At 53.9% G+C, this 461,373-nt stretch carries 418 protein-coding genes, 1 tRNA gene and 7 pseudogenes (2 of these 426 only partly in view); 209 read left to right on the top strand and 217 right to left on the bottom strand.

Annotation, left to right across the window (positions count from 1 at the left end):
* The 5 genes and pseudogenes from V6575_RS02625 to V6575_RS02605 all read right to left on the bottom strand — a co-directional run.
* Window positions 1-105, bottom strand: a pseudogene (locus tag V6575_RS02625) (transposase); its annotated part reaches 120 nt to the left of the window's first position; the annotation flags it as partial.
* Window positions 106-821: 716 nt separating this feature from the next.
* Window positions 822-1,997: an alpha-D-ribose 1-methylphosphonate 5-triphosphate diphosphatase gene (locus V6575_RS02620; RefSeq protein ID WP_340272471.1), complete on the bottom strand. Its 1,176-nt coding sequence runs from the start codon at window positions 1,995-1,997 to the stop codon at window positions 822-824.
* Window positions 1,998-2,133: 136 nt separating this feature from the next.
* Window positions 2,134-2,952, bottom strand: a complete 819-nt coding sequence (locus tag V6575_RS02615) for a sugar phosphate isomerase/epimerase family protein (RefSeq protein ID WP_340272469.1) — start codon at window positions 2,950-2,952, stop codon at window positions 2,134-2,136.
* A gap of 101 nt (window positions 2,953-3,053) precedes the next feature.
* Complete coding sequence (locus tag V6575_RS02610) at window positions 3,054-4,022, bottom strand: 2-hydroxyacid dehydrogenase (RefSeq protein ID WP_340272468.1); 969 nt, start codon at window positions 4,020-4,022, stop codon at window positions 3,054-3,056.
* Window positions 4,019-4,432: a VOC family protein gene (locus tag V6575_RS02605; RefSeq protein ID WP_340272467.1), complete on the bottom strand. Its 414-nt coding sequence runs from the start codon at window positions 4,430-4,432 to the stop codon at window positions 4,019-4,021. The genes V6575_RS02610 and V6575_RS02605 overlap by 4 nt, the downstream gene beginning before the upstream one ends.
* Before the next feature lie 555 nt (window positions 4,433-4,987).
* Here V6575_RS02605 and V6575_RS02600 point away from each other — a divergent pair.
* The 12 genes and pseudogenes from V6575_RS02600 to V6575_RS02545 all read left to right on the top strand — a co-directional run bounded on the left by V6575_RS02600 (window position 4,988) and on the right by V6575_RS02545 (window position 17,340).
* Window positions 4,988-5,983: an ABC transporter substrate-binding protein gene (locus tag V6575_RS02600; RefSeq protein ID WP_340272466.1), complete on the top strand. Its 996-nt coding sequence runs from the start codon at window positions 4,988-4,990 to the stop codon at window positions 5,981-5,983.
* 84 nt (window positions 5,984-6,067) lie between these two features.
* Window positions 6,068-6,952, top strand: coding sequence for an ABC transporter permease (locus V6575_RS02595; RefSeq protein WP_340272465.1), 885 nt, complete (start codon window positions 6,068-6,070; stop codon window positions 6,950-6,952).
* Window positions 6,945-7,976 (top strand): quaternary amine ABC transporter ATP-binding protein, encoded by a 1,032-nt coding sequence (locus V6575_RS02590; protein WP_340272464.1) that lies wholly within the window; start codon window positions 6,945-6,947, stop codon window positions 7,974-7,976. Before V6575_RS02595 ends, V6575_RS02590 begins: the two co-directional genes overlap by 8 nt.
* Before the next feature lie 482 nt (window positions 7,977-8,458).
* A complete protein-coding gene (locus tag V6575_RS02585) occupies window positions 8,459-9,130 on the top strand; it encodes a GntR family transcriptional regulator (protein WP_340272463.1) in 672 nt (223 codons plus the stop codon).
* Window positions 9,131-9,493: 363 nt separating this feature from the next.
* A pseudogene (locus V6575_RS02580) lies at window positions 9,494-9,794 on the top strand (VOC family protein); the annotation flags it as partial.
* A gap of 2 nt (window positions 9,795-9,796) precedes the next feature.
* Window positions 9,797-10,528 carry a PIG-L deacetylase family protein gene (locus tag V6575_RS02575; protein ID WP_340272462.1) on the top strand — a complete coding sequence of 244 codons (732 nt, stop codon included), beginning with the start codon at window positions 9,797-9,799 and terminating at the stop codon, window positions 10,526-10,528.
* Complete coding sequence (locus tag V6575_RS02570; protein WP_340272461.1) at window positions 10,528-11,202, top strand: 4-carboxy-4-hydroxy-2-oxoadipate aldolase/oxaloacetate decarboxylase; 675 nt, start codon at window positions 10,528-10,530, stop codon at window positions 11,200-11,202. Before V6575_RS02575 ends, V6575_RS02570 begins: the two co-directional genes overlap by 1 nt.
* Entirely contained in the window at window positions 11,195-12,262 is a 1,068-nt protein-coding gene (locus V6575_RS02565; protein WP_340272460.1) for a 4-oxalomesaconate tautomerase, read from the top strand. The genes V6575_RS02570 and V6575_RS02565 overlap by 8 nt, the downstream gene beginning before the upstream one ends.
* Before the next feature lie 35 nt (window positions 12,263-12,297).
* Window positions 12,298-13,221, top strand: a complete 924-nt coding sequence (locus V6575_RS02560) for a TAXI family TRAP transporter solute-binding subunit (RefSeq protein ID WP_340272459.1) — start codon at window positions 12,298-12,300, stop codon at window positions 13,219-13,221.
* 60 nt (window positions 13,222-13,281) lie between these two features.
* Window positions 13,282-15,210, top strand: coding sequence for a TRAP transporter permease (locus V6575_RS02555; RefSeq protein ID WP_340272458.1), 1,929 nt, complete (start codon window positions 13,282-13,284; stop codon window positions 15,208-15,210).
* Entirely contained in the window at window positions 15,179-16,048 is an 870-nt protein-coding gene (locus tag V6575_RS02550) for an amidohydrolase family protein (RefSeq protein ID WP_340272457.1), read from the top strand. The genes V6575_RS02555 and V6575_RS02550 overlap by 32 nt, the downstream gene beginning before the upstream one ends.
* A gap of 38 nt (window positions 16,049-16,086) precedes the next feature.
* Complete coding sequence (locus tag V6575_RS02545) at window positions 16,087-17,340, top strand: LysR family transcriptional regulator (protein WP_340272456.1); 1,254 nt, start codon at window positions 16,087-16,089, stop codon at window positions 17,338-17,340.
* A gap of 46 nt (window positions 17,341-17,386) precedes the next feature.
* Here V6575_RS02545 and V6575_RS02540 read toward each other — a convergent pair whose 3' ends face one another.
* Window positions 17,387-18,412, bottom strand: coding sequence for a LacI family DNA-binding transcriptional regulator (locus tag V6575_RS02540; RefSeq protein WP_340272455.1), 1,026 nt, complete (start codon window positions 18,410-18,412; stop codon window positions 17,387-17,389).
* A gap of 235 nt (window positions 18,413-18,647) precedes the next feature.
* Between V6575_RS02540 and V6575_RS02535 the strand changes: the two genes are divergently transcribed.
* From V6575_RS02535 to V6575_RS02495, 9 genes are all read left to right on the top strand, one after another.
* Window positions 18,648-20,006, top strand: coding sequence for an ABC transporter substrate-binding protein (locus V6575_RS02535; protein ID WP_340272715.1), 1,359 nt, complete (start codon window positions 18,648-18,650; stop codon window positions 20,004-20,006).
* A 79-nt stretch (window positions 20,007-20,085) separates the two neighbouring features.
* Entirely contained in the window at window positions 20,086-21,075 is a 990-nt protein-coding gene (locus V6575_RS02530; RefSeq protein ID WP_340272454.1) for a carbohydrate ABC transporter permease, read from the top strand.
* A 10-nt stretch (window positions 21,076-21,085) separates the two neighbouring features.
* A complete protein-coding gene (locus tag V6575_RS02525) occupies window positions 21,086-22,219 on the top strand; it encodes a carbohydrate ABC transporter permease (protein ID WP_340272453.1) in 1,134 nt (377 codons plus the stop codon).
* A gap of 33 nt (window positions 22,220-22,252) precedes the next feature.
* A complete protein-coding gene (locus V6575_RS02520; RefSeq protein ID WP_340272452.1) occupies window positions 22,253-23,344 on the top strand; it encodes an ABC transporter ATP-binding protein in 1,092 nt (363 codons plus the stop codon).
* Between the two features lie 395 nt (window positions 23,345-23,739).
* The gene (locus tag V6575_RS02515; RefSeq protein ID WP_340272451.1) at window positions 23,740-24,528 is read left to right on the top strand and encodes a DeoR/GlpR family DNA-binding transcription regulator; all 789 of its coding nucleotides are present in this window, start codon (window positions 23,740-23,742) and stop codon (window positions 24,526-24,528) included.
* On the top strand, window positions 24,528-25,607 hold the full coding sequence (locus V6575_RS02510; RefSeq protein WP_340272450.1) for an ABC transporter ATP-binding protein: 1,080 nt from the start codon (window positions 24,528-24,530) through the stop codon (window positions 25,605-25,607). Before V6575_RS02515 ends, V6575_RS02510 begins: the two co-directional genes overlap by 1 nt.
* 64 nt (window positions 25,608-25,671) lie before the next feature.
* A complete protein-coding gene (locus tag V6575_RS02505; protein WP_340272449.1) occupies window positions 25,672-26,955 on the top strand; it encodes an ABC transporter substrate-binding protein in 1,284 nt (427 codons plus the stop codon).
* A gap of 153 nt (window positions 26,956-27,108) precedes the next feature.
* Window positions 27,109-27,993 (top strand): carbohydrate ABC transporter permease, encoded by an 885-nt coding sequence (locus V6575_RS02500; RefSeq protein ID WP_422785502.1) that lies wholly within the window; start codon window positions 27,109-27,111, stop codon window positions 27,991-27,993.
* Window positions 27,990-28,811: a carbohydrate ABC transporter permease gene (locus V6575_RS02495; protein WP_340272446.1), complete on the top strand. Its 822-nt coding sequence runs from the start codon at window positions 27,990-27,992 to the stop codon at window positions 28,809-28,811. Before V6575_RS02500 ends, V6575_RS02495 begins: the two co-directional genes overlap by 4 nt.
* A 17-nt stretch (window positions 28,812-28,828) precedes the next feature.
* On the opposite strand, the gene fhuF is transcribed toward V6575_RS02495, so the two are convergent.
* Window positions 28,829-29,662 carry a siderophore-iron reductase FhuF gene (gene fhuF / locus V6575_RS02490; protein WP_340272443.1) on the bottom strand — a complete coding sequence of 278 codons (834 nt, stop codon included), beginning with the start codon at window positions 29,660-29,662 and terminating at the stop codon, window positions 28,829-28,831.
* 514 nt (window positions 29,663-30,176) lie between these two features.
* Here fhuF and V6575_RS02485 point away from each other — a divergent pair.
* The 6 genes from V6575_RS02485 (at window position 30,177) to V6575_RS02460 (ending at window position 36,145) form a co-directional block, all read left to right on the top strand.
* On the top strand, window positions 30,177-31,913 hold the full coding sequence (locus tag V6575_RS02485) for an ABC transporter substrate-binding protein (protein ID WP_340272442.1): 1,737 nt from the start codon (window positions 30,177-30,179) through the stop codon (window positions 31,911-31,913).
* A gap of 104 nt (window positions 31,914-32,017) precedes the next feature.
* The gene (locus tag V6575_RS02480; protein WP_340272441.1) at window positions 32,018-33,085 is read left to right on the top strand and encodes an ABC transporter ATP-binding protein; all 1,068 of its coding nucleotides are present in this window, start codon (window positions 32,018-32,020) and stop codon (window positions 33,083-33,085) included.
* Between the two features lie 26 nt (window positions 33,086-33,111).
* Window positions 33,112-34,176: an ABC transporter ATP-binding protein gene (locus V6575_RS02475; RefSeq protein ID WP_340272440.1), complete on the top strand. Its 1,065-nt coding sequence runs from the start codon at window positions 33,112-33,114 to the stop codon at window positions 34,174-34,176.
* 10 nt (window positions 34,177-34,186) lie between these two features.
* Window positions 34,187-35,050, top strand: a complete 864-nt coding sequence (locus V6575_RS02470; RefSeq protein ID WP_340272438.1) for a carbohydrate ABC transporter permease — start codon at window positions 34,187-34,189, stop codon at window positions 35,048-35,050.
* Entirely contained in the window at window positions 35,050-35,850 is an 801-nt protein-coding gene (locus V6575_RS02465) for a carbohydrate ABC transporter permease (protein WP_340272437.1), read from the top strand. Before V6575_RS02470 ends, V6575_RS02465 begins: the two co-directional genes overlap by 1 nt.
* Window positions 35,851-35,863: 13 nt before the next feature.
* Window positions 35,864-36,145 carry a DUF2160 domain-containing protein gene (locus tag V6575_RS02460; RefSeq protein WP_340272436.1) on the top strand — a complete coding sequence of 94 codons (282 nt, stop codon included), beginning with the start codon at window positions 35,864-35,866 and terminating at the stop codon, window positions 36,143-36,145.
* Between the two features lie 18 nt (window positions 36,146-36,163).
* Here V6575_RS02460 and V6575_RS02455 read toward each other — a convergent pair whose 3' ends face one another.
* Entirely contained in the window at window positions 36,164-37,273 is a 1,110-nt protein-coding gene (locus V6575_RS02455; protein WP_340272435.1) for a DUF2218 domain-containing protein, read from the bottom strand.
* 348 nt (window positions 37,274-37,621) lie between these two features.
* On the opposite strand from V6575_RS02455, the gene bcmE reads away from it, so the two are divergent.
* Window positions 37,622-39,130 (top strand): thiamine pyridinylase, encoded by a 1,509-nt coding sequence (gene bcmE, locus V6575_RS02450; RefSeq protein WP_340272434.1) that lies wholly within the window; start codon window positions 37,622-37,624, stop codon window positions 39,128-39,130.
* Window positions 39,131-39,217: 87 nt separating this feature from the next.
* Here the strand turns inward: bcmE and V6575_RS02445 are convergent, their stop codons facing one another.
* The 15 genes from V6575_RS02445 to uxaC all read right to left on the bottom strand — a co-directional run bounded on the left by V6575_RS02445 (window position 39,218) and on the right by uxaC (window position 55,914).
* Window positions 39,218-40,519 (bottom strand): amidohydrolase family protein, encoded by a 1,302-nt coding sequence (locus V6575_RS02445; protein WP_340272433.1) that lies wholly within the window; start codon window positions 40,517-40,519, stop codon window positions 39,218-39,220.
* A gap of 21 nt (window positions 40,520-40,540) precedes the next feature.
* Complete coding sequence (locus tag V6575_RS02440; protein WP_340272432.1) at window positions 40,541-41,485, bottom strand: ABC transporter permease; 945 nt, start codon at window positions 41,483-41,485, stop codon at window positions 40,541-40,543.
* Window positions 41,482-42,564: an ABC transporter permease gene (locus V6575_RS02435; RefSeq protein WP_340272430.1), complete on the bottom strand. Its 1,083-nt coding sequence runs from the start codon at window positions 42,562-42,564 to the stop codon at window positions 41,482-41,484. Before V6575_RS02435 ends, V6575_RS02440 begins: the two co-directional genes overlap by 4 nt.
* Window positions 42,561-44,108: an ABC transporter ATP-binding protein gene (locus tag V6575_RS02430; protein WP_340272429.1), complete on the bottom strand. Its 1,548-nt coding sequence runs from the start codon at window positions 44,106-44,108 to the stop codon at window positions 42,561-42,563. Before V6575_RS02430 ends, V6575_RS02435 begins: the two co-directional genes overlap by 4 nt.
* Before the next feature lie 135 nt (window positions 44,109-44,243).
* On the bottom strand, window positions 44,244-45,254 hold the full coding sequence (locus V6575_RS02425; RefSeq protein WP_422785501.1) for a BMP family protein: 1,011 nt from the start codon (window positions 45,252-45,254) through the stop codon (window positions 44,244-44,246).
* Between the two features lie 187 nt (window positions 45,255-45,441).
* Window positions 45,442-46,965: a UxaA family hydrolase gene (locus tag V6575_RS02420; protein WP_340272428.1), complete on the bottom strand. Its 1,524-nt coding sequence runs from the start codon at window positions 46,963-46,965 to the stop codon at window positions 45,442-45,444.
* A 2-nt stretch (window positions 46,966-46,967) separates the two neighbouring features.
* Window positions 46,968-48,152: a mannonate dehydratase gene (uxuA, locus tag V6575_RS02415; protein WP_340272427.1), complete on the bottom strand. Its 1,185-nt coding sequence runs from the start codon at window positions 48,150-48,152 to the stop codon at window positions 46,968-46,970.
* Window positions 48,149-49,603 carry a mannitol dehydrogenase family protein gene (locus V6575_RS02410; RefSeq protein ID WP_340272426.1) on the bottom strand — a complete coding sequence of 485 codons (1,455 nt, stop codon included), beginning with the start codon at window positions 49,601-49,603 and terminating at the stop codon, window positions 48,149-48,151. The genes uxuA and V6575_RS02410 overlap by 4 nt, the downstream gene beginning before the upstream one ends.
* Window positions 49,593-50,321, bottom strand: a complete 729-nt coding sequence (gene kduD, locus V6575_RS02405) for a 2-dehydro-3-deoxy-D-gluconate 5-dehydrogenase KduD (protein ID WP_340272424.1) — start codon at window positions 50,319-50,321, stop codon at window positions 49,593-49,595. The genes V6575_RS02410 and kduD overlap by 11 nt, the downstream gene beginning before the upstream one ends.
* Window positions 50,318-51,142 carry a 5-dehydro-4-deoxy-D-glucuronate isomerase gene (kduI, locus tag V6575_RS02400; RefSeq protein WP_340272423.1) on the bottom strand — a complete coding sequence of 275 codons (825 nt, stop codon included), beginning with the start codon at window positions 51,140-51,142 and terminating at the stop codon, window positions 50,318-50,320. Before kduI ends, kduD begins: the two co-directional genes overlap by 4 nt.
* A 26-nt stretch (window positions 51,143-51,168) precedes the next feature.
* Window positions 51,169-51,486 carry a cupin domain-containing protein gene (locus V6575_RS02395; protein ID WP_340272422.1) on the bottom strand — a complete coding sequence of 106 codons (318 nt, stop codon included), beginning with the start codon at window positions 51,484-51,486 and terminating at the stop codon, window positions 51,169-51,171.
* Between the two features lie 9 nt (window positions 51,487-51,495).
* A complete protein-coding gene (locus V6575_RS02390; RefSeq protein ID WP_340272420.1) occupies window positions 51,496-52,776 on the bottom strand; it encodes a TRAP transporter large permease in 1,281 nt (426 codons plus the stop codon).
* Window positions 52,777-52,778: 2 nt separating this feature from the next.
* Window positions 52,779-53,303, bottom strand: a complete 525-nt coding sequence (locus V6575_RS02385) for a TRAP transporter small permease (RefSeq protein ID WP_340272418.1) — start codon at window positions 53,301-53,303, stop codon at window positions 52,779-52,781.
* 194 nt (window positions 53,304-53,497) lie between these two features.
* On the bottom strand, window positions 53,498-54,478 hold the full coding sequence (locus V6575_RS02380; protein WP_340272417.1) for a TRAP transporter substrate-binding protein: 981 nt from the start codon (window positions 54,476-54,478) through the stop codon (window positions 53,498-53,500).
* 26 nt (window positions 54,479-54,504) lie between these two features.
* Entirely contained in the window at window positions 54,505-55,914 is a 1,410-nt protein-coding gene (gene uxaC, locus V6575_RS02375) for a glucuronate isomerase (RefSeq protein WP_340272416.1), read from the bottom strand.
* A 94-nt stretch (window positions 55,915-56,008) separates the two neighbouring features.
* Here uxaC and V6575_RS02370 point away from each other — a divergent pair, with 94 nt between their 5' ends.
* From V6575_RS02370 to V6575_RS02360, 3 genes are all read left to right on the top strand, one after another.
* Complete coding sequence (locus tag V6575_RS02370) at window positions 56,009-56,719, top strand: GntR family transcriptional regulator (RefSeq protein ID WP_340272415.1); 711 nt, start codon at window positions 56,009-56,011, stop codon at window positions 56,717-56,719.
* Window positions 56,709-57,617 carry a sugar kinase gene (locus V6575_RS02365; protein WP_340272414.1) on the top strand — a complete coding sequence of 303 codons (909 nt, stop codon included), beginning with the start codon at window positions 56,709-56,711 and terminating at the stop codon, window positions 57,615-57,617. The genes V6575_RS02370 and V6575_RS02365 overlap by 11 nt, the downstream gene beginning before the upstream one ends.
* A gap of 121 nt (window positions 57,618-57,738) precedes the next feature.
* Complete coding sequence (locus V6575_RS02360; protein ID WP_340272413.1) at window positions 57,739-58,749, top strand: NAD-dependent epimerase/dehydratase family protein; 1,011 nt, start codon at window positions 57,739-57,741, stop codon at window positions 58,747-58,749.
* 48 nt (window positions 58,750-58,797) lie between these two features.
* Here V6575_RS02360 and V6575_RS02355 read toward each other — a convergent pair whose 3' ends face one another.
* The 5 genes from V6575_RS02355 to V6575_RS02335 all read right to left on the bottom strand — a co-directional run bounded on the left by V6575_RS02355 (window position 58,798) and on the right by V6575_RS02335 (window position 64,300).
* Window positions 58,798-59,790 carry an ABC transporter ATP-binding protein gene (locus V6575_RS02355; RefSeq protein ID WP_340272412.1) on the bottom strand — a complete coding sequence of 331 codons (993 nt, stop codon included), beginning with the start codon at window positions 59,788-59,790 and terminating at the stop codon, window positions 58,798-58,800.
* Window positions 59,787-60,779, bottom strand: coding sequence for an ABC transporter ATP-binding protein (locus V6575_RS02350; RefSeq protein WP_340272411.1), 993 nt, complete (start codon window positions 60,777-60,779; stop codon window positions 59,787-59,789). Before V6575_RS02350 ends, V6575_RS02355 begins: the two co-directional genes overlap by 4 nt.
* Complete coding sequence (locus tag V6575_RS02345) at window positions 60,776-61,681, bottom strand: ABC transporter permease (protein ID WP_340272410.1); 906 nt, start codon at window positions 61,679-61,681, stop codon at window positions 60,776-60,778. The genes V6575_RS02350 and V6575_RS02345 overlap by 4 nt, the downstream gene beginning before the upstream one ends.
* On the bottom strand, window positions 61,678-62,655 hold the full coding sequence (locus V6575_RS02340) for an ABC transporter permease (RefSeq protein WP_340272409.1): 978 nt from the start codon (window positions 62,653-62,655) through the stop codon (window positions 61,678-61,680). Before V6575_RS02340 ends, V6575_RS02345 begins: the two co-directional genes overlap by 4 nt.
* A gap of 67 nt (window positions 62,656-62,722) precedes the next feature.
* Window positions 62,723-64,300 (bottom strand): ABC transporter substrate-binding protein, encoded by a 1,578-nt coding sequence (locus V6575_RS02335; RefSeq protein ID WP_340272408.1) that lies wholly within the window; start codon window positions 64,298-64,300, stop codon window positions 62,723-62,725.
* Between the two features lie 162 nt (window positions 64,301-64,462).
* Between V6575_RS02335 and V6575_RS02330 the strand changes: the two genes are divergently transcribed.
* The 8 genes from V6575_RS02330 (at window position 64,463) to V6575_RS02295 (ending at window position 73,859) form a co-directional block, all read left to right on the top strand.
* The gene (locus V6575_RS02330; RefSeq protein WP_340272407.1) at window positions 64,463-65,377 is read left to right on the top strand and encodes a LysR family transcriptional regulator; all 915 of its coding nucleotides are present in this window, start codon (window positions 64,463-64,465) and stop codon (window positions 65,375-65,377) included.
* Window positions 65,374-66,546: an acetylornithine deacetylase gene (gene argE, locus V6575_RS02325; protein ID WP_340272406.1), complete on the top strand. Its 1,173-nt coding sequence runs from the start codon at window positions 65,374-65,376 to the stop codon at window positions 66,544-66,546. Before V6575_RS02330 ends, argE begins: the two co-directional genes overlap by 4 nt.
* Window positions 66,547-66,676: 130 nt before the next feature.
* Entirely contained in the window at window positions 66,677-68,104 is a 1,428-nt protein-coding gene (locus V6575_RS02320) for an amidohydrolase (RefSeq protein ID WP_340272405.1), read from the top strand.
* 455 nt (window positions 68,105-68,559) lie between these two features.
* On the top strand, window positions 68,560-70,170 hold the full coding sequence (locus V6575_RS02315; protein ID WP_340272404.1) for an ABC transporter substrate-binding protein: 1,611 nt from the start codon (window positions 68,560-68,562) through the stop codon (window positions 70,168-70,170).
* A gap of 16 nt (window positions 70,171-70,186) precedes the next feature.
* Window positions 70,187-71,254, top strand: coding sequence for an ABC transporter permease (locus V6575_RS02310; RefSeq protein WP_340272403.1), 1,068 nt, complete (start codon window positions 70,187-70,189; stop codon window positions 71,252-71,254).
* Between the two features lies 1 nt (window position 71,255).
* Window positions 71,256-72,179 carry a nickel transporter permease gene (nikC, locus tag V6575_RS02305; protein WP_340272402.1) on the top strand — a complete coding sequence of 308 codons (924 nt, stop codon included), beginning with the start codon at window positions 71,256-71,258 and terminating at the stop codon, window positions 72,177-72,179.
* An 11-nt stretch (window positions 72,180-72,190) separates the two neighbouring features.
* Window positions 72,191-73,057 carry an ABC transporter ATP-binding protein gene (locus V6575_RS02300; RefSeq protein ID WP_340272401.1) on the top strand — a complete coding sequence of 289 codons (867 nt, stop codon included), beginning with the start codon at window positions 72,191-72,193 and terminating at the stop codon, window positions 73,055-73,057.
* The gene (locus tag V6575_RS02295; protein WP_340272400.1) at window positions 73,050-73,859 is read left to right on the top strand and encodes an ABC transporter ATP-binding protein; all 810 of its coding nucleotides are present in this window, start codon (window positions 73,050-73,052) and stop codon (window positions 73,857-73,859) included. The genes V6575_RS02300 and V6575_RS02295 overlap by 8 nt, the downstream gene beginning before the upstream one ends.
* Window positions 73,860-73,904: 45 nt before the next feature.
* On the opposite strand, the gene V6575_RS02290 is transcribed toward V6575_RS02295, so the two are convergent.
* The 9 genes from V6575_RS02290 to V6575_RS02250 all read right to left on the bottom strand — a co-directional run bounded on the left by V6575_RS02290 (window position 73,905) and on the right by V6575_RS02250 (window position 84,123).
* Window positions 73,905-75,824, bottom strand: a complete 1,920-nt coding sequence (locus V6575_RS02290; RefSeq protein ID WP_340272399.1) for a beta-galactosidase — start codon at window positions 75,822-75,824, stop codon at window positions 73,905-73,907.
* An 11-nt stretch (window positions 75,825-75,835) separates the two neighbouring features.
* The gene (locus tag V6575_RS02285) at window positions 75,836-76,675 is read right to left on the bottom strand and encodes an SMP-30/gluconolactonase/LRE family protein (RefSeq protein WP_340272398.1); all 840 of its coding nucleotides are present in this window, start codon (window positions 76,673-76,675) and stop codon (window positions 75,836-75,838) included.
* An 8-nt stretch (window positions 76,676-76,683) separates the two neighbouring features.
* Entirely contained in the window at window positions 76,684-77,286 is a 603-nt protein-coding gene (locus V6575_RS02280; protein WP_340272397.1) for a 2-dehydro-3-deoxy-6-phosphogalactonate aldolase, read from the bottom strand.
* Window positions 77,283-78,203, bottom strand: a complete 921-nt coding sequence (locus V6575_RS02275) for a 2-dehydro-3-deoxygalactonokinase (RefSeq protein WP_340272396.1) — start codon at window positions 78,201-78,203, stop codon at window positions 77,283-77,285. The genes V6575_RS02280 and V6575_RS02275 overlap by 4 nt, the downstream gene beginning before the upstream one ends.
* The gene (locus V6575_RS02270; RefSeq protein ID WP_340272395.1) at window positions 78,203-78,967 is read right to left on the bottom strand and encodes an SDR family NAD(P)-dependent oxidoreductase; all 765 of its coding nucleotides are present in this window, start codon (window positions 78,965-78,967) and stop codon (window positions 78,203-78,205) included. The genes V6575_RS02275 and V6575_RS02270 overlap by 1 nt, the downstream gene beginning before the upstream one ends.
* A 27-nt stretch (window positions 78,968-78,994) precedes the next feature.
* Window positions 78,995-81,073: an alpha-galactosidase gene (locus tag V6575_RS02265; RefSeq protein ID WP_340272393.1), complete on the bottom strand. Its 2,079-nt coding sequence runs from the start codon at window positions 81,071-81,073 to the stop codon at window positions 78,995-78,997.
* Window positions 81,070-81,918: a carbohydrate ABC transporter permease gene (locus tag V6575_RS02260; RefSeq protein ID WP_340272392.1), complete on the bottom strand. Its 849-nt coding sequence runs from the start codon at window positions 81,916-81,918 to the stop codon at window positions 81,070-81,072. Before V6575_RS02260 ends, V6575_RS02265 begins: the two co-directional genes overlap by 4 nt.
* Before the next feature lie 3 nt (window positions 81,919-81,921).
* The gene (locus V6575_RS02255; protein ID WP_340272390.1) at window positions 81,922-82,809 is read right to left on the bottom strand and encodes a carbohydrate ABC transporter permease; all 888 of its coding nucleotides are present in this window, start codon (window positions 82,807-82,809) and stop codon (window positions 81,922-81,924) included.
* An 81-nt stretch (window positions 82,810-82,890) separates the two neighbouring features.
* Window positions 82,891-84,123 carry an ABC transporter substrate-binding protein gene (locus V6575_RS02250; RefSeq protein WP_422785513.1) on the bottom strand — a complete coding sequence of 411 codons (1,233 nt, stop codon included), beginning with the start codon at window positions 84,121-84,123 and terminating at the stop codon, window positions 82,891-82,893.
* A 173-nt stretch (window positions 84,124-84,296) separates the two neighbouring features.
* Here V6575_RS02250 and V6575_RS02245 point away from each other — a divergent pair, with 173 nt between their 5' ends.
* Complete coding sequence (locus V6575_RS02245) at window positions 84,297-85,076, top strand: IclR family transcriptional regulator (RefSeq protein ID WP_340272388.1); 780 nt, start codon at window positions 84,297-84,299, stop codon at window positions 85,074-85,076.
* 23 nt (window positions 85,077-85,099) lie between these two features.
* Complete coding sequence (locus V6575_RS02240; protein WP_340272387.1) at window positions 85,100-86,161, top strand: ABC transporter ATP-binding protein; 1,062 nt, start codon at window positions 85,100-85,102, stop codon at window positions 86,159-86,161.
* Window positions 86,162-86,256: 95 nt separating this feature from the next.
* Here the strand turns inward: V6575_RS02240 and V6575_RS02235 are convergent, their stop codons facing one another.
* The 3 genes from V6575_RS02235 to V6575_RS02225 form a co-directional block, all read right to left on the bottom strand.
* Complete coding sequence (locus V6575_RS02235; RefSeq protein WP_340272386.1) at window positions 86,257-87,792, bottom strand: tripartite tricarboxylate transporter permease; 1,536 nt, start codon at window positions 87,790-87,792, stop codon at window positions 86,257-86,259.
* A 15-nt stretch (window positions 87,793-87,807) separates the two neighbouring features.
* Window positions 87,808-88,239 carry a tripartite tricarboxylate transporter TctB family protein gene (locus V6575_RS02230; protein WP_340272385.1) on the bottom strand — a complete coding sequence of 144 codons (432 nt, stop codon included), beginning with the start codon at window positions 88,237-88,239 and terminating at the stop codon, window positions 87,808-87,810.
* A 102-nt stretch (window positions 88,240-88,341) separates the two neighbouring features.
* A complete protein-coding gene (locus V6575_RS02225; protein ID WP_340272384.1) occupies window positions 88,342-89,331 on the bottom strand; it encodes a Bug family tripartite tricarboxylate transporter substrate binding protein in 990 nt (329 codons plus the stop codon).
* A gap of 197 nt (window positions 89,332-89,528) precedes the next feature.
* On the opposite strand from V6575_RS02225, the gene V6575_RS02220 reads away from it, so the two are divergent.
* The 4 genes from V6575_RS02220 to V6575_RS02205 all read left to right on the top strand — a co-directional run bounded on the left by V6575_RS02220 (window position 89,529) and on the right by V6575_RS02205 (window position 93,758).
* Window positions 89,529-90,200 (top strand): response regulator, encoded by a 672-nt coding sequence (locus tag V6575_RS02220; protein WP_340272383.1) that lies wholly within the window; start codon window positions 89,529-89,531, stop codon window positions 90,198-90,200.
* Between the two features lie 5 nt (window positions 90,201-90,205).
* Window positions 90,206-91,600, top strand: a complete 1,395-nt coding sequence (locus V6575_RS02215; protein WP_340272382.1) for a sensor histidine kinase — start codon at window positions 90,206-90,208, stop codon at window positions 91,598-91,600.
* Entirely contained in the window at window positions 91,597-92,643 is a 1,047-nt protein-coding gene (locus V6575_RS02210; RefSeq protein WP_340272381.1) for an ABC transporter substrate-binding protein, read from the top strand. The genes V6575_RS02215 and V6575_RS02210 overlap by 4 nt, the downstream gene beginning before the upstream one ends.
* Before the next feature lie 182 nt (window positions 92,644-92,825).
* Window positions 92,826-93,758, top strand: a complete 933-nt coding sequence (locus tag V6575_RS02205) for a carbohydrate kinase family protein (protein ID WP_340272712.1) — start codon at window positions 92,826-92,828, stop codon at window positions 93,756-93,758.
* 3 nt (window positions 93,759-93,761) lie between these two features.
* Here the strand turns inward: V6575_RS02205 and V6575_RS02200 are convergent, their stop codons facing one another.
* From V6575_RS02200 to V6575_RS02165, 8 genes are all read right to left on the bottom strand, one after another.
* Window positions 93,762-94,808 carry a histone deacetylase family protein gene (locus V6575_RS02200; protein WP_340272380.1) on the bottom strand — a complete coding sequence of 349 codons (1,047 nt, stop codon included), beginning with the start codon at window positions 94,806-94,808 and terminating at the stop codon, window positions 93,762-93,764.
* Window positions 94,809-94,818: 10 nt separating this feature from the next.
* Window positions 94,819-95,787 carry an NAD(P)-dependent oxidoreductase gene (locus V6575_RS02195; RefSeq protein WP_340272379.1) on the bottom strand — a complete coding sequence of 323 codons (969 nt, stop codon included), beginning with the start codon at window positions 95,785-95,787 and terminating at the stop codon, window positions 94,819-94,821.
* Window positions 95,784-97,085, bottom strand: a complete 1,302-nt coding sequence (locus tag V6575_RS02190) for an ArgE/DapE family deacylase (protein ID WP_340272378.1) — start codon at window positions 97,083-97,085, stop codon at window positions 95,784-95,786. Before V6575_RS02190 ends, V6575_RS02195 begins: the two co-directional genes overlap by 4 nt.
* Window positions 97,086-97,153: 68 nt before the next feature.
* Window positions 97,154-98,785, bottom strand: coding sequence for an ABC transporter ATP-binding protein (locus V6575_RS02185; RefSeq protein ID WP_340272377.1), 1,632 nt, complete (start codon window positions 98,783-98,785; stop codon window positions 97,154-97,156).
* Entirely contained in the window at window positions 98,785-99,624 is an 840-nt protein-coding gene (locus V6575_RS02180; RefSeq protein WP_340272376.1) for an ABC transporter permease, read from the bottom strand. Before V6575_RS02180 ends, V6575_RS02185 begins: the two co-directional genes overlap by 1 nt.
* Window positions 99,624-100,592: an ABC transporter permease gene (locus V6575_RS02175; RefSeq protein ID WP_340272375.1), complete on the bottom strand. Its 969-nt coding sequence runs from the start codon at window positions 100,590-100,592 to the stop codon at window positions 99,624-99,626. The genes V6575_RS02180 and V6575_RS02175 overlap by 1 nt, the downstream gene beginning before the upstream one ends.
* Before the next feature lie 97 nt (window positions 100,593-100,689).
* Complete coding sequence (locus V6575_RS02170) at window positions 100,690-102,240, bottom strand: ABC transporter substrate-binding protein (RefSeq protein WP_340272374.1); 1,551 nt, start codon at window positions 102,238-102,240, stop codon at window positions 100,690-100,692.
* Between the two features lie 99 nt (window positions 102,241-102,339).
* Window positions 102,340-103,089 (bottom strand): class II aldolase/adducin family protein, encoded by a 750-nt coding sequence (locus V6575_RS02165; RefSeq protein ID WP_340272372.1) that lies wholly within the window; start codon window positions 103,087-103,089, stop codon window positions 102,340-102,342.
* 348 nt (window positions 103,090-103,437) lie between these two features.
* On the opposite strand from V6575_RS02165, the gene V6575_RS02160 reads away from it, so the two are divergent.
* The gene (locus V6575_RS02160; protein WP_340272371.1) at window positions 103,438-104,106 is read left to right on the top strand and encodes a GntR family transcriptional regulator; all 669 of its coding nucleotides are present in this window, start codon (window positions 103,438-103,440) and stop codon (window positions 104,104-104,106) included.
* Between the two features lie 85 nt (window positions 104,107-104,191).
* Here V6575_RS02160 and V6575_RS02155 read toward each other — a convergent pair whose 3' ends face one another.
* The 4 genes from V6575_RS02155 to V6575_RS02140 all read right to left on the bottom strand — a co-directional run bounded on the left by V6575_RS02155 (window position 104,192) and on the right by V6575_RS02140 (window position 109,681).
* Window positions 104,192-105,577 (bottom strand): mannose-1-phosphate guanylyltransferase/mannose-6-phosphate isomerase, encoded by a 1,386-nt coding sequence (locus tag V6575_RS02155; RefSeq protein ID WP_340272370.1) that lies wholly within the window; start codon window positions 105,575-105,577, stop codon window positions 104,192-104,194.
* Between the two features lie 117 nt (window positions 105,578-105,694).
* Window positions 105,695-107,248: a recombinase family protein gene (locus V6575_RS02150; RefSeq protein WP_340272369.1), complete on the bottom strand. Its 1,554-nt coding sequence runs from the start codon at window positions 107,246-107,248 to the stop codon at window positions 105,695-105,697.
* 24 nt (window positions 107,249-107,272) lie between these two features.
* The gene (locus tag V6575_RS02145) at window positions 107,273-107,584 is read right to left on the bottom strand and encodes a hypothetical protein (protein ID WP_340272368.1); all 312 of its coding nucleotides are present in this window, start codon (window positions 107,582-107,584) and stop codon (window positions 107,273-107,275) included.
* A gap of 270 nt (window positions 107,585-107,854) precedes the next feature.
* A complete protein-coding gene (locus V6575_RS02140) occupies window positions 107,855-109,681 on the bottom strand; it encodes a hypothetical protein (RefSeq protein ID WP_340272367.1) in 1,827 nt (608 codons plus the stop codon).
* A gap of 239 nt (window positions 109,682-109,920) precedes the next feature.
* Between V6575_RS02140 and V6575_RS02135 the strand changes: the two genes are divergently transcribed.
* Window positions 109,921-111,003 carry a coiled-coil domain-containing protein gene (locus V6575_RS02135; RefSeq protein WP_340272366.1) on the top strand — a complete coding sequence of 361 codons (1,083 nt, stop codon included), beginning with the start codon at window positions 109,921-109,923 and terminating at the stop codon, window positions 111,001-111,003.
* Window positions 111,004-111,011: 8 nt separating this feature from the next.
* Here V6575_RS02135 and V6575_RS02130 read toward each other — a convergent pair whose 3' ends face one another.
* On the bottom strand, window positions 111,012-111,710 hold the full coding sequence (locus V6575_RS02130; protein WP_340272365.1) for a hypothetical protein: 699 nt from the start codon (window positions 111,708-111,710) through the stop codon (window positions 111,012-111,014).
* A gap of 230 nt (window positions 111,711-111,940) precedes the next feature.
* Here V6575_RS02130 and V6575_RS02125 point away from each other — a divergent pair, with 230 nt between their 5' ends.
* Both V6575_RS02125 and V6575_RS02120 read left to right on the top strand, forming a co-directional pair.
* Window positions 111,941-112,564 (top strand): tyrosine-type recombinase/integrase, encoded by a 624-nt coding sequence (locus V6575_RS02125; protein ID WP_340272364.1) that lies wholly within the window; start codon window positions 111,941-111,943, stop codon window positions 112,562-112,564.
* Complete coding sequence (locus tag V6575_RS02120; RefSeq protein WP_340272363.1) at window positions 112,564-112,815, top strand: helix-turn-helix domain-containing protein; 252 nt, start codon at window positions 112,564-112,566, stop codon at window positions 112,813-112,815. The genes V6575_RS02125 and V6575_RS02120 overlap by 1 nt, the downstream gene beginning before the upstream one ends.
* Before the next feature lie 308 nt (window positions 112,816-113,123).
* Here the strand turns inward: V6575_RS02120 and V6575_RS02115 are convergent, their stop codons facing one another.
* Window positions 113,124-113,987 carry an SDR family oxidoreductase gene (locus V6575_RS02115; protein ID WP_340272362.1) on the bottom strand — a complete coding sequence of 288 codons (864 nt, stop codon included), beginning with the start codon at window positions 113,985-113,987 and terminating at the stop codon, window positions 113,124-113,126.
* Between the two features lie 116 nt (window positions 113,988-114,103).
* Between V6575_RS02115 and V6575_RS02110 the strand changes: the two genes are divergently transcribed.
* A complete protein-coding gene (locus V6575_RS02110) occupies window positions 114,104-115,012 on the top strand; it encodes a LysR family transcriptional regulator (RefSeq protein WP_340272361.1) in 909 nt (302 codons plus the stop codon).
* Between the two features lie 68 nt (window positions 115,013-115,080).
* Here V6575_RS02110 and V6575_RS02105 read toward each other — a convergent pair whose 3' ends face one another.
* Window positions 115,081-115,968 carry a LysR family transcriptional regulator gene (locus tag V6575_RS02105; RefSeq protein ID WP_340272360.1) on the bottom strand — a complete coding sequence of 296 codons (888 nt, stop codon included), beginning with the start codon at window positions 115,966-115,968 and terminating at the stop codon, window positions 115,081-115,083.
* A gap of 115 nt (window positions 115,969-116,083) precedes the next feature.
* On the opposite strand from V6575_RS02105, the gene V6575_RS02100 reads away from it, so the two are divergent.
* Window positions 116,084-116,824: an SDR family oxidoreductase gene (locus V6575_RS02100; RefSeq protein ID WP_340272359.1), complete on the top strand. Its 741-nt coding sequence runs from the start codon at window positions 116,084-116,086 to the stop codon at window positions 116,822-116,824.
* 277 nt (window positions 116,825-117,101) lie between these two features.
* On the opposite strand, the gene V6575_RS02095 is transcribed toward V6575_RS02100, so the two are convergent.
* The 8 genes from V6575_RS02095 to V6575_RS02060 all read right to left on the bottom strand — a co-directional run bounded on the left by V6575_RS02095 (window position 117,102) and on the right by V6575_RS02060 (window position 123,596).
* A complete protein-coding gene (locus V6575_RS02095; protein WP_340272357.1) occupies window positions 117,102-117,461 on the bottom strand; it encodes a hypothetical protein in 360 nt (119 codons plus the stop codon).
* 47 nt (window positions 117,462-117,508) lie between these two features.
* The gene (locus V6575_RS02090) at window positions 117,509-117,769 is read right to left on the bottom strand and encodes a hypothetical protein (protein WP_340272356.1); all 261 of its coding nucleotides are present in this window, start codon (window positions 117,767-117,769) and stop codon (window positions 117,509-117,511) included.
* Between the two features lie 44 nt (window positions 117,770-117,813).
* The gene (locus V6575_RS02085; RefSeq protein WP_340272354.1) at window positions 117,814-118,161 is read right to left on the bottom strand and encodes a hypothetical protein; all 348 of its coding nucleotides are present in this window, start codon (window positions 118,159-118,161) and stop codon (window positions 117,814-117,816) included.
* Between the two features lie 45 nt (window positions 118,162-118,206).
* Window positions 118,207-118,425 (bottom strand): hypothetical protein, encoded by a 219-nt coding sequence (locus tag V6575_RS02080; RefSeq protein WP_340272353.1) that lies wholly within the window; start codon window positions 118,423-118,425, stop codon window positions 118,207-118,209.
* A gap of 125 nt (window positions 118,426-118,550) precedes the next feature.
* Entirely contained in the window at window positions 118,551-120,518 is a 1,968-nt protein-coding gene (locus tag V6575_RS02075; protein ID WP_340272352.1) for a type IV secretory system conjugative DNA transfer family protein, read from the bottom strand.
* A gap of 125 nt (window positions 120,519-120,643) precedes the next feature.
* Window positions 120,644-121,564, bottom strand: a complete 921-nt coding sequence (locus V6575_RS02070; protein ID WP_340272350.1) for a hypothetical protein — start codon at window positions 121,562-121,564, stop codon at window positions 120,644-120,646.
* 11 nt (window positions 121,565-121,575) lie between these two features.
* A complete protein-coding gene (locus tag V6575_RS02065) occupies window positions 121,576-122,856 on the bottom strand; it encodes a hypothetical protein (protein ID WP_340272349.1) in 1,281 nt (426 codons plus the stop codon).
* Window positions 122,857-123,026: 170 nt separating this feature from the next.
* A complete protein-coding gene (locus V6575_RS02060; protein ID WP_340272348.1) occupies window positions 123,027-123,596 on the bottom strand; it encodes a hypothetical protein in 570 nt (189 codons plus the stop codon).
* A 22-nt stretch (window positions 123,597-123,618) separates the two neighbouring features.
* Between V6575_RS02060 and V6575_RS02055 the strand changes: the two genes are divergently transcribed.
* The 11 genes from V6575_RS02055 (at window position 123,619) to V6575_RS02005 (ending at window position 140,712) form a co-directional block, all read left to right on the top strand.
* Window positions 123,619-124,206, top strand: a complete 588-nt coding sequence (locus V6575_RS02055; protein WP_340272347.1) for a hypothetical protein — start codon at window positions 123,619-123,621, stop codon at window positions 124,204-124,206.
* A gap of 57 nt (window positions 124,207-124,263) precedes the next feature.
* The gene (locus V6575_RS02050; protein ID WP_340272345.1) at window positions 124,264-127,509 is read left to right on the top strand and encodes a tetratricopeptide repeat protein; all 3,246 of its coding nucleotides are present in this window, start codon (window positions 124,264-124,266) and stop codon (window positions 127,507-127,509) included.
* A 540-nt stretch (window positions 127,510-128,049) separates the two neighbouring features.
* Window positions 128,050-128,271, top strand: a complete 222-nt coding sequence (locus tag V6575_RS02045) for a hypothetical protein (RefSeq protein WP_340272344.1) — start codon at window positions 128,050-128,052, stop codon at window positions 128,269-128,271.
* Window positions 128,258-131,035: a class I SAM-dependent DNA methyltransferase gene (locus tag V6575_RS02040; RefSeq protein ID WP_340272343.1), complete on the top strand. Its 2,778-nt coding sequence runs from the start codon at window positions 128,258-128,260 to the stop codon at window positions 131,033-131,035. The genes V6575_RS02045 and V6575_RS02040 overlap by 14 nt, the downstream gene beginning before the upstream one ends.
* On the top strand, window positions 131,032-131,901 hold the full coding sequence (locus tag V6575_RS02035; RefSeq protein WP_340272342.1) for a hypothetical protein: 870 nt from the start codon (window positions 131,032-131,034) through the stop codon (window positions 131,899-131,901). The genes V6575_RS02040 and V6575_RS02035 overlap by 4 nt, the downstream gene beginning before the upstream one ends.
* The gene (locus V6575_RS02030) at window positions 131,898-132,317 is read left to right on the top strand and encodes a hypothetical protein (RefSeq protein WP_340272340.1); all 420 of its coding nucleotides are present in this window, start codon (window positions 131,898-131,900) and stop codon (window positions 132,315-132,317) included. Before V6575_RS02035 ends, V6575_RS02030 begins: the two co-directional genes overlap by 4 nt.
* A gap of 10 nt (window positions 132,318-132,327) precedes the next feature.
* The gene (locus tag V6575_RS02025) at window positions 132,328-133,389 is read left to right on the top strand and encodes a PDDEXK family nuclease (RefSeq protein WP_340272339.1); all 1,062 of its coding nucleotides are present in this window, start codon (window positions 132,328-132,330) and stop codon (window positions 133,387-133,389) included.
* On the top strand, window positions 133,386-135,431 hold the full coding sequence (locus V6575_RS02020; RefSeq protein WP_340272338.1) for a DEAD/DEAH box helicase: 2,046 nt from the start codon (window positions 133,386-133,388) through the stop codon (window positions 135,429-135,431). The genes V6575_RS02025 and V6575_RS02020 overlap by 4 nt, the downstream gene beginning before the upstream one ends.
* Window positions 135,424-136,629, top strand: coding sequence for a GIY-YIG nuclease family protein (locus V6575_RS02015; protein WP_340272337.1), 1,206 nt, complete (start codon window positions 135,424-135,426; stop codon window positions 136,627-136,629). The genes V6575_RS02020 and V6575_RS02015 overlap by 8 nt, the downstream gene beginning before the upstream one ends.
* The gene (locus tag V6575_RS02010; RefSeq protein WP_340272336.1) at window positions 136,626-139,445 is read left to right on the top strand and encodes a TrlF family AAA-like ATPase; all 2,820 of its coding nucleotides are present in this window, start codon (window positions 136,626-136,628) and stop codon (window positions 139,443-139,445) included. Before V6575_RS02015 ends, V6575_RS02010 begins: the two co-directional genes overlap by 4 nt.
* A 367-nt stretch (window positions 139,446-139,812) precedes the next feature.
* The gene (locus V6575_RS02005) at window positions 139,813-140,712 is read left to right on the top strand and encodes an ArdC family protein (RefSeq protein ID WP_340272335.1); all 900 of its coding nucleotides are present in this window, start codon (window positions 139,813-139,815) and stop codon (window positions 140,710-140,712) included.
* Window positions 140,713-140,749: 37 nt separating this feature from the next.
* Here V6575_RS02005 and V6575_RS02000 read toward each other — a convergent pair whose 3' ends face one another.
* Window positions 140,750-140,932 (bottom strand): hypothetical protein, encoded by a 183-nt coding sequence (locus V6575_RS02000; RefSeq protein WP_340272334.1) that lies wholly within the window; start codon window positions 140,930-140,932, stop codon window positions 140,750-140,752.
* Between the two features lie 243 nt (window positions 140,933-141,175).
* Between V6575_RS02000 and V6575_RS01995 the strand changes: the two genes are divergently transcribed.
* The 3 genes from V6575_RS01995 (at window position 141,176) to V6575_RS01985 (ending at window position 142,704) form a co-directional block, all read left to right on the top strand.
* The gene (locus tag V6575_RS01995) at window positions 141,176-141,343 is read left to right on the top strand and encodes a hypothetical protein (RefSeq protein ID WP_340272333.1); all 168 of its coding nucleotides are present in this window, start codon (window positions 141,176-141,178) and stop codon (window positions 141,341-141,343) included.
* A gap of 285 nt (window positions 141,344-141,628) precedes the next feature.
* Entirely contained in the window at window positions 141,629-142,105 is a 477-nt protein-coding gene (locus V6575_RS01990) for a mobile mystery protein A (protein WP_340272332.1), read from the top strand.
* On the top strand, window positions 142,102-142,704 hold the full coding sequence (locus tag V6575_RS01985) for a mobile mystery protein B (protein ID WP_340272330.1): 603 nt from the start codon (window positions 142,102-142,104) through the stop codon (window positions 142,702-142,704). The genes V6575_RS01990 and V6575_RS01985 overlap by 4 nt, the downstream gene beginning before the upstream one ends.
* 49 nt (window positions 142,705-142,753) lie before the next feature.
* Here V6575_RS01985 and V6575_RS01980 read toward each other — a convergent pair whose 3' ends face one another.
* The 5 genes from V6575_RS01980 to V6575_RS01960 form a co-directional block, all read right to left on the bottom strand.
* A complete protein-coding gene (locus V6575_RS01980; protein ID WP_340272328.1) occupies window positions 142,754-144,040 on the bottom strand; it encodes a relaxase/mobilization nuclease domain-containing protein in 1,287 nt (428 codons plus the stop codon).
* Window positions 144,037-144,459, bottom strand: a complete 423-nt coding sequence (locus tag V6575_RS01975) for a hypothetical protein (protein ID WP_340272326.1) — start codon at window positions 144,457-144,459, stop codon at window positions 144,037-144,039. The genes V6575_RS01980 and V6575_RS01975 overlap by 4 nt, the downstream gene beginning before the upstream one ends.
* Window positions 144,460-144,482: 23 nt before the next feature.
* Window positions 144,483-146,282: an ABC transporter ATP-binding protein gene (locus tag V6575_RS01970; protein WP_340272325.1), complete on the bottom strand. Its 1,800-nt coding sequence runs from the start codon at window positions 146,280-146,282 to the stop codon at window positions 144,483-144,485.
* Between the two features lie 200 nt (window positions 146,283-146,482).
* Complete coding sequence (gene rhaI / locus V6575_RS01965; RefSeq protein ID WP_340272324.1) at window positions 146,483-147,769, bottom strand: L-rhamnose catabolism isomerase; 1,287 nt, start codon at window positions 147,767-147,769, stop codon at window positions 146,483-146,485.
* 11 nt (window positions 147,770-147,780) lie between these two features.
* Window positions 147,781-149,883 (bottom strand): bifunctional rhamnulose-1-phosphate aldolase/short-chain dehydrogenase, encoded by a 2,103-nt coding sequence (locus V6575_RS01960; protein ID WP_340272323.1) that lies wholly within the window; start codon window positions 149,881-149,883, stop codon window positions 147,781-147,783.
* 185 nt (window positions 149,884-150,068) lie between these two features.
* On the opposite strand from V6575_RS01960, the gene V6575_RS01955 reads away from it, so the two are divergent.
* The 7 genes from V6575_RS01955 (at window position 150,069) to V6575_RS01925 (ending at window position 157,293) form a co-directional block, all read left to right on the top strand.
* The gene (locus V6575_RS01955) at window positions 150,069-150,875 is read left to right on the top strand and encodes a DeoR/GlpR family DNA-binding transcription regulator (RefSeq protein ID WP_340272322.1); all 807 of its coding nucleotides are present in this window, start codon (window positions 150,069-150,071) and stop codon (window positions 150,873-150,875) included.
* A 55-nt stretch (window positions 150,876-150,930) separates the two neighbouring features.
* Window positions 150,931-151,923 carry a rhamnose ABC transporter substrate-binding protein gene (gene rhaS / locus V6575_RS01950; RefSeq protein ID WP_340272320.1) on the top strand — a complete coding sequence of 331 codons (993 nt, stop codon included), beginning with the start codon at window positions 150,931-150,933 and terminating at the stop codon, window positions 151,921-151,923.
* A gap of 92 nt (window positions 151,924-152,015) precedes the next feature.
* Complete coding sequence (locus tag V6575_RS01945) at window positions 152,016-153,566, top strand: sugar ABC transporter ATP-binding protein (protein WP_340272319.1); 1,551 nt, start codon at window positions 152,016-152,018, stop codon at window positions 153,564-153,566.
* Between the two features lie 2 nt (window positions 153,567-153,568).
* Complete coding sequence (locus tag V6575_RS01940; RefSeq protein ID WP_340272711.1) at window positions 153,569-154,558, top strand: ABC transporter permease; 990 nt, start codon at window positions 153,569-153,571, stop codon at window positions 154,556-154,558.
* Entirely contained in the window at window positions 154,555-155,583 is a 1,029-nt protein-coding gene (locus tag V6575_RS01935) for an ABC transporter permease (RefSeq protein ID WP_340272318.1), read from the top strand. Before V6575_RS01940 ends, V6575_RS01935 begins: the two co-directional genes overlap by 4 nt.
* Window positions 155,584-155,586: 3 nt before the next feature.
* Window positions 155,587-155,901 carry an L-rhamnose mutarotase gene (gene rhaM, locus V6575_RS01930; RefSeq protein WP_340272316.1) on the top strand — a complete coding sequence of 105 codons (315 nt, stop codon included), beginning with the start codon at window positions 155,587-155,589 and terminating at the stop codon, window positions 155,899-155,901.
* A 6-nt stretch (window positions 155,902-155,907) separates the two neighbouring features.
* Window positions 155,908-157,293 (top strand): FGGY-family carbohydrate kinase, encoded by a 1,386-nt coding sequence (locus V6575_RS01925; protein WP_340272314.1) that lies wholly within the window; start codon window positions 155,908-155,910, stop codon window positions 157,291-157,293.
* Here V6575_RS01925 and V6575_RS01920 read toward each other — a convergent pair whose 3' ends face one another.
* The 9 genes from V6575_RS01920 to cofD form a co-directional block, all read right to left on the bottom strand.
* Window positions 157,294-158,115, bottom strand: a complete 822-nt coding sequence (locus V6575_RS01920; protein WP_340272313.1) for a heme ABC transporter ATP-binding protein — start codon at window positions 158,113-158,115, stop codon at window positions 157,294-157,296.
* A 12-nt stretch (window positions 158,116-158,127) separates the two neighbouring features.
* Window positions 158,128-159,261: a FecCD family ABC transporter permease gene (locus V6575_RS01915; protein ID WP_340272311.1), complete on the bottom strand. Its 1,134-nt coding sequence runs from the start codon at window positions 159,259-159,261 to the stop codon at window positions 158,128-158,130.
* A gap of 7 nt (window positions 159,262-159,268) precedes the next feature.
* Entirely contained in the window at window positions 159,269-160,138 is an 870-nt protein-coding gene (locus V6575_RS01910) for a heme/hemin ABC transporter substrate-binding protein (protein WP_340272309.1), read from the bottom strand.
* Window positions 160,135-161,223, bottom strand: a complete 1,089-nt coding sequence (locus tag V6575_RS01905; RefSeq protein ID WP_340272307.1) for a hemin-degrading factor — start codon at window positions 161,221-161,223, stop codon at window positions 160,135-160,137. The genes V6575_RS01910 and V6575_RS01905 overlap by 4 nt, the downstream gene beginning before the upstream one ends.
* A 342-nt stretch (window positions 161,224-161,565) precedes the next feature.
* Window positions 161,566-162,324 (bottom strand): coenzyme F420-0:L-glutamate ligase, encoded by a 759-nt coding sequence (gene cofE, locus V6575_RS01900; protein WP_340272306.1) that lies wholly within the window; start codon window positions 162,322-162,324, stop codon window positions 161,566-161,568.
* Window positions 162,325-162,332: 8 nt separating this feature from the next.
* A complete protein-coding gene (gene fgd / locus V6575_RS01895; protein ID WP_340272305.1) occupies window positions 162,333-163,337 on the bottom strand; it encodes a glucose-6-phosphate dehydrogenase (coenzyme-F420) in 1,005 nt (334 codons plus the stop codon).
* A gap of 36 nt (window positions 163,338-163,373) precedes the next feature.
* The gene (gene cofH, locus V6575_RS01890) at window positions 163,374-165,782 is read right to left on the bottom strand and encodes a 5-amino-6-(D-ribitylamino)uracil--L-tyrosine 4-hydroxyphenyl transferase CofH (protein ID WP_340272303.1); all 2,409 of its coding nucleotides are present in this window, start codon (window positions 165,780-165,782) and stop codon (window positions 163,374-163,376) included.
* The gene (cofC, locus tag V6575_RS01885; RefSeq protein WP_340272302.1) at window positions 165,779-166,447 is read right to left on the bottom strand and encodes a 2-phospho-L-lactate guanylyltransferase; all 669 of its coding nucleotides are present in this window, start codon (window positions 166,445-166,447) and stop codon (window positions 165,779-165,781) included. Before cofC ends, cofH begins: the two co-directional genes overlap by 4 nt.
* The gene (gene cofD, locus V6575_RS01880) at window positions 166,444-167,400 is read right to left on the bottom strand and encodes a 2-phospho-L-lactate transferase (RefSeq protein WP_340272301.1); all 957 of its coding nucleotides are present in this window, start codon (window positions 167,398-167,400) and stop codon (window positions 166,444-166,446) included. Before cofD ends, cofC begins: the two co-directional genes overlap by 4 nt.
* Window positions 167,401-167,678: 278 nt before the next feature.
* On the opposite strand from cofD, the gene V6575_RS01875 reads away from it, so the two are divergent.
* The 6 genes from V6575_RS01875 to V6575_RS01850 all read left to right on the top strand — a co-directional run bounded on the left by V6575_RS01875 (window position 167,679) and on the right by V6575_RS01850 (window position 174,250).
* Window positions 167,679-168,689 carry a TIGR03842 family LLM class F420-dependent oxidoreductase gene (locus V6575_RS01875; RefSeq protein WP_340272299.1) on the top strand — a complete coding sequence of 337 codons (1,011 nt, stop codon included), beginning with the start codon at window positions 167,679-167,681 and terminating at the stop codon, window positions 168,687-168,689.
* Window positions 168,690-168,940: 251 nt separating this feature from the next.
* On the top strand, window positions 168,941-169,894 hold the full coding sequence (ytfQ, locus tag V6575_RS01870; protein WP_340272298.1) for a galactofuranose ABC transporter, galactofuranose-binding protein YtfQ: 954 nt from the start codon (window positions 168,941-168,943) through the stop codon (window positions 169,892-169,894).
* A 93-nt stretch (window positions 169,895-169,987) separates the two neighbouring features.
* Window positions 169,988-171,502: a sugar ABC transporter ATP-binding protein gene (locus V6575_RS01865; protein WP_340272297.1), complete on the top strand. Its 1,515-nt coding sequence runs from the start codon at window positions 169,988-169,990 to the stop codon at window positions 171,500-171,502.
* Window positions 171,502-172,542 carry an ABC transporter permease gene (locus tag V6575_RS01860; RefSeq protein ID WP_340272296.1) on the top strand — a complete coding sequence of 347 codons (1,041 nt, stop codon included), beginning with the start codon at window positions 171,502-171,504 and terminating at the stop codon, window positions 172,540-172,542. The genes V6575_RS01865 and V6575_RS01860 overlap by 1 nt, the downstream gene beginning before the upstream one ends.
* Window positions 172,542-173,531 carry a galactofuranose ABC transporter, permease protein YjfF gene (yjfF, locus tag V6575_RS01855; protein WP_340272709.1) on the top strand — a complete coding sequence of 330 codons (990 nt, stop codon included), beginning with the start codon at window positions 172,542-172,544 and terminating at the stop codon, window positions 173,529-173,531. Before V6575_RS01860 ends, yjfF begins: the two co-directional genes overlap by 1 nt.
* Window positions 173,528-174,250, top strand: a complete 723-nt coding sequence (locus tag V6575_RS01850) for a FadR/GntR family transcriptional regulator (protein ID WP_340272295.1) — start codon at window positions 173,528-173,530, stop codon at window positions 174,248-174,250. The genes yjfF and V6575_RS01850 overlap by 4 nt, the downstream gene beginning before the upstream one ends.
* Before the next feature lie 25 nt (window positions 174,251-174,275).
* On the opposite strand, the gene V6575_RS01845 is transcribed toward V6575_RS01850, so the two are convergent.
* The 6 genes from V6575_RS01845 to V6575_RS01820 all read right to left on the bottom strand — a co-directional run bounded on the left by V6575_RS01845 (window position 174,276) and on the right by V6575_RS01820 (window position 181,408).
* A complete protein-coding gene (locus tag V6575_RS01845) occupies window positions 174,276-175,280 on the bottom strand; it encodes a LacI family DNA-binding transcriptional regulator (RefSeq protein ID WP_340272294.1) in 1,005 nt (334 codons plus the stop codon).
* A 19-nt stretch (window positions 175,281-175,299) separates the two neighbouring features.
* The gene (locus tag V6575_RS01840) at window positions 175,300-176,781 is read right to left on the bottom strand and encodes a glycerophosphodiester phosphodiesterase (RefSeq protein ID WP_340272293.1); all 1,482 of its coding nucleotides are present in this window, start codon (window positions 176,779-176,781) and stop codon (window positions 175,300-175,302) included.
* Window positions 176,778-177,836, bottom strand: a complete 1,059-nt coding sequence (locus V6575_RS01835; RefSeq protein WP_340272292.1) for an ABC transporter ATP-binding protein — start codon at window positions 177,834-177,836, stop codon at window positions 176,778-176,780. Before V6575_RS01835 ends, V6575_RS01840 begins: the two co-directional genes overlap by 4 nt.
* Entirely contained in the window at window positions 177,836-178,663 is an 828-nt protein-coding gene (locus V6575_RS01830; RefSeq protein WP_340272291.1) for a carbohydrate ABC transporter permease, read from the bottom strand. Before V6575_RS01830 ends, V6575_RS01835 begins: the two co-directional genes overlap by 1 nt.
* A gap of 10 nt (window positions 178,664-178,673) precedes the next feature.
* Window positions 178,674-179,945 carry a carbohydrate ABC transporter permease gene (locus V6575_RS01825; RefSeq protein WP_340272290.1) on the bottom strand — a complete coding sequence of 424 codons (1,272 nt, stop codon included), beginning with the start codon at window positions 179,943-179,945 and terminating at the stop codon, window positions 178,674-178,676.
* Window positions 179,946-180,037: 92 nt separating this feature from the next.
* Complete coding sequence (locus tag V6575_RS01820; RefSeq protein ID WP_340272289.1) at window positions 180,038-181,408, bottom strand: ABC transporter substrate-binding protein; 1,371 nt, start codon at window positions 181,406-181,408, stop codon at window positions 180,038-180,040.
* A gap of 570 nt (window positions 181,409-181,978) precedes the next feature.
* On the opposite strand from V6575_RS01820, the gene V6575_RS01815 reads away from it, so the two are divergent.
* Window positions 181,979-182,055 (top strand) — tRNA-Met (locus tag V6575_RS01815).
* Between the two features lie 217 nt (window positions 182,056-182,272).
* Here the strand turns inward: V6575_RS01815 and V6575_RS01810 are convergent.
* The 15 genes and pseudogenes from V6575_RS01810 to urtA all read right to left on the bottom strand — a co-directional run bounded on the left by V6575_RS01810 (window position 182,273) and on the right by urtA (window position 196,596).
* Window positions 182,273-184,039, bottom strand: coding sequence for an adenine deaminase (locus V6575_RS01810; protein ID WP_340272288.1), 1,767 nt, complete (start codon window positions 184,037-184,039; stop codon window positions 182,273-182,275).
* The gene (locus V6575_RS01805) at window positions 184,029-184,937 is read right to left on the bottom strand and encodes a nucleoside hydrolase (protein ID WP_340272287.1); all 909 of its coding nucleotides are present in this window, start codon (window positions 184,935-184,937) and stop codon (window positions 184,029-184,031) included. Before V6575_RS01805 ends, V6575_RS01810 begins: the two co-directional genes overlap by 11 nt.
* Window positions 184,934-185,947 carry an ABC transporter ATP-binding protein gene (locus V6575_RS01800; RefSeq protein WP_340272286.1) on the bottom strand — a complete coding sequence of 338 codons (1,014 nt, stop codon included), beginning with the start codon at window positions 185,945-185,947 and terminating at the stop codon, window positions 184,934-184,936. Before V6575_RS01800 ends, V6575_RS01805 begins: the two co-directional genes overlap by 4 nt.
* Window positions 185,940-186,716, bottom strand: coding sequence for an ABC transporter permease (locus tag V6575_RS01795; protein ID WP_340272285.1), 777 nt, complete (start codon window positions 186,714-186,716; stop codon window positions 185,940-185,942). The genes V6575_RS01800 and V6575_RS01795 overlap by 8 nt, the downstream gene beginning before the upstream one ends.
* 4 nt (window positions 186,717-186,720) lie before the next feature.
* The gene (locus V6575_RS01790; protein WP_340272284.1) at window positions 186,721-187,542 is read right to left on the bottom strand and encodes an ABC transporter permease; all 822 of its coding nucleotides are present in this window, start codon (window positions 187,540-187,542) and stop codon (window positions 186,721-186,723) included.
* A 61-nt stretch (window positions 187,543-187,603) separates the two neighbouring features.
* Window positions 187,604-188,623: an extracellular solute-binding protein gene (locus V6575_RS01785; protein ID WP_422785500.1), complete on the bottom strand. Its 1,020-nt coding sequence runs from the start codon at window positions 188,621-188,623 to the stop codon at window positions 187,604-187,606.
* Complete coding sequence (locus V6575_RS01780; protein ID WP_340272283.1) at window positions 188,620-189,591, bottom strand: LacI family DNA-binding transcriptional regulator; 972 nt, start codon at window positions 189,589-189,591, stop codon at window positions 188,620-188,622. Before V6575_RS01780 ends, V6575_RS01785 begins: the two co-directional genes overlap by 4 nt.
* A 202-nt stretch (window positions 189,592-189,793) precedes the next feature.
* On the bottom strand, window positions 189,794-190,036 hold the full coding sequence (locus tag V6575_RS01775; protein WP_340272730.1) for a hypothetical protein: 243 nt from the start codon (window positions 190,034-190,036) through the stop codon (window positions 189,794-189,796).
* 9 nt (window positions 190,037-190,045) lie between these two features.
* Window positions 190,046-190,171 (bottom strand): annotated as a pseudogene (locus V6575_RS01770) (zinc ribbon domain-containing protein); the annotation flags it as partial.
* A 133-nt stretch (window positions 190,172-190,304) separates the two neighbouring features.
* Window positions 190,305-191,534 (bottom strand): formamidase, encoded by a 1,230-nt coding sequence (gene fmdA / locus V6575_RS01765; RefSeq protein WP_340272282.1) that lies wholly within the window; start codon window positions 191,532-191,534, stop codon window positions 190,305-190,307.
* Between the two features lie 90 nt (window positions 191,535-191,624).
* Window positions 191,625-192,314, bottom strand: a complete 690-nt coding sequence (urtE, locus tag V6575_RS01760) for an urea ABC transporter ATP-binding subunit UrtE (protein ID WP_340272281.1) — start codon at window positions 192,312-192,314, stop codon at window positions 191,625-191,627.
* A gap of 9 nt (window positions 192,315-192,323) precedes the next feature.
* A complete protein-coding gene (gene urtD / locus V6575_RS01755) occupies window positions 192,324-193,079 on the bottom strand; it encodes an urea ABC transporter ATP-binding protein UrtD (protein ID WP_340272280.1) in 756 nt (251 codons plus the stop codon).
* Between the two features lie 24 nt (window positions 193,080-193,103).
* Window positions 193,104-194,237, bottom strand: a complete 1,134-nt coding sequence (urtC, locus tag V6575_RS01750) for an urea ABC transporter permease subunit UrtC (protein ID WP_340272279.1) — start codon at window positions 194,235-194,237, stop codon at window positions 193,104-193,106.
* A gap of 11 nt (window positions 194,238-194,248) precedes the next feature.
* The gene (gene urtB, locus V6575_RS01745; protein WP_340272278.1) at window positions 194,249-195,175 is read right to left on the bottom strand and encodes an urea ABC transporter permease subunit UrtB; all 927 of its coding nucleotides are present in this window, start codon (window positions 195,173-195,175) and stop codon (window positions 194,249-194,251) included.
* A gap of 158 nt (window positions 195,176-195,333) precedes the next feature.
* Window positions 195,334-196,596 carry an urea ABC transporter substrate-binding protein gene (gene urtA / locus V6575_RS01740; RefSeq protein WP_340272277.1) on the bottom strand — a complete coding sequence of 421 codons (1,263 nt, stop codon included), beginning with the start codon at window positions 196,594-196,596 and terminating at the stop codon, window positions 195,334-195,336.
* Between the two features lie 434 nt (window positions 196,597-197,030).
* On the opposite strand from urtA, the gene V6575_RS01735 reads away from it, so the two are divergent.
* Together V6575_RS01735 and V6575_RS01730 are read left to right on the top strand one after the other, a co-directional pair.
* Complete coding sequence (locus V6575_RS01735) at window positions 197,031-200,462, top strand: hybrid sensor histidine kinase/response regulator (protein ID WP_340272276.1); 3,432 nt, start codon at window positions 197,031-197,033, stop codon at window positions 200,460-200,462.
* Complete coding sequence (locus V6575_RS01730; protein ID WP_340272275.1) at window positions 200,416-201,405, top strand: response regulator; 990 nt, start codon at window positions 200,416-200,418, stop codon at window positions 201,403-201,405. Before V6575_RS01735 ends, V6575_RS01730 begins: the two co-directional genes overlap by 47 nt.
* A 273-nt stretch (window positions 201,406-201,678) precedes the next feature.
* Here V6575_RS01730 and V6575_RS01725 read toward each other — a convergent pair whose 3' ends face one another.
* Window positions 201,679-202,422: an SDR family NAD(P)-dependent oxidoreductase gene (locus tag V6575_RS01725; protein WP_340272274.1), complete on the bottom strand. Its 744-nt coding sequence runs from the start codon at window positions 202,420-202,422 to the stop codon at window positions 201,679-201,681.
* Window positions 202,423-202,605: 183 nt separating this feature from the next.
* Here V6575_RS01725 and aptA point away from each other — a divergent pair, with 183 nt between their 5' ends.
* Entirely contained in the window at window positions 202,606-203,922 is a 1,317-nt protein-coding gene (gene aptA / locus V6575_RS01720) for an omega-aminotransferase AptA (protein ID WP_340272273.1), read from the top strand.
* A 16-nt stretch (window positions 203,923-203,938) separates the two neighbouring features.
* Here the strand turns inward: aptA and V6575_RS01715 are convergent, their stop codons facing one another.
* Complete coding sequence (locus V6575_RS01715) at window positions 203,939-205,420, bottom strand: aminotransferase-like domain-containing protein (RefSeq protein ID WP_340272272.1); 1,482 nt, start codon at window positions 205,418-205,420, stop codon at window positions 203,939-203,941.
* Window positions 205,421-205,689: 269 nt separating this feature from the next.
* Here V6575_RS01715 and V6575_RS01710 point away from each other — a divergent pair, with 269 nt between their 5' ends.
* The 4 genes from V6575_RS01710 (at window position 205,690) to V6575_RS01695 (ending at window position 210,174) form a co-directional block, all read left to right on the top strand.
* The gene (locus V6575_RS01710; protein WP_340272271.1) at window positions 205,690-206,829 is read left to right on the top strand and encodes a substrate-binding domain-containing protein; all 1,140 of its coding nucleotides are present in this window, start codon (window positions 205,690-205,692) and stop codon (window positions 206,827-206,829) included.
* A 99-nt stretch (window positions 206,830-206,928) separates the two neighbouring features.
* Entirely contained in the window at window positions 206,929-208,017 is a 1,089-nt protein-coding gene (locus V6575_RS01705) for an ABC transporter ATP-binding protein (protein ID WP_340272270.1), read from the top strand.
* 4 nt (window positions 208,018-208,021) lie between these two features.
* Window positions 208,022-208,945, top strand: a complete 924-nt coding sequence (locus V6575_RS01700; RefSeq protein WP_340272269.1) for an ABC transporter permease — start codon at window positions 208,022-208,024, stop codon at window positions 208,943-208,945.
* The gene (locus tag V6575_RS01695) at window positions 208,942-210,174 is read left to right on the top strand and encodes an ABC transporter permease (RefSeq protein WP_340272268.1); all 1,233 of its coding nucleotides are present in this window, start codon (window positions 208,942-208,944) and stop codon (window positions 210,172-210,174) included. The genes V6575_RS01700 and V6575_RS01695 overlap by 4 nt, the downstream gene beginning before the upstream one ends.
* Window positions 210,175-210,423: 249 nt before the next feature.
* On the opposite strand, the pseudogene V6575_RS01690 reads toward V6575_RS01695, so the two are convergent.
* From V6575_RS01690 to V6575_RS01645, 10 genes and pseudogenes are all read right to left on the bottom strand, one after another.
* A pseudogene (locus V6575_RS01690) lies at window positions 210,424-211,256 on the bottom strand (3-oxoadipate:acetyl-CoA acetyltransferase).
* A 2-nt stretch (window positions 211,257-211,258) separates the two neighbouring features.
* Complete coding sequence (locus V6575_RS01685) at window positions 211,259-212,146, bottom strand: intradiol ring-cleavage dioxygenase (protein WP_340272267.1); 888 nt, start codon at window positions 212,144-212,146, stop codon at window positions 211,259-211,261.
* A gap of 10 nt (window positions 212,147-212,156) precedes the next feature.
* The gene (locus V6575_RS01680; RefSeq protein WP_340272266.1) at window positions 212,157-213,914 is read right to left on the bottom strand and encodes an FAD-dependent oxidoreductase; all 1,758 of its coding nucleotides are present in this window, start codon (window positions 213,912-213,914) and stop codon (window positions 212,157-212,159) included.
* Complete coding sequence (locus V6575_RS01675) at window positions 213,907-214,995, bottom strand: branched-chain amino acid ABC transporter permease (protein WP_340272265.1); 1,089 nt, start codon at window positions 214,993-214,995, stop codon at window positions 213,907-213,909. The genes V6575_RS01680 and V6575_RS01675 overlap by 8 nt, the downstream gene beginning before the upstream one ends.
* Window positions 214,996-215,005: 10 nt before the next feature.
* Window positions 215,006-215,869 (bottom strand): branched-chain amino acid ABC transporter permease, encoded by an 864-nt coding sequence (locus V6575_RS01670; protein WP_340272264.1) that lies wholly within the window; start codon window positions 215,867-215,869, stop codon window positions 215,006-215,008.
* Window positions 215,866-216,573, bottom strand: coding sequence for an ABC transporter ATP-binding protein (locus V6575_RS01665; RefSeq protein WP_340272263.1), 708 nt, complete (start codon window positions 216,571-216,573; stop codon window positions 215,866-215,868). The genes V6575_RS01670 and V6575_RS01665 overlap by 4 nt, the downstream gene beginning before the upstream one ends.
* Window positions 216,573-217,292 (bottom strand): ABC transporter ATP-binding protein, encoded by a 720-nt coding sequence (locus V6575_RS01660; RefSeq protein WP_340272261.1) that lies wholly within the window; start codon window positions 217,290-217,292, stop codon window positions 216,573-216,575. The genes V6575_RS01665 and V6575_RS01660 overlap by 1 nt, the downstream gene beginning before the upstream one ends.
* A 64-nt stretch (window positions 217,293-217,356) precedes the next feature.
* Window positions 217,357-218,637, bottom strand: coding sequence for an ABC transporter substrate-binding protein (locus tag V6575_RS01655; RefSeq protein WP_340272260.1), 1,281 nt, complete (start codon window positions 218,635-218,637; stop codon window positions 217,357-217,359).
* Window positions 218,638-218,662: 25 nt separating this feature from the next.
* Window positions 218,663-219,724: a maleylacetate reductase gene (locus V6575_RS01650; RefSeq protein WP_340272259.1), complete on the bottom strand. Its 1,062-nt coding sequence runs from the start codon at window positions 219,722-219,724 to the stop codon at window positions 218,663-218,665.
* Window positions 219,724-220,596: a dioxygenase family protein gene (locus tag V6575_RS01645; protein WP_340272258.1), complete on the bottom strand. Its 873-nt coding sequence runs from the start codon at window positions 220,594-220,596 to the stop codon at window positions 219,724-219,726. Before V6575_RS01645 ends, V6575_RS01650 begins: the two co-directional genes overlap by 1 nt.
* Before the next feature lie 97 nt (window positions 220,597-220,693).
* Here V6575_RS01645 and V6575_RS01640 point away from each other — a divergent pair, with 97 nt between their 5' ends.
* The 14 genes from V6575_RS01640 to V6575_RS01575 all read left to right on the top strand — a co-directional run bounded on the left by V6575_RS01640 (window position 220,694) and on the right by V6575_RS01575 (window position 234,569).
* Complete coding sequence (locus V6575_RS01640; RefSeq protein ID WP_340272257.1) at window positions 220,694-221,644, top strand: LysR family transcriptional regulator; 951 nt, start codon at window positions 220,694-220,696, stop codon at window positions 221,642-221,644.
* A gap of 86 nt (window positions 221,645-221,730) precedes the next feature.
* Window positions 221,731-222,708, top strand: coding sequence for an NAD(P)H-dependent flavin oxidoreductase (locus V6575_RS01635; protein WP_340272256.1), 978 nt, complete (start codon window positions 221,731-221,733; stop codon window positions 222,706-222,708).
* Between the two features lie 102 nt (window positions 222,709-222,810).
* Window positions 222,811-223,476 carry a GntR family transcriptional regulator gene (locus V6575_RS01630; protein WP_340272255.1) on the top strand — a complete coding sequence of 222 codons (666 nt, stop codon included), beginning with the start codon at window positions 222,811-222,813 and terminating at the stop codon, window positions 223,474-223,476.
* A 34-nt stretch (window positions 223,477-223,510) separates the two neighbouring features.
* Complete coding sequence (locus V6575_RS01625) at window positions 223,511-224,530, top strand: ABC transporter substrate-binding protein (protein ID WP_340272254.1); 1,020 nt, start codon at window positions 223,511-223,513, stop codon at window positions 224,528-224,530.
* 77 nt (window positions 224,531-224,607) lie between these two features.
* Window positions 224,608-225,375, top strand: coding sequence for an ABC transporter ATP-binding protein (locus V6575_RS01620; protein ID WP_340272253.1), 768 nt, complete (start codon window positions 224,608-224,610; stop codon window positions 225,373-225,375).
* A 127-nt stretch (window positions 225,376-225,502) separates the two neighbouring features.
* Window positions 225,503-226,222 (top strand): ABC transporter permease, encoded by a 720-nt coding sequence (locus tag V6575_RS01615; protein WP_422785512.1) that lies wholly within the window; start codon window positions 225,503-225,505, stop codon window positions 226,220-226,222.
* Between the two features lie 156 nt (window positions 226,223-226,378).
* Window positions 226,379-227,065: an HAD family hydrolase gene (locus tag V6575_RS01610; protein WP_340272250.1), complete on the top strand. Its 687-nt coding sequence runs from the start codon at window positions 226,379-226,381 to the stop codon at window positions 227,063-227,065.
* A gap of 6 nt (window positions 227,066-227,071) precedes the next feature.
* Complete coding sequence (locus tag V6575_RS01605) at window positions 227,072-228,028, top strand: sugar-binding transcriptional regulator (RefSeq protein WP_340272249.1); 957 nt, start codon at window positions 227,072-227,074, stop codon at window positions 228,026-228,028.
* Between the two features lie 162 nt (window positions 228,029-228,190).
* Window positions 228,191-229,492 (top strand): ABC transporter substrate-binding protein, encoded by a 1,302-nt coding sequence (locus V6575_RS01600; protein ID WP_340272248.1) that lies wholly within the window; start codon window positions 228,191-228,193, stop codon window positions 229,490-229,492.
* Between the two features lie 113 nt (window positions 229,493-229,605).
* The gene (locus V6575_RS01595) at window positions 229,606-230,472 is read left to right on the top strand and encodes a carbohydrate ABC transporter permease (RefSeq protein WP_340272247.1); all 867 of its coding nucleotides are present in this window, start codon (window positions 229,606-229,608) and stop codon (window positions 230,470-230,472) included.
* Window positions 230,473-230,484: 12 nt separating this feature from the next.
* A complete protein-coding gene (locus V6575_RS01590; protein ID WP_340272246.1) occupies window positions 230,485-231,315 on the top strand; it encodes a carbohydrate ABC transporter permease in 831 nt (276 codons plus the stop codon).
* A 10-nt stretch (window positions 231,316-231,325) separates the two neighbouring features.
* Window positions 231,326-232,330, top strand: coding sequence for an ABC transporter ATP-binding protein (locus V6575_RS01585; protein WP_340272245.1), 1,005 nt, complete (start codon window positions 231,326-231,328; stop codon window positions 232,328-232,330).
* The gene (locus tag V6575_RS01580; protein ID WP_340272244.1) at window positions 232,327-233,100 is read left to right on the top strand and encodes an L-iditol 2-dehydrogenase; all 774 of its coding nucleotides are present in this window, start codon (window positions 232,327-232,329) and stop codon (window positions 233,098-233,100) included. The genes V6575_RS01585 and V6575_RS01580 overlap by 4 nt, the downstream gene beginning before the upstream one ends.
* A complete protein-coding gene (locus V6575_RS01575; RefSeq protein WP_340272243.1) occupies window positions 233,100-234,569 on the top strand; it encodes a mannitol dehydrogenase family protein in 1,470 nt (489 codons plus the stop codon). The genes V6575_RS01580 and V6575_RS01575 overlap by 1 nt, the downstream gene beginning before the upstream one ends.
* A gap of 118 nt (window positions 234,570-234,687) precedes the next feature.
* Here V6575_RS01575 and V6575_RS01570 read toward each other — a convergent pair whose 3' ends face one another.
* Complete coding sequence (locus V6575_RS01570) at window positions 234,688-235,488, bottom strand: helix-turn-helix domain-containing protein (RefSeq protein ID WP_340272242.1); 801 nt, start codon at window positions 235,486-235,488, stop codon at window positions 234,688-234,690.
* A 333-nt stretch (window positions 235,489-235,821) separates the two neighbouring features.
* Here V6575_RS01570 and V6575_RS01565 point away from each other — a divergent pair, with 333 nt between their 5' ends.
* From V6575_RS01565 to V6575_RS01545, 5 genes are all read left to right on the top strand, one after another.
* Window positions 235,822-237,321: an ABC transporter substrate-binding protein gene (locus V6575_RS01565; RefSeq protein ID WP_422785511.1), complete on the top strand. Its 1,500-nt coding sequence runs from the start codon at window positions 235,822-235,824 to the stop codon at window positions 237,319-237,321.
* 123 nt (window positions 237,322-237,444) lie between these two features.
* Window positions 237,445-238,452, top strand: coding sequence for an ABC transporter permease (locus V6575_RS01560; protein ID WP_340272240.1), 1,008 nt, complete (start codon window positions 237,445-237,447; stop codon window positions 238,450-238,452).
* Window positions 238,449-239,276 (top strand): ABC transporter permease, encoded by an 828-nt coding sequence (locus tag V6575_RS01555; RefSeq protein WP_340272238.1) that lies wholly within the window; start codon window positions 238,449-238,451, stop codon window positions 239,274-239,276. The genes V6575_RS01560 and V6575_RS01555 overlap by 4 nt, the downstream gene beginning before the upstream one ends.
* The gene (locus tag V6575_RS01550) at window positions 239,269-240,930 is read left to right on the top strand and encodes an ABC transporter ATP-binding protein (protein ID WP_340272237.1); all 1,662 of its coding nucleotides are present in this window, start codon (window positions 239,269-239,271) and stop codon (window positions 240,928-240,930) included. Before V6575_RS01555 ends, V6575_RS01550 begins: the two co-directional genes overlap by 8 nt.
* A gap of 52 nt (window positions 240,931-240,982) precedes the next feature.
* Entirely contained in the window at window positions 240,983-242,977 is a 1,995-nt protein-coding gene (locus tag V6575_RS01545; RefSeq protein ID WP_340272236.1) for a CocE/NonD family hydrolase, read from the top strand.
* A gap of 143 nt (window positions 242,978-243,120) precedes the next feature.
* Here the strand turns inward: V6575_RS01545 and V6575_RS01540 are convergent, their stop codons facing one another.
* Window positions 243,121-244,155, bottom strand: a complete 1,035-nt coding sequence (locus V6575_RS01540; RefSeq protein ID WP_340272235.1) for a LacI family DNA-binding transcriptional regulator — start codon at window positions 244,153-244,155, stop codon at window positions 243,121-243,123.
* Between the two features lie 59 nt (window positions 244,156-244,214).
* Here V6575_RS01540 and V6575_RS01535 point away from each other — a divergent pair, with 59 nt between their 5' ends.
* The 10 genes from V6575_RS01535 to V6575_RS01490 all read left to right on the top strand — a co-directional run bounded on the left by V6575_RS01535 (window position 244,215) and on the right by V6575_RS01490 (window position 253,565).
* Window positions 244,215-244,526: a hypothetical protein gene (locus V6575_RS01535; protein WP_340272234.1), complete on the top strand. Its 312-nt coding sequence runs from the start codon at window positions 244,215-244,217 to the stop codon at window positions 244,524-244,526.
* 41 nt (window positions 244,527-244,567) lie between these two features.
* Window positions 244,568-245,713 carry a TRAP transporter substrate-binding protein gene (locus V6575_RS01530; protein WP_340272233.1) on the top strand — a complete coding sequence of 382 codons (1,146 nt, stop codon included), beginning with the start codon at window positions 244,568-244,570 and terminating at the stop codon, window positions 245,711-245,713.
* Window positions 245,714-245,833: 120 nt separating this feature from the next.
* Window positions 245,834-246,349 (top strand): TRAP transporter small permease, encoded by a 516-nt coding sequence (locus V6575_RS01525; protein ID WP_340272232.1) that lies wholly within the window; start codon window positions 245,834-245,836, stop codon window positions 246,347-246,349.
* A gap of 11 nt (window positions 246,350-246,360) precedes the next feature.
* Window positions 246,361-247,692: a TRAP transporter large permease gene (locus V6575_RS01520; RefSeq protein WP_340272231.1), complete on the top strand. Its 1,332-nt coding sequence runs from the start codon at window positions 246,361-246,363 to the stop codon at window positions 247,690-247,692.
* A gap of 9 nt (window positions 247,693-247,701) precedes the next feature.
* Window positions 247,702-249,009: a histidinol dehydrogenase gene (gene hisD / locus V6575_RS01515; RefSeq protein WP_340272230.1), complete on the top strand. Its 1,308-nt coding sequence runs from the start codon at window positions 247,702-247,704 to the stop codon at window positions 249,007-249,009.
* Window positions 249,010-249,019: 10 nt separating this feature from the next.
* Window positions 249,020-249,772, top strand: a complete 753-nt coding sequence (locus V6575_RS01510) for an SDR family NAD(P)-dependent oxidoreductase (RefSeq protein WP_340272229.1) — start codon at window positions 249,020-249,022, stop codon at window positions 249,770-249,772.
* Window positions 249,769-250,782 carry a zinc-dependent alcohol dehydrogenase gene (locus tag V6575_RS01505; protein WP_340272228.1) on the top strand — a complete coding sequence of 338 codons (1,014 nt, stop codon included), beginning with the start codon at window positions 249,769-249,771 and terminating at the stop codon, window positions 250,780-250,782. Before V6575_RS01510 ends, V6575_RS01505 begins: the two co-directional genes overlap by 4 nt.
* Complete coding sequence (locus V6575_RS01500) at window positions 250,775-251,065, top strand: UxaA family hydrolase (protein ID WP_340272227.1); 291 nt, start codon at window positions 250,775-250,777, stop codon at window positions 251,063-251,065. Before V6575_RS01505 ends, V6575_RS01500 begins: the two co-directional genes overlap by 8 nt.
* A gap of 11 nt (window positions 251,066-251,076) precedes the next feature.
* The gene (locus V6575_RS01495) at window positions 251,077-252,258 is read left to right on the top strand and encodes a UxaA family hydrolase (protein WP_340272226.1); all 1,182 of its coding nucleotides are present in this window, start codon (window positions 251,077-251,079) and stop codon (window positions 252,256-252,258) included.
* Between the two features lie 266 nt (window positions 252,259-252,524).
* Window positions 252,525-253,565 (top strand): YeiH family protein, encoded by a 1,041-nt coding sequence (locus V6575_RS01490; protein WP_340272225.1) that lies wholly within the window; start codon window positions 252,525-252,527, stop codon window positions 253,563-253,565.
* Window positions 253,566-253,661: 96 nt separating this feature from the next.
* On the opposite strand, the gene V6575_RS01485 is transcribed toward V6575_RS01490, so the two are convergent.
* From V6575_RS01485 to V6575_RS01465, 5 genes are read right to left on the bottom strand one after another with little or no spacing between them, the layout of a single operon-like run.
* Window positions 253,662-254,414 (bottom strand): SDR family NAD(P)-dependent oxidoreductase, encoded by a 753-nt coding sequence (locus V6575_RS01485; protein ID WP_340272224.1) that lies wholly within the window; start codon window positions 254,412-254,414, stop codon window positions 253,662-253,664.
* Window positions 254,415-254,438: 24 nt separating this feature from the next.
* Window positions 254,439-255,257, bottom strand: coding sequence for an SDR family NAD(P)-dependent oxidoreductase (locus V6575_RS01480; protein ID WP_340272223.1), 819 nt, complete (start codon window positions 255,255-255,257; stop codon window positions 254,439-254,441).
* On the bottom strand, window positions 255,257-256,621 hold the full coding sequence (locus V6575_RS01475) for a TRAP transporter large permease (RefSeq protein ID WP_340272222.1): 1,365 nt from the start codon (window positions 256,619-256,621) through the stop codon (window positions 255,257-255,259). The genes V6575_RS01480 and V6575_RS01475 overlap by 1 nt, the downstream gene beginning before the upstream one ends.
* 3 nt (window positions 256,622-256,624) lie before the next feature.
* Window positions 256,625-257,158: a TRAP transporter small permease subunit gene (locus V6575_RS01470; RefSeq protein ID WP_340272221.1), complete on the bottom strand. Its 534-nt coding sequence runs from the start codon at window positions 257,156-257,158 to the stop codon at window positions 256,625-256,627.
* Between the two features lie 60 nt (window positions 257,159-257,218).
* On the bottom strand, window positions 257,219-258,241 hold the full coding sequence (locus tag V6575_RS01465) for a TRAP transporter substrate-binding protein (RefSeq protein ID WP_340272220.1): 1,023 nt from the start codon (window positions 258,239-258,241) through the stop codon (window positions 257,219-257,221).
* 199 nt (window positions 258,242-258,440) lie between these two features.
* Between V6575_RS01465 and V6575_RS01460 the strand changes: the two genes are divergently transcribed.
* Genes V6575_RS01460 through V6575_RS01445 form a run of 4 tightly spaced genes read left to right on the top strand, consistent with a single transcriptional unit; the run spans window position 258,441 to window position 262,938 of the window.
* Window positions 258,441-259,262, top strand: coding sequence for an IclR family transcriptional regulator (locus tag V6575_RS01460; protein WP_340272219.1), 822 nt, complete (start codon window positions 258,441-258,443; stop codon window positions 259,260-259,262).
* Window positions 259,263-259,295: 33 nt separating this feature from the next.
* Window positions 259,296-260,465 (top strand): acetyl-CoA acetyltransferase, encoded by a 1,170-nt coding sequence (locus V6575_RS01455; protein ID WP_340272218.1) that lies wholly within the window; start codon window positions 259,296-259,298, stop codon window positions 260,463-260,465.
* Window positions 260,462-262,090, top strand: coding sequence for an acyl-CoA synthetase (locus V6575_RS01450; RefSeq protein WP_340272217.1), 1,629 nt, complete (start codon window positions 260,462-260,464; stop codon window positions 262,088-262,090). The genes V6575_RS01455 and V6575_RS01450 overlap by 4 nt, the downstream gene beginning before the upstream one ends.
* Entirely contained in the window at window positions 262,087-262,938 is an 852-nt protein-coding gene (locus V6575_RS01445; RefSeq protein WP_340272216.1) for a PPC domain-containing DNA-binding protein, read from the top strand. The genes V6575_RS01450 and V6575_RS01445 overlap by 4 nt, the downstream gene beginning before the upstream one ends.
* Before the next feature lie 90 nt (window positions 262,939-263,028).
* Here the strand turns inward: V6575_RS01445 and V6575_RS01440 are convergent, their stop codons facing one another.
* Window positions 263,029-263,529, bottom strand: a complete 501-nt coding sequence (locus tag V6575_RS01440) for an invasion associated locus B family protein (RefSeq protein WP_340272215.1) — start codon at window positions 263,527-263,529, stop codon at window positions 263,029-263,031.
* A gap of 116 nt (window positions 263,530-263,645) precedes the next feature.
* Window positions 263,646-263,957, bottom strand: coding sequence for an autotransporter domain-containing protein (locus V6575_RS01435; RefSeq protein WP_340272214.1), 312 nt, complete (start codon window positions 263,955-263,957; stop codon window positions 263,646-263,648).
* Window positions 263,958-264,056: 99 nt separating this feature from the next.
* On the opposite strand from V6575_RS01435, the pseudogene V6575_RS01430 reads away from it, so the two are divergent.
* Window positions 264,057-265,210: pseudogene (locus V6575_RS01430) on the top strand (IS4 family transposase).
* Here the strand turns inward: V6575_RS01430 and V6575_RS01425 are convergent.
* Window positions 265,207-265,389: a hypothetical protein gene (locus V6575_RS01425; protein ID WP_340272213.1), complete on the bottom strand. Its 183-nt coding sequence runs from the start codon at window positions 265,387-265,389 to the stop codon at window positions 265,207-265,209. The pseudogene V6575_RS01430 and the gene V6575_RS01425 overlap by 4 nt on opposite strands.
* Before the next feature lie 174 nt (window positions 265,390-265,563).
* Window positions 265,564-266,736 carry a tRNA 2-thiouridine(34) synthase MnmA gene (gene mnmA, locus V6575_RS01420; RefSeq protein WP_340272212.1) on the bottom strand — a complete coding sequence of 391 codons (1,173 nt, stop codon included), beginning with the start codon at window positions 266,734-266,736 and terminating at the stop codon, window positions 265,564-265,566.
* Window positions 266,737-266,819: 83 nt separating this feature from the next.
* Here mnmA and V6575_RS01415 point away from each other — a divergent pair, with 83 nt between their 5' ends.
* The 10 genes from V6575_RS01415 to flhA all read left to right on the top strand — a co-directional run bounded on the left by V6575_RS01415 (window position 266,820) and on the right by flhA (window position 278,626).
* Window positions 266,820-266,987, top strand: a complete 168-nt coding sequence (locus tag V6575_RS01415) for a hypothetical protein (protein WP_340272211.1) — start codon at window positions 266,820-266,822, stop codon at window positions 266,985-266,987.
* Between the two features lie 113 nt (window positions 266,988-267,100).
* Window positions 267,101-269,314 (top strand): flagellar hook-length control protein FliK, encoded by a 2,214-nt coding sequence (locus V6575_RS01410; protein WP_340272209.1) that lies wholly within the window; start codon window positions 267,101-267,103, stop codon window positions 269,312-269,314.
* Between the two features lie 48 nt (window positions 269,315-269,362).
* Window positions 269,363-270,028, top strand: coding sequence for a flagellar hook assembly protein FlgD (locus V6575_RS01405; RefSeq protein ID WP_340272208.1), 666 nt, complete (start codon window positions 269,363-269,365; stop codon window positions 270,026-270,028).
* 619 nt (window positions 270,029-270,647) lie between these two features.
* Complete coding sequence (sciP, locus tag V6575_RS01400) at window positions 270,648-270,923, top strand: CtrA inhibitor SciP (protein ID WP_340272207.1); 276 nt, start codon at window positions 270,648-270,650, stop codon at window positions 270,921-270,923.
* A gap of 366 nt (window positions 270,924-271,289) precedes the next feature.
* Complete coding sequence (gene fliF, locus V6575_RS01395; protein ID WP_340272205.1) at window positions 271,290-272,906, top strand: flagellar basal-body MS-ring/collar protein FliF; 1,617 nt, start codon at window positions 271,290-271,292, stop codon at window positions 272,904-272,906.
* A complete protein-coding gene (gene fliG / locus V6575_RS01390) occupies window positions 272,907-273,956 on the top strand; it encodes a flagellar motor switch protein FliG (protein WP_340272203.1) in 1,050 nt (349 codons plus the stop codon).
* Between the two features lie 35 nt (window positions 273,957-273,991).
* Entirely contained in the window at window positions 273,992-274,690 is a 699-nt protein-coding gene (locus tag V6575_RS01385; RefSeq protein WP_340272202.1) for a FliH/SctL family protein, read from the top strand.
* Window positions 274,687-275,025 carry a flagellar motor switch protein FliN gene (gene fliN, locus V6575_RS01380; RefSeq protein ID WP_340272201.1) on the top strand — a complete coding sequence of 113 codons (339 nt, stop codon included), beginning with the start codon at window positions 274,687-274,689 and terminating at the stop codon, window positions 275,023-275,025. Before V6575_RS01385 ends, fliN begins: the two co-directional genes overlap by 4 nt.
* A 16-nt stretch (window positions 275,026-275,041) precedes the next feature.
* Window positions 275,042-276,400, top strand: coding sequence for a sigma-54-dependent transcriptional regulator FlbD (gene flbD, locus V6575_RS01375; RefSeq protein ID WP_340272200.1), 1,359 nt, complete (start codon window positions 275,042-275,044; stop codon window positions 276,398-276,400).
* Between the two features lie 57 nt (window positions 276,401-276,457).
* Window positions 276,458-278,626, top strand: a complete 2,169-nt coding sequence (gene flhA / locus V6575_RS01370) for a flagellar biosynthesis protein FlhA (protein ID WP_340272199.1) — start codon at window positions 276,458-276,460, stop codon at window positions 278,624-278,626.
* Window positions 278,627-278,666: 40 nt separating this feature from the next.
* Here the strand turns inward: flhA and V6575_RS01365 are convergent, their stop codons facing one another.
* Window positions 278,667-278,909 carry a hypothetical protein gene (locus V6575_RS01365; RefSeq protein WP_340272198.1) on the bottom strand — a complete coding sequence of 81 codons (243 nt, stop codon included), beginning with the start codon at window positions 278,907-278,909 and terminating at the stop codon, window positions 278,667-278,669.
* A 132-nt stretch (window positions 278,910-279,041) separates the two neighbouring features.
* On the opposite strand from V6575_RS01365, the gene V6575_RS01360 reads away from it, so the two are divergent.
* Window positions 279,042-279,650, top strand: coding sequence for a GNAT family N-acetyltransferase (locus V6575_RS01360; protein WP_340272197.1), 609 nt, complete (start codon window positions 279,042-279,044; stop codon window positions 279,648-279,650).
* 16 nt (window positions 279,651-279,666) lie between these two features.
* Here V6575_RS01360 and mtnA read toward each other — a convergent pair whose 3' ends face one another.
* The gene (gene mtnA, locus V6575_RS01355) at window positions 279,667-280,773 is read right to left on the bottom strand and encodes an S-methyl-5-thioribose-1-phosphate isomerase (protein ID WP_340272196.1); all 1,107 of its coding nucleotides are present in this window, start codon (window positions 280,771-280,773) and stop codon (window positions 279,667-279,669) included.
* A 236-nt stretch (window positions 280,774-281,009) separates the two neighbouring features.
* Between mtnA and V6575_RS01350 the strand changes: the two genes are divergently transcribed.
* Window positions 281,010-281,594 carry a hypothetical protein gene (locus V6575_RS01350; protein ID WP_340272195.1) on the top strand — a complete coding sequence of 195 codons (585 nt, stop codon included), beginning with the start codon at window positions 281,010-281,012 and terminating at the stop codon, window positions 281,592-281,594.
* Between the two features lie 30 nt (window positions 281,595-281,624).
* On the opposite strand, the gene V6575_RS01345 is transcribed toward V6575_RS01350, so the two are convergent.
* Together V6575_RS01345 and V6575_RS01340 are read right to left on the bottom strand one after the other, a co-directional pair.
* Window positions 281,625-282,545, bottom strand: coding sequence for a metallophosphoesterase family protein (locus tag V6575_RS01345; protein WP_340272194.1), 921 nt, complete (start codon window positions 282,543-282,545; stop codon window positions 281,625-281,627).
* 490 nt (window positions 282,546-283,035) lie between these two features.
* Window positions 283,036-283,998, bottom strand: a complete 963-nt coding sequence (locus V6575_RS01340) for a glutathione S-transferase family protein (RefSeq protein WP_340272193.1) — start codon at window positions 283,996-283,998, stop codon at window positions 283,036-283,038.
* A 359-nt stretch (window positions 283,999-284,357) separates the two neighbouring features.
* On the opposite strand from V6575_RS01340, the gene V6575_RS01335 reads away from it, so the two are divergent.
* Window positions 284,358-284,855 (top strand): GNAT family N-acetyltransferase, encoded by a 498-nt coding sequence (locus V6575_RS01335; protein WP_340272192.1) that lies wholly within the window; start codon window positions 284,358-284,360, stop codon window positions 284,853-284,855.
* A 2-nt stretch (window positions 284,856-284,857) separates the two neighbouring features.
* On the opposite strand, the gene V6575_RS01330 is transcribed toward V6575_RS01335, so the two are convergent.
* Genes V6575_RS01330 through V6575_RS01315 form a run of 4 tightly spaced genes read right to left on the bottom strand, consistent with a single transcriptional unit; the run spans window position 284,858 to window position 291,759 of the window.
* Window positions 284,858-286,933, bottom strand: a complete 2,076-nt coding sequence (locus V6575_RS01330; protein ID WP_340272191.1) for a hypothetical protein — start codon at window positions 286,931-286,933, stop codon at window positions 284,858-284,860.
* 16 nt (window positions 286,934-286,949) lie between these two features.
* Window positions 286,950-289,772 (bottom strand): DUF4159 domain-containing protein, encoded by a 2,823-nt coding sequence (locus tag V6575_RS01325; protein ID WP_340272190.1) that lies wholly within the window; start codon window positions 289,770-289,772, stop codon window positions 286,950-286,952.
* Window positions 289,773-289,774: 2 nt separating this feature from the next.
* Window positions 289,775-290,710, bottom strand: a complete 936-nt coding sequence (locus tag V6575_RS01320; protein WP_340272189.1) for a DUF58 domain-containing protein — start codon at window positions 290,708-290,710, stop codon at window positions 289,775-289,777.
* Window positions 290,711-290,733: 23 nt separating this feature from the next.
* Window positions 290,734-291,759 (bottom strand): AAA family ATPase, encoded by a 1,026-nt coding sequence (locus V6575_RS01315; RefSeq protein WP_340272188.1) that lies wholly within the window; start codon window positions 291,757-291,759, stop codon window positions 290,734-290,736.
* Between the two features lie 285 nt (window positions 291,760-292,044).
* Between V6575_RS01315 and V6575_RS01310 the strand changes: the two genes are divergently transcribed.
* The 5 genes from V6575_RS01310 to V6575_RS01290 all read left to right on the top strand — a co-directional run bounded on the left by V6575_RS01310 (window position 292,045) and on the right by V6575_RS01290 (window position 296,043).
* Complete coding sequence (locus tag V6575_RS01310) at window positions 292,045-292,614, top strand: DUF1285 domain-containing protein (RefSeq protein WP_340272707.1); 570 nt, start codon at window positions 292,045-292,047, stop codon at window positions 292,612-292,614.
* 37 nt (window positions 292,615-292,651) lie between these two features.
* Entirely contained in the window at window positions 292,652-293,308 is a 657-nt protein-coding gene (locus tag V6575_RS01305; protein ID WP_340272187.1) for a CoA pyrophosphatase, read from the top strand.
* On the top strand, window positions 293,308-293,568 hold the full coding sequence (locus tag V6575_RS01300; protein ID WP_340272186.1) for a DUF6111 family protein: 261 nt from the start codon (window positions 293,308-293,310) through the stop codon (window positions 293,566-293,568). The genes V6575_RS01305 and V6575_RS01300 overlap by 1 nt, the downstream gene beginning before the upstream one ends.
* Before the next feature lies 1 nt (window position 293,569).
* Entirely contained in the window at window positions 293,570-294,799 is a 1,230-nt protein-coding gene (locus V6575_RS01295) for a CCA tRNA nucleotidyltransferase (protein ID WP_340272185.1), read from the top strand.
* A gap of 143 nt (window positions 294,800-294,942) precedes the next feature.
* Window positions 294,943-296,043, top strand: a complete 1,101-nt coding sequence (locus tag V6575_RS01290) for an HD-GYP domain-containing protein (protein WP_340272184.1) — start codon at window positions 294,943-294,945, stop codon at window positions 296,041-296,043.
* 51 nt (window positions 296,044-296,094) lie between these two features.
* On the opposite strand, the gene hemF is transcribed toward V6575_RS01290, so the two are convergent.
* Entirely contained in the window at window positions 296,095-297,021 is a 927-nt protein-coding gene (hemF, locus tag V6575_RS01285) for an oxygen-dependent coproporphyrinogen oxidase (protein WP_340272183.1), read from the bottom strand.
* 45 nt (window positions 297,022-297,066) lie between these two features.
* Window positions 297,067-297,537, bottom strand: a complete 471-nt coding sequence (locus tag V6575_RS01280) for a tRNA (cytidine(34)-2'-O)-methyltransferase (protein ID WP_340272182.1) — start codon at window positions 297,535-297,537, stop codon at window positions 297,067-297,069.
* Window positions 297,538-297,786: 249 nt separating this feature from the next.
* Between V6575_RS01280 and V6575_RS01275 the strand changes: the two genes are divergently transcribed.
* From V6575_RS01275 to V6575_RS01225, 11 genes are all read left to right on the top strand, one after another.
* Window positions 297,787-299,604, top strand: a complete 1,818-nt coding sequence (locus V6575_RS01275; protein WP_340272706.1) for an ABC transporter ATP-binding protein — start codon at window positions 297,787-297,789, stop codon at window positions 299,602-299,604.
* Between the two features lie 74 nt (window positions 299,605-299,678).
* Complete coding sequence (locus V6575_RS01270) at window positions 299,679-300,083, top strand: DUF2177 family protein (protein ID WP_340272181.1); 405 nt, start codon at window positions 299,679-299,681, stop codon at window positions 300,081-300,083.
* Window positions 300,084-300,474: 391 nt separating this feature from the next.
* Complete coding sequence (locus V6575_RS01265; protein WP_340272180.1) at window positions 300,475-300,915, top strand: hypothetical protein; 441 nt, start codon at window positions 300,475-300,477, stop codon at window positions 300,913-300,915.
* Window positions 300,899-302,731, top strand: a complete 1,833-nt coding sequence (locus tag V6575_RS01260; RefSeq protein ID WP_340272179.1) for an ABC transporter ATP-binding protein — start codon at window positions 300,899-300,901, stop codon at window positions 302,729-302,731. The genes V6575_RS01265 and V6575_RS01260 overlap by 17 nt, the downstream gene beginning before the upstream one ends.
* 322 nt (window positions 302,732-303,053) lie before the next feature.
* Complete coding sequence (petA, locus tag V6575_RS01255) at window positions 303,054-303,614, top strand: ubiquinol-cytochrome c reductase iron-sulfur subunit (RefSeq protein WP_340272178.1); 561 nt, start codon at window positions 303,054-303,056, stop codon at window positions 303,612-303,614.
* Window positions 303,615-303,638: 24 nt separating this feature from the next.
* Entirely contained in the window at window positions 303,639-304,904 is a 1,266-nt protein-coding gene (locus V6575_RS01250) for a cytochrome b (protein ID WP_340272177.1), read from the top strand.
* Between the two features lie 29 nt (window positions 304,905-304,933).
* Window positions 304,934-305,818, top strand: coding sequence for a cytochrome c1 (locus V6575_RS01245; protein WP_340272175.1), 885 nt, complete (start codon window positions 304,934-304,936; stop codon window positions 305,816-305,818).
* A 144-nt stretch (window positions 305,819-305,962) separates the two neighbouring features.
* A complete protein-coding gene (locus tag V6575_RS01240; RefSeq protein ID WP_340272174.1) occupies window positions 305,963-306,838 on the top strand; it encodes an S-methyl-5'-thioadenosine phosphorylase in 876 nt (291 codons plus the stop codon).
* 50 nt (window positions 306,839-306,888) lie between these two features.
* Entirely contained in the window at window positions 306,889-307,437 is a 549-nt protein-coding gene (locus V6575_RS01235; protein ID WP_340272173.1) for an adenine phosphoribosyltransferase, read from the top strand.
* A 3-nt stretch (window positions 307,438-307,440) separates the two neighbouring features.
* Complete coding sequence (bluB, locus tag V6575_RS01230) at window positions 307,441-308,097, top strand: 5,6-dimethylbenzimidazole synthase (protein ID WP_340272172.1); 657 nt, start codon at window positions 307,441-307,443, stop codon at window positions 308,095-308,097.
* Window positions 308,098-308,252: 155 nt separating this feature from the next.
* Window positions 308,253-308,732 carry a GNAT family N-acetyltransferase gene (locus V6575_RS01225; protein ID WP_340272171.1) on the top strand — a complete coding sequence of 160 codons (480 nt, stop codon included), beginning with the start codon at window positions 308,253-308,255 and terminating at the stop codon, window positions 308,730-308,732.
* Window positions 308,733-308,800: 68 nt separating this feature from the next.
* On the opposite strand, the gene V6575_RS01220 is transcribed toward V6575_RS01225, so the two are convergent.
* Both V6575_RS01220 and V6575_RS01215 read right to left on the bottom strand, forming a co-directional pair.
* Complete coding sequence (locus tag V6575_RS01220) at window positions 308,801-309,280, bottom strand: MaoC family dehydratase (RefSeq protein WP_340272170.1); 480 nt, start codon at window positions 309,278-309,280, stop codon at window positions 308,801-308,803.
* A complete protein-coding gene (locus tag V6575_RS01215) occupies window positions 309,277-309,732 on the bottom strand; it encodes a MaoC family dehydratase (protein ID WP_422785510.1) in 456 nt (151 codons plus the stop codon). Before V6575_RS01215 ends, V6575_RS01220 begins: the two co-directional genes overlap by 4 nt.
* A gap of 213 nt (window positions 309,733-309,945) precedes the next feature.
* On the opposite strand from V6575_RS01215, the gene V6575_RS01210 reads away from it, so the two are divergent.
* Window positions 309,946-310,968: a methyltransferase gene (locus V6575_RS01210; RefSeq protein ID WP_340272168.1), complete on the top strand. Its 1,023-nt coding sequence runs from the start codon at window positions 309,946-309,948 to the stop codon at window positions 310,966-310,968.
* A 98-nt stretch (window positions 310,969-311,066) separates the two neighbouring features.
* Here V6575_RS01210 and V6575_RS01205 read toward each other — a convergent pair whose 3' ends face one another.
* The 3 genes from V6575_RS01205 to V6575_RS01195 form a co-directional block, all read right to left on the bottom strand.
* Window positions 311,067-311,984: an NAD-dependent epimerase/dehydratase family protein gene (locus V6575_RS01205; protein WP_340272167.1), complete on the bottom strand. Its 918-nt coding sequence runs from the start codon at window positions 311,982-311,984 to the stop codon at window positions 311,067-311,069.
* Window positions 311,985-312,137: 153 nt separating this feature from the next.
* The gene (locus tag V6575_RS01200; protein ID WP_340272166.1) at window positions 312,138-313,913 is read right to left on the bottom strand and encodes an SLC13 family permease; all 1,776 of its coding nucleotides are present in this window, start codon (window positions 313,911-313,913) and stop codon (window positions 312,138-312,140) included.
* A 124-nt stretch (window positions 313,914-314,037) separates the two neighbouring features.
* Window positions 314,038-314,721, bottom strand: a complete 684-nt coding sequence (locus V6575_RS01195; RefSeq protein ID WP_340272165.1) for a fumarylacetoacetate hydrolase family protein — start codon at window positions 314,719-314,721, stop codon at window positions 314,038-314,040.
* A 201-nt stretch (window positions 314,722-314,922) separates the two neighbouring features.
* Between V6575_RS01195 and V6575_RS01190 the strand changes: the two genes are divergently transcribed.
* Window positions 314,923-315,468: a PilZ domain-containing protein gene (locus tag V6575_RS01190; RefSeq protein WP_340272164.1), complete on the top strand. Its 546-nt coding sequence runs from the start codon at window positions 314,923-314,925 to the stop codon at window positions 315,466-315,468.
* Window positions 315,469-315,648: 180 nt separating this feature from the next.
* Here V6575_RS01190 and V6575_RS01185 read toward each other — a convergent pair whose 3' ends face one another.
* The 5 genes from V6575_RS01185 to V6575_RS01165 all read right to left on the bottom strand — a co-directional run bounded on the left by V6575_RS01185 (window position 315,649) and on the right by V6575_RS01165 (window position 320,846).
* A complete protein-coding gene (locus V6575_RS01185; RefSeq protein WP_340272163.1) occupies window positions 315,649-316,917 on the bottom strand; it encodes an MFS transporter in 1,269 nt (422 codons plus the stop codon).
* A gap of 105 nt (window positions 316,918-317,022) precedes the next feature.
* On the bottom strand, window positions 317,023-318,123 hold the full coding sequence (ychF, locus tag V6575_RS01180) for a redox-regulated ATPase YchF (RefSeq protein WP_340272162.1): 1,101 nt from the start codon (window positions 318,121-318,123) through the stop codon (window positions 317,023-317,025).
* 143 nt (window positions 318,124-318,266) lie between these two features.
* The gene (locus tag V6575_RS01175) at window positions 318,267-319,076 is read right to left on the bottom strand and encodes a mechanosensitive ion channel family protein (RefSeq protein ID WP_340272161.1); all 810 of its coding nucleotides are present in this window, start codon (window positions 319,074-319,076) and stop codon (window positions 318,267-318,269) included.
* Between the two features lie 207 nt (window positions 319,077-319,283).
* Window positions 319,284-320,057, bottom strand: coding sequence for an aminoacyl-tRNA hydrolase (pth, locus tag V6575_RS01170; RefSeq protein ID WP_340272160.1), 774 nt, complete (start codon window positions 320,055-320,057; stop codon window positions 319,284-319,286).
* A 159-nt stretch (window positions 320,058-320,216) separates the two neighbouring features.
* A complete protein-coding gene (locus V6575_RS01165) occupies window positions 320,217-320,846 on the bottom strand; it encodes a 50S ribosomal protein L25/general stress protein Ctc (protein ID WP_340272159.1) in 630 nt (209 codons plus the stop codon).
* 408 nt (window positions 320,847-321,254) lie between these two features.
* Between V6575_RS01165 and V6575_RS01160 the strand changes: the two genes are divergently transcribed.
* Window positions 321,255-321,824 (top strand): hypothetical protein, encoded by a 570-nt coding sequence (locus V6575_RS01160; RefSeq protein ID WP_340272158.1) that lies wholly within the window; start codon window positions 321,255-321,257, stop codon window positions 321,822-321,824.
* A gap of 141 nt (window positions 321,825-321,965) precedes the next feature.
* Window positions 321,966-324,092 (top strand): methyl-accepting chemotaxis protein, encoded by a 2,127-nt coding sequence (locus V6575_RS01155; RefSeq protein ID WP_340272157.1) that lies wholly within the window; start codon window positions 321,966-321,968, stop codon window positions 324,090-324,092.
* An 80-nt stretch (window positions 324,093-324,172) separates the two neighbouring features.
* Here the strand turns inward: V6575_RS01155 and V6575_RS01150 are convergent, their stop codons facing one another.
* The 6 genes from V6575_RS01150 to lgt form a co-directional block, all read right to left on the bottom strand.
* Window positions 324,173-325,105: a ribose-phosphate pyrophosphokinase gene (locus tag V6575_RS01150; RefSeq protein WP_340272156.1), complete on the bottom strand. Its 933-nt coding sequence runs from the start codon at window positions 325,103-325,105 to the stop codon at window positions 324,173-324,175.
* Between the two features lie 234 nt (window positions 325,106-325,339).
* On the bottom strand, window positions 325,340-325,852 hold the full coding sequence (locus V6575_RS01145) for a hypothetical protein (protein ID WP_340272155.1): 513 nt from the start codon (window positions 325,850-325,852) through the stop codon (window positions 325,340-325,342).
* Window positions 325,853-325,950: 98 nt separating this feature from the next.
* Entirely contained in the window at window positions 325,951-327,108 is a 1,158-nt protein-coding gene (locus V6575_RS01140; protein WP_340272154.1) for a M24 family metallopeptidase, read from the bottom strand.
* A gap of 2 nt (window positions 327,109-327,110) precedes the next feature.
* Entirely contained in the window at window positions 327,111-327,878 is a 768-nt protein-coding gene (pgeF, locus tag V6575_RS01135) for a peptidoglycan editing factor PgeF (protein ID WP_340272152.1), read from the bottom strand.
* Window positions 327,878-328,984, bottom strand: coding sequence for a class I SAM-dependent methyltransferase (locus tag V6575_RS01130; protein WP_340272151.1), 1,107 nt, complete (start codon window positions 328,982-328,984; stop codon window positions 327,878-327,880). Before V6575_RS01130 ends, pgeF begins: the two co-directional genes overlap by 1 nt.
* Entirely contained in the window at window positions 328,981-329,805 is an 825-nt protein-coding gene (lgt, locus tag V6575_RS01125; protein WP_340272150.1) for a prolipoprotein diacylglyceryl transferase, read from the bottom strand. Before lgt ends, V6575_RS01130 begins: the two co-directional genes overlap by 4 nt.
* Window positions 329,806-330,038: 233 nt before the next feature.
* On the opposite strand from lgt, the gene V6575_RS01120 reads away from it, so the two are divergent.
* The 5 genes from V6575_RS01120 (at window position 330,039) to V6575_RS01100 (ending at window position 333,129) form a co-directional block, all read left to right on the top strand.
* Window positions 330,039-330,323: an accessory factor UbiK family protein gene (locus tag V6575_RS01120; protein WP_340272149.1), complete on the top strand. Its 285-nt coding sequence runs from the start codon at window positions 330,039-330,041 to the stop codon at window positions 330,321-330,323.
* Window positions 330,324-330,597: 274 nt separating this feature from the next.
* Entirely contained in the window at window positions 330,598-331,098 is a 501-nt protein-coding gene (locus V6575_RS01115) for a type III secretion system chaperone family protein (protein WP_340272148.1), read from the top strand.
* Window positions 331,095-331,913, top strand: a complete 819-nt coding sequence (gene proC, locus V6575_RS01110) for a pyrroline-5-carboxylate reductase (protein WP_340272146.1) — start codon at window positions 331,095-331,097, stop codon at window positions 331,911-331,913. The genes V6575_RS01115 and proC overlap by 4 nt, the downstream gene beginning before the upstream one ends.
* Window positions 331,914-332,027: 114 nt before the next feature.
* A complete protein-coding gene (locus V6575_RS01105; protein WP_340272145.1) occupies window positions 332,028-332,714 on the top strand; it encodes a TetR/AcrR family transcriptional regulator in 687 nt (228 codons plus the stop codon).
* A 73-nt stretch (window positions 332,715-332,787) separates the two neighbouring features.
* A complete protein-coding gene (locus V6575_RS01100) occupies window positions 332,788-333,129 on the top strand; it encodes a tRNA-binding protein (protein WP_340272144.1) in 342 nt (113 codons plus the stop codon).
* Between the two features lie 19 nt (window positions 333,130-333,148).
* On the opposite strand, the gene V6575_RS01095 is transcribed toward V6575_RS01100, so the two are convergent.
* The 3 genes from V6575_RS01095 to V6575_RS01085 are packed head-to-tail and all read right to left on the bottom strand — an operon-like array spanning window position 333,149 to window position 335,882.
* Complete coding sequence (locus V6575_RS01095) at window positions 333,149-334,543, bottom strand: ATP-binding protein (RefSeq protein WP_422785499.1); 1,395 nt, start codon at window positions 334,541-334,543, stop codon at window positions 333,149-333,151.
* 42 nt (window positions 334,544-334,585) lie between these two features.
* Entirely contained in the window at window positions 334,586-335,284 is a 699-nt protein-coding gene (locus V6575_RS01090) for a response regulator (protein WP_340272143.1), read from the bottom strand.
* 1 nt (window position 335,285) lies between these two features.
* Window positions 335,286-335,882, bottom strand: a complete 597-nt coding sequence (locus V6575_RS01085; protein ID WP_422785498.1) for a MarR family winged helix-turn-helix transcriptional regulator — start codon at window positions 335,880-335,882, stop codon at window positions 335,286-335,288.
* 256 nt (window positions 335,883-336,138) lie between these two features.
* Between V6575_RS01085 and V6575_RS01080 the strand changes: the two genes are divergently transcribed.
* The gene (locus V6575_RS01080; protein ID WP_340272142.1) at window positions 336,139-337,041 is read left to right on the top strand and encodes a branched-chain amino acid aminotransferase; all 903 of its coding nucleotides are present in this window, start codon (window positions 336,139-336,141) and stop codon (window positions 337,039-337,041) included.
* 132 nt (window positions 337,042-337,173) lie between these two features.
* Here the strand turns inward: V6575_RS01080 and V6575_RS01075 are convergent, their stop codons facing one another.
* From V6575_RS01075 to V6575_RS01025, 11 genes are all read right to left on the bottom strand, one after another.
* Window positions 337,174-338,370 carry a multidrug effflux MFS transporter gene (locus tag V6575_RS01075; RefSeq protein WP_340272703.1) on the bottom strand — a complete coding sequence of 399 codons (1,197 nt, stop codon included), beginning with the start codon at window positions 338,368-338,370 and terminating at the stop codon, window positions 337,174-337,176.
* A 213-nt stretch (window positions 338,371-338,583) separates the two neighbouring features.
* Window positions 338,584-339,057 (bottom strand): molybdenum cofactor biosynthesis protein MoaE, encoded by a 474-nt coding sequence (locus V6575_RS01070; protein WP_340272140.1) that lies wholly within the window; start codon window positions 339,055-339,057, stop codon window positions 338,584-338,586.
* Window positions 339,058-339,059: 2 nt separating this feature from the next.
* On the bottom strand, window positions 339,060-339,311 hold the full coding sequence (gene moaD / locus V6575_RS01065; protein WP_340272139.1) for a molybdopterin converting factor subunit 1: 252 nt from the start codon (window positions 339,309-339,311) through the stop codon (window positions 339,060-339,062).
* A 43-nt stretch (window positions 339,312-339,354) separates the two neighbouring features.
* Entirely contained in the window at window positions 339,355-339,927 is a 573-nt protein-coding gene (gene pgsA, locus V6575_RS01060; RefSeq protein WP_340272137.1) for a CDP-diacylglycerol--glycerol-3-phosphate 3-phosphatidyltransferase, read from the bottom strand.
* 119 nt (window positions 339,928-340,046) lie between these two features.
* Window positions 340,047-340,334: an HlyU family transcriptional regulator gene (locus V6575_RS01055; protein ID WP_340272136.1), complete on the bottom strand. Its 288-nt coding sequence runs from the start codon at window positions 340,332-340,334 to the stop codon at window positions 340,047-340,049.
* A gap of 89 nt (window positions 340,335-340,423) precedes the next feature.
* The gene (locus V6575_RS01050; protein WP_340272135.1) at window positions 340,424-342,085 is read right to left on the bottom strand and encodes a tetratricopeptide repeat-containing sulfotransferase family protein; all 1,662 of its coding nucleotides are present in this window, start codon (window positions 342,083-342,085) and stop codon (window positions 340,424-340,426) included.
* Window positions 342,086-342,366: 281 nt separating this feature from the next.
* A complete protein-coding gene (locus V6575_RS01045; protein WP_340272134.1) occupies window positions 342,367-342,951 on the bottom strand; it encodes a thymidine kinase in 585 nt (194 codons plus the stop codon).
* A gap of 98 nt (window positions 342,952-343,049) precedes the next feature.
* On the bottom strand, window positions 343,050-344,255 hold the full coding sequence (locus V6575_RS01040) for an endonuclease/exonuclease/phosphatase family protein (protein ID WP_340272133.1): 1,206 nt from the start codon (window positions 344,253-344,255) through the stop codon (window positions 343,050-343,052).
* A gap of 77 nt (window positions 344,256-344,332) precedes the next feature.
* Window positions 344,333-346,330, bottom strand: coding sequence for an excinuclease ABC subunit UvrC (uvrC, locus tag V6575_RS01035; RefSeq protein ID WP_340272702.1), 1,998 nt, complete (start codon window positions 346,328-346,330; stop codon window positions 344,333-344,335).
* A gap of 112 nt (window positions 346,331-346,442) precedes the next feature.
* On the bottom strand, window positions 346,443-347,198 hold the full coding sequence (locus V6575_RS01030) for an SDR family oxidoreductase (protein WP_340272132.1): 756 nt from the start codon (window positions 347,196-347,198) through the stop codon (window positions 346,443-346,445).
* 53 nt (window positions 347,199-347,251) lie between these two features.
* Window positions 347,252-348,253: a calcium/sodium antiporter gene (locus V6575_RS01025; RefSeq protein ID WP_340272130.1), complete on the bottom strand. Its 1,002-nt coding sequence runs from the start codon at window positions 348,251-348,253 to the stop codon at window positions 347,252-347,254.
* A gap of 324 nt (window positions 348,254-348,577) precedes the next feature.
* Between V6575_RS01025 and V6575_RS01020 the strand changes: the two genes are divergently transcribed.
* The 3 genes from V6575_RS01020 (at window position 348,578) to V6575_RS01010 (ending at window position 354,101) form a co-directional block, all read left to right on the top strand.
* A complete protein-coding gene (locus tag V6575_RS01020; RefSeq protein WP_340272128.1) occupies window positions 348,578-349,243 on the top strand; it encodes an outer membrane protein in 666 nt (221 codons plus the stop codon).
* A 173-nt stretch (window positions 349,244-349,416) separates the two neighbouring features.
* A complete protein-coding gene (locus V6575_RS01015) occupies window positions 349,417-350,916 on the top strand; it encodes an efflux RND transporter periplasmic adaptor subunit (protein WP_340272127.1) in 1,500 nt (499 codons plus the stop codon).
* A 2-nt stretch (window positions 350,917-350,918) separates the two neighbouring features.
* Complete coding sequence (locus V6575_RS01010; RefSeq protein WP_340272126.1) at window positions 350,919-354,101, top strand: efflux RND transporter permease subunit; 3,183 nt, start codon at window positions 350,919-350,921, stop codon at window positions 354,099-354,101.
* Between the two features lie 84 nt (window positions 354,102-354,185).
* Here V6575_RS01010 and V6575_RS01005 read toward each other — a convergent pair whose 3' ends face one another.
* From V6575_RS01005 to V6575_RS00975, 7 genes are all read right to left on the bottom strand, one after another.
* The gene (locus tag V6575_RS01005; protein WP_340272125.1) at window positions 354,186-354,833 is read right to left on the bottom strand and encodes a glutathione S-transferase family protein; all 648 of its coding nucleotides are present in this window, start codon (window positions 354,831-354,833) and stop codon (window positions 354,186-354,188) included.
* Between the two features lie 115 nt (window positions 354,834-354,948).
* Entirely contained in the window at window positions 354,949-355,641 is a 693-nt protein-coding gene (locus V6575_RS01000) for a ribonuclease T2 family protein (RefSeq protein ID WP_340272124.1), read from the bottom strand.
* A gap of 24 nt (window positions 355,642-355,665) precedes the next feature.
* Window positions 355,666-356,094 carry a cytoplasmic protein gene (locus V6575_RS00995; protein WP_340272123.1) on the bottom strand — a complete coding sequence of 143 codons (429 nt, stop codon included), beginning with the start codon at window positions 356,092-356,094 and terminating at the stop codon, window positions 355,666-355,668.
* A gap of 97 nt (window positions 356,095-356,191) precedes the next feature.
* Window positions 356,192-357,040, bottom strand: coding sequence for a 23S rRNA (adenine(2030)-N(6))-methyltransferase RlmJ (locus tag V6575_RS00990; protein ID WP_340272122.1), 849 nt, complete (start codon window positions 357,038-357,040; stop codon window positions 356,192-356,194).
* On the bottom strand, window positions 357,037-357,801 hold the full coding sequence (locus V6575_RS00985) for a GNAT family N-acetyltransferase (protein ID WP_340272121.1): 765 nt from the start codon (window positions 357,799-357,801) through the stop codon (window positions 357,037-357,039). Before V6575_RS00985 ends, V6575_RS00990 begins: the two co-directional genes overlap by 4 nt.
* A gap of 28 nt (window positions 357,802-357,829) precedes the next feature.
* Window positions 357,830-358,498, bottom strand: coding sequence for a cold-shock protein (locus tag V6575_RS00980; RefSeq protein WP_340272120.1), 669 nt, complete (start codon window positions 358,496-358,498; stop codon window positions 357,830-357,832).
* A gap of 221 nt (window positions 358,499-358,719) precedes the next feature.
* Entirely contained in the window at window positions 358,720-359,811 is a 1,092-nt protein-coding gene (locus tag V6575_RS00975) for a DUF1176 domain-containing protein (RefSeq protein WP_340272119.1), read from the bottom strand.
* Window positions 359,812-359,979: 168 nt separating this feature from the next.
* Between V6575_RS00975 and V6575_RS00970 the strand changes: the two genes are divergently transcribed.
* A complete protein-coding gene (locus tag V6575_RS00970; protein ID WP_340272117.1) occupies window positions 359,980-360,654 on the top strand; it encodes an MBL fold metallo-hydrolase in 675 nt (224 codons plus the stop codon).
* An 85-nt stretch (window positions 360,655-360,739) separates the two neighbouring features.
* Here the strand turns inward: V6575_RS00970 and V6575_RS00965 are convergent, their stop codons facing one another.
* From V6575_RS00965 to V6575_RS00955, 3 genes are all read right to left on the bottom strand, one after another.
* Entirely contained in the window at window positions 360,740-361,705 is a 966-nt protein-coding gene (locus tag V6575_RS00965; RefSeq protein WP_422785509.1) for a DUF1402 family protein, read from the bottom strand.
* A gap of 468 nt (window positions 361,706-362,173) precedes the next feature.
* Complete coding sequence (locus V6575_RS00960; RefSeq protein WP_340272116.1) at window positions 362,174-363,439, bottom strand: MFS transporter; 1,266 nt, start codon at window positions 363,437-363,439, stop codon at window positions 362,174-362,176.
* A 56-nt stretch (window positions 363,440-363,495) separates the two neighbouring features.
* Window positions 363,496-364,116, bottom strand: coding sequence for a chalcone isomerase family protein (locus V6575_RS00955; RefSeq protein WP_340272115.1), 621 nt, complete (start codon window positions 364,114-364,116; stop codon window positions 363,496-363,498).
* Between V6575_RS00955 and V6575_RS00950 the strand changes: the two genes are divergently transcribed.
* A complete protein-coding gene (locus V6575_RS00950) occupies window positions 364,115-364,429 on the top strand; it encodes a hypothetical protein (RefSeq protein ID WP_340272114.1) in 315 nt (104 codons plus the stop codon). The two genes, V6575_RS00955 and V6575_RS00950, sit on opposite strands and share 2 nt — an antisense overlap.
* Here V6575_RS00950 and V6575_RS00945 read toward each other — a convergent pair.
* The 5 genes from V6575_RS00945 to V6575_RS00925 all read right to left on the bottom strand — a co-directional run bounded on the left by V6575_RS00945 (window position 364,426) and on the right by V6575_RS00925 (window position 375,274).
* Window positions 364,426-364,740 carry a hypothetical protein gene (locus V6575_RS00945; protein ID WP_340272113.1) on the bottom strand — a complete coding sequence of 105 codons (315 nt, stop codon included), beginning with the start codon at window positions 364,738-364,740 and terminating at the stop codon, window positions 364,426-364,428. The two genes, V6575_RS00950 and V6575_RS00945, sit on opposite strands and share 4 nt — an antisense overlap.
* A gap of 279 nt (window positions 364,741-365,019) precedes the next feature.
* Window positions 365,020-366,486, bottom strand: a complete 1,467-nt coding sequence (locus V6575_RS00940) for a coiled-coil domain-containing protein (RefSeq protein WP_340272112.1) — start codon at window positions 366,484-366,486, stop codon at window positions 365,020-365,022.
* A gap of 1,148 nt (window positions 366,487-367,634) precedes the next feature.
* Complete coding sequence (uvrB, locus tag V6575_RS00935; protein ID WP_340272111.1) at window positions 367,635-370,703, bottom strand: excinuclease ABC subunit UvrB; 3,069 nt, start codon at window positions 370,701-370,703, stop codon at window positions 367,635-367,637.
* A gap of 357 nt (window positions 370,704-371,060) precedes the next feature.
* The gene (gene clcA, locus V6575_RS00930) at window positions 371,061-372,386 is read right to left on the bottom strand and encodes a H(+)/Cl(-) exchange transporter ClcA (protein ID WP_340272110.1); all 1,326 of its coding nucleotides are present in this window, start codon (window positions 372,384-372,386) and stop codon (window positions 371,061-371,063) included.
* A gap of 401 nt (window positions 372,387-372,787) precedes the next feature.
* Window positions 372,788-375,274 (bottom strand): methyl-accepting chemotaxis protein, encoded by a 2,487-nt coding sequence (locus V6575_RS00925; RefSeq protein ID WP_340272109.1) that lies wholly within the window; start codon window positions 375,272-375,274, stop codon window positions 372,788-372,790.
* Between the two features lie 320 nt (window positions 375,275-375,594).
* Between V6575_RS00925 and V6575_RS00920 the strand changes: the two genes are divergently transcribed.
* Window positions 375,595-376,005, top strand: coding sequence for a MerR family transcriptional regulator (locus V6575_RS00920; RefSeq protein ID WP_340272108.1), 411 nt, complete (start codon window positions 375,595-375,597; stop codon window positions 376,003-376,005).
* A gap of 18 nt (window positions 376,006-376,023) precedes the next feature.
* On the top strand, window positions 376,024-376,407 hold the full coding sequence (locus V6575_RS00915) for a carboxymuconolactone decarboxylase family protein (protein WP_340272107.1): 384 nt from the start codon (window positions 376,024-376,026) through the stop codon (window positions 376,405-376,407).
* Window positions 376,408-376,478: 71 nt separating this feature from the next.
* Here V6575_RS00915 and V6575_RS00910 read toward each other — a convergent pair whose 3' ends face one another.
* Window positions 376,479-376,763, bottom strand: a complete 285-nt coding sequence (locus V6575_RS00910; protein WP_340272106.1) for an Rdx family protein — start codon at window positions 376,761-376,763, stop codon at window positions 376,479-376,481.
* Between the two features lie 58 nt (window positions 376,764-376,821).
* Here V6575_RS00910 and V6575_RS00905 point away from each other — a divergent pair, with 58 nt between their 5' ends.
* On the top strand, window positions 376,822-377,757 hold the full coding sequence (locus V6575_RS00905) for a phosphotransferase (RefSeq protein WP_340272105.1): 936 nt from the start codon (window positions 376,822-376,824) through the stop codon (window positions 377,755-377,757).
* Here V6575_RS00905 and V6575_RS00900 read toward each other — a convergent pair.
* The 4 genes from V6575_RS00900 to V6575_RS00885 all read right to left on the bottom strand — a co-directional run bounded on the left by V6575_RS00900 (window position 377,747) and on the right by V6575_RS00885 (window position 380,132).
* Window positions 377,747-378,724, bottom strand: coding sequence for a heparan-alpha-glucosaminide N-acetyltransferase (locus tag V6575_RS00900; protein ID WP_340272104.1), 978 nt, complete (start codon window positions 378,722-378,724; stop codon window positions 377,747-377,749). The two genes, V6575_RS00905 and V6575_RS00900, sit on opposite strands and share 11 nt — an antisense overlap.
* A 39-nt stretch (window positions 378,725-378,763) precedes the next feature.
* On the bottom strand, window positions 378,764-378,889 hold the full coding sequence (locus V6575_RS00895; protein WP_340272103.1) for a hypothetical protein: 126 nt from the start codon (window positions 378,887-378,889) through the stop codon (window positions 378,764-378,766).
* A 207-nt stretch (window positions 378,890-379,096) separates the two neighbouring features.
* Window positions 379,097-379,507, bottom strand: coding sequence for a DUF3775 domain-containing protein (locus tag V6575_RS00890; protein ID WP_340272102.1), 411 nt, complete (start codon window positions 379,505-379,507; stop codon window positions 379,097-379,099).
* A 340-nt stretch (window positions 379,508-379,847) separates the two neighbouring features.
* Complete coding sequence (locus V6575_RS00885; protein ID WP_340272101.1) at window positions 379,848-380,132, bottom strand: hypothetical protein; 285 nt, start codon at window positions 380,130-380,132, stop codon at window positions 379,848-379,850.
* A gap of 571 nt (window positions 380,133-380,703) precedes the next feature.
* On the opposite strand from V6575_RS00885, the gene V6575_RS00880 reads away from it, so the two are divergent.
* From V6575_RS00880 to msrP, 5 genes are all read left to right on the top strand, one after another.
* Window positions 380,704-381,792: a hypothetical protein gene (locus tag V6575_RS00880; RefSeq protein WP_340272099.1), complete on the top strand. Its 1,089-nt coding sequence runs from the start codon at window positions 380,704-380,706 to the stop codon at window positions 381,790-381,792.
* Between the two features lie 189 nt (window positions 381,793-381,981).
* On the top strand, window positions 381,982-383,181 hold the full coding sequence (locus V6575_RS00875; protein ID WP_340272098.1) for a pyridoxal phosphate-dependent aminotransferase: 1,200 nt from the start codon (window positions 381,982-381,984) through the stop codon (window positions 383,179-383,181).
* Window positions 383,182-383,371: 190 nt separating this feature from the next.
* The gene (locus V6575_RS00870; RefSeq protein WP_340272097.1) at window positions 383,372-383,857 is read left to right on the top strand and encodes a DUF992 domain-containing protein; all 486 of its coding nucleotides are present in this window, start codon (window positions 383,372-383,374) and stop codon (window positions 383,855-383,857) included.
* Between the two features lie 300 nt (window positions 383,858-384,157).
* Window positions 384,158-386,248, top strand: a complete 2,091-nt coding sequence (locus V6575_RS00865) for an elongation factor G (RefSeq protein ID WP_340272096.1) — start codon at window positions 384,158-384,160, stop codon at window positions 386,246-386,248.
* A gap of 180 nt (window positions 386,249-386,428) precedes the next feature.
* Window positions 386,429-387,394 (top strand): protein-methionine-sulfoxide reductase catalytic subunit MsrP, encoded by a 966-nt coding sequence (msrP, locus tag V6575_RS00860; RefSeq protein ID WP_340272095.1) that lies wholly within the window; start codon window positions 386,429-386,431, stop codon window positions 387,392-387,394.
* A gap of 793 nt (window positions 387,395-388,187) precedes the next feature.
* On the opposite strand, the gene V6575_RS00855 is transcribed toward msrP, so the two are convergent.
* From V6575_RS00855 to V6575_RS00845, 3 genes are read right to left on the bottom strand one after another with little or no spacing between them, the layout of a single operon-like run.
* Window positions 388,188-389,084, bottom strand: a complete 897-nt coding sequence (locus V6575_RS00855) for a LysR family transcriptional regulator (protein ID WP_340272094.1) — start codon at window positions 389,082-389,084, stop codon at window positions 388,188-388,190.
* Between the two features lie 39 nt (window positions 389,085-389,123).
* Window positions 389,124-390,089: a thioredoxin-disulfide reductase gene (gene trxB / locus V6575_RS00850; protein ID WP_340272093.1), complete on the bottom strand. Its 966-nt coding sequence runs from the start codon at window positions 390,087-390,089 to the stop codon at window positions 389,124-389,126.
* A gap of 19 nt (window positions 390,090-390,108) precedes the next feature.
* Window positions 390,109-391,068, bottom strand: a complete 960-nt coding sequence (locus tag V6575_RS00845; RefSeq protein ID WP_340272092.1) for a mitochondrial fission ELM1 family protein — start codon at window positions 391,066-391,068, stop codon at window positions 390,109-390,111.
* 245 nt (window positions 391,069-391,313) lie between these two features.
* Here V6575_RS00845 and V6575_RS00840 point away from each other — a divergent pair, with 245 nt between their 5' ends.
* The gene (locus V6575_RS00840) at window positions 391,314-391,787 is read left to right on the top strand and encodes an Lrp/AsnC family transcriptional regulator (protein WP_340272091.1); all 474 of its coding nucleotides are present in this window, start codon (window positions 391,314-391,316) and stop codon (window positions 391,785-391,787) included.
* Window positions 391,788-391,906: 119 nt separating this feature from the next.
* Here the strand turns inward: V6575_RS00840 and V6575_RS00835 are convergent, their stop codons facing one another.
* The 4 genes from V6575_RS00835 to V6575_RS00820 all read right to left on the bottom strand — a co-directional run bounded on the left by V6575_RS00835 (window position 391,907) and on the right by V6575_RS00820 (window position 396,854).
* Complete coding sequence (locus V6575_RS00835; RefSeq protein ID WP_340272090.1) at window positions 391,907-392,389, bottom strand: hypothetical protein; 483 nt, start codon at window positions 392,387-392,389, stop codon at window positions 391,907-391,909.
* A 90-nt stretch (window positions 392,390-392,479) separates the two neighbouring features.
* Window positions 392,480-392,953 carry a transcription elongation factor GreA gene (gene greA / locus V6575_RS00830; RefSeq protein WP_340272089.1) on the bottom strand — a complete coding sequence of 158 codons (474 nt, stop codon included), beginning with the start codon at window positions 392,951-392,953 and terminating at the stop codon, window positions 392,480-392,482.
* 109 nt (window positions 392,954-393,062) lie between these two features.
* A complete protein-coding gene (gene carB, locus V6575_RS00825; protein ID WP_340272087.1) occupies window positions 393,063-396,425 on the bottom strand; it encodes a carbamoyl-phosphate synthase large subunit in 3,363 nt (1,120 codons plus the stop codon).
* A gap of 189 nt (window positions 396,426-396,614) precedes the next feature.
* Window positions 396,615-396,854 (bottom strand): helix-turn-helix domain-containing protein, encoded by a 240-nt coding sequence (locus V6575_RS00820; RefSeq protein WP_340272086.1) that lies wholly within the window; start codon window positions 396,852-396,854, stop codon window positions 396,615-396,617.
* Window positions 396,855-397,880: 1,026 nt separating this feature from the next.
* On the opposite strand from V6575_RS00820, the gene V6575_RS00815 reads away from it, so the two are divergent.
* Window positions 397,881-398,324 (top strand): MerR family transcriptional regulator, encoded by a 444-nt coding sequence (locus V6575_RS00815; RefSeq protein ID WP_340272085.1) that lies wholly within the window; start codon window positions 397,881-397,883, stop codon window positions 398,322-398,324.
* 384 nt (window positions 398,325-398,708) lie between these two features.
* On the opposite strand, the gene carA is transcribed toward V6575_RS00815, so the two are convergent.
* The gene (gene carA, locus V6575_RS00810; RefSeq protein WP_340272084.1) at window positions 398,709-399,890 is read right to left on the bottom strand and encodes a glutamine-hydrolyzing carbamoyl-phosphate synthase small subunit; all 1,182 of its coding nucleotides are present in this window, start codon (window positions 399,888-399,890) and stop codon (window positions 398,709-398,711) included.
* 241 nt (window positions 399,891-400,131) lie between these two features.
* Between carA and V6575_RS00805 the strand changes: the two genes are divergently transcribed.
* From V6575_RS00805 to V6575_RS00780, 6 genes are all read left to right on the top strand, one after another.
* Entirely contained in the window at window positions 400,132-400,596 is a 465-nt protein-coding gene (locus tag V6575_RS00805; RefSeq protein ID WP_340272083.1) for a GatB/YqeY domain-containing protein, read from the top strand.
* Between the two features lie 190 nt (window positions 400,597-400,786).
* Window positions 400,787-402,811, top strand: a complete 2,025-nt coding sequence (dnaG, locus tag V6575_RS00800; RefSeq protein WP_340272082.1) for a DNA primase — start codon at window positions 400,787-400,789, stop codon at window positions 402,809-402,811.
* A gap of 435 nt (window positions 402,812-403,246) precedes the next feature.
* The gene (gene rpoD / locus V6575_RS00795; protein ID WP_340272081.1) at window positions 403,247-405,235 is read left to right on the top strand and encodes an RNA polymerase sigma factor RpoD; all 1,989 of its coding nucleotides are present in this window, start codon (window positions 403,247-403,249) and stop codon (window positions 405,233-405,235) included.
* A gap of 161 nt (window positions 405,236-405,396) precedes the next feature.
* Window positions 405,397-405,603: a hypothetical protein gene (locus tag V6575_RS00790; RefSeq protein ID WP_340272080.1), complete on the top strand. Its 207-nt coding sequence runs from the start codon at window positions 405,397-405,399 to the stop codon at window positions 405,601-405,603.
* Window positions 405,604-405,788: 185 nt separating this feature from the next.
* Entirely contained in the window at window positions 405,789-407,174 is a 1,386-nt protein-coding gene (locus V6575_RS00785) for a DUF930 domain-containing protein (RefSeq protein ID WP_340272079.1), read from the top strand.
* Between the two features lie 222 nt (window positions 407,175-407,396).
* Complete coding sequence (locus V6575_RS00780; RefSeq protein WP_340272078.1) at window positions 407,397-407,786, top strand: DoxX family protein; 390 nt, start codon at window positions 407,397-407,399, stop codon at window positions 407,784-407,786.
* A 96-nt stretch (window positions 407,787-407,882) separates the two neighbouring features.
* Here the strand turns inward: V6575_RS00780 and V6575_RS00775 are convergent, their stop codons facing one another.
* The gene (locus V6575_RS00775) at window positions 407,883-408,242 is read right to left on the bottom strand and encodes a hypothetical protein (protein ID WP_340272077.1); all 360 of its coding nucleotides are present in this window, start codon (window positions 408,240-408,242) and stop codon (window positions 407,883-407,885) included.
* 182 nt (window positions 408,243-408,424) lie between these two features.
* On the opposite strand from V6575_RS00775, the gene V6575_RS00770 reads away from it, so the two are divergent.
* Genes V6575_RS00770 through V6575_RS00760 form a run of 3 tightly spaced genes read left to right on the top strand, consistent with a single transcriptional unit; the run spans window position 408,425 to window position 410,836 of the window.
* Window positions 408,425-408,877, top strand: a complete 453-nt coding sequence (locus V6575_RS00770; RefSeq protein ID WP_340272076.1) for an ArsR/SmtB family transcription factor — start codon at window positions 408,425-408,427, stop codon at window positions 408,875-408,877.
* Window positions 408,874-409,977: a permease gene (locus V6575_RS00765; protein ID WP_340272075.1), complete on the top strand. Its 1,104-nt coding sequence runs from the start codon at window positions 408,874-408,876 to the stop codon at window positions 409,975-409,977. The genes V6575_RS00770 and V6575_RS00765 overlap by 4 nt, the downstream gene beginning before the upstream one ends.
* Window positions 409,978-409,990: 13 nt before the next feature.
* Entirely contained in the window at window positions 409,991-410,836 is an 846-nt protein-coding gene (locus tag V6575_RS00760; RefSeq protein WP_340272074.1) for a transglutaminase-like domain-containing protein, read from the top strand.
* Window positions 410,837-410,847: 11 nt separating this feature from the next.
* Here the strand turns inward: V6575_RS00760 and V6575_RS00755 are convergent, their stop codons facing one another.
* The gene (locus tag V6575_RS00755; protein WP_340272073.1) at window positions 410,848-411,468 is read right to left on the bottom strand and encodes a LysE/ArgO family amino acid transporter; all 621 of its coding nucleotides are present in this window, start codon (window positions 411,466-411,468) and stop codon (window positions 410,848-410,850) included.
* 91 nt (window positions 411,469-411,559) lie between these two features.
* On the opposite strand from V6575_RS00755, the gene V6575_RS00750 reads away from it, so the two are divergent.
* The 4 genes from V6575_RS00750 (at window position 411,560) to V6575_RS00735 (ending at window position 415,013) form a co-directional block, all read left to right on the top strand.
* Window positions 411,560-412,453 carry a LysR family transcriptional regulator ArgP gene (locus V6575_RS00750; protein ID WP_340272072.1) on the top strand — a complete coding sequence of 298 codons (894 nt, stop codon included), beginning with the start codon at window positions 411,560-411,562 and terminating at the stop codon, window positions 412,451-412,453.
* A gap of 124 nt (window positions 412,454-412,577) precedes the next feature.
* A complete protein-coding gene (locus tag V6575_RS00745; RefSeq protein WP_340272071.1) occupies window positions 412,578-412,988 on the top strand; it encodes a ketosteroid isomerase-related protein in 411 nt (136 codons plus the stop codon).
* 185 nt (window positions 412,989-413,173) lie between these two features.
* Window positions 413,174-414,271: an NAD(P)/FAD-dependent oxidoreductase gene (locus tag V6575_RS00740; protein ID WP_340272069.1), complete on the top strand. Its 1,098-nt coding sequence runs from the start codon at window positions 413,174-413,176 to the stop codon at window positions 414,269-414,271.
* Between the two features lie 154 nt (window positions 414,272-414,425).
* The gene (locus V6575_RS00735) at window positions 414,426-415,013 is read left to right on the top strand and encodes a GNAT family N-acetyltransferase (RefSeq protein WP_340272068.1); all 588 of its coding nucleotides are present in this window, start codon (window positions 414,426-414,428) and stop codon (window positions 415,011-415,013) included.
* A 237-nt stretch (window positions 415,014-415,250) separates the two neighbouring features.
* Here V6575_RS00735 and V6575_RS00730 read toward each other — a convergent pair whose 3' ends face one another.
* Complete coding sequence (locus V6575_RS00730) at window positions 415,251-416,018, bottom strand: SIMPL domain-containing protein (protein ID WP_340272067.1); 768 nt, start codon at window positions 416,016-416,018, stop codon at window positions 415,251-415,253.
* Window positions 416,019-416,189: 171 nt separating this feature from the next.
* Entirely contained in the window at window positions 416,190-417,242 is a 1,053-nt protein-coding gene (locus V6575_RS00725) for an AI-2E family transporter (protein ID WP_340272066.1), read from the bottom strand.
* A 555-nt stretch (window positions 417,243-417,797) separates the two neighbouring features.
* On the opposite strand from V6575_RS00725, the gene V6575_RS00720 reads away from it, so the two are divergent.
* The 3 genes from V6575_RS00720 (at window position 417,798) to V6575_RS00710 (ending at window position 420,809) form a co-directional block, all read left to right on the top strand.
* On the top strand, window positions 417,798-418,094 hold the full coding sequence (locus V6575_RS00720) for a hypothetical protein (RefSeq protein ID WP_340272065.1): 297 nt from the start codon (window positions 417,798-417,800) through the stop codon (window positions 418,092-418,094).
* Window positions 418,095-418,497: 403 nt separating this feature from the next.
* Window positions 418,498-419,697, top strand: coding sequence for an N-acetyltransferase DgcN family protein (locus tag V6575_RS00715; RefSeq protein ID WP_340272064.1), 1,200 nt, complete (start codon window positions 418,498-418,500; stop codon window positions 419,695-419,697).
* Entirely contained in the window at window positions 419,694-420,809 is a 1,116-nt protein-coding gene (locus tag V6575_RS00710) for an alanine/ornithine racemase family PLP-dependent enzyme (protein ID WP_340272063.1), read from the top strand. Before V6575_RS00715 ends, V6575_RS00710 begins: the two co-directional genes overlap by 4 nt.
* Window positions 420,810-420,896: 87 nt before the next feature.
* Here V6575_RS00710 and V6575_RS00705 read toward each other — a convergent pair whose 3' ends face one another.
* The 13 genes and pseudogenes from V6575_RS00705 to V6575_RS00645 form a co-directional block, all read right to left on the bottom strand.
* Entirely contained in the window at window positions 420,897-421,793 is an 897-nt protein-coding gene (locus tag V6575_RS00705) for a flagellin (protein ID WP_340272062.1), read from the bottom strand.
* Window positions 421,794-421,804: 11 nt separating this feature from the next.
* On the bottom strand, window positions 421,805-423,190 hold the full coding sequence (gene flgK, locus V6575_RS00700) for a flagellar hook-associated protein FlgK (protein ID WP_340272061.1): 1,386 nt from the start codon (window positions 423,188-423,190) through the stop codon (window positions 421,805-421,807).
* A 25-nt stretch (window positions 423,191-423,215) separates the two neighbouring features.
* Entirely contained in the window at window positions 423,216-423,677 is a 462-nt protein-coding gene (locus tag V6575_RS00695) for a hypothetical protein (RefSeq protein WP_340272060.1), read from the bottom strand.
* Between the two features lie 27 nt (window positions 423,678-423,704).
* Complete coding sequence (locus V6575_RS00690) at window positions 423,705-423,968, bottom strand: hypothetical protein (protein ID WP_340272059.1); 264 nt, start codon at window positions 423,966-423,968, stop codon at window positions 423,705-423,707.
* Complete coding sequence (locus V6575_RS00685; RefSeq protein WP_340272058.1) at window positions 423,968-425,617, bottom strand: flagellar hook-basal body complex protein; 1,650 nt, start codon at window positions 425,615-425,617, stop codon at window positions 423,968-423,970. The genes V6575_RS00690 and V6575_RS00685 overlap by 1 nt, the downstream gene beginning before the upstream one ends.
* A 10-nt stretch (window positions 425,618-425,627) precedes the next feature.
* Window positions 425,628-426,293: a flagellar hook assembly protein FlgD gene (locus V6575_RS00680; RefSeq protein ID WP_340272056.1), complete on the bottom strand. Its 666-nt coding sequence runs from the start codon at window positions 426,291-426,293 to the stop codon at window positions 425,628-425,630.
* Between the two features lie 578 nt (window positions 426,294-426,871).
* The gene (locus V6575_RS00675; protein WP_340272055.1) at window positions 426,872-427,222 is read right to left on the bottom strand and encodes a hypothetical protein; all 351 of its coding nucleotides are present in this window, start codon (window positions 427,220-427,222) and stop codon (window positions 426,872-426,874) included.
* Between the two features lie 64 nt (window positions 427,223-427,286).
* Window positions 427,287-427,730, bottom strand: coding sequence for a flagellar protein FliS (locus V6575_RS00670; protein ID WP_340272054.1), 444 nt, complete (start codon window positions 427,728-427,730; stop codon window positions 427,287-427,289).
* 2 nt (window positions 427,731-427,732) lie between these two features.
* The gene (gene fliD, locus V6575_RS00665; RefSeq protein WP_340272053.1) at window positions 427,733-429,439 is read right to left on the bottom strand and encodes a flagellar filament capping protein FliD; all 1,707 of its coding nucleotides are present in this window, start codon (window positions 429,437-429,439) and stop codon (window positions 427,733-427,735) included.
* A gap of 123 nt (window positions 429,440-429,562) precedes the next feature.
* Window positions 429,563-430,360 (bottom strand): flagellin, encoded by a 798-nt coding sequence (locus V6575_RS00660; RefSeq protein WP_340272700.1) that lies wholly within the window; start codon window positions 430,358-430,360, stop codon window positions 429,563-429,565.
* A gap of 306 nt (window positions 430,361-430,666) precedes the next feature.
* Window positions 430,667-431,098, bottom strand: a pseudogene (locus tag V6575_RS00655) (flagellin); the annotation flags it as partial.
* A gap of 136 nt (window positions 431,099-431,234) precedes the next feature.
* Window positions 431,235-431,903 (bottom strand): RNA polymerase sigma factor, encoded by a 669-nt coding sequence (locus V6575_RS00650; RefSeq protein WP_340272052.1) that lies wholly within the window; start codon window positions 431,901-431,903, stop codon window positions 431,235-431,237.
* 642 nt (window positions 431,904-432,545) lie between these two features.
* Window positions 432,546-432,749 carry a hypothetical protein gene (locus V6575_RS00645; RefSeq protein ID WP_340272051.1) on the bottom strand — a complete coding sequence of 68 codons (204 nt, stop codon included), beginning with the start codon at window positions 432,747-432,749 and terminating at the stop codon, window positions 432,546-432,548.
* A 130-nt stretch (window positions 432,750-432,879) separates the two neighbouring features.
* On the opposite strand from V6575_RS00645, the gene V6575_RS00640 reads away from it, so the two are divergent.
* The 4 genes from V6575_RS00640 (at window position 432,880) to V6575_RS00625 (ending at window position 435,984) form a co-directional block, all read left to right on the top strand.
* Window positions 432,880-433,143 (top strand): hypothetical protein, encoded by a 264-nt coding sequence (locus V6575_RS00640; RefSeq protein WP_340272050.1) that lies wholly within the window; start codon window positions 432,880-432,882, stop codon window positions 433,141-433,143.
* Between the two features lie 259 nt (window positions 433,144-433,402).
* Window positions 433,403-433,768, top strand: coding sequence for a DoxX family protein (locus V6575_RS00635; RefSeq protein ID WP_340272049.1), 366 nt, complete (start codon window positions 433,403-433,405; stop codon window positions 433,766-433,768).
* Between the two features lie 24 nt (window positions 433,769-433,792).
* Entirely contained in the window at window positions 433,793-434,827 is a 1,035-nt protein-coding gene (locus V6575_RS00630; protein WP_340272047.1) for an Atu2307/SP_0267 family LLM class monooxygenase, read from the top strand.
* A 110-nt stretch (window positions 434,828-434,937) separates the two neighbouring features.
* Complete coding sequence (locus V6575_RS00625; protein WP_340272046.1) at window positions 434,938-435,984, top strand: NAD(P)/FAD-dependent oxidoreductase; 1,047 nt, start codon at window positions 434,938-434,940, stop codon at window positions 435,982-435,984.
* A gap of 135 nt (window positions 435,985-436,119) precedes the next feature.
* Here the strand turns inward: V6575_RS00625 and V6575_RS00620 are convergent, their stop codons facing one another.
* From V6575_RS00620 to V6575_RS00610, 3 genes are read right to left on the bottom strand one after another with little or no spacing between them, the layout of a single operon-like run.
* Complete coding sequence (locus tag V6575_RS00620) at window positions 436,120-436,917, bottom strand: ABC transporter ATP-binding protein (protein WP_340272045.1); 798 nt, start codon at window positions 436,915-436,917, stop codon at window positions 436,120-436,122.
* Window positions 436,910-437,932 carry a FecCD family ABC transporter permease gene (locus tag V6575_RS00615; RefSeq protein ID WP_340272044.1) on the bottom strand — a complete coding sequence of 341 codons (1,023 nt, stop codon included), beginning with the start codon at window positions 437,930-437,932 and terminating at the stop codon, window positions 436,910-436,912. Before V6575_RS00615 ends, V6575_RS00620 begins: the two co-directional genes overlap by 8 nt.
* Before the next feature lie 10 nt (window positions 437,933-437,942).
* The gene (locus V6575_RS00610) at window positions 437,943-438,932 is read right to left on the bottom strand and encodes a FecCD family ABC transporter permease (protein ID WP_340272043.1); all 990 of its coding nucleotides are present in this window, start codon (window positions 438,930-438,932) and stop codon (window positions 437,943-437,945) included.
* A 91-nt stretch (window positions 438,933-439,023) separates the two neighbouring features.
* Between V6575_RS00610 and V6575_RS00605 the strand changes: the two genes are divergently transcribed.
* The 6 genes from V6575_RS00605 to V6575_RS00580 all read left to right on the top strand — a co-directional run bounded on the left by V6575_RS00605 (window position 439,024) and on the right by V6575_RS00580 (window position 445,666).
* Window positions 439,024-439,932 carry an ABC transporter substrate-binding protein gene (locus V6575_RS00605; RefSeq protein WP_340272042.1) on the top strand — a complete coding sequence of 303 codons (909 nt, stop codon included), beginning with the start codon at window positions 439,024-439,026 and terminating at the stop codon, window positions 439,930-439,932.
* Window positions 439,933-440,172: 240 nt separating this feature from the next.
* Window positions 440,173-441,159: a LysR substrate-binding domain-containing protein gene (locus V6575_RS00600; RefSeq protein ID WP_340272041.1), complete on the top strand. Its 987-nt coding sequence runs from the start codon at window positions 440,173-440,175 to the stop codon at window positions 441,157-441,159.
* A gap of 117 nt (window positions 441,160-441,276) precedes the next feature.
* Window positions 441,277-442,806 (top strand): amidase, encoded by a 1,530-nt coding sequence (locus V6575_RS00595; RefSeq protein WP_340272040.1) that lies wholly within the window; start codon window positions 441,277-441,279, stop codon window positions 442,804-442,806.
* Window position 442,807: 1 nt separating this feature from the next.
* Entirely contained in the window at window positions 442,808-444,091 is a 1,284-nt protein-coding gene (locus tag V6575_RS00590; protein ID WP_340272039.1) for a TRAP transporter large permease, read from the top strand.
* 18 nt (window positions 444,092-444,109) lie between these two features.
* Window positions 444,110-445,084 (top strand): TRAP transporter substrate-binding protein, encoded by a 975-nt coding sequence (locus tag V6575_RS00585; protein ID WP_340272038.1) that lies wholly within the window; start codon window positions 444,110-444,112, stop codon window positions 445,082-445,084.
* A 54-nt stretch (window positions 445,085-445,138) separates the two neighbouring features.
* On the top strand, window positions 445,139-445,666 hold the full coding sequence (locus V6575_RS00580) for a TRAP transporter small permease (RefSeq protein ID WP_340272037.1): 528 nt from the start codon (window positions 445,139-445,141) through the stop codon (window positions 445,664-445,666).
* 163 nt (window positions 445,667-445,829) lie between these two features.
* On the opposite strand, the gene V6575_RS00575 is transcribed toward V6575_RS00580, so the two are convergent.
* On the bottom strand, window positions 445,830-446,831 hold the full coding sequence (locus V6575_RS00575) for an alpha/beta hydrolase family protein (RefSeq protein ID WP_340272036.1): 1,002 nt from the start codon (window positions 446,829-446,831) through the stop codon (window positions 445,830-445,832).
* A gap of 576 nt (window positions 446,832-447,407) precedes the next feature.
* Window positions 447,408-448,442 (bottom strand): LacI family DNA-binding transcriptional regulator, encoded by a 1,035-nt coding sequence (locus V6575_RS00570; RefSeq protein ID WP_340272035.1) that lies wholly within the window; start codon window positions 448,440-448,442, stop codon window positions 447,408-447,410.
* 180 nt (window positions 448,443-448,622) lie between these two features.
* Between V6575_RS00570 and V6575_RS00565 the strand changes: the two genes are divergently transcribed.
* From V6575_RS00565 to V6575_RS00530, 8 genes are all read left to right on the top strand, one after another.
* On the top strand, window positions 448,623-449,108 hold the full coding sequence (locus V6575_RS00565) for a TRAP transporter small permease (RefSeq protein ID WP_340272034.1): 486 nt from the start codon (window positions 448,623-448,625) through the stop codon (window positions 449,106-449,108).
* Window positions 449,105-450,385, top strand: coding sequence for a TRAP transporter large permease subunit (locus V6575_RS00560; protein ID WP_340272033.1), 1,281 nt, complete (start codon window positions 449,105-449,107; stop codon window positions 450,383-450,385). Before V6575_RS00565 ends, V6575_RS00560 begins: the two co-directional genes overlap by 4 nt.
* 21 nt (window positions 450,386-450,406) lie before the next feature.
* Entirely contained in the window at window positions 450,407-451,384 is a 978-nt protein-coding gene (locus V6575_RS00555; RefSeq protein WP_340272032.1) for a TRAP transporter substrate-binding protein, read from the top strand.
* 184 nt (window positions 451,385-451,568) lie between these two features.
* Entirely contained in the window at window positions 451,569-452,198 is a 630-nt protein-coding gene (locus tag V6575_RS00550; RefSeq protein WP_340272031.1) for a TetR family transcriptional regulator, read from the top strand.
* Window positions 452,199-452,288: 90 nt separating this feature from the next.
* On the top strand, window positions 452,289-453,197 hold the full coding sequence (locus V6575_RS00545; protein ID WP_340272030.1) for a siderophore ABC transporter substrate-binding protein: 909 nt from the start codon (window positions 452,289-452,291) through the stop codon (window positions 453,195-453,197).
* Between the two features lie 78 nt (window positions 453,198-453,275).
* Window positions 453,276-454,214, top strand: a complete 939-nt coding sequence (locus V6575_RS00540; protein ID WP_340272029.1) for an ABC transporter permease — start codon at window positions 453,276-453,278, stop codon at window positions 454,212-454,214.
* Complete coding sequence (locus V6575_RS00535; protein ID WP_340272028.1) at window positions 454,207-455,148, top strand: iron chelate uptake ABC transporter family permease subunit; 942 nt, start codon at window positions 454,207-454,209, stop codon at window positions 455,146-455,148. The genes V6575_RS00540 and V6575_RS00535 overlap by 8 nt, the downstream gene beginning before the upstream one ends.
* Window positions 455,145-455,903, top strand: coding sequence for an iron ABC transporter ATP-binding protein (locus V6575_RS00530; RefSeq protein WP_340272027.1), 759 nt, complete (start codon window positions 455,145-455,147; stop codon window positions 455,901-455,903). The genes V6575_RS00535 and V6575_RS00530 overlap by 4 nt, the downstream gene beginning before the upstream one ends.
* A 76-nt stretch (window positions 455,904-455,979) precedes the next feature.
* Here the strand turns inward: V6575_RS00530 and V6575_RS00525 are convergent, their stop codons facing one another.
* The gene (locus tag V6575_RS00525) at window positions 455,980-457,953 is read right to left on the bottom strand and encodes a TonB-dependent receptor domain-containing protein (RefSeq protein ID WP_340272026.1); all 1,974 of its coding nucleotides are present in this window, start codon (window positions 457,951-457,953) and stop codon (window positions 455,980-455,982) included.
* Window positions 457,954-458,389: 436 nt separating this feature from the next.
* Between V6575_RS00525 and V6575_RS00520 the strand changes: the two are divergent.
* Window positions 458,390-458,973: pseudogene (locus tag V6575_RS00520) on the top strand (helix-turn-helix domain-containing protein); the annotation flags it as partial.
* Window positions 458,974-459,123: 150 nt separating this feature from the next.
* On the opposite strand, the gene V6575_RS00515 reads toward V6575_RS00520, so the two are convergent.
* The 4 genes in view from V6575_RS00515 to V6575_RS00500 are tightly spaced (at most 29 nt apart) and all read right to left on the bottom strand, a layout consistent with a single transcriptional unit that may run on beyond the window.
* Entirely contained in the window at window positions 459,124-459,471 is a 348-nt protein-coding gene (locus V6575_RS00515; RefSeq protein ID WP_340272728.1) for a hypothetical protein, read from the bottom strand.
* Between the two features lie 4 nt (window positions 459,472-459,475).
* Window positions 459,476-460,186 carry an orotate phosphoribosyltransferase gene (locus tag V6575_RS00510; RefSeq protein WP_340272025.1) on the bottom strand — a complete coding sequence of 237 codons (711 nt, stop codon included), beginning with the start codon at window positions 460,184-460,186 and terminating at the stop codon, window positions 459,476-459,478.
* A gap of 29 nt (window positions 460,187-460,215) precedes the next feature.
* The gene (gene pyrC, locus V6575_RS00505) at window positions 460,216-461,280 is read right to left on the bottom strand and encodes a dihydroorotase (RefSeq protein ID WP_340272023.1); all 1,065 of its coding nucleotides are present in this window, start codon (window positions 461,278-461,280) and stop codon (window positions 460,216-460,218) included.
* A protein-coding gene (locus V6575_RS00500; RefSeq protein WP_340272022.1) for a Zn-dependent hydrolase crosses the window boundary here: on the bottom strand, window positions 461,277-461,373 show its final stretch. The gene runs 1,175 nt beyond the window's last position; 97 of the gene's 1,272 nt are visible here — the last part of the coding sequence; its start codon lies beyond the right edge, outside the window; it ends in the stop codon at window positions 461,277-461,279. Before V6575_RS00500 ends, pyrC begins: the two co-directional genes overlap by 4 nt.

Genomic DNA, 461,373 nt, shown 5'->3' with positions numbered 1-461,373 from the left:
TGCGGCATGGCCTGCATACTGATGCAGATAGCGAGCACTAACGTGGTGATGCTGTCACCGTACCATGCGGCGCAGGCGGGAGAAGAAGCTTTCGGCTTGGTTCGTTGACACGTGGTCGATTGCGTAGGCTTCGGGTGCCAATGGATCCCCGATCAAGTCGTCGGGGATGACGGCTGAGGGGATAGCGTGGAGGAAGGCGTTCGTGGTGTGGCGTCTGGCATGATGGCTGAGGCGGTGCGGTCTTGGCCCCGACTTAAGGCCCCCCGCAAAAAACTTATCCCCGCTGTCAAATGCTGTCGTAGTCTTGGGGTGTCCCCCTCTCACGGGCCTTTGCCGGACCGACCGGCAAGGAGGAGCGGGATGGGTGTGGGCTGGCAGGGCGTGTAACGAACGTGTTGTCGGGTCCGGTGGACGTAAACCCGGGCACTACCGTACGAGCCTGGGGGGACTGGTCGTCCCGTTCGGGTGTATGGCGGTGGCGGTCTTCACGGACTGCCAGACGCCTGATCGGGAGGGGTACGCGTCCATGATAAACAACCGAGGCAGGGCGTGACAGCCGGAGCCGAAGAAACATTATACCACTACAGCGCTGGCGCCAGCCGCCGCGCTCTGCCGACCCCCGGCCAGCCGCCAGCATTATGGCGATGATCTGGCCAGACAGGGACGCTGAAACGAAGGGCCAGCCAAAACGCCGGGGAGAGATCCTGCGGCGGATTTCGTGCTGCCTCTCAAGATTTCCCTCTCCCGATCAGCTCTTCCAAAAACAATTTCCGAGTTTGACCACAAGTTGTCTGCGATTGGCAGCGGCTGCCGGATGCGGATCAGGCGACCCGCTTGCCCTGCCGCCAGACGGTTTTCAGGACCGGATAGCTGTCATGCACGGCGACCCTGAGCAGATCAGCGCGCAGGCCGATGGCAATCTCGCCGCGATCCGTCAGTCCGGCGGCCCAGGCCGGGGCTTTGGTCACCATGCGGACCGCAGCGGGCAGGTCCTCGGCGAACTGCGGATCAGCTGCAATCATGAAGGCGGCGTCGAACATGGACCGGGGCACATAGTCGGAGGCGAGGATGTCGATCAGGCCTTCGTGCATCAGGTCGCCAACGGCGACATTGCCGGACTGGGAACCGCCGCGCAGCACGTTGGGCGCACCGCCAACGGTCAACATGCCGTGTTGCTTGGCCAGGCGCGCGGCTTCCATCGTGCAGGGAAATTCAGAGATGGTGATGCCATCTGCCATGGCTTCAGGGATATGCTCGGGTTCTGTGTCATCATGGCTGAGCAGGGGCAGGCCATGCTGTTTGGCCATCGCAACGACCTTGGGCCGGACGGCCTTGATGATGTGGTCGAAGTCGGCTGTCAGGGTGATCAGTTCGGCTTCGGCCTGCTTGTGCGAAATATCCGCATCCAGCATCCGCCGGTGGATCCAGCTTTCGATGTCGCGGCTTTGACGGCGACCGGGCAGATGCTCCATGACCGACATGATCCGGACGATGTCCTTGCCCAGGTGGGTCTCGATCAGGTCCGGCGTATCCTCACCGGTGAGCTCGCAGCGTAGGTGAATGAAATGCTCGGCTTTCAGCATGTCAGCCCGGGTCGCTGTTTCCAGAGCCTCGATCATCGGCGTGAGTATTTCCCGCCGCTCGGCGTTTTTGGTGACGGAGCCAACGGCGAGGCTGTCGAACACGGTTGTTGTGCCGCTGCCGATGATCTGGGCGTCATGGGACAGGGCCGCGCGCATGGCATCCCAGCGTACATGAGGACGGGGCAGGACATGCTTTTCGAAATGGTCCGTGTGAATGTCGACCAGACCGGGCAGCAGATAGTCTCCGCCAAAATCGATACCCGGCGCGGAAGATGGCCCTTCCGAGATATCGGTGATTGTTTCGCCGTTCAACCTGACGCTGCCATGGATGATTTCGCCTGCCAGGACAATGCGTGCGTTGCGCAGCACCAGCTCGTCGCCGGAAAGAGTGAGGGAGGAATCGATCTGGTTCATGACGGCTCGTGCGGTTTCATCTGGGCGGAGGGAAGCAGGGCGTGTGGAGAAGTGAGCTTCAGGACGAGCGGGAGACTGACCCTTTGTGACAAAGGCAGGCCGCCCGCCTACGGGACCCAGTAAGCAGCGGAAACGCTTATTGGGCAAGTCCCAGGTCTGCAAGATACTTGATGGATGCGGGCACATCGGCGTGATCACGTAGCTCAATGATCAGGCGCGGTTCGCTATTCAGCTTGCCAAGGGCTGCGAAAACCGAGTGCCAGAGAATGTTGCCCTGGCCGAGGGACCAGTGGCGATCCGCATGGCCGTCGGCGTCCTGCAGGTGGATGTGGCGCAGGCGGTTGCTTGCGGCCTTGACGAAATAATCAACGGGCGGCGCACCGTTTGAGCCGTGGGCATAATGGGCATGGCCGGTGTCTATGGAAACGGCGACGGCGTGTGATCCAAAGCTGTCAGCGAGTTTGATCCGGGCGTGAGGATCAATGTCCTCGATGTTTTCAATGACCAGCTCGCAGCCGATGTCTTCGGCGCGCTTGACGGCGTCTGACATGGTCAGGTGGCAGAGCTCAATCAGTTGGTCTCGGCCATTGTCGCTGTTGTCGAGATTGTTGTGATCCCAAGTGGTGAACGGGCTGTGCACGACCATATGGGTCGCACCGAGCGCTTCGCAGACGTTCAGGCCCTGAGCCAGACGCTGCTTGACGATTTCGCGGACATCCGGGTCCATAGTGTCGATGGTGAAGCCCCAGAATGGCCCGTGAATACCAACGCGGCCTTTGTGACCATCCAGAACTTTCCTGGCGCGCTCGACGACGGAGGCCCAGTCGCCCTTGAGGACGCTGGCGTCAACGAAGTCCTGTAGTTCCAGATCTCGTGGCTTTTCCAGCATCAAGTTGCGATGGGTTTCGAAGGTGTTCAGATTCAATGCAGCGCCAAGAGTTGGGAGATCGGTCATGATGTCAGCCTGTGATCGTGAGCAGTCAGAATGCAAAATTCTCGACATGACATAAACCAGCTGTTTGACAGGGCCGCGACACTCGGAGCCCTGCCTGAATCCTAGTACCCCCGCTGACGGTCGACGCTTTCAGGGACTTTGCCGGTCTGTGCGAAAGCTGCAACATTTTCAGCAACGATTTTGGCCGCGGTGGAATGGATTGTCGGTGCGGAGATATGCGGCAGGACTGTCACCGATGGATGGGACCAATAGGGGTTACTTTCAGACAGAGGTTCGCTGGCAAAGACATCCAGCACGGCGTGATTGATTTGTCCGCTGTCGAGTGCAGCGATCAGAGCAGTGTCGTCAATAATTGGTCCTCTTGCGAAGTTGATCAGGCTCGCGCCCTTGGGCATATGCGCCAAGGCCTGTTCATTGATGAGCCCGCGAGTGTCATCTGTAAGGGGCATCAAGAGCACGGCAATGTCTGTCTTGGAGAGAACTTTGGCCAAGCCATCCGCGCCAGAATGGGTTTCCACTCCTTCAATGGTCTTGGCGCTTCGGCTCCAGCCACAGACAGTAAATCCGTTTGCCTTCAGGCGAAGTGCCGACCTTTTGCCGAGATTGCCAAGTCCCAAAACAGTGACTGTGCGATCTGATGGCAATTCCAGAGCATGTTCGCGCCAGATTTTGGTGCTTTGCTGTTTTGCATAGCGGGGCATGTCCCGGTGTAGATAGAGTGTCCAGGCAAGCACGGCCTCAGACATGGTGTTCGCCATTTGCGGATCGATCATACGGACAATGGCCGGGCCATCCTGGGGCAGTTCAGCGGCCATGTGCTCGACGCCAGCCCAAAGGCTTTGAACCCATTTAAGGTTGGGAAGGGACTGCAGGTCTTTTGGATCCGGGTTGGCGACAATGGCAACCTCAGCTGCTTGGCATTCATCAACGGACAGCTCTGCGAGCAGCTTGACTGTATGAGTGGGCGCGAGCGCTTGGCTCAAATGCTCGCACCAGAGCGATAGTTCGTCCGGCTCGGCCCGCGCGACAAGAGGCAAGACTTTCTGTGTGATTGGGGAGTTGATACTCATGCAGCGAAAATTCCGCTGGTGTCTGCAAAACCCTTGATCTCGATTGGGTTTCCAGATGGGTCGCGGAAGAACATGGTGCTCTGTTCGCCGGGCTCTCCCTTGAAGCGAATAGTTGGCGTCAAGACAAAGTCGAGCCCGGCTGCGCTTAGCTTGTCAGCAAGCTTTTGCCAGGTTGGCATGTCTAAAACGACGCCCAGATGAGGCATGGGAACCATATGCTCGCCAACTTTGCCGGTGTTCTCTGTCTTGAACGGGGTGCCAAGATGCAGAGATATTTGGTGCCCGAAGAAATTGAAGTCGACCCAGGTTTCGGTACTGCGTCCCTCCTTGCACCCTAATAGGTCGCCATAGAAGGCGCGTGCCTCATCGAGATCCGTTACGTGATACGCGAGATGAAAACAGGACTGCATGGATGTCTCTTTTATTATGTAGGTGGCTAAGATGTTGAATCAGCAGTCTATCATGAGTGCCTGGAATGGGCAGTATGTGGCTGGCGTTAGGTGCCGATTTTTTGGAGCGTCATTGCGCAGTGGTGAAATGGATGTGGTTGCGCTTCGCTTATTAATGAAAAGAAATATGACGTAAATTGCATAAATCTAAGTGCCTGGTGCCCTTATTTATCCTGATTGTTGTGCAACGCAGGGAAATTGGCGTCTTGCTGTTGTGTCCGCTGCCTCATAGTGTAAAGTGAGCTCCTATCAGATCCTGTTGAAGCCAAGATACTATATCTTCGTTCCGGCGCTCGTAGCAATGGAATGTCGCAGGATCATCTTTAGATCAAAGTGGATTAATGAGTTCCAAGAAAGCCAAAGCTGAATATCGAAAACAGTGTGGGTTTTCTCGTGAGACTGGCCGCTTTTCTTCCAAATCTGTGAAGTTTGGTTTTCGCGCCGATGAATACTCTATGAGTATTGACGAGCTGCGTTCGTTTTCTAATCGCATATAGACTATAGTGGAGTAATCACATGAAGAAGTTTTTTGTATCGGCCGCTGCGGCCGCGCTTTGCCTTGGGGCGTCTTCTGCCATGGCTGCAGAAGATTGCGGCGATGTTTCCATCGCTGAAATGAACTGGGCTTCTGCGGGCGCTATTGCGCAGATCGACAAGATCATTCTCGAAGAAGGTTATGGCTGTAAAGTGGAGCTGGTGACCGGCGACACTATGCCAACGTTCACCTCGATGAATGAAAAAGGCGATCCGGACATGGCTCCTGAGCTATGGATCAATGCCGTTCGCGAGCCTCTTGATAAAGCTGTTGCAGCCGGTGAACTGATCATTGGTGGCGAGATCCTCAATGAAGGCGGCCTCGAAGGCTGGTGGATTCCGACTTACATTGCCAAAGAGCACAACATCAAAACGGTTGCAGAAGCGCTTGCGCATCCTGAGCTGTTCCCGGGTGCTGAAGACGAATCTAAGGGCGCTCTCTTCAATTGTCCGTCGGGATGGAACTGTCAGATCCTGACTGCAAATCTGTTCCGTGCGAACAAAGGCGAAGAAGCTGGTTTTGAACTTGTTGATTCCGGTTCTGCAGCTGGCCTCGACGGCTCTATTGCACGTGCCTTCGAGCGCAAGGTCGGTTGGTTCGGCTACTACTGGGCGCCAACAGCGATCCTCGGTAAATATGATATGACGATGCTTGATTTTGAAGTGCCGCATGACAAGGCTGAATGGGATAAATGTACAGCTATTGCCGATTGCGCAGACCCTAAGAAAAACGCTTGGGCAAAATCTGAAGTCTACACAGTCGTAACGGATGAGTTCGCTGCTAAAGCTGGCGTTGCTATGGATTATGTAAAGGCTCGTACTTGGGATAACGCAACAGCAGGTCAGGTTCTTGCGTGGATGTCAGACAATCAGGCAACCAATGAAGATGGTGCTTACTACTTCCTTGAAAACCATGAAGATGTTTGGTCCAAGTGGGTGTCACCTGAGGTCGCTGCGAAGGTTAAAAAGTCTCTTTGATGAGATTTTGCAGACATAACGAAAGCCCGCGTACTTGGTGCGCGGGCTTTTATTTTGGTCCTATGAACCATAGGGGGAAATGAGATGGACTGGATAGAATTTCCATCACTCGGTAGACGCGACTTGCGTGATCTGCGACTGGCTGTTGATGGCAGCTTTAAAGACTTCACACGGGCTTATGGTGAAGGTCTTGAAAGTTTCTTTGCACCGCTCAAGACTTTTCTTGTGGCGTTGGAGAGCTTGTTGCTTACATCGCCGTGGCCATTGGTGCTGCTGGTGCTGATCGGCATCGTGTTCCTGATGAGCCGTAGTTTCAAGATTTCCATTGGATCTCTGATTGCCCTGTGCCTGATCGGGTATTTCGGCATGTGGGACGACACCATGCGAACCATTGCGATGGTTGCGGTGTGTACGTTGGTTGCCATTTTGTGCGGCATTCCTGTCGGGATTATGATGGCGCGCTCGGACCGGGTTCAGGCCTTCGTCAATCCGGTGCTCGATCTGATGCAGACGATGCCAAGCTTTGTCTATCTGATCCCGGTGGTGATGATTTTCGGCCTCGGCAAGGTGCCGGGTGTGATTGCGGTTGTGATCTATGCCATTCCGCCGATGATCCGATTGACCAATCTTGGTATTCGCCTGGTTGATACAGATGTTCTGGAAGCTGCTGACGCATTTGGGTCTTCTGCTTGGCAGAAATTGACCAATGTGCAGTTGCCTCTGGCCCTGCCGACGATCATGGCCGGGATTAATCAGTGCATCATGATGTCACTTGCAATGGTTGTTGTTGCTTCGATGATTGGCGTCAAGGGACTTGGGCAACCGGTTCTGCAGGCCATCAATAATCAGTATTTCACTATGGGTGTCATGAACGGTCTGGCCATTGTGGCCATTGCCATCATTTTTGACCGCGCCACTCAAGCCTATGGCAAGCGCCTGCAGAAACACTCGGAGGTGGTCCATGGTTGAGGCAACTGGAATCGAAATTCGCAATCTCTACAAGATCTTTGGTCCTGATGGAGCGTCGATGGTCGACAAGGTCAAGAATGGCATGTCGAAGACGGAACTGAACGAGAAACACAATCACGTCCTGGGTCTGAATGACATCAACATCTCCATGCCCGGTGGGAAGATCCAGGTAGTGATGGGTTTGTCAGGGTCGGGTAAATCGACCTTGATCCGCCACGTGAACCGCCTGATCGATCCGACCGCTGGCGAAGTTCTTTATGGTGATGAAGACGTCTGTAAAATGTCTTCCGGGGAACTTCGGCAGTTTCGCCGCCACAAGACAGCTATGGTGTTCCAGAAGTTCGCTCTTCTGCCGCACCGGACTGTTATGAAGAACACGGTTTATGGTCTGGAAGTTCAGGGTGTAAAAGGCAAGGAAGCTGAGGAACGGGCGCAGCGCTGGATCGCACGCGTTGGTCTGGAAGGCTTTGAAGACTATTATCCAAACCAGCTTTCCGGCGGGATGCAGCAACGTGTCGGTCTGGCCCGTGCGTTGACCAATGATGCTGATATTCTGCTGATGGATGAAGCATTTTCCGCACTTGATCCCCTGATCCGCATGGACATGCAATCCGTCCTTCTGGATCTTCAGGAAGAGCTCCAAAAGACGATCATCTTCATTACGCATGATCTTGATGAAGCTCTTCGGCTTGGGGACAGGATCGCCATCTTGCGTGACGGTGCCGTCATTCAGCAAGGCACAGGACAGGATATCGTTCTAAGTCCGGCGGATGAGTATATTTCCAGCTTTGTTCAGGAAGTGAATCGTGGCCGGGTTATCCTGGTTGATACGGTCATGGACAAAGACAAGAAGCAGGAAAGCGGTCTTACCATCCCGAAAGGGGTCTTGCTTGAGGAGGCTGCGCGTGCCTTCGCCGATTCAGGCGAAAGCTCGGCAAATGTTGTCGATGCAGCTGGTGATACCGTTGGTCTCCTGACGGTGCAGGATACAATTACAGCAATGGTCACGCCTGCAAGTCACTAAGCTGACTTTCTGCTGGTTTGATATGGCTCCGGGCGCAATGCTCGGGGCCATTTTTATATAATTTGAATGGTTTACTGTGTATTACTAGTTGGAGTTGTTTTTTCAGAGATTTAAATATTGAGCTCTTATTTGATAAATTTGCTAAACTTGTTTTTTAATTTATTTCGAATGAAGACAATTATTTAATTTTAGAATCTTGGTAGCATAATTATATTTTATGACTTGATGGATTCATTTACTCGTTCTTTTTGTTGATGATGCGTGCATTGTCAAATTTATACACTTTTATGTGGTTTTCACTGGCAATTGAGCTGATGAATAAAATCCAATTGATATTTTTAACAATGACTAACCAATTTCCGTTCAGAACTGTCACCCAAACGGCATGAGCGAAAAAGGATCGCCGGTGAGCGATTCAACTTACCATTGTGCCTTGCAAAGTTGAGCTGTTTTACTTCAGGGGACTGGGACTTCACTTTAATATGCAAAGAAAAACAAAATTAACCCGTGTAGATAACGCCTATGATCGCCTGAAAGATGAAATTCTTCAGAGTAAGTTGCCTCCTGGGTTTCAGGCTCCAGAGCCCGATATCGCCGAACGGCTAGGTATGAGCCGCACCCCTGTGCGAGAGGCGTTAATCAGGCTTGAATCTGATGGGCTCGTCGAGTTGGTGCCAAGGCGAGGTGCCAAAGTACTCGCGCTGTCTTTGAGTGACCTGTTGGAGATTTACGATCTTCTGATCGCGCTGGAGCCGGCCGCGCTGTCTAAACTTGCTGGTAATCAAGTCGCTGCTGAGGACCTCGAGGCGTTGGAGGCCCTGATTTACAATCTTGAGAAGGCACACGGCGATGGTGATCTTGACGCTTGGGGCGAGGCTGATGATCAGTTTCATCGCAAGTTGTTGAGTTTGAGCAGCAACCGACGCCTTGCGGGTTATGCTGGTTGTCTTCTTGATCAGGTCTATCGAGGGCGAATGGTTCTGCTGCGCATGCGGAACAAGCCGGTCAGCGCAGTTCAGGATCATCGAGACCTGTTGGCTGCTGTCCTGTCTGGAGACTCGGACATGGCCTTCTCGCTTTGTGTTTGCCATCTGGAAGTTGTCAAGCAGGCGCTGCAGGAGGTTTTTACAACGTGCCGATTGGTGCAGGTGTAGGAGGTCGATTGGCTTCGACGCTCATGTGGAAAAATGCCTTTCTACTGAAGTCGATGGCGGTCGCGTTTGCTCAGCGGCTTATCCACGGACTTGTGGAAATCAGGCAGTCTGACTTTTTCTGGAGATCAGTTCTTTTCAGAGCTTTACCAAACTTGCTTCCAGAACTGTTTGCAGCGCAGCCTCGACGGGCAGGCGCTCGCCGTCGTTGATAGGTTGAAGTTATATCTGTAGTTAAAAGTTATGACTTATGGCTTGGCTTGGATTTGTGTGCCGATCGCTGCGCCTGTAACTTTGAGCCAGACGATTGGAAATTATGCTTGGCTATGTATCAGGCTGGTTCCTTGAGGAAACGCTAGTCGATCTGCTGTCGACCAGCGCGAGGACGTCCTGCGGGAGGCGGATATCTTTCTGGATAATGGCACCTTTATCGAGACTGGGCCCCACAAACATGCGGTTCAGGGGAGCGTTCTTTCTCTACGTGTATGAGCCAGCCGGGAATCGGATTGAGGTTGCCAATGCGGGCACGCGCCTGATCCTCCAGCCTGACTGGGAGGTGGTCGTGTGGAGCTAGGAAGATCGCAAGAACGGTCAGGCCTGTGGCCTGCAGACAATCAAGAATTTTCACACCCACGGCACGCCGCCGGTGGGTGAGACTAGGGGATGAAAATGGCGAACAAAACGGCACTGGTTGTGAGTGCTCACTCGGCTGACTTTGTCTGGCGCTGCGGCGGTGCGATCGCTTTGCATGAGGCCAAGGGATATGACGTGACCGTTGTTTGCCTGTCTTATGGCGAGCGCGGTGAGAGCGCCAAACTTTGGAAGCGCGAAGGCATGACCCTGGAGACCGTTAAAACCGAACGGCGTAAGGAAGCTGAAAACGCTGCGACGGCTTTGGATGTCAGTGATATTCAGTTCTTTGACCTTGGCGACTATCCGCTTCAGCTGGACACAGATGCAAAGTTTCGTCTGGTTGATGTCATTCGCAAGGTTCAGCCAGATTTCATGCTGAGTCACTCCCAGTACGACCCTTATAATACGGACCACATGTATGCCACCAATGTGGCACTGGAATGCCGCATGATTGCTCAGGCTTGGGGCCACAATCCGGATGAAAAGGTTCTTGGCGCACCGCAGCTTTATCTCTTCGAGCCTCACCAGACAGAGCAAATGGGCTGGAAACCGGATACGTTCCTGGACATCACTGATGTCTGGGACAAGAAGCGGGCGGCCATCGAGTGCATGCAAGGCCAGGAGCATTTGTGGGATTACTACACGAATGTCGCTGAAAATCGTGCCAATCACTTTCGCCGTAATTCGGGTGGTCAGGCTGGCGGTCGGGCGGCGAAATACGCAGAAGGTTTTCAGTCGGTCTTCCCCCGCACCGTGGATGAACTGTGATGGGTGGCGTTGTGGTTCAAAACATTGAACGGGCCGACCCGCAGGTCATCAAGGCGCTTGGAGAATGCGGTGTAGCCACGGTTCATGAGGCGCAGGGTCGCAAGGGGCTTCTGGCATCCTACATGACCCCGATTTTTTCGGGTGCGCAACTCGCTGCTTCTGCTGTGACCATACTGGCGCCTCCTGGCGACAATTGGATGCTGCATGTTGCGATTGAACAGGTGAAGGACGGCGATATCCTTGTTCTTGCGCCGACATCTCCCTGCGAAGATGGCTACTTTGGCGATCTGCTGGCGACTTCGCTGTTGGCTCATGGTGGTCGCGGGCTGATCATTGATGCGGGCGTTCGCGATGTGAAGGACCTGACCGAGATGGGCTTTCCCGTTTGGTCAAAGGCGGTCTTTGCGCAAGGTACAGTCAAGGAGACTGTCGGCTCGGTCAATGTTCCTATCGTTTGTGCTGGCGCTGCTGTCCATCCAGGCGACATCATCGTGGCTGACGATGACGGCGTTTGTGTCGTTCGCCGCGAGGAGGCTGCTGCGGTTCTGGACAAGGCAAAGGCGCGGCTTGATGCGGAAGAAGGCAAGCGGCAGCGTTTGGCTTCTGGTGAGCTTGGCCTCGACATTTACAATATGCGCGAGCGCCTTGCGGACAAGGGCTTGAAGTATGTCTGACAACAGCAGCTTTGATGGAATCCGGGCAATGTGGATGCGGGGAGGAACGTCGAAGGGCGGCTATTTCCTCGCTGATGACCTGCCAGCAGATCCGTCAGAGCGAGATGCTGTTTTGCTCAACATCATGGGATCGCCGGACCCGCGTCAGATCGATGGCTTGGGGGGCGGGGATCCGTTGACCTCAAAGGTCGCTGTTGTTCAAAAATCTGAGCGTCCGGGTGTTGATGTCGATTACCTTTTTCTTCAGGTCTTCGTCGATCAGGCGATCGTCACTGACACGCAGAACTGCGGGAATATCCTTGCCGGAGTGGCTCCTTTCGCCATTGAACGCGGTCTCTTGTCTGCGAATGATGGAGAAACGTCGGTGCGGATCTTCATGGAGAACACCCAGCAGTTCGCGACGGCTGTGGTGCAAACGCCTGAAGGCTGCATCAACTATTCTGGCGATGCCAAAATAGACGGCGTGCCAGGCACGGCTGCGCCAGTGTCCATTGTGTTCGAAGACACCGCAGGCTCTACATGCGGCGCTTTATTGCCAAGCGGGAATATGGTGGACGAGATCGATGGCGTTCGCGTTACGTTGATCGACAACGGCATGCCCTGCGTCATTCTGCAAGCGTCTGACCTGGGTGTGAGCGGTGGTGAAGCTCCGGAAGAACTTGAAGCCAACGGGGCGTTGAGAAGCCAACTTGAAGAGATCCGCCTTCAGGCTGGCCCCGTCATGAACCTGGGCGATGTCACAGAAAAATCGATCCCGAAAATGACGCTTGTCAGTGCTCCGCAGGCTGGCTGCATTTCAACTCGTACATTCATACCTCATCGCTGTCATGCCGCCATCGGCGTTCTCGGTGCTGTCAGCGTGGGCACAGCCTGCCTGTTGCCTCAGGGGCCTGCATCCGAGCTAGCAAATATACCAAACGGAAATCCGAAGGTTCTGTCTGTTGAACATCCCACAGGCGAATTTTCTGTTGTGACCACTTTGGATGAGGTTGGAAATCCGACGTCATCCGGTGTGCTGCGAACTTCACGTAAGCTCTTCGACGGAATGGTTTTTCCATGATGTTGATTGTCTAAATTCCTATAGGGAGGACTAACATGATCAAGAAATTACTTACTGCCTCGACCGTAGTGGCTTTGCTGACAAGCCCGGCTCTGGCTGAAGACAGGGTATCAATAGGAACCGGTGGCACAGGCGGCGCATTTTATGCAGTCGGTGCTGGTATGGCGGATCTTCTGACCAAGAAATTGGACGGCGTAACCGCGAATGCGGAAGTCACCGGTGCTTCAATTGAGAACGTGCGCCGTGTTTCTGCCGGTGAGATGACCATTGGGTTCTCCAGTGCATCCACGTTGTTTGCCGGGAAAAATGCACAGGCTCCATTTGACGAGTCCCAGAATGTTGCTGCGATTGCCATGCTCTATCCCGCCGTTCTTCAGGTGGCTGCGACCAAGGCAAGCGGTGCGACCAGCATTGCTGATTTGGCGGATCTGAAAATCAGTGTTGGACCTCCAGGTTCCAACTCTTCAGTTTTGTCGACGCGACTGTTGCAGGCTCATGATGCCTTCAACATGGATAACATCTCTTTCCTCTCCTATGGCGAGGCAACAGGTGCCATCAAGAATGGTAATCTCGACGGATCCTTGATCCTGTCGGGCACACCTGCATCAGCCTTCATCGAGCTGTCGACAACCACGGATGTGACCATTCTGCCCGTTGATCCGGTTGCCGTCGAAGGTTTGCTGAAGGAATTTCCGTTCTATCAGCTGACAGAGATTCCAGCTGGTCTCTATAAAGGCACGGATGTGGCTGTTTCAGCCATTGGCGATCCTGCGATCCTCTTTGCATCTGAGGACGCTGATCCTGAGTTGATCTATCAGATCACCAAAACCCTGTTCGACAATCTGGATACTCTTGGTCAGGTGCATCCGGCTGCGAAAAAAATCAGCATGGACTGGGCGTTTAATACACCAATTGAGCTGCACGAAGGCGCAAGACGCTACTTCGACGAACATCAATAATCCCTATCTCTGGCGGGACCGTTGCGGTTCCGCCAGACTTCTCAATTAAGGAACGCCGTTTTGGCTAGCATATGGAAAACTCTGCCTGAGGGAACGCTCGGCAGATACGAGCATCGCGCTGTCTGCGTGATCCTGGCGGTCCTTGCCTGCGCCGCTACGGTTCTGGTGATCCACTCTGCCTGGACAGGCAGTCTCACGGCTTTGTTGCTGCGGTCCTTGTTCTTTTCGCTGATGACATCGGCTGGACTGTTCATCGTCAGTGCCGGTCGAACCAAGCTCACCTATCGCGTTCCAATCTATCTTCTGGCTGCGGTCGTCCTCATTCCTGGGCCGTATCTGTATATCAACTACATGGCGATTATTTTCTCCGGCGGCATCGCGAGTACAACGCATATGGCGCTATTCGTCGTCTCGGTAGTGGCTGTGCTGACACTGGCGCGCTTCACTGTTGGCTGGGTTATGGTGGGCCTTGGGGTCGCAGCTCTTGCCTACGCGTTCTTGGGAGATCTGATCCCTGGTGTCTACGGGCACGGCGGATATAGCCTGGGAAGGATCACCTCCAACCTTTTCCTACGCACAGAAGGTATCTTCGGATTGCCCATGGGCGTTGCCGCGCAATACATCCTGCTCTTCTCCCTTTTGGGAACGCTGCTGTTGCGCACGGGCCTTGGGCAGGTTTTCGTCGATCTGGCGCATGCGTTGACGGGGCGTATTCAAGGCGGTCCAGCGCTGACGGCCGTCGTGTCCTCGACCATGTTTTCTTCCATCAATGGATCTGCTGTTGCTGGTGTGGTGACGACGGGGACGTTTACGATCCCACTCATGAAACGGACCGGCTATCGGCCTAAAGTGGCAGCTGCGATTGAGGCTGCTGCCTCCTCTGCCGGGCAGATCATGCCGCCGGTCATGGGGGCTGCTGCATTCCTCATGGCAGAGCTGACCCAGACGCCCTATGCGACAATCGCTGCTGCGGCTTTGATCCCGGCACTGCTCTACGTCTTTGCCCTGCTTGTGTCGGTACGCCTTGAAGCCGGGAAGTTCAACCTGGCCCGTTCAGACGGGTCCGATGTTCCTTCACTCATGTCTGTGCTGGCAGGACGTGGCTACATGCTCTTGCCTCTTGTCGCTCTGGTCGGGTTCCTGGTCTACGGCTATACGCCGGCAAAGGCAGCGGTCCTGTGTATTGCAGCGACGCTGATCATTTCCTTGATTTCAGACAAGACGCGCCTTGGCCCCAGCGCCTTGGTTGAGGTGTTGGTGGACACCGTACGCAATGTGTTGCCGGTGGTTGCTGCGGTTGCCATTGCTGGCATGCTGATCGGCGTGTTGACGCTGACAGGCATGGCGCTCAAAATCTCCGGTATGATCCTGGATTTCGGCGGTGATAACCTATTTCTGGTTCTGTGCCTGACGATGGTTGCCTCCTTTATTCTCGGCCTCGGAATGCCGACATCGGCAGCCTATTTGCTGCTGGCGATCCTGATCGCTCCGGCACTCGAGAATTTCGGCTTGCCGATTATCGCAGCCCATATGTTCATCTTCTACTATGGCCTGCTGTCCGCCATTACTCCGCCTGTCGCACTTGCTGCGTATGCCGGAGCCTCGATTGCGGGGGCCTCGCCAAATGAAACTGCGATTGAGGCCATGCGGCTGGGGTTTGTGAAGGTTGTTGCCCCCTTCTTGTTTGTCTATGCGCCGGAGTTGCTGCTTATTGGCTCGCCGCTTGAGGTTTGTTTGGCAACCTATGCCGCTTTCGCAGGTGTGTTCGCTGCGGGCACGGCGATGACTGGTTGGTGTATTCAGCCCCTTGGCCACATTGAACGCGTCGCGTTCTGGCTGTCAGCTGCATGCTTTACCTATTCACTGATCTTGGCCCAACTCGCGCCTTTGGGGCTTGCGGCAAAGGTCCTTGGTACTGTCTTCCTTGTCTTCTCACTTTGGCGTCTCTGGAGTTCACATGACCGTCGATCCGCAAACCTGGCATCCTGATCCGTCCAAGCCGGCATTTAAGGCACCCGCCGGGTCGGTTGATGCGCACTGTCATGTGTTCGGTCCAGGCAGCAGTTTTCCTTATGCTTCTCAGCGGAAATATACGCCGACGGACGCGCCAAAGGAGATGTTGTTTGCGCTCAGAGATCATCTCGGATTGTCACGAAATGTGATTGTGCAGGCGAGCTGCCACGGCACGGACAATGCTGCGCTGATTGATGCACTGCGGGCAGCGCCTGATCTGACCCGTGGCATTGCTGTCGTAGATCCCGCCATCAGCGATGCTGAGCTTCAGGATATGGACGAAGCGGGTGTGCGTGGCATCCGGTTTAATTTCGTCCGTCGTCTTGTCGATCCAGGTCCGAAGGATGTCTATATGCGTTTGGCCGAGCGGGTTAAAGAGCTTGGCTGGCATGTTGTTGTCTATTTCGAGGCCCCAGATCTTGATGAGTTGGCACCCTTCCTGAAAAGTTTGCCGGTGACCGTTGTGATCGATCACATGGGGCGCCCCGATACGGCATCTGGTGTTGAGGGAGAAGGATTTCAGAATTTCATAGCTCTTATGGAAAACGAGAAATTCTGGGTGAAGGTTGGCTGTCCTGAGCGGTTGACCATAGACGGGCCTCCCTATGATGATGTAGCGCCTTTTGCCCGCACGCTTGTCAAACGATTTTCCGACCGTGTTTTATGGGGGACGGATTGGCCGCATCCAAACATGAAGAGCCATCTTCCAGATGATGGTCTGCTGGTTGATCGGATTCCAATCATCGCGCCGACTGAAATCCTTCAGAAAAAATTACTGGTTGAGAATCCAATGCGCCTATACTGGGATCGCTGACCAATTTCGGGCAGTCTTATTTCGGCATGAGTTAGACTATGGAATTGCAGTCAGGCGTTTCTGAGGTCGCGGATAGTCCCGCTGCGTTGGAAAAGGCTTATCCGAACCTACGTCATCTTCGGCTGCTTGAAGCAGCCCAACGGTGTGGAGCTCTGACAACTGCTGCGGAAGGCGTGCATATTTCACAGCCTGCGGCTTCGCAGGCGATGATCCGCTTGAGTAACCAGTTTGGCGGTAAGCTTCTCGAACGTCATGGCAACGGTGTTTTCGCGACGGATCGCGGCATGATCGTGATCAGTCGAACCCGGAGAATTCTCGATCTGGTCCGGAGTTTTAGTCAGGGTGTTTCCCGGCGCTTACGGTCAGATCGCCCGAAACGCGGCGGATCTCTGGAAAGCCACCTGACAGTCTCTCACTTGAAGGCTATGTGCTTTGTTGGGCGCGCTGGCAGTTTTTCTTCTGCAGCGCGCGCGCTCGGTCAATCTGAACCCTCGGTGCAGCGTGCTGCGCGTGAAATTGAGGGTATCATTGGGTTGCAGTTATTCTCAGGCGGCTTGCGCCGGGTGCAGCTGACTCAGTCGGGGCTCGATTTTTCCAAGCTGGCGAGTCTGGTTCTTAAAGAGCTGGACAGTGCTTATGAGGAAGTCCGGGAGTTCGACGGGGCCTATGACGGCCGTCTGATCATCGGCACATTGCCACTCGCGCGCACCAGAATTGTTCCCGATGCTGTGGTCGCTTTGTCGCAAAAATATCCTGAGGCGACGATAGGTGTGTTGGACGGAACCTATGAAGGTTTGTTGCAAAGCCTGGAGACAGGCAACATAGATGTGTTGGTCGGGGCATTGCGCGGCAAGATCATGCACAGCGGTTTGAAGCAGAAGCGTTTGTTTGAAGACCGTTTGGTGATTGTATCCGGTAAGGGGCATCCCTTGGCGGGCAGGCATGAGCTGACTCGTGAGGACCTGGCCAATAGCCGATGGGTTTTGCCGCGGCGCGGAACTCCAACTCGTCATTTATTTGAAACGCTTGTGGGCGACGGAAATCTGAAGGGTGTCATCGAGACGGGGTCATTGGTGGCTTTGCGCGGAATTCTGACCCAATCGAATTTCCTGACAATCATATCCCAACGTCAGATCTATTATGAACTCCAAGCCGGACTGCTCGAAGTCCTGCCATTTTCGCTGGAAGGCAGTGAAAGGCCGATCGGCCTGACCACTCGCGCCGATTGGCAACCGACTGCCTTGCAGGCTGACTTCTTGAGCGCACTGGAAACGGCGATCATGCCTGTTTAGGTCGGACTTGAACGGTTTGGCAGCATGGCGCGTGTGCGTGTTCGGATCAGTTGGCCTGATGAGGGCCTGTCGACTGGCCGATGATGAGTTCTGATTCAAGATACTCACTCACCAGGGTCGTTGGGTCTGGAAGGATCTTTTCGATCAGCAGATGAGCTGCCCGGCTACCCGCGTGGCGGACAGATGATCGGGTGCAGGTGAAAATGGGAACCTCACCACTGTTGGGCAGGAAGGAGAGCGCGTCATCATGTGTGATGACTGAAATATCCCTCCCGATTTTGAGCCCGCAGAGGCCAATGGCACGGGCAACGCCGATGGCTGTGATCATACTGGAAACCAGAAAAGCAGTTGGCGGGGCTTTTTGACGGAGCATCGAAAGAGCGCTATCTGCTCCATAGGGTTCGGTCATGTCTGCAGCACGTAGCAACTTTGGGTCGACTGGCAGATCCCGGTCAGCGTGGGCTTTTTCGAACCCTGCACGCCTGCGCGCCGCAAAATCCATGTCTTCCAGACCGTTTAACAATGCGATTCGACGATGGCCGAGATCCAGAAGCAGATTTGTTGCGCGTTCGAACGCCTGACCATTGTTGACGTCGATCCAGGAAGTGGTCTTCTCCAGTCCGGGTATACGGCCATGTATCAGGAACGGGAGGCCAAGTTCCGCCAAAAGGGCGGGGCGATTATCACCAATGCGTGGGCCATGAACCATCACCGCATCCACTTTTTTCCTGGATGCAATTTCACGGTAGGCGTCTTCCACGTCTTGATCGCCAACCACTGAAATAATCATGTCATATCCGTGCTGGGAATAGGCCTCTCCAGCCCCGGCTATGAATTCCATGAAAACGGGGTTCATCATCTCATGAAGAGAGCGTGGTACTACATGGCCGATCGACATGGCGCGGCCAGTTGCCAGTCGCCTGGCTTGCTGGTTTGGCGCATAGCCAAGCTTGGCTGCCATCTCCTCAACGCGCTGTCTTGTTTCCGCATTGACTTCCGGATAGCCATTCAGCGCCCGGCTGACCGTGGTCTGAGACAGCTCCAGAGCCCTGGATAATTCCTTCAGATTCAATATGCGCGCTCCAAATTCAAATCGCTTTGAGACGTCATTGCATGAAGACAGGCAAAACGAAATGTTAGGTTAGTGTGACAAAGGCTTTCTTGACAATATGGTGACATCGGGACATGTTAACTTTCTATTCAAAGCGGTTTGGATGGGTGTGCAAGATATTTTTTGCAACTCTGATAAGGTGCCCAAATGATAGGCCTTAGGGTCAAGTGTTTTATTTGGATCTGGGAGGATCATGATGAAGTCACGGTTTTTGACGTGCTCGGCGATTGCCGCGCTGGCAGTGGGAGTGAGCGCCGCGGCAGCTCAGGCTGATCTTCTGTTCAAGCCAGGTGAGGATGCCCGGTTCAATTGGGAAAGCTATGAGGCTCTGAAGGCCAACGACCTTTCCGGCAAGACGCTGACCGTGTTCGGTCCATGGCTGGGGGCTGACAAAGAGCTGGTCGAAAACACCCTGGCCTATTTCGAAGAAGCAACCGGTATTGACGTTCAGTACTCCGGTTCAGACAGCTTCGAGCAGCAGATCGTGATTGATACTCAGGCAGGATCGGCGCCGAATATCTCGATTTTCCCGCAGCCTGGTTTGGCATCGGACCTCGCTGCCAAGGGCTTCCTGGTGCCGCTCGGGTCTGAAACCGGCGACTGGGTGCGCGATAATTACGCGGCCGGGCAATCTTGGGTCGATTTGGGGACATTTGCCGGCAAAGACGGATCCGAACATCTTTACGGGTTTTTCTACAAGGCCGATGTGAAGTCGTTGGTTTGGTTCAGCCCTGATAACTTCGAGGATGCTGGCTATGAAATTCCAGAGACCATGGAAGACCTGAAGGCTCTTACCGAACAGATTGTCGCTGACGGCGGAACCCCTTGGTGCATCGGTCTGGGATCTGGCGGCGCGACCGGCTGGCCGGGAACCGACTGGGTTGAGGACATGATGCTGCGCACCCAGCCGCCTGAAGTCTATGACGCCTGGGTTGCGAACGAGATCCCGTTTAATGATCCGCGTGTCGTTGGAGCCATCGAAGAGTTCGGTTGGTTCGCCAACAACGAGAAATTTGTTGATACGCCTGGGGCTGTTGCAGCCTCTGATTTTCGCGACAGCCCGAAGGGTCTGTTTACCTCGCCGCCTGCTTGCTACATGCACCGCCAGGCATCGTTTATTCCGTCTTTCTTTCCTGAAGGTACGGAAATGGGCGTGGACGCAGACTTCTTCTATTTTCCAGCCTATGAAAGCAAGGACCTGGGGTCGCCGGTGCTCGGTGCAGGCACCGTCTTTGCGATTACCAATGAAACCCCTGAAGCACATGCCTTCATTGATTTTCTGAAATCGCCGATTGCCCATGAAGTCTGGATGGCGCAGTCCGGGTTTTTGACACCTCATAAAGGGGTCAATGTGGATGCTTATGCGAATGACACATTGAAGGGCCTTGGCGAAATTCTGCTTGGTGCCACCACGTTCCGCTTTGATGGATCAGACTTGATGCCTGGTGCAATTGGTGCCGGAGCTTTCTGGACCGGAATGGTCAATTATGTCGGCGGGGAGCCTGCAGACCAAGTTGCGACCGACATCCAGAAAAGCTGGGATGCCATCAAGTAACGCTGCCACAAGGGTGGTCGACGCGTGAGTTTTTCTCAGCGTCGACCTCGGCCTCAAGAGGCCGTAAGGGAAGGAACCCATGGAACAGCTGATTTTTGCGTTTTCATCTATGGCAGCGGGAGTCGGTGCCTGCGTCTTGTATTTTTGGGGAACGAATAAAATCCTCGATGGGATATATCCGGCGAGCGGGTCAAAAGCTGGGCAAAATATCCTCAGAGCCAACAGTATAAGACCCTGGCTTTTTCTTGGGCCCGCCATCGTGCTGTTGACGCTTTATCTCATCTATCCAGTCGTGAATTCGGTGATGTTGTCCTTCTACGGACCGTCCGGTGAGGTTTTCGTTGGAACTGCGAACTACAGTTGGCTGTTTGCCGATCAGGGTTTTCGCGAAAGCCTGTTTAACAATCTTCTCTGGCTGATTGTGGTGCCTGCGGCGGCAACGTTCTTCGGGTTGATTGCAGCCGCCCTCACCGACCGGATTGGCTGGGGGAACATTGCCAAGTCGATGATCTTCATGCCGATGGCGATTTCCTTCATTGGTGCGTCGGTGATCTGGAAGTTTGTCTATGACATCCGAGGGGAGAACATTGAGCAAATTGGTTTGCTGAATGCGATTGTGGTCGGCCTTGGCGGTGAGCCTCAGGCCTGGATCACATTGCCGTTCTGGAACAGCTTCTTTCTGATGGTGATCCTGATCTGGATCCAGACAGGATTTGCCATGGTGATCCTGTCGGCAGCGCTGCGCGGGATTTCGGAAGAAACGATTGAAGCTGCCGTTTTGGATGGTGCCAATCCCTTCCAGATTTTCCTGAAGATCAAGGTTCCGCAAATCTGGGGCACCATTGCAGTCGTCTGGACGACCATCACAATTCTTGTCCTGAAGGTGTTCGATATCGTTCTTGCCATGACCAACGGTCAATGGGGGACGCAGGTGCTGGCGAACTACATGTTCGACTGGATGTTCCGGGGGCTGGACTTTGGCCGCTCGGCAACCATCGCACTTGTCATCATGGTTATGGTCATTCCGATCATGATCTGGAATATCCGCGAAGCGCGGAAAGAGGGCTGAGGAACGTCTTATGGATGGTATCGCAGGACGACGCCCGCTTCTGATCTGGGCCGTACATCTTTCTGTCGCGGCTTTGGTGCTGCTCTGGACAATTCCAACTTTTGGTCTGCTCGTGTCTTCTTTTCGGGATGGTGATCAGCTGTCTGTCTCCGGTTGGTGGACCGCCCTAACGCCAACTGAGCGCAACATTGTCTATCGGGCGCCGGCAGCAGAAGCTCAGGTCGAACAAGCAGGTCAATGGGTCATCTCCGGAAATGTATTTGAAGGGCAGGCCGCTGGAGAAATTACCAAATTTGGCTTTTCCAGCAAGGCTCCAACCGCATTTGACGCTGGCCAAAGCGCGGAGCTGACCAAGGGGCGGACCTTGAGCGTTATGGCCAATGGTGACTACCGGATCGCCTCGTCTGAGGAGATGAAGGGTAAGCGCGGAGCGCGTATCTTTTTCACGTCGATTGATCCTCCGAGGTTTACCCTTGAGAATTATCGAAACGTGATGTTTTCAGAAGGCATCGGGCGGTCCTTTATCAATACGCTGACGGTCACGATCCCGGCCACCATCATTCCGATCCTGATTGCGGCGTTTGCGGCTTATGCGCTGGCATGGATGAAGTTTCCGGGTCGCTCTTTGCTGCTGGCTGTGGTGGTTGGCCTGTTGGTCGTGCCCTTGCAGATGTCGCTGATCCCCTTGTTGCGTCTTTATACCGATGTTGGCATCGGCAAGAGTTATGTCGGTGTCTGGTTGGCCCATACGGGCTTTGGACTGCCGTTGGCGATCTATCTTTTGCGGAATTACATCAAGGGCCTGCCGAAAGAAATTATCGAAAGCGCCAAAGTGGATGGAGCGTCTGATTTTGACATCTTTCGCAAGATCGTTCTGCCGCTGTCATTTCCGGCGCTGGCGTCCTTTGCCATTTTCCAGTTCCTCTGGGTCTGGAATGATCTGCTGATTGCCACGGTGTTCCTCGGAAACAATGAAGAGCAGCTTGTGATGACGGCGCGTTTGAGAGAACTCCTGGGCTCCAGAGGCGGAAACTGGGAAATCCTGACAGCCTCTGCATTTGTCTCAATCGCAGTTCCGCTTCTCGTCTTCTTTTCCTTGCAGCGTTATCTGGTGCGTGGGCTTCTGGCTGGGTCGGTGAAATAGAATGTTCAAGATAACAACACTGGAGACGCTGACATGACCTCTGTTTCCCTGAAAAACGTCAGCAAGTCCTATGGCGCTGTCGAAGTTCTGCGCAACATCGATCTGGAAATTGATAAAGGCGAGCTTGTTGTGTTCGTTGGGCCGTCCGGCTGCGGAAAGTCCACGCTTCTCAGGATGATTGCGGGACTGGAAACCATCACCGGCGGCGAACTGCAAATTGACGGCGAGCTGATGAACCAGACGCCGCCTGCCCAACGTGGGATCGCAATGGTATTTCAAACCTATGCGCTTTATCCGCATATGACCGTGCGCGACAACATGGCGTTCGGCATGAAAATCGCCAAGAAGCCCAAGGCCGAAATTGACGCGGTGGTTGGTAATGCAGCACGGATTTTGCAATTGGAGCCGTATCTGGACCGTTTGCCCAAAGCATTGTCCGGCGGGCAGCGTCAGCGCGTTGCAATTGGTCGTGCTATCGTGCGTGACCCCAAGGTTTTCCTCTTTGATGAGCCTCTTTCAAATCTGGATGCCGCCCTTCGTGTTGCAACACGTATCGAGATTGCGCAGCTCAAGGAGAGCATGCCCGAGAGCACGATGATCTATGTGACCCATGATCAGGTCGAAGCAATGACACTCGCCAGTCGGATCGTTGTTCTGCATGGCGGTGATATCGAGCAAGTCGGTGCACCATTGGAGCTTTATGAGCGGCCGGCGAACACATTTGTTGCGCAGTTCATTGGTTCACCAGCCATGAACATGCTTCCGGCAGAGTTGACGGGGACCGGCGCTGAGACGGCTGTGCAAATTGTGAATGGCGGGGCCGCCACAGTGCAAGTACCGTCCGAAGCTGGCGATCAGGGAACAGCGGTCAAATTCGGTGTGCGCCCGGAAGATCTGACGATCACTGATGGCGCGGACTTTCTGTTCGAGGGCAACGTGAAAATCGTCGAAGCTCTTGGGGAAACCACGGTGCTTTATTTCGAGGCCGAGGGAGAGGACGCCAGTTTTGTTGTAAAATTGCCCGGTATCCAGTCGATCCGGAAAGGCGCCAAAGTGCGCCTGACCGCTGCTTCAGAGAAGCTCCATCTGTTCGACGCTTCGGGGATTTCATTCCTTTATCGGTAGTGTCAGGCTCACAAATGAGTTTGAAAAAGAAGGGCGGATGTCACCATGAAAGCCATGGCGCTGACATGGTGTAATCCATCTGAGTTTAATCATATCCCATAAGGCCCACGAGCTGCTTGGAGCGCCGTGTGGTCGTTCTATGGGCCTGATTTTTTCAGCATTATTTATCTGACAGCCATTTGCGGACTTCATTTTTCCAGCGAATGGGATTGGGCTGTGCGTGGCCGTTGGGTTCTGTCACGTCATGTTCATGTGAACGTCTAATTAGGTTCATATGAACATTCTAAACACCTCATCAATCGCTCGAAAAACAGGGCATTCGAGATGCGTCGATACATCGTCGCGCAATGGCTCCGCATTGACAAGTGCGGAAACGGGAAGGACGTGCTCGCATCATGTTGGGGCAGATCGATATCACGGGACGGCAGGCCGAAATCGCGGATCTTGTGCAAAAGACAGGTTTTGCATCGGTCGATGAGTTGGCGGACCGTTTCGAGGTAACGACACAAACCATCCGACGTGATGTGAACGGATTGTGTGAGCTGGGTGTTTTACGCCGAACACATGGCGGTGTTGAGCCGCCAGCCCCCGCTGGAAACATCCACTACAGCACACGGCAAATACTTAATCTGGCGCGCAAGAAGCGCATTGCGGATGTGGTGGCTGGCTCGATCCAGAATGCCAGCTCTCTGGCGTTCTCGATTGGCACGACGCCGGAGATCGTCATGCAGGCCCTGATTGGGCATGAAGGCCTTTGCATCTTCACCAACAATCTGAACGTGGCTTTTACTGCGTCAATCAATTCAAGTTTTCAGGTGACCATCGCTGGTGGACGGCTTCGTCATGGTGACAGGGATATCCTGGGCACGGCGGCGCAGGATTTCTTTGCAAATTACAAGGTCGACATCGGTATCTTCGGCGTTGCAGGCGTTGATGAAGACGGAACTCTTCTGGACTTTCATGAAGAAGAAGTCGCAGCGAGGCAGTCGATCCTCGCCAATTGCCGCCAATCATTCCTGGTGCTGGATCATACGAAATTCAGCCGAACAGCTCATGTGCGCGGCGGCCATATTTCCGATGTCTCTCATGTGTGCACAGACCGGCCAATGCCTGCTGCCATAGAGGCACTTTTGGTCGGCGCAAAAACCAATGTCATCGTGGCAAATGATGAGGAGTTCGGGTGATGTCTGGAAACGGGCCTTCCTCTAGTGCTGGTAAACCAATCCGGTTGGAAAGTGTCGGTAAGCTTTTCGGCAATAGCCGAGCTGTTGACGACGTGTCCATCGATATTCCCGCTGGATCATTTACCGTTCTGCTTGGGCCGTCCGGTTGCGGCAAGTCGACAACATTGCGCATGATTGCGGGCCTTGAAGGAACGGATGAAGGTCAGATCCTGATCGGCGATCAGGATGTTACGGACAAGGCGTCTTCCAAGCGAGACATCTCGATGGTGTTTCAGTCCTACGCCCTGTTCCCTCATTTGAGCGTCGCAGAAAACATCATTTTCGGACTGAAGGTGCGCAAAGTACCTGCTGCTGAACGGCATGCGAAGCTGATTCAGGTGGCCGATCTGCTCGGCCTAAGCGAATTGCTGGAACGCAAGCCCGGTCAGTTGTCGGGTGGGCAGCAACAGCGCGTGGCGCTGGGGCGGGCGATCGTCGGCGAAAAGCCGGTCTGCCTGATGGATGAACCGCTTTCCAATCTGGATGCCAAGTTGCGTCACGAAATGCGCGTCGAGCTTCGGGCCCTGCAACAGCGCCTCGGCTTTACGATGGTCTATGTGACGCATGATCAGGTTGAGGCCATCACCATGGCGGATCAGGTTGTCTTGCTCAATGGCGGGCGACTTGAACAGGCAGCTGCTCCGCGTGAGCTTTATGAGCGCCCTGCAACGACCTTTGCTGCAAAATTTATCGGTACGCCGCCAATGAACCTGGTGCCGGTCTCAGCCGTGGCATCCGCAGATGGCTTGTTCGCAGATCTGTTGTTCGGTGTGCGTCCGGAGGCACTGTTCCTCGCCGATGACGGGGTGCTTTGCGGCCCGGTTCTGGCGGTTGAATACCTTGGCTCAGATACGCTGGTTGATTGCGATCTGGCTGGTTCCGTCCTTCAGGCAAGACTTCCCGGATCTAAAGCCATTGCCATTGGCGAAGTCCTGAGGTTCGGGGTTTCCCCTGACGATCTTCACGTTTTTGACACGTCAACCGGTTCGCGCCGGGACGACCTGATCCCAGAAATCGGATCGCGGTTGCGATCCCAATAGCTGTGCTGTCGTGCGCAGGCGAAATGCGTTTCGGCGCTCCTGCTCAAACCAAGGAAGTTTTGAGATGATGAAGTCCACACTTTTGAAGGCCGTTGCTGTAACGGCTCTTTCTTTCAGCACCTGGGCCTCGGCTCATGCGGTTGATCTGCAATTCTACTTTCCAGTCTCTGTTGGTGGCAAAGCTGCCGAGACCATTCAGTCTCTGACCGACGCTTATGTTGCGGCCAATCCGGGCGTGAAAATCGATGCTGTCTATGCGGGGTCTTACCAGGACACGGTTGCCAAGGCGATCACGGCATCACGTGGTGGCAACCCGCCACAGCTCTCCGTGATCCTGTCTGCCGACATGTACACTCTGATCGATGAAGATCTGATCGTACCTTTCGATCAGTATCTGACCACCGAAACGGAAAAGAAGTGGCTGTCCGGCTTCTACCCGGCCTTCATGGAAAACAGCCAGACCGGCGGCAAGACTTACGGCATTCCGTTCCAGCGTTCGACGCCTGTTCTCTATTGGAACAAGGAAGCTTTCAAGGAAGCCGGTCTTGATCCTGATGTTGCACCTGCGACCTGGGCCGAAATGGTCGAGTTCGGTAAAAAGCTGACCAAAAAAGACGCTGACGGCAAAGTCACTCAGTGGGGCGTCCGCATTCCGTCTTCCGGGTTCCCTTATTGGCTTTTCCAGGGCCTTGCCATCGAGAACGGTGCGATCCTGGCCAATGCTGAAGGCAACAAGACCAACTTCGATGATCCTAAAGTGATCGAAGCCCTTGAATATATGGTTGATCTGAGCACCAAAGACGGCGTGATGGCTCCGGGCATCATCGAATGGGGCGCAACGCCAAAGGCTTTCTTTGAAGGCCAGACAGCGATGATGTGGACGTCTACTGGCAACCTGACCAACGTGCGTGACAATGCACCTTTCGATTTTGGTGTCGCCATGTTGCCGGAGAAAGCCCAACGCGGTGCGCCAACTGGCGGCGGTAACTTCTACCTGTTCAAAGGCGCTTCAGACGAGCAACTTGATGCGGCTGTTGATTTCGTTCAGTGGATTACAGCTCCCGATCAGTCCGCAAAGTGGACCATTGCAACGGGTTACGTTGCACCACGTGCCGAAACTTGGGAAACAGAGGCTATGAAGGCCTATGTGGCTGACTTTGCTCCGGCTTTGGTTGCTCGCAATCAGCTTGAGTTCGCCAAGGCTGAGCTGTCCACCTACCAGAACCAGCGCGTCACAGGCATTTTCAACGATGCTCTTGCTTCGGCCATCACTGGTCAGAAAGACGCTGCGACTGCTCTGAAAGAAGCTCAGGCTAAGGCCGACGCGATCCTGGCAGAATACCGCTAAAGACCTGGAGATCGGGCGGCCGGATCTGGCCGCCCGGCCTTTTCTTCGAAACGCGACGTTATTCCAGACGAGTGTGCCAAGGCCAATGTGCCTCCAGATGTCATCTGTCAAAGCTGCACTTGTCCGGAATGAAGTGAAAAAACGGGAATGATCATGCGGGTAACGATCAAGAGGGACTGGATCCACGGCTGGCTGCTTTTGGCACCTGCGATGGTGTTTTTGTTCGCCTTTACCCACATTCCAGCGATCACGACCTTCATCAACAGCTTCTATTCGACACCGCGCGGACAACGATCTGCCAAGTTCATTGGACTTGCCAATTATGAGCGGCTTTTGGGCGATGAAGTGTTCTGGAAAGTGCTGGTGAACAATCTCTGGTTTGCACTCGGTACGATCCCGATTTCAGTAGGCTTGGCCATCGTCATGGCCCTTTGGGTCAATGGTAAGCTTGCCGGCCGTAGCTTTGTCCGCATGGCCTATTTCACGCCGACTGTTCTGCCGCTGATTGCAGTGGCAAATATCTGGCTGTTTTTCTACACGCCGGGATTTGGCCTTTTTGATCAGATTGTCGGTGGGCTGTTCGGCTGGACCAGTACCAACTGGCTGGGAGATCCGGCCACGGCTCTTAACGCGGTGATCGTTGTGACGATCTGGAAGGAAGCTGGCTTCTTTATGATCTTTTATTTGGCAGCTTTGCAGACGATCCCTGTGACCTTGATCGAGGCTGCCCAGATCGAAGGGGCAAGCCGCTGGACCGTTTTCCGAAGGATCACATTTCCCTTGCTGATGCCAACGACTTTGTTTGTGTCCGTGAATGCGGTGATCAATTCATTCCGTCTTGTCGATCACATTTTCATTCTGACGGACGGGGGACCGGATAACGCGTCTTCCTTGCTGCTGTTTTATGTCTATGAGACGGCGTTCCGATACTGGGAGACTGGTTATGCGGCAACATTGACTGTTGTTCTGCTGGTGTTGCTGTCGGCTTTGGCAATTGGGCAATTCTTCTTTTTCGATCGCAAGGTGCATTACAAATGAACCGGTCCAAGCTTTCGTTCGATCAATGCCTGAACACGGCCGCAGCCTGGTTTTTGGCACTCTTGTGGGTCCTGCCACTTGCCTATGCTATTTGGACGGCAATCCATCCTTCAGCCTATGAAGCGCGGTTTGTACTGACGGCCCCTTTGACGTTTGAGAATTTCGAAAAGGCCTGGGCCGCAGCTCCCTTTGCACGGTATTTCCTGAACACATTCATGTTGGTCAGCCTGATCCTGGCTGGACAGTTTCTGTTGTGCACATTAGCGGCCTATGCCTTTGCCCGGTTCGATTTTCCGGGCCGTTCACTGCTTTTTACATTGGTCCTGCTGCAGCTTCTGGTGATGCCGGATATTCTGATTGTCGAGAACTACAAGACAATGAGGCTGCTTGATCTGGTGGACACGATCCCGGCGATTGCGCTGCCCTATATGGCGAGTGGCTTTGGCATCTTCCTGTTGCGTCAGACGTTCATGACCATCCCGAAAGAGCTGGATGAGGCGGCCCGGATCGAAGGTTCTTCATTCCTCGGTGTGTTGTGGCGCGTTTATATTCCTTTGGCGAAGCCTACCTATCTTGCCTATGGGCTCGTGTCCGTCAGCCATCACTGGAACAATTTCCTATGGCCGTTGATCGTAACCAACTCGGAAGATACGCGGCCTGTTACTGTCGGCTTGAGCATCTTTTCTGCAATTGACAGCGGTGTGGAGTGGTCTGTGATCAATGCGGCCACCTTGATGACCAGCGGGCCTCTTTTGATTGCTTTTCTGCTGTTCCAAAGACAATTCGTGCAAAGCTTCATGCGTGCCGGAATTAAATAGGCGCGTTGCGGCCAGATCTAATTGCTTGCGCTGGCCCCCAGAACAATTGGACGTTGTTCCTGGCCAGTCGTTGGTTTCAAGGAACAGTCGGTGCATCTGGCAACACCTTCAAGTGCGTATCGCAGGCAGCAAACCCGGCGTGTTCGTGTCGCCTCTGATCCGGATGGGCGGTACGGGCTGAACAAGGGATTGCGCTGGCCGTTCGGCCTCGTCGGGCTGCCGGTGACCTGTTTCAGATCAATGCCCTTTCGGTCGAGCAGCACATCATAGGTGTAGTCGATCACGACGGCTGCATTCATCCAGAACACTTTTGCAGACACGCCAGAGCGGGCCGAGAGCGAAAACACCAGAGGCGACAGGTGATTGTCGATCAGCGGTGTCAGGCGTTCAAAAGCATCTCGGTCTTTACCGGATGACATCACAACAGGATTAGACAAATTGAACCGCTGTGGCTGTCCGTTTTGATCCAGGGACAGGTAGAGGTCGAACAGACTTGAAGGGGCATCGCTTTGAGCGGCATTCGTCAAAAGCAGAAGGGGGGGAAGTAGAAAACCGAAATACCATTGCGACCAGAACGACACCACTGAGCGAACATCGTCACCTGGAAATTGCATCTTGGCATAGGCATCAAGAAGTCTCTTGAGGCCTGTCGGGTCTGTGAGTTCGGAACATTGGATTGGGTTGCCATTTCCGGTATTCACGCCGGGCGTTTCGGGGATGCTCTCGTTTGTACTCTGAATGGGCTGTATCGAAAATCGATCTGCCAAATGCGCTGCCGGGCCATGAAACAGATCCTCCAGATAATCGCTCAGGTCGATTTTTTCATCGAGGCAGAGGTCTGCGCCGGTCATTAACGAATTTCCATGACTGTTTTATACGAATGCAAATTTACACCAATGCCAGCGACATAATCTGTTTTGGCGTTTGAGCGGTCTTCGTGTTTGTTGCAGACTGTCTGGATGCAGACCCTTGATTAAACCAACTATGATGAAACTACCCTTTTGAGTTTCCTAAGGGCAAGGAAACTTGAGTTTTATCCTCGCTATTTCTAGAAGAAATACAAATTTTCAGTTGGTTGGGCTGCATTGCCATAAAATAAGCCGACTAATGAAATTTGGCGGGTCAGGTAACTTTCGCTCCGGTTGATCACTTGATTGTGTTTTGAAGGAATTAATTGCGAATATTGTCTCTCTGCCGTTCTCCTATAAGCTTATTGATTTTACTCGCATTTAATTGGAAGCTGGCATGGGTTGCGGGAAGGATCGCAACAAATTGCAATTGCATTTTTTATTTTCCATTGACCTTCATTTCCTTTCGATTGATATTCGCTTTGCCTGCGCATGCGGGCCGTTTTGGGAGGAACACATGAAACAGAGATTTATGTCCGCGGTGGCAGCCGCGGCAATACTATCGTGCGCCGGTCAGGCTTTCGCCGGAATGGATGAAGCCAAGACCTGGATCGATACCGAATTCCAGCCGTCTGTCTTGTCGAAAGACGAGCAGATGAGCGAAATGGAATGGTTCATTAAAGCTGCCGAGCCATTCAGTGGCATGGAAGTCAACGTGTTGTCGGAAGGGATTCCGACCCATGACTATGAATCCAAGACCCTGACCAAAGCATTTGAAGAGATCACCGGCATCAAGGTGAACCATCAGATTCTTGGTGAAGGTGAAGTGGTTCAGGCTGTTCAGACGCAAATGCAGACGAACCGGAATCTCTATGATGCATACGTCAATGATTCCGATCTGATCGGTACGCATTCCCGCCTGCAGCTTGCAGTGAACCTGACCGACTGGATGGCCGGTGAAGCCAAGGACGTGACGTCCCCGACGCTCGACCTTGAAGATTTCATGGGCATCAGTTTCACCACTGGCCCAGATGGCGATCTTTATCAGCTTCCTGATCAGCAGTTCGCGAACCTTTACTGGTTCCGCAAGGACTGGTTTGACCGCGAAGACCTGCAGAAGGCGTTCAAGGCCAAATACGGTTATGATCTGGGTGTGCCGGTCAACTGGTCTGCCTATGAAGATATCGCGGAGTTCTTTTCCGAAGACGTCAAGGAAATTGACGGCGTCAAAATCTATGGTCACATGGATTATGGCAAGCGTGCTCCGGATCTCGGATGGCGCATGACTGATGCTTGGCTGTCGATGGCTGGTGCGGGGTCGCCTGGCGAACCGAACGGCGTACCGATTGATGAATGGGGCATCCGCATGGAAGCCGGTTCATGTAATCCGGCTGGCGCAAGCGTGTCGCGCGGTGGTGCAACCAATGGCCCAGCTGCTGTTTATGCGATCCGCAAGTGGGATGAATGGCTTCGCAAATATGCACCTCCTGGTGCTGCGGATTATGATTTCTATCAGTCACTCCCGGCTCTGAGCCAGGGCAATGTTGCGCAGCAGATCTTCTGGTACACCGCGTTCACTGCGTCGATGGTAGCTCCCAAGAGCGAAGGCAACAATACGGTTGATGATGCAGGCATGCCGCTTTGGCGCATGGCTCCATCACCGCATGGTCCCTATTGGCAGGAAGGCCAGAAGGTTGGTTATCAGGACGTTGGATCCTGGACGATCCTGAAGTCCACACCGACTGATCGTGCGAAGGCTGCATGGCTTTATGCCCAGTTCGTCACATCCAAGACCGTTGATGTGAAAAAGTCCCAGGTGGGTCTCACGTTTGCCCGTGACAGCACAGTGCGCCATGAGAGCTTTACAGAGCGTGCTCCACAGCTCGGTGGTCTGGTTGAGTTCTACCGGTCTCCTGACCGTGTTCGCTGGTCCCCAACAGGGATCAACGTGCCGGATTATCCAAAGCTGGCGCAGCTTTGGTGGCAGCAGATTGGTGATGTGAACTCCGGTGCGTTCACGCCACAGCAGGCCATGGATCGTCTCGCAAGCGAGATGGACCAAGTGATGGCGCGTATGGAACGTGCGGACAAAGCCAACAGCACTTATGGCGGATGTGGTCCACGCCTCAATGAGGAAAAAGACCCGTCTGAATGGCTCGGCAAAGGCGGCGCCAAGGCGAAGCTGGACAATGAAAAGCCTCAGGGCGAAACCATTGGCTATGACGAGTTGATTGCCCAGTGGAACGCTAACTAAGCGTTGACACTGCGATGAGCTAAATTCCGGGGCAAGTTTTGCCCCGGGATCTTTCGGTTCGTGACGTGGCCCGCGAAGCGCGGACAAAAGAATGCGATTTCCTTATGTCTCTTGAACTTATCGATGTCTCGAAGCGCGTCGGGGTGGACCAGCACATTCATCCGACAAACCTGACACTTGAAGCTGGCGGGATGAATGTCCTTCTGGGTACCACCTTGTCTGGCAAGACAACTCTGATGCAAATGATGGCAGGTCTGGACAAGCTGACGACAGGCTCGCTCCGTTTCAAGGGCGAGGATGTGACCAAGACAGCTGTGCAAAAGCGCAATGTGTCGATGGTGTATCAGCAGTTCATCAACTACCCGAATTTCAACGTTTTTGAGAACATTGCATCCCCCTTGCGGGTCGGGCGCGTGCCAGAAAACGAGATCAAGCGCAGGGTTGGCGAGATGGCTGAAATGCTGAAGCTGTCGCCGATGCTGGACCGTAGCCCTTCTGAACTGTCAGGTGGACAGCAGCAGCGTACTGCGATGGCCAGAGCGCTGGTCAAGGATGCGGATCTTGTGTTGCTCGACGAGCCGCTCGCAAATCTAGATTTCAAATTGCGCGAAGAACTGCGCGATGAGCTGCCACGACTGTTTGCAAACCGGGATTGTGTCGTTGTCTATGCGACCACGGAACCGGTTGAGGCGCTGTTGTTCGGTGGCCATACGGCAACCATGCATCAGGGGCGTATTACACAATTTGGCCCGACTGGTGACGTTTATCGGCAGCCGCTGGACCTGATCAGCGCGGAGGTGTTCTCCGAGCCGCCTATCAACCAGGCGCAGGTCGAGAAGAAGGGCGCTTTGATGTCCTTTGCTGGCGGCGCCAGTTGGGCAGCCATTGGTCAGATCGCAGCGTTGCCCGATGGTGCCTATACGCTGGGCCTGCGCCCGTATCACGTCACAACGATGGAAGCTGGCGAGATGCCGGTCAAGATTGAGGGAAATGTCGTGGTCACCGAAATTAGCGGGTCGGAAAGTGTTGTTCACTTTCGGGTCGCCGATCGGACATGGGTCTCCCAATCACACGGGATCCATCAGTTCGAAGTCGGAGCTGCCGCAACACTTTATGCTGATGTCTCCAGGGCATTTTATTTCGACCAGTCGGGCAAGTTGGTTGCGAGCTAAGCGGCAGGAATTGGGAGACGGCCATTATGGCAAAAATTACGCTCAAGGAATTGCGTCACAGCTATATGCCCGATCCGAAGGTCGATGCAGATTATGCGTTGCAGCAGCTCGACGTCGATTGGGATGATGGCGGCGCTTATGCGTTGCTGGGGCCTTCCGGTTGCGGCAAGACAACGCTGCTCAATATTATCTCCGGCTTGCTGACACCGAGCCACGGCCAGGTGATCTTTGACGGTCAGGATGTGACGAAGCTGCCGCCGGATCAGCGCCATATCGCGCAGGTTTTTCAGTTCCCGGTCGTCTACGACACGATGACGGTGTACGACAATCTGGCGTTTCCACTGCGTAATCGCGGCGTGGCAGAAGCTGAAGTTGAGCGCCGTGTTCGCGACATCGCAGAGATGATTGATCTCAAGGATACCTTGCAAAATAGAGCATCCGGACTGACGGCAGACGGCAAGCAGAAGATCTCGCTTGGGCGCGGTCTGGTGCGCACGGACGTTAATGTCATCATGTTCGACGAGCCTTTGACGGTGATCGACCCGCATTTGAAATGGCAGCTTCGATCGAAACTGAAAGAACTGCACCAGCGGGTGCGAACCACCATGATCTATGTCACCCACGACCAGACGGAAGCGCTGACATTTGCCGACAAGGTTGTGGTGATGAAGGACGGCCAGGTGGTGCAGATCGGCACGCCGGTTGAGCTTTTTGAGCGGCCACAGCATACGTTTGTCGGTCACTTTATCGGATCGCCGGGCATGAATGTCATTCCGTGTGAAGTGCGCGGCGGCAGGGCGTTTTATCAGGATGCGGAAATTCCGACCTGGAATGCAGGCTCTTGCGGCGATGCCTGGGACTTGGAGCTTGGCGTTCGGCCTGAGTTCACTTCGTTTAGTGACAGCGGCATCCAGGTGGATGTTGCCAAGGTGTCGGATGCGGGCCGGTTCCGGATCGTGGATACGCGGCGTGGTGATCAGAGCATAAAGCTGCTGGTCCCCGAAGGCGGCTATATTCCTGAAGGCAATGCATATCTTCAATTCGCGCAGGACCACACTCAGGTCTATCGCGGCGGTTGGCTGGTGAACTGAGGATCGAGTGATGAACAAGTTGGAAAATCAGAAAGCCTGGCTCTTCGTCCTTCCCGTGGTGTTATTGGTCGCGTTCAATGCGGTCATCCCGCTGATGACGGTTGTGAACTATTCCGTCCAGGAGACGTTTGGTGACAACACCTTCTTCTGGGCCGGTGTGATGTGGTTCGAGGACGTGCTCAATTCAGAGCGGTTTCATGCCTCTTTGGGCCGTCAAATGATCTTCACCTTCTCGATCCTGGCAATTGAAATCCCGCTTGGTGTGCTGATCGCGTTGACGCTGCCGCGCAAAGGCCCCTGGGTACCGGTGTGTCTGGTGCTGATGGCCCTGCCGCTGCTCATTCCCTACAATGTCGTCGGGGCGATGTGGAACATCTTCGCGCTGCCTGACATTGGCCTGCTGGGGCGCAGTCTAAACGGGCTCGGCTTTGACTATAATTTCACGCGCCAGCCGGGGGATGCCTGGTTCACGCTGATCCTGATGGACGTCTGGCACTGGACGTCGCTGGTGGTCTTGCTGGCCTATGCCGGCCTTGTGTCGATCCCGGATGCCTATTATCAGGCGGCCAAGATTGATGGGGCGAAGTCCTTCGCGATTTTCCGCTACATCCAGCTGCCTAAGATGAAGCGGGTGCTGACCATTGCGGTGCTCTTGCGGTTCATGGACAGCTTTATGATCTACACTGAGCCTTTCGTCCTGACGGGCGGGGGACCGGGCAACTCCACCACGCTTTTGTCGATTGATCTGGTGAAGATCGCACTTGGCCAGTTTGACCTTGGTCCGGCCGCGGCGATGTCCCTGATCTACTTCCTGATCATTCTCCTGATGAGCTGGGTTTTCTACACGCTCATGATGCGCAACGAGGCAAACTGATGAGAAACGCAAGCCGCTTCGTTCCGGCCCTTTACATCCTGTTCCTGATGTTGCCGATTTATTGGCTCATCAACATGTCGTTCAAGACGACCAACGAGATCCTGGGCTCCTTCACCCTGTGGCCAAGGGAGTTCACGATTGAGAACTATGTGACGATCTTCACCGATCCCACATGGTACATGGGCTACGTGAATTCGCTGGCCTATGTCTCGATCAACACGGTGCTGTCGGTGTCCGTCGCGCTTCCGGCGGCCTACGCGTTCTCACGCTACCGGTTCCTGGGCGACAAGCATCTGTTCTTCTGGCTTTTGACCAACCGGATGGCACCGCCTGCAGTTTTCGCATTGCCGTTCTTCCAGCTTTATTCTGCGGTTGGGCTGTTTGACACCTATTGGGCGGTCGCGCTGGCGCATACGCTGTTCAATATTCCGTTGGCTGTGTGGATCCTGGAAGGCTTCATGTCAGGAGTGCCGAAGGAACTTGACGAGACAGCCTATGTGGATGGCTATTCGTTCCCGCGGTTTTTCGTCAAGATCTTCATTCCGACGATTGCCGCCGGCATCGGCGTTGCAGCCTTCTTCTGTTTCATGTTCTCCTGGGTCGAATTGCTTCTCGCCAAAACGCTGACGTCGGTTGCGGCCAAGCCGATTGCGGCGGTCATGACCCGAACGGCGAGTACGTCCGGATATGAACTCGGACTGCTGGCTGCAGCTGGAACCTTGACGATTATTCCAGGTGCTTTCGTGATCTATTTCGTACGTAACTACATCGCCCGGGGCTTTGCCCTCGGCCGGGTCTGAGGAGGAAATCGCTATGGGTCTTTCCTGGATGGCCTGGACCTGGCCAACAGCCGCCTTTTTTTGTTTCGTGGCGCTCTGCATTTTGACGATGGGCGTTTGGGAGTATTTCTCACCGGGTGGCGGGCCGCGAGACGGTGTGCTCGGGCTTCACACGACGCGCGGCGACCGGTTGTTCATTTCCCTGCTCGGCAGCGCCTTTATTTGTCTGGCATGGCTTGGGCTGATGGGCATGCCGCTCATCGCTCCAATCGGCCTATCCATCGTCTACGCCATTGTGGTGTTTCGTTGGGTCTGAGGTGAGAACCGGCTAAGGTTACCCGGTGCCTTTCGCATCGCCTGTGCGACCCTCTTTCCAGTAGGAAATCGCAAGTTGACGGCCTTTCTTCAGGCCAAGCGTCTGCTTGAACATTTGGCGAAGGGATTGCGCATTGTTGTATTCGCCAGCAAACCAGCAGAAGTCGGGTGCTTGCTCTGGCGCCGGTGCTGCGGCGAGTGACGCAAGCGTTTCATCAATGCGGGCTGCAAATGTCTCTGATGGCAGGCAAGTGATCTGCAAAGGCGTTTCCGGCAGATAGCTGGTGGCTTCCTTTGGCAAGGCGGCGACCACATGTCCTGTGCAATTGGGCGGCAGATGGGCAAGCATATGGGCCAGCGCAGGCAGAGCTGTCTCGTCGGCCGCAAGCAGAACCCTGCTGCAGTCTTCAGGCACTTTGTCTCCGCCACCTGGACCCATCAGGCCGATCTGATCCCCAGATGCAGCGGTTGCGGCCCAATCCGCAATCTTGCCGCCTGAATGCGCAACGATATCGATGTCGACTTCGTTCTGGTCCACACGGATTTCTTTTAAAGTGTAATAGCGGACGTGGAGTTCGTCTTTGCCTTGCGGCCAGACTGTCGTGCCATTGGCTGCGACGTGTGGCCAGATTGGCTGACGTCCTGCATGGGATGGCAACATCAGCTTGACGTGAATACCGTCTTCCAGGAGGGCGGTGATATCTCTCTTGCTGGCATCTGTTTCGCTGGTAAATGTCAGACGCATCATGCCGGGGAAGGGCGCCGATTTGCGCACGAATTGCAGCAACTGAAAGTTTATCGGAAACGCCGGACTGTCACCGGACGAGCGGTTGGTGTTGTCGCTCCAGCGAACGGCCTGGGCTGCCTCTGCTGAAATTTCCTCAAGATGGCGGACCACGCTTTCCTTGAAGAAATACAGCGTGTTCTGACTCGGGGCTTTGACGTGAAACGTCAGCGTTTCATCATCAGGGGCCACCCGGATCTGGCTGGTCTGGTCAATCTCGATGAAAACGCTGCCGTCTGGTTGCGTCACCGGGGTGAGCTCATGTTCGCGCAGGTGCTCCAGTATGTGTCCCAATGCTTCAGCAGGCTTGTCGAGCGCGACCGTCGTTTGTGCGGAAAAACTCATGAGAGACCTTTGTTTCTGGATGACGAAAGACCATGGAACAGCATCTGCGCCCAATTGGTTTCAGGCGATGCGGGAGGTCGTCCACATCGCTTACAAGTCGTAATAATCATACATGAAATTCAAGTTCAAGTTTTCAAAGTCATGATGACGTTTTGCTAATTTTCGGGATCTTTATTTCACGGGAGGCTAAGAGCGACGGTTCATAAATTCGCTTAGGTGATTTCTCGAGTGTGAGCTAGGCAAATAACTCAAAAGTTGATAAAATAAATTTTACATGCATATGGTGTTTTGTACGTTATTCCTGCATTCCTTTAGGGTAATTGCGCCCTTGATCTGAAAGGGTCAAAGATGACCATGTGTTTTCCTAAAATATTTTTGTTGAAGAGCGTCTTTCTGTTCGGCTCTATCACTGCGACGGGTGCTCATGCTCAGAACTGTGATGCCATTTGTGTGGATGGCGAAAGTTGTATTTCGGCAGCTGTTTATCCTTATGTTCCAGATATGAACGCCTTCACATCTGCCATCTGCACAGCTTGGCAAGGTGCTGGAAAAACCGAAAAACTCTATCTGATTGCAGACGAAAGCACTTGGGATGGCGGGTATTCGTCCAATCCGGTCTACACTAATGGCAGCGGCACCTCAGTGCCGATTGATGTCTTCGTTTTTGATGCGATGTACCTGGAATATTGGAAAACGCAGACTACCCAGGTGCCGTCAAATCAGATCACGGATGCCGCTGATTTTGTATCCTATGCAGACACTGCGCTTAAATTGCCCAATGGCGATATGTCTGCTCTTCCGATGCTTGGCTGCACCAACCTGATGTTTTACCGTGATGGTGATGCAGGTATGGCGGGTGTCTCGACGCTGTCTGAGTTTCAGTCGGTTAATCCCGCCGGTATCTACATCAGCCCGGTACCGTTTGGAATGTCAGGCGTGATGATGAACATGGCGGGAAAGACAACCATCGGCGTCAATTATATGATCAAGGGATTGCTGGATAACGGTGCCTGGCCATCCATGACAGCCCTTGACCCAGCTATTGTGCAATCCTTAACCGACATATCTGAAACGTCGAGTTATTATAATGCTTTGACGGGAGCTGTACCGCCGCTGGCTGGGGTGGAAGATCAATATGTACGCGCGGGATATTTTAGCGAAGGCTATGGCCGCACTTCTATTGGCTTTTCCGAGAGCATGTCGCAGATGTCCGACGCAACACGAAGCCAATTGCAGCTCAGGGCTTTCCCATGGACTGATGATACATCAGCGCCAAATCAGTTCTATGCAGACGTTGTGGGTGTCAACAGTGCCTCACCCTTCCTTGCCAACAGCGGTACGCTGCCGTTTGAACTTGCCAACATCATGACAGAGCAGGCGACTGTGCAAAATGCAATCGCTCCGGCTGACGGGAAGCTGTCCTACCTCTTCCCTGCTCGCACCAGTATCTTGACTGCGCTGAGTGCTGTTGATCCGCTTTATACGCAGATGACGGCCGTTCTGAATGCGAAGACAACGAACCTCGTCAGTATGCCCACCATTGACCGGGATGCCTTCCACAGCTTCGGCGGCAACGTGCAGAGCGCGGTGCTCGGCGCTTTCAGCGGTCATTGCGATCTGGAAAGCACTGATTATCCAGGCTCCAACTCTGCTGCCTCGCAGATTTGTACGCCGCTCTGCCAAAGCGCGGGGGGGTGGATTGGATCTTGGACCAACCAGGCGCCGCCTGCATGGCCGGGATATTCTGCTTGCGGCTGTTCCCAGTGTGTTGCGTCTTCTCCTTTGCCGGCGAACGTTACAGAAACCACTACAATGGTTCAATCCGGACCAGCCTTGCGCCGTTACAATCGAAACTAGAGCGCTATCACCAGTCCTTGTTGAGCCAAACTGTTTTCAACATGGGCTGGTGAATCTGCAGATGCCAACATTGAAGGCAATATCAGTTTATCCGGCTGGCTTCTTTTTGGGCGCATAGGTCGCCGGGTCAACCGTGTCCGGTCGTCCCGCGAGCGACAGATTGGCGATGCGCGGGGCAGTTTCGCTGATGACTTTGCCGGATTTGACCACAGCAAGGCGGGTTGCCTTGAGGCGAATGGCCTCGATGGTGTCTTTGGCTTGCAGCAGCAGGAAGTCTGCCTTGCAGCCAACGTCAAGGCCATAGCCATTCAGACCTAGCACCTTGGCCGGATGGGTTGTGACGCAGTCATAGCAATAGCGAATGGCTTCGCGGCTTGTCATCTGTGCCACATGCAGACCCATGCTGGCAACTTCCAGCATGTCGCCGGAGCCCATGGAGTACCAAGGGTCCATCACGCAGTCGTGGCCAAAGGCAACGTTGATACCATAGCTGCGCATTTCCGGCACGCGCGTTTGACCGCGGCGTTTGGGATATGTGTCGTGACGTCCCTGCAAGGTGATGTTGATCAGCGGGTTGGCGATGGCGTGGACTTCAGCTTCCGCGATCAGGGGCAGGAGCTTTGAGACGTAGTAGTTGTCCATGGAATGCATGGATGTGAGGTGGGACCCGGCAACCCGGCCCTGAAGTCCGAGACGCTGGGTTTCATAGGCCAGCGTTTCGATGTGGCGTGATAATGGGTCATCCGTCTCGTCGCAGTGAAGATCGACCATGAGGCCGCGCTCTGCTGCGATCTCGCACAAGCGCCTGACAGATGCTGCGCCGTCTTCCATGGACCGCTCGAAATGAGGAATACCACCAACGATATCGACGCCCATGTCGAGGGCTTTTAGAAGGTTCTTCTCAGCGTTCGGCGACCGATAGAGGCCATCTTGCGGGAAAGCGACGAGCTGTAGATCGATATAGGGCGCGATCAGGCGTTTGACTTCAAGCAGACCTTCCACGCCGGTAAGCTTGTCGTCACACACATCAACATGGGTGCGGATCGCAAGCAGGCCCTGGGATACGGCCAGATCGCAATATCGCAGAGCACGCTCCACAACAGCATCCACCGTCAGGATCTCTTTCAGCTCTCCCCAAAGGGCGATGCCTTCAAGCAGAGTACCACTTTCATTCATACGTGGCAGGCCGAGGGACAGCGTCGCGTCCATGTGGAAATGGCTGTCGACGAAAGGCGGCGAAATCAGTTGGCCATTGGCGTCGATTGTCTCTGCGGCTTCGCCGGTGATGCCTGCCTCAACGGCGGTGATACGACCAGCGGCGCAAGCGATGTCCATGCCAGTGCGACCATCGGGAAGCGTGGCGTTTTTGACCAGAAGATCGAAGCTCATCGGGACGTCTTTCGTTTCAGGCTAGCGTTGGCCGCGGAAGTAAGGAACCAGTAGGGCGCGGGGGTAGTCGGCCTTTCTAGCTACCAGTACAAGCGCCGCGATGGACAGGACATAGGGCATCATCAGGAAGATCTGGCCTGGAATGAAACTGCCGATTTCTGTTTGCAGGCGGACCTGAAAAGCATCAAAGGCCCCGAACAGAAGCGCGCCGATGAGCGCTTTGCCGGGACGCCAGGAGGCAAAGACTGTCAGGGCAATGCAGATCCAGCCACGCCCGTTGACCATGCCAAAGAAGAAAGCGTCAAAGGCCGACATGGTAAGGAATGCACCGCCGAGCGCCATCATTGCCGACCCGAAAACCACGGTTCCAATGCGCAAGCCGTAGACCGAAAGGCCCTGGGATTCGACAGCTGAAGGATTGTCGCCGACGGCCCGAATCGCCAGCCCGAGCGGTGTTCGATAGAGCACGAAGGCTGTCACGGCGACCAGCGCCAGTGCCAGAAATGTCAGAGCGGTTTGTTGGAACAGGGCAGGCCCAATGAAGGGGAGATCCGACAGGCCGGGAATGTTCAGCGGCGGGAACGCTTCGATGCGCGGCGGTGAGGAGACGTCCGGCAAAGCTGTTCGGTAAGTGAAGTAACTCAGCGCTGTGGCAAACAAAGTGACCCCGATGCCGGAGACATGCTGTGACAGGCCGAGTGGAACCGTCAGGATTGCGTGGATGAGACCGAAGAAGCCACCCGCAATGGCAGCAACCAAGACGCCTCCCCAAAGACCCGCGCCTAGCCAAACGGCCATCCAGCCTGCCATTGCACCGGCCGTGAAAATACCTTCAATACCGAGGTTCAGGACGCCGGCGCGCTCGCAAATGAGCGCTCCGAGGACGCCAAAGATCAACGGCGTGGCAATTCGAAGGGCTGCTGCCCAGAAATTCGCTGTCAGGAGAATGTCGAGAATATCGCTCATTTCGCGGCTCCTTCGACGGTCTTGTTGTTGGTGAAGCGAATTTTAAACCTCAGGAACAGGCCGGAAATGAGGACGCATATCAGCGCCATGGCGACGATCAGGTCAGCAAGGTAATTTGATACGCCTGTTGCCCGTGACATGCTGTCAGCGCCAACAAAAATGCTGGCGATAAACAGGGCCGCGATTACAACGCCAATGGGGGAAAGGCCCGCCAGCATGGCAACCACAATGCCGGAATAGCCGAAGCCGGGTGAGATATCTGCGGTCAGGTATCCCTTGAGGCCCGCGACTTCGCCAACACCGGCAAGACCCGCGAGTGCGCCGGAAAGAAGACCGACACGTATGAAGGTTGCGGTGACCGGGATGCCTGCGTGGCGGGCCGCGTTGGCGTTCTCGCCGACGGCGCGAATTTCAAAGCCCCAGACTGTCTTCTTTAGAAGGATGTAGATCCCGATGGCGGAGGCAAAGGCGATGATCAGGCCACCATGGATTCGCATGCGCGCCATCAGTTTGGGCAACATAGCGTTGTCCAGCATTGGCTCAGATTGCGGCCATCCCATACCCATAGGGTCTTTCATCGGACCTTCCAGCATCATCTGGACGAACAGGATAATGATGAAGTTCAGCAGCAAGGTCGTGACAACCTCATCGACGCCGAGGCGGGTTTTTAGCAGAGTTGGCCCCAGCATGACGAGGCCGCCTGCCATCGCGCCACAAAAGACAACCAGCGGTAGGAGAACGACAGCGGGGGCGTCGATCCAGCCTGACCCAACAGCGACGGCCGCCAATGCCCCGGCATAGAGCTGACCTTCTGCACCGATGTTCCAAAGCTTGGCCCTAAAGGCGAGGGCTGCTGCAAGCCCGGTCAGGATCAAGGGGGCTGCTCTGGTCAGCATTTCGGTGAAGGCAAAGGGAGAGCCGAAGGCTCCGGTCAGCATCAGTCCATAAGCTTCAAACACAGATAGTCCTGCAGACATCATCGGGATTGCTGCAAGGGCCAGCGCGATCACAGCGGCGGCAACCGGTATCAGTATCAGGCGGGGGAGGGACGCGGGCTCGCGTGGCTCGAAGCGGATCATGCCGCGTGCTCCTTTGACTGGCCAGCCATGCGCAGGCCGAGAGTGCCACGGTCCAGTATTTCGGTTGGGTCGGGGGCGGAAAGATGACCACGATGGATCACGGCGATACGGTCGGACAGGCGCATGAGTTCGTCGAGGTCCTCGGAGATCAGGATAACGCCAGCACCCCTTGCGCGTGCTTCCAGCAGGCGGCGGTGCACGTCGGCGGTGGCGCCAACATCGAGTCCGCGTGAAGGTTGGGCGGCGAGTACAACACAGGGGTTGGCATCGAGTGTGCGCGCCAGAACGATCTTCTGGATGTTGCCGCCAGACAGCAGGCGGGCAGGGGCTTTCTCGCTCTGACAGCGAATGTCATAGGCCGCGATCGCCTCGCGGGCCCGTGCTGCGATGGTGTCGAACCGCAGGAAACCGAAGCGCTGGTTCTCCGGCTTGCGAATGTGTTCTATGGCGAGGTTCTCGGCGACGGACATCGGGCCGACAATTCCGTCTCTGTGCCGGTCTTCGGGAATGCGGGCAATACCGGTGTCGATCATTTCGCGGGCGGAAGCTGCTGTGAGGTTGTCGCCGTTCAAGGAAATACTACCGTCTGCAGGCGCTTGAAGGCCTGATATCACCTTGGCAAGTGTTCCCTGACCATTGCCAGATACGCCGGCGATGCCAAGAATCTCTCCGGAAAGAAGCTCCAGATTGACCCCATGCAGGGCATCGCGCCCGCTGCCAGTTGTAACGCCTGAGAGCGTGAGCAATGTGTCGCCGGGAGCTTGGGGATCGCGCGCGTTTTCCGCAATATGTTTGCCAACCATGAGTTCGGCCAAATGTCGTTTGTCGCAGTCCACTGTCGCAAGATCTGCGACTTTCCGGCCGCCGCGAAGCACCGCGACCCGGTCCGAGGCGGCAATCACTTCGTCGAGCTTGTGGGAGATAAAGATGATGGCGAGGCCATCTGTTGCCAGTTTCTTCAAGGTCGCGAACAATGTGTCGGATTCTTGTGGCGTCAGCACGGCGGTCGGCTCATCCAGAACCAGAACCCTGGCATCACGATAGAGTGCCTTTAGGATTTCGACACGCTGTTTCTCGCCAACCGAAAGGCTGGAAATTCGGGCGTTCAGATCAACGGCAAGGCCGGATCGGGCCATCAGGTCATCGAGATGCTTTTTTGCCTTGCTACGGGAAGACCTGAAAGCGGAAAGAGGTTCTGTGCCCAGTAGTATGTTTTCGAGTGCGGACAGGTTTTCAGCCAGCGTGAAGTGCTGGTGAACCATGCCAATTCCGGCTTCAAGCGCAGCACTGGGCGAGCCGGGTTCGAGTTCAACAAGTGTGCCATCTTTGGTGCCGACTTCGACGGTTCCGTTGTCGGCGACATAGTGACCGAACAGAATGTTCATCAAGGTCGTTTTGCCCGCGCCATTTTCCCCAAGTAGGGCGAGAATTTCACCCCTGCGCAGGGATAGGGAGACGTCGCCATTGGCTGTGAGCGCGCCGAATGTCTTGGTGATATCATCCAGTTTGAGCACGGTTGGCATGTCGCCCGGCAAATCGGTCATAGTGCCTCTCCTGGCATAATTGTGTATCCGCATCCGGACGAACGTCGCCGCCAATGGGCAATGATTGGTGAGCTTCTTGCAGCATGGAAGGGAGAATGCGGGAAGGGATTGCCCCACCCGCATTCAAGTCAGGTTTTACATGGTCGACTTTGGTTCGCTGTCGTTGACATTGACGCGGAACAGACCGTCGAGGATTTCCTGTTCTTTCTCTTTTGCTGTCGCGACCGATTCAGCTGGCGCAAGAGCTTCGTCAACAACGAAGCTGCCGCCCCCATAAGACATGAAGCTGTAAGGACCATAGTCTGCTGGCTCGAAGTCATCTGCCAGAACGGCTGCAATGGCTTTGTCGATGGTCGGTTCCATATGCCACAGAGCGGAAGACAGGATCGTTCCAGGATAGTCCCCTGCCGTATCGATCACGTTGCCGATGGCAAGAATACCCTTTTCCTTGGCCGCATCGGAAACGCCGAAACGTTCTGCGTAGAGCACGTCAGCGCCCTTTTCGATCATGGCAAAGGCGGATTCTTTGGCCTTGGGCGGATCGTACCAGGAGTTGATGAAGGTCACGAGGAACTTGACGTCAGGGTTGACGGACAATGCGCCTTCCATGAAGGCATTCATCAGGCGGTTCACTTCTGGAATCGCATAGCCACCGACCATGCCGATTACATTCGACTTGGTTGTAGCGCCTGCGATGATTCCGGTCAGATAGGATGGTTCGTGGATCCAGTTGTCAAAGACCGAAAAATTTGGCTTGGCAGCGCCAAATGACGATCCCATCAGGAAGGCTGTGTCAGGATATTCAGCGGCGACCTTGCGCGCTGCGCGCTCGACGGCGAAGGCTTCGCCAACGACCAGATCCATGCCCTGTTCGGCGTATTCGCGCATGACGCGCTCATAGTCGGTGTTGGCGACGTTCTCTGAGAATGTGTAGGCGATGTCGCCGCGCGCTTCTGCTGCTTTCAACGCCTTGTTGATGCGGCTGACCCATTGCTGTTCCACCGGAACGGTATAGATCGCTGCGACCTTGATTGGCTTGTCCTTGGCAAAGGCTGCCGGGATGCCGATAGAGAGAGTCGTGGTCATAGCCACAGCGGCGGAGAGCAAGGCCCGCCGGGACCATGAAAACGGTTTCGATTGAGCCATATTGAACCCCTGAATTTATTGTTATCAACCCGGTGAGTTGACCATAAAAGCAGCAGTGTCACAATGTTGCCGAGAAGGTAGGCGTGCTGTTTTTTTGAACATTCGGACAAAAATAGCACGCAAAAACCGCAGCTTCAATTTCAGGTGGAGATCTGAGGGGGGCTTCCCTCACTCTCAGACAGCCTGGTCACATCACCGCGCCGACCTGCCAGGGGACAAATTCATTGTCTCCGAGTCCAAGCGTTTCGGACTTGCTGGGTTGGCCCGATGCGACGTGCAGGATCAGATCGAGGATCTGGGCGCCCTTTTCGGGAATGGTCGCATCACCGGTAATGATGTCGCCGCAGTTCATGTCCATGTCGTCAGGCATGGCCTTGAATAGCACGTCATTTGTTGCAAGCTTGATGGTGGGAGCAGGCTTTGAGCCGAACGCAGATCCACGGCCGGTGGTGAAGACCAGAATTTGCGCGCCGCCTGCAATTTGCCCGGTGGCAGAGACGGGATCGTAGCCAGGCGTATCCATGAAGACAAAGCCGGGTTCGGTCACAGTTTCTGCGTAGTCATAGACTGCTGTCAGGGGTGTTGCCCCGCCTTTGGCCGAAGCCCCGAGTGACTTTTCCAGAATAGTGGTCAAGCCGCCTGCCTTGTTGCCTGGGCTTGGATTGTTGTCCATGCTGCCGCCGTTCATGTCCGTATATCGTTCCCACCAACGGATTTGGGCGATCAGCTTTTCAGCAACCTCATGATTGACGGCGCGGCGCAAAAGCAGTTGTTCTGCACCATAGATTTCCGGCGTTTCAGACAGAATAGCCGTTCCGCCGAGGCCAACGAGAAGATCTGATGTTACTCCGAGCGCAGGGTTTGCCGTCATGCCGGAGTACCCATCAGAGCCGCCACATTGAAGCGCAAGTTTTAATGCGGAAGCAGGACATGTGCTGCGCTCAATCGAGTTCACTTCTGGCAGCAGTTCGAGCACCTTGGTCTTGATGGCTTCGATGGTGGCGCGGGTGCCGCCGGTTTCCTGAATGGTCAGGCCGTGGAACCGGTCTGCCATGGTGTCGCCGAAAACGGATTTCATACGGGCGACCTGCATGACTTCACAGCCGAGGCCGACGAAGATCGTTGCACCGACATTCGGGTGTGTGGCATGTCCCCAAAGAACCCGCTGCAGGAGTTTGAATCCAGTGCCGGCGCTGTCCATTCCGCAGCCTGTGCCATGGGCAAACGCGGTGATGCCGTCCACATTCGGGTAGTTGGCAAGGACACCGGAAACCTCCAGTTCAAACGCAGCCTTGCGAATGACCGTTGCGGAGCAATTGACCGTTGCACAAAGAGCTATGTAGTTCCGCGTGCCGATTTGTCCGTTGCTTCTCCGGTAGCCCTGGAACGTCCGTGGCTCGATCTTTGGAATGGCTGCCTGTGCCTGTGCCAGATCCGTCCCGACTTCATAGTCCTGATCGTGATCAGAGAAGTTGCAGTTGTGGGTGTGGATGTGATCTCCAGGTGCAATCGGAGTTGTTGCGTTGCCAATGATCTGGCCGAACTTGATAATCCTGTCACCCGGATTGTGGGAAGTTCGCGCGATCTTGTGACCACCGGATACTGCCGTTGGCAAAGCGTTGCCAATGGTGAGAGGGTCGGCTCCCTTTACAGCGCGTTCGGATAGGATTGCTACTGTATCAGACGGATGAAGAATGATCGGTGCGCGCATGGTCAAGCTGCCGGAAGTTGGGCGGAAAGGCCTGCGATGACGCCTCGGATTTCAGCCAGTCCGCGCATGCGCCCAAGCAATGGGTAGCCTGGATGCGCTTCGCGTTCTGCATCATTGAAAAGATCATGGCCATGATCCGGGCGAAAGGTGATGTCTGCGTCCTTGCGGCCATCGGTGCGTCTTTTGCGTTGTTCGGTCAAAAGCGCTGAGACCAAGTCAACCATGTCCGTGTCTCCGCCAAGGTGGGCTGCTTCTTCGAAGGAGCCGTCCGGGTCCTTTGCCACATTGCGCAAATGGGCGAAGTGGATCTTGTCGGCGAATTTACGGGCAATGTCGGGAACGTTGTTCCTGGGATTGGCTCCGAGTGATCCAGCGCAAAGCGTCAGCCCATTGGATGGGCTTTCGTGAGCGTTCAGGATCCAGTCTATGTCTGCCTCGTTGGAAACAATACGCGGGAGCCCTAGAATGTCGCGTGGAGGGTCATCCGGATGGACGGCAAAGCGCAGCCCGAGGTCTTCGGCGGTCGGGATTACTTCATCCAGAAACCGCTTGTAGTTGGCGCGCAATTGGTCTCGGCTGATGCCATCATAGGCCTTGAGCGCTTCCTTGAGGCCAGCTGTATCGAAGCGGTCGTAGGCACCGGGCAGTCCTGCCATGACAGCGTGGATCAGTTGATCCCGCTCCGCTTGGGTTGAGGCCTCGAACCAGGCCTTGGCCTGCCTGATAACTTCGGCAGAATAGTCATTCTCGGCTTCCGGACGCTCAACCATGAAGAGTTCCAGCGCTGCCATTTTTGCAGAGGAAAACCGCAGACAGGTTCCGCCACGGGCGACCGGTGCCGCAAGGTCGGTTCTGGTCCAGTCAAGCAAGGGCATGAAGTTGTAGCAGATGACTTCAATGCCTTCGGCTGCAAGATTGGCCATGGACTGACGGTAGTTGGCAAAGAGGCCGGAGAGGTCGCCGTCGTTGCGTTTGATCTTTTCGTGTATCGGCAGGCTCTCAACTATGGTCCAGTTGAACCCGGCCGCATTCAGCTTTTGTCGTGTTGCCTGGACCGTTTCGCTTGCCCAAATCTCGCCATAGGGGATTTCGTGCTGGGCCGTGACGATTTCACTTGCACCCGTCTGAGCGATCTCAGAGAGGGAAATCTTGTCGAATTTGCCGTACCAGCGCCAACCTTCCTTCATGCCAAGTCCTCCAGAACTGTCCGAACTCCGTCGGCGCTGAGCAGGATATAAGCGGCGACCAAATCGAGACCAATTTCCTCTGCAAGGTCCTGATTGAAAATTTGGTCGACGCCCAGAAGTGCTGCTACTTTTTCGCCAGGGGCACTTGCAGCAGCAGATAGTGCTGCCAGCTTTTCTGAAAGCGGGTCGCGCACATCAATTGGTGCGCCATTGAGATCCGTGCCGCCGACATAGATCATCCAGGCCGCGATTGCGGTTCCAAGGCCCGGTGACTGGTGTCCTGCATCAAGGTTGTCCCGGAGGGTGCCCAATATGCGCTGCGGCAATTTTTGGCTGCCGTCCATGGCAATCTGCCATGTCCGGTGCCGGATCGACGGATTGGCGTAGCGTTTGAACAGCGCACTTGCATAGGCGGACAGATCAACTTCGGGAGGCGGCGTAAAGGACGGTATGATCTCACGGCGCCAGAGGGATTTGACGTAAGTGGCCATCACTGGATCGGCGACGGTCTCAGCAATGGTTTCATAGCCTGCCAGATATCCCAAATAGGCCAGGGCGGAATGGGTGCCATTCAGCATCCGCAGCTTCATATGCTCATAGGGCGTGACATCTTGGACAAGTTCGACGCCAACTGCGGCAAGGTCTGGCCGGGCCTCCGCGCCATAGGCTTCGACGAAATCATCCTCTACGGCCCATTGACGGAATGGCTCGTGCAACACAGGCGCTGCATCAAAAAATTCGGTCTTTTCAGCCAACGCTACAATGTCTTCGGGCTTTGTGGCCGGGACAATGCGATCAACCATGGTTGATGGAAAGCGACCATCGGACTCGATCCATTTAGCAAGATCAGTGTCGATCAGGTTGGCAAATTCGATGACGATGTTGCGGACAAGCTTGCCGTTTTCTGGAAGGTTGTCACAGGTTAGAACCGTGAATGGCGGCAGACCTGTATCTCTGCGCAGCTGTAATGCGCGCACGAGGAAACCGGGAGAGGATACAGGAATTTCGCTGTCCAGATCGTGTATGATATCTGGATGATCCTTGTTCAGCTGACCACTTGCCGGGTCATGGCAATAGCCTTTTTCGGTCACGGTCAGGCTGACAATGCGGATCTCGGGGCTGGCCATGGCGTCCAGCACGGCCTGTGGGTCTTCTCGTGCGACCAAGACGTCTGTTATGGCCTCAACCTGTCGCAAGGTTTCTCCGTTCGGGCCGAGTTCCTGAGCCGTGTAGACAAAATCCTGCGGTGCCAGTTGATCGCGCATGCGCGGGCTTTGCAGGCTGACACCGATGATGCCCCAGTCGCCACCCGAAGCTGCCATTGCTTCTTCGATATAGATGGCCCCATGGGCCCGAAAAAAGGCACCGAGACCGAGATGCACAATCCCTGATCTAGGGGCAACTCCGGTTCGTGATACACGCGGCAACTTAGTCGGCAATTCAGCGGGCAAGCCAGCCTCCATCTACATTCAGAACTGCGCCATGAATATACTTGGCAGCGGGAGATGCAAGGAATACGGCGGCTTCACCTATGTCACTTGCCTCGCCCCATCGCTCTGCCGGGATCCGTTCCAAGATCTGGCGGTTGCGGTCCGGATCATTGCGCAGGGCTTCCGTGTTGTTGGTTGCAATATAGCCCGGAGCAATGGCATTTACATTGATGCCCTTTGCTGCCCATTCGTTGGCTAACAATTTTGTGATGCCCGCAACGCCGTGTTTTGACGCTGTGTAAGACGGTACACGAATGCCGCCCTGAAACGACAGCAGTGAGGCAATGTTGACGATTTGACCAGATCCACCCCGAGCAAGCACGGCTTTGCCAAATGACTGGCAGGTGAAGAAAACAGCCTTCAGATTGACGTCCATGACATCATCCCAGTCTGCTTCGGTAAAATCGACTGAATCGCTGCGACGTATGATGCCAGCGTTGTTGACGAGGACATCAACATGCTCGGCTTCGAACAGATCTCGCGCAGCCAGGGGATCGGAGAAGTCCAGGTTGATGAATTTGCCGTTGTTGATCTGTGTCAACGTTTGTGAGCAGTCGCGGCGAGCGGCGCAGAGAACCTCTGCGCCAGCCGCACCCATTGCGATTGCGATAGCCTGACCGATGCCGGTGTTGGCACCAGTGACCAGAGCGCGTTTGCCTTGCAGAGAGAATGGGTTCACCGGAGATCCCCCATCGCAATCATGTCCATGTCTGTGAAGTCGACATTGTCTCCGGCCATGGCCCAGCAGAATGTGTAGGCACCTGTCCCTGCGCCGCAATGGATCGACCAAGGCGGTGAGATGACGACATCCTCATTGGCCATGACGAGATGGCGGGTTTCTTCAGGCTTGCCCATGAAGTGGAAGACGCGCTGGTCTTCATCCAGTTCAAAGTAGAGATAGGCTTCCATGCGGCGGTCATGGGTGTGCGCTGGCATTGTGTTCCAGACTGAGCCGGGGGCGAACTGTGTGTAACCCATCAACAGCTGGCAGCTTTCGGCGACTTCTGGGTGCAGGAACTGCAAGATGACGCGTTCATTACAGGTTTCTGCTGAGCCCATTTCGACGCGGCGTGCATCTTCAATCCGGATGAGCTTGGTCGGGCAGGTGCGGTGGGCCGGTGCCGAAAGAATGTAAAAGCGGGCGTTGCCTGACAAGGAAACCGGGCCGGACCCCATGCCGATGTACAGCACATCGCCTTTGTTGACGGTGTAGTCGGTTCCGCCAACAGAGACGGTACCAGCATCCCCTATGTTCAAGATGCCCATCTCGCGGCGATCCAAAATGGAGGGCGTTCCGCAAGCTGGAACATGATCCAGAGTGAGCGTTCCCTTGCCGGGAACTGCGCCGCCCATAACCAGACGGTCATAGTGAGAATAAACGAGGCGAATTTCGCCTTCTGCAAACAGGCCGCCAGCATGGAAATGCGAACGAAGTCCGTCTGTATCCAGTGTTTTGGCTGTGGCAGGGTCAATCGCGTGGCGGGTTTCAACGGTGAGCATGGGTTTGGTCCTGATCTTGGGAGTGTTCAGAGAAAGTCGTCGCGGCGCGGGGTGAAAGTGTCCACCAGCGTTCCCGGTTCGAGGCACTTGCAGCCATGGAGCGCGTTGGATGGAATGACAAAACTGTCACCCGGACCGACTTCGATATCTTCGCCATCAACGGTGAAGGTAAAACGTCCGGATTCTACATATGTCGATTGGATGTGTGGGTGATTGTGCAGTTTGCCTTCCGCGCCTTTTTTCTGAAAGCGGAACGCAACCACCATCAGTTCGGCACTGTCAGACAGAACTTGCCGGGTCACGCCGGGATCGGCCTGAACTTCTGGAAATGATTTAACGAGCACAGGGTTCTCCTAGTGAAAGAGCGATGGAAGCCAGAGGGAGAGGAACGGAATATACGTGACCAGCATCAAGGTCGCGAAGGCCGCGCCATAGAATGGCCAGATGGTTCGGATGGCCTGCCAGACGGAGATTTGGCCCACAGCACAGCCGACGAACAAGATGGTTCCCACCGGTGGTGTGCATAGGCCGATACCAAGGTTCAATATCAGAATGACGCCAAAGTGAATCGGGTCGATACCGAAGGCTGTTGCGACTGGCAGGAAGATCGGTGTGGTGATTACGATCAGCGGAGACATGTCCATAAAAGTGCCAAGCAGCAGCAGGATCAGGTTGATCATCAGCAGAATGACGATTGGGTTGTCGGACAGGTCCTTCATCATCGTGACCAGCTCGGCTGGAATGCGCAGGAAGGCAAGCAGCCAACCGAAAGACGCCGCACAGCCGATCACCAGAAGCACCATGGCTGTCGTTCGCACTGCGGCTTTTGTTGCTGCGACGAAGTCGTTCCAGTTCATGGTTCTATAGGCGAGGGTCGTCACCAGTAGGGCGTAGACGGCAGCGATACAGGAGCTTTCGGACGCCGTGAAGATGCCGGAGCGGACACCGCCGAAGATGATTGCGATCAGCAAAAGCCCAGGGATCGCGTTGAAGAACAGCAGACCGAATGCCGCCCAACCGGGAAATTTCTCGGTTGGGTAGCCTCTCTTCTTGGCGACGAACCAGGCCGTCACCATCAAGGATATCGCAAGCAGCAGGCCGGGAATAATACCTGCGGTGAAGAGATCTGCAATCGATAGCCTACCGCCAGCGGAGATCGAATAGATGATCATGTTGTGCGAGGGCGGCAGCATCAGGGCGATGATTGAAGAGACGACCGTGACATTGACGCCATAATCGACGTCATAGCCTTTTTTCTTCATCTGCGGGATCATCAGGCCGCCGATGGCGGTGGCGTCAGCGGCAGCTGACCCGGAAATTCCGCCAAACAGAACAGAGGCTGCGATGTTGACTTGGCCAAGGCCGCCACGCAAGTGGCCTACAAGCGCACCGGCAAGGGCAACCAGTCGCCTTGCGATGTCACCTCTCACCATTAATTCTCCAGCAAATATGAAGAACGGGATGGCCATGAGAGCGAAGACCGAGACGCCCGAGTTCAGGCGCTGGAATACGATGACGGGCGGCATGCCGAGATAGAGGACGGTCGCAAGTGATGCTGCGCCCAGGCAAAATGCGACTGGTGTGCCGATTATCAGAAGGAATACAAACGTTCCAAAGAGGACCCAAACTTCCATTTTCAGTCCTCCACGAGGTCAGTTTCGCCGAAGCGTGCGGTGGGCATGCCTGCGGCGCGGCGCGCCAGGCGTTCAGCCGAGAACAGGACGATGAGAACACCGCCTGCGACAAGTGGCAGAAAATCAAAGGCACCAGAGATACCGAGGGATGGAAGGACGACATCCCATGAAGAGAACATGAGCTCTGCCCCGTAATAGAACATGCCAAACCCAAAGCCCCCGACGATCAGGTCGGATACGCTGTAGAGCCAGTGCTTGGCAGTGTCAGATATGAAATAGAGCAAGACATCAAAACTGAGGTGATAACCTTCCCGAATGCCGACCGCGGCTCCAAGGAAGATGAACCAGCCCATCAGGATGACTGCTGCGGGTTCGCTCCAGACAATGGAATCGTTCATGACGTAGCGCATGAACACCTGGGCAGAAATGAAAACTGTCATCAGTATGAGACCGGCACTGGCCAGCCAGAGCGCGAGACGCGCGACGTGGGACAATGCCCGCGCAACGGTTTTGATATGGTCCTGCACGTTAAGGAATCCCTGTCACGCCTAGACCATTTTCTGTTTGGTCTGGATCATCCTTTGATCCGTGCGACTGCTGAAAATGGCCTGTCTAACAAAATGGCGAGAAATTTCATCCGCCATTGTTGAAGAGAAGTGAAACAACAATGGCGGATTATTAAGGCCCATGACGACGCGCGCCATGGGCCTTTTCGTTCAGATCAATCGGTAGCGCGGATGCGGGCTACGAGGTCCTTGAGCTTGTCGGATGTGACATGTTTTTCATAGACGCTGTCCATGGCTGCCATGAACGGAGCTTTGTCGATGTCGGTGATGACTTCAACACCGGCAGCGCGTACTTTTTCCTCAGATGCCTTTTCACGGGCAACCCAGAGATCACGCATAACCTGGACAGAATCCTTGGCAGCCTGACGAACTGCTGCCTGATCGTCAGCAGACAGTTTGTCCCAGCTGATTTTGGACATGACGAGGACTTCTGGAACAATCAGATGCTGGTCGAGTGTGTAGTAACCAGCAACTTCATAGTGACCTGAAGATTCAAAAGACGGCCAGTTGTTTTCAGCACCATCGATAACGCCAGTCTGAATGGCGGAGTAGACTTCGCCGTAAGGCATTGGCGTCGCGTTGGCACCCAGAGCCGTCATCATGTCGACAAAGATGTCGGACTGCATGACACGAACCTTCATGCCAGCAAGATCGTCGATTGATTTGATCGGCTTGACCTTGTTGTAGAAGCTGCGTGAGCCGCCGTCATAGAATGCCAAGCCGACATAGCCGTGGGGAACAAATGCTTCCAGGATTTCTTCACCGATTGGGCCATCCATGACAGTGTGCATGTGGTCAACGGATTTGAAAACGTACGGCAGGGAAATAACCTTGGTTTCTTCAACCAGGTTGTTGAACGGACCGGTGGACACACGGTTCAGGTCGATCACACCAAATTTGGTCTGTTCGATGGTGTCTTTTTCCTGGCCGAGCTGTGCGGAATGGAACACTTCAATGCAAAGACGTCCGTCTGTGCGTTCTTCCAGAAGCTTGCCCATGTGCTGGACAGCGGTAACGGTTGGATAGCCGTCTGGATGCGTGTCAGATGATTTGAGCGTGATTTCACACGCCATCGAAGTGGTCGCTAGCGCGACGCTAGCCAGCAGTGCTGATGCCAGTGTTTTTACAATTTTCATGATTTTCCTCCCATCATGATGACTCGTCAGAGCCGGTAGGCTTGCTTTGCAAGCCGGTAGCTGAGGTCATGTGCGACCTCATGTGCCTCGTCCTCTGCCAACCTCCCGGTGGCAATGAGCGTGGCGAGATAAGCGCAGTCCACCCGGCGGGCCACATCGTGACGGGCCGGAATGGAACAGAATGCGCGCGTGTCGTCGTTGAAACCGACAGTGTTGTAGAAGCCTGCAGTTTCCGTGGTCATTTCACGGAACCGGCGCATGCCTTCCGGGCTGTCATAGAACCACCAGGCCGGGCCAAGCTTCAAAGCTGGGTATACTCCTGCCAGTGGTGCCAGTTCACGGGCATAGGCTGTCTCATCCAGGGTGAACAGTATGATCGACAGTTTCGGATCCATGCCGACAACGTCCAGCATTGGCTTGAGGGCGCGCACGTAGTCGGTTCTGGTTGGGATGTCGAAGCCCTTGTCACGGCCAAATGCTGTCATGACTGGGCCCGAATGATTGCGATAGCTGCCAGGATGAATTTGTAGGACGAGGCCGTCCTCTAGGCTCATTTTGGCCATTTCAGTCAACATGTGACCGCGAAACGCGTCGGCTTCTTCAGGTGTGCAGCTGCCTTTCAGGGCTTTCTGGAACAGGTCGTCGGCCGTCTTGTCGGAGAGATTTTCAGTCCGCGCGGTTGGGTGGCCGTGATCTGACGATGTGGCACCAAAGTCCTTGAAGTAGGCGCGGCGATTGCGATGAGCTTCCAGGTAACCCCTCCAGCTGGTCGCATTCTCGCCAGCCATGTGGCCTAACTTTTCGATGTTCTCCGCGAAGCCATCGAATTCTGGGTCTACAACTGCGTCTGGACGATAGGCTGTGACGACCTTCCCGTTCCAATCACTCTCGCGGATCATCCGATGCCATTTCAAGTCATCAAGTGGAGATTCCGTTGTCGCGATTGCCTCGATATTGAAACGGTCAAATAGAGCGCGCGGACGAAAGTCTGGTTGTGTAAGGCACTCGGCTATATGGTCGTAAGATGCATCAGCATTTTTCGTGTTTACCAACTCTGTCCAGCCGAAGATTTCCTCAAATGCGTGGTCCAGCCACATTCTTGAGGGGGTGGCCCTGAACAGATGGGAATTTTCAGCAAATATCCGCCAGATTTTACGTCCGTCGGTTTCGGTCTGACCACCATCTGCGCGCGGTACGCCCAGGCTCTCAAGGGAATGGCCCTGGGAGCAAAGCATGCGGAATACATAATGATCTGGTGTGATGAACAGCTGAGCGGGGTCGGGGAACGCCTCGTTTTCGGCATACCAGCGCGGATCGGTGTGTCCGTGCGGGCTGATGATTGGCAGATCCTTGACGGTTTCGTAGAGCGCACGCGCCGTTGCACGTGTTTTCTCATCTGTTGGAAACAGTCTGTCCGGATCCAATCGTCCCACCATGTTCATCCCTGCTTATGGCCTTTTGAAACTAAGGCTTTTCATCATGCTAGTTTTCTAATATGCTAGTATACGCAGCGAGTCAACGGAGAGAAATATGTCGGGACCGAGCCTGTTGAAAGTACTGGAACCGCTGAGCAGGCCGTCTGTTGCCGACGCTGTGTTCGAGGAATTGCACCGGCAGATATTGTCGCTGGAGTTGCCGCCGGGCACGAAAATGTCGGAAGCAGAAGTTGCCAAGGCCTTTGATGTGTCGAGGCAGCCTGTGCGCGATGCATTTTATCGTCTGTCGAAACTCGGCTTCCTCTCGATCCGGCCGCAACGTGCAACGACTGTGTCTTTCATTTCAGAAAAAGCGGTGTTTCAAGCTCGTTTTGTCCGTAGTGCCATTGAAGCTGATGTGGTTCGGATAGCTTGCCAGAAGTTGACCTCTGATGACTTGGGTCGGCTTCAAAGCGTTCTTGACGAGCAGCGTATGGCTGTGGAAGCCAAGGAGCCCGTCTTGTTTCATGCGTTGGACGACAAGTTTCATCGGGAGATCTGTGAGCGCTCCGGATTAAGCTTCGCGTGGGATATCATTCGTGAAAACAAGGCCCATATGGATCGGGTACGGTTTTTATCGCTTTCTTTTGCTTCTGAGGATGCCTTTGGCGATCATGTTCGCGTTTTGGAAGCTATTCGCGCACGTGATGTGGATAATGCAGCGAACCTTATGACTGAGCATCTGGGGCGCATAAAAGGGCAAATCGGCCGCATACGCGCCGATCATGAGGACTTTTTCGCTAAAGAGGTTGATAGTGAAATATAAATTTGTCGCCATGGGTGAATGCATGGTGGAGATGGCGCCAACTGCCGACGGCACCTATGTCATGGGCTTTGCAGGCGACACGCTTAATACGGCCTGGTATGCGCGCAAGCTTTTTCCTGAGAGCTGGACTGTCTCTTACTTGACGACTGTCGGCACTGATGGCGTTTCCAATAGTATGGTTCAGTTCATTGAGGCTGCAGGTCTTGATACTGGCATTATTGGTCGGCGCGATGACAAGACAGTCGGGCTTTATGTGATCCAGCTCAGCAATGGTGAACGCAGCTTTGCCTATTGGCGTTCAGATTCGGCGGCCAAAACACTGGCCTCGGATGCGGATGACTTCCAGGCAAAATTAGATGGCGCGAAGGTGGTCTATTTTTCGGGAATTACACTTGCCATTTTGGCTGAACCAGATCGGGTGACCTTTCTGGAGGGAATCGCCAAGGCGCGGGCTGCTGGTTCCACCATTGTGTTGGATCCCAACTTGCGTCTGCGCTTGTGGTCGAATGTTGATGAGATGCGGGAGGTGATCACCAAAGCATCGCAGCATAGCGATATTATTCTGCCGTCCTATGAGGATGAAGTCACGTTTTTCAATGATGGTTCTCAAGAGGAAACAGCACGTCGTTACGGAGGGGCTGGGGCCGGGCTTGTTGTGGTCAAGAACGGACCTGGCGACGTTGTTTGCCTACGTGATGGTGTGCTTTCTAGCTATTCCTCAATTCCGGTTGAGAATGTTCTGGATACGACTGCGGCGGGGGACAGCTTCAATGCTGGGTTCCTGGCAGCTTATCTGGACGATGGTGATCTGAAAAAGGCTGTTGATGCGGGCAATCGTCTTGCCTGCCGGGTGATTGGCCAGCGCGGTGCCTTGGTTGATGTGTTGGAACCTGCGTAATTTTGATTGTGATTTAGAGCAGGCAGCTCACGTGCATGCCTTTGTGATGGCAAGGGTAATTGTAATGCGCGTGCTACCGAGGTAAGCATCGCTTGAGTGTTCCTCTTTGGTATTGGGCGATATGCGCACAGCTTTGGTCACAGGGTCTGCCGGCTTCATCGGCTATTTTCTTTGCACGCAATTGCTTGAAAACGGGTTTCGCGTCATCGGCCTGGACGCAATGACGGATTATTATGACGTCAAGCTCAAGCAACGGCGGCAGCAAATGCTGTTGCAAAACGAGTATTTTACGGCAGTGAATGACCGAATTGAAACGCCGGGTTTGCTGATGCAGCTGTTCGCCCGCGAAACGCCGGACGTTGTGATTCATTTGGCGGCTCAGGCAGGCGTGCGGTACTCCATCGAGAATCCCCGTTCTTATCTGGAAAGTAATATCTGCGGCACATTTGAGCTTTTGGAAGCTGCGCGTGCCCATCCGCCACAACATATATTGCTGGCGTCGACCTCTTCTGCCTACGGTGCGAACACTGAAATGCCGTATACGGAGACAGATAAGGCCGACCATCAGATGTCGTTTTATGCTGCGACAAAAAAAGCGACCGAGAACATGGCGCATTCCTATGCGCACTTGTTTGATTTACCCGTGACGATGTTCCGGTTCTTTACGGTCTATGGTCCTTGGGGACGTCCGGACATGGCGCTGTTCAAGTTCACAAAGGCGATCCTAGAAGGCCAGGCAATCGACGTTTACAATCACGGCGACATGAAGCGGGACTTCACTTATGTGGAGGATCTGGTGGAGGGCATCCGGCTCTTGATCGATGCGGTGCCGGTTCGGCCTGACGATGGTGCCGTTACTGAAGGTGACAGCCTGTCTCCGGTCGCGCCCTGGCGGGTGGTCAATATCGGCAATTCGAATTCAGTGCAGCTGAATGACTTCATTGCAGCCATAGAAAGAGCCACAGGGCGCATCGCAGAACGGAACTTCATGCCGATGCAGGCCGGTGATGTACCGGCCACCTGGGCCAATGCGGATTTGCTGCAGTCACTGACCGGTTACCGCCCGAAGACGGATGTCGAAACGGGAGTAACCCGTTTCGTTCAATGGTATCGCGAGTATTACGGCGCCTGATCCTTAAGCTTCCCCGAGAATTGTTCGCGCTATCTGCGAGCTTAAACCCTATGCTGCATTCAAATGGCAGGCGGAATAACGTCCCGGCGCGATTTCCTTGAGTTCCGGTTTGTCCGTTTTGCACCGTGCGGTCGTATGCGGGCAACGCGGGTGGAAGTGACATCCCGATGGCGGGTTGATGGCCGAGGGAACTTCGCCCTTGATCGGATGGAAAGTGCGATGACCCTCCGTGATCTGAGGCGCTTCCGCAAGAAGCGCTTGCGAATACGGGTGATTTGCGTCGGCGAATATGTCCTTGGCAGATGCCAACTCGACCACACGTCCAAGATACATGATTGCCACGCGGTCAGAGATATGGCGCACAACGGACAGATCATGGCTGATGAACATATAGGTCAGATCGAGTTCTTCCCGCAGGTCGAGAAAGAGATTGATGATCTGCGCCTGGATCGACACATCCAGAGCTGCGATGGATTCATCGCATACCAGAAACTCAGGATTGACGGCCAGGGCCCGGGCAATGCCGATGCGCTGGCGCTGCCCGCCTGAAAACTGGTGCGGATAGCGGTTCCTCAGGGATGGGTCGAGGCCAACCCTTTCCAGGGTCTTGACTGTAAACTCATCGCGCTCGCTGGACTGAACAAGGCCATGGGCAATCGGAGCTTCGCTGATTGCCTGTATGACTTTTTTGCGTGGGTTCAGCGACGAGTAGGGATCTTGGAAGATCATCTGAACCGCCAGAATATAGGCTTTTTTCTCGCTCCCGTTCATCTGGGAGTATGTTTTTCCTTTCCAGATGATGTCGCCGCCGGAAGGACTGTGGATACCTGCGACCATGCGGCCCAGTGTTGACTTTCCGCATCCGGATTCGCCAACAACACCGAGAACTTCGCCCTTTCGGATCGAGAGGTTGACGTGGTCAACGGCCTCTACCCGAACTTCGCGGTTCTTTGCTCCCAACAGATTGGCTGTTTTGGCTGCCAGATCGAGCGGCTGGGTGAAGGCCTTTGAGACACCGTCAATTTGAAGAATGTCGGTCATGCACCGAGCTCCTCGGAAATATTAAGACCGGTAATGGGATTATGACAACGGTATAAGCGCGCGCCGTCCTCCGTCATCGCGGGGCCCGTTTTACATTGGTCTTTTTTGTGCGGGCAGCGGGCCTGGAAGGCGCATTCGTCGCCCAAGGTCAGCAGGGATGGGGTCATGCCCGGGATCTGGTAGAGGCGATGCCCAACCATGTGTTTTCCGGGAACAGACTTGATCAGGCCTGCGGTGTAGGGATGACGCGGTTGATTGAGAACCAGGGCCGAAGGACCTTGCTCCACAATTCGGCCAGCATACATAACTGCGATTTCATCAGCCAGGCCAGAGACTACGGACAGATCGTGGGTGATCCATATCATGGCGGTTTTATACTGCGAGCAGAGCTTTTGGGCCTGCGCCAGGATTTGGCCCTGGATCGTTACGTCGAGCGCCGTTGTGGGCTCATCAGCAATGATGAATTCCGGGCGGTTCAAAAACGCAATTGCGATGGCAACTCGTTGGCGCATGCCGCCGGAAAGTTGATGCGGATAGGCTTCCAGGCGTTCTTCAGGAGAGGGGATGCCGACTTCGGCAAGACCATCGCGCGCGCGCTGCCAGGCGTCCCGTTTCGACACTTTCTCGTGTGCTGTGATTGCCTCAGTCATCTGTGCGCCGATCTTGAGCACGGGATTGAGGGTCATCATTGGATCCTGGAAAATCATCGAGATCCGTTTGCCGCGAACATCACGCATCTGGCGTTCGGAGAGCGAAACGAGTTCCTCTCCCTTCAGTTTGATCGATCCGCCGACAATCCGTCCGGGTTCATCAATCAATTGCATGATGGAGAAGCCGGTGATCGATTTTCCTGAGCCGGATTCTCCCACGAGACCGAGAATCTTGCCTTCATTGATGTCGAGGGAAACCTTGTTGACCGCTTTAACCACACCGCCCCGGGTGAAGAAATGCGTCTCCAGGTCACGAATGGAGAGGATGGGGCTGGTCATTTGTTAAGCCTTGGATTGAGTACGTCACGCAGTTGGTCGCCAACGAGATTGATACTGAAAACGGTTATGAGAAGCGCGAGCCCGGGATACACACTGATCCAGTATTTACCTGACATCATGTATTCAAACCCGTTGGAAATCAGGATGCCAAGAGAAGGTTCTGTCTGGGGCAAGCCGATGCCAAGAAACGAGAGGGTAGCCTCAAGCGCAATGGCATGGGCGGTCTGGATTGTTGCAACCACGATGAGTGGTGACAGGCAATTCGGCATGATGTGCCCAAACAGGATACGGCTTGAGGACAGGCCAAGATTTTTTGCAGCCTCGACATATTCTTTCTTGCGCTCACTCAGGGCGTTTCCACGAACTGTACGGGCGTAGTAAGCCCATTGGACAGTGACGAGTGCTATAATGATCTTGTCGACGCCTTTGCCCATAGCAGCGACCAACATCAGAGCAACAAGAACGGCAGGAAACGACAGCTGGAGATCGACCAGTCGCATGATCAGTGTTTCTGTCCGTCCACCAGCATATGCCGCAATCAGACCGACGGCCGTACCGATCACGAGAGCGATCAATCCGCTGAACACACCGACCATCAGTGAAATCCGCAGACCGTAGAGGATGGCGCTGTAAAGATCTCGGCCGGCACCGTCCGAGCCCAGCCAGAATGTATAGCCTGCAAAGGCTTCCTCACCTGGCTTCATCCGGCCATCCATGATGTCCACTTGTCCCAGATCATAAGGATTTTGTGGTGTGATCCAGGGGGCGAGAACGGCAAGTAGAATGATGGAGATCAGAACGACAAGTGCACCTGCTGCAATCTTGTTTTCGAAAAACCGTGCAGCAAACACCGCAAAGCGGTTCTCTTTTTGCGCAACGGGGGTGATTGGGGCTGCGCTCATGAGTTCTTTTCCGAAAGGGCAACCCGGGGATCCAGGGCTGAATAGAGGATGTCTACGATGAGATTGATGGTGACGAAGAGCACCACGATGATCATGAGGTAAGCCACGATGATCGGTCGATCGAGCTGCAGGATGGCGTCGATCAGCAGTTTGCCCATTCCCGGCCAGGCGAAAATGGATTCGGTTACAACCGAAAAGGCAATCAGGGAGCCGAACTCAAGTCCAAGAACTGTCACCACCGGGATCATGATGTTCTTCATGAGATGCACTCGCACGATATGACCGAAAGACAGTCCTTTGGCCTTGGCGAACTTGATGTAGTCCTGTTGCATGACCTCTCGGGTGCCTGCGCGACTCAACCGGATAACGAGGGACATTTTCAGGAGAGCGAGGTTGAATGCAGGTAAGGCCAGATGGGACAGACCGTCGAGGGTGAAAATGCTGCTTTGAATGCCAAGAAAACTGGCCGTATCTCCACGGCCCGTGGCAGGAAGCCAGCCAAGCTGTACGGCAAACAACATGATGAGCATGATGCCGACCCAGAAGGTTGGCAGAGAAAAGCCGAATATGGACATGGCCATGATGGCACGTGATCCCATAGAATTCGGTTTAATGCCAGCATAGACACCGAGTGGAATTCCGAAGATCAGCGCAATCAAGAGAGCAACAATGGCCAGTTCCATCGTCGCGGGAAGGCGTTCAAGGATCAGTTTGGTGGCAGGCTCGCCGAAAATGAAGGATTTCCCCAGATCGCCTTGCAATGCGCCTTTCACGAAGTAGCCGAACTGCTCGATGACCGGCTTGTCGAGGCCGAAGTCGGCAATAACACGGGCGCGTTCTGCCTGATCTGCATCAGGTGCGACAAGCATGTCGACGGGATCGCCAACAACGTTGACGCCGAAGAAAACAATAGTGGCCATGAGAGCGACAACAAGAGCACTTTGGCCGAGACGACGTATAAGGAAGGCAAGCATATGATGATTGTCTTGTCTTGGTTTCCCGGGCCAACATGTGACCCGGGAAACAGGAGTGTTGTTAGGATTATTCTTTGCTGACGCCCATCGCCAGTGTGAATTCATCCGTGCGTGGCAGGTATTTCAGCCCCTTCTTGGACGCCCAAGTGTTGACCTGGAAGTGAAGGGGGATAATCGCGAGATCTTCGATCGCCATTTCCGTTGCTTTGGCCAGAAGCTCCTGACGTTTTGTATCGTCAACGGTGCTGAGAGCCTCTTCAATCATGGCATCAATCTCAGGATTGGAATAACGTCCACGGTTGGAGCTTCCGAAGCCATGAGCCTTGTCATAGGTGTGAATGAGAGACTTCAGCGGAGAAGAAGCTTCACCGGAGCCTGCTCCCCATCCAACAAGAATAAGCGAGAACTCCGGGAGACCTTCCGCACCCGCAGAGGCGCGTTTGAAGTAGACCGACCGTGGCATTGTTTCGACACTGGTCTTGATGCCAAGGCGGGTGAACATTTGTCCAAGCGCTTCAGCAATCTTGGCGTCATTGATATAACGGTCGTTCGGGCCGTGAACGGTGAGCTGGAAGCCATCACCATATCCGGCTTCATCAAGAAGAGCCTTCGCACCATCAAGGTCGTATGGTTCGACCTTCAGTTTGTCGGAGACGCCAAAGAACCCATCGGGAAGAAGCTGACCGGCGGGAATGGCAACGCCTTCCATAACCCGCTGGACGATTGCTTCGCGGCGGATCGACTTGGAGAGAGCTTTCCGCACACGTTGATCCATCAGCGGGTTCTTGATGTCTGAACCGTCGTTGGCTTTTACGAAGGGCGAATTTTCACGGAATTGATCAAGGTGCAGATAGATAACGCGATTGGAGCTTCCCTGCCAGACGCCGAAACGGTCGCCAGCAGTACGCTTGATGTTCTCAATGTCGCTGGTTGGAACGCCGCTGATGAGATCAACGTCGCCTGCAAAGAGGGCTGCGATACGCGAGGGGCCGGAGGAAATCGGCTTGAAGGTCACATTGTCCCAAGTTGCCTTGTCACCCCAATAGTCTGGGTTGGCGGTAATTTCGATGTGGTCGCCAGGTACATATTCTTTGTACTTGTAAGGACCTGTGCCGATGGCGGCTTTGCCGGAGTTAAAGTCGGCCGTTGTTGCAGTGTCTTTGATGCTGTCTGAAACAATCGAGATCTGCGAGATTTCATTCGGTACTAGCGGCGATGGGCCAGGTGTTTCGATGTGGATCGTATAGTCGTCAATTTTCTTGAAGACTTTGCCCTTGGCGTAGGCACCGAAGCTGGACGGTGAGTTCGGCACATTTGGTGCGCGCTCAAAGCTGAATAGAACGTCATCTGCGTTGAAGTCGGTGCCGTCGTGGAACTTTACGCCCTCGCGGAGTTTCAATTCCCAGGTGGTGTCGTTCAGAGGCTTCCAGGACGTGGCAAGTCCGGGAACAAGTGCCTGAACTTCATTCTGGCCGATCAAGGTGTCGAAGATGTGTCTGGAGAATGAGCTGTTCGGTGTCAGGTTATGATAATGCGGATCAATTGACGTTGGTTCAGTTGAGAGGCCTATGGTGAGGTCATCAGCAAAGGCTGCACCGGTGAGCAAGGTGCTCATGACGGCTGCGGCTACAATTTGTCTTTTCATCTTATCCCCTTTGGCATGCCTGTTTTTTAAACGCAGGACTAAACTTAGGCAGAGTATTCGAATAGCTATCCAGCTTATATGGGAAAATCTATGCGTTTAGCTCATAATAATAGAACTGTGTTGCGCCTTGGCGGCGCTCTGTAAATAACGAAAGATTATAAGGTGAGACAAAATTGGCATTCCATTCGAGAATATGAGTCACTGCGTGCAATGATCATCGCGGGAACAACAACGGCTGCCGCAAAGCAACTGGGAATTTCTCAGTCAGCTGTGAGCCGTTCAATCGCGAACCTGGAGGCGCGCGTCGGCAATGCATTGTTCATTCGCAGTGGCGGCCGACTGGAACCAACCGCCGAGGCGCTTGGTTTAAACGATGCTCTTGACCCAATTTTTACAGCCTTGGCGTCGATTGATCAAAGAGAGCCTCTTGGATCTGCCAAACCATTGTTGCGGGTCGGGGCACCGCCAACCATCGCACATCGCTTTCTGCACCTTCGCATGAGTTCTTTCATGAAACTGCAACCGGATTACGACGTGTTTTTCGATGTTTGCGATTCAGACAGGCTTATCCGAAATGTGGCTGACGAACTTTATGATGTCGCGGTTGCGGATTTTACAACACGCCAGCCGGGCGTGATGCAAATCCCGTTCCGGCGCTCGAAGTTGGTGTGTTTGGTTCCTGCGAATTCTCCGCTCAGCGAAAAGGACGTAATTTCGCCAGCAGACTTAGAAGGATATCCGATTGTGTCCTCGGTGAAACGGCATCCTTTGCGATCCACAGTTGATCAGATGTTCGCACGGGCGAAAGTGGAACCCAATGTCGTGGCCGAAACAGCGACGACGGTTGCCAATCTTGAATTCGTCAGGGCTGGTGTGGGGGTTGGTTTTGTAAACCCTTTCCCGATTGCAGAATCAATTGGCGAAGGAGTTCTTATCAAGCCGATTGACGATGATGTCGAATTTCGAACCTGCTTTCTATTGCCGGCAAGCCAGGCCCAAAGTGCAGGGGCTCGTGCCTTGATGCGCCATATCCGCATATCCACCAGAAACGACCAGTGGTCGGAAGCTATAACATGACACTTGATACAGCATTGCCCGTTAGATCAGCACCGCAAATCCTTGCCGATCTGGTGGGATTTGATACGTCGACGGGCAACTCCAATCTGCCCGCCATTGATTATATTGAGGCTTATCTGAACAGCTATGGAGTTCAGGGTCGGCGGTTTTATGATGAGACCGGCGCCAAAGCCAATCTTCTGGCGAGGGTTGGGCCTGCCGAAAAACCTGGCTATGTCCTGTCCGGTCACACCGATGTTGTGCCGGTTGAAGGGCAGGCTTGGTCGAGCGATCCTTTTGTGTTGCGCGAAGATGAGGGAAGGCTTTACGGACGAGGCTCCTCGGATATGAAGGGTTTCGTGGCATGCTGTCTTGCCAAGCTTCCGGCTATGGTCTCAGCAGATCTGCAAACTCCACTGTATTTGGCCTTCTCCTATGATGAGGAGATTGGTTGTATCGGTGTTCGCAGCATGGTGGCAGATATGGCCGGCTGGCCGACCGCGCCCCTCGGGTGTTTTGTCGGCGAACCGACTGCCATGGAAGTGGTCATCGGGCACAAGTCCAAACGCAGCTTGCGCGTAACGGTTTCTGGTAAATCCGGACATTCTTCCCTGGCGCCGAATTTCGTCAATGCCATTGAATATGCGGCAGCGCTGATCATGAAAATTCGGGAGATCGGTGAGCGCCTGGCACAAGGGCTGAACGATAGCCTTTACGACATGCCGGTTACAACAAGCCACGTCGGCAAGATCTCTGGCGGGACGCAACTCAATATTGTTCCCGAGGAATGCGTGTTTGATTTTGAATTCCGGGCTTTGCCGGAAGAGGACATTGATGCGCTGGTTGATGAAGTGAAAAGCTATGCGCGTGATGTTCTTGAACCGCGCATGAAGACGGTCGATCCGGAGTGCGGCATATCATTCGCGGCGATTTCCGGCATTCCCGGGCTGGCAACGAATGTTGATGAGGAGATCGTCGGCTTTACAAAATATCTTGCCGGAAAGAACGGTCATTCCAAGGTTGCCTATGGCACGGAAGCGGGACTGTTCCGGGAGAACGCTGGCATACCTACGACCGTGTGTGGCCCCGGCTCTATCGCACGGGCTCACAAGGCGGATGAATTTATAACAATCAAGGAACTGGAAGCCTGTGAAGTGTTTCTGGATCGCTTGATTTCGCACTGTTCCTGATCCGAAGGAGTGCTCATCTGGCAGAGGTTTTCTGACTGTCTGAGCGCTTCCGATGGACTTCGTCATATTAGTCTGCACCGACCGTTCCGTCTGGCGGGGCGATGGTGCTTGTTCGGAGAGATGTATACTCATGAAGAATACCCAGCCGATTTGGGAGAATGTTGAAACCCACAAGGATGATCTGATCGGAATGGCCGATAGGGTCTGGGAAACGCCTGAACTGCTCTACGGCGAGTATAAATCTTGTGCTGAACATACCGCTATGTTGAAGCAAAAGGGTTTCCGGGTCACGGAAGGTGTTGCTGGAATTCCGACAGCTGTGTCAGGCGAGGCTGGTGAAGGCGGTCCGGTGATCGCGATACTTGGTGAGTACGACGCATTGCCTGGGCTGTCCCAGGTTGCGGGTATTGCCGAGCAAAAAGAGATTGTGCCCGGTGGCAATGGTCATGGGTGCGGTCACAATCTTCTTGGCTCAGCTGCTCTATTGGCTGCGACCGGTCTTAAGGACTGGTTGGTGGAAACCGGAACTCCAGGACGGGTTCGCTATATGGGGTGCCCTGCGGAAGAAGGGGGCGCGGCCAAGGCATTCATGGTGCGGGAAGGCGTGTTCGACGACGTGGATATCGCAATCACCTGGCACCCTGCTTCGATGACACGCGTTGACGAGATGATCAGCCTTGCAAACACTCGGATTGATTTCGAGTTCACTGGAAAATCCAGCCATGCGGCGGCATCACCACATCTGGGCCGTTCCGCGTTGGATGCAGTGCAGCTCATGTGCGTGGGTGTTAACTACTTGCGTGAGCATATGCCGGACACTGACAGGGTGCATTATTCAATCCTGGATGCTGGTGGTACGGCCCCGAACGTGGTTCAGGGATATGCCAAGGCGCGGTTCGTTGTTCGCTCGCGAACTCTGTCCGGCATGCGTAGCCTAATCGAACGGGTACGCAAGGTGGCCGAGGGTGCTGCTATCATGACAGAGACAACAGTCAGCACCAGTGTGATGAGTGCCGTGGCCAACATGCTTCCGAACCAACCTTTGGCGGAAGCAATGGAAACGGCGTTGCAAAGCCTTGGTGGTGTTCCGTTCGACGACCAGGATCGTGCATATGGTGCGCAGATTCAGGCAACGTTGACGGATGAGGACATTCAGGCGGCCTATCGTCTTGTTGGTGTTCCGCGCCGGGATAATTATCCGCTTTGTGATTATGTTGTTCCGCTAGAAGCTCAGGGCGAAGTGCTGGTTGGCTCAACCGATGTTGCAGATGTGTCCTGGAAAGTGCCAACGATCCAGGCTCGAGTTGCAACCCATGCCATTGGTACTCAGCTGCACACTTGGCAGGTTACCGCACAGGGGCAGTCCGCCTTGGCTCACAAGGGAATGGTACACGCCGCAAAGGCGATGGCTCAGACGGCTGTCATGGCATTTACTGATCCGGATTTGCGCGAAGCGGCTCAAAGGGCCCATCAGGCTCTGTTGGCAGAAGAGCCATATGTTTCGCCGCTCCCTGAGGATGTGCGTCCCCCCCTTCAACCGCGTCCAGCTGCTGAGTGACGTTCCTTCAGTGCCAGGCGCGAGCTTCGTTTGCGCCTGGCATCTGTTCGTTTATGTTTCGGGTGCGATTAAAATAAAGGCAGTTATTGCTTCAGAAATACCCCGCTTTTTTAGGTTGACATTTTAGCGGCGATTCCGGACGTGAAATCGGAGAATTTGAAGAACTACTTTGTGTTCTCTCAAAGCGATTTCGTCATATAGTTGCCGGTGTATCCGGTTTTTCGGATTATTATTTCAAAATTTGAGCAGGATTCGTAGGTTTTAAGTGCATCGGCAATTTTACTGCTGAGGCAGGTCGGATCATGTTGGGTAAGTAAAATGGTTTCGTCTGTTTTTTTGAGTATTTGCTCAATTTCTAGCCCTTGCAACTTTCGTAGTGTCGTGGGCAGACTGTCACCGCTCGTGAGGCCTCAACTTTCCAGCCATGCGAAAATTCACAATAAGGGGAGCATAAGATGCTTTTTAAGAAATCCATTGCAGCGTTGTCTCTAACGACAGCACTTGTTCTGCCGATGATTGGCGCCATTCCGGCTGCCCATGCAGAAACACCACCGAATATGCTTGTTGTGGCGCACCGGATTGATGATCTGATTTCTCTTGATCCGCAGGAGATGTTTGAGTTCTCAGGCACGGACTATGCCAACAGTGTCTACCAGACACTGGTCGATTATGATGACCGTGATTTCTCCAAGGGCTTCGGTCCTTCGATTGCTGAAAGCTGGGACATCTCCGAGGACGGCAAAACCTACACCTTCAAGATTGCTGACGGCATGAAGTTCGCTTCGGGCAATCCGATCACGGCGAAGGATGTTGAATTCTCGCTGCGTCGCGCAATTCTCTTGAAGAAGACGCCATCGTTCATTCTGACCCAGTTTGGTTTCACGGAAGATAATCTGGGCGAGACCCTGGTCGCAAAAGACGACAGCACGTTCGTTCTGGTGACCGACAAAAAATATGCACCATCCTTCGTTCTGAACTGCATGACATCTGCTATCGCGAGCATCGTAGACAGCAAGGTTGTTCAGGAACATGAAGTTGATGGCGATCTGGGCAATGCCTGGTTGAAGGTCAATTCTGCAGGTTCAGGTGCTTTCAACCTGACCAGCTGGAAACCAAATGAATCGCTGACGATCTCGTCCAACCCGAATTTCTCTGGGGGCGAACCTGCGATGAAGCGGGTCATTATCCGCCATATCCCTGAATCTGCCACACAGCGTCTTTTGCTGGAAAAGGGTGATGTTGATATCGCCCGTAACCTGACGCCAGAAGATGTGGCTGGTTTGGCTGACGACAAACATTTGAAAGTCCAGCAGGATCTTCGTGGTCGCGTCATGTACCTCTCGATGAACCAGGGAGATGAAACGCTTTCCAACCCTAAGGTCATCGAGGCCATTAAATACCTGATCGATTATGACGGGATGGCTGACTCCTTCCTGAAGGGCCAGTATATTGTCCATCAGGCGTTCCTGCCGCTTTCCTACCTTGGAGAGCTAAAGGACAAGCCGTTCAAGCTGGACATTGAAAAGGCAAAGGCCCTGCTTGCTGAAGCTGGCTATGAAGATGGCTTTGAAGTTGAGTTCATCGTGCGGACTGAACAGGACCGCCTTGATATTGCACAGGCCCTGCAGAACAATTTTGCTCAGGCTGGCATCAAGGTTTCTATCATTCAGGGAACCGGAAAAGAGATTCTTGGCAAATATCGCGCCCGTGATTTCCAGATCTACGTTGGCGTTTGGGGCCCAGATTATCCAGATCCACAGACCAATGCTGATACATTTGCATCCAACCCGGACAACAGCCTTGAAGCCAAGCTGACTGGCAAACTGGCCTGGAGAAATGCTTGGCCGGCAACAGGTTTCACTGAACGCACGGAAGCTGCTGTTCAGGAAAGCGATACGGCCAAGCGGGCTCAGATGTATGTGGACATGCAGAAAGACTTCCAAAAGGAAGCACCTTTCGCAATCATGTTCCAGAAAACGGAGCAGAATGGTCTTGGTGCTGATGTGGAAGGTTATTCCATGGGTGCTGCGATCACCGGGTCTTACTACGGCAACGTAACCAAGTAAGAGCGGCGAAAACCAAATGACGAGTGTGGATACCACTCAAGGGGTGAGGCGGCGGAAGGCCGCCTCACCCTTCCTTCGCGTGGCCAAGCGCATTGGCGCGAGCCTGTTTTCTGTAATAGCAACGCTGTTCGGCTTGTTGTTCGTCACGTTCCTGATCGCACGTGTGATGCCGATTGATCCCGTGCTTGCTGTTGTTGGCGAGCGGGCGTCCAATGAAATATATGAAGCGGCGTATAAGCAGCTCGGTCTTGATCAGCCGTTTATCGTTCAGTTCTTCTATTATGTTCGCGATGTGGTGACTGGCAACTTCGGCATGTCGAATTTGACTGCCAGGCCTGTGCTTGACGACATTGCCCGTGTTTTCCCTGCAACGCTGGAACTGGCGACATTGGCCACGATCATCGGTGTTCTGTTCGGAATCCCAGCGGGGGTTGTATCTGCCGTTTATGAAGGCCGTTGGCCGGATCAGGTGATCCGTTTTATTGGCCTGTTTGGCTATTCCATGCCGATCTTCTGGATCGGTCTTATTGGCCTTATGGTGTTCTACGGCAAGCTTGGCTGGGTTGGCGGGCCTGGGCGTCTCGATATCTTTTATGAAGATATTATCCCGTCCGTAACCGGCATGATCCTGGTCGACAGTTTGATCGCTCGTGATTGGACCATCTTCTGGAACGCGGTGAGCCATATCATCCTGCCAGCCTCGATTCTTGGCTATTACTCTCTGGCCTACATCAGCCGCATGACACGTTCATTCATGCTGGAGCAGCTTGGTCAGGAATATATCACCACAGCACGGGTCAAGGGTCTGTCGGAAACGAAAGTGATTTGGCGTCACGCCCTTGGCAACGTCATGATTCCGCTCATAACGGTCATTGTGCTGAGCTATGCAAGCCTGCTCGAAGGATCGGTCTTGACTGAGGTCATCTTCGCCTGGCCCGGACTTGGCAATTACATCACCAATGCGCTCTTGTCTGCAGACATGAATGCAGTGCTTGGCGGCACTGTCATCGTTGGTCTCGTCTTTGTCGGTCTCAATCTCTTGTCCGATTTCCTCTACAAGATCGTCGATCCAAGGTCCCGCTGAGATGACTGAAAAAACTGAAACCGGCGGGCTGAAGGCTTGGCTCAATGCCGATGTCCCAACTTCGCCGTCTCATGCGAAAGCAATCCAGGCCTATCTCGGCTGGCTCAAGCTTGTTGCCAATCCCTTGGCTTTTCTGGGATTCTTGATTCTTGTGGCGCTCGTGCTTTGCGCTGCTTTCGCGCCGTATATTGCTCCGGCTGATCCGCTGGCCCAGAATCTTGCTGAGCGGTTGAGCCCTCCAGGATCTGGCGGATATCTGCTGGGCTCTGATGAGCTGGGCCGGGATATCTTCAGCCGGATTGTCTATGGATCTCGCATCACCCTCATGATCGTGACTTTGGTGGCCCTAACAGCTCCGGTCTTTGGCCTGCTTGTAGGAACCTTCGCTGGCTATATGGGGGGATGGATTGATGAAGCCCTGATGCGAATTACAGACATTTTCCTGGCGTTCCCGAAGCTGGTTCTGGCACTGGCCTTTGTGGCCGCACTGGGGGCGGGTATTGAAAATGCGATCCTTGCCATCGCCATCACCTCTTGGCCTGCCTATGCCCGTATCGCACGGGCCGAAACGCTGACGATCCGCAACTCGGATTTCATCTCTGCTGTTCGATTGCAGGGCGCTGGAACGTTGCATATCATTGTTAGACACATCTGGCCTTTGTGCTTGTCTTCCATCGTTGTACGCATGACTTTGGATATGGCCGGGATCATTTTGACGGCCGCCGGGCTTGGCTTTTTAGGCCTTGGAGCCCAGCCGCCGATGCCTGAATGGGGTGCCATGATTTCCGCTGGCCGCAAGTTCATTCTGGATCAGTGGTGGGTTGCGACCATGCCAGGGCTGGCGATTTTCATCGTTTCGCTCGGCTTCAATCTACTTGGGGATGGTTTGCGCGATATTCTCGATCCGAAGAAATCCAAATCGTGAGGGCAGAGGACATGATTGAGAAAGAAACTCTGCTGAGCGTTGAGGATCTTTGGGTTCGGTTTCCGACCCGTAATGGTGTCGTGGAAGCCGTTCGCGGCATTTCATTCGCTGTTGGACGAGAACGGGTCGGCATCGTTGGGGAAAGCGGCTCAGGAAAATCCATGACAGGTCGCTCAATCTTGCGATTGATCAGGCCGCCTGGAGAAATGACTGCCAAGGAAATTACGTTCAAGGGTGAGAACCTGCTGGACTATTCCGAAAAGCAAATGCGCAGTGTTCGTGGGCACAAGATTTCGATGGTCATGCAAGACCCGAAGTTTTCCCTGAACCCGGTGATGAAGGTTGGGAAGCAGATCTCGGAGGCCTACCGGCTACACAGTGGTGCATCGCGTGGGCAAGCCAAACGCAAGGCCATCGAGATGCTGGAGGCTGTTCAGATCCGTGATGCGGAGCGTGTATATAACAGCTATCCTCATGAAGTTTCCGGCGGTATGGGACAACGCATCATGATTGCCATGATGTTGATCCCCGATCCGGACTTGCTGATTGCAGATGAACCGACCTCTGCGCTGGATGTGACTGTCCAGATGCGGGTTCTGGCGATCATGGACAAACTGGTCAAAGATCGTGGCATGGGCTTGATCTTCATCAGCCATGACCTGCATCTGGTGTCGTCCTTTTGTGACCGTGTGATCATCATGTATGGCGGTAAGATCGTGGAAACCTGCAAGGCGAGCGAGCTTCACAACGCAAAGCATCCCTATACACGCGGGCTTCTTGCAGCTCTGCCGCAGATCGACGAGCCAAAGAAATCACTGGCGGTTTTAGATCGGGATCAGGCTTGGCGGGATCAGGAAAGCGTGGTGGCCTATGACTGAGGCTGCAGGAGACAAGCAGATGCAGCGCCGGGCGCTCGAAATCGCAAACCTTAATGTTTATTTCGGTGAAGGCGAGGAAACTTTCCAGGCTGTCAACGATGTGTCGTTTTCGGTTGAGAAGGGTGGAAGCTACGGACTTGTTGGTGAAAGCGGATCAGGCAAGTCGACCGTTCTGAGGGCGATCAGTGGTTTGATCGATGATTGGGACGGACAAATCAGCGTCGACGGGACGCCTTTGCAAACCAAGCGAGACAAGGCTTTCTATCGGAAGATCCAGATGGTGTTTCAGGATCCCTATGCGTCGTTGCATCCACGTCATACGGTGGATCGGATCTTGTCGGAGCCGCTCAAGCTTCATGGCATCAAGGATATCGAAAACCGTGTCTTGACAGTGCTTGACGACGTTGGCCTTGGGAAGTCATTTCGGTTTCGCTATCCGCATCAGCTTTCCGGTGGTCAGAGGCAGCGCGTCGCAGTGGCGCGCAGCTTGATGCTGGAACCGGATATCCTGTTGCTGGATGAACCGACGTCGGCGCTGGATGTCTCCGTGCAAGCGGAGATCCTCAATTTGTTGTCGGATTTGCGTAAAGAGCGTAATCTCACTTATCTCATGGTGACCCATGATCTGGCTGTTGTTGCGCACATGTGCGACGAGATTGCCGTGATGAGCCACGGCAAGGTGGTGGAGGTGATGAGCGTCGAACAGATGCGGAACTCAGAGCCGAAAGAGGCCTACACTCGCGAGCTGTTGATGGCCAGCAAGGGGTATGATCCGGAATTCTTTGCTGCAGAAGATGCCTGAACAATTGGGCGGGCCGCAAAGGCGGCCCGTTTTGGCATTTCAGCGTTAGTCGGCCCGTTCGTCAGTAAGCGCCTCACGAAGAACGCCTGCTGCTGGGATGTTTCTTTGGGCGAAGTGAGCCGGTTCTGCTCCATAGTTGAACCAGAAACGTTCGGTTTCGGTTTCCCTTATTCTGATGCCGTCCGGAAGTTCCACGGTTCCAATGCCGATCTTGGTGCACACACTGGTCAGAAGTCGTGCGAGAGTAGATTGATCGCCCCAACCTCCCATGTAGATGAGATTGTCGCCTTCTACGGCCAGAGGGGATCCGTCTTCCAACTGCAACAGAATGTTTGAGGCCGTCTCCAACTCTTCTCGGTAATTGATGATTGAACCGCCGCCCTGGACTGCCATAGGCATGTCGGGGCGTATGCTTTCCACTCGGGAAACGGCCAGTTCGAGGCCTGGAATGTCAGGTGCCAAAGGCACGGGCATATCCAAGTCCACACCGCGCGCTCCGGCACGGGGCCCAAGCAGCACTGTAGCGGATGTCTCTATGAAGGCGCGCTTCAGACTTTCAGGAATATGCATCAAGCCGGGTGCCAGGATCAGCTTGTGGTTTGAGAAATCGCGGCTGCTTGCAGGCAGAATATCGATGGAGAGACCAAGCTTGCGAAGGGCGCGATAGGTGTCGAAGACAAGTTGAAAGTAACTGGACCCCTTGCCGTGTGGCTGGGTGGTCCATGCAAAATCTGAATCGTAGTCGAAGATGATCGCAACCGGGGCTGGAGCGATCGAGACATCCGGGGCGTCTGCTATTTCATCTGCAACATCTTGAGCTTCTGCCAAGGCGGGCGCTGCGGCGCTGTCAGGACGCAGCATGCCTGCATGCATTTGTTCCTGCGCAAAAGGCACCTGCCGCCAGCGGAAATAGCAAACGGCTTCTGCACCGTGGGCAAAGGCTTCCCACGTCCAAAGGCGGACCATGCCAGGCAATGGCGCAGGATTGTAGGGTGCCCAGTTGACCGGTCCGGGCTGCTGTTCCATGATCCACCAACGCCCCTTGCCGACGGCCCGGTAGAGATCATGATGAAAGGCTTGGAAGTCCGGATCTCCCTGGCGGGCAAAACGGCGTTTGTGCTCATCTGAGGCCTCGACACGATCCTCCAGGAAGCCGAGTGGATAGCTGTCCCAAGTCGCAATTTCCAGATCGTCGCCCACTTTGAAGTGATCGAAATCTGTGGTGCGTCCCATGAAGTTATGGCTGATCGGGGCATCGCTGTGCTGCCGGATAATGTCGACTTGCCGGCGATTGAAGCGCACGACCTGATCTGAACTGAACCGGCGAAAGGCCAGCATATGGGCCGGGTTCGGATCGGTCACCGTCAGGTTCGGCAGGGCAATGTCATCAAAACTGGCATAATCCATCGACCAAAAGACATTGCCCCACGCACTGTTGAGCGCCTCTATCGAACCGTACCGGGCTTTCAGCCACGGTCTGAAGGCTTCCTGTGCCGCATCTGAATAGGACAGGGTGGTGTCATGGCAGCTGTATTCATTGTCCGTCTGCCAGGCTGCTAAATGCGGGTTGCGGCCATAGCGCTCGGCCATAAGCCTGACGATCCGATCCGATTCCTGAGCAAACCCTTCGTGAGAGAAGCAGTAATGGCGGCGAGATCCAAATTTGCGTTCACGGCCTTCGGCATCGACAGCCAGCATGTCCGGGTGTCGGTGTAGCATCCAGCGAGGTGGGGTCGCTGTCGGAGTGCCCAAAACCACCTTGAGGCCTTCCCGGCCAAGGGTCTCAATCGCCCTGTCCAGCCAATCCCACTGAAGGTCACCTGCTTTAGGCTCAATGCGGACCCAGGAAAACTCTCCGATACGGACCCAGGTCAGACCTGTGTCAGCCATGCGGCGGGCATCGGCTGCCCAGATTTCCTCTGGCCAATGCTCGGGATAATAACAAGTGCCAAGTGTGCGTTTCATGATTTGGTGACCTAGAGAATGACAGGATGTTCGCGTTGCCCACGGGCTGATGTGTTCGCGGAATATGTCAGCCCATTTTCATCGCCGCTGATGCCAATTGCGGCTGAGGTCGCAAAAAGGGTGCTCATGTCTTGGCCGCCAAAAGCCGGGCAGGAGATCTGCGCTGCCGGGAACTCTATGGTGTCGATAAGCTGGCCATCTGGCGAATAGCAGGCGACACGATGTGCGCCCCATTGAGCATTCCACAGGTTGCCATTGGCATCGACAACTGCACCGTCCGGAAACAGTTTGTCTGCGGCCAGATCTACGAACACATCCGGAGTTCCCATAGGCCACCCCTGTTTGTCGAGAGACAAGCGCCAGATCTTTTGAAGGTCTGTGTCTGCATAGTAAGCGGTCTTGCCACTTGGCGCGAAACAGATGGCGTTTGAGATCGTCACATCTGGAACGAGCTTCCGAAGCTCGCCCCGATAGTAACGGTAGATGGCTCCAGCACCAGGCTCGGCATTCATGCCCATGGTGCCGATCCAGAAGCCGCCTTGAGGGTCCGCGCGGCCATCGTTCGAGCGGGTGACCGAATTGTCTGCCTCCAGCGGGCAGATGTCGCGGCAGGTTCCGGTTGCGATGTTGAACTCGAACAGTTTTGTGTTGCTGGCGATCAGCAGCCTGTCACGGTCGATCCAGCCTGCTGCAGAGACATGCTCATCGAACTGCCAAGTCTGCTGGTCTGTATTGATTTGCGTGTGCAGGCGTTTTTCCAGAATATCAAACCAGAATAACTGTTGCCGTTCGGGATGCCAGAGCGGCCCTTCGCCAAGAGTGCAGCGCCTCGTATCAAATACTTCGCTCATCGGGCGTCCTATCGGCATTTATCATAAGCTGAGACAATGGATTTTGCACGCTCAAGGACCTCGTCAACGGAGAGGCCTGGCTGATAGAGCGCTGTGCCTATGCCAAAGCCGGTGATGCCTACCGCAAGCCAGTCTATGAAGTTGTCTGGCCCCGCACCACCGACGGCATAGGTTTCTGTTCCCTTTGGTAGAACAGCAAGAATGGCTTTCAAACCGGACGGCCCAATCAGGGACGCGGGAAAGAGCTTCAAACCGTCCGCCCCATTGCGCAGCGCTGTAAAGCATTCGCTCGGTGTCATCACGCCTGGAAAAGATGACATGCCTGCCGCCTTGGTTGCTCTGATCACTTCAGGATTGCAGTCTGGCGATACAATGAGCGTTCCACCGGCGTTCTTCACGTCCTCAACGCTTGATGGATCCAGAACGGTCCCGGCTCCGATTTCGGCCACACTGTTAAAAGCCTTGGCCATCTGGCCTATACTGTTGAGAGGATCCGGAGAATTCAGCGGCACTTCGATGCGGGTGATGCCTGCAGAGATCAGTACTTCAGCCACGGGAATGGCTTCGTCCGGAGTGATGCCGCGCAAGATAGCAATCAGGGGACGGGTCATGTTTCCGTTTCTTTCAATTGAGAATGAGCCAGGATCAGCCCGTGGAGGGTTGCCGTTTCGACGGACGTCTTGCGGCTGGATAAGCCAAGGGCTTGCAGACCTGTCGCATAAGCATCGGCGAGACGATCAGCACCAAGGATAATAACATTGCCATCTGGTGCGGCCGTTAGGTCAAGAGCGGACAGTTCCGCGCCAATCACAAGACCGGACAAGCGGCTGAAAGCTGCAGACGGGGTCAGACCAGCGATCAGTCCTTTGGCTCGGATTCCAAAGAGTTCTGCAGCGAAATTTTGCGGGGCCTTCTTGATGTCCATGATGGCAGACGAAAAGGCTTCCGTATTAATCTCACTTTGTTGGACACCGTGCCGCAAAACCGATTGCCGGGACAGCAGATCGAAGAGTTCTCCGCTCATAAAGGTTGAGAACGATGCAATTGTGCCATTGCTCACATGCACCCATTTTGTATGGGTTCCGGGCAGGCATATGATTCCGGTAAAAGATGGTTCACTGGCTAAAAAACCGGCGATTTGGGTTTCTTCCCCGCGCATGACATCTGCAGGATCGATTTGTTTGACGCCTGGAAGGATCGATACGGTGATGCGTCTGTCAGTGCCGGTGACATGGGTCGCATCGGCCAACCCGGGCGGGGTACAGGGCGTGGTTATATAGGGCGCTTCGACCCAGCCTTGGCGGGACCCCGCCATGCCGCAGATCACCACCGGGGTTTCAGCGTCTGGGGTGAGGCAATCGTCCAAAAGGTCGAGCAAGGCCGCTTCGAATTCCGCAGGCTTCAGCTTGCCCATGCCTTTGTCGGACTGACGATGCGCCATAATGTCGTTGGATGCACTCATCAGCCAGATGCGCAGATTGGTCGTACCCCAGTCTGCGGCAATCCAGGAAATTTGGTTCGTTGCCATTAGCCGGTCACCACAACGCCGCCGTCTACAACGAGTGCTTGCCCGGTCATCATGCGGCTGGAATTCGAGGCGAGAAACAGAACCGGGTCAACGATATCCTCTGGTGCGATTTCATCTTTGAGGCATTGCCGATCAATGTGCGCACCGAGAGCTTCCGGTGTCACCCAAAGATCCTTTTGCTTTTGCGTCAACACCCAGCCAGGTGCAAGAGTATTGACCCGAATGCGGTCAGGCCCGAACTCTCTCGCAAGGCCCCGGGTCATGCCATTAATGCCGGAATTCGCCGTCGTGTACCCTGGATAACCGCCGTTCCCCATCATGTAGGAAATGGACGAGAAATTGATGATTGAGCCGCCGCCAGCTGCCTTCATACCTGCGAGCACATGCTGACAGGCGAAGAAGTAAGGCTTCAGATTGATCGACTGGCACCAGTCCCAATACTCTTCAGTGACGTCTTCTGTGCGATGGCGCTCGTCGTTTGCGGCATTGTTGACCAACACTGTGACCTGCCCATGTGCCTTTGAGGCGCTGTCGATGGCCGACTTGAGTGCTGAAATATCGGTGATGTCACACGGCAGGAACAAGGGGCGATTGCCGTGAGCCTTTTCCATTTCGTCGCAGAATTCACTCGCATCCGAGCGTTGCACGAAAGCCACCTTGGCTCCTTGCGCCAGAAAGCCGCTGGTGAGAGCTGCTCCGATGCCCGAGCCACCTCCTGTTATGAATACAGATGCGTCTTTGAGATCAGGAAATTGGGCAGTCATAAACTACGTTCCTTGAAAAGCGTTTTGTCATAGGCGGGTAACTTCAACGACCCAAATGCTTTCGGGAAAGCGCCAGGGAAGATGAAGGCCGTGGTGCATGAGGACCTGTCCGGGAAGCGTTATATCTTCGTGAAGAAGAGAGCAGTTGCCTCGTGACAGGGATGGCGCGTCCAGGCGGTTAAGCAAGGATATCCGATAGTTTGCATCCGGGTCCAGACCTGTCAGCCGCAAAGCCTTGGGAAGGATTTGGTCCGAGGGTGTGAGAAGCGCTGAGAAGATAACACAGCGGTCTCCGTTTTCGGATCTGTGAAGCTCGGCGATTTCAGCCTCATCATTCGTGTCAAGGCGCAGAATATCTGCGTGCATCATCCAGTTGCGGTTGTCCTTCCACCATGTGGTGACAGACTTGAGAACGGCGGCTTCTTCGTTTGTCAGCTCTCTGGGGTCCATCTCGAAACCCATATGGCGCTGGGCTGCGGTCCAGGCTCTCATACGGATGTCGAGAACACGGCCAGAGGTGTGGCATTCGCGCGGCCCCACGTGGCTTCCGGTCACACGCGATGGCAGGAAGAGAGCCGCATTGTGCTGGATTTTTTGCCGCTCCAGTGCGTCGTTGCTGTCGGACAGCCAAACGCGCTGTGTTCGCTGCAAGATGCCATAGTCAATGCGACCGCCGCCGGACGCGCAGCTTTCAAATTCGACTTTTGGGAAGGCGTGGCGCAATCGGTTCAGTAAGTCGTAAAGTGCGTCGGTCTGGCTGGCATCGGAGACCGGCAGGACCCGGTTGTGATCCCATTTGACGTAGCCAATGTCATTTGCGCCAAGGACATCTGCGATACATGTGTAGAGATAGTCCTGCACTAATTTTTGACGCAAGTCGAGAACCAGCTGTTGGCGGCCGCGTGGCTGGTTCCGGGTGCCAAGCACCCAATCGGGATGAGCTCGGAAGAGGTTGCTGTCTTCGTTGACCATCTCCGGTTCAAACCAGATCCCGAACTCCATACCGAGGGACTTGATATGTTCGATCAGTGGGGAGAGACCGTCCGGGTATTTGCGCGGATCAATCTGCCAATCGCCAAGAGAACTGGTATCATCGTCCCGCTGACCAAACCAGCCATCGTCCAGGACAAAACGCTCTGCGCCAAGTTCTGCTGCGCGGGTGGCAATGTCTTTCAGCTCAGCCAGATCATGATCGAAATAGACAGCTTCCCAGCAATTGTAGTGAACGGGTCGAGGCGTGCGGATGTCGGTTGAGATCCGGTCCCTGACGTGCCGTTGAAACGCTGTGCCGATGCCGTTGAGGCCTGTGCAGGAGTATGTTGCATACAGCGGGGCAGAAGCGAAGCTCTTGCCTTTGGTCTGTGTGCCTTTGGCGTGGCCAAACTGGACCTGCCGCCTGCCGTCTGCCAGCTCCTCAGCGATCATGCTGTGGCCGCCGGACCAGCCATAGTGGGACCCGTAAGCATCGCCTGCCGTGTTCGTTGTGCTATCCGCCAGAGTAATCAGTCCGGGGAAGTGCGCGTGATCTGTTCGGCCTGTGCGGTTTGTTCGTTCCCGTGCTCCGGGCGAAAAGCGCGTCTTGTTGTTTTGGAACTCAGAGCACCAGCGGCCTGAAAACTCAAGCATATGGTTCGTGTGCGCTGGGCACGGGAACGCAGGTGCTGCAAGCCAGCACAGGGCAATGTCCTCGTCGGCATTCAGCTCGCTCTGGGCAGTCAGGACGGATGTGGTTTCGTCCAATGTAAAGGTGAAAGCCAGTTGCAGACCGGCTTCCTCATCCTGGTAGATGAGCTTCAGGCCAGTTTGAGCATCTTTTTGCTCTGAGCTGAACTTGAAGCGCGGCGCAATTGCTCTGCCATCAAGACGTCTTGCTTCTATTCCGGGCTGCCCGTGAAATCCGGTGGCGGTTTCCGGGGAGATGCTGAGGGCAGGCAGTTCGTCCAGCATGCCGCCGGTGATGCCATAGCCATGAGCTTTTGCGATGGCATCAGGGTCTGCATGAGGCCCAAGAGCTGGCCCCCAATAGACAATTTCCGGGAGCGCTCCTGCAGTTGCCGCCAGAACCAGGCTCTGCTGTTTGTCGCATAAATGCCAGGTTCTGATCACTTCACAGCCCCCAGGGTGAGCCCCGCAATGAAGTGGCGCTGCATCAGGAAGAACATCAGAACCGGTGGCATGGCGGCGACGATGGCGCCGGCAGAGACCAGGTGCCATGCAGCGACCCATTGGCCGTTCAGCGAATAGAGACCTGCCGTGATCGGCTGGCTTTCAGCGCCCTGCGTCAACACGGTGGCCCAGAAATAGTCATTCCAGATGAACGTGAAGATCAATACGGACAAGGCTGCAATCGCTGGCTTCATAAGCGGTAGCACCACGTACCAGAAGATCCGGATTTCGCTGACGCCTTCCACTCTTGCCGCTTCAATCAGCTCAAATGGCATGGCCTTGATGAAGTTGCGCATGAACAGGGTGCAGAAGCCGGTCTGGAAGGCGATGTGGAACAAGGCGAGGCCAGTGATTGAGTTATAAAGCCCAAGCTGCAGGGTGAAATCGCGTACTGGGACCATCAGGATCTGAAAAGGAACGAAGTTGCCCGCAATGAACATGAAAAAGATAAAAAGGTTCGCCTTGAAACGATAAACCGCCAGAGCAAACCCGGTCATACAAGACAAGGCGACAGCACCAATCACGGTCGGGATCGTCACCTTGAAAGAATTCAGAATGTATTGGCCGATCGGTGTGTTTTCAAAAATCGCGGTGTAGTTTTCGATCATGTTGAAAGACGTTGGCCAGCCCCAGTAATTGCCGGCGGTAATGTCTCCGGCGGACCGGACGGATGTCAGCGCGACGGCCAACAAGGGCAGCAGCCAAAAAATCAGCGAGATCGGCAGAGCGACTTTGTAGAGAACCTGAGTGCGGCGAGAGGTGCGTTCTATGGGTGTTGGAAACATAGCTTAGCGCCCCCGCTCGTCGCGTTGCATCTTCCAGAGGAAGCCGCTGATGTAGATCATCATGATTGCAAACAGCACCACAGCAATGGCAGCGCCGTAACCCATTCGGAAGCCGTATTCGGAGAAGGCTTGCTCGTACATGAAGAAAGCGAGCACGCGGCTGGAGCCCCAGGGGCCGCCGTCGGTCATGATCGAGACCAGATCAAAGCTTCTGAGTGCGCCAATTGTCGTTACCACCATGGCAATGAACGTGGCGGGCTTGAGTTGTGGCAAGATGATGTACCAGAGCATTCGGAAGCCCTTGGCATTGTCGAGGCGGGCGGCTTCGATCTGCTCAGGATCCACCGCGTTCAGGCCGGTAAGATAAAGGATCATGCAATAGGCTGTTTGCGGCCACAGACCCGCGACAATGATGCCGTAGGTGACGTATCGCTCGTCTGCGAGCACAGCAATGGGCTCCGCGCCGAACAGACCCAGCACCACATTCAGCAGTCCGTAATTTGGATCATAGAACCAGGCGAACACCAGGCCGACAACGACCTGAGAGATCACAAAAGGGAAGAAGAACAGGGATTTGTAAATCCGAATCCCTGTGATTGTCTGGTTCAAAAACAAGGCGGCAGCGAGGCCCGCCGGAATGGCCAGCATATAAAGAACAAGCCAGATAATGTTGTTTTTCAAAGATGTATAAAATGCGTCATCGTCCATCAGCTCGACATAGTTATTGATGCCGATGTATTCCGCCTTGCCCAGTCCATCCCATTCATAAAGGCTTATGCTCATGGATTGGAAGATCGGCAAAATCACATAGACCAGGAACATGAGAATGCCCGGCGCAAGGAACAGCCAGGGCGCGAGGCGTTGCTGGTTCTTTTTCCAGGACAAGGTCATGGCAAAACTCTTCGATGAAAATGGGCTTGGCGTAAAATGTCGGCATGGTGTTTGAAAACACCATGCCGACCTGTTGAGGTCTTATTTGTAGGTGCGCTTGCGGACCTTTTCCAAACGCTGCAGGATCGCATCCATACGCTCAGGCTTGACCATGAATTCCTGGAAACCTTCCATGCCAGCCTTTGCCATTTCGGCAGGTGCATCGCGGTCAAAGAATTGCGCAATGCCGCCAGTCGTTGAGTTCAACATGGCATAGCCAGCCTGTAGGAACTTGTCGTCTGAGACTTCGCTGTTTTTGTTGATCGGAAGCTGGCCGAGGGTCATGTTGATCTCGGTCTGCACGTCTGCACGGGCGAGGTAGGCCAAGAATTTCTTCGCGTCTTCCTTGTTCTTGGCATTGGCCGGAATGTGGATTGTGTCTGTTGGAGCTTCTTCAGCAACAGGAAGGTCCGGATCGATGATCGGGAACTGGAAGAAGCCTATCTGGTCGTCTGTCAGACCGGATTCTCGCAAAGGAGCGACTGCAAAATTGCCCATGACATACATGGCTGCATCGCCCTGGACCATCGGCGCAAGTGCCTCCTGCCAGCTGTAGGCTGCGTGGTTTTCAATAAAGAAATTCGCGTCGAGCAGTTCTTTCCAGTTGTTCATCGTGGCGATGACACGTTCGTCTGTCCAGGGAATTTCGCCCTTGGTCAAAGCCATGTGGAAGTCATAGCCATTGGTGCGCAGGTTGAGATAATCGAACACTCCGCCAGCGGTCCAAAGGTATTTGGTGCCGATTGTAACCGGCGTGATGCCAGCTTCGGTCAACGTTGCGCCAGCTGCCTTGAACTCATCCCAGGTTTTTGGAACTTCAATGCCGTTTTGTTCGAACAGATCTTTGCGGTAGTAAACGCCCCACTGGTAGTAGGTGTAAGGCACACCCCAGAGTTTGCCGTCGATTGTCATCGAGCCTTTGGCCGATGCCAAGGAGTCGTTGAGGCCATTTTCTTCCCAGACATCATCAACCGGCTCAAACAAGCCAGCGTTGACGTATGGCAGCATCCGGTTGCCAGCGTACCAGTTTGCCAAGTCGGGCGCGTCTGCTGTCAGGAAGTTCCGGATCGAGGTTTTGTAACCTTCATGATCGAACAGGTTCCAGGTGACTTTGATGTCTGGATTTTCGGCTTCAAATCCTTTGATCAAAGCTTCGAACGCAGCCTTTGGCGCTGGATCGGATGTGTCTGTGTTGATCACAAGCTCGCCCGCCATTGCGGTGCTTATCATCATTGTTGACGCCGCGAGTCCGGCGAGCGCTGTCGTGAATTTCATAGGCATTTCGTTTCCTCCCAGATCTGAACCCTCTCAAGCTCAGTTGTGTACTTTCACCGAAGTGAATTATGTTCCAAATAATGGAACTTAAGTCCAACTATTGAAACTATGTTGGATTGGTCCTATGGTGTCAACCGCTCGTTGCAAAAAGGCAGGGCGTTGGGAGGTGTCGAATGAACAAACAGACCGGCGGGGACGGAACTGTCGGAAAGGCACTGGATGTCCTCGACAAGGTGGCTGAAAAGGCGCGGCCGGTTCGGTTTCATGAGCTGCTTGCTGAAAGTTCTCATCCCAAAGCGACGCTTTATCGGCTCTTGCAGACCTTGGTCCGTCAGGGAATGCTGTCCTACAGCGATGAACAGCAAACATATTCCCTCGGCCTTCGGCTTATGCATCTGGCTCATGCCGCCTGGCAGCAGAGCTCTTTGGCCCCCATAGCGCGTCCCTTTATCGACCATCTCGCACAAGCGGTAGGGGAGACTGTTCACCTTGCCCAACTCGACAATGGCCAAGTGCTGTATGTCGACAAGAGGAAAGCTGCATCGCCGATAGAAATGTTCTCTCAGGCGGGCAAAATCGGTCCGGGTTATTGCACAGGCGTGGGCAAGGCAATCATGGCGTTCCTGGATGAGCCGCAGCTGTCGCAGGTGATCCAGAAACAGTCATTTTATCATTATACCCCGAACACCCTGACGACATCCGAGCGCCTTCGAAGCGAATTGATGTCTATTCGTTCGGACGGCGTTTCATTCGACAGGGAAGAGCATGAGCCGGGCATTATCTGCATTGCGGCGCCGATACTCAGCCTTTCCGAGCGCCCGCTAGGTGCGCTTTCCGTGACCACTTCCACACAGCGCAAGTCCGTTGAGGACCTTGAGCGTTTTCGCCCTGATCTTCTGGAAACGGCGGCCAAGATCTCGGCTGCTGCAGAAGACTGGCAATTTCCCGGTTAGATTATTCAAGGAGCCTCAAATCAATGTCAGGCGTTACGCTGACCCAGGCGGTCAAGAAATACGGTGATCTAGAAGTCATCCATGGGGTAGACCTTGTCGTTGAACATGGGGAGTTTTGCGTTTTTGTTGGCCCCTCCGGCTGCGGGAAATCGACGCTTTTGCGAATGATTGCAGGACTTGAGGAGACCACTGGCGGTCAGATTTCTATTGGTGCACGCGACGTGACAGATGCTGACCCGTCCGATCGTGGTGTTGCCATGGTGTTTCAAACCTACGCGCTCTATCCGCACATGACAGTGGAAGAGAATATGGGGTTTGGCCTGAAAATGAACGGCCACCCGAAAGACGAGATCACCGAGAAAGTTGGCGAAGCCAGTCGCATTTTGAAACTGGACGAGTATCTGAAACGCAAGCCGAAGGCCTTGTCCGGAGGGCAGCGTCAGCGTGTTGCAATTGGCCGTGCAATCGTTCGCGGCCCCGAGGTCTTTCTGTTCGATGAACCGTTGTCGAACCTGGATGCAGAACTGCGTGTCGATATGCGTGTCGAGATCGCGCGGCTGCACAAGGACATCGGCGCAACGATGATCTATGTGACACATGATCAGGTCGAGGCCATGACACTGGCCGACAAGATCGTTGTTCTGCGGGATGGTTACATTGAGCAGGTCGGCTCACCGATGGCGCTCTATTCCGATCCGGACAACAAGTTCGTGGCTGGCTTCATCGGCTCGCCCAGCATGAATTTTGTCGAGGGTATCGCTGCTGCCGGTGCGGTGACAGTGCCGGCGTTCGGTGGCGTGAGTGTTCCGACATCGGTCCGGTTGCCCAATGTGGGCCAGCGCGTAATCGTCGGCATTCGGCCCCAACATATTCAGATCGAACCGGCGCACGATGGCGCTGAGGCAGACTTGACCGAGCAGCTCGGCGGCGTTGCCTATACGTACTTTGTCTGTCCAACCGGAGAACGACTTGTGGTCGAAACCAAAGGCGAAGATGCCCCTGTGTCTGGCGTTCGGGCTTTGTTGAGGCCTGAGGATGGAACGGTGTTTTTCTTTGATGCGGAGACTGAAAAGCGTCTGCGCTGACGGGCGTTTTAGGTTTGGTGCTTTAAATAAGAAGGGCGCGGAGATGATCCCGCGCCCTTTTTCATGTCTTACCAGCAGTCGTGTAATTCTGGCTGTCAGTCGACAGTCGAACTTTCGTCAGCCTTTTTCATTTTCATGCGTGACTTCAGAACTTTGCCAAAGACGATTGGCAGAATGAAACCAACGATGGCAACGGTCCATAGCGTGATGGCAAGCGGACTGTCGATCAGCGTGAACCAATCCCCGTTCGATATCGTCACCGCGCGCCGCAGGTTGGCCTCCATGGCATTCCCGAGCAACGTCCCAAGGATCACAGGAACCAGAGGCACGTCGAGCTTGCGCAGGACCCACCCCAGAAGCCCGAAAGCTATCATGACCATCAGATCAAACGTTGATCCTGAGATGCCGTAGATACCAACAAAGGAAATCATCGCGACAATGGGCATCAGAATGCGGGACGGGATCAAAAGCAGGCGCGTAAACATGCCCACCATCGGAATGTTCATAGCCAGCAACATGAAGTTGGCAATGAACAGCGCTGCGATCAGGCCCCAGACAACGTCCGGGTTCTGGCTGAACAGCAGGGGGCCGGGCGTGATGTTCAGCGACAGCAGAACCGCCAGGAGAACGGCTGTGGTTCCTGACCCCGGAACACCAAGGGCCAGCATCGGAACAAGAGCCCCGCCAGCCGCAGCATTGTTGCCAGCTTCAGGCGCTGCCACACCGCGTGGGTCGCCCTTGCCGAAGGTGCCTTCCTTGTCGACCAGACGCTTTTCCATCGAATAGGAAATGAAGGATCCGAGCGACGCACCGGCACCCGGCAGAACGCCTGCGATGAAGCCCAGAACACTGGTTCGAAGCATGGTCGGCGTGCAGTATTTGATCAGGCTCCATGGTGGAATGATCCGGCCAACCTTGACCTTGGAATCGTCCACTGTGTCCTTGTTGCGGTGCTCCAGGAAGATGAAAACTTCTGACAGAGCGAACAATCCGACAATAGCGACCAGGAAATCAATGCCGTCATAAAGGTGGACTTCGCCGAAGGTGAAGCGAGGCACGCCGGTTTGGCCATCAATCCCAATCGTCGCCAGACCGAGGCCCAATGCTGCTGCGAAGGCAGACTTTGCCTGGTTGGTGGACGAGATGCCGCCGAGTGTTGCGAAGGCCAATGTGAACAGAGCGAAATATTCAGCCGGGCCGAACAGCAGGGCGATCTTGACCAGCTGGGGCGCAAGAAACACGAGGCCCCATGTGGCGAAGAATGCACCAACGAAAGAGGCAATGCCGGAAAGCGCGAGGGCTTCGCCAGCACGGCCTTGCTGAGCCATCGGATAGCCATCAAGGGTCGTCATGAGGGCGGGTTCATCACCTGGAATATTCAGCAGGATTGATGATATCCGGCCGCCATACATAGCTCCGTAATAGACCGAGGTTAGGAGAATGAGGGCAGGTGTTGCATCCAGGCCAAGTGAAAAAGCCAATGGGATCAGGATGGCGACGCCGTTGCTTGGGCCCAGTCCTGGCAAGGCACCCATGATGGTTCCGAGAAGGCAACCAACAAGTGCCAGAAGAATATTTTGCCAGGTGAGCGCGACAACGAAGCCATCGGCGAGAGAACTGAGGGTGTCCATCTGCAAATGCTCCCGTTAAAAGCCGAAGGGGCCGCGGGCAAGCGACAGCCCGAGGATGAGACGGAAGACGATGTAGATACCGCCTGAGGTGAGGACGCCTGCAACAATCGATTGCAGAGGTGCTGTTCCCAAACGCCAGGTCAGATAGGCAGATGCGACTGCGGTCGCGATCAGGAAGCCAACCTCTGGAAGGGCAAGGGCGTAAGCCACCATTGAAAGTGCGGCAAAGGCGATTTCTGCGAACCGGCCAATGCGCGGCCAATGTGGCTCCGGATCAGGCTTCACAAGGAAGTAGATCGACGACAGGGCCATGATAATGCCAATGATGATCGGAAAGGCCTTGGGGCCTACTTCATCCGACATGAAGCTCTCTTGAACCAGAGTAGCTTGCCAGATGAAAATCAATGCGAGACTGAGACCAATCCCGCCGAAAATACGGTCACTCACAAGTGCCTCCCCCAGATTTATTATTTTTGATATGCGCGTTCAAGATGTGCGCTTGAGTGTAAAAAGCCGACACGCGTTTCCCCGTGTCGGCTTCAAATCAGCTTACTGCAAAATGCCGATTTCTTTTGAGATGCCAGTGATCGAATCCACGGAATCGCTCACAAATGCTTCAAACTCTGGGCCCTGAAGGTCGAGGGGAGCCAGACCGTTTTGAGCCATAGTGGCCTTCCACTCGTCTGATGCATAAAGCTTGGCAATCGCGTCCACCCAATAGGCATAAGCTTCATCGCTCATGTTGCCTGGTCCGTAGAACCCGCGCCAGTTGGCACCAACGGCATCAATGCCCTGTTCCTTGGCCGTCGGGAATTTCGCGAACTCACCTGGAAGGCGTTCAGGAGACAGAACTGCGAGGACCTTTATGTCCCCGCTGTCAACAAAGCCCTTGGCTTCGGAAATATCGCCCGTGAAGGCCTGAACAGAGCCGGCCAGCAGCTGGGTGACAGCTTCGCCACCACCATCAAACGCGATGTACTTGATCTTGCGAACGTCTTCGACGCCATTGGCCTTGGCCGCGATGAGGACCTTCAAATGATCCCAGCCACCAACTGCAGAACCACCGGCAACCGCGATTGAGCGCGGGTCAGCCTTGATCTGGTCCAGCAGCTCAGGAAGCGTGTTGATCTTGCTGTCAGCAGCAACCGCGATCACGCCGTAATCAGCGCCAACGGACGAGATCCAGCGAACCTGATCACGTGTGTTGCCTGGGTAAGCGCCCTGGGCCAACCGTGTTGCTGTTGCGGAAGATGCGGCCACGATCAGGTCGTTGTCGTCAGCGCGCTTGCTTGTGACATAAGCAAAGGCAACACCGCCGCCACCGCCGGCCATGTTTACGACCTGCATGGTTGACGGAATCAGTTTCTGATCCTGAAGGGATTTACCAACCTGACGACAGGTGAAATCCCAACCGCCGCCTGGATTGGCAGGTGCGATGCATTCTGGATTTTCAGGGCTGAAATCTGCAGCCTGTACGCTGAATGCGGACACGCTGACGAAAGCTGCCGCCAGGAAGTGGCGGGTGAATTTGAATGTCATGATAAGTTTCCTCCAAAATCATGCTGCCTGTTGTTTCAGGCTTGCGGCGTTCCACTGCCCCATGGTGTATGGGCTCCTCGCAGGGATCGGTACCGGGATGTTAATCCTTGAAACTGTCACCAACCTGTCAAATCTTGATGCTGCGGTTGCATGTTCACGCGCTGGTGGTGCAGAACACTTGGAAGGAGAAGTGTGGGGTGCGCCTGTTACTTGTCGAAGATACGATTGATATGGCCGAAGCCATCATGATCAGGCTGGGGAGGTCCGGTATCGCTTGCGACCTGGCCAAGACGCTTGCGGACGCAGAAGGCTTTCTTGACGTACAATCTTACGATGTCATCGTGCTGGACATCAATCTGCCCGATGGTGTCGGCACGGACCTCCTTCAGCAGTTGCGGTCAGCGGGTGATCGAACGCCTGTGTTGATGTTGACGGCGCAGTTCTCTGTCGACGACCGGGTATCTTCGTTGAACCTTGGGGCAGATGACTATCTGGTCAAACCCTTTGACCAGAGGGAACTGGAGGCCCGGATCCAGGCACTTTATCGGCGTGAACAAGGCGAAAAGGGGCAGGAGATCACCCTTGGTAGCCTGAGTTTCAATCCGACAGCGAGGGTGTTGCGCAAGGAGGGTGTGCCGATGACACTGACCAGGCGGGAGCTGTCCCTTTTGGAGCTGTTCATTCGCAACCGGGGCAAGGTTATGAGCAAGGAACGGTTGTTTGAGGGTCTGTTTTCCTTTGATGACGCTGATGTTGGATTGAACGCGATTGAACTCTACGTTGGGCGTTTGCGCAAGAAGCTGGCTGGTACAGGCGTTCACGTCGAAACCCAGCGTGGTCTTGGCTACAAACTCGACCTGGATACATAGGCCTCATGCTCAGTTGGCACATCACCTTGGCGACTATGTCCTTGACGGCTCGCGTGTCTTTGGCGGTTGCAACCTTGCTGCTGATTGGCGGCGTGTTTGTGTCTTTCGCCGCTTTCACATATGGCCGGGACGCTGCTCGTGAAGCTTATGATCGTCTTTTGCTTGGAGCTGCAAACGATGTTGCTGCGTCCATTTCGGTGCAGGATGGGAAGCCTCTGGTGGACTTGCCGACATCCGCTTTTGAGCTTCTTGCTTTGGCACCTGATGATCGTATCGCTTATCGCGTGATCGGAACTGATGGGGAGACGCTGACTGGTTATGACGCGATTGCTGTTCCTTCCAAACGGTCAAAGAGCAATGTTCAGTTTTATGACGGGGACTTTATTGGCGAAGCAGCCCGTTTTGTGTCGGTGTCCCGGCGGTTTTCCGAACGAGATCTCAATGGAACAGTTTTGATCGTTGTTGGTCAAACCTTGTTGGCTCGTAATGCGTTGGCACTGGATATCACCCGCAATGCGCTTGCAGCGTTGACGGTGTCCGGTGCAGCAATGTTGCTTTTGGCCGGGCTTGTTGTGCGCTCCGCCTTGAAGCCGCTTGATCGCATTGGTGAGGTCTTTGCCCGACGTGATCCCCATGACCTCACCCCAATGGACCCTGCCGTGCCACGAGAAGCAGCGGTTATGGTCAGCGCGCTCAATGATTTCATGGCGCGACTGGATCGCCAGATGGGATCCATGCGCAACTTGATTTCAGATACAGCACATCAATTGCGCACTCCTGTTGCCGCACTGCGGGCGCAGGCGGATCTGGCTGCTGATGAAACCGATGAGGCGGATCGGCGGGTGATTGTCGAGCGGATTCATCAGCGGTCTGTCAGCCTCGGCCGACTGCTCGATCAGATGCTGAGCCGGGCGTTGGTGGTTCACCGCAGTGACAGTGTACGGCGGGAAATTGTCGATTTGAGGGATGTCGCACTTGAGGTTTTTGAGAGCGAAGATCACCATCTTCTGGCACCGTGGAGGGACGTGAACCTTGTCATTGGCGATGTACAGATACTGGTTCTTGCGGATGAGCATTCACTTGGCGAAGCGACCAAGAACCTTCTCCACAATGCGTTGAAACACGGTAAGGGCACTGTTCAGATCGGGGTCGATGTTCAGGGCGATAAAGGCTGCCTTTGGGTGCAAGATGAAGGTGTTGGACCATCCGAATCGATACGTAATGCCCTTGGCGACCGGTTCACCCGGTCCGCGGCCTCGAAAGGCGACAGTGCAGGATTAGGCCTTTCCATTGCAAAATCTGTAGCAGAAGCCTTTAGTGGAAAATTGCACCTTAGCGAGAGTGATGACAGCAAGTTTCGAACGACGCTGGCATTACCCATTGCAGGAGGTAAGGCATGAGACTTTCAAACCTGCTGGCTCTCTCAGTGATGTTGTTTGGCTATATGTTTATGCCAGTTTTGGCCCAGGAAATGACGCGTCAGTTTGGTTCTGTTGAACCTACGCGTTCCCTGATTATCCGCTCAACGACAGATATTTCTGTTTTTGGCTCTGTTGTCGAAGCCTTCTTGGACACGCAGCCGGGATTGGCCATCACATATGAGCAATGGGGATCGAATGATTTGTTCGAGCTGAGCTTGAGTGAGTGCCGTGAAGATGTTCCTGGTGCTGATCTGATTATCAGTTCGGGTGTCCACCAGATGGTCAAACTCGTCAATGAAGCTTGTGCTTTGACGCATCGATCTGTTCAAACGAGCGGTATGCAGAGTGTGCTCCGATGGCGTGATCAGTTGTGGGGGATAACACGGGAACCAGCAGTGATGGTCTATAACCGCGCTCTGGTGCCGAGTTTTGAGGTGCCGCAATCCCGCTTCGACCTTCTGGATTTGCTCCGCCCATCCTTGTCACGCTACGCGGGGCGTGTTGCGACCTATGATATTGAACGCTCGGGGCTCGGCTATCTTTTTGCATTTTCTGATTCCAGAGAGGCAACGACATTTGGTGCGCTTCTGGAATCATTTGGACGGACGGGTGTTGTTGCGACCTGTTGTTCAGCGGAAATTATCGAAGGCGTCGCTGAGGGCACTTACCTGATTGCCTATAATGTTCTTGGATCCTACGCCCGCAGCCTTTCCAGGAATGATGATCGGATTGGCATTGTCCTGCCACAGGATTATACGCTTGTTTTGTCACGCGCCTTGATGGTTCCAAAACAGGCCCGCAACAGCGCAGATGCGACCCGGTTCCTGGACTTCCTGCTTTCCCCTTTAGGGCAGGCGGAGTTGCGCCGTGTTCTGTTGTGGTCTCCATTGCTAGATGATGAAGGTGAAAGCGTCAGCGAGACCTCTCTGCGTCCGATTGGATTGTCTCCGTCGCTATTGGTGTCTTTGGACAAGCAAAAACGCGAGCAATTCATCAAGCGATGGCGCAGCAGTTTTCCTTAAGGTCGAGAAGAAGTCTGTTTGGTTCTTGAAGATGAACGTGCCTATCCTCTACAAACCAGTGCCGGTTGATGTGAGATATGCGTTGGCATTTGCAATTTTGCGGCGCGCTTTATGTGAGAGCCGACGTTGTGTGCTTTGGTCCGAGCCCCAGGCGGCATAAGTGAAAAAAGGTGTCTGAGAATATGATCCTGTGCTGTGGCGAAGCCCTCATTGATATGATTCCGGGTGAGATGAATTCTGGCCAGGCAGGCTTTGTGCCGCATGCCGGTGGAGCCGTCTTCAACACGTCGATTGCGCTGGGCCGTTTGGGCATCAAGACGGGGCTTTTGACAGGCCTGTCGACGGACTTGTTTGGCCAGGTGCTTGAAGACGCACTGATGGCCAGTCATGTGAATACGGCGCTTTCCGTTCGCAGTGATCGTCCGACGACGCTTGCCTTTGTCCGCCTTGTGAATGGCCATGCAAGTTATACGTTTTATGATGAGAACTCAGCCGGACGCGTGTTGGATCGATCGCAGGCACCGAGTATTGGTGATGAAGTCAATGCGATGTTCTTCGGCGGTATCAGCCTTGCTGTTGAACCTTGCGCAGATTTCTATGCGGATCTCTTGATTGAACAGTCTGGCAACAAGGTTGTCATGATTGATCCGAACATCCGTCCGGGCTTCATTCGGGATGTCGAGCGCTATCGCGTGCGATTGGAAAGGATGCTGCGGCATTCGGACGTTGTGAAAGTGTCTGATGAGGATCTGGACTGGATCGTTCCAGGCGAAGCTGGCCTGAAAGACAAAGCCGCAAAGCTTTTTGAATTTGGTGTCTCAGTTGTTCTTGTGACACGTGGCAGCGAAGGTGCAACCGGTTTTCTTGCTTCCGGCGGCGATGTCACTGTCCCGAGCCGCAAAGTCACTGTGGCCGATACGGTCGGTGCAGGTGATACGTTCAATGCCGGTTTTCTCGCATCTCTCGATGATGCAAATCAGCTGACCAAAACCGGAATTTCCAGTATGTCGGTCGAAACATTGAAGTGTGCATTGTCACTTGGAGGGCAAGCAGCAGCAGTCACCGTTTCCAGGGCGGGCGCTAATCCGCCCTGGCGGAGCGAACTCGACATATAGGCTTTATGTCTGAGTATCTTTTTGTTTTGCGAGTTCATCGCGGCTTGCTGTCAGATAGATCTCAGCGTTGTTCGACAGGGATGGGCCCAGATATCCACCTTCCTGGATAAGTGCGGTTGGTAAGCCCATTTGAACGATCTCGCGGGCCATTACCTCAAATCCATGGCCTGTCATGCCGACCTCTGAGAGGGGGTCATCTTCGGCCATGTCAAATCCCAGCGAGATCACGAGCGCTTCTGCGCCGAAGTCCTGAATGGCTTTTACGCCTTCCCGGAAACGTGCCAATATCTGGTCCTCGGTTGCGCCGGGCTGAAGTGTCAGGTTCAGTGTCGCGCCTTCGCCATTGCCTTCTCCCCGTTCGTCTTCATACCCCAGATAATATGTCGGATAGTTCGCTGGATCGACGTGGACAGAGCACATGAAGACATCCGCGCGCTCATAGAAGATATCCATTGTGCCGTTGCCGGTGTGGGTGTCGATGTCAAAAACGGCGACCTTGGAGAATTTTCCGCGAAGGGTCTGCGCTGCAATGGCGGCGTTGTTGAATATGCAAAAACCGTTGGCCCCATCTGACAAGGCGTGATGTCCCGGCGGACGGCACAGGCCGTAGGCCATCTGGTCTCCGGCAGCAACACGGGAGGCCGTCTCTATAGCTGTCTGCGCGGACCAGTAAATTGCTTCATAGGTGTTCTGTGTCAGAGGCACTGAAGTATCGGTGGCATACCAGCCGAGTTGTCCGAATACCGACGAGGACTTTCGGCCTCGGCGTCGTCCAGGATGATAAGTTGGAATGGCTACAGCATCGCCGGCCTCTGCCTGCCATCGGGCGAAGGCATCTTTCCAGAATTCAACGTAGCCATGATCATGAACGGCCTTGATCGGCTCTAAGCCGTAATCAGAAGGCTGTTCGACCGGAAAACCGTTCCGGATCAGCATGTCGCGGATGAGGATGGCGCGTTCGGGCTGTTCCGGGTGCGGGATGTAGGCACCACGGCGGAAGTAATGTTCCGGATTATGCTTCAGCTGGCGCTCGTCGAAAATGGCTTTCATGCGATGGGTCCTAGTAGCCTTGGTTTCGATCTACGGTATTGGCGGGAACGCGGCCTGCAACGGTCTCAATCGCTGCCGCTGTGACCTGCTGCGCCACCAGAGCCCGGGAGCTGTCGCTGGCTTGATGTGGCGTGATCAGGATTTTCTCGTTGCTCCACCATGGATGGTCCTCGGGAAGCGGCTCCTTTCGGAAGACATCAAGAGAGGCACCGCCGATTTGACCAGTGGAAATGGCTGTATCCAGATCGTCATCCACGAGCTGCTGGCCCCGGCCAAGTTGGATCAGGCGCGCGCCATGAGACATTTGATTGAAGAGATCTGCATTCAGGATGTTTTCGGTTTCAGGGGTCAGTGGCAGAACGTTGATCAGCACCTGGGATTGAGCTGCAACCCTCTGGATTGCGTCCGCTCCTGTCTCGAACCGCACGCCGATTTCAGAATCGGCATCATTGGTTTTGGACGTGCGAACTGCGGCGACGACGGGAAAGCCAGCGGCTGTGATTGCTCTGGCAATTGCCTTGCCCATGAGGCCATAACCCAGAATGCCGACGGTGTAGTCTTTGGGCGGCGTGTCGAGGGGATGTTGCCACCATTTCGGGGTTGCTTGCTGGCGGATGTATTGGCCCATATTGCGATGGTGCCAGATGACTTGCCATACCGCGAAACCGGCCATGAGATCAGCCTGCGCTTCATCGCGGATGCGTGTGACATGGGCCGTTTGGGGCAAGCTTGGGCAAGACACCAGACTGTCAACACCTGCGGCTATGGACGATACCAGACTAAGGTTAGGGTAGGGGGTGAAGGCATCGTCATCAGGGTGCCAGGCCAGCGCGAACCGAATGGCTTCCGGGTCTTCGATTTCGTGGGGGTGGCGAAGTCTGACCTGGTCAGAGTAGTCAGCAAATACCTTGCCGAACAGTTTCTCAAGATTGAAGCGGTTGCCGATATAAACCCCTTCGATGACATTGCCTTGCGTCACGTCGTTTCCTCATTAGGTGTAATTTCTTCGAGACCGCACCATTGTGCGATGAAGAGGGCAATGGTGCCGGTTACGCGTTTGATGGAGGCCAAGCTGACACGTTCATCAAACCCATGGATGCTTTCAGAGATCGGGCCATAGACCAGGCAGGGCATGTCCGCATAAATCACAAAGACACGGGCGTCGAGATAGGATGGTGTGACGAAGCTGGTCAGGTCTTGGTGGGTGGCAAGTCGATGGGCATTTGCCAGTGCTTTTTCAGCTTCGGTGTCTTCTTCCAGAACATAACCGCGGGCAAAGAAACCGTTCCAGGTGATTTTGGGAGGGCGGTTGCCGAGGAAGGTGTCACCGGAGAGCTCGCGGGACAGATGATTCTCGATCTGGCGCGCGCGGTCTTTCGGATCATCTCCAGGGTAGATCGCAATGCGGCAATGAAGATTGCACCAGGCTGCGACGGTTGAAGCCCAATCACCGCCTTCAATTTTACCGACGTTGAAGTTGATCGGGTGATCTTCAGTCTCAAAATAGGGGTAGTTTTCTTTTTCCGCATTCCAGTCTTCGCACAGGCGTTTCAGACTTTCGATCACGCGGAAGCTGGCCTCGATTGCATTGGCTCCGGTGCCTGCCTCGCGTACATGCACAGGATGTCCGGCAATTCCAATCTCGAACCAAAGCACTCCGGTGTTGGCTCTGACAAGCTTTTCATCTTCAGGTTCTGGAATGATTGCAGCGTCAGCTGTGTAGCCTTCAATCAGGCAGGCAAGGGCTCCATTACCGGTACATTCTTCTTCAACGACGCTTTGAATGTGTACTTTGGCGGCAGGCTGAAAGCCAAGTCGGCGTAGTGCGTCGAGTGCATAGATGTTGGCTGCCAGGCCAGCCTTCATGTCTCCGCTGCCCCGGCCATACAGCCAGTCCCCATCCCGCTTTGGCTCGAACGGCGGAGACACCTGCCACATGTCGTGTGGCCCTTCAGGAACAACATCGACATGCCCGTTGAGGATGAGAGACTTGCCAGTGGCCTGTCGGGGGAGATGGGTCGCGACCACATTTAATGCGTCGGTGTAATCCACAGTGACTGGCGAAAAGCCCGGATGATCATGGATTTTGTTGACGTCTATGGCGAAGGTGTCGACATCATAACCGCGCTCGGCGAGGGCTTTACCTAAAAACAACTGAGCGTTCTTTTCCTGGCCGCGAAGAGAAGGGAAGCGGATGAGGTCTTCTGTAAAGGTGATCTGTTCTTCGAAACCAGCGTCGACGGCATCCAGGATTTTTTGTGTCAGCAGAGCGTCCAAAGTAGTGTCTTTCTAATAAATGGTTGGCCCGGAGCTCAGGCTTTAATTGTTTGACTCTCAGCTAGTTATCAGGAAGCGGCTGCCAGTTCTTTTTCGCGTCCCGGAATGGCTTCGATCAGGGACTTGGTATAGGCGCTGGTTGGGGCATTGAATACGTCATGGGCTGTGCCGATTTCCACGATCTTCCCTTGCTGCATCACTGCGATTCTGTCGCAAATCTGGGCGGCGACTCTTAGGTCATGGGTGATGAACACCAGCGCAAGGTTCAGGCGTTGCTTGAGGTCGGCCAGCAGATCCAGAACCTGAGCCTGGATGGAAACGTCCAGTGCGGAGACAGCCTCATCTGCAATGATGACACTCGGTTCCAGAGCCAGTGCCCGGGCGATGCCGATCCGCTGTCGCTGACCGCCGGAAAATTCGTGAGGATAGCGGTCGATGGCGGATTGGTCCAAACCAACGAGCTCTAGCAGTTCTACAGCCTTACTGAAGGCTTCTGATTTAGGAACGCCGTGGGCGATTGGCCCCTCGGCAATAATCCGTCCGACTTTGGTTCGTGGATTGAGTGAAGCAAAGGGATCCTGAAAAATCATCTGGATCGATTTGCGTGCTGCGCGCAGCTTTTCGCCCTTCAATTTTGCCATATCTTCACCAGCCAGAAAGACGGATCCGCTGTCTGGCTCCATCAGGCGTACAAGACATCTGCCTACGCTGGATTTTCCCGATCCGCTCTCGCCGACAATGCCGAGGGTTTCACCTGCAGCAAGCTCCAGATTTATCATCTGTACGGCTTTGACCACACGCTCCGGTCCGCCGAAGAAACCTCCGCCAGAGCGATATGTCTTGCAAAGATCAGTGACTTCCAGAACGGGTGTCTGGCGGGAGGCGTCGTCTTGCTTTTCAGCGTGCAGTTTGGGGATCGCTGCGATCAGCTTGCGAGTATACTCGTGCTGCGGGTTGTCGAGCACATCGTCAGTATTGCCGTGTTCAACGATCTTGCCGAACTGCATCACCGCGACCCGATCTGCGATCTCGGCGACGACGCCAAAATCATGGGTGATGAACATGACGGCCATGCCGTGACGTTCTCTAAGATCGTGTATCAGGTCGAGGATCTGGGCTTGTGTGGTGACATCAAGCGCAGTTGTCGGCTCGTCGGCAATCAGGACATCTGGTTCCAAAGCAAGCGCCATGGCGATCATGACACGCTGACGCTGGCCACCTGAGAGTTGGAACGGATAGGCACGCAAGGCTTTTTCAGGGTCAGGAATTCCGACCTCGATCAAAAGGTTTAGTGCTCGGAGCTTGCGTTCTTTAATCGTGAGCAGGCCATGGGCTTCGAAGACTTCCACAATCTGGTCTTCAATGCGCATTAGTGGGTTGAGCGCTGACATGGGCTCCTGGAAGATCATCGCGATTTTTCGGCCGCGCAGGTCAAGCAATTCCGGTTCGCTCAAAGTTAGAAGGTCTTTGCCTCCGTAAATGATCTGCCCCGCTGTTGGGCGAACCATGTCGGGCAGAAGACCCATCATGGCGTTGGCAGACATGGATTTTCCGGAGCCACTTTCCCCAACGATGCAGAGAATCTCGCCAGCATTGAGTTCATAGGAAACGCCGTCGACCGCAAAGGGCCGATCCGCGCCTTCTGGCAAGGATATCTGAAGGTTCTCAATTCGTAGAACCGGCTCTGTCTTGCTGGTCATCACTTGCCCTTTCGAGACAGACGGGGGTTCAAGGCATCATTCAGACCTTCGCCAATCAGATTCAGGGCCAGAACAGTCAGCACGATGGCAAGGCCGGGGAAAAATGACAGCCACCAGGCTTGCCGGATAACAGTTCGTGCAGCGCCAATCATGTAGCCCCAGGACATGAGGTTTGGATCGCCCAGGCCCAGGAAGGAAAGGGAAGATTCCAGCAAGATTGCTGTTGCGACCATGAGGGAGGCGAGAACGATGATCGGAGACAGAGTGTTTGGCAGGATCTGACGCCAGATGATGGTGATGCTGGTTTGACCGGACAGGATTGCAGCTTCAACGTATTCGCGTGAGCGGAGAGACAGAACCTCACCCCGGACCAGCCGGGCGACCGGTGGCCAGCTGACGATGGCTATGGCACCTACAATTGACTGAACACTGGGTTCAAAGATTGCCACCAGAACGATTGCCAGCGCGAAATTCGGAACGGTCTGAAAGAACTCGGTAAAGCGCATCAGAGCATCGTCGACCCGTCCGCCGAAGTAACCGGCCAGTGCGCCAATCGGTATGCCAATCAGAAGGGATACCAGCGTCGAGATTAAACCCACGAGCAACGAGACCCTGGCACCGTATGCAAGGCCCGCGATGACATTGCGGCCCAATGTGTCCGTTCCAAGAGGGAAACGATCCATAGCGAAGGGGGGAAGAAATGGTCTCTGTACCATTTTCCATGGAGATTGAGGGAAGAGAAGGGGGGCGAAAACAGCGATCAGGACAACAGCCAAGAGGATGGCTAAACCGATGACGGCACCGCGATTGCGTTTGAAACGTTTCCAGAAGTCAGCCATCAAGACACCCTGATTCTGGGGTCAACGACCCGGTAAAGAATGTCGGTGATCAGATTGAACAAGAGCACCATGGCCGCCGAGACGAAGAAGACGCCGAGAAGGACATTGTAGTCTCGCTGAGCCAATGCTTCAAACATCAAGCGACCAATGCCGGGCCAAGCAAAGACTGTTTCGGTCAAAATTGCACCGCCTACAAGTTGGCCTGCCTGAAGGCCTGCGAGTGTCAGGACCGGAAGCAGCGCGTTGCGAAAGATGTGGCGTCTTTGGATGATGCCGGGCTTGAGGCCTTTGGCACGGGCCGTCTTGACGAAATCCAGCGTGCTGACTTCGAGCATGGAAGCGCGGGTCATGCGCATGTATACCGCCATGAAAAACAGGCCCAATGTTCCAGCCGGAAGGATCAGATGCTTGGCAATGTCCAGAACCCGGTCAAACCCTTTATAACCGCCACCAACTGTTTCATAGCCAAAGCCCGGCAACCAGTTGAGTTGGACGGAAAAGACCAAAACCGCCATCAGCGCTGCCCAATACAGTGGGGTGGCATAGAATAGCAGCGCGAAGGTCGAGATGAGTGTGTCAGACCATTTTCCGACACGTGCAGATGCCAGAACGCCAGCGACTGTTCCCAATACCAAGGAAATGATGAAGGCAGTTATGGTCAACAAGACAGTTGCTGGGAGCCTGTCGAATATCAGGTCTGCTACTGGCATTTGCTGCCTGTATGAGAAGCCAAGGTCAAACTGCAGGACACCGACCAGATAAAGACCGAGCTGCGTCAACAAAGGTTTTTCCAGGCCGAACTGAGCCCGTAGCTGTTCCAGAAAAATTTTGTCTGCAGCTCCTGCCTCGCCAGCCATAACCGCAGCGGGATCGCCGGGCGCAGCGTGGATCAGGAAAAAATTGAGAGTCACGATCGCGATCAGGATGATCGCCGCCTTGACCAGGCGCATAGCGATGAAACGGAGCATCAGGCCTCGTCCTGCGGGTTTGTGCCGCTTTTGGGTTCGAAAGGCTGTCTGCACGGATCTAAGCTGATCCGTGCAGAGCATTTGTTACCTATGAGGCTTATTTCTCGATGTAAGCGTCGCGGAAACCGTCGTTGACGCCGATTGCGGTGGTCACGAGGTCTTTGACATCACAGCGGTAGATCGTTGGGAAGCCAAGCTCGAGAAGCCAAGCAACAGGGACATCGTCCGTGAGGATCTGCTGAGCTTCGGTATAGAGCTTCTGCCGCTCTTCTTTGGTGACTGCAGTTGCTGCCTTGGCAAAGAGTTCGTCGACCTTTGGGTTCTCATAGCCTTCAACATTGTTCCATGGGGATCCCTTGGCAATGTTTGAGGAAACATATGTCCGTGCCACGCCGAGGGCAGGATCGCCATACTGATATAGGTAAGTGAAGGCGAGGTCGTAGTCCCATTCGCTGATTTTCTGGTTCCAACCGGCGACATCTGTGGCGACAATCTCGACCTTGATGCCGACTTCTTCAAGGTTCTGTTTGATCGCTTCAGCCCAACGCTGCCATGTTTCGCCGTAAGGTAGGGGCAGAAGGCGGACAGTAGTTCCATCGTAGCCCATGTCTTTGAGAAGAGCGCGGGCCTTTTCCGGGTCATAGTCGTAGTGGTTCACATCGTCCGTGAAGAAACGGGTGGATGAGGAAACTGGGCTTTGTGCGACTTTTCCGAGGCCGTTCCATAGCGCATCTTTCGCGAACTCTCGGTCCATCGCATACATGATGGCCTGGCGGAAACGCTTGTCTGCGGTCGGCCCTTCACGATTGTTCAGCCACATCCACGATAGTGGGCCAATGAATTCCCAGCCCTTGTCGGTGACGCATGTGTTGTCCATTGCGGTAAGGCGAGGCACATCAAAATTTTCGACCGAGCCACCTGGCAGGATGTCGATGACGCCGGTTTCGTAAGCCACCGAGCGCGACGCTGCATCCGGAATAACATGCCAGTAAATTTCGTCCAGGTACGGCAGACCATCAACATAATAGTCTTCGTTTTTGGTCAGAAGGATGTGGGAGCCTTTTACCCATTCCTTGAACTTGAACGGACCGGTTCCAATGGGCGTGTTGTTCGCCGGGTTGGTTTTGTAGTCGGTGCCTTCGTAGATGTGCTTCGGGATCATTGGCATGGTGCCGACCTCGAAGATGCCTATGAACGGTCCGAAAGGCTCGTTCAGTTTGAATACAACAGTATTGGCATCCGTGGCCGTGATTGATTCCACGTACTTTAGCGACTGGCGCAGACGTGTATGGGTCTCGCGCAGAAATACATCCGCCGAGAAAACAACATCATCTGCGGAAAATGGCTCTCCATCATGCCACTTCACATTGTCAAACAGATGAAATGTGTAGGTCAGGCCATCCTCGGATATCTCCCAGGTTTTGGCGAGCTGCGGCAGTGGTTCTAGATCAGGGCCGTAGCGCAACAGGCTTTCGTAGATATTGCCAGCGACCATTTGGGTTGGGCCGTTTTGAACCAGTCCGAGCATCAGGCTGGGAGGTTCTGGTTGGATGACCGCATTTGCCCGCCCGCCAGACACTGGTCCAGCATAAGCGGTGCTTGCGGCTACGACGAGTGTCGCGGCCAATATGGATAATTTCTTCAGCATTCTTAATTCCCCTCGAATTGTATTGGTGTGCCGGACTTATGTCTCTGTTCACGCCACGTGCTGAGTTTCTGGAGTTTTTGGTTGTCTGGTGTTGTCCCGTCAGTTCACCAGATCCGGATAGTGTTTTATGGCGAGACGTTGGAAAGCATCCCACTGTGGATCTGACTTGTTGCCGGAATGCTGCTTGTCCCAGTTCTCGTACTGCTGTGCAGTTTTCTCGGCGAGCGCTGGGTCGATTTTTCGTAATGTCCCACCGGAAGACATGATTTTCAGCTGGGCGCGACAGGTCCGCTCCATGTTGAACATCAAGCCGAAGGCTTCGCCGACAGTCCGGCCGCATGTCATCAGCCCATGGTTACGCAGGACCATAACCTTGCGGTCCCCAAGGTCTTCGACCAAGCGTTCCCGTTCGGCCAGATCGAGCGCGATGCCTTCATAGTCGTGGAAGGCTATGCGGTTGTGGAATTGCAGCGCCCACTGGTTTAGCGGAAGGATACCTTCTTCCATCGACGAGATTGCAACGCCTGCGACTGTGTGAGTGTGCAGGACGCAATGTAGATCGGGGCGGGCGGCGTGCACTGCGCTGTGAATTGTGAAACCTGCCTTGTTGATTCCGGCGCCATGGCTGTCGCGCAGAATGTTGCCATCGATATCGACGGTGGCAAGGTTGCTTGCCGTGACCTCATCGAAGCGAAGACCATAAGGGTTGATCAGGAACGCATTTTGACCTTCGCTCTCGGGCGCTTTGGCCGATATGTGGGTGAAAATGCTGTCATCCATTTTTTGGTGGGCAATGAGCCGATAGGCCGCAGCCAGTTCAATTCGCTCTTTCGGCTGGTCAGATCCCATGGGCTCTCTTTCAATTCAGGCATCTCATTTGCCTTGATGATGCTTTTGCGCATCCTTCAAGTCTCAAGATGTTTTGGGGACGTATGTCCGGGATGTCGTTCAAGCTGACACTAGGCAAACATGTGGGTTCTCTATTGTCAATTGTCGACAATTGACAAAATTTGGGCAATGATGCCTGCTTAGCAAGCGCAGATCATGCTTGAGATGTCGTTCGTTCAGGACAGGTGCAACTTTGATGACTTGCTGTATGAAGCTGTTTCGGGCAAATGATGCGCGTTTATCCCTGATGCGGTATCGCAGCATTTAAAGGTGTGCTTGGCAGGGATTAGTAAAGGAAAACGTTGCGGAATGTTCTCACCGGTGGAGACGACAGATCTTGTTCAACAGATTGCGCGCCAAATTAGCGATGCGATTGTCTCTGGCCGGTTCAAGCCAGCTGAACGATTGAACGAGCTTCGTCTGTCTCAGGAGTTCGGCACCAGCCGGGCCCCGGTTCGCGAGGCTGCGCGCTTGCTGGAAAGTCAGGGGCTTGTTGTTTCAAGCCCGCGCCGCGGCTTTTTTGTACGCACTTTGAGCGCGAAGGACCTGGATGATATCTATGAATTGCGGATAGGTCTTGAGCTGCATGCGGCCGATCTGGCTATTCAAAAAATCGGCGATGCTGAGCTGACTGCTTTAGAGGCGCAGATTCAAAATCTATACGACTTGGCCGAAGCGGGGTCGATTGAGGAACGGATTTCTGCCGATTCTAGCTTCCATCGCATGCTTTGCAGCTTTAGCGGCAATGACCGTTTGTTGAAAGCCTTTGATGATCTTGCCACGGATATGAGGGCCGGGATTGCGCTCATTGGTACGATTTATGATGATCCATACCGGATGGCGGAAACGCATGTTCCCATTCTTGAAGCTTTGAAGAAGAAAGATCGTCAGGGCCTGAGAGAGGCTTTGCATTTCCACATTGCGGCTGCGCGGGATCAGATCGTTCCGCTTTTTGAAAGCCTGAACAAAACACCTTGATTGAAAATTAGGAGATGCTGCGGATATCGTTCTCTAAAAGGACGGAATCAGCTCTGCCATTTCCGCCCTAGATCACGATGAGTTCCTAACTGTGGCGCAGGATATCGTCCTGTTCCAGATAGGTGCCAGACTGTACCTCAATCATGCGGACTGGGATTTTGCCTGGGTTGTGGAGCTTGTGTTTGGCTCCGAGCGGAACATAAGCTGATTGATTTTCCGCCAGAAGTTCGGCCTTTCCGTCGATGGTTATTTCGACAGTGCCCGAGACGACAACCCAATGTTCTGCCCTGTGCAAATGGCTTTGCAGTGTGAGGCCTTTTCCCGGCTTGATCATCATGGACTGAACGCTAAAGCGATCTCCGGAATTGATCCGTTCTGTCCAACCCCACATTTTATAAGCGCGTGGATGAGCGTTGACTTCCTGGCGGCCCTCTTTTTCCAACGCTTCAACGATTCTCTTGACGTCTTGCGCTTTGTCCCGGTGCGCGACCAGAACGCTGTCCCGGGTGGAAATCACGAGCACGTCGGACAGGCCGATAACCGAAACGAGGCCATCATCAGCATAGGCAAGACAGTTCTCCGCGTCCAGAAAACGGGTGTCTCCCAGGCCGCTGTTGCCATTCGCATCCTTGTCAAGAACTTCCCAGATCGCAGACCATGAGCCAAGATCATCCCAACCGGGGGACATGGGAACGCATGAGATATTGTTTGCTCGTTCCATGATGGCATAATCGATCGAAATGCTCTTGATCTTCGCAAAGGCATCGCTGTCCAGACGTGTGAAATCGAGATCGCTGCTTCTGGTTGCAAGTGCTGCCATAACATCGGCCAGTAGGTCGGGATTGTGGATCTCAAAAGCGCTGATCATTGCCTTGGCAGAATAAAGAAAAATTCCGGCATTCCAGACATAATTACCGTTCGCCAGAAATTCTTCGGCCTTTTGGCTGTCTGGTTTTTCCACGAAAGCTGCGACGTTTCGAACGGGCGCAGAGCCAACATCCAGCCTGATGTAGCCATAGCCTGTGTTCGGCTCATGTGGCGTGATGCCGAACGTTACGATCTGTCCGTTTTGTGCTGCGGGGGTCGCGTCACGGATGGCCTGTTGGAAAACATCTTCCTTGGCAATCAGATGATCAGACGGCAGTAGCAGAATAAGCGCATCGGGATCTTTTTCAGCAGCAATCAGAGCGGCCATCGCAGCCGGGGCCGCAGTGTTACGGCCCATCGGTTCTAATAAAATTGTGTCGGCGACCGCATCGATCTCAGAGAGTTGCTCTCCCATCAGGAAGCGATGATCATTGTTCCCGATCACGATAGGAGCAATGAAACTGCCGCCTTTGACCCGGTTTATAGTCTTTTGAAAAAGACTTTCGCCGTTGAAAATTGGAAGAAATTGCTTGGGGCGATCTCTGCGGGAAAGGGGCCAGAGCCGGGAGCCAATGCCGCCTGAAAGAATGCAAGGAACGATCATTAGGTATGCAATACCTCTTTGGAAAATTGTCTAGATATTCTGTACCAGACTAAACTGGTGGAAAGGTAAAGATCCATGGACGAGATCTATTGCCTAGCCTGCCTGCGGTTCAAAGCTTCAGAGGTGCACCATCTCTTCATTTTGGTTGTTGAAACCAGCTAACACCTTGAACGGAAAGGTGGTTTCTGTAGTTCGATAACCGTTTTCCCGGCTATAGCGAAGTGGCTCGGAAAATGCCAATCTCAGCACAGTGCGCTTCACGGCAAGAGAGCCATTTTCGTATATTTCCCAAGGCCTTGACAGGAACACAAGCGAGAGTTCGATAAACTCTTCCAACCTCCCCTTGGGCGGGATGTGGTTTTCGACCCTTTCAGCAAGCACAATCTTGTCGCGTTCCAGCCGCTCGATCCGTTTTTCATAGGCCGTTATCACAGACGGGTTTGTCGCTTCTACAATCCGATCCAGCACCCCTTCGATCTGAGTCTCGATCTCTTTGAGCTGTTTGACCATTGCCTGCTTGGCGACCTGCGCTTCCGCCAAATGCATATCCCAAGCGTCGATGAACATCTGCTTTGCGAGCGCGAAGAAGCGCTTGGACGGTTGCATGTTTTTCAAGATGTCCGAGAAGCCATCTTCGATCCGTGCACGCGGGACCGATTTGCGCTTTGACTCGCACCCTCTCGTATCACACAGGTAATAGGCGTACCGTTTGCGGCAGCCTTTGCTCCAGGCAGCCGTCATTGGCTTGCCGCAGTCATCACAACAGACGAAGCCGCGCAGCGGGAAATCGGCACTGATATCCTTTCGCGCCGCTGGGCGCGCTCCGGCGTCGAGGTTTTTCTGGATGCGGGTGAAGGTGTCGAAGCTGATGAGCGGCTCATGATGCCCTTTGCGGAGGCTCACATTCCAGTTGGGCACTTCGATAAAGCCCGCATAGAGCGACTGTTTGAGCATCTTCGTGACCTTCCAGGCCCGCACTTCGCCATTGGGCAGGTCTTTGGGGAAATCTGGCTTGCTCTCTAGAAAACGCTTCACTTCCGCCTGGGAGCGGAAACGGCCTATCGCATAACTTTCAAGCGCCTCCCTGACGATGGAGGCTAAGGGTTCGTCGTAAACCATCAACTTGCCATGAACGCGGTTAGACGCGTAGCGGTATCCAATCGGCGCATGGAAAACCCAATAGCCTTTCTCGACGCGGGCTTTCATCTTCTGGATCACTTGGCGGCGATTTTGTTCGCGCTCAAGTTCGCCCTGGGCTGCAATGATCGTCTCGATGAACTTGCCTTCCGGCGTATCGTCATCAAGTTTAAAGTTCAGGCATTCAATCCGTGCGCCGCGCGCCTGAAACTCCCGGCGCAGCTTGATGTGAAACTCGGTGTCGCGCGCAAAGCGCTTGAGATCATCGAAAACCACGATGTATTTCTCGCCCGGCTGGGCATCGAGGAAGCTCAGCAGCGCCACCATACCGGGGCGGTTCATGAAATCACCACCGCCAGACGCATCATCTGGAAACACTCCCACGACTTGATAGCCCTTTGAATCGGCATATTGACGACACCGATGCTCTTGGCTTTCGAGCCCGCCACCCTCCGTCTTTTGTCGCGTGGACGATACGCGGCAGTAGATCAGAGCCTTGGGCACAGTCTCACTTTGTATTTTAGCTTCTCCCATGAATCTTCCTTCCTCGCGTTGGGCCTAATCGACTTCCGGCGCGCTGTTGAATGTTTCTGAAATCTTTGATTTCTCTGAGTATACCCGTCCCAGCTTGCCAAGTGGCCCTGGATCAGAATTTTCTTGATTCTGCCCACAGGCGAGTTGCGCTGGATGGATATCGAAGCCGAGTTTAACAAAGCCGACCATGACTTCCCACATGTCTTGCAGGTAGGCTTCCTTTTGAGCCTGTGTCATATCGGTTCCATCCAAGAAGGATTGATAGCGCTCGACATCGACAGTGATTGCGGGCCGTGCTGCGCCATTGAATCTATTGCTGGTCCTGTCCTCACTCATCGCCTCTGCCTTTCCTGTTAGGGAGTTCCAATCCTCTCTCCAGGTATCTGGAAACGGTCGGCGCAGTGGGCGGTTTGGTGGCGGAACTTGACATAACTATGCGTGTATTTGGCAACAAATTCATATACCCATGATAGCATTCCATTTTGGGATCATGCAAAAAGTGATGTCTCAACAGGGGCTTAGGGCGGCACCTATTCTAAAGTATAACAGATGCTTAGCCGGGTCGTGGTGTGCCTGTAAGTGTTGATGATTTTGCCAAAACTGCTATCAGTTCTTCGGGCGGTCCTCTTCGAGAAATCCCATCTGGCGCTGAGGGTCGTTGAAGAGACCGGGCTGCATGTAATCGCAAGCAGTAAGATCAGGGTGATTGGTTGGCAGCAGGCAGCTTAGCGCTTGAGTGGCTTTGTAAGCCTTTTCTATATCAAGGCATATTCCAAGAGCGAAATCCTCGTCGTCGAGACTTTCCAAGTCTTCCACTGAGTGGCCATAGTAGTTTAATTCGTCGGCAATATGGACTTCGACCATATCGGAGTCATCGTCGTATCTGTCCACCAGCAGGGTCATAACGTGCGGATAACCGCGCAGGGCCATATGGCTTGCAGCTTTGAGAGCCAATTTTTCTGCGCGTGAACCTCTTTCGTCAGCAACGCTGACGACGACAGCGTGTTTTCCAAGCATGACGTAGGCGGAGGCTAGATCTATATCTTCCCGTCCTCTCATGTCGTAGCTGCGAGAGAATGCTTTTGGTGCACAATATCCCGTCAGAGCCATGAGCGTATGGGTGAGGTATTTTATATTGCTTCGGAAAATGCCGCTATTTCGCTCGCTAAGATGGTGTTGTCTAACCGTGCGGTGCGGGCTAAATTCGTAGGGAAGTTGGTGACCGTATACACATCCCTGAAACAGATCAAAGCACATAAGAATTTGTGCCTGTCTATTTTCGTCGGTATGCGGCGCACCGATTAAAATAGAAAAAGATTTAGGTAGGCCGCCAAAGCTGTTTCCGGGTTGGCTGTTGAGAAGTAAATTACGCCGATGCTCCTGAAGAAACAGATCGAAATGTGGCGTCTTTCCACCTTCATCCTTGATTATGATTTCTATAATTTCGAAACTGTTGTTCTGGTAGGTCTGTTTTAGATTGATCGCCATTATGCGCACAAAATCTTGCTGCGCCATGCTGAATGCATCGGTTTTGTCGATGAAGGATACGAGCCGAATTGTGTCAGCAGGAGCGTCTTGCAGCGCTTCGAAATCAAGCGAGGTTCCTCTCTCAAAAACCTCTATGTAATCTACGTAGTCACCTATTTTCGTCTCCAACATTGGAGAGGAGCCGAGATTCTGACGACATTTGACTGCCGCTTCCAAAGCAGGAAGGTGCGGGTAAAAGTATCGTTCAATGACAAGAGCTGGGCACCAAGGTGTATGGAGCCTCGTTCGGATCAAAGAGCCAATAGGGTGGGCGGTTGCTTTTTGCGCGTCACCAAATGTTATTGGCAGGTATGCCGCCGTGTTATACACATCCAGCCCTTCCGGTGGATCAACATAGCGAGGCAGTGAGAAAATTTTCTTGTTCGAGGTTAGTTCCTCAATCGACTGTAGGTAAAATGTTTGATCAAAATCCTTGGGAAAGAAGCCTTGGATAAGAAAACCATCGATAACATTGATATCGCCAAGATGTGTTGGCACTTTGAGGGCGAAGCCATTGCTTGGCCGACCACCAAAAGTGATGTTTGTTTGATTGAGTGCCGTCAATCCGCCTTCCATGATGGTTCTTAAAATGAAATAGACGTTGGCGCGAAGTGCAGGTGACAGCGCATTCAGGGTATCCATCACGTCAGGATGCACGGCGATCTTGAATTTAGAACAGACGCTGCCCGGCGTTGACCAATCAGCAATCAGCGCCTCAATATAGTTTAAGACGGATATTCTGGCAGAGCGGGCTTCGCCGTAGCAAAGTCTTTTCAAGGCGGCAGCGGATAGCATTTCTCTCGCCTCATCGCATTCTCGCCAATGGGCAAACAGTGCCTTTCTGTTTGTGAAAAGCCTTTCTTTTACTTTTGTATCAAGATGAGTGTACCCGGCTCGCTGCCCCATATGCTTGTCTCCTCATTTATAAAATACCGGAGATGCATTAATAAAATTTGAATTATCTATGGAAATTGTGGAGATATATCCTATTTTACATAAAAGTAATAAATCATTAACCATGTTGGTCTATTATTATGTAAATACGCTTTTAGGTTAGGCGTTTAATACTCGATAAATGGGGATTTAATTTGAGTGTGGGATACAAAGAGTCATTTAATGACAGTGCGCGGTTAGCGCCACTCGCCATGGCCAGTATGGGCAACGGTGCTGACACACGTGCTGATGAAAGAGCTGAGCAGGCAAAGCCGCATGAGCGAGAGCGCCAGCAAGTGGATGCCCGCGCCAGAGCTGAGCAGGGCCAAGAAATGCGCGGCGAGGAAAAAGACAATGTGAATGGCAACATGCATACGGCACGCCATGACGCCTCAAGTATTTCGTCTTCCAGCGAGAGCAACGACAAAAAAGCCAAGCGCATCGCAGCACTGATGCTGAAGCTCCACAAGCTGGACGCAGAAATTGCCGCGCTCGAAAAGCATATAGCAGATTTGGTCAAGCAGCGCGATCAGTTACTAGACGAAGCAAGACAAGAAGAAGCACAAGCAGGTGACTTGGATGAGTTGATCAAAGCGGCTGAGCAAGACGGCATGTCCGATGACGAGCGCCGCCGCCTTAAAGCCAAGCTTGGAGAAAAAGCGAATGGCAAGACGGATGCCGAATTGCTGGAGTTGGCGCGTCAGGAGCGAGATCGCCTAAACAACAGTGCCGACGATAAGCGAAGAAGGGCAGAAGTGCTGGAAGGCGAAATTGATGCGGAACGAGAAAAGCTCGACGATTTGCAAGCGGAACGTGAAGGGGTGCGACAGGAATTGGGACTGAATGGCGTTGAGGTTCAAGCTCAGGACAGAACTTTGATGGACACTGTTAGAGAGGCACGAGATCGTGAGGCTGCACAGGTCGGGCAATATGCCGCCGAGGGATATGGGGATGCAGAGTCAGAAGAAGTCGCTAGCCGTTCGAACGAAGCACGGAACGAGGGCATTATTCCAGAGGATACGGAAATTGAAGAGTTTATGCAGCAACTTGGACGTTTTGATGGAATAAGAGATGACGGTCAGCGGCAGAAAATGCAGTTGGCTATTGTGCAACGATATCCCGAATTGGCTGAGGATGCCGCCAAAACTGATCCCGCGGTCGCTGAGTTAGTCGAATTGGCCAATGCCGAAACCGAATCCCCTGCAACGGTTGCCGAAGCCAGCCCGAGTGAAGAGGAACCAACCCAAACGGCATCCGTCGATGGTGGGTGGTCTATTTCCGGTGGTATGGGGTAAGCGCGCTGTTAATTCGCGTCGGCGGTTAACGCTGCCAATGTCGGACGATCTTCATCATCGTGGTTAATCAAGGCAGCTTGCTGCGCGCGCTTGTTTTCGAAATATGCCTTAAGAGGGCTCCAAAATGGCGCGCGATCCATCACTTCTTGCGTTGTTGGTGGCCATTGCATTCTCGCGCCATCAACATAAAATATGGCCTCACCATCTTGTTCGTATCCGGGAACCGCAACGGTTGGTACGCCCCCATCCGACATAGAAGCTGCGGTCGTCCCTGCATTGGCGATGCCTCGACCAAAGTGGATGATTACCTGTCCTTCAGACATGATCCCGAGTGCAAGTTCACTGTCCTCGGGAAATACTCCATATCCCGGTGTGGCGCACTGGTATTCACCGACGTCTTCGCAAATCAGTTGTTCTTGGGTTTGTGAAACGGGCTGGGCATCCTGCGCGTAGGCGGCAGGGGTAACCGTCATCATGGTTGCCAGCGCGGCGGCACCAAAGCCTGTTTTCAATTTTCCTAAAGCCATTTTGAGCCTCATAATGTGTTTGTTGGAGCGCATTGCGCTTTGACGTGCCCATTTCTGAAACACGCCTTGCCCGGATTTCACGGGCCACACCACATCTGAGTACCTGTCGATTAATATCGATTTTTCGATATTCTTATTATTATTGACTAAACTAATACCACTATTGGCAATATTTGTCAATAAATCGTGATTCAGGTTATCATTGCTTGATTTTATTTTGGAACAATATTGAGAATTATGGTTTTTACTTGTGTTTATCGTGGATTCTGCTACCGTTTCGACATTAAGAGCGCACGCATGCCAGAGGCGCAACCCATCGAAAGCGGTGATAATTCAAGGGTGTAAGCGACGTGAAACAGAATTCTCAATTCTGTTCGCGTTGCTGAGTAACACTTTTGGAGGAATCATCTATGTCGAAGACCCCGTCTCCCTTTCAGGGCATGTCCCTTTATAGTCAGCTTGGTGAGCGTAAGTATCTCACCAGCAGCGAACGCAAGAAGTTCCTCGCCGCGCTGTGCGTGATCAAGAACCCCGCTGAGAGAACCTTTTGTGAGATGATCCACTGGACCGGGTGTCGGCCTAGTGAGGCGCTAGCACTGACCGCCATCAACATCGACCTTGATGAGAGCATGGTGATCATCCGCAGCCTTAAAAAGCGTGGTCGCCTCAAGGGCAAGCATTTCCGGCCTGTGCCCCTCCCATCCGAATTTGCGCGAAGGCTCGGCATGGTTCATGGAATTCGAGATGCGCAAGCATCTGCGCGTGGAGGCCATGCATTGCCGCTCTGGCCGTTTGGGCGCACGAAGGGCTGGCGGCTTGTGCGCTCGGTCATGGATGCGGCAGGGCTGAGCGGGATCAAAGGCAATGCACGCGGGCTTCGTCATGCGCTTGGCGTTCATGCCGCTGTTATGCATGTGCCGGAAACCCGGCTGCAAACATGGCTGGGACATGCCAGCCTTGAGACGACTTCCATCTACGTTGCGGCCAGCGGCCCGGAAGATCGCGCCATCGCAGCCCGAATGTGGGGGGTGTAGTGCCGAGAATTCCCATCACCAAAATCGACAGGATGATCGGCAGGCGCATCCGGCAAAGACGAACCGAGCTGGGCTTGACCCAGCCGGACCTTGCCGAGGTGCTGAATATCAGTTGTGCGCAGGTGCAGAAATACGAAAACGGCACCAACAAGATCGCAGCCTCGACGCTGCATCAGGTGGCGGAGTATTTAGAGGTGGAGGTCGGCTATATTTTTGAAGACGATACGTCAGCTTGCCACACAGGTTTTTGACGCCGTGGACGGCTTTTGTCGCGTGGCTAAATGACGGTTATGCGGACGAAGTGTGCCTTTGCTGCGGCTGCGCCAATGGCTGCTTTGGCGGATGCAAGACTTTCTATGGCGTTCAGGGCTATCCACGGAGGCGTGAAGTGCAAGTAGCCACTTAAGTCTCTCGCTGAACGGTCACTTCCGTCGAGGTGGTGTCAATTGTCGGATGGCCTGAGGTCACGATCAGGCGGCTTGGGTTGATTATGCGATCACTGTGCTTGGTCCCCGGTTGATTATCTTTCCAAGAACTCCACCGTTCATCATCATCATCATCATCCCAGATGCCGTTTCACAACATTCTGCATCGGGCGTGGTTTGCGACCCAGCAGGCGCTCAAGTGTGGGATCCACCATTGCGAATTCCCCTGCCTGCGCGGCGCGGTAGTAACCCAAAATGACGCTTTTTACCGATTCCGGTAGGTTTGCTCGCCCCAAGTTCTCGATCATATCTTCTTCGTTGATGATCTGGCGCTTGATTGTCCTTCCTGTCGCCCCGCTTGCCATCTGCGCGAGGTCAGCAAGATCAAGCCCCTCATTGCCGGTGAGAGGTGGTGTCACACCCTCGAAGGTCTCTTTTCCAGCCAGCAAAAGCGCATCGACTTGAGCCAAGTCTTCATGGGTCGTCCAAGCCACCTTGCCATCCGCGGGACCCACCAAATTGCCATTCGCAAATCCCTGCGCATTCATGCTCATGGCGCTGTCCGCGTAGAACCCGTGCCGCATGGAGGTCCACGCCAGACCTGAATCAGCCAACATAGCCTCCGTTGCCGCATGATGGCGCCCAGGCGGGAAATGCGACTGCTCATTGGCCGAAACTTGGCTGGTATAGAGTAGCCGTTCGACACCCAGTTCCTTAGCCACCGAAATCGCCGTTGCGTGCTGTTGCAGCGGGTCACCCCCACTGGCTGCTGCATTTGAGGATACCAGCAGTACTCGGCTGGCTCCTTCCCACGCGTGGCGCAGGCTGTCAGCGTCTTCATAGTCCCCACGCCTGACGCGTACACCACGCGCCGCGAGATCGGCCAGTTTTTCCGGATCACGTACGCTGACTCCGATTTGGTCTGCTGTCACAAGGCGCTGCAGGGCCTCAACCACAAGTCCGCCTAGTTTTCCCGAGGCGCCTGTAACGATGAGCATTGTTCGATCTCCATTTTCTGAAACGCGCCAGTTGGCGCAATACGTGGTGATGATTGACAAGATGACTGTTCTGTATGTATAGCATAAGGTATCTAAATTGGATTGGACTGTTCTCAATGAAGAACAATGTTTCTGCTGACGATCTCGCCGTTCTTCTGGCGGTTGTCCGTGAGGGCGGCTTCCGCGCAGCGTCCCAGCGGCTCGGCATAGCAGCCTCAAAGGTTAGCACCACGGTCTCGCGCATAGAATCGCGACTTGGCACCCCCGTGCTACGCCGCACAACGCGCAGCCAGCACCTAACGGAAGCGGGGCAACTTCTGGTGGATCGTGTGGGTCCATTGTTATCCGCAGTGGACGCTGCCTGTCAGGATGTCGCAACGCTTGGAGGGCAGATACAGGGGCGGTTGACGCTCAATGTGCCCGGGGCGGTCATGCCGGATATATTGCCGCCTCTGCTTGCCGCATATCGGGCGCAGCATCCAGATGTGGAGGTTGAGATCACGGTAGAGAGCGATCTCGTCGATATTGTTGCGGCAGGCTGTGATGCGGGCATTCGCTACGGCAGCGTGCTGGAGCAGGATATGATCTCGATACCGATCGGGCCGCGCAGGCAACAAATGGCGATGGCCGCGTCGCCGGTTTATCTTGAGGCGCACGGGAGGCCGCAAGTTCCTGAAGACCTGACCGTTCATCACGCGATCCGCTACCGGTTGGACGCGGGCCCATTGCTTCCATGGACGCTGCAAAGCAAAGGACAGTCCGTGAAAGTGGAACCCCAAAACGCGCTTGTCCTCAGCGTAGGCGCGCTCAACACTGGCCTCCGATATGCGCAAGCTGGAATGGGAATCATATATACCTTCCGCAACTGGCTGGACGATGATTTCGAAAGTGGAAAGCTGTTGCCCGTGCTGCCGGGTTGGTGGCCCTACATTGAGGGGCCACACCTCTACTATCCGAGCCGCTTTGCTCCCAAACCCCTGCGGGCCTTTATCGAGATATGTCAGGCTACACCCGCAGACGCGTAGGCATTCCCTCGCTAGCACGTTATCCGCCTATAGAAACTGCCGAGTGTCGATATGCTGATCTTCCGTGGCTATTGATGCGAAAACGCTTTTACGGCCCAGTCAATGAACACGCGCACGCGCGGCGACAGGTATCGGTCGCGTGGATAAAAGATCGAAACAGGGGACGGGGCCGGTGGTGTATCGCTGAGGAGTTCGATCAAGCGCCCTGCGGCAAGATCTTCGGCAGCAGAATAGCGTGGTTTTTGGATAATACCGAGGCCAAGACGGGCGCAATGTGCCAATGTATCGGCGCCGCTTACAGTGATTGGCGTCGGGAGTGAGACCGTGCGCAGGATACCATTGTGAACAAATTCGAGCGGCAAGATAGACCCTGTCGCGCTAGAGCGGAACCCGACCATCTGGTGGCCTTTGAGCGAGTCAATGTTTTGCGGTGTGCCGAACCGTTCAAGGTAGGTTGGGGCCGCGCAGGTCACCTCTTCGAGGTCCGTCAATTTGCGCCCGGTCATGTCGCTGTCGACCGGATTACCCACCCGTATCGCGCAATCCACGCCTTCGCGGACCAGATCAACCAGTCGATCTCCTTCTCCGATATGGATCTCAATGTTAGGAAAACGCGCCATGAAGTCTGGCAGCGAAGGCAACAGGAAATGCCGCGCTAGGACACCATGGGTTTCGATTCGCAGCGGGCCTTTTGGAGTAGTTCCTGCAAAAGCGTCCTCGGCATCTTCAATCTCGGACAGAATTGACAGGCAGCGTTGATAATATGCTTCACCATCCAGCGTTGGGCGCACGACCCTCGTCGTACGGTGCAGCAGGCTCACTCCCAATCGGGCCTCAAGTGCTTTGATCGCATCTGTGACCGTTGATCTTGGCAACCCCAGATCAGTTGCAACTTTGGTAAAACTTCGCAGTTCTACAATCCGAACGAAGACGTTCATGGCATCAAGACGGTCCATTTATTATCCGATCATGCAGAATAGTGATGACAGATTATAGCACATTATCCAAACTATAGAAATGCCTATTGTTCCGAAAAGGTCGGCATAGGGCCGATCAGCGAAAGGACAAAAAATGGCCACTATCGAAAACAGAACAGCATTGGTGACTGGCGCCTCACGTGGGATTGGCGCGTCAATAGCCGAGAGGCTTTCAGCGGATGGATTCAATGTCATCGTCAACTATGCAGGAAGCGAAGCCGCCGCATATCAAATTGTCGAAAAGATCGAAGCAGCGGGCGGTAAAGCCATCGCAGCTCAAGCCGACGTGTCTGATGCGGTCGCTGTCAAACGGATGTTCGACTCCGCAGAAACAGCCTTTGGCGGGATCGACATCTTGGTCAACAATGCGGGCATTATGAAATTGGCACCTATTGCAGATAGCGATGACGCTCACTTTGACACTCAAGTCGCAATCAATTTCAAAGGCACGTTCAACCTATTGCGCGAAGCCGCAAATCGCCTGCGTGATGGCGGTGCAATCGTGAACTTATCGACCAGCGTCGTTGAATTGAAGCTTGAGACTTACGGCGTCTATGCTGCGACAAAAGCGGCCGTTGAAACAATGACAGGCATTATGGCCAAAGAACTTCGTGGGCGGTCGATCACTGTAAACACAGTCGCCCCTGGCCCAACAGCAACGCAGCTTTTCCTAGACGGCAAGCCACAGGAGGTCGTGGATCGCATGTCAAAAATGGCACCGCTGGAAAGGCTGGGGACACCGCAGGATATAGCAAATGTTGTGGCGTTTCTTGCAGGACCAGATGCCGGTTGGGTCAATGGCCAGACGTTGCGTGCAAACGGCGGCATAATCTGATCCTCCACACTGGAGGCGTATACATTTTAATACGCCTCCAGCGCCATGCATAAAGTCCGATACTTGAGCCGGCCTTCAAGCGATACTCTGGCATTTCGCAGGGGCGGTATCGCAAGGATCAGCAGGGAAAATGAGCATAGAAACGATTACTTTTCATCAAGTAAATTGGAAAAAGCTGCCTTTGGACGCTGGCGTAGCATCGGTCGAAATGGGCTCCAAGCGGCCATTCGTGAAACACTACGTCAGCGATAGCACGTTGCGCAGAGGCACTGCCATTTTATCCTGACTTCCGCCGCGCATTCCATTTCGCTTTTTGGCGGTTGGCGATTTCTAGCTCCAGATTGTCATCGGTGATGTCGCCGCCGCGTTGTTCGGTTCCGATGACGAGATATTCGACTACGAGTCCGAAGGCTTCCCCGGCATCGATATCGCGATCTTCCACAGTCCAAAGAACATATTTCAGGATTTCGAGCGCGTCAGCCGCGAACTCGTAGGCGATGAGGTTGTCATACCAGCGCCAGACGGCGCGGTAGGCCTCCACTTGGCGGGTTTTACCGTCGGGGAAATCTAGAGATCGAGTTGATATCCGAAGTGCTTCTTCCCGATCTCTTTCCAGCAGATATTCCAGTTTTGACATGTTTCAGAATACCAAATTGTGCTGGCATATTGCAAATTTGCAGGCACTCACGAGCTCAAGTCAAAATCTGTTTCGAACTTCTGGGTTGACTGGTTCAGGCGCGTCGTCTGGCGACGAATTTGTCGTTCTCGCTGACGGATATGCGCCCATTCAGGGTCGCTACGATCCATCAGCCAGGGCGGGGTCAATTCGTGGCTGTTCTGTTGCAGGTCATTCTTGCGATCCTCAATCAGGGCAAGCAGCCCTTCTTTGGTTATGATCTCTCGGTCTGACATAGCGGTCGCTTTCGGGTGGTGATCAATCATCATCCGTTTTGCCATGTAGGGATTGTCAAAATGGGCGGAAGGCGGGCCTAATCACTGATGGATTGCGCGTTGCGCCTGACCATCAGCTTTCCGGCGATCAATGCGTCCAGATCATCATCTGTGACATCGCCGCCATTGGCTTCTATGAACCGGACATACGTTTGGACAACCGAGGCCAAGGCATCGCCGAGGTCCATACCCGTTTCACTTGCGTGAGAGGCCGCATCAGCCAGGATGGTTTTCTCACCGGGGCAATATTCATAGGCAAGAAGGTGGTCATACCAGCGCCAGGCGACCCGCCAGGTTTCTACGTCACGTTGCGTATTATCCGGGAACGTCAGTTTGCGGGTTGTTGTGCGAAGGCCTTCTTCGCGGTCTCTGTCTAAAAGCTTCAAAAACATGACCCCAGTTTACCAAACCGGGAGCCATGGGTGCAAATTTCAATCGAGGTCGAGATCGGCTTCGCTCATTCCGTGATGTTTCATGCCCTTGATGATCGTCTTGTTGCGAGCGCGCATTTCAGCGCGAAGGGGATGATCCGCATCGAGCACGAAATCCTGTTGCTCTTGGTAGGGCAAGCCGGAAAGGTCCGGCTCTGCCTTTTGCTCAGCAATCAAGGTAAGAAGCTCTTGCTTTGTGGGAGGGGTGTTGTCCGACATCGCCTTCATCTCCGCTGTATATATGTGTTGTCGCGGCGGAAGAGTGAACCGCCGCCGCAAACCTCTTCTCAAGGGCTCATATCCAGAGCGTTTTTGGGCTCTTCATCTGACATGGCTGACATCTTTCATCGCAACTTGCGCCAAAGGATTATTGGGCAGTGCAGGCCTTGGAGCGTTCCGGGGCTTGTCGGACCGATATAGCGGCACCAAAGATAGGATGTGGGCGTATCTCGGGCGGAACCGCGATAGGCGTATTCCCAGCGTAGATTTGGCAGGCCGAATGCACCGATTGCAAAGATAGCCGCCAATATCAAAACCAAGGAAGAACCTGGTAGCAGCCTTGTGAACAGCTGCGCAAGAAGCCGCCGCTTTGCTCTATCGGGGCGTATGACCTCGCGTTGCATTTTTCGATACAGGCGCTGGCCGCGCGCAGTCACGCGTGTGCTGAACCAACCGACCTTCACTTCCACCGGCAAGAGTTTTCTCTTGTTGCCATAGATCGTGTTGACATCGAGCTTCCGCCGCCACGGAGCGATGGCGAAGACTTGCACCTTCTTTGCCAGAATGGGCCGTTCTGAGCCATATATGACGATCTGAGCGTCTGATGGCAGACGGCGCAGTTCGTCCTCTGTCAAAACGCGCCTATTGGTTCTATTGACGCTTTCCTGAATGTCGTCGCCCATTGAGTAAGACGAAGAAATCTCAGAGAACTCGCCCAAGTAGGATGAGAGATATTTGAGCGTCTCGAAAGACCTTATTCCGCCCAATAACTGCTTGATGTGAGCCTCGGAAAGCACAGTTGTCAAAGCATGTTTGCCGTACACGCGAGCAATGTCGTCCAAATCCTGGGTTGCCATCACGACCTTGATCCCTGCTGATCGCAGGAGTGTCAGCACTTTGGGAAGCGTATGCATCGGGGCATTGCAAAATTCGTCAAGGTAGAAAATCACTGGCTTATTGTTCTTAGCGCGAACCATTGCATCGGCGGCCATCCATTGCAGAAGTCCGGCAAACTGTCCCAATACCGAGCTATTGGCGTAATCAATCAGAATATAGAGCGATACCGGCCCTTCTTTCAGCTCGGAGAATTGGAGCGTCGTTTCCGATGTAATGGCGGCGAGATAATTTCCGGGGCCAAACGCTTCCAATGCCTGAAGGGCATTGATCCTGAAAGACTCGAAATTTTTGGCGTTGCCGCCTTCGCCAAAAGCCATCTGATAAGCAGATCGGGCCATATCGGCAATTTCGCCATTCAACGATGACGACTTGGATGCCGCGTCTAGCAAATCATGTAAAACGTCAAGATCGCTGAGAGCGCGATACACCATGGCGAGGTTCTGGTGCGGGCGTGGGAAAACCGTGATGACGGCGAAGATGACCGTGACAACCAGGTTTCTTGCGCCTTTATAAAAGACATCGTTGGCCCCACCACCGCCTTGAGGGTCAGGATAGAGCTGTAGAGCCATGCCACGTGCGTAGGTCAGCGCCGCCGGGCTTGCGGCCTCGGAAAATGCACGAATGATGTCCAGGGGATTGATTTTGACACTATTTTCAGGGTCCGTAGGATCAACCTTAAGGCAGCGATGTCCCATCGCTTCTCGGAATTTGCGCGTTGTTTCCCACAACTCGCCTTTAATATCCGTAATAAGTGCGCTGTGGACGCAACTCATCAGGAAGTTGATGATAGCAGCGCTTGTTTTCCAACTTCCTGCAGGACCAATGATAAGGTGGTGGGTTTCTGTCCAAAGCCAAAGTGGAAATCCACCTACAATACCAATGAAGCGGCTGCCTTTATTTTGTTTGTGGAGCTTCTTCGCTCTTATTTCTTCTTCCGTCATGAAACCGGCATTGAGAATACGGCCCTTTTTGCCAAGTGCACGATGGAGTTTTGTAAAGGTTCCAACGGCTCGGAGGAAATCAGGTAGCATCTGCAAGGCGCTGACTATGGTCGTTATCGAACCGAGATACCAAAGGCCCATATGCAAGGGGCTGGAATAAGATGTGATGGGCCAAGTTATCAGCAGATAAACGACAATACAGATACCAACGAGCCGCTTCAGAGGGCCGGGTTGTCCGTTCTGTTGTTTCGCCATGTGTGTTCCCCTCATGTAAAATAGGCGCTTTGCGTTGTGCAAAGCGCCCTTAGTGGATCAAACATTTGCTTTCTTCGTGCGGGCGAAGGTTGGGAGAAACCTCCCTTTTCCAGGTATTCGTGTGATTACTGGCTTGAGACCGGGCGGCCCATGCGGAGGCGGATGATTTCGACCGAAGATGCACCCGCATCTTCGAAATAGGCGCGGTAGAAATCCGTCAGCTCGTCTTCCGAGCAGAAGGGAAGATATTCGCCGCCATAGCCACCGCGAATGAGCATGTAGACCGTGACGCGCACGCCGCGCAGTGAATACGGCTTTATCCGGTCGAAATACTCCGTCGTCTTGAAATGCTCGAAAGACGGCAAATCCCCTTGTCGCACACACGCCTGCATCTCTACCGTTGACTGAAGCAGGTCACTAACGAGGATCAAATGGCGTTCCTGAACATCCTCACGGAATTCAGTCATCCGGGATACGGATTGAATTTGTTCCAGGATCGGGCTTTCCCGCTCCTGACGACGTGCGGCATTCTCGGGGCTTGGATCAAGCACAGCGGTAAGCACCGGTTCAATAACGGTTTCGCGAAAATGCTCTGCTTGCTTTTGGACGAATGCCAGTGTTGCAGATTTCGCGCCAACGCGCGCCAGGTCAGCGGGCGTGGTCGCGGGCTGGCAAAGGCTCGCGACGGGATGGGCGACGGCACCGATCTGGCCCTCTTCCGTTGTGACGATGGAAAGCCGCTCGTTGAAGCGCATACCACCGCTGAGAAGGTTGTCGAACACGGCGTTGAGATCACGCGTTTGAGCCGCGTCCCAACGTGGCTCTGACGAGTCAATCAGAGCCACCGTATGGGCCTGAACGCCAGGGTAGCACCCGTTTGCATCTGCCTGAACATAGCTGGCATCCTTCATGGCCAGAAAGCCAACAACGCCGACCGTTCCAGCGGTCGCGACGCCAGCGGCTGCGATTTTGAACCAAGTCCTCGAACCATTCGGACTGGCGCGCCCGCGTTTGTTCCGGCCTCTGCGCTTTTTGTTGATGCTCATTGTGACCTCCTTCACTTGAGGGATTGCTGATAGGCGGTATTGACCGCTTCAATGCTCTTGCTGCGCGCAGTGGACAGATCCGCGACAGCCTGCTTTCGACTATCGGCGGAGCCGGAATTCCGATTGGGCGTATCTTTGGGAATTTCCGGCAACAAAGCGGTCAGCTTTGCGGTATCGATGGGAGCCATATTCACATCAGCTGGTTTTCTGCCGGTGATGGCTTCGTACTGGCCGATTTGTCCGGCGCGAAACGCCAGGAAGTCATCGGCAAGGCCGGATATCTTGCCGATCAGGTGTTCGCGTTCGTGAACAAGGGCACGCCGTTCTTCACGACGGTCTGCGCGTGCATCGTCAATCTCATCGCCAATTTCTGCGATTTGCTCGATGGCTTCTTCGTAAACGGTATCGATTTCTGAGAGGCCATTGTGATGAAGAAGCTTTGTCTCTTCGGTGGCCGTTGTGACGGCTTTGGATGCGGCGCTGAAGCCCGGATAAGCGTCTGAAAACGCCGTCATTCCCTTTCTCCAGGAGAGAATGGCGAAGCAAGCACCGATTGCCCAGAGCATCAGGGAATGAAAGTTGGTTGCAGCCGCACCGATGGTTTCCAGAGAAAAGCTCAGGTGGTCAGTCTCGCCGGTTGCGCGCACGATCCCGGACGCGATGAGCAAACCGCCTATCGCGCAAACAGTGAGGGTCGCGCCGACACGCGCCGTCCAACGCTTGATTGCCATCGCGGCGTCCGGTTCCCGGCACTTCAGCCCGTAGTTCCAGTACCGCCCGCAAAGAAACCCCCCAATGCCCGCTGAGGTCAGGGTGTTCACCCCGCTGATAGTCAGGCCGAGCGCCAAGGCTTCGCCTGCACCGGCCACGAAGCCACCACCGAGAAAAAAAGCTGCCGTTGCGATTCCTTCAATAAGGATCGCAAACAAAAGCAGAATGACGCTGTTTACGATATCCGGCACCTGCGGCGGGCGCGGTAAATTGTGCTGGAGCTGAAAGGCGGCCTGATACTGTCTTGCTTGGCTGCGTTCCTCTCCTTTTGCGAGAATGTTGGCGGCGGCTGTGTCCGCTTCCGCCGTAATTTCGGCGGCGGCGCGTGCGGCGACATCGGACGCGGAAAGTGCCGCCACTTCCTCAGTACGGGTGCCAAGATCGTCAACCCGCGCCCTGAGGTCGCTGATCATTTCGGTTAGCTCCTGAGAGCGTGGCCTGATCCACTCCTGCAGCGCACTTTCGATCCCACTGCCAAGCACGGTGTCGGTGGTAGATTTCGTCAGCGTGTCGTTGCCCATACAATGCCTCCATTGGTTGGATGCACGGGGAATTCGTGCACTGGTATGAGACTGGAAGGCTTGACCGATGGCGGGTGAGAGCGTGGCCTTAGGCTGGGCGGAAGTTGTCCGGGCACAAAAAAAACCAGCCCATTTCTGGGCCGGTTGAGTAGTGACGAATTTTCGATTTGTCACGCGGCTTGGCTTTTCTCTCCCGTCGATTTGGGAAAGGAAACGAAGTTTTCATCGACAATTTGGAAGGCTAAATAGATAAACGTCACGCGCGCCACACAGCGCTGCTGAAGCCGCTGCTTCGGGGGCTTGCTTGCCCATTTCTTTGTCGAGTTAACCCAGCGGCGCGGCTCTTCGGAAAAGCATTCGATGATGTCGTCAATGCCAATCTCTTCACCCTTGGCATCGAGCAAGACGCCGCCTTTCGACACAAAGTCGAAGATCGTCCCCAGAACAAAGTCTACGGTTTCGTCACCTGACATGCCAAGATCAACGATCCTGTGTGCGAGGGCCTGCACAAAAGCAGGTGTTTTCATCAGGCGCTCAGGCAGCGCCTGAACAGCAAGTCCTTCGAATTCCATCTCGGAACCCTCCAACAAAATTTGATGAAGGGTGGCCACCCGAAGCCCCTTAGCGGTGGTCCGTCCAGCCGCCTGAGCTCTGAGATGGAGTAAATCGAAAGCTCCTAGGTAAAGCGCCGGTATGGAATGGGTAAAGACGTGACTATTAAAATAGTTGATGAAAATCATATAGATATGATAATATCTATATGTGAATAGTTCTAATTTTATAGAGTACCGGGTAGAAGAGAAACTTGACGATCAAGGGCGCTTGTTGGAGCGCAAATGGTGTCCTCGCAATAGTAATGATATCTATCGCCAGGGAGGCCCGGCACTTGAAACGTTCAGCCCGGAATCGGGGAAGTTGCTATATTCTGTATGGTGCGAAGAAATTGGATATGGAGTGCATCGAAATGAGGACTTTCCCGCCCGTATTAGCATTGATGAAGACTCCGGTATTACCTATGATGAGGAGTATTGCCGGAATGGAATGACTTGGCGTGATGGCGATAAGCCAGCAACTATTGCTCGGGATAGGAAAAATGGAGCAGTTATTTGTCTCGAATATTTCATTGGCGGAAACCTCCACCGCGACTACGACCTCCCAGCTATCATGGCTTTTGACCGAAACACAGGTGATCTAACTATCGCCAAATATTACCAGTATGGGAAACTGCATCGCGAGAATGGTCCAGCCGTGATCGAATACAATGACAATGCTGAAGTTATTTCGTCACAATACTATATTAATGGCCAGAAAGTTTCCGAACCAACCGCCGCGTTGGATCTTACCCCTTGACCACTGCTCAAGATGATAGAACGATGTCCTTGAGCTTCAGAGTGAGGGCGGTTTGTATTGCTAGCATACTCTCGTTTTTTGTCTTTGATCAAAAAAGTTACTAAAAACAATCTCTTCGACGCTGTTCATCCAGAGATTCTAGCGTTTGCAAACAACAAACACGGCACAGGTCTTTCACCTGACGTGTGTCACCTCATCATGATGGCCGCATATGAAGCTATCGGCTCGCACAGTGCGCCGCCGAATGAAGACTTTCAAGAACGCATTCGAGACATGAAGAAACGTCGAGCAGACAGGCCGGACGAGTATAGAGCTGACGCTAAATACGGCCATTGGTTCTACTATTATTCCTTGTTTTCAGCTGATGATCCACATTACGGTGAGCGCATTAGCCAAAAACTATTTGGCAGAAGCTTCTATGACGAATTTGTGCGCGACATGATCCGGTTGGGCATTCCACGCCCAAGTCACCTTCCACCCGTCCAAATTGCTCGACTTGGTCCGATCAGTATTTCACTCGGAAGCGCCGCCAATCTTCAACCGCTCAAAATCGACCAACATTTCCCGGCAACACTGACTGAAGATGGAATCCCAAATGTCTACGCAGCGCTTCATTGGCGCGCGCGCCTTTCAATCCTCCTTGGCAGGTCTGAAGAGCACAAGCGGCTCATGGCTTGGGCGCTTGATGATACATCAAATCGAGCGAAAGTCATGCTGATCAGCGGCCCAGGAGGTTCCGGTAAAACGCGCCTCGCCGCCCACGTGGTTACCAGATTGGTTCACGACGAAGACAAACTATGGCACGGTGATTTTCTTCCAAGCAATCTGGACGGCGCGGTCTATAATGGCGCAGGCAACGGTGTGGCGTTGATTATTGACTATCCGGAGGAGCGCACTGCTGAGGTCAAAGCCATCTTAAAGTCTGCAGCCGAGGGTACGGAGTATGATCGTCCGATCCGAATTATTCTCGTATCGCGTCAGGATCGGCAGAGTTGGCTAAAAATCCTGAATGATCCCGGTTACCCGAACTTTGAGGAAACTCGTCTCGAAGCCAAACCGTACCTCGATTTTGAAGATGCGGAGACCATTGCGCACGATGTGATGGAAAATTATCCGGGGCGTATCGGGCGGCGGGGGAAAATAAGGGCGAAATTTCTTCCCGACTGGCTTAATTATGACCCTGTTCATAGACTGCCATTGAATGTCGTGGCCGCCTCGGTCCACGCGGTACTGTTTCCAGATCGCGCGTTTTCGCTGAACGACAAAGAGGTTCTGTCCGCGCTGGCCGATTTCGAGCTGAGGCGGGTGCGATCATATTCTGAGCGAGACTTGGGGAGACAGAACGCTCTCGAAAAGCTCTTGGCGCTATCGCTTCTCACTCCGACCGGTCTCGGAAAAGATACCATTCACGAGTTGGGTGAGAGTGGCATTTGTGAAGGAAAGACTGGCAACCACCTCTTGGAGGCCGTTCAGGCCACGCCGTTTTGGCGAAAACCAACAGCCACGCAGCCTGGGCATCTAGTACGGATCGAGCCGGACTTGCCCGCGGCAGCGTTCTTGACGAAGGCCTTGAACTTGAATGACCCACCGCCAGGGCTTGCCGGGTGGATGGCACCTGCGGCGGCAGAGGCCAAGGAGGATTTTGGAGATATCCTAGCGCGCGTGATCGCGGACATTGCGTCTTTTGACGTTGAGGCAGGTCGGGCGGTTGAACAAGTTTCGATAGCAATGTTGGATACACAACCCAAGCTTTTAACTCCGCTCTACAGGATTGCGTATCGGCCCACATCGACATTCTCAGCAAAATTTGTAGTAGCGTTATGCGATAGGCTCTTGGCGCTCAATCAACCCGACCCTACGCGAGCGGCCCTGTTGCTTCGTAAAGCAAATGCTCTGATTGCGCATGGTGCAAACTCAGACGCGCTTTCCGTTATTGAAGAGGGTATTGACAGATTTCAAGCTCTGGACGGCGACGGGAACGATGAAATTCATGCAAGTCTCGGGTTGCTCTATCGGTATCAATGCAATGCACTTTACAAGATCGGACATCTGGAGCATGCCGAGTGGGCGATTTATGATTCCGCTCAGTATTTTGAAAAGTTGTTTCGGAAGAACCCTGAACGGTATGCGGAAGATTATGCCGCGACATTGGATACATTCGCGGCAATCTATACCGAGACGGAACGTTTAGAAAAGGCAGTTTCCTACAGCGCGGAAGCAATAAGATTACTGAAGGAAGTGGATCGCCTTCGCCCAGGCACGGTGAAAGAAGCAATCGGAGTATCCAGCCTCAACCAGAATAGGTTCTTGTTACAGGCTGGCAGACATGAGCAAGCGCTCGAAGCAATTGGTGGCTCAATCGAGATTTTCAAGGAGCTCTCCGAGGGCAATGGGAGCCGTTACAAGCCGATGTTGATTCAGGCTCTACTGAATAGGGGGGCGACGCTGGATTCAATTGGATCGTATGATAAAAGTCTGGACGCACTGAGGGAGGCAGGAAAACTCTGTGAGCCGATAGCCGCATTACACCCCGTCGTTTTTCGACCGCAATTGGCTCTGATAGAGCTCAATCGCTCATACGCCTTGATGCGCTTGGAACGGTTTCAAGAGGCCATTGTTGCCGCTAAAGAGGCCGAAGAAAACTATCGTTCTGTTTTGGGTTCGAGTGGTGACGCCACAAATTGGCAACTTGCCCAAGCAATGAATAACAAGGCCACAGCACAATACTTGGCCAACTTGCATGATGACGCGGTTCTCACTGTTAACGAAGCTTTGGAGCTTTTCCCCGAAAAGCCCGATGTCCCGAAAGGCGCGCAAAATATAGTGTCTGGAATGCTTGCAGATTTTCTGCACTTGAAGGCCGTCAATCTCTTTGCCTTGACTAAGGTGGACTCCGCCTTGGTGGCAAATGCTGAGGCGGTCGCGACGCTCGAAAAGCTGCAAGCGGCAGAGCCAGAAAGGCATATAAAGAAGCTTTGCGCGTTTCAAGAAAAGCAGTGCGAATATTTGGTGGATTTGAACCGTGTCGGAGACGCGCACGAAATCATAGTCAGTATCATGGAGAAAGCTCAGGCTTTTTCTTGGTTGGACGCTGAGTGGTACCGGAAGGTATCTGACCGTCTGCACTTGAAATATATGCAGCTCTGCCAGACAATGGCCGTGCCAGCAGATTCGAAATTTCTTCGACCTCCAGCGCCCTTTTCCATTGGGCCGGTTGATGTTTCGCCGCCAACAGATGATTTTCAGCTCAGTGCCTACACCTTCTCATACGGCTTAAATTGGTCGGAGGGTTTTAAACTTTAGAATCGGGTACGTCTTCTCCTTTGATAGCAGAACTTTGCCAATAGCGCTGAAGGCAAGATGTGTGTTGTACTACAACACCAATCTTGCCAGGGAGACGCTGCGCTCTCCCGTGGACCCTCTAGCCGTGGCTCTTCCAGGGTCTCGAACCCATTTCAGAGCCAGTAGACCGTATCGCCGGTCAAACACTCGCAGGGCTTGGAGACGTGCCTCTCCACCTGCTCCGAACCATGCACAAACGTCTGGCCGTTCGATCTCCAATCGGGGGAGCGGTCCTGCTCCCACCGATACCCCCATGACCATTTCATGGAGACGATTTCATCGAGACCAGGAAGGGAGCTTTCGCGCTGCCCTTACCTTGGAGCCATCCCACCGACCAAAGAGCCTTCGTGCCCCTTGGAAGCCTGACCAACCTTGCGCAGATTGGATGAGCGCCAGCGTATCGACGCTGAACCCCGACTACTGCAACGTGAATGCGGATAACTTCGCTGCTTGTCGTTTTTCATCTTGGCCCGATGTGTATCCAAAGGCTACACTCCACGCATGAAAGAAAAAGATGCCGGGATGCGAATCCGCGTCGAGCGAGAGCTGCGTGACGAATTTCTGACGACATGCCGCGAGCAGGATCGTCCTGCGGCGCAGGTCATCCGTGAGTTCATGCGAGATTACATCGCGGCAAGACAATCGGAACGCGACCAACAAAGGAAGACAACCAGTTCGCCGGTTGCGAGCAGCGCGCCGGAGGAACCCGATGAACGCAATTGAAATTGAAGAAGCTATATCGGCGCTGGCTGAGCAGCCGTTTGAGCCCCAAGAATTCCCATTTCAGTTTCTTGAGGCGTTTGGCAACAAGCCCACCACAATCAAAAAACTGAAATCCGGCGCTTCCAACAAATCTGACATTGGTGGCGTTCTCCAAGCCAGCAATATCCATATCAAGATAGCCCCTGAGGGTCAGGTCGCTGAAACGCTCGCTGATTTGAAAGCCAGCCCCGCGACGACACGTTCCAGGGCGAAATTCATTCTTGCCACAGATGGCAAAGAATTTCAGGCCGAGGAACTGGCCAGCGGTGAGTTAGTCGTCTGTGACTATGGGAAGTTCCCCGATCACTTTGGCGTCTTTCTGGCCTTGGCTGGTATTTCCACTATTCAGCCGATCCGGGACAATGCTTTCGATATTCGTGCGACACGGCGGCTGAACCAGCTCTATGTCGAACTCTTGCGCCATAATGAGGACTGGGCCAGCGAAGAGCGCCGCCCAGAGATGAACCACTTCATGGCGCGGTTGATTTTCTGCTTCTTTGCGGAAGACACCAGCATTTTCAACGGGACCGGATTGTTCACGCATACCGTCGATCAGATGAGTGCGCGCGACGCATCGAACACGCACGAGGTCATCGGTTCCATTTTTATTGCCATGAATACGCCGACGAAACACGACGGCAATCTGGATAGCCGCTATCGCAAGGCCGCCAATCTGCCCCGTTGGGCTGATGTCTTTCCCTACGTGAATGGCGGCTTGTTTTCCGGTTCAACAGATGTGCCGCGCTTTACCAGAATCGCGCGTTCCATTCTCATCAATGTTGGCAATCTCGACTGGACGAAGATCAACCCGGATATTTTCGGCTCAATGATCCAGGCTGTCGCCGATGATGACGAGCGCGGCGCGCTTGGCATGCATTATACCAGCGTGCCAAACATCCTTAAGGTGCTGAACCCGCTCTTCCTTGATGATTTGCGCGAGAAGCTGGTAGAGGCGGGCGAGAACCATCGTAAGCTGCTTAACCTGCGCAATCGCATCGCCAAGATTAGAGTGTTCGATCCGGCCTGTGGATCAGGCAACTTCCTTGTCATTGCCTACAAGGAAATGCGTGCGATTGAGGCCGAAATCAACGAACGGCGGGACGAGGCTGATCGACGTACCGAAATCCCGCTGACTAACTATCGCGGGATTGAAATGCGCGACTTCCCCGCCGAGATCGCGCGGCTGGCGTTGATCATCGCCGAGTATCAGTGTGACGTGACTTATCGTGGGCAGAAAGAAGCACTGGCTGAATTCCTACCGCTCGATGCTATGAACTGGATCACTTGCAATAACGCCCTTCGACTCGACTGGCTGAGCATTTGCCCCCCAACAGGAATGGGTGTGAAACACCACGCTGAAGACCTATTCCACTCGCCTCTCGAACAGGCGCAGATCGATTTCGAGAACGAAGGCGGCGAAACCTACATCTGCGGGAACCCACCTTATCTGGGCAGCCAAGGGCAGTCGGGTGAGCAGAAAGCGGACCTGAGTTCTGTTTTTTCGAATACAAATGCAAATTGGAAGGGGTTCGACTATGTTGCGGGTTGGTTCAAAAAAGCAGCGGATTACTTAGAAAAAGTAGAAGCTCGGTTTGCGTTTGTGAGCACGAATTCGATATGCCAAGGAAAGGCCGTCTCAAATCTTTGGCCTGTATTGCTCCAAAATGGCCTCGAAATATTCTTTGCAAATCAAAATTTTAAATGGACTAATCTAGCTGCGCACAACGCTGGTGTGATCGTTTCTATTATTGGGCTTCGTAGAGTTTCGAGTCAGCCGAAATATCTTTCCTCAATTAATCCCGATGGCACTGAAGAAATACGAAAAGTTTCAAATATAAATGCGTACCTAACAGGCTCTCAAGATATCTATGTCGAAGCCGCTTCCAAACCAATCGGCGAAAAAGCAAAAATGGCGTTTGGAAATATGCCTATTGATGGCGGGCATCTATCTTTTTCGATGAGTGAGCTGAGTGCCCTCAATTTGGCAGATGACACAAAGCGCCGCTTGATCAAACGGCTTCTCGGGGGTGCGGAATTTGTTAGAGGACAGCAGCGGTTCTGTCTTTGGCTTAATGAAGAGACCGTCAAAGAGGCTAGAAGATTCCCGGAACTAAAGCAGAGACTCGATAAAGTGCGAGGGTTTCGTATGGTCTCAAAGCGCAATGCAACAGCCGATCTGGCTGACACACCTTATCGCTTCGGATGGATTGCGCAGACAGGCCGAGAAATCGTGACGCTTCTACCTAGAATTCTTTCCGAAAGGCGCGAGTACATTACTGTTGGAACCGAACCAGCTGGGACGCTAACCACGGATCAAGCCTATGTACTTCTGGATGCGCCGCTTTGGAACATGGCGCTGATTGCCTCTCGCCTCCATATTGTATGGATCGCAACAGTTTGCGGAAAGCTCAAGACCGACTTGCGATACTCAAACACTCTTGGCTGGAACACTTTTCCCGTTCCTAAGCTCACTGAGAAAAACAAAGTGGATCTGACCCGTTGCGCTGAAGACATCCTTCTGGCCCGCGAGGCGCATTTCCCCGCCACCATCGCCGATCTCTATGACCCCGAAAAGATGCCTACCGACCTGCGCGCCGCCCATGATCGCAACGACGAAACCCTTGAGCGCATCTACATCGGCCGCCGCTTCAAGAATGATACCGAACGGCTGGAAAAGCTCTTTGAGCTCTACACAAAGATGATGAAGACCAAGGGGGCGGCATGAGTGATTTCAACAGTATGACTATTGTGGCCGCCACAGAGGTAGTCGCTGATTTCAAGTCTCACAGCGACATGGGCGTATTGGAGGTACAGTGGAACCTGGATCAACATGGCATTTCATCGAGTAGCAAGGCTGCGCGGGTCAGGGATTTGGCTCAAATCGCGATCCGTTTGAATCCTTTGGTCTTGACTGAAGCAGGGCAAGTTCATCTTGATCGCGCTTTGATCGAGATAGCTATTCACGCGCCGCCAAATACCAAGCAAAAACCCGAGTGGATAAAACTTATCGCGGGGTTGCGGTTTGACGGTTTTGAACTTGTTCGGGTCGAAGTGCCCACTGGCCGAGAGGGACTATTCGGCGATCCGATTGTGGAAACCCGGCACGAACTCCGCCGAATGCTCCCAGAAAACGTTCCCGAAACGGACTTCAGAGAAGCCGCTAGCGAAGTGGAGACGTTGCTGGGTCACCTAAATTTGCCCGTTGCAAGAGGGCATTTGCAACAGGCTTTGTCGGCCTTTCAGAGGGGTGAATGGTCTTCGGCCAACGGCGAGCTTCGCAATTTTTACGAAAACTACCTGAACGAAATTGCCAATGGTTTGGGCTACGATGGGCCGGATGATAGCAAAGCGAGGCGTGACTTCCTGGGTGCAGGTCTGACCCCTCCTTTCTTGCTTGATGAATACAATGAATGGCACCCTCAAAAGACGCAGTTTGTTCAAGGATTGATGAACCGTATGCATCCACATGGAGGGCATCCGGGTTTGTCTGAAGAAGAAGATGCTACCTTCAGGCTTCAAATTTCACTCATTACGGCACGTCTGTTCCTACGTAGATTTAGACAACGAGTGACCAAGAAGGGGGCGGCATGAGCTTGTTCGAACCCGTCTCCTATTCAGCACTCAACTCCCGCCAACAGGAGAATTTCAACTTCCAAAAGGTCGCCGCGCGACTTGCCGACTACGGTTTCAACTGCCTGCGGCTTTCTGATGACTGGCAAGGCGCGGACTTTATTGCCTGCCACCTGGACGGGGAAACATTCCTCAAGATCCAGCTCAAAGGGCGGTTGGTCATCGACAAGAAATACATCGGGAAGAATATCTATATAGCCTTCTTCCACTGTGATGATTGCTACGTCTATCCGCATGATGAGTTCCTGGATGGTTTGATCGAGTTGGGGAAGCTGGGCGCACGCGGATCAAACGAATTGTGGGATACCAAGGGCATTCGGAGTTGGCCGCAGCCGCCATCCTGGGCGTTGGATTTGATCGCGGACTACAGGATTTAGCGGGGAAACGATGAGCGAATTATTTCAGATTGAAGATGGAGCATTGAGGCAAGCAGCACGATCCAAGCTTGCAAACGAGGCCCTGATCGAAGGTTGGGTGAAAGATAATCCGAGGCTTGTTGGCATCAACGGCATTATTATAGGCCAGCAGGTGACAATTGAGAACCGAGGGCGCATCGACCTGCTTGCTATGAACAAGGAAGGCGACCTGATTGTCATCGAGCTGAAGCGTGATCGCACCCCTCGCGACATCATTGCACAGGTACTGGATTACGCTTCCTGGGTTGCCAGTCAGACCACACGGGACATTCACGTGCTCTGCCTCAAGCAAAATGGCCGGTCGTTGGAGGAAGTCTATCGGGAGCGTTTCTCAACATCCCCACCCGATACGCTGAATGCGGCCCACCAAATGATGGTCGTTGCATCCAGCATGGATGAGACAACCAAACGCATCATCGAATATCTGTCCGAAGAGCATGGTGTTGGCATCAACGTGTTTTTCTTTAATATTTTTGAACAGGGCGGAACACAATTCCTGACCACGGACACACTTCTTCAGCAGGAAGAAGTGACTGAACGGGCGACCCGCAAGACGCGTGCGCCCTGGTCCGGTTACTGGTATCTGACGGCAGGGGCTGAAGGTGACGTGGCCTGGGAAGACCTGCGCCAGCACGGTTATGTGGTCGCATCTGGCGGCAAATGGTACTCGGATGGCCTTGCCCGTCTCTCGATGGGAGACAAGGTGTTCTTCTACCAGAAGAACGCTGGCTATCTTGGGTTTGGCATCATCACATCAGAAATGCAGCCAGCCAGTGACTACGCACTCGAAGATGGGCGTAACCTAACGGATGCCGTGCCTCGACCCTATTTCTCCGAATTCGGAGACGATCCCGAAAAGCGCGCCTATGTGATCGGTGTGGATTGGAAAAAAACTTTTGATCGCGAGGAGGCCAAGACTTTCGCAGGTATTTTCGCCAATCAGAATATTGCGTGCAAAATTTATGATGAAAAGACGGTGGATTTCCTCACGCGAGAATTCGGCGTCAGCCAATTTGAGGAGGAAAATAAATGAGCGAAAGGAAATCTGTTCCATCCGTATCTGTAACCTATGCGCAGAATGGAAATTCGACCAAGTCGAACGAGCTGGGCATGCGGCCTATGCAGGAAGCCGCTTTCGAGAAGCGGGGCGAGCAATATTTGCTGATCAAATCGCCACCAGCGTCGGGCAAGAGCCGCGCGTTGATGTTTGTCGCGCTGGACAAGCTGAACAATCAGGGCTGCAAACAGGCCATCGTGGTGGTGCCGGAAAAATCCATCGGAGCGAGCTTCGCGAACGAGCCTCTGGCCACGCACGGTTTTTATTGGGACTGGGAAGTTCAGCCGAAGTGGAACCTATGCAACGCCCCAGGCGCGGAAGGCGGCAAGGTCAATTCGGTCAAGGCGTTTCTGGATAGCGATGACAAGGTCCTGGTCTGTACCCATGCCACGTTTCGCTTTGCCGTGGATAAATTCGGCATCGAAGCATTCGATGATCGGTTGATTGCCGTGGACGAGTTTCATCATGTATCTGCAAACCCGGACAACAAGCTGGGCGCTCATCTTGGCAGCTTCATATCTCGCGACAAGGTGCATCTCGTGGCCATGACGGGCTCTTATTTCCGGGGCGATGCAGAGCCAGTGTTGATACCGGAAGACGAGGCCAAGTTTGATTCCGTCACCTACACCTACTATCAGCAGCTCAATGGCTACAAGTATCTGAAATCTCTCGACATTGGCTATTTTTTCTACGCCGGAGCCTATTCTGAGGACATTTTAAATGTGCTCGATCCGGTAGAGAAAACGATCATACATATACCGTCTGTCAATTCGCGCGAGAGCACGAAGGATAAGATCAGGGAGGTCGAGCACATCATTGATGCGCTTGGCGAGTGGCAGGGTGCCGACCCGGAAACCGGTTTTCAGCTCGTGAAGCTGCCCGAGGGACGTGTGTTGAAAATTGCCGATCTGGTTGATCCAGAACATCAGGCGACGATTCAGGCCAGCTTACGTTCACCTGCCATGAAAACAGATCGCGACTATGTTGATATCATCATTGCGCTCGGCATGGCGAAGGAGGGTTTCGACTGGATATGGTGCGAACACGCGCTGACGGTCGGCTATCGCTCTAGCCTGACGGAGATCGTACAGATCATTGGTCGTGCGACCCGCGATGCACCTGACAAAGCCCGCGCGCGCTTCACCAATTTGATTGCTGAACCGGATGCATCCGAGGAAGCGGTTACTGAAGCGATCAACGACACCCTAAAGGCCATCGCAGCCAGCTTGCTTATGGAGCAGGTTTTGGCACCTCGTTTCAACTTCACGCCGAAACGGCCTGAAAATGAAGCCACGCCCGGTTTCGATTATGGCGAGGACGGCTATGATCCGAAGAAGTGCAACGTCGGTTTCAATGAGGAAAGCGGCGAATTCCAGATTGAAATCAAGGGGCTTGCCGAACCAAAAAGCCAGGAGGCCCAACGTATTTGCCAGGAAGATTTGAACGAAGTCATCACGGCCTTTGTTCAGGACAAAACTTCCATTGAGCGTGGCCTCTTCGATGAGGAATTGGTGCCGGAGGAACTGACCCAGGTTCGTCTTGGCAAGATCATCAAGGACAAATACCCGGAGTTGGCCGAGGACGACCAGGAAGCTGTGCGGCAACATGCGATTGCGGCGCTCAATCTCACTCAACAAGCCAAGGCCAACCTCAACCCGGACGGTGAAGCGCCTAAATCCGGCAACACGGCCTTGATCGATGGCGTGCGCAGGATTGCCATGGATGTGCGGGAGCTAGATATCGATCTGATCGACCGCATCAACCCGTTCGGGGAAGCCTACGCCATTTTGGCCAAGACCATGAGTGAGGAAAGTCTCAAGCAGGTTGCAGCCGTGATTACGGCCAAGAAGGTACAAATGACGCCGGAGGAAGCGCGCGACCTTGCACGTCGCGCGGTCAAGTTCAAACAGGAGCGCGGACGCCTACCGTCGATCACAGCTGCCGATGCATGGGAAAAGCGAATGGCCGAAGGTGTTGCTTTCCTTGCGCGTATGAAAGTGGAGGCAAGCAATGGTTGATTTCACGGATGAAGACGATGCCCTGCTTAGCCAACTCGGGGTCTCAGTCGAAACGAAGAAAGTAGTTGCCCATACACCACGGGAAGAGCGGATCATCGCCGGGTTCGAAGAGGTTCAGCGCTTCGCGGAGGAACATGGGCGGTCGCCACAGCATGGTGAGGAACGAGGCATATTCGAGCGGCTTTACGCTGTCCGTCTTGACCGCATCCGGGCGCTGGAAGAATGCCGTACTCTTGTGATGCCGCATGATCATCAGGGATTGCTCGGAGATGAAATAGTTTCTGCTCAGCCAGATATTGATGAAATGGACGATGAGGCGTTGCTTGCTGAATTGGGCGTTGATGCGGAAACGCCCGACATCACGACATTGAGGCATGTCCGCTCAAGCGCAGAGAAGCGGGCTGCCGAAGAGATCGCCAACCGCGAACGTTGTGAAGATTTTGAGACGTTCAGGCCGTTTTTTGATCAAGTGCAAGCCGACCTGAAAAGCGGTATCCGCATCTCGCGTAAATTCGTCAAGGATGCGGGTTTTCTCAAGGCCGAGATCAAAGCCGGGCAGTTCTTCATTCTAGGTGGCCAGACGGCCTATGTCGCGGAAATCGGGGACCAAATCAGGGCTCCCAACGGAGAGACGGACGCGCGTCTTCGAGTAATTTATTCCAACGGGACTGAGAGCAACCTCCTGCTTCGTTCGCTTCAACGTGCGCTTTATAAAGACGAGGCTGGTCGACGCATCACAGAGCCGACAGCCGGGCCGCTTTTCGCGAGTGAAGCCGAAGAGGACGATGCCGCGAGTGGAACGATCTACGTGCTTCGGAGCAAATCGAACCATCCTCTTGTCTCTGAAAACAGAGACATTGTTCACAAGATCGGCGTGACCAGCGGAAGTGTTGAAAAACGCATAGCCAACGCCAAGCTAGACGCCACGTTCCTGCTTGATGACGTTGAGATTGTTGCGACCTACGAACTCTACAACATTAATCGGGTGAAGCTGGAAAAGCTTATCCACCGTATCTTCGAGCCAGCCAAGCTGGAGATAAAGATCAAAGACCGTTTCGGGAGGCCAGTAGTGCCCAGGGAGTGGTTTTTGGTGCCGTTGTTCGTAGTTGACGAGGTGGTTCAAAAAATCAAGGACGGCACAATTTCGGATTTAACCTATGATCCGCAGCAAGCCAAACTTGTTCAGGGGGGCGCATGACTTCTAATTCTTATCCCGAAGATGACAAAGGGGCTCATTTTTTTCACTGTGATTTTCAGGTCCATAGCCCACGAGATCGTCAATGGACGGGTGTACCGCGTATATCAGACGAAGATCGTGCTGAATATGCAGCAAATTTGATCGCAGCTTGTCGTGAGAAAAATCTTGATGCCATAGCCATCACAGATCACCACGACATGGCCTTTGTTCGCTATGTTCGACACGCAGCGACGCAAGAGACCGACGCCAACGGCGACCCGCTCACTGAACGCGAGAGAATATCCGTCTTTCCTGGTATTGAGTTGACATTAGCCGTTCCTTGTCAAGCAATATTGCTTCTCGACGCAGACTTCGAAGACAACCGCTTCGATGCTGTATTGACCGCCCTTGCCATCAACCCAGCTCCAAGTTCTGATGAAAAAACTGCTCAAACCGAGCGCTTGGACAATATCGATTCACTTAAATTGCTCAAGGCAAAGCTCGATGAGCATAACTGGCTCCGGGATAGGTACATAATTTTCCCGAACGTGAGCGGAGAGGGTCAGTTTTCGTTGCTACGGAACGGAATGGCTCCAAAATACAAAGATATGCCATTCGTCGGTGGATATCTGGATGGGTCGAAAGATAAGCTGAAGCAAGGCACACTGAATATTCTTGGTGGAAAAGAGAAGGCTTGGGGAAACAAGCGTATTGCCTGTATTCAGACCTCTGATAATCGACGAGAAGACCATGCCAATCTTGGCAAACATTCCTCCTGGATCAAGTGGGCAAGCCCCACTGCGGAGGCGCTTCGTCAGGCCTGTCTAGCACAGGAGTCCCGGATTTCTGACACTGAGCCAAGTTTGCCCTCGGTCGTTATTACATCCATCAGTGTTCAGAATAGCGCATTTCTTGGTCCGTTGGAGCTTTCCTTCAACCCGCAATACAACGCCTTGATCGGCGGACGTGGTACGGGAAAATCCACCATTCTAGAATATCTTCGCTGGGCGCTTTGTGACCAACCCCCGGCTGCGAGCGACGAGGACGCGCCTAACTATCAGGCGCGCCGTCTACGATTGATCGAGGGTACGCTTAAACCATTCGGGGCGACAGTTGATGTGGCTTTTACGGTGAACGGAGTAGTGCATCAGGTTCGCCGTTCGAGCAGGGATGGGGCTGTTCAGATCAAGGTCGGTAGTGATGAATTTCGTCCATGCACTGAAAGCGAGATACGCATGCTATTGCCAGTGCAAGCCTACAGCCAAAAACAGCTCAGCAATGTCAGCGTCAGGCTCGATGAACTGGCACGTTTCATCACAGCGCCAATCCGATCTGAACTTGGCAAGTTGGAACGGCAGATGGGCGAACAGGAGGAAAAGTTACGCAAGAGCTTTTCTACACGTCAGCGTCAGAAGACCATCGAAAAGGACATCGACCGGCTTACGCTCGAAAACCGCTCTTATCAGGAACAGGCCAACCAGATACGATTATCGCTTGGTGGATTGTCAGATGAAGACAGGCGCTTGCTTGAACTAGGCCCACATTTCGACCAAGCGGAGCAGGCCATCGAGACGAGTAAATCCAGACTTGTAGTCACCAAGGATCGGATTGCTTCTCTTGTTCAGGGTATGAACGCCGTCGCCGCTAGGGAGTCCCTAGGGCTGCCCGAGGGCTTTCCCGAGCAGGCACTTGTGGATGGATTGCTAGCAGACTACGACGCGCTGATCGCAGAAGTCGATGCAGCTTTCACTGCCATTTCTACACGGATAGACCAGGCGCTTGAGGAGGATGACGGCAGTAAACGGTCGGTTTGGGAAGTGAAGCTTTCCACCTATCGCGAGGCGTACAATGCCGCCTTAGAGCGGTCGTCAGCGCACAAGGATCGAATGGATCAATTGAAGGAGCTCGAAGCCCGCGTCGGTATGCTGCAACGGGAACTTTCAAGCCTTCGCGATGAACTCAAATCTTACGACAAGGCCGCTGAAACCTATCAGGCTGAGCAGGAACAGTTGCATGAACTTCGTCGGCAACGAGATGTTCTGATTCAGGAGCAATGCAATTCTCTCGCTGAACGTTCTGGAGCTGCAATCAGAGCCATCGTGCACCGATACTCCAATGCTGAAGACTTCCAGTCTGCACTTAAGGAAAAGCTCAGTGGCTCAAATATCCGGGCGAATAAAATCGAGCAAATCGTGAGTGCACTCACTGAGGCAGAAGACCCGCATAGAGCATGGGTCGGAACCATCGAAGACCTTGAGAGTCTAGCAAATTTCAGCCCTGATTCCCAGTCAAGTTATCATATGCCGGAAACGCCCTTTTTAGAAAGTGCCGGGGCCACAAAAGGGGACTGCGAGAAGCTGGCGCGCAAACTCGATCCCGAGGATTGGCTGTCTTTGTCACTTACCGAAATCGAAAGCGAGCCACATTTTGAATACCGCTCTCGTGAAGGAGAATATATTGCCTTTTCCAATGCGTCGTCAGGCCAGCAGGCGACGGCCTTGCTTCGCACGCTTTTGAACCAAGCCGGTCCGCCTCTCCTCATCGACCAGCCGGAGGAGGATCTGGATAATCCGGTCATGCAGGAGATTGTCGAGCAAGTCTGGTCTGCGAAAAGGCGAAGACAGATTATCTTTGTCAGTCACAATGCGAACCTTGTCGTAAATGGAGATGCTGAGCTTGTGGCGTGGTGTGAATACCGCAAGGCGGGAGACCAGTCGGGAGGAAAAATAGCAGGCGAAGGTGCTATTGACATTCCCGAAGTCAGAGAAGCCATCAAGCGTATTATGGAAGGCGGCGAAGCAGCTTTCAATCTTCGACGTGAAAAATACGGGTTTTAAGGTGGCTTCAAAAAAGGGCCTCGCACACCCCTTGTGGGTCGGGCTGTCGTGAACCGAGCCTGCCGTTGGCCGTCTCTGCCGTTCGGCTTCCATCCCTTGCGCTGAAGCGGCCAGCCTCAAGGGGCTGACTTTTATCTTTCCATTTATGAGGGGCCTGCGGCCCCCTTGCCATCAAGACCTGAACGCCCTTTGGGCGCGGTTGGCCTGTATCCCCGCTCTTCCGCCCATCCTTCTTCGAAGGCTTAGCTATGGTCGTGCAGAGCGGGTGATCCCCCTCAGGCCAGCCGGGTCCTGACAGCATCCCCCGCTCATTGGCGCTGGCCTAGTCCGGTTGCATGCGCAACCGACTATCCAAGAGGGAAAGCCAATGAAAACCGATGTTTACACAAAAGTTACTGACAAGATCATTGCCGATCTTGAGAAGGGCGAACTCACATGGTTGAAGCCATGGAGCGCCGGACATGCCGAGGGACGGATTACACGTCCGATGCGGCACAACGGCCTGCCTTATAGCGGCATCAATGTGCTGATGCTTTGGGGAGCCGCGCTGGATGCGGGCTTTTTGTCCCCTTACTGGATGACCTTCAAACAAGCCAGAGAATTGGGTGCCCATGTGACGAAGGGCGAAAAGGGCAATCAGGTTGTCTATGCCAACACGCTCACCAAGACCGAAGAGGCCGAGGACGGCAGCGAGGAAGAGCGCCAAATTCCTTATATGAAAACCTATACCGTCTTCAATGTTGAGCAAATCGAAGGCCTGCCTGAGCTCTACTATGTTCAACCTGAGCCGGTGATTGATCTGGTTGAGCGGATGGACCATGCGGAGGGGTTCTTTGCTGCGACAGGTGCGGATATTCGCCATGGCGGCAATCGTGCCTTTTACAGCGGTGCAAGCGATCATGTGCAAATGCCGCATTTCGAAATGTTTCGTGCGCCGGAAGCCTACTATGCGACCTTGGCGCACGAGGTCACACATTGGACAAAACATCGCAAACGGCTGGAACGTGATTTCGGTCGTAAACGCTGGGGAGATGAAGGCTATGCGATGGAGGAGCTTGTTGCGGAATTGGGTGCAGCATTCCTTTGCGCCGATCTGACACTGACACCGGAACCCGGCACAGGCCACGCAGCCTATATTCAAAGCTGGCTGAAAGTTTTGAAGAATAACAAGCGCGCTATCTTCAGCGCAGCGGCTCATGCCCAGCGGGCGGCGGACTTTCTGCATGACTTGCAGCCGCAGGCGAAAGTGGCGCAGGCGGCTGAATGAAAAATTGCGGTCAAGCCTGATGGCTTGACCGCCTGAGTTAAGGCCCGCAGGGCGGGCGCAGTGCCAGTTCGGCTTCGATGTTGTGCATCGACGCGAGGGCGTCTTGATGATTTTGCGTTCCTGGCAGTGCCAAGGCTTGCGCGTTGAACGCTTGGCGGTAGAGGCCGCGCAGTTCTTTCGTTGGCAGCGCTGCGGCTTCAAATCGTGTGACGAGTTTCATGTCTTTTCCTTCTGTTGATCGGAGGCCCCGAACCGTTCAGGGCCTTTCGGCCCTCACGTCATCCTCGGCTCAAGGAAGGCCTGGATGGTTCGGCGGTTGAACGGCAATTAAGGAAAAGGAGAAATCGTCGTCACCCTTGAAGAAACGATCAGAATAGGACTGCACGGACGACGCTCAATCTGTGAGCTTTGGTATCTGGCGCACAAATGTGAGATTATGAAGAAAGAGGGAAAGGAGGCTGCTATGGCCGACATGCACAAGACCAAGTCCGCGAGGCGACCTGAACCGGTCGCGTTTGCGGTTGATGTCAGGGAAGCCCAGTCGATGCTGGCCCAGTCACTTCGGGAAAATGATTATCAGAAACTGAGCGCCGACGACTTCGCAGAAGCTCGACGGGTTGCGTTTGAATAGATGATGTCGGCTTGTTCGTTATGTTGTTTTCATTACCAAATTTTCAGAAAAACCACCGCTGCTCGTGCGCCGTGGTTTGAGGCGGAATGACTGCTGAAGTCGCCGCCTGAGTCAAGGCAACCACGGAGGGGATTCAGCCTCTCTCACCTCTTGAAATTTGCCACATTTAAGCATTTCAGAGTATCTATAAATGACCTCCACGTCACGGTAGGAACATATATAAATACTCTAATTGACATTATTAGGATATCCATATATGATATTATTGTGATGAAAAGATCATATATGGATAACAAGATGGGCGTGAAGGACACAGCAAGGCGGCAATATATCCGCGTACTCGACAGTGCGGCGCAACAGCTCCCAATGCTTCAGCATCCGCGTGAAGGTTGGATAAGCACCATGCGCAAGGCACTTGGTATGTCTGCGCCCGATTTGGCGCGCCGTATGGGTGTGACAAAGCCCGCCATCTATCAGGTTGAACGCAAGGAACTTGACGGCGGCGTCACGCTACAACACATGGAAAAATTGGCGCAGGCAATGGGCGCGCGTTTCGTTTATGCCATCGTGCCAGAGACATGTATCGAAGATGTGGTTGAGGATCAGGCCCGGCAAAAAGCAGAAGCGATTGTCCGCCGCGCAAGCGCCCACATGGCGCTGGAAAAGCAATCATTGCTACCGGAGCAAACGGAAAACGAAATCGAGCGTCTGACACAGGAACTCATGCGTGAACAACCCTCTGATTTCTGGGAGGGGCCATGACGTTTGAAGAGCCGGACGGTGCAACGCCTCTTGACCCCGATGAGATGGAAGGTCTGCGGTTCAAGCATATTTCCACGCGCGGAGAACTGGATGAGTTGGAACAGGCCAATATCACCCAAGGGCTGCGCTGGCTTTCACGTCGGCGTGGCGGCGATATTCTGGCCGATGACTTTGTGCGGAACCTGCATAAACGCTTGTTCGGTGATGTCTGGAAATGGGCCGGGACTTACCGGCTTCGCGAGAAGAATATAGGCATTGATCCGATGCTCATCTCCGTGCAACTTCGCTATCTTCTCGATGATGCGCGCTACTGGGCTGAACACAGCACCTACGAACCTTTGGAGGCTGCCGCGCGGTTCCATCACCGCATGGTGCAGATTCACCCGTTTCCCAATGGCAACGGGCGTCATGCGCGCATCTCTGCCGATATTTATCTGAATGACTATTTCAATCTCTCACCCATTGCCTGGGCATCCGGCTTCAATCTTCAGGCGGATAATGAGCGCCGAAGCCAATATATCATAGCACTTCGGGCGGCAGATGGCGGAGACTTTGAGCCGATAATCAGTTTTGTCGGCGGCGGGCAGGCAAAGACCTAAAGATGTCTTCTGTGACCTCTTTTATATCCGGTTAAAGAACTGCTTCTCCCTACATGTCGAACTTCGGCCCATGGTCACGTTTGATGTCCTGATCTTGGCGCTTCTGCACGAGTTCGCGTGCTTCTTCGCCCATGGCGAGGTAGTCGATAACATCCCGGCTGAGCCGCGAGAGCATCTTTTGTTCATGCTTGCGGCGCAGGACGATCAGGGCTTGCAGCGCTCGGCGTTCAGAAAGCTGCTTTTCAATGATGGCCTGCCGTTCCTGGCGGTCGCGTTTCTGCGCTTCCGCTGCTTCTTTCTCGTTCTGGGTGCGGATTTTTCGGCTGTTGCCGGTGACCCAACTCCACAGGCCTTTCAGCCCGCGTGGCAGACGGGCGGCGCGGTTGCATTCTTCGTTTTGCCAGCGTTCGGTGTGTCTCTGTTTGAGTTCAGCGCGTAGGGCGCGATGCCGGTCCACCATATCCTTGCGCCGGAAGGTGAGCGACAGACCCTGCTTGCGATATTTCTCTTCCAACTCCCGCACATAAGACTGCACCTGCTTGGTCATTTTCGCGGCGATCCACTGCCGGGTTTCATCGGTGGACAGAAGTTCTGGCGCGTCGCCAAGGCGGGTTCTGACGTCTTTGCTCTTCACGCCCGCAAAACGGGACAGGGAGAAGACCTCACCGCGATAATCCAGCACGACAAAGCCGCGACGGTCGCCGTGCGCCAGAAAATAGCCATGCTCGAACAGCGCATTGCGCAGGGAGGAGGCAGAATCCGACTTGGCCCAGCACTCCTGCATGATCTCTTTCAACCGCTTCGGATCATGGCCGAGCCGTTTGGCCTGCTGCCATTCAGCCAGCGTGAAGTTGAGCGGGCTGGGAGCCCGCCCCCGTTTGAAGCCCTCCGGCATGTCCCAGCCATGCTCGATATAAAGGTCACGGGCGATGCCGTTCAGCTTGTTCTTGTAATGCGGCAGGTTGATCGCCTTCAGCTCTCGAACATCGATCCGCGACCAAACGGCATGCGCATGCCGCCGTCCTTCCTTCTCATGAAAGACGATGGCGCGGGGCTGGCCTTCCAGCCCCAGCCGCTTTTCGATCCGGTTCACCGCAGCCTCAAATATGTCGATGGGCACATTTTCGGTCTCAGGAGGGCTGAGCGAGACGGAGAACAGGAAATTCTTACACCGCGTCCCCTTGGCGATAGCCTGCACTTCCTGCAAAGCGCCGTGCAGCGTATCGGCGGCAAACCCACTCAGCTCGTGCAGTTCCACATGCTCGTTATCCCTCGCGTTCATCAGATGTCGCGCCAGATTGGCGGCATTCGCTCTTTCGCTGGCTTTGAGGATCATGGCCCCTCGCTTTCCAGCCCAAGGGCAACGATCAGCATTGAGCGCATCGCCGCGATATCCGCGCAGGCCGAGCGTAGGTCGCCTTCGGTATCCGAGTTCACCGGCAAGGAGCCGGTATGCACCGCCTTTGCAAGTTGGTTGACGTTGTTGCTTAGCCGGGAAGAACCAAGCGCGGATAAGACCCGTGCCAATTCCCGATGGTCGGCAACCGGGTGTGTGCCGCGCCGCCGGACCTTTTTCAAATCCTCCTGAAACAGTACCGCCTTAATATAGGTGCCCAACGGAATCCCATTGGCAGCATCAGCAAGCTTGGCACGTTCCTCGAAGGTTAAGCGCAGCGAGAACGGCGTTGGCGTCTTGGTCGAAGATGTCCGAGAGCCGCCGGAATGTTGATTGAAATCAAGGTGCTGGTTCGTCATCGCCGCACCCCAGATCGTCAAGATCACAGTCTGCGAGATGGACTTCCCATTCTTCCAGGACTTCGAAGAGAGAGTTCAAGTTCTCTCTCTCCAGCAGCACCTTGTGGCTGGTCTATGAACTGGATCTCATGCATGCGCCTGTAAAGAGAGCCGTGTGACAGCAGGTCACTGTGGGTTCCCTGTTCTGCTATTCCTTTCTTGTCAATGACCACGATCTTGTCAGCTTTCTGAACGGTTGCAAGACGGTGTGCGATGATGAGTGTCGTGCGATGTTGTGACAAGGCCTCAAGGGAAACCTGGATTTCTCGTTCGGTATGGGTATCAAGTGCAGAGGTTGCCTCGTCCAGAATGAGAATTGGCGGGTCTTTCAAGAAAATACGGGCGATTGCCAGTCGTTGCTTTTGGCCACCTGACAGTTTCACGCCTCTTTCGCCAATCATCGTATCAATGCCATTTGGCAATCCAGCAACGACTTCGTCTAGCCGAGCCCGGTGAACGGCCTTGAGAACCTCCTCATCGCTGGCTCCGACCTTTCCGTAAGCGATGTTGTCTCTGAAGGATCCGCCAAAGAGGAAGACGTCCTGTTGGACAATCCCGACCTGGCGGCGCAGGGAGGACAGCGTCATGTCGCGAATGTTGATGCCATCGATCGAAATATGCCCTTGAGTGACATCATAGAACCTAGGCAAGAGTGAGCACAGGGTTGTCTTTCCAGCGCCTGATGGTCCGACAAAGGCGATCGTTTCGCCAGCCAGGATATTGAGGTTGATGTTCTCCAAAATGGGCTTGTTAGGAGAATATCCGAAACCTACGCCCGAATAACGCAGGTCTCCGCGCAGGTTTGTAACGGGCTTTGCATCGGGCGTGTCAATGATATCTGGCTGGGTTTCGATTAATTCCAGATACCGGCGAAATCCCGCAATGCCTTTCGGGTAAGTTTCAATCACCGCATTGATTTTCTCAATCGGCCGGAAGAAAACCGTGACCAACAACAGAAAGCCGATAAAACCGCCATAGCTGAGTGTTTGGTTGATAACAAAATAGCTGCCGACCAGCATGACGACGAGCTGCACGAGCCGCATGCTCATGTAGCTTAGCGATGTCGAGGCAGCCATGATTTTGTAGGCTTCAAGTTTGGTCCGCCTGTAGTTGTCATTGTCTTTGGCGAACAGATCTCGTTCATGGGCTTCATTGGCGAAGGCCTGAACAAGGCGCATGCCGCCGACATTTTCTTCAACGCGGACGTTAAAGTCACCAACGCGGTTGTAAAGCGCGCGCCAGTTTTTGGTCATGCGACCGCCATATCGGCTTGTCACCCAGGCGACGGCAGGCACGATGAAGGCGGTTATCAGCGCCAAGTGTACGTTGACGTAAAGCATCAGAATAAACGCGCCGACGAAAGTCATCACGGCAATGAATAAGTCCTCAGGCCCGTGGTGCGCGACTTCTCCAATTTCTTCCAGGTCCTTGGTCAGGCGTGCGATGAGATGACCGGTTTTCTGATTGTCGAAGAAGTGAAATGACAGCTTCTGGAGGTGTTGGAAAGCTTTCCGGCGCATGTCGGTTTCGATGTTGATCCCGAGCATATGCCCCCAGTAAACGACTACTGCTGTGAGCGCCGTGTTGAGCAGGTACATGACCAGTAAGCCGGAGGCTGCAAGAACAATCAGATTCCAGCTGTTGCTTGGCAGCAAGTCATCGATGAACAGTTTGACGGCCATGGGAAAGGCAAGTTCCAAAACGCCAGCGAGAATGGCGCAGCCGAAATCCAGCAGGAAAAGCCCCTTGTAAGGCGTGTAATAAGCAGCGAAGCGAGACAGCATGAAAAGTCAGATCCGGTCACTATCGGGAGAAATTAAATGAAACACCGAAGTGAGTTTCTAGCGGATTTTTGCTGACGCTATTGGTTTTTTCTTAGAGGCAAGCGCGTTGATTTCATTTGCGCACATTTTAAAGCTGTTTGACATCGGCAAACGGAGCCCGAGACCGCTCTGCTGAGGTCAAACTTTGCTTCGGTATGAGATCAGACGATCCCGCTTCCTCCATTGAGGACTGCAGGGCGTAGCTCGGCGACTTTCTGACGATACGATGAGGCGCGATAGACTGACACGGGATCAATCGCTCCGCCATTCTCATGACGGGCCATTGCCAGTATCGGCTCGACATCCGTTCTGAAGGCTGCCTTCAAAGTGGTTGTTGCAGACAGTGCATCGTTGTTGTTTTGAAAGTCGCCAAGCGCTTTTCTGTCGACCAAGAGGGCTTGAGCGTAAGCACGTTGGACTTCCATGGCACTGACCATAAGGCTTTCGATGGGGTCTGTGACGTTGTGGGACTGATCCAGCATGTGCGCGGGGTTGAACCCCGGTGCACCGCGAAGCTCTGCATCCACCAGTTCGTTGAAGACAAGGAACAGGCGATAGGGATCGATTGAGCCCGTATCAAGATCATCATCGCCATATTTGCTATCGTTGAAATGAAAGCCCCCCAGCTTGCCGAATTGGACAAGGCGGGCGACGATCATTTCGATGTTAACATTGGGGGCGTGATGCCCCAGATCAACGAGGCAATAGGCTTTGTCGCCCAGTTCTTTTGCAATTAGATAGTTGGTGCCCCAGTCCTGAACCACCGTGGAATAAAACGCAGGCTCGAAGATCTTGTGTTCGGTGAAGAGTCGCCAATCGTCGGGCAATTTTGCGTAAATCGATTTGGCAGAATCCAGATAGCGCTCGAACTGGCGGGTGAAATTGCTCTGGCCCGGAAAGTTTGAGCCATCGCCAACCCAGACCGTCAGTGCGTTGGAGCCTATGGCCTGACCAAGTTCGATGCATTCCAGATTATGCTCGATCGCTTGCTGGCGCGTTGCAGTATCTGTGTGGGACAGGGAACCAAATTTGTAAGAATGCGACTGACCCGGCTGATCCTGAAAGGTGTTTGAGTTCATAGCATCAAAGCCAAGACCCAGTTTTCTTGCCTTCGCGTTCAGATCTGCCGGAACAGCCTTATCCCATGGGATGTGCAGTGAAACGGATGGGGTGGCACGTGTCAGCTCTTGAATGACCGCGCAATCTTCGAGCTTGTCGAAGATGCCGCGTGGTTCACCTGGTCCTGGAAACCGAGCAAAGCGTGTGCCCCCAGTGCCGACACCCCATGACGGGATAGCCACGCCATAGGCGGAGACTTTCTGTTTGATCTCGTCGATGGCAATGCCTTGCCGGTCGAGCCGTTCACCCAGACTGTCATAATCAGTCTTCAGCGCGTTGAGGCTTCGTGTGTTTTCCTGTGCGAGCAGGGAGGTGTCTATCATCGTCATGTTTGATCCCTTTAGCGCGTGAAGGCCTGAACGTTTCCGGCATCAACGTTGATGATGTTACCGGTGGACTTTGACGAAGCTTCCGATGCAAAGAAATAGCTTGCCTCTGCAATGTCCTCTGGCAGAACCGAGCGCTTTAGTAGTGATCTCTGACGGTAATGCTCTTCCAGCTCCGAGGTGTCTTTGCCGTATGCGTCTGCGCGTTCTTGTAGCCAGTCGCCGGACCAGATCTTAGAGCCGCGCAACACGGCATCCGGATTGACGACATTGACGCGTATGCCATCCGGCGCGCCTTCCAACGCAAGGCAGCGGGCGAGGTGGATTTCCGAAGCTTTTGCGGTGCAATAGGCGCTCGCCCCTGGAGACGCCGCAAGGCCGTTTTTGGAGCCGATGAAAATGATCGAGCCGCCAATGCCTTGGGCTTTCATGACCCGAAACACGGAACGTGAAACGAGGAAGTAGCCCGTCGACAAGATCGCCATGTTCTTGTTCCAAAGCTCAAGTGTCGTGTCTTCAATGGCGGCGGATGAGGCGATGCCTGCATTGGAGACTAAAATGTCTATTCCGCCGAATTCGATTGCTGCCTGTGCAAAAGACTGCGCAACAGCATCTTCGCTTGTGACATTCATGGTGACCGGGCGGATGACATCCTTTGAGTATTTCGCTGACAAGTTGTCCGACGTTGCAGCGAGTGCGGCCTCGTCGATATCTGCGATGACCACACAGGCCCCTTCGCGAAGGAACCGCTCTGCTGTTGCAGATCCGATGCCGCCAGCGCCGCCTGTAACTAGAGCGACTTTGCCTGCCAGGCTCTTGGGTTTTGGCATGCGCTGTAATTTGGCTTCTTCGAGGAGCCAATATTCGATGTCGAAGGCTTCCTGTTCCGGCAGTCCGCAATAGGTGGAAACGCCAGAAGCGCCGCGCATCACGTTGATTGCGTTGGTGTAGAATTCACCAGAGATCCGCGCTGTTGCCTTGTCCTTGGCGAAGGTGATCATGCCAACACCGGGAATGAGGTACACCACTGCATTTGGATCGCGCAGTGCCGGGCTGTCCGATTTTTTACACCGATGGTAATAGGAGGCATAGTCATCGCGATAAGTCGCAACAGCCGCATCCAGACCCGCCAGGGTGGCGTCGATGTCCGGTTTGGCAGGATTAAAATTGACAACCAGAGGGCAAATCTTGGTGCGCAGGAAATGGTCCGGGCAACTTGTTCCAAGCGCAGCTAGGGCTTTCATGTCATTGGAATTCACGAATTCCAAAACAGTGTTGCTGTCTTCAAAATGGCCAACCATATGTTGTTTGCCGCTGACCATGCCTCTGATGGCAGGCATCAGTCCTGCAGCTACTTCGCGTCGATCTGATGGAGACAAGCTTTGGTGCTTCACGCCGCCAAAGGTAGCTACGCCATTGAGCTTTTTCTCGAACCAGGACATTGCCTTGTCGATAATTTCAATCGTCGTCTCGTAGCAGATTTTCGCATCGTCGGCCCAAGTGAACAGGCCATGGCTTTCCAGAACAACACCGCGTGCCTGCGGGTTTTCGAGGCAGAACTTTTCCAACCAGAGACCGAGTTCGTAGCCTGGGCGCTTCCAGGGAAGCCAACCGATATCTGCGCCAAAGATTTCTTGCGTCAGCTCTTTGCTGTTTTTTGCTGCTGCGATTGCAATGATTGCATCCGGATGCATGTGGTCGACATGGGCTTTGGGCACATAGGCGTGAAGGGGCGTGTCGATGGAGGCCGCGCGAGCATTGAGATTGAAGGTGCAATGGGGCAAATAGCCGACCATCTCATCTTCGAATTCCACACCGCGATAAATGCCCTTCAGCGCACGCAGTTTGTCCATATAAAGTGTCGCGAATCCATCCATCTTGATGGTGCCGACGTCACCGCCTGATCCCTTGACCCAGAGAACCTCTGCGTCTTTTCCGGTGAGTGGGTCTTTTTCAATGACCTTGGCTGAGGTGTTGCCACCGCCGTAATTGGTGATGCGCTTGTCGGACCCCAGAAGGTTGGAGCGATACAGCAGGAGCTCGGACTGGCTCATGGCAGCGGTTTTTTGATCGTCCCAAAGATTTTCAAGCCGGGATCCGGCGGCGGTATTCAGCATTTCATCCTCCCAGATATGCCAATCAGCACTTGGTTGTATGAATGAAACCTCGCCGGGATGGCCTACATTGTCAATCATTATCGATCAGAATCAATCATATTGCGCTGCATATAAGTCATTTATGATTATTTATGATTGACAGTGAGCGCATGTGGTGGAACCATTCGAGGCTCAGGAGGATGGAAATGCACGAAAAGGAACGCCAGAGGATTATATTGTCGGCAGTTCAGGAGCGTCCGGTTGTGACCGTTTCGGAGCTTGTGGACTTGACGGATTCCTCGGAGGCAACCATCCGCAGGGATATTGCGACTTTGCATGTCGCCAAGAAATTACGCCGTGTTCGTGGCGGTGCTGAATCTATCACTCCGCCTCAGTTTGTCGGCTTGGCCGGACGGCCGTTCAGCGTCAATGAGGCGATGCACAGCGCGCAAAAGCGTGCGATTGCCCGTGCTGCAGTCGAGCTTTGCGAGGATGGTGATGCGATTATCATCAATGGGGGAACAACGACCTTTCAGATGGTGCATCCTCTCGCCAGCAAGCGAATGCAGATCTTCACCAACTCCTTTCCGATTGCGGAGCATCTGCTCAAGCATTCTAAGAACACGATCATGCTGTCGGGTGGTGTGATTTACCGCGAGCAAAACATCATTTTGAGCCCGTTCGACAATGATGTGACCCGTAATTTTTATGCAAAGCGCATGTTTATGAGTGCGAAGGGCCTGGGTCCATTGGGGCTGATGGAAGGCGATCCTTTGCTGATCCAGGCTGAGCAAAAGTTGATCGGCCAGGCCGATGAGCTGGTGGTTCTGGCGGATTCTTCGAAATTCAAAAGCCGTTCCAGTCTGATCCTGTGTCCGTTGGACCGGATTTCCACTGTCATCACCGATGAGGGAATTGGCGACGATGTGGCGCACATGCTTGAGCAGGCTGATGTCAAACTTATTGTGGCGCACACGCGCGCTGCGCAAGGAAAGGCGGCCTCGGAAGGCTAGCCGATATTTTGCTGGAAGTGGAGGCTTCCGGCAGATCACCAGGGAGGAACTTATTATGAAATTCTTGAAAAACGCCTTGATGGCGACGGCTGTTGCCGCCGTATGTATAGCCAGTCCGGCGCACGCGGAAACCAAGCGTATTGCCCTTGTCGTAAAGGCCTTGGGCATTGGCTTCTTTGAAGCGGCTGCAAAGGGCGCTGAAGAAGCAGCAAAAGAACTTGGCGACGTAGAGATCATTTACACCGGCCCAACAGACACAACAGCTGAGGGCCAGATTGAGGTCATTAACGCACTGATCGCGCAAAAGGTTGATGCAATTGCAATCTCGGCAAATGATCAGGATGCGCTCGTGCCAGCTTTGAAGAAAGCCATGCAGCGCGGCATCACGGTTGTGTCGTGGGATTCAGGCGTTGCGCCTGAAGGACGTCAGTTGCACCTGAACCCATCGTCTAATCCACTGATCGGCAACATGATCATCAAACTGGCCGCTGATCATTTGCCGGATGGTGGGGACGTGGCCGTTCTGTCAGCCACAGCCACGGCCACGAACCAGAACATCTGGATCGAGGAAATGAACAAGGTGAAGGGCAATTATCCCGGCATCAATGTTGTGGCGACTGTCTATGGTGATGACCTTGCCGACAAGTCTTACCGTGAAGCCCAAGGCCTCATGCAGACCTATCCGGATCTGAAAGCTATTATCGCCCCAACATCGGTTGGCATTGTTGCTGCGGCGCAAGCAGTCAGCGATGCGGGCAAAGCAGGTGTGGTCAATGTGACCGGTCTGGGCTTGCCGTCTGAAATGGCTGGTCATGTCGCATCTGGTGCCTCCAAGTCCTTTGCGATCTGGAATCCGATTGATCTTGGCTACTCGGCAACCATGCTTGCTTACAATCTGGCTACAGACAAAGCCGAAGCCAAGCCAGGCGCCGAAATCCCGATGGGCCGCATGGGCGTTCTGACGTTGAATGACAACAACGAAGGCGCAATGGCTGATCCGTTTGTCTATGACAGCTCCAACGTCGATGACTTCAAGGATATCTTTTAAGTCCTGAGGCTTGTCATCTGACTCGGCGCTGTTTAGCGCCGGGTCTTTTCACTCTGATTTCCATTCGCATCCATGACCGTCGGGGAAAAGGCATGTTAGCCAGTTCACAAGGCAATGAGTACGTGCATCCAGCAGCCGGTGTTGGAACGCCTGTTTTGTCTCTGTCCGGAATCTCCAAGTTCTTTCCGGGTGTCAAAGCCTTGTCGGATGTGGAGCTGGAGCTTTACCCCGGTGAAGTGACCGCACTGGTCGGCGAGAATGGTGCTGGAAAATCCACCATCGTGAAGATCCTGACCGGGATCTATCAGCCGGACGGCGGGACCATTACGGTTGATGGCAAAGCCCAAGTCTTTGCAACGGCGCAGGATGCGGCACATGCCGGTGTCACGGCCATTCATCAGGAAACTGTGCTGTTTGATGAACTGTCGGTGGCTGAAAACATCTTCATTGGACATGCTCCCAAAGGCAGGTTCGGGCTCCTTGACTTGCCTAAAATGCGGGCCATGGCGAAGGATCTGTTAGATCGGATTGGCGCGCGACTTGATCCCGATGCGACGTTGAAGGATCTGGGCATTGCCAACAAGCATCTGGTCGCGATTGCGCGGGCGCTGTCGATTGACGCTAAAATCGTCATCATGGATGAGCCGACCGCATCGCTGTCCCACAAGGAAATTGAAGAGACCTATGCGCTGGTTGATCGCCTGAAAGCTGAAGGCAAGGCGATCCTCTTCATTAGCCACAAATTCGATGAGATTTTCAGGATTGCTGATCGCTACACGGTGTTTCGAGATGGCCAAAAAGTCGGATCCGGCAAAATGGACAGCGTCCAGGAAGCCGATCTGATCCAGCTTATGGTGGGGAGATCCGTCGATCAGGTGTTTCCAAAACGCGAACCAAAATTGGGTCCGGAGGTGTTGCGGGTTGTTGGCTATGCGCATCCCACCGAATTCGAAGACATTGGGTTTTCGCTGCGACAAGGCGAAATTCTCGGGTTCTACGGGCTTGTGGGAGCCGGACGCAGTGAATTCATGCAGGCTCTCTTTGGTATTACCAAACCTTCAAAGGGCGCAATTCGGATTGACGAGATCGTGGCCGTGATCCGAACACCGAATGAGGCGATCAGTCATGGTATTGTCTATGTGCCCGAAGATCGCGGCACACAGGGGGCGGTCAAGGGATTGCCGATCTTTCAAAATGTGACGCTGCCGTCCCTGTCGAAAACATCGCGTAATGGGTTCCTGAGGCTTGCCGAGGAATTTGCTCTGGCGCGCGAATACACCCAGCGGCTGGACTTGCGGGCCGCAGCGCTTGATCAGGATATTGGCGAGCTGTCTGGAGGCAACCAGCAGAAGGTGGTGATCGCCAAGTGGCTGGCGACCAAGCCACGAGTGATTATTCTGGATGAGCCGACCAAGGGCATCGATATCGGCTCAAAGGCCGCCGTGCATGAGTTCATGGCTGAGCTTGCTGCTCAAGGCCTTGCCGTCGTGATGGTTTCCTCGGAAATTCCTGAGGTGCTGGGCATGTCCGATCGGGTCATTGTGATGCGTGAGGGGCGGGTCGTGTCTGAGTTCGAGGGCGAAGACCTGACGCCGGAAAATCTTGTGCGTGCAGCGGCCGGCATAGAGGAGGCACGTCCATGAGCATGAGCCCGACTATGAGGTTATTGAAATCGCGTGAAGCCATACTGGCGGGGGCTATCCTTTTGTTGACCCTCGCCATTGCAATCCGGTTTCCAGCATTTATTAAGCCATCTACTCTGGCAAATGTCTTCAACGATACGGCTCCGCTGATAATTCTCGCGCTGGGCCAGATGGCTGTCATCCTGACCCGCTGTATCGACTTGTCGGTGGCGGCAAACCTTGCGCTGACCGGCATGGCGGTTGCCATGTTGAATACACTGATGCCCGGCCTGCCGATCCCTGTCATTCTGCTGGTCGCGATTGCACTTGGTGCCTTGATGGGGCTTGTGAACGGCCTGTTGGTCTGGAAGCTCGATATTCCGCCGATTGTCGTCACGCTCGGCACCATGACGATTTATCGCGGCATCATCTTTCTGATTTCCGATGGCCAGTGGATCAACGCACATGAAATGAGTGATGCGTTCAAGGCGTTTCCCCGTGCGGTAATTCTTGGGCTCCCCGTGTTGTCATGGATTGCCATTATCATCGCCGGGGCTTTCATCCTACTGATCAGGCGAACGCCTTTGGGACGTGCGTTTTATGCAGTTGGCGGGAACCCTCATGCAGCGGTTTACACCGGTATCAACGTTGGCATGACCCAATGCCTGGCCTTTGTTATGTCCGGCGCATTGGCAGGCCTCACTGGCTATCTCTGGATCGCCCGTTATGCGGTGGCCTATGTCGATATCGCGGGCGGTTTCGAGCTTGAGGTGGTCGCTGCCTGTGTCATTGGCGGAATATCAATTGCGGGCGGTCTTGGGTCTGTCGGTGGAGCGCTGCTGGGCGCGTTGTTTCTGGGCATTGTCAAGAACGCTCTTCCAGTGGTCAATATCTCGCCTTTCTGGCAGCTCGCCATTTCGGGCAGCGCAATCATCATTGCAGTCGCCTTCAATGCGACATCCAGCCAGACCAAGGGACGTGTGATCCTCAAGAAAGTGGAGCTTGCGCTATGAGCACTGTCTCACTCGCTACAGCCTCAGATGATGGTGCAGCGCCTGTCCGCCAACTGCCGGATCGACTGAGAACCAGATTGCAGCGGTTTGTCGGCAGCTGGGAGCTTTTGTTGCTGGTTGTCGCTGCGGCCGTCTTCGTCACGAATTCTCTTGCATCGCCGTATTTCCTGGATCCGTGGAACCTCTCGGATGCCACCTATAACTTCACCGAGAAGGCAATGATTGCCTTTGCCATGGCGCTTTTGATCATCTCCGGTGAAATCGACTTGTCGGTGGCGTCCATCATCGCTCTGGCATCGACGGCCATGGGCCTCGCCGTGCAATTTGGGGCGGATACATCGACGCTGGTGCTTTGCGGGCTTCTGGTTGGTTTGGCCTGCGGCGCTTTCAATGGTTTGCTGGTCACGGGTCTTGGGCTGCCATCGATTGTTGTGACAATTGGCACCATGAGCCTGTTTCGGGGCCTTTCCTATATTGTGCTGGGCGACAAGGCTTACACAGGCTACCCGGACAGTTTTGCCTTTTTTGGGCAAGGTTATGTTTGGTGGGTGATTTCCTTTGAGCTGGTGCTCTTTGGGGTTATTGCCGCCGTTTTCGCAGTTCTCCTGCATTGGACCAACTTTGGCCGTGTCATCTATGCGATTGGCAATAACCCAACGGGTGCTTTGTTCTCCGGTATTCGGGTTCCAAGGGTCAAGTTTGCGTTGTTCTTGCTGACTGGGTTGATGTCAGGTGTTGCCGCGATATGTCTGACCTCCCGTCTCGGCGCAACGCGGCCGTCTATTGCGTCTGGTTGGGAGCTGGAGGTTGTGACCATGGTTGTCTTGGGCGGGATCAATATCCTTGGTGGTTCCGGCACGATCCCCGGTGTGTTCATTGCCGCCTTCGTCATGGGAATGGTTACCTTTGGCTTTGGGCTTTTGAACGTTCCCGGTATCGTTATGTCGATCTTCATCGGGTTGCTCCTCATTTCAGTCATTGCATTGCCGCGTCTTTGGCGCCGCTATGCATCTCGCAAGGCTTAGAAGATGGAAAAGATCGCTTTTCGGATGACGCTGAGTCCCGGCTGTGAAGATGAATACAAGAAACGCCATGATGAGATCTGGCCTGAGCTCGTGTCGATTTTGAAAGAGGCCGGAGTGTCGGATTATTCGATCCATCTGGACAGACAGACGAGTGCGCTGTTCGGTGTACTGTGGCGAAGTGCCGAGCACAAAATGGATGTCTTGCCGCTGGATCCTGTGATACAAAAATGGTGGGCGTATATGGCTGACATCATGGAAACCAAATCCGATAATGAACCGATCGCCGTTCCGCTCGAAACCGTTTTTCAGATGGATTGACGCGACATGAGAACGGTAAAGCATGTCGGCGTCATCGACATTGGCAAGACCAATGTAAAAGTGGCTGTCGTTGATGTCGAGAGCGGCGTCGAGATGGGTGTTATGACGCGGCCGAACAAAGTTTTGGCGGGGCCTCCCTATCCTCATTATGATATTGATGGGCATTGGGATTTCATTCTGGCCAGCCTTCAGGAACTACATCAGAGCCTGAGGATTGATGCGCTTTCGGTCTCGACCCATGGCGCAAGCGTGGTGCTTCTGGGTGCAGACGGAGAGCTTGCCGCTCCGACGCTTGATTATGAATTTGATGGTCCGGATGACTTGGCCGCAGACTATGATGCGATACGTCCTGAATTCTCGGAGACCGGATCGCCTCGCCTTGGCATGGGGCTAAATGTCGGGGCTCAGCTTTTCTGGCAATTGCAAACTGATCCAACGCTCAAAGACCGAATTGCAACCGTTCTCACCTATCCGCAATATTGGGCTTTTCGTTTGACTGGAAAACTGTCAAATGAGGTGACCTCGCTTGGCTGTCATACGGACCTCTGGAACCCGATTGAACGTAAATATTCATCGCTTGTCGGCACGCTCGGTCTTGCCAACAAGATGGCTCCTGTGAAATCCGCGACTAAGTGCCTGTGTTATTTGAGATCTGCTGTTGCCGCTGAAACCGGGCTGCCTTTGGATGCGCCTGTTGCTTGCGGTATCCATGATTCCAATGCGTCTCTCTACCCGCATCTTTTGAAACGCACTACTCCGTTTTCTGTGGTGTCTACGGGCACCTGGGTGATCTCTTTGGCAATTGACGGGCGGGATGTGGAGCTGGATCCTGGGCGCGATACGTTGATCAACGTCAACGCCTTGGGAGACCCGGTTCCCTCGGCCCGTTTCATGGGGGGGCGTGAGTTTGATCTGGTGATGGGGGGACGGACGCATCATTTTGACGAGTGCGATATTGCTGATGTGTTGGCGCAAGAGATCATGCTCTTTCCGGCTGTCGATCCGCGATCAGGTCCATTTCAGGGCCGGGAACACAGCTGGAGTATCGAGCAATCTGATTTGAGCGATGGCCAGCGGTATGTCGCTCTGTCCTTTTATCTGGCCCTTGTCACGGCAGAATGCCTGAACATGATTGGGGCCGAAGGGCCGGTCGTGGTGGAAGGACCATTTGTTCAAAATACACTCTACCTGGATATGTTGAAGGCTGTGACTGGCCGGCCCGTGGAATCAACAGACGGCTCAATGACCGGTACAAGCATAGGCGCTGCGCTACTCGTGGAGCGGGGAGAAAAACATGCATCTCACGCTGAAAACCACATCCACCCTACTGCGGACAATGAGCCTGGGCTTGCAAGCTATGCAGCCAGATGGAAAACGCTGCTTGAAGCTTGATCAGGCGAGCACCACCGGTTGGCTACGTCCTTCGATATGGCGGACTTGAACCGGGTAATCGTAGGCGTCTGTCAGGATTGTATCCTGATAAACCTCGTTGACATTGCCGAGTGCTTTTAAGCTTCCTTGCTGCAAGACAAGCACCGTATCGGCGAAACTGGCCGTCAGATTGAGATCGTGCATGATCGCCAGCACACCGCCGCCGCGCTTGGCGTAATTGGCCGCGATTTCCATGATCTGCATCTGGTGTTTGATGTCCAGGCTTGAGACCGGCTCATCGAGGAACAGCCAGCGCGGGTGACCATCTTCGGATGTCGGCTCCCAGACCTGACACAGGACACGAGCCAGTTGAACACGCTGTTGCTCGCCGCCAGAAAGTGCCTGATAGGATCTGGCCTCGAACCCGTCCAGATCTACCATTTCCAAGGCTTCGAGGATACGGTTTCGCCGCGCCAGGGTCGTACCGACAGATGTGCGTTTCAAGATGCCGAGATTGACCACTTCGGCAACGGTTAGCGGAAACGCAAGAACAGTATGTTGAGGCAGAACGCCTCTTCGCCCGGCCAGAACCTCAGGCTTCATGGTCTTGATATCTTGCCCGTTGAGCGAAACTGTCCCTGTGAAGGCGATTTCACCGGTCACAGCCTTTAGCAAGGTGCTCTTGCCAGAGCCATTGGGGCCAATAATCGTGTGGAAAAGGCCGGGTTCCGCCGTGAAGTCGACGTTCTTGACGACAGGTTTGTCACCATAGGAAATGTGCAGACCTTCGATCTGCAATGAGCCTGTGGGGAGTGTGTCCGTGTTTGGATGAGACTGCGCCATCAAAGTTCTCCGTTAGAGGCCGGACAAGCCGCGTTTGCGCAGCAGCAGCCATAGGAAAAAGGGCGCGCCGATGAAGGCGGTCAGGATTCCGATTGGCAATTCGGCAGGAGCAACAATTGTCCGGCTTAATGCGTCGGTCATGATGAGAAGCGTTGCGCCTAGAAGCGCTGCTGCAGGCAAGAGGTAACGATGATCTGGTCCAATGGTCAGGCGCAACAGATGCGGGACCACAATGCCGACAAATCCAATACCTCCACTGACTGCAACTGCAGAGCCAACGGCTGCCGCAACAAGCAGGATGCAAATTCTCTTGAAGCGCTGAACCCGAATGCCGATATGGCTGGCTGCGGCTTCTCCCAGCATCAGCGCATTTAGTCCATGCGCCAATGGTTGCGCCAGAAATAGCGCGGCCAACATGATTGGTCCGGCGCCGTAGACTTTCGACCAGGTCGTTCCGGCGAGTGAGCCCAACCCCCAGAATGTCAGATCCCGCAATTGTTGGTCGTCGGCTATGTAAATCAATAGCCCCGTTGTGGCGTTGGCCAATGCACCCAGAGCGATACCTGCCAGCAGCAGCGTTGCGATGGACGTTACACCGCTTTGCGTGCCAATCCGGTAGAGCAGCCAGGTTGTTAAAAGGGAACCTGTGAAGGCTGCGAAGGGAAGTGCAAATATTCCCAGTAACATCGCTATGGGAGCAAGAATGGTGCTGCCAAGAACGATGAAAGACGCTGCGCCCAGTGCGGCTCCCGATGAAACGCCAATAATGCCTGGATCTGCCAGGGGATTCCGGAACAAGCCCTGCAGTATGGCTCCGGACACTGCAAGCGAGGCCCCGACCAGAGCGCCGATGATGACCCGTGGCAACCGGATTTCCCAAAGGACAATCCAGTCGCGCAAGGAGACTTCATCTGGGCGCCCTTGCCCCCCATTCATGAGGTGCTGGATATAGCTCCAGAGCAGATCTATAATAGGAATTCTGATCGGGCCTGTTGCTAGGCCGGCCAATATGGCTGCAATCAGAACGACCACCAGACCGAATATTGTCCGCTGTGCGCGGATTTCGCGGTTACCGGTTGAGGCTTCCGAGCGCCAGAATCTCCATGAAAATCGAGTCGGGGAATGCGGAATGGTCTGTTCGGTCATCCGATGATCAGAGCTCGAAAGCGTTCAGTTTGACCGTCAACTCATGCATGACCTCAGCCGTACGTGGGCCGAAGCCCAGAAGATATTCGCCGGGCATCTTGATCAAGCGTCTGTTTTGGCCCGCTGGGGTCAAGGCGATTGATGGATTGTCGAGGATTGTCTCTCCTTTTGATCCGTGGTTCTCGCGATCCATCATCAAAATAACGTCAGGTGCGGCTTGTATGACGGCTTCTTCACTGAGTTGCTTATAGCCATTGAAATCTGACAGTGCATTTTTGGCACCTGTCATTTTAATGATCCCGTCAGCTGAAGTGTTCGCACCAGAAGCCATAATCCGTCCGTCTGGTGCTGAGAGAACAAACATGATCTTGACGTCTTTGAAGCGGTCGCCTGCCTCGTCCTTTGCTGATGCAATAGAGCGCTCAATTGAAGCTGCCAGTTCAGCGGCCCGATCCGGCACTGAAAGTGCTTCGCCGACAACGCGAACCTTTTCAAGAATCGCAGCGCCTGTGTGATTGTCGGGGACATTGACGATTGAAACTCCTGCCTTTTCCAGCAATCCAATTGTCTCAGGAGGGCCGCTTCCAGCCAACAAGAAGATCAAATCCGGATTGACGGACAGGACACCTTCGGCGGAAAGGGCTCTAATATAGCCGATGTCTGTCAGTGCAAGAGCTTCAGCAGGGTAGGAGCTGGTCTTGTCTCTTGCGACCAGGTGGTCTCCCTGGCCGAGCGCATAAATAATTTCAACGACTGAGCTGCCGACGGCCACAATTCGTTCTGCAGAGGTCGCGGCCATCGGGCTGAGGACAAGAAGGATTGCGCTTATGGCGGCGAAAAATGTCGTTGCGGTCTGGCGGATAGTCTTGCGTGTCATTCTGCTGCTCCCAGAAGGCTCAGTGCTGAAATTTTCGGAAGTCGGTCAACCATGTTGCGCCAGTCGGAGCGTTCCGCATTGCCTTCTTTGCGAACTCCGAAGAACTGGATGAGCTGATTGCCGTCGCTGTCAAAGGCTTCGATAGAGGTTACATGTTCCGTGTCAGCCGGTTTGCGGACGGCCCATACATCCGCGATGTGATCAGTTCTCAAGTGGAGATGGAATGTCGGGTCTAGAACATTGATCCATGGGCCTTTGTCCATCACCTTGGAGATGGGGCCAGAGTGGATCTGGATGCAGCCTTTGTTGCCTACGAAGCACATGATCGGAAGCCCTTCGTCGGCAGCAAGGCGCAGCATCGCAACTACAGAGCCAGTGTCGAGTTTCCAGGCCCATTTTTCACCGACCAGCTCGAAGGCACTCAGACGGTGCAACTCGAAGTCTTTCAGCATGGAGTGGAACTGATGAGGGTCCTTGAGGCCTTCCCAACGGCTTTGCAGATCTGCCTGCAGGTTCTGCTTGGCAGGTGCACGTGGTTTTGGCGCAGGGGCTGGAGCCAGGGGCGGCATTCCCGGTTCCTGATCTTCAACCGTGAGCTTGTCGACCAGAGTTTGCCAAGCCTCAAGATCTGTATCAGGACGTGAGTGGATCTTCTGGACAGCATCGCCATGAGCGTCAAAGAACTGCAGTGAGCGGCGGGTATGTTCGCCGTCCTGCTTTTCGACCGAGAAACCATAGACCCAGTTTGACGGGAACATGCGCGTGTCGATCTGAGCGCCGAGCATCATGGCAGCTCCCTTGCCATCCACAAATTTCTCGAAGACGCCAATTTTTTCGTGCACAGCGCTTTCGTTCCTGGTCAAAGCCATGACTTCGCCAGCCTGCTGCAGGCCAGGGAATATGTCACTGAATCGAGGAGCTATTCTTTTCGCGCTTATGCCGCAAAACGCTGCAATAAATTCGGCTTCAGAGATTTCAAGTTTCTGTGCGAGGTCGCGTTCACGTAGGTTTGGATTTTCTTCGCGTGCCTTGCGGATACGATCTACGTTTTGGCTTCGGGCCTTGTTTGAACTCACTTCAGTCATTTCCGCGCCTTCGCATAATTACACTTACAACTGTTGTTTTGGAGGGATGTTGGCTATCGAAGCGAGTTGCTGAAAGCCAAAGGTTTCCAAGACATTCAGGACATTCAAGGCGCGCAAAAGCCGCCTCAGTCGCCTGATTTAATTTATGAGTTGTATAATCATGTTTTTTGCTTACGACAATAGCGGAATCCAATGCTCATATTTATGCGGCAGCTTATCCCAAGTGCTATCCTTCTCTGCTCAGCGGCTGCTCAAAGGCCATGGATAAGCATGGCCACAAAGCTGATGGTGGTTCATGTCAATTTGGCGGTTGAGTGGTAAGCGGTCGGCAGATCAATTGTGTCAGCGGAAGAGGTCTTCTTCCAATGGTCTGATCAGCGAGGAAGCCGGGACATTGGGTGATGTCGCCAGACCGCGCAGAAGGACGATCGGTTGACCTTCATTTGCCTGCCCCATGAGCAGGGATGCGGAAGATGCAATCTCGTCTGCATGGGCGACGGTTGAGACCATGAGGTCGCGGCCAAACAGATCCTTCTCGCCCCTGATATCCATAAAACTGGTAAGCCCGGCAGCGCCTATGGCTGTTCCGGTGGTGCCGTTTCTGAAGGGGCGTCCAAAGCTGTCGGCGATCACAATGCCCGGCGCAATTCCAAGCTTGCCTTGAAGTGCTGCGCGAAGGTGTGCTGCTGATGCATCTGGGTCTTCTGGCAGCAACAGCAGGCGCCCTTGATCTGCGCCTTCTACATTGGATTGGTCAATTCCCGCTTGTGCCATGACCCAGCCGCGTTTGTGCCTGACAACAAGAACGCCTTTGCGCTTTCGAACGACTTCGCTGCTTTCATCAAGGATGGCCTGGACAAGTCTTGGATCCTTGCAGGTTTCCTTTGCCAGGGCGGTGGCTTCATGACTTGGCGCAATATCCGCCAGATCCCGAAACCTGCCTTCGGCCTTGGAGATGATTTTTTGAGCGAGAACTAGCACATCGCCGCTTTGCAGCTGCAGGTCCTGTCGATCAAGGCAGGACACAATAATCTCAGCTAAATCGTCTCCGGGCTGGATGAGGGGAACCCCATCCAGGGAAGTTATTGTCAGGCTTGGCATTTGCGATCTCAGCCGTAAGCAGCGCGGATGCGCGGGAGGACGTCTTTTGAAAACTGCTTCAGAAAACGTGTTTGATCCTGGCCGGGGGCGTGGAAGACAAAGTGGTTGAAACCAAGGTCGGCATAGGGCTTGAGCTTCTCAACGACTTCTTCCGGATCCGCCGTCACAATCCAGCGGCTGGCTGTCTGATCAGAGGACAGGCTGTCGGCCAGTTGTTCCATTTCCAGTGGATCTTCCACGGTCATCTTCTGTTCTGGTGTCAGCGCCAAGGCGCCCCAGAAACGCGTGTCTTCTTTGGCGCGGGCCACATCCGTATCGAAGGACAATTTTACTTCGATCATCCTGTCCACGTCGTTTGAAGAACGCTCCTGCTGGGCAATCCCGGCTTCAAGGTTGGGCACGAGTGTTTCCGAATAAAGCTCTGGTGCCTTGCCGGATGTGCAGATGAAACCATCGCCGAACCGTCCAGCGTATTTGGCGATCATAGGGCCGGCTGCTGCCACATAGATTGGCACCTGCTGTTCCGGGCGATCATAGATCGTCGCGCTCTCGGTCTTGTAGTAGTCGCCCTCAAATGTGACACGCTCTTCAGTCCAGAGCTTTTTGATCAACCGGACCGCTTCGCGAAGGCGGGCAAAGCGTTCCTTGCGTTCAGGCCACTCGCAGCCGATGGCAGGAACTTCATTGAGACCTTCGCCGGTTCCGATGCCAAGAATAATACGGCCCGGAAACATGGATCCCAAGGTGCCGAAACTCTGGGCGACCATGGATGGATGATGCCGGAAGGTTGGTGTCAGAACGGATGTGCCAAGGGCGATGCGTTTGGTTCTTGCGCCAACAGCGCCGAGCCAGACGAGGGCATGTGGTGCATGTCCGCCAGTATGACGCCAAGGCTGGAAGTGATCGGAAATAAAGGCGCTGTCGAGGCCGACCTCCTCTGCCAGTATGGCAAATTCCATCAGGTCATGGGGAGTGAACTGTTCGGCTGACGCCTTGTATCCGATGCGGAGCATTGCTGTTCCCTTGCTTTGTTGTCTGTTTGAACAATGTCAGGCGGTTTGCGGTTGCCGCTGCTTGCGCGCCTTGAAAGGTGTGTTGATCATTTGTTCGAGCGGTGCTGCCTGCATCGCGCGCTGTTGTCGTTCTGTTGAGACAGGCCCATAGGTGGTTGAGCGCTGACACGGCTCGCGTCCAATGGAGTGAATAAGGTCTTCCATCTGCCAGGGAGCGAATTCCTGGCCGTGAACGGCGCCAGCGGCTCTGGTGATGCTCTCGTTCATCAGGGTGCCGCCCATGTCATCTGCGCCGGAGTTCAGGCAAATCGCTGCGCCTTCCGGTCCCATTTTGACCCAGGAGGCCTGAATGTGGTCGATAACATCAAAGAAGACGATGCGTGCAACGGCGTGCATCAAAACGGCTTCGCGCCATGTGGGGCCTTTGCGGGATTTTCCCTGCAGGTAGATAGGTGCTTCCAGAGCGACGAACGGCAGGGGAACGAACTCGGTAAAGCCGCCGTAATCCAATTGATGGGCGCGCAGGCGCATCAGGTGCCTTGCCCAGTGTTTTGGTTTTTCGACGTGACCATACATGATTGTCGACGTGCTCTTCAGCCCGATTGAGTGTGCTGCCCGCATGACCTGAAACCATTGGTCCGTCGTGATCTTGTCCGGTGCGATGAGGGTTCTGATTTCGTCATCGAGAATTTCAGCCGCGGTGCCGGGAAGGGAGGCCAGACCTTCTGCTTTGAGCTTGGCCAGATAGTCTGTCAGCGACAGACCGAGCGTGGCAGCGCCCTGCCAGATTTCCAGCGGCGAGAAAGCGTGGATGTGAATTCCGGGTGCTGCCTGTTTCGCATGGCGCAGGAGGTTGAGATAGGTCTCTCCTGTGTAACCCGGATTTATGCCGCCTTGCAGGCAGATTTCGGTGCCGCCGCGTGACCAGGCCTCTGCAACGCGACGGGAAAATTCTCCCATATCCAGATCATAGGCCGGGCCGCGCAATTCTTCATGGGTTTTGCCTTTTGCGAAAGCGCAAAATTTACAGCCATAAGTGCAGACATTTGTGTAGTTGATGTTGCGGGTGACAACATAATGAGACCGGTCGCCATTTACATCCTGCCGCAAAGCATTGGCATGGGCACAGACGGCGTCGAAACTGTCGCCGCGCGCTGAGAATAACGTGACAATCTGATCTTCGTTCAAGGCTGTGCCCGGGCGAATGTCCAATATGATCTGGATGGCGCTGTCGACGCCGCCGCCCTTGGCCATAGGCCGAGGGCTTTCATGGGATCCGGGCACCCATGGTCCTTCGAACGCCAGACCACTGGTGTCTGAGGCGCGCAAGACAGAGGTCTGCATTTTGGCATCAATCCAGCGGTCCGCATCATGGATGTAACGCGGATATGCGGTCAGGCGCGGTGCCAGTGTCTTGCCTTCACGCGCTGTGATCGCGGAGAGTTTTTCAAGGCTTGGCCATGGCGCTTCCGGATTGACATGATCGATGGTCACCGGAGAGACGCCGCCCCAATCATTGATGCCGGCTTCAAGCAGTTCCGCGCCTGTTCCCGCGGCCAGATTGGGAGGAGCCTGAAGGCTGATTTCTTCTTGGAGGATCAGCCGTGCGGCGGCAATCGTCCATTGATGCTCTATCGGATCGGCGGGCGGATTTGCCCGCATTTTCGTATCAGATTTTGGCATGAAGTTCTGGATGATAACTTCCTGAACATGGCCGTATCTGTCGTGAGAGTCTCGGATTTTCAAGAGCGCGTCGATGCGTTCTTCACGGGTTTCTCCAATGCCAATCAGAAGGCCCGTGGTAAAGGGTACCTGTGCTTGCCCTGCCGCATCCAGACTTGCCAACCGGGCTGCGGGGTCCTTGTCGGGACTGCCAAAATGGGGCCCGCCGCGTTCAGACAACCGGGCTGATGTCGTCTCCAGCATCATGCCCATGGAGGCGGACATGGGACGGAGCATTTCGAAGTCCTGAACCGTCAGAGTGCCGGGGTTCAAATGTGGTAGGAGCTTCGTTTCATCGCGAACAAGGGCAGCAACATGGGCCAGATAATCGAGGGTGGTTTCAAACCCGAGCACGTCGAGAGCTTCTCTGACGGCGCGATACCGGAGTTCCGGTTTTTCGCCAAGCGTGAAAAGAGCCTCGTGACATCCGGCTTTTTCGCCCTCGCGTGCGATCTCCAGAACCTCTTCTGGCGATAGGTAGATTTTCTGTCCTGCCTTGGGCGGCTTGGCGAAGGTGCAGTAGTGGCAAACGTCGCGGCATGTCTTCGTTAGCGGTATGAAAACCTTTGGCGAATAGGTCATAAGGGAGCCGAAATTCGCGTCACGGCGTGCTCGTGCCTGGGCCATCAGGCCTGCAATGTCTTGGGTGGCGATTAGCTCGTTCAGGTCCAGATTATTTGGGCCAAAATCAGGGAGGCCGAGGGTATGGTGAAGGTCTGTCACGATACCTCCTTGAAGAATGGTGCTTCTGAATGGGAGAGTGAGGACAGCAGTCCTGCCGTGTGACTGCCCGGAGCGTGCAGATTGATAAGGCGAAGATCGCCTGGCTTATCGAAATCTATGGCGACACGCGGCAAGTTCAGTGTTGTTGGACGCAATCCCATTGAGATGGCCAGATTCATATGGCGGCGATAGCTGTCCGGGCCGAATGAGAAGGGCAACTCTGCATCTTTTGTCGTCAAAAGAGCGTTGGTGCCTTCCTGGTCATGGGCCGGTACAACGACAACTGTTGCATCATCTGTTTTCGTGGAGAGAATATGCTCTACGTCAGTTGTCATCAGCGTTGGCAGGTCGGATGGAAGAACAAGACATGCGGAGCTGGCGTAACGCTGCTGCAAAGCTATGCGCCCAATGGTTAGCGCGCTGTTCAGATCTTCAGTTGTGTCTTCCAGGATCACCGCTCCCAGGGCTGTGCCGATGGCAGAGGCCTCTGGGTCTGACGTGATCAGTGCCACTCCATCTAGCTTCTGTGCCTGAGATACGGCGGTCAGAGTATCGCGCAGCATGGACTTGGCGAGGCCAGCGCGTTCTGTCTCGCTGAGCCAGCCGGACAGGCGGGTCTTTGCCAAAACGAAGCGTTTGACAGGGATTAGGGCCCAAGTGGTCATCGCAAGGCCTTTGCAAATTCCAGGGCAGCTCTGGCGAGGTTACGTTTTGCTGACATGTCGATCATCAGCGTGTTGGCAGTCGTGACGGGCAGGCCAGCGCCCAAGTGTACGAACTCAGCAGCTTGCTCAGCATCCCGCTCATCAATAATGTAGCCGTTGAAAATATCCAGATGCATCGCTGCGACAGCGGCGGCGGTGACGGGCTTGCCGAAGCCTTGCATCATTGTGGCCGTAGGTCCCTTGATCGCCTCACCGCCAATAACGGGCGTGACGCCGATGACCGGCGCTGGGCTTTCAATCAGGGCCTGACGCAATCCGGGCACTGCGAGCACTGGCGCAATTGAAAGGTATGGATTTGACGGGCAAACGATAATGGCTGCAAGATCCGGCTCTGTCAGGGCAGCTAATACTTCCGGCGTCATGGATGCCTGTTCAGCGCCGCGAAACACGACATCGGTGACTCTTGGTTCTGCTTGGGCAGCAACGAACCAGTCATGAAAATCATAGTCGCCGTCTGTGCAGCGTATCTGGGTCGACACCGGCGCATCGCACATGGGCAACAGTTTGCTGTTCAAACCGAACGAACGAGCGAAGTCTGCGGTGATGTCTGTCAGCCGGTCTCCACGGGCCAATCGCATGGTTCTGAGGAGATTGGTTCCCAGATCCTGATCGCCGATGTTGAACCAGATGTCCTCTCCCAGCTCACGCATGGCGCTCATGGCGTTCCATGTCTCGTCCTTGCGTCCCCATCCGCGTTCCAAATCGGCGCGGCCGGAGAGGGTGTAGAGCTGTGTGTCGATGTCCGGGGTCACGAACAGTCCATAGTGATTGGAATCATCCCCGGTGTTCACAATAACCGTCAAGTCTGAAGCTGGTATCTCAGCGGCAAGGCCTTGAGAAAGCTTGGCGCCCCCAACTCCTCCAGAGATCGCAATGATTTTGCCCTTGGTCACCTGGGATATTCGCTTTCATGTGGTTTTTGCCTGCAGTCACGATCCTGTGAAAAGATCGTACCGCTCAATATGTAAATTGCCTAACTACCGGTTTGCAGGCAGGACAACTTGATGATGCCAAGATTGCCTCATTTTTAGCTATGATCAAGGACGCAGCATAATTTTTTTATCAAATGGTCAAAAATAGTTGACGGCGAGGCCACTTCGCAGGAGATTTCTAACATGACAACCGAGCTGTAGGTAGCGGTGCCTGCAGTGAAACCAAGGGGAATACCGCAATGGAATTCGGAATTTGCTTCAAGGGCTTTGTTGAGCCCGACCGTGCGAAAGCACTTGTTCGTCAGGCGGAAAACGCCGGATTTACCTATTGTTGGTTCTACGATAGTCATATTTTGTGGCGCGATAGCTATGTGGCGATGGCCATGTGTATGGAACATACGGAGCACATGCGGTTCGGCCCATGCGTCACCAATCCGAACAGCCGTGACTGGTCTGTCGCGGCCAGTCTGTTCGGTTCTCTTGCCAAACAGTCTGGTGACCGGTTCGACATCGGCATTGGACGCGGCGACAGCGCTGTGCGCGTCATGGGCAAAAAGCCGGCGACCTTGAAGCGTCTGGAAGAGTTCACCGATGCCATGCGCAAGTTGATCCGGGGCGATGAAGTTCAGTATGGCGATTGCCCTGAGCCGGTTCAGTTTCCGTGGGCTGTTGGTCATGAGCCGCCAATGTGGATTGCTGCTTACGGCCCAAAGGCACTGGCAACCGCCGGTCGTGTGGGCGATGGCCTTATTCTTCAGATCGCGGATCCGGGGATCTGCAAGTGGCTTGGCGATACAGCGCGTAAGGCTGGCGAAGAAGCGGGCAGGGATATGTCAAATTTCCGCGTTATGGCGGCCGCTCCAGCCTACACAGGCGATATCGAACATGCCCGTGAGAAGGTGAAGTGGTTCCCGGCGATGGTTGGCAATCATGTTGCTGATATCGTGGAAAAGTACGGATCCGATACGGATCTCGTACCTGCTAGCCTGACCTCCTACATCGAAAAGCGCCGAGGCTACGACTATTCCAAGCATGGTCAGAGCGACAATCCGTATCTCGATTTCATCACGGACGATATCGTTGATTCTTTCGCCGTTCTTGGAACGTCCGATCAGCATATTGCAAAGCTGAAAGAGCTGGAAACGGCGGGTGTTACCCAGTTCAATATTTATCTCGACAGCGGTGACGAAGAGAAGATTATCGCCGACTATGGCGAGACAATTATTCCGGGTTTCCGCAAAGCTTCCTAACAGGCTCTGTAGAGGTCGTCGGCCACGAGTTGAGTGTGGTTGAGGTTGCCTGAAAGCCGCTGCTGAGTGCGAAAGCGCTTTGCAGCGGCTTTTTTATTTCCTGATAATTGTTTGTTTTTGCAGGGTTTTGATTGTTGTTTCAGGCTGGCATGTCGTGTGAGTTGCTCGTTTGTGAGCCTGTCGCTTTACAAAAGTAATAAAGTAATACTTAATGGATATGTGAGGTGAATTTCTCTTGGGAGGAGATAAATATGAAACTCAAGGCAATGCTCATTGCGAGCGTAATGTCGCTGCTGCCCTTGTCCGGGTATGCGGCTGATTTGACAATCGGTTTTTCGCAAATCGGATCTGAATCCGGATGGCGTGCTGCCGAAACCACCGTGACCAAACAGGAAGCTGAAAAGCGCGGCATCAATCTGAAATTTGCCGATGCGCAGCAGAAGCAAGAGAACCAGATCAAGGCGATCCGTTCTTTCGTGGCGCAGGGCGTTGATGCGATCCTGCTGGCACCTGTCGTGGCAACCGGCTGGGATGAAGTTCTGGAAGAAGCCAGAGAATCTGAGATTCCAGTGCTTTTGTTGGACAGAACGGTTGATGCCCCTGAAGATCTTTACATGACAGCGGTCACATCCGATCTGGTGCATGAAGGCCGGGTTGCCGGCACATGGCTGGTTGATGAGATGGCAGGTGCCAAGTGCAACATAGTTGAACTTCAAGGCACAACCGGTTCTTCACCAGCGATTGACCGCAAAAAGGGCTTTGAAGAAGGTATTGCAGGCCACGATAACCTCAGCATCATCCGCAGCCAGACTGGCGACTTTACGCGGAGCCAGGGCAAGGTCGTGATGGAAAGCTTCCTGAAGGCTGAAGGCGGCGACAACATTTGTGCGCTCTATGCGCATAATGATGACATGGCTGTTGGAGCGATCCAGGCGATCAAGGAAGCCGGGCTGAAGCCTGGTCAGGATATTAAGATCGTCTCTATTGATTCCGTTCCGGATATTCATCTGGCGATGGCAGATGGAGAAGCCAATGCGACAATCGAGCTGACGCCCAATATGGCCGGCCCGGCATTGGATGCTCTGGAAGCCTATTTGGCAGACGGTACTGTTCCACCAAAGTGGATCCAGACAGAATCCAAGCTTTACACACTCAAGGATGACAACAAAGCCATCTATGAGATGAAGAAAGACCTGGGTTATTGATCTAAGCTCTAAACAAGATGCCAGGCGGCTTGTTCTGCCTGGTGTCATTGATGAGTAAGGGCTCCGGGAGAGAGCTCTTGGAGGATTAAGTGAATGTCTGACGATCGTCAGCCGGTGTTGAAATGCACTGGCATATCGAAATTTTTTCCAGGTGCAATCGCTCTTGATGCCGTCGATCTAAATCTGTTTCCAGGTGAAGTCCACGCGCTCCTTGGAGAAAATGGAGCCGGAAAATCAACGCTTATCAAATGTCTTACAGGGGCTTATCGGCGTGACGCAGGGCGCATTGTTTTGGACGGCGCGGAGATCAATCCGTCGAATACCCAGGAAAGTCAGAAGCTCGGAATTGGAACGGTCTATCAGGAAGTCAATCTCCTGCCGAATTTGACTGTTGCGGAGAACCTCTTTCTCGGTCGCCAGCCGATGCGTTTTGGTTTGATATCCAAACGGAAAATGCAGGAGCAGGCTTTTGAAATTCTGGAAGAGTTCGGCCTGTCGATCAATCCAGGTGAATTGCTCTCCGCTTATTCAGTTGCCGTCCAGCAAGTCGTTGCAATAGCCCGCGCCGTTGAGCTCTCGGGTAAGGTTCTCATTCTTGATGAGCCGACAGCCAGCCTTGATCGCGAGGAAGTCGAATTGCTGTTTTCGGTTGTGCGAAAACTGAGGGGTTGCGGCCTTTCTATTATGTTCATCACCCATTTTCTGGAACAGGTTTTTGACATTTGCGACCGGGCAACCGTGCTGCGCAATGGTCGTGTTGTCGGCACCAGGGACCTCACTGGTACGAGCCAGTCTGATATCGTTCATCTTATGCTCGGACGGCAGCTGGAAGACCGGGTTCATACCCGGGCTCAAGAGGCTTCGGGGGACAAGTTGCTTGAGCTGCGTTCCTATGGGCGTCGCGGCACAATCGAGCCTTTCGATCTGGATATTCGGCAGGGTGAGGTTGTTGGCCTTGCAGGCTTGCTCGGTTCCGGGCGCACCGAGACCGCCAATATGATCTTTGGCGCGGTTCCGGCAGACCAGGGCGAGGCACTGCTGCGGGGCAAGAAAATTGATCTCAAAAGCCCCTATGAAGCAATTTCTCATCGGTTTGGTCTTTGCCCGGAAGATCGTAAGACAGAGGGCATTGTCGGCGATCTGTCTGTACGGGAGAACATCATTCTTGCTCTTCAGGCGCGGCAGGGCTGGTTCCGCCCGCTGTCAAAGGCAAAGACGAATGAGATGGCTGAAGCCTATGTAAAGGCGCTCGATATCCGGCTTGCGAGCCTCGATATGCCAATCCGGCTTCTGTCCGGAGGCAATCAGCAGAAGGCTTTGCTTGCGCGCTGGTTGGCCACAAATCCGGACTTCCTCATTCTGGATGAGCCAACCCGTGGCATCGACGTGGGTGCTCACGCCGAAATTATCGCCTTGATTGAGAAACTGCGGGAGGATGGCATGTCCTTGATGGTCGCATCGTCTGAGCTGGAGGAACTTGTGGCCTATTCAACCCGGGTCATCGTGCTGAGAGATCGCAAGCAGGTTTGCGAATTGCGAGGCGATGACATCACAACATCTAACATCATTCAGGCCATTGCTGATGAACCTGTGCGGGGGACTGCTTGATGTCGCACATGCTGCAAGTCTCTTTCCGGCGGATCATGCCACAACTTGTCATCTTGGCAATCGTGCTGTTTCTCAACTTCCTGGTTTTTCCGGACTTCTTTAGGATCGAATTTCAAAATGGCCGTCTGTTCGGCAACCTTATTGATGTTCTGAATCGCGGCGCACCAACTGCTCTTCTGTGTATTGGCATGACTCTGGTCATTGCGACGAAAGGCATTGATCTTTCCGTAGGCGCGGTGATGGCGATTGCCGGGGCAACGGCTGCATCCATTGTGGTGGATGGTGGCAACTGGGTCACGGCACTCTTTGGCGCGCTGGCAGTTGGCATGTTGTGCGGTGCCTGGAATGGGGTTCTGGTTGCAATCTTGCGGATCCAGCCAATCGTCGCAACGCTTGTGCTGATGGTGGCCGGTCGAGGCATCGCCCAGTTGATCACAGAAGGCACCATCCTGACGTTTCTGGATCCGGGTCTTGTGCATCTGGGGGCGGGCACCGTTGGCGGCATCCCGACGCCGATCCTGATCTGGATCGGACTTGGCGCACTGGTGACGGTTGCGGTCAGGCGGACCGCGCTGGGTATGTTGATTGAAGCCATTGGAATCAACGAGAACTCCTCTCGATTAGCCGGCATCAACAGCCGGGTTCTGCTGATTTCCGTCTATCTGATTTCAGGGTTCTGCGCTGCACTGGCTGGCGTCATTGTAGCTGCAGACATCAAGGGAGCCGATGCCAACAATGCCGGGCTTTGGCTTGAACTTGATGCGATCCTGGCTGTCGTGATCGGTGGAAATTCGCTGCTTGGTGGGCGCTTTTCCATCGTTGCGTCGCTGCTGGGCGCGATGATCATACAGTCAGTAAATTCCATGATCCTGCTCTCAGGCATGCCGCCTGAATTCAATCTGGTGATCAAGGCTTTGATCATCATCGTGATCTTGTTCGTACAGTCTCCAACAGTGAAGCACGCGCTTTACATTCTGCGTGCATCCGCCCATCCAGATTTGCCAGACCCTGTGAGAACGCAGAAGGACAGTGCCCCATGATCCGTTCCACACACCTTCCGCTGGTGGTGACCATCATCACGTTCCTTGTTGCTTTCACCTTATGTGCCAGCCAGTACCCTTCGATGTTCTCGCTCCGTGTTGTCGCAAATCTGTTGACGGACAATGCCTTTCTTGGAATTGCAGCGGTTGGGATGACGTTTGTCATTTTGTCGGGCGGGATCGATCTGTCCGTCGGATCCGTCATTGCCTTCACCGGCGTGTTTCTCGCAGTCATTCTGAGAGATACGTCGATCCACCCGCTTGGGGCTTTTGCATTGGTGTTGTCGATCACGATCCTGTTTGGCGCTGCCATGGGGGCGATCATCCATTATCTGGAGATGCCCGCCTTCATTGTGACGCTTGCGGGTATGTTTCTGGCGCGCGGGGCCGCATATGTGCTGTCGACGGACAGTGTTCCCATCACCCATGAGTTTTACGATTTTCTGCAGTCAATCTATTGGAAGGCGCCGGGAGGAGGACGATTTCGCCTCACCGGATTTGTGATGGTTCTGACTTTTGTTCTGGGAATGATTATGGCGCATCGCACGCGCTTTGGTCAGAACATTTATGCCCTTGGCGGCGGGGCACAGACGGCCCGGTTGATGGGAGTTCCTCTAGCGAGTACTACAATTGGTATTTATGCCATGTCCGGTGGGCTTGCCGGTCTGGCTGGTGTCGTTTTTTCCCTATACACATCTGCAGGATATTCCTTGGCAACGGTTGGCGTTGAGCTTGATGCGATCGCTGCTGTTGTCATTGGCGGAACGCTTTTGACCGGAGGAACAGGGTTTGTTGCCGGGACATTCTTTGGAATATTGATTATGGGGCTGATACAAACCTACATCGTCTTTGACGGGACACTGTCAAGTTGGTGGACCAAAATCGTTATTGGTGGTCTGCTCTTCGCATTCATTCTCCTGCAAAAGGGTCTCACTTGGGTAACGACAGCGCGCAAAAAACCACTGACCGACTTCGCCGCGCAATCATGACTTTTGTCGCCACGGGAGACTTGGGCAACCGTATCGGCAATCATACTTCCCAAGTGGTCGAGCAACTCGGCCGGGCCATTGTCGCGGGCGAGTATCCGGCGGAAACCATGATCCCTCTGGATCCGGATATTTCCGAGATGTTCAATGTGTCCAGGACCGTGGTGCGCGAGGCGAAGAAGACCTTGATCGCTAAAGGTCTGATCCAGTCAAAGGCCAAGGTAGGCACCCATGTGCGCCCTGCCGCGCAGTGGAACATGTTCGATCCGGATGTATTGCGCTGGCATACAGCGTTGAAGAATTCAGGTCCGTTTCTGGATGAGCTGTTCCAGATCCGCCTGATTTTTGAACCTGCTGCTGCAGGCCAGGCAGCGGGAGTTGCGACAGAAGATGATTGCGACGCTTTGGCCGTGCTGTGCGACAAGCTCGGGGTAGGAGATGACCGGGCTGCGGTGGCCGTTGCGGATCTGGAATTTCACAAGATGGTTTTGAAAATGTCCGGCAACCGCTTCCTGCAATCCCTTGGGGATCTAGTGCAGGCAGCTTTGTATTCGCTCTTTGTTGAGGAAGCTAACGAGCGGAGCGAAGCTGAGACGTCTGATTTTTTGGCACGTCACCGGGCCATCGTCCATGCGATTGCAGCCGGATCTGCAGACGAGGCTTCTGAAGCCATGCGCGCCGTTATTCTGGCAGGACGCCGAGGGTCTTCCTTGCAGGTGTGATGCGAGGATGATGCCATGCCTTTGATCAGCTCAATCGGTGGATGAGTTTGGGTGAGCAGATAAGTTCTTGTGGAGGTAAGTCTGGATCGTTGATGCGGTTTACCAGAAGCTGGATGGCCTTGGTTGCTAGGTCTTCACGGCTTTGGCGGATGGTGGTGAGTTGGTAAGCTTTCCAGGCTGCCTGAGGGATGTCGTCAAAGCCGATGACCCGCATGGCTCCGGGTATGTCCAGCTTTTGATCATGGCGCAAACCGTCCAGCAGACCGAGTGCCATGTAATCTGCAACACAGAAAACGCCGTCGATTCGATCTCTCATGGCTAACTGCTCTGCGGCTTCCAGGCCAGAATTGTAGTCCTGTGCGCCGCTGGCTATCTTCAAAAGTGGGATGGATGCATTTTCGCATTCTCTTTCGAACGCGGCTGCACGGCCTGCAATGGTGTAGGAAGGCTTTTCCGGAAGAACCAACGCAAATCGTTGGCAGCCGATGCCGCGCAGATGATCGAAGGCCATCCGGCCGCCGCTTTCAAAGTCGCATTGGACACGGTCAACAGGCGTGCCAAGGTCTTGCTTGTTGATGGTGACAAGCGGCACGCCATGGAGTTGGCATTCGGCGCAGATCTGTTCTGGGGGCGTGTCGGATGTCACTATGACGCCTGCGACGCTGTATTGAAGCAGGGCACCAATCATGTCGGCGACATTTGCCGTTGGTTCGCCGCGCAGGAGAATGGGCTTGAACCCAGCCGCTCTGAGGAATTTTGACAAGCAGTCAATTTGTTCGGCGCGGAACGGATTGTCCATGTCTGCGGCGACCAGGCCGACCAGATCAGATCTTTGATTGTGCAGTGAACGTGCGAGAGCGTTGACGCGGTAGCCCAATTCGAATGCTGCCTTGGTGACTTTGTCTCGGGTCTCTTCTGAAACGCTTGCGCCATCTGTGAAGGTTCTTGAAACGGCAGAACGAGAAACACCTGCACGTTCCGCTACGTCGTGCGAATTGACTTTCTTTCGAAGAGGAAATGTATCTACCATTGCGCTTATCAGTGTTGGGTCAAGTGTTTGAAATGATCTTTCTCCAGCCAAGTGTATCATTGATGTTGACGATGTCTGGTTGGAGACTGTGCACCTTTCCAAGCGTTTTTTGGTCGTCTCCCATGAAGGCAATCATCACTTTCGCATGTGTTGCGCGGACCGCTGCAAACTCTGCTTCCGACACATTGGTCATGTTGAATTCCACGATGCCTGGGTCAAGGTGCTGAAGACATGCTTCAAGCGAGGAATAGTCCTCGCGTCGTGCCATCAGGTTTGCATCTGGATTGATTTTTCGAATTGTTCTCAGATGTTCGGGATCAAACGACCAGAAGAAGCAGTGGCGAAGAAACCCATGATACATCACCTCAGCCAAGACGGCAGCTGAGTCTGCATCCTTGATTTCGATATAGAGCTGTCCCGACCAGCACTTTGCGCAAGCGATCATCTCTGCAAGCACTGGAATTTGTTCGCCTGAATAGTGAGGCGAAAACCAGCGACCTGCGTCTAACTGGCTCAATTGTTTAAGGGTTAGTCGGGAGACTTCACCCGACGCATCAGTCGTTCGATCCAGCGTGTTGTCGTGGATAACTGCCAGCGTGCCATCTGCGGTTTTCCGTACATCCAGCTCAACGAAATCAAAACCAGCTGCGAAAGCGGCATTGGCTGCGGCCAGTGTGTTTTCCGGTGCAATGGTTGAGGCTCCGCGATGACAGACGACAAGAGGCGCGTTTGGATAGCAGTCGCGATAGGGCTTCAGTAGTTCTGGGGTATCGGAGCAAATTCCGAGAACCGGCATTTGGCAGAGCGTACGCGCGACGGTCTGCCGCTCCTCGTGCCAGGTGACAACAGGCATGCCCCGCCTCGCTGCTTCTGTGAAGAAACTGTCGGTCAAAAGCAGGTCAGGTCGTTCGCCAGCCCGTTCCCAGCAGGGATGGATAATATCCGCTCCTGAATGGTCTGCCAGTTCGAATGGGTTCTTTCCGAGGCCAACCAAAAAAGACACCGGATAGGGGCAACCGCTTGCCTTTAACTTGCGACAAAACTCTGGATCGGTTGTGCCGAAGATTGCGCGCTCGAACGCCTTGTCCCGCAGGCATTCTAGCGTTGCTGTTGTGGCCTCAATGTTCTTCACATCCAGATAGAGTGCGGTTTTCCTCGCGATTGCAAGGTCCACGACGTTTGCGAACAGGGCAATTGGCTGTCCTGAGAACGTTATCAGGGCAGTCAGGTCTTCAGCATCCAGTTCGTTGATCCTTTCTGGTTGCCCTGCTACTTTCACAAGGTCGGAATCATGGCAAGCTATAGGCACGCCGTCCCGGCTTAGCCAGATATCGACCTCCCACATATCTGCCCCGAGATCAGCAGCCAGCGAAAATGCCTCAAGGGTGTTGTCCGGTGCATAGGCACTGGCACCGCGATGGGCGATGGCCAGTGGTCGCTGTCGTGGCTGATTGATCCAATCCGGCAGCTTGGGTTTTTGAGCCGTGTTTGTCTTGATCACAGACGTTCGCCTTCAGGGCCAAAGGCAAGGATCTTGTCCTGTATTAGTCCCCAGCTGACCTCTGATCCAATTTCGAGAATGTCACTGGTGGCCTGAATGGAACGCAGAACCGCACCGTTTTCCAACGTCACGTCATACAAAACCTCTCGGCCTTGTGTTTCGATAAATGAGACCTTGCCCGGGAGTGATGCGCTTTGGCCAGGCTGGAAATGTTCGGGTCGAATACCAAGCTTGATCGGTGCGCCTTGGTTTGGAATCTGAATGCTTGCCGGAAGAGGCAGGGTGATCGACGAATTGGCAAGGCGTACCAGGCTGTCCTCAACCACCCCTTCGACGAAGCTGATTGGTGGATTGCCCATGAAACCTGCGACAAAGGCCGAGGCAGGATTGTCATACATATAGCGAGGCTCGGAGAGCTGGACGATGCTGCCCTTGTTCATGATGGCAATCCGGTCGCACATTGACATGGCTTCGACCTGATCGTGTGTCACGAGGATGGCCGTGATGCCGGTCTGTTGTTGAATTCGGCGGATTTCGGACCGCATTTCAAGGCGCAGTTTAGCGTCCAGATTGGCGAGGGGTTCATCAAGCAGAAGCACATCCGGTTCGCGAACCAGCGCCCGGGCAAGGGCAACACGTTGTTGCTGGCCACCTGAAAGTTGGGCGGGCTTGCGATCCAGAAGCTCGGTGATATGAACCAGATCAGCAATCGCGCTGACTTTCCGGTCAATGTCGTGCTTGTTTTGCTTTCTGATCTTGAGCGGAAACGCGATGTTTTCATATATGCTCATATGCGGATAGAGCGCATAATTTTGGAACACCACGCCGACGTTTCTGCCTTGCGAGGGAACTGTTGTGACATCGCGTTCACCAAACAGCAGGCGACCACCATCCATTTTATGAATGCCGCAAATCGCAAACAGGGTTGTTGACTTGCCGCAGCCTGAAGGCCCCAGTAGGGCCAGCATTTCACCGCTGGCGATGTCGAGAGACATGTCCTCGATGACATTGGTGGTGCCGAAGGTCTTTGTGAAATTTTCGAGTTGGATACGCATTATCCCTTCGAGCCTCCGCCATAGATATTCATGAGTTTCTGATTGAAAATGAGATAGATGATCAGCACGGGCAGGGCGTAGAAAAGCCCTACGGACTTGAACATGTTGAAGTCGGGTTGGACATCATCCTTGATCAGGTTCTGCATGTATGTCGCTAGCACTTGGGATGCACCGTCAGGTGCTAGAACCTGAGGCAAAATGAATTCGCTCCATGCCGCCAGGAATGAGAACAAGCCAAGGGCGGCCATGCCAGGGTGGACCTGTGGCAGAACCAGCTTGCGCCAGACCGTAAAGCGGCTCGCTCCATCTGCCAGACCTGCCATTTCGATTTCCCAAGGAACGGTGTCGTAGAAGCCTTTCATGATCCAGATGCCGAGCGGCAGCTCCAGAGCTGTCTTGACCAGAATGACCCCGGCGAGCGTGTTGTAGAGGCCTGTCATTTGCAGCATCAGGAAGATGGCAATGATCAGCGTGATTGTTGGGAACGCATGGAGTGTCAGCACACCGCCCAGAAAGAACCGGCGAAACGGCATATTCAGCCTTGAGAGGGCGTAGCCCGCCGTCAACGAAGTGGCAACGACGGTAGCGCTTGTGGTGCAGGCAAAGATAAAGGTGTTTGCTGTGACCTTCCAGATGCTGGCTCGGCCTGTTGCTGGCGTTTCAAACAGAAACCGCCAATGTTCCAGCGTAAGCCTGTCCGGGATCAATGAGCCGCCAGTCGTATCTGTCACGGTGTCGAGGATCAGGTAAAAAAACATCACCACGATTGGCAGAGACAAGATCGACAGGAAAATCGTGATTGGCCAGCTTTTGAAATTTGACGTCATCACATGCTTCCTATTGCTCGATACGCGGCTTGGCCACGAGTTCATTGAAGTTGAAGATGCGGAGATAAAACAGGGATGCCCCGATGCCGATAATGACCAGCATGAGCGCGAGAGCAGCTCCGAGACCGTATTGAAGCGCCCCGCCGTAGTTGTTCAGAGCTGTGTGGAAAGCATAGAGCGCCCAGACCTCGGTCGAACGTCCGGGGCCGCCGTCGGTTGAGAGATAGATGTAGTCGAAGGAGGCAATCAGCGAGAGCGTGCTGTAAGCGGTGGTGAACAGGATCGGCCATCTGAGTTGAGGCAGGATAATGTGCCAGATCTGCTGCCTGCGGTTTGCGCCATCGACTTCGCTGGCATGGAGCATCGACGCCGGGATGGCGCGCATCGCGCTGGAAAACAGGATCATACCAAGGGACGCACCGACAAAGCCATTTATCAGGACAATGCAGACCCAGGCGTTGATGTCTGAATGCAGCATCCAGTTGCGCGGAGTGATGCCAAAATTGAGCAGGAAATTGGACAGGAAACCTGTGTCCCAGGTCAACCACTTCCACATCATGACGTAAATCACCGGTGGCAAAATGCGAGGTAGTATCCAGATGGCGCGAAACGCAGCAGCCTGGCCCTTTGGCAGATAGAAGGTCGCTAGTGCGAGCAGCAGGCCCAAGCCGATACTGACCGATAGTGTTAGCGTTACATAAATGAAGGTGTTGCCTGCTGCCCGGAAAGCTGACGGCATTGAGGAAATCAGCTTGTAGTTATCGGTTGTCCAACTCCAGCCGGTGTAGGAGGTCTCCGCCAATATGGTCTGTTGGGACGCATCCAGCGATATGCCGATGTCACTTACGCTGGCGAGCAGGGCGGCTTTGCTGTCAAAGCGGATGTTCAAAATGGACCGCTTGAAGAGATCCGCAGAAATCTTGAGCTGGCGGACGGAACGAGGGCGTTCCCTCAGTTTCTTCATTTCGGTCACAAGAGCCTTGCGACCATCGAACACCTTTCCAGATAGGGCCTTCCGGACTTGCTTGGAGAAGGGCTCTCCAAAGTTAGCGGAAAGATCGCTCAGACCAGCCTCGTCGATCCGGTAAACATCCTTTGCGAGCAAGTCCGCAGTTTCTTGAGGAAACCCGCGTTCCGGAAGTTCTCGGATTGTTTGCTCAGAGACCGAATAGGCACCTCCGGAAATTCCGGTTCCCGAGCTCATGCTGGTGAAGGAAAAAACGGCTGTCAGAATGACAGGTGCCAAAAAGAACAGGCCGGTAATCAGAAGTGCGGGCGCCATGAAGCCGAGCCCGAGTAAATGCGCACGTCGCATCGGATCCTCGCATGTAAATGAGAGCCCGGGCAGCAATTGCTGCCCGGGAAGGGGCGGGCTTAGCGAACGATGAGATCGTTGCCGAGCAATGCCTTCATTTCCACTTCAACTTCAGCAACAGCGTCAGCCGGGGACTTGGTTCCTGTCCAGGCTGTTTCCAGGCCCTTGAACATGATCTCGGAGAATCTGCCGTAGTTCAGGTTGTTTGGCTGGGAGCTGGCAAATGGCAGCAGGCGTGCCGTTGCTTCCGAAGCCCAGCGGTCATTCGCATAGAGTTCGATGTTGGACTGCTCGCGGGTGATGCCTAGGTGAGAAGACTTGATCGCATGCAGTGTGTTGATGCGTGGTTCAGAAGCGATCTTGATCAGCTGCGCTGCGATCTCGACAGCTTCTTCGTCTTTCTGGGCTGTCAGAAGATAGGCGAGTGGATGCGTGATCGTGTTCGGGTGACCTTCTTCATTGCCTGCAGGGATCAACGAGAACTGGATGTTGCCGAAGAAGTCATCCAGGCCTTCCTTGCCGGTGTAACGGGCATAATGCCACGTGCCGCCGTGCCAGATCGCAGCCTTGCCAGAGGCGACTTCTGCGTACCACTGGTCCCATTCGGTGCCAATGTGGTTCTTGCGGGTCACGCCAGCTTCCACAGCATCGACAAAGAACTGGTAGAACTCGGTCATGGCTTTCTTGTCGAGGACAAGCTTGCCCGTTTCCTTGTCCATCAGTTCACCGCCGAAGGATTGGTAGAACTGAGCATAATCTGGGCCGTTGGAAACGCGTGGATAGAAGCCGTAGCCCTTTTCCACGATCTCCATGTCGACGGCTTTCTTGGCGTCCTCCAGAACGTTCTGGAGCGTATATTCGCCCAGTTCGACCTTGGTCGGCAGGGCTTCGATTTCTTCGTCCGTGTAGCCAATCTTCTTCATGGTGTCTTTCCAGAAGAAGAACGGGCGTGCTTCGGCATCCTGTGGCAGGCCATAGACAACGCCATTGTAGGATGTCATTTCCAGCAGGTTGTCGTAGATGTTGTTCAGCGGCCAGGCGTCGAGATCGACATAATCTTCAACTGGAACAATCAGGCCAGCCTGGCTCCAGGGCGCAATGTCTGTGTGGCTGGTAACGACGATGTTTGGCGCGGAGCCGGACTCTGCTGCGAGTGTCACGGCCTGTTTGAATTCAGGCCAACCTGCGAAATCACGTTTTTTCTGAACGGTGATGTTCAGTTCGTCGCCACGAACGGCCCATTCACGGGATAGAATGTCTGCTGCCATTTCAATGGCATCCAAACGATAAACATCGTTATCGCCAGAGCCGCCGGCCCACACGGTTATGGTCAGGTCCTTTGCCAGCGCGTCGCCGGCAAATGCGATTGCAGTAAGAGCCAGGACGGCGGCTGCCGTAGACTGACGAAGCTTTGAAGACAGAATGGTCATCAGAGTATCCGCTTGCTGATTTGAGGTGCTGCCGACGTGTCGGCGGGCAAGAAAATTGATGTTGCACACGTGTGCAAGCCATCAAGTACAGCAGCTTCACAACGACGATGTGACACTCAAAAAAGTCTGATCGCATGGGAGGGAGGAGGAGATCGAAATATTTGATGAAATAGAACCGTCATTGATGGCGGTTGTGAAATTACTTTTGTTTTCAACGTTGTTTTTAGGAACTGGATCGCTCTCCTGTTTCATAAGCCTGCGTTTAATAGGCTGTATATGTATCTCTTTCGATAGTCGATGATGGGTAGGGGAAACGCGATTTTCATCAGAGATCCAATCCATTAGGCCGCAGGATTAAGATGTTCTCAGGGCTGATTTCCATGCAGAACTTCATTTCTGAAGAGCATGCGAATTCCCAAGCTTACAAGGAACGGTCAGCCTCATTTTCCACAGAGTAGCCAGCAATTTAGCGTAGATAACCGAACTTCTTGTCTGATCGCAGAAGTCCACTTGACAGGCCTGCCTCAGCCTCACTATAAGCACTCCACATTCGCAATTCGCGGTGTGTGTGGCGGGGTAGCTCAGCTGGTTAGAGCAGCGGAATCATAATCCGCGTGTCGGGGGTTCAAGTCCCTCTCCCGCTACCAGTTTTTCCTTCATAAAATTAGATATTCATGAAATGTTGGCTGGGCAAATCTTAGCTAGCAATATCTATTTCGGGAATGCGATGAGTTTTCCTGATCAAATGGGAACCTGAAGTATAGGTAAATGCTTCGGTAACTTTTAAATTTTGTTGGCTTGTTTCTTGGAAATGATATTTAGCAAATTACTAATGATAAGCTGATTTTGGACCAAATCCCGCTTTCAGTCCAAAACGCAGCTTTCCAATATTCGTGCTTCAAAGACGTCGACCAAGCCGACATCACTAAGGCGTGGGCCCGCGTTACACACCAGTGAAGCGCCGAAGAGAGCCTTGAACACCAAAAATGGGGGTTTCCAGCCGACGAGATCGTCCATTGCGGTCCGTATTGCAGCTAATTCTGTTGCAACGACCTCGAGGGGTTTGTCGCTGATGAGGCCGGCGATGGGAAGTGGGAGCATCGCGATGAGCTTTCCGTCACTGGCAACAGCAATACCGCCTTGGGCGTCGCGTACGGCATTCGCGGCAAGCGCCATATCGTCGGGTTCGCGGCCAAAAACAGTGAGATTGTGACTGTCATGCGAAACCGTGGTTGCAAAGGCCCCGTGCCAAGTGCCCCAATTTTCCAGAAAGGCCACTCGCGTTGGTGTGTTGCGACCATAGCGATTTGTCACCGCCATGCGGATCATATCCTCGGGCAGGTTGAGCTTTTCGTTCGAGATGGTGACTTCACGTTCGCCCCACTCTGGAAAGCGAGGCTTGGAGAGTGTTGCGATGCTGGCTGTGCTTCCCTTGGCCTTAATCTCGAAATTTTCTGCCGTAAATCGCTTGGTCTTTACCGTTTGCATCAAGGACGCAGAGCAAGCGGTCGTTTGAGCGGCACAGTCTAACATGCCTGTGTTCGCGACGGTGTAACCGTCGATGATCACAGTCTCGGCTCGAACCTGGTCTAGGTCCGACATAAGTACGATATCCGCTCGCCTCCCGGGGGCGATGAGCCCTAGATCGGGTCGGCCAATTCGGGACGCCGCGTTTAAAGTTGCTGCACGATAGACCCAGGCAGATGGCATACCGTGGGAAATCAGCATGCGCATGATGCGGTCAAGACCGCCCTTGGTCAGCAAATCGTCTGGGAAAACATCATCGGTGCAAAGGGTCACCGTTTGAGGCAAGTGGCCAAGGGAGATCAGCGCTTCGGCAAATTCGGGTAAGAGGTGTTCGTGCGAGCCACGTAATTCGATTGTGAACCCCGCCTCAAGCTTGGCCAAGAGATCTGCAGCGGACGTCAATTCATGATCTGTTTCGACACCGGCAGCGGCATAGGCCATCAGATCTCCTCCGCTCAGTCCGCGCCCGTGACCACAGACGCGCTTCCCACTTTCAAGGCCAGCCTGAACGATGCCTTTAACGCGTGAATTACCGTTAAGTAGCTGCTGCATTGTCATCAGTTCAGCAGCGCCGTGAAATTCATCACGAGCCAGAAGATCTGAGATGGTCTGCGGGCCGAAATCACCGCCGCTAAACTCAAAGTCGGGAGCAGACGGCACACAGGTCGGGGCAAGGGGCAGCAAACGCATAATGGCCGTGCGCGCAGCATCAGCAGCGAAATTGACGCCTTCCACACCCGAGACATTGGCAAGCTCATGCGGATCCCAGAGCGCAGTCGTTACACCTCGCGGAACCATTGCAGACGCATATTGCGCAGGCGTGATCATTGAGCTTTCAACATGCATATGCGTGTCAATAAACCCTGGCACTGCCCAGCGTCCTTCAGCGTTCAGACGCTGTTCTGCGTTGCAAGAAGGATCACTGCTGTGAAGGCTGGCGATTAAAGGGCCAACAATGCCGATATCAGCAAGGCGCTCACGTCCAGTGATCATGTCCAGGATTTGCGCGTTTTCGATCAGTACATCAAAAGGACGATCCCCGCGCGCGGCCTGGACTGCATTGGCGCGAAGTTCCTGATCATTCAGATTTGCGTCAACGCTCATTGGCAACCTCCTCTGCAAGTGCTGTGAGGCAAATATGGGCCATGTCTGGTGTGACATCGGTCGCAAGCCGGGTCTCGCCCTCTGACGCTGAATGAAATGCCGTGGCACCGTAGCTGTCATCTGGAGTGATCGAGACTTGCATGCGGCACTTCTCAAATTGAAATAGATCTGGTCGCATTGCAGCCAGAGCTGCGACCGGGTCGTAAATCGCCATGCCCGGACGGCCTCGACTGAGGCCGATATCCAGATAGCCACCAATCAAGTCTGCCATGAGTGGGGGCATCACAGGTACGTCGGATGGTCCGAAGGTAATTTTACGGCACAGCATGAGATCTACAACGTCTAATGGCAGTCTTGCTGCAGAAATGACGGCTGCTGCTTCCGGATCAGCCAGTGCATTGAACTCGGCCATGGCCGAGTGGTTCCCTGGACCCGCACTGCCGCCCATCCAGACCAAACGCGAGATTTTCGCAGCGCTTTGAGGTGCGCGGCGTGTCAGGTTTGCAATGTTGGTGAGAGGCCCCAAGGCAAGAACTTCACGTGGCTCGCCAGGCGCGCCGCTGTCCAGCCACTTTGCAAGCGCGGGCAGAGCATCCGGCAATGAATGAGGCTCCTTTGGCTCAGGCAGACGCCGACCTCGGCTCTGCATTCCAAATGGACCCAATATGCGTTCTGCTGTTTCCTGCATGCGGACCAAGGGGTGATCGGCTCCGCTATAGACAGGGGCGTCGATGCCATAAGCGCTTCTGGCGCCAAGCGCATTGGAGGTCACCTGAGGGAGCGGCGCATTGCCGGCGACAAGAGATATGCCAGCAACTTTGGCACCAAGCTGCCGCAACAGAAGAACCGCCCATAAATCGTCAAAGCCAAAGTCAGTATCGACCCAGAGTGCACTCATGCTGCCAATCGCCGTGCGGTTGCTTTGGGCAGGTCAAAAGGAACAGTTTCACCAATTTGAACTTCTGCTGTTTCAATGGGGGCATCGGCCTTGATCTGCCCAAGTGCACTATCGAGCACATATTCGCGATGCCCACCGGCAAAACTACTCGCCAGCACGCGGCCATTGTGAGGCCCGGAACCAACCGGGACGCCGCTTGGCCGCCAGCCGAGCATTGGTGCATCAGCTTCATAGGTCAGCTGCAAGCGCCCGCTCTTGGAGACAAGGCTGTCGCCTTCAACCCGAAATATATTCTCGAAGCCCATGAACTCAGCAGCAAATGCCGTAGCTGGCTCGGCATAGAGCTCGCTGGGTGTGCCCAGTTGCTCTATCTTGCCATCTTTCATTAAAACGATCCTGTCAGCGAGTGCCAAAGCCTCGGCCTGGTCATGTGTGACAAAGACCATCGTGACGCCGGTTTCCTTTTGGACCCTCTGCAATTCCGTACGCATCTCAAGGCGCAAACGCGCGTCGAGGTTTGATAGCGGTTCATCCAGTAGCAAGACTTTGGGCTCCATGACAAGCGAGCGTGCCAGTGCCAGCCGCTGCTGCTGCCCTCCGGACATTTCGGCTGGTTTGCGGGCTTCGAACCCCGATAACCCAACTGTGGCGATCCCGGCATCAGTACGGGATTTGATCTCTGCTTCAGGCATCCGTTTTAACCGCAGGCCAAAGGCGACATTTTCGAACGCGCTCAGATGCGGGAACAGCGCATATGACTGGAACACCAAGCCGATACCGCGCTTGTTTGCCGCTATTCGGGTCACATCGCGACCGTTGATTTCCACCGTCCCGGAGGTCGGCGTCAAAAGCCCTGCAATGGCGCGCATGGTTGTGGTCTTGCCACATCCTGATGGGCCTAAAAGAGCGATCAACTCGCCCTCCATGATATCAAGGTCAAGATCGGGCACGGCAATTGTTTTGCCGTAGGACAGGGTAAGTTTTGACAGGCGGACAATTGCATCAGACATAACGAGAAAACCCCAAGAGCCGTTCAGCGACAAAGACAATGGCGAGGGACATAAAGGCCAACAGGGCTGACAGGGCAGCAACCGATGGATCATACGTGATTTCCATATAGGCCAGCATATCGATGGGCAGGGTCTTCACACCTGGCCCGGACAGGAAAAGCGACACCGGCACCTGATTGAAACTGGTCACGAAGCCCAGAATAAAGGCAGCCAGAACTCCGCCCCGAATATTTGGCAAGACCACCTTGGTAAAGGCCTGCATCCGGGTACATCCCAACAACACGGCCGCTTCTTCCATATCTGCGCGCAGGTTGTTCATGCTCGATGAGACTACACGCACAGCGTAGGGCAAGACCAAAGCTGTATGAGCCAGAAACAACGCCATGGTGACCGTAAAATCGAGCGGCACAACGAGATAGCGCAGGAGAGCAAGGCCAACGATGATACCCGGTACGATGATTGGCGCTGCCACGATCGTTCGAATGGCCTCATCGCCAGGTAATTTGTAGCGGTTGAGTGCATAGGCTGCCGGGATCCCAAGCAGCAGTGCTGTCAAAGTTCCGAAGATGGCCAGGAACATCGACAACAGGAAACTTTCGCGGAAGCTCTCAATCGTGAAGACCTTCAGATACCATTTCAAAGACAGGCCATCCGGCGGGAACGCCAGCGCATCTCCAGCCGAAGCACCGGCGAAGATGATGATGATAAATGGCCCGATCATGAACGTCAGGGTCAAACCGAGGATGATCCATATGGGGAGGTTTCTCATCTGGCTATTTCCTCGCTGTCGCAATGCGCTTCAGCAGCAGGTTGGCTGAAAAAGACATGACAATCAGGATCATCGCAATGACGCTGGCCGAAACGAAATCATTTGCTACGTTTACCCGTTGATAAAGCAGGGTTTCCAGCATCAGGACTTTTGATCCGCCAAGGATGGCGGGCGTGATGTAGGCAGTCAGCGCGCCTGTGAAGACCAATGTTCCACCGACCACAAGCCCTTCCTTGGTGAGGGGCAGGATGACCTTGAAGAACACCTGTAGCCAGTTGGCACCCAAAACGCGGGCCGCAGGAATGACGTCACGAGGAATATTTTCCATTGCAGACACCAAGGAGATAATCATCAAGGGCAGGAAGAGTTGAAGCAGGCCTAAGAACACAGCAGTTTCGGTGAACAGAAGGCGTATGGGTGTGTCGGATAATCCCAAGCCGACGATCGCATCGTTCACAATGCCGGTGCGGCCAAGAATGACGATCCAGGCATAGGTTCGAGCAACCGGAGAGATCATCAGTGGCAACACCACCAGCCCAAAAACCCGTCCCCGATTGGCGGGGCTAAGATTGACGATGCAAAAGGCTGCCGCGTAGCCGATTACGGCTGCTGACCCGGCCACCAGGACACCCAATTTCAGAGTGCGGAAAAACACCTTTTGATTCAGTGGCTTGGAAAAGAATTCCGTATAGCCACTGAGTGACCAGCCGAGATCAGACCTGAAAGCTTCGGACAAGAGAATTCCGACCGGCACCAAAAAGAGCAGCATTGAAAAAATGGCCGCCGGCAATGCCAGGGCAAGCCCTTCTCTGGTATTCAAGAACATCTACGTTGTCCGATCCTGTCAGATGGAAAACAGGGGCAACGAGAACGCTGCCCCTGTCGGATTACTTGATGACTTCAGCGTTCCACTGTTCAACCCAGCCTTCGCGGCTGTCGAGAATGTCTGCCGGATCGATGATGTTCAGGGAGTTGATCAATTCCGCACCATAGGTAAGGTTATCGGCGACTTCATCACTCAGTTTGACGTCCATGTTGGCAGGACTATCGATCAACGCCTCGGCAATCCGCGTCTGAACCTCAGTCGAAAGCCAGTAGTCCATCAGCTGATAGGCCAGCTCTTCGTTGCCGTTGCCTTTCGTCATAACCATGACATTCATGCCACCAGCCTGACCTTCAGCAGGTTCTGCCCATGCAAATGGCAGTGGAGAGCTTTTGAAACGGCTCCATGCAAAGCGGCCAACGGGTGCGGCGATGACCTCTTCCTGGTTCATCAGCTGCGCGAGTTCCGACGAGCGTGAGAAGAAGGTTACGATGTCATCAGCGTGTTTGCCGATATCTGAAATAACCGGCGAATAATCGCCCGTCTCGTTACCGCTCGCCTTGGCCAACATCATCAGGGTGAGTGGTCCCTGAGTTGTGGTGATGTTTGGCAGAGCGACGTTTCCGGCAAGTTTTTCGCTCAACAGATCGGACCAGCTTTTAATATCAATGAGGTCTTTGCGATAAACAATTGAGCTGGCGTAGAAGGTGTAGCCAACCGCCATGTTGCCGCCAATCGGGTCCTGCGCTGCCGGGTAGAGCTTTGCGAAGTCCGATAGCTTTGATGTGTCGAGCTCAGAGACCAAGCCTTTGCGGGCCAGGCTGAGAGCATCCTGTGACGAGATGACAGCCATATCGATCACTGGATCTGCGGCATTGGCCTCAATCTTGGCCATACGCTCAACACTGTTTCCGGTTTCGATAACCAGATCGCAGCCGCAGATCTTTTCGAAGGGATCGTAAAGCGCTTTTTTATACGCGTCCTGGGCGAAGGAATAGACCGATATTGTTAAGGTCTTTTCGGCTGCCATCGCGGATCCGGCGATAGTGCAGGCGAGCGCCGCAATGGAAAGTGTCATTCTCATGGATTGGACTCCTGTCTTGGGTTTGGCTTGGACGTTGATTGGCGGATGACAAGACGCATGGGAACCATCTCTCCCTGAGAGGGGGCGGAATTCCCATTGATAAGCGAGGTGACGATTTCAAGCGCGCGCGTTGCTATTTGCGGAACGTCTTGAGCGATCGTGGTGAGTGCCGGATGCATTGCCCAGGCCAGCGGCAGATCGTCATACCCTGTGAGGCTAACATCTCTTGGAACGGAAAAACCGCTGCGGGTCAAATGAGATAGCACTCTGAGCGCCAGTAGGTCTGATGTTGTCATGACCGCTGTTGCACCATCCGAGACCGCTGTGATCAAATCGGACAACTCATCTTCGCCCCAAAGCACTCGTGTCTCCACGGAAGTGGCAAACTCCTGAACCATGCCTGCAATTCGGTCCTGTTGCACTTCAGAGACCCTATCGCCACCAAGGATCACAACCCGTTTATGCCCTAGCCCGGCAATGTGCCGCGCGATCAAACTTCCACCACCTGCGTGGTCGCCGGAAACGGAGTTTCGTGGATCTGAGGCTGTGTGGATGATCGCCGTTGGCACCGGCTGTGGTTCTGGAAAGGCGCCCATCTGCGGAACAACCAGCAGGCCATCTACACCACGGTCCACAAGTCGGTGAAGGGCCTGACTTTGTTCATCCGGGTTGCCTCTGGAGTCGCCTATCAGAATGCCCAGACCTTGAGCATCCGCCGCAATGGAAAGTTGCTGCGCAATGCGTGGGAAAAGCGGGTTGGTCAGATCGGGCATCACAAGCCCCAGAATACCGGTTTGTCCCCGTTGCAGCGCTCTACCCGCAAGACTGGGGCGATAACCCAGCTCTTTGGCAACGGCCTGGATCCGGTCAATCATCTGAGAGGACACACGCCCTTTGCCGGTCAATGCGTTTGACACGGTCGCTGGCGAGACGCCTACTTCTTTCGCGATTTCCTTGATGCTGACCATAAAACCTCTGATTTAACGTTTAATCAAACGGTTCTGTATGTCAATGATGAAATTAAACGTTTAATCAGATTTATGAAGGCGCATCTCACTCATGTGGCGCATCACTTATGCCCACAGGAGGTGAAAAGCGATCTCACCGCCTGACATGATGCGAGAGGCGCATTTCAGTTGTGATAACCAAACCAGATCGCTCATGCAGAAGTCAGTGGCTGATCATCCAGGGGCGCTTGGAGGGGAATACCTTGCTGCCATCTGCCATGTAAACGGCGCTTGAACGGATCGAAGACTTGTCTCCTGAGCAACAGGAGCAGTTCGATGGATGCCGTTTCTTGCGATTGTCTTCTACCTCGTCTGCACGGCTGTCCTTGGTTGAAAAATTCGGCGCATGCTGGGATTTTTCGTTGCGTTCAAAAGCTGAGCGCCGCTCTGCAGATAAACCCGACATGTTAGGTGGTTGCAAGAATGCTCGGGGTGCATCCTGTTTGCAGGCCGGGCAACAAATCGGCTCCGCGCTGGCCGACATGGGGCGAAGGGCTGTTATTGGGCCGCATTTGGCGCAAAGATAATCATAGACTGGCATGATGCCTCCTCGAAGGTCTTGCTATGGGGAGATGTGCTCCCGACAGGCAGGGATCGTTTTGCACTCTGCCTGCCGGGAGCTTGCCTGAAAGGCCCTGAGTCTTGAAGATCAGAAGCCTTTAAAGTTCAGGCCCTTAAAGATCAGGTGCCAGAGGCACATCGATGGAGCCGTCAAGGTATTTGGTTGGACCATCAGCGCCGGGCATCATGTCGAACTCGAAGACATCAGTCGGCAGCCACAAGGTTGCACAAGCATTGGGAACATCGACAACACCGGAAATATGGCCCTGGACTGGTGCCGTACCGAGAATGGCGTAGGCTTGGGCTCCGGTGTATCCGAACTTCTTCATGTACTCGATGGCGTTCAAACAGGCCTGACGATAGGCAATGTGAACGTCGAGATAATGCTGAGTCCCGGCTTCATCGACGGAGATGCCCTCAAAAATGAGGAAGTCGTCATATTTCGGAGCAATTGGGGATGGCCGGAAGATCGGGTTCTTGACGCCGTATTTCGTCATGCCACCCTTGATCAGAGTGACCTTGATGTGAAGCCAACCCGCCATTTCAATGGCTCCGCAGAAGGTGATTTCACCGTCGCCCTGGCTGAAATGCAGGTCGCCCATGGACAGGCCTGCACCATCTACATAGACAGGGAAATAGACCTTTGACCCGCGTGACAGATCCTTGATGTCACAGTTGCCGCCATGTTCACGCGGTGGAACCGTACGCGCCCCTTCGGCCGCAGCGGCATCGCGGGCCTCGCCCTTCATCTGACCCATATGGGCTGACTGGGTGTTCGGCAGACAAGCCAATGTTGGAACCCGCTCCGGGTCCGTGTCGAACAGGTTTTTTTCACGGGTGTTCCACATGTCCAGCATATCACGGCTTGGCAGGCAACCGATCAGGCCCGGATGGATGAGGCCGGCATAGCGAACCCCTGGAACATGGCGGGATTTGGTGAACATGCCTTCAAAGTCCCAGATCGATTTTTGAGCTTCCGGGAAATGTTCGGTCAGGAACCCGCCGCCGTTTTGCTTTGAAAAGAAACCGTTGAAGCCCCACTGCATTTCGTCTTTCGCGCCGATGTCCAGAATATCGACCACCAGAAGATCGCCAGGCTCTGCGCCTTTGACGCCGATCGGCCCGGAGAGATAGTGCACCTGTTCCAGTTCGACATCACGGACATCTGCTGCATCATCATTGTTTGCAATCTGACCGCCGGTCCAGTCGTAGGTCTCAACGCGGAAGTCGTCTCCAGGCTCGACCCAGCAGGCCATGGGGATGTCCGGATGCCAACGGTTGTGAACCTTTTCGTTTGTGTGCGGCGAAGCGCTGAGATCAACTGAGATCACTGTATCGGGCATGGTTGCCTCCTCTGGTTTTGCGCCCGTTGCGGCGCGGAAGTTGAACTGAAGCTGGCATGTCGATCAGACGTCAGGGGGCGGTTTCAGGCATCAGACCGACAGGAAGCTGGCGACCCTTGCCTCATTGACGCTGGCGCGCGGTTCGTCATGAACAAGTCGGCCGTTTTCCAGCACAAGAATTCTGTCTGCGACATCCAGGGCAAAAGACAGCACCTGTTCGGATACGATGATCGACAGGCCTCGCTCGTCCCTGATCCGCTTTAAGACCCGCGCCATTTCGCGAATGATTGACGGTTGAATACCTTCGGTTGGCTCGTCCAATAGAAGCACCTTTGGATTGGTGGCCAAGGCGCGGGCGATGGCCAGTTGTTGCTGCTGGCCGCCGGACAAGTTCCCGCCACGCCGATCCTTCATTTCAAGCAGCACCGGGAAAAGTTCGTAGATGCCCTCTGGAACGCTCTTGGCTCCCGTCAAGGTCAGACCTGTCTCGATGTTTTCCTGTACCGTCATAGTCGGAAATATCATGCGGCCCTGCGGTACGTAGGCGATGCCTTCGGCTACCCGATCGAAGCTTTTCAAGTCCGTGATGTTCGTGCCGTCGACCTGTGCGTCGCCTCTGCGAGTCGGGATGATGCCCATCAACGATTTCATAAGGGTCGTCTTGCCCATGCCATTGCGGCCCATGATGGTGACGATCTCGCCGGGCGCCACCGTGAAATCGAGACCGTGAAGCACTTCGCTCTGGCCATAGGCAACGTGATATTTATCAACTTGCAGCATGGGTGCCTCCTAATGTCCGAGATAGACGTCGATCACAGCGGGGTCGGCCTGAACTTTGGCCATGGAGCCCTCTGACAGGATCTTGCCCTGATGCAAAACCGTGACCCGGTGGGCGATGTCCTCGACGAATTTCATGTCGTGTTCGACCACCAGGACTGATCGACCCTTGGTGATTTCATTGAGGAGTTTGGCGGTTTGCTGGCGCTCGCTGACGCTCATGCCGGCCACTGGCTCGTCAAGCATCATCAGTTCGGGGTCCTGAATCAGTAACATGCCGATCTCAAGCCACTGCTTTTGACCATGACTCAAGAGGGCGGCTTGTTTGTCGAGCACGGTGTTCAGAAACACCATTTCGGCGATTTCCTGGATCCTGTCGATGACCTGGCCATCCCGCTTGAAGGTCAGCGCACCGAAGACATTGCGCCCCCGAGGAAACGAGATCTCCAAGTTTTCCAAAACGGTTAAATCCTCGTAGATCGACGGGTTCTGAAACTTTCGGCCGACCCCTTGGCGCACGATCTGGTGTTCCTTCATGGAGGTCAGTTCCTTGTTGTGAAACTTGATCGATCCATCCGTTGCTTTTGTCCGACCGCAAATCAGATCGAGCACGGTGGTCTTGCCAGCGCCATTGGGGCCGATGATGACGTGAATTTCGTTTTCATCGACATAGAGATTGAGGTCATTGACTGCCTTGAAGCCGTCGAATGAAACTGAGAGATTTTCAATTGAGAGAAGGAAGTCTGTATTGTTGCTCATGGTGTTCATGATCAGGTGTCCTTGGCATGGGCCTTATTCTGCAGCCTGTGGATCTTCCAGAGGCGGCTTGGTGGAAGGCTCAGGCTTCTCGATCCAGCGGTTGACCCACGGCGCCAGCTGCGAGCGATAGACACCCGCGAGACCGTTGGGGAAGATCAGAACAACCGCAATGAACAGCCCACCCAGGCCGAATAGCCAGAGTTCGGGAAAGGTTTCTGAAAAGGTGGTCTTGGCGAAATTGACCAGCAAAGTGCCGTAGACAGCGCCCAGAATAGAAAGGCGGCCACCGACTGCGCAGTAGATCACCATTTCGATGGATGGCACGATGCCGACAAAGCTGGGAGACATAAAGCCCACTTGCAAGGTGAACATGGCACCGCCTATGGCCGACAAAACGGCGGCAAAACAGTAAACGAATATCTTGAAATTCGCGACGTCATAACCAGAAAACCGGACTCGGTCCTCCTTGTCACGCACAGCAACCAGCAGACGCCCGAGCTTTGAGCGCAAGACAAACTGGCAGGTGATCAGAACCCCGATCAGCAGCGCACCGTTCAGAAAATAGAGGATGTATTTTGCGCTGTCGGTTCGGATGTCCCAGCCCAACATCGTTCTGAGATCGGTGATGCCATTCACACCGCCGGTGTAGCCTTGCTGCCCTATGATCAGGATGGTCAGGATGGCGGCAATCGCCTGGGTGATGATGGCAAAATAGACCCCGCCGACCCGGCGTTTGAACATGGCTGCACCAACGACAAAGGCAAACAATGCAGGCAGAACAAAGATCGCAATCACGGTAAACGTGAGACTATGGAACGGTTCCCAAAACCAAGGAAGATGGGTGATCTGGTTCCAGTCCATGAAGTCGGGAATGCCTGGGGTGGACTGAATCTTCGTTGCTTCCGGTGTGGACGCTTCCAACTTCAGGAACATGGCCATGCAATAGCCGCCGATGCCGAAGAAAACGCCTTGTCCGAGGCTGAGAATTCCGCCCATGCCCCAGCACAGAACGAGGCCGATGGCGACGAATGAATAAGTGAGATACTTGCCGATCAGGTTGAGCCTGAAAATATCGGTCGACAGTGGCAGGACAATGAAGATCAGGGCGGCAACAACGGCCAGACCCAGAAGGTCTTGGCGGCTGAGAACAAACTTTCCATTGGTCATGGTGCGCTCCCTCAGCGACGAATTTTGGGTGAGAACAGGCCTTCAGGCCGGAGCATTAGGATGCCTACAACGGTCAACAGCGTGAGCACCTTGGCCATCGAACCGGAGAGGAAGAACTCCATGGTCGATTGAGCCTGGCTGATGGCAAAGGAAGAGGCTATGGTACCAATCAGGCTGGCAGCCCCGCCGAAGACGACTATGAGAAATGTGTCGACGATGTAGAGCTGGCCAGCCGTTGGGCCGGTCGAGCCGATCATCGTGAACGCGCTGCCTGCAATGCCAGCGATGCCGCAGCCAAGAGCAAAGGTCTTACGGTCAACGCGCTCGGTGTTGATACCGACGGCGCCTGCCATGATCCGGTTTTGGACAACCGCACGGGTCTGCATCCCAAGACGCGAGCGGAACATCAAAAAGTAAACGCTGACGGCGATCACCAGGGTCAGAGCCATGACGAATAGGCCATTGATTGGAATTTCGATGATGTCAGTCACGGCGATAGAACCGAGCATCCAGTCCGGCAATACCACGCCGACCTCGCGTGCTCCGAAAAGCGAGCGGTAGGCTTGCTGTAAGATGAGGCTAAGCCCCCATGTGGCCAAGAGCGTATCAAGCGGCCGTTTGTAGAGATGGCGTATCAATCCCCATTCCACGAGTGCGCCGAGCGCTCCTGCCGCAATGAAGGCAAGGATCATGGCAAGGAAAAAGTAGATGCCGAAAAGGCCAGGGAGATAGGCCTGAAAGAAGTTGGAGCATAAATAGGTGACGTAGGCACCCAGGATCATGAACTCTCCGTGAGCCATGTTAATCACGCCCATCTGGCCAAAAATGATTGCAAGACCAAGGGCCATCAGGACAAAGACTGAAAACAGGATCAGTCCAGCGAAGCCTTGCATGGCGAAGATGGAACCGAGTTCCGTCCATGTGTAATCGGCGAACATGCGCGCGTCTCCATGCGGAGGGGCAGACTTTGCCCCTGTCAAAACCGAGTATTCTTTGGAAAAAATGGGCGCTGCATTAGCTGCATCGGCGCAGCGCCCGGGCTTTTGGTGATCTCGGATCAATTGCCCTCAATCGCCTGCTTCAGCCATTTAACCGCTTACTGGTAGCCTTCCGGGAAGGGGTTAGGCTCCATAAGCTCTGAGGTTTCATAGACCACTTCATACTGCCCATCCGGCAAAGCATGACCGACACGGGTCTTGGACCAAAGGTGATGGTTTGCATGGATCTTCACATAGCCTTCAGGCGCTGTGTCCATCTCGATGCCCGGAGAGGCGGCCTGGATCTTCTCGATGTCGAACGAACCAGCCTTTTCGACTGCTGCTTTCCAAAGCCATGGCCCCAGATACGCCGCCTGTGTCACGTCGCCAATGACGATATCGTCGCCCCAGCGGGCTTTGAACGCTTTCACGAACGCCTCGTTGTTCGGGTTGTCGAGGCTCTGGAAGTATTTCATCGTAGCATACGCGCCAGCAATGTTTCCGCCGCCAATTCCAAGGATTTCATCCTCGGTGACCGAAATGGTCAGCAGCAGAGGTTTTTCCTTCGGCAACTGAATGCCTGCGGCTTTGAGCTGCTTGTAAAAGGCAACGTTGGAGCCGCCGACGATGATGGCGTAAATCACGTCAGGCTTTTTCAGCTTGATCTTGTTGATGACCGAGTTGAACTGGGTATGACCCAGTGGATAATATTCCTCGCCAACAACCTTCAAACCTAGCTTCTCGATGTGCTTTCGGGCGATCTTGTTGGATGTGCGCGGCCAGATGTAGTCGGAACCGAGGAGGTAGAAGGTTTTGGCGCCCTTCTCCTTGGCAACCCAATCGATGCCGGCGATGATCTGCTGTGTCGCTTCCTGGCCGGTGTAGATCACATTCGGGGACTGCTCGAGGCCTTCATAGAAGGTCGGGTAATACAGCATGCCGTTGTATTGCTCGAAGACTGGCAGAACGGCTTTGCGAGATGCAGAGGTCCAGCAGCCGAAAACTGCGGCAACCTTGTCATTGACCAACAGTTTTTTGGCCTTTTCCGCGAAAGTTGGCCAGTCTGAAGCACCATCTTCTTGAATGTATTCGATCTGGCGACCTAGGACACCGCCCATGGCATTGATTTGCTCAATGGCGAGCTTCTCCGCTTGAACCGAACCGGTCTCTGAAATGGCCATTGTGCCGGTAACTGAGTGAAGAATACCGACCTTCACCGTGTCTGCAGTAACGGCAAGGCCTGTTGTGTTTACCTCGTCTGCGTGCGCGAAAGAGGTCTGGCCGACCTGGCTCATCGCCGACATGGCAAGAGCAGTTGCAGTTCCGAGTATGAGGCTGCGCCGCGAGGGCGCGGTGCGAGTTTTTTTGCTGTGGGTCTTCATGGATTGCCACCTCCTGTCTGGGTTGCAGGTACGGGGCCAACAGTGGCTCTCCGCATGCCAAGAGGTTCGTCGCTATTTGTGCGATGCCGCAATGCGTCAGTTGCTGTGGGTTAAATGACTTATTTCCGCAAATACAGCGGTATGTAATCATCAAAAATTTTTTAAATTTTTCGTAATTAACAAAATATTATAAGTTAAAGTTATGTTTTTTCCTGAATTTTTAAATATATTTTTTTGATTGTGACATTGTTGTTTTATATATTTTAAATAAAAAAATAAAAATAGGCATGATTATTGCAAAATTGATTTTATAGGATGTTTTTTTGATTTTTTGAGGTCGTTTTGCATCCTAATTAGGCGGAATAATGCCTGAAGTCAGTGTTTTGCGTAACTTGCGTGCGCTGCGAAGAGGTTTGGTAATAAGGCTGGGGTGAATGGGCAGTCATCAGCGGGTCGTGCGCCTGCGTCGAACATACAATCAATGGGTCGCAAATCAGACCCTTGAAGATTACGCGCTGCGGTTCACGGCGAAGAGCGCGCGTCGGTGGTCTGCCGTTCGGGTTGCCAATACGGCTCTGGGAGCGATCTCATTTCTTGCCTTGGAAGCAATTGGTGCGTCCATCACCTTCAACTACGGCTTCACCAATTCTGTCTGGGCGATTGCAATTGTAGCGCTGCTGATATTTGCCACCGGTCTGCCAATTGCATTTTACGCCGTGAAATACGGTGTCGACATTGATTTGCTGACGCGCGGTGCCGGGTTTGGATATATCGGATCCACAGTGACATCCCTGATCTATGCTGGCTTCACGTTTATTTTTTTTGCCCTTGAGGCCGCGATCATGGCAACGGCCCTGGAATTGTTCCTCGGCATTCCGATGAATATTGGTTATCTGCTGTGCACCCTGGTTGTGATTCCGCTGGTGATCTATGGCATCACCATGATCAGCCGGCTGCAGGTCTACACTCAGCCTTTGTGGGTCTTCCTACAGATATTGCCCTTTGTGTTTATTGGTTGGCAGGGGGTTGCCCCTGTTGAAAATTGGACCTCGTTCACCGGCCAGCTTGGCGCAGCAGACGGGAGCTTCAACCTCCTGTTGTTTGGCGCGGCCAGTGCCGTTGTGTTCTCGCTGATCGCCCAGATTGGCGAGCAGGTTGATTTTCTGAGGTTTCTTCCCAGGGACCGTCGGGGGCGACGGGGCAAGTGGTGGTTGTCGCTGTTGGCTGCGGGACCCGGCTGGGTAATCATCGGTGCCATCAAACTCTTGATGGGTTCTTTTCTGGTGGTGCTTGCTCTTGATGCCGGTTTGGAACCTAAGTTAGCTGTCGAGCCGACACATATGTATCTGGCTGCTTTCTCGCATGTGGCATCTCCTGAGGTGGCTATCGCGCTGACCGGGCTTTTCGTCATTGTTTGCCAGATCAAGATCAACGTCACCAACTCCTATGCAGGGTCGATTGCCTGGTCGAATTTCTTTTCCCGTCTGACCCACAGCCATCCGGGGCGGGTGGTGTGGCTGGTCTTCAATGTTGCGATCGCCCTGGCTCTGATGGAGCTGGGCGTTTACAAGGCATTGGAGAAAACACTTGGCCTGTATTCCATCGTGTCCGTTGCCTGGATTGGCGCAATTTTCGCCGATCTCGTCATTAACAAACCACTTGGCTTCAGCCCCCGTCATATCGAATTCAAGCGGGCTCATTTGTATGACGTCAATCCTGTCGGACTCGGCTCCATGGGGATTGCCAGTCTGCTTGCCTTTTCTGCCTATGCCGGGGCATTTGGCGAAACTGCAAGCGCACTCGCCAGCTATATTGCTTTGTTTACAGCCGTTGCGTTGGCACCTCTGATCGCATTTGCGACCAAGGGGCGCTATTACTTGGCACGGGAAGCAGAAATTTTCGTGACTGACACTGGTGCAAGTCCAGAGACGATGGGCTGTTGCATCTGCGAACACAGCTTTGAAATTGAGGATATGGCGCGGTGCCCGGTGTATTCGGGACCGATATGCTCGCTGTGCTGTTCTCTGGATGCCAGATGCGAAGATGATTGTAAGGAAGAGGCTAGGCTTGGCGATCAGGTTCAGGCCCTTTTGCGGGCTCGCCTACCTGAGAAACTTGTTGAGCGGGTCGTCTCACGCCTCGGCCTTTACCTCAGCGTGATGATTGTTCTCAGCCTGTCACTCTCGGGTATTCTGTCTTTCGTCTATTATCACGTTGACGTCGGCGGCCTGTCAGCCAGTCGCGAGGGAGTGGGCCTGGCTCTGACGCAAGTGTTTTTTATCCTTCTGGTCATCATGGGAGTAATGGCCTGGTTGTTTGTGCTGGTCCATGAAAGCCGCAAATTCGCCAATGAAGAGACTCGGCGTCAAACCGGCCTCTTGATGAAGGAAATACGGGCGCACGACCGCACTGATAAAAAGCTTCAGAAGGCCAAGGAAATTGCTGAGGCCGCCAATCAGGCAAAGAGCCGCTATGTGATTGGCATCAGTCATGAGCTTCGGTCGCCGCTAAATGCGATTGCGGGCTATGCGCAACTGATGCAACGAGATCCGACGATCCCGGTGCGCCGGCGAGATGCAGTTAAGGTGATTCAGAACTCTGCAGATCATCTTGCGGGGCTGATCGAGGGTCTTTTGGATATCTCCAAGATCGAAGCCGGGCATCTCACGATCTATCGCGAGCGTTTTAATCTTCATGAGTTCCTTAAACAGATTGTCGATATGTTTCGTCTGCAAGCCGATGCCAAGGCGCTGAGTTTTTTGTTTACGCCAACCGACAATCTACCAGTCTATGTGTTTGGCGATGAAAAGCGCCTGAGGCAGGTTCTCATCAACTTGCTTTCCAATGCGATCAAGGCGACCCAAACTGGCAGCATCACGCTTCAGGTCAGCTATCACAGCCAAGTTGCCGAGTTTGCTGTCATTGATACGGGCATCGGTATTGCAAACAGCGACCTGGAGCGCATCTATGTGCCGTTCGAGCGGATCGAAGCCAAGGAAGGGCCTATTTCTGCGCCTGGCACGGGGCTCGGGTTGACGATCACCAAACTCCTGAGTGAAATCATGGGTGGTGACATTCAGGTCGAAAGTACCGTTGGGCAAGGCAGCGCCTTCAAGGTGCGTTTGCTGCTGTCATCGGCACAAGCTCCTGTCCAGCTCGCGCCAATCGAGAAAAAAGTCCTGGGCTATGAGGGCCCGATACAGACATTGATGATTGTCGATGATGATCCTGCTCAAAGAAGCTTGATGACCGACTTTCTGGCACCCCTCGGATTCAAGATCGTCACGGCGGTCAACGGGTACAATTGTCTGGAGCTGGCGGCCCCAGAACAACCCGATGCCTTTTTGCTGGATATCAGCATGCCGGGCATGAACGGCTGGGAGCTGGCCAGAACCTTGCGGCAGAGCGGTCATGGCTCCGCCGTGATGATCATGATTTCTGCCAACGCAGATGAGCGGGGGCGTGATCCTGTGCATCGAATCTTTCATGATGATTATCTGGTTAAACCGTTCCGCCTTACAGAATTGCTTGAGCGCTTACAGCACCATTTGAAAATTGTGTGGCGTACAGAAACACGTGACAGTCCCGCTGTACCCGTGGTTGGCAAGGCCTCATTCGCGCCTACTGGTTTGCCATCGAGTGAAAGCCTGGAGATGCTCCGGCAGTTGAGCCAGATGGGCTATGTCCGGGGCATCCAGGCCAAACTTGATGACATCGAGCTTCAGGAGCCGGGTGCAGCAGCCTTCGTTGCGCACATGCGAGAGCTTGTGCAGGACTTCGATATCAAACGATATGAACAACTCTTGGAGACAATTGGGCATGATGATGGCAGTATATACCCCCGGCGAGACAATCCTTGTGGTTGATGATACGCCGTCTTCTTTGGGAATGCTTACAAGTGCGCTGGAAGAGGCGGGCTATATGGTTCTGGTTGCGCCTGATGGCCAAAAGGCCCTCGACATTGCAGCCAGAATTACACCGAATGCGGTTCTGATGGATGCTGTCATGCCCGACCTCGACGGGTTCGAGACCAGCAAGCGGCTGAAGAAAATGTCAGCCCTGCAGGATGTTCCTGTCGTCTTTATGACAGGTCTGAGCGACACGGAGAACATCGTCCGCGGGTTGGAGGCTGGCGGTGTCGATTACATTACCAAGCCGGTCAATGCGATGGAACTTCTTGCTCGTCTCAAAGTTCACATAGCCAATGCGCGCAGCAGCAAGAGTGCCCATTTTGCACTGGATGCATCAGGGCGCTATCTGTTGTCTATCGATCTGTCAGGCAACATCTGTTGGTCAACGTCACAAGCCCGATCAATTCTGGGAATAGATTGGGGGGATGAAGAGGCCACAGACGCAGGGAGACAGGCGGGAAGCAACACATCCAGTGATGTTGCGATAAAGACTGATTTTCTGCCAGGCTCTGTTGTCGAATGGTTACGCCAGACCGTTGTAGAGGTGAGCCAGACAACACGGTCTCAAAAAAGTGAGGGGCTCTATTTCGAGATTGAGGGGCGTGACCTGCAATGTGCCTATGTCGGGGCGATCAATTCGTCTGAACATCTCATTCGAGTGTCCCACAGACAAGGTCCCGGCGCACATGATACCCTGCGATCAGAATTTGGCCTGACCGAACGGGAAGCAGAAGTTCTGACGTGGATCACAAATGGTAAGTCCAACAAGGAAATTGCAACGATCCTGGACATGAGCCCGAGGACGGTCAACAAACATCTCGACCGCATTTTCAGCAAGCTCGGTGTCGAAAATCGTACCGCTGCAGCCATCCTGTCTCTCAAGAGGCTTCAGGATTGAGATGAAGCATTCGACCACGGAGGAGGCGATGAGCATTTCTTTCAAATTTTGATAACTGAGCGGTTATGGCCAGTACCAAGCCACCGATGGAATGATGCGCCACTTCTCAAATTTCCACACTTGCAATCAGAAACATCTTTTCTCAGTAATTTGAATAGATCTTCTCCATAACGATGATAAATGACATTAAGTACTGTATTTACGAAATAGTTCCAAAATTTCCCAAGATAAAATTCGTTTATATTCACATAAAAACTACAAAACCGGCTAGCTCTACTTTGCTATTTGCCAGCCCGCCCAGGATTGGCTCACGGGCATGACCTCCAGAGAATTGAAATTCAGGTGCGGCGGCTGGGTCGTGATCCAATAGATGGTGTTTGCGATATCCTCCGGCTGAATGGCGTTGGCACCGCCGTAAAGGGCATCATATGCTTCCTGATTGCCGCCGGTGCGGACCATTGTGAATTCACTTTCGCACAGGCCGGGTTCGATAGACGTGACTCTGACGCCTTTGCCATGAAGATCAGAACGCAAGCCTAAAGAGAACTGGCGCACAAACGCTTTTGTACCAGAATAGACATTCCCGCCAGGATAGGGCCAGTTGGCTGCGATTGATGACAGATTGACGATCATGCCCTTGCGCTCAATAAGTTTTGGCAGGAGCTGATCGGTGATCGTAACCAGACCGGTGATATTGGTTTCGATCATGGTTTTCCAGTCGGAGAGCTCGGTTTGCGGAGCAGACGCCGTACCAAGGGCAAGGCCTGCATTGTTGACCAGCACATCGATCTCCCGGAACTCTGCAGGCAAGCTCTCTTGCGCAGCTTTGGTTGCAGCTTCGTCCATGATGTCGAAGGCCAGGCCATGGAACAAATCGCCAAGTTCTTCCTTGAGGGTTTTCAGTCGTTCAGCTCGCCGACCGGTGCCAATGACCTTCCAGCCATTCTTGACAAAAAGTCGCGCGGTGGCCTGGCCAAAGCCGGATGTGGTTCCGGTGATAAGAATGGTGCCAGTCATGGGGCGTCTCCAGAATTGGGAAGGAAGCTGTTAGGCAGGAACATAGCGATCCTGCCACAGCGAACAACAGCAAAACCGGCGTGGGAAGCCTCTGGCTCCTACGATTTCGAGCCTTGGCTCTAAGTCGCTTTCGTTCTCGGTCCTAGGACTTAGGCACTAGGTTGTCAAAAGGGATCAGAGGTCATGAATCAAATTCCAATCAACATGAAAAACCATTGGATGCCTTTCACGAACAACAAGATGTTCCAGAAGCAGCCTCAGATGTTTCAAAAGGCTGAGGGCGTACGGTATTGGACACCGGAGGGACAAGAGATCCTTGACGGCTCTTCAGGTCTGTTCACCTGTGCTGCCGGTCATGGCCGTAAGGAAATCGCGGAAGCTGTCTATAAGCAGCTTATGGAACTGGATTATTCGCCGCATTTCCAGCGTGCTGCTCCTATCTCCTTTGAGCTTGCCGAGGCACTGAGTGATCTGCTGCCGGAAGGTCTGGATCGCATTTTCTTCGGCTCCTCAGGATCGGAAGCCGTTGATTCCGCCATGAAGATCTGTCTTGCCTATCATAAGGCCAAGGGCGAGCCTCAACGCACCCGCTTTGTGTCCAGGTCCTGGGGGTATCATGGGGTCAATCTTGGCGGCACTTCGCTTGCGGGTATGGTTGGTAATCGTCGGGATTTTTCAGGTGTGACCTGTGACGTCGTTCACATGCGCCATACCTGGAATGAAGACCAGCGTTTTACCAAGGGCCAACCTCAAGATGGTGCTGATCTGGCTGATGATCTTGAGGAAATTTGCCAGACTTACGGCGGAGAGACCATCGCAGCGGTTTTTGTTGAGCCGATTGCCGGATCCATCGGGACCATTGTACCGCCTGTCGGCTACTTGCAACGGCTGCGCGAGCTGGCCGATAAATATGGCATTTTGCTGGTGTTTGATGAAGTGATCACCGGATTTGGTCGTACAGGTTCAGCTTTCGCAGCGCAGGAATTCGGTGTGATACCTGATGTCATGACCATGGCCAAGGCGCTGACCAATGGTGCTATTCCCATGAGCGCTGTTGCGGTCAAGACGGAGATACAGGCAGCAGTTATCGATTCAATCACCGCGGATCGACCTGAATTGATGCATGGCTACACGTATTCGGCACACCCGGTCGCCTGCGCCGCTGCTCTGGCAACGCTCGGCATCTACAAAAACGACGGCCTGTTCGAAAAGGCAGCTAGTTTCTCTCCGACTTTCCTGGATGCCGTTTTCAGCTTGCGCAACTTGCCACAGGTCTCTGATTTGCGAGGCTATGGCATGATGGCCGGTATCCAGCTGACACCCGGTGAAACACCCGGAGCAAAGGGCTCTGCCGTCCAACGAAAGCTCTTTGATGAAGGCCTGCACGTTAAGGCAACTGGAGATGCGCTCATCTTCGCCCCGGCCTTGGTGACTGAAGAAGAAGATCTATCCGGGATGATTGATGTTCTGCAAAAGGTACTCGGTCAGGCAGACCTTTGAACGTCAGGCCTGATCCTTAAAGAGCTTTTGAAAGGACCTGGCCAAGACGTTTAAGGCCGGGTCCGATCTTGTCCTCGTCAATCGCCCCGAACCCGAGCCGGAGACGGTTCCGGGGAGGCTTTGGCGAGGAAAAATGGATGTCTCCAGACTCGACGAGCACTCCCTCCTCTGCAGCTTTGGCCTGAACGTCTGTGGCGTTTACTCCCTCTGGCAACCGCAACCAGACAGCCGAGCCACCCGTGGTCATCGTCGCATGGCAATCGGGAAGATATCGCTCGATCAGCTGGAACATCCTTTTCCATTTTTGCGAGAGCAGCTTTCTCTGACGCCGGGTGTGGGAATCGTAATGCCCTTCTGCGAGGAAAAGAGCCATCGCCCGTTGATCGAGAGCCGATGGATGGCGATACATCAATCGTCTCAAACTTCGAAGCTCTGTGATGATGCGAGCGTCCGCCGCAATGAAGCCCAGACGCAATCCCGGAAATAGTGCTTTGGAAAGACTTGAAACGTGGATCACTCGACCCGTCCGGTCGAAGCTTCGCAATGACGGTTTTTGGGCGCCGACGAAATTGAGTTCGTGCTCATAGTCGTCCTCCAGGACGATGAAATCTTGTATTTCGGCGCGGGCAAGCAGGCCAAGGCGGCGCTCCATCGACATGGTGACATTGGTCGGCGATTGATGCCCAGGCGTTACATAAACCAGATCCGTGCCATTCAGGTCGTCCCCAACGCGCATTCCATTTGAGTCGACTTGATGGGCATGTATTTCGGCCCCAAAGGCTTTGAAAATATTTCGAGCATCGACATAGCCCGGCTCTTCTAGGTCGACCCTAACGCCGGTTTGGCAAAACAGGTGAGCCGCAAGGAACAGAGCATTTTGCGCGCCAACCGTAACGAGGATTTCATCGGGCTCTGCTCTGAAACCCCGTTGAGGCAGCATTCTGCGAATAATCTGGTCGACAAGCATCTCGTCATCTTGATCAACCAGATCGCCAATCCATGTCATGGCATGCTGAGCTGTTCCTGCCAGGCGAACACAATCGCGCCAGCGGGCAACAGACGTTTTGTCTAGTGCCAATTGGCCGTAGATAAAGGGATATTCAAATGTCCGCCAATTGGAGGGTTTCTTGATGTTTTCAGTGTTCGAGTAGCGATGATTGAAAAAGCTATTCGGATCGAAAGGACGTTGGGACGTTGGCAATACATCTTTTGCGCGTTCATCGATCCGGATATTTAGCTGCTCCCGGATATGGCGCTCATTGATAAAATAGCCTCGCCGATTGATGGCCTTCAGATAGCCGTCCTCAGCCAATCGTTCATAGACAATCGCGATGGTGTTGCGCGAGACATTGATCCGTTTGGAAAAGACCCTGGTGGCAGGCAGAGGTTCGTGTAACGGCCATACTCCAGAAAGAATTGCCTCGATCAAACGTTCCTGAATTTGATGCTGCAACCGCCGATTGGGATCGAAAGGGGCGTTGAAAAAGGTTTCTAGCATTAATTATTCCGCAAGTGCGAAGAAGGTTGAGTGACACGAAGATGCCACTCTTCCTATAATTTTCATCATTTTTTCTAAAGTGTGCAAGGTCTATTCGCCCTCCTGGCTCCATAGATTTTAGCTTCTGGCTCTAAGGCGAGTTTTTGCACCGCAATAGTCTTTTCACAAGCGCAGTGAGGGACCGTCCGGTTTGAAAGACCGACAAAATAATATCGGCCCGCGCTGCGCAATAGGGCGAACAGTTTATCGATACCAACAGCGAGGGTTTCATGATTGATTTGAAAAAAGGCGGGCGCAGCACCCGGCGTGATTTTCTGAAAAGCACAGCCATGGCGGGCGCTGGGCTGGCCATGCCAGCGATTGTCAGCTCAAGCGTGCTGGCATCTTCGGGTGAAATCAACATCATGATGTGGTCGGACTATCTGCCGGAAAGCTTCGTAAGCGGTTTTCTTGAAAAAACAGGCATCAAGATCAACTTCACGGGCATTGGTTCCAACGAGGAGATCATCAACAAGCTGAAAGCCACCAACGGCGAGGGCTTTGACATTGTGTCTCCAACCGTGAACCGGAATCTGCTGTGGGCCGATCTTGGCCTGTTGCAGCCTTTCGACATGTCCAAGGTTGAGCTCGACAAGGTCAATCCGGCGATGGCACTGGGTGAAACCCATTGGAACTTCGGCGACAAGGGCGTTTTCTGGTTGCCTCATATTTGGGGAACAGAAGGCATTGCGTGGCGTACGGATGCATTTACGCCTGGCGGTGAATTCCCGAGCTACTACGACGTATGGGATGACGCCAACGCGGGCAAGACCATGGGCCGTGGTCACTCCATGTTGCTGGGCCTTGGTCTTGGCCTCGAAGGTCGCGGGGAAATGGACCCCGGTTCCATGTGGGCTGCCTATGAAAGCCCGGAAAAGATGGATGAAGTCTGGACCAAGCTGGTTGATGCTGCGATTGCCAAAAAATCCAACATCAAACTGATCTGGAACGATGCCGACACACAGAAGAACGGCCTGTTGAACGAGGGCGTGATTGTTGGTCAAACATGGGATGGGCCTCCATTGGCGCTGAAGACCGCAGGCGAGCCTGTGATGTACAGGGCACCAAAGGAAGGTGCGATGGCGTGGGTCGATGGTCTTGCAATGCCAACCGGCGCGAAGAACATCGATCAGATCTATGCCTTCATTGATGCTGCCTATGACGCCAAATTGGCTGGCGAGGCAATTAAATCACATGGCTACAACTCGCCAGTGATCGGAGCGGCTGACTTTGGCGGCGAGACATATGCAAAGAACTTTGCAGATGCCTATCCAGGAGATGCGCTTGGCAATCTGAACGCCTGGCCTGCGGAAGCACCTTGGTACTCCGAAAAGCGCACTGAATTCACAAACAAATTCCTGTCTGCCTGATCCTTTTGGCAATCAGAGAAATCAACTGCCGGGCGATGCGTCCCCGGCAGTTGATGCTGAATTCGATATTTACTTTCACGCAGTCCCTTGAGAGCGCCCATGGCCACAAAAGACATCGTTCTGGATCACGTCTCCATTCGGTTTGGAGCCTATACAGCGGTCGATAACGCGCATCTGGTCATCAAGGGCGGAGAGTTTTTCTCCTTTCTTGGGCCTTCGGGCTGCGGCAAGACAACCCTGTTACGCTGCATTTCAGGCTTTAGCGACCCGACAGAAGGGCGCGTGCTGATCGGTGGTGAAGACATGAAGGGGATCGGGCCCAATAAACGCCCAACTGCCCTGATTTTTCAGAACTTGGCGCTGTTTCCATTGATGTCAGTTGCCGAAAACATCGCCTTTCCGCTTGAGGTGCGCGGTGTTAGCAAAAAAGATCGCCGCAAGCGAGCAGACGAACTTTTGGACATGATCGCTCTTCCAGGCGTCGGTGACAAAAAGGTTCACGAGCTCTCCGGCGGTCAGCGCCAACGGGTTGCGATTGCCCGTGCACTTGCTGTCGAACCGGATATCCTTTTGCTCGACGAACCGCTGTCTGCGCTGGATCTGAAGCTGCGCCATCATATGCGGACAGAATTGCGCATGATCCAGCAGCGTGTTGGGCTGACATTCATCTATATTACCCACGATCAGGGTGAGGCGCTGACCATGTCTGACAGGGTGGCGGTGATGAACAAAGGCGTGATTGAACAGGTCGATCCGCCAGAGACAATTTATAACAAGCCGAAATCATCATTTGTCGCCTCTTTCGTTGGCGAATCCAATGCGATTCAGGGCAAAGTGGCGGCCCAGGATCAGGCGCTGGTAGATGTCGATACGCCCATTGGCCGTCTCAGGGGACGTGCGGCAGGGGGGCGGAGCTATAAGTTGGGCGATGAATGTATTCTGTTTATCCGGCCGGAACAGCTCACCATTGGCGGCGATCAGGCCAACTCAATCGAGACTCGCTGGATTAAGGAAGAGTTTGAAGGAAACTCCCGTCTGATTTTCCTGGAAGCCAATGGCATGCCTTTGCATTTGGCGCGGGTAAACACTGGGTCTGCACATGAGGACATGTCCGCTGGGCCCATTCCAGTGGGATTTGCTGCGGAGCAGGCAATTGTGCTGCCGCTCGGCGACTTGGCGGGAGCCTAATCTCATGACCGCGATCCAGGATCTCTTCAAAACATTCGCCGGTAAACATGGATTGGGAGCTGCATGCTTTATATGCATTGCCGTGCTGTTCTGGGGCATCTTCCTCATTATCCTGCCGCAGCTTGCGATGCTGGATTACTCGTTCCGCTTCAACCTTCCTGCCGCACAAGTAGGCGGGGTCAATGATGTCTATACGCTGGACAACTACGCTTACTTTTTTCAAGGCAACGACAGCACGGTCAACACGCTCGATATGGGCATCTTGGTCAGGACGCTCGTTGCTGCGCTGTTTGTGACCTTCATTGATATTTTGCTGTGTTATCCGATTGCCTTCATCCTCGCACACTCGGCCAAGGGCGTTGCTGCACGGATGATGATCATCGGCTTGATCGTGCCATTCTGGGTGAATGAAATTCTGCGCGCCTTTGCGTTTCGCGTGTTGTTTGGATCAACCGGGTTGATCAATGGCGTGGGCATGTCGATGGGTCTCTGGGATCAGCCAGTGGATTTCATTCGGGCAGATGTCGCCCTTTATTCAGGCCTGACCTACGCCTACATTCTCTTGATGGTCTTTCCGATCTTCAATGCCGTGGAAGCTCTGGACAGAAACCAGATTGAAGCGGCCCGCGATATGGGGGCAAGCTGGTGGCGGGTCCATTGGCGGGTTGTCCTGCCGATTGCCAAGCCGGGGATCGCATCGGGAGCAACCATGGTCTTCATGCTGACGGCTGGTGCCCTTGCTGCCCCGCAGATCCTGGGCGGACCGTCCAGCCTTTGGTTCACACAGCTCATTTACCAATGGTTTAATGAAAGCGCCAACTGGCAGCGGGGTTCGGCCTATGCTGTCGTTCTCCTGATTGTCTGCATCTCTTTCGTGCTGATGATGATGCGCGTCTTCAAGGTATCCATCGGGGAGATCGGACGATGAACCGGGGCACAGGCGGCGGCTTTATCGCAATGGGTTTTTCCCTGCTGTTCTTTTCGTTTCTGTTTGGCCCGTTGATCATCATGGTGATCACCGCTTTCAATTCCTCTTCCTTTCCGAGGATCACACCCTGGGAGTGTTTCACGACCGATTGGTTTGCCGTCCTGTTCGGCAATGACCGGCTGATGAGTGGTCTCCTGAACAGTCTGGTGATTGCCATTGGGGTTGTTTCGATTGCGGTTCCAGTCGGACTTGCCGGGGCGCTGGCCTTGTCCGAACTGGGGCCGAGATTGAGAGCAACGCTCTACACGGTGCTGATCACGCCGATCCTCATTCCCGGTGTGGTACTCGGAATCTCGACAATCGTCTTTTGGGGCGCGCTTGGTCGCTCTGTGGGAGCAGGCTATGGCACGATCTTCTACAGCGGAATGTTCCTGACGCTTGCAGGACAGGTTACCTTTGTTTCAGCCTATGCGATGCTGGTGTTCCTGGCTCGTTTGCAGCGCTTTGATCCGATTCTGACCGAGGCGGCGCTGGATCTGGGAGCAACGCCCGGTCAGGCCTTTCGCAAGATCCTGCTTCCCTTCTTGGGCCCAGCCATAGGATCTGCGGCATTTCTGACCTTTCTGGCGTCGTTCGAGAACTACAACACCACTGTTTTCACGATCTTGTCCGGCAACACCTTCACCACGGCCTTGGCGTCAAAAGTGCGCCACGGCACGGATCCATCCTTGTCGGCCCTTGCCGTTATCATCATCGGGATCACATTGATCGGTGCGATTGTCCATGAGGCTTATGCAAGGCGGCAGGAGGCCCTGCGGACAGGTATCACTCAACGCTCCAGGATCTACGGTAACCCGGTCTTGAAAACGCTGGTTCACCCGCTGACTGTCTTTGTGATTTTGGCAGGCATTACGGGCATTGCCGTCTATCAAGGCAGCAAGCATGATTCATCGGTCTGCAAGGCAGGCATTCTGGAGGAGAAGCTTGAGCGCCAGCAACAGCTTCTGGAGGCACAGCGCAAGCGGATCGAGTTGCAGCAACAGCAGTCTGCTCCGGCGGCGCCCGCAGCCACTCCTGGCAAAGCCAGCCCATCGCCGTTCGGTGGTGCTTTCAATCCCGGCTCTCTTGCGCCCGAAACAACACCGGAGACTACTCCACCACCTGCCGCTCCCAGAACGAACACACCCTTTGGCAGCGCCTTCGATCCTAATGCGCTGAAGGCTAACTAGTTGTGTAGGCTTGAAAACTGATCATTTGGAGTTTTTGGTTCGTCTAACCAAAAAAATATAAGGGATTAACGTGTCCTCAGATAGAGGCGGTCCTGCCAACCATAATGGGTGCGGGCTTCGGTGAACAACAGTTTGAGCGTTGCTTCATCTGCCTTGACTTCTTGAAGTTATAAAGCCCTGGTAGCCTCAAGGGCGGCGGTATCGGAAGCTAGATCTGCATTGGACATGACTGCCTTCGGTCTTTCGAATTCAAGCGTGTTGCGTAAGGCCGAGAATGAGCCGGGCTTGACTTTGGGTTGCCATTGGCCGCTCATTTGCTGCACAAATCTCCGCAGTTTGTTTCACAAGCGCTGCGTTCGACGGGGCAAGGTGACTTTGGTCCATGCGTATGTTGTCTTCAAGGCCAGTCTGGGCATGGCCATCGGCGACAATCGACCATTCATTTAATATGAGCTGACTGACTCTAATTCCGGCTGCGCACCATTCAGCTTCAGGCATCAAACGCTCAACGGTCTTGACGTAAAAATCAAAGACATCCTTGTCTGCGGGCATGGCGTACCTAACGCCCATCACGAACTGGATGTAGATTTGACCAGGGATGCGGCCGTCCTTGTTCATGGCTGCGGCTTGGAGAATATGGCTGGGATCAGAGGCTTTGATTTCCGGCTTTACTCCGTAAGTGCGCATTTCACCTGCGAGTCAATCGACAAGATCCGGCGAGTTCTCATAAACCCGTGTCTGAACTTTTTCGATCCAACGGACAGGGACGCCATGTCCGGCTTGAGTGCCAGTATGCCGCCGCGGGTCTTGTCAGCCCCCGAACGGCCTCCGGTCGAAAACTGGATGATCATGCCTTGGCAGTGCTTCTCCAGTCCTTCTTTCAAACGCTGGAATTTATCCGGATTCGAGCTCGGAGTCTGGTCGTCATTGCGCACATGGGCATGACAGATCGTGGCCCCTGCTTCATAGGCTTCCTGAGTACTTTCCACCTGCTCAGACACAGTGATAGGTACGGCTGGATTGTGCACCTTGCGCGGCAGGGAGCCGGTGATTGCAACGCATATGATGCAGTGCTTTGACATGATCAATCTTTTTTGGGCGCCAGAACGAAATCATATTGAACATCCCAATAGTGCGGACCCTCAAATCCGATTTTTGCGATCTCCTCTGGAGTCTCTATCTTGCGGAAGTCCGCCAGCAGGCTTTCTTTGACTCCAAAAACCGAGTCTGAATTGATATATTTGTCGTGCGGGTCAAAAATGTGCGTCGTGAGCTGCTCGAAGCCATCTTTGCTGACGATGTAGTGCAAATGTGCCGGACGGTATGGGTGGCGGCCAAGGCGGTTCAGCAAACCGCCAACGGGACCGTCATTCGGGATTGGATAGAATTTCGGCTTCACCGCCTTGAACCAATAGCTGCCATCAGGTCCGGTTTTGAATACTCCGCGCAGATTGAAGTCCGGTTGTAGACCTTTTTGCTGAACGTCGTAAAAGCCTTCGTCATTGGCCTGCCACACGTCAATCTTCACGCCTTCAAGTGGATTTCCATCAATGTCCGTGATCTTGCCCCGCACGACAAGATCCTCGCCTTTTTCGTCGAGGCAGATATTGTGGCCCATTTCATATTCGGGGGCATTGCCCACGTGAAACGGCCCAAGCACCGTGTTTTCAGAAGCGCCACTGGGCCGCCTGGAATTCACGGCGTCAACCAACATGGAGACGCCGAGGACATCTGACAGAAGGATAAATTCCTGACGCCAGTCGTCACATTTGTGTCCTGTCGCCGTCAGAAATTGAATGGCCTGAAACCACTCATCCTGAGTAGGTTCGATTTCCTTAACCGCTTCATGCAGCTTGCGGGTGATGACTTCCATCACTTCTTTCAAGCGGGGATTGGTTGCATTTTTATTGCGCCCGGTAACGGCTTCGACGGAGTTCTTCTCGGTAAAGTAACCAAATTCATGACGTTCCATATTTGCCTCCCTATTTGCCTAGAATCTGCTTGAATACACGCTGCAGATCGGCTGTCGGATCGGTGCTGAGTGTGGCTGCGCGCCATGCGATATGGTGATCAGGACGTACCAGAACACAGCCTGAATCGCTTATTTCGTTTGCGCGGGCCCAGTCGCCAGTATGGTCGATGTAAGCTTGACGTGGGCCGATGATATGCACCGCCAGGTCAAGTCCGAGATCCGCAGCAATCACTTCTGCGGCTGATTTCCAAGCTTCGCCGCCAATCCCGGTCAGGATCGTGAATTTGCCCTTGCCGCATAGATCCAGTGTTGAGTGTTTCGCGCCATTGACCTTGTCGAACACGCAGCAATGAGGAAGACGCGCTCCAGGCCAAGTCGTTGGCTGGTAGTGGAGTTCAGCGTCTTTTTCAAATGCTGGTTCGGGCTGTCCATCCGCTTCAATTGCGGAGGACTTATAGCGCTGATTCATCTCGACGCCATGGGCGTCGAACTCGTATTTTTTGAAGGCAATGGTGTCCTGGATCGCCTTGCGCTGGGTTTCGGCTTCAGGTGTACCGTGACACAGGGCACTTAGGTTCTCCGCCATCACCTCAGGATCAACACCGGCGCCCATTCCGAGAGCTTCAAAGATAGGACCTGTTTCACCAATTGACTGATTGGCGCGGGTTACGATCTGTTTGGCCACAGGGGCGCGTTCTTCGGAATAACTTTTGAGCAAAGACTCGTTGGCCTGCCCCTTGAGAACTGCCGCCAGTTTCCAGGCAAGGTTAAAGCCGTCCTGGATGGACGTATTAGAGCCAAGGCCGTTTGAAGGCGGGTGGCGGTGGGCTGCGTCGCCCATGATGAACACTCGGTCTTTTTGCATGTGGGTGGCGTACATATTGTTGACGGTCCAAGTGTTGGCCGAGAGCAGTTCAATGTCCAAATCAGGGTCGCCAATCAACTGGCGGGCAACGCTTGTGGCTAATTCGGCGTCGACCTCAGGCGCAGGCTGATTGATGTCATAGCCCCAGACAATCAACCACTCGTTCCACGGACGAACCATGCGCACCAGTCCCATGCCGATGCCGCCAACATCTGCACCTGGCTGCATCACCCAATAGAGAACCGAAGGCCGATGGGCGACGTATTGGGACAGGTCCGCCCGGAACAGAATGTTCATAGAGCCGCCAACGCCCATCTTGCCTTCAAATGGCAGATCAGCATGTTCGGCCACAAGTGAATTGCTGCCATCGGCGCCGACCAGATACTTCGAGCGGATGGTGACTTCCATGCCGGTCAACCGGTCGAGACAGGTCGTGGTTACGCCGTCTGCGTCTTGCTCATGGCTGACATATTGGGTCGACATGCGGGCCTGCGTGCCTCTTGAGCACGCGGTTTTGAACAGCAGCGGTTCCATGAAAGTCTGGGGCAGGTCGTTCATCAGTGTCGGTGATGACAGCTGATGCTCCGCCTTCGACAGCGGATGGTTGCCCCAGCTCTTCATGCGGCCGATTTCTTCGCCTGCCAGGCTTGTGCAGAAGATGTTTTCGCCCATCAGGTCCTGATGGCTGGCATGCATGTAGGCTTCGTCTTCCACATCGCGGCCAAGATCGCGCAACACTTCCATGGTGCGTTGATTGGTGATGTGTGCACGTGGGCTGTTCGCAAGCCAGCGGTATCGATTGATCGCCATGTTCTCAATGCCGTAGCTTGAGAGCAATGCTGCTGTCGCGGAGCCTGCTGGGCCCGTGCCTATGATGAGTACGTCAGTCGAGATATCAGTCATTTGGCTCTCCCTTGGATTCTTGATGTAAACTGCCTCCGCTCAGGCGGCGGCGAATTGGAAAGAGTTCAATCCCGGTCTTGTCCTTGAAGAGGCCCCAAAGCCCGCGCGGCGCGAACAGCATAGTGACAATACCGAGAAATCCGAGGACCAGAAGGTACCAAGAGCCATAATCAGAAAGCGTGCTTTGTAGGATGAAGAACACCAGAATACCGATGATGGGGCCTTCGATGGTGCCGATGCCGCCGATCACAACAATAAAGATGATGTAGGCAGTCCAATCGATAAGCGAGAAAGCTGCGTCTGGCGAAATCCGACCTTTCTGAAGGTAGATCAAGGCTCCGGCAAGTCCGGTCAAAAAGGCCGTACTGAGATACACGATTGTCTTGATCTTGCGCGCATCGACGCCGACTGATTTGGCCGCAATCTGATTGTCGCGCACGGCTGCCAGACCTAGCCCCGGACTAGATCGCAGCAGCCAGTAAATCAGGCCGATGGTGGCGACGACCAGAACCAGCGCCAGCCAGTAGGTTATGACATCGGCGGCGGCGGACGTTTTGAAACCGAAGGTGTCCTTCAAGAATTCAACGCCGAACATCTCTTTTGTTGCGCCACGTGGCAGCGACGTACCCGTGCCGCCACCGAGTGTTTTCCATTGCGCTAAAGATAGTCGAACGATTTCAGCGGCAACCCAGGTTCCGATTCCGAAATATGCACCTTGCAAGCGAAAGGTGAATATCGCGGTGGGAATGGCCAGCAAGGCGGCGGAGACACCGGCCAGCAAGATGGAGATAATCGGATCCAGCCCAAGCAGAATAACCCCTGCGAACATCGCATAGGCCCCAAAGCCTACAAAGGCCTGTTGTCCCACCGAGACCAACCCGGCGTAGCCAGCCAGAAGGTTCCAGCTTTGGGCCAGTACCAACATGGTCAAAATGAAAAACAAGTCCTGGATCAGGCTTCGTGAGACAAAGAACGGGGCAAAGATAGCTGCGCCCAAAACTCCAATTGAGAGTACGAGAAACACGGATGATGTGCGGGTCCGGGTTTCCACCGTCCAGGGCGCTTTTACGCTGTTGGTCATGACGGTCTCCTCAATCCACTGCGCGGGGGAACAGGCCGCGGGGGGCCACAAGAAGGACAACCACAAAGGCTATATGGCCTGCGAGGATTTGCCATTCGGGATTGATAGCAGCCCCTAACGTCTGGGCGACACCAATGATGATCCCACCTGCGAGCGTGCCCCAAAGTGAGCCCAGCCCGCCAATAATCACGGCTTCAAACGCGTAAATCAAACGAGCGGGACCGACTGTTGGATCAAAATTGGCACGTGTGCCCAGGTAAAGCGCTGCGATCGTCACGACGATCATGGCGATGCCGGTTGCTGTTGCGAAAATGTTTTGCGGCCGAATGCCCATCAAGCTGGCGGTGGTCGGGTCATCCGAAGTTGCCCGGAACGCGCGCCCAAGGGATGTGTGATAAAACAGCAAATTAAGCGCCACGATCACGGCGATGGCCGAGCCGAAAGTCAGCAATGGCATCACACCGACATTGATCGGGCCCAAAGCAACGGAAGCCGTTTCCACCGGTCCGACAGACAGGCGCTGGCTATCTGCAGAAAAACCTTCCAGCAACGCGTTTTGAATGACAATCGACAGGCCGAATGTTACCAGCAAAGGCGGGAGGAAATCACCGCCCAGTGTTCGGTTTAAAATATGCTTCTGGAGCAACCAGCCGATTGCAAACATGATTGGTGCTGCGACTAATGCAGCCAGAAACGGGTTCAGCCCTAGAACAGAGACAAGCACGAGGATCAGATAGGCAGCCAGCACGATCAAGTCACCATGGGCGAGGTTGATCAGCCGCATTATCCCGAACACAAGACTAAGCCCTGCTGCAAATAAAGCATAAAGACCGCCAAGCAGAATACCCTGCACAATTGTATCGACCCAAATCATAAGGTAGCTCCGAAATAGGCGGCTTGTATGGCATCACGGGTCAGATCTTGAGGCCGACCTTCAAGGGTTACCTTGCCTTCCATCATGCAATAGACACGGTCGGCGACCCTCAGCGCCTGACTGATGTCTTGCTCCACCACAACAATTGATGTTCCGGTTTTCTTGATGCGCGGCAGGGCAGCATAGATGTCCTTGATGATCACCGGAGCAAGCCCCAGACTGATTTCATCACACAACAGAACCTTAGGGTTGGACATCAGCGCCCGGCCAATGGCGACCATTTGCTGCTGGCCACCGGACAGTGCTGTTCCGGGATTGTGGCGGCGCTCCCGCAGGATAGGGAACATGTCGTAGACTGTATCCAGAGACCAGGGTCCGGCGACTTTGCGGCCATAACAGCCGATCTGCAGGTTTTCCTCGACGGACAGCGAGGGAAACAACTTACGGCCCTCCGGCACCATGGCAATTCCCTTTGCCAGAATGTCGGCGGCGTGGATGCTACCGATGCCCGTATCGTCAAATCGGATGGCGTCCGGGGCATTGTGCAAGACTCCGGCGATTGATCGCATGAGGGTTGTCTTGCCTGCACCATTTGCGCCGATGATCGCGACCGTTTCACCTTCGTTCAACTGGATGTCGACCCCAAACAGCGCCTGGAAATCCCCATAATGGGCGATGAGGTTTTGGGTTGTAAGGAGTGTCATCAAACATCAAGCCCCAAGTAGATTTCACGTACGTCCTTGGACGCCATGATCGCGTCCGGGTCTCCGATCCCGATCACCTTGCCAAAGTCGAGGACAAGCAAACGTTGGGCGACCGAAGTCAGTGCATGCAGGACATGTTCGATCCAGATGATAGACATTCCTGTCGCGTGAATTTTCTTGATCGTTGCAATCAAGGCATGGCACTCGCCCTCGGTCAGACCGCCCGCGATTTCGTCGAGTAACAGGACGTTCGGTCGGGTGGCGAGGGCTCGGGCGAGCTCAAGGCGTTTGCGTTCCAACAGGCTCAGTTTGCCGGCCACATCGTTGGCGCGATCAATCAGACCGGTTTCGACCAGAATGTTCGCGCATTCGACAGAAACGTCGCGTTCGGGAACATTGTTGCCATAGGTCCCGGAAACGATCAGGTTCTCAAACACTGTTAGTTGTTCAAATGGCTGCGGGATTTGGAAAGTACGTCCTATCCCGCCAATGCATCGTGCCATTGGCGGGATCTTGGTGATGTCTTTACCCTCAAATGAAATCTGCCCCTCGTCCACCGAGAGGTTGCCCGTGACCAGGTTAAAGAGCGTTGATTTACCGGCACCGTTTGGACCTATCACGCCAAGAGCTTCGCCCTTCGCGAGATCGAAAGTAATGTTCTGTGACACCTTGAGGGCGCCAAAGGATTTCGACACATTGTTGAGTGAAAGGATAGTCATCCCGCGAGACCTGTCAGATAAGGCGAGGGCACGCTGGCCCCCGCTGGGTTTTGGCTGTCGTCTATCAGGTGATCGGCTGCATTTTGCCGCCGGTTGGAATGTTAGGTGCTGTCTTATTGTCAGTGATAACGAGATCGTAAGCGCCATCATCCTTCAAGCGCCATTGTCCGCCGACCAGAGGTGTCTTGGCGATATTCTTGGCGGCAAACGGAGGAAGGCCTACGTCATCCCAGGCAATCGGTCCGACAATGGTATTCAGCTGGGTTGCGGCAATTGTTTCGGATACCGCATCCGCATCAGTCGGATCGTCGACTCGTTTCATAACATCGACAGCCAATTCGAATAGTGCATGGACGAAGCCGATGGGCTGGGTCCATGGACGACCTGTCGCCTGGGTAAATCCGGCGGCAAGAGCAGCTGAGGTTTCGCCCGTCAATGAGGAGGAGAATGGATGGTTTGGTGACCACCAGACCTCTGAGGACAAGTTGTTGCCCGCCTCGCCCAGCGCCTCAACGGCTTGTGGGAACAGAATTGCTTTGCCGATAGAGGCGATCTTTGGCGTGAAACCTTGCTGCTTCGCCTGGGTCCAGAAAGTTGTGAAATCCGGTGGGATCATCACCCCAGTGATGATTTCGGTATTCGCCGCCTTGAAGGCATTGATTTGGGCGGAAAAATCATCGGTAAGGTTCTGGTAGCGACCGGTATCTGTCAGGTTGTAGCCCTGCTTTTCAAGAACGGGCGGGAAACCGACATTTGCATCGCCCCAGGCATTACCATCGCCATCGTTCGGGTACAGTCCACCAACTTTCTTGTTGGTCTCTAGTTGAGCCCACATGTTGGTGAAGACCGAGATGACGTCTTCAAGGCCAAAGAAGAAATGATAGGCATAATTGAAGGACTGCCAGGATGCAGGATCGCCAGGATTGCCTTGCTGGCCGATAAACCAAGGCTGCCACGGGGCAATGGTGGACAGGCAAGGTACTTCTTCGGATTCGCAAGTGGTCGCGACTGGATTTGTGGTTTCTGGCGTGGATGCGACCAGCATCAGGTTGATCTCGTCGTCGATGATCAGTTCACGGGCCACCTCCGCAGCCCGGTTAGGGTTGGACTGACTGTCCTTGACGATAACTTCAATGTTCAGCCCTTGGGCTTTTGCTGCCGCCTTGGCACCAGCGATAATGAAACTGTCTGCCTCTGCAAACGATGCCAGTGGTCCGGTTTGCGGGCTGACATAGCCGAGTTTGATTGGCATGTCTTGCGCACGTGCAGGAAGCACGAGACCAGAGGTGCCTGCTACGGCAGTCGCAGCGACCGAATTTTTCAGAAAAGTCCGTCTATTCCACATGTTGGTTCCTCCCAGAACAACAGAATCAAAGTGCCGGACGGGTTCCTTCCCAGGCATTTTGAAGCAATTTGCGAATGGACACGCGATCAATAGGGCGCGGGTTCCAATATGGGTTTTCGATCGCAATTTCTGTTGCGCGATCTAGATCGGCTTCCGTCAACCCGAGGTCTTTCAGGGCTTGCGGGGCACCAATGTCTTTTGAGAAGTCGAAAAGCCCTGTGCCGGGCGTTGTGCCGAAAAGATCTGCTATCGGCTTAAGTTCGCCGGGCACTGCAGCGGTATTGAAACCGACAGTGTGTGGCAGCATGATTGCGTGGGTTTGGGCATGTGGCGTGTCGAAGCTGCCGCCGAGCGTGTGGCAGATCTTGTGGTGCAGTGCCATGCCTACGGCTCCAAGGACCGTGCCGCATAGCCAAGCGCCATAAAGTGCGTCGGCCCGCGCAGTTGCATCCGAAGGATCGACCACGAGAGCTGGCAAAGACCTTTTAAATGCAGCAAGACCTTCGAGCGCCATTAGGCTGGAGACCGGATTGCGATCTTGAGCATACAGAGCCTCTGCGGCATGGGCCATGGCGTTCAACCCGCTGGTTATGCTCATCCCAAGAGGGAGCCCCAGTGTCAGATCCGGATCGTAGATCACCACTTCGGGTAGGATGTTGTCGCCGCGGATGGTTGTTTTGCGTCCACCTTCCGTCTGGCCAAGGATCGAGGTGACTTCGGATCCTGCATAGGTTGTTGGGATCACGACTTGCGGCAGACCGGACCGATAGGCAATTGCCTTGCCTAGGCCCGTTGTGGAGCCGCCACCCAATGCAACAACGCAATCTGCTCCAGTGGTCTTGACCACTTCCATGGCTTCTTCGGTAATGTCCACCGGTGTGTGCATGGCTGCTTTGGAGAAGACGCCAACGCTCAGTCCACCTAGCTGGCCTGACAGGCTTTCAGCATCGGCTTCCTGGTGTGGTGTCGAAAGGAGAAGCGCTTTTGTGCAGCCAAGTTTTTCGATCCATGAACCGGTTTCGGCTTTTTTGCCAGCACCGAACACGATGTGGGCCGCACTTCCGCGGTAGGTAAAGGCACTGACCATCAACGCGTCTCCTGGGCCGATGGATTGAGGTAGAAATCAACGTCAAGCTTCAGCGCTTGGTCTTCGTTGACCGCTGCTCTCTTGAAGCAGCCGACCAGGCCGGGTTTGACGCTAAATAAGGGGTCGGTTCCAAGGTTCGGGTCGTCGCCATCGAAAACCTGCGTTGTCAGTGTTTCGAAACCATCTGCCGAAACCTGGAAGTAGATGTGAGCAGGCCGGCAAAGAGAGGCTCCGAGCTTGACAAGTAGGGCGCCTAAAGGTCCATCCTTGGGGACTTCGTATCCAGATGGCCTTATGGTCCGATAGGAGATCGCGCCTCTGTCGTCAGCCAGAAAGTGGCCGCGCAAATTGTGCTCAGGCTGCAAGTCCGGCTGCTGGTTTTCATAGTATCCTTCGGCATTGGCCTGCCAGGTTTCCAAACGCGCACCGGAGACTGGAGATCCATCGAGATCCTTGATCTTGACGGATACCGCGACCGTACTGCCGACCTCATCGAGGCTGATGTTGTCGCCTTGTGGCATCAGCGGGACATCCGAGCGATAAAACGGACCGCGCATGGTGTTTGGTGTCGCCTGATCTGGTCGATCGGAATTCAGAGAATCAACAAGTGCAGATGTGCCGAGCAAGTCTGACACCAAGACCCACTCCTGACGGCGCTCATCACACAGATGACCGACTTCGGTCAGGAACTTGATGGCTGCATGCCAGTCACTCAAAGACGGCTTGGTTTCTCGTATAATGGCATGAACATGCTCTGCTACCTTGCTCAGCACTTCTGCTAGGCGTTCGTCTGCTGCACCGCTAATCCGTTCGGAAAAGAGCTGGTCAGATTTTTCCGCTTGGAAATAGGCAATATCAGACGTGCCGATCATGTTCCCTCCCAACGTTCATTTACTGAACTTGGGGGGATAATATCTGGCGAAATGACATGCTTGATGATTATTGAGTCTGAGTTTATAACAAATTGCTATGAAAATTGATGAAAGACATCTCATTCAGCTCGCAGCTGTTGTGCAAGCTGGCAGTGTCACTCGCGGAGCTGACCTGCTCGGCATGACCCAATCGGCTGTCTCTCGGACATTGTCCTCGCTGGAGAAACGGCTTGGAGAACCGTTCTTCTTGAAAGGCCAACGCCCGTTGCAGCCAACTCCCTTGGCACGAGCCCTGGCAGATCAGGGCAATGTGATGATGACTGCATCGCGCAAGGCGTCCGAAATCATCCAGAATTTCCATGAAGGCAAGGCGGGAGGTGTCCGGGTCGGAGGAACGCCGTTCTTTATGGATGCACTGATCTCCAGTATGACTGCCGAGTTTCAGAACGCCTATCCCGAAATCCGGGTGGATCAGAGCTATGGCTACGTAAAAGACTTGCGCGAGGCGATTTATTCGGATCGGATCGATCTTGCGATTTGCCCGATTGATATTCTAGGTGAGGGATCCGGCCTCGTTTTTGAAGAGATATTGCCCGGACGCAATGTCGTTGCCTGCAGTGTGCTGCATCCTCTTTTGAACAAACGCAGACCCACCGCGCAGGAACTGCTCGAATATCCCTGGGTTGCACCGCCTGAAGGCAGTCCGCTTTACGCAGATCTGCATTCCATCCTCTTGTCTCTCGGCGCGACGGAAATCAAAATCCGTTATTCGGGTGGCTCGCTTGCCAGCGTGATCAATTATATGACCCGGACAAATGCCCTTACGGTGCTTCCACACAGCGTGGTTTTTGCATACCGGAAAGATCGTACGCTGACCGCGCTTCCTTTCAAGATCCCGCACCCGGATCGTGCTCTGGGAATCCTGCGGCGGGCAGATGCCCCTTATTTGCCAGCAATCGACAAATATGCGCAGCATATCGCAACCGGTTTCAAGGACCTGCGCCACCTTATCAAACGGCATGAAGATGCTGTGGTCTGGGGCGCATGAAGCCTAAAAACCTAGATTTTATAAATGCTGGAGCCCCGGTCTTAATGTGTAATAAGCTGTCAAGTGTCAGGCTTTGAGGAAACCAAATGAAAACCCGCATCACTGAGCTTTTCAATATTGAACATCCGATCATTCAGGGTGGTATGCATTTTGTTGGTTTTGCCGAGCTGGCAGCAGCTGTTTCAAATGCGGGAGGTCTGGGATGCATCACCGGTTTGACGCAAAGGTCTCCGGCGGATCTGGCCAATGAGATCGCCCGGTGCAAAGACATGACCGACAAGCCATTCGCGGTGAACCTGACCTTCCTGCCGACGGTCAGCTCTCCAGATTATCCCGGATACGTTAAGGCCATTATTGAGGGCGGTGTCAGCGTTGTTGAAACGGCGGGGCGGAATCCTGAGCAGGTCATGCCTTATCTCAAGCAGGCTGGCATCAAGGTCATCCACAAATGCACCTCTGTTCGCCATGCCCTAAAGGCGCAGTCTATAGGCTGTGATGCGGTCTCGGTGGATGGGTTCGAATGTGGTGGCCACCCGGGGGAAGACGACATTCCGAACATGATCCTGCTGCCCCGTGCTGCTGATGAACTTGAGATTCCTTTCGTGTCTTCAGGCGGTCAGTCCGACGCACGCTCGCTTGTGGCGTCGCTGGCCATGGGCGCTGAGGGCATGAATATGGGCACACGCTTCATGGCGACCGTCGAGGCGCCGATCCACCAGAATGTGAAAGATGCCATCGTTGCCGCCTCTGAGCTGGATACGCGCCTGATTATGCGCCCCTTGCGTAACACGGAGAGAGTGCTGACCAACAAGGCGGTCGAAAAGGTTATTGCGACGGAACGAGAAAAAGGTGCAGACCTCACGTTTGAAGACGTGGCATATGAAGTGGCGGGCGTCTATCCGAAAGTGATGATCGACGGCGATATGGATGTTGGTGCATGGTCTTGCGGCATGGTTGCAGGTCTGATCCACGACATTCCGACCTGCAAAGAGCTGATTGACAGGATCATGTCTGAGGCGGATGACATCATCAACACGCGCTTTAAGGCGATGTTGGTGGAATAACGCTCTATTACTGACTGTCTTCACCATCCGCCTCCAACAAGCATTGACTAAACCGTCAAAACTGAGCAAAAACGTCCAACATTTTTGTGAATGAGACGCGAAATGCTTTTTGGTGGACGGAAATCGGATGATGACACTGTGGTCGAGATGTTGGCCTCCGTCATTCGCCGTGACATTTCCTTTGGTGTGCTGTCCCCGGATCAAAAGCTCAAGATTGATGGCTTGCGCAAATCCTATGGCGGCTCAAATCATTCGATGCGTGAAACGCTGAGAATGCTGACCTCCGAAGGTCTGGTTGAGGCTACAAATCAGCGCGGATATCGGGTGACATCAGCAACGGAAGACGATTTGCGGGATATTCTGCTGCTGCGTCTTGAGGTTGAAACGCTCGGCCTTAAACGGTCCTTTGAGCGGGCCAATGTGGCTTGGGAATCTGGTGTTGTCGCCGCGTTGCACGCGGTGACCCGTGCTGACAGCGCCGTCCAGGAACAGCCCGATGATGTGACTGCCCTTGAGTGGGACGAAGCCTGCCGCGCCTTGACCATTGCATTGGTGGCTGCAAGCGGTTCGCCGCGTTTGATGGATATGGTGGCGCAGTTTTATGGTCAGTCCCGACGTTTCAGGCTGGCCTTGTTGCGGGAAGGGCGTATCGACTTTTCCGCTCGCAAAGCCCGACAGGAGCTCTTGCGTGAAGCGGTCATTGCACGAGATCAAGGCAAGGCTCTGACGGTGCTGGAAGACGAAATCAACAAAGATTTGGGTGTTTGAAACCCATATCAAGGATCATATTGGGAGGAAACTAATGATCAAGTTCAACAGACGGCAGACACTGGGTCTGCTCGGTGCGGCTGCAGCTACAGGGCTTGCAGCTCCCGCCATTGCGCAAAACAAGAAGATTGTTGTCGGCGCACTTCGGTTCACCTCGCATTCCGGTAGCTTCGTTGCTGTTGAGAGGGGCTATTTTGCGGATGCTGGCCTTGATGTTGAACTTCGGTTCTTCCAGGCCGCCCAACCGATGGCCGTGGCCATTGCCTCTGGCGATGTCGACTATGCGGTGACGGCGGTCTCCGGCGGTCTGATTTCGCTGGCCGACAAAGGCGCAATCAAGGTGATTGGCGGAGCTCTGAGTGAAGAGCCTGGCATTGATGGGCAAAAAATTCTGGCATCCAATGCTGCGTTCGAAGCTGGTCTGACGTCGCCTGCGCAGCTAGGTGGTAAGAAATTCGGCATTTCGAACGCTGGATCCTCCTTCCACTACATGGGCTCAAGAGTTGCCCAGGCCGAAAACGCGGAAATGTCCTTCACGCCGCTGCAAAAAGTCGGCGCAATCATCGGTGCCTTGAAGTCCGGGCAGATCGACGCCTGGTCAATTCAGCCGCATATTGCCAGTGCGTTGGCTGGCTCTGGTGCCGTTCAAGTGATCGGTAAGATTTCAGATTACCTGCCAAATTATCAGGTTACCACGGTGTTTACGTCGGCTAAAAATGCCTCTGATGAGCGTGAACAGACATCTGACTTCCTGAAGGGATTCAGCAATGGTGTTGCAGACTATACCGCCGCTATGATCGATAAGACTGGCGGTGAAGAGGGCGTCAATGAGATGGTCGATTTGATCCATAAGTACGTCTATGCGGATCGTCCGCGCGAAAAGGCTGCGCCGTCGATCATCAAAGGTGCGATGCGGATCAACAAGGACGCCAGGCTGAACATCGCATCCGTGCAGGATCAGTTGAGCTGGTTCCAGTCTGAAGGTCTGGTGGACAACGATATAACGCTCGATACCTTTGTCGACACAAGCTACGTCGAAACCTACAAGGCCTAAGGTCTTTCTACGAGGCTGGGCTGGTTGCGCCGAATATATGCAGCCAGCCTGGCTTTCGTCTTTAAAGGTGGTTCCCCATGGACATTCGTCTGGACGCGATCAGCCATTCCTATGGTGGCACTGCTGTGTTTCGCGATATCTCACTGGATATTCCAACTGGGCGGATTGTCTGTCTTGTTGGCCCATCAGGTTGCGGCAAATCTACGCTTTTGCGTCTGATTGGCGGTCTTGAGCAGGCAACACAGGGCCGCGTTCTACAGCTTGGCACACCGCCTGAAGGCTGCTTGAATCCACTGACCTATGTCTTTCAGGATTTTGCCCTCCTGCCTTGGCGCTCGGTGCGCGGTAACATCTCTCTGGTGTTGGAAGACCACGGCATTCGTGGGAAACGTGCCGATGCTATTATTTCCGATGTGCTTGCGCGAACCAAGCTGACTGATTTTGGCCGGGCTTTGCCGCGCCAGCTGTCCGGCGGGATGAAGCAGCGTGTGGCCATTGCCCGGGCTTTGGCTGTCAAACCTGCGGTCATGTTGATGGATGAGCCTCTGTCTGCGTTGGACAGCCAGACCCGTGAATTGCTGATGGACGATCTGGTTGGCCTTTGGACCCGTCAGCCTTTCACTGCCGTCTATGTGACACATAATCTTGCCGAGGCTGTCCGCTTGGGGCATCGCATTGTTGTTTTGTCACGCAGGCCGGGAGAAATCCGCGAAGTCGTCGAAGTTGACAAGCCTCTGATTGAACGCGGCCATGGCGACCGGGACCTTGAAAAAATCCAGGCGCATTTATGGGATCTGATGCGCGAAGAAGCGCGCGCTGCGGACGTGGAGCTGCTGGATGTCTGATGTCACCCACATCCATATTCGCCAGAACGACCAGAGCGACCAGACTGCTCGTGAAACCCAACAGCCGATTGAAGTCCGGTTTCGCGGCGGCGGGTTTGCGCCCAAATCACCCCGCTGGGTCGGCGCGATGGTGTTCGTGGTTCTGATTGCAATCATGGAACTGGGCACCCGCACAGGCTGGATTTCATCGCTGACGTTGCCCAGACCCTCTGACGTTCTTGAAACATTCGTCCAGCTTTGGCAAAGCGGGCTGCTGTTCAAACATCTGATGCCATCCCTGAGCAGACTTGCTGTTGGAGCTGCGATCGGTGCCAGCTTTGGCGTCGGGGTTGGCGTTTTGATCGGACTTTTTTCCTATGTGCGCGCTGGGTTGGTTCCTTTGGTCGCTGCAATCTTTCCGATCCCGAAAATTGCGCTGTTGCCGCTGTTCGTCATCTGGTTCGGGATTGACGAGAGTTCCAAATATGCACTGATCGCCTTTGGCACTTTCACCCCGACGGTGGTGGCAACTTATGGTGCGGTGGACAACGTGGACCGGTCGCTGATCCGTATGGGGCAGAGCTTCGGGCTATCCTGGTTCTCGATTGTTCGAAAGATCGTTTTGCCGGGAGCCATGCCTGGCATCCTGTCAGGTCTGCGCATCTCCCTGGCGATTGCCATCATCCTTCTGGTTGCCGCCGAAATGCTGGGCGCTGAATATGGAATTGGTGCCTATATCCTAGAAGCAGGTTCTCTGTATGATCTGGAGCGATTATTCGCCGGTGTCATGATCTTGTCAGTTCTCGGCGTCACGCTCAGCATGACCATCGGCCTGATTGAAAAACGCCTGCTGAGCTGGCGTTCCTAAACTCAACGTTTGAATACCACCAGTGTAATGCTGGCAGGTAAATGTGAACTAAAAACATTGGTTCAAGCCGCAGCAGATGCATTGCATTCATCATCCAAGGTTTGGTGGTGACGACTGAAGCAATCACATTCTGACCTTGGAAAAAAGTTGGCTTAAATGACCGGAATTCTTGCGAGAAAAATCGACCTGGTGATCTTTGATTGTGATGGCGTTTTGATCGACAGTGAGGTCATCAGCGCGAAAATGTTGGTTGAAGAGCTCGGCAAGCGGGATGTCCATATTACGATGGATTATGTTGCGCATCATTTTCTGGGGCGCAGTTATCCGGTTGTTCTTGAGCAGATCCGCAAAGAGTTCGACGTCGACCTGCCTCCTGAATTTGAAGAGCAATATCGTGCCCGTCTTCTGATGGCTTACGAGCAGAGCCTTTTGCCCGTCGAGGGTGTTCGGCAAGTTCTGGAACAGCTTGCTGTGCCGTTTTGTCTGGCAACAAGTTCCAGCCCGGTTCGGCTTGCCAAGTCATTGGAAATGACTGGACTGGCGACATTTTTCACTGGTCGAACCACCACCGCTTCTGAAGTTGCCAATGGCAAACCGGCACCAGATCTTTTCTTTTTGGCAGCGAAAAGATTTGGAGCCGATCCGGAAAACTGCCTGGTCGTTGAGGACAGTGAAAACGGCGTAAATGCGGGTCTGGCAGCTGGCATGAAGGTTTGGCGTTTCATTGGCGGATCTCACCTGAAACACTTATCCAATTCACGGGACAACGCGGCGGGTGCTGAACAAGTGTTTGCATCTTACGGTGAATTCTTCCAGCTTGAGCCCGATTTACGCTTGGGCTGAAAGACGATGACACAGATGAATAATGGTGAGAGTTCGCGGCTTGATGATGCTGCCCGCGCCGGGTGGCTGTATTACGTTGCTGGCAATACACAAGATGAAATCGCCCGTAAGCTTGGCGTGTCGCGCCAGTCAGCCCAAAGGCTCGTATCTCTTGCCGTCAGTGAACGGCTGATCAAGGTTCGGTTGGATCATCCGATTGCAAATTGTATGGAACTGGCCAACCGATTGACCGAACGCTTTGGCTTGCGGTCTTGCGAGGTTGTGCCAAGTGATCCGGATGCGCCGTCTTCGATTGTCGGTGTCGCTCAGGCTGGTGCTGCCGAGATGGAACGGTATCTGAAGTCGAAAGATCCAAAGATAATTGCCATCGGAACAGGCCGCGCATTGCGCAGCTGCGTTGAGCAACTCCCGATGATGGATTGTCCGCAACATCGTATTGTTTCGCTGCTTGGCAACATGATGTCGGACGGCTCGGCGACGGCTTACAACGTGGTCATACGCATGGCTGAACGGGTGAACGCGAAGCACTATCCGATGCCTTTGCCTGTGCATGCCAGGTCTTCAGATGAACGTCGGATCCTGCACAATCAGGAACCTGTCCATAATATTTTAGAGCTCGCCCGCCAAGCCGACATTACATTTGTTGGAATCGGCAACATGGACGAGCATTCGCCAATCTATGTCGATGGTTTTTTGACGCACGACGAGTTGCATTCTTTTCTCGAGGTTGGGGCTGTCGGTGAGATTACCAGCTGGTCCTATGACGGCAACGGGCACATCATTGACGGGTTGCTCAATGACCGGGTCAACAGCGCGCCAATGATCGTCGATTCTCGCAATCCGGTATTTGGGGTTGCTGCAGGCGAAGCCAAGGTGCCCGCCATTCGCGGCGCGATGATCGGTAAGCTGATCAATTGTCTGATTACCAATGAGTTCACTGCGACGCGTCTTCTGGAGACTTAAGTTCCGTGGCTGTAAAATTCTAATATTGAAATAATTAGGTAATATATTCTCAGGGCGGTTGTAGTTCTTTTTTGCTGCAGCCCAATATTGACTCGCGAGTACCATCGTGTGAGTATTTGCCCTGTTGATTGGCAAATGCCCAATCTTGCCTGGGAGGGAACTATGACAATTCATACCCGTGCGCTGCTTGGCGCATGCGCAGTTGTGGCTTTTTGCCTGCCTGCGACAGCTGATACACTCACCATCGCAACCGTGAACAACGGTGACATGATCCGTATGCAGGGTCTGACAGAGGATTTCACAGCAAAGACCGGTCATACGGTCGAGTGGGTCACTCTCGAGGAAAACGTGCTCCGTCAGCGCGTGACACAGGACATCGCTGCCAAAGGCGGTCAGTTCGACATCATGACAATCGGCATGTACGAAACACCGATCTGGGGCAAGCAGGACTGGCTTGTTTCCCTGAACGATTTGCCGGCATCCTACGACATCGATGACATTCTGCCTGCAATGCGCGGCGGCCTGTCAGTCGATGGCACGCTCTACGCTGCGCCATTCTACGGCGAAAGCTCTATGATCATGTATCGCACTGATCTGATCGAGAAGGCCGGACTTGAAATGCCTGATGCGCCGACCTGGGACTTCGTCGCTGATGCAGCGCGGAAGATGACCGACAAGGACAATGAAATTTACGGGGTATGCCTTCGCGGCAAAGCTGGCTGGGGCGAAAACGCAGCTTTCATCACTGCCATGTCCAACTCGTTCGGCGCACGTTGGTTTGATATGAACTGGAAGCCACAGTTCGACAGCCCACAGTGGGCCGAAACCCTGAATTTCTACATCAACCTGCTGAATGACGCAGGCCCTCCTGGGGCTTCGACCAACGGTTTCAATGAAAACCTGTCGCTGTTTCAGCAGGGCAAGTGCGGCATGTGGATTGATGCCACCGTTGCGGCATCCTTTGTGACCAACCCGAACGATTCCACTGTTGCGGACAAAGTCGGTTTCGCCTTGGCACCAGACAATGGTCTTGGCAAGCGCAGCAACTGGCTTTGGGCTTGGGCACTGGCAATTCCGGCAGGCACTCAGAAAGTAGAGGCGGCTAAGCAGTTCATCGAATGGGCTACGTCCAAGGACTACATTGAACTTGTCGCCGAAAAAGAAGGCTGGGCCAATGTGCCTCCGGGAGCACGTACTTCGCTTTACGAGAACCCGAACTACCAGAAGGTTCCATTCGCGAAAATGACGCTGGACAGCATCTTGTCCGCTGATCCGACCAATCCGACGGTCGACCCGGTGCCTTATGTTGGCGTGCAGTTCGTTGCGATCCCTGAGTTTGCTGGCATCGCCACACAGGTTGGTCAGGAGTTCTCAGCAGCTCTTGCCGGTCAGCAGACTGCGGAACAGGCCCTGGCAAAAGCACAGGCCTTGACCTCGGAAGAAATGGAAGCTGCCGGTTACTAAGGCACTCCTCCTAGACTGGAGGGCGGCGCGGATCATCGCCCTCCAGTTTCTGCACTTTCAAAAGCCCCAACGACTTCTGCGTCAGGAGTCCGTCAGAAAATTAAGGTGTGACCATGGCAACCCAGCATTCTCGCTCTGCCGCACGCATCATGATGGCGCCTGCCGTTATTCTTTTGCTGGGTTGGATGCTCGTCCCGCTGACAATGACCTTGTACTTCTCTTTCAAGAAATATCTGCCCCTGCGCGGCGGTGATCTTGGATGGGTCGGGTTCGACAATTACATCCGCTTTGTGTCATCCAGCGCCTTTTGGCCCAGCGTCCAGACAACGCTCATCATTGTTGGTAGCGTTCTGCTGATCACTGTTTGCCTTGGCGTATTACTGGCGATCCTGCTGGATCAACCGATGTGGGGACAAGGTGTTGTCCGTATTTTGGTGATCGCGCCATTCTTCGTCATGCCGACCGTGTCAGCACTGGTCTGGAAGAACATGTTCATGGATCCAGTGAACGGGTTGTTTGCCCATCTGTGGAAAGTCTTCGGTGCCCAACCGTTGGAATGGCTCAGTGATGCATCGCTGCCCTCAATCATTCTGATCGTCTCCTGGCAGTGGCTGCCCTTTGCGACCTTGATCCTGCTAACTGCCATCCAGTCCCTCGACAGCGAGCAGTTGGAGGCCGCCGAAATGGATGGAGCACCGCCGCTGGCGCGCTTCGGCTTCATCACCCTGCCGCACCTGTCCCGCGCCGTGACAATCGTCATCCTTATTCAGACGATTTTCCTACTGGCGATTTTTGCGGAAATTTTCGTGACCACCGGTGGGGCCTTTGGAACGAGGACACTGACTTATCTGATCTTCCAGCGCGTGCTGGAGAGCCAGAATATCGGCCTCGGCTCGGCTGGCGGTGTCTACGCAATTATTCTCGCCAACATTGTTGCCATCTTCCTGATGCGCATCGTCGGCAAAAACCTGGACGCGTGAGGAGGAAGAGCAATGGCACGATCAGTCACCACACGCCGAAAGGCCATCAACACACTCATCGCCTGGATGATCGGGCTTCTGATCTTTTTCCCGATCCTCTGGACGATCCTGACCAGCTTCAAGACTGAAGCGCAGGCCATCAACGACCCACCGCTGTTCTTCTTCTTTGACTGGACGCTTGAGAATTACGCAGTCGTTCAGGAACGATCAGACTACATGCGGTTCCTCTGGAATTCGGTAATCATTGCAGGTGGGTCAACCGTGCTTGGAATTCTGATCGCCGTGCCTGCTGCCTGGTCAATGGCTTTTGTCCCATCGAAGCGGACCAAGGACATTCTGCTTTGGATGCTCTCCACCAAGATGTTGCCTGCCGTTGGCGTGCTTTATCCAATCTATCTGTTGTTCATCAAAATGGGATTGCTCGATACCCGTATCGGTCTGACATTGGTGCTGATGCTGATCAATCTGCCGATCATCATCTGGATGCTGTACACCTATTTCAAGGAAATTCCCGGCGAAATTCTGGAAGCAGCCCGTATGGACGGTGCGGCCTTGAAAGAGGAAATTCTCTACATCCTGACGCCGATGGCGATCCCCGGGATCGCGTCCACGCTGCTGCTCAACATCATCCTGGCATGGAATGAAGCGTTCTGGACCCTGAACCTGACAGCTGCAAAAGCTGCACCCCTGACGGCCTTCATTGCCAGTTATTCCAGTCCGGAAGGCTTGTTCTATGCAAAGCTGAGCGCGGCCTCGACCATGGCCATTGCGCCAATCCTCATCCTTGGCTGGTTCAGCCAGAAACAGCTTGTGCGTGGCCTGACCTTCGGCGCGGTTAAATAGGAGCTCAAAGATGGGCCAGATCACACTTAACCAGATTACCAAAAGCTTCGGCGATGTTCAGGTGATCCCGCCGCTGGATCTCGAAATCAACGAAGGAGAATTTGTTGTCTTTGTCGGCCCGTCCGGCTGTGGCAAATCCACATTACTGCGACTGATTGCCGGACTTGAAGATGTCTCCAGTGGTAACATCACCATCGATGGTCGGAATGCGACGGAAGTCCCGCCAGCTAAACGCGGGCTGGCGATGGTGTTCCAGTCCTATGCACTTTATCCGCATATGTCAGTCCGAAAAAACATCGCTTTTCCGCTGCGTATGGCGGGGCTCGACAAGGCAGCCCAAAAGGCCAAAGTGGAAGCGGCGGCCAGCGTTCTCAACCTGACTGATTATCTGGAACGGCGTCCCGGGCAGCTCTCCGGCGGCCAGCGACAGCGTGTTGCAATTGGCCGCGCCATTGTCCGTGAACCGTCTGCCTTCCTATTCGATGAACCCCTGTCGAACCTTGATGCGGCCTTGCGGGTCAACATGCGGCTTGAAATTTCTGAACTACACCAGACGCTCAAGACCACGATGATTTACGTTACCCATGATCAGGTCGAGGCGATGACTATGGCCGACAAGATTGTGGTGTTGCAGGCTGGCTTCATCGAGCAGGTCGGCTCTCCTTTGGAACTCTACCACACGCCACGCAACAAATTCGTTGCCGGCTTTATCGGCTCGCCCAAAATGAACCTGATGGAAGGGGCACTTGCGGCAGAATACAGCGCTGAAACCATTGGTATTCGACCTGAGCATCTTTCGGTCTCTTCAACGGAAGGCAAATGGTCCGCGAAAGTTACCGTATCCGAACATCTTGGATCAGATACCTTTCTCTATGTCGATATGGATGGCATTTCCGAGCCGGTCACCGTCCGCGCTTCCGGCGAAGTTGGCTATCGCCATGGCGACCAGATTTATCTGACGCCCGATCCTGAGAAAATCCATCGCTTTGACATGCAGGGACTGCGGGTCGCATGAAGCGTCTCGAAGGGAAATCGGCCCTGATCACCGGCGCAGCCCGTGGGATAGGCAAGGCCTTTGCCGCCTCCTATGTCCGCGAAGGAGCAACCGTTGCGATTGCAGATATTAATCTCGAGGCCGCTCGAGCAACGGCTGCCGAGATTGGCGATGCAGCCTATCCCGTAAAGTTGGATGTCAGCCAACAGAACAGCATTGACGCTACCGTTGGAACGGTGGTCGCCAAGGCAGGTAAACTCGATATTTTGATCAATAACGCTGCGCTGTTCGATGCGTCTGAAATCGTGGATATCACGCGGTACAGCTATGAAAAGCTCTATGCGGTTAACGTCAGCGGCACTCTGTTCACCCTTCAAGCTGCTGCAAAGCAGATGATTAAACAGGGCCATGGCGGTAAGATCATCAACATGGCCTCTCAGGCCGGACGGCGCGGTGAAAGCCTTGTTGCGGTCTATTGCTCGACCAAAGCTGCGGTCATATCGCTTACCCAATCAGCAGGGCTGAACCTGATCAAGCATGGCATCAACGTGAACGCTATTGCGCCGGGCGTGGTGGATGGCGAGCACTGGCAGCATGTCGATGCCATGTTCGCTAAGCTCGAAGGCAAGGCGCTGGGTCAGAAGAAAGCAGAAGTCGCTGCTGGCGTGCCTGCTGGCCGGTTCGCAAACCCGGATGACCTGACCGGAATGGCAATCTTTCTGGCTTCCGAGGACGCCAATTACATCGTGTCCCAGACGTATAACGTCGATGGTGGCCAATGGATGAGCTGATGCAGCTAGAAACCAAATTTCTCCACGCTCTACCAAGCAGCGTTCGCGTGCCGCAATATGACCGGTCGAAACTGACCGCTGGAATCGTTCACATTGGTGTTGGCAATTTCCACCGGGCGCATCAGGCGTGGTACCTGCACCGGCTGTTCGATGAGGGGCTTGATCATGACTGGGCCATCATTGGCGCTGGGGTTCGGCCCTATGATGCTGCGCAGCGCGAAAAGCTTTTGGCCCAAAGTTGCCTGACGACGTTGATTGAGCTCGATCCGTCCGGCACCTCGGCGGAGGTGATCGGTTCCATGATTGACTATCTGCCGATTGAAGAGGGAAACGGCCCTCTCATCGAGCAATTGGCTGAAGCCAACATCCGCATCGTGGCACTCACCGTCACAGAAGGCGGCTATTACATCGATCCAGCTGCCAAAGCTTTTGATGCCGATCATCCCGATATTCGCCATGATGCTTTGAACACTGCGTCACCTTGCACTGCGTTCGGAGCGATTGTTGCCGCGCTTAAAATCCGCCGAGACAGTGGCGCTGGGCCGTTCACGATCCAAAGCTGTGACAATCTTCAAGGTAATGGCAAGATTGTCCGCCAGACTGTCGTGTCTCTGGCGCAGCTTTCCGATCCGGATCTGGCGGCCTGGATCGATAAGGCCTGTAGTTTTCCAAACTCGATGGTTGATTGCATTGTGCCCGCCACCGGCCCCAAAGAGCTTGAGCTGGTCTCAAACCTCGGCATTTCAGATGCGGCACCCGTCACCCATGAGAACTTCCGGCAGTGGGTCATTGAAGATGACTTCTGCGCTGGTCGTCCGGCTTGGGAGCGGGTTGGCGCGACAATGTCTGATCAGGTGCATGACTTTGAGGTGATGAAGATCAGGATCCTGAATGCCGGGCATCAAGTCCTGGCAAATTCTGCTGAAATACTGTCTGTTGAGACCATTTCAGAGGCTGTGACCCATCCGTTGATCGGCGATTTTTTTCGGAAGGTCGCGCGCACAGAGATCGCACCGCATGTCGGTGCCGTGCCGGGAATGCTGCCCGATGACTATATCGACCTGATCGATCGCCGGTTCTCAAATCCGAAAATCGTTGACACAACCCGACGCGTTGCCTTTGACGGCTCTTCGCGGCACACGGGCTTTCTCCTCCCGGTCATCAAGGATGCGCTTGCGTCTGGAGCATCTTTTCAAGGTCTTGCTCTTGCTGAAGCTGCCTGGGCGCGGATGTGTCAGGGTGTTCGGGAAGACGGCAGTGTAATTGAGGCGAACGATCCGTGCTGGTCAGAGCTGAATGCTGTCGCAGTTGTGGCGCGAGAAACACCCGCCGCATGGCTGGCCCAGACACAATTCTATGGCGATCTCGCCCTGCAGCCAGACTTTGCCACCGCTTTCGACCACTGGCTCCGCCTCATCTGGGACAAAGGCATGGAACATGCGCTTTCAGAGTTTGTTACTGGTCAGTAGACGGGGGTGCATTGCGCTTGGCAGAGTTTGAGGACGGTGATGTTCATTCATCGTGCTGCGCTTGCGGGGGAAGCCGTGTTTGCTGGTTAACCAGACTGTCTTCCCGCCAGCTAATATCTTAAACAATCAGCATAGGGTCGGAGGAGATCTGCTCGTTGGGAGTTTCCTCGAACAGAAACCGGCGCACCACTGGCGGTAAGCTGCTGGATTTCGGTGAGACGACGCCACACCTGGAAAGAAGCTGCTTCATGTCGGGGTTGGACCCGGCATAGCGCCATATCATGGGTGTGCTGTAAGGTGTGTTCTGCTTGCGCCAGGCAACGCCGAGGGACACACCTTTAAGATAATTGCGCTGGTGTTCCCCGAAGGGCATCAAGATTGTCTGGGCGATCATCGGCTGGTCACCGGGGCTCCGCTCAACGATGAAGATCCGGTTGCGGAGACATGAAGCAAGTCCAGTGTATTTGGTAAATTGCTGTATTTCCGCTTCTTTGTCGCGGATCCGTTCGATCGTCTTGACGTGAACCATCTGGTCCTTTTCTTCAAGACGTGAACAAGAGCGGACCACCTCGCCGGGCCAGGACAGGGACAGGTGATAAGTCTGATAATAGCCTAGATGCTTGCGAAGTGCGCCGATGTCCCCTGGAAAGCCGGCCAATAATGGGTCAGCCTCCGATCCTAGACTTATCGGTTTTTCCAAACAGCTGCGGAATTGGCTTGGTGATAGCTGAAAATCACTGGGCTGAACGTCGAAATAGGCAGCGATACGCGCCAGATTATGAGCTGACGGCTTTGTTTCGCCATTGATGTATCGGTTGAATTGCTGACGGTTGAGACCGATTTCCCGGCATACCTGGGACACTGAGCGGCGACTTGTGCAGGCCAGTCGAAGGTTCTCAGTAAAGTCCGGTCCACTCATGCAATAAGCCTTTTTGAGTCTTAGGTAGTTAGCGTAAATATGCGTAAAGAAGCGTCAGGTCACGAAATTGTTTTTCGAGCCTCCTGCTATCACCCTCGCCGTCAAATGGTCAATCGATTGGTGCTGCGCAAAGCTGCTTTCCGATCCTTTCCTCGCACTGACCACCTTCCGGACACGCCGCTAAAGAGCAGCATCGAGCTGCCAGGGCAGTGTCTCGCCGTCCAAAAAGGAACATGACAGATGACAAACCGCATATTGTTCGATGATCTTGAAATGAAGAGCAAAACCGGATTGAACAGGCGTGACTTCCTACTACAGTCTGCAGGCGCTGGTATGGCGCTCGCCTCATCCGGCCTTTTGCTTCCATCCGCTGCTTTCGCTTCGGAGCCCAAACACGGGGGCCATCTCAAACTTGGCCTCAAGGGTGGCGCCGCGACCGATAATCTGGATCCGGCGCTTTCCAGTGCCTCAGTGCTTTTCGTAGCACTCCGGAGTTGGGGTGACACGTTGGTGGAATCCGATCCCCTGACAGGCGAGGCGGTGCCTTCACTCGCAGAATCCTGGAGCTCGTCAGCCGACGCATCTGTCTGGACATTCAAGATCCGCAAGAACGTAAGCTTCCACGATGGAAGCTCGCTCGCTGTCGCCGATGCCGTGGCCACTTTGAAACGCCATTCAGACGAAGCCTCCAAGTCCGGCGCGCTTGGACTTCTGCAATCCATAACCGGGATTGAAGAAAAGGGCGGAGACCTCGTCATTTCGCTTGCGGAAGGCAATGCTGACCTTCCCTTGCTCCTCAGTGACTACCATCTGGTCATTCAACCGGGTGGCGGAGTTGAAGCGCCGGATGCCGGGATCGGAACGGGTGCCTATAAACTCGCAAGCTTTGAACCCGGCGTCCGGCTCGCGCTTGAAAAGAACGCTGATGACTGGCGCGATGATCGTGGCTACGTGGAAAGTGTCGAAATCATCGTGATGAACGACAACACGGCTCGTATCGCAGCCCTATCATCAGGCCAGGTTCATTATATCAACTTTGTTGAGCCGAAGACCGTGAGCCTTCTGGAGCGGGCGCCAAGTGTCGAAATACTCCAGACTTCTGGCAAGGGCTTTTATAGTTTTCTAATGCATTGTGACACAGCGCCATTCGATAACAATGACCTGCGACTTGCTTTGAAATACGCAATCGACCGCGAAGAGATTCTGGAGCGTGTCGTTGGCGGGTACGGTACACTGGGTAATGACTATCCAGTCAATGACAGCTATGCACTTGCGCCAGAAGGCATCGAACAGCGTGTCTATGACCCGGAAAAAGCGGCGTTTCATCTAAAGAAATCCGGCTTTGAGGGCTCCGTTCAGCTGCGGGCCTCCGATGTTGCGTTTCCAGGTGCAGTGGATGCAGCCGTGCTCTTCCAGGAAAGCGCAAAGAAAGCGGGCATCAATATCGAGGTCAAGCGTGAACCGGCCGATGGATACTGGTCAAATGTCTGGAATGTTAAGCCGTTCTGCGCTTCCTACTGGGGCGGTCGTCCGACGCAGGACCTGCGCTATGCGACCTCATACTTGTCGACTGCCGACTGGAACGACACCCGCTTCAAGCGCGAAGACTTCGACAAAATGCTTCTCACCGCGCGCTCGGAATTGGATCAAGCCAAGCGGAAGGCCATCTACCATGACATGGCGGTAATGGTCCGGAACGAAGGCGGATTGATCCTGCCTGTCTTCAACGATTATCTGAATGCTTCAACCAAGGACGTGAAGGGTTATGTTCACGACATCGGCAATGACCTTTCCAATGGCTATGTCGCCAATCGTGTCTGGTTGGAAGACTGATTATCCGTGAAAACAGGATATCCTGTTCATTAATCGTTGGGCCGCTCTGGGCTTGAAATCGGAGCGGCCCAACGTCGGCGCCATGTCTTCGGAAAGGCGCTTCCCTGCTACGGATGATTTGTAATGACTGAACTACCGCACAAACCGAGCGGTTCACGACTGCCGTTTCATCAGCGATTTCCGCTTGCCATACGTATCGGAGAGAGGCTCTTGCTGAGCTTGCTCCTGCTGCTTGCGGTTTCAGTTCTGATTTTTGGTGGTATCGAGGTGTTGCCAGGCGATTTTGCCGAGACTTATCTCGGCCAGTCGGCAACCCCGACTGCTGTTGCAAACATTCGCAGCGAACTTGGCCTCGACCGACCTTTGACTGTCCGTTACGTGGAATGGCTGCGGGCTTTGGTTCAAGGTGATTTTGGCACCTCTTGGGCAAGTGGTAGTTCGGTCAGCGAACAAATTTCCAAACGCCTTGGAAATTCCCTTTTTCTGGCGTTTTGTGCTGCGGTGATTTCCATTCCTCTTGCGGTTGGCCTCGGTCTCGTTTCTGTCAGGTACCGCAACCGGATTCCGGACAGGCTTATCAACATCGTTTCGCTGACAGCGGTTTCCTTACCGGAGTTTTTCGTCGGCTATCTGCTGATCATGGTGTTTGTGGTTCAAATTGGCGGCGCTGCTTTTCCGGCAACCGTTTATGAGGGCATGTCGTTGCCCGACAGGTTGAACGCGATAGCGCTGCCGGTGGCAACGCTTGTACTGGTTGTCTTGGCGCATATGATGCGCATGACACGGGCCGCGATCATCAGCGTCATGTCGTCAGCCTATATGGAAACGGCGGAACTCAAGGGGCTTGGGAAATTTCGCGCCATCGTCCGCCACGCAGCGCCTAATGCGCTGTCGCCAATCATTAATGTGGTGGCTCTGAACCTTGCCTATCTCGTGGTCGGTGTCGTCGTCGTGGAAGTTGTGTTCGTTTATCCGGGCATGGGCCAGTTCATGGTTGATGCGGTCACCGTTCGTGACTTGCCGGTCGTACAGGCCTGTGGCCTGATCTTTGCCGCCATCTACATCCTCTTGAACATGCTGGCGGACATTCTTGCCATCATAGCCAATCCGCGCTTGAGGCATCCACGATGACAATCAGGCATATTCCGCTGCCTATATTGATCGGCATTGCAATTATTTTGCTGACATTGATCTGCGCGCTGTTTGCACCTTGGATCGCACCTTACGGAGAAACGGAAGTGGTGGGCGACGTTTGGCAGGCGCCAAACGATCATTTCCTGTTTGGCCTCGACAATCTTGGCCGGGACCTTCTGTCCCGGCTTATTTACGGTGCGCGAATAACTGTGTTCGTAGCCTTGTCCGCGACGGTAATATCCTTCACGCTTGGCATCGTTCTCAGCTTCACTGCAGCTGTGTCCAAAGGTATTGTGGATACAACCCTGTCCCGGCTCAACGATCTCATGATGTCGATCCCCACGCTTATTTTCGCGCTGGTGTTGCTGACGGCTGTTCCACAGAACCTGACAACACTGATCCTCGTGATGGCGATCCTCGATTCTACCCGTGTATTCAGGCTTGGTCGTGCGGTGGCTCTTGATGTTGCCGTGATGGACTTTGTGGAAGCAGCGCAATTGCGCGGCGAAGGGACCTGGTGGATCATCCTTCGGGAAATCCTGCCCAATACGCTTTCGCCGCTTCTGGCAGAATTTGGTCTTCGTTTCGCTTTTGCGATCCTGTTTCTATCGACCCTTTCCTTTTTGGGCCTGGGTATTCAACCGCCCTATGCCGATTGGGGGGGGATGGTGAAGGACAACAAGGACGGTATTATCTTCGGTATTTCGGCAGCTCTCATACCGGGTGCGGCTATCGCGATTCTCTCCGTAAGCGTCAATCTGGTTGTTGACTGGATGATGAAACGAACCTCCAGCTTGAAGGGAGGACGCGGTGATGCCTGACAAGCTCGAGAAATCATCACCAAAGGGCCAGATGCTTTCGGTCCGCAATTTGAAAATTGAAGCAACCAGCTATCCTCAAGGAGGGGCTCCCCGCCGTATATCTATTGTCGATGATATCAGTTTCGATCTGGGAAAAGGCAAGGTCCTGGGTTTGATTGGCGAGTCGGGAGCCGGAAAATCAACCATCGGCCTTGCAGCATTGGCCTATGGCCGCGGCGGCGTCGAGATAACCGGTGGCCAGGTTCTGCTCGACGGTGAGGATCTTCTGACAGCCAGCAATACCCGTATCCGGCAAATTCGAGGATCCAGGGTCTGTTATGTCTCTCAGTCCGCTGCCGCTTCGTTCAACCCCGCGCACAGGTTGGGTGAACAGGTGGTCGAGGCTGCCATCCGGCACAAGTTGATGAACCGGGAAGAAGCACATAAGCGCGCATGTCATCTCTTTTCCATCCTTGGGTTGCCTGATCCGCATACGTTCGGATCTCGCTATCCTCACCAGGTTTCTGGAGGGCAGCTGCAGCGAGCTATGACAGCAATGGCCTTGTGTTCGTCTCCCGATCTGATCGTCTTTGATGAACCGACGACAGCGCTTGATGTCACCACCCAGATTGACGTCCTGGCAGCGATCAAACACGCCATTGAGGAGACCGGGACATCGGCTCTCTACATCACGCATGACTTGGCCGTTGTTGCGCAGGTTGCCGACGACATCATGGTCTTGCGCAACGGGAGGACTGTCGAATACGGCCCAGTGCAGAAAATCATCGACGCACCGAGTGAAGACTACACTCGCAAGCTCGTAAATGTGCGCAGTATCCGCCATTCCCAGGCGTCTGGTCAGAACTTGCCATTCTTTGAGATGATAGGGATCACCGCTGGCTATGCTGGTGGTGTTGACGTTCTTCATGAGGTGTCGCTTCATGTGGCCAAGGGACAAACGCTTGCGATAGTTGGCGAATCTGGATCTGGAAAATCGACCCTGGCCCGTGTTGCCACCGGTCTGCTGCCGCCAAGTTCAGGCGAGGTTGTTCTGGACGGTCAGGAACTTCGTCCAGCCTTGAAGCAACGCTCTCGCGATGAGTTGAGGAAGGTGCAGCTGATTTATCAGATGGCCGATACGGCCATGAATCCGCGCCAAACGGTTGGAGATATCATCGGCCGTCCGCTGACATTTTACGATGGTCTGCGCGGCAGCGCACGCAAGGCGAAGGTCGTCGAGCTGCTCGATCAGATTGAAATGGGCAAGGCTTTCATCGACCGTTACCCGGCGGAGCTTTCTGGCGGACAAAAACAACGGGTTGCGATAGCTCGCGCGCTGGCTGCCAGCCCTGAACTGATCATTTGTGATGAGCCGACTTCGGCGCTTGATCCTCTGGTTGCAGATGGCATTTTGAAACTGCTACTGGACCTGCAGGCGGAGCGGCAGCTGTCTTATGTCTTCATCACGCATGATATCGCCATCGTGCGTGCGATTGCCGACAGCGTTGCAGTCATGTTTCAGGGCGAACTTGTGCGGTTTGGGCCTAAATCCGATGTCTTGTCGCCACCCTTTGACGACTATACCGACCTTCTTCTCAAATCAGTTCCGGAAATGCGGCCCGGTTGGCTGGAAGAGGTTATTGCCTCAAGAAAACAGGCCAGCGCTGACAATTAGGGCGTTAGTTGGACGCCTTCCTTCTCAAAAGATAATTCAAAGGTCTGCAAACATGTCACAGCAGGGATACACGGTTTCCGAAGAGCAATGGATAACGCTCAACGACGGAACCCGACTTGCAACCCGCATATGGATGCCGGAGGGCTCAGAAACAGCCCCGGTGCCGACGGTTCTTGAATTCTTGCCGTACCGCAAACGCGGCGGCACTGACCCGCGGGATGAAAGCACCTATCCGGTATTTGCAGAAGCAGGCATTGCCGGGGTCCGTGTCGATATTCGCGGCTCTGGGGAATCCGGTGGTGTCATTGATGGCGAATACACTCCGCAGGAGTTGTCTGATGCCTGCGAGGTGATTGACTGGATTTCAAACCAGACCTGGTCCAACGGAAATGTTGGTATGATGGGCATTTCATGGGGCGGCTTCAATTGCCTTCAGGTTGCAGCATTAAAGCCAGAAGCCCTCAAGGCGGTCATTTCCATTGCCTCGACGGTCGACCGCTACAACGACGACATTCACTATAAGAATGGCTGTCATTTGTCCGCTCAACTGTCGTGGGCTGCGACGATGCTGGCTTATCAGTCTCGCTCACCTGACCCTGCTCTTGTCGGCGACAAGTGGAAGGAAATGTGGCTGGAGCGGCTTGAGAATGAGCCCTTCTTTATGGAGGAATGGATTGAGCACCAGCGTCGTGACGAGTTCTGGAAGCACGGGTCCATCTGTGAGGATTTCGAAGGCTTTCCAATTCCAGCTCTCGTGATTGCGGGTTGGGCAGATGGTTATCGGAATACGCCGGTCAAAGCGGTTGAGGGCATTGGTGACAAAGCCTTCGCTTTGATTGGGCCGTGGGTGCACAAATATCCGCATTTTGCTTACCCAAAGCCTCGTGCAGATTTTCATGGTGAAGCCATCGCATGGTGGAAACATTGGCTCTGCGGCGAAAGCAATTCTGCTGCGGCGACGCCTCAGATGCGGGCGTTCATTCTGGACGGTCCTCGTCCTCGACTTCGCCGTGAAGAAGACCCGGGATATTGGGTGGCCAAGCCGTCCTGGACGCCGCCTGAGATGCAGCCCATGTCCATTGATGTGACGGGAGAACTGTCGTTCTCTCAAGAGGGGCCAGGTGTTGGAAGCATATTCGTGCGTTCGCCTCTCGACACTGGCACAGCTTCTGGCGAATGGTTCACCTTGAAGCCGGACGCTGAAATGGCTGGTGACCAGCGGATCGACGATGCAGGAGCCTTGGTGTTCGACAGTGTGCCTCTGAACGAAGAGGCCGTTTATCTGGGGCAGCCGAAAATTACACTCGATGTTTCCTGCGCAGCAGACTGGGAAAATCTTGTCGTTCGTCTGGTCGATGTTCACCCGGACGGTACTGCGACGCGCGTGACTTATGGTGTTCTCAATCTGGCCCATCGGGACAGCTACGAGCAACCGACGGCGATGCCATCGGGTGAAATGACGCAGGTGACGATGACACTCGATGCTTGCGGCTATCGTTTCGCGCCGGGGCACAAGATCCGTCTGGCGATTTCCACATCCAGCTGGCCTTTGATCTTGCCCTCCCCAGATGCTCCAGGCCTTACCATTGATACTGCAAGCCTGCGTCTGGCCTTGCCGATGATTGGCGAGCATGAACACATTGATGTTGCACAGCCTGACAATCCAAACCCGCTTCCAACTTATACGATGCACACAAGTTCAAAGACGCGGCGCAATGTGGATCGGGACCTTGTAACCGGCTTCACGAATTATCGCGTCTATGAGGACACAGGGCTTGAGGAACATCCTCAAAATGGTCTGCGCAGTCAGGAGATCAGGGACGAAATCTGGTCTATCAGTCCCGATGACCCGGCTTCGATGACGGGGCAATCACGTTGGACGACCCATTTTGAACGGGATGGTTGGTCGGCCTCGACCAAAACCAATTCGAAGATTTCCTGCACCCGGGACGAATGGATCATATCCGGCTCGGTTACGGCTTTTGAAGCAGGTGAAGAGGTTTTTCATCGCAGCTATGAAAAACGCCAACGCCGGGACTTTATGTAATAAAACTCATGGCCTGCGGTGAAAGCCGCAGGCCATATTGCGCATCTAATTATTTGAGTTGGCCCGTGCTTGCATTCAAAGAGGGCTCATCATCAGTTGTATGGCTTCAGCCTGAAATCTTATTGATGCCAGTGTTGAATTTATTATCCTGGCGGGCCTAACGTGTCGCGGAAGCAGACGGTCGTTGGCAGTTCGACGCTTTCACTTTGCCGTTCGGTGCCGAGAGCACCAATCAAGGCCCGCGCCGCGAATTGTCCCATGCGTCGGTGGGGGACATGGACGGTCGTCAGCGGTACAGGCGCTGCGCTGGCAAGCTCAATGTCGTCGAAGCCCGTAATCGAAATATCCTTCGGAACCTTGAGCCCCATATCGGTTGCTGCGCGCAGAGCGCCAACGGCCAGCACGTCATTGCCACACATGATGGCTGTCGGTGGGGTGGGGGTGTTCATCAACTCGCGGAAAGCATCGTCGCCATTGTCTATCGAATAGGCCGTTTCAATCAGGCCCATGCTGTCCGGGTTGAGGCCAGCCTCTAGTAGGGCGTCCCTGATGCCCGTTATGCGGTCGCGAGCGCGGTCATTGGATGCTGTGTGTGCAGAGATATATCCGAGCGTTTTATGGCCCTGTGCCAAGACCACCATTGCCAGGTTCTTCATGGCCTCGCGATTGTTAAAGCCAACAGAAAGCTGCGAGGAGCCGGGCTCGAAAGCCCAGGAGACCAGTGTTGGAACATTACGGTTGTTGAGGAACTCATAGACTTGGGGTCTCCTGTGATATCCGATGAGCAGCAGAGCATCGGCGCCGCGAGCGGTAAGGGTCCTGATTTGCTCTTCTTCCAGGTCCTCCTCATAGGACGAGCTTGCAACGAGAAGTGTGCAGCCGTTCAGATGAAGCTCTTCCTGAAAGGCTTGAATGCCACGCGCGAAAATCGCGTTGTCCATGGTTGGGATTATTGCGCCTATTGTGTTGGTCCGCCGGGAGGCCAACGCCCGGGCACTGTGATTTGGTGAATATCCCAGCCGGTCGACGGCGGCCATCACGCGCTGCATTGTTTTTTCAGAAACTTGGTCTGGTAAATTCAAACACCGGGAAACGGTTGCCGTGGAAACACCTGCAGCTGCTGCGACGTCGGCAAGGGTCGGCACGACTTTGCTTGGCATATCAGAGTTTTGATCCATCTCTGGGGCCTGGAGCCTTTCCAACTTGGTCTGGTATTCTGTTGCTTAGGGGCCATCTTATGTCATGGATCCATAAAGAGGAATTGATTTACATCGAAGCGGTATCCAAGAAAACAATATTTTCGCTTGCATATAAAAATGTAAGCGCTTACATTTTTGTTGCTAGATTAAATGATCGTTGGGAGGTGATCATGTTACTTGCATTTGCGTCAGCTTTATTCGCCCTTTTTGTAGTCAACGTGTCGCTTGGCTCGTTCGGCGCAACGCCATTTCTCGGAATTGTTGGAGAGATGCTGTTGTTGGTCGCTGTGTCGGTGGCTTTCGTCGCAGTTGTTCTCAAGAGGGAAGCCAACGAAAAGCACAACAGTTAATCGAACTGAGCATTGAACACCTAAATCTGGGAGGATTTTTCGTGAAGAATTACGATGAGATAAAATCAAATGAGCGCCGCAATTTCCTGAAACTGGCAGGAGCGGGCAGTCTGACAGCCGCACTGGTGGCTGGTGCAGCCGGAACCCTCTGGTCCGACGAGGCTGTCGCTCAGACCATGAACGAAGAAAAAGAACGTCAGGCTGCGGCAGCTCACACGATGACCTTGGCTACGGCCTATGTGCTTGGTGCATCGCGCAGCTATCCAATCATGCAGCTCGATCTGAAGGAAAACATCCAGAACGCAACCAACGGCAAGGTCTATGTGAAGCTTGCGCCGGGCGGACAGCTCGGAGCTGGCGGGGCGTTGGCCCAGGCCGTACAGGGTGGAACGATCCAGGCAGCTCAGCACTCCCTATCGAACTTTGCTCCCTTCGCATCGACAGTTGATCTCATCAACATGCCGTATTTCTGCGGTTCCAATCAGCGGTTCACCAATCTGGTGTCCTCTGATGCTTGGAAAAAAGAAGTTCACCCGAAAATTGAGGCTTCAGGCTTCAAGGCTTTGTTCTACGTCGTGATTGATCCTCGTGTGGTCGCCGTGCGTAAAGGCGGAGCAGGTCCGGTCATCACTCCGGCCGATCTGGATGGCGTCAAATTCCGAGTGCCGGGCTCTGCGATGCTGCAGCAGTATTATCGAATGGTTGGCGCAAATCCGACGCCTGTGGCATGGGGTGAAACACCATCTGCCATCAAACAGGGTGTAGCTGATGCACTCGATCCGTCAGTTGGCGCGTTGTACGTGTTCGGCTTCAAGGATATTCTGAGCCATGTGACGTTCACGCAGGCGGTTCCGGACAGCCAAGTTTATTCAATGAACCTGGAGTGGTTCAACAGTCTTCCGGCTGACGTTCAGGAAGGCATTGAGTTCGCTGGCGAAATTACGTCTCAGCAAAACCTTGCCAAGGTTCCGGCTGCCCGTTCCTACGCAATGTCCGAGTTGGCTAAAGCGGGCGTTGAATTCCATTCATTGACAGAAGATCAGCTGGCTGAATGGAAAGCTGCGGGCGGTTATCAGCGTTCCGAATGGGATCAGTACAAGGTCGACCTTGCCGGATCCATGGAAGCTTTTGACCGGCTTGAAGAAGCTGCTGGTACGCGCGGTCGTTACTACGTCCACGACGCCTGATATCAAAATTTCGGCGCCCCGGATTGGGGCGCCGTCAGTTTCATCCTTTCCAAATAAAGCAATGATCCGTGTGCCGTCCGAAGGGGGTGTTAGCCTTACCGGTTTGGCTGAGGGGCGCTTATGTCCAGTTTTTTGAATAGTGTGAACCGGAATGCCGAGCGATGGCTGCTTCTGGTGTTCTACGTGATGCTTGTCATGACAATGTTTATTGAATTTATCCGGCGCGAGGTGTTCGCCTATTCCTCGATCTGGGGCGAAGAAGTTGTCCGCTACTCATTCATTTACTTGGCTTGGGTCGGCGCAGCAGCTGCCGTTAAGGAACGCGGACACATCAGGATCGATGTGTTGATGCAATATGTCGGGCCGCGAACCAAGGCCGCGCTTTATGTATTCGGCGACCTTGTGATGCTCGCAGTCGCACTGGTGGCCTTTTACTGGTCCTTCGAAACAGTACTCGTTTCGGCAAAATTCGGTTCCGTGACCCACGGCCTCCGGGTTTCCCAAGTCTGGTTCCTGATGGCTGTTCCCTTTGGCTTCGGCCTGGTGATTGTCAGACTGATCCAATCTTTCCTCCGCGATGTTCGCGACTTTCGTGACGGCCGTCCCGTCTACGAAGGCGACAAGATGTTTGATTGAGGAGATCCGAGATGCTTTGGCAACAATTACAAAATCAAACTGTAGAACTCGGGTGGGATTTTTATGGTCCGGTCCTAATCTTTGTCGGTCTTATCGCTTTGGCTGTCCCTGTTTGGGCGGCAATCGGCGCGGCTGCAATCGCCATGCTCATGATGTCCGGCGCGCTGCCGCTGTCATTGGTCGGCGAAAGCCTTTTTCACGGCATTGACCACTTTGCCCTGACAGCGGTGCCCCTGTTCATTCTGACCGGAGACGTTCTTGTGCGCACCGGGCTCAGTCGCAAGTTCCTGGATGTCGCAGAAGCGCTCACATGCTGGGCCAAGGGCGGCTTCGGGTCTGCAACGGTTCTGGTCTGCGGGATGTTCTCGGCAATCTCCGGATCGGATGCAGCAGGCGCGGCAGCAGTTGGTCGCATGACCATCGACCGGCTTGTGGAAAGTGGATACCCGCGTCCTTATGCCTGTGCGCTGGTGGCGGCCGGTGCATGTACCGGGATCCTGATCCCGCCGTCCATCGCCTATATCATCATCGGCCTTGTTCTGGGTATTTCCGCCTCGACACTGTTCCTCGCAGCAGTCATTCCCGGCGTCGCAATTCTGGTTGCGATCCTGATGACCAACATCGTCATGAACCGCATCTACGGATACGAAGGGGGCGGTCTCATGACCTTCTCCGAGTGGGCGGTGAATCTGGGGCAGGCCCTCAAATCGGGATGGTATGCCTTCATTGTTCCCGGCATTATCTTCTACGGCATCTTCTCAGGCCGTTTGACGCCAACTGAGGCCGGTGCGGTGGCTGTCGTCGTCACCATTGTGATGGGGTTCATACTCGGTACCCTGAAACTCTCCGATTTCCCGGCAATGCTGGTCAGTTCGGCAAAGGTGAACGGCGTTATCGTTCCGATCATCGCCTTTTCCCTGCCCCTGGCTCAAGCCCTTGCAATCATGGGGGTTCCCCAAGGCTTCGTTCATTCGGTCACGACGCTGACCAACGATCCGGCTCTGTTGATCCTGATGATGATCGGTATCTTGATTGCAGCTGGCTGCGTAATGGAAACCACGCCGAACATCGTCATTCTTGCGCCGATCCTGAAGCCTTTGGCTGACAACATCGGCATGAATGAAATTCAGTTCTGCATCATGATGATCACGGCTCTCGGTGTCGGATTTATCACCCCGCCATTGGGGCTGAACCTGTTCGTTGTCTCCGGTTTGACGGGTGAATCCATCCTTAAGATCGCTGCCCGCGCGGTCCCCTTCGTGCTCTTCATGCTCTGCGTCACGTTGCTGATCGCCTATGTGCCTGCGATCTCCACCACGCTGCTTCCTGACATCTACAAGTAGGACAGAAAGATGACTGTTACCTATCTTAAAAAAGCAACTTTAACCTCACGCAGCGATGCATCCGATACAACGAAAATTGTCCAGGACATTCTCAACGCGATTGAATTTGGCGGAGATGCCGCTGCGGTAGAATATGCCGCAAAATTCGACAAATACGATGGACCCTTTGTGCTCAACGAAGAGCAGATCGCGGCCGCTTCGGCAAAAGTTTCAGACAAGTTGAAACGAGATATCGAATTTGCCCACGCCAATGTAAAGCGGTTTGCCGAAGCTCAAAAAGAGACCTGCACAGATGTGCAGGTCGAGATCACGCCAGGACTTGTGGCGGGGCAAAAGAGCATTCCGGTGGAAACAGCCGGTTGTTACATTCCTGGCGGTCGTTATGCCCACATTGCAAGTGCGATCATGACCGTAACGACTGCAAGGGTCGCTGGCTGTACCAACATCATCGCTTGCTCGCCGCCGCGTCCTGGCGTGGGCATCCATCCGGCCATCGTCTATGCCGCAAAGGTGTGCGGTGCGGACAAGATCCTGGCCATGGGCGGTGTCCAGGGTGTCGCATCCATGACCTTCGGTCTGTTTGGATTGCCGAAAGCCAACATTCTTGTGGGCCCTGGCAACCAGTTTGTCGCAGAAGCCAAGCGTATCCTGTTCGGCCGCGTCGGCATAGACATGATCGCAGGTCCAACCGACAGCTTGATTCTGGCTGACGGAATGGCGGATCCCGAGGTTGTCGCGTCTGATCTGGTTGGACAGGCAGAGCATGGCTACAATTCGCCGGTCTGGCTGGTCACCGATACGAAAGCGGTCGCTGAAGACGTCATGCGGCTGGTTCCGGAATTGATCGCTGATCTCCCTGAGGTCAACCGCGACAATGCGACGGCAGCATGGCGCGACTATGCCGAAGTCATCGTTTGCGACAATCGCGAAGAGATGGCTGCGACATCAGACTCCTATGCGCCTGAGCATCTGACCGTTCAGGCCGAAGATCTCGACTGGTGGCTGAACCGGCTCAATTGTTACGGCTCGTTGTTCCTTGGCGAAGAAACCACGGTTGCCTTCGGTGACAAGGCCTCAGGAACCAACCATGTGCTGCCGACCTCTGGCGCAGCGTCCTACACGGGCGGCTTGTCGGTGCACAAGTTCATGAAAATCGTGACCTGGCAGCGGGCCACCCGTGATGGCGCAAAACCGGTTGCTGAAGCAACTGCTCGTATATCCCGCCTTGAAGGTATGGAAGGTCATGCCCGTACCGCTGATATCCGCCTGAAGAAATACTTCCCTAATGAAACCTTCGACCTCACAGCCGAAGATTGAGGAAGGGCCCGTGACAAACTTGTTTGATCTGGCTGGGAAAGTTGCTTGTGTCACCGGCGCAAGTTCCGGACTTGGACGGCGTGCTGCCACTGTGCTCGCCAGGGCAGGGGCATCCGTTGTGGGCGTTGCCCGCCGCGCAGAGGACCTTGAAGCCTGGCGTAAGGAAGCAGGCGGAACAACCGCTGCAGTTGCTGCCGATCTGAGCAACCGTGACCATCTGGGAGCAATTGCAGAGCAGATCGCGACGCCCTTCGGCGCGCCGCAAATCCTTGTCCATGCAGCGGGGATCAACACACGGCAACATGCCAACGATGTAACGCCAGAGGGATGGGACATCACGATGACCTTGAACCTGACGGTGCCGTTTTTTCTCAGTCAGGTGTTCGTGCCTGCCATGCAGGAAAAAGGCTGGGGCCGGATTGTGAATTTTGCGTCCTTGCAGACCACCAGGGCGTTTCCCTGCGGCATTGCCTATGGCGCATCGAAAGGCGGCATTAGCCAGCTGACCCGGGCCATGGCGGAAGCCTGGTCTGGGGACGGCATTAACACAAACGCGATTGGCCCGGGCTTCTTCCCGACCGAGCTGACAGCGGCTGTTTTCGGAGATGAACAACGGGCTGCGCGCAACGCATCACAGACCTGTATTGGCCGCAATGGCCGGTTGGACGATCTGGATGGACCGTTGTTGTTCCTGTGTTCGTCCGCGTCGAATTACGTGACGGGACAGGTTCTCATGGTCGACGGAGGCTTTACATCAAAATGAAGGCACTTGTTTACACCGGCCCTGAAGCACAGTCCTATCGTGATGTGCCAAACCCGGTCCCTGCTGCGGGCGAGGTCCTGATCCGGGTGTCCCATGTCGGCATCTGCGGATCTGACATGCATGCGTTCCTCGGTCACGATGAGCGCCGTCCGGCACCGCTTATTCTCGGTCATGAAGTTGCGGGGACAATTTTAACTGGAGACGCTGCCGGTCAGCGCGTCACGGTCAATCCTCTGGTCACCTGCGGAACCTGTCCGGCGTGCCGTGCAGGACGCGACAATCTTTGCCCGGATCGACAGATTATTTCGATGCCGCCACGCGAAGGCGGGTTTGCCGAGTTGCTTGCCATGCCCGAGCGCAATCTGGTCAAGGTGCCCGGCCATGTCACAGACGCGCAAGCCGCTTTGGCAGAGCCGTTGGCCTGCGGCTGGCATGCGGTGCGCCTTGCCAAACGGGCGCTCGAAATAGATCCGGCAGAGGCCGAGGCTCTGGTGATCGGCGGCGGCGCGATTGGTGTCGGCGCAGCCCTTAGCCTGAGGGCACAAGGCATCGAGAACATCAAGGTGGTTGAGCCCAATGAAGAACGTGCTGAACTGCTGCGCGCCACCTGTGGTCTCAACGTTCTGACGCCAGGTGCCCTGGCAAGTGCCGGCCTGTTTGATGTGGTGATCGACGGGGTCGGTTATCCGGGCACCCGCGCCACAGCATCTGCCAGCACCCGGCCAGGTGGGGTCATTAGTCATATTGGCTTGGGGGCGGCCGAGGGCGGCCTCGATATACGGCGGATGACGCTTCAGGAAATCACATTTATCGGTACCTACACCTACACCGATCAAGATTTCCGAGACACCGCAGAAGCCATCTTTTCCGGTCGACTGGGATCGCTCGACTGGGTTGAAATTTGGCCGCTGAGTGACGGACTCTCAGCCTTTGCCGACTTGCGTGCGGGCCGCGTTGCGGCACCGAAAATATTACTCAAACCAGACTCATCAGGAGATGCTCATGTCTGAAATTCCCCATCTGCTTGTGCATGAAAGCGCCGACAACGTCGGTGTGGTTGTTGTGGAAGGACTGGCTGCCGGGACGGATATGCTGTGCTGTATCACCCATGACAACTCGACCTTCCGCCTGACTTCAGGATCAGACGTGCCAATCGGCCACAAGATCGCTCTGAAAGATCTGACCACGGGCGACACTGCGATCAAATACGGCGAGGACATCGGCAAGATCGTCGCAGATATCCCGAAGGGCGCTCATGTCCACACCCACAACTGTAAAACCAAGCGTTGGTAAGGAGTTCTTTGATGTCCTCGAAATATGGAAACATGACTGTCCAGGGTTACCGGCGTGAAAACGGCCGGGTCGGCGTGCGCAATCACGTCGTGATCCTGCCGCTGGATGACATTTCAAATGCTGCCTGTGAGGCAGTCGCCAACAACATCAAGGGAACGATGGCCATCCCGCATGCCTATGGACGGCTGCAGTTTGGTGAAGATCTGGATATCCACTTCCGAACGATCATCGGAACCGGTGCAAACCCGAACGTCGCAGCCTGTGTTGTGATCGGGATCGAGCCAAGCTGGACCCAGCGTGTGGTGGATGGCATCGCGAAAACCGGCAAGCCGGTCGTCGGATTCTCCATCGAGCAGAATGGTGACTTGAAAACCATCATGAATGCCAGCCGCAAGGCAAAGGAATTCGTCCATTTTGCGTCTGAACTGCAGCGCGAAGAATGTGCTCTGAGCGAGCTTTGGATTTCGACCAAATGTGGTGAAAGTGACACCACGACCGGTCTAGGGTCCTGCCCGACTGTTGGCAACATGTACGACAAGCTTCTGCCTGAAGGCATTTACGGTTGTTTCGGTGAAACGTCTGAAATCACCGGCGCAGAGCATATCTGCCAGAAGCGTGCGATCAACGAAGAAGTTGGCGAACGCTGGCATAAAATGTGGAAGGCTTATCAGGACGACGTCATCTTTGCGCATCAGACAGATGACCTTTCCGACAGTCAGCCAACCAAGGGCAACATCGAAGGTGGCTTGACCACAATCGAGGAAAAAGCACTTGGCAATCTGGAAAAGATTGGCCGGACGTCGCAGTACATCGACATTCTGGAACCAGCTGAAGCACCTGCGTCCGGCAAGGGTCTCTATTTCATGGACAGTTCGTCGGCCGCTGCAGAATGTGTGACGCTGATGGCCGCTGGTGGATACGTGATCCACACGTTCCCTACCGGGCAGGGCAATGTGATCGGTAACCCGATTGTGCCTGTGGTCAAGATCACGGCCAACCCGCGCACCGTACGTACGATGAGCGAACATGTCGATGTTGATGTGTCCGGCATTCTACGCCGTGAAATGACCATCGATGATGCCGGCGATGAGTTGATCGAAATGATCCGCCGCACGGCAAATGGCCGCAACACGGCTTCGGAAGCTCTTGGTCATCGCGAATTCTCGATGACCAAACTGTATCGAAGCGCCTAACGACACTCCGGGTGGCTGGAAACGGTCACCCGCTCCCACTTCGGGCCATGAGGTCGGGCTCTGCACGCAGCGCCAAAACGTCGTTTTTTCTTCTGTGACAGTCCGCATTCAGGTGACGGGCAGCTTTCGCTCGTCTGTAACCTGCCTGATGCATCGCGCGTGACTGTCAGTGCTCCAGTCCATTTCCGGAAAATACCAGCGAGATGAAAACCGGCGGAATCAAAAATGGAAAACCAAGTGCCAGTCAAATCAGTGAGTAGATGAGCATGAGAAGCATCCCTTCAACATCGGTGCTCACAGCATCTGTCCAAGACATCATGCCTGGCCTCTTGGTCGCTGGCATCATTGCGCTGGCGAGCAAGTTCATCTCTGAGCATTATGGCGCACCGGCGATGCTGCTTGCCCTTCTGCTCGGCATCGCCCTGAATTTTCTATCTTCCGACGCCAAATGTTCTGCTGGAATAGCATTTTCCGCGAGAAAACTGCTCCGGGTTGGCGTGGCTTTGCTCGGGCTCCGGGTCAGTTTTGATATGGTCGCCGGACTGGGCTGGCCCATTGTACTGCTGGTTGTCGGCGCTGTTCTGGCGACAATCGCTTTCGGACTGGCGATCTCGCGCCTTTTTGGATTTCAGTATCGCTTTGCATTCCTGTCAGCTGGATCTGTCGCCATTTGCGGTGCATCAGCCGCCATGGCCATTGCAGCGATCTTGCCGAGAGACGAGCGGTCTGAAGATCGGCTGGTGTTTACAGTTGTCGGTGTCACGGTGCTGTCGACAGTTGCAATGATCCTCTATCCCATTCTCGGGTCCTGGCTTGGGTTTGACGACCGAACGGCGGGCATTTACCTCGGTGCAACGATCCATGATGTTGCGCAGGTGGTCGGTGCCGGATTCTCCATGTCTCAGGAAACCGGTGAGACTGCCACCCTGGTCAAACTGCTGCGCGTGTCCATGTTGGCACCAGTCGTGATCGTGGCAGCCCTGGTGATCCGTTCAGCAGGCCTGTCCGCTCTGTCCGAGGCCGCGAAGGTGCCCTTGATTCCGATGTTTGTTGTTGGGTTTGTGGTGCTCGCAACGCTGAATTCCCTTGTGAATTTGCCTTCAGTTGTCACAGAAGGGGCCAATGCCCTGTCGAGCTGGCTTCTGTTGGTCGCGATTGCCGCTGTCGGGTTGAAAACTGTTCCCAAAGACCTGTTGAAGGTCGGTAAAGCCGCCGCTGGCCTGCTCGTCGCCGAAACCCTGTTCCTGGCAATCGTCGTGGGTGTCGGCTTGACATTTATCAAGTTGAACCCCGCAGTTGGGGGGTAGCTTGTTGCCGCCGAGCGGACAACACTCCAAATCTGACCTGCTCCCCGAAATGTGGTGCTTTTCTCGGGGAGCAGGTCAGTTTTGCCCGTCTCGCGTTTAATCTCGCAAGGCGGGAAGGCCGACGCCAGTGCTTTCAAATCCGCCATCTGAGGCAATGATCTGACCGGTGACATAGCTGGCCTTTTCGCTGCAGAGGAAAACGATGACTTCACCGATTTCTGCTTCCGAGCCGTACCGGTTTAGCGGAATGGCATCATGATAGGCGGCGATGATTTCCGGCGAGTGGACGGCCATGGCCAGCTTGGTGCGCACGGGGCCAGGGCAGACGCAGTTGGCACGGATGCCGTATTCACCAAGTTCAGCTGCATGTTGCTTGGTCAAATGAATGACGGCGGCTTTTGAGGTGCCGTAGGCTACGCGAAGGGTTGACGCGCGCAGGCCTGAAATAGATGCGATGTTGACGACGGCGCCTTTTGTTTCTTTCAGGGCCGGTGTCGCTGCCTGGGTCATCAGGAATACGCCGTCCAGATTGGTTTCCATCACGGTCCGCCAACGGGAAAAATCCGTGTCTTCAATTGGGCCGAAATCGGCAACGCCTGCATTGTTGACAAGGGCATCGATCTGGCCGAAGTGCTCGAGCACGTCCTTGAACAGCTGATCAACGGCTTTGGGGACTGAAACGTCGCAAGTGAAAGCCTTGGTTCCTTCAAGTCCGACTGCAACTTGCTCCAGTTCTGCCTGATCGCGGTCGACCATGGCAACTTTCCAGCCTTCTCGTAGAAATAGCTTCGCAGTTGCCAGGCCAATGCCTCGGGCTGCCCCGGTTACCAATGCGATTTTCTGTGTCATTTTCAGTTTTTCTCCCAAAGAATATCAGATTGCAGCGTTGCCCATGAGGATCGACATGCCGCCGTCCACCCTTAGATCGACCCCGGTGATAAACCCGGCAGCATCAGATGCAAGGAACAAGGCCGCCTCTGCGACATCCCATCCGGTGCCTTGTCGCTTCATGGGCACTTGCGCGGCGCGGGTATCCGCCACTGCTTGTTGGTTTGTAGAGCTGGCCACATGAGCGTGCACATGCGGAGTGTCGATCATGCCCGGCACCACCGTATTGGAGCGTACGCCGCGCGCTGCATAGTCTGCAGCCACGCTGCGCGACAAGCGGCAAAGCGCAGCTTTCGAGGATTCATAGCCCACGTAAGGGTAGGGGCCGTTCAGTTCCGCAGCGAGCGTGGTGATGTAAACAATCGAACTGCCCGTGCCCCGTTCCAATTCTGGAAGAGCAGCTTGCGTGACATGAAAGGCGGCGTCCAGATTGATTGAGAAAACCCGCCGCCAATCTTCGAACGACGTATCTGCAATGCCGCCACGCGTGCTGATGCCAACATTGAAATGTAACACATCAAGCCCGCCAAAAGCCGTGAGGGCAGCTGCAATGGCTGCCTTCGCAGCGTTCGCATCAGTCATATCACCGACAAAATTGTTTGCGCTGCCGCCTTCGCTGCGAATGAGGTTTTCGGTTTCCAGCGCCGCAACTTCATTTTGGTCCACGACCAGAACCTGACCACCTTCGCGGGCGTAAAGAACGGCTGCGGCTTTCCCGTTGCCCCAGCCAGGGCCGACCGAGCCAGCGCCAATCACCGCTATGCGTTTGCCTGAGAAGCGGCCCGGTTTCCTCTGTTGGCTCATTAAAACACCTTGTTGGGCAGCCAGAGGGCAATGTCTGGAAAGGCGATCACCAGTCCGAGCATGACGAGCTGGACCAGCACAAATGGAATGACGCCTCGGTAAATGTCACTCATCGAGAGCATGTCACCTGCTGCACCCTTCAGATAAAACAAAGCAAATCCGAACGGCGGGGTAAGGAAGCTGGTTTGAAGGTTGATGGACACCAGAATGGCAAACCAATAGATCATCTGCGCCTTGTCGACGTGATCGCCGAGATCCATCAGAGCGACAATGGGGGCGAAAATCGGCAGCATGATCAGGGTGATTTCGATCCAGTCGAAGAAAAAACCCATGACGAAGATCATCAGCATGATCGAGAACAGAAGGCCCCAATCGCCAAATGGCAGGGTCCGTGCAGTATCAACGATGAAATGCTCACCGCCGACTTTCCGGAAGATGTAGGAGAAGGCCGTCGCGCCTACGAAAATAAAGAACAACATACCAAGGGACGTGATCGATCCGTCCATGGATTCCTTCAATGTCTTGATGTTCAACCTACCACGCAATAAGCCAAGCAGTAAGGCAGCCGCTACACCCACGCCAGATGCTTCTGTGGGCGTGGCCACACCTCCAAGAATTGACCCGAGCACAGCGATGATCATGACGAGAGGCGCAAGAACCGATTTGATTGTCTCGAGCCAAAGACCACGGCTTTCTTCTTCAGTTGGCGGCGGTGCCTTGGGCGCAACGGACGGCTGAAAGAACGAGCGCGCTATGATGTAGATGACGTAACAGCCAGCCAGCAGCAATCCTGGCATGAGGGCGGCAACAAACAGCCGTCCGAGGGACACGGACAGCAGGTCCCCCATGAACACCAGCATGACCGATGGCGGAATGAGAATGCCGAGTGTTCCTGCGGAGGCCACGGTGCCTGCAGACAGGCCTTTGTCGTAGCCTCGCTCCAGCATGGTCGGGATCGCCAGCATCGTCAGCATGACGACCGAAGCGCCGATAATGCCGGTGGCCGCGGCCAGAATGGTGCCCATCAGGATGACGGCAAGGGCCAGCCCGCCGGGGATCACGCGCATCAACCGTTGCAGGGTTAGCAGCAGGTCCTCGGCAATGCGGGTTTTCTCCATGATCAGGCCCATGAAAATGAACATGGGCGCTGCCACCAGCACCGCATTGTCGATGGTGCCGCTGAAAATTCGATTGGGAAGCAGAGTTGCGTGAACCAGTCTCATGTCTCCGGTCCAGATTGCCAGCAGACCGAAGATCAGGCTGACGCCCATCAGCATGATCGCGACGGGCGCGCCGGAAAACAGAAGCACGATCAGCGACAGGAACATTGCACCTGGCAGGACCGCTGCAATAATCTCGACCATTGCTCAGCGCTCCCAGGGATTTTGCAGCAGATCGGGACGGCACAAGGCGACAACATTTCTGCAAAGAACGGCCAGGCCTCCGGAGATGGTCAGGATCGCGCCGAGCGGGATCATGGATTTGATGATCCAGCGGTTTGAAAGACCGACGCCGCCGGGACTGCTCTCACCACTCGCGAAGGACCTCAGTACGAAGTCCGAGCCGAACCAGGTCAAAAGCAGCATGAACGGGATCAGGAAAGCCACGATGGAGAAAATCTCGAGCCAGATGCGGCTGCTGCGCTGCATGTTGTTGGAAAAAACGTCGATCCGCACGTGGCCATTGGCAAGGTATGTCCAGCCGAAACAGAGCACGGCGATGGTGCCGTGAATATGCCATTCCAGCTCCTGCAGCTTGAAGGAGCCGGTGGAGAAAAAACGCCGGCCGATGACGTCATAAAGAATGACCGCTGTCAGAACCAGCAGCAGCCAGCCGCAGACGCGGGCCGCAAAACGGCAGGGCAAGGCCAGCCAATCGGAGAGCTGCAAAAGCATGTTCATTGGATCTACCTGGAGAGCAGAATAAGGGTCGCCGGGCGCACTGCGCCCGGCTTTTGTCGCTTACTTCATATAGGCAAGGTCAGACCATGTCTGGAAGTTTGCACGAAACTCGGAAAGGCTTTCCCAAGCGCGCTTGAAGTTCGGATCCGCAGCAGATTGCTCCATGGCAACTTCGTCCCAAGCGGTGCGGAAAGCGGTCATCATGGTGTCGTTCCACTGATGCACCTGCACGCCTGCTGCCTTCAGATCTTCGAGGGGTTGAAGCTGTTTGGCTTCGCCTTCGGCTGCAGTGTAGGCCACATTGGCCTGGCACGCCGTTTGAATGGTCAAACGCTGTTGATCTGTGAGACCGTCCCAAACATCCTGATTGATGATGAATGTGACCAGAGACGTCTGCTGATGCCAGCCCGGGAAATAATAATGGGAGGCATATTCGTTCATGCCGACCGCTTTGTCGATCAGCGGGAAGGAGACTTCAGCAGCATCAATCGTGCCGAGGCGCAGGCCTGTCATCGTGTCGGAAACCGGCATGGACTGTGCTTCAACGCCCAGTTTGCCCATCACAGACGCACCCAGACCGAAAATGCGCATTTTCAAGCCCTTGAGGTCTTCAGGGGTGTTGATTTCCTTGGCGAACCAGCCTGAAGCCTCTGGCACCAGAATGCTGCAGAGTTCGGTATGGATGTTGTACTCAGCCGTGATGTCGGCCCAGATTTCCTTGCCACCGCCGAAGTACCACCATGCTGTGTACGCGCGCACATCCGGCCCAAAGGGAACAGCGGTGAAAATGGCTGCTGACGGAATAATGCCTTGCGCAAAGCCCGGGCTGTACCAGCCTGCATCCACGGCACCTGTGGAAATGGCATCCCACATTTCGTTGCCGCCGACGATGGCGCCAGGCTCGTTGAACTCAATCTTCAGCTCTCCGCCTGTTAGGGCTTCCACTTGTTGTGTGAGCCGGACCCCGCTGTCACCCAGAAGCGGAAGCGATGAAGGGTAGACGCTCTGCATAGTCAAAGTCTCTGCCTGTGCAGCACAGGTGAGTGACAAAGCCGTGGCAGTGGCAATGGCTAAAGTCTTCATTAGATTTCCTCCCGTTTGTGCGCCGATCATTACGGGCATTACCCTTCCTCTAAAGAATAATGTCCATATAGTGGATATATGCGCTAGACTAAGGTTAGCGCTATGTAATGTAAAATGTAAGAAAAATATCCATTTTCTTGCGTATTTTAGAAATTAACGTCAGTATATAAGTGAGAAATTGAAAGGATGTGTCCATATTATGGATAATGCATCGCAGCAAGGAAAGAGTGGGGCGGCTGGTGCGCAAAGCGTTGATCGTGCGCTTTGGCTGCTGTCGGCAATCGCACGGGCCGGGGGAAGTGCTGTTCCCATCAATGCTTTGGTTGATCAGAGCGGATTGAGCCGTCCGACAGTGCGGCGCATGCTGCTGGCTCTTATTCGGGCCGGGCTCGTCGAACAGGATGAGGGCAGCCGCACTTATGGGCTGGGTGCAGAGAGTTACGTGATAGGACTGATGGCGAACCGACGTTTCAATCTTCTCGACCTTGCGATCGATAGTCTTGTTGCGCTGTCCCGTGACAGCGAGGACACCAGCTTTTTGTCGATCCGCCGTGGGTCCCATTCGATTTGCCTGCACAGAGAAGACGGGCCTTTTCCGATCCGAACCCAAGCTCTTCAGGCAGGGCAAATGCACCCGCTTGGCGTTGGCGCCGGGGCGATGGCGATCCTAGCGGCGCTGTCGGATGTGGAAGCGGAAGATATTATTGCCGACAACATGCAGGTACTGGCGAGCGGCTATTCGGGTTACACGCCGGACCTGTTGAAGGTGCACATGCGCGAGACGCGCGAGCGCGGATGGTCGGTCAATCCAGGGCTTTATCTGCCGAATTCCTGGGCGCTTGGCATTGCCCTTATTGCGCCGGGCGGGCAGCCGATCGGTGCGCTGTCCATTGCGGCTATCGAAACGCGCATGCAGCCGGAACGTCAGCTGGAAATCGCGGCACTTCTGAGCCGAGAAAAACACACGATTGAAAAGAAATTAAACAGAAAACTGGATTTTAACAGCCCAAGCACGGCTTAAGCCGGGCCTTTGGTTGTTCCGGGAGGATAGAATATGAACCACGCGCAGATAGTGGGCTGGGCCCATACAAAGTTTGGCAAATCCGAGACACCAAGTCTGGAAGGACTTATTGCGGAGGTCGTGCCGACTGCCCTGGACCATGCGGGTGTTGGTGCTCAGGATGTTGACGGAATTTTCGTCGGCGTCTTCAACAATGGATTTACGCCCCAGGCCTTCGAAGGCGCCTTGGTCGGAATGGCAATGGATGGCTTGCGTAATGTCCCGGCTGCACGTTTGGAAAATGCCTGCGCGACGGGATCCGCAGCGCTCTATGCAGCGATGGATTTCATCGCGGCTGGACGTGGCAAGATCGCGTTGGTCGTCGGAGCTGAGAAGATGACCGCAGTGCCGACGGCGCGTGCTGGCGAGATCATGCTCGGCGGCTGTTACCGGGCTGAGGAAGATCAGGTTGACGCGGGTTTTGCCGGGATCTTCGGCAAGATCGCCGAGACATATTTTCAGGAAAACGGTGATCATTCCAGAGAGCTGGCCATGATCGCTGCAAAAAACCACAGCAATGGTCTGTTGAACCCTTACGCGCACATGCGAAAGGATCTGGATGCAGAGTTCTGCAACACAGTCACGGAGAAAAACCCTCTGGTCGCCGGTCCGCTGCGGCGCACGGATTGTTCTTTGATTTCAGATGGTGCAGCAGCCATGATTGTGGCTGCGCCGGATGTGGCGCAAATCCTCAAGCGTGCCATCGGCTTCCGTGCGCGCAATCAGGTGAATGACGTTCTGGCTCTGTCGCGCCGCGATGTAACTGAATTTGCTGGTGCCCGCGGCGCATGGAAAGCCTCGTTGGCCGAGGCCGGACTGACACTGGATGATCTGGATATGGTTGAAACCCACGACTGTTTCACCATCGCAGAGCTTCTGGAATATGAGGCCATGGGACTTGCAAAACGCGGGCAGGGCGGACGTGTCATCCGCGAGGGCATAAGCGCCCGGGATGGCAAGCTGCCGATCAATCCGTCTGGTGGCTTGAAGTCCAAAGGTCATCCGCTTGGGGCGACCGGTGTGTCCCAGCATGTCATGGCGGCCATGCAGCTTGGTGGTGAGGCTGGAGATATGCAGCTTCCCGGGGTGGAGCTGGCAGGCGTGTTCAATATGGGCGGTGCCGCTGTGGCCAATTACGTTTCCATTCTGGAGCGCCTGAAATGAGTTCAATGAACTTAATCCCTGACAGAACGCCTCCCTGGTCGACCCGAACGTCGAACATTGCGCACTTTCTCACCCGCAATGCCCGCCGCCTCGGTGCAAGGCCTGCGATCATCTGGAACGACGACGTCATCACTTGGGCCGAGCTGGACGGGCGCGTGTCGGCTCTGGCCGCAGCCATGCGCGATGATTTTGGGGTCAAGCATGGCGACAGGGTGCTGGTTCAGTCGCCCAACAACAATCAGATCACCGAGATCATGCTCGCATGCTTCCGCCTTGGAGCTGTCTGGGTGCCATCCAACTTTCGTCAGGGACCGGAGGAAGTCGCCTATCTCGGCCAGAAAGCCGAAGCAACGCTGATGTTCTGTGAGGCTGAATTTTCGGCTCATGCCGCCGCTTGCCAGAGGCTCATTCCGGGCCTTCAAAATGTCATCGCGATTGGGGATGCGGACTTCGGATCGTCCTATGAAGCTTTGATCCGTGCCCATTTGGGCGCGGATGTCCTGAATGCAGATGTGGACCGGGATGATCCCTGCTGGTTGTTTTTCACCTCGGGATCCACCGGCAAGCCGAAGGCGGTGGTGCTGACACACGGCCAGCTCACCTTCACCATCGTCAACCACCTGAACGACCTGATGCCAGCCTCGACGCCGGACGATGTCAGCCTGGTGGTTGCGCCTATCTCTCATGGCGCCGGCATGCATCAGCTCACGCAATTGGCGGTCGGAGCGGTCAGTGTGTTGCTGCCGTCCGGCCGGTTTGATCCTGCCGTGGCTTGGCAGCTGGTCGAACGGTATAAGGTGACGAACTTGTTCACCGTGCCGACCATCGTGAAGCTTCTGGTCGAGCACCCATCTGTTGATGTGCATGATCATTCCAGCCTGCGTTATGTGATTTATGCAGGCGCTCCCATGTACCGCGAGGATCAGAAAGTCGCCCTTCGGAAGCTCGGCAAGGTTCTGGTTCAGTATTTCGGGCTTGGCGAAGTGACAGGTGCCATCACCGTATTGCCGCGCCACGATCACCATGTTGAAGATGTCTCGGCAGCGCGGATCGGAACTTGCGGTTTTGAGCGCACCGGCATTCAGATCAGCATTCAGGATGACACTGGCAAAGAGCAGCCTGCCATGGGCAGTGGTGAGATATGCATCACCGGTCCGGCCGTCTGTGCGGGGTATTACAAGGACGATGAAGCCAACACCAAGGCGTTCCGCAATGGCTGGTTCCGGACCGGTGATCTTGGGCATATGGACGGGGAAGGTTATCTTTATATTACGGGCCGCGCTTCCGACATGTACATCTCCGGCGGCTCCAACGTCTATCCGCGCGAAATCGAAGAGCTGATGTTGACCCATCCAGCATTGAAGGAAGTGGCGGTTCTGGGGATTCCGAGCCGTAAATGGGGCGAAGTCGGCCTTGCAGTCTGTGTCGCTGAAGACGGGCAGGACCTTGATGAAGCGTCACTGCTGTCAACAGTCGCTGGAAAGCTGGCGAAATATAAGCTGCCGAGCCACTTTGTGTTTTTGCCTGAGATGCCCAAAACGGCTTACGGAAAGATCACCAAGAAGCTGATCCGCGAAGAGCTGATGGAGCGTGACCTGATGCCTGTGCTTGAGGACGCTCCATGAGTCGCTCACATTTGATCCAACACCCTGGGTCACGAACATCCCCGCGTCGACATGTGGTGTCCGGTGCAGCCAGGATTTTTGAGTTCGATTTGCCAGAGGGCATGACACTGATGGCCGCGGTCGCCAAAGTCATGGACGAGACGGGCTGTGACAGCGCAGTTGTGCGGCTCGATGGTCTGTCAATTGGACCCTACAATTATGTCATGCCGGATCAATCGCCAGACGGCCAGCATGTCGCCTGGTATAGTAAGACGTATTTAGGTGATGCCGCGCGTCTGCAGCAAGGCACAGCCATCATCGGCAGACGCGACGGAGATTGGTTTCTCCATTGTCACGCGGTCTGGCAGGATTCTGAGTGTGGACGTTGCGCCGGGCATCTCTTGCCTGGCGAGGTGATCGTTGCTTCGTCCTATTTTGGCAAAGGTTACGCCTTCGATGGCGGCTGTTTCGATGTCACGCCGGATGCAGAGACGAACTTCTCGTTTTTCCGTCCTCGCATAATCGAAAACTCCCAAAACATAACTCAGGAGAACGCCGCGATTGTCTCGCTGGCACCGCATGAGGATCTCTCAACGTCTGTTGCCGAGCTGTCGGAAGAACTGGGACTTCGTAACGCTCACGTTCTGGGCATTGGGAGTTTGATTGGTGCGGACTTTAGGGATGAGCCCTCCATGGAATCCCCGATATCCGAAGTCCTTTTGCTGGACGGTGCCCGAGTCAATAGCTCTGATGAACCGTATTTGCCGACCTTCTGCGTCGACCCGGAAGGAAATTTCTTCGAAGGCCAAATTGTTTCAGGGCGCGCACCAGTGTGTGTCACCTTTGAACTGATCCTGGTTGCGAGTTAGAGTGAGTAGTCGCGTTGTGAGCGATAGCTGAAGTCTTCCGCGGGCTTTTTCCATCAAAGGCAACACTAAGTCAGTAATTGAGCCTGCGATTTATTGGATCGCAGCTATAGCCTTGCTGAAGCCTGTCAAAGGCACACCGGTTTTCTGGCGTTTATCGGCGGAAGGTGCGAAATCGATTTCCAGCTGCGTGCCTGATTTCATTGCTCCGAGCATGTCTGCTGGTAGTTTGGTCTGCAAAAAACAGCCGCGTTTGTCGCACATTCCGATATCCAAATCCCAAGGATGAGCGCCGTCAACTGTCAGTTTGATCTTGCCTGGGAGGAAAAAACCCAGCGGGGCCTGTAAACGGAACTCAGGGTCTGTCGCTTTTGCGGGGTAAGCGATGTCGACCTTAAACAGGAGCTGGCCAGTTTCCTTAATCCTCAAGCTTTGCGTGGTTACACAAGACAGCATCGCTTCTGAGCGAGAGGGGCCCGAACACCATGTTTGCCAATACTTATCTTGTGTCTCCTGTTGCGCGGCAACCGGCGCGGCGTAGTAGGAGCTCATGACAAAGGCAATGGCTGCAATTATTTTTATTCGTTTCGGCATTTGGGGGCTGCTTTGCTGGTTTATTTATAGCTGTTGTTTCGCCGAGGTGAAGGTCTGGAGACCATAGGCGGGGTGCCGATGGTCTCCTTGTCACTGACCTCTTACCAAGCGTCTTTTTACCACGTCAGGCTGAGACCGCCCATCACACGACCACTTTCAGCATTGTCGCTGTGTGTATAGTTTCCTGTCAAATAGGCAGATAGAGAATCATTGAAGGACATTTCTACGTTTAACTGACCCTCGAAGGCATCCTGCCCAGCGTCTGCTGAATATGCATTCCAGGATGCGCCGTGGAGAATATTGGAGCTGTCAGGCGTTCTTCCTTCGCCAAACCCATGAAGCCAAGCGGCACTTGCAGACATGATGAGTTTGGAAATCTGCGCCAAAGAGCTCGCCAAATCCAGTTCGGTGCCGATGGTGAGACCCACTACTGTCCGGTTTAATTTTGTGGACTTGGTGCATGACATTGATTCTACTCGATTTCAGACGTTTCGCGGCGTTCTGAACACGAGCAGGAGACCAATGTCATGCGGCACCACAATAGCGTTTTTCATCAAGTGCTGAAGCATGTTCCATGGGGCGCGTTCAATCGCCTTGTGGATGAGCACAAGGCGGATCACCGCGTACGCCGGTTGACGACAAAAAACCAGTTTTTGGCCTTGCTGTTTGGTCAGCTTGCGGGCGCGGAAAGCCTTCGAGAGATCGAGACCGGGCTGATGAGCCAATCCGCCCGGCTCTATCATGCAGGCGGTCGCTGCGTGGCCAGGACCACGCTAGCCGATGCCAATGCCCGTCGGCCCGCCGCGTTTTATGCCGAGCTGTTCGCCCTTATGGCTGTGGCCGCCAGTCGCCGAACGCGCAGGCATCTGGCCGACGCCGTGCGCATCCTTGATGCCACCCAGATCCGGTTGTCGTCCGTCAAGGCAGGGTGGGCCGATGCGGTGAAGGGCCATCGGGCCATCAAGCTGCATGTCACCTATGATCCCCAAGCCGACACGGCGCTGGAGACCACGGTGACTGGCCAGAGGGTTCATGACATGACCCCGGCCAAGGACATGACCATAGAGCCAGGAATGACCTACGTGTTCGACCTTGGCTATTACGATTACGCATGGTGGAAGAAACTCGACGCGAACGGGTGCCGCTTCGTTTCCCGACTGAAGACCAACACAAATCTTCAGGTCACGGCAGAATTGGACCTGCCGGACAATAGCGAATCCTATCCGACCGCATCGGGCTGCTGCCCCAGCGCATGGCACGGTCACGCCGCAATCCCTTTGCCGATCCGGTCCGTGAGATCTCCGTGTGGATCTCCTCTGGCAAAACCATTTGCCTTGTCACCAACGATCTCGATGCTCCTGCCGAAGAAATCGCCGATCTCTATAAACAGCGATGGCAAATCGAGCTGTTCTTCAAGTGGATCAAACAAAACCTGAAAATCCGCCACTTCCTCGGAACATCGGAAAATGCCGTTCGTACACAGATCTTCATTGCCCTCATAACGCACATTCTGCTGAGGGCGGTTCAGGCGACCCAGACCGCAGTCACGCAACCGCTCGCATTCACACGCCTCATCCGGCTGAACCTCATGCACCGAAGGACAATCAACGCACTGAAAACACACCAACCACCTCCGGAAAAAGACAATAGGCAGATAGCCCTAAACCTCAATCCAACTTAAACCGGACAGTAGTGGGTCGAGCCAAGCGTGACTGTCCGAAAAAGCAGGACTACTTCACCTGCGCCTATCGCATCAAATTGGTCCAAATTGAAAGTCAATGCATGCTTGGCGTTTGGCTCGCGGGCACGCTCGTTTTCCTTCTGCAGCCGTTTGAGATCCCTGAGTCGTTCCATGCCCATTACGCATTCGCCATTAGGCTAGAACCAATGGGCCTTCAATGGCTCATTTATTCATCCAGCAGTAATATCAAGACAGTTTCTTCCAACCGACGCTTCGACATTCTTGCATCCATACAGGCGTGGTGGATACATTTTGTGAGCATGCTTTCCGAATTTGCCGGACCACTTCAGTTTTCAAGCAGAGGCTGCGAGCGTTGTTTTTTCGTCGAGTTTCCAGCTGCCGTGGCGCTCTGCACGGGCGATCCAGCCGCCGCCATAGACGCGAGCCTCTTCTGTATCGCTTTCAAAGAAGACGCATGCCTGACCTGGTGCGACGCCATCTTCACCGGTAACGAGCTCGACCGACGTGACGCCGTCTTGAACGCGCAGGATAGCGGGTGCTGGCGGGCGGGTTGAGCGGACTTTGGCAAAGAGATCCAGCTCGGTTCCCTCATCAAGCGGGGTGTCGCCGATCCAGTTGACTTCGCGCAGGAAAATCTTGCGGGTGGCCAGAGCCTCCCGTGGGCCGACAACAACGCGTTTGGCGTCGGCGTCCAGTCGAACGACGTAAATCGGATCGCCTGTCGCAATGCCGATGCCGCGGCGTTGGCCGATTGTGTAATGGATAATGCCATTGTGCCTCCCCAGTACGCGGCCATCGACATGGACAATGTCGCCGGGTTCAGCAGCGTTGGGGCGCAGTTTGCGGATGACGGAGGCATAGTCGCCGTTGGGGACGAAACAGATATCCTGGCTGTCCGGCTTGTCCGCAATTGACAGGCCGAAGTCGTGTGCCAGCTCCCGAACTTTGGACTTGGGCATGCCGCCAAGCGGGAAGCGCAGGAAATCCAGCTGTTCTTGCGTAGTGGCGAAGAGGAAGTAGCTCTGATCCCGGTCCAGATCGGTCGGACGGAACATGACGCGCTTGTTGCCTGATGCGGCGGATCGGACGTAGTGGCCGGTCGCAAGGATGTCTGCGCCCAGATCCTTGGCGGTCTTCAGTAAGTCCTGAAACTTGACGGTCTGATTGCAAGACACGCAAGGGATCGGCGTTTCGCCTGCAATATAACTGTCGGCAAAGCGATCCATAACCGCTTCCTTGAACCGGCTTTCATAGTCCAGCACATAATGCGGTATGCCGATCTTTTCAGCAGCACGCCGTGCGTCATGAATGTCCTGGCCAGCGCAGCAGGATTTGGCGCGGCTGACTGCAGCTCCATGATCATAGAGTTGAAGGGTGACGCCGACGACGTCATAGCCTTGCTGCTTCATCAGCGCTGCTACGACTGAGCTGTCAACCCCACCTGACATGGCAACCACGACGCGTGTGTCTTCAGGGCGTCTTGGAAGGTCCAGACTGTTCTGCATTTCAATTCACCTTGATGTCGCTCACGGGCACAGAATGCGGCCAATTTCCGGTCGCAATTCCAATGCCGACTTTGGGCGAGCCAATGCAATCGGGATGGGCTTGCCGCGAGCTGATCGTTCTTGTTTGCGCGCACTATACAGAAATGGTGCTGCCAAGCCAATTCTACCAGTGCGGGGGTGTTCATTTGGTCGTGCATTGGTGGGCAAGCTTTGCCGGATGGGAAAAGGCTGCCGCCGTAGCTGCGCTCTGAAAATAATCAAATTCCTTTATCCTATTGATTTTATTGTATTTGATTAATTCTCTGAACTGGCTTGGTGCTTGCATCTTGTGGTGCGCAGATCATTGCCTCTTTGGGCGAAATTGATGGGGGCGGACTTGCTGCCAATTGGAATGTTTACAGATGTATCGGCTAACGCTCTTGGTGGTGGAGCTGGTGCCTTGCCTTTCGCGGGCGAGGGAGAAGTTGCTGGCGCGTTTCAATCCTTCCTTCAGTCTACTGGCGAGTCTGGCAAGGGTGAAGGGGGTGTTCCAAGCGCAGTTGAAGGGCTTTCTGATGCGGAACTTGCTCAAGGCTTGGGGAAGCAAAGGCTTGCGAGCCAGGTGCTGCCTGGCAATGAATCTGCTGGGCTGCCTGCTGATGCTGCCGCTATCAATAATGAGAAAGCCGCCCTTAATAGTGACGTCGCCTTGCAAGGGGCATCTGGCGATGTTGAGAACACGAATTTACCTGGGCTTGCCATGCTCGTTAGCTCAAGTGGTGTTCCTTCCGAAGTGGCTGATGATGCTGACATCGAAGTGAGTGATGCGGACGCGAGTGACGGCGGCGTGCGTGACGACGATGCGACTGAGCTTGATGCTCTGGCGCTTGATAATCCTTCGCCTTCCAATGCGCTCTATTCTTTCCTTAATCCGGCGCAGTTCTCGACGGCCACTGCTGAGGGGCCTGTATCCGAAGCTTTGTCACCGTTGGTCTCTACTTCTGGTGACGCAGTTGTTCCAGACGGCGCACTGAATGATGCGCAGCTGGGCGCTGCGGTGCCTGGAACTCCTGGCTCTCCTGTTGGAGGCTCTGCGACTGACGGCTCCGGTCTGGCTGAGAAGCCGTCGCCGCCGATCCTGCCGACAGTTGGTGTGAGTGGCCTAGCCGCAGGGGATGGCATTGTTGCGAAAGCACCGGCGTTTGTTGGCTTCAGTGGGTATGCTAATGCGGATGTGTCACCGGCTGGCGGTACAGTAGTTTCTGACTCTCCAATAGCTTCAGCGGATGCCGTTAAGGCTGCGGCCGGGGCGGCGGCAAGTGCGGGCCAGACGTTCGTCGGTGCGGATGCGCAAACGTCAGTTGTCTCAAGCGCTCCGCAGGCACAGGTTTCTAATGATCCACAGGCGACGAATACCGTTGCCGTCAATTCGCAGGCTTCAGCGGCTGCGCCTTCTCAAAGTGTGGATGCGCCTTCCCGCCGGTGGCAGACGGATTTGCCGGAGATTAGCCGCGCGAGAGGTGGTGTTGCTCAGGGATGGGCTGCTCCTGTCACGTCTTCTGCAGCATCATCTTCTATGATGTCGGCAAATGGCGGTTCGTCTGAAGTTGGCGCGCAGCTTGGAGTGCTGGCTGGTGGTGCGGGTGCTCTTGCTGATCAATCAATGGTCTCAGAAGATGTTGATGGTCTGAAAAAGGCTGCAAATCGAGATGGCGAGAGCGTTCGCGCTGTCGCATCCCAGACGACTGCCAACCAGTCTCCGGCCGCTCAATCTAGTAATGTTCAGACTTCAGGCGCTCCGGGTCTGGCAGTAAAGCAAACTTCAGCACAGACGCCGGCTGATCCGCTGGACAGTGCTCCAGAATTCGAAGTTTCAAGCGACGACGATAGTGCCTCTCGGAAGCCTCTTCCCGCGAACTCAGCCGGAGTATCCAATGGCCCGGAGGCTGCAGGCAAGACTGCGTCCAGCGGCGGTGCGGCTGCCATGCAGGCGACTGCAGTTGACCTTGTCAGGATAGTTCCTGACAAGGATTTAGCTTCGGATGATGCTGCGGTTGGCGGTGAGGATGACATGAAGATGTCGTCGCTTGATGTTCGAAACTTCGGCAAAGGCGATCTGGGAACCGCAACGCGGGTGGATCCATCTCAGACGGCTGCTCGTCTGCAGACGAATGCTGCAGCTGCTCAGGTGGCGGGTGCAATTGCTCGCAATGCTCAAAATGGTCAGACGCGTTTCCAGATGCGGCTTGATCCTGCAGAACTTGGGCGGATCGACGTTCATATGAAAATGGCTTCTGACGGAAGTGTTCAGGCCCATTTGATTGTGGAGCGCCCAGAAACACTGGATTTGTTCATGCGCGATCAACGCGGCCTTGAAAAAGCGCTGGAGTCTGCAGGGCTGAATACAGATTCAAACAGCTTGCAATTCTCGCTTCAGGATCAGGGGGGGCAACAATTTGCTTCGTCGCAAGATGATCAGGGGGATGCCCATGGCGGTCGAGTTTTTGATCGGGCTGAGGACGGCGCTGAAAATCATGAAGAACAGATATCTCAAGTTTACCTGTCAGACACACAGCCTGGTTTGGATATCCGAATCTAGGATGGAACCCGGTTTTGATCCCATGGGTCAAACCAAGGAGTATATAGTATGGCGGACTTAGCAACGATTACCGGCGCCGCAACGGGCGGTGCATCATCAACGACTGCTTCCACGACCGGGCTGACGGACAATTATGAGCTGTTCTTGTCGTTGCTTACGACGCAGATCCAGAACCAGGATCCGCTAGATCCTCTGGATTCAGCTGAATATACTAACCAGCTGGTGCAATATTCATCCGTTGAACAGTCGATTCAGACCAACAAATACCTTGAGCAAATGGTTGCGATGAACCAATCAAACCAAGCTTATGCCTATGTAAATTACCTCGGCTCTGAGGTGTCGGCCATTGGGAGCACTACAACGTTGTCCAACGGCTCTGCCACTTGGGATTATACGGCAGACGAGGCTTCATCTGGAACTGTTGAGATTAGAAACACTGCCGGTGCTGTTGTTTACGCTGGTGCTGTTGAGCTTGATGCTGGCTCCGGGAGCTATACATGGGATGGCCAGACTGATTCAGGTGTGGATGCTCCTGAGGGCGCTTATACTGTTGCCTTTAATGTCCAGGATGGAACAGGAAATACAGAGAGTATTTCGACAGATATTACAGGAACGGTCGACACGGTTGATTTTACGGGTGGGGTCGCTTTTTTGAATATTGGTGATGTTCGGGTTCCCATTGGAGCCGTAAAATCGGTGACCAGAGCCGCTTAGGAGCAGGGTTCTCATTTTGAAAGATGCTTAACGGGCCTGAACTTATCGTTCGGGCCATTTTGCGTTTGCGTAAGGAACTTGGCGGGTTTTTGATAGATAAGGATGTCATGTGCTGGAAAGCGGTCATGCAAATGGAGATCGCGTTTGCGGCTTTGGCCCTGTGGTGCCCCGAAATTTAATTGCAGCGTAGACTTCGGATGTCGTGCTGATTGCTTATTAAGGTGCTCAGCAGGAGGTCAATGAGACGATAAGTCCGCTTTATCGGCTCCTCTCTTGCTGATATTTGCCGTTATTGCGACATTTTCTCGTTATTTAAAGAGATTCAGATGGCTAGACAGGCTGTTGAGGTCTGCGATCTCCATTTAAATATGCCATCCTGAATCTTCGCCTTATCGTTAGCAAATCCTATATACCTCGCATAATGCGAGGAGGTGGGGTTAAAGTTAACCGACTGTGATTTTTGTTAAGACTATTAGATCTTTCCGCGTGTTTTTATTAAGTTCTATTCATTGATTCTGATTTTTATAGTTAACAATATCTCTATGCCTGCTTAGCTAAATTTTAAACAGCTGTAGGTAATCTCACAATAAGCCTTGGTCATGGTTAGTGTGAGAGTCAAATGGCCGAACAAATTCGTTCGCGTGTAAAATATGTCATCGGACCTGATGGCAGCCCCTTAACGATCGCCGATCTTCCTCCAACGTCGACAAAGCGTTGGGTGATAAGGCGAAAGGCAGAAGTGGTTGCAGCCGTTCGCGGTGGTCTTTTATCATTAGAAGAAGCCTGTCAGCGGTATACGCTGACGGTTGAGGAGTTTCTGTCGTGGCAAAGCTCTATTGAAAAACACGGTTTAGCCGGACTTCGCGCTACGCGGGTTCAGCAGTACCGAAACTAGCTGGTCTGGTCTGACGAGCCGGTGAATTGTGAAGTTATTTTCGCATGTTGAATGGGGCGGCTTTGTGCTGCCCTTTTTCGTTTTTTTGAGTCGTTGGTGCCTGTGAGGTGCTTCGAATTGTGCTTTTTAAGTCCGTAGAACTTTCTTGTTTGCCAAAAGGTTAATGGTTGCGGCAGTTTTTCCCCACCTGAGTTGCAAAATGCATAAACGTAAATGGCGGAAATGTGTCGATCCGACTAGGCTCGTTAACGCGCGTTAACTTCTTGTTAACCTCCTTGGCGGCAAATTTTGCCTATTGGTTAACGTGTGTGTTGCCAATCGGGATCCATTTGGGTTCTGGGTGGGGCGATAATTGCGAGCGGCTACGTGAACGGACTTATAGAATTTATCAAAACGCTGGGACCAACCCGAATTGCGGCTATGGGCGCAGTTGCGGCGATTTTGATTGGCGTCTTTGCACTGATAATCTTTCGGGTGACCGCTCCCCAGATGACGCAACTTTATTCGGATCTTACGCTTGAAGATTCTGGAGCGATTGTTAATCAGCTGGAATCCCTCGCAGTTCCCTTCGTGCTCAAGGGTGATGGAAGTACCATCATGGTTCCTGCAGAGCAGGTTGCGCGCCTTCGGATGCGGCTTGCAGAAGATGGTCTCCCGACCGGTGGATCCATCGGTTATGAGATTTTTGATCGTACAGATACACTTGGCGCCACAAGCTTCGTACAGAACATCAATCGGTTGCGAGCCATTGAGGGGGAATTGTCCCGGACAATCGCCTCTTTGGATCGAATAAACTCCGCCAGAGTGCATCTTGTGATGCCAGAACGTCAGCTGTTCCAGAGGGATCGGCGCCCCCCTTCAGCCTCCATTGTTTTGAATGTGCGTGGAGCTCTTGGGGCTGGCGAGATCCGGGCTGTTCAGCATCTGGTTGCTACTGCGGTCGACGGGTTGACGCCGGAGCGGGTGTCGATCGTTGATGAAACAGGCCGGTTGTTGGCTTCCGGGAACGATAATGATGCGGAAGGCGTGGTTTCCACGTCCTTGCAAGAGCGGATTGTTGGTGTCGAATCTCGTTTGCGTAATCAGATCGAGGAGATCCTGAACAGTATCGTAGGTCCTGGCCGTGCCCGCGTTCGGGTATCTGCTGACGTTGATTTTAACCGGACGACTGAAACAACGGAAACGTTCGACCCGGATGGTCAGGTTGTTCGCTCCACACAGTCCAAGGAAGAAGCCACGAGCAGTGTCGATGCGCAGAACCAGGTCACAGTCGACAACCAACTGCCCAATGGTGGCGATGCGAATGAACAGCCTGGAGATCGCGACGAGACCAGCCTGACCGAAGAGATTGTGAATTACGAAATTTCCAAGTCGACCAGGACCCAGGTTGTTGAGGCGGGTCAGATCAAACGGTTGTCTGTGGCGGTTCTTGTTGACGGTCTTTACGAGCCAAATGAAGACGGTGAGGTTAATTACGCTCCCCGCACTCAGGAAACACTCGACAGGATTGCCATTCTGGTGCGCTCAGCAGTTGGCTTTGATGAGACGCGGGGGGATGTTGTCGAGGTTGTAAATCTTCAGTTCGCCTTGCCGCCGCCTGCCGACATGGGAGAGATCAGCGATGGCCTGTTTGACTTCACACGTAGCGACATCATGCGCTTTGCCGAGCTGGGCGTGCTGCTTCTGATCTCCCTGCTCTTGCTTCTCTTCGTGGTGCGTCCGTTGCTCCGCCGCATTGTGACACCGGAAGAGCGCTCGCCACAGGAATTGGTTATCGGCCCGGATGGAATGCTGATAGCTGAGACAGATATGCCGGCTGATGCCGCTGATGAAGAAGACGAATTCAGGATCGAATGGCTTGAAGAGGCCAAAGCAGAAGGTGCCATGCAGGCCAGTTCAATCACAAAGGTTGGTGAAATGATTGCGGAACACCCAACTGAGGCAGTTACAATCGTTCGCGGTTGGCTGGACCAGGCGGCATAGATGGCTGGCGATGCACTTCAACAACACCTGACGGTTAGTGCTGATCAACAGGAACGAGAGCTTGTAGGGGCTGAGCGTGCGGCTGTTTTGCTGCTGTCGCTTGGTGAGCAGCACGGCAAGCCGATCTGGGATAAACTTGATGAGATCGAAGTTCGGCAGGTCTCCACGGCCATGGCGAACCTTGGTCCTGTTACGCCGGGCATGCTTGAGAATCTGTTCATAGATTTTGTCCGCAAGATTACATCAAAAGGCGCGCTTACAGGAAACGTGGACGCGACAGAGCGCCTGCTGAACTCGTTTCTTCCTGATGATCGGGTAAACATCATCATGGAGGAGATCCGGGGGCCTGCCGGGCGTAATATGTGGGAGAAGCTGTCGAACGTTCAGGAGAACGTTCTGGCGAACTATCTTAAAAACGAGTATCCTCAGACTGTCTCGGTGGTGTTGTCAAAAATCAACTCTGAACATGCTGCCAGAGTGCTTGGCATTCTGCCTGAAGAGCTCGCGCTGGAAGTTGTGAGCCGGATGCTGCGTATGGATGCGGTCCAGAAAGACGTTCTGGAAAAGGTCGAGCAGACACTTCGCGTTGAGTTCATGTCAAATCTGACGAACACATCCCGGCGTGACAGTCATGAGATGATGGCAGACATCTTCAACAACTTCGACAGGCAGACGGAAGCTCGCTTCCTGGCTGCTCTGGAAGAAGAAAACCGCGAAGCAGCAGATCGTATCAAGACATTGATGTTCACTTTCGACGATCTGTTGAAACTGGACGCTGCGAGTTGTCAGACACTTTTGCGGAATGTCGAAAAGGATCGTTTGGGTATCGCTCTCAAAGGCTCTACGGACGCGGCCAGAGAGTTCTTTTTTGGCAATATGTCTTCACGCGCTGCGAAGCTGCTGGCGGATGATATGGAGGCCCTTGGGCCGGTGCGGTTGCGTGATGTGGATGAAGCTCAAACCGGCATGGTGAATACAGCTAAGGATCTGGCTGCTAAGGGCGAGATCATGATTTCCAAATCCAAGAGCGATGACGAGATCATTTATTAATGCAGGAAGTCAATGACGTTAAAGTTATGGGTAGAATGACCAGCCCATCCAAGTTCCTGTTTGGGGTCGATTTTTCGGAGCCGGAGGAGCCTGTTGTGGAAGCTCCTGTGGAGCCTGAAATTCCGATGATGCCTTGCTCTGAGCATGAGGCATTGCTGGCTACTGCCAAGAAGCAGGCGTTTGAGGCCGGGCGTGCTGAGGCGCTGAGTGACCTGGTAGGGACGCAGGAAAAGCTTCTGACCGATGAAGTGCAGCGACTGGTTCAGGTCTGCATGAATGTTGTTGGACAGCTGGATGAAGTGCAGGCGAAGCAGGAAAAAGACGCTGTCGGTTTGGCTTTCCTGGTTGCCCGCCGTCTTTGCGCCCACTTGCTGGCCCGGCAGCCGCTTGCTGAGACCGTTGCACTGGTTACGGAATGCTTGGGACCTTTACGCCGGGCTCCGCATCTGGTGATCCGGGTGAATGAGAAGGATGTGGAGGGCCTCAAGAAACGGGTTGATCCCATCGTTGATGAAAAAGGCTTTGAGGGACGACTTGTCATACTTGGGGAAGCTGATCTCGCGCGAGGCGATTGCCAAATCGAATGGGCTGACGGGGGTATTCTGCGAAATCGCAAGGCGCTCGAAAAGCAGATTGATGGCAGTATCCGGGGATATCTTCAGGCCCGGGCTAACAAGGTGAACAAGACGCAGGAAGCTGACAGTTCAGCTGCTGCAAAGGATACTGACGCATGAGCGACGAACAGGAAACCGGCATCCCGCTTGATGAACTTGAGGCTCCCGCTCGGAGAGACGGTGATGACACCAGTGCGAACAGTGTTAACTCCGCTGGCGATCTAGAGGCTGTATTCGACGTCCCAGTTCGGATCTCAGCCGTTCTTGGGCATTCCAAGATGCATGTTTCGGAACTCTTGAAACTTGGGTCTGGCACGGTCCTGGAGCTCGACCGCAAGGTCGGAGAAGCAATTGATATTTATGTGAACGATCGTCTTGTCGCCCGCGGCGAAGTCGTGCTTGTCGAGAACAAGCTTGGCGTGACTATGACTGAAATCATCAAGACGGATCGTTGAGGATTAGGAACCGACCATGAGACTTTTGATAGTTGGTACCCTGGGCGGTCAGCTCACCGCAGCGACCCAAATTGCCATGCAACGCGGCGCGAAGGTCGTGCAAGCTGATGATGTGGAAAGTGCCATGAAGGAGCTTCGCTCCGGACGTGGTGCTGATCTTCTTATGGTCGATGTCGGCCTTGATATTGCCGGGCTGCTGCTGAAACTGCAGAACGAGCGGGTTCATGTGCCGATTGTGGCGTGTGGCGTTGAGACTGATGCCCAGGCAGCCGTCTCTGCTATTCGTGCAGGGGCCAAGGAATACATTCCGCTGCCGCCTGATGCCGAGATGATTGCAGCTGTCCTGGCAGCAGTTGCCCAGGAGCGCGGCGATCTCATCTACCGGGATGAGGCAATGGCCGTTGTTGTTCGTTTGGCAGAGCAGGTCGCTCCGTCAGATGCATCCGTTCTGATCACTGGGGAATCGGGTACGGGCAAGGAAGTGATCGCTCGTCACGTTCACAAGTCGTCCAATCGGGCCAGCAAATCATTCATTTCGATCAACTGTGCCGCGATTCCTGAACATCTGCTTGAGTCTGAACTTTTTGGCCATGAAAAAGGTGCTTTTACAGGCGCTGTAGCGCGCCGGATCGGAAAGTTCGAGGAGGCTGATGGTGGCACGTTGCTGCTTGATGAGATTTCCGAAATGGATGTGCGCCTGCAGGCAAAGCTGCTACGTGCTATTCAGGAACGGGTGATCGACCGTGTCGGCGGTACACGTCCTGTTCCCGTGGATATCCGCATTCTTGCTACGTCCAATCGGGATCTGGCGGAGAGTGTTCGTCAGGGAGCCTTTCGTGAGGATCTTCTCTTTCGTTTGAATGTTGTGAACCTGAAGCTGCCGCCTTTGCGGGAGCGTCCGGCTGATGTTCTGGAACTGGCGAAATTTTTCGTTGGACATTACGCGGAAGCCAATGGTGTTGCAGTGCGTCCGCTCTCCGTTGAAGCCAGGCAGGCATTGGCGGTCAACCCTTGGCCGGGCAACGTTCGCGAGCTGGAAAACACCATGCATCGCGCCGTCTTGCTTGCACATGGTGATGAGATTGGCGTTGAGGCAATCAGGCTGCCGGACGGCAGTCCTATTGTTGTGACGAAGGGCCCAGCAGAACGGGCTGCTCAGACAGCGGAAGCTGTTTCCAGAAACTTTGTGGGTCGCACCGTATCCGACATGGAACGAGATTTGATCCTGGATACGCTGGATCATTGCCTGGGCAATAGGACACATGCTGCAAAGATCTTGGGAATATCGATCCGGACGCTGCGCAACAAGCTGAATCAATATACGGATGAGGGGCTCGGAGTTCCGGGGCCTGGTGAAGTGCGCTCTGCAATGTGATGTACGTTCTAGTTTAGCAGGAAGAGACCGTTTTTTGGTTGCGGTCAGGGGTAGTGAATGTCGGATACGACAGCGGGTGAAAATCGGGACGTGACTACAGTGCCTGTCGGCGGTGCCCCCGTACCTGTGGCGTCGAACTCTCAGCTGCCGTCATTTACGGAAATCATCTCCGTCCTGAAACGTGGAGATACGGGCCTTGCTGTTGGCGTCCTGATCATTCTGACGTTGATGATCCTGCCAATGCCGCCGGTGATGCTGGACATGTTCTTGGCGGTGTCTATCATTTTTTCCGTCCTTGTCCTGATGACGGGGCTTTTTATTCAGAAGCCGCTCGAGTTCTCGTCTTTTCCGACAGTCCTGTTGATCGCAACTATGCTGCGGCTTGGTTTGAATATTTCATCGACGCGGTTGATCCTGGCCAATGGTCATGAGGGGACTGCGGCGGCGGGGAATGTCATTCAGTCCTTTGGTAATCTCGTCATGGGCGGGAATTTTGTCATTGGTATCATCGTCTTCGCAATCCTGGTGATCGTGAACTTTGTTGTTATTACAAAGGGTTCTGGACGTATCGCTGAAGTCGCCGCGCGCTTTACCCTTGATGCTATGCCCGGTAAACAGATGGCGATTGATGCGGATTTGTCTGCTGGTTTGATCGAAGAAGGCGAAGCGCGGCAAAGACGCCGGGACCTGGAAGACGAAAGCTCTTTCTTTGGTGCCATGGATGGTGCCTCGAAGTTCGTTCGCGGTGATGCGATTGCCGGGCTTTTGATCACATTCATCAATATCCTTGGCGGGATCTTCATCGGCGTTGCGCAGATGGATCTGTCGTTTTCAGAGGCTGCCAATAACTACACGCTGTTGACCATCGGTGACGGACTTGTGTCGCAGATCCCGGCGCTGATTGTTTCGACTGCGGCCGGTCTTCTCGTGTCCAAGGCTGGTGTTCAGGGCGCGGCCGACAAGGCGCTGGTTGCTCAGTTCACAGGCTACCCAAAGGCACTTGGTATGTCGGCTGCAGTGATGCTGGTTCTGTCATTCATGCCTGGCATGCCTATGATACCGTTTGTCGGGCTTGCTGCCCTGGCAGGATGGTTGGCCTTCAATGCAACGAATAAGCAAAAGGACGCTGCGGCTGTCGTAGCCAAGAAACAGGCTATCGATACGGCGCCCAAGCCTGTTCCTGAGCCTCCGATCACCGATGCGTTGAAGATGGATGAGCTGCGTATCGAGCTTGGATACGCTTTGCTGCCACTCATCAACGGCAAGGATCAAAGCGGCGGAGATCAGCTAACTGAGCAGATCAAGGCTTTGCGTCGCCAGATCGCTGGCGATATGGGGGTTATCATGCCTCCGGTGCGTATTCTTGATAATATCCAGCTTGGTGCCAATGACTATGTGATCAAGGTGAAGGAAGTTGAGGCTGGACGGGGCCTTCTCTATCCGAACCACTTCATGGTCATGGATCCGTCCGGAGGACAGGTCAAGTTGCCAGGCACGCACACGACCGAACCAACCTTTGGTTTGCCTGCAACCTGGGTTGAAAGCCAATACCGTGAAGATGCCTCTCTGCGCGGCTATACTGTTGTTGATCCGGCGACTGTGCTGTCAACGCATCTCACAGAGACGATCAAGGGCAATGTCGGTGAGCTGGTCACATATGGCGATGTGCAGAACCTCCTGAAAGAACTGAAGGGCGAACAGGCGAAGCTTGTGGATGATCTCATTCCGTCACAGATCACGGTGTCCGGGATCCAGCGTATTCTACAGGCCTTGCTGGGTGAGCGCGTGTCCGTTCGGGACCTTGGGACTATCCTTGAGGGGGTTTCGGAAGCTGCAGGCATGACGCGCAACACAAGTACCATTGCCGAGCATGTACGGAGTCGCCTTGGTCGTCAGATTTGTGCTTCTAATCTTGCGCCTGGCGGGTATCTGCCGCTGGTCGCACTTTCCCCCAAATGGGAGCAAGCCTTCTTGGAATCCATTGTGGGTGAGGGAGATGACAAACAGCTCGCGATGCCGCCGAGCAAGCTGCAAGAGTTTGTCGGCAAAGTGCGCGATGCTTTTGAAGCCGCAGCTCAACAGGGAGAAGTTCCTGTGCTTTTGACCTCCCCTCAAACCCGTCCTTTCGTTCGTTCGATTGTTGAACGGTTCCGGGCTCATAGCACGGTCATGAGCCAGAGCGAGGTTCATCCTCGCGTGAAACTCAAGACGATTGGTTCAATTTAGGGAAGCTGCCTGAGATGTTCGTTTGGTCTGTTGCGCTGGTTCAGACCAGAATGTTGAGCCTGGAGAGGGCAGCAGCGTTCGACGAATATGATCCTTTAAGGGCATTGTTCACAGCTTGGGCCGATGCATTCACAGTTGTACTGAAAACCGTGTTGCTGACTGTGCTGCGAAGTTGCTGGCCTTGTTGGACCGCCTTGCTGCGTTTTGCCGCCCATGCCTTGTTGATCTCGCTCCGCTTGGGGCGCTCGTTCCGTTTTGCGTAATTGTTTCCAATAGCTGCCATGTTTCTAATATTCGAGCAGTAGGGTTAACAGCCCGTTAAAGCCTTGCATTTTGACGTTTTCATCGTGCCCTGAAACGGTTGACAGGTTGATCAGTGGATGGCTTGTTGCGATCAAAATTTTTGGAGTTTTCAATGTCAACTATAGACCTCAGCCTAAATGGTTACACGGATCTTCCCAAAGGGAAGTTGGCCTATGTTGTGACCTATCTTGAAATGCTGGAAAAGGCCTCGTTGGGTAGCACCTCGCGTAACGATATCCATTTGGAGTGTTGGGAGCGGCCAGACCGGATTGCCTTCAAGGCGTTGTTCCGTGAAATTGGTGAGGAATGGCTCTGGTTCTCGCGTCTTGTGATCAGCGATGAAGCACTGGATAAAAAGCTGAATGATCCGCATTGCGAGATTTACTGCCCCATGATTGACGGAAAACGCGTGGGACTTCTTGAGTTGTCATTCAAAGATCCTCAGAACGTCGAGGTCGCATATTTTGGCCTCGTTCCATCGGCAATTGGCTCCGGAAAAGGGCGATGGCTGATGGCAAATGCCGTTCAAATCGCCTGGTCACGAGCCGAGACCAAGCGGCTGTGGTTGCACACTTGCACAGGCGATAGCCCGCAGGCGATCCACTTCTATCAATCCTGCGGTTATCGCGCTTTCAAACGGGCAGTTGAAGTGGTTGATGATCCGCGTTGCAGCGGCCACTTGCCACGCACTGCAGGACCTCACGTTCCTGTCATTGAGTAGTCGAATGTTATCGGCGTCAGTTTGGTGCAGCTACCCGATCCGGAAATGCGGTAATGATTGACTGACGATTAGCCTCAAGCACGCCACGCTCGGTGATCAGCCCGGTCACCAGGCGCGCTGGGGTGACGTCAAAGGCAGGATTGGCAACATGCGAGCCTTGGGCGACAATTTCGATTGTTTCGATCGAACCCGTTTTGCTTCTGCCTGTGATGCGCTTGACCTCATCTCCGCTCCTCTCTTCAATCGGGATTTCCTTCAGTCCGTCCTGAAGCGTGAAGTCTATGGTGGATGAGGGCAGGGCGACATAAAATGGAACGCCACAGTCTTTTGCGGCGAGCGCTTTCAAATATGTCCCGATCTTATTGCAGACGTCGCCGCTTGAGGTCGTCCGATCTGTTCCAACGATGACGAGATCAACCTCTTCGTGTTGCATCAGGTGGCCTCCGGCATTGTCAACGATGACTGTGTGGGGGACGCCGTGCTGGCCCAATTCCCATGCGGTGAGAAAGGCGCCCTGATTTCGCGGGCGCGTCTCATCCACCCAGACATGCACTGGAACGCCGCTGTCATGTGACATGTAAATTGGTGCTGTTGCGGTGCCCCAATCCACTGTCGCGAGCCAGCCAGCATTGCAGTGCGTTAGAATGTTGACGCTTGAGCCAGGCTTTTTTGTCCGCGCGATGTTGGCGATGATCTCTGCACCATTCAGCCCAATTGCCATATTTGTTGCGATGTCTTCGTCGCAGATCTGGTTGGCAAGACTGTAGGCGCGCGCCATTCTTTGCTCGGGATCTATGGGCAAAAGGGCTTTCAGCATCAAGTCCAGGGCCCATTTGAGGTTCACAGCGGTGGGGCGGGTTTCGAGAAGAGCGGCTGATGCTCCCATCAAGGCACTGTCAGATGTGTCGTCCCGCATGGCCAGACATATGCCGTAGGCCGCCGTTGCCCCGATCAACGGTGCTCCGCGCACTTGCATCTCGCGGATCGCATGTACGGTCTGCTGCAATGTTTCCAGCCGGATGATTTCGAAGGCGTAGGGAAACCGGGTTTGGTCAATGATATGTACAGCCCAGCCATCTTCCGCCAGCCAGATTGTGCGGTACTTTTCTCCATTCACCAACATCCCAAGCTACCTTCCGATTGTTTCCCGATTGGCAGTGATTGTTCACATGCCACTTGCTGACGCAACAGTCAGCTCTCAGCTTCTGGCATTTCGGCGGTAAATGGGTTAATCTTCATTAACCATTTTGGATGGAATGTCGGTGGATGACCGCTTGAGCGCAGGTTGTTCTGGTTCCGCCTTCGTAAGAATTGGTTAAGAATATACTTAACACGAAGTTTAACGGAGTCGGACAACCCATGTCTGAAATGCAGGATAACGTAGTGCCGCATACGCGGGTGCGGTCTCTTCGGGAGGCGATCCGCAAGGTTCAGCTTGGCGAAGTCGAAAGATCTGACGTTGTGGTTGAGCTTCAGGACACTGAACGGGCGCGTCTGGAACTTCTTTGCGAAGAAATGAAAGATGTCTTCAAGGAAATTCCGGAAGACGACGATCAATTCTCTCTGCAAATCATGGCAGGCTCCACGTCTCGTTTGTGGATTGATGTCACCAGCCATGTGGTCGTTGGCAGTGATCGCAAGACGTATCGGTTTTTGAAAGATACCCGACTTGGTCGTGTTGTTGTTCTGGAGACAGCAGAGCTGGACGACATGGCTGATTGCCTGACCGAATATATTGCTGAACGTATTCTGGAGCGCGAAAAGGCGCTTGAAGGTGACTGGTTAAACAATCGCCTGAGTCAGGCTTCATCACATGCTGATGCCAAAACGGCTGCGCGAAAAGGTTGGCACCCTGCCTTAATTTTTGTCACGACTTTCATTGTCGGTATGCTGGCAGGCATTGGCAGCCTTGTTGCCTACGCTTGGTTCGCCAACCCGTTTTAAGAGCATTGCTCTTGTGCGTGACGAGCCGGGTCAGGTTCTGGGGATTAACAGTTCCCGATCAGCTATCTGTGAAATGGGCAGACCCTTTTCGGTAAAACCTCGCTCCTGAAAGCGGCATGACCATTGGCCATTTACCCGTTCAATGGAAAAGAGATTGTAACGCGCTCCAGGCTTTTTACCGCCGGGCGCGTTCGTTGCTGAGGGCACGCCTATCGCCGGTACTGGGCCATTGGGGCCCTCAATTTCGGCCTGGCTGTCGATATGGGTGTGGCCATGCAGGATCAATTCAGCTCCGGCACGCTTGATGACAGCGCGCACGCGTGAGGCATCTGAAAGCCGCTTGTGCCAGTGGGTGGCCTTGCGGAACGGAGGATGGTGGATCATCACGACGCGGAACAGGCCTTCGTCTTTCAACTGATCTAGTGTGGTGCGCAAACGCTGTGCCTGGGCACTGCCAACACGGCCGGTTGCGAACCAGGGGGCAGATGCGCGCGCGGTCGAAACGCCGACAAGCGCAATCTCGCCGCGTTTGCGTACATAGGGAAAGTGAGCTTCACCGTCAGAGTCCGTGGGTGGCTCTTTATTGTCACCAATCATGTAATCGAGCCAAGCTGTCCGCGCTTTTTTCAAAGCGCCAGGAACATAGGCATCGTGATTACCTGGAACAACAGAGACAAAGTCACTCTCCCCGACCTCTTCCAGCCAGGCGCGTGCTCCGATAATTTCAAGGGGAAGTGCGATGTTCACCAGATCGCCTGTGACGGCAATATGATCTGGTTTTTGCATCTTTATATCAGAGACAAGCTGTTCAAGATGATTTCCGGTCATTGCGCTGGCACGATTGCGTCGCCAGTTCAGATATCCGAGAATTCTCTTGGAGAACAGTTGCAATAGCTTGGGGTCTGGAAGAGGCCCAAGGTGCGGATCTGACAGATGTGCGAGTTTTAGCATGGTGACGCATTTTGAACGCAAGGTCCTCGGCGTCAAGCCAAAACGCTGAGCCGAGTCGAAAGTTTCACGTATGCGACTGACAGCACCAGCTGCTCGTCATAATCAGTTGCTGGCGAATGTCGTCAGAGCAGCTGTGATACGCGGATTGCTCAGATCAACAGCAGGCTTCCAGTTGTAAGCGCGGCGACGACGACGGTTTGCGAAATATGCCCGAAGCATGATCTATACTCTTTTTGGTTGACCCGATGGCCCATGCCAGCGGCAATGTGTCTGCCTGAAATTTATTCAGTGTGCGCAATACATATGCAGCTTCACAAAAAATGAGTAGTGGGTTTAACGCAGGGGCTGGTCTGCAACCAGCGCATGCCTCGTTAACGGCTTTACTTCACTGGCAAATTATTTGGGCGCCGATGCCCATGATACTTACTGCTTTTTGGCCCAATTCAGGGGAAAATTGAGCCAAAAATCGGCGATATAATATCCAGCTTGATTAACCAAGATCGCGGTCGTGCGGGCGATCAAAATTCAGTTTTGGGCCAATCGGGACAATTCCAGTCGGATTGATGGTGTCATGGGAGCCATAATAGTGGGCTTTTATAACGTCCAACTGGACAGTCTCAGCGACACCGGGGGTCTGATAGAGCTCTCGTAGATAGCTGGACAGGGCAGGGTAGTCGTCAATCCGCCGGATGTTACATTTGAAGTGGTCGACATAAACTGCATCGAAGCGAACCAATGTGGTGAACAGGCGCCAATCGGCTTCTGTCAGCTTGTCTCCGGTGAGATAACGGGAACCAGACAGGAGCTCTTCCAGATCATCCAGCGTGTTAAACAAGGCCGTTACGGCTTCTTCATAAGCTGATTTTGAGGTGGCGAAGCCGGCCTTGTAAACACCATTGTTGACCGTGTGATAAATCCGCTCATTGATAGCGTTGATGTCGGGTCGCAGGCTTTCAGGATAGAAATCCAACTCGGAGCCCGTGATATGATCGAACGCGCTGTTGAACATCCGAATGATTTCAGAAGACTCGTTCGAGACGATTGTTTTGGTCTGCTTGTCCCAAAGGATTGGAACGGTTGCCCTGCCGTTGTAGGCGGGGTCTGCAGCCGTGTAGATCTGCCAAGAATAATGTGCGCCATTGATCGGGTCCGGCTCGGCAAATGTCCAGCCATTTTCAAGCATGAGTGGTTCAACAGCGGTGACATCAATCAAGGGCGTCAGCTGTTTCAGCTGCCGAAATATCAAGGCGCGGTGTGCCCATGGGCAAGCGTAGGAGACGTAGAGATGGTAGCGATCAGCTTCGGCCTTGAAGCCTCCAGAACCGGTCGGCCCTGCGGATCCATCGGCTGTGATCCAATTGCGAAAGGACGATTCTTTGCGAACGAACTTTCCGCCATTTGTTTCCGTGTCGTACCACTTATCTTGCCATTTTCCGTCGACGAGAAGTCCCATGCGCATCTCCTGTGTTGTGATGCATATTTAGGCTGAAAGGAGCCTTGCACCATGGGCGGGAGGGTGAAAGCACTGTTCACCTCCACTGTCTGGTCCCCGGGCATGCGGGGTTTTTGGTAGATGACATTGAAAGACGCTGGACCTTTCATGTTCCTCCGTGCTATCGGCTGACCGACGGTTTGAGATAGAGCCGTGGAATCAATGAGAAGCACCTGATGATAAGCGGTTCGACATTGCGACGACGAAGCATCCGACGAGAAAACTCTCGTCTGTTTTCGTGCGCCTGACCGGATCTTGCTTCGAATTGAGAGTGTGACCGTCTGGTGCCAAGTGTTGTTTGCCAGTCAGGTGCCATGATTATGAAATCTTCCAATTGGTTCATTCGTGTTGAAGAAGCCGCCGATGAGGCGGATGTTGAAGCGCTTCAATCAGAGGCCTTTGGTCCGGGCCGTTTTGCCAGAACAGCCTTCAAGATCCGCGAGGGCATCGAACCTCATTCAAGCCTTTGCTTTGTCGGCATTAATGGCGCTGATCTTGCCGGGTCGGTTCGTCTGACGCGCATTATGATCGGGTCCACGCAGGCGCTGCTTCTTGGTCCTTTAACCGTTTCTCCGAAATATAAGAACAGAGGTTTGGGTAAAAAACTGCTCAATACCGTGATCGATGCTGCTCGTTCGGAAGGTGAAACCGCCATACTTCTGGTCGGTGATCAGCCCTATTATGGTCCTTTTGGATTCAATGTCGTGCCATTTGGCCAAATTTCGCTGCCCGGTCCCGTTGATCCCGCCCGTTTGCTGGTGGCTTGCCTGAACGGCGCAGTGATGCCATCGGGTGATGTACGCGGCGGTGACGTTTAGCTTCACCGGCCTTCACGGTACCAGGTAAGAGACAGCAGCCCCAACAACAAGGCAAGGCCAAGAAGACCCATCAGCAGCGGATAGCGGTCGACGCCATTCAAGATGCTCGCATCTGAGGTTTTGAGCCCGATCCAGCCATTGCCGGAGTATTGCGCCGCTTGTCTCAAAGGCACGACCTGTGGCACGGCGATATCGCCGCCAACATCGGCAAGCCTCAGACTTTGGCCACCGGTCTCGGATGATAATGAGGCGAGCTTTTCTGGTGTTGAAAGAACATCAGTGTATTCGCGCGGGTTTTGCGGCCCGACGTGGACCAAGGCGCTCTTCTCGCTCTCGGTGACGGTGAAAAGACCGGTCTCAGTCGTTGGCACGCTTCCACGCCACAGGCCTGGTTCGACTTCGGTCATTGACAGGGTGGAGAGGCTCCCGGAAGGTGACGTTACAGTCACTGGGCCGATAGTGTCGCCGAGGGTTTGACGTTCTGCGATCAATTCTGGTCCGCGCATAGAGACGCGAAGGGCTTCCTCGTCCAGATCGGGTTCTTGCATCAGCCAGTGGCCCAGACGCCTGAGCAGGGGAACATGCGGTCCGCCGCCTTCAAAGCCTCGTGCCCAAAGCCAGACATGGTCGGAAAGAAGCATTGCGACCCGGCCTTCTCCTTCACGGTTCAAGACCAGAAGCGGCATATCATTAGGCCCTGTCATCAAGGTCTGACCGCTATCCAGCTCCGTCTCTACAAGCCGGAACCAGCGGCTCCAGCCTGGTGGAGATTGTTTGGAGCCGGGCAAACCGCGCGTGACTGGGTGGCGTTCGCCAATGTTGGCGAGCGTTGCGTAGAACGGTTGCTCCAGGATGGCTCCTGTTGGCCGGGCTGGCAGGATTGGCGCCAGCGGTGTGCGGTATAGGCTGCCAGCTTCGGCGTAGTCCGGGCCACCTGCCAGCAAGACAGCTCCGCCCGCTCTGACATATCTGGCGATATTGTCGAAATAGAGCATGGGAAGAACGCCGCGGCGGACATAGCGATCAAAGATAATCAGGTCGAATTCGTCAATCTTGACGGAGAACAGCTCTCTTGTTGGAAAAGCGATCAGCGACAGTTGGTTGATCGGCGTCCCGTCCTGTTTCTCGGGCGGGCGCAGAATGGTGAAATGAACCAGATCGACTGATGCATCGGACTTGAGCAAATTGCGCCAAGTTCTCTCACCTGCATGAGGCGATCCGGACACCAGAAGCACCCTCAGGTTTTCACGAATTCCATCAATGGTTACGACGGCCCTATTGTTCAAAGTCGTCAGTTCGCCGTCCAGCGACTCTGCTTCGAATTCAAAGATATTGTCTCCGCCGTGAGCGATCTCGACAGGGATGTCGATGGTCTGCCCAATTCCCACTTGGCGCTCGCTGATCAGATCGCCATCGCGCATGACCTTGAGGCCTACGCGCCCGGATGAGTTGGTGCCAAAGCCTTGCTCCAGAATGCGGACCGAGACAATTTGTTCAGAGCCAACCAAGCCAAAACGAGGGGATTTGTGCAGGACAAGCTGTCGGTCGCGTTCATCAGCTTGTCCGGTGATCAGGCCATGTACAGGCGCGTCAAAGCCGAGTGCTGCAGCATTGTCCGGGATGTCGTGGATTTGCCCGTCCGTAATGAGGATTGCCCCCCCCACCCGGTCTGGCGGTACGTCTGAAAGTCCATTGACCAGCGTCTTGAACAGTTCTGTTCCATCGCCTGTGCCGCTGTTCCGGCTTTCCAGCACTCTGACTTCAAAGCCGGGCAGGGCTGCAAGTCGGTCGGTCAGGATTTTGAGTGCTTCATCTGTTGTGTCTGAACGGTTGGCCAATAGTTGGCTTTGGCTGCGGTCATTGATCACGGCAACGACACTGCTCAAAGGCTCACGGTCTTCGCGTTCAATAGCCGGGTTTGCCAGCGCCAGCGCGACCAGCGCCATGGTCAAGACACGTAGCGGCCAACCGCGGACGCGCATAAATCCTGTGACCAGAGCAATCAGCAGGATCACGGCTGCCGCTGCCGCCAGCATGGAAAGCGGGATCAATGGATCAAAAGAGAGGGACCAGATCATCGTCTATCTTCTCTCTTCATTGGCCAAGCCGTTCAAGGAGGGCAGGGATATGGACCTGATCTGCCTTATAGTTTCCTGTCAGGCTGTACATGACCATGTTGACCCCGGCCCGGAAGGCATAGTCGCGCTGGCCAGGATCGTTCGGGACTGTCGGATAGATAAAGTTCCCACCCTCATCAATGGCCCATGCAGCTGCAAAGTCATTTCCGGTGATCAGAACCGGTGAGACGCCATCGCTGGCGCGCACAGGTCTGTCGGAAGCTGCGGTCTGCTGATCGAGGCCTTGTACCCATAGTGGACTGGTGGCGTAGCGTCCGGGAAAACTGTCGAGAATGTAAAAGGCCTTTGTCAGAACATGATCGGCGGGAACCGGTTCTAGGGGGGGAATGTCCAGGTCTTCCAGGATTTCTCGAAGCTTGAGCGTTGCCGGGCTAGAGCCAAACCCGGTGGTGGAAGAGGTTATGTGATCGCGGGTGTCGAACAGGATGCTGCCACCATTGCGCATGAACGTATCAATGCGCGCCATGGTTCTGTCATCGGGCTTGTCTGCTGCCGGATCTATTGGCCAGTAAAGCAGTGAGTAAAAGGCCAATTCATCGCGGCTGATATCCACGGCCATCGGGATGCCAGGTTCAAGCGCTGTCCGTTCGGCAAGAAACTGGCTGAGGCCGAAAAGCCCAGCGGCACTGGTGTCGTCGATCTCGGCAGAGCCGGTCAGAACATAGGCCAGATGCGTTTCAAGGGAGGCTTCAAGTGCTTTCAGATCATCGGAGCTGGATTGAGCTTTCGCGTTTTGTGTTGGGAGGCTCAAGAAGACTGCGAAAGCCATGATAACAGCTGAGGTGGTCCTTTGAAGGCGCAGTCGGCTGAGCCCACCGGCCAGCAGAATGACGGCGATGGCATCGAGAATGAGAAGCATGAATGCCAGGGAGAAAAATGTTGCTCTGAGGTCAACGGTCTCATTGTTTGGGTAAGGCTGCAAGCTTGCGGTCTCTTCCAGGGGCTGGATGTCCAGTGGTGCGAGAATGTCGCTGGCTGACATCAAATTGAGCGCCTGAAACCCGTCTTCCGTTCCATATAGGCCAGGCGGTGTCTTGCGTCCGGCGACCGCGGTTCTGAAAGCCTGTTCCGTGATGGGGGCAACATCTGCTGCCGGCGATGCATAGCGACCGTATCCATCCAGAAGCCGGAGCGGCGGAAGGACGCTTTGCGTTACGGCCTCAACAGTTTGTGAGCTATTATCGAGGACTGATTGAGCCGAGTTGGAAACAGACAGGATGCGCCTCAGCATATCCAGGAAGATCCCGGATAGAGGTAGATTGGACCAGGCTGAATCTGCTGTGACATGAAAGAGAACTATACTGCCTCTGCCAAGTTTGCTGGCGGTGACCAGAGGGGTACCGTCTTCAAGCATCGCCCAGGTCTTGTCAGGCAGATCAGCGGTAGGTTCTGCCAGAACCTGCCGATTAACGGTCACTTCAGGTGGGACTTTTAATCCACTGAACGGTGATTCAGCAGAGAAGGCCGCGAGCTTTTGCGGTTGTTTCCACGAAAGGCTGCCACCAAGAGATCGGTCACCTGCTCTAAGTGTGACAGGAATGAGAGCATCAGTTCCGCCAGCAGTTCTGGGCCCGGCAAACCGGACCAACATGCCACCCCCTTCGATCCAGTCCGTGAGCACATCAACAGTGCTTTCTGGCAAACGTCCAACGTCAGCGAGCACCAAAACGGAAAGACCTTCATCCAATAGCTCCGGCACTGCAACGGCAAGATCGCTTTCGCGCGGGACACGTAGATCAGAGAAAGGCCCCAGAGCACGTTGCAGATAGTAGAGCGGTGACAGCAGCGGTTGCGCAAGGTCACCCGATTGCCCGGACAAAAGCCCAACTATCCGGCGACGCCAGCTGTCATCGATCAGTTGAACGGCACCAGCTGCGTTTTCGCCAGTGACTTCGATGCGGGCGATGTCATTTCTGAGTTCGCTCGGCAGTTCAAAGCGTGCTTCTGTCTCGAGAGTGTCAGCTGCAAAAATGGCTTCTGTTTGACCCAGAACGAGACCTTTCAGATCAAGAGCTCGAACTGCTGCAGAGCTGCGTTGGTCATCTGGATGGCGTTCTGCAGTGACGGTTAAGGCATCCGCATCATTGGTAATGGCCTTGAGCGCAATCGGCGTTTCAAGGCCATTGTAGATGGTAATCGGCGCTTCTTTGACAATCGCTGCCAGATCTGCCTGAAAAAGATTGCCCTCTGAAGATTGCGTGCCGTCTGATAGCCAAATCACAGCGCTTGGCGGAGACGTGGCTGCACTTTTGCGCAAGGCAGTGGTCAGCTCACTCCGGTATGTTGCCCAGGGTCGCGGCTCAAGCGCGCGCAAATGCTCCAGAGCTGTTGCTGCATCGCTCGGTGTCAGAGGTTGGTTTGGACCTTCGGCGGTGGCGGCAAACAAGACCGGTTGGCCGGAGGCTTCGGAAAGAGCCAACAGCCTTTCAGCTGTTTCAACCTGGGTTGTCCAATCCCGCGCAGACATCCAACCATTGTCGAGCAACATCCAAAGCGTGCCATCGCCTGTTGTGACCTCTTTGGCCGGGCGCCAGATGGGGCCTGCCAGTGCGAGAATCAGCAGCGCTGCCAATGTCAGACGCAGAACAGTCAACCACCATGGGCTGCGTTGGGGTGTTTCTTCGTGCTTGTCGATATCCAGCAGTAATCGCGTCGGCGGAAAATTCACTTCCTGCGGGCGAGGTGGGGTCAGGCGCAGCAGCCACCATATGGCGGGAAGCAGGAGCAAGGCCCCAAGTAACCAGGGAGTCGCAAAGGCAATTGGCAGAAGACCGGCCATACTCAGGTTCCCCTTTGCATGATGGCGTCAACAGAGCCAGACAAGGCGCTGTGCAAGACCAAAAGAGGTTCAGAGGCCGGGCGATCTGTATGATGCAGAACGTAGGTCCAACCTGCCCGGCGTGCCAAGTCCCTGATTTCTGCCCGGTGGCGTTCCATACGCTGCTGATAGGCTTCCCGCCATCCTTGCGCGCGGCCCGTTGTCAGAAGGGTTCCGTGTTCCGGGTCGCGAAACTCCACGCGGCCATCGAAGGGGAATGTTTCCTCAATCGGGTCGAGAACCTGAACGATATGGCCCTTCGCCCCTGTGCCGGCGACGCGTGAGACCCAATTGGAGATTTCCTCAATTGGATCCAAAAGATCCGAAATCAGAACAACATCCGAGAAGCGCTGGATCGGTGCAGTGTCAGGAAAGGCTTTGGGTTGCCCCAAGTGCATGAGGGAATCCGCAATGCGCTCGGCAGCCTTTCTGTCAGAGATCGGGCGGGTAATCCCGGGCAAGCCTATTCGCTCACCGGAATAGGCAAGCATGTCGGCAAGGCCAAGCATAAGAACAATCGCCCGGTCGCGCTTGGACGCATTGCCGAGCCTGGACTGGAACACCATGGACGATGACAGGTCTGCCCAGAGCCAGATTGTATGGGCGGCCTCCCATTCTCTTTCTCGGACATACAAATGATCGTCACGGGCGGACCTTCGCCAGTCAATCCTTTTTGCGGGTTCGCCCATGTTGAATGGGCGGAATTGCCAAAAACTCTCGCCCGCACCAGCGCGTCGTCTGCCGTGCCAGCCTGCAGCAACAGAGCTGGCGATATGGCTTGCCTCAACCAGCAGATCCGGCAGCGCATCCGCAACAGACCGGGCCTCGCCGATGATGTTCGGCCAGGACCCATCGTCCATCTGATCGTTTCGAACCTTGGCGTTTGGCGTTAAAGCCATTTCGATTGCCTTGCCCCTCAGCTTTAGCTGATAGTTGCTTTAACCTGTTCAATCACGTCGCGAATTGTGTGTCCGTCTGCGCGGGCTGCAAATGTCAGCGCCATCCGGTGTTGAAGGATAGGTCCTGCGAGCGCCAGCACGTCATCAATTGACGGGGCCAGTCGCCCTTCCACAAGAGCGCGGGCTCTTACAGTCAGCATCAAGGACTGACTTGCGCGAGGGCCGGGGCCCCAGGCGATGAGTTTCTTGATGTCGCTGCCAGATCCATCCTCGGATGGACGCGCTCCACGCACAAGTTTCAAGATCGCGTCGACGACGGATTCGCCCACAGGCATGCGGCGCACCAGTTGTTGATAGCTGGCCAGTTCATCAGCTGTCATTGCAGTCTGGGCAACGGTTTGCTCGGCACCAGTGGTTTCCAAAAGAATTCTGCGTTCAGCTTCAATGTCCGGATAGTGGACATCTATCTGCATCAAAAACCGGTCAAGCTGGGCTTCAGGCAAGGGATATGTGCCTTCTTGCTCCAGCGGGTTCTGTGTTGCCAGAACGTGAAACGGTCGTGGCAGGTCATAGCGCTGACCGGCGACAGTGATGTGATATTCCTGCATTGCCTGTAGCAATGCGGATTGGGTGCGCGGACTGGCGCGGTTGATCTCATCGGCCATCAGGAGCTGGGAAAATATGGGTCCGGGCAGAAACCGGAAAGCACGGGTGCCGTCGCTGGCCTGTTCCATCACCTCAGCGCCAAGGATGTCTGAAGGCATCAGGTCGGGTGTGAACTGGATTCGGCTGGCATTCAGCCCAAGTACGGTTCCCAGTGTCTCAACCAGTTTGGTCTTCGCAAGTCCGGGCACACCGACAAGTAGTCCATGACCTCCTGCCAATATGGTGACAAGCGTTTGCTCCACCACTTTTTCCTGACCAAAGATGATGCGGGAGATATCGGCCTTTGCAGCGGTAATTCGCTCAAGTGCCTTCTCTGCAACTTCGGCAATTGCATCCATATCGTTTTCGGCTGTGCCACCAGGGGGCGGGCTGATTACGCTCATCATTCACCTTCGCGGGCTCGGGTTCTGATCGACAGAACCAGTTTGCGGGTGCGGCGCGGCCGGATCTAATCCAAATCTGTGGCACGCATTTGTCGCGACTCATTCAGTTTGGCACCATATTAAGCGTTAGATAAGTCGCAAATTCTATCCAGACAGGGGGCGCGTGTATTTCTGCCATTGGGCAATTGTATAATTGCAGCCGCCTGGGAACTGCTACCTTGTCTATTGAGAAGCTTTCGCCTTGCCGTTTGGAGACATAATTTGCCTGAGATCGATACACGAAATATGCCGAAGGGATTGGCGGCCCTGATGAGCCGGGCCAATGAACAAGGCAAGGCTAAGCCTCCGGTTGAGAAGTGGAATCCCCCTTTTTGCGGCGATTTGGATATTCGAATTTTCCGCGATGGTAGCTGGTCATATATGGGCAGCAAAATTGGGCGAGAGGCTTTGGTCAAATTATTTTCCTCAGTTCTGCGCAAGGAAGACGACGGCCGTCACTATCTCGTGACACCTGTGGAAAAAATTGGAATCACTGTCGATGATGCACCTTTTATCGGGGTTGAGCTTCATGTGGAGGGCGTCGGAAAAGAACAAGTGTTGACGCTCCGGACGAATGTTGGAGATGTAACTGTCCTTGATGGGGAGCACGCACTTCGGTTTGAAAGGGCGCCTGAGAATGATGGGCTGAAGCCTTATGTTCTGGTACGCGGGCGTCTTGAAGCGCGTCTGTCCCGTGCCTTGCTCTATGAGTTGGCAGAGCTATTTGAAGAGACCGAGGTTGATGGACAGTTGGCCACTGGTGTTTGGAGTTCGGGAACCTTCTTTTCTCTCGCTCCGGAGTTCCTATCTGATTAGATACAATGGAACCTCATTAATGAGGTCGTGACCTGGTATGACTTTAGAGGCGATGCAGGTGCTGAGTGTGGATGGCAAAGAGGCTTCGCTGAATGACTTTCGGACCCGGGTTCTGGGCCAACATCCTGACTGGCTGGTGCGGGACACGGGGGATCATGTCCTCAATCCGGACCTTGGTCCCTACGCACGGTCGAAGGGACAGCCTAAAGGTGCTGCTGTGCTTATCGGTGTGATTGCCAGCAATGACGAGCCAAGCGTTATTTTCACCACCCGGACTGCGCATCTATCGTCTCATGCTGGGCAGATTGCGTTTCCAGGTGGCAAGATCGATCTGCAGGACAAGGGGCCGCGGGAGGCGGCCTTGCGGGAAGCTCAAGAGGAGATCGGCCTCGATCCTGCTTATGTGCAACCCATTGGGGAACTTGCGCCGTATCTGACAGGATCTGGCTATCGGGTTGTTCCAGTCGTTGCTGAAATTCAATCCGGGTTGACCCTTGTGCCAAATCCGGGCGAAGTGGAAGATGTATTCGAAGTGCCATTGTCGTTTCTGATGAATCCTGACAACCACAGGAAGCAGAGTCGCAGTTGGAATGACAAACAGCGCTATTTCTATGAAATCCCCTATGGCGAGAGATACATCTGGGGCGTCACAGCCGGGATTGTCCGCTCTCTTTATGAAACGGTGTATGGCTGATGTTTCGAGTGCTTTTGTCTCATGCTTTTTTGTTTCTTTTGCCCTTTCTGGGTTATGCGATTTGGCTTTGGCTGAACAAAAAATCGCAAACCTCTGAGAATTGGAGAAACGGACCGACGGGGTGGTTGGCTTTGGCTGGCGTTTTGCTCGTTTTGGGCAGCCTTGTCGTGTTCGCAAGTTTCCAGAGAATGCCGGACGGAACCGAGTACCGACCGTCTCGCATGGAAAACGGTGTTTTTATTCCTGGTGGATACGAATAAAATGGGACCGGAACTTGGCTCTGCGGTTTGGTTGGAAGCAGACAGTATTCAAGCTGTTTTTGAGGCGATTGAGCAGGACGGTGATCAAGCCCTTGTGGTTGGAGGCGCCATACGTGACACTTTGCTGAACAAACCGGTCGCCGATGTTGATATTGCGACAACGGCATTGCCCAATGTGGTTTCCGAGCGCGCTTTACGGCAAGGTTTGAAGGTTGTTCCAACCGGAATTGATCATGGCACTGTCACCGTTGTGAGCGGCGGTATCGGCTATGAAATCACGACGCTTCGGCAGGACGTGGAGACCTTTGGCCGACAGGCTACAGTCCGATTTGGTCGTGACTGGATGGAAGATGCGCGTCGGCGCGATTTCACGATGAATGCCATTTACTGTGATCGCACAGGTGCCCTTCACGATCCGTTGGGGGGCTTGCCGGATTGCCTGGAGCGCCGGGTGCGGTTCATTGGAAACCCAAACCACCGGATCCAAGAGGATTACCTGCGCATATTGAGGTTCTTTCGCATTCATGCTGCTTATGGGGCGGGGGATCTGGATGCGTCTGGACTGCTGGCTTGCGTTCAGGAGCGTGATGGTCTGAGACGTCTTTCTGCTGAACGCATTGGTATGGAGATGAAGAGACTAGTCGTTGCTCCACTCGCTGCTTCGGTGGTGACGTCCATGGAAATCAATGGTTTGATGGAGATCGTTACCGGAGGCGTTTCCCGGCTTTCTGACTTTGAGGCCTTCAGACGTCTTGCTGGAGAGGCTCCGGAAATTGATGAGCCAGCATTGGCATTGGTCGCACTTTCGGTTGGGGACGAAGAAGATATCATTCGGCTCAGTGATCGATTGCGATTGTCGGGTGCTGAGCGCAAGCGAATGCAATGTGCGTTGTTATCATCTTCAGAGCTGGCGGTTCGTGGGGCAAGACTGTCTCCAGTCGAAGGATTGAGATATTTGTACCGGCATGGGCGTCAAGCCTCTGTCGACGGAGTTTTGCTGAATTGGGCAAGGTGTCTTGGCTCTTCAGAGGGTACAGACTACCGAAAATTACTGCTATTAATGCGCCAGAACCCGGTTCCGGTATTTCCCATTCGTGGGCGCGATCTGATTGCCGCTGGGTTTGATGTCGGGCCGGAATTGGGTAAAAAACTGTCTGACTTGGAGACGGAGTGGTTCGATGGAGGGTTCGTCCATAGCTCGGATGAACTTTTGCGGAGACGTAAACCATAAAGCGGAAAATTAGCTAAAACATGTTATTTTTAACAATGATTTAGATTTTAAATTTCTGCAGATGTGTAGTATTTTGTACGAGGTAATTTTTAATTTACTTTATTTGGCTAACTAAAAATGATTGTCTTAACCTGGCGTTTCTCATGAAGAAAATATCACTTGTTGTAAGTGACGTAAGTGCAACTAATAGTTTATTCTCTAAAGTATCTTCTATCTTAGCGGCGCAAGTTTTTGCCATTGATAACGTGAACGCTGAGATGCTGTGCAGCAGCTCGGTTGTTGTTGTCGATTTTGCTTCGGCAAGCGGGGCACAGCTTGCTCACCTGAAGGGGGTTTTGGAGCAGCTCACCGAGACCGTGAGCATCGGGTGTGTTGATTTGTCCAATCGACAGCAAGTGGTTCAGGCAAAAGCGATTGGTCTGTCTGAGTTACTTGAACGCGATTTTGATGGACTTGTCGTAAAGCTTCGGGCTTTGGCGGGTAATTACGCGATTTCGGTTCTGCCTGAGGCAACACCTGCAGCAACCCGGGAAGCAGTCGTTGACTGTTGCAATACCATGGATCAGCTGGCTTTGGCGGCTATAACGCAAAAGCCATTTCCGATCAGAAGTGTTGCAATGTCGGTTCAAAGTGTGATGGCTGTGCTCCAATCTGATGGCATGGACAATTGGCTTACAGCAGTGCAGAGCCATCATAGTCATACATTTTGCCATTCGATGTTGGTAGCCGGGTATGCGGTTGCTTTTGCGAAACTATTAGGGCTGAGCGAAGAGGAGCAAACGCTTCTGGGGCTTGGCGCTTTGGTACATGATGTGGGGAAGGTCCGCATTCCTCTTGCGATCCTCGACAAGCCGGGAAAATTGACCCGTGAAGAATATGCGCTGGTCAAACGTCACCCGGTCTATTCGAAGGAGATTTTGGACGGTCGGCCTGAGATATTCCCCGCAGTTAGAGATATCGCACTTCAGCATCATGAGTTTCTTGATGGTACAGGATATCCGGAAGGACTTTCGGGCGATCAGATAAGTCATCTCGTTCGCATTACTACAATTTGTGACATCTACTCAGCCTTGACTGAAAAGCGATCGTACAAACAGAGCTATGCTCCGCGTCAAGCATACGGAATCTTATTTGATATGACGGAGAAGGTTGATCAGGATCTTCTTCGTAAATTCCAGCCTGTGATTTTTAAGGCGGATGTGGGCGCTGTCAAAAGAAGGCCGCGAGAGCGTGTGGTTCGCTAGGATGCTGGTTTTGGCTGAATGATCTCAGCCTGAAGTGCAGGGTTGCCTGTATCAGGGCCATTTTACGACTGGCGGCATGGATGACAGGATCGAGGCAACGTTTCCTCCTGTCTTTAGTCCAAATATTGTTCCTCTGTCGAACAGTAGATTGTATTCAACGTAACGGCCACGCCGTATCAGCTGCTCGTCGCGTTCAGCTTCGCTCCATGGCTTACTGAAATTTTCCCGTACCAGCTTTGGATAGATATCAAGGAAACTCAGCCCTACATCGCGGGTGAATGCAAGGTCTGCATCCCAATCTCCCGAATGTAAGTAATCATAAAAAATACCGCCGACGCCGCGCTGCTCATTGCGATGTTTGAGAAAGAAATATTCTTCACACCACTTCTTGTATGCATCATAATCGGCGCAATCGTGTGCATCGCAGGCGGCTTGCATGGCGGCATGAAAGGCCTGTGTGTCCGGGTCTTCCTGAGTTCGTCTAGCGTCCAGAACCGGTGTGAGATCAGCACCGCCACCGAACCACTGGCAGGTAGTGACCACCATGCGGGTGTTCATGTGAACTGCGGGGACATGAGGATTCTGGGGATGCGCAATCAGGCTGACGCCGGATGCCCAAAACCGCGGATCTTCGCTGGCACCTGGAATTTGTCCGCGGAATTCTGGCGAGAATTCACCATGGACGGTTGAGATGTGAACGCCGACCTTTTCGAATACCCGGCCGTGCATCATGGACATCACGCCTCCGCCGCCCTTGGCTCCAGTGGAGTCCGTGCGGTCCCAAGGGGTGCGTTCAAAGCGTCCGGCAGGAAGATCGGCAAGCGGACCATTCAATTCGCCTACTTCATCTTCTAGCTTTTCGAAGCTGGCGCAAATCTTGTCTCTGAGTTCCGCAAACCAGAGCGGTGCAGCCACTTTCTTCTCTTCGATCCCGTCGGGGATCGGGCCGCCGCGTAGTTCTGGAGAAGGGGCGCTCATGAGAAGGTCCTTGGTTCTGGTTAGGGCTTTGCCCAAGCTCTTATGTCAAATCTCGGATTTGGGAAAGCTGTTGGTTTGCCGCAAGGCTTCTCCAAGCACCATCCCTGTGGAGATTGCGACATTGATCGAACGCATCCCTTCAGCCATGGGAATGGTCAGCCGTGCATCACAGATCTTGTGGATGGCATCGGGTGCACCAGAAGACTCCCGCCCCAGCAATAATATGTCTGAAGGCTGGAAGTTGAAGGCATGGTAGGGGGTGCTGGTTTTCGTTGTCAGAAGGATCAGACGGCGATCTTCCTGTTGCCGCCAGCCCTCAAAAGCATCCCAGTTCAGATGCCGCATGAGAGCCGCACGTTCCAAATAGTCCATGCCAGCACGTTTCAGCGCACTGTCTGATAAGGGGAACCCTGCGGGCTCAATCATATGCACGGTCACGCCCATGCAGGCTGCCAGCCTAAGGATCGTACCCGTGTTTTGAGGGATGTCCGGCTGGAAAAGAGCGATGTCTGGCATTTCTGTTTTACGATGTCCGTCGGCTTTTGAGAACTTGCGAAAAGCTTTAAATCATTGAGGATGTTTAGCACCTCATATGTGCTGTTGTCATGAGCTTGGGGATTTCAAAACTGGCTATTCGGCCTTAAAGTGACGGGGCCAAACCGTTGCCCCGTTTGGCTGCATTTCTTTTTTCCATTCCGGAGACGTTTGTTGGATCCAGTGTTTCGCCTGTTTGAAAGATGGATTGATCCCTTTCGGGTTGAGAAGATGCCGCCATCATCTCCCGGCGGATTGGCAATGCTGTTTTATTTTGTGCGGCAAGCGCGCTGGGCGTTTGTGTCGATGCTTATTCTTGGCGGTTTGACTGCCGGGATTGAGGTCTCGATTTATACTTTTATCGGTAAGATCGTGGACATGCTGGATGAGGTGCCAAGAGCCGAACTGTTTGCTCAATACGGTTCTACTCTTTTGGTTATGGCGTTTGTGGTGCTTGTTGCGCGGGCTGTTGTTGCCGTCCTGACCGCGCTGGTGGAGGAGCAGACTGTTGTTCCAGGTTTCTACAACCTGGTGCGATGGCAGTCCCATCATCAGGTGATGCGTCAAAGTCTCGGCTACTTTCAGGATGATTTTTCGGGCCGGTTGTCGGCAAAGGTCTGGCAATCGGGCTTTGCAGCTGGTGAATTCATGGTCACCTTGCTTCAAACCGCCTGGTACATCGTAGTTTATGCGCTATCGACGTTGGTTCTGGTTGGTGACCTGGACTGGCGACTCGGAGTTTTGGTTGTTGTCTGGCTCGCGGGCTTTTGTCTCATCGCGTTTTACTTTGTGCCTCGGGTGCGCAAGTCGGCCAAGGAAGTTGCCAATGCCGCATCGGGTGTGACCGGCAGGTTGGTGGATGCGTATACGAACATTCAAACCGTAAAGCTCTTCGGATCATCGCAGGAAGAGAACCGCGGCGTGCGGTCCAGCTACGACCACTTTTTGAACAAGTTGAGACACTTTACGCGGCATCTAACATCGGTCCGGATAAGGATGGCGTTCCTTGGCGGTACGATGATCGTGTTGATTGCTGGTACCTGCCTTTGGCTTTGGCAGCAGGGAGCTGTTTCCACTGGACAGGTGGCCTTCTCGCTTGGGCTTGTGTTGCGCTTGAACCTCTTGCTCAGCCGTTTGCTCGGCCAACTGAATGGCCTGTTCCGGACTATGGGGACCTTTCAGGACAGTATGGAGACGATCATTCAGCCTGTTGAGATCGAGGACCTTCCCGATGCACCTGATCTGCTGGTGTCGCAAGGAGCTGTTTCATTTCAGGATATCCGGTTCCATTATGGCAAGGCTGGCGGTGTGATCGACAGTCTGTCTCTTGCGATTACGCCTGGAGAACGTGTCGGGGTAGTCGGTCCGTCTGGGGCGGGCAAAACGACGCTCGTGAACCTGCTCTTGCGGTTCTACGATGTTCAAGGTGGGAAAATTTCCGTCGACGGTCAGGGCATTTGCGAGGTGACGCAACAGTCTTTGCGCCAGTCTATCGGGCTGGTGACTCAAGACACGTCGTTACTGCATCGCTCCGTACGTGAAAATATCCTCTATGGACGTCCGGAAGCGACCGACGACGATCTGCGCAAGGCGGCAGAGCGTGCGCATGCATTGGAATTCATTGAAGAGCTTGAAGATCGCAGGGGCCGACGGGGTTTTGATGCTCATGTCGGCGAGCGAGGCGTTAAACTTTCAGGGGGGCAACGTCAGCGCATCGCCATCGCGCGGGTGCTATTGAAGGATGCTCCCATTCTGGTGATGGATGAGGCAACCTCGGCGCTGGATTCGGAGACGGAGGCTGGTATTCAGGCCAACTTCACTGAGCTGATGCAGGGTAAAACCGTCATAGCGATTGCTCATCGGCTCTCGACGATCGCTGCAATGGACCGACTTATCGTTATGGATAAGGGCGCGATTGTTCAGGAGGGCACGCATGCAGAGCTTCTGACGGATGGTCAGGGTCTCTATGCCCAGCTTTGGGCACGTCAGTCTGGTGGCTTCCTGCCTGACGATGTCGAGTTGCCAGACACGCCTGACATGGTTGATTAGTCTGAAGGCCCTCACTTGGGCTGATCCAGATTGATTTCATCCGCGTATGCAGAGAGTCGGACGATGGAGCCATTATGTTGCAATATATTGTCGCCTATTTCGCAACTGCGTGTGTATTTCTCGCTATTGATTATGTTTGGCTAGCCAAGATTGCGTCACGATTTTATGCCGACCGTATAGGTCACCTTCTGATGGACAAGCCTAACTTGCCTGCAGCTGGTGGGTTTTATGTTATGTATGTGGTCGGCATCGTGGTTTTCGCGGTCGCTCCTGCACTGAAGAGTGACAGCCTTACTGTCGCACTTTTCTATGGTGCACTGTTCGGGTTTTTCACCTATGCCACTTACGACATGACGAACTACGCAACCTTGCGTGGTTGGCCATTTGTCGTGGTTGCCGTTGATGTCCTGTGGGGTACGGTTTTATCCGGGGTGTCCGCTTTGCTTGGAACCTATTTGACGCGACTTCTGCTCGGCTGAGAAGCGTGCAGATCAGTTGAGCTCCAAATTTTCGACTTGGTTTTGTTGCCTTTTTGCAACGGCCTTGAGTTGGGTTGGTTTTCGGACTGCTCTTTGGTTGCAAAGATTTCAGAGGCATGTAGTTTGGAGACGTCGCGGTGGTCTGCGATCTTTGAGCTCGATTTAGAAGGAGGGCGACTATGAATATTACTTGTCATTTGTTTATCAGCTGCGCTCCTGCTGGCACATCACTCCCCGTGCTAGATAGCTAAGCGTTCTCGATAATTTCCCTCTTTAATTCATCATCCTTCGTGAAGCCTGCTGCTTGAGCCCAATGGTTTAGCGCGGCTGCGTGGTCTTTGGGCTACGTCTCGTCAGGATGTTCAAATTCCCCTGTTTCGGAGGCGATGAAATGTCGGCCCGTTATCCCTTGGACCCGTTCGCTTTGCCGGACCGTCCTGATATTGCCCTTCCTGCGGGTGTCGGCCGCAGGTCGGTTTTTCGCAGTTTGTTGCGCGGCTTCTTGATGCTTGCCGGTTTTGGCCTGGCGAGTGTTGTGATCGCGGTGGTTCTGTTTGTGCCTATCTTGATGAATGAGATCGGGCAAATTGAAACTGTCGTTCAGGGAGGTCGGGCCTTTGAACTCGCTCACTTCCTATCAAGATTGGGCGCGTTGTTTTTTGGAACTTTGGTGTTTGCAGTGGCTTTCATGAGCATTCTTGCCAGCGCAGCTTTGGCTGCAGGGCAGGATGGTCACTGGCGAACGCCTGGGTCTTTAAGCTCTCGGCTTCAGCGCGACGGGCTTAAAGACCATGCAGTGAAGATGGAGGCGACCTATGTTCGCTCGCTTTGAAAACCTGACAGACCCTTTTGCCGAGACAGAACTTGATATGCCACCAAAGGGTTTTGTTGCCTTTTGTTGGTATTACACAAAACCGATTTGGCGGATTTTGGTTCTGGTGTCAGTACTTGGGGCGATGATTGCAGTCCTTGAGGTGACCATATTCACCTTCCTCGGAGATCTGGTGAATTGGCTTTCCGAACAGGATCGTGCGTTCTTTTGGGAGAATAACTGGCCATCTCTGCTTGGCATGGCCGCCGTGCTCCTTGTGGTGTATCCGATTGTTGAAGCGGCTTGGCAGTTGTTGTTTCACCAGGGGCTGATGGGAACCTATCCCATGTCCATCCGCTGGCGGGTTCATCGCTATTTGTTGCGGCAGAGCATTTCATTCTATCAGGATGATTTTGCGGGCCGGATTGCCAACAAGCTGATGCAAACGGCCTTGGCCGTTCGGGAAGTGGTGACCCGGATTGCTGATATTCTTGTCTATGTGTTGGTCTATTTCACTGCAGCTGTATTGGTGGTCAGTTCGGCGAATCCAATTTTTGCCGCGCCTTTCCTGTGCTGGGTGATTGCCTATGTTTTGGTGCTGAGAGTTTTCGTTCCCAAGCTTCGCAAGACGTCGAAGAAACAGGCCGATGCGAGATCTTTCATGACCGGTCATGTAGTCGATGCCTATACCAATATATCGACGGTGAAGCTGTTCTCTCATGCCTCACGTGAGGAGGATTATGCCAAGGGGTCTATGGCAGCGTTTCTCGCCACTGTCTTGCGTCAGATGCGGTTGGTGACGGTGCTCAACATCAGTTTGACTGCGATCAACATGCTGCTTCTGACGTCAGTGGGTGGCCTGTCCATCGTGCTTTGGCAAAATGAAGTTGTGACCACCGGGGATGTTGCCATCGCCGTGGCGTTGGTGCTTCGGTTGCAGGGCATGTCGCAGTGGATCCTCTGGGAAGTCTCAGGACTATTTGAGAACGTCGGCACTGTTCAGGATGGTATCACCACGATTTCCAGAGCGCGGGATGTGTCTGATGTTGAAAATGCGTCGGCCATTACTGTTTCCAAGGGTGAGATCCAGTTTCAGTCTGTGTGTTTTCACTATGGCAAAACAGGCGGGGTCATCGATGATCTCTCCTTGACCATCAAGCCGGGGGAGAAAATCGGCCTGATTGGGCGTTCTGGGGCCGGTAAATCCACAATGGTGAACCTGCTTCTGCGGTTTTATGACTTGGAGAGCGGTAAAATCCTGATTGACGGTCAGGAGATTTCCAATGTGCTTCAAGATGGCCTTCGGGAGAACATCGGCGTCGTGACACAGGACACGTCGCTCTTGCACCGCTCTATTCTGGACAACGTTGCCTATGGTCGGCCTGAAGTCAGCCGTGAAGACGTCAAAGCCGCGCTCCTGAAAGCCCATGCCTTTGAGTTTGTTCAGGAGCTGTCCGACCCGTCTGGCCGCATTGGCCTGGATGCGCACGTCGGTGAGCGGGGTGTCAAACTGTCTGGTGGTCAGCGTCAGCGGATCGCGATTGCGCGGGTTTTGTTGAAAAATGCGCCGATCCTGATTTTGGACGAGGCGACATCCGCGCTTGATTCAGAAGTTGAAAGTGCGATCCAGGACAGTTTGTTCGATTTGATGAAGGGCAAGACAGTCATTGCGATTGCACACCGTTTGTCGACCATATCCGCGATGGACCGTCTGATCGTCATGGACAAGGGGCGAATCATTGAAGAAGGCAGTCATGATGAGCTGTTGAAGCAAAATGGCCTCTATGCGCAGCTTTGGGCCCGACAGTCTGGTGGTTTTCTTGATCCTTCTCCATAAGTCTAAACTCTGACCTAGAAAAATGAGCCGTTGCGCGTGGTTTTCATGCGCAGCGGCTTGCGCCAACTCCTAAAATAAGGTCAGAAAAAGGTCATAGATCGTTTTTTACCTGCGACATTTGTGGTTTGCATCATTTGTCGATCTGGACATGGCGTCCTATCGATGCAAAAAGACGAGCTAATTGAATTGGTGCGGGAACTTGCCGCACCCGTTCAACCTTGAGCCCAGCTTCGTTCTGCCTATCTTTCTGCGTTTGCAGTTGGTCGGCAGACGCGATGTTGGCTTTCGGTATAGGTTGAACAGGTTTCGAGAGGACGCGACCTTGGCACATTCGGATACGGCGGAACCTACTCGCCGCGATTTCCTCTATATAGCGACTGGCGCAATGGGCGCAGTAGGCGCAGGCGCGCTTGTCTGGCCGTTCGTCGATCAGATGAACCCGGACGCTTCAGCATTGGCTCTCGCTTCTATCGAGGTCGATGTTTCTGCCGTGGAAGAGGGGCAGTCGGTCACAGTCAAATGGCGCGGGAAGCCGGTGTTTATCCGTTATCGCACGCCGACAGAGGTCGAAGAGGCAAACAGTGTTCCGGTTGCAGATCTGCCGGATCAAAATGCCAGAAATTCAAATTTGCCAGCGGATGCAGAGGCGACTGATCTCAATCGTTCAGCCGAAGGCAAAGAGCAGTGGTTGATCCAAGTGGGGATTTGTACCCACCTTGGGTGTGTGCCGCTGGGCTCATCCGGTGACTTTGGTGGCTGGTTCTGCCCTTGTCATGGCTCGCACTACGATACCGCTGGTCGTATCCGCAAAGGACCGGCTCCCGAGAATTTGCTCATTCCACCGTATGAGTTCGTGTCTGACACAACGATCTTGATCGGCTAACGGCAGGAATTTGAGGAGACAGCCATGGCTGGACATTCTAACTACGTACCGCAAAGTGCACCGGCAAAGTGGCTTGAAAGCCGCCTTCCGGTCATCTCGCTTGTTCGCGGATCTTTCGTTGACTTCCCAACCCCGAAGAACCTCAACTACTGGTGGACCTTCGGCGGAATTTTGGCCGTCATGCTGATGGCTCAGATCCTCACCGGTATTGTGCTGGCGATGCATTATACACCAAGCACCCTGTTGGCCTTCGACAGTGTGGAACACATCATGCGTGATGTGAACTTTGGCTGGATGCTGCGCTACCTGCACGCCAATGGCGCGTCGATGTTCTTTATCGCGGTCTATATCCATATCTTCCGCGGTCTCTATTACGGTTCATACAAGGCACCGCGCGAAATTTCGTGGATCCTGGGTGTTGTCATCTTCCTGATGATGATGGGCACGGCCTTCATGGGCTACGTTCTTCCATGGGGACAGATGTCTTTCTGGGGCGCAACGGTGATCACGAACCTGTTCTCGGCGATCCCGATTGTTGGCGAAGCCATCCGGACATGGCTGTGGGGCGGTTTTGCTGTCGATAATCCGACGCTGAACCGGTTCTTCTCGCTGCATTATCTGCTGCCGTTCATGATCCTCGGCGTTGTCATCCTGCATGTGTGGGCTTTCCACACGACGGGCAACAACAACCCGACGGGTGTGCAGCCCAAGTCCAAGAAGGACACGCTGCCATTCCATCCGTATTATACAATCAAGGATCTGTTCGCGATCGTGGTCTTCATGATCCTGTTCTCCTGGTTTGCATTCTACGCACCGAACTACATGGGCCACCCGGATAACTATATCGAGGCGAACCCATTGGTTACGCCAGCGCATATTGTTCCTGAATGGTACTTCCTGCCATTCTACGCAATCCTGCGTGCTGTGCCGGACAAGCTCGGTGGTGTTCTTGCCATGTTTGGCGCGATTGCGGTCTTGTTTGTCCTGCCTTGGCTGGATACTTCCAAGGTTCGTTCCGGTTCATACCGTCCATTGTTCAAGCAGTTCTTCTGGATTTTCGCGATCAATGCGCTTGCACTTGGCTACCTCGGTGCAATGCCTGCGGAAGGCGTCTATGTCGTCCTTTCCCGCATCTGCACAATCTATTACTTCGCACATTTCCTGATCATCCTGCCGATGCTCGGGTTCATGGAAAAACCGCTGCCGTTACCAGCCTCCATTTCGGAAGCTGTGCTTAAGGGCGGCTCGGGTACTCCAGCTGGTGCGGTCTCCGCGCCGGGTACCAAGTGAACACGGACGGGATCGGGAGTTTTTCGAAAATGAGCACCATGATCAAAATGGTTCGTGCCCTTACGACGGTCGCAGCAATTGCGGTCGTCACACCAGCCCTGGCTGCTGGTGACGGACCCCATATCGAACGGCATCAGTGGTCTTTCGCTGGTCCTTTCGGGACATTTGAACGCGGTCAGTTGCAACGCGGCTTCAAGGTCTATCAGGAAGTCTGTGCAGCTTGTCACGGCTTGCGTCAGGTGGCTTTCCGGACGTTGGCACAGGACGGTGGACCGAGCTTCAGCGAAGAAGAAGTGAAGTTTCTTGCGGCTGATTATACTGTGATTGACGGACCGAATGACGAAGGCGACATGTATGAGCGCCCCGCTGTTCCGTCCGACAAGTTCCCTTCACCGTTCCCGAACGAGCAGGCTGCTCGTGCATCGAATGGTGGGGCTTATCCGCCTGATTTCTCTCTGCTTGCGAAGGCGCGTGCGGGACACCGTGGTTTCCCGTGGTTCGTCTTTGACGCTTTCACGCAGTATCAGGAACAGGGTGCGGATTATATCTACACACTTCTGACAAGCTATCCGGAAGAGGCTCCTGCCTGTTTTGGCGAAGATTTCTCTGGCAACTATAACCCGGCCTTCCTCGGCGGCTCCGTTACTGAAAAAGCCTGTCAAGATCTTCACCTGACCGGTGGTCCGATTGGTATGGCGAACCCTCTCAGTGATGAGCTGGTTGAGTACACCGATGATACTCCGATGACGGTCGATCAATACGCCAAGGATGTTTCGGCATTCATGATGTGGGCTGCAGAGCCGCATTTGGAACAGCGCAAGAAGACAGGCTTTCGCGTGATGATCTTCCTGATTGTCTTCGCTGGTCTGCTCTACTTCACTAAAAAGAAGCTATGGCGCAACGTTGAGCATTAAGCTCTTTTGTTGACTGAAATTTTGAAAGGCCGCTGGGAAACTGGTGGCCTTTTTCTTTTGAAATGGGTGGATTCAAAGTCGGTTCCTGTTTGACAGCCGCGATAAAACCCCGGCTAATCCGCTTGGATAAAATCGGAGATACAGATGTTGAAATCGGTACTTGGTGTGGTTGGCGGCTCCGGCATCTATGATCTTCCCGGTCTTGAGAATGCACAATGGATCGCCGTCGAAAGCCCTTGGGGTCAACCATCCGATAGCGTGCGCATCGGGTATATCGGCGAACTCAAGGTGGTGTTCTTGCCGCGTCACGGGCGTGGGCACGTTTACGCCCCTTCGGATATCAATTATCGCGCCAATATTGACGTTTTGAAGCGCTGCGGCGTTACGGACCTGGTGTCTGTTTCAGCTTGTGGATCTTTGAAAGAAGAGTTGGCTCCTGGTACGTTTGTTCTGGTTGATCAATTTATTGACCGGACGTTTGCACGCGAGAAAAGCTTTTTCGGGCAGGGCTGTGTTGCCCATGTCTCGATGGCCTATCCGGTGAGCCCGGAGCTGGTGGACCGCGTCGAGGATGCAGCCAAGGCTGAAGACCTCAGCTACAGCCGGGGTGGGACTTATCTTGCCATGGAGGGGCCGCAGTTCTCATCGCTGGCGGAAAGCCAGCTCTATCGTTCCTGGGGCTGTGATGTGATCGGCATGACGAATATGCCAGAGGCAAAATTGGCTCGGGAAGCTGAGATTTGCTATTCGTCTGTGGCCATGATTACTGACTATGACAGTTGGCACCCCGATCACGGCGAAGTCGACATCCAGGCAATCCTCAAGGTTGTGCATGACAATGCAAGCAATGCGCAAAGCCTTGTCGCCCGGATTGCCCGAGATTTTCCTGTTGAGCGTAATGCTTGTCCAATCGGGTCCGACAAAGCGCTTGAGTTCGCGATCATGACGGTCCCGGAGGCAAGGGATGCGGAGCTGTTGTCCCGCCTGGATGCTGTTGCCGGCCGGGTTCTTAAATCCTGAGACCGCCCTACCTCAATCCAATTCTAAGTTAAGACTGAAAGACAAAAACGATGACCGACAAGAGTGTTCAGGACGAACTGAAAGAAGCAATTCGGACCATTCCGAATTACCCCAAGGATGGGATCATCTTCCGCGATATCACCACGCTCCTGGGCAACGCCCGGGCTTTCCGGCGCGCCGTAGATGCTTTGGTTCAGCCGTGGGCTGGATCCAAGGTTGATCAGATCGCAGGCATAGAAGCGCGCGGTTTTATTCTTGGCGGGGCTGTGGCGCATCAGTTGTCGGCTGGCTTCGTACCGATCCGCAAGAAAGGAAAGCTTCCTTTTGAAACGGTTACGATCGCTTATTCTTTGGAATACGGGCTGGATGAGATGGAGATGCACAGGGACGCCATCAAGCCTGGCGACAAAGTCATTGTTGTTGATGATCTGATTGCGACTGGCGGCACAGCAGAGGCTGCCTGTAAGCTCCTGCAGTCGATGGGCGCTGACATCGTGGCGGCATGTTTCATTGTTGATCTGCCTGACCTTGGTGGTCGGGCGAAACTTGAGGCGCTGAATGTGCCTGTTCGGACACTCGTCGACTTTCCAGGTCACTGAGTGATGAAGAACGCTTCGTTGACATTACCTCCAGTTTTCGACGAAGCCTTTCGATCTCAATTTGAAGAGCTTCTGCTCTGGCGCCGAGATGTTCGGCGGTTTCGGCAAGATCCGTTGCCTGAGGGGCTTCTCGACAAGCTGCTGGTCTGCGCAGATCAGGCCCCTTCCGTTGGCAACAGCCAGCCTTGGCGGTTTGTATGTGTTGAAAGCAAGGAAGCGCGTGCTGCGGTTCTGAAAAACTTCGAAACTGAGAACCGAACAGCTTTGGAGAGTTACAGCGACGCGGAGGCCGGCCATTATGCGCAACTCAAGCTCGCAGGATTGAAAGAAGCGCCCGTCCATCTGGCCGTTTTCTGTGATGACAAGACACTGCAAGGCCATGGGCTTGGCCGGGCGACGATGCCGGAAACCCTGGCCTATTCCGTTGTTGGCATGATCCAGACGCTTTGGTTGTCCGCCCGCGCCCATGGAATCGGTCTTGGATGGGTGTCTATCCTTGATCCCGCGCGTCTCTGCGCAGACCTTGAGGCTGAAGAGGGCTGGCAGTTTATTGCCTATCTCTGCCTGGGATATCCTGAGGAAGAACACGTGGACCCTGAGTTGGTGCGCTATGGCTGGCAGGAGAAAACCGACTTGGAGATGCGGATTTTTCTTAAATAGACCGTCGGACCTGTATGTTTTGTCGACTTTGCGGCTGTCTATTCAAATGTGCTGATGCAACTTTACCGTTTCGCAATATAGTTCTGGCTGGCTATGATAACGCTATTCAGAGAACGGGACGTAATTTCCATGGACTGATGCAGAAGGAATAATTCGTGAGCGTGGAAATCAGACAGATCCAAGATGAAGATCATGTTGCGGTGCGCCAACTGCTTGTGGAACGCTGGACAGGCCCAGAAATCATGCTGGATGACCAAACGGTAGATGCATCCCGGTTGCCCGGTTATGTCGCTGTTGTGGGCGATGAATTCGCCGGTCTTGTGACAGTGATAAAACGAGAAGGCGAATGGGAAATCCTGACACTGGATTCTCTCAACCGTTGGGCTGGAACGGGAACGCTACTTCTGGATGCGGTGGTCAAGGAAGCGCGGGAAACGGATGTACCGCGACTGACTGTTCGCACATCGAACGATAACCTCGATGCCTTCCGGTTTTACCAACGCCGCGGATTTCGGATGGAGCGTGTTGCTCAGGGCGTAATCGACAGGGAACGAGAGCAGAAGCCTGAAATTCCTGTTAGAGGCGATCACGGAATTCCAATCCATGATGAGGTTCTGTTTGCCCGCGCACTTTAAGTGCCGCGGGCATGTCAATAATTTATGATCACAATCGTCTTTGTTTCAAAGAACGTGAGCCCCGCCTTTCAGCGCGGGGATCTTTGGACAAAGACATTGCTCTTGAAGGAAAATACGGTTTCCCCGTTTTGGTTCGTTCCGTGGTTTTCACCATGAACAATGCCCCAATCCGGGCGGCTACGACTTTCAGTTTTGCCGGACACGCAACGCTTGTATGAAATGGTGTCGCCCGCAAATACCGGAAGACGCCATTTCAACTCTTCCAGTCCAGGGGATGGACCAATCAATGCGATTGGCGCGCCGCGCTGCCTTGCCGCTCTCTCGATTTCCTGGTTTTTCAGAACCAGCAGGCGCATGTAAATCGAAGCTGTATGCCAACCCGATGCGCAAAGCCGACCAAAATGGGTTTGTTGCGCCGCCTCCTCACTCAGATGGTAGGGCTGCGGGTCAAATTTTTCAGCGTAGCGTATGATTTCTTCAGGGCTGAAGGTGTGCACACCGATGTCGAGAACATCGCCTATACAGATGTCTTCGAAAAATTGTGTCATACGGCCTCTCCGCGCAATGTGAACATTGCGGGATTGTTGTAGGTCATGACAACCGCGCCTGTTTGGTTTCGGGTTTCCAGCGCCATGTTGATCATGCCGAAGCCTGGCCGGGACTTCAGAAGCCGTGCTGAAGTGATTTCCATCCGAACAGCCAATGTATCGCCGGCCAAAACGGGTTTTCTCCAGACCAGCTTGTCGACGCCGGGCGAGCCTTGGCAGGAACTATTGTTCAGAAATCCGAGTGCGAGAAGTCTCATTGTGATGGAAGCAGTGTGCCAACCAGAGGCCGCCAACCCACCTAGAATGGATGCCTTGCCCGCGGTCTCATCAAGATGAAATGGTTGGGGGTCAAATTCGTTTGCGAACTCGATAATCTCGGCCTTTGTTACCGTGTAGGTTCCGAGTTCGAAAAATTGCCCGGGTTCCAGGTCTTCAAAGAAATAGCGTGTCATCATACTCGAATCCTAATGAATATATTGCTCGTCTGCTAGGTTTTTTATTAGCGATTAATTGAGAAGCCCTCTTGAAATCGATCTACTGACGACGACTGAGTATTTCTTTTTTGCCGTATATTTTGCAATGCAGCAAAGTCCGGCCTATGATGGTTTAGTCCCGCCTGCCGTTCCTTCGGCTCGTTTTTAATTTCCTGATTTTTGGAGCTTTTTATGTCTGCCGTTGCGCCGCTTGAAACTGCTGAGTCCATTTCTGATATCGCCTTTGCCTTCATGGGGTCGAAGGCTCTTTTTGCGGCACTTCACGTAGGCTTGTTCTCTGCGCTTTCTGAAAAGACACTGACTGCCGAGCAACTCGCTAGGGCAACTGAACTTGAAGTTGATCGTGTCACCACACTCCTGACTGCCTTGACCGTTTTGGGTCTTGTGCGGCGAGATGGATCTGGCTTTGCAAATTCGTCGGCTGCCGAGGCCTATCTGGTGAAGGGGAGGAAATATGATTTTGGTGACTATCTGCGTTTTCAGATCGACAAGCAGATGTATCCGTTCCTGACGCAACTGAATGAAGCGATCACCGGGACGCTGAAACCTGATCAGGTGTCTTCATATGCAGAATGGTTCTCGGATCCAGAGCAGGCGCGGCTTTACTCCAAATCGCAGCATGCAGGCTCTCTTGGGCCAGGGCGTGGGCTGGCAAAGATGGTTGACCTGTCGAATGCGCGGACACTTCTGGATGTCGGTGGTGGAACAGGGGCTTTTTCTATCTCCTTGTGCAAGGCCTATGGAGATCTCAAGTCGACGATTCTCGATTTTCCCAATGTCGCGGTGGTTGGCCGTGAGTTTATCGCCGAAGCGGAATTGTCAGAGCGTATTTCTTACCAGCCAGGCAATGCGCTTGAAGACACGTGGCCCCAGAAGACGGATGTCGTGTTGATGTCCTATCTGTTTTCCGGCGTGCCTGGGGATGAAATCGCCGGTCTTGTTCGCAAAGCCAAGGAAACCCTGACGCCAGGCGGGCGCTTTGTTGTTCATGACTTTATGGTCGATGAAAACCGTGAGGGGCCGAAATTGGCAGCCCTCTGGCAATTGCAGCACACAGCTTTCAATCCCAAGGCACGGTCGATCACGTCAAGCTATGTCAGGGATCTGATGGAAGCTGCTGGTTTTGAGAACATTGAAGTGGGTGAGATGATCCCCGGAATGACCATGTTGGTCCATGCGACCAAGCCTGCGTGATCATTGAGCTCGTTTAAGAGAATAATCTGCGGGTGCGCTTTTTTGTAAGCTCACCCGCATAATTTGATTAAATGATTTAAAGACACAGAGTCGGTCTCTTATTTATCGACGTACTGACGCCAGTCGTGTTCTTCCTTGAAGCCGAGGACGTCTCGAATTTTCTTGTTGGAGAACAAGGCTTCGTTGTCACCAAGCTCTCGGCTGAGAGGGACATTCGGGAAGAAGCGCTTCAGAATTTCCGAATTGGGCATGTCGACCGAATTGGTGTCGTTTCCTGCATTGAACACCTGATATCCGAGACCATCCTTTTCGAGACAGCGATCGACGATCTGGCCCAGATCACGAGCGTCGATGTAGCAGAAAATGTTGCGGCGGCGCTGTGCCGGGTTTGCGCAGAAATCGCGGAAGCGACCGTACTCATGCGGTTCAATGACATTGCCGATCCGCAGGGCGTAAATATCAGCTTCAGAGCGGCGCTGGAACGAACGGGCTGTCTTTTCATTGACGACTTTTGACAGGCCGTAGCTGTCCATTGGATTGACGTCGTAATCTTCTTCAACGGGCAGCACATCCGGGTCGGCGATACCATCGGCAAAACACACCCCATAGGTGGTTTCTGAGGAGGCTATGACGATCTTCTTTATGCCGAGCTTAACGGCGGCTTCAATGACGTTGTAGGTGCCCATCGTATTGGTCTCGAACGTCTTGTTGTCCGGGTTGATCAGGATGCGAGGCACGGCGGCAAAATGAACAACAGCATCAAAAGATGGAACTCCTGTCCCTGGCTCCAATTCTGAGAAATTGGCATAGCTCGTCATTACATTGAACATTTCGCCGGACTGGGTGATGTCTGCAATGAGGTTGTCGACGCCGGGGTGGTCTAGCGGCTTGAGGTCAACATTGACCACTTGGTGGCCACGTTCGAGCAGATAGGGAATGACATGCCGTCCAGCCTTTCCCGTGCCTCCAGTGAAGAGAATTCGTTTTGAAGTGTTGGTCTCGTTTTTGGTGTCCATGGCGTTTCCCCTTGTTCGTTTGTGGGACATCATGGCCAATTTTCCAGGTGATGTCAGCGGTGCGGACCGGCGAAGCTTGGAAAAACTCTTGTGATGCGTGTGCTAAAGGCATGTGGAGGCAGGCTCTTGGCTGAGTGTTTTGGCCCGCAGGTCCTAAAGCGGCCAGAAAACCAGGATTGCTGGCAATGACACGCAAAGAACCAGAAGCTCCAGTGGCAGCCCCATGCGCCAATAGTCACCAAAACGGTATCCGCCGGGGCCCATGATGATAGTGTTGTTCTTGTGCCCGATCGGGGTCAGGAATGCACAGGAGGCCGCGACAGCGACACCCATCAAAAATGGGTCCGGATTGGCATCAAGGGCTTTGGCTATCTGCATCCCGATTGGAGCAGCGATCAGAACCGTTGCCACATTGTTCAGGAAATCAGACAGCGTCATTGTGACGATCATAAGTACGGCAAGGGCAACCCAAACCGGGTATCCGTCCGTAAGGGATACGATGTTGGAGGCGATCAGTTGGGCGCTGCCAGATGATTCAAAGGCCTGTCCCAATGGTATGAGCGAGCCGAGCAGAACGATGACCTTCCATTCGACGGCCTCATAAACTTCTGCCCCGCCAATTAGCCCGGATACGGCATAGACGAGAACACAGGCCGCCAGCGCTATTGGAAGATAGACCAAGCCCGAAACAGCTGCAGCAATGGCCAGCGCGAATGCGCCGATGGATAACAGCGCCTTGTTTCGCTGAATGACGCCTGTCCGTTTGCCTTCGAGTGGCAGGACGCCAAGCCAGTTGATTGCAGCTTCCAGCCTTTCAGAAGATCCAAGCAACAACAGGACGTCGCCGGTTTGCAGGGTCAAATGACGGACCCGGGCGTGCAGGCGTCTGCCTTGCCTGGACACCCCGAGCAGTGTGACGCCATGGCCATGCAGCAGGCTTAAATCGAATGAACTGTGCCCGACAATTCTGGCGCTGTCGGGCACAATGGCTTCGCTGAGTGCCAAGCTGCCGCCAGTCAGGCCGGGTTTGTGCTTTTCCGATCCTGCGAAGTCCAGCTTTGCGGCCCCCATGAAGGCTTCTATGCCTTTGGGCTCGCCTTCGACGACGAGGAAGTCGCCAGGTAATACCTGTTCGCGGCGGGCAAAGCCCCGCAGGCGACGGCCATGGCGAATGAGACCCAGGATATTGACGTCTTTTTCGTCTGCTATCGGATAGAGATCGGCGACTGTGGTTTCGTTTTCCTTGGCGTCGTCGCCAACTCGCAGTTCTGCAACATAAAGGCTAGAAACTGGATCTTCATCTGTCGGCTTTTGGCTAAGTCGTGCAGGCAGCAGACGCCACCCGATCAGGGCTACGAAGAGGATGCCAGTGGTCGCCACCACAAGACCGACCGGGGCGAAGGCGAACATAGTGAAGGGCTCGCCGAGGGCCTCCTGTCGATACTGGGCGATGACAATATTGGGCGGCGTTCCAATCAGCGTGATCATTCCGCCGAGTATTGTTGCAAAGGACAGGGGCATGAGCGACAGGCCGATGGCGCGCCCTGCCTTCCGGGCAGCCTCCATGTCCAAGGGCATGAGAAGGGCAAGCGCAGCAACATTGTTAATAATCGCGGACAGCGCAGCCCCAACAACCGCCATGACCCCGATATGGCGTGACAGACCGGCAGAAGCTGAAAGAACGTATCTGGCTGTAAACTCGATGGCACCGGAGTTCATCAGGCCACGTGAGACAATCAAAACAAGTGCGATGATGATGACTGCTGGATGCCCAAAGCCTGAAAAGACCTGATCCGTTGGGACCAAGCCAAGAAGGGTGGCCACCACCAGGGCTGCGAAAGCGAGAAGGTCGTAGCGGATCCTGCCCCAGATCAGCAATGCAAAGAGAGTACCGAGCAGAATGAACAGTGCGGTTTGGTCAAATGTCACTAGAAACCACTCCTGCGGGACCGAATCTTGACTACTGGAAGGCCCTGACCATAAGTCAGATAATAAGCAGACGTCGAGGTCATTGACGACGCTGCGTCAAAATAAGTCTTGTGCTGCGAGCCTATCAGGACACGGTGACAGTCAATGTCTCAAAGCCTTCGATGTGGGCTTCCATTACGTCACCTTTCTGGACTGGGCCGACACCGGAGGGTGTTCCTGTCAGGATCACGTCGCCGGCTGAAAGGGTGAAGTAGTCCGACAGATAAGAAATCATCTCAGGCACCTTCCATATCATCTGATCGAGATCACCGAGCTGACGCTCCGTTCCATTGACAAGGAGTTGGATTTTGCCTTTTGACGGATGACCGATGACACTGGACGGAACGATGGGGGCAATGGGGGCTGAGCGTTCGAACGCTTTTGCAACATCCCAGGGACGCCCTGCCTTTTTTGCTTCTGCTTGACGGTCACGGCGGGTCATATCGAGCGCGACGGCATAGCCATAGACATGGCCAAGGGCCTTATCGACAGGAATGTTTGTTCCACCCGTTTTCAAGGCGACGGCCAGTTCAATCTCGTGGTGAACATGGACAGATTGAGCTGGGTAGGGAAAATCGCCTGAAGGGTCCAGATTGTCCGGGTTCTTTTGAAAAAAGAACGGAGGATCCCGGTCCGGGTCATGTCCCATCTCGATGGCATGGGCCGCGTAATTGCGTCCGATGCAATAGACCCGCCTTACCGGAAATGTGTTTTGGGTGCCGCTGACAGGAAGGACTGGAGTATTTGGGGGCGTAATAACGTGCTTCAAGGAGATTTCCTGCGTTTCATTTGTTTGTATTTTGACTTGGTAGCTCAGTATAAATACATTTGAGTTGCAGGGAAATTATCATTTTATATTGCTCTGCAACACGGTTTTGTTGAAGATATGTAGTGATAAATAGTAATCATATTTTTACGTATGAGATATAAATTCTTCATTGTTATTTATATCAATACTTTCGAGGGTTCAATGCTTGCGGAGCAGCCTACAACAGATCCATCTGGCGAACTTGAATTGGAAATTGCCATTCCTGTTTTGGCTCTGGATCTTGTTAGTTTAAAGTGCGTGCAAACCAAAGCTGTGAATTTCAGTGATTGGGGCTGTAAGCTTGTGGGCGAGGGCCTGAGTGTTTTGACCAAGAATATTGCCCTGAAGTTGGATGACGCCGATGAGTTCCAAAAGGGTAAGATAACATCGCACAAGTCTGGTTATGTGACTGTGGTCTTTTCGCCGGAAGAACACCAGGCAAGGGAAAAGCGGTCTGAACCCAGGTTCCCGGTCACTGTGGCTGCCAAGGTACAAGACCTTGGCAGATCGTTTGAATTGTGCTGCATCGTGACTGATGCAAGTCGTTCGGGCTGCCGGATTGAGGGGGAGGGGATAGGACACCTGCCCGATGATCTCTTGGTCTATATGGACGGTTTTGATAAACCGGTCCGAGGACAAGTTGCCTGGAAAACTGATACCAAAGCAGGACTCAGATTGACCTGGAACGGCGCCAAGATTCTCGGCTAGGCAGACTCGTGACTGAGATCTGAAGACCCAGCCACGAATTCAATTCAGAAGTCCCGCAGACCGTCTCAGCTCCGGTTATCCGGAGCATGTTTTGTGCAATGCCGTTAGCTCAAACATCAATATGCTGCGGACCTTTACATTGCATTGCCAGTCTTGCCCGTGTCCCGGGCCTGTTTCGTCTCAGGTTTGTTCATTTTCATCAAGATTTGGGGTGAACAGGACGACGACAAATGCAAGCAATCCTGCGGCGATCAGGTAGTAGGCCGGTGCGAGCGGCATGTTTGTATAATGAATGAGATAAGTGGCAACGAGGGGAGATGTACCGCCAAAGATTGCCAACGGAATATTGTAACCGATGGAATAGCCAGTAACCCTTATTGATGCCGGGAACTGAGCGATCATCGCAGCCAGCAGCGGTGCAAAATAGCAGGCGAGTACCGTGGCCAATCCCAGCTGTCCGAGTATGACCATTCGAGGGTCGGGATGGTGGATCAGCCAGAACAAGGGATAGCCGAATAGCACGATCCCTCCGGAGCCGATCAACAGCAGAATGCGACGGCCAATGATGTCGGCCAGATATCCAAGTAAAGGCACCAGCAGCATGAACGCGACCATGACGCCTGTGTTAATGATCAAGGTTCTGCTTTCGGTGAGTTTGCTATAGTCCACCAGATAGGTCGTCAGGTAAACGAAGGTGATGTAGAACCCGACACCATTGAGGATGTTGCAGGCGGCGGTTCTGAGCAAGGCTGTTCGGTGATGGGTGATGACTTCGCGAACCGGGACGGCAACTGGCTCACGCGCTGTTGGGGGAAGATCCGCTTCACTGGACTTATTGTTCGAGCGAATGACAAAGCCGACAAGTCCGAGTACTACGCCGCAGGCAAAGGGGACGCGCCAGCCCCAGACATGCAAATCTTCGCTCGGCACGATGCTGGTCACGAGTGCTGCGACGCCTGAGCCCAGAAGAACGCCGAATACAGCACCAACCAAAGCCCAGGAGACGGTAAATGTTCTCCAGCGCTTTGGCGCGATCTCATAGAGATAGACAGAAGATCCTGTGTATTCTCCGCCGACAGACAGGCCTTGCAGAAGACGCAGGATCGTCAGGCTAATTGGAGCTGCGACACCGACCATATGGTAGGTTGGCAAGAAGGCAATCAAGGTTGTCGGGATGGCCATCAATGTCACCGATAGCAGGAGGGCGGTGCGGCGGCCGGCACGGTCTGCAATGTGGCCAAGCAGCAGGCTGCCGATCGGACGCATCAGGAAGCCGGCTGCGAAAATTCCAAATGTGCTGATCAGGCCGACGGCGTGGCTGCCGGTTGGAAAGAACTGCTGTGCGATGATCGGCGCGAGATAGCCGTAAATGGCAAAGTCATACCATTCCAGCGTATTTCCGACAGTTCCTGCGAAAATATTTCCTGCGCGTTTCCGTCCTGTACCCATATCATCCCCCAGATCGGACCGGCGCCCCGCCGGTCTTAGGTTTGATTTACACCAAAAACCTAAATCCTTCGTTTGGGCGACCGTCCGGCATCTGTGTGGCTGGGATCAGGTGTTGAACTTGAACATCAATATGTCGCCGTCCTTGACGATATATTCCTTGCCCTCGTCCCGCGCCTTGCCAGCTTCCTTGGCTGCAGTTTCGCCGCCCAGGGTGGTGTAATCTTCAAAGGCGATTGTCTGGGCGCGAATGAAACCGCGCTCAAAATCAGTGTGGATGACGCCAGCTGCTCCGGGCGCCTTTGTTCCATCAGTGATGGTCCAGGCGCGTGTTTCCTTTGGTCCAGCTGTGAAATATGTGATCAGACCGAGCAATCCGTAACCGGAGCGGATCAAACGGTCGAGACCAGGTTCTTCCAGACCGATGGTTTCCAGAAACTCTTCCTGCTCTTCCTTGTCGAGCTGGGAGATCTCGGCCTCAATGGCTGCGGAAATTACAACGGAGGCAGCGCCTTGCTCTTTTGCCATTTCGGCAACTTTGGCGGACAGGGCATTTCCCTCGCCAGCTGATGCTTCTTCCACGTTGCAAACGTAGAGGACAGGCTTTGACGTCAGAAGGTCAAGGCCATTGAGCATTTTGCGCTCGTCGGGGTCATCCAGTTTGATGTAACGCACTGGCTTGCCGTCCTGAAGGAGGGCGAGGGCTGCTTCCATGATCGGCAAGAGCGCCTTGGCTTCCTTGTCGCCGCCAGATGCTTTTTTCTTCAGAGGATTGAGGCGGCGCTCAAGGCTATCCAGATCGGAGACCATCAGCTCTGTTTCAACAGTCTCGGCATCGGCAATCGGATCGATCGTGCCTTCGACGTGAGTGATGTCATCGTCTTCAAAGCAACGCAGGACGTGTACGATAGCATCAACTTCGCGGATGTTGGCAAGGAACTGGTTGCCAAGCCCTTCGCCCTTTGATGCGCCGCGCACAAGGCCTGCGATATCGACGAAGGTGATACGGGTCGGAATGATTTCCTTGGAACCCGCAACCGCCCGGATCGCTTCAAGACGCACATCAGGGACGCCGACTTCGCCGGTATTGGGCTCGATCGTACAAAACGGATAATTCGCCGCCTGGGCGGCTGCGGTCTTGGTGAGCGCATTGAAGAGCGTGGACTTGCCGACATTGGGCAGTCCGACGATGCCGCACTGGAAACCCATGGGTGATCGCTTTCGGTTAGCTAGCTTGAAACGTTGCCGCTATGTGCCGGATGGGGCGGGCAAGGTCAAGTGCTACAAGGCTGCAGATACAATCAAGGCCGCGCAGATGCGCGGCCTTTTGGTCATTTCGCCGGTGTTTGTATTCAGTCGGCTTTTTTCTGAATTTCCACGGTGTGCGGATAAGGAATGGACACACCATTTGCATCGAACGCTTCCTTGACCTTTTTGGTCATAGAGAATTTCAGTTCCCAATAGTCTGCGGCGTTACACCAAAGGCGAACACCCAGGTCGACTGAAGAGTCGCCGAGGTTGACCATGCGAACCCAAGGCTCAGGGTCGCTATGGACGCGGTCGTCTGCCTTTGCCAGGTCCAGGATCAAGGCCATGGCTTTGTCAGCATCGTCGGAATAATCAATGCCAAAGGTGAAATCGACACGACGTGTTGGGTGGGCTGAGTAATTGGTGACAACAGAGCCCCAGGCCTTGCCGTTGGGCATGACGATCTGGACGTTGTCCGGAGTGACCAGTTCGGTCATGAACAGGTTGATGTCTTTGACCGTGCCTGCTGTGCCGCCAATATCGACAAATTGCCCAAGCTTGTAGGGGCGGAAGAAAATCAGCATCACGCCCGCTGCCAGATCGCTCAACGTGCCTTGCAGCGCGAAGCCAATGGCCAGAGTTGCAGCGCCCAATACGGCGACAAGGCTGGTTGCCTGGATGCCGAACAGCTGAAGGACAGCAATGAGAGTGACGAGCAGGACGAGCCATTTGACGAGTGAGGCTGCAAATGCGCCGAGTGTGTCGTCGATCTTCGGATTTGACATCACGCGTTTGCGGATCATGCCGCTCAAGAACCCTGCGATCGCCCAACCGATAATCAGTACGATAATGGCTTTTACTGCATTGAGGATCAAAGGTGCATAAGCGCTGACCTGATCGATTGAGATGTCCATGCGTTTTCCTTCCAAATTCTGGAAATTTTTCCATTATTTCTTGAGCTGACGCAGAGAATAGCCAAGGTTGAAATTATCGCAACTAATAGAAGACTGAAAGCTATACTTGGCCTTGGTCATCCACTGATCCATGGACCGTATCTGAGGAAGGGGTCTGGGAAATTTGTTGGGCACAGCCAGGTGAAGCCATGCTTTGCTGGCAGGGGCCTAGCTGTCTTTGTTGCCAAGTAGTTTTTTCAGCATCTCCGCCATTGGGCCTGACTTTGGCAGGTTGGTCGTGTGCGGCTGGCGCGCCTGGCGGATATGGCTTTGCCCCTTGGGCTTGGCTGGTGCTTGCCGCCCAGTGCCTTCTTTGAGAGGAGTGCTCCCAGTCACTGGTTTGGCTGGTTTGTCGTTGCGTCTGGCTTTCTCCGGTTCCAGGGCAAGCGTCAGTTTGTTTGCGAACTGGCTGTCTTTTTTGTCGGCCAGCAGGTCCGCATTGTCGGCGACCTGGGACAGGAGTGGATCCAGCCAGTCTGAATCCTTCTTCGCGAAGTCACCCAGGACATAATTGGCGACGAGTTTCTTGTCGCCGGGATGGCCAATGCCAAGCCGAAGTCTGCGATAATCGGCCCCAATGTGGGCGGTCATGGAGCGCAAGCCATTATGGCCGCCATGTCCGCCTCCGGCCTTCATGCGAAACTTTGCGGGAGGCAAGTCCAGTTCGTCATAGATGACGACAATGTCTTCCGGTTCGATCTTGAAGAAGCGTATGGCTTCGCTAATTGAGCGACCCGATTCATTCATGAAGGTGGATGGCTTGAGCAACAGGACCTTTTCAGTCCCAAGGCGTCCTTCGGACACTTGTCCTTGAAAGCGTGCTTTCCATGGCGAAAACGAGGAATGGCGTCGGTGAATTTCGTCGACGGCCATAAAACCGATGTTGTGCCGATTGCGCTCGTATTTTCCGCCCGGATTTCCGAGGCCAACGATCAGCCGCATGGTTCTGTCCTTGCGTAGACGTTCGTGGTCTTTGGTGTGTGATGTCGCACTGCTCGGCACATTTTTGGGTGCCGTCAGGTTGCCTGATTTCGATGGGCAGGGACCTGATCAAGGCAGAGCCGATCAAGGGGCGGATAAACCGCCCCTTGAGGCAGAAGATTATTCTGCGGAAGCTGCTGGGGTTGCCGCAGCCTCTTCGCTGTCTTCGTCTGCATCCTGAGAACCACCCGGTGATGCAATCGTAGCAACCGTGAAGTCACGGTCTGTGATTGTCGGATGTGCGCCTTCAGGCAGGGTCGTTGCCGAAATGTGCAGGGCATCGCCAATGTCAGCTTTTGACAGGTCGAATACCAGCGATTCCGGAATTGCGTCTGCAGGAACGTTCATTTCCACAGTGTGGCGAACAACATTCAGCATGCCGCCGCGTTTGATGCCCGGGCATCCCTCTTCATTGATGAAGACAACCGGGATATCAACTGTCAAAGTGGTGTTTGCAGAAACACGGAGGAAATCGACGTGCATCAGCTCATCGCGAACTGGGTGCAGTTGATAGTCCTTGGCAATAACTTTATGCTTTTTGCCGTCTACTTCAACAGTGCCGACGTGTGTCAGGAAGCCGCCCTTGCGTAGGGTCAGTGTGGTTTCCTTGACAGGTATAGTAATCGGCATTGCGGCTTTTTTGTCGCCGTAAATTACGGCTGGTAGAAGGCCTTCGCGACGCAGTGACCGTGCAGCCCCCTTGCCCACTCGGTCCCGAGCCGACGCCTTCAGCTCATAGCTGTTAGCCATGGCAAAACTCCTTCGGATGTAAAGAAAAGGGCTGGCGTATCTTTCAGCAGAAAGCTTCAAATCCGGAATCAGCCCAAATACGCCTCCTCCAGGGGTGCAGGCGCGCCGGTGCTATAGCGGAAACAGCCGAGAGGTGCAAGGTCTGCAGTGAAGCGGGATATCCGTTGGAATGCTTAGTCTGCCGAACGTAGGTCTTATGCTTTTGATTGGTGGTAAAAATAACAAATTATACTATTGATTGTAAAATTTTACGAGATTTGGGAATGCTGTAATAAATTATTGTTTTTTTGATGATTTAAAACAATGATTTATATATTCTTCCTCTGCGTATTTAATTCTTTTATGCTTCCTGATTACTTTGTTTTAATAGGATCGGGAAATAGTAGGGGAATTCAGAAGGGGAATTCCATGAAGTTTCTTGTAAGCACATTCTTGACATTCGCACTCAGCGTGAGTGCTGCACAGTCCAACGAGTTTCGTGATGAGCTCGTTGCATTGGCAAATGGTCAAATCGCAGAAATAGTAAGTTCTTCAGTTGTTGTTGACGCCGTGAAGGCTCAAAACGGGGTTACAGCTGATTACGATCAATCAAAAATTGATGAGCTGGACACGGCTTGGCGGTCTGAGACCGATGCTGCAGACCAGCCGATGATTGATGCGGTTCTTGATAATAGCCTGTCGATGCATCTGGCAGAGCTGCAAGATGGCAGCGATGGGCTGTTCACTGAAATCTTCGTAATGGACGCCAAGGGTCTCAATGTGGGTCAAAGCGACGTCACGTCCGACTATTGGCAGGGCGACGAAGCCAAATGGCAAGAAACCTATTTAGTTGGTAAGGGCGCGGTTCACATCGGCGATCTCGAGGAAGATGATTCCACGCAGCAGTTGCAGAGCCAGGTCAGCGTTCCGGTCACGGATCCGGCAACCGGCAAAAATATTGGTGCCGTGACCTTCGGTGTGAATGTCGAAGGCCTTTGATGGTGAAGACCCGGACGGGGTTTTCGTCCGGGTCTTTTCCGTCCTTTTCAAAGATAGAACATTCTTTGCCTGTTTGGGCGGATCACAAGGCGATCCAAGCCACCAGGTAATGCTCTGTGTGTTGCAACAGGAGTTTGCGCGTTGAAAGTATCGGTCAAGCTGCCAGCGATTTTGATAGGAATCGCCCTGCTGTGTTCGGCGGGGGTTGGTACAGCAAGCTATTTGTCGGGTGCTAATGCCGTTCGTACACTCTCTGAAGATCGTCTGATGGCGCTTTCCGAAAGTCGGATGAACGCCTTGACCGACTATATGGATACAGTTCGAGAAGCTCTTTTATCTGCTGCGCAAGGAAAGACGGTTCGCGCTGCAATGGCGGAGTTTGGCAAGGGCTGGACAAAATACGGAGATCAGGCCTCCGACAAGCTCATCGATACCTACATCACTAAGAATAAGCATCCGAAGGGCGCCCGTGACCAACTCTCCAAGGCAGGTCGCAAACCTTACGACAAGGCGCATGCCAAATATCATCCAGTTCTGCGCCGCTATGTCTCCGACAGCGGCTACAAGGATCTGTTCCTGATCGATACTCAAGGCAATGTCGTATATTCCGTCAACAAATATGACGATTTTGCTGTCAACCTGCGCTCGGATGGATGGAAAAACTCCATTCTTGCATCTGCTTTTGAAATGGCAATTGCGGGGGATCCAACCGCAGCATACCTCATGGATCTTGAAAGCTACGCCGCGCAGGAAGGACAGCCTGTTGGCTTGATGGCGACGCCAGTCGCTATCGGCAAAAAGAAAATTGGCGTTCTTGTTTACCTGCTGCCAACCGGCAAAATATCCGGAGTTCTCGGTCGATACGCTGGCCTTGGCGATACTGGAAACGTGTTTCTTGTAAATGAAAAGCTTGTGGTCCAGAATGACAGCCTGAGAACAGCTGACGCGTCTGAGCTGTTAAGCGGCATCCTGGATCGAGATGACGTTCGGGCGAGTCTGGGTGGTGCCCCGATCTTTACGAAACTACCTGATTTCGAAGGTCGGGATGTCGAGGCTGCGATCACGCCTTTCGACTTCATGTCGAAACCCTATGCGTTGGTCGTTGTGCAGGATACGGCAGAAGTCCTTTCTCCGCTTGGTTCATTGCGCAACTGGATCTTGACCATCGCCTTGTTCTCTTCGGTGCTTGCAGGTGCGATAGGTTTTGTCTTCTCCCGTGCATTGACAGGTCGGATCAATGGCTTGTCATCGGCCATGACGGACCTGGCCGCTGGGAACACTGACGTCGAGTTGCATGCAGGCACAGGCGGTGATGAAATTGATGTCATGACAGAAACCGTGATTGTGTTTCGAGACAACGAGCTTGAACGGGTTCGCCTTGAAGATGATCAGAGGTTGGCGACTGAGACGCGTGATAACAAGGCAACTCAGGTTCGCGGTCTGGTGGATGCCTTTCGTCAGGATATTACAAGTATGCTGGATGCGGTTGCCGGGAACTCTGATCAGATGCGCGTGACTGCAGAGGAACTCAATGCACTGGCTGATGACACTGCAGGCGAAGCATCAGGTGCATCGGCAGCATCGGAGCAGGCTTCCAACAATGTTCAAACTGTTGCGTCTGCGGCTGAAGAACTGTCTGCCTCCATTCAGGAGATTTCTCGCCAGGTTTCCAAAACCACGGAAATTGTTGGTGGGGCGGTCGAAAATGCTGCCAATACCAACAAGAAGATTGAAGGCTTGGCTGTCGCAGCTCAACGTATCGGAGATGTTGTCAGTTTGATTTCCGCAATTGCGGAGCAGACCAATTTGCTGGCTCTAAATGCAACGATTGAAGCTGCGCGAGCCGGGGATGCTGGGAAAGGGTTTGCCGTTGTTGCGTCTGAAGTGAAGGAGTTGGCGACACAGACCGCTAAGGCAACTGAGGATATCAGTTCTCAGATAGCCGAAGTTCAAGCTGCGACCGAGGAAGCGGTTGAGGCGATTGCAGCGATTACTGAAACGATGAGTGAGGTCAACGAATACACAGGCTCGATCTCTTCAGCAGTCGATGAGCAGGGCTCCGCGACCCGTGAGATTTCATCCAATGTACAAGAAGCGGCTCAAGGCACGCGAGACGTTGCACAGTCAATGGAGACAATTTCTGAAAAGATCCGTGGCACCAGTAGTTCTGCGGGACAGGTTCTGGATTCATCAAGTATCGTCAATGAACGTACGACTGAGCTCAGAACAACGGTAGATCGTTTCTTGTCGGCAGTTGCAGCTGCATAAGATCTGAACTTGCTGTTTCGTCTGTCTATGAATTAAAAAGCCGGCCACAAGGGCCGGCTTTTTGTTGTTAATGTCAGCCTTTAAACGAATAGGCTTGAAACCGATTTTTCCAGCGCTGTGCGGTTGATTGCTTCACCGAGCAGTGGTGCGATTGAGATCGCCCGGATATTTGGCGCAGCGGTGATTGCCGCAGTCGGCTCGATGGAATTGGTAATCACCAGTTCCTTGAGTTTTGATGAGGACACCCGCGCCACAGCACCGCCTGAGAGCACGCCATGGGTGATATACGCGGTGACAGATTGGGCGCCCTTGTTGAGCAGCGCTTCTGCTGCATTACAAAGGGTGCCGCCACTGTCGACGATATCATCGACCAGTATGCAGTCGCGACCATGAACATCACCGATAATGTTCATGACTTCAGATTCCCCAGGCTTGTCCCGGCGTTTGTCAACGATGGCCAGTGGAGCCTCAATGCGCTTGGCCAGAGCCCGCGCACGCACCACACCGCCAACATCGGGAGATACGACCATGACATTGTCTGTGGCGTAGCGCTCTTTGATGTCTCGGGTCATGACCGGAGCTGCAAACAGGTTGTCCGTCGGGATATCGAAGAACCCCTGGATCTGGCCTGCATGGAGATCAAGGGTGAGAATGCGATCTGCCCCCGCCTCGGTGATCAGGTTTGCCACCAGCTTGGCCGATATGGGCGTTCGCCCAGAAGCGCGGCGGTCCTGCCGGGCGTAGCCAAAATAGGGAAGAACCGCTGTGATACGGCGCGCTGAAGACCTGCGTAATGCATCAATGATGATCAGCAGTTCCATGAGGTGGTCGTTGGCCGGGTAACTGGTCGGCTGAACGATGAAGACGTCCTCGCCGCGCACATTTTCCTGGATTTCGACGAAGATTTCCTGATCCGCAAACCGGCGTACCTGGCACTTTGCCAGCGGTGCGTCCAGATATTTGGAAATCTCTTCAGCGAGGGCGCGATTGGAATTGCCCGCGACGATTTTCATTGGCCGCCAGTCCTTCTGGTGCGACACCGACTTTCATACAGTCCTGCAGCTGCATGAAAACCAAGTGTGAGATCCTGTTGCAGCGGGTGCTGGTGCCCGATTAGCGTCCAGCTACCCTTAGCAGACGGCGGCGTTGTAACAACCGTTCTGTCATCATACAACAGCAGCGACGCACAGTTTGTACGCTTTTCTAAAAATAGCTAATGCGCATTCATTGTTTCGCTGGCGAAGATGTCACTGGCGGTTGATCCAAGCATTCATTTCTACCACAGATCGGGCTGCAATACGCTCAAGCGCGGCCGAATTGACAGCTTCCCAAGGATCGCCGTTCGTGCCGGAAATTCTTTCAATGCCGGAAATTCTTTTCAGTCGTTTTCCGCTGTTGTCGACGATGTCAAACACATAGAAAATTGACGCCGAAGAAGTTTCGCCGGTTGCGGACAGGTATCCGTTGACCCGATAGGTAGCTGGCGCGCCGATCCGGCGCACGAGCACAAGTCCCTGCTTGCTGGCTTCCTCGCCAATCGCCTTCGACAAGTTGTCGGCGATATTGCCTGGTGCACCTGTGAAAGGCTCAAAGGCAAAGGTCGTGCGGGAAGGGTCTGCATCTGGCAGGCTGGCCGGTGACAGCAATGCAGGAGCAGGAGTGCTGATCAACACGGGCGGCTCTGGTCTTGCCTGGCAAGCGGCCAGACCTAGAACCGATGCAACGACAAGGCACCATCGAAGAGAGTTTGGTATGGTCATCTGCATTGGCTCTTGATTGGCGTACTTTGATCCGAAGGGCGGCAAGGTTGCGTTTCCATATTTGAGAATCGGCCAACCTGCTGCAATTTAAAGTACGTTTAGCCCGACTTTATCGGCAGGTCGAGGGGGAGGGCAGAAAGGCTTTCTGGATCACCTTCTGTCGTCAGATAGGTTCGGCCAAGTGTCATGGCTGTCTCGGAGACGGAATCCATCAAGATCATGTGCTGAAAGATGATCATGTTGGGCTCAACCACCGCCGGATTGTCCTTATAGGCCATAGGCGGATCCATCCAACTTGGTGTAAAGCGGGCGCCCAGAGAATAACCACAGGCATTAAGGCGGTGGGCCATCATGTTGTGGTTATCGACAGCTGTTGCGTGTGCATCGAAAATATCACCAAAGGTGCATCCTGGACGGAGTTTGGTTTCCACAGCTGCAAGCGCGTCGCGGGTGGCGGCATACATTTCCAAATGTCTGTTTGTGGGCATTCCGATAATGACCGTGCGCATTAGCGCGGCATGATAATGTCGGTAAGCGCCTGCCCACTCCAGGGTTAGCTGGTCATTGTCTTGTAGGGTTTTTCGACCGGACTGATAGCGGCATAGCAATGCATCATTGCCTGATCCAATGATGAATTCATTGCCAGGATAATCCCCTCCACCTTCGAATATCGCCCCCTGCATGGCAGCCAGGATCTTACCTTCATCGGCGCCGGGTCTGATTTCATCCATGGCAGCATCAAAGGCTCTGTCTGCCAGTTCTGCGGCTTTGCGAACGTATGCAATCTCGGCAGGGCTTTTCACTGCTCTCAACATGGGGATGAGACGCGAGGTGTCTTTCAGGTCGGCGAAACTGTTCAGTTGGGCGTTGAGCTCGATCCCAATCGCGCCCGTCATGCCATGGGTGTCATATTCAACCCCGACCCTGGATCCCAGGAGGTCCAATTCAAACAGGAGATCCTTGAGCTGGCTGACCGGGCTGGCTTCGCCGCGATCGACCCAGATGCGAATGTCGGAGATATTGGACGTGTGCCGTGCTTGACGTTGATCAGCGGACCGGGTCAGCAAGATCTTGCGGCCATCGGCGGTCACGACCAGGCACTGGAAGAAACAGAAGCCGAATGTGTCATAGCCTGAAAGCCAGTACATGCTTTCTTGGGCAAACAGCAGCATGGCGTCCAGTTTGTTCTCGGCCATGCTGGCTTTGAGCCGATCCATTCGGGCGTCGAACTCTTCAGATGAAAAATGCAATGCCATGGTTATTTTCCTGTCAGAACAATGGCGGACATCAGTCGGCCGTAGTCGGGTTCACCGCGATGAGTGGTCCGACGGTATGAAAAAAAGCGGTCTTCGTCGCCATAGGTGCAATGGCCAAGGCTTTTTGCCTGTTTGATGCCACTCTTCCCAAGACGGTCAATGATAAAGGCTGGAAGGTCAAACTGGTGGTGGTCGGGCTTTTGTGAGGCGATGAAAAACCGTTTGTTGTCTGGGTGCTCTGTAACGAAGCGTGCAAAGAACTCTGGCCCGACTTCATAGGCCTTTTGCGAAATAGTCGGGCCCAGAACGGCGGTCACACGGCTTCTTTGCGCGCCTAGGCCTTCCATAGCCATGATTGTGTTTTCGAGAACACCGCCAACTGCACCTTTCCAGCCAGAATGCGCAGCACCAATCACGCCTGCTTGTGCGTCAGCAAACAGAACCGGGCCGCAGTCTGCCGTCGCGATCCCTATGGCGACACCAGGCTTGTTCGTTACGAGAGCATCAGCTCTCCGATCATCTTCCGGTGACCATGGTCCATTGACTGCGATGACATCGGGGGAGTGGATTTGATGTGGCGAAATAAGATGGTCAGACTCAACAGAGAGGCGCTGTGCGATGCGTCTTCTGTTCTCGGCGACGTTGTGCTGCTCATCGTCTGAGCCAAAGCCAATGTTGAGGCTGCCATAGATGTCAGTGGACACGCCGCCTTGCCGGGTGAAAAAGCCGTGAGCGATTCCGGGAGCGTCGAGGTCTTCAGATTTGATCATCACTGCTTGCCTTGAGTTGCCGGATCAAATGGAGCGAGTGGTGCACTTGTGTCGCTGACCGCCAGTACCTTGAAAAGCTGGCCCATCTTGTCTGGAGCTGCGAGTCGTTCGACATCATTGCGGATGGTTTCCTGTTGTTTATGGCTTTTGCCGTTGCCCAGAACGCCCGCGCGCTCCAGAAGGCCCAATCTCAAGAGGAATTCGCCTTGCTCCAAGGGTGGGCAGAAAATTGAGCCCGCTTGATGGCAAGCGGATGCAAGGGCTCCGAAATTCACATGTGCCGTGATGTCAGCTTTGCCGGGATTGGCCAGAACGTCGTCAAATGCATGCTTCCTGATGGCCTGCAGAGTGTCGCCAGGAGCCGACTTCAGATAGCCGTAGTCAATGAACAGAGCTGCTCCGCCGTGCTCCTTGATCCGGTGACCGATTGCTTCTGCGATGGCATTGGAAGCTGGTTGGGTCTCCAAAATTGCCCCATCTGCAGCCCCTAAGGCCGTTGCAGGAATATCCCGGTCGGAAAGCCGTCCGGTGCCAAGCCCGAATGCGAGATCGCCCGTCTCATTCAGTCCGACCATTCGTTCTACCCAGCCATTCGGGGTCTTTACAAATTGGTGAATTGGTAAGGCATCAAAGAATTCATTGGCAATCAGCAGGACCGGACCGTCGGCAACCTGGTCAAATTGCTCGGCAAAACCAGGCCTTAGCGGGCTTTTGGAAAGCGTTTTTGTTTGGATTTTCTGGAGCTTCAGGCTCATTTCAACCAAAGTGAGATTGGCGGCATTGATAAACTTGGGGCGCAGAGAAGCCATGCGCAGAAGATCGGCCATAAGCGTGCCCCGACCTGGCCCGAGTTCTACCAGTTGAAAATGATCGGGCGATCCCATGCGCTCATAAGCTTGCAGAAAGAATGCGCCGATCAATTCGCCAAACATCTGGCTGACTTCCGGGGCGGTGATGAAATCGCCCTTTTGGCCGAAGGGATCCCGGGTCGTATAGTATCCAGCGGTTGGATCTGTGAGGCATGACGCCATGTAATCGGCGATGGAAATCGGACCCTGAGTCTGAATTCTGTGACGGAGACGGGTTTTAAGATCTTCAATTGTCATGCTTGTTTGGGGGCTTTCCGAGAAGACCAGATCATTGCAGCGACACCAATCAGAACCATTGGAAGTGACAAGAGAATGCCCATGGTCAGGAAGCCGGACAGATATCCGATCTGAGCGTCGGGAACGCGGTAAAGCTCTGCAATACAGCGCGCGATGCCATAACCTGCTGCAAACGCGCCTGCAACGAAGCCGGGGCGCTGAAGCATTTTGAAGCGATGCGTCAATATACGAATGATCAGGAAGAGAACAACGCCCTCAAGGGCGGCCTCATAGAGCTGACTTGGATGACGTGGCTCTGGACCGCCACCTGGAAATACAACGGCCCAGGGCACATCCGTTGGACGGCCCCAAAGCTCGGCATTGATGAAGTTGGCAATGCGCCCGAAAAACAAGCCAATCGGGGCTGCTGCCCCTGCAAGGTCAAAAAGCCGCCAGATTGAGAGCTTTCTCAGCCTTGCGAACAGGATCATTGCAACAACAGTCCCTGTGAAACCGCCATGGAACGACATGCCTCCGGTCCATATGGCAAAGCTTTCCATGGGATTTTGGAAGTAGTAGGCGGGATTGTAGAACAGCACATAGCCGATCCGTCCGCCAAGAATGATGCCGAATGTTCCCCAGACAACGAAGTCATCCAGATCCAAAGGTGTCGGGCGGGCCATTTTCCCCCACAAGACATCATTCAACACCAAAGTGCGCATATAGCGCCATGCCAGCATAATTCCGGCAATATAAGCCAGTGCATACCAACGTAGCGCATAGGGGCCGATCTCGAAAAGGATCGGGTCGATTGCCGGAAAAGGCAGGACTAAAAGCGGCATCGGCCAGAAAGCTCCAGGCAGCTGTTCGGTTTGACAGCCTTGTCTGCGGAAAACGGATAGCCGCAGAATAACATCTGCGACCGGGGCCACGCTGTCCTATTCGGCCTATGGGCGTCAAGTCTCAGGACCGTTTCATGGGGTGAAGTCCTATGATTGATTGTGATGTTGTCTTGAAGTTGTTGGCTGTCCCCCTTAGGTGTGTGCTAATATGTAAGGAACTTCAGGAGATCGCTATGACTCAGGGTCCAAATCGCCTTTTTGATGATTTCGCAAAGTTGATGACTGATGCTGCTGGCGTTGCACAGGGTGCACGCAGAGAAGTAGGAACTGCGTTTACCGCGCAGGCAGAGCGTTTCCTGTCCGACATGGACCTTGTTTCGCGTGACGAACATGAAGCAGTTAAAGAGATTGCCGTTCGCGCGCTCGATAAAGTTGAAGAGCTGGAAGCGCGCCTGGAAGCGCTTGAGAAGAAGCCTGCTGGTCGGGCAAAGGCTGCTCCTAAGGCAGACGGCGCATAATTTTCGTCGACGATGATTTATTAGAACCCTGCAGATTTCTGCGGGGTTCTGTGTTTTTGACGATACCTTCCACAAGGTGGGGTTCTTAAAACAACACTTCTGGTATCGTTTAAGTCCTTCTTGACCCTATACTGAATTGTAAATGGATTCGTCGGAACGGCTTCTTGAATGCCGACTGAGAGAGCCGTTCCTTTGTAGCTTGGGTTATACCCGCAAGCATTGATACTTTGCATCTGCGGTATCATCTGCGCCAGGGCCGAGAAGGAAGAGCTCCATGAGTCTCATCGAATTCGAATTCGAGCGACCTGACAATCCTGTCGATACAATTGAAGCCGTTGCCGCATTGAACGACTGGACTTTCGAGCGTTCAGACGAGGATGAGATCACGGTTTCTGTCGGGGGAACCTGGTGCGATTACCATGCCTCCTTCTCCTGGATGGAAGAAGTTGAGGCACTGCACGTGGCCTGTGCATTTGATCTCAAAGTCAGCGAGCAACATAGAACTGAAGTTGTTCGGCTTCTGGCGCTTGCCAACGAACAGCTCTGGATGGGGCATTTCGACCTTTGGAACCAGGAGGGCGTTGTCATGTTTCGGCAGTCCCTGCTTTTGGCAGGTGGGGCGGATGCAACGCCTGGTCAAATTGAAGGCCTGTTGGCGAATGCGGTAGACAGTTGCGAGCGTTACTACCAAGCCTTTCAATTTGTATTATGGGCAGGTAAAACTGCGACCGAAGCTGTAGAAACAGCATTGTTCGAGACTATGGGCGAAGCATGATTTTTAGCGTTGAAAGACCATTTCTCCTTGTAGGTGCAGGGAAAATGGGTGGTGCAATGCTGTCCGGTTGGATGGCGGACGGTGTCGATCCTGCTGCGATTGTCGTATGTGACCCTGGTCCCGGCCCGGAGATGGTAGCCTTGCTTTCGAAGCATGCGATTCGTCATGTGACAGCTGCTCCCGAAGATGTGAATCCGGGACTTGTGCTGGTTGCTGTCAAACCGCAGATGATGGATGTCGTTCTACCCTCTCTGGCCGCCATCGTAAGTTCAGATACGGTGATCCTGTCTGTTGCTGCCGGCACGCCTATTTCCCGGTTTGCGTCAGAGTTTGGTGATGTGCCGATTGCTCGTGCCATGCCCAATACCCCTTCAATGGTCGGGCGTGGCATTACCGGTGTTTTCCCAAATGCTGCGGTTACAGATGCGCAGAAAGACACCATCGACGAACTGTTGTCGGCGGTTGGAAAAGTTGTCTGGCTGGACCGGGAAGAGCAGATTGATCAGGTGACGGCTGTTAGCGGTTCCGGTCCTGCCTATGTGTTCTGGTTGGCTGAATGTCTTGCTGAGGCTGGACGGGAGTTGGGCTTACCCGAGGCTATCGCGAGGGAATTGGCGGATGCAACGGTCAGCGGCGCTGGCGAATTGATGCATCAATCTTCCGATACGACGTCGACCTTGAGGAAGAATGTGACGTCGCCCAATGGCACGACGGCTGCCGCACTCGAGGTTCTCATGGCGCCTGATGGCGTGCAGCCTGTCATGACGAAAGCGGTGGCCGCAGCAGCCCGCAGGGCTCGTGAACTGGCAGGTTAGATCACGTCTGACAGAGCGCGATGACATGCTGTGGCGGAAGGCCGCTCTTTCTTCTTTAGCTTTTTTTACCTATCTATCGTATGCGTAACGAGTTCCTGTCCCTGGAGACTGCTTATGGCGAATGCGAAGACACAGCAAAAAATTCTTCTTGGCTTTCTGGAGTTGCTGAAGGCTCATTCCTATGAGGAGGTTAGCTTTGCCTCTCTGGCAGAGCATGTGGGCGTCAAACTGTCGGACATTCGCGCAGAGTTCTCATCCAAAAAGGCGCTTGTTGAAGCCTTTGGGGAGATGATCGACAGAGGTGTGCTTGATGATCGGGATGAGGACATGGAAGGTCAGCCTGCCAGGGATCGGCTGTTCGATGTGCTGATGACGAGAATTGACCATCTTGCTCCTTATAAGGAAGCAATTGGTACGCTTCATTCTGCTGTGAGAAAGGACCCGGGACTGGCGCTGGAATTCAACTCTATTACGGTTCGGTCGCAAAGGTGGATGCTGGTTGCTGCTGGCATTGAGGTCTCGGGCCTCAAGGGCCGTCTCGTTACCCAAGGTCTTGCCGTTGCCTTTGCCAGAGTTATCGATACATGGCTGAAGGAAGACGACAAGGGCATGCCACGCACCATGGCGCGGTTGGATAAAGAGCTGGATCAAGGCGAAAGCTGGTTGAAATTTCTGGGCAAGGCAGAAAAAATGTCCAGGTCGTTTCGTAAAATGGGGCAGGGAGTACGTCGTTCACGGAAGTCCGAGCCTACGGATGGTGATGGCGATATTCCTGCCAGCGCGTTACACGAAGCCAGCTGAATTTTAATATAGTCTTTGCCTTCCAAAATGAGCGGGCAAGGACTGAATAATTGACCGAACTGAGAGTGCGTTTATGAGTGACGAAGTTTCTTTTGATGATTTTATGAAGGTTGATGTTCGTGTCGGGCGTGTGATTGAAGCAGAGGTTTTTGCCGAAGCCCGCAAGCCTGCCTACAAAATGATGATCGATTTCGGCGCGGAAATTGGGATCAAGAAAACATCTGCGCAGATCACCAAACACTATCAACCTGATGGCCTGGTCGGGCGATTGGTGATGGCTGTTGTGAATTTCCCTCCACGCCAGATCGGCCCCATTCGTTCTGAAGTCCTCACGTTGGGGGTTCCCGATGAAGACGGCGAGGTTGTGCTTTTGACGCCGAACAAGGACGTCCCGATTGGTGGTCGGCTCTACTGAGTTTGTCGGGCGTCTCGCTTTAACCGGGAATTCTGACCCGTGCCCTGAGCCCGCCAAGGGGGCTGTCTTCCAGATAGAGATCTCCGCCATGGCCACGTGCGATGTCGCGTGCGATTGCGAGCCCTAGTCCGCTGCCTGGATGATCCTGATTACGGGCGCTGTCCAGCCGCTGGAAGGCGCGGACCGCTCTGTCCCGCTCTTCCGATGGAATTCCTGGACCATCGTCATCAATACAGATTGTCAGCCAGCCTTTTTCATAGCGCCCATTGACCTCGACTCTTTCGCCAAATTTTGAGGCGTTGATGACAAGATTGGACAGACACCGTTTCATGGCAAGGCGTCGCAAGGAAACATCAGGTGAGCCAGTGAATGCCGCCTTGATGTTTGTGCCGGATATCTCGGCCTCTTCCTCGATTTCTTCCAGCATCAAGGACATATCTGTTTCCTGAACGGCTTCATCGCCGTCGCCACGGGCAAAGGCAAGATAGTCTTCGAGCATGGTGTTCATCTCGTTGACGTCCTTGCGCATCGCGTCGCTCTCAGAGCCGTCCTCAAACAGGGCGAGTTGTAATTTGAAGCGGGTCAGGATTGTTCGAAGGTCATGACTGACGCCGGCAAGCATGGTGGTTCTCTGCTCGATCTGTCGCTCAATACGTCGGCGCATTTCGATGAAAGACTGCGCGGCCTGACGGACTTCACGGGCACCGCTGGCCTTGAAATCCTCCTGAGGGCGCCCCTTGCCGAAGCTCTCGGCCGCATTGGCAAGCCGCACAATGGGCCGGATCTGGTTTCTCAGGAACAGCATGGCAATGATGACCAAGACAAGAGATGTTGAGAACATCCAGACCAGGAAAATATGTGAGTTTGATGCGAACGTCTGGCTGCGTCTGGCAAATATGCGCAAGACCGAGTCTTCCAGCTGAATCCTGATTTCAACAAAACTGGATCGCCCGACCGTGTCGATCCAGAAAGGTTTGCCTATCTTCTGGCTGATCGCGCGGCTGAGTGCCTGATCGATGACATCGAAATACGGTTTTGGGGCAGGAGGCGGCAGAGGCTCAAGCGGCATGATTGTGACGGAGAGGCCAAGAACCCCACTTGCCAGGTTTTCGACTTTGGCGAGGCCATCGTCCTGAGGATAGTTGTCCAGCACAAACGCAATCGCAGCGATTTCGCGCACGACTGCTTCTGACATGCGGCGCGATACAAGGTCGTAATGGCGTTCCATGAAGACGAAGACGAGGACAGACTGAAGGATGACAATTGGCATCACAATTATCAGAAGCGCGCGCGTGTAGAGGCGCTTTGGCATGATCTTGTGGATCAATTTCGTTGCGCGCCGATACAGCCAAAACATGGGCTTCAAGGGAACCGGCAGTCGCAATGCATCCAGATATCGGTTCAGATTGGCCATTGAAGTCCTTCAGATGGAGAGCGTGCTTGAGCTACTCCTGTTTCAGTCGCAGGCCAGACGATATCCAATACCGCGGACCGTCTGCAGGTAGATCGGGTTTCCCGGGTCGGTTTCGATCTTGCGGCGCAAGCGGTTAATCTGAACGTCGACAGTGCGTTCTCCAAGCCCGCTGTCATCGCCAACGATCTTGTGGCGTGGCACAGTTGCTCCAGGTTGTTCTGAAAAAATGCCGAGGATTTGTTTTTCCCTGTCGGTCAGCCGAACCAGATTGTCGCCATTTTTCAATTCACCGCGTGCTGCATTGTAGGAAAAAGGCCCGAACCGGATTTCCGCAGCGGCCTGAGCACGCTTGGGTCCACCACGCCGCAGAATTGCTGAAAGACGCAAGAGAAGCTCGCGTGGCTCAAATGGCTTTGCCAGGTAGTCGTCTGCACCTGCTTCCAGTCCTGCAATGCGGTCAGGTGCTTCTGATCGGGCCGTCAGCATCAGGATCGGGATACTGGAATGCTGGCGTATCCAAGTTGCCAGCTCAAGCCCGGTCTCACCCGGCATCATGATGTCGAGTATGAGCAGGTCGAATGCCAGACCACCCAGGAACTTTCTGGCGTCAGCTGCATTGGCTGCAGATGTTACCCGATAGCCATGCTCGACAAGAACGCGGCTCAGCAGTTCGCGGATCCGGTTGTCATCATCGACCAGAAGGATGTGGCTGGCATTGTCATCGGGTGGTGTTGCGCTCACGTCATTTTCCCGTCAATGAGTCTGGAAGACCTTTGGTGGTGGTGGGGGCCGGTGGTTTGTATTTCTTGTTCACGAGCTTGGCCACGTCCGGCCTGATATCCTCGTTGATCATCTGGAACAGAAATTGGCGAACGACATCAGCTCCGTTATCTGGCAGCCCGTTTATGGCACGCTCAAGGCGTTTTGATTGCAAAACGGCAAGCCTGCCAGCAAGGTCGTGCCCCTTGGTGGTGGTATACAAAAGCCTTTGGCGGCGATCAATCGGACCGGGGTGCTGCTCAATGAAATCCTGGTCTACAAGTTGCTTCAGAACCCGCCCGAGACTTTGCTTGGTGATCCGCAGAATACTGAGCAGGTCTGTGACCATGATGCCCGGGTTTCTATCGACGAAATGCAAAACACGATGATGCGCGCGACCGAACTCGAATTGAGCGAGTTGATCGTCTGGGTCTGCTGTGAAGTCGCGATAGGCGAAAAAAAGCAGTTCGATCAGATCATAAGGAAGGGCATCCGTTTCGCCGTTATCCACGGCATCAGGCATGGAGTTGAGGCTCATCAGAGCGCCATTCGATCGCTTTTTGTAATTTACGTCAGTCATATTGACTTAATTCGTGCCGATTGTTACGTAACGCGCATTGTGAACGAAATGTTTGAACGGTTTGGCGTTGTTTTGAGCATTGATACAAAACGAATCCATCCATTCAATTCCGTCCAGAAGAGAATACCTATAGTTTTAGCAGGGTGCAAAACACGGGTGAGCTGTTAGGCGCAAGCCTGACACGCAAACCATCTGATGACTATACATGATACATAATACCAACAAGGCCCAAAGCAGGCTCCCGGGAGTGAAAACGATGGCAGGACTGCCTTTTGATCAGCGCGATGGCGAAATCTGGTTTGACGGTGCCTTTGTGCCCTGGGCAGATGCCAAGTTGCACGTTCTGAGCCATGGTCTCCACTACGCCAGCAGCGTGTTCGAGGGCGAACGGGCTTATGGTGGCAGAATTTTCAAATCCGGAGAACACACTGCACGCCTTCATGCGTCGGCAAATGTTCTGGGCTTTGATATTCCATGGTCACAGGCTGCCATCAATGCAGCTAAAGAAGAATTGCTGACCCGAATGAACCTGGTGGATGCATATCTGCGGCCGATTGCTTGGCGCGGAAGTGAAATGATGGGGGTTTCGGCTCAGGACAATACAATCCATCTGGCAATCGCAGCCTGGGAATGGCCGAGCTATTTCAAGCCGGAAGAGCGTTTGAAGGGTATTCGCCTCGATATGGCGACATACCGCAGACCGGATCCAAGGACGGCTCCCTTCAAATCTAAGGCAGCTGGCCTCTACATGATCTGCACGTTGTCGAAGCATGAAGCGGAGCGTAAAGGTTACGCCGATGCGATGATGCTGGATTGGCGCGGACAGGTGGCTGAAGCGACCGGTGCGAATGTTTTCTTCATCAAGGACGGACAGATCCATACTCCGACGCCGGATTGCTTCCTGGATGGTATTACCAGACGGACCGTCATCGGCCTTGCAAAGGCGCGCGGGATCGATGTGATCGAACGGGTGATCATGCCTGAAGAGATGGCGGAGTTTGAACAGTGCTTTTTGACCGGGACAGCTGCTGAAGTGACACCTGTTTCCGAGATTGGTCCGTATTCGTTCGAGGTCGGCGACATCACCAAGTCTCTGATGGAAGATTATGATGCCGCGGTGCGGCCCAAGCCAGCCAAGGCTGAGGTCGCAGCTGGTTGATCTTTGTGAATTGAGATTGAGAAAAGGGTCAAAACCGACAGGTTTTGACCCTTTTTCGTATTGGCCTTGGACCGGTTGAACCTCAATAATTTAGGGCTGCACCTGGTCTTGCAGCGTGCAAGGGATTTTGTATCATTTTCCGTGTTGTGCTTTGAAAAGGTTGCCTTTTTCGGCGACCAAAATACAGGCTAGGGCGCATAGTCCATAAATGGCAAAGGCGAAGCCAAGTGGCTGGATCGTACCATCGAAGTATTGTCCCATGACATAGCCAAGCATCGCGCCACCAAGTGTTGTGACGAACCCGATGACAGATGAGGCGGTGCCTGCGATTTCTCCGAGTGGTTCCATTGCCATCGTGTTGAAGTTTGCCCCTATGAAGCCGAAGCAGGCCATGAGAAGAGCCGCCAGTATTGTGAAGATAACGAGGTTTTCGACACCCAATGTAGCTAGCGTCAAAAGCACAATGCCGCAGGCTGTGTATGCCAGTGTTGCTGTATGTGACAAACGGCGCATGCCGATGGCTTCAACCAATCTTGAGTTTAGAAACGAGGACACAGACATGGCGATGGCTATCCCGGCAAAAACGACTGGGAAATAGACGCCAAGGTCAAAAACATCGACGAATATTTGCTGGGACATGGTGATGAAGGAAAACAGTCCGCCAAAGACAAAGGTCGTCGCCAGCATGTAGCCTAGGCTGACTCTTGTAGTTATCGACTTAATGTAGGCTTGCAGGATGTTTTTGACATTGAATGGTGCGCGAGCGGACGGGGGCAAGGTCTCGGGCAAGCGGATCCAGCACCAGACAAGCATGATAAGGCCAGCGATCAGAAGCATTGAAAAAATCCAGTGCCAATTTGACATCAGCAAGATCGCCTGGCCGATTGACGGAGCCACAATAGGTACAGCCATGAAAATCATCATGACCAGAGACATGACTTTGCCCATCTGGCGTCCTGTGTAGCAATCACGCACGACAGACACGGCGATGACGCGCGTTGCGGCACAGCCAATGCCCTGTACCAGCCGCGCCAACAGGAGGTGGTCAAGCGTGTTGGACATCAAGGACGCAATGCTGGCCAGAGCGTAAAGCATAAGGCCGCCGAGGAGGATTTTCCGACGTCCGTATGAGTCCGAGATCGGGCCATAAAACAGTTGTGCGCCGCCAAACCCTATCAAGTAGGCAATGAGAACCTGTTGCCGATCATTTTCATTTGCAATGTTCAAAGCAGTGCCGATTTCAGGCAGCGCTGGCAGCATAACGTCCATCGCTAACGCGTTCAGCGCCATCAATGCTGCAATCATCACGACGAATTCTACGAATGGCATCCCCAGAGAGATCTGTGTCCCGGGAACTTTGGGGGAGCTTGGTGCGGGCATGAGCCCTCCTCGAAACGGGATTGTTTTGCTAACCACTGTGCATTTGTAATTTTATGTCTGTTAGCGCAATAGTTGTGTTGTTTAAAAGGGTATTCTTAGAGTGATTTCGTGTTTTATGACCTCAAAATGCACTGCGGAGTGCACTTTCGCTCAAGGTTGGCGTCAAGTCCAGCGTTTCATGGCTTCATCGTCAGCGTTTTTTGCCTTGACCCAGCCATCGTCTTGTCCTGAAGCCAAGTGTTCCTTTTTCCAGAACGGGGCTCGTGTCTTCAGGTAGTCCATCAGAAAGTCTGCAGCCTCAAAAGAGGCTCGGCGGTGGGACGAGGCTGCGATCACCAGCACGATATTGTTTCCGGGGGTAATCTTGCCGAAGCGGTGAATAACGGTCAGCCCGGTCAATGGCCATCGTCTACAAGCCTCTTCTGCAATGCGGGTCAACTCCGCCTCGGCCATTCCAGGGTAATGTTCCAGCTCAAGAGCTGATAGGCGGCCAGATTCATCGCGGCACAGTCCGGTGAAGGAGACAAGTGCACCGACGTCTTTTCGTCCTGCGGTGAGCCGTTGTCCTTCAAGTCCCGGGTCAAAATCTTCGGACTGGACCCGCACTGTGGGCGAGATCGGCGATTTCGTGCTCATTCTTATCCGCCTGTCATAGGGGGAAAGAAGGCAGCTTCGGTTGCGGTGCCAAGAACTTCATCATGCTCGACATGCATCTGATCCAGCGCAACGCGGATCGCTTCTTCTTCTTCAAAGGCTGCTGCGTGGCGATCATCAATCGTCTTGAGCAAAGCAATGAGGTCCGCCACCGTTTTGACAGAGTCAGGCAGATCCAGAGTTTCCTCTTCAATGCCTACCTTTTCGCGAACCCAGGCAAAATAGCGGATATTCAAGGAAGCAGCCCTCTAAACGAGATGTTGAACAAAAGACAGTTGGTCATTCCTCTATCAGGTGGCCGATGCCTGCCCGAAAATAATCATACCCAGTATACAGGGTGAGTATAGCTGCGAGCCAGAGCGCAATCAGGCCAGCAAGCACTGTTCCTGGCAAGACGGCCTCTCCAGCAGGTCCAACCAAAAGCAAGGCAATTGCGACAAGCTGAAATGTGGTTTTCCATTTTGCGAGCTGTGTGACGGGTACGCTGACTTGAAGTTCAGCCAGGAATTCCCGCAAGCCTGATACCAGGATTTCACGGCAAAGGATAATGATCGCAGCCACAAGAGACCAGCCGCCGATGGTTCCGTAGGCCGCTAGCATTAACAGGGAAACGGACACCAGCAGCTTATCTGCAATGGGATCGAGCATGCGGCCGAGTGCAGATTGCTGTTGCCATGCGCGTGCGAGATAGCCATCGAAAAAGTCTGTGATCGCGGCGACAACAAAAATACCCAGAGCAATCCAGCGGGCCATGTCGCCTTCAAAGTAAAAGCAAAAAGAGACCGCCGGGACTGCTGCAATACGTCCGTAAGTGAGGAGGTTTGGCAGGCTGAGAGCAACGTTGCGTTTCATGTGTGCTTTCGAACTCGGAGATGTCACGTCTTGATAGAGCGGACACAAGCATGGGGCCAATTGGGTGTCAACGGCGCTTAAGGCTTGCAGGCATCAGATTTTCGAAATGCCATGTAGGGCTATTCGAAAATTTTGCTTCCTTGTTGGTCGATCAGCAATTTTGCTTTCCGGACCATATGCTCCGAGGCTTCATCTGCATTGGGAAGGGTATCAGCTCGAATAAACATATGAACTTTGCGCTCGCCGGCATCTTCTTTTTCGATCCGCCCTGCAATTTGCCACTGACCGCCGATCTGACGTGGATCAGAGATGATTTCATAACCATCATAAAGCACTGCTGCGGAGGCTGTGGATTTTATTGTCTCATTGGATGAGCCAAAAAGCCCCTTGAACAGTTTGCCAAGCATGCTGCAATTCCTTCCGTGCACCTAAAGTGATCTTCTCTCCATATGGTCTATCGCGTTCGGGCTATCGCCTTCAAGCAGCAGTGCTGTTTTCAGCCCGTTTTAACTGAACGGATCTGGTCATTTGCCGTGTCCGGCATGGAAAATGGGCGATCTTGCTTCAAAGCGGCTGTTGTCAGGTCTGCGTCTTCAGGGGCCAAGGGGCCGAGGGCATCGAGCATTCTCGTCAGAACATCTTTGTGGCGTTTCCAGCGGCCAATGGACGAACTGTACATTGGGCGGCGGACCTGCATGTCCGAGAATGTCGTGACAGGGGTGTCGCCGTTGTAGAACTCCATGCATTGGTTCTGCCATTCAAGATCGGCTTCTTCGATGAGGCGCCGGCTTTCACCTTCCTGATTATGGACCAGTGTCTCATAGGTTAGAGTGTGCAGTCGCACAGGCAGTACTGAATACCAATGCTTCATCAAGCTGTCATAGGATTGGAAGTATGCGCCGACGCTTTCCTGTGTGCGGCAATAATTATGCGCAGGCGAGAGTGCATGGGACAGCAGGGAGATGCATGTGTCGGCTGGTGAGCGAACGCAATGGACGAAAGTCGCCTTCGGGAAGATCAGGGACATCAACCACAGCATTTCGAAATTATGCGGCATCTTGTCGGTGACCCGGCGTGCTCGCTTGTCGATTGCGCTGATGGTTTTCAGATAGTCGCGTGCCAGGAGTTTGAATTCAGCTGCGTCCATCTCTGTCAACTGACGCTCCAACGCCGCGCTAGGTGGCCCCATCAGGCCTAGGGTGTGTTGGGTCTGGCGAAAATACTCAAGCTCGCCACCGCTTGCAATTTCAGTGTGCCGGGCAAAGATCTGTTCAACAAGCGTGGTGCCGGATCGAGGCATGCCGAATATGAAAATCGGCCGCTCTGATGGGTCGCTGATGCCTTGTCTGGCTGCGAAATAGTCTTTGTTAAAGACCTGTTTCATGAAGGCCAGGCGATCTTCATGGGCAGCCTGATCGAATGGGTCATATCGCAGGCGGCGAGCCTTGCGATAGTGATCTGAGGCGTGCTGGCTGTCGCCAAGGTCGTGATATATTTTGCCTGCCGCCCAATGCAGTTCGGCCAGATCAGGTTTTGCTCTGGGAATGTCTTCAGCGATCAGGTTTTCGATCTGGTTGAGTGCGGGTGGTGCCTCAGTATGAGTTTGGGCAAAGGCCAGACGATGGAGCACGGAAGGAAGCTCCTTTCCGGCGGAAATGGCTTTTTCGAACCATTTAACAGCTTCGTCGATGTTGCCCAGTGATATTTCAAGTTGCCCTATGCCCAGCAGGCCATATCCGTTTTCGGGATCCAGCCGAAGAGCTCGCTCGAAACTTTGACGAGACAGGCCCGGTTTGTGCTGGAGGCGGTAAAGGTCTCCAAGATGTGCATGGAAATCAGCAGTTCGTGGTGCTAGTGCCACCGCCTTCTGAAGTGCTGTTCTCGCACCGGAATAGTTGCCGGTATTGAGCAGAGCCAGTCCCAGCAGCTGATGAACCTGAGGGTGCTTGCGGGCCGTGCTCGATGCGGTCTGCAGATAGCCAACAGCCACGTCAATTTCGCCAGATTGATACGCCGCTATTCCAAGAGAAAAATTGGCTTGAGGATGGCGTGGTTCGTGGCTGATTACTTCAGCAAACATTGCAAGGGCTACATCAATGCGGCCGGCATGCTGATGCGCAAGCGCATCCTGCGCGAGACGTGTCACGTTGGTGATCATGGGTTAGCCATTTTCTGGTGGAGCACAGTGAGGTCGCGACCACAAATTCGTTAGGTAAACTTAAAGGTTTACAAAATGTCGTAACTTGGGCTGAAATTCGGCGAAATTGGGGCAAGTTGTAACGGGGCGTACCTGCCATACTTTAATTTTCTGGCTAAGTATTTGTTTTGTAACAAATAATCATTCGGCAATACCATGCTGTCTCGCGACATGTTTGATACGCTTACGAATATGTGATTAGTTCGCCATCACAGCCGCCAGTGGTTGCAGAAGGGGCGCCCCTAGTCAGCCTTTAGCCTTCTGTCAGACCAGTGGCTTCGGCATAATGAAACATAGGTTTCATCTCCTCCTATCACGACCTGGGCACCTTCGTTGACGACGTTTCCGGCTGCATCCATTCGTGCGACCATAGTGGCCTTGCGTCCACACCAGCAGATTGTCTTGATTTCCCTGAGATTGTCGGCCAAGGCCAAAAGGGCTGCTGACCCTGGAAACAACTTGCCTTGAAAATCGGTGCGAAGGCCGAAACACATAACAGGAATGCGCAGTTTGTCGGCTACGCGGGCGAGCTGCCAGACCTGTTCTTCACTCAAGAACTGAGCTTCATCAATAAAGATGGCATGGATTTCACGGACCGCGCGTTTTGCCTCAACATGGGCAAACAGATTGTCTCCCGATCCAAAGATATCAGCGTCTGCTCCAAGGCCGATGCGCGAAGCGATCCTGCCCTTGCCTGCGCGGTCGTCGAAGGCCGCAATCAGAAGGAGGCTGTTCATTCCCCGTTCTTCATAGTTGTAGGCAGCTTGCAGCAAGACTGTTGATTTGCCTGCATTCATGGAGGAGTAGTTGAAATATAACTTTGCCATTGTGCTTTTGTCGTCGATCCAGAATCGCCAATTATGTTGGGGCGATTGTTCACACGGGGGTGAGCCGGCTCAATTGGGAAACACGACTTATGCAAGGGTTAGTTTCCCGATGTATTGCCTGATGCGCGCCCAGCTTCGCTCTCAGGCTGGATCACTGGAGCCTTCGTTGTATCGCTGAGTGCCAGATCGACAACAAGAGGCAGATGATCAGACCTGATGTCTGGTCCAAGGCTTACGTTCAGGATATCGATACCGGGTGAGACCGCGAAGTGATCAACGACGGCCCCCAAAAGCCAATGCAAGCGGTAGTCAAAGAAGAACCGTGTGGTCTGGGGGAACCCACCCGGAAAGGCGGTGGACATGTTCTGGTCTGTTAAAAACTTCAGAAAATGTCCGGACCAGGGAGACAGGTTCCAGTCTCCAATCACCAGTGTGTTGTTGGTTTCCGTTTTCTGAAGTCGGCTGACTTCACTGGTGAGCGTTTGCAAATATGTCTGACGATCTTGCCAGCGAGGCTTGGATCTTGGGCTGGCGGGATGGACGGCGAGGAGATTGAGAGGCGTTCCATCAACGTCGAGCGTCAAAGACATGATCTCGCGCGCGGCCTCAGAAGTCCCCTCAGCTTCGCCTGGGACCAGAATGGGTTCATTACGGAGAATTGGAAATCGTGAGAAAATGGCAATATCGCCGAGTTCGCCGACCGCGAGTTGGGACGGGTAAGCGCGATAGCCTGTCAGCTGGGTATTGTCCAACTGCCGACGTCGGCGTTCTTCCTGCCAGCGCCAGGCAACTTCTTCCACAATGATGACATCGGGCCGGACCTCTGCCAGATATGACGCCAACCCGCCGTCAGCGAGGAACAGACGTTCCAGATTGATTGAGACGACGCGAATGGATTTCCGGCCGGGCTCATTCAAGTGTTGCGTCTCATCCATGGGCTTGGACACTGTGGCGATACGGGCCATCATCAGGCCACCGACGGTCACCAGAAAAACCAGTAAAACCACGAGGATCTTGCGATAAAGCAGCGGCAAACGGTGTGGAACTGTGAGCCCTGCAAGCCCACCGATAAAACCGCAAATCCCAGCTCCCAGAAACTGACGCTGGAAGAAACTCATATTGTCGGTGAACCAAAAATTCGGCGCAATAAATGCGGAGAGGGCGAGCAGGCTGACGGCAATTCCGCCAATGAGGCCCATCCATCCGCTAAGAGAAATCCATCGAGACAGCAGTGGCTGTTGTCTTGGGTTGCCGGCAGAAGGTGTCTGCTGGCCAGTCTCATCGGGAGGAGAGGAATGCGACATCAGATCGGGTGTTCTTCCGGGAATAGCTGGATTTTGCTCTGCAGCATTTCCTAGCACTTGGGGATGTGTCTGTCTGCCTACTCGTGGAAATGATCGTAGACGAGTTTGGCAATCGCGGCTGAGATGCCCGGTACGGTAGACAAGTCTTCCATGCCTGCCTTGGAGACAGCTTTTGCGGTTCCGAAGTGGCGCAGCAAGGCGCGTTTTCGTGTCGGCCCGACACCCGCGATATCGTCGAGTGGATTTTTGGTGATGTCTTTCTTGCGCCGTGCGCGGTGAGAGCCGATGGCAAAGCGGTGGGCTTCGTCTCGCAAGCGCTGCACGAAGTAGAGAACAGGATCGCGTTCTGGCAACATGAAGGCTTGCTTGCCGGTGATGAAGAATTTTTCACGGCCAGCGTCTCTGTCCGGGCCTTTGGCTATGCCGACAAGGGGAACGTCGGTCAGCCCAAGTTCTTCCAGTGTCTCGCGTACGGCAGTAAGCTGGCCTTTCCCGCCATCAATCAGAACAAGGTCCGGCCAGGCTGGAATATCTGATGGAATTGGTGGGGCATTACTGATGTTTTCGCTGAGGATTGCTGGTTCGCCGGGGTTCGGACCGCCAGTGCTGTGTTCTGGCGCAGGTGGAGGTGCCGTCTGCGGCGCAATTTCGCGCGGGTGTTCCTTCATCAAACGGGAGAACCGCCGTGTCATGACTTCCCGCATCATGCCGTAGTCATCGCCCGGCACGAGGTCTTCTGACTTGATGTTGAACTTGCGATAGTGGCCTTTGGCGAAGCCTTCTTCGCTCGCGACGATCATGCCGCCAACAGCATTTGTGCCCATGATGTGGGAGTTATCGTAGACCTCGATACGGCGCGGCGGCGCCGGTAGATCGAATGCTTCTGCGACACCTTTGAGCAAGCGCGCCTGGCTGGATGTTTCGGCAAGACGGCGGCCAAGTGCTTCGCGCGCATTGGTCAGAGCATTGTCTACCAGCTCTTTCTTTTCTCCGCGTTTGGGTGTGGCCACTTCAACCTTGCGTTCGGCGCGCTGCCCGAGCGCTTCGGCGAGCAATGCCTGATCCTCAATTTCGTGGGACAGAAGGATCATTCTGGGCGCAGGTCGTTCATCATAAAACTGGGCCAGGAAACTCTCCAGAACGGCAGGTTCTTCAATTGTCTTGTCGGCCTTCGGGAAATAAGCGCGGTTGCCCCAGTTTTGTCCGGTTCGGAAGAAGAACACCTGCACACAGGTCTGGCCGCCTTCCTGATGGATGGCAAAGACATCGGCCTCTTCAACCGTTTGCGGATTGATACCTTGATGGGCCTGGGTATGAGACAAGGACGCCAGTCGATCTCGGTAAATGGCCGCGCGTTCGAAGTCGAGGGATTCAGAGGCGGCTTCCATCTGCTGGGCCAGTTGCTTTTTCACAAGCTGGCTGCGGCCTGACAGGAAAGCCTTGGCTTCGCTGACGAGGCCAGCATAGTCCTCTGCGCCTATCTCTCCTGTACAGGGGCCTGAGCATCGCTTGATTTGATACAGAAGACATGGGCGAGAGCGGTTCTCGTAGTAGCTGTCCGAACAGTTCCGGATCAAGAAGGCCTTCTGCAGAGCATTGATCGTGCGATCTACCGCGCCAGCTGATGCAAAGGGGCCGAAGTAATCGCCTTTGCGCTTCCGAGCGCCGCGATGCTTGTTAATGGCCGGTGAGGCGTGGTCGCCAGCAATCAGGATGTAGGGAAAGGATTTGTCGTCCCGCAACAGCACGTTGAAACGTGGGCGCAGTCGCTTGATCAGGTTGGCTTCCAGCAAGAGGGCTTCGGCCTCGGTCTCCGTAACCACGAATTCCATGGCAGCCGTTGACATGATCATGCGCATGATGCGGTTCGACTGTCCCTGCAACCGGGTGTAACTGGTGACCCGTTTTTTCAGGCTGCGCGCTTTGCCGACATAGAGCACATCGCCATTTTCATCGAACATGCGATAGACGCCGGGCCCCATGGGCAGACGCTTGACCTGATCAGCAATCACCTCCACGCCCTTGGGCACAGGAGGGGCTGCTGGTGCCTGCGTGTCCGCTGGGTCTGAGGTCATGTGTTCTGGTGTGGAGCTGTCTTGCATCAATCATTCCGGCTGTGCGCCGTTTATCCCAGTGCGGGTGTAGGTGTGAGTGTTGGCTAGTCTAACAGATTTTCTTCTACCGCAATCATTCCCCGACGCCGATCACATCCGGTGTTTGCCAGGCCAAATGTTGCCCGCCGTCCAGAGCGATCATTTGACCGGTCACAGATGGGCTGTCCCATAGATAGCGAACGGTGCGTCCGAATGAGTCTGGATTCGGGCCTCTGCCCAAGGGAACCGCACCGGTCTGCTTGTCAAATTCTTCCTGACTTTGGCGCTCGTTCTTGAAACTTGGTCCGGGCCCGATGGCGTTGACGCGAATGCGCGGGGCAAGCGCCTGTGCCAAAACCTGCGTCGCGGACCAAAGCGCCGACTTTGACAAAGTGTAGCTCATGGCTTGGGGTGTCAGCTTCCAGACCCGCTGATCGATGACATTGACAATCATTGCTCTCTTGTCCGCCGCAAGCCGCGTTGCCATGTCATTGGACAGGAAAAGAGGGGCTTTTGTGTGAATGGCAAAATGGGCATCAAAGAGGGCTGGATCGAGGCTTCCGATGCCATCATCTTCGAAGATCGATGCATTGTTGATCAAGATATCTGGCAGGCCGTATGGCACAGACGCCCGATCTATGAAGCTGGCCAGGTCATCAGGGTTTGTCAGATCGGAGGTGATCACCGCAGAGCTTGTTGGAAGCTCTTGTGCAAGCTGATCTGCCTTGGTCTTGTTGGCGTTGGCATGAAGGATCAGTTGCCAGCCATGGGCGCTGAGATCACGGGCGAGGGCATCTCCAAGGCGACTTGATGCTCCGGTGATTATTGCTGTTGTGGCCCTGCCAGTCATGATGTCGTCCAGTGCTGTTCTAAGGATGACATGAATACGCGCCAAACCGTGTATCAGATCGTTGGGCTGAACCAATAAACGGCAAAGATATAAAGGCAGTAGGACGAAAACAGCACGAAACCAGAAACCCTGCCCAGACAGACCCGGCGCGCTGCCAGACCCAGCAGGAGCATGGCGCAAGCGAGCATGACCCAAATGTCGAACTTCAGGATTTCTGCAGGAACATCGACGGGGACGACCGCTGTGGTGATGCCCATGATTGCCACGAGATTGAAGATATTGGAACCGATGACGTTGCCGATGGCAACCGCGCCGTGCTGGCGAACGGCGGCCATGACGGTTGTTGCCAGTTCAGGCAAAGAAGTCCCAAGCGCAATCACGGTCAGAGCAATCACGGCATCACTGACACCCCAATCCTGGGCAACAGAGGTTGCGCCTTCAATCGTGAAGTGCGCACCGAGTGGTAGTCCGATCAGGCCAAGGACAATGTAAACACCGGCAACCGCCATGGCGTCCGGAACACCTTCGACGTCTTCCAGACCTTCATTGCCTTCTTCTTCAGCGATTTTCGCCGCGGCAAAGTCTGAGGCCTTTTTTTCTTTCCGGTGCTTGAGGGCTGACAAAGCGGAATCACCCAGAAAGACGGCCAGCAATGCGAGCAAGATCAGGCTGCTGATGAGACCCAAGGGAGAGAAAAAGCAAAGGATTACGAAAATGATCGATACAGCGAACATGAAGATCGCGTTTTTCGTTGCACCATCCTCACCGCAAGGTGTGGCCGCGATCATGGCTGGCATGCCCAGTACGAGCAGCACATTTGCGATGTTCGACCCAACGACATTTCCGATTGCAATGCCACCTGCGCCTTCCGTGGCGGCTTTCAGCGAAATCACCAATTCGGGAGCGGATGTGCCGAATGCAACAATTGTAAGACCAATCACAAGGTTCGGAATGCCAAGACGCTGTGCCACGCCAACGGATCCTCTGACGAGAATATCACCGGCGATGATCAACACGACGAGGCCACCTGCGAGGCTTACATAGTCAAACAGCATCTAAGGGATCCGGTCAGGGTTGGTGTTAAACGAGAATCATCTCGATTGGTCGATGTGTACGTGGTGGCTGGCGCCTTATACGCAATAGATTGGTACGGCGAAAGCGGCCTACAAGTTATGTTTCTATCAGAAATGCGGATTGCCCCACTTGTTTACGCTTCATTCACCCTGTCGAACAATGACCTTAATTCGCCCTAAAGACTCCCCAATTGCTGACCTTAACGGCCACAAACGTCTGGCATACAGACTTCGGGGTGAGAATGGGGATGAGCCATATGGCCGTCTGCATTTCATTCGGGATAAGTTCATCTGGAGTAACATGATATGAAGCGTCTTGCATTTGCAGGTTTGACCGCAGTGGCTGTTTCCAGCTTCGTTGCGCCCGTTCTTGCGGCTGACCTTCCGCAGCCGGCGGACCCGGCACCGACATTCTACAATGATCCGGTTTCTGCTGCCCGCTTTGATTGGGGTGGAGCCTATGTCGGTGGTAATATCGGCTGGGGTTGGGGAGATTTTGATAATTCGAATGCCCCGGATACGGACGGCAATGGCATTCAGGGCGGTATTCACGCTGGGTATAACTTTATGGCAATGCCGAATGTCCTCGTGGGTGCAGAAGCTGATTTTCAGTTTTCCGACCTGGATGATACGGCGACAGCTGGCGGTGTTACGACTGAAACCAGCTCATCCTGGAATTCCAGCATTCGTGGCCGACTTGGCTACACCTTCGACCGGTTCCTGGTTTATGGAACGGGCGGTCTTGCGATTGCAGACCTGAACTTCAAGGCCAATGGCGCCAAGGACAGTGCAACAGCGGTCGGCTGGACAGCTGGCGCGGGTGTAGAAGGTGCGATCACCCAGAATGTGACTGCGCGTCTTGAATATGTGCATCAGGACTTTGGATCGCAGACGTTTGACATTGGCGGAACGCGCTATAAATCCGATCTTGATGACAACCTTCTCAGGGCGGGCATTAGCTACAAATTCTGATTTGTAGCTTCTGACGTGAAAAATGATTGGCCCGGTGCATCGCATCGGGCTTTTTTGTTACAACTGGTTACATGTTTTTCCGCAAATTTCTGCAGTGCGATGGTAGAAATTGATCAATGATTACACGCAGCTTATTTATTAAGCTGGAGCGTCGAGACTTGAGGGAGAATGGGATGCGGTTCCTGACACGGGGGTTGGTCGGTCTTTTGCTTTTGGCAATTATGGCGTCAACGATCAGCTACGGAGTTTATCGTGTTTATGTTGCGATGAACAAGGAGGAGGCCAGCCGTCGTTCTCCAGTCAGTGAGCGCACTTATGCGGTCAATGCCGCCGGGCTGGTGGCTGAGACTGTCACGCCTGTCACAACGGCCTATGGGCAAATTGAAAGCTGGCGCAGCCTTGAAATCCGGGCAAGTTCCGAAGGGCTTTTGGTTGGCGTCGCCTCCAAGTTTCGCGATGGAGCTTCAGTTCTTGGTGGTGAGTTGCTCGTCCGGATTGATCCTGCAGATGCTCAATCCGGGCTTTTGGATGCACAGGCTGGGCTCGCTGATGCGGAAGCGCAGAAAGCTGAAGCCGATGAAGCCATCGTTGTTGCTGAACAGGAACTGGATGCGGCACGCAAACAGCAGGTTCTGCGCCGTCAGGCTTTGGATCGACAGCTTCAGCTGCGCGAGAAAGGCTACTCCACAATGGTGCAGGTGGAGCAGGAACAATTGTCTCTTGCTGCACTGGAACAAGCCATGTCCAACCGTCTGCAATCTGCCATCACGGCGCGAAAGAAGATCGAGCGCATGGAGCTGGTGGTCGAGCGTGCGCAGATCTCAGTTGAAGATGCCAAGCGGACGCTGGAAGAAACGACGATCACGGCTCCTTTCGCCGGCACACTGGATCAGGTGAACGGCACACTAGGACGCAGGGTTACGCCGAGCGAAACTCTTGCCGTTCTGATCGATCCGACCGCACTGGAAGTTCGCTTTTCCGTGTCGACCGGTCAGTTCTCGCGGTTTCTGGATGAAAATGGCAGTCTCATTCAAGTGCCGATTGTTGCTGAACTGGATTTGGGCGAACGCACCATCTCGATCCCGGGAACCTTGGACAGGGCTGCTGCTGTCGTGGCTGCAGGTGAAGCCGGACGCAGCCTGTATGCATCTCTGGATGTTTCCCCGGATACAGCCCTGCGGCCGGGTGACTTCGTTACAGTGAAGCTTGAAGAACCGGCCCTGGACAATGTCGTTGTCATACCGGCATCGGCTGCCAGCGAAGATGGTCGCATCCTGGTGGTTGGCGATGATGACCGGCTGGAGGATGCGAGAGTGCGTGTACTCCGGCGCATGGGGGACGAGCTTGTTGTGGCCGATGTACCATTCGGGCGCGTCTATGTTCGGGAACGACTGCCTCATTTGGGGGCTGGTTTGAAAGTGACCCCACGGCTCGTAGATGAAGATGCCACTGCGCCTGCTCTGGGCAGCGAAAAGCCTTTACCCGAGGTGGCTGAGGATCTGGTTGTGCTTGAGCCTGCACGCCGGGATGCCTTGATTGCACGCCTGAACAAAAGCCGGATACCCGAGGATCGCAAGGCGCAGTTGCTGGATCTGCTGAAGCAGCCGGAAGTCTCTGCCAAGCTGGTGGACCGTCTTGAAAGCGGCGGGCAGCGAGGAGGCGAGCGGAGTTAGTCATGAAACTGTCGACCCCTTCCAAATTTTCATCCGTTTTTGACTATATGGTTCGTCACCGGACTGCCGCGAATTTGCTGCTTGCCTTAATGTTGCTGGGTGGCATTGCTGCGGGGCTGAAAATCCGGACGCAGTATTTCCCGGATATCATCCATGAAAGCGTGACTGTGACGGTGTCTTGGCCCGGAGCTGGGCCACGAGACATGGATCTGTCTGTTGTGGAGCTTTTGGGGCCATCGTTGTTGGCGGTCGAAGGTGTGGAAGAAGGCAGCTCCCTTGCCCGTGAGGGCAGTGCCACGATGACGCTTGAATTCGAGGCTGGCTGGGATATGGGCCAGGCTGTTGACGACGTAAAGGCAGCTGTGGACCAGGCCCGCTCAAGCTTGCCAGCAGACGTCGACGAGCCGACCGTTGTGCGCAGGGCATTTCGTGATCGGGTGACCAATGTCGTGATTTATGGGCCGGTCGATCCGGACCAGCTTTCGCGATACGCCGAAGACCTGCAGTCCGCGTTGTTTCGTGCTGGGGTGACCCGTGTCAGCATCACAGGCATCTCCAATCCGGTTGTTCGTATCAATGCCTCTGAGGCGATGCTCATTCGGCATAACCTGTCCCTTCGGGACATCGCAGAGGTCGTTGAATCCGAGATGGAAACGACCCCTGCAGGCGATGTAGCCGGAGGGGCAGCAAGACTGCGCACAGGCCAGACCCGGCGGTCTGAGCAGGCGCTGGGTGAAATCGTCCTGCGCTCGCCTGCGGATGGTGAGAAGCTTGAGCTGCGGTCTGTTGCCAGCATCGTCACTGAGGGACCGGAAAGCGGCAAGTCTTACTCTCATAAGGGCTTGCCGGCCGTGCTTTTGCGCGTTGATCGTGATGCCGCAGGCGATACGATTGAAATTCAGCGCATTGTTGAAGCCATTGTCGCGGATGTTCAGGCGGAGTTGCCTAAGGGCGTTGTTGTCCAGTTGACCCAAACCCGGGCGAAGAACATCGTCGACCGGTTGAATATTCTGGTCGAGAACGGGATATTCGGCCTTGCCCTGGTGGTTGGGTTTTTGTTTCTTTTCCTGTCGTCTCGCACGGCCTTTTGGGTGGCCGCAGGTATTCCGGTCGCCATGGCAGCGACGATTGCGCTGATGTATGTGTTCGGCATTACGTTGAACATGTTCTCCCTCTTTGCCCTGATTATCTGCCTTGGCATCGTCGTTGATGACGCCATCGTCGTGGGGGAGCATGCCGATTTTCTGGCGCGCAAGGGATACAGCCCGACGGATGCGGCGATCTTGTCTGCAAAGCGCATGGCAGCGCCGGTGCTGTCAGCATCTATCACCACGATCATTGCATTCTCCGGGCTTCTGGCGATTGGTGGGCGCTTTGGCGAGTTGATTGCAGATATTCCGTTCACAGTGGGATTGGTGCTGGTCGCAAGTCTGGTGGAATCCTTCCTGATCTTGCCCGCTCATATGCGGCATGCTTTGGCTGCGGATCAGAAGCCAAAATGGTACGATTGGCCTAACAGGGCCTTTAACAAAGGCTTCTCGCGGTTCAAGCGCAGCTTGTTCCGCCCTTTCATCAAGTCTGTCATCGTCTTCCGGTACCCGGTGATGGGCGTTGCGGTGATGATCCTGCTGATCTCCGCCAGTCTGTTTTTTGACGGTACTGTGCGGTGGCGGTTCTTCAATGCGCCTGAGCGCAATGTCATCAACGCCAATATCGCGATGATGCCCGGCGCGAGCCGGGAGGACACCAAAGCCATGCTGGCCGAAATGGAACGGGCACTCGATGAAGTTGATCAGCGCTATGGTGAAAAATACGGCCGTACGCCGGTTTCCTTTGCTCTTGCGACCGTTGGAGCCAATGCGGGCTGGCGCTCTCTGAGTGGGGCAGATACCAAGGATGAAGACCAGCTTGGCGGGTTGTCTATTGAGTTGATTGATCCGGATCTGAGGCCTTATTCCGCCTTTCGGTTTATTGGCGATTGGCAGAAGGAAATTCGCAGAGGGCCGCTGTTGGAGACCCTTGCCCTGCGCGGTGGTCGATCTGGCCCTGGCGGCGATGCTATTGATGTCAGGCTGTATGGCTCTTCAACGTCTGAGCTCAAGGAAGCGTCCGAGTATCTGAAACAGGCGCTTGGGGCCATGCCGGGCGTCAGTGCTCTGGAAGACACTCTGCCCTATGACAAGGCGGAGTTGAGCCTGAAACTTACTCCGAAAGGCGAGGCGCTGGGCTTCACCACGGATCAAGTCGCCAGTGTGCTCAGAGACCGCCTGGAAGGCATTAAAGTGGCCGAGTTCCCGGTCGGCCGCCGAACGGCCACGGTCAAGGTGAACTTGCCCGAGGACGAGACGGATGCGGCTTTCGTTTATGATACGCGGCTGAAATCTCCGACGGGGGCCTATGTGTCCCTGAGCGAAATTGTCGACGTTGAAAGCAGCTTTGGCTTTGCCTCGGTGCGGCGGGAAAATGGCCTGCAGACGCTTAGCGTGACCGGCGATATTTCCGAGGATGATCCGGTTGCAGCCGATCGTGTCATCTCCATGCTGCGAGATGTGTTGTTGCCTGAAGTGACGGCCAGATATGACGTTAAAAGCGAGTTGTCTGGGCTAGCCGAGCAGGAGCAGGACTTCCTGTCTGATGCGGTGATTGCCTTTGCATTTTGCCTTGGCGGAATTTATCTGACCCTGTGCTGGATCTTTGCGTCCTGGACGCGACCTATGATCATCATGCTCATCATACCTTTTGGCCTGATCGGTATGATCTGGGGGCATCATTGGCATCAGTTGCCGTTGAGCATGTTTTCCATCATCGGATTTATCGGGATGGCGGGGATCATCATCAATGACAGCATCGTGCTTGTGACAACAATTGATGAGTATGCCGGAGATAGGCCGTTTCGACAGGCGCTGGTTGATGGTGTCTCAGATCGTCTGCGCCCGGTCGTTCTGACCAGTGCAACAACCGTGTTTGGTCTGGCACCGCTGTTGTTCGAGACCAGCCGACAGGCTCAGTTCCTGATGCCAACGGTAATTACGCTGGCTTATGGTTTGGGGTTTGGCTTGTTTGTGGTCATTCTGGTCACCCCCGCGCTGCTTGCAATCCAGCATGACTTCGGTGGTTTCCTGCGTTCCGGCAGGAGGCTGGCACGGCACGGAATGAAGCGCAGAAAAGCGCTGGGCAGCGCGTGAGCCAGTTAGAGTAACCGGAGCGCGTCCAGACTGAGCGATGCAAGCTCCGTCTGGACGCGTCGTGTTTCAAAGTGCTTCGCTTGATTAGCGGAGCGGGCTTTCCTTGTCCGGGATTGGAGCAGGGTCAACACGTGTTGCTGCATAGGACGGAACGGCGGCTTCAAAGGTGTCGAGCCAGGCGACCAGTTTTGGATAGTTTGCGCGCCATTCTCCGCCGAAGCGCAGGTCCAGATAGCCAAGAGCACAGGCCAGTGCGATGCTCCCTGCGTCCGCGTCGTCCTGGGTCTTGAGGTTTGCTGGAGGTGTTGCTTCCAGCATGTTGAGGGCACGGGAGACCTTGGCCGACTGATAGTCTGTCCAGTCCTTGAAACGGAATTCCTTGGGACGGAAACGGCTTTCATAGACTTGCGAAATACCCGCATCCATCATGCCATCTGCGAGCGCCTGCATGGTCAGCACGCGGAAGCGAGCGGCTCCTGTTGGAAAAATTTTGGCGCCACCGGCCATATGGTCCAGATATTCCACGATCACCCGGCTGTCGTAGAGAGCACTGCCGTCTTCTAGGATCAGAGCAGGAATTTTACCGAGAGGGTTCTGCTGGCGAATGCTGTCTTCCGGAGACGCTGTGTTGGTTGCCTCGACCGTGATCTGGTCTTTCAAGCCGAGAATGGTTGCAGCCAGTTTCGCCTTGCGGCCAAACGGTGAAGCGGGAGATGAGCGGAGAACAAGCATGTTGAGACCCTTGTAATGTCTGGTCCAGAGGGTTCTGGAGACCAATTGAAGGTTTCTAGATATTGGGTGAGAGATGTTGCCAGAAGCGAGGGGTAAGTGTGGACCTAAAATCCGTTTATTTCGGCGGTGACACAGAGATCTTGCTGGCCCTGCAGCCAGACCGGTCGACTGCGCGACACGTGCGGAACTTCAAGTCTTTGGTCAGGCAAATTTTGACTTCCTTCAGATCACCCTTGGAACATGTGACGGCCATGGCTGAATCGTGCAGACCCGGATTTGCCAATCGGAAGGCTTTTTCAACCGCATCAGGTGCGATCCGCCCTGTTCTATTCAAGCTGCTAAAGGCGGCAGGAATGTGTATTTTGTTAAAGGCGGCGCGGGTTTTATCGAAGTAATCCTGTGGATCCAGACCTGAGCAAGTCCCGTGTTTACGCCATTGATGAGCAGCCAGGCTTCTGCTTGGCATGATATCCAGAATATCTGTCACCGTGTGCCGGCTCGGGCCGTTTTCCCGTGTTCGGCAGAAGTCTGGCCAGCCACGCTCATATTGCGGCCAGAGGCCATGGACAACAAACCTATGAGGCTTGGATGCACGACACTGTAATGGGTCTGCATTTCGTCCCTTTGCCTTGCAATAGGTTGGCGACCATGAGAGCGACAAAACGTAATAGTCAAAGTCACCAGAGGTTCCACCGGCCTTCGCCACGGGAAGATAAAGCGCTGTGAGACCGGCAAGGCCTATCGCCAGTGACAAACCCAGTTTGATAAGACCCTGAGGCAACGCAGTGCCGAGACCGGAGCGTATCATGAGTGACTACCGATAACTTGAGTTTCAACGCGGCATGGTGGTGCTGCAATGTGCGCCGTAGATGTGCCATTCGTCGAGAGAGGAAATACAGGCGTCAACCTTCCAACTTACGCCTACAAATCCAGCATGTTCGACAAGCTTGTAGTGAACCGTCTGTTGGGTTCCATCAGTCAGTGTTGCGGTACCGGTGCAGAACCGGCGGGCAAGTGGACTGACACCATCGTCACGGCCATTTATTTCCCGGATGTCATCAATGCCGGTAACGGTGCGGTGGACGGCGTAGTAGGCCTCAGCTCGTGCCAGTGCGCCTGAGACTGCAGACTGAACGGAACCCGACGTGCATGCGGGCAGGCGGGAGTCGTTTGTTTCAGAAGCGGAAACGGGGCCAATCAGAAATGCGGCGCTGAGAAACAACGCAGAAATGGCGAAATTGGCAATGCGAAATTGAGTCACGGTCATCTCTCCGAGCCAGTTGAATAATTCGTCAGACGATGGGGGAGCAGATGCTCCCCGTCAAGCCGTTAGGCCATCGACTGGACGTGCAAGTCTACTATTCAGAGATCAGTTGATCGATGGACCAACCGGATCCATGGCCTTTGTGGAGTGTATCGGCGAGCCAGGGCAAGACGATTTGCATTTCATCTGCCAGCGTGAAAGGCGGATTGATAATGGTCATTCCCGAACCGAGCATGATGGTATCTGGACCGCTTTTGCCGATCTTGAGTTCCAGGGTCAAAACGTCTTTTACGCCAGCTTCCCGGAGCGCGTTATGGAAATCGGCCAATCCGCGTCTGTCCTTGAGCGGATACCAGCAGGCATATGTTCCGGTGGTGAATTTGCGCCAGCCCTTGATGATGGCTTCGGCCATACGATCAAACTCATACGCCTGCTCAAAAGCCGGGTCTATCATGACAAGGCCGCGTTTTTCCTTCGGTGGCAGAAAACTGCCAAGAGCCAGCCAGCCATCCAGATGAATGGTTTTGACCTGATGATCACCGGCAAAACATTTTGCCAGGGTCTCAAAGTCAGCCGGGTGCAGTTCTGTCAGCGTCAATCGGTCGATTGACCGCATGAGCTTGCGCGCCAGCAGCGGGGAACCGGGATAGTGAGCCAGTTTTCCGGTTGGATTTTCTTGCCGAATAAGGTTCAACCAAGGGGATAGAATGGCATCAACGTCTTCGGGAATAGCAGCGTCGAGGACTTTGGCGATGCCATCTCGATATTCGCCGGTTTTCTGAGTCTCTTCAGATGTCAGATCATAGCCGCCAATGCCCGCATGGGTGTCTATGATGCGAAAAGGTTTGTCCTTGCGCTGAAAATAGAGAATTAGGCGGGAGAAGACTGCGTGCTTGAGCACATCGCCGATGTTGCCTGCATGATAGGCATGGCGGTAGTTCATGACGATGTTCCTTTAATTTTTGACGGCTCGCGCTTTAAGAAGACGACGGCTTTGTCGCCATTGTCCTGTTCGCCGATTTCGGAAAACCCAAGACGTTTGTGGAATCGCAGGGAACCAGGGTTTGGCGGCCTTGTGTTCACCTCGCATGCATAGGGTCTGCCCTTGATGTTGGGATGATCAAAGAGAGTTGCATAGAGGGCTTCCCCAAGACGCTGGCCGCGGGCACCTTCTGCAATGCAGATCCTGTCAGTGTAGGCAAACCGTTCCAACTTGCCCGTGAGCCAAGCGTAGTTGCGGCTGTCGTAATTTGTGCCTTCTGCAAGGCATAGCAGGAACCCTGCCGGCTGGCCCCCGACTTCTGCAACAAGACAGGCAAGTGCATCCGTTGTCAGCTTCGTGAGTTCATCGAGGGACAATGTATTCACTGCGGGGACAGCTGCATTGTTCATGTTCAGAAGTTGCGGCAAGTCCGTCGTTTGAACCGGGCGAATATGAGCAGTTGGGGTCGAGGGAGTTGCGTTTGCCATTGTGCGGATCAGGTTCCGGAAAAGAGGTTTGGTGAAGGTCATCAAGGGATGACTCGAATACGGGGGGCAGGATGTCGCTGCTTTGTAGCTTTGCACTTCGAGATCTGGCTTAGCCTCACGCCTCTTAACCCAAATCACGTATTTCACCTGATAAAAACAGAAGACGACGGCCGATTGGCCGCCGTCTTGACGTCTTGGTTTGAAGCCCTGCTTGTAGAATGCGCTGGATGACATTCTAACCTGCATAGCGTTCAGATGCTGCCTATGCGCTGCCTTCGGGAAGCTCTTTCAGATCAACAGCTTTTGGTCCCTTGCCGCGACGATCAGGCTCCGTTTCGAACGAAACCCGCTGTCCGCTTTCGAGTGTCGTCAGGCCGGAGCGTTCAACTGCCGAGATGTGCACGAAGACATCAGCTTCACCGGAATCCGGCGTTACAAAGCCGAAGCCCTTGTCAGATTTGAAGAACTTTACAGTTCCGTCCTGACGTGGGCCGCGTTCTGCGGGAGCATCTGTTGACTGAGAGCGAGACCCTTCGCCGCCGCTGCGGTTGGCACCGAACCTGTCGCCGCCACCTTCACGATTGCCACCGCCGTAACCGCCACTGCGATTTGCGCCGAACCGGTCTCCACCACCTTCTCGGTTTGCACCGAATCTGTCGCCGCCGCCTTCACGGCTTGCACCGCCGTAACCGCCGCTGCGATTTGCGCCAAACCGGTCGCCGCCGCCTTCACGATTGCCGCCGCCGTATCCGCCATCACGACCACCACCGTAACCGCCGTCACGGCCGCCACCGTAACCACCGTCACGACCGCCGCCGAAACCGCCACCAAAATCACCGCCGCTGAAATCGCTGCCGAAGTCCTCAGGACCGCCAAACTCTCGTTTGCCACCGCGCCGCCGTGAGCGCCGGTCCGAATCGCCATCGTGCATTACTAAATCACCCCAACTGTGTGTCAAACGCTTAAAGACACGTAACCCATTGACTTAACTCGCAAATTTTTGCGAGGAGCTCCCGTCAGACACCACTGCCGTGTCTGTCTACACTTTCGGGATTGGGTTGAAACAAGGTTGCTGTCCCCCGATCCAGTCCGCTGCGTGAGCATAATAAAGCTGAGAATGGCAAAATCGCAAGTTAATCCTAGGTAAAAGAGCTATTTGTCTGTCGTTTTGATAGGCCATGAGCTTGACCAATCACTGATAGGTGTCTCTTGACCGTCACACTTTTGGCGGGTTAGTTCTTGCTTCAGGACGAAGGTCGCTCCGGTCCAGGTCCAGCGACTCCATGTTCCGCAGTCGGCAACGCCTGACCCTTTGAACAGGCCGTCCAGCTCGTTGGTTTTGGTATTCCACTTGGCATTATAGATCAGGTCTGTGGCCAGAGGGCCCTGCTCTGACATGCGCGCGAGGTAGAGTTGGCGCGCGGTTCCGCCATTGAGCGACTGTATTGCAACATAGGGCGTGTTGTAGGCACTCGGTGCTCCACATGGAAGAATGTAGAGCGTCGAATTGCTGGCCATTGGGGCGGCAACTGCGTCGAGGCTGGCGAAAATGGCAGGGTCAATTCCAGAGCAAAGTTTATTTGTGTTCCAGGCTGCAAGGACCGCAGGAGGCAGTGAATCTGGCGATAAAACAGGAATTGCGTGGGGGGCGTCTTGGGCGGGCTCGGTCCCGGGGTTGGCAATCGCTGTAACCGTTTTTGCGCGGTTCTGACGGTCGTCGAGCCAATTCAGGGCCAAGCGAATACCCTCAAGCGGGATTGCCGTTGTAACGATGCTGCCGTCGATTGGAAGGTCGATGGCGAGCGTTGCTCCTTTGGCCATGGCATTCAGCATTGTGACCGTTGCAGGTCCGGATGGATACCAAAAGCCAGCGCCTCCCAAAGGACGAAAGCCATCGGGCACGGGAATTGAACTTTGTATTTCGCGCAGCTGGGTCACAGGCAGGGCTTCAACTGCAACGCCATCAACGCGGAACTGTATTGTGCCATCGCTGTCGAGAGGAGCATTTGCAGTCATGCGCAGTAAGGGGCCTGCTGCAGCAGGCCAATCCCGCACGATGCGAAGATCGAGCCATGTCGATTGGTCACGAATAAACGTCGACGTAAAGCACAGACCGGAATTGCTGCACCCGAGAGACCATTTTCCGAAAGTCGGTGCGTCAATACGCGTTTTCGACGTCGCAGTTGCCGGTGCTGCCCAGGCAAGGGCGGTGGCGATCAGGATCCGGATCAGCGTTAGCTTCATGGGTGTTTACAGCCTGTTTGGTCCTGCCACTGTTCAGCAAGCGTATCTTCTTGTACGAAAAGTGTCACCGAAGGTGAAGCGATGCCAGACGATAAAGCGTTCGTCCGGTCGCATTTGCCCAGCATTTGTCTTGTCCTCAGTTCCATTGGGGCACACGGAGCCTGTATCTTGTCCGAAACCAATCAAGCCAATCATGAAACTGACCTTCCGCCCATCCAGATAGTGGTGATTCCGGTTACGTCTTTCCAGCAAAATTGTTCACTTGTCTGGAACCCGAAGACCAAGCGGGGAGCGGTTGTAGATCCTGGTGGCGACGTGCCGTTGATCCTCAAGGCGATTGCGGAATACGAAGTCGTCGTCGAGAAAATCGTGCTGACCCATGGGCATCTTGATCACATTGGCGGTGCCGCTGATCTGGCTGAGAGCCTTAAAGTGCCCGTCGAAGGGCCACATGAAGCGGATCGGATGTTGATTGAGCGGGTCAAGGACCAGGCGCTGCAATTCGGTCTTTCGGATGCCAAGCCCGTCGATCCTGATCGGTGGCTGGTGGAAGGCGATACTCTGGAAATGGCTGGGCGGACTTTCGAAGTGCTTCATTGCCCTGGTCATGCTCCTGGGCATGTCGTTTTCTTCGACCGGGAATTGCGTTTGGCGATTTCAGGTGACGTCTTGTTTGCTGGCTCTGTCGGGCGAACGGATCTGCCTGGTGGAGATGCCGAAACGCTTATTGCTTCCATCAAGGACAAGTTGCTGCCGCTCGGCGATGATGTTTCTTTTTTGCCCGGCCATGGACCAGCATCGACCATCGGGCAGGAACGGTTGAACAACCCGTTCCTTAAATAGCCGCAAATCCGGTCTTGTCCTGTAGCCTGAAGCGCAATGTCGACATGCGCTTCAGGCCAGCCGCGGGCCTCTAGAAGGCGGCAGATTAGAGCAGGGATCTGAGGTCTTCGATCCGGTCGTTGACCAGCCAGCCGTAGTAATTTTCCTTGGGCCAAGCGGTTCCACTGCGGCGGTATTTCGCTGCGCGGCTCCATGGATCGCCAAGATTGTAGAGGGTTGCGGTCAGGCCGGGATTATTTGAAATATCAACTTTGCCAACCGATTTGTAGGCTTCGATGGCATCCTGAATGACCGCGGCCATGTAATGGAGCGAGACATTCGGGTCCATAGTCGCCTTGTAAACGTCTTCCTCGTTGGAAGCACTCAGCTTTCTGTTTCCGCTCTGGCGGGCGACCCGGTCCGTCATCTTCAGCACTGTCAGCGGGCTCAGCTGGCCAAGGCCAAAACTTTGACCTGAAAACAGCGGCTGAAAAAATGTTTCGTTGAAATTAGTCTTGGGAAAACGCTTCCCATCAACGCGCTTGCCACGGAACTGCGTGTTCCAGATCCGCTCATAGCATGACCAGCGCTTGTCACTGGTGTTTCCCTGTTTGGTCTTTCTACAGCGGTCGAACTGAGGCCTTTCGACGAAGGTGTCGACATGTTCGCCATCATATTCGAAGCTTATATCAATACCGGCATAGGCCAGTGCCTTGACGTAGTAGGACTGCGCGCTGTCCAGAGTGTCGTAATTATAAGTATGCTCGCCGACAATTGCACCGATCATGTGGATCGGATCGATATTATAGCGTCCGGCCACGCGTTTGATGGATGAAATGAGCCGCTTGTCACGTTTCAGAACGGCGAGAACCTTTTCGAATTTTGCATCGTAGTTGGACTTGGATGCAGCTGTTCGCCGTGAGGATGCATAAGGAATCTTCGGCTGTTTTCGATAACGATTGCCTTCGGGGACAGCGCGGACGCCGGCAGCGTAGGCGGAGCTGGACATGGCAATGGAAAAAGGACCGGGCAAAAGGGTAATTGCGAGAGCTGCGCACATGAAGGCGCTCATCGCATGGCGCGACAGTTTATAAATAGCTCTTCCTAGCATTGCCCGAACTCCAAGCCCTTATACAGAGCTGCAGGTCTTGTTCTAATTGTGCCAATCAGTGATTGCCAGATATGATGACCAGCGGCTGGCCAACAGCGAGAACGACGAGCCAGTCCCGCTGCAAACACGAATCCTGCCCAAACTACGCGCACAAAAGAACATCCCCTAACGGCACTTGCAAGCTGTCTTGAGATGTTGATGCCAATCTCCAAAAAGCTCTTGGGGATTTCATCTTCAATCAGCACTCTTTCTGCGCGATGGGGAGCTTTCCTGTGTTCCGGGAATGCCAATGCTGCGGCAGGAGTCGTGTGTGTCATGCGTCGTTTCACCACCATTTTGACAAGACGTCTATCATGGTGCGTTCACAACTGCGATCTGTGACTTTCAGCACATTTTCGTGACTTGATCCGGGCTTCTCACACCTTGCAATCAAAACTGGTTTTGCCTGAGCAGCCAAATCAACGTCAATATCTTCAAAATGCAAGGGGATGCTGCGTAGGCAAGGCTGAGTGTCATATCCATGTCCGCAGTCATCAAGATGCCTGGCTGATACCCTGCGATACCTAAAACTGGAAGTGCCAAGCCCGTGGCAAGTGCTAAAGCCCCCTTGGACAGCAATGTCATGCAGGCGAACAAGCGACCTGCCTCGGCTTGTCGTTTATCTGCTGCAATGTGATCTGCCAGGATCGAGGGTGGCAATGCGAGATCAGCTCCTAGCGCCAGGCCCGACAGAGCGCAGATGATTGCATAGGCTTCCACCTGACCTGTTTGCAGGAAGGCTGCCCAGAAGAACGTGGCTATGGCGAGCGCAATGGACAGGGCCCAGCTGCGCATTTTGCCAAAGCGTTTGGAAAGCTGCAGCCAAATCGGCATGGCAAGAATGCCTGCGGAAAAATAGACCAGCAGAAAAAGTCCTGACTGCTCTGGTGCTCCGAGGCGGTCACGGATGAAAAACAACACCAAAACGGCGGGGATCGCGCTGGCAAATGTGTTGAGCGTGATAATGCCAAAGAATGTGCGTCTCCAAGGCGACTTCAACAGTTGACACCAGCCGGTGTGGCCGTCTGCAGAGAGCGCTGATTGTTGCAGATCGGCCCGGGTCATCCAGCGCAGCAGGAGCCATGCAGCCAGGCACAGGACTGGCAAATAGAGCAGGGTCAGTCGATGAAAGCCTTCAGCTGGATTTATCGTGCTGCCGAGAAGGGTCGGACTAATGGCTGCCACTAGCAGTCCGAACAGTCCGAATGCCTCCCGCCAGCTGGTGATCTTGGTTCGATCATTCTGACTGGCTCTCCAGATGCCGCCAAGGGTCTGGAGGTTTATGGAGACAATGGAAAAGCCGGTGGTGCAGATAAAGACTGCAGAGGCGAACCAGGTGAGTGGGTTGGATTCAAGGGGATGAAATATCATCCAGAAACCTGCGCCCAGCATGATAACTCCAAGCACTAGGATGATGGAGCGCTGACCATGGAACCGGTCGCTTAAGCTGCCAATCAACGGATCCTGAACAGCGTCGATGATGCGAAGGGCAAGCAACACAAGTCCCAGCGACGTCAGGGATTGACCAAGGACCGTGGCGTAAAAATCTGGTGCATGCAAATAAACGGGCAACCCTGCGAAGGCGAGCGGAAAACCCATCAAGCCATAGGCGGCCAGGTTCTTCATCGACAGGGGGACAATATGAGAACCGGACACTGTTGGCTATCTTTTCATTGATGTGCATTGGGTGCTGGCAATGGCTGGCGCCACACTCAGGACCCTTTGCCGATCAGCTTGTTGCGCAGGGCCGGATCATTTGTGTTGCTGCCAAGCCAGATGTCGAAAAAACGCCGAGTGAACTCGGGATCTGCGATCTGTCCGATGGGTTGATTGTTGGCGTATAAGACTGTCTGCGCCTTGTTGTTTCGTACACCGGTGATTGAGCTGCCCGCACTGACGTTCGGTAAAATGGCTTTGAGGGCCAAGGTCCAGTCAGTCAGTCGTGGACCTTCTTTCATACCTTGCCGGCGCATTTCCTTTGCCGTTCGTTCCGCGATGGCCTCGCCGGTGAACTTCCGCAAGTAGGTGAGTTTCAGGGCGAAAGGTTTGTTTTGTTTGAACGAGCCGGAAGGGGCGAAGAGAGCTGCATCAAAAATCCGGAACCCCAGGACGGTCATGCGACCTTCGCCGACGAGTGCAGCGGATGGCACGAGCGTTTTTGCCGGGCCGATATCAGCACTTGCTGACTTGGGCATCAGTGCCACGGTGGAAAGGAGTGCCATGACCAAAAGAAGACCCATGATGCGCATGAGATATCCGGACTGGGAGTGCGCGGCCCGTTCCTTTACACCGGAAGATCTATAACAAGCTTCAAAAGAGGGAATGGGCGGCATGCTTTTCTCCGGGCTGGGCCGCGAGGTTCGTCCGCAGTGTGGCGAGCGCAACGGCTGTATCCTATGGAGACTTTACGCAGCGGGTGTGGTTTCGGATTTGCTGAAGCCGGGAAGCAGCATGGCAGCAATACATGAGGCCGGAAACGAAAGGGTAGGAAAGGGGGCGGAAACGCTCCCAGCGCAAAATTCGCCGCAGGATCTCTCCCTGGCGTTTTGGAGCGTTTGGGGCACTTTTCTGTCTGCTCCGTCTGCTGAAGGACGGGATGGCAGGCGCTCTGCGACCTTGTCGCGTGCGCTGGGTGTGTGTCGTTAATGTTTGACAAGGGCGTTCGCGCCTGCCCGGATGTCCATGATCCATATGAACCGCGTCTGGCCGTCCGCCTTTTCTGCGCCCCGAAGGAGGTGTGAGGCCTCCGGCTTGCCAGTTGTGACGACCGTCCGGAAAACACTGGCGCCTGAACCCGCTTGCCTTTCCCGTTTTTGCGACCCATCGGCTCTGGCCTGCTGCCTGGCAGCTGGATCAGAGCTGGAGATCCGGTCTCTTGCACCGGGTCGGCCTTTCCATGGAGTGTGGCCGTACTCGGTACCGTATGCCGGAGACACAAGCATGATACTGCAGGCCATGTGGGGGCAGCATAAAGAAAATCTGCCAACAGGCGCCACCAATGACATCAAGGACCTAGGCAAGTCTTGCGCATGTGCCGTGAGGAATAGAGCGCTTTGGTGCGGTTCCTCGTTGGGCCGACAGCACTTGCTCAGATCCCAAAAGATCCGCTGATGTATGCGCGCGCCCTTAGGATCCGGGACTGCAAAACGCCAGCTAGGGCTTGAAGCCCTTCTGCTGGCGGTCTGGTATAAATCTTGCGATTTGTGTGGCTCAGTTATTTATCGTGACCGCTTCAGTCAGTCGTGCAGGCGCACCACAATATCGTCCTTGCTGGTGCTTTTTGCGTCCTGTGCAAGGATCTCGGTGGTGCCCTCCGGGGTGTCACTGCTGCTGATGAGGCCGAGGTCTTCGGCGGGGTCATAGCTGCGGGTAAGGCCCAGCTCCTCGGCAGGACCGCGCCCTTCCATCGCACGTTGATAATTGTTGATGACGCCCTTGAGCTGCATGATCTGATCGTTGCTGCTGTCGACCTGGATCTTGTACTTCTGCAGCTTCTTGTTTTCCTCGATGATTTCTTCGAGGCGATCGGCATACTTCTGGTTCTGGTTCCGCTCGTGGTTGAGGTCAGTTAGTGTGGAGTTGTAGCGCAGGTTCAATTCGCGCAGCTTTGCGTTTGTGTTCACCAATTCATTGCGATCACGCTCGTGGTTTTTCTGGGCGCTTTCCAGATGATGTTCGATTTCCTGCATACGCTGGACGAGATCGCGCTTGCGCTCCTTCATCGTCTGGTTTTCGCGTGTCATTTCCTGAAGGGACTGCGCGCCGATGCGTCTTTGGGACGACAGGTTTTCGATTTCCGCATTCAGCGCATAGACTTCATTGTCGTGCTTGCGCTGTTCTTCTTCCATCCGCGATTTGCTGTAGGCCAGTTCCTGACTGGCGACATCCAGATGGGACTTGAGATCAATATTCTCGTTTCTGAAGTCGACTGACTGCCTTTTGCTGGCTTCCAGCTCCCCGGTCACATGGTTGTTCTTGCGCACTTCTTCTTCCAGCAAAGCGGCGCTTTCAGCCAGATTTTGTTGCAGCTCTTTTTCGCGTTTGCCAACTTCATCCAGGTTGGATTGCAGGCTTTCTGCATGATCCTCAAGGGTGCTGAACTTGGCCTTGAGGTCATCCAGTTCGCCGGAGACGTCAGCCAGATTTGACTGGGTAATCACGAGTTCTCCGCTTTGACCGCGGAAGGTCTCATTGAGTTTCTTGTTGTTGTCCCGGATGGATATCAGCTCATTGCGAGCAGTCTCCAGTGCCGTTCGTGTTTCGGTCAGGCGCTTGCGCAGGGAATGGGTTTCGGCCTGGGATTCTTCCAGCTGGTTGCCCAGGGTGCCAAGCTTGTGGTTGGCATCCAGAACGTCGGTGGACAGTTTGGCGTTTTCTGATTTGAGCCGGATTTCCGCCTCGACCTGCACGCGGGACGCCTCGACAAATTCCGACAGCATCTGGATCGAGTGGCGCGATTCCGCAGCCATGGCATGCATTTGCTCAAAGCCCTGGCCGAGCCCGCCGAGCCGTGTCTTAAGGCCGTCCAGCTGATGTATTTTCTCCTGCATTTTCAAGGCAAAGGGCGAGAGATGCTGAACGTTCGAGATCTCTTGAGCGGCTGCTTCGGCGTTTTTCATCTCTGCGGTCTCCGCTTCAACCCGTGTCTTTAGTTCTGGTTGTGTGTCCAGTTCGGGTCGTTGTGTCTTCGAGAAAAGTCCCATTACGCAGCTCCTGCCATACTCATACCCCGGCCACTCTCCCTTGACCGTCCGGCCTCCTGACCATGAGGTGATGTTAATACATTTTTAACCTTTTGAGGTTGGTAAAAAATACGTTTCACACGTTGTTTGTGGAAAAATTCAATAAATTTAGCTTTTTATATCTCTCGATATCCGTATTTATTGCAATTAAAAAAATATATATTTGATTTTATCTAAATTAGGCATTGTTAAAAATAATTAATACTTTTTATTTTTCTAAATTTGTTCAATGACAGCTCTTTTTGGATATATTTTATTTGTATTTTCATTGGGTTGGCTGTCATTTGCCGGTGCCGTTTGAAATACATTCCTCAAATTTCCGGCTGAATTTGACTTCACAGTGCAAGTGCACTGCAATGCCTGTTGTCCCCACCGATCCAGGGGGCTCGGCTCTCGGGTGTGGATTTCGTCGTTGGACAAGGGGCGTCAATTCGAACGATCTGCAGCGCAGCTGCATAACGTTCTTTCCCCACTCAATCAGCCGCACTTGAAGGCACGGCCACGGAATGGATTGCAGGATCAAGTCCTGCAAGGACGGAGGATGGGTGAGGTTTCGCTGCTCTATCCGCAGTCATCCCCGACTTGATCGGGGATCCAATGTCCCTACCGACAAAACGGAGATGCCGAACTTCTGGAAAACGCGCTTTTGCCTTTGAACGGCGGCCTCTTGCCCATGCTGACTGCTGGAATGGATCCCCGATCAAGTCGGGGATGACCGCTTTGGGAGCATAAACCCTCTCCTCATTCTCTCCACTCGATCAGCCGCACTTGAGGCAAGGCTAAGGAAGGGATTGCAGGATCAAGTCCTGGAAGGACGGAGGATGGTTGAGGTTTCGCTGCTCTATCCGCAGTCATCCCCGACTTGATCGGGGATCCAATGTCCCAGCCGACAAAACGGAGGTGCCGAACTTCTGGAAAACGCGCTTTTGCCTTTGAGCGGAGGCCTCTGGCCCATGCTGACTGCTGGAATGGATCCCCGAACAAGTTCTGCAAAGACGGAGGAGAGATTATCATTCGACCTCATGCTGAGGAGACGTGTCAGCGCCGTCTCGAAGAATGGGAGGCAAGCTCCGAGGTCGAGGTCTATCCTTTGGGCGGCAAGGGTGACATTACTGCCCCGGCCGTCCGCTCTTTTTGGGGCGTCCGCGTGCACGTTTTTCGTCTGCCGGGTCTTCATAGGAACCCACGCCAATTTTCTTGCGCACGATGGGTTTGACGTCGTCAACCGGATCAACAGGTTTGGTCGGCAGCGGGCCTTTTGACAGGGGCACTTCCGTGCGGCCCACCGTCATTTCGTCGAGGGTGTTTTTTCGCACCTTCGCAGAAGGGGATGTTTTGATTTCGCTCACGGGCGTTCGCGTTGACGCGCGGCCCTCCGCGGGGGCGGGCTGGCCTACCGGCGCGGGGGTGGGCTTGCCAGCTTCGCTGGAGGTATTTCCGCTTGATGCGTCAAAGGTGCCCGAGGCTTTTCCCTTGGCTGCGCGGGCGCGGTCTTTTGCAGTTTCTTTCTTCTTGCCGCTGGCGCCTTCCATGGTGCCGCCTGCGCCGAATTTCTTGTCGCCCTTATAACCACCTGACTTGTCTTCCACGGCTTGCTGGCGGGCAAGAGGATCGTCCGACACGGCCAGTTCGGTCTGGCGCAAGCGCTTGACCTCGTCGCGCAGACGGGCGGCGGTCTCGAAGTCGAGGTCGCTCGCGGCATCGCGCATTTTCTTTTCCAGATCGTCGATATGGGCCTTGAGATTGTGCCCGACCAGATTGCCTTCTTCGGCAAAGCCTGCCTCAACGGTGACGTGATCCTGCTCGTAGACGCTGCCCAGAATATCCGAGATGTTCGATTTGATTGAGGCCGGTGTGATACCATGCTCGAGGTTATAGGCGACCTGTTTGGTGCGGCGGCGGTCGGTCTCGGCAATCGCCCGTTCCATGGAACCGGTAATGCGGTCAGCGTAGAGGATGACCCTACCGTCGACATTTCTCGCCGCACGGCCAATGGTCTGGACCAGCGAGGTTTCCGAGCGCAGGAAGCCCTCCTTATCCGCATCCAGAATGCCGACCAGCGCGCACTCGGGAATGTCGAGCCCCTCGCGCAGCAGATTGATGCCGACCAGCACGTCAAAGGCGCCAAGACGCAGGTCACGCAGGATTTCGATCCGCTCCAGCGTGTCGATGTCGGAATGCATGTAGCGCACACGCACGCCGTTCTCATGCAGGTATTCGGTCAGATCCTCGGCCATGCGTTTGGTCAGGGTGGTGACCAACGTGCGATAGCCCTTGGCCGTCGTCTCGCGCACTTCGCCCAGCAAGTCATCGACCTGCGACGTGGCGGGGCGGATTTCGACCGGCGGATCAATCAGGCCGGTGGGGCGGATCACCTGTTCGGCGAAGACGCCACCGGCTTCTTCCAATTCCCACTTGCCCGGTGTGGCCGACACGCAGACGGACTGGGGCCGCATGGCGTTCCATTCCTCGAAGCGCAAAGGCCGATTGTCCATGCAGGACGGCAGACGGAAGCCATATTCGGCCAAGGTCGCCTTTCGGCGGAAATCGCCCCGGTACATCGCGCCGATCTGGGGAATGGTGACATGGCTCTCATCGGCGAAGACAAGGGCGTTGTCGGGCAGATATTCGAACAGGGTCGGCGGTGGTTCGCCGGGCGCGCGGCCGGTCAGATAACGCGAATAGTTCTCGATGCCCTGGCAGGAGCCGGTGGCCTCCAGCATTTCCAGATCGAACATGGTGCGCTGTTCCAGCCGTTGGGCTTCCAGCAGGCGACCGTGATTGTTCAGCTCTTCCAGCCGTTGCTTCAGCTCTTTCTTGATCGAAGTCTGTGCCTGTTTAAGGGTCGGCTTGGGTGTGACGTAATGGGAATTGGCGTAGATCTTGACGGATTTCAGCTCGCCGGACTTCTGGCCGGTTAGCGGGTCGAACTCGGTAATCTTTTCGATCTCGTCGCCAAACAGGGAAATCCGCCAGGCGGTGTCCTCATAGTGGGCCGGGAACAGCTCGATGGTGTCGCCGCGCACCCGGAAGGTACCGCGCTGGAAGGCCGCGTCGTTGCGCTTGTACTGCAGGGCAACCAGATCAATGATCAGCTGGCGCTGGTCAATGCGCTCGCCCACCTCGATCTGGAACGTCATGGCCGTGTAGGTCTCGACCGAGCCGATACCATAAATGCAGGAGACGGAGGCAACGATGATACAGTCGTCGCGCTCCAGAAGCGAGCGGGTGGCCGAGTGACGCATCCGGTCGATCTGCTCGTTGATCGAGGATTCCTTCTCGATGTAAGTGTCCGTGCGAGGGACATAGGCTTCCGGCTGATAGTAATCATAGTAGGAGACGAAATACTCTACCGCATTGTCCGGAAAGAAGCTCTTGAACTCGCCATAGAGCTGGGCCGCCAGGGTCTTGTTTGGGGCCAGGATCAGGGCTGGCCGCTGAGTGCGCTGGATCACCTGCGCCATGGTGTAGGTCTTGCCCGATCCGGTGACGCCGAGCAGCACCTGTGTCTGGTCCTGGGTCTCGATGCCGCTGATGAGATCAGCGATGGCGGTGGGCTGATCGCCAGCAGGTTCATACTCCGACACCAGCTTGATCGGCACGCCGCCTTCGGACTTGTCCGGTCGGTCGGGACGGTGCGGCACCCAGGTCTCGCCGTTCTTGATCAGCGGGTCGCCGCTCTCGATCAGGGCTGCCAAAGCTTCAACGGTGGCCGTCGCACCCTGATTGCCGCCCAGTTCGGGCATGGCGTTGCGGCCCTTTTTCTTCTTGTTGTCTTTGACGTGCTGCTCGAGCTTTTCCGCGTCCTCCAGAGACATGTCCATGCCCGCGACCGGGTTCATGCCACCGGCTGCCCGCTCCCGTGCCGTATCCGCCTTGCCCATGCTTGTTCCACGAGCCGAGCGGGCGGGTTTGTCTTTTTTCTCACTCGCAGCCGGTCGTGCTTGCCTTGCGTTCGTATCGGCCTTTCGGCCTTTTGGCCCTTCGTTCCGGTCCGTTTTGGCTTGAGGTGCCTTTGGCGCTGGCTTGGCTGCTTCGTCTTCGATCTCCTTCGCCCAGTCGCTGATGGACCCAGACAAGGGGGCGCCCTCAAAGGCGGCTTGCGGCGCTTCGCCGAAGCCTTCGGTCTGGGTGGTGTCAATGTCTTTGGCGGCGGTGGAGGCGGTCTTTTTGCTCATTCCCGCAATATGGGCCGAGTCATGAGCGGAGAAAAGGGGGGCGGGCAGGTTTGTGGGAGCAGACAGGCAAGTTCCTGACAGGATGTGTCAGGAGGAGGCTAATTCTTGAAGACGCTATCCCGATGCCACCTCATGCCGTCCAGGCGTGGCTGAAGATCTGGACTTGGTGGAACTTTGGCTCTCATGTCCTTGTTGAGCAGGTGAGAAAAATCATAGTTCAGATGGGCCAGACGCCGAACGCGCACGAACTTTCAATCTGGATCAATTATCTTTCACGTTGATTTTAAAAAGGGGTTTTGCAGATTATCCTACCTGTCAGGCTGTGTGACAGCAGTCATGGTCAATGTGCCCGACCCTTCATTCGTCTGATGTGCCGAGTTGGATGGGGGTTCTGGGCGGTTCGACAGGCACTTTTTTTCCAGAGAGCCGCAAGGTGCGGTCCAGTAATGTTTCGTAGATTGGACGACCGCCTAGCTGATGCGCGGTGATAGATGCACTCGCGCACGTGATAAGCACAGGCATCAGAAGCTGGTAAGCCCCTGTCAACTCCAGAACGAGGACGATTCCAACCATTGGTGCGCGCACGGAAGCTGCAAAAAATCCGCCCATCGCCGCTATCGCGCAGGCGCGTTGCAGGCCATTGGTTTCCGGAAGCAGTTCCGTCGCGACCCCACCAAAAGCCAGGCCGGCGCAGGTCGCGATTGACAGCATGGGCGCAAAGATTCCGCCAGGAACCCCAAGGGCATAGGAAAAAAGCACACTTGCAAATCGCAAGACTGTCAGAAGCAGCAAGACTACAATACCAGGCGAACTTTCTGTCAGAAGTCGGACAAGGTCCTCTCCACCGTGTGTTGCCTTCGGAAACACAATCAGGAGAGCGCCAGTGATTGCGCCCACGACAAGCGCTGGCGTCCACCACAGATGTGCGGGAACGCGCTGCATCGCGTCCATCGCGGTGATGAGTGCCTTGTTGAAACCGACGCCGAGGAGGCCGAGTGAAACGCCGAGGACAGGAAAAATCGTGTAAGTCCAGACAGGCAACTCCGCGACCTGGATCCCGAGGGATGGGGTCGTGCCCACAAGAGTGCCGATGACGACAGCGCTGGACAGGGAAGCCAGGATCACCGCCATGTAGGTTCGGTAGCTGTGTGGAAATTGCCGCCGTGTTTCTTCGATGATGAATAGGATTGCAGCGAGCGGTGCATAGAAGGCCGCAGCCAGACCCGCTGCGGCACCGGCAGCCAGCAGTCCCTTGCGGTTGTCCCCCGATTGGCCTGTTTTCAGGCTGATGGCTTCTGCGGCGGCTGCGCCCATGTGAATGGTCGGGCCTTCGCGGCCAAGCACAAGACCTGACCCGAGAGCCAGAAGTCCGCCGGTGAATTTGATGATCAAAACGCGCCCCCAATTCAGGGGGCGCAGATCTTCCATTGCACCTTCGATTTCTTGAATGCCGCTGCCTGCAGTTTCAGGCGCGAACCGCCGAACCAGATATAGAGCGGCAAGAGTACCGCTTGCCGAAATCAACATCGATGCAGCCAAGGACCAGCCAATACCAGGTAGAGCATGACGTAAATCTCGATAGGCCCATGCGATCCAGTCGGCGGACTGATGAAACGCAGTGCCGATCAACCCAACGATCAGACCAATTGCAATAGCTTTGATAAAATAGCTGTAGTCCCGCATCTGGGGTCCTTCAAGAATGAGTCGAAGGCCGGTACCGCGGCAGATTCGATCATAGGCCTTTTGAAATGTTGTGTCGGAACTTTGCATTTTTGGATCGTCTTCAACAGACTTAGACTTCGTAATCCCTGTGCAATATTGCTTTGCATTCCCGCTTTTGGTCAAAAATGGGCAAGTCTATCATCGAAAGGGGCTTCGACTGACTATTTCAAATGGATTTTGAGCAAGGTATTTTGCGCTTTTGATGTCGCGGTGCACGGCAATCAGGCGTGTCTTCGAAAATTGCTTCGGTTCCGAAAATCCTAGGCTTGTGAACGGCCAATTGCTCAACAGACAACCTTCATAACCCGCAGAAAATCTTAGCCCTTCGAAATTCATATGTAGGGCCACAGCCCTAACCCAACTCAAGCTGCGGCGACGTCTTTCAGGAAGGTTTCAACGCGCTGGGTCAGGGTGTCGAGTTGTTGGGTGGCGTCTTCTGTAACCTGCTCGACCTGTGCAGCAGACTGGCTGGTCTCATTTGAGCCTTGAGACACCATGTCGATGTTTCCTGTCACATCGGCTGTGCGCTTCGCCGCCTGGCCGACACTTGTCGAGATTTCGGCTGTTGCGATGGATTGCTGCTCGACGGATCCGGCCATTGCGGCTGCGGTTTCATTGACGGCTTCCATCATGGTCATGATGCCGGTGATCGCTTTCACCGCCGAACTGGTCGAGTCCTGGATCGCAGTGATGTGGCTGGAAATTTCATCCGTGGCGCGGGCGGTCTGGCCTGCCAGTGATTTGACTTCGGACGCGACCACAGCAAAGCCCCTGCCGGCTTCGCCTGCGCGGGCTGCCTCGATGGTGGCATTCAAGGCGAGGAGGTTCGTCTGCTCTGCAATCTCCTGGATCAGGGAAACCACATCTCCGATGCGTTCTGCCGCGCTCGACAGGCCCTTGATCTGTTCTGTCGAGGTGCGTGTGGCGTTGGTTGCCTCTTCGACCCTTTGCAGGGTGTCGCCGACCTGGCGTCCGACTTCTTCAACCGAGGTTGCCAGTTCTTCTGTCGCAGATGCGACTGTCTGGACATTGTCTGTCGCATCCCGAGAGGCCAATGAGACTTCGCTGCTTTTGCTGCTCGTGTTGCTCGCAATGTCGGCCAGAAGTTCTGCGGTGTCCTCAAGTTGTTTCATGTTCGATGTCACTTGAGACAGGGAGTCTCCGATATCATGGCGGAAGTCACTGACAAGTTGATCGACGGTGAGCTGGCGGCGATGAGCCGTTTCGGCATTTTCTTTTTGTTCCTGTTCCAGGCTGAACCGTTCGCGTTCGCGATCACGGAAGATGCTCACGGCCCGCGCCATATCTCCAATTTCATCACGTCGGTCATTGGCTGGAATGTCGATATCTGTCTGACCCGCCTGAAGCGACTGCATGGCAGTGGTGATGCGGCTTAACGGAGACATGACCGTTCGAGACAGCATGACCGCCAGCGCTGCGCTGATCGCAAGGGCGAGGCTCAAAGCTGCAATAATCTGGAAATTGGCATTCTGGCCGGCTTTAACGGCCTTGCTGCCTGCTGTTTGGCTAATGTTGCTTGCAGCATTTGCCAGGCTTGCAACGGCGTTTGAAAACGCGCCTTCTGCGGTGCGAAGCGCGTCTGTTGCCGCGGCGACCTGCAAAAATGTCTCTGGAATTCTGGCGGATGTCACAGAGGCAGTTTGAACCAGATCCGTAAGCGGGCCATTCAACAGTTTTTTCAAATCCTTGTTGTCGGTCTCGGCCGCGGTGCTGCTAATGTTTTCATTCATATGCGCCAGAAGTGTGCTGACCACGTCGGCTTCAGCGCGCAGAAGGTCTACCGAGGTTGTATCGGAAGTCTTTAGGTAGTGTGCGTAAATGCTCTGACTGCTGACAACGCTTCGGCTCAAGGATTGTGTGTCCGTTGACAGGCGGCTGACGATGCTGTTTTCGGCGGCGAAACCTCGTAATTTCACCGTCATGTCTTTCACCGGCTTCTTCGCGGCTTCAGCCATTTCATTGACAAGCTTCGACAGGGACGCGACTGCTTTTTCGGTCGAGGCTTCCGGCTGAGTCTTCAGGTCTTTTGCAAGCTTTTTGGTTTGCTTGAGAAAATCGCCAGCCAAACCTTTCATGGCTGGTGTCTTGATGCCCCGGCGAGCAGCCTTCGCGTCTTTTTCAATGGCTTTGATCGCCTTGATCAGCTTGGCGGTCTGTTTCTTGTTCGGGGATTCTGCAATGGCTGCAGCATCCCTTTCGATCATCACCATTGCCACGCGCATGTTTGCCAGGCGTGGCACCAGAGCAGATAATTTCTGCAGCTTGCTCTCATTTAAAAGACTGCTGGCTGTTCGCTGCGTCGCAAGAGCATCGATTTGCCGATACGTTTCATTGGAGGCTTGGGTCAGACTGGTGGTCATCTGATTCAAAGCGTTCGCTGTTTCGTCCCGGGTTTTACGAGCGCTGACAAAAGTATCGAACGCCGATCCCATTTCGCCTGTGAGGGCCGTGAGAACGTGAGCTTCGCTTGGTTGGTCAACAGCAAGCTTATTAGACAGCTGGGTCACGGTTGCGATTTCAGTGCGAACTTCATCGGCTGCTGTCGTGGCGCCAGATTGGGCGAATGTATTCACACTTCGCAGCAGACGCGGAACATTGTCCATGATGTCGCTGGCTTCATTCGCAACGGCGACAGTGTGTTGGACCTGATTGGAGGCAATCAAGCCACTGACGCCAACCCCGACTGCACAGAGCAACATGATTGCCAGCCCACCCAAGAATTGGGTTTTGATGGACAGATTGATGCGGGTGGCTCGTTTGGTCTTTGCCTTGCCTACAGAAACTGGGTTTCCCTGGGCTGCATGATTTTCAGGTTTTTGGGAAATCACTCTTATCACCCCATCAGTTGCTCGCGTGTGAGCCTGCTGAGTCAATAAAAGGCGCTAAACCTCTAATAAAGTACGAATAAATTTGAGTTTATGATGAAAGTGTATTTAATTTCTGCCTATTTATTGTGCCTTTATATTCAATGTTTGATCAGATATTTCACTTTCAGCTAAATTGACTTAGCTGGCGTGTAAAATCAGGTCTTCTTCGATGTGTTTGCCGATCCACAATTCAATTTAAGGCCTCAGCGAGATTAAGAGCTTGACCTGGAGTGCACTCCAGCACCTAGCTTCCCTAACATCGTCCTGTTCGGAGACATTTCATGCTGATTGGAGACTTGGCGCAAAAGTGTGGGCTGAGCGTCGACACGCTGCGTTATTATGAAAAGATCGGCCTTATCCCGAAGCCTTTACGGGATCAGGGCGGACGGCGGGTTTATGACCAAGCCATCTTGCGCTGGGTTGATTTTCTGGGGCGTTTGAAAGCGACGGGAATGGGGATAAAGGACCGGCTCCGGTATGCGCAGATGCGCGTAGAAGGGGCCTCTTCCCTGACAGGCCGCAGAGAACTGCTTGAGGAGCATCGTGATAAAGTCCGCGTGGATCTCGAGCGTTTGACCGATATGCTGACTGTTCTGGACGATAAAATCATTCTCTACCGGAAGATGGAGGCTGGACAAGCCGTTGACCCGTCTTTCGAAAACTGCGCCCGGACCGAACACGGATTGCAGTAATGTCGTTGAGGACAATCTATGAGCACTGCATTGGAACGTGGCCGTGAGGTCGCGCAACAGCTGAACCCGAACCTGGAAGAGGTTCTGAATGACCGATACGGCGAGATCTTGCCAGAGTTCGCCGAAAGCCTGATGGAATGGGCTTATGGACGCCATTACGCGCGTCCAGGTCTGGACTTGAAAACCCGACAGCTCTGCACAATCGCAGCCCTGACGGTTTTAGGTGGCCAGACCGGGCCGCAGTTGAAAATCAACATAGAGCATACGCTGGCCGCTGGTGCGAGCCGCGCTGAAGTGGTCGAGGCCATCTGGCAAATGGCGGTCTATGGAGGGTTGCCCGCCGCGATCAATGGTCTGAACGCAGCGATGGATGTGTTCGCTGCAGAAGACCAGGTTAGGTAAGGGCTGACAAGAAAAGGCGGTGTTGGGATGTTTTCTCCCGGCACCGCCCTTGGCCCGGATTTTATGGGGCTTCAGCGGTCAGAATGACCCAGGTCCTTTTCCGGCCAAACGAGATCGCGCACGCGTTGTTTCAGCACTTTGGCTTCCGGGAAGCCGCCGTCAATTGTACGATCCCAGATCGTTGTCCCATCGCATGTGATGATAAAGATCCCACCTGTTCCGGGAATGAGGGTCAGCGCGCCGACTTCCTCAGAGAATGTCGACAGGATTTCCTGCGCCATCCACGCCGAGCGCAGCAGCCAGCCGCATTGGCGACAATAGGTGATGGTGATATGAGGACCATTCGCTGATTGCATGTGATTTCGCTGTCGATTTGAGGATTGGCAGTAGCTGCCCGGAAAGAATGGTGAACATTTGACACATCTTTCGCATAGTGTCTCTGGCTCAGAGGTTTTTCAAGACATTGCCGAGGGAGTTTGCTCGTCTTCGCAAGCTGGGCTTGATCTGTGTCGGCTGGTCATTCTCGAGCATTCGGTGCTTCAAGGTCATCTTGGTGAGGTTCACTCGGCGACCAGATTGCCTGGTTTGACCAATCAGGTGTTCTGGCTTGACAGCGTAGAGGGGGCTTTTGTCCTGCGACTGCCCCGCCCTGAAACGCTTGGCTTGATTGATCGTGCAGCGGAGAAATTCAACCTTGAGGTCGCAGCTAATGCTGGTGTTGCCCTGTCCCCTGTCTTTTGTGATCCAGCGTCCGGAGTATTGCTCAGCATTGCGATCACTCAGAAACAAGAGCCAGTGTTGCCGGCAGACTTGGGTCGATTGGTTGGGCGTTTGCATCAGTGCGAAACAAGGTTCAAGGGCGAGTTTGATTTTGCCAAGCTTGTGGCCGCTCAAATGGCCCTCTTGACAGGGAGGGAGGATTTGTTGATCCGGTTTGCTCCGCTTGCCGCAGCCCTTGCTGGCTTGCTGCCCGTGGAAGAAACCGGCTTGGTTTGCAGTCATTGTGATTTGTCGCCAGGAAATGTGCTGTCGAGTGCAGCTGGTCCAATCCTGATTGATTTTGAGTATGCCGCGATGGGGCCGGCTGCATGGGATCTTGCCTATGCCGTTCTGGAGCACGCGTATGGACCGCGGGATGAGGCGAATTTTTTGCAAGGCTATTGCGAGACAGGAAGGGCTGTTCCGTCTGTTGGTGAGCTGCGGTCGATGAAAGTTCGCTGTGATGCGTTGTCAGCGCTTTGGGCTCTTGCGCAGTCCGCGCAAGGCAATGATGCGGGAGATTTTGTTGCGTTCGCTGATCTGCGGATAGCTCGGGCGTTGAAGGCGGCAGATGGGACGCCTAGTCTGTAGAAGCTGAGGGTGCGGTTGCTGGCGGCGTGGCTCGCAGGCATTGCGCATAAGTCTCATTGAGTTTGAGGCGCAAGTCCGGATCTTCCGGCTTGTCTACAAGAGGCTTCCAAACGCCTTGCTCCTGTAATGAAGACAAAGTGCAGCTGCAGGAGCTGTGGCAAACGTCTTCATCACCAAATGTGATCGCGCAGCTTTGCGTGCAGTCGCGGATAAAGATATTTGCGCTTCGCTCTGGAGCCAAGCCGATGGCTGTTGCAGACCAGACGATACCATAGAGAAGTGGCTGGTGGATCAGGTAAATTGCGAGTGAATCCTTTCCAAGGATCACAAGCATGTTGCCAAGGCGGCCGCATCTGCCAACACCGAAGGCTGCAAGCCGGGCCAGGGTTTGATCGGTCCCGAAGGCTTTCGTGATGGACAGGCCGAGCAAGGTGAGGCCTGTCCAGGGGGCGACCGGCACGTAATCAACAGATCCAAAATCCGGTTCGCCCAGTCCGCTCCACAAAAGCAACTGTCCGTCAAAGGCTGGATGTGAGGCCCATAGAGGTAGGCTGCCGATGAAGAGCGCTGCGGCAAATGAGATCAAGGCTGGCGCGCGCAAGAACGGCAAGGCAATGAGGCTGCTGGCGGCAATCGCGTGCAGAATACCAAAGCGAACGAATGTGTTGCCGAATGCGAAATAAGTGGCGAGTGAGACGCCAGCCGCCGCGGCCACCAGCACAGCCTCCCGTTTCCAAAAGGGCCGCCAGCGGATGCCATCTCTATGGGAGAGCGCCAGGCTCACGCCTGCAAGAAAGAGAAAGGTTCCGGCAATCGATCCAGCAAATATGCGCCAGGTCGGGTCCTGATTGACCTGCCAACCGACATGCCCGAACCAGGAGAGATCCCAGGACAAATGATAAGAGGCCATGGCCACGACGGCGATGCCGCGCAGGGCGTCTATTCCAGCGATACGAAGTGGCTTCATGACAACGGCATGCGATTTCTGAAACCTTTGGACCTTCGGTCAGCTGCCAAAGGCGATCAGGAGTACGCTACAGATTGCTGAAAAGGCAATGAACCCGGCAACCAATGGCCATGGAGATGGTTTGTCCATGGAAACGACGTCTTGCTTGGAGTGATCGTTGAACATTCGTCCGACTTCCCTTCGCTTCAACAATAATCTCGACACAGGAACCTAGTGAGCGTGTCTGACGATTGCTTTGGGGGAAAGATGGTAAATGTTATGTTAACAGGTTTTCCAAAGAAAACCGCTATGTTTTATCCAGTCAGCAGAAAGCGGGCCTCTGCGAGATGTTCTGAACCGGTCATCCAGTCGATGCAATTGATGGGGCCGAGACTAGAGTTCCAGCGCGTCGAGCCCTGCTTCAAGATAATCAGGAAACAGGGGGAGGCCGATGAGATAATCTGCAGTTGTGCCGATCGCGCGTTCTTTGGCCTCTTGAACGGTCTGATCAAAGTCCGTTGCTTCGAAATCACCGCGACCGATCCAGGTGACTGCGACCAGTTCAGCGGCTTCATCGACGTTGAGGTCTGCGATCAATTCCCGCAATTCATCCTCTGACATGTCGTCGTTTTCTTCCTCAGCCAATCCATCATGGCTGTGGGCGTCCGACAGAGTGTCCTTGTCGAACTCGACGTCACCTTCATGGCCGTCTTCAAAGCTATCTGGCAAGGAGGTCGAAACGGCACGTGCCTTTTGGGCAAGCAGGCGGATCGTATCGGCAGACAAGCTGAGATTAATATCCATAGAGCGCTCCTGTTCATGTCTTGCCCATTATTCGCCTCCAGTTTTACCTGTTCTGGCCATTTTCACAATGAGAACTGAATTGTTGTGGGTTTCCGAAAGACGTGAGTCTTTCCGTGCAGTTGAGATGACAGGGAGTGGTCGGGACCGTGCTTGGCGAAAGAACTCGGCGCCCAGGAGGCTGCAATGGTCAGTGCGAAGGCGAAGACGAGGCCAAGTGCAATGGCACCAAGCAAGGCACGTGTGTTCGACGTATCTTTGGCGCGTGATTTAGGCCAAGAAACGGGGTCTGGTTCGGCCTGCTGTGTGTTTTTTGCGCTAAGCCAAGAAAGAATACGCTTGATCATGACTTAGTCATTGTCCGCTGAACAGGAATAGCTGTTGTCATCATGTCTGATTCAACAGCTGTCAGGCCTTGAATGAGCCGGGCAGCAAGATATGTTGTGGTGATGAGCATAGCTGCCAAAGCGGTAAAGAGTGCAGGCAGCGTCAGTTCAATGCCATGGGCGATCCCGATGACTGTTGCGATTAACGCCAACGTCAAAAGGCCAGCTGGCACAAAGCGCTGCAGGTCTTCCGATTGGCTCGGTTCGCTGGAAGTGGGCTGCGTGCTTGGAAACTTGGTCATGTAAAATGCTCTCGCTTCATGGACTTTGTTTCAACCGGATCGCTTGACGACGAACAATCAACCCGGTTGATGAGCAGAAAATGCCTTGGGATTGGGTCAGGCCAAAGACGGCTTTCTGGCTGTTCCAGTGCCATTTTAAGGCGAGATTGTGTCAGGCATATTGATCGGGAGCCAAGTAAGGGCTTCCGGTTGGTGTAACCTGAGAGCACTCTACGTTTGGGAGGTTTTTTGCCGCCATCCCATTGCCACAATGATGAATGAATTGACATGTGATTTTAATGAATTAACGCGATTTATGCAGTTTAGGCTCATCGTGCAGTGGTCAAGGTCACTGTCCCTCAGGAAGCTGGAAATGCTGTCGCACTTTTGACAGGAGCTGGCTTCAGAGCTGGGCGGTGGAAACATGTTCGCCCATGGCAAGTCTGGCCTGGTGTATTGAAGATTGAAAACGCGAAATTCATAACTTTTTTGCTTTTGGAAATCATAGTCGGCACATATTTTGATATCTGGCCGTCTATGGGTGCTCCTGTAAATGAATGTTAAATTGGCTCAAGATCGGACAGCGGAGAGAATGACAGAAGTCAAAGAACAAAAAGCTGATGGGACAGCGCCAGTTGCTGAGGCTCCGGCTTTGAGCCTTTCCGGACTGCAGTTCTTTTTCGCTGACATCGCTCGTAAAGTCATCGTATGGCACGAAAGTGGGTCGCGCAGTTTCGAAAACCAGGTTCTTGACCTGCAGGAGGCCCCCTCGGCAGAGGCGTTGCGGCTCCTGACCCAGGAGGACAGGACCACGATCTTGCGTTTGATCCAAGGCGCTATTCGAAATGGCAAGTCTGGACCTTACGATGTTGGTGGTGGTGTTGACCACCGCATTCCCGGCATTCCGATTATGGCTTATCGCCATGAACTCGAAGACGGCAAAGTGATTGTGGTGTGTTTTCCCTCCATGGGGGAAGGGGCCGGAAATCCCGGGAAAATCGCTCTTGGTCTTGCTCCAATCTTGCAGCACTTTGTCGCAAACTCAAACCGCAGCGTATGTTTGATCGATAACTTTGGTTATGTCCGCTTCGCCAGCGAAGGCTTCTTGCAGAGCTTTGGAATATTGGACGCAAAGCTCATACTCGGCCGGAACATCGCACATATCCAGAACCGGGTTGGCCGGACACTTGTGTCCCTAACGATTGAAGCCCTGACACGGCGGGCCAGTGCCACCGGACGCGGCAAGTTTCTGCTTGCATCGGGAGATACGACAGAGCTGATTTACAACGCGATGTATTTCCTGATCTCAGGAACTTTTGGCGGAGTTCTGTTTTCTGCCGGGAAGGCGACCGGAGACCTCGATTACACGCGCATTTTTGATATGTGCAGTTCACCCATGCTGGTTGTGAATACACAAAACCGCATGATTATTGCTGCTAACAAAGCGGCGATGAAGTCCTATCATTTGACCTCTGAGCACATCTCTCAAAATGCGATTACAGATACCTTATTGCATCCCAAGAGCTATACCTCACTCCTGCAAACTGCAGAGAAGGGCATAGAAGTGCCACAGGCAACTGTCGTGAATAGTTTGAACGGGAAATCGAAGACGAAGCGCTTGAAAGCCAGTTTCCTGTCCGATGACAAGGTGCCTAAACTGGTGCTTGAAGCGCGTTCCTAGAAGATAATCCTTAATTGCACTGTGTTGATTGCAGGGCGTGATCAAGCCTGAGAGGCTTTGCTTGCAATTCGGTCGAGCAGCCCTTTTTTGAGCTTTTTTGCCAGTTCATCTTCTGTTGCACTTGCGAAGCATTGCCTGCGGGACTACGGTCCGCGCGCTTGAATTTTCGCCTTTGCCATGGAGGGCACAATGGGCTTTATCGCTGATGCACTGACGCGTGTGAAACCATCCGCTACGATTGCTGTTACCAACAAGGCTCGCGAGCTTAAGGCTGCCGGGCGCGATGTTATTGGACTTGGAGCCGGTGAGCCGGACTTTGATACTCCGGACAACATCAAGGCTGCGGCGATTGCCGCGATTACCGAAGGTAAGACAAAATACACCGCTGTCGACGGTATTCCAGAGCTGAAGGCCGCGATCTGCGCCAAGTTCAGCCGGGAAAATGGCCTGTCTTATGAGGCAAACCAGATCACAGTGGGCACCGGAGGGAAACAGGTGCTGTACAACGCCCTTGTTGCCACGATCAATCCGGGCGATGAAGTTATTATCCCGACGCCATATTGGGTCAGCTATCCCGATATGGTGCTTCTGGCAGGCGGCGAGCCGGTGATTGTAGAGGCGGACAAATCCACCTTCAAAATCACACCCGAGGCTCTGGATGCTGCGATCACAGAGCGCACCAAGTGGGTCATTTTCAACTCTCCATCGAACCCGTCCGGTGCAGCTTATACCCGCAGTGAACTGAAAGGGCTCACAGACGTCCTGCTCAAGCATCCGCATGTTTGGATCATGACGGATGACATGTATGAGCATCTTGTCTATGACAATTTTGAGTTCACGACGCCTGCGCAGGTAGAGCCAGCTCTATATGATCGCACGCTTACAGTGAATGGTGTGTCCAAGGCCTATGCGATGACCGGTTGGCGGATTGGCTATGCTGGCGGTCCAGTTGAACTCATCAAGGCGATGGCAAAGGTTCAGTCACAGTCGACATCAAACCCTTCGTCCATTGCGCAGTGGGCTGCTGTTGAAGCGCTCAATGGCACTCAGGACTTTATTCCGAAGAACAATGACGTGTTCAAGGGACGCCGGGATCTTGTGGTTTCCATGCTCAACCAGGCGAATGGAATTTCCTGTCCGAATCCGGAAGGGGCTTTCTACGTGTTTCCGTCTTGTGCAGGTACCATTGGCAAGACCGCTCCATCTGGCAACGTTATCAAGACGGATGAGGATTTTGTAACCGAGCTTCTGGAAACTGAAGGAGTCGCCGTGGTTCAAGGGTCGGCCTTCGGTCTTGGTCCGAACTTCCGCATTTCCTACGCAACAGCGACCGAAGCCTTGGAAGAAGCGTGTACGCGTATCCAGCGCTTCTGCGGCAATCTGCGCTAAGTCGTTGTCGAAACTGAATGATGAAAAGGGCGGAGCAATCCGCCCTTTTTTATTGCCTTCGTGATTTTGACAATATTGGGTGTGATGCTTGATCCTTGAAGCGAGTTTCATCGCTTCTGGTCGACTGGTTTTAGCTGAGGCTTTTGCTTTCAGAGCATTAAAGTCGGCCAAACACATTCAGGAGATTTATATGTTCCCTCGTGCAACTCTTGCCCTTATTGCCATTTCCGGTTCATTGCTGGTTTCGCCAGCTCTCGCCGAGGACAAAGGTCCGGGTGTAACCGTTGGCACACTCACCTGTTCTATTGAAGGCGAGAGCAGTTTCATTGTCGGATCCACCTCTACGCTGGCTTGCAACTACAAGCCTGCTGGAGATGGGCCTGTTCAATTCTATGCTGGGACGATCAAGGAATATGGCCTTGATATCGGCAAGACCAGCGACGCCACATTGGTTTGGGGTGTTTTGGCTCCCAGCGCAGACATGGATCCCGGTGCTTTGGCCGGTAATTATGCTGGTCTCACAGCAGGTGCGGGCATTGGTGCAGGAATTTCAGCCAATGCGTTGATTGGCGGCTTGGATAAATCCATCGCGCTTAACCCGTTCAGCCTTGCCAGTCAGACCGGAACCAATCTGACGCTTGGTGTTAGCAAGCTGACGCTTACGGCTGTTGAATAACCTTCATTTGGTTTTCTGTTTGGGTCGGCCTTGTGCCGACCCTTTTTATTGCGGATTTCCTGGGGTTCGAACCTCAAATGACATCTGAAGCCTATTTATGAGTTTGTCAGCCTGCGTGAAACTCTGGTCATGCTGCGCTGCCGTATAAGATTTCCTTGCGTTCGCCCGATAATCGGCGCGACGATGATTGTTCCGCTCTCCGGTTCTTATGGACAGATGATCGGCGGGTGAGGCGTTAAAGGGCCGCGCCCGTCTGGTCGGTCTCATGATGGCGCCAAGTCAACATGCGGGAGATGATGGATGACAAGCAAAGATAATGGAGGCAGTAAACACCTCGCGGACAGACAAGCTGCCGGTGTTTCCGGAACAAAGTGTATTGCACTCGTTGGGCCATTTGGCAGTGGCAAGACCAGTTTGCTGGAAGCCTTTCTAGCCCGGACAGGTGCCATTGCTCGGCAGGGAAGCGCCGCTGACAACAACACGGTCGGGGATTCCGGGCCGGAGGCACGCAGTCATGGCATGAGCGTGGAGCCGAATTTCGCTGAAACGGATTTTATGGGAGATCGCTACTGTTTTGTTGATTGCCCTGGCTCGGTTGAGTTCCTGTCGGAAATGGAGGGGGTGTTGCCCGGGGTCGACATGGCCATCGTGGTCGCGGAGGACGATGACCGCAAACTACCCGCCCTGCAATTGATCCTGAAAAACCTTGAAGCCCGCGCCATCCCGCGGGTTTTGTTTTTGAACAAGATAGACAAGGGGAGCCGGGGCGTCCGCAGTGTACTGGAGAGCCTGCAGACTGCTTCTTCGGTGCCACTTGTGCTACGGCAGTTGCCGATTTGGGAAGATGGCCAGGCCACCGGATTTATCGATTTGGCGCTTGAACGTGCTCACGTTTATCACGAGCGCGAGGCAAGTACGCGCATTGACATGTCGGATGTGGACCGCACCCGGGAGCTGGAAGCTCGCTTTACCATGCTGGAAACGCTGGCCGATCACGATGACACTCTGATGGAAAAGCTGCTCGAGGATATCGCGCCGGACCCTGAGTTGATTTTCTCTGATCTTGTCCAGGAGATGCACGACGGTCTGATTTGTCCGGTCTTCTTCGGATCTGCAGAGCATGGCAACGGGATTGGGCGTCTCTTGAAGGCATTGCGGCATGAAGCGCCAAGCATATCCACTACATGCAAACGCATGGACATTGTGTCTGACAGAGAAGCAACTGCCCTTTGCGTCTTGAAGACAGTGCACACTTTGCATGGCGGGAAACTGTCGATTGCAAGATTGCTGAGTGGAAAAGTGGGAGACGGCGACAGTCTGCGTTCTGCTGATGGAAATGAGACACGCGTGTCTGGAACCTTTACGCTTTTTGGACAGCAGGCGATCAAGCGTGCACCTGCCGAGGCGGGCGACCTTGTTGGGTTGGGGCGTCTTGAGAGTGTCCGGACGGGCGATCTATTGCAGTCACCTGGCGGTTCACCTCACGCATGGCAGAATAAGGAGCTGCCAGACCCGGTTTTGTCTATCTCGGTGCGGGCGGCAAAGCGGCAGGACGAGGTGCGGTTGTCGTCAGCCCTGGCCAAACTCGCTGAGGAAGACCCAGGCCTGAGATTGCTGCAAAGCCAACACAGCGGAGAAACCCTGTTGGGCGGACAGGGGGAAATGCACCTGCGTGTGGCGCAGGAGCGGCTGGCTGGCAAATTTGGGCTATCCATCGTTGTGGGTGGTCCACAGGTGCCGTATTTGGAGACAATCCGGCACGGGACGAGCGTTCGTGCCCGTCACAAGAAACAGTCCGGGGGGCACGGGCAATTTGGTGATGTGGTGCTCGAAATCGCGCCATTGCCGCGCGGAGAGGGCATTGTCTTCACAGACAAGATTACCGGAGGCGTCGTGCCCAAACAGTATATTTCTTCGGTTCGCGAGGGTGTTTTGGAAGCGCTGCAGCGGGGTCAATTGGGATTTCCCGTGGTCGACATCTCGGTCTGTCTGACGGATGGATCCTTTCATTCTGTCGACAGTTCTGATCAGGCTTTCAAGATGGCCGGGATTGCGGCAGTGAGAGACGGCTTGGCGGATTGCGGCCCGGTCTTGCTTGAGCCGGTTCACAAGGTGTCTGTTGTTTGTCCCAGCGAGGTGACTGCCCGGATCAACGGGATCGTTTCCGGGCGACGCGGCCAGATTCTTGGCTTTGATGCACGTCCAGACTGGGCCGGTTGGGATCGAGTCGATGCTATGATCCCCCAGGCCGAAATTAGCGATTTGATAGTCGAGTTGCGATCCGCGTCATCAGGAGTTGCGAGTTACAGCAGCACGTTTGACCATATGACTGAATTAAATGGGCGTGTTGCCGAGAGCGCGCTGAAACGGGCCGGAGGGCAGGCTGCCTAGGCCACTGGCCCATAACGACCTCCCTTTTGCAGCAGGCCTTTGACGTTAAGTTGAAGGCCTGAAGCGGGACGGAGTGTGCGGTTGCCATGATATTGCCTCTGGAGGTCAGGTATGGTCACCAGGGCGTTATTTGCACTTGAAGGGCCGTTCAGCTTTTCTGGCAATCAAAGGAGCAATGTTATGAATGTCATTCACAAAAAGGCTTGGGCAATACCCGAACGGGAAGCAACGCCTGAAGATGTCTTCTGGAACCGCCGGTCGTTCATGGCTGGTGTGGCCGGTGGTGTTTTGGGTCTTGGCGCGATGGCTGCCAATCCAGCTAGGGCGCTTGCAGAAGAGGATCCGAGCGCTGGGCTATATCCTGTTCAGCGTAATAAGGCCTTCACGCTTGATCGCGATGTGACAGCAGAATCGGCGTCATCGACCTATAATAATTTCTACGAGTTCGGAACGAGCAAACAGATTTCCAAAGCGGCGCAAGCCCTGCCGATCCGCCCTTGGTCCGTTGTGGTCGATGGGTTGGTCGACAATCCGCAGACAATCGACATTGACGATATGCTTGCAAAGATGCCTCTGGAAGAGCGACTTTATCGTCATCGCTGTGTTGAGGCTTGGTCGATGGCTGTGCCCTGGTCCGGATTTCCATTGTCAGAGCTGGTGAAATTGGCTGGGCCTACTTCAGATGCAAAATATCTTCGGTTCGAGACATTCAATGATCCCAAGATTGCCCCTGGTCAGAAACAAGGCTGGTATCCTTGGCCCTATGTTGAAGGGCTGACCTTGGCAGAAGCGACCAATGATCTGGCGTTCATGGTCACGGGTGTTTATGGCAAGCCGCTTGCCAAACAATTTGGTGCGCCGCTCCGTCTCGCTTTGCCATGGAAATACGGATTCAAGTCGATCAAGTCGATTGTGCGTATTTCCTTCGTCAAGGAGCGCCCTGTGGGGCTGTGGGAGGCTATCCAGTCCAGTGAATATGGCTTTTGGGCCAATGTGAACCCTGGGGTTCCCCATCCAAGGTGGAGCCAGGCGAGTGAGCGGTTGCTTGGCACGAGCGAGCGGCGCAATACGCTGATGTTCAATGGATATGGCGAGCAGGTCGCTGACTTGTACAAGGACCTTAAAGGCGAAGCACTCTATATGTGAGGGCTGAAACACTGGGATTAAAGAAAGGGGCGATGCGCTATTACGTGTGGCCCCCAAAAAATAAGCTGATGATTAAAAGAAGGTTTGGCGTCTTGCGACGTCCGGCCCCCAGACTACCTGATCATAAAAAGAAGGGCCGGCGTCATGCGACGTCCGGCCCTTTTTGAGATGCGTTGGGGGGAAACGCATCTCCGTCGGGGAGGGGTGCGGGTTATTCACCTGCACTTTTAATGTGGGGGGATCAATCTGGTTTTGCCAGTGCAGAATGATGTTTTTAGGTCTAGGTGAACAAAGTTTAATGTTCGGTCATTGGCATCGCTCAAGGCAAAAAAAATGCCGGATCCGAGGATCCGGCAGTTTGTTTGATTCACTGCAAAAAGCAGCGGAATCACCTTCCAGAGGGGAACAGCTGATGCTTCGACGTCACTGGGAGGAAGGTGCGACGCCGGAGAACCAACAGTAATGGTTATATGCAGTGCAATAGCTGCCGAAACAAGAGGCAGCCCCGCAGGGCAGCTATGCAAAAAGTTAATGGCTTGTCCATATTTTACCGAAACCTCAGAAATCTGGGGTTTCTAGGTCTAAAAAACAGTGGTTACTCTTCAAATTCCGGACGTTTAAGAGTGTATGAATGATCTTTAGCGCCTAATCGTTTTGTGAAACTGCTTAAATTTCCGCGCGTAGGTGGCTGAAATTGCTGCGATGCCGCACTGCCAGCTGTTCTTCTAATCTCAATTCGGCGAAAACCTGCCCGCCTGTGCTGTGCGGGCAAATTCAATATCTCAGTGATTTTCTAGAATGCCCAGTGCTCAGCATTGCTCACGAGGAAATCCCGGAAGGCTGTAATACGGGCTGTGTTCTTCAGTTCTGACGGATAGACAAAATAGGTGTCGAACGACGGCACGGTGTCTTCCAGCTCACTGAGCACCTGCACCAGGTTTGTGTCTTTCTCGATGATGTAATCAGGCAGGATGGCAATTCCGACCCCTGCCTGAACTGCGCGCTTGATCGCAACCAGGTTGTTCACTTTCAAGACGGACTTGCGATGTTCGAGAGCGGGGAGGCCTGCTTTTTCCAACCAATTCATGTCTCGAAGATAGGCTGGTGCGGGTTCGCCAAAAGTCACAATGCGGTGGTTGTCGATTTCTTCAATAGAGGTCGGCGTGCCGAAACGCTTAAGATAGTGTGGCGACGCAAAGACGTGGAAATGCACGGTGAACAATTTGCGCTGGATCAGGTCTGGCTGGGTCGGCTGACGCAGGCGAATGGCAACATCGGCCTCACGCATGCTCAGATCCAGTTCATCATCATCGAAGATGAGCTGGAGCTCGACATCCGGATACAGATCAATGAAATCAACGATCCGGGAGGTGAGCCATGTAGAGCCAAGCCCAACAGTGGTTGTCACCTTGAGCACGCCAGATGGTTTTTCCTTGCTGTCCGTAAGCCGCCCCTGAACAGCTTCAAGCTTCATCAGAACGTCTCGGGCCGTTCGGAACAGCAATTCCCCCTGTTCGGTCAGTAACAAGCCCCGGGCGTGTCTGTGAAACAGGGGGACGCCGATTTCGTGCTCCAGAGAGCTAACCTGTCGGCTGACAGCCGACTGGCTCATGTTCAAGGCATCACCAGCGTGGGTGAAGCTTCCTGCCTGTGCCGCAGCGTGAAAAATGCGCAGTTTGTCCCAGTCCATGTCGCGTTCTCCATGCCGCGCCGCAGTCAAGCTTGATGCTTATTCTGCTGCTGCCGATTCTGCCTGTTCATGCTCGGCCAGAAAGCGCTCTGCTTCAAGCGCTGCCATACATCCCATGCCCGCGGCTGTTACAGCCTGACGGTAAATATCGTCAGTCACATCGCCTGCTGCAAAGACGCCGGGAATTGATGTCTTGGTGGAATCTGGCTCTGTGACGAGATAATCGCCCGTTTTGAGTTCAAGTTGTCCGCGAAACAGATCTACGGACGGTGCGTGACCAATCGCAATGAAAACACCATCTACGGAGATTTCTTGTGTATCTGCGGTGTTGGTATTCTTCAATCGAAGGCCCGTCACGCCTTTAGGTATTCCTCCGCCCAAAATCTCTTCGAGAGAGTGATCCCAGATCACTTCGATCTTTGGATGCTTAAACAGGCGTTCTTGCAGGATGCGCTCTGCACGCAGGCTGTCACGGCGGTGAATCAGTGTCACTTTAGAGGCGAGGTTTGCCAGATAGAGGGCTTCTTCAACGGCGGTGTTGCCGCCGCCAACCACTGCAACTTCCTTGTTGCGATAGAAAAAGCCATCGCAGGTCGCACATGCGGAGACACCAGCGCCCATGAAGTCTTGTTCGGAAGGCAGGCCAAGCCAGCGGGCCTGTGCCCCTGTGCAGATCACGACAGCCTCAGCGATATAAATCGTGCCGCTGTCCGTTTCGATCCGAAACGGGCGTTCAGAAAGATCGGCCTTGGTGACCGTGTCATAGACGACCTTGGTGCCGACGTTCTCGGCTTGCTTCTGCATTTGCTCCATCAGCCATGGACCCTGGATTGGGTCAGCAAAGCCAGGGTAGTTTTCGACGTCGGTGGTTATTGTAAGCTGACCACCTGGCTGAATACCGGCCAGCAATGTTGGTTCCATCATCGCACGTGCTGCGTAAACGGCAGCGGTGTAACCCGCCGGGCCTGAACCGATTATGAGAAGCTTGGTGTGCTCTGTGGTCATCTGCGCTGTGCCTTCAGTTCTATCGTGTCGTTGTCCGTGTTGCGCCCTGATGATCAATCATTGCCTTGCGAATGGCATAGGCGATCATGGGCGTCGGATCTTGTGGCTCGTAGGTAGTGGTTTTCAGCGGTCCGGGGAAGGGGTGAATAACCCCAAGTTGGTTCAACGTCCCCAGAAAGCGGTCAATTTTTGCGTGACCACCGGTTGGATGGAAAACATGGATTGGCTTTCCCGTGCTGGCGGCCTCTCCGATCATGTTGGTGGAATCAGCTGTGACCACAATGGCATCAGCTTTGGCGAGCATGGGAGCGAGAGGATTTTCGCCCGTTCCGTTCCAAAAGTAATGGCCGTTTGCTGCAGCAAACTCCGCGAGGGTTTCTGATAAACGCTTCGGGCTGCGGCGCGAGGTGGTGATCATAAGGTGAGCATCAGATCCGTTGGCCAGAGCCTCAAGCGCCTCCTGGAACCGTGTGCTGTCAGCGTCTGTAAATGTGTGATGTCTGCTGTCCCCGCCGACGAGGACGGCGATGCGCGGTTCTGAAAGCCGGTCAATGTCCGGATAGGGCTTGGCTTTAAGGCTGGCCAGCAATTCTTGCGAGAAACGATGGGGAGCCGTGGGAGAGGTTAGGACGTTAGGTCCACGCAAAGGGTCATGCTGTGGAACCCAGATCAGGTCGGCAGCGCCTGTGCCTGTGCGCGGGTCCTTCAGGCAGACTGTGAAGGTGCGACCGCCGCTGGCCTTTTTTACATGACGCAAATAAGGGATTGCGCGACGGCCTGAACCAATTGCCAGGTCTGGATAAGGGGGGGACAGTGGGCTTTGGGCGGCTGAAGGACGCTCTCTGGGATCAATCGGGCCGTATGGCATGGCCCAGGCAAAGAGGGGGCCAGGTTGGACGGTCCGAATCTGAAAGGGGATGTTGATGGCTTCGGCAACGCCAATGCACTGGGCCTGGTCGCCTGCCTTTCCGTCGGTCAAAACCCAGCAGCTCTCGAGTTGGGCCGTCAAATCACTTTGCCCGGATGCCGGGTCCCTATTGTTATCTTTTCGATTCATGCGCAAATTTGTTATAGTCTTGCACGAGCGCGCAAAAAATCATACTTCGGCGTAACATAATATGTCTCTCGGGCGTTTTCAGATTCTCAGAGATATCCGGGTCATATGATCCGATCACCATGATCCCTGTGGAATGAACAAGGTTGTGGCGAGTGAAGGAGATTGTATTGAAAGCGCGGCTTGACACCATTGATTGGCACATTTTGAAGGAACTGCAGGAAGACGGCCGGATGACCAACGTTGAGTTGGCACGTCGGGTTGGGATATCTGCGCCGCCGTGCCTGCGTCGTGTCAGGGCTCTGGAAGAAGCGGGTTTGATTCGTGGATACAGGACTCTGCTGGATGAAAAGCAGCTTGGTTATGATGTGACTGCATTCGCCATGGTTGGTTTGCACAGCCAGACCGAGGCAGATCTGATCGCATTTGAGGAAACGGTCAAAGGCTGGTCGATCGTTCGTGAGAGCTACATGCTGTCAGGTGAAGTTGATTTTCTACTGAAGTGCGTCACCCCGGATCTGCAGACGTTCCAGAATTTCATCATACGTGAGCTGACCGCTGCACCGAATGTGGAAAGTGTTCGTACGGCCTTGACGATCCGTCGGACCAAAGACGATCCGGTTGTTCCTATCGACATTTCTTAGTGCGAAGGTTCTCGAGCCCGCTGACATGCTTTAAACTGCCCTCGGCCTTGTGGCAGGGCCATTTAGATCCGGTCCTCAGGCTTTCGGCGGTAGTATCTAGAAATGATAGGCTCCGAACCCTAGCTTGATGAAACCGGCATTTGTTCATTTAATTTAGAAATTCTTCGTTGCAGACGCCGGATCATTTGGATGTCTCGCAACGCGGTCATCAGCACCGTGAAGCTGAAAGATAACATGAAAGCTGTCACGAGGACCATGATTGGCATGATCTGATCATACAGCAGAGCATCGATATGAGAATCTATATTGTTGATTCCGGAATAGATGCGTCTTGGAAAGATATCTTTGAACGTATGAAAGTGAAGTCGGCCGGTCTTCAAATAGGCTAGCGCGTAAAGAAAACTGAAAATCACCCCTGAAAGGACAACAAGAAAACCGAAGACTCTTGTTCCAAACAGCGTGACACTTTCATGGCGTGCGATCAGGCGGCGTAATATGGACTTGGCGCGGTAATTGAGGCGATAGAAGCAAATTGTGCGATACGCCCAAAGTGGTACCGCAATGGCGATCATAATCAGGCTAATTGTAGTCGCGATGTCCATCCCCTCGCCCTCCCCGGTTGTGCCGCAATCATTCAAGCACTCTAGCTTGAACTTTCGTTGCGTCAAACCGGATAGGGGAACAGCCGTTTATCAGACGAACTTGACGTCGGTAATTTCATAGGCACGTGCGCCGCCGGGGGCGGTAACTTCAACACTGTCGCCCGTGCTCTTGCCTATAAGGGCGCGCGCAATTGGGGACGAAATTGAAATCTTGTTCTGCTTTACGTCGGATTCGACATCGCCGACGATCATGTATTGCTTTTTTTCTTCGGTGTCCTCATCGATGAGCGAGACCGTTGCGCCAAATTTGATCACGTCTCCAGAGAGTTTGGTTACGTCGATCACTTCGGCGCGAGAAAGTTTATCTTCCAGTTCAGCGATACGGCCTTCGTTGTGGCTCTGCGCTTCCTTGGCAGCGTGATATTCGGCATTTTCCGAAAGGTCACCATGAGCGCGCGCTTCTGAAATCGCTTCTACAATTCGTGGCCGCTCACCTGACGTGCGTTCCTTCAGTTCAACCTGAAGCGCCACATGTCCGGCGGAGGTCATCGGAACTTTTTCCATTTGTCACAGACCTTCAGCTTTTTAGGTCCCCCTTCTGAGGACCACCCGTCACAAAAATAACCCGACCGGGAAAGATATCTTTCCCGGTCGGTGCTGTCTCATACTAGCCTTAGCCGAAGTAGGATTGCAAAGGCCTGACTTCAAGGCTGTCCGTTTTGTAAGCGATAATGCCCTTTGCGGCGGCTACAGAGCCGGAAAGCGTGGTGTAATAAGGAACTTTGTTCAACAGGGCTGCCCTGCGCATTGAACGGCTGTCAGACAATGCCTGAGCCCCTTCAGTCGTGTTGAAGACCAGCTGCACCTCACCATTTTTGATGACGTCAACAATATGCGGACGACCTTCGAGCACCTTGTTGATTTTTGAGCAGGTAACGCCTTGTTCCTCAAGGTACTTTTGAGTTCCTGTCGTCGCGATGATCTTGAAGCCTGCGCTTTCCAGGGACCGGACCGCTTCGAGCACGCCACTCTTGTCAGTGTCTCGCATGGAAACGAAGACCGTGCCTTGTTCTGGCACGCCGGTTCCACATCCAATTTGCGATTTGGCGAAAGCAGTGGAAAAAGCCGTGTCCAGTCCCATGACTTCGCCTGTTGAGCGCATTTCCGGTCCCAAAATCGTGTCGACGCCAGGGAAACGGGCAAACGGGAAAACGGCTTCTTTGACGGCAACGTGCTGCAGTTTCTTCTCTTTCAAGCCGAATGAGGCAAGACTTTCACCGGCCATGATGCGGCTGGCGATCTTCGCAACCGGATCACCAATGGTCTTGGCAACAAACGGAACTGTCCGGGATGCACGCGGGTTGACTTCAAGAACGTAGATTTCGTCGTCCTTGATCGCATACTGAACGTTCATGAGGCCACCGACTTCCAGGGCAAGTGCCATGGCTTCTGTTTGGCGCTTCAGTTCTGCGATCAATTCTGCAGACAAAGAGAATGGTGGCAGGGAACAGGCACTGTCTCCAGAATGAATGCCAGCTTCTTCAATATGCTCCATGATGGCGCAGACGAAAACGTCTTTCCCGTCGCATAGGGCATCGACATCAACTTCGATGGCGCCCTCAATGTAACGGTCAAACAGCAGTGGGTTCGTCCCGAGAACTGTGTTGATCTGGCCTGTCTTGTCATTCGGGTACTTTGCCCGCACTTCAGCAGGCACAAGTTCTGGAAGCGTGCCCAGCAGGTAGGAATTGAGGGCTTCCTCACTCCGGATGATCTGCATGGCTCTACCGCCCAGAACGTAGGACGGGCGGACAACGAGAGGCAGACCCAGATTACTGGCAATCAGACGGCCCTGTTCAACAGAGTAGGCTATGCCGTTTTCCGGTTGCTTGAGGTCAAGCTTGACCAGCAGCTTCTGGAAGCGGTCGCGATCTTCTGCAAGATCGATCATGTCAGGAGATGTGCCAAGGATCGGCACACCGGCCTGGACCAGGAATTGCGCGAGTTTCAAAGGCGTCTGTCCACCGAACTGGACAATGACGCCATGAAGGGTGCCGTTTTCCTGTTCCTTGCGAATAACTTCAAGCACGTCTTCAGCTGTCAGAGGTTCGAAATAAAGCCGATCAGATGTGTCGTAATCCGTTGATACGGTTTCGGGATTACAATTGACCATGATGGTTTCATAGCCCGCTTCCTTCAAGGCGAAGGCCGCATGGCAGCAACAATAATCGAATTCAATACCCTGGCCGATCCGGTTCGGCCCGCCACCAAGAATGACCACCTTTTTGCGATCTGTCGGTTTGGATTCGCAAACAAGAGCGCCCATGAAGGGGGCTTCATAGGTGGAGTACATATAGGCCGTAGGAGAAGCGAACTCTGCCGCGCAGGTGTCGATCCGCTTGTAAACGGGATGGACATCCAGGTCGCCACGAAGCTTGGCGATATCTTTCTCATTCAACTCGGCAAGGCTGGCCAGGCGCGCGTCTGAAAAACCCATGGATTTCAGCTTACGCAGCATTGGAGCATTGTCAGGCAGACCGTGTTCGCGAACCTTTGCTTCCATTTCAACGATGGCATGCATTTGTTCGAGGAACCATTCATTGATGCCGCTTGCGCTGTGGATGTCCTCCAAGCTCATGCCAAGGCGCATGGCCTGTGCCACATGCAAAATGCGGGTAGGGGTCGGCGTTGCAATAGCAGAGCGGATGGAATTGGTGTCATCGCCCTGTCCAAGGCCCGGAATTTCCGTTTCATCAAGACCGTTGAGCCCGGTTTCCAGGCCGCGCAGGGCTTTTTGAAAGCTCTCTGCGAAGTTCCGGCCAATGGCCATGACTTCGCCGACAGATTTCATGGCGGTGGTCAGGGTTGGCTCAGAGCCCGGGAACTTTTCGAAGGCAAAGCGCGGAATCTTTGTCACAACATAGTCGATAGACGGTTCGAACGATGCGGGAGTTGCTCCGCCGGTGATGTCGTTCTCCAGCTCATCGAGGGTGTAACCGACGGCAAGTTTCGCGGCGATCTTTGCGATTGGAAAGCCCGTTGCCTTGGAAGCGAGGGCCGAAGACCGCGACACGCGTGGGTTCATTTCGATGACGACCAGACGGCCATCTGCTGGGTTGACGGCAAACTGAACGTTGGAGCCGCCAGTTTCGACGCCGATCTCACGCAAGACCGCAATCGAGGCGTCCCGCATGATCTGGTATTCCTTGTCGGTCAGCGTCAGTGCTGGCGCGACAGTTATGGAATCACCGGTGTGGACCCCCATAGGGTCTACATTTTCGATGGAGCAGATGATGATGCAGTTGTCCGCTGTGTCGCGGACGACTTCCATCTCGTATTCTTTCCAGCCAATCAGGCTTTCATCGATCAGAATCTGGCCGTTTGGAGAAGCGTCCAAGCCTGAGCGAGCGATGGTCTCGAACTCTTCACGGTTGTAGGCAACGCCGCCGCCCGTTCCACCCATGGTGAAGGCGGGGCGTATGATTGCTGGCAGGCCGATTTCTTCCAGAGCCTTCATGGCTTCCATGAAGCCGGTTGCCCGGTCATAGCCCTTGATCTTGCCCTCTTCGTTCCGGATCGCAGGTGAGGAGGCAATACATGCGCGCGGGTTTTCCAGGCCGATGGCATCCATCGCCGCCCGAAATTTTTCCCTGTCTTCGGCTTTTTCAATGACTTCGGCTCGTGCGCCGATCATCTCGACACCGAATTTTTCGAGGATGCCCATTTCTTCAAGGTCCAGAGCGCAGTTCAATGCAGTCTGGCCACCCATTGTGGGCAGAAGAGCGTCCGGGCGTTCCTTTTCGATGATCTTGGCAACGATCTCTGGCGTGATCGGCTCGATGTAAGTGGCATCGGCCAGATCCGGATCCGTCATGATCGTCGCAGGATTCGAATTCACCAAGATGATGCGAAAGCCCTCTTCTCGCAGCGCCTTGCAGGCTTGCGTTCCAGAGTAGTCAAATTCGCATGCCTGACCGATTACAATCGGGCCTGCGCCAATGATGAGAATGGAGGAGATGTCGGTACGTTTTGGCATCGGAGCTCGCAGCGGCCATTGCCGTTCAGGTCGCACCTGTCGGGTTGGCTCGTTCCATGATGAATGTCAATGTCAGCTGAGCGCGTGTTATAGGCAAAAGGTTGCCAATAAGGAACCCCGCTGAGCAGCTTATTTGCGTGTTTCAGTCTGAGTTGTGGGCATCAAGTCCGAAAATACGCATTTTGGGCTTCAAGAGGTTGTTTCGCCTTGAGTGTCCGGGAGGGCTGTCTTGCCGTCGAAGTCATCGATTCCTGACGAAAGAGCATAACAGGCGAGGCGAATGGACTTCGGGATTTCAACCGGGCGACCGTCGCGCTTGCCTTTTTCGTAGTACTGAATCATGCGCTTTTTCAAGCCAAGCTGATCGGCTGCGTCCTTCTGCTTCAGTCCAAGGGATCGACGCCAATCGCGGAATTGCTCGGGTGTCATTACAGGTCTGCTGTCATTAGTATGTCGGTCTGTCATCGTGCTGGTGCGTTTTATCCGGTCTTTCGGCGGTATTGCTTTCTGCATTCCTTGCCATCAGCAAAATGCGCCAATTGAGAGCCCCGCAATCTTAATCTTCGGACCCCGTGTCATCGTCAGAGAAATCGGGAACCGAGCTGATTGTCAATCTTCATGTGCACTGTGTGCGAGTAGGTGGATTTTGAAGTCATCCGAGTATGCATAAAATGACAATATATGCCCTTGTCCATTTGGTTGTTGGATGCCCCTGACTGGGACGCTGGGCTTTTTGGTCTCACTCAGCTTTTGATTCTGAAATCCATTTTGGGTTTTTACCGTTTTTACAGTCGCACCAATTTACGTAGCTGCCCTTCATCTCTGTGAGATAACCATCGCGGTGCAATTAGGTTGCGGACCCATACTTTGCAGTTCTGCCGCCTTTGGACCCAGCGTTATCAATCCGAGCCCTAAGTTGTTCGAGCGATTTTGCGTTGCTGCGTGTTGACATTTGCTCCCTCAAGAGACGAAATCAATCTTAGCATTGGTATTTTTGACAATTTTTCGAAATTTTCTAGTAAATAATAAATCCTGACAACAGTAATCTACATTAACTTCACTATGCTGTTGAATTATCTATAATTAATATTTAAGAAGATCTATATTGTATAACTTTCCATGAGATTATCGATAATAAATATAATTTAGTATTACTTGACGTCTTCCTATGAGTTCATTTTTTTGATTTGCTATAATTTATAAATTAAAATTTTTTATGCCCATCGAATATTGATTTATGATGTTGGTAAATCAATAAAGCGAACGGAAAGCACAAAAATAGGCGTTAATTGAGTACCATTTTGCGATTTTTTAGTGTCATAATTAAATTCGCGTGAGAACGAGTTTATCACTGCAGGCTGTTTGGGGTTTGGGCAAAGCGGAGGTGGGCTGTGATGTTCAAAAGTTTGTTGTGGGTCGGTAAGCGCAAAACAAAAACAATATCGGGCAACAAAAATGAACAGTGTAGCTACAAAAATGGTCGTCGTACCTGATATCGCGGGGCCTATTGACAATGTTAATGAAGAAGGAAAAGTGCTGGCAATTTCCGAAATGTCAGAACTTTTCAATGTAACGCTTCGGACACTTCGTTTTTACGAGGAAAAAGGCCTCCTGAATCCAGTTCGCAGAGGCGCGCGTCGCTTCTATGGAGCTCGTGACGTGGGGCGCATGCGCGTGATCTTGCAGGCCAAGAAAATTGGTCTGACCCTTGCGGAGATCCGACGTGTCATCAAATTGGTGGAAAGTGATGTTCCTAGATCTGAGCAGCTCGGCGAGTTGCAAACGATCTGTGCGGGCCAGCAGCAGATTTTGAGCGAGCAAAAGGTAATGCTTGATGAGCAGGTTGCCGAGGTCGAAGACGTCCTGGGTGCTCTAGGTGCATTGATGTCTGTAGGCTGATCACTCTTGGGGAGTGCGCATTCGCTTGCAAGGTGACTGTCATGTGAGCTTGCCGCGTGCGGTGCAAAATCACTCAGAAAATAAATAAGCCCGGCTCACTGGAACCGGGCTTTTTTGCGCTTTAATTTTGGATCAGTCTGCAGTTTTATTAGGTTTGGTTGTCTCAACAAAAGACCTGAGAGTTAGGGTTTGGACTCATAAAATTGGATCCAATGGCGTTAAACCCGCCATCCGCAGAAGGTTCATAGTCCTTCGGATCGATTTGGAACACGCCGTCTGCAGTGTTGCAAAAACTCGAAAACCATCCAGGTTTCGATCGTTTTTTGGTCTCGCATTCAACCTGCTCCAGATCGACCAGTGCATGCCATTTTATGGGTCTGCACCCTAGGCCGACTTTGCTTCCTGCATGTAGTCTGTGAACCGCTGGAACAGGTAATGGCTGTCGCGCGGGCCAGGGGAGGCTTCAGGGTGATACTGGACTGAGAAGACCGGTTTTCCCTTGAGCTTCAATCCGCAATTGGACCCATCGAACAGTGAGACATGTGTTTCTTCCACTGAATCTGGCAGGCTGGCTGAATCGACTGCAAAGCCATGGTTCATCGATGTGATCTCGACCTTGCCGGTCGTATGATCATGAACCGGGTGGTTTGCACCGTGGTGGCCCTGATGCATCTTCACGGTGGTTCCACCTAGTGCAAGTGCCAGCATCTGGTGGCCGAGGCAAATGCCGAATGTCGGAATACCTTTGTCAACAATTGCCTTGATGGCTTTTGTTGCATATTCACCCGTTGCTGCCGGATCTCCGGGGCCATTCGACAGAAAAACACCGTCTGGATTGTGCGACAGGATTTCCTCGGCTGATGAGGTGGCGGGGAGCACGGTGACATTGCAGCCAGCATCCGTCAGAAGGCGCAAAATGTTACGCTTTACGCCGAAATCCAGGGCGACGACGTTGAATTTAGCCGTATCAGATGCGCCGTAACCCTTGTTCCATTCCCAGATTGTTTCAGACCAGTCATGGGCTTTGGCGGCTGTCACGTCCTTGGCAAGGTCCATGCCTTCAAGGCCAGGCCATTCCGCGGCCATTTTTTTCAAGGCCGGAATATCAAATTTACCATCCGGAGAGTGGGCAATAACGCCGTGGGGCATGCCTTTTTCACGAATGAGGGCTGTCAGAGCACGTGTGTCGACGCCAGAAATGCCAATAAGCTGGCGTTCTTTCAGCCACTGATCAAGGTGACCGGAGGAGCGGTAGTTTACCGGGTCTGTGACGCTCGCGTTCAAGACACAGCCGCGGATGCCTGTCTTGGACGCCATGTCCACGGTTTCAATATCTTCGTCATTGGCGCCAACATTACCGATGTGCGGGAATGTGAAGGTAATGATCTGCCCAGCGTAAGACGGGTCGGTCAGGATTTCCTGATACCCGGTAATCGCGGTGTTAAAACAGACTTCTCCAACAGCTGCGCCGGTGGCTCCGAGCCCTTCGCCTTCAATAACACTGCCGTCGGCAAGTACGAGAAGGGCGGTCGCGGGTTTCAGCGACCATGCGTCTGCAGTCGTCATGTCTTGTTTCCAGGTGTTGTTGGTGACATCATGCGCTGCAGTAAGGCGAGCGGGATCGTGATTCTGAGCCCAGCATAAGCCACCTGCATTAAGGTCGGGACTCTATGGGATGCGGGCTTAATCGTCAATAATCATGATGTTAAAATAAGTCCTTACTATTCAAAGGCTTGGTCGTATATGGGTTGCGGGCTTTATGAATGCGGATTAATGTCCGTCGATTGTTCCGGGTCGGGGTTTAAACATGCGCGATAAGATTGTTACTGCGCTCAAGGAGGCGAAAGCCTCCGGAGACAAGCGTCGTCAGGCGACGCTGCGGTTGGTCCAGGCTGCGATCAATGATCGTGATACCGCTGCGCGTGAAAACGGCCGTGACGGGGTGGTTGACGAAGAAATTCTGGATATCCTTCGAAAAATGGTGCGGCAGAGAAACGTGTCCATTCGTGAATTCGAAGAGGCCGGACAAATTGACCTTGCCGAGCAGGAGCGCGTCGAAAGTTTGATCATTCGTGAGTTCCTTCCCGTTCAAATCAACGGCGATGACATGAAGGCTCTATGCGAGGAAACCGTTCGGGAAATCAATGCTCAGGGTTTGCGCGATATTGGGCGTTGCATGTCTGAACTGAAGTCTCGCTATCCAGGGAAAATGGACTTTGTTCAGGCGTCCTGTGTGGTGAAGGATCTTCTGCGAACAGAGACCAAGGACTGAGCAGTTTTTAGCTCTGCGATCTGTTGTGCGGTTTGAAGCCGCTTGGCGTTCCCCTCCTATTCCTTCTTTGCTATTCTGGCATCTTAGATGGCATATAGGCCATCGGCTCAGCTATGGGACTGGAATAAGGTCCTTTCTGAACTCCCTTATATAAAAACTTGCCCCGTCTTTGGGCAGTCCGGCGAATTAAATGCGTTTCGACAACCATCTTCTGGATGAAATAAGAGCCCGCTTGACGTTGTCCGACCTGGTTGGGCGACGCGTGAGCTGGGACAGACGAAAAACCCAGCCCGGCAAGGGGGATTACTGGGCATGCTGTCCATTTCACCAGGAGAAAAGTCCAAGTTTTCACGTCGATGACCGCCGTAATCGTTACAAGTGTTTTGGCTGTGGGGCGTCAGGCGATCATTTCCGGTTTGTGACCGAGACTGAGGGGCTGAGTTTTCCTGAGGCTGTCGAGCGGCTTGCTGAACAAGCAGGTGTCGCCTTGCCAGCACCTGATCCTCAAGCTGCCCGCAGAGAGCAGAAGCGGGCCAGCCTTGCAGATGTCTGCGAGATGGCGGCCAGGTTCTTTCAGGGAGAATACGCTGGTCCCAGAGGTGTGCAGGCGCGGGCCTATACGAAAAAGCGCGACCTGCTGCCCGAGACACTTGCCGAATTCCGTTTCGGATTTGCCCCCGAAAGCCGTGATGCTTTGAAGAAATATCTGACTGAGAAAAATATCAGCGAAGATATGATGATCGAAGCGGGATTGCTCATCAAGCCTGAGGACGGGCGGCCCTCTTATGACCGCTTTCGCGGGCGTTTGATGATCCCGATCCAGGATGATCGAGGCCGGGTGGTGGCCTTTGGTGGCAGAACCTTGAACCCGGAAGGTCAGCCCAAATATCTTAATTCACCGGAAACGCCGCTTTTTCACAAAGGCGCGATGCTGTTCAATGCTCATCGGGCTCGCGAACCTGCTTTCAAATCAGGTCAGGCTATCGCTGTTGAAGGCTATCTTGATGCGATTGCCTTATGGCAGGCGGATGTTCGCCATGTTGTTGCGACCCTTGGGACGGCCTTCACGGAAGACCAGGTGGTTCGCCTTTGGAAATTTGCCGCCGAGCCGGTTGTTTGTTTCGATGGTGATGCCGCTGGAGCGTCAGCAGCGCATCGCGCGATTGACCGGATTTTCCCGGTTTTGAAAAGCGGTTATTCCTTTCAGTTCTGCTTTTTGCCAGACGGAATGGATCCGGACGATCTGATCAAGCAAAGGGGCCTTGTCGGCTTCGAGGCTGAAATCGCGGGTGCGCAGCCGCTGTCCGATGTGGTTTGGGATCGTGAAATCAATGCGGCCCGGATCGATACGCCAGAGCGCAAGGCTGCTCTGGAAAAACGGTTTGAAGATCTGGTCGAGTCAATTCGGGATGATCGTGTCAAGCGGCGCTATCAACTCGATCTCAAGTTCAAACTGTCGAATTTATTCTTCCAGCAAGCGCGGCAGGGCGGTCGAAAAAGCGGCAGTCAGGGCAATTCCTTTTCACAAAAAGGCAGGGGTACGGGCAAGGGCCGAGACCAGCATGAAGAGCAGCCGGTTGGTCGGCCTGCGCGCATTTCTGCGCCGGATAGTCCGATGTTTGGCATCGAACGCCTGGTGTGCGGGCTTTGTGTCCGCTACCCGCTGTTGCTTGATCGCCATCTGGAACGCATTTCCAGCACTTGGTTTTCGGAAGACTTGCACAGGCGGTTCCGAGATGCGCTCTGCCGTCTTGCAGACAACCTTGATGACACTCCGGCATCCGTATTGGTCCGCTCATTTGATGAGCCTTTGCACAAGCTTTTGTCTGAAGTTATTGAGGAAACGGCACTTCCGGGCGAACCACGGGAAAAGTCTGACGGATTTTCAGCTCTCGTTCAGCGGTTTCCACTTTTGCGAAACAGTCCTCCCGAAGACTTTATCGAGGCGGTTTTCATTCATTTTCTGGACGTCCTGGAATTGACGGCCCTTGAAAATGAGCTGGACATGGAAATGCAGGCTATCGAGACAGAGTTGGATGAAACGACCTGGGCGCGTGTGCAGGCTTTGACTCAGGACCTGAAGCGGAGGCGTGAAGAATGCGCGCGGGAAGAAGCTGAGCTTGCCGAGCGCGCGAAGAAAATCCGTATTTCGCCTCCAGCTGCTGTGCCTCTGATTTCCAATGACCAGCCGTCCGGAGATGTTGCAGTCGGCTAATAAACCTCTTTTTGATGGCTAAGGTCTTGGAATATGCATTTTTTTGCCTGTTTTTGATTGACCTGTGCCGAATCACACTTGCGAATCGCAAACGTCGAGCTACATAGAGACCTTGTAGCGTGAAACGCCTTGGACGGGCCAAAGTGCCCCCGGCGAATAGTCTTATCAGGACGCTGCAAATCCATTCGATGCACCTTGCGGTGAATGCTTGGCATTTCCGCGAGTTAGGTTACGTGTAAATTGATGATTGCGTAAAATTTGCGCGGCGTAAAATTTTCACGGTTAATCGGGACTTAAGGGACAAGGCTTACAAACCGAATCACAGGTAACCGTCTACGGCTGCGCAGCTTTAAGCTTTGCGCGCTGAGGGTGGTTCGGGGGTTAAGACAATTCAGGCGCGACGTGGTCCATTGGGCCGCGATTCTGGAGCGAAATATGGTAACCAAGGCGAAAAAAGCAGACGACACTCAGGAGAGCAGTGCAGAAGGCCAGGATGGTCCTTTGCTTGATCTGTCGCATGCTGCCGTAAAGAAGATGATCAAAGCCGCAAAAAAGCGCGGCTATGTCACTTACGACGAGCTCAATGAAGTTCTGCCTTCGGATCAGAATTCTTCGGAAAAAATCGAAGACATAATGTCCATGTTGTCCGACATGGGCATCAATGTCATCGAAGCAGAAGAAGCTGAAGAGAGCGCGAGCGAAGTCGAAGGCGGCGACCTTGTTGCAGCCGGTGCGACTGCGGTTACAAAGACAACCACGACAAAAGAGCCGACGGACCGAACCGATGATCCGGTTCGCATGTACCTTCGCGAAATGGGCTCTGTTGAGCTTCTGTCTCGCGAGGGCGAAATTGCGATTGCCAAGCGCATTGAGGCTGGCCGCGAGGCGATGATTGCAGGGCTGTGCGAAAGCCCGCTGACCTTCCAGGCCATTATCATCTGGCGGGATGAGTTGAATGAAGCTCAGGTGCTGCTGCGTGACATCATTGACCTTGAAGCGACTTATGCTGGCCCTGATGCCAAGAACGGCCCTGCCGTTGCCAATGACGATGATGAGAACGGTGAAGATAAGCCGGAAGACGAAGAAGCAAAAGACGGCGAAGCAGAATCCAACAACGACAATGATGATGACGAGGACGATGATGAGTTCGAGTCCAATGTCTCCCTGTCGGCTATGGAAGCCGAGCTGAAGCCTGCGGTTCTGGAAACCTTCGACCGTGTTGCTGACAGCTACAAGAAACTGCGCCGCCTGCAGGATCAGCTGGTTGAAAACAAGCTGGCCAACAAGACTCTCTCGCCGTCCCAGGAGCGTCGTTACAAGAAGCTCAAGGAAGAGATCATTGTTGACGTCAAGAGCCTGTCGTTGAACCAGCATCGTATCGATGCTCTGGTTGCCCAGCTCTATGACATCAATAAGCGCTTGATGGGTTATGAAGGCCGTTTGCTTCGTCTTGCCGACAGCTACAACGTCGACCGGGGCGACTTCCTGAAGCAGTATCAGGGCGCTGAGCTTGACCCGAACTGGCTGCGCAAGGTTGCAAGTCTGTCGACACGCGGCTGGAAGAACTTCGTTGCCAAGGAAAAAGACCACATTCGCGACCTGCGTCATGAAATCCAGACGCTGGCCACTGAAACCGGTCTTGAGATTACAGAATTCCGCCGCATTGTTTCGATGGTTCAAAAAGGCGAGCGTGAAGCACGCATTGCCAAGAAGGAAATGGTTGAGGCCAACTTGCGTCTCGTGATTTCCATCGCCAAGAAATACACCAACCGTGGCCTGCAGTTCCTCGATCTCATTCAGGAAGGCAACATCGGCCTGATGAAGGCGGTCGACAAGTTCGAATACCGCCGTGGTTACAAGTTCTCCACCTATGCGACCTGGTGGATCCGGCAGGCGATCACCCGCTCGATTGCCGATCAGGCCCGCACGATCCGTATTCCGGTGCATATGATCGAGACGATCAACAAGATCGTCCGGACTTCGCGCCAGATGCTGCATGAGATCGGCCGTGAGCCAACCCCTGAAGAGCTGGCTGAAAAGCTGCAGATGCCGCTGGAAAAGGTCCGTAAGGTCCTGAAGATTGCCAAGGAGCCTATCTCCCTTGAAACGCCAATCGGCGATGAGGAAGATTCACATCTGGGTGACTTCATCGAGGATAAGAACGCCATTCTTCCAATCGATGCGGCGATCCAGTCGAACCTGCGTGAAACAACGACACGGGTTCTGGCTTCACTTACGCCGCGCGAAGAACGTGTTCTACGCATGCGCTTCGGCATCGGCATGAACACCGATCATACGCTGGAAGAAGTCGGACAGCAGTTCTCGGTGACCCGCGAACGTATCCGTCAGATCGAAGCCAAGGCCCTGCGCAAGCTCAAGCACCCGAGCCGCTCTCGCAAGCTCCGGTCTTTCCTGGACAGCTAAGTCCATCTGGATTTTCAAATGTGACAAAGCCCGGTGGAAACGCCGGGCTTTTTTGTTTCGGTGTGTTGGGCGTCACAGGCACGCGTCTGCAGGGCAGGCTACCTATTGGCCATCGGTGCAGGAAAAGCCTGCGCCCCAAATTCGGAAGTAAGGGAAACACCATGTTTAAGAAGTCCATGATTTCTGCGATTGCAGTTGCTGTTTTGGCAACGTCTTCTGCCACTATCGCCGCCACATCGGCGTTTGCTACGAGCGACGTACAGAGCGTCTCTGAAGCTGCCAATACACCTTTGTCTGTTACCAAAGAGGTTCTGCGCTTTGCGGGCAACGAAGAGGCTAACCGGCGCGTCGAAATTGTCTTTGGATGAGGGGAAACTCAGCCCATCCTTCGCTAACTTGGTGAAGGAATAGGTTTTTACCATTCAACAAAAAGCCTGGCGGTGACGTCGGGCTTTTTGTTTGGCTCAATTGACGGTATTGATTTGGTCCTATTTTGGCCGGATTCGGAGCGCCCGGTCAGGTTTCTTGAATCCCATGTAAAGGCAACAGCTTTTTGGCTTCTGACGCCAACCTTTCGAACACAATTGCGACGAAGGATGCGCCGGTGGAAGAGGCGCGGTCCTCTTGGCTGGCAATGCTCAGCTGGGGTGGAGCTGTGTCTTTGGCCCTGCATCTGCTGATCGCGGCTGTGCTGATTTTCAATGTGAATATTCCTCTGCCTGAACCGACCCAGACCCCGATTGAGGTTGAGCTGGTTCCGCCACTAGAGCCTGCGCCAGAAGTTGAGCCAGAAGCTGAGAAAGCGCCGGAAGAACAAGCGGTAGAGCCAGAGGAATTGCCCGAGCCGCCAGAGAAGCCTGAACCACCTGAACCTGAAGTCACAGAGGAGGAGGTGCCTGAGCCTGCGGAAGCACCGCTCCCGCCCGAGCCCGCACCTGAGCAGCAAGAAGCGCCAGAGCCGCAAGAGCAGGCTGACAGTGTCCCGACGACGCTGCCCGTGTTGCAGCCGGTCGTGGAGTTCGGAGATAAGGACGGTGGGTCCGAAGATGCCCCGGACGGAAATTCGGCGGAAGAGGTCGAAAGTGAGGATCTGGCAAAGCCCGACGTGACGGAGCCGGATGTTGTCGAGCCCGAACCTGAGCTCGCTGGATCGGAAGAGGTCACAGCCGAGGAACTTGAGACTTCGGAATCTGAAGCCGAGCAGGCTGAGGTGACGGAGACCGAGCCGGAAGAGGCCGAGGCGGAGGTTGCAGAGACGGAGGCTGAGCCTGAGATCGAAGACGCTGCAGATGCGCCAGAAGTATCTGAGCTTTCAGAAGAGCCTCCGGTTGAAGACGCAGCGGCCAATCCAAGCGATGATGCTGATGCGTCGGATCCAGAGACGGTTGTTCTGGCTGAGCCGGATCCGCTGGGCGATGTGGCGACGGACGCGGCACCGGTGGTTGAAGACTTCGGCGTCGTAGGGAAGATTGAAACCAAAGCGGCACCTTCACCCAAGCCACCCGCGCCCAAGCGCGACGCGCCAACGAAGCGCACGGCAAAAAGCCAGCAGTCGCCTCGATCAGGCAACAAACCGCCGCTTGCACGGGCACGTCAGCTTTTTTCTCGCGATATTCTGGGCGACACGCGAGCGCAGACCGCGATGAACGGAATGCCAGCGGAGCAACGGCTGAACCTTCTTTGCATGACCGAGCTTAAAGCGCAGCTGACCAACTTTGACCCCAGCCGCCCGCCGGACATGTTGCCGTCATTCCGGCCAAGTCCGGGAACCGTGCTGGAACCGGGCCGTGCGGCCTATCGTTCGCGCGGTGTCTGGTATGATCTGGGGTTCCGTTGTAAGACCGATCAGGGGGTGAGGCGGGTCGAGACTTTCTCCTTCCGCATCGGCCCCCCCATTCCGCGCAGCCAATGGTCCGAACGGGGCCTGCCGAGTTTTTGAGCGCTTGGTGTCTTGGCATCTTTTCCTCAGCGTGTTTCGTCTAACGCTCCGGGGGGGGGCAGTCGGGCAAAGCCGTTTCGGCAATAACACGTGGATCTGTGAAATGACGGTTTTCCCCGGTTGCTTGGCGGGTTTTGTCAATCGGTGCTTTGCGTGCGCCGCAGCGGCAGATTAACGTCCAGTCGGACGCAAGATAAAAACATTCAAGTGGAAGAAACGCCGATGACTTTTCTAAAACCTTTTTCGCCCTATCTGCTCAGTGCGATGCGGATCGCGGCGGGTCTTTTGTTCCTGCAGCATGGCGCATCGAAATATCTCAGTATTCCTGTGACGCAGATGTCCGGTGTTGAGCCGACATCCCTGCCGGGAATCGCAGGCGGCATCGAGTTGATCTGTGGTGTGTTGATTGTTGCTGGCCTGTTCACTCGGTTTGCAGCGTTTTTGGCCAGTGGCACCATGGCCGTTGCCTATTTCATGGTTCATGCGCCGAACAGCCTTTACCCGATCCTGAATGGCGGCGAGTTGGCAGCGCTTTACAGCTTTGTCTTTGTCTATCTGGCAGCGGCTGGCCCAGGCCCGATCAGCCTCGACCGGATCATTGGTCGCGGGTAAAGGGTGCCGTGGCTAACGGGGCCGCGGCTAACGGGTTCTGTTTGATCTGATATGAACTAATTTAGGGGCGCTGTACCAAGAGTGGTCAGCGCCCTTTCAGGTTTTGCTTTCTTTTAAAAATGTTCGGAACATCCAGCCTTTGCCGCCTTTGAAAGTCACGTGGCACCAAAGACCCTGACAGGTGTCGGTGATGCGCAGGTCGCAGCGGCCAAGGGCCAACCGGTAGAGGACGTTATGTCCATCCGGGTGATCCAGCACTGGTGCCTTGCCATACATGGCGACCTTCGAGACGCAGTAATTCGTCTCATTTTTCCGCAAAAAATCTGTGCCGGCAAAGCCATGGCCGTGTGCGTTGGGCGCTGCTGCTCCAAGAGCGAGGCCAAAGGCCAGAACCTTTGCGGAGGCTAGACCTCTGTTGGTCCGACTGTTTGTTTTGCCTTTTAAAACCAGTTTCAAATTGCCTCTCCGACAATTGCTCTGAGTGACTGTCCGACGCTGCTTTGCCGTCGTTTTGCTATGTGCCAGCTCATTATATCAGAGTACAGGCTAGGTGCTTTCGGCGCGTTCGACCAGCCTTTGGTGTGTTTGTGGCAAATTTTCTCTTGACTGCTTGCAAAAGAAACTAAATAACTAGAAATATGGTTATATCACAAAAGACTGCTCATCGCTCATCCGGGCACGACCAAAACGTCAACGTTCCTGAGGTGAATTCCAATCATGGGGCTGGCCAGATTCCTTATGGGCCTCCCGCAGCGTGTCCGGACATCGAGGTCGCCGCGCAAGGCTTTGCGGCTCTGGGGTCAGAGTCGCGGCTGGAGGTTGTGCTCACTCTGGTCAAAGCCGGGAAAACGGGATTGACGGTTGGCGATATTCAAACCCGGACAGGCATGGCGGCCTCCACTTTGGCCCATCATTTGAAGTTCTTGTCGTCAGCCGGGCTGGTCATGCAGGAAAAAGTTGGCCGGGCCGTGATCAATCGTGCGGCCTTTGATCATCTTGAGGGTCTGGCCAGCTACATCATGAAGGAATGTTGCGTGGATGAGCGCGAAAGTCCGCAGAACTGTTGCGCCGATGAGGAGATTGACGAATGACTGATGCTCCCTTTTCACCGACAAAATCAGGATGCTGCGCGCCGGAAGGCGATAGCTGTTGTTCCGGCAAAGTCGAGACGTCCAGTTGGGCCGATTGGCAAAGGTGGAAGCCGTGGGTGATGACGCCCTGGACGGTGGTTTTTGTGGTTCCGGTTCTGGTCTTTGTGTGGGATCAGGCGCGGACTTTGGAGGTGATCGAATTCGCGGTTCGGGCCTTCGCCAGCACGCTGCCCTATGTTGTTTTTGCCGTGCTTTTGATCGCTTGGCTGAAGGCTGCCGGGGCTGAAGGGTATATTGCCAAAGCCTTTGAAGGGCGGGAGTGGCAAGCGATCTGTCTGGCAGCACTGTTTGGCGGGCTCGCACCGTTCTGTTCTTGTGAAGTCATTCCGTTTGTGGCCGGACTGCTGGCTGTTCGCGCGCCTCTTTCTGCAATCATGGCTTTCTGGTTGTCCTCGCCGCTGATTGATCCTCCGACGGTTCTGATCACGGCTGCTGCCCTTGGCTGGTCCTTCGCGATTGGCAAAGCAGTCTTTGCTGTCAGCCTCGGATTGTTTGGTGGTTTGATGGTGGCTGTTGCGCTGCGGGTCGGTTGGTTTGGCAACCCGGTGCGGGTCGGAGGTCCTTCGACGGCAAGCTGCTGTGGTGCATCCGCGAAGACGGGCAAGCCTGTCTGGCGGTTCTGGTCTGAGCCGGAGCGGGTATCCCAGTTTCGTACTGAGTTGAAGATCAACGCCTTGTTTCTGGCCAAATGGCTTGCGCTGGCCTATGTGCTGGAAGCGCTTCTGGTGACCTATGTTCCAGCCACCCTGATTGCAGGTATTGTCGGCGGTGAGGGCGTGGTTCCGATCTTTGTTGCTGCGCTGGTCGGAATGCCAGCCTATCTCAACAGCTATGTGGCTCCGCCGCTTCTGGCCGGGTTGGTCGAGCAGGGGATGAGCAATGGTGCAGCGATGTCGTTCATGATTGCGGGAGCTGTCAGCTCAATTCCGGCCATGGCGGCTGTTTGGTCACTGGTTCGACCGCAAGTCTTTGCAGCCTATCTTGGGCTTGGCTTGTTTGGGGCTGTTACCTCAGGGTTGATCTTTCAATGGGTGGTTTGAAAAGAGTCGTTTGGTGTCTGTGATTGTTGTTGAAGTCAAAGTGAATACAGCGGGGCGTGACGGCCAAAAGCTGCTCGTACCCGTTGGGATAACGACCGCGCATCAGATGCCTCTGCATTTTGCGGTTACCGGTGGCAGGTTCAGCCTGAGTTGTGAAACGACGACCGGCCAGATGGCCGCCGTGATCCAGCCGGAGGGCGGCAGTGATGTCACGCTGGCCTATCGTTTCGGTGAGATGGGATTGACCTATCCTGACAACATGTTTCAGTCGCGACCGAGCCGTTTTACACGGGCAGCTGAGGCACTTGTCGCTGATGCAAGGCGGACGGCGAACCTTGCCGCTGATGGCCATGCCGCGATTGCGACTATCGTGGCAGAGACAGCAGAGAAGTTCACCTATGGCCATGTGGATGTGCGGTTCAATGATGGGCTGGATGTCATCCCTCATCTTGGCTGCGGCCTGACGAAGGGCTCTTGCGTTGATATTAACACTTACCTGATCGCTTCTCTTCGTTCTGCCGGGTTCGAAGCAGGGTATGTCACAGGTTATTTCTTCCCGGTGGAAAAGAATGGCACCTGCTCCGACATGCATTGTTGGGTGGTGACTCGACATGATGGCGTGGTTCTGGAATGGGACATCGCCCACCATATGAAAATGGGCAAAAAAGAAATCTGCTGTGGGCTTAATCCCAAGCCCGGCCAGCGTGTCGCCATGGCCCACTCCATGGGTCTGGACTTTCCTGAACTGGGCGTTGTCGAAGCAAAGCTGCTGGCCGAGCCGGTCTGGGTGGGGGAGGGCGGCGCACTTTACAAGTCCTCGCTCGAAATAAGCATGAGGCCGGAGGAAGGATCTGATTAACCGTGATCTATCTATGCGCCATTAGTTACCAGACTCAATGCTAACGTGAACATCACGACAGCTATGATTGCGTCGAGGACCCGCCAGGCCGAGGGGCGGGCGAAGATCGGGCGCAGGAGCTGCGCGCCGTAGCCCAGCGTGAAGAAGAACACCAGCGAGCCGAGGCAGGCTCCAATTGTAAAGGCAGGTTGGTGACCCGGATATCGGCTCGCAATCGACCCGATCAGGATGACCGTGTCGAGATAGACGTGTGGGTTCAAAAACGTCAGGGACAGTAAGATCGCAAGGGTTGCTGCAAGGCTCATGGGCCGTGCGTCTGCCGGCGCCAGAGCCTTACTTCCGCGTATGCCCTGAAACAAACTGCGCAGCCCGTAGAGTGCCAAAAAGACTGCTCCGCCATACCGCAATGCAGGTTCAATTCCTGGCAAATAAGCGGAGATTATGGTCAGGCTCGTGACGCCCAAAATGATCAGTAACGCGTCACATAGCGCGCATGTGGCGCAGACCCAGAAGACGTGCTCGCCTCTCAGTCCCTGACGCAAGACAAAAGCATTCTGCGCGCCAATGGCGACGATCAGCCCCAGGGACAGCAAAAAACCGGAAACGGCAGCAGTGAATGCGGCGGGCACCATGGAAAGTTCCTCAAGATGTGACGAACCTTTGACTATTGGAACTGGAATGATTAGAAAAATTAATAATATTATCTCTGATTAAGTTGTTCTAATGAAGATTGATCCTGGACAATTGAATGCGGTCGCGGCAGTTCTGCGCAGTGGCAGCTTTGAAAAGGCAGCTCAACGGCTGTCGGTGACGCCTTCTGCAATCTCGCAACGGGTCAAGGTGCTGGAGGAGCAGCTTGGTGTTGTGTTGATTGTGCGCGGCTTGCCGTGTCATGCGACACCCGCGGGTAGTCGCATTTTGCGGCATGCAGAAGAAGTGGCTTTGCTGGAGCGTTCGTTGAGTGCGGATATTGGCGGGGCGGATCATAGTGAGGCGTTCCCAACTGTTCGAATTGCGGTGAATGCGGACAGTCTGGCGACCTGGTTAGTACCGGCGATGGCGGCGTCTGGTGATCTCCTGTTCGATTTGCAAATCGATGACCAGGACCACAGTGCCCACTGGCTTCGTCACGGTGATGTGCGGGCTGCGATCAGCGCTGATGAGGCCCCGGTGCAAGGCTGTGACTGTGTTCCCCTTGGAACCCTGTCTTATCGGGCGACAGCGAGCCCGGAGTTTATGGCGCGTTGGTTCTCGGCAGAAGTTACGTTGGAGACACTTTTGATGGCCCCGGCGATGATCTACAATTCGAAAGACAATTTGCAGTCCAACTGGATGAAGCAAACCTTCGGGCATGAAGTCTCTCCGCCGTGCCACTGGCTTGCCTCAACTCATGCATTTGTCGATGCCGCTGTGGCGGGCCTTGGCTGGGGCATGAACCCGGAACCACTTGTGCGCGATTTGATCAAGGCGGGGGACCTGGTTGAACTGGTGCCGGACGCATCCTTGTCCGTGCCGCTTTATTGGCATGTCAGCCGATCTGCATCCAAAGGCCTTGTCTCGCTGACAGATGCGGTTCGAAAAGCTGGCCGGGAATATCTTCAACCACTCGAAGCGTGACTTTACGTTCATAAGCTTATCTGTTCAGCCATTGCAGACCATCGCAGCGCTTGCGAACCGGCGATGCTGAGGGCAAAGTTGTTGTTAAATCTACCTGATGATCATCCCAATGAGAGATTGCGAAATGCCCAACAAGTCCAGTCGCCAGCTGATCGAAGCCTATTACGCAGCCTTTAATGCGGGCGATACCGATGCGATGCTGTCCTTGGTGACCGATGATGTCGCTCATGATGTGAACCAGGGTGAACGCCGGTCGGGCAAGGGACTTTTTGCCGAGTTCAATGCTCATATGACCCGCTGCTATCGGGAGAAGCTGACCGATATCGTGATTTTCGTTGATGAAGCCGGTGCAAGAGCTGCCTCCGAGTTTATCGTCAACGGCGAATACCTCGCGACGGATGAAGGGCTTCCAGCGGCGAACGGTCAGACGTATCGGCTTCCCGCAGGAACGTTTTTTGACCTGCGCGATGGAAAGATATCGCGTATCACCACCTATTATAACCTGGAAGACTGGATGGCGCAGGTGACGGGCTGAGCCATCGGTTGCGGCCAGTTTGCTTTTCAGTCCAGTGTGGTCTTGTCGAAAGAGTTGGAATGCGTGGCCTTATTTGCTGACGCGCCTGCTTCCTGAGGATATGGAATGACCTTGCGACCGGTTATGGTTTGCGCGACGCTGCAACGCGCGTAGTGTTTTCTGGCGCAATTTCAGAAAGTTCTTTCATGCATGTCATCGTTGTCGGAGCCGGTATCTCTGGGCTTTCCACCGCATGGTCCCTGGTCAAAAAAGGGGCGTCTGTCACGCTGTTGGAACAGGGACCTATCCCTAATCCGCTATCAGCGTCAGGCGATCAGCACAGGATTATCCGGCGCGCCTATGGTGGTCAGGGCGGGTATCAACGGCGGATTAGCGAAGCCTATGATGCTTGGGATGAAATGTGGGGCGACGTCGGCTCCAAGCATCTTGTCGAAACCGGATTTCTGCTGTTGTCCCAGGAACCTGGTGACGAGGCTGAGGAATACCGCGAGGGGCTTGTGCAAGGCGGTTATGCTTTTGAAGACATGAGTTCGGTTGAGACTGCTGCGCGCTATCCGTTCGTTGATCCGGACACAATCCGGTTTGGGGCTGTCAGCGCGGAAGGCGGGGTTCTTCTATGCCAAAAGATCGCTGTCTCATTGCGTGATTGGTTGCGCAAAGCTGGCGCAGATGTTCGCGAGAATTGCCGGGTTGCCTCACTTGATGCAGAGAACGGTGTGGTGCGACTTGAGAATGGTGAAGAGCTTACCAGTGACCGTGTTGTGGTTACTGCGGGGGCCTGGGTCCTGGGATTGTTGCCTGAGCTTGGGACGTCCTTGACCACGTATCGAACAGCGGTTGCCTATCTGGTGCCGCCTGAAGACCTGAGATCTCACTGGGAAAAAGCCCCGGTTATTCTGGATGTCGGCGGTAAGGTTGATGGCTATGTGTTGCCTCCGGTGGCAGGTACCGGTCTGAAAGTCGGTGCCGGTATTCACAAACGGAAGAGCGAACCTGATCAGGACCGCGTGGCCGCGCCGGGAGAAGGCACGATTGTGCGCAATTATTTTGGACCGCCTTTCGCACGTATTGAGGAATACCGCGTCAGTGATGTTGTGACGTGCGCCTACACCTTTACCGCTGACACTCATTTCTTTGTCAGAGAAGTAGGCAAGGTGATCGCTGTATCTGCTTGCTCCGGTCATGGATATAAATTCGGCGCTGCCGTCGGTCGGCGAATTGCCTCTGGGATCTTGAACAACAAGGTGGATGATGCCCGTATCTGGCTTGAAGCCAGAGATTGACGCAGAGGATTTTTTCTGTCGGTCAGGTTTTCGCATGGTTTGATCTCCTGAGTGAGTGAAGGAGGTCGCTTCCGGGCAAAATCGTACGTTTGCCTGTTGATTTTTAGTTCGATGCCATTGATGTTTGTCAGCTTGGGAGACGTTAGGGGTTAATATGGCAATTCAAATCAAGATCTTGAAGGGGGACGAGCTCAAGGCTGCATTGCCGGAGCTTGCGGAGCTCAGGATCAAGGTTTTTAGAGACTGGCCTTATATTTACGATGGCAACATGGACTATGAGGTTGGCTATCTGTCACGATATGCCGACACTGAAGGTGCCTTGATCGTGGGGGCGTTTGATGAGGGACGTCTTGTGGGGGCTGCAACAGGCGAGCCTCTCGAACAGGAAGTCATCCAGTTCCGTGCGCCATTCGAAGACAAGGGTCTCAGTCCCAAAGAAATTTTCTACCTGGCTGAATCGTTGCTGGAGCCGGCTTATCGAGGCCAGGGGATAGGCCATCTGTTTTTTGATGAACGGGAAAAACATGCAAGGTCATTGGGGTTTGCCAATGCTGCCTTTTGCGCAGTAATCCGCCCGGACAATCATCCTTTGAAACCCGATGATTATACTTCTCTCGATGGATTTTGGCGCAAACGCGGCTACGAAAAAATGGCCGGCGGGATCGTACACTTTCCCTGGCAGGACGTTGGGGATACTTCGGAAACAGAGAAGCCTATGCAGGTGTGGATCCGCACTCTTTAGATCCTTGTTCAGTGTCTTTATTCAAGAGCTGTGCGCTGATCGATGAGGGCGAGGAATGCGTAGTTCTGAATATGCCTTTTACAAAGGCTATGCCGAGATCTGATCAGATGAGACCCGGGGTGCGAAGGCAATCATCTTGTCTCAGGATTTAAGGACCCAGAAATTGACATGAAGACGGCCGGTCTCTCGTCCGGCCGTCTTCTTATTTTGTCAGGTCATTTTCGGTTGATACGCCGCTTACTGAACGAGTTCCCAAACAATGGTTATGTTTGAGCTGAGAGTCTCTTCACCAGCCTGGATCGGCACGGGTGCACTGTTCATCATCATTTTTTCCGCGCGCATGGCATAGGGGCGAGGAGCGGCTGTGCCTGCTTCCGAGATGGACAGGATACGGCCAAGCTTGACACCAGCGGCCTCTGCATAGAGTTCAGCTTTTGCCTTTGCATTCGCAACAGCGGCCTTGCGGGCTGTGTCCAGCATTTTGTCTGCGTTGCTCACCTGGAAGTTGATGCCATTGATTTCATTGGCACCTGAGCGGACGACTGTGTCGAGAACAGAGCCGAGCTTGCTGAGATCCCGAATGTTCACCGTTACACCGTTTGAGACTTGGTAACCTATGATTTTGAGCGGCTGATCAGGTTCGTTCCGACGGTCTGCATAGCGTGGGAAAATTGAAAAGCCGTTGGTTTGAATATCTCTTGCCTCAATCCCGGCTGCCTTGATGTCGGCAATCACCTTGTTCATGGCTTCGGTGTTCATGGAGAGGGCTTCAGGAGCTGTTTTCGCAGGTGTTACGACTCGTGTTGTCACGACGCCCATATCAGGAGCCAGAGAAATTTTGCCCTGACCTGAGATTGTGATTGTCGCAGGCTCCTGTTGGTTCTGGGCATGTGCAGGCGCTGTTGTGAGGGGAGCCGCAACCATAAGTGCTGCGAGCAATAGTGCTGCAGTTGGCCATTTTGATGCGGAAGACCGGTTTGCAGAATGGAGCGGGAATTTGAACATGAAACCTCACGAAATGAATGCGTTTGCTTAACGTCCGGGACAATTTTATGAACCCGAACGCTGCGGCATAACCTGAGCCGCTGTTATCGAGATGCCTACCGTGACGGTTGATTGCGTCACAGCCAAGGCGGTCCGGTTCAGCATCGGTTCAGGTTAGGCGAAGGCTTCGAACTATTTTTCCGTAAGATCGCCAATGTCGCCATTTGCTGAGAGCAGCACTGCAATGGGTCTGGAGCCGCTGAATTTCGAGCAGACGATCAGGATGAGCACGGTCAGGGGCACGCAGAGCACCATGCCCACAACACCCCAGATTGCTCCCCAGAAGGCCAGCGAAAGCATGATCACGATGCCGGATAGATTTAGGCTCGAGCCCATCAGTTTTGGCTCAATGAGGTTTCCGATCGCGAACTGGATTGCACCAAGTCCGGCAACAATTATGACGAAAGGCCCGAGCGTATCGAAATAGGCCAGTGACAGCAGTGCGGGGAAAATCACGCTGATCATTGATCCAATGGTCGGGATGTAGTTCAGCAGGAAGGCAATAAAGCCAAAGAGCGCGGCATAGGGCAGGCCGATGGTTGTCAAGGCAATGCTGGTCAGCAAGCCGGTGGCCAGGCTGACAACCGACTTGATGCCAAAGTAATGCATGATTGATCGATTGATTTCTTCACGTACAGCAAAGGCGGACTTTGCCAGTTCCTTGTTGGCAAACAGCTTCTCGAATTTCCGGTCAAAGGTGGACTGCTCTAACAGCAAGAACAGCACATAGATGAACACAAGAGACGCTGATCCGGCGATTGTCGTCAGGAAACTGGCGCCAGCGGTGACCATTTTCGGCACCATGGCATCAGGGAGAAAATCCTTTAGCTCCAGCGGGTCGTTCAATTTGACCAGGGAGGCCACGTGATGGAAGATTTCTTCCAGTCGCGCCTGGTAGGTTGGTGCATCGCGTGTCAGCTGGGCGAGATTGACTGCCACCATGTCGAGCACAAACGTGGCCGCGATGAAGATCGACAGGAGTGATAGTGGAAAGGCGACCCAGCCCGGAAGATGCCACGGTCCCAACGGAATGTGCTTAAAGCCATGGGATAGCGCGTTGATCAGATACCAGACGATCAATGCAATGACGAAGGGGAGGAGCAGGGCTCGCCCGGTCACCAGCAGCCATCCGACCAGGCACACTATGATAAGGCTCAAGGTGATGCTGAGCAAAGTTGGTCGCATGATCGGGTCTCCGGATCGTCAAGAATTAGCGTCAAAGACCTACACGTTTCATGAAGTCTTTGGAAGCATTGTCCGGATTAGTTTTAACTTAGCTTCAAATTCGCAGTTATGCTCTTAAGATAATGATTTTATAGGATTATTCTATTTCTGATTGGATAAATTTTCTGCGTCAGTGATTGGTTCGGTTATCTCTGCTGCTAGGGAATTGAATGCACGTTTCCTTATTAGAGGGTCAACCCAAAGTAATTGGAAAATATTATAGAAAATAATTCAGGAATATACTGTAATTGTTTTAAGTGTTTTTTTGAGATATTTATGTCGAAATAAAATTGATTGAAAATAGATATAGACATTATTGAGTTTTTGTTTCATTATATATTTTCTAAATTCTAATTTTGTGCTTTCATAAAATTAAATAATTTGACTGAGCGTTAATTCTGACGCCAGTTTTCGCGTTTTGACGTTTGTCAAACGAAAGGTTGTTCCATGCAATTCCCACAAATACTTCAAGGTGAGTCGTTAACTCGTCTTCTGCAAGGAACGGCTTTAGGTGCTGTGATTGCGATAACTGTTGGATTTGGATGGGGTGGTTGGGTGCTCGGCGGAACTGCGGCGAAACAGACTGCTGATGGTGCAAAGAGCGCTGTCGTTGCTGTTCTGGCGCCAATCTGCGTGGATAAATTCCAGAACGCCAATGACGCTGCTGGCAATCTGGAAAGTCTCAAGAAAGAGTCATCTTATCAGCAAGCCAGTTTTGTTGAAAAGGGCGGATGGGCCATCCTGCCTGGCAATGAAAAAGCTGAAAGCGGCGTTGCAAGAGCCTGCGCTGCAATCCTCAACGACTTGAAATAATCAACGAGCAAGCGACCGCACAGTGCGTGTGCGGTCGTGAAACTGACGACGATATTAATCGGCTGAAACAAGTTTTCAGACCGGTGATTGCGACCTTTGGTGCGCAATCATGCGCCTGATATTCTCTAAAAAATCGAGAACAACAGACAAGAGTAGCATAGCCAAATTCCTGAGAATTTCCCGTTTAGCCTGGATCGCTATTTGATCTGCCAGAACGGGTTGAAATGCTCCGTCTTGTTGAGCTGACAAGCAAACTTATCCGCCACTGCGGAGCCGCTATCATTCAAAAATGACGGTTTCGTCTTACGGCGAATGTACCTTCGCTTTGCTCTTCAGCAGGCGTCAAGGCGCTCGATTGAATACGCAATTCTGCATTTTTAAGTGTCCGCGCCAAGGAGCCGCAATGACCAAACTTCCACTTAATGGACCTGAAACTGCAGGCCAAGTCATTCACCTACCCTTTGCGCAGAAACCTGCTGCACCGCGGGACATGTCGGGCTCACCTCTGGCAGACAAGACGAATGCTACAGCGATTGTCTATTGCGAAGCGAACTTCGGTGCGCTCGATGGCAAGACAGCCAACGGCCTGGTGCGACATTCTGAAAAGTACACAATCCTATCGGTCATCGACAGTATGAAAGCCGGTCTTGATGCCGGTTCTGTGCTGGACGATAAGCCCAACGCAATTCCGATATATCGAGATCTTGATGATGCTTTGGAAAAGACCGACGGCATTCCGGATTATTTTATCTATGGAATGGCGCCCGCAACAGGCATGTTGTCGACCAGTGAACGTGCGGTCGTGCTTGATGCGATCAATCGTGGTATGAACATTGTCAATGGGCTGCATGAGTTTCTCAATGACGATCCGGAATTTGTAGCGGCCGCCAATACGGCAAATGTTGTCATTCAGGATATCCGTAAGCCCCGACCCAAGAATGAACTCCGGCAGTTTAGTGCCCGTATCAATGACCTGAAGTGTCGCCGCATTGCAGTCCTTGGTACGGACTGCGCCATTGGCAAGCGGACGACTGCCAGCATTTTGACCCGGGCGCTCAACAAACACGGCATCAAAACTGTGATGGTTACCACTGGGCAGACGGGTAAAATCCAGGGGGGACGCTATGGCGTTGCACTTGATGCAGTCCCTTCACAGTTCTGCTGCGGCGAGTTAGAGGCGACCATTATTGAAGCCAGCGAAGGTGAAAACCCGGACGTTATCATCATCGAAGGGCAGGGCGCACTTAGCCATCCGGCATTTTGCACCTCGGCTTTCATTTTGCGCGGCAGTGTTCCTGACGGTGTGATCTTGCAACATGCACCCCGTCGGGCGCATCGTTGTGATTTTGAGACCATGAAAATGCCGACACCACGATCCGAGATTGATCTCATTCAGGCTTTTGCTGACACTACGGTCATTGGACTGACGGTCAATCATGAGCACATGTCTGATACGGATGTGAGTGCCGCCATCACGCGCTATGAAGCTGAACTTGGTATTCCGGTCACTGATGCCCTGACGCGTCCAACCGAGCATCTGGTGGACATGGTTCTGTCGTCATTCCCGGAACTTGAAAGGAAGCAAACTGCTGCAGTGGTGTGAGCACGCCACGACTGGAGTTTGATCTCAAGAAGATCCACCATAATGCATCTGCCCTGGGCGCTCGACTTGAGCGCTTGGGGATTTCTGTCACCGGCGTGACGAAAGCCTGCATGGGGCAACCGCGCTACGCAAACATACTGCTTTCATCTGGCGTAAGCTCGCTCGGCGACTCCCGTATTGAAAACATCGAGACGATGCGGCGAGGGGGCGTATCTGCGCCAATCACTCTGATACGCTCGCCGATGCTGAGTCAGGTTGATCGTGTCGTCAGGCATGCGGACACAAGCTTCAATTCTGAGCAAGATGTCATCAGCGCACTGTCGGCTGCGGCCTTAAAAGCCAAGTGTCGTCATAGTGTCGTGCTCATGGTTGAGCTGGGCGATCTGCGGGAAGGAATATTGCCAAGGGACCTTTTGGCAGTCGCACGACAAACCCTTGATTGTCCGAATATTGACCTGAGGGGCATTGGCACGAACCTGGCCTGCCGGAGCGGTGTTGCACCCGACAGCAAGAACATGGGCGAGTTGTCTCGTCTGGCAGATATGCTTGATACCGCTTGCGGCCCTGTCACCAGCGTTGTTTCAGGCGGAAATTCGAGCAATCTGAAGTGGGCCCTGTCAGGGGCCGACATCGGCCGGATCAACAACCTCAGGCTGGGCGAGGCCATTCTTCTCGGGCTGGATCCACTTGACCGGTCGCCCATCGCTGGCCTTCACACTGATGCCATTACGCTGGTCGCGGAGGTTATTGAATCCAAGTTAAAGCCATCCCAGGCTTGGGGCGTGATCGCACAGACCGCATTTGATGATCAGGTTGAGACGAGAGACTGCGGCACCATCAATCAATCCATTCTGGCCATTGGACAGCAAGACATAGACCCTGATGGCCTCACACCGCCGCACGGTATTGAAATTCTAGGTGCCAGCAGTGATCACCTTATGCTGAACACTGGCAAACACTCAGTGGCGGTGGGCTCGGAGATTGAGTTTCAACTCAATTACAGCGCATTGCTGCGCGCCATGACCTCTCCCTTCGTTGCCAAGAAATACATGAAGCCGATCAAAGAGACTTCGATGCGCTCTGATTTCCTGATAACTTCATTGGCAAGTTGAGATCCATTCCGAATTGATCGGGGGCGAATCCTCAATAACTTGCTACGCGAAACAGCAAACCTGGGCCTGTTTTAGCGTCCTGGCGTTTTAGCGCAGATACTCGAGAACGCTGAGGCTGGTGAGCTTGCCGAGGGCCGCATAGCTGGCCTCTAACTGGGTCTCATAATTTGTGGCCTCGACTGCCACGGCAGCGATGTCCACGGAAGCAAGTGTAGTGGCCATTTCCTTCGTCGAGGCGATGTAATCTTTCTGGTTTTCGATATAGGAATCCAAGACTGAAGACTTTGTGCCAGCTGTACTCTGCATGGCTATGATCTGGTCCTGAGCCTCGATCAAAAGGGTATTAGCCTCTTCGAGATCTTCCGATTCGAGAGGGGATGCATTGGCGATGTAGGATAAGACACGCATGGATTTTTCAAGACCAGATGCATCTGCAGTGATGCCATAGTCTATGCTGCGGTCTTGTCCAAGATGGACAGTTTGAGTGTAGTCGTCACCATTGTAGTAGGAGCTGTCTACGACGCTGAGTGATGTTACAGAATAGCCTGAGATGTCCACCGGGGCTGTTTCGGTCGCGCTTCCGGCGAACAGATAGCGTCCGTTAAGCTGAGTGTTCAGCAGTGAGGACATATCTTCCAGCATGGCCTCTGCTGTTGTCTGCAGCGTCTCTGTCGACACCCCTGTTGAGGCGGATGACAGGTCGGAGCGTAACTTTGTCAGGTTGTCGCTCATTGACCCAAGTGCATCATAAATGACCTCAATGCGCGTTTGAGCTTGTTCTGCAGCCGAGAGGGTTGCCTCTGCGCGTGAGACAGAGACTTCCAGATTGACGACTTTGCCCGCGGTGCTGCCCAGTCCGGCATAGTCTGTTGAGACCCTGCCGGTTGACTGCTGCATTTGCTTTTCCGCCAGCCGGGCCTGTGTCGTCATTGCGTTCTGCAAGACGTTGGAGGTTTGGGCAAAAGTAGACACTCGCATGCCCATGATCTGATCTCCTATCGAACGGCTGCTAGCAGATCATCAAACATTTCCTGGATGATGCTGAGGATTTGCGATGAGACTGAATAAAGCTGCTCAAGTTCTGACATGCGCGTTACTTCCTCATCGACGTTGACGCCATAGGATGAGGAGATCGTGTCTGTAATGGTTCTCAGCTCAGTTTGTGTCTGCTCAAGGTCACTGGAAGCCATGTTCGTTTCGGACACTATTTGAGACAAGATGTCTGAGGCGTAGGAGGCGAAATCTGTTGTTCTTGCTCCCAGTTTTCCAGCTTCGTCAAAATCCGTATCCCCTTGAAGGGCATCGAGCATGGATTTGACTGTTTCTTCTGGCCGTCCAATGTCCAGCAGCGTTTCCGGATTGGCAAGCAGGTCTTCATTCACTGCAATGTCGGAAGAATCCGAGCCGGTCAGAAGATCAGGAATGACTGCGTTGAGACTGGTGATCAAGCTTGTTGCCAGCTCATCAATCATGTCTTGCGATGCTGGAAGGGTTTCATCTCTCAGCTCAAGTAGTCCGCCGATTGCGCCTGTGTTGATGCTATCCGTGATGTCAGTGCCATCTACCGATATTCCGGACAGGCCAGAATTGGAATCTGGACCATTATAGGTTTTGCCAGCGTTGATGGTGCTTGAGTTGTCGAACTCCAACGTATGTGCGTCGGCTCCAACGAGGACCTGACCAGACGTTGTATAGACCTTCATGGTTCCGTTAGAACTCTCGAAGCTTGTTACTCCGAGACTTTCGGACAGGGAGACCAGGGCTGTACTGCGTTGATCTTCAAGGTTTGCAGTGCTTTGTCCCTGAGCTTTCGCCTCAAGGATCTGGTCGTTAAGACGATCAATCTCGACGATTGCGATGTTGGCTGAGCGGACGCTGGATTCGATTTCACTGTCAGCGTCTTCCCGCAACGCCTGGACCTTTGTGGACAGGGTGTTCAGTTCCGATGTTACTGTGTCCAGGCTGCTCAAGGTCGCATAGGCTAGGCTCGTGCTTTCTGGCGTTCCAAGCAGATCAGAGACAGACGTTTCGAGGTCTGCAATTTTACTGGCAAGAGAGACGCCTGTGTCGTCGCTGCTTGTTGTCACACCGAGTGCCGACTGGAGGCTGTCGAGATAGTCAGCCGTCTTCTGTGCAGCGGCCGTTTCTGAGGTGGCCGATGTGAGCTGTTTTGTAAGGAGGCGGTTCACTCCGGATTGGATCGCACCAACTGATACGCCACTGCTTCCGCCAACGTATTTCTCAGCGGTCGTCGAAGCTTCTTTGCGAGTGTAGCCCTCGGTGTCGGCATTTGCGATGTTCGACGAGGTGACGGATAGTTGCACCTGAATTGCTGAAAGAGAGCTCGATGCAATTTGGCTGGAGGCGCTGAGCGTTGTCATAAGCAGATAGCTCCTTGCAGGCGGGTCAAGCCTCTCTTACAGGCCGCAGCGATACGGGTTCCGCAGGCCGGGAATCGTATTTTCCATTTCCTGAATAGGCAGATTGGGTTTGGCTTTCTTCTCGCACGACCCGCATGATGGTCTCGACACGGCGGTGGCTGGTCAGTTTCGCTTTTTCGAGATGGCGCGTGTTCTCGGCCAGGGCGACAGACAGTTCCCGATTGCGCTCCAGCATTTCTTCAAACAGCACCGGAGTTGCCTGCAGCAGGACGTGCTTTTGTGTTCTTACGGTCGTGATCCAGTTTTCGTATTCTTTAACCAAGGCTTGTTTGCGCACTACAAGATCCGCGATTTCGATGCGTCCGCCTGCCTGAAGGCGCTCGTTTTCTTCCTCCGTCACTGAGATGATGTCTTCAGCAACCTTAATCATATGCAGTATCGAGGCGTCGAGTTTGGCCAGGGTGTCCGGAGAAAGGGAAACTTGCATGTGATGTGTCCTTGGTTTCAAAACGTATCAGGAACGGTTTGACCGCGCCCTATTTGCCTGGTTGAGATAGGCTCCAGCTGCCTGACTGGCTGAATGTGCAAGTGAGAGCTCTGCAGTGATTTCATGGCCTTTTGCTTTCATCTCGCGAATAAGCTCCTGAAGCTCATGTTTGAGCAAAAGCAAGTTGAGCTGACCTGCCTGAGTTTCGGCTCGCTTCTCCAGCTGACCAAGTTCCGAAGTCAGTCGGCGCAAGCGAAGCACGTGGTCATCAGGGCTGGCGGGAGGTGTCATTATCTAACCGCATCCAGCAGCTTGTCGAACATGCTGTTGGCCGTCGACATGATCTGCGAAGAGGCTGAATAAGCCTGCTGAGCGGTCAACATACTGCTGAATTCTTCGCTCGTATCGGTCGTGCTCGATTCAAGCCGAAACCCTTTGATGGACCCGGCACCGTCATCTCCAGCTTCGTGTAAGGTGCTGTTTCCAGACGTGGAGCTGCGTGAATAGATGCCGCCGCTGCTTTCAGACAACCCATTCGGGTTGCCGAAAGTTGCAACCGGGATCTTGTAAATGACGCGATCTTCACCGTTGTCGAAGAAGGCTATGACTGATCCATCATCTGAGATTTCAACCGCGCTCAGTGTGCCGTAGGCAAGACCGTCCTGCGTCACCTTTTTCAAATTGATATCTGGTGTGGTTTCATCAGAGGCGTGCTGAGTCAGGCCATTGTCATCACCAACCGTTCCAAGGTTCAGTGAAATTTCACTGTCAGCGGCCCCGGTTGTCCAGTTTGAGATCTCAAATGTTGGCGGAGAAGGATTGGTTGACGCAAGCGAGCCGTCCTCATTGAAGGTGATCGCTATCGGAGTTGAGGATGTTGTGCCTGCTGCTCCGCCGGAAGAGGACAGAACAGGATCAGAGAGAACCATTTCCCATGAGTTCTCTCCTGTCTTTGTCCAACGCGCTTCAACCGTTGCACCGGTGCCGAGGGAATCAAAGACTTCAAGCGATGTGGTAAAGGTCGAGCCGTCATTGTTGGTCGTCGTGCCCGTAACCGTCTCTGTGCCATCTGCTCCAGCATCAGCGATGCCAATAGTTGCAAGATTGGCAGTCGTTAGTCCGGTGTTTGTTCCGCCGACACTGACATTGTCTATGGTGATGCTGGCGGTTGCACCGGCTGCATTACTTGCCAGTATTAAGCTGCCGCCTGCATCGATCGATGCACTTACGCCAGTTGTGGCGGTCTCCGCATTAATGGCTGCGGCAATGTCGCTGACGGTAATCGCGCCGGTCGTGCTTGTGCCAGCTGTTGCTGTGATCGACGTCCCATTAATATCGAACGAGAGGGTGTCACCATCATCAGCTGCGATATCGGACGAAAGGGCGGTGGTGATGGATGGAGATGTCTCAATCGTCTCAGGCCCTACTGCATCGGCGGGCAAATTGGCTTGAATTTCGATTGAAGTGGTCGCTTCCACCGAACTCTGGACGCTGTCCAGATCAATTGGGGCTAAAGCGTTTTCGCTGGCTCCGCCGGTTACATTACCTGCGTTATCTGTTGGCCACCCCATAAGATAGTAGCCGTTGTTTTCCAGATAGCCGTCGCTATCGATATCAAACTCACCATTGCGAGTGTAATAGGTTTGACCGTTCTGATTGTCGTCGGTAACAATGAAATACCCATCGCCCTCGATGGCCAGATCAGTGGCATTTGTTGATTCTGCAAGCAGGCCGCCTACTGTATTGTTTGACCTGTTCGTTGCCGTAACACCACCACTCGAGCTGCTGCCACTTCCTGCGACCAGACTGGAAAAACTCGTGTTTCCCGCTTTGTAGGCTGTTGTCTGGGAGTTGGCGAGGTTGTCCGATATATTCGCCAAGGCCTTGCTCTGCGCAGAGAGCGAAGACGTAGCGGCATTCAATGCACCCATGAGGCTCATGAGTCTCTCCTTAAATTTCTTGAATTGAGAGGACGTTTTTGACGGATACGCTGGAGCTTCCGATCATCAGAAGGCTTTCATCCCCGGTCATATCAATGCCGGTGACTGTCCCAACGACTGACGTAGAGCCGTTGACGTCATCTCCATCTGCATCTGTTGCATTGACGCTAAGTGTGTAGGAGGCGCCGTCGTCCAGCTGAACGCCGCTCGTGGTCTTTCCGTCCCAAGTGAAGGAATGACTTCCGACTGTGGTTTCGCCATCGCCTGACCAGACCACCTTGCCGTTTTCGTCGCTTATGCTGATTTTGGAACTCTCTGCATTAGAGCCGAGCTTGTAATTCCAGGTCGCAGCGCCGTCGGTCAGGGTGTTTGTATTTCCCGTCGCTTCAATTTTTTGGCCGATATAGCCCAGCCCGTTTTCGGAAATTGAACTGGACTGCCCGTTCGCGAGAGCTTCGGTGTTGTCTGCGGTATCTGTCTGCGCATCGTAGCTGGCATAGGAGACAAGCTTGTCGACGTAGCTGTTGGCGTCCATGGGGTCGAGTGGATTTTGATTTTGAAGCTGCTGCACCATCAATTGAAGGAAATCTGTGCTGGTAATGCCCAGATCTGTATCGCTCTTTGTAGATGCCGTGCTGCTCGTGGTGCTGTCGTAGTTTACCGAAGAAATGCTCACGTTGCGGGCCCCGCATGATTGATCGTGCATGGTGGGGCCAAATCGGGCGCTGCTGGCGCTTTGAAACTGGTCCCTTTAGTTAACAAACGGACCGGTCGCAATAATCAGGCGGAGAAAATGATAATAAATGCTAGGAAAATTTTGCCGAATACATTTTACCTATCGGTAAATAATGTAATTGTTAATTTTATTGAAGTAATAATTAACTTTATATGCTCTAAAAAAATCTAATTACTTAGATAAATATACAAATTTCGCTTTGAAGTCAGTTTATACTAATTATTATAGCCTTTTATTATGGCAGGTCATGCAGTGTCGTGCTGAGTGAGGGCGCGCATGTAAATGGCCAGGGTCCAGCCTTATGAAGCTGGAACTACTGACGTTGAAACGACAAAGGATTAAGGGGAGGTTTGAATCGCTATGCCTTGCTCAGGGGCAAGTGGCGTAGGGTTCAATGATTATGCGATCTGCCACAGGCCATTGGAAGCCATATGCAGACGTAACTGGTAGGTGGCGACACGAAGTCTGGTTTGTTCTTGAATCTCGTTAAAAACTCACCAAACCGGACTTAAACCACGTCAGTCAGCAGAGGGCGTATCGTTGCGCGCCTTGATGTCGTTTGCCGAAAAGCTCTCCTGGATTTTCTCTGCGAGACCCTTGGCGGGATGGTTCTGATGAACACTGGTCTGAAATGCGCGCGCGGTGATCCTGTCGGCTAGGCCTGAAGGAGCACGTAGAGGAGGGGTATGGGAGAGGAAGTTTTCCATGGTGTTGACCTCAGCAAGAAGGGCGTTTGCTTCCGGTGAAACATCGAGAAGCATTTGCGCAGCCAGTTGCTCAGCCCGAGGCCAAGAGGACATTTTGCCGCCAAGGCGATCAATTATGTCTTCAAAAGCCTCAAGACTCATGCCTGCGCAACTGGCTGTCATTTCGAATCCGACGTTAGGTCAACTTGTTGAGACCTTATATGTCGGAATATTTCCTGTCTAGCGCCTAGGCAACTTCGGAAACATGATGGTCTTCTCGAATATCTTCGACAAGTTTGGTGCCTGATCGTTCCGACAAGCTTGTCGCCTCAGCCCAGGCATTTCGGAGATCAACCAGTCCTATGGCCAATTTGACCAATTGTTCGGTTGGCTCGGGCTTGCGTGTCACCGAATTGATGACGGCAATATTCGTTGTGTAGGTGTTAAGCAACTGCTGGGCCAGAGCTCCACCTGTCTCCATGTCCAGGTTTTGGCGCAAACCTTTTAAAATACCGACAGCACGTTGGCTTCTGAGGTGTGCCTGATCATATTCCTTGGCGCGCAGATGTCTTGCAGTCATGATCAGGGAATTAAGGACCTCATCGAACAACAGGGTTACAGCGGCAACAGGCGGAACAGCGACAGCAGCTTTATGGTAAGCGCCGATTGCGCGGGACATTGTGTAGGTCATATTCAGTCGTTTCCGGTGTTCAGTAGGGCTTCCAGATAGGAAAGGGTCGATTCAGCTTCTGCAATTGCGGCCTGATACCGTGAGTATCTGGCTGCAAGCGTTGAACGGTAAGATTCTGCGCGGCTTTTGATCTCGGTCGAATCTTCTAGAAGGTCATCGTTGGTATCGGTCAGGCTGCTCATTAAGCCTTCGAGAAGTCCGCCTTCTTCATTTGAATAAATGTCGATTGCGGAATAGAGTTTTTCGGCAATGCCAGAGGAGAAGGTCATGTCGATGGACTGACTTTTATTGCCTGTGAAAACAAAAGTAATGCCTTCGTATATGCTGCCTTCTGCCCCCTGGATGCGGCTATCACTGATCGTGAAAAGGCTTGAGTCACCATCGACGGAAGCGCTGGCCAAATTTCCATCGTTGTCTACCGTAATGTCCAGTTTGAGATCTTCGGGCATGTTGGCTGGACGGTTCAGTATTGCAATGTCGGTTGAGCTCGCATCCATCTTAAATGTTAGAATGTCTTCAACTATGTCGAGATCGCTGAGCAGTGCGTCGTTCAATTCTGTTTCATCAAGCACAAGCATGTTGCTTGTGTCGTAGCTCAGGCCAAGAAAGGCCATGGATTCCTTGTCGATCACAGTAGAGAGCGCATCTGCGATCGCCGTATTTGCGGAGCGCAAAGTGCTGTCAGCAAACAGGACTGCCTCATCGGAAGCGTTGCCGCCGGCCGTGACGGCTTGTTGCGTGATGGCCCACTCGCGATAAGCGTTGTAGGCTTCAACAACATCTGTCACGGTTTGCTTGATGGCTCCCAGATCGTTCGAAATCTCGACGGCAACGGAATTCGCCTCTCCGGTTTCCTGGTAAATTGAAAAAGCTACACCATCGATCAGGTCGTCAATTTGGTTGGTTGACCGGGTAATTTCCACGCCATCCAAATTAATGATAGACGCCTGAGAGGCTTGCAGTTCATTTACAAAGATGCCGTTTGAATCTGTCAGACCAAGCTCTTCTGCTATGTCGTCTCCAGACACCGCGGTCATGGAGATATTTTGGCCTGTCTCGTTGCCGCTCAGGATCAGCTTGTAACTGCTTTCTGTGACTTTAACGACTGTGGCGGACACGCCGCTTTTTTCGGATGCAATATTGATCGCTTCCGCAATTTCGTCGAGGGTCATATCCTCTTCGATGGTGACTTCAACGGGTTCTACGGTATCAAGTCCGATGTTGAACGTACCGTTAAAGCCCAAGTCAGTGAGGTTGTCTGCGACATCGGCACTGGCAATTTTTTGCGCTGTTGCCAGTTGTAAAATCTTCAAGTCATAGGTCGTGATTGTCGCGTCTGGTTCGGCCGTTACCACGACCGCAGCCTCAGCGTTTACGTTACCAACTGAGGTCAAATAGGCCGCGCGCTGAGAAAAAATCCCATCTTTTTCAATCAGGCTGTTGTCTGATCCACGTATGCTAGATGCCGCATCGACAACACCTTGAAGCAAGGATTGCATTTCGTCATAGGCCGCGATTGAGGCCTCATTGGCGTCGATCTTTCGATCTATGGTGACGGCTCGGGTTTGCTTGGCCGCAACTGCGACCTCAACCAGAGCATTCCAGTCGATGTCTTCTGTACTGGCAGAATAATTGTAGTTTGTGGTTGTCGTTGCCGCAGTCTGTGTTGTGGCAGCAGGAGTTGATGTCGCAGAGGTTGTCGTGGCCATATCGCATCTCTCTCCTTTTGTCCGTCATCCAAGTGAATTTACAGGCGGCGGAAGCTGGGCCGCAGGCACAGGAGGCGTTTAAAACGCCACGCCTTGATCCTGCGCCTGCGACCCAAATCGCGATTACTGAATCAATCGCAGCAGGTTTTCAGGCATTTCGTTGGCCTGTGAAGCAGCAGCAACAGCTGCCTGAACCTTCACGCTGGCAGCCGACAATTTTGCCTGTTCAGATGCGATATCAACGTCAGCAATGCTGGAGTTGGCTGCTTCAAGGTTTTCGATGCTGGTTTCGAGCTGAGTTGAGCGGAACTCGAACCGGGACATGGTTGCACCAGTTTCTGCACGGGCGTTTGAGACTTCATCAATCGCTCGATCCAGAACCGCGAGAGACTCTTCAGCACCTTCCTGTGTGGAAATATCAAGATCCTCGATGCCCAGGGACGATGCTGTGAGTTCGGTGATCTTGAGGTTGATGGTGTCCTTGAAATCCGAGCCAACAACAATATCTGCACCGGTCGTATTCGCTTCGACGGTTGTTCCAACAGCTTCTGTGTCTGTAATGACCAGATCAGCTGCGGTAACGCCTGTAAACCCTGTCAGGCTCAAAGATGCGTCTGCGCCATCGTCTCTTGTTTGAATGACAAGATTGCCGTCGGTGTCGGCGGAGGCAATGTAGTCATAGTTGTTATTTTCTGCCAGGGAAGTGTTGATGGCTTCAGCAAGTTGATCGGCAGTAAATGTCTGTGTAGCCGCACTATTTGCGTCGCCAATTTCAACAGCTGTGGAGCCAATTGTTAAGGATGCAGTCGCGCCTGCTGCCAGTACCAGCGAATCCTCGGCAGTTCCTAGAGCGCTCGTGTCAGCAAGATTCAAATCTGCTGAAGTGAAGACCGTGGCGCCAGATGCCGCAAAGTCGGACACTGACACTTCAAGATCATCGGTCAGAACCAGATTGCCGTTGGCATCCAGTGAGGCTGGTGTTCCACCAGTTGCGCCGTTGATCGCAGTAACGATAGCGGCTGCGGTGATCGTTTGGGCGTTATTGTCTGCACTGTCACCAAGCGTCACAGTTGATTCTGTGCCGCCGACGTTAATGGTGAAACTTGCCGTTTCGTTAGCTGCAAGGGCCAAATCGGCAAGAGCACCAGTTCCAGTAAGAGTTGCGGCTGCGTCAGCGACATCTGACAGGGCACCTGTGATGCTGGCTGTGGTTTTGACTGTGTCATCGGAGAAGTCACTGGTGCCGTCGAGCAGGCTCTGTCCATTGTAACGTGTGGAGGTGGAAATCGCGTCGATTTCCTCCTTAAGCTGGGAGAATTCAGCTTGAATATACGCACGTTCCACGTCGGTCACAGTGCCGGAGGCAGATTGTGAGGACAGGGTTTTCATCCGGTCCAGAATGTCACTGACATTGGCCGCGCCGCCATCTGCGGTCTGAAGAATGGAAATACCATGGGATGCGTTGGTAGAGGCCTGCTCCAGCGCTGACACGTCCGATGAGATTTTTGTCGAAATGGCGATGCCTGCTGCATCATCAGATGCGCGGGTGATGCGCGAGCCACTGGCCAACTTGGCGAGAGAGTCGGACTGGCTTTCCGAATTTGCATTCAGGTAGCGAACGGCTGTGTTCGCCGCGGTGTTTGTCGAGATAACGGGCATGTTCAACTCCTGATAACGTTGGGGCCACGCCCCATGTTTCAGGCGCGGTCTTGGCGCAGATCACTTGCGCATATTCCTTCAACGCAGAAGGGCCCGGTTTTCAGGCGGAGTTAATTATGTGGACCGTTTGGATTGGTTAACCATTTGTAAATGTTGATAATATTTCACCGCCATTGCTGCGCAACAAATGGCGTAATTTCTGACGTCCGCGCTTTAAAAGGGATTCAACAGCGGATACTGTCGTATCCATAATTTCAGCAATTTCGGTGTTGCTAAGGTTTTCATTATAGGAAAACACAAGCGCAATACGCTGTTGATCTGGAAGCTTTGTCATGGCTTCTTTTAAGGTGTCGCTGGCCTCTTGTTGAACGAGAGATTGCACCTGATCCTGTCTGTCGTCTTCCAGCTCCGGCAAAGTCTCCATGGTTTCGACCTTGGGGCGGCGCAGAAGATCAATGCATCTGTTTGACACAACGCGGTATAGCCAGGTCGAAAAGCGTGCCCTGTCTGGCTGCCAGAGGTCCCTCTTGGTCCAAACCTGCAGGAAAGCTTCCTGCACAACGTCTTCGGCATCGGATGGGTTGCGAAGGATCCGGACGGCAACTGCATAGCCGCGGTCAATGTGGCGTTCGACCAGCAGGCGATAGGCGGCTTCGCTGTCGCGTCCGATTTCGAATAACAATTCATCGTCGGTCATCGCGTTGAGCTCTGCCATATTTACCTTTGCGGATTCTGATCGCTCCGCCAGAAAATCCGTTTGGCTACTCATCGTCGATTGAACCCGGTCTTGGGATTGAGCACCCATGGTAACCGCCCCCTTGCGTGGTCGCCTGTGCAGACCTTTGTTGATCTGCGCACGTGTATTCAACGCGGGGCGGTCTGAAATCAGGCGCATAAAAATAAATTAAATTATTGTATTTACTGGGAATTTTCTGCCTATCGGCAGGAAATATATGCCTATTTGTTTGATTTGTGTTTATTGTTTTAGTATTCACAGAGAGTTGCCTTCACATTTTATTTAATCGTCAAAATTTTAGGCGGGCTTTATTTTTTATTTGAGTGCCGGGATGGTTTTTGTCGTTCTGTCATCTCTGATATACTTGTGTGTTGCTTCTGCTTTTTGTCACGTTGTGTCGTGCTCTGTGTCGTCTGGGGGGCTGACGGTTTTTTGTTGGTTAAGAGTGAATGGTAAGTCATTTTTTGCTTCGGTTGTCGGGTTGTGTCAGGCTCCTTCGGTGATTTTTGAGGGTGATGTGGAGTTAAGTAACTGTATTAAATAACTTTTTCTCCATTTTGATTTTTTGGTTGTTTTTTTATAACTCACCACTTCTCTAAGGTGTCTTTGGTCCTGAAGAAAGATTTTAGCTGATTCCATCGTTCTTTTTGACAATACTGCATTGGCGTCCTTGTGGGCAAAAAATTCCTACCGTTTTCACGGAATTAATAATTATACATTTCTGAATATTTCTGACGCTTCTGCTTTTTTGTACTTGGATTGTTGGTCTTCTGTTGCAAAAAGTCTTTCATCACAAAACTGCGGCGGAACTTGTGCAGTTCCGGAGGGCTTGGGGTGCAGGGGCGTAAAATTGCATTCACTGGTCGATTTGGAATAGGCCGGATGACGTGCTGCAAAGACTTGTAAACCATCCATCCACCACTGCCTTTGCAGGTTCAGCGCCAGTGGAGCCAATTTTGTGAGTCTGGACCCTGGGTGTTAACTGCCCGCTGACAGGCTGTATTTGTCCTGTTATCCTTCCATTCTTGGGCAACATGAGATCGGCATGCGCATGGAAGAACCAGAAATTATCGTATCGCGGTACTCGCGAACCTACGAAGAAGATGGCCTCAGTCTGGAAATCTGTATCTATCGTTTGGTAGGGGCTGAATGGACGCTGGAAATCGTGTCTGAAGATGGCTGTTCGACGGTCTGGGACGATCCATTTGGCTCTGATGAAGAGGCTCTCTTCATTGCCTTGAAGGCGATTGAAGAAGATGGGGTCGAAAGCTTTTCAAATGAAGGTGGTGATGTTCCCACTGTTCATTGAGTGTATTGAGGGCGGCCTGGGTGGTTGAGGCGGGCTGCCCCGGATCTGTTTAATCGCGCGTTGATGCTTTTTTGCTCCGGCCGTGGCGCGCATTGCACCGGGTGCTATCCATCGATAGATGCCGTGAGGTTCTGCGTACTCACCTAAATTACTTATGATCTTTTTTCGCGCACATCATGTTGGTTTTCGCGCATTGCGAACGATTATGCCGCATCTTATTTTCTGTCTAACAAAACCACTCAACCTTGGGATTTTAGGCATGAAATATTTTTCAATCGGTCTTCGCGCACTTCTGACGCTGGCTTTCGTGGGAGCAGGTGCTGCCAAACTTGCCGGCGTAGACATGATGGTTGCAACCTTTGACGCCATCGGCGTTGGTCAATGGTTCCGCTATGTAACAGGGGTCATTGAAGTTGGCGGTGCTGTGCTGTTGTGGGTGCCAGGCCGTCAGGTTCTTGCTGCATGTTTGCTCGGTGCCACGATGGTCGGCGCGGTCTTGGCTCATGTGTTTATCCTCGGAGCTACCGAAGGCGTTCCGGCCATCGTGCTTGGCCTGATTTGTACGGCTGTGATCTATCTGCACCGCGATCAAATCAATAAAACGCCACAGCGGGCCTCCTTCTGAGTTTTACTTTGAGCGGAGTTTGAAATGGAAATCGGGATCGACAGTTTTGCGGCCTTTTTGCCCGAAACAGAAAATCGCGCATTTGTGCCTGCATCCGAACGGATGGAGGCGCTTCTAAGCGAAGTGGAAACGGCAGATCGGGTCGGGCTTGATGCTTTTGGGGTCGGCGAGCACCACCGCGCAGAGTTTCTGGACGCGGCACCTGCCGTTATTCTGGCTGCTGCGGCGGCCCGCACAAAGACCATACGGCTGAACAGTGCCGTCACCGTGCTCAGTGCTGCCGATCCTGTTCGGGTATTTCAGGACTTTGCCACCATTGACCTGATCTCGAAAGGGCGGGTTGAAATCGTTGCAGGGCGTGGATCCTTTGGCGAGGCTTACCCGCTGTTCGGCTTCGCAAGAGAAGACTATGACGCGCTGTTTGCAGAAAAGCTCGGCCTTCTGATGAAACTGCGCGAGGAAACCCATGTGACGTGGAGCGGCAAGTTTCGCCCTGCGCTGACCGGGCAGGGGGTTTACCCTCGCCCCGTACAGGCCAAGTTGCCGATTTGGTTGGGCGTGGGCGGCACTCCGAATTCTTTCGTGCGCGCAGGCGTCTTGGGGCTTCCTTTGATGATCGCAATCATTGGCGGCAGTTTTGATCGGTTTCGTCCGCTCGTGGACATGTACTACGAGGCCGGACGCCGTGCGGGGCATGGACCTGATTTGCTGAAAATCGCCATTCACGCCATGGGATTTGTTGGTGAGACTGACGAGATTGCGCGTGATGCCTTCTATTCGGGCTGGGCGCGTGTCATGACCGAAATAGGCCGTGAACGCGGGTTCCCACCGGCCAGTCGCGCTCAGTTCAATGAACTCTGCGGTCCGCACGGTGCCTTTTTGGTCGGCAGCCCGCAAACGGTACGTGATAAGATGATTGCTGCGAACCACGTCATGGGCGGTATCTCTCGGATCACGTTCCAAATGAGCACGGCGATGCTCGAAACGGAGCAAATGCAGCGCTCAATTACACTGCTTGGCACAGAGGTCGCACCAGAGGTTCGGGCGGCACTTGGCTAGAGCACGGACCGACAAATCAGGTTCAAATGGCAAGCCGACAGAACATGATAAACGTGCGGACTTTAGAACGTGAGCTCATCTGAGCGAAAAATCGCATGAAAGGCAATGTTATGAAACAACAAGATAAAATCTTGATTATCGGCGGTGGTTTCGGTGGGGCGCGGGTCGCCAACGATCTGGCTAAGGCCGGTTTTAATGACGTGACTTTGGTGGATCGCAAGGACTATTTCGAAGTCACATATTCGACGTTGCGCACGTTGGTTCAGCCTGAAATCGGTGACAGGGCACGCATGAAGTATGCGGAGTTGATCAACTGCAAATTCGTGCAGGGTGACGTGAGCGAGCTTCGGCACAATGAAGCACTCATGGCTGATGGGCAGGTCTTGCCATTTGACTATGCGGTGGTGGCAACCGGGTCTTCCTATGGCAGTTTTCCGGTTGCAAAATCGGACAAACAGTTGACCATTGAAGGCCGCAAAAAAGAATTCACAGCGGCGCATGATCAACTGGAGAACGCATCGTCTGTTCTGATCATTGGTGGTGGTCCGGTGGGCGTTGAATTGGCCGGTGAAATCATAGGCCAATACCCGCAGAAATCTGTCACCCTTGCCCAGGGATCAGGCCGACTTCTTGACGCTTTGGCCCCAAAGGCCAGCCGGTTGGCGGAAACGCAGTTGGCCTCTCTTGGGGTCAACATTCTGCTCAACACACGCCTGTCAGAAACGGACGAGTTCTACCGCAATTCAGACGTGGTTTATCTCTGCGTTGGACAGAAGCCGAATACGGCCCTGATGCAGACCAATTTTGCAGGCAGCGTGACAGATCGCGGACTGATCAAAGTCGATGCATCCTTGCGTGTTGAAGGCACGCAAAACCTTTATGCCTTGGGCGATTGCTCAAACGCGCCTGGTCTGAAACTTGGCTATCTGGCGGATATTCAGGCAACGCTTTTGGCCAAGAACATTGTTGCAGCTGTTCAGGGCAAACGCAGCAAGCCCTACAAGAGTTCACCTGATATGGCGCTGATTCCAATCGGGCCGGAAAAAGGGTTCGTACAGCTCCCCTTTATGGTCACAACCTTTCGTCCCTTGGTCAATATGAAACAAAAGGACATGTTCATCAGTCGCCAGTATGGCAACCTGGGCATCAAACGCTGATCGCACGAATTGGGGCAGATGGCGATCTGCGATGGGCGAAACGCTGTGACCGATAAAGCAGCAGGATTGCTGTTTCGGACGGATCAAGTTCAGGCCGGTTGTTGCCTGAACTTCTTCATCGGGGCAAAGGCCTGGCTAATTTCTCTTTGCCTCGCCCCAGGAGACAATCACCGGTTTCTCCAGTTCACTGACGGCCATAATCTTGCAACGTACACCGAATACCTGGGAAATATTCTGCTCCGAGAGAACGTCAATTGTAGGACCATCTGCGGCCACTTTTCCGTTCTTGAACAGCACCACGTGATCCGCATAGCGCATCGCCATGTTCAAATCATGCAGAACAAGGACAAAGCTTCGTTTTCTCTCCGTTTTGAGGCGACTGATCAGATCCAGGAGCTCGAAGGCATGGGCGATGTCTAGGTGATTTGTCGGTTCATCCAGGAATATTCTGGCAGCATCCTGAGCCAATGTCATTGCAATCCAGGCGCGCTGGACCTGGCCACCCGAAAGCTGGGCAAGTGCACGGTCTTGCAACTGTAGCATCTCGGTCGCCTCGAGGGCTGTGTGGCAGGCTTGTTCGTCTTTCTTAGAAAAAACGGAGAACGGGCCGCGGTGGGCAAAGCGGCCCAGTCGTACCAGTTCTGCAACGGTTAAATCGGATGGCGCATTTGGGGATTGCGAGAGCATTGCGACCTTACGAGCCAGCTCTCTCGCGTTCCAGTCAGCCACTGGTTTGCCGGCAATTTCCACATCTCCGGCAGCCGGTTGGTGAAGACCGCGCATGACTCTCAGAGCTGTCGACTTCCCGCTGCCGTTCGGACCGCAAAATGCGATGATCTTGGCATCCGGCAAGTCGAGGCAGATTTCCTCAAGGGCGATAGAGCTATCGTATTTGACAGTAAGCCCGTTCAGGCGGGCAAGAGTATCAGGCATTGTAGCGCCGCCCTTTGACGAGGAGATAAAGAAACAGTGGCGCGCCGACAAGTGAGGTCAGGGCACCGGCGGGCAATTCAAGGGGCGGTGCGATGGTTCTCGCGAGCGTATCGGCTCCGAGCACAATCAAGCCTCCTGTCAGGGCGGTTGAAACAAGGTATCCAGATCGGAACTGGCCATGCAGCATTCTGGCGACATGCGGCGCAACAAGGCCAACGAAACCGATCGCTCCCACATGAGCTGCTGCCAATGATGTCAACAGGACGGCAACCAACAGCAAGATGAACTGCGAGCGCATCAGATCCACGCCCGTTGTCCGCGCACTTTGCGGATCAAGAGCCATCTGCCCTATCGCAAGCCTCTGATAGAAGAGAATGGGCAATACGGCGCAAAGGCCTCCGGTCAGCGTCCAGACGTCGTTCCAGTGGGCCGCCCCAACCGAGCCTGTCAGCCAGATGAGTGCCTGGCTTGCCCGGTACACCGGCCCCACAATGATAAGCATGGTGACCATTGCCTTGGCCAGCGCGGCCAGGGCAATGCCGTAAAGAATGATCTTCAGGGGTTTATTGCCCCCCTTGTCGGAGGCCACCAGAACCATGACAAGGGTACCGAAGAGGGTCGCCCCGCAAACAGCGCTGACCGGCTGCCAGGCAATGGACACCAACAAATTGTTGGCATCGTCGGAAAACAGCCACAGGAACAGGACCACCCCGACGGCGGCACCATCCGTGATGCCGAGGACAGAAGGTGAGGCCATCGGATTGCGGGCCACCCGTTGCAACAGCGCGCCGGCAAGGGCAAATGCGGCCCCTGCCAAAACAGCCAGCAGAACACGAGGCAGGCGCAACGTCCAGACAATCACGCCATCAATGCGCGTTCCCTGGCCAAGGAGTGCTGCCACGACGCGCTCCGGTGGCATGAAACTTGAGCCAATTCCGACCGCAGCCACAAAGAGCCCAAACAGGCAAAAAATGAGAGGCAGGAGCCGCGATGATGGCGACAAGGCAATGTTCATGGAGCCAGTCTCATTGAGCGAAGCCCCTTTTCTGCCTGAGGAGGTGAATCAAGAGAGGCACTCCGATCAACGCAAGAACCGCACTCATAGGCGCTTCCCCCGGAGCGACGATAACCCGGGCCAGGATGTCGGCGCTGACCGCAATTAACGCGCCTATCAGCAAGGTGACAAAGATCAGTCCGGTGGCTGATGGCTGATGATTTCGCAATAAAAGACGGGCCATATGGGGCGCTGCAAGCCCAAGAAAGAGAATTGGCCCGGCCATGGCAACGGATCCTGCGGAGAGCAGTGCGGCCAACAACAGGCCTGTCAGACGGGCAAAGCGAACATTGACGCCGACGGAACTGGCACTGCTGTCATCCATCCTGAGAACGTCCAGACTGGATGACAGAAACAGGGCGCCGAGGGCTCCAACCAGAAGCATCGGGATGCCGAAAACGAGTAAATCCAGCGGGCGATCCGCAAAGCTGCCCGATATCCAGAAAAGCAGGGTTTCCAGTGCCGTTTCGTCAATCAGAAGCAGGGTCTGCGTAAAAGATCCCAAAAGCGCTGCGATTGTGAAACCGGCCATCAGCGTGGTCGCTGGTTTCCCGACACCGCCAGAAACTGCAGACAGGTAAAAGACGATGGCCGTTGTGCCAATCGCACCTAGTGTTGCGAACGCGCCAATGTGGAACAAACTGCTGAAGCCGAAAAAATAGATGCCGAGCGTGACACACAAGGCTGCGCCTGCATTGACCCCGAGCAGCCCCGGCTCGGCCAGGGGATTGCGGGTGACATATTGCATCAATAGACCAGATAGCCCGAGCGAAGCACCGGCTACAATGCCGATCAAGGTGCGCGGCAACCGCAAGGTCGTGATGATCAGGGCTTCTACCCCGCTGTCTCCCGTCAAGGCGGACCAGACAGTACCGGTTGAATAAAACGTTAGCCCTGCATGAAGGCTGAAGACAGCAGCTGCGCAGAGCAAAAGCATCAGCCCGGCAACAACGTTTCTCACGCAGCGATCTCCCGATTGACAAATATTCCAGTTTTGTCAGATACACCTGTTTAATTATTGAAGCAAATACTCATAAATTGGAGGAATTCTAATGAAGACATTCTTGAAGGCTTTGGGCATACTGCCCCTTTGTGCAGTGCTCGGAGTAACCTGTGCACTGGCCCGTGATGTGACAGACAGTATGGGGACCGTGGCGGTGCCTGATGCACCGAAGCGGGTTGTCGTCCTGACCAATGAAGGCACCGAAGCGCTGTTGGCGCTCGGTGTAATACCGGTCGGTGCGGCGAATTCCTGGAACGGCTCCCCGTGGTGGGATCATATCTCCGATGCGATGGAGGGAGCGGTGCCGGTTGGAAAGGAAAGCGCGATCAACCTTGAAATGATCGCCGCGCTTGAGCCGGATCTTATTCTGGCAAACAAGCAGCGTCACGAAAAGATCCATCCGCAACTGACTGCCATCGCTCCGACCGTTATGTCCAAGGAACTTCGCGGCGACTGGAAGATCAACTTCCGCCTTTATGCCGAAGCTCTTGGCAAACAAGCCGAAGCCGATGAGGCCATCGGCGCCTATGATGCGGCCGTTGCTTCCTTGAAGGAGAAACTCGGTTCTTCTTTGGAGGAGGAGGTTTCCGTGATCCGCTTTGTACCCGGGCAGATCCGCATCTATCAGCTCGACAGTTTTTCCGGCGTTTTATTGAAGGACATCGGCTTCCATCGTCCTGCGAACCAGAATGTGGAAGAATTTGCCATCCGTACAGGCAAGGAGAGCATTCCGCAGATGGATGGCGACAGGATCTTTTACTTCACCTATGACACGGGCGACGGCAAAGGCCGTTCTCTGGAAGACGAAGTTCTCAGTGATCCCCTTTGGCAGTCTCTTTCTGCTGTTCAGGCCGGTAATCTCCACAGGGTCAGCGATGCCATCTGGAACACCGCTGGCGGCATCATCGCCGCTCAGCTGATGCTCGATGATATTGCTGAGATCTACGGGGTGAAATAACACACTCTAGGTGTGGGTTCTAAGAAGGTTGTTCATTCCATAGCCCTTGAAACTGATTTGGATCGCACCAAACAGTTTCAAGACTTCAAAGTTAATGAACAACCTTTTTAGAACCTACACTTGGGACGTCTTTGTGAACCATCTCAATATAGAAGATAATGATCCAGGAATTTCAGTCTTGATCGACAAAGTTGATTGAAATCGCATACGAACCAATCATGTGTCCGCGATTGAGAAATCATGACACAATGGGTTCGTGATTGCGAAGAGGTGCTGCAAATTTTGGGTAAGAGCTTTCCACCGGGCATAACGCTTCGGCACTTGCGTGCCCTTGTTGCGCTGTCAGATCTAAAACTGGTCGCACGGGTGTCTAAGGCACTTGGGGTGTCGCAGCCAGCCGTGTCAAAACAGATCGCCGAGTTGGAAAAGATCGTTGGCGTGCCTGTTGTTGCGCGGGAGCGTAACAGGCTTTACCTGACGCCGATTGGCACCCGCCTGGCGGATCATGCGCGTCAAGCGCTTGGGCAACTTGACCGCGCAGCATTCGACATTGAGGCGATGATAAGCGGGGTTTCAGGCTCTGTATCTGTCGGTGTTGTCAGTTCGGTCTCCCCAGCTCTGTTACCCGGCACCATTGCATTGTTCAAGCGCAGCACACCGCAAGCAAATGTATCCGTTTCTGAAGGGCACTTTGTCGAACTGTTGCCACAACTCGAGGCGGGGAAACTGGATCTTTTGATCGCAAGGATTTGGCAGCCTCAGGAGCTGGCTGGTATTGACCAGATGGCATTGTTCTCAGAGCCTGTCGTCGTTGTCGCCGGGCGTAATCATCCGCTTGCGCAAGCAGGTGATGTACAATGGGCAGATGTCGCCAGTTATCCCTGGATATTGCCGCAGGCAAACTCGGTCGCGCGGCAGGCTGTGGACGCACTTTTTGCAGCAAATGGACTGTCGCCACCCAACAATACAATTGCATCCTTGTCGCTTGCCCTGAATTTTGAGCTCTTACGGGCAATGCCCGCGCTTGGCTTGCTGCCGCAACGACTTGCTCAAGCGCAAGCTGCGCGGGGCGACGTCGTGGCTTTGCCGCTTGATACACGTGACTTGTTGTCAGAGGCACGCTGCTTTTGGCGTAAAGACCAAATTTCGAAGAACGCGGCGTTGTCGCTGTTCCTCAAATGCCTGCAGCAAACAACGGAGGATATCAAAACCATTCCATTTGGTTAATGTATAAGGTCTGTATTTCACTATTTTTTGCGAAACCAATTCCCTACCTTAACCAAATGCACGGTTTGGGAGGACTTTGGTGCTTGTACGTTTATTCACAAAATTGATGGTAATCCGTTGAGCAACGCACATACGATTGCGCTTTCAGCCTGCGAGATCCTTGCGGCCTTCGAGGATGGCAGCTTGACTCCAAGCGCTTATCTTGCAGTCTGTCTGGAAGAAATCGCCCGCTTTAACCCCAAGATCAACGCTTTGACGTCTATGGATGTCGAAGCTGCCATAACCAGCGCCGCTGCCGCGACAAAGCGCTGGCAGGCTGGATGCCCAAAGGGGCCACTTGACGGCCTGCCGATTGGCGTCAAGGACCTGCAGAATACCAAAGGAATGCTCACCACGCACGGCAGCATCCGCGGGCGCAGCTACATACCGGACGTGGATCTGCCTATGGTCGCACACCTGCGTGCGGCGGGGGCAATCATCCTTGCCAAGACAAATGTTCCGGAAATGGGGGCCGGAGGAAATAGCCGCAATCCGGTCTGGGGTGCGACCGGCAACCCGTTTGATGCCAATTTGATTGCAGGCGGATCTTCTGGCGGTTCCGCTGCGGCGCTCGCAGCCAATCTCCTACCCCTATGCACAGGCTCTGATACGGGCGGATCCCTTCGGATGCCTGCCGGGCTTTGTGGTATCGTAGGGTATCGTCCATCGGTTGATGTGGTCTCTCACCCCACGCGGCCTCTGGGCTGGTCTGGGATCTCCGTGCTTGGGCCAATGGCACGCACAATGGATGACCTTACGTTGATGCTGGACGTATGCCAGGGTCACGATCCAGATGACCCCTTGTCTGCTCCTTCGGCCCCTGATCGCTTCAAGGCGCTGCCTTCGGTGGCATTGAAAGACTTGCGCGTTGGTTTCAGCGAGGACTTTGGCGGGGCACCTGTGGATCAGAACATTCGCGAGATCTTTCGTACCCGTCTGGATCTGCTGCGCCCCCATGTTAAAGAGTGTCGCACGGTGGACCTCAATCTGGGGGATATGGACCGCTGTTTTGACATTCTGCGTGCCGAAAGTTTTGGTGTGGCGTTTGGCGAGGGTGTCAAAGAAGACCCTGACAGCTTTGGTGCTCACATCAAGGAGAACGTCGACCTTGGACACACCATGTCATTGTTTGACCGGGGCTGGGCTCATGCCGAACAGACCCGTATTCTGCGCAAGTTCAACGGGCTGATGGCCGAATTTGATATCATTGTCCTGCCTACGTCCCCGGTATCACCCTATAAGTGGACCCAATCCCATCCTAATGAAATCGACGGGCAGATAATGGATATCTATTATCGCTGGCTGGCGCTGTGCTATCGTGGGTCCTTGACAGGTGGACCTGCAATCACGCTGCCTTGCGGGCGCGATCATGCCGGAATGCCGTTTGGGCTTCAAATGCTGGGGCCTGTGGGGGGAGATGTTAGTTTGCTGTCCGCTGCAAAGGAGTTTGAGACCTTATTCGCCGGCTCTGTCGAGACCTCGCGTCCTCTGGCTGATATGGAGAACCTGTCCCCTTCAGATATCGATCTTCGCTCTATTGTCACACATCCACCCGAGTTGACGGCAATGACTACTGCCGATACGGGTATACTGCGGACGGCTGTGTAACATGTGGCTGATCCCTCTTGTCTTTTTCATCCTGCTGATCAGCGGCACGGCTTTTGCCTATATGATGGGCGCAGTGTCCGTGCTGACCTTTATCGCTGTCGACAAGGAACAGTACCTGTCGATCCTGCCGCAGCGCATCTTTGCCCAGCTTGATGTCTTCGCCTTCATGGCGATGCCGCTGTTCATCCTGACCGCGGAGATCATGAGTCGCGCGGGGGTGACCCGCAGCTTGATTGATTTTGCCATGTCCATCGTTGGCCGGTTTCGCGGTGGTCTGGGCCATGTGAACATTCTCACCAGCGTTTTTTTTGCGGGCATTTCCGGCTCCGCGATTGCTGACAGCGCCGCTCTGTCACGTACATTCGTGCCCGAGATGAAAGCGCGTGGCTATGATGCGTACTATGCCGGAGCCATCACTGCGGCATCATCGATGATCGGGCCGATTATTCCACCGTCAATCATCATGATCATCTATGGCGGTTTGACCGGCGCCTCGGTCGCAGCGCTGTTCATTGCAGGCGTGGTGCCCGGCCTGTTGCTTGCAGCAGCGTTGATGGGCTTGAATGCGATCATTGCCCATATAAAGGGACACCCCGGCGGCGCTTCCGACGATCTGCCGCGCTTCTTGCCCAGCTTGCTCAATGCTGCTCCGGCTTTGTGCCTGCCAGTTGTGATCCTCGGTTCGCTGGTGTTCGGCCTGGCTACACCAACTGAAGGTTCGGCAATTGCGGTGTTTTTCGCACTATTGGCCGGACAGTTTTACAAAGGCCTAAACTGGAAAATGATCTTTGACGCGGTCGAAGCCACGGCAAAGATGACCGGTACGATCTTTATCATTCTGGCAGCGATTTCGGTGCTGGGCTATCTGGCGGGGCAATTGGGCTGGTCGCAGGCATTGGCCGAATGGGTCGACTCTTTCGGCCTGACGGGTACAAAGTACCTGTTTTTTCTTGTCGGTATTTTCCTGATCGCGGGCATGTTTATGGACACTCCCGTGGCACTCACTTTGCTGATCCCTTTGTTTGCCCCCCAGGCGTTGGAGCAAGGCATCAGCCCGATCCAACTTGGCATCGTATTGTGTTTTAACCTTTGCGTCGGCCTGATTACGCCACCTCTGGGCAAATGCCTTGTGGTCGTATCCGCGCTGACCAACCTCAACTACTGGCGGCTGGCCTATGCCGCACTACCCTTTATTCTCGTTCAGGTGCTGTTGCTAATGGCACTGGTCTATTGGCCGGAAATCAGCCTCGCCTTACCGCGCCTGTTCGGGTTTTCTGTGAACTAACCCAAGGGAGGAAAATCAATGAAACTTATGGCACTTACACTTGCGGCATGTCTTGCCATGGCCACATCTGCAACAGCAGAGGTCAAAATTGCGCTAGACGGGAAACCGGACCTGAAACAATCCGGCTCGTACAACTGGTCCCATACCTTTGCCAAGGCCCTGAACGAAGGCGGCATGGAGACACGCGAAATGCCGCGTGGATCTGTCGGCAATGAGGCAGAGAAATTCGACCAGGTCTCAACCGGTCTGCTGGAAATTTCGATGTCCGACGTACGCGCCGTCGCGCAGGTTGACCCATTCATCTACGGCGTTCGTCTGCCTTATATCTTTGACAACATCGCCCATATGGACCGCGCATTGGCTGCCGGCGACGTCTATGCCCGCATCAACAAAAACCTTGCCAAGCAAGACGTGATCCTGCTGTCTATGGCACCACTCGGGCCGGCTTCAGGCATTATCACCACAACCCAGGCTGTGCGTTCGCCCGCCGATATGTCCAGCCTGCGGATGCGGGCCTTGGACGATGCACAAATCGCGATGTATCAGGCTTGGGGATCAAGCGGCACGATCGTGCCTTGGGGCGAAGTCCCCGCCGGCCTGCAAACGGGTGTGATCGATGGCTACCTGAACTCACCCTTCATACCAGTGATGTTCGGCCAGACAGACTTTGTGAAAAACTTTGCCACCGCCGATGTCATCTGGCCACTGCGAGCCGTGATTGCGTCAAAATCCTGGTACGATGGATTGTCAGATGCGGATCGCGCAACCGTTGATGCGGCAGTTGTCACAGCTAATGCCGCCACCCGCGCATGGCTTGATGAGGCCGCAGAAAAGGGCCTGACCGCGCTGGAGGATAAGGGCGTAACAGTTCAGCGTCTGACTGATGAGGAACGCGCTGTGTTCCGTGAAGCATCCTTGCCGGTCTACGATTCAGACCTGATGTCCGCAGAAGATACAGCGCTGTGGAAGAAACTGTCTGACGAAAACCGCTAAACCAACGGGCGGGCTGCACCCGTAGCCCGCCCGGCCCAAGACCGGAGCCAGAGAATGCGCCATCTCATCATCAGCACCAGCGACCGCTTGCACTTGATCATGCGCCGCCTTGCTGTCTTTGCTGTCTGTGTGATGTTCGTAACAGTCGTCGTGCAGATCATCGCGCGCTATGTTTTCTCTTCGCCCCCCGTCTGGACCGAGGACGTTGCCCGCTACGCGATGGTATGGACCGGGCTGCTGGGCGCCACGCTTTCGTTCAAGACCCGCTCGGACGCGGTCTTGATGCAGAGCGTGTTTCCGGAGCCCCCCCATATTCTGGCGGCCTTGGCCAATGCAATCCAGAGTGCGGCCGTGCTGACCTTTATTATGCCTGTGATATATTTCTGCTTCATCGGGCTAAAGGGTGGTTTCGCAAAAGGATATCTTGCACGGCAATCCGGTCTGACGGCGGACACCCTTGGGATACCAATGGTGTGGATTTCCGTGGCAGTCCCTGTATCTATGATCATCATTTTACTTCACCTCTTTGCCAGATGGGCAGGAGATGATGCGTCTGAAAATACTGCCAACCAGCTAGACTGAACGCCCCCTTCCTGGGCAAGATCTGAAGGGTGCATGGTGTTGAAGTTCTGACGATTGAGCTCGCCCGGAACGCTAGGCCACTATCCATCGGCCATAAACTGTAACGGTCTATATTGAGAGCCGGTTCGTTCAGCTTGCAAACATCGTGATTTTTCGGTCCATATTATTTGCGAATAAGCGTTTTCTTAAAAAAATTCACGATGGTTTGATTGGTTTCTGCCAAAAATTTTGCTCTATCAAAGCCGTCAGGGTCTTTTGCTGGCTCGCCAACTTCCCCAGCAATCCCATTGGGAAATGGAGAGAGAAATGCGTAGTGATGAAGCCCTTCAACTACGTGATAAATGTGTTCGTTAGGTAGAAGCTTATGAACGTTCTCTGCGTGATAGGGAAAGCGAAGAGATTGATCTGCCCCTGCCCGAATCAGCATGACAGGTACTTGTGTTCGCGACATATCATCAAAAAGTAAGCCTACTGGAGCGGCTGCGACGACAGCTTTGATCCGTGAATCAAACACGTCTTGGGTCAAGTTCACATTGGGCATCGAATAGAGCATGCGCCTCGCCCGAAGCCACATGGGCAATGGTTCACCACCATCCTCACCGATACAGAATTCTGGATCATTTTCGGGACGGTAGCAGTGAGGGGTGATCTTAGCATAATCAATATTCCCGCCGGAAGCTGCAAGCACAGTGAACCCACCAAGAGAAAATCCAAAGGCCCCAATTCTCTCGGCATCGATACTTGAGCCGAAGCGGTTATCTTTAAGGACTGCATCTATTGCTGCACTAAGTTCACTGGGCCGAAGCACAGTGATCTCGGGCTGACCAATACGGAGAAAATCATCCGGGTGTCGCACCGCCGCTACAATATACCCCGACCTAGCCAAACGGCTTGCCAACAGATAGTGGTTCCAGTCATTCCCCCCAAAGCCATGTGAGATTGCCACAAGAGGGAATTGACCTGATGAGAGCTTTGAATTCTTGGCGGCCAATAGCTGCCAAGGCCCGAATTTCGTCTCGGTTGCCGTTTCCTGTGTTGGATAGAAAACTCGAACTGAAACTTCGACGCCTGCGACATTTGTTGTTATACGCCGAATGCCAACGTTATACTCTTGAGCTTGGGCGGTACCGCTCAACATCAGGATTATGATAATCAAAAATCTCATGTCGATAATCCAGCTTTCCGCACTTGTGTTTGAAGTTCATCGGTTTTGACAGCATCCAACTGACTTTTGAGGCAATCGGTTTATTGGCGGTTTCATATTAATTTCGACGTCAGGCCTTTGGCGATTGTAGGTATCCAGATGGCGGTTTAGGTTGGCGCTCAGAGCTCTGATATGCTTGGCTTATGGCCATTGCTTTTGCAGGGTTTTGATGAAGCGTTCTGCCTTGCCGTTTGCCTTGGGAGGAGGGGGCATGCGCAGGTGCCTTGCCTAAAGCTGAACGACGATCATCTGACCTTCCGCGTACAGATCATGTTCTGATGCAAGTCGTATTTCCTGGATAGTTCCACAAGCGTTATTTCCTCGCGGATCGAATCGAGCGCAATTTTGGCTTGGAGCCCAGCCTTATAGTTTTTTCTATTTGTCACTCCGGATCGCCTCTCTCGTCAAACGATCTACCTAAATGTCTGGCCCGAGTATTCGCGACCACCTGCGCGCAAAAGACAAGAAGGAAACTCCAGCTCAACAAGTTCCCCATTGACTGGTTAAGATATGCGCAGACAGATTAAATTGGCCTGTCTAGTTTCGCTTTCCACTCGTATTGCCCTGGACAAACTTGCAGTCTTCTACTTGGACCGCCGAGACGGGTTGTCCAGCGGCCAATGAGATGACTGCGTTGGCTGCAGCTTCTCCGATGTGTGTGTAGGACATATCTATCGTCGTCAACCGCGTGCGTACTGATGTGGCCAATGATGTTCCATTAAACCCGGTAACTTGCATGTGATCGGCAGCAACAAGGCCGCGCTGATACATCGCCCGAATGCCGCCAATGGCCATCGCATCATTCAGATAATGAACGCCCTCGATGTCACTTTGATCTTCAAGCATACGCTCTGTGAGGAGCGTCCCGCCAATTGCCTGACGAGGAGCGCTTTCGCTGGTGATTGCGGTAAACTTGAGGCCGTGCTGACGCGCAGTGTGCTCAAAGGCTTCTGCGCGCCGTGCCGCACATAAATCCTTGCTCAGCTCGCTGCCAATATAGGCAACATTTTTCAGCCCCAGCTCGACAAAATGCTCGGCCATCATGCGGCCTGCCATCTCGTGGGATGGTCCGATATTGGCAGTGGCGGTCTGTCGGTCGCCATCCCAGATCTGGACCGTATCTGCCCCGTGCTTTTCCAGAATGTCATCGGTCTTCGCCAGTCTTTGAACCCCTCCGCTCAAGATCAATCCTGCGGGGCGAATGGACAAGAAAGACCGCACCTGCTCATACTCGATTTCTGGGTCAAAATTACTCTCTCCCACAAAAGTTCGCAGCTCAAGCGGGCGCAATGTCCGGCTGATCGAACTGAGAATTTCTGAATAGACAGAATCGCTGGCAGAAGGGATAAGGATACAGACTATATTGCTGGTTGCCGACCCAAGGGAACCCGCAAGCTGATTTGGCACATACCCCAGCTTGACCGCAGCCTCGAGTACGCGCTCTTGTGTTTCCTCAGAAATCCGCCCGGTCTTGCGCAAAACTTTGGACACGGTCATGGGGCTGACATTCGCAGCCAGACCAACGTCAGCCAAAGTGGCACCTCGCGGTCGCGATCCAATGATTTTCTTCATGCCAGGACCTTTATTTTCCAAATCATTGTTCGGGAATTATTGACAGTCCGGAGCCCCTGATGATAGTAAAATTGCATAGGGTTATCGATAACTCAAGCTATTACTGATGCTCAGTGTGGAGCTGTAGCAAAGTGTAATTTGTGGCTTGTTTAGATAATGCGGCGGCTTTGGGAGGAGCTTTTGAAGTTTTTTATCGCTTGGCTATGGAACTCCATTGAAGCCGTTATGGCGCTGTTGATGGTGGTGATGATGGCGCTTGTTTTCACCAATGTGGTGTTGCGCTATGGCTTCTCATCAAGTCTGAGACCTTCGGTTGAACTGTCTCGGATGGGCCTTGTCTGGGTCGTGATGCTGGGCGCTGTTGTGGTGCTTCGCCGTGATGAGCATCTTGCAGTGACCGAAATATCTGATCACCTTTTTCCGCGTGCAGTACCGTTTTTGCGCCGCATCGGCTGGGCCATAATCCTTTTTGCCGTTGGTATGCTGTTTTGGGGTGCGTTCCGCCAGATGATGGCCAACTGGAACAATATCTCCCAATTAACTGGTTTGCCGTCCGGCTTGTTCTATCTTGCAGGCGTTATTTCCGGGGCGCTCATGGCATTTGTTGCAGTTGTGCGGATCTTTAATCCAGATGCATTTGGCACTGGTGAAGAGGATGCCCAATGACCCTCGCAATTTTTCTTGGTGTGCTGTTGACCGCAATTTTTCTGCGCTTGCCGGTCGCATTCGCCCTTCTGCTGTCGTCTATCGCACTGATGCTCTACATGGACATGTTCAGCGTCGATATTTTGGCACAGTCTCTGATAAACGGGGTGGATAGCTTTCCGCTCCTGGCGATCCCGTTTTTCCTGATTGCCGGGGAGGTCATGTCCGTTGGCGGGCTGTCCGCTCGGATCGTTCGGATCGCGACGACTCTGGTCGGGCACCGCAAAGGCGGGCTGGGATATGTGGCCATCTTCACTTCGGTCCTTCTAGCTGGACTGTCTGGATCGGCTGTTGCGGATGCGGCGGCCTTGGTCAGCATTCTTTATCCGATGATGAAGCAGGCTGGCTATCCAGAGGGCCGGTCGATGGGTTTGTTGGCGTCCGGGGGGATCATTGCCCCCGTTATCCCGCCGTCTCTGCCGCTCATCCTGGTCGGCGTGGCTGGCGGTATATCGATCAAGAGCCTGTTTTTAGGCGGCATAGTTCCAGGTCTCCTGATGGGGCTGACATTAGTGGCAGTCTGGTCGTTTCTTGTCCGCAATGAGGATCTGGCAGTTGCACCAAAAGCGACGTTGGCCGAGAAGCTCACCGCACTGCGCCAAGGTGTATGGGCGCTGCTGCTTCCGGTCATTATCATTGGCGGCATTCGCTTCGGTGTCTTCACCCCGACAGAGGCAGCTGTTGTTGCTGCAGTCTATGCGCTTGTGATTTCAGCCTTCGTCTATTGCGAGTTGACATGGGCGAAGCTCTATAGAGTTCTGGTCAGCGCTGGCCGGGCCACCGCAATGGTCATGTTCCTGGTCGGATGCGCGATGGTTGCTGCATGGCTTATCACGGTGGCTCAATTGCCGCAGCAGTTGGCATCCCTGCTGGGTCCACTGATCGACAGTCCGCGCACATTGATGCTCGTGATCATGCTGCTGGTGCTTGCTGTCGGGATGGTCATGGATCTGGCTCCGACCGTGCTTATTCTCGTGCCATTGCTCATGCCCGTCATCAAATTGGCGGGAATTGATCCGGTCTATTTCGGTCTGATGTTCGTGATCAATTGCTCCATTGGCCTGATCACGCCGCCCGTCGGCAATGTGCTGAACGTTGTCTGTGGCGTCGGCAAGGTACCGATGTCCAAAGCCGTCAAAGGGGTCTTGCCCTTTATCGCTGCATATCTGGTGCTTCTGGGACTGTTCATCGCTTTCCCGGACATCATTATCATCCCGATGAAAATCATTATCGGTTAACTGTCTTGGAGGAGGAAACGAATGAGAACTTATGTGAAATCACTCTTGCTCGCAGGGGCTTTGGCCCTTGGTGCAAGCAGCGGCAACGCGCAAACCACATTGAAACTGGCTCACGCTGCGCCAGAATCTGATCTGCAGCAGACCATGTCAGTTTTCTTCAAAGAGCAAGTGGAAGCGCGCTCCAACGGCAACATCACCGTCAATCTGTTCCCGTCAGGCCAATTGGGCAATGACGCCCAGATGATTGACGGCCTTCGCTCTGGTATCATCGATTTTGCCATGGTCGGCCTAAACAACTATTCAGGCCTGATGCCTGAAACGGCAGCCTTCACATTGCCGTTCATGTTCCCGACACGAGAAACTGCCTACAAGGTTCTTGATGGTGAGGTCGGCCAGGGCGTGCTGGACAAGATGGCGGACTTTGGCCTGAAGGGGCTTGGGTTTCCGGAAAACGGCTATCGCAACATGACGAACAATCGTGGTCCGATCAAAGAGCCCGCTGATGTTGTGGGCCTGCAGATGCGGGTGAACAACTCGATCGCACTCAACGACATGTTCCAACTTCTTGGTGCAAACCCGCAGCAAATTCCAGTAGCTGAACTCTACACGGCTCTGGAGACTGGCGTCGTTGACGCACAGGATCACCCGATTGGTGTGACTCTTTCTTTCAAGTTCTTCGAAGTGCAGAAGTACCTCAGCCTAACCCGTCACGCTTATGCGCCACTGCTTCTTGCCATGAACAGCAACAGCTTCGATAAGCTGACTGCGGAAGAGCAGGCCATCATTCTCGATGTTTCGAAGGAAGCCGTCGACATGCAGCGTAAGCTGAGTATTGAGAAAGAGGGCGGCATGATCGCTGAACTCGAAAGCGACGGCATGATCGTCAACAGTGATGTTGATGGCGCTGCCTTCCAGGAAGCCGTCAAGCCTGTCTGGGCAGCTTTCATCGAAGCCAATGGCGATGGCCTGATAAATGCTATCCTTGCTGATTCCAAGTAAATTCAACAAATTTTAAGCAGGCCCCGTCGAGTTCGGCGGGGCTTTTTTTTGGTTGACGCACACACAATGCTTGTAGCTCTTCTCCGTTTTGATGAGGCAGGACAAATTATGCGCCTTCATTCAAACAATGTTTGAAATATCCTTTCAAACGGTCTAAATCGGCTACAGGATTTGAGGAGACGTCATGGAGCCGGAGACGACAGCGCAACGCTTGCTGAAAAACGCAGAAAGGCTGATGGCGCAGAAAGGTATCGCGGCAACTTCCGTAAGGGAGATAACCGAGGCCTCAGATGCAAATGTTGCATCGGTCAATTACTATTTCGGTAGTAAGTCGGAACTACTGCTGGAGCTTTTGAAAAGCCGCTTTGCCCAATTGGATGCGGAACTTCTAATTAGGGTCACTGCAGCTGAAGAAAATGCGGCCAGTCATAAACCAGATGTCTGTAATCTCACTGAAGCCTATTTTGGCACTCTTGCCCACCTTGGCTTCAATGCGGATACCGGACAGCTTGATCCATTTATTTTGCTCATTCAACGCGCTTCTGCTGAACAGGAAGCTGTATTGGAACGAGCCCAAGATTATCATGCTCCCGGTATTACAAAATTGAAGGACCTTTTGGCCACCTTTGTTCCGGAGGACCGCCGTCAATACCTTAGTATGCCGACGCTTCTCGATTTGATGTTTACGGCCTCTGTCGCAGCTATGCCGTCCATGAGCGCAGACAACAAAAATGAAATAAGACTTTTCGCAATCCGCGGCTTTCTATCTGCCGGTGTCGAGGCCTATTTGAACCGGATCGCGGGCAATGCATGACCAAGAGGTTATGACTTCTAAAAACCAGACAAAACATCCTGCGCCAGCCAATCCTGAAGGATAGCCACGCACCCGGACATGGAGACGAACATGCATGCATTCCGTTGGGCGGTTATCCTTATCGCTATTGGCCTTGGAACTCAGGCCGTTAAAGCTGAACCAGTGTTAATCGAAACTGCTCTTGGACAGGTTGAGCTTGCCTCGAACCCTGAAAAAGTTGCTGTTCTTGATATTGCCGCGCTGGACACTTTGAATGCTCTGGGCGTGCCGATTGCAGGTGTGCCAGAGCAGATTTACGTCGATTATCTGAAAGACACAGGCAACACTGCGGAAGTTGTAGGGTCTCTGTTCGAGCCTGATTTTGAAGCCATCAATGCTTTGCAACCTGGTTTGATTGTGGCCGGTGGCCGTTCGTCAACGAAAGTTGACGCCCTGTCCGAACTGGCCCCAACAATCGACATGACCATCTGGGGAGACGGTCTTCTGGACCAGGCCAAGGCAAGACTGCGCGCTTATGGCGTCCTGTTTGGGAAACAAGATACTGCGCGTAAGTTGGAAGCGGATTTGGTCAAGGCCGTAAACAACGTAAAGGCCCAGACTACAGATGCGGGAAAAGCGCTTGTGGTTCTGACGAACGGACCAAAGCTCAGTGTTTACGGCGCGGGCTCGAGATTCGGCTGGCTGCATACTGAGCTCGGCATCCAGCCAGCGATTGAAAATGTCGAGGCAACCACTCACGGCGAGGCTATCTCATTTGAATTTATCCGCGATGCCAATCCGGACTGGCTGATTGTCATCGACCGTGCAGCAGCGATTGGACAAGATGCAACACTGGCAGCTGAGACCCTCAACAACAAACTGATTGCTGAAACCAACGCATGGAAATCCGGGCAAGTCATCTATCTTGATGCAGCAAAGGTTTATATTGCAGCAGGTGGCTATCAGTCCCTGATGGGCACACTCGGTGATTTATCTGCTGCATTTGCTAAAAGCAACTAGGCGGCATCCAGTTCAGTGAGTCAGCAGCCTTCGCCTTCTCGCCTCGCATCGGGATTCTTGTCAGCTTTCTGGCCGGTTATGATCACGCTTGCATGCGGCGGCTTGATCTTTGCCAGCCTGGCAACCGGCGCTGCCAATGTCTCACTGGCCAAGCTGTTTGGCGGCACCGAGAATGGTGACCTACTGCTGGTCAGCAGGCTCCCCAGAACACTGGCGGCGATACTGGCCGGATCGTCCTTGGCCGTTGCCGGTGTGATCATGCAAATGCTGGTGCGCAATCGCTTCGTGGAGCCGACCACCACGGGGACCGGTGAATGCGCTGCGCTGGGGTTGCTCGGTGTAACACTGCTGATGCCCGAAGCTTCGATCTTTATGAAAATGACGATCTCCAGCGCAGTCGCATTTGTCGGAACAGCACTCTTTCTTGCGCTGGTTCAAAGATTACCCCCGACGCAACCGCTCATGGTTCCGCTGACAGGCATTGTCTATGGCGGCATCATTGCGGCCGTGACAACATTCATCGCCTATGAATTCGACCTGCTTCAGTATCTCTCCGTCTGGATGAACGGCGAGTTCTCCGGTGTACTTCAGGGGCGATACGAGCTGCTCTGGATATCAGGCGGCGTCGCTTTGATGGCCTATCTCTATGCGGACCAGTTCACTGTTGCCGGGTTCGGGCGCGATGCCGCTATCGGTCTGGGGCTGAATTACCGTTATGTGTTGATCGCCGGGTTGAGCATTGTCGCCCTGATAACCTCTTTCACGGTCCTGACCGTCGGAATGCTGCCCTTTGTCGGGCTTGTTGTGCCTAACATCATCAGCCTGTTTCGCGGTGATAATGCACGGGCAACCTTGCCCTTGGTTGCCTTGATGGGCGGAACTTTGGTTCTGGCCAGCGATCTCCTAGGTCGGTTGATCCGCTATCCCTATGAAATCCCTGCAAGCGCCGTGTTTGGTGTGTTGGGAACGGCTGTGTTCCTGTGGCTTTTGTTCGCGAGGCCAGCGCCTCGTGGTTAAAAAGATAGCAATTCTCGGCTTGTGCGCAGCTCTTTCCATTCTTGCTTTCATGGTAGTGGGTGCGCGTGGAAATTGGGATTTTGTCCTAGCGTTTCGCGGCACAAAGCTGATCTCACTGGTTATCGTTGCCACAGCAATCTCAGTTTCCACCATCGTGTTCCAGACATTGACAAGCAACAGGATCCTGACCCCTTCCATCATGGGTTTTGATGCGCTTTACATCCTGCTGCAGACTGTACTTGTCTTTGCCCTCGGAGGATTTGGATTTGCTTCGCTTGCGCCAGAGTTGAAATTCTCTCTGGAACTCTTCTTATTGTCTGCTGCGTCCCTTGCATTGTTCGGAAGTCTGATTGGTCAGGGCACGAATGACCTGTTTCGCATGCTGTTGGTTGGTGTGGTGTTCGGCGTCCTATTTCGAAGTCTCACCGGGCTGTTGCAACGTATGATCGACCCAAATGAATTTTCGATTCTACAGGGCGCGCTGTTCGCCAGCTTCAACAATGTCGACACCAAGCTTCTCACCCTTGCAGCACCATTGGTCATCGCATGTTGTGCGCTGGCCTGGCACAAGCGAAATGTTTTAGACGTCATGGCTCTTGGCCGGGAACAGGCCATCAGTCTTGGCCTTAATTACAAGCGAGAGCTGATGATGGGGCTAGCGTTGGTCACAGCACTGATTGCCACCTCGACTGCTCTGGTCGGGCCGGTTGCCTTCTTCGGCCTATTGGTCAGCGCGATCAGCTATGAAGTGATAAAAACCCACCATCACGGACCAATCTTCCTGACATCTATCCTGATTTCCATCATTGTTCTGGTCGGTGGTCAGACGATTTTTGAACGTGTGCTCGGATTAGGGGCGACCTTGAGCATTGTGGTCGAGTTTCTGGGTGGACTGGTGTTCCTGTTTCTAATCCTGAGAAGGGTTCGGATGTGATTGAAATCGAAAATGTCACCTTTCAACACGGCAAGTCTCTGGTTTTGAAGGACGTCTCTTTTACAATCGAACGGGGTGGGATCACGGCCCTGATTGGTCCAAATGGTGCGGGAAAATCAACACTATTTGCCTTGATGGCAAGGCTGCTGCCGCTGCAATCTGGCAAGATCTCTTTCGATGGCATGGATGTTCGCCAAACTCCTTCAAGGGAGCTCGCGAAGAAACTGGCGATCTTGCGTCAAGACACGAATGTCGCCTCCCGTATCAGTGTTCGAGACATGGTTGGCTTTGGCCGGTTCCCTCACCACCATGGCCGCGCCACCAGGCTTGATCATGACAAGGTCGAAACCGCTTTGGCTGAATTCGACCTCGCAGCCATTGCAGAACGTTACATCGGCGAATTGTCAGGCGGACAGAAACAACGGGTTTTGGTTGCCATGGCCTATGCACAGGACACAGAATATCTGCTGCTGGATGAACCGCTCAACAATCTGGATATGCATTTTGCCCGTAATCTAATGCATCAACTGCGCGATCTTGCCGACAATCATGGCAAGACGATTGTCGTCGTGTTGCATGAGATCAACTACGCGGCTGCTCATGCAGACAGGATCATCGCACTTAAAGGCGGGGAGGTCGTCGCGCATTACGCGACCGATGCCTTCATGACTGAAGAAACCATCTCCAAGGTCTATGACATGAGTGTCAAGGTCAAGACCGTCGACGGTCTGAAAGTCGCTCTGCACCACGTCTGAAATGAAGAAGAGCTGCACAGGTGCTAAGCCCGTGCAGCTCTCTTTCTTGTAAGTACCTGAAGTAAGACGTCAGGGATCAGTAGCGGACTTTTGCCATCAACCGGAATGACCGACCTGGCTCATAAAGCGGCGTGATCGTGTCATATTCACCGCCATAAGTGGCCCGGTCCGAATAATTCTCATTAAAGATATTATTCGCTTCCAACCGAAGGGTGAGGAAGTCATGCGTCTCGGGCTTATATTCTGCGTAAGCATTTACAATCGTATAGGGATCAATCTTCTCATAACCGGAGGAGACAAAGCCGTCATACTCCAACGCAGCATCGACTGTAGCGCCAAGCGTCAAGTCATACTGGTCAAATGTATGCGCGATTTCACCAGAGATGATTTGCCCGACAGCAGCACCGATATTAATCAGGTAATAGGATTCAAAAACGCTGTTTTCGAGATTAAGGCGCGTATCGGCATAAGACAGTTTTACAAACCCATTGCCCCAGTTATAGCCACCGGAAAGCTTGTAGCCCCAGCTGCTGTAATCGATGTTGTTATCACCGTCGCGATAGTTCGTGAACCGAGTATTGAAAACATCGGCACCTGCATACCATCCAGCATTTTCATACTTCACACCGGCGGTCAGATTGTCGGCACGAACCGGTTTCAGATCCGAGATATCCCAAGGGCGCCAATATTCGAAACTCTCTTCGAGATCAATGCCGCCAAAGACATTTGAGTATCCGCCGTTGACCGAGAACCCCTTGTATACATCAACTTCTGCAAAGGCATTTCCGCTCAAACCGAAGTTATCGAGATCGGTGCCGTCTTTGCCCTCGAAGTAGTTACTGTCTGCCCGGCCACCTAAGGAAAGTTTCAGGCGGTCAACCGGCGTCAATCTGGCCTGCAGATAACCACCTATATTCGAAACCTTCTCCTTGTAACTCTCAGAAGGGGAGCTGTAGTCAGAGTCTTGCGCGATGAAATCTACACCGGCAGTGATCGTGTTGCCTTCGCTCAGTTCAAAGGTATTTTCTGCGTTGACTGTCCATGTGCTGGCAACGGTATCACTGCCATAAGGCTCGGGTATCTTGAAATCATTCTCGCTGTAGCCAATGACGACTTTCGGGTTCCAGATCCCTTCGATTTCTTCCTTGCTGAAATTGAAGGAAAAATTACGCCGAGTTGTATCGTAAACACGGACTGCGGAAGTCCCTCTCAGGCCCCCGATGTTCGCACGGTAAGGGCGTAGCGCGTCATCAACGATCTGCTGGCCACTGAACTCGAACCGGTAACCAGAATCTGTTTCATAGGCAGCTTTCCCCAAAACGCTTGAGAACTCTGCAGCAGTCCCGGGCACGGCCCAGCCATCACCATTTTCATAGTCATCGCCATTGGCAAACTTTACGAAGCCGAGCAACTCGAAGCCGTTGTGGCGTCCATATCCAGCCGCACTTTCGGTAAATGTCTCTCCGTTCGTGTCATAGCTGAAGGTTGCAAAAGCGCCGAAGTTGCGATCATGGATCAAGAGGTCTTGCACATCGACCGTTTCATAAACAATGGACCCGCCAAGAGCGCCGAACCCGGCATCAGCTGGTGCAACACCCGGATCAACCCGAACGGCTTTCAACAGTGCTGGATCAATATAATTGGTGCTGGTGTGGTGGAAAATCCGATTGCCCTGCTGAACACCATCCACCGAAACCGCCAGATTGTTTTCATCGATGCCATTCACAAACACCTTCTGAGCAGTCGGGATTCCGCCACCAACCGAGATCGAGGCATTGCCAGCAAATAGCTCGCGCAAGGTCTGCGGATCGGTTCTTTGGATCTCTTCAATCGCTATATATATTGACTGAGCACGATCGGCTGTTCCCTGGTGCTTGTCGAAGCGATCAGAAGTGGTTGCATCAGGATTAATCCGGATTGTTTCCAGCTTTGTACTGCCCTCAGCCGCAGACACAGCTGATGCTTCTTGCGCGGCTGCGCCGCCAAGCCAAAACGCTGATTGTAAAATAGTACCGGTAAGCAGCAGCGAAAGACGCACGCGATCAGGCATGGTCAGGTCCTTTATCTTTGACAATTCTGTAATCAGCTGAATTCGGCAGCACAGCCGAAATTGGCTAGCGCCATCCCCCCATGGATGACTTCAGCAAACATATATATGATAAATACACTCATGTAAAACAGTGTTTTAAATAGTGTTTGTTTTTGGGAAAGAGAACCATTCGGCGAAGCTCAAAGCCAAGAGGAACTTGAAGCGATCCGCGAGTAGGTGCCGCATTCGGAACTACGACATGCAGACGAACATCATCAGCACGTAATAGCGCGAGGTGATGGCGAAAATGGCACATGCTTTTAAAGGTGGAAGGTTAGATGTGATCTGACACTGCTCCATCCCAGAGAACTGGAGCTGGGGCAGCACATATCTTAACTGAGATGATGGTTGTCCGTTCTGATGCAGGTGCAAACCAAACTATCAAAAGGAAGCCGCAATGTTGAATACTTGCGATAAGTTCATCAAACACAAGACCGGCTTGCTGAACTTGGCCGAGGAGCTGGGTAACGCGAGCAAAGCTTGCGAGGTCATGGGCATGTCACGTGACACATTCTATCGCTACAAATCCGCGGTCGAGGACGGCGGCGTTGAGTGAGGCCCTTTTCGAACGCACTCGTCGTAAACCCAATTTGGCAAACCGGGGGTATAAGGTGACAGAGAGTACGGCGCTTCAAATCTGCCGCCGATTTCCCTGCCTACGGTCAAGTCCGTACTTCGAACGAGCTGCGTAAAATAGGGGGCTTTGTATCGCCGTCTGGTTTATGGTCGATCTGGCTGCGGCAAGACTTGGCAAACTTCAATTACCGCCTCAGGGCTCTGGTAGCCAAAGTGAAGTAAGTCGGCTGTATTCTGGCCGACCGAGGCACGGAATACTGAGGGCACATCGACAAGCACGCCTCTCAGTTGTTTTGGGCAATCAATGACATTGACCATACCAAGGCCATGGTGAAGTCACCGCATACGAACGGTATCTGTGAGCGGTTCCACAGGACGAGCTTGTCGGAATTTTACCAGATCACATCTGAACCACGACACAGCGCTTTATCTTCATGTTTGCTTACATATGCAGGCCGTAAACTGGGTCATTTGAAGTGGGGCGGATCACTATGCCGCGGTCAGTCTAACAGCTTAGAAGATATCTGTTATCTGATCGCGGCTTACATTCTTCATTTATTGGAAACTCGTCTCCTCAAGGAGGAGCTTGTGGTTTGCGATTTCGTCAGCAATGCGGTTCAAGGTGTCCAGTTTTGCCGATGGATCAGACGCACGTTCAGTCGCTTCAAATTGCTCAACATAGCCTTTAAAACGCTTGAATTCAGCTTCTGCTATTGGACTGCTCAGAGGTTGATCATCATAGGTATCTACGAATTTCTCAGCGACAATGGCCAGCAGGAAATAGGCTGCTGCAGTGTCTGACTGAACTTTCAATTGATCACGGCAAGCGCGGCTGCATTCATTATATGCACGCACGCCTTTTCCAAAATCTTCAATTATTCTTACCAGCTCAGTCATACTCATGACACTAATCCTTCTTCTTGAGGCCTGATATTTCGGTAGCGCCGCCATTGGCACCAGACCAAGCGAGAGGGTCATTCAGGAAGCTCTCAACCTGTTTTAGCGTTTCCGGATCGAAGTAATTTTGCTTCTTGCAAACAGCAAGAACATCTCGCCATGTGGCCAGATAGTGTAGATTCAGGCCAATTTTCTCGAGATTTTCCAAGGCTTCAGGAAATATGTCGTAGTAGAAAACGACGACGGTGTCCGTGATCTCGGCCCCGGCGGTTCGGATCGCTTCACAAAACTTGATTTTGCTACCGCCATCGGTGGTTAAATCTTCGACGAGCAAGACACGTTTGCCCTCAATTGAGTTGCCTTCAATCTGCGCATCCCGACCAAACCCTTTGGGTTTTTTGCGAACGTAATGCATCGGCAGGTTCAATTTATCTGCCAGCCATGCGGCAAAGGGAATACCGGCCGTCTCACCACCAGTAACACTATCGATTTGCTCAAACCCGATATCTTCCATGACGACACTGGCTGCAAAATCCATGAGGGTGTTGCGAATACGTGGATAGGAAATGAGCTTGCGGCAGTCGATGTAGACCGGGCTGGCCAGCCCGGACGTGAACATGTAGGGCTTGTCGGTGCGAAAATGAACGGCATCGATCTCGAGCAGCATTTTAGCTGTCAATTCGGAGATAAGTGCGCGCTCGGGGAAAGAGCTGGGAATCATTGTCTCATCCTTTGGGCGATATCGTCAGGTCAAATCCCCCCAGCGTTACTGGGTTCGTTCTGCCAGTACAATAGAAAGCCTGGATCGAAGACCGTCACACATTCGTTTTGAACGGAAAACTTCTTTGGAAATACGACTGGTTCTCGTGATTTCGTGAATGTCACCCGACCTTCATTTACGGGTAGTCCGTAGAAGGCGGGACCGTTAAGCGAGGCAAATGCCTCCAACTGGTCTAACGCATCGTCTTCTTCGAACACATGTGCCAGGCAGTTCAGCGTGTTGATAGACGTATAAATGCCAGCACATCCGCACTCGGAAATCTTGGCACTATCAGGATGTGGTGCGGAATCCGTTCCAAGAAAGAATTGAGCGTTACCGGACGTTGCGGCAGCCCTGAGGGCCAGTCGGTGCTTTTCGCGCTTCGCCACCGGTAGGCAGTAATAATGCGGCTTGATCCCGCCCGCCAGATAGGCGTTTCGATTGATGATCAAATGGTGGGTCGTGATCGTTGCGGCAATGTTCGCTCCTCCGGAGGAAACGTAGTCGACAGCGTCAGAAGTCGTCACATGTTCCATGACTACCCGCAAGTTCGGAACCTTTTGCCGGATGGGATCAAGCACGCTCTCAATGAACACAGCTTCCCGATCAAAGATGTCGACATCGGGACTGGTGACCTCACCATGAACCAGAAGCGGCAGCCCGATATCGGCCATATGCTCCAGAACCGGCATGACCTTGTCGAAATCTTTAACGCCGCTATCAGAATTGGTGGTCGCACCTGCCGGATAGAGCTTGAGCGCTTTAACCAGACCAGCCTTGGCACCCGCATCGATATCAGCAATCTGGGTTGCTTCAGTAAGGTAAAGCGTCATCAGCGGTTCGAATTTGTGGCCATCCGGAAGGCTGGCCAAAATTCGCTTCTGATAGGCAGCTGCCTGCTCCGTTGTGACCACAGGCGGTACGAGATTGGGCATGATGATGGCCCGCGCGAAATTCGCACTCGTATGACCAACGACCGCCTCCAGCATATCGCCATCGCGTAAATGCAAGTGCCAATCGTCCGGCTGGCGGATGGTAAATTGAGAAACACTCATTGGGCCATCTCCGTCAAATAGCTGAATATGATGTCCGTACCGGCGATTAGATCTGGAATTTCCATCGCTTCTTCGGGATTGTGAGATCCGTTT

Source organism: Roseibium algae, assembly GCF_037783265.1.
In the GTDB taxonomy this organism is placed as follows: Bacteria; Pseudomonadota; Alphaproteobacteria; order Rhizobiales; family Stappiaceae; genus Roseibium; species Roseibium algae.
This window is presented reverse-complemented; position numbering and strand designations above follow the sequence as displayed.

Excerpts from the sequence above, each read along its gene's own strand:
- V6575_RS02620 (WP_340272471.1), bottom strand. The coding sequence starts at position 1,997 with ATGAACCAGATCGATTCCTCCCTCACTCTTTCCGGCGACGAGCTGGTG.
- V6575_RS02615 (WP_340272469.1), bottom strand. The coding sequence starts at position 2,952 with ATGACCGATCTCCCAACTCTTGGCGCTGCATTGAATCTGAACACCTTC.
- V6575_RS02610 (WP_340272468.1), bottom strand. The coding sequence starts at position 4,022 with ATGAGTATCAACTCCCCAATCACACAGAAAGTCTTGCCTCTTGTCGCG.
- V6575_RS02605 (WP_340272467.1), bottom strand. The coding sequence starts at position 4,432 with ATGCAGTCCTGTTTTCATCTCGCGTATCACGTAACGGATCTCGATGAG.
- V6575_RS02600 (WP_340272466.1), top strand. The coding sequence starts at position 4,988 with ATGAAGAAGTTTTTTGTATCGGCCGCTGCGGCCGCGCTTTGCCTTGGG.
- V6575_RS02595 (WP_340272465.1), top strand. The coding sequence starts at position 6,068 with ATGGACTGGATAGAATTTCCATCACTCGGTAGACGCGACTTGCGTGAT.
- V6575_RS02590 (WP_340272464.1), top strand. The coding sequence starts at position 6,945 with ATGGTTGAGGCAACTGGAATCGAAATTCGCAATCTCTACAAGATCTTT.
- V6575_RS02585 (WP_340272463.1), top strand. The coding sequence starts at position 8,459 with ATGCAAAGAAAAACAAAATTAACCCGTGTAGATAACGCCTATGATCGC.
- V6575_RS02575 (WP_340272462.1), top strand. The coding sequence starts at position 9,797 with ATGGCGAACAAAACGGCACTGGTTGTGAGTGCTCACTCGGCTGACTTT.
- V6575_RS02570 (WP_340272461.1), top strand. The coding sequence starts at position 10,528 with ATGGGTGGCGTTGTGGTTCAAAACATTGAACGGGCCGACCCGCAGGTC.
- V6575_RS02565 (WP_340272460.1), top strand. The coding sequence starts at position 11,195 with ATGTCTGACAACAGCAGCTTTGATGGAATCCGGGCAATGTGGATGCGG.
- V6575_RS02560 (WP_340272459.1), top strand. The coding sequence starts at position 12,298 with ATGATCAAGAAATTACTTACTGCCTCGACCGTAGTGGCTTTGCTGACA.
- V6575_RS02550 (WP_340272457.1), top strand. The coding sequence starts at position 15,179 with ATGACCGTCGATCCGCAAACCTGGCATCCTGATCCGTCCAAGCCGGCA.
- V6575_RS02545 (WP_340272456.1), top strand. The coding sequence starts at position 16,087 with ATGGAATTGCAGTCAGGCGTTTCTGAGGTCGCGGATAGTCCCGCTGCG.
- V6575_RS02535 (WP_340272715.1), top strand. The coding sequence starts at position 18,648 with ATGAAGTCACGGTTTTTGACGTGCTCGGCGATTGCCGCGCTGGCAGTG.
- V6575_RS02530 (WP_340272454.1), top strand. The coding sequence starts at position 20,086 with ATGGAACAGCTGATTTTTGCGTTTTCATCTATGGCAGCGGGAGTCGGT.
- V6575_RS02525 (WP_340272453.1), top strand. The coding sequence starts at position 21,086 with ATGGATGGTATCGCAGGACGACGCCCGCTTCTGATCTGGGCCGTACAT.
- V6575_RS02520 (WP_340272452.1), top strand. The coding sequence starts at position 22,253 with ATGACCTCTGTTTCCCTGAAAAACGTCAGCAAGTCCTATGGCGCTGTC.
- V6575_RS02515 (WP_340272451.1), top strand. The coding sequence starts at position 23,740 with ATGTTGGGGCAGATCGATATCACGGGACGGCAGGCCGAAATCGCGGAT.
- V6575_RS02510 (WP_340272450.1), top strand. The coding sequence starts at position 24,528 with ATGTCTGGAAACGGGCCTTCCTCTAGTGCTGGTAAACCAATCCGGTTG.
- V6575_RS02505 (WP_340272449.1), top strand. The coding sequence starts at position 25,672 with ATGATGAAGTCCACACTTTTGAAGGCCGTTGCTGTAACGGCTCTTTCT.
- V6575_RS02500 (WP_422785502.1), top strand. The coding sequence starts at position 27,109 with ATGCGGGTAACGATCAAGAGGGACTGGATCCACGGCTGGCTGCTTTTG.
- V6575_RS02495 (WP_340272446.1), top strand. The coding sequence starts at position 27,990 with ATGAACCGGTCCAAGCTTTCGTTCGATCAATGCCTGAACACGGCCGCA.
- fhuF (WP_340272443.1), bottom strand. The coding sequence starts at position 29,662 with ATGACCGGCGCAGACCTCTGCCTCGATGAAAAAATCGACCTGAGCGAT.
- V6575_RS02485 (WP_340272442.1), top strand. The coding sequence starts at position 30,177 with ATGAAACAGAGATTTATGTCCGCGGTGGCAGCCGCGGCAATACTATCG.
- V6575_RS02480 (WP_340272441.1), top strand. The coding sequence starts at position 32,018 with ATGTCTCTTGAACTTATCGATGTCTCGAAGCGCGTCGGGGTGGACCAG.
- V6575_RS02475 (WP_340272440.1), top strand. The coding sequence starts at position 33,112 with ATGGCAAAAATTACGCTCAAGGAATTGCGTCACAGCTATATGCCCGAT.
- V6575_RS02470 (WP_340272438.1), top strand. The coding sequence starts at position 34,187 with ATGAACAAGTTGGAAAATCAGAAAGCCTGGCTCTTCGTCCTTCCCGTG.
- V6575_RS02465 (WP_340272437.1), top strand. The coding sequence starts at position 35,050 with ATGAGAAACGCAAGCCGCTTCGTTCCGGCCCTTTACATCCTGTTCCTG.
- V6575_RS02460 (WP_340272436.1), top strand. The coding sequence starts at position 35,864 with ATGGGTCTTTCCTGGATGGCCTGGACCTGGCCAACAGCCGCCTTTTTT.
- V6575_RS02455 (WP_340272435.1), bottom strand. The coding sequence starts at position 37,273 with ATGAGTTTTTCCGCACAAACGACGGTCGCGCTCGACAAGCCTGCTGAA.
- bcmE (WP_340272434.1), top strand. The coding sequence starts at position 37,622 with ATGACCATGTGTTTTCCTAAAATATTTTTGTTGAAGAGCGTCTTTCTG.
- V6575_RS02445 (WP_340272433.1), bottom strand. The coding sequence starts at position 40,519 with ATGAGCTTCGATCTTCTGGTCAAAAACGCCACGCTTCCCGATGGTCGC.
- V6575_RS02440 (WP_340272432.1), bottom strand. The coding sequence starts at position 41,485 with ATGAGCGATATTCTCGACATTCTCCTGACAGCGAATTTCTGGGCAGCA.
- V6575_RS02435 (WP_340272430.1), bottom strand. The coding sequence starts at position 42,564 with ATGATCCGCTTCGAGCCACGCGAGCCCGCGTCCCTCCCCCGCCTGATA.
- V6575_RS02430 (WP_340272429.1), bottom strand. The coding sequence starts at position 44,108 with ATGACCGATTTGCCGGGCGACATGCCAACCGTGCTCAAACTGGATGAT.
- V6575_RS02425 (WP_422785501.1), bottom strand. The coding sequence starts at position 45,254 with ATGGCTCAATCGAAACCGTTTTCATGGTCCCGGCGGGCCTTGCTCTCC.
- V6575_RS02420 (WP_340272428.1), bottom strand. The coding sequence starts at position 46,965 with ATGCGCGCACCGATCATTCTTCATCCGTCTGATACAGTAGCAATCCTA.
- uxuA (WP_340272427.1), bottom strand. The coding sequence starts at position 48,152 with ATGAAGGAAGGTTGGCGCTGGTACGGCAAATTCGACAAGATTTCCCTC.
- kduI (WP_340272423.1), bottom strand. The coding sequence starts at position 51,142 with ATGCTCACCGTTGAAACCCGCCACGCGATTGACCCTGCCACAGCCAAA.
- V6575_RS02390 (WP_340272420.1), bottom strand. The coding sequence starts at position 52,776 with ATGGAAGTTTGGGTCCTCTTTGGAACGTTTGTATTCCTTCTGATAATC.
- V6575_RS02380 (WP_340272417.1), bottom strand. The coding sequence starts at position 54,478 with ATGAAAATTGTAAAAACACTGGCATCAGCACTGCTGGCTAGCGTCGCG.
- uxaC (WP_340272416.1), bottom strand. The coding sequence starts at position 55,914 with ATGGTGGGACGATTGGATCCGGACAGACTGTTTCCAACAGATGAGAAA.
- V6575_RS02370 (WP_340272415.1), top strand. The coding sequence starts at position 56,009 with ATGTCGGGACCGAGCCTGTTGAAAGTACTGGAACCGCTGAGCAGGCCG.
- V6575_RS02360 (WP_340272413.1), top strand. The coding sequence starts at position 57,739 with ATGCGCACAGCTTTGGTCACAGGGTCTGCCGGCTTCATCGGCTATTTT.
- V6575_RS02355 (WP_340272412.1), bottom strand. The coding sequence starts at position 59,790 with ATGACCGACATTCTTCAAATTGACGGTGTCTCAAAGGCCTTCACCCAG.
- V6575_RS02350 (WP_340272411.1), bottom strand. The coding sequence starts at position 60,779 with ATGACCAGCCCCATCCTCTCCATTCGTGACCTGGAGACGCATTTCTTC.
- V6575_RS02345 (WP_340272410.1), bottom strand. The coding sequence starts at position 61,681 with ATGAGCGCAGCCCCAATCACCCCCGTTGCGCAAAAAGAGAACCGCTTT.
- V6575_RS02340 (WP_340272409.1), bottom strand. The coding sequence starts at position 62,655 with ATGCTTGCCTTCCTTATACGTCGTCTCGGCCAAAGTGCTCTTGTTGTC.
- V6575_RS02335 (WP_340272408.1), bottom strand. The coding sequence starts at position 64,300 with ATGAAAAGACAAATTGTAGCCGCAGCCGTCATGAGCACCTTGCTCACC.
- argE (WP_340272406.1), top strand. The coding sequence starts at position 65,374 with ATGACACTTGATACAGCATTGCCCGTTAGATCAGCACCGCAAATCCTT.
- V6575_RS02320 (WP_340272405.1), top strand. The coding sequence starts at position 66,677 with ATGAAGAATACCCAGCCGATTTGGGAGAATGTTGAAACCCACAAGGAT.
- V6575_RS02315 (WP_340272404.1), top strand. The coding sequence starts at position 68,560 with ATGCTTTTTAAGAAATCCATTGCAGCGTTGTCTCTAACGACAGCACTT.
- V6575_RS02310 (WP_340272403.1), top strand. The coding sequence starts at position 70,187 with ATGACGAGTGTGGATACCACTCAAGGGGTGAGGCGGCGGAAGGCCGCC.
- nikC (WP_340272402.1), top strand. The coding sequence starts at position 71,256 with ATGACTGAAAAAACTGAAACCGGCGGGCTGAAGGCTTGGCTCAATGCC.
- V6575_RS02300 (WP_340272401.1), top strand. The coding sequence starts at position 72,191 with ATGATTGAGAAAGAAACTCTGCTGAGCGTTGAGGATCTTTGGGTTCGG.
- V6575_RS02295 (WP_340272400.1), top strand. The coding sequence starts at position 73,050 with ATGACTGAGGCTGCAGGAGACAAGCAGATGCAGCGCCGGGCGCTCGAA.
- V6575_RS02290 (WP_340272399.1), bottom strand. The coding sequence starts at position 75,824 with ATGAAACGCACACTTGGCACTTGTTATTATCCCGAGCATTGGCCAGAG.
- V6575_RS02285 (WP_340272398.1), bottom strand. The coding sequence starts at position 76,675 with ATGAGCGAAGTATTTGATACGAGGCGCTGCACTCTTGGCGAAGGGCCG.
- V6575_RS02280 (WP_340272397.1), bottom strand. The coding sequence starts at position 77,286 with ATGACCCGTCCCCTGATTGCTATCTTGCGCGGCATCACTCCGGACGAA.
- V6575_RS02275 (WP_340272396.1), bottom strand. The coding sequence starts at position 78,203 with ATGGCAACGAACCAAATTTCCTGGATTGCCGCAGACTGGGGTACGACC.
- V6575_RS02270 (WP_340272395.1), bottom strand. The coding sequence starts at position 78,967 with ATGACTGCCCAATTTCCTGATCTCAAAGACGCATCTGTATTCATAACA.
- V6575_RS02260 (WP_340272392.1), bottom strand. The coding sequence starts at position 81,918 with ATGTTTCCAACACCCATAGAACGCACCTCTCGCCGCACTCAGGTTCTC.
- V6575_RS02255 (WP_340272390.1), bottom strand. The coding sequence starts at position 82,809 with ATGACCTTGTCCTGGAAAAAGAACCAGCAACGCCTCGCGCCCTGGCTG.
- V6575_RS02250 (WP_422785513.1), bottom strand. The coding sequence starts at position 84,123 with ATGAAATTCACGACAGCGCTCGCCGGACTCGCGGCGTCAACAATGATG.
- V6575_RS02245 (WP_340272388.1), top strand. The coding sequence starts at position 84,297 with ATGAACAAACAGACCGGCGGGGACGGAACTGTCGGAAAGGCACTGGAT.
- V6575_RS02240 (WP_340272387.1), top strand. The coding sequence starts at position 85,100 with ATGTCAGGCGTTACGCTGACCCAGGCGGTCAAGAAATACGGTGATCTA.
- V6575_RS02235 (WP_340272386.1), bottom strand. The coding sequence starts at position 87,792 with ATGGACACCCTCAGTTCTCTCGCCGATGGCTTCGTTGTCGCGCTCACC.
- V6575_RS02225 (WP_340272384.1), bottom strand. The coding sequence starts at position 89,331 with ATGACATTCAAATTCACCCGCCACTTCCTGGCGGCAGCTTTCGTCAGC.
- V6575_RS02215 (WP_340272382.1), top strand. The coding sequence starts at position 90,206 with ATGCTCAGTTGGCACATCACCTTGGCGACTATGTCCTTGACGGCTCGC.
- V6575_RS02210 (WP_340272381.1), top strand. The coding sequence starts at position 91,597 with ATGAGACTTTCAAACCTGCTGGCTCTCTCAGTGATGTTGTTTGGCTAT.
- V6575_RS02205 (WP_340272712.1), top strand. The coding sequence starts at position 92,826 with ATGATCCTGTGCTGTGGCGAAGCCCTCATTGATATGATTCCGGGTGAG.
- V6575_RS02200 (WP_340272380.1), bottom strand. The coding sequence starts at position 94,808 with ATGAAAGCCATTTTCGACGAGCGCCAGCTGAAGCATAATCCGGAACAT.
- V6575_RS02185 (WP_340272377.1), bottom strand. The coding sequence starts at position 98,785 with ATGACCAGCAAGACAGAGCCGGTTCTACGAATTGAGAACCTTCAGATA.
- V6575_RS02180 (WP_340272376.1), bottom strand. The coding sequence starts at position 99,624 with ATGGCTGACTTCTGGAAACGTTTCAAACGCAATCGCGGTGCCGTCATC.
- V6575_RS02175 (WP_340272375.1), bottom strand. The coding sequence starts at position 100,592 with ATGCTCCGTTTCATCGCTATGCGCCTGGTCAAGGCGGCGATCATCCTG.
- V6575_RS02170 (WP_340272374.1), bottom strand. The coding sequence starts at position 102,240 with ATGCTGAAGAAATTATCCATATTGGCCGCGACACTCGTCGTAGCCGCA.
- V6575_RS02165 (WP_340272372.1), bottom strand. The coding sequence starts at position 103,089 with ATGGGATCTGACCAGCCGAAAGAGCGAATTGAACTGGCTGCGGCCTAT.
- V6575_RS02160 (WP_340272371.1), top strand. The coding sequence starts at position 103,438 with ATGTTCTCACCGGTGGAGACGACAGATCTTGTTCAACAGATTGCGCGC.
- V6575_RS02155 (WP_340272370.1), bottom strand. The coding sequence starts at position 105,577 with ATGATCGTTCCTTGCATTCTTTCAGGCGGCATTGGCTCCCGGCTCTGG.
- V6575_RS02150 (WP_340272369.1), bottom strand. The coding sequence starts at position 107,248 with ATGGGAGAAGCTAAAATACAAAGTGAGACTGTGCCCAAGGCTCTGATC.
- V6575_RS02145 (WP_340272368.1), bottom strand. The coding sequence starts at position 107,584 with ATGAGTGAGGACAGGACCAGCAATAGATTCAATGGCGCAGCACGGCCC.
- V6575_RS02140 (WP_340272367.1), bottom strand. The coding sequence starts at position 109,681 with ATGGGGCAGCGAGCCGGGTACACTCATCTTGATACAAAAGTAAAAGAA.
- V6575_RS02135 (WP_340272366.1), top strand. The coding sequence starts at position 109,921 with ATGGCCAGTATGGGCAACGGTGCTGACACACGTGCTGATGAAAGAGCT.
- V6575_RS02125 (WP_340272364.1), top strand. The coding sequence starts at position 111,941 with ATGTCGAAGACCCCGTCTCCCTTTCAGGGCATGTCCCTTTATAGTCAG.
- V6575_RS02115 (WP_340272362.1), bottom strand. The coding sequence starts at position 113,987 with ATGCTCATCGTTACAGGCGCCTCGGGAAAACTAGGCGGACTTGTGGTT.
- V6575_RS02110 (WP_340272361.1), top strand. The coding sequence starts at position 114,104 with ATGAAGAACAATGTTTCTGCTGACGATCTCGCCGTTCTTCTGGCGGTT.
- V6575_RS02105 (WP_340272360.1), bottom strand. The coding sequence starts at position 115,968 with ATGGACCGTCTTGATGCCATGAACGTCTTCGTTCGGATTGTAGAACTG.
- V6575_RS02100 (WP_340272359.1), top strand. The coding sequence starts at position 116,084 with ATGGCCACTATCGAAAACAGAACAGCATTGGTGACTGGCGCCTCACGT.
- V6575_RS02095 (WP_340272357.1), bottom strand. The coding sequence starts at position 117,461 with ATGTCAAAACTGGAATATCTGCTGGAAAGAGATCGGGAAGAAGCACTT.
- V6575_RS02090 (WP_340272356.1), bottom strand. The coding sequence starts at position 117,769 with ATGATGATTGATCACCACCCGAAAGCGACCGCTATGTCAGACCGAGAG.
- V6575_RS02080 (WP_340272353.1), bottom strand. The coding sequence starts at position 118,425 with ATGTCGGACAACACCCCTCCCACAAAGCAAGAGCTTCTTACCTTGATT.
- V6575_RS02075 (WP_340272352.1), bottom strand. The coding sequence starts at position 120,518 with ATGGCGAAACAACAGAACGGACAACCCGGCCCTCTGAAGCGGCTCGTT.
- V6575_RS02070 (WP_340272350.1), bottom strand. The coding sequence starts at position 121,564 with ATGAGCATCAACAAAAAGCGCAGAGGCCGGAACAAACGCGGGCGCGCC.
- V6575_RS02065 (WP_340272349.1), bottom strand. The coding sequence starts at position 122,856 with ATGGGCAACGACACGCTGACGAAATCTACCACCGACACCGTGCTTGGC.
- V6575_RS02060 (WP_340272348.1), bottom strand. The coding sequence starts at position 123,596 with ATGATTTTCATCAACTATTTTAATAGTCACGTCTTTACCCATTCCATA.
- V6575_RS02045 (WP_340272344.1), top strand. The coding sequence starts at position 128,050 with ATGAAAGAAAAAGATGCCGGGATGCGAATCCGCGTCGAGCGAGAGCTG.
- V6575_RS02040 (WP_340272343.1), top strand. The coding sequence starts at position 128,258 with ATGAACGCAATTGAAATTGAAGAAGCTATATCGGCGCTGGCTGAGCAG.
- V6575_RS02035 (WP_340272342.1), top strand. The coding sequence starts at position 131,032 with ATGAGTGATTTCAACAGTATGACTATTGTGGCCGCCACAGAGGTAGTC.
- V6575_RS02030 (WP_340272340.1), top strand. The coding sequence starts at position 131,898 with ATGAGCTTGTTCGAACCCGTCTCCTATTCAGCACTCAACTCCCGCCAA.
- V6575_RS02025 (WP_340272339.1), top strand. The coding sequence starts at position 132,328 with ATGAGCGAATTATTTCAGATTGAAGATGGAGCATTGAGGCAAGCAGCA.
- V6575_RS02020 (WP_340272338.1), top strand. The coding sequence starts at position 133,386 with ATGAGCGAAAGGAAATCTGTTCCATCCGTATCTGTAACCTATGCGCAG.
- V6575_RS02015 (WP_340272337.1), top strand. The coding sequence starts at position 135,424 with ATGGTTGATTTCACGGATGAAGACGATGCCCTGCTTAGCCAACTCGGG.
- V6575_RS02010 (WP_340272336.1), top strand. The coding sequence starts at position 136,626 with ATGACTTCTAATTCTTATCCCGAAGATGACAAAGGGGCTCATTTTTTT.
- V6575_RS02005 (WP_340272335.1), top strand. The coding sequence starts at position 139,813 with ATGAAAACCGATGTTTACACAAAAGTTACTGACAAGATCATTGCCGAT.
- V6575_RS02000 (WP_340272334.1), bottom strand. The coding sequence starts at position 140,932 with ATGAAACTCGTCACACGATTTGAAGCCGCAGCGCTGCCAACGAAAGAA.
- V6575_RS01995 (WP_340272333.1), top strand. The coding sequence starts at position 141,176 with ATGGCCGACATGCACAAGACCAAGTCCGCGAGGCGACCTGAACCGGTC.
- V6575_RS01990 (WP_340272332.1), top strand. The coding sequence starts at position 141,629 with ATGGATAACAAGATGGGCGTGAAGGACACAGCAAGGCGGCAATATATC.
- V6575_RS01985 (WP_340272330.1), top strand. The coding sequence starts at position 142,102 with ATGACGTTTGAAGAGCCGGACGGTGCAACGCCTCTTGACCCCGATGAG.
- V6575_RS01980 (WP_340272328.1), bottom strand. The coding sequence starts at position 144,040 with ATGATCCTCAAAGCCAGCGAAAGAGCGAATGCCGCCAATCTGGCGCGA.
- V6575_RS01975 (WP_340272326.1), bottom strand. The coding sequence starts at position 144,459 with ATGACGAACCAGCACCTTGATTTCAATCAACATTCCGGCGGCTCTCGG.
- V6575_RS01970 (WP_340272325.1), bottom strand. The coding sequence starts at position 146,282 with ATGCTGTCTCGCTTCGCTGCTTATTACACGCCTTACAAGGGGCTTTTC.
- rhaI (WP_340272324.1), bottom strand. The coding sequence starts at position 147,769 with ATGACGATGATAGACACCTCCCTGCTCGCACAGGAAAACACACGAAGC.
- V6575_RS01960 (WP_340272323.1), bottom strand. The coding sequence starts at position 149,883 with ATGCTGAATACCGCCGCCGGATCCCGGCTTGAAAATCTTTGGGACGAT.
- V6575_RS01955 (WP_340272322.1), top strand. The coding sequence starts at position 150,069 with ATGCACGAAAAGGAACGCCAGAGGATTATATTGTCGGCAGTTCAGGAG.
- rhaS (WP_340272320.1), top strand. The coding sequence starts at position 150,931 with ATGAAATTCTTGAAAAACGCCTTGATGGCGACGGCTGTTGCCGCCGTA.
- V6575_RS01945 (WP_340272319.1), top strand. The coding sequence starts at position 152,016 with ATGTTAGCCAGTTCACAAGGCAATGAGTACGTGCATCCAGCAGCCGGT.
- V6575_RS01940 (WP_340272711.1), top strand. The coding sequence starts at position 153,569 with ATGAGCCCGACTATGAGGTTATTGAAATCGCGTGAAGCCATACTGGCG.
- V6575_RS01935 (WP_340272318.1), top strand. The coding sequence starts at position 154,555 with ATGAGCACTGTCTCACTCGCTACAGCCTCAGATGATGGTGCAGCGCCT.
- rhaM (WP_340272316.1), top strand. The coding sequence starts at position 155,587 with ATGGAAAAGATCGCTTTTCGGATGACGCTGAGTCCCGGCTGTGAAGAT.
- V6575_RS01925 (WP_340272314.1), top strand. The coding sequence starts at position 155,908 with ATGAGAACGGTAAAGCATGTCGGCGTCATCGACATTGGCAAGACCAAT.
- V6575_RS01920 (WP_340272313.1), bottom strand. The coding sequence starts at position 158,115 with ATGGCGCAGTCTCATCCAAACACGGACACACTCCCCACAGGCTCATTG.
- V6575_RS01915 (WP_340272311.1), bottom strand. The coding sequence starts at position 159,261 with ATGACCGAACAGACCATTCCGCATTCCCCGACTCGATTTTCATGGAGA.
- V6575_RS01910 (WP_340272309.1), bottom strand. The coding sequence starts at position 160,138 with ATGACACGCAAGACTATCCGCCAGACCGCAACGACATTTTTCGCCGCC.
- V6575_RS01905 (WP_340272307.1), bottom strand. The coding sequence starts at position 161,223 with ATGACTGAAGTGAGTTCAAACAAGGCCCGAAGCCAAAACGTAGATCGT.
- cofE (WP_340272306.1), bottom strand. The coding sequence starts at position 162,324 with ATGCCAAGCCTGACAATAACTTCCCTGGATGGGGTTCCCCTCATCCAG.
- fgd (WP_340272305.1), bottom strand. The coding sequence starts at position 163,337 with ATGCTCCGCATCGGATACAAGGCGTCAGCCGAACAGTTCACTCCCCAT.
- cofC (WP_340272302.1), bottom strand. The coding sequence starts at position 166,447 with ATGACCACTTGGGCCCTAATCCCTGTCAAACGCTTCGTTTTGGCAAAG.
- V6575_RS01875 (WP_340272299.1), top strand. The coding sequence starts at position 167,679 with ATGGAATTCGGAATTTGCTTCAAGGGCTTTGTTGAGCCCGACCGTGCG.
- ytfQ (WP_340272298.1), top strand. The coding sequence starts at position 168,941 with ATGAAACTCAAGGCAATGCTCATTGCGAGCGTAATGTCGCTGCTGCCC.
- V6575_RS01865 (WP_340272297.1), top strand. The coding sequence starts at position 169,988 with ATGTCTGACGATCGTCAGCCGGTGTTGAAATGCACTGGCATATCGAAA.
- V6575_RS01860 (WP_340272296.1), top strand. The coding sequence starts at position 171,502 with ATGTCGCACATGCTGCAAGTCTCTTTCCGGCGGATCATGCCACAACTT.
- V6575_RS01850 (WP_340272295.1), top strand. The coding sequence starts at position 173,528 with ATGACTTTTGTCGCCACGGGAGACTTGGGCAACCGTATCGGCAATCAT.
- V6575_RS01845 (WP_340272294.1), bottom strand. The coding sequence starts at position 175,280 with ATGGTAGATACATTTCCTCTTCGAAAGAAAGTCAATTCGCACGACGTA.
- V6575_RS01835 (WP_340272292.1), bottom strand. The coding sequence starts at position 177,836 with ATGCGTATCCAACTCGAAAATTTCACAAAGACCTTCGGCACCACCAAT.
- V6575_RS01830 (WP_340272291.1), bottom strand. The coding sequence starts at position 178,663 with ATGACGTCAAATTTCAAAAGCTGGCCAATCACGATTTTCCTGTCGATC.
- V6575_RS01825 (WP_340272290.1), bottom strand. The coding sequence starts at position 179,945 with ATGGCGCCCGCACTTCTGATTACCGGCCTGTTCTTTTTGGCACCTGTC.
- V6575_RS01820 (WP_340272289.1), bottom strand. The coding sequence starts at position 181,408 with ATGACCATTCTGTCTTCAAAGCTTCGTCAGTCTACGGCAGCCGCCGTC.
- V6575_RS01810 (WP_340272288.1), bottom strand. The coding sequence starts at position 184,039 with ATGAGCGTTGACGCAAATCTGAATGATCAGGAACTTCGCGCCAATGCA.
- V6575_RS01805 (WP_340272287.1), bottom strand. The coding sequence starts at position 184,937 with ATGAGTGCACTCTGGGTCGATACTGACTTTGGCTTTGACGATTTATGG.
- V6575_RS01800 (WP_340272286.1), bottom strand. The coding sequence starts at position 185,947 with ATGTCTGATGCAATTGTCCGCCTGTCAAAACTTACCCTGTCCTACGGC.
- V6575_RS01795 (WP_340272285.1), bottom strand. The coding sequence starts at position 186,716 with ATGAGAAACCTCCCCATATGGATCATCCTCGGTTTGACCCTGACGTTC.
- V6575_RS01790 (WP_340272284.1), bottom strand. The coding sequence starts at position 187,542 with ATGTTCTTGAATACCAGAGAAGGGCTTGCCCTGGCATTGCCGGCGGCC.
- V6575_RS01785 (WP_422785500.1), bottom strand. The coding sequence starts at position 188,623 with ATGAGAATGACACTTTCCATTGCGGCGCTCGCCTGCACTATCGCCGGA.
- V6575_RS01780 (WP_340272283.1), bottom strand. The coding sequence starts at position 189,591 with ATGGTCAGCATCAAGGAAATCGCGAAAGAAGTAGGCGTCTCGCCAGCG.
- V6575_RS01775 (WP_340272730.1), bottom strand. The coding sequence starts at position 190,036 with ATGTCGGGTTTATCTGCAGAGCGGCGCTCAGCTTTTGAACGCAACGAA.
- fmdA (WP_340272282.1), bottom strand. The coding sequence starts at position 191,534 with ATGCCCGATACAGTGATCTCAGTTGATCTCAGCGCTTCGCCGCACACA.
- urtE (WP_340272281.1), bottom strand. The coding sequence starts at position 192,314 with ATGCTGCAAGTTGATAAATATCACGTTGCCTATGGCCAGAGCGAAGTG.
- urtD (WP_340272280.1), bottom strand. The coding sequence starts at position 193,079 with ATGAACACCATGAGCAACAATACAGACTTCCTTCTCTCAATTGAAAAT.
- urtC (WP_340272279.1), bottom strand. The coding sequence starts at position 194,237 with ATGACCAATGGAAAGTTTGTTCTCAGCCGCCAAGACCTTCTGGGTCTG.
- urtB (WP_340272278.1), bottom strand. The coding sequence starts at position 195,175 with ATGTTCGCCGATTACACATGGACGGAACTCGGTTCCATCTTCGCCATG.
- urtA (WP_340272277.1), bottom strand. The coding sequence starts at position 196,596 with ATGAAGACCCACAGCAAAAAAACTCGCACCGCGCCCTCGCGGCGCAGC.
- V6575_RS01735 (WP_340272276.1), top strand. The coding sequence starts at position 197,031 with ATGGGCAGTCATCAGCGGGTCGTGCGCCTGCGTCGAACATACAATCAA.
- V6575_RS01730 (WP_340272275.1), top strand. The coding sequence starts at position 200,416 with ATGATGATGGCAGTATATACCCCCGGCGAGACAATCCTTGTGGTTGAT.
- V6575_RS01725 (WP_340272274.1), bottom strand. The coding sequence starts at position 202,422 with ATGACTGGCACCATTCTTATCACCGGAACCACATCCGGCTTTGGCCAG.
- aptA (WP_340272273.1), top strand. The coding sequence starts at position 202,606 with ATGAATCAAATTCCAATCAACATGAAAAACCATTGGATGCCTTTCACG.
- V6575_RS01715 (WP_340272272.1), bottom strand. The coding sequence starts at position 205,420 with ATGCTAGAAACCTTTTTCAACGCCCCTTTCGATCCCAATCGGCGGTTG.
- V6575_RS01710 (WP_340272271.1), top strand. The coding sequence starts at position 205,690 with ATGATTGATTTGAAAAAAGGCGGGCGCAGCACCCGGCGTGATTTTCTG.
- V6575_RS01705 (WP_340272270.1), top strand. The coding sequence starts at position 206,929 with ATGGCCACAAAAGACATCGTTCTGGATCACGTCTCCATTCGGTTTGGA.
- V6575_RS01700 (WP_340272269.1), top strand. The coding sequence starts at position 208,022 with ATGACCGCGATCCAGGATCTCTTCAAAACATTCGCCGGTAAACATGGA.
- V6575_RS01695 (WP_340272268.1), top strand. The coding sequence starts at position 208,942 with ATGAACCGGGGCACAGGCGGCGGCTTTATCGCAATGGGTTTTTCCCTG.
- V6575_RS01685 (WP_340272267.1), bottom strand. The coding sequence starts at position 212,146 with ATGGAACGTCATGAATTTGGTTACTTTACCGAGAAGAACTCCGTCGAA.
- V6575_RS01680 (WP_340272266.1), bottom strand. The coding sequence starts at position 213,914 with ATGACTGATATCTCGACTGACGTACTCATCATAGGCACGGGCCCAGCA.
- V6575_RS01675 (WP_340272265.1), bottom strand. The coding sequence starts at position 214,995 with ATGACCAACAGCGTAAAAGCGCCCTGGACGGTGGAAACCCGGACCCGC.
- V6575_RS01670 (WP_340272264.1), bottom strand. The coding sequence starts at position 215,869 with ATGATTTGGGTCGATACAATTGTGCAGGGTATTCTGCTTGGCGGTCTT.
- V6575_RS01665 (WP_340272263.1), bottom strand. The coding sequence starts at position 216,573 with ATGACACTCCTTACAACCCAAAACCTCATCGCCCATTATGGGGATTTC.
- V6575_RS01660 (WP_340272261.1), bottom strand. The coding sequence starts at position 217,292 with ATGACTATCCTTTCACTCAACAATGTGTCGAAATCCTTTGGCGCCCTC.
- V6575_RS01655 (WP_340272260.1), bottom strand. The coding sequence starts at position 218,637 with ATGTGGAATAGACGGACTTTTCTGAAAAATTCGGTCGCTGCGACTGCC.
- V6575_RS01650 (WP_340272259.1), bottom strand. The coding sequence starts at position 219,724 with ATGGTCAGTGCCTTTACCTACCGCGGAAGTGCGGCCCACATCGTGTTC.
- V6575_RS01645 (WP_340272258.1), bottom strand. The coding sequence starts at position 220,596 with ATGATCGGCACGTCTGATATTGCCTATTTCCAAGCGGAAAAATCTGAC.
- V6575_RS01640 (WP_340272257.1), top strand. The coding sequence starts at position 220,694 with ATGAAAATTGATGAAAGACATCTCATTCAGCTCGCAGCTGTTGTGCAA.
- V6575_RS01635 (WP_340272256.1), top strand. The coding sequence starts at position 221,731 with ATGAAAACCCGCATCACTGAGCTTTTCAATATTGAACATCCGATCATT.
- V6575_RS01630 (WP_340272255.1), top strand. The coding sequence starts at position 222,811 with ATGCTTTTTGGTGGACGGAAATCGGATGATGACACTGTGGTCGAGATG.
- V6575_RS01625 (WP_340272254.1), top strand. The coding sequence starts at position 223,511 with ATGATCAAGTTCAACAGACGGCAGACACTGGGTCTGCTCGGTGCGGCT.
- V6575_RS01620 (WP_340272253.1), top strand. The coding sequence starts at position 224,608 with ATGGACATTCGTCTGGACGCGATCAGCCATTCCTATGGTGGCACTGCT.
- V6575_RS01615 (WP_422785512.1), top strand. The coding sequence starts at position 225,503 with ATGGTGTTCGTGGTTCTGATTGCAATCATGGAACTGGGCACCCGCACA.
- V6575_RS01610 (WP_340272250.1), top strand. The coding sequence starts at position 226,379 with ATGACCGGAATTCTTGCGAGAAAAATCGACCTGGTGATCTTTGATTGT.
- V6575_RS01605 (WP_340272249.1), top strand. The coding sequence starts at position 227,072 with ATGACACAGATGAATAATGGTGAGAGTTCGCGGCTTGATGATGCTGCC.
- V6575_RS01600 (WP_340272248.1), top strand. The coding sequence starts at position 228,191 with ATGACAATTCATACCCGTGCGCTGCTTGGCGCATGCGCAGTTGTGGCT.
- V6575_RS01595 (WP_340272247.1), top strand. The coding sequence starts at position 229,606 with ATGGCAACCCAGCATTCTCGCTCTGCCGCACGCATCATGATGGCGCCT.
- V6575_RS01590 (WP_340272246.1), top strand. The coding sequence starts at position 230,485 with ATGGCACGATCAGTCACCACACGCCGAAAGGCCATCAACACACTCATC.
- V6575_RS01585 (WP_340272245.1), top strand. The coding sequence starts at position 231,326 with ATGGGCCAGATCACACTTAACCAGATTACCAAAAGCTTCGGCGATGTT.
- V6575_RS01580 (WP_340272244.1), top strand. The coding sequence starts at position 232,327 with ATGAAGCGTCTCGAAGGGAAATCGGCCCTGATCACCGGCGCAGCCCGT.
- V6575_RS01575 (WP_340272243.1), top strand. The coding sequence starts at position 233,100 with ATGCAGCTAGAAACCAAATTTCTCCACGCTCTACCAAGCAGCGTTCGC.
- V6575_RS01570 (WP_340272242.1), bottom strand. The coding sequence starts at position 235,488 with ATGAGTGGACCGGACTTTACTGAGAACCTTCGACTGGCCTGCACAAGT.
- V6575_RS01565 (WP_422785511.1), top strand. The coding sequence starts at position 235,822 with ATGGCGCTCGCCTCATCCGGCCTTTTGCTTCCATCCGCTGCTTTCGCT.
- V6575_RS01560 (WP_340272240.1), top strand. The coding sequence starts at position 237,445 with ATGACTGAACTACCGCACAAACCGAGCGGTTCACGACTGCCGTTTCAT.
- V6575_RS01555 (WP_340272238.1), top strand. The coding sequence starts at position 238,449 with ATGACAATCAGGCATATTCCGCTGCCTATATTGATCGGCATTGCAATT.
- V6575_RS01550 (WP_340272237.1), top strand. The coding sequence starts at position 239,269 with ATGCCTGACAAGCTCGAGAAATCATCACCAAAGGGCCAGATGCTTTCG.
- V6575_RS01545 (WP_340272236.1), top strand. The coding sequence starts at position 240,983 with ATGTCACAGCAGGGATACACGGTTTCCGAAGAGCAATGGATAACGCTC.
- V6575_RS01540 (WP_340272235.1), bottom strand. The coding sequence starts at position 244,155 with ATGGATCAAAACTCTGATATGCCAAGCAAAGTCGTGCCGACCCTTGCC.
- V6575_RS01535 (WP_340272234.1), top strand. The coding sequence starts at position 244,215 with ATGTCATGGATCCATAAAGAGGAATTGATTTACATCGAAGCGGTATCC.
- V6575_RS01525 (WP_340272232.1), top strand. The coding sequence starts at position 245,834 with ATGTCCAGTTTTTTGAATAGTGTGAACCGGAATGCCGAGCGATGGCTG.
- V6575_RS01520 (WP_340272231.1), top strand. The coding sequence starts at position 246,361 with ATGCTTTGGCAACAATTACAAAATCAAACTGTAGAACTCGGGTGGGAT.
- hisD (WP_340272230.1), top strand. The coding sequence starts at position 247,702 with ATGACTGTTACCTATCTTAAAAAAGCAACTTTAACCTCACGCAGCGAT.
- V6575_RS01505 (WP_340272228.1), top strand. The coding sequence starts at position 249,769 with ATGAAGGCACTTGTTTACACCGGCCCTGAAGCACAGTCCTATCGTGAT.
- V6575_RS01500 (WP_340272227.1), top strand. The coding sequence starts at position 250,775 with ATGTCTGAAATTCCCCATCTGCTTGTGCATGAAAGCGCCGACAACGTC.
- V6575_RS01495 (WP_340272226.1), top strand. The coding sequence starts at position 251,077 with ATGTCCTCGAAATATGGAAACATGACTGTCCAGGGTTACCGGCGTGAA.
- V6575_RS01490 (WP_340272225.1), top strand. The coding sequence starts at position 252,525 with ATGAGAAGCATCCCTTCAACATCGGTGCTCACAGCATCTGTCCAAGAC.
- V6575_RS01485 (WP_340272224.1), bottom strand. The coding sequence starts at position 254,414 with ATGACACAGAAAATCGCATTGGTAACCGGGGCAGCCCGAGGCATTGGC.
- V6575_RS01480 (WP_340272223.1), bottom strand. The coding sequence starts at position 255,257 with ATGAGCCAACAGAGGAAACCGGGCCGCTTCTCAGGCAAACGCATAGCG.
- V6575_RS01475 (WP_340272222.1), bottom strand. The coding sequence starts at position 256,621 with ATGGTCGAGATTATTGCAGCGGTCCTGCCAGGTGCAATGTTCCTGTCG.
- V6575_RS01470 (WP_340272221.1), bottom strand. The coding sequence starts at position 257,158 with ATGAACATGCTTTTGCAGCTCTCCGATTGGCTGGCCTTGCCCTGCCGT.
- V6575_RS01465 (WP_340272220.1), bottom strand. The coding sequence starts at position 258,241 with ATGAAGACTTTAGCCATTGCCACTGCCACGGCTTTGTCACTCACCTGT.
- V6575_RS01460 (WP_340272219.1), top strand. The coding sequence starts at position 258,441 with ATGGATAATGCATCGCAGCAAGGAAAGAGTGGGGCGGCTGGTGCGCAA.
- V6575_RS01455 (WP_340272218.1), top strand. The coding sequence starts at position 259,296 with ATGAACCACGCGCAGATAGTGGGCTGGGCCCATACAAAGTTTGGCAAA.
- V6575_RS01450 (WP_340272217.1), top strand. The coding sequence starts at position 260,462 with ATGAGTTCAATGAACTTAATCCCTGACAGAACGCCTCCCTGGTCGACC.
- V6575_RS01445 (WP_340272216.1), top strand. The coding sequence starts at position 262,087 with ATGAGTCGCTCACATTTGATCCAACACCCTGGGTCACGAACATCCCCG.
- V6575_RS01440 (WP_340272215.1), bottom strand. The coding sequence starts at position 263,529 with ATGCCGAAACGAATAAAAATAATTGCAGCCATTGCCTTTGTCATGAGC.
- V6575_RS01425 (WP_340272213.1), bottom strand. The coding sequence starts at position 265,389 with ATGGGCATGGAACGACTCAGGGATCTCAAACGGCTGCAGAAGGAAAAC.
- mnmA (WP_340272212.1), bottom strand. The coding sequence starts at position 266,736 with ATGCAGAACAGTCTGGACCTTCCAAGACGCCCTGAAGACACACGCGTC.
- V6575_RS01415 (WP_340272211.1), top strand. The coding sequence starts at position 266,820 with ATGCAATCGGGATGGGCTTGCCGCGAGCTGATCGTTCTTGTTTGCGCG.
- V6575_RS01410 (WP_340272209.1), top strand. The coding sequence starts at position 267,101 with ATGGGGGCGGACTTGCTGCCAATTGGAATGTTTACAGATGTATCGGCT.
- V6575_RS01405 (WP_340272208.1), top strand. The coding sequence starts at position 269,363 with ATGGCGGACTTAGCAACGATTACCGGCGCCGCAACGGGCGGTGCATCA.
- sciP (WP_340272207.1), top strand. The coding sequence starts at position 270,648 with ATGGCCGAACAAATTCGTTCGCGTGTAAAATATGTCATCGGACCTGAT.
- fliG (WP_340272203.1), top strand. The coding sequence starts at position 272,907 with ATGGCTGGCGATGCACTTCAACAACACCTGACGGTTAGTGCTGATCAA.
- V6575_RS01385 (WP_340272202.1), top strand. The coding sequence starts at position 273,992 with ATGACCAGCCCATCCAAGTTCCTGTTTGGGGTCGATTTTTCGGAGCCG.
- fliN (WP_340272201.1), top strand. The coding sequence starts at position 274,687 with ATGAGCGACGAACAGGAAACCGGCATCCCGCTTGATGAACTTGAGGCT.
- flbD (WP_340272200.1), top strand. The coding sequence starts at position 275,042 with ATGAGACTTTTGATAGTTGGTACCCTGGGCGGTCAGCTCACCGCAGCG.
- flhA (WP_340272199.1), top strand. The coding sequence starts at position 276,458 with ATGTCGGATACGACAGCGGGTGAAAATCGGGACGTGACTACAGTGCCT.
- V6575_RS01365 (WP_340272198.1), bottom strand. The coding sequence starts at position 278,909 with ATGGCAGCTATTGGAAACAATTACGCAAAACGGAACGAGCGCCCCAAG.
- V6575_RS01360 (WP_340272197.1), top strand. The coding sequence starts at position 279,042 with ATGTCAACTATAGACCTCAGCCTAAATGGTTACACGGATCTTCCCAAA.
- mtnA (WP_340272196.1), bottom strand. The coding sequence starts at position 280,773 with ATGTTGGTGAATGGAGAAAAGTACCGCACAATCTGGCTGGCGGAAGAT.
- V6575_RS01350 (WP_340272195.1), top strand. The coding sequence starts at position 281,010 with ATGTCTGAAATGCAGGATAACGTAGTGCCGCATACGCGGGTGCGGTCT.
- V6575_RS01345 (WP_340272194.1), bottom strand. The coding sequence starts at position 282,545 with ATGCTAAAACTCGCACATCTGTCAGATCCGCACCTTGGGCCTCTTCCA.
- V6575_RS01340 (WP_340272193.1), bottom strand. The coding sequence starts at position 283,998 with ATGGGACTTCTCGTCGACGGAAAATGGCAAGATAAGTGGTACGACACG.
- V6575_RS01335 (WP_340272192.1), top strand. The coding sequence starts at position 284,358 with ATGAAATCTTCCAATTGGTTCATTCGTGTTGAAGAAGCCGCCGATGAG.
- V6575_RS01330 (WP_340272191.1), bottom strand. The coding sequence starts at position 286,933 with ATGATCTGGTCCCTCTCTTTTGATCCATTGATCCCGCTTTCCATGCTG.
- V6575_RS01325 (WP_340272190.1), bottom strand. The coding sequence starts at position 289,772 with ATGGCCGGTCTTCTGCCAATTGCCTTTGCGACTCCCTGGTTACTTGGG.
- V6575_RS01320 (WP_340272189.1), bottom strand. The coding sequence starts at position 290,710 with ATGGCTTTAACGCCAAACGCCAAGGTTCGAAACGATCAGATGGACGAT.
- V6575_RS01315 (WP_340272188.1), bottom strand. The coding sequence starts at position 291,759 with ATGAGCGTAATCAGCCCGCCCCCTGGTGGCACAGCCGAAAACGATATG.
- V6575_RS01310 (WP_340272707.1), top strand. The coding sequence starts at position 292,045 with ATGCCGAAGGGATTGGCGGCCCTGATGAGCCGGGCCAATGAACAAGGC.
- V6575_RS01305 (WP_340272187.1), top strand. The coding sequence starts at position 292,652 with ATGACTTTAGAGGCGATGCAGGTGCTGAGTGTGGATGGCAAAGAGGCT.
- V6575_RS01300 (WP_340272186.1), top strand. The coding sequence starts at position 293,308 with ATGTTTCGAGTGCTTTTGTCTCATGCTTTTTTGTTTCTTTTGCCCTTT.
- V6575_RS01295 (WP_340272185.1), top strand. The coding sequence starts at position 293,570 with ATGGGACCGGAACTTGGCTCTGCGGTTTGGTTGGAAGCAGACAGTATT.
- V6575_RS01290 (WP_340272184.1), top strand. The coding sequence starts at position 294,943 with ATGAAGAAAATATCACTTGTTGTAAGTGACGTAAGTGCAACTAATAGT.
- hemF (WP_340272183.1), bottom strand. The coding sequence starts at position 297,021 with ATGAGCGCCCCTTCTCCAGAACTACGCGGCGGCCCGATCCCCGACGGG.
- V6575_RS01280 (WP_340272182.1), bottom strand. The coding sequence starts at position 297,537 with ATGCCAGACATCGCTCTTTTCCAGCCGGACATCCCTCAAAACACGGGT.
- V6575_RS01275 (WP_340272706.1), top strand. The coding sequence starts at position 297,787 with ATGCCGCCATCATCTCCCGGCGGATTGGCAATGCTGTTTTATTTTGTG.
- V6575_RS01270 (WP_340272181.1), top strand. The coding sequence starts at position 299,679 with ATGTTGCAATATATTGTCGCCTATTTCGCAACTGCGTGTGTATTTCTC.
- V6575_RS01265 (WP_340272180.1), top strand. The coding sequence starts at position 300,475 with ATGTCGGCCCGTTATCCCTTGGACCCGTTCGCTTTGCCGGACCGTCCT.
- V6575_RS01260 (WP_340272179.1), top strand. The coding sequence starts at position 300,899 with ATGTTCGCTCGCTTTGAAAACCTGACAGACCCTTTTGCCGAGACAGAA.
- V6575_RS01250 (WP_340272177.1), top strand. The coding sequence starts at position 303,639 with ATGGCTGGACATTCTAACTACGTACCGCAAAGTGCACCGGCAAAGTGG.
- V6575_RS01245 (WP_340272175.1), top strand. The coding sequence starts at position 304,934 with ATGAGCACCATGATCAAAATGGTTCGTGCCCTTACGACGGTCGCAGCA.
- V6575_RS01240 (WP_340272174.1), top strand. The coding sequence starts at position 305,963 with ATGTTGAAATCGGTACTTGGTGTGGTTGGCGGCTCCGGCATCTATGAT.
- V6575_RS01235 (WP_340272173.1), top strand. The coding sequence starts at position 306,889 with ATGACCGACAAGAGTGTTCAGGACGAACTGAAAGAAGCAATTCGGACC.
- bluB (WP_340272172.1), top strand. The coding sequence starts at position 307,441 with ATGAAGAACGCTTCGTTGACATTACCTCCAGTTTTCGACGAAGCCTTT.
- V6575_RS01220 (WP_340272170.1), bottom strand. The coding sequence starts at position 309,280 with ATGACACAATTTTTCGAAGACATCTGTATAGGCGATGTTCTCGACATC.
- V6575_RS01215 (WP_422785510.1), bottom strand. The coding sequence starts at position 309,732 with ATGACACGCTATTTCTTTGAAGACCTGGAACCCGGGCAATTTTTCGAA.
- V6575_RS01210 (WP_340272168.1), top strand. The coding sequence starts at position 309,946 with ATGTCTGCCGTTGCGCCGCTTGAAACTGCTGAGTCCATTTCTGATATC.
- V6575_RS01205 (WP_340272167.1), bottom strand. The coding sequence starts at position 311,984 with ATGGACACCAAAAACGAGACCAACACTTCAAAACGAATTCTCTTCACT.
- V6575_RS01190 (WP_340272164.1), top strand. The coding sequence starts at position 314,923 with ATGCTTGCGGAGCAGCCTACAACAGATCCATCTGGCGAACTTGAATTG.
- V6575_RS01185 (WP_340272163.1), bottom strand. The coding sequence starts at position 316,917 with ATGGGTACAGGACGGAAACGCGCAGGAAATATTTTCGCAGGAACTGTC.
- ychF (WP_340272162.1), bottom strand. The coding sequence starts at position 318,123 with ATGGGTTTCCAGTGCGGCATCGTCGGACTGCCCAATGTCGGCAAGTCC.
- V6575_RS01175 (WP_340272161.1), bottom strand. The coding sequence starts at position 319,076 with ATGGACATCTCAATCGATCAGGTCAGCGCTTATGCACCTTTGATCCTC.
- pth (WP_340272160.1), bottom strand. The coding sequence starts at position 320,057 with ATGCGGCTGATCGTTGGCCTCGGAAATCCGGGCGGAAAATACGAGCGC.
- V6575_RS01165 (WP_340272159.1), bottom strand. The coding sequence starts at position 320,846 with ATGGCTAACAGCTATGAGCTGAAGGCGTCGGCTCGGGACCGAGTGGGC.
- V6575_RS01160 (WP_340272158.1), top strand. The coding sequence starts at position 321,255 with ATGAAGTTTCTTGTAAGCACATTCTTGACATTCGCACTCAGCGTGAGT.
- V6575_RS01150 (WP_340272156.1), bottom strand. The coding sequence starts at position 325,105 with ATGAAAATCGTCGCGGGCAATTCCAATCGCGCCCTCGCTGAAGAGATT.
- V6575_RS01145 (WP_340272155.1), bottom strand. The coding sequence starts at position 325,852 with ATGACCATACCAAACTCTCTTCGATGGTGCCTTGTCGTTGCATCGGTT.
- V6575_RS01140 (WP_340272154.1), bottom strand. The coding sequence starts at position 327,108 with ATGGCATTGCATTTTTCATCTGAAGAGTTCGACGCCCGAATGGATCGG.
- pgeF (WP_340272152.1), bottom strand. The coding sequence starts at position 327,878 with ATGATCAAATCTGAAGACCTCGACGCTCCCGGAATCGCTCACGGCTTT.
- V6575_RS01130 (WP_340272151.1), bottom strand. The coding sequence starts at position 328,984 with ATGACAATTGAAGATCTTAAAACCCGTCTCCGTCACAGAATTCAGACT.
- lgt (WP_340272150.1), bottom strand. The coding sequence starts at position 329,805 with ATGCCGCTTTTAGTCCTGCCTTTTCCGGCAATCGACCCGATCCTTTTC.
- V6575_RS01120 (WP_340272149.1), top strand. The coding sequence starts at position 330,039 with ATGACTCAGGGTCCAAATCGCCTTTTTGATGATTTCGCAAAGTTGATG.
- V6575_RS01115 (WP_340272148.1), top strand. The coding sequence starts at position 330,598 with ATGAGTCTCATCGAATTCGAATTCGAGCGACCTGACAATCCTGTCGAT.
- proC (WP_340272146.1), top strand. The coding sequence starts at position 331,095 with ATGATTTTTAGCGTTGAAAGACCATTTCTCCTTGTAGGTGCAGGGAAA.
- V6575_RS01105 (WP_340272145.1), top strand. The coding sequence starts at position 332,028 with ATGGCGAATGCGAAGACACAGCAAAAAATTCTTCTTGGCTTTCTGGAG.
- V6575_RS01100 (WP_340272144.1), top strand. The coding sequence starts at position 332,788 with ATGAGTGACGAAGTTTCTTTTGATGATTTTATGAAGGTTGATGTTCGT.
- V6575_RS01095 (WP_422785499.1), bottom strand. The coding sequence starts at position 334,543 with ATGGCCAATCTGAACCGATATCTGGATGCATTGCGACTGCCGGTTCCC.
- V6575_RS01085 (WP_422785498.1), bottom strand. The coding sequence starts at position 335,882 with ATGACTGACGTAAATTACAAAAAGCGATCGAATGGCGCTCTGATGAGC.
- V6575_RS01080 (WP_340272142.1), top strand. The coding sequence starts at position 336,139 with ATGGCAGGACTGCCTTTTGATCAGCGCGATGGCGAAATCTGGTTTGAC.
- V6575_RS01075 (WP_340272703.1), bottom strand. The coding sequence starts at position 338,370 with ATGCCATTCGTAGAATTCGTCGTGATGATTGCAGCATTGATGGCGCTG.
- V6575_RS01070 (WP_340272140.1), bottom strand. The coding sequence starts at position 339,057 with ATGAGCACGAAATCGCCGATCTCGCCCACAGTGCGGGTCCAGTCCGAA.
- pgsA (WP_340272137.1), bottom strand. The coding sequence starts at position 339,927 with ATGAAACGCAACGTTGCTCTCAGCCTGCCAAACCTCCTCACTTACGGA.
- V6575_RS01055 (WP_340272136.1), bottom strand. The coding sequence starts at position 340,334 with ATGCTTGGCAAACTGTTCAAGGGGCTTTTTGGCTCATCCAATGAGACA.
- V6575_RS01050 (WP_340272135.1), bottom strand. The coding sequence starts at position 342,085 with ATGATCACCAACGTGACACGTCTCGCGCAGGATGCGCTTGCGCATCAG.
- V6575_RS01045 (WP_340272134.1), bottom strand. The coding sequence starts at position 342,951 with ATGGCAAAGTTATATTTCAACTACTCCTCCATGAATGCAGGCAAATCA.
- V6575_RS01040 (WP_340272133.1), bottom strand. The coding sequence starts at position 344,255 with ATGTCGCATTCCTCTCCTCCCGATGAGACTGGCCAGCAGACACCTTCT.
- uvrC (WP_340272702.1), bottom strand. The coding sequence starts at position 346,330 with ATGACCTCAGACCCAGCGGACACGCAGGCACCAGCAGCCCCTCCTGTG.
- V6575_RS01030 (WP_340272132.1), bottom strand. The coding sequence starts at position 347,198 with ATGACTGGCAGGGCCACAACAGCAATAATCACCGGAGCATCAAGTCGC.
- V6575_RS01025 (WP_340272130.1), bottom strand. The coding sequence starts at position 348,253 with ATGCTGTTTGACTATGTAAGCCTCGCAGGTGGCCTCGTCGTGTTGATC.
- V6575_RS01020 (WP_340272128.1), top strand. The coding sequence starts at position 348,578 with ATGAAGCGTCTTGCATTTGCAGGTTTGACCGCAGTGGCTGTTTCCAGC.
- V6575_RS01015 (WP_340272127.1), top strand. The coding sequence starts at position 349,417 with ATGCGGTTCCTGACACGGGGGTTGGTCGGTCTTTTGCTTTTGGCAATT.
- V6575_RS01010 (WP_340272126.1), top strand. The coding sequence starts at position 350,919 with ATGAAACTGTCGACCCCTTCCAAATTTTCATCCGTTTTTGACTATATG.
- V6575_RS01005 (WP_340272125.1), bottom strand. The coding sequence starts at position 354,833 with ATGCTTGTTCTCCGCTCATCTCCCGCTTCACCGTTTGGCCGCAAGGCG.
- V6575_RS01000 (WP_340272124.1), bottom strand. The coding sequence starts at position 355,641 with ATGATACGCTCCGGTCTCGGCACTGCGTTGCCTCAGGGTCTTATCAAA.
- V6575_RS00990 (WP_340272122.1), bottom strand. The coding sequence starts at position 357,040 with ATGAACTACCGCCATGCCTATCATGCAGGCAACATCGGCGATGTGCTC.
- V6575_RS00985 (WP_340272121.1), bottom strand. The coding sequence starts at position 357,801 with ATGTCATCCAGCGCATTCTACAAGCAGGGCTTCAAACCAAGACGTCAA.
- V6575_RS00980 (WP_340272120.1), bottom strand. The coding sequence starts at position 358,498 with ATGCACGATGGCGATTCGGACCGGCGCTCACGGCGGCGCGGTGGCAAA.
- V6575_RS00975 (WP_340272119.1), bottom strand. The coding sequence starts at position 359,811 with ATGAAGCTAACGCTGATCCGGATCCTGATCGCCACCGCCCTTGCCTGG.
- V6575_RS00965 (WP_422785509.1), bottom strand. The coding sequence starts at position 361,705 with ATGAGCGCCTTCATGTGCGCAGCTCTCGCAATTACCCTTTTGCCCGGT.
- V6575_RS00950 (WP_340272114.1), top strand. The coding sequence starts at position 364,115 with ATGCTTTTCTCCGGGCTGGGCCGCGAGGTTCGTCCGCAGTGTGGCGAG.
- V6575_RS00955 (WP_340272115.1), bottom strand. The coding sequence starts at position 364,116 with ATGCCGCCCATTCCCTCTTTTGAAGCTTGTTATAGATCTTCCGGTGTA.
- V6575_RS00945 (WP_340272113.1), bottom strand. The coding sequence starts at position 364,740 with ATGGCCTGCAGTATCATGCTTGTGTCTCCGGCATACGGTACCGAGTAC.
- V6575_RS00940 (WP_340272112.1), bottom strand. The coding sequence starts at position 366,486 with ATGGGACTTTTCTCGAAGACACAACGACCCGAACTGGACACACAACCA.
- uvrB (WP_340272111.1), bottom strand. The coding sequence starts at position 370,703 with ATGAGCAAAAAGACCGCCTCCACCGCCGCCAAAGACATTGACACCACC.
- clcA (WP_340272110.1), bottom strand. The coding sequence starts at position 372,386 with ATGCGGGACTACAGCTATTTTATCAAAGCTATTGCAATTGGTCTGATC.
- V6575_RS00920 (WP_340272108.1), top strand. The coding sequence starts at position 375,595 with ATGCTGATTGGAGACTTGGCGCAAAAGTGTGGGCTGAGCGTCGACACG.
- V6575_RS00915 (WP_340272107.1), top strand. The coding sequence starts at position 376,024 with ATGAGCACTGCATTGGAACGTGGCCGTGAGGTCGCGCAACAGCTGAAC.
- V6575_RS00910 (WP_340272106.1), bottom strand. The coding sequence starts at position 376,763 with ATGCAATCAGCGAATGGTCCTCATATCACCATCACCTATTGTCGCCAA.
- V6575_RS00900 (WP_340272104.1), bottom strand. The coding sequence starts at position 378,724 with ATGAAGCCACTTCGTATCGCTGGAATAGACGCCCTGCGCGGCATCGCC.
- V6575_RS00895 (WP_340272103.1), bottom strand. The coding sequence starts at position 378,889 with ATGTTCAACGATCACTCCAAGCAAGACGTCGTTTCCATGGACAAACCA.
- V6575_RS00890 (WP_340272102.1), bottom strand. The coding sequence starts at position 379,507 with ATGGATATTAATCTCAGCTTGTCTGCCGATACGATCCGCCTGCTTGCC.
- V6575_RS00885 (WP_340272101.1), bottom strand. The coding sequence starts at position 380,132 with ATGACCAAGTTTCCAAGCACGCAGCCCACTTCCAGCGAACCGAGCCAA.
- V6575_RS00880 (WP_340272099.1), top strand. The coding sequence starts at position 380,704 with ATGACAGAAGTCAAAGAACAAAAAGCTGATGGGACAGCGCCAGTTGCT.
- V6575_RS00875 (WP_340272098.1), top strand. The coding sequence starts at position 381,982 with ATGGGCTTTATCGCTGATGCACTGACGCGTGTGAAACCATCCGCTACG.
- V6575_RS00870 (WP_340272097.1), top strand. The coding sequence starts at position 383,372 with ATGTTCCCTCGTGCAACTCTTGCCCTTATTGCCATTTCCGGTTCATTG.
- V6575_RS00865 (WP_340272096.1), top strand. The coding sequence starts at position 384,158 with ATGACAAGCAAAGATAATGGAGGCAGTAAACACCTCGCGGACAGACAA.
- msrP (WP_340272095.1), top strand. The coding sequence starts at position 386,429 with ATGAATGTCATTCACAAAAAGGCTTGGGCAATACCCGAACGGGAAGCA.
- V6575_RS00855 (WP_340272094.1), bottom strand. The coding sequence starts at position 389,084 with ATGGACTGGGACAAACTGCGCATTTTTCACGCTGCGGCACAGGCAGGA.
- trxB (WP_340272093.1), bottom strand. The coding sequence starts at position 390,089 with ATGACCACAGAGCACACCAAGCTTCTCATAATCGGTTCAGGCCCGGCG.
- V6575_RS00835 (WP_340272090.1), bottom strand. The coding sequence starts at position 392,389 with ATGGACATCGCGACTACAATTAGCCTGATTATGATCGCCATTGCGGTA.
- greA (WP_340272089.1), bottom strand. The coding sequence starts at position 392,953 with ATGGAAAAAGTTCCGATGACCTCCGCCGGACATGTGGCGCTTCAGGTT.
- carB (WP_340272087.1), bottom strand. The coding sequence starts at position 396,425 with ATGCCAAAACGTACCGACATCTCCTCCATTCTCATCATTGGCGCAGGC.
- V6575_RS00820 (WP_340272086.1), bottom strand. The coding sequence starts at position 396,854 with ATGACACCCGAGCAATTCCGCGATTGGCGTCGATCCCTTGGACTGAAG.
- V6575_RS00815 (WP_340272085.1), top strand. The coding sequence starts at position 397,881 with ATGAACAGTGTAGCTACAAAAATGGTCGTCGTACCTGATATCGCGGGG.
- carA (WP_340272084.1), bottom strand. The coding sequence starts at position 399,890 with ATGACGACTGCAGACGCATGGTCGCTGAAACCCGCGACCGCCCTTCTC.
- V6575_RS00805 (WP_340272083.1), top strand. The coding sequence starts at position 400,132 with ATGCGCGATAAGATTGTTACTGCGCTCAAGGAGGCGAAAGCCTCCGGA.
- dnaG (WP_340272082.1), top strand. The coding sequence starts at position 400,787 with ATGCGTTTCGACAACCATCTTCTGGATGAAATAAGAGCCCGCTTGACG.
- rpoD (WP_340272081.1), top strand. The coding sequence starts at position 403,247 with ATGGTAACCAAGGCGAAAAAAGCAGACGACACTCAGGAGAGCAGTGCA.
- V6575_RS00790 (WP_340272080.1), top strand. The coding sequence starts at position 405,397 with ATGTTTAAGAAGTCCATGATTTCTGCGATTGCAGTTGCTGTTTTGGCA.
- V6575_RS00780 (WP_340272078.1), top strand. The coding sequence starts at position 407,397 with ATGACTTTTCTAAAACCTTTTTCGCCCTATCTGCTCAGTGCGATGCGG.
- V6575_RS00770 (WP_340272076.1), top strand. The coding sequence starts at position 408,425 with ATGGTTATATCACAAAAGACTGCTCATCGCTCATCCGGGCACGACCAA.
- V6575_RS00765 (WP_340272075.1), top strand. The coding sequence starts at position 408,874 with ATGACTGATGCTCCCTTTTCACCGACAAAATCAGGATGCTGCGCGCCG.
- V6575_RS00755 (WP_340272073.1), bottom strand. The coding sequence starts at position 411,468 with ATGGTGCCCGCCGCATTCACTGCTGCCGTTTCCGGTTTTTTGCTGTCC.
- V6575_RS00750 (WP_340272072.1), top strand. The coding sequence starts at position 411,560 with ATGAAGATTGATCCTGGACAATTGAATGCGGTCGCGGCAGTTCTGCGC.
- V6575_RS00745 (WP_340272071.1), top strand. The coding sequence starts at position 412,578 with ATGCCCAACAAGTCCAGTCGCCAGCTGATCGAAGCCTATTACGCAGCC.
- V6575_RS00740 (WP_340272069.1), top strand. The coding sequence starts at position 413,174 with ATGCATGTCATCGTTGTCGGAGCCGGTATCTCTGGGCTTTCCACCGCA.
- V6575_RS00735 (WP_340272068.1), top strand. The coding sequence starts at position 414,426 with ATGGCAATTCAAATCAAGATCTTGAAGGGGGACGAGCTCAAGGCTGCA.
- V6575_RS00730 (WP_340272067.1), bottom strand. The coding sequence starts at position 416,018 with ATGTTCAAATTCCCGCTCCATTCTGCAAACCGGTCTTCCGCATCAAAA.
- V6575_RS00725 (WP_340272066.1), bottom strand. The coding sequence starts at position 417,242 with ATGCGACCAACTTTGCTCAGCATCACCTTGAGCCTTATCATAGTGTGC.
- V6575_RS00715 (WP_340272064.1), top strand. The coding sequence starts at position 418,498 with ATGACCAAACTTCCACTTAATGGACCTGAAACTGCAGGCCAAGTCATT.
- V6575_RS00705 (WP_340272062.1), bottom strand. The coding sequence starts at position 421,793 with ATGGGCATGCGAGTGTCTACTTTTGCCCAAACCTCCAACGTCTTGCAG.
- flgK (WP_340272061.1), bottom strand. The coding sequence starts at position 423,190 with ATGACAACGCTCAGCGCCTCCAGCCAAATTGCATCGAGCTCTCTTTCA.
- V6575_RS00695 (WP_340272060.1), bottom strand. The coding sequence starts at position 423,677 with ATGCAAGTTTCCCTTTCTCCGGACACCCTGGCCAAACTCGACGCCTCG.
- V6575_RS00690 (WP_340272059.1), bottom strand. The coding sequence starts at position 423,968 with ATGACACCTCCCGCCAGCCCTGATGACCACGTGCTTCGCTTGCGCCGA.
- V6575_RS00685 (WP_340272058.1), bottom strand. The coding sequence starts at position 425,617 with ATGAGCCTCATGGGTGCATTGAATGCCGCTACGTCTTCGCTCTCTGCG.
- V6575_RS00675 (WP_340272055.1), bottom strand. The coding sequence starts at position 427,222 with ATGACAGCCAGTTGCGCAGGCATGAGTCTTGAGGCTTTTGAAGACATA.
- V6575_RS00670 (WP_340272054.1), bottom strand. The coding sequence starts at position 427,730 with ATGACCTACACAATGTCCCGCGCAATCGGCGCTTACCATAAAGCTGCT.
- fliD (WP_340272053.1), bottom strand. The coding sequence starts at position 429,439 with ATGGCCACGACAACCTCTGCGACATCAACTCCTGCTGCCACAACACAG.
- V6575_RS00650 (WP_340272052.1), bottom strand. The coding sequence starts at position 431,903 with ATGGGTGCTCAATCCCAAGACCGGGTTCAATCGACGATGAGTAGCCAA.
- V6575_RS00645 (WP_340272051.1), bottom strand. The coding sequence starts at position 432,749 with ATGGATGGTTTACAAGTCTTTGCAGCACGTCATCCGGCCTATTCCAAA.
- V6575_RS00640 (WP_340272050.1), top strand. The coding sequence starts at position 432,880 with ATGCGCATGGAAGAACCAGAAATTATCGTATCGCGGTACTCGCGAACC.
- V6575_RS00635 (WP_340272049.1), top strand. The coding sequence starts at position 433,403 with ATGAAATATTTTTCAATCGGTCTTCGCGCACTTCTGACGCTGGCTTTC.
- V6575_RS00630 (WP_340272047.1), top strand. The coding sequence starts at position 433,793 with ATGGAAATCGGGATCGACAGTTTTGCGGCCTTTTTGCCCGAAACAGAA.
- V6575_RS00625 (WP_340272046.1), top strand. The coding sequence starts at position 434,938 with ATGAAACAACAAGATAAAATCTTGATTATCGGCGGTGGTTTCGGTGGG.
- V6575_RS00620 (WP_340272045.1), bottom strand. The coding sequence starts at position 436,917 with ATGCCTGATACTCTTGCCCGCCTGAACGGGCTTACTGTCAAATACGAT.
- V6575_RS00615 (WP_340272044.1), bottom strand. The coding sequence starts at position 437,932 with ATGAACATTGCCTTGTCGCCATCATCGCGGCTCCTGCCTCTCATTTTT.
- V6575_RS00605 (WP_340272042.1), top strand. The coding sequence starts at position 439,024 with ATGAAGACATTCTTGAAGGCTTTGGGCATACTGCCCCTTTGTGCAGTG.
- V6575_RS00600 (WP_340272041.1), top strand. The coding sequence starts at position 440,173 with ATGACACAATGGGTTCGTGATTGCGAAGAGGTGCTGCAAATTTTGGGT.
- V6575_RS00590 (WP_340272039.1), top strand. The coding sequence starts at position 442,808 with ATGTGGCTGATCCCTCTTGTCTTTTTCATCCTGCTGATCAGCGGCACG.
- V6575_RS00585 (WP_340272038.1), top strand. The coding sequence starts at position 444,110 with ATGAAACTTATGGCACTTACACTTGCGGCATGTCTTGCCATGGCCACA.
- V6575_RS00580 (WP_340272037.1), top strand. The coding sequence starts at position 445,139 with ATGCGCCATCTCATCATCAGCACCAGCGACCGCTTGCACTTGATCATG.
- V6575_RS00575 (WP_340272036.1), bottom strand. The coding sequence starts at position 446,831 with ATGAGATTTTTGATTATCATAATCCTGATGTTGAGCGGTACCGCCCAA.
- V6575_RS00570 (WP_340272035.1), bottom strand. The coding sequence starts at position 448,442 with ATGAAGAAAATCATTGGATCGCGACCGCGAGGTGCCACTTTGGCTGAC.
- V6575_RS00560 (WP_340272033.1), top strand. The coding sequence starts at position 449,105 with ATGACCCTCGCAATTTTTCTTGGTGTGCTGTTGACCGCAATTTTTCTG.
- V6575_RS00555 (WP_340272032.1), top strand. The coding sequence starts at position 450,407 with ATGAGAACTTATGTGAAATCACTCTTGCTCGCAGGGGCTTTGGCCCTT.
- V6575_RS00550 (WP_340272031.1), top strand. The coding sequence starts at position 451,569 with ATGGAGCCGGAGACGACAGCGCAACGCTTGCTGAAAAACGCAGAAAGG.
- V6575_RS00545 (WP_340272030.1), top strand. The coding sequence starts at position 452,289 with ATGCATGCATTCCGTTGGGCGGTTATCCTTATCGCTATTGGCCTTGGA.
- V6575_RS00540 (WP_340272029.1), top strand. The coding sequence starts at position 453,276 with ATGATCACGCTTGCATGCGGCGGCTTGATCTTTGCCAGCCTGGCAACC.
- V6575_RS00525 (WP_340272026.1), bottom strand. The coding sequence starts at position 457,953 with ATGCCTGATCGCGTGCGTCTTTCGCTGCTGCTTACCGGTACTATTTTA.
- V6575_RS00515 (WP_340272728.1), bottom strand. The coding sequence starts at position 459,471 with ATGAGTATGACTGAGCTGGTAAGAATAATTGAAGATTTTGGAAAAGGC.
- V6575_RS00510 (WP_340272025.1), bottom strand. The coding sequence starts at position 460,186 with ATGATTCCCAGCTCTTTCCCCGAGCGCGCACTTATCTCCGAATTGACA.
- pyrC (WP_340272023.1), bottom strand. The coding sequence starts at position 461,280 with ATGAGTGTTTCTCAATTTACCATCCGCCAGCCGGACGATTGGCACTTG.